Below are 449,159 nucleotides of genomic sequence, written 5' to 3' on the forward strand. Positions count from 1 at the left end.
GGGATTCGTTAGAAGCGCGAAATCTTAGCCAGGCATCCAAATGGCCAGATGTGCGGAGATGACTGCGTGGTTTATTGCGGCGTGTCACCCGTCCAATGCTCACTCTCAGTCAGAAGCGACTGAATCTGTGCGTCAAGGATAGGCAGGTCACGCAACACGACATTCCAGACGACGAGCAAGTCTACTGCCCACCATGTGTCACACGATTCCGCATCGCATAGAGTGCCAACCAGGGAATTTCAGCATGCTGCGCAACGAAGATCGGCGCATGGATGGCAATATTCCGCGAGGCTTCGCCGATGATCTCGATATTCCGCACGACTGCATCCTGGAGTTGCTCGTCTGCAAGGAATGCTTCCGCGATCTGCCGCACGTATAGCGTTGAATCCGGTCAATCGCCGCCAGAATATGTGACAGATAATCCGGTAGGCGCATCGCCTTTTGATTCATATCGCGCGGGCCTCATGGAGAACCTGCTCACGAAATCGATCAGGCAAGGCACGCGGGGTCAGCACATCGACGCGAACACCCAAGTGATATTCCAATTCCACCTGGAGACGGGCGATATCGAGTAGAGAGGCTCTGCCGCTGGTTCGACGAGCAGATCCAGAATCGCTTTCATTGGTATCCAGGCCAATGCAGAACAGAGCCAAAGACACGCGGATGACTCGCCCGATGCGCATGAACGATCCGGCGGATGGTTTCGCGGTGAGCGTCGAGCGCGAACGAAGGCTTCATGCGTTCATATTCCTGAATAGGGGCGGCATGGTGGCCGCTAAATGCTTGTCTCTCGTGGTCGCGCGAAACAGTTGGCTGGCCTCATCAAGCGCGGCGTTCATGACATCACCTTGCCGCCTCTGACCGCATCGAAGACCGGTGAGGTTTGCCAGTTCCGGCGGCGCTCGAACTCATTGATGGGATAGATGAGCAGATCGACGCCCGTCCCGACAGACCCGATCGCCCCACGCAAACGGTCATATTCTTCCGCCATGTTCGGCACTTCGTCCTCAACGACGAAGCAGATCGAGGTCCGAGGTTTCTCGGCGTCACCCCTGGCATAAGAGCCAAATAAGATGACCTTGACAGGCGAGTGCGCCACGCCGATGAGACGGTTCACGGCGGTTTGAATGATTTCAGAACTTAACACGTGAGAAATTTCTCAAAAAGAAACGACATATTGTATTGACAGATCGATCATGGCTGTCTGTCTTGGAAGTACGCAAAATTCGTCATGCAGCGAAATAATCGTTGATATTACAGTCATCGCTGCTTGTCATCAGTCCGGTCGCTTGAATAGGAAAAATGGCTCCCTCTCATTTATGCCATATTTCATGGCGTCGTATCCTGGAAGCAGGTCGTCATGTGTGCCAACACAAGATTCAAAACCCACAGCAGTGAATCGCTCGAAAATATCCCGGCCATAGAGACGAACATGATCCTCCTGCCCGTAGGCTTTCAAGGCGCGCTTCGTCGCTGTCGATGCCAGCGTCTTCCCATGTGTTGTCTAGCCTGGCGCTGAATGGAGTTTGCAGGATTGCGAAGCCGCCCGGCTTCAGCACGCGGTGAATCTCACGCAGTGCCTGGGCATCGTCTGACACAATCTCCATGACGTGGTTGGCGATCAGGAGAGTGAAGCTCGCTTCATCAAAGGGGATGTTCAACATGTCGACCTTCAATAACGTCTACGGCTTGAGGGTCGATGTCGCATTGAATATAAATATCCGGCGATGCAGCGAGGATTTTTCCGGTCAGGCGTTTCTCCGGCGCGAAATGCAGGACTCTCTTGCCAGAAAGGTCCGGCAGAAATCCCGCCAGTCATGTACATGAACACATGGCGCTCCCTGTCGTGACAGCCGCACCAAGGACATTCGAATGCCTTGAGATTACTGCCGACACCTACGAGAACCTCCACCAGCCTTGGCATGTCAGTCCGCGAGTAGGGTAGGAAGGCGCTTGGGTGTCGCCCGCAGATAACGCAAGATACGCGCTCGGCGTAGCGAAATGCGGTAGAACAGAGCCTGCGCCAGGCGCAATGAGGCGGCGGAGATTCATCGCGGTACAGCACCTATCATCGTGTTGCCGGTCAGTCGACGGCAGAGTATGGAAATCGTCCTCTGTCGTCGCGGTTCGCAGAATGGACCAGCATGCCTGGGCGATCAGTCGTGCTCTGCCAGCGGGCGCCTGATCAAGGATGCGGGGCCACCATATCTTGAGCAGATGCATGGATCGAATCCTGACGGAACGAAAAAAGATCGAGCGCATGAACTCGGCCATCCCTTTGCTCAAGTCTTCGGGGCGCACGAGTGGGGGCGGGATATCACACAGTGCGATCCAGTAAAATAATCTCACTTTATCATTTTGATGAACCACCATCGATCCACTCGAATTGATACGATATCCTACAAAAGGAGCGTTCAAATATCCGATGTTCCCAAAGCGCGACAAATAAAGATGAATCCGATAGTCGATGAAGTCCGGCGTCCATGACAAAAGCTCACCCCGATAGCAGGCTCGATACAACATCGAACTATGGTTCAGAAAATTGCCACGTTTGAGCAGTCCCATTAAATCGAATCGATCTGGCTGGAGATTATTGAACAGCCCCAACAGACAGCCTTCGTCGTTAATGCATAGCGCGTTGGAATAAATCGCGGGGCAGTCCGGTTCGTCGTCTAAGCGTTTGGATTGTGCTTTTAACTTTCCAGGCAACCAGTAATCATCGCCATCCAGATGAGCGATATATTCGCCTTTTGACCTCTCGATGAGAAATTGATAATTCCCTGCTGGCCCCAAGCGAATTTCATGCCGATAATATCGAATAGTATCGGGAAATCGTAATGCAAGATCGCCTACGATCAGGCTGGTATTGTCATCGGAGACGTCGTCACCACCAGAATTTCAAGCGAGACATCCCGTGTCTGCGCCAGCACACTCATGATGCAGTCATGGATATAACGCTCGTGGTTATAAGTCACGATGCAAACACTGATACGCGGGTTTGTCATCCAGCCCTCCTTGCAAACCATTGCCATACATACCTGCGGGAGCGATTCCCGAGAACGACGCCTAAGCTGGTCGCAATCACGATTGAAACACCGATCCAGATCAAAGCCCAGAACACGGGCGCTGTTTCGGGCAGGATTTGCGCTGCAAAGGCAAGCCAACTCAGCATTCCCATACCAATCGGAACGATGTCCAGAAAGGACCAGAGCCAAGCCCCACAGGGAAGAAAGCGGTGATGCACAAGTGGAATCCAAAACAGAAAGAATAAAAAGTTCGTGATGAAAAAGACCTGCCCGGCACCGACTGCACCCCAGCGAGTCGCGGCAAAGACGAGCGCGGGCACGAGCGTGACCAGCAGAATCAGGTTGCCGATGACATGCAGGCGCAATCGACCCTTCGCGAACTGCAACATGAACGGTGGCGTAAGGATGCCGACCACGGCATTCGCTAGCCCGTACCAGAAGAGAATCGGCGCGGCGGTTTCGGCGATTCTGGCGCTCCCGCTCCAGATTCGCAGTAGTGGTTCGGCAAAGAATGCAAGCCCGCCGCCAACACCGACGAACATCACGGCGCTTAATTGGCTGGTCAGACGATACAACTCGACAAAACGCACTTGCTCAATCTGCTCCGCGAGGATCGTCATTCGTGGTTGCATCACTTGATTGAGTGGCGGAGCCAGTACCAAAACCCCGTTTGCCGCCATGACGGCAAGCATGAAGTAGCCATACTCATCCAATGGCAAAATGGAAGACAATATCAGCTTGTCGATCTGGGTTAGCACGATCCACATGGCAGAAAGAAACGCCATGCTGCCCGCCATCGGTAGCATGGCGCCTAGCGTTCGGAAATCAGGCCGCCAAGATACATGGATAGGTGACAAAACCCAGTGAACGATGGTGGCGAACGTTAGTAGTTCGATCACGCCGACCGTGGTCTGAAAGGTAAAAAAGTCCTCCGGTTTGGTACTGAAAAAGATCAGGAGTGGAACCACTCCGGCAAAACGCAGGGTCGTAAACCCGGCTGCCAGTCCGTTCACCCAGCCCTGCCGCTCCAGTCCGACCAGTGAGGCTCTGTAAATCCCGCTCAGCCAGCGCAAGGCGACTGCGCACCCGATCAGTGTGATGCTTTGAGCCACAACGGAGTGGTCCAGCGCGACGGCGGAAAGCCAATGTTGACCGATCCAGTTACTCGACACCCACATCAAGATTGTCGCGAGGCAGGCCATACACCCTAGAGTCCATTCCAGGGTGCGCAACCTCGACCCAGCTTCGCGGGCGGTAAGTGTCCCCGCCCGCAAACGGGACATGTCGCGCGAGAGTGCCGGAGTGAGCCCCATATCCAGTACCTGCATCCACGCCTGAAGCATGACGTAGAAACCGACAAGCCCAAAGGCTTCGTCGCCGAGGTAACGTAAGTAGACCGGCATCAGAATAATGCCGAATAGGGCGACATAGGCTTGGGTTAAATAAGTCCATAATAGAACCAACTTCAAGCGATCTTTCCTTTAGAGTCCATAACAGAAGCCAAAAACTCACTTTCTAAACGTAAAATATCTTTTTTTCTCTCTGAGATTCGCTTTGCCGGAGATCCGAAATAAACCCCAAATTCTTTACATCGCCCTTTAATCAAACTCAAAGCTCCGACCGCAACACCTTCTTCGAGAGACGAACCCGGTAATATGATTGAGCCTGCTCCTACAATGACGTGCTTTCCAATTGTTACTGGCGCATGTTTTACGCCGGTAAAATTCATCTGGAACCGTAGGGTTGGTCATCCATGTTCCAGAATAATCATCGCTGCTTGAGTAAACAGAAACCCTGCTCGACAAGCCAGAGAAATCCATCATTTCAACTCGCTCATTGCCTACGATCAATGAATAAGCGGCGATGTGGACAAATGAGCCAATACGAAATTCCCTATTGCTAGCGGAAATAATGCAATAATCATCTATTCTTACATTGCTTCCAATCGATATTCGATCAGGGCCATATATTGAAGCTTTACTGGATATTTTTACATTCTTTCCAATGGATAAAAATCCAATTTCATCTATTGCACTCTGCGACAAGTAGCTCATTTCAGAACCTGATAATATCAATGACTTTGAGCCGAATTTCGTCAGTCATTCCGGGAAAAATCGGCAAACAGATGACCTCGCGCGCCGTATCTATCGCGATTGGCAATCCTGCCGGTCGAGCACTCGGCATACCCCGATACATCGGAAACTCGCTAATCAACGGATAAAAATATCGTCGAGCATAGATGCCATTTTCTCTGAGCTTCAGATAAAGCTCATCGCGAGACAATGGATACTCCGGCTCGACCAGAATGACGAAATAGGCATGATTGTGCCGGCGTGATGGCGGTGGCGAAAGACAGCGAATGCCCGGTATGTCGGCGAGCATCTCGCGATATCGCCGGTCGATTGCGGCACGTTCGGCGAGTGCCTGGTCGATATGCCGAAGCTGCGCCAGCCCAACCGCCGCCTGAAACTCATTCATTTTGCCATTGATACCGGGCGCGACGACGGTGACTTCGTCGGCAAAGCCGAAATTTTTCAGGTAATCGATACGTTTCTTGGTTTTGGCGTCCGGGCTGACGATGGCGCCACCCTCGAAGGTGGTGAAGACCTTGGTGGCATGGAAGCTCAAAATAGACAGGTCGCCGTGCCGCAGGATGCTGCCACCTTCGTCCTCCACGGCAAAGGCATGCGCGGCGTCGTAAATCACCTTGAGTCCATAGGTGTCAGCGATGGCCTGAATCCTGTCGGTGTCGCAGGGGCGGCCGTAGACATGGACGGGGAGGATGGCGGTGGTTTGCGGGGTGATGGCGGCCTCGATTTTGTCCGGATCGAGATTGAGCGTGTCGGGGTGGATGTCCACGAATACCGGCTTGATACCGTTCCATAGCAAGGCATGGGCGGTGGCGACAAAGCTGTAGGGAGTCGTGATGACTTCGCCCGTGATGCGCAACGCCTGGAGCGCGGTGATCAGCGCCAGGGTGCCGTTGGCAAACAGGGAGATGTGCTCAACGCCCAGATAGTCGCAGAGCGCCTGCTCGAACTGGACGTGAAATGGACCGCCGTTGGTCAGTTGACGATTCGACCAGATTTGTTCGAGGTACGGCAACAACTCCGCCAATGGCGGCAGAAAGGGGCGCGTGACATAAATCGCGGCGTTTATTTCGTCAGAATGTTGATTGGTAGTGTCCATAAAGTGGCACCTGTTCGCAGCTCGGTCTACCGATCGGGTCTGTGTTGCTGACGTTTTTTTGTGGTCGCTGCAGAGCGAAGCAAAGCCTCTAGATGTTGGCAGTGCGGTGTCGTTTTCCGTGTAATTATATTCCTCAATGAAGCTCTCCGCTGTTTTTGGAGTTTGTGAGGAATTACGCAGTTTAAGTTAAGTATTTAGTGGTTACGCAATTGAAATCTAAAGTGTTGATATTGTGCAATGCACAAAATGACCTCATTAAAATCATACACTTAACAATCCAACTGAGTAACTCCTAAGAAACCCGTGCGCGATTGTTTGAAAAGCGCAGGCACTCGCGTTTTTTCCAGTTTTTTCGGGCGCATCAAGCGATGCACGAAAAATCGGTACGCGACTCGCTGACGGATCGTTTGTCATCCATGACTCACTCCGAAAAATCCGCGTGAATTGACTGACCACTGACAACTTAATCACCGCCGCATCCCCGCCCGCACACATTGCAGCAACCCGTAACTGTAACGTCCTTCAAATAAATCAAACACTTGCTTTGATCCCGCCAGCGCATCGTCCGGCAATTGCGCAAACGCGGATTCAATGCGCTGCCGCGTTTCTGCATCCACTGTGACCACTGCCTCCAGCGCCAGCTTTCCCGCTTCAATACACCGCGCCAAATGACCGTAAATCGTTGAATGTACGAAATTGCGTTTTTCAGCAATTTGCTCCGGCGTCAGCCCTTGCCGAAACAACACCAGCGTCGTTTGCTCCGTCTCGCTCAATTCACCCCGCGCCCGTGCAATTCGCGGCGCAGTGGAACGCGGCGGCGGCAATGGCAGCGTCACTGACGGACGTCCGTGTTGTGCTTCATGCGCTGCGAGCACTTCCAGAAATTCTGCGCCAAATCGCGCCAGCTTCATTTGCCCGACACCACTGATGCGCCCGAATTCCTCAGCATCACGCGGACGATAAATCACCATATCAAACAGCGTGGTATCGGGAAAAATCACATACGCCGCGACGTTTTGCGCCTGCGCCAGTTGCAGTCGCCGCGCCCGCAATGCTGCCAATAATGCCGCTGCTTCGGGATCATTCGGTGCGGCGTTTTTTGCCGCAGCAGCGCGAGTCGCTCGGGTGGTTTTGCGTTCAGGATCGCGGCGCAACCGAATCGGCTGCTCGCCGCGCAACAGCGGACGACTCTGCTCGGTCAGTCGCAACGCGCCATGTCCTTCTAAATCCACGGCAATCCAGCCCGCTGTGACCAGTTGCCGGTAAATCGACCGCCACTGCCCGACCGTCATCGGTTGCCCATCGACCATTTTGCCGATGCCGAAAGTGCTCACGCGGTCGTGACCAAATTGGCGAATGCGCTCGGAATCACTGCCGAGCAGCACGTCCGCGAGATAGCCAGCGCCAAATCGCTGCCCGGTGCGATAAATACACGACAGCGCCATTTGTGCTGCTTTCGTGCCGTCCCAAGTGGCGACTGGCTCCAAACAGGTGTCGCAATTGCCGCACGGCGTCGGCAGCGTTTCGCCAAAATAATTGAGCAGCACTTGGCGACGACATTCGCTGGTTTCACAAAAACCCAGCATTCCGTCGAGTTTGCGCAGTTCTAACCGCTTGAACTGTTCATCTGCATCTGAGCTTTCGATCATCCGCCGCAGCATCACGACATCGCCGAGACCGTAAGCCAGCCACGCATTCGCAGGTTGTCCGTCACGTCCGGCGCGACCGGTTTCCTGATAATAGGCTTCGAGACTTTTCGGCAAATCAAGATGGGCGACAAAACGCACGTCGGGTTTATCAATGCCCATGCCAAACGCGATGGTGGCGACCATGATGACGCCGTCTTCGCGCAGAAACCGCAGTTGGTGACGGCGGCGCGTGTCGGCATCCAAACCGGCGTGATACGGCAGCGCGATCACGCCTTTTTGGGTGAGAAACTGCGCGGTTTCCTCCACCCGTCGCCGCGATAAACAGTAAACAATTCCGGCGTCTTCGTGATGCTCGCGGCGCAAAAAACTCAGCAGTTGCTGGCGCGAATTGGCTTTTTCGACCACGCGATAACGATGTTCGGGCGATCAAAACTGGAGACGAAATGCTGCGCCTGTTCGAGTTGGAGGCGAGCGATGATTTCGTTGCGGGTCGGCGTGTCGGCAGTGGCGGTGAGCGCGAGACGCGGCACTGCGGCCAGCGGGTGTGCAGCAAATCAAGTTGGATATATTCGGGGCGAAAATCGTGTCCCCATTTCGAGACGCAGTGCGCTTCATCAATGGCAAACAGCGCCAGCGGAATGCGCTCCAGCAACGCCTGAAACCGCTCAGTGAGCAATCGTTCTGGGGCGATATACAGCAAATCCAATGATCCAGCGATGAGCTGGCGCTCCACTTGTCGCGCCTGCTCCAAACTGAGTGACGAATTCAGAAATGCTGCCCGCACCCCAAATTGTTGCAGCGCGTCCACCTGATCCTGCATCAGCGCAATCAGCGGCGAAATCACGATCGCCGTGCCCGGACGCAGCAGCGCCGGGATTTGATAACACAGCGATTTGCCGCCACCCGTCGGCATCAACACCAGCGCATCGCCGCCGCTGATGACCAGATCAATAATTTCCGCCTGTGCGCCGCGAAACCGCTCGAAACCAAATACCCGATTCAGGACGCGCAGCGGAGAGTCGTGCATTGCCACGCCGTCCAGTTACTGCGCCAGCGCTGCCTGAACGCTGGCAATAATCCCGTCGCGGTTGAGGCCGACGCTGGCGAGCTGGGCGGCATGTTCGGCGTGTTCGATGTAAAAATCCGGTAAACCCAGATGAATACAGCGCACCAGCACCCCGTTCGCGGCGAGCAGTTCGGCAACGCCGCTGCCTGCGCCGCCGGCAATCGCGTTTTCTCCAGTGTCACCAGCAACTCGTGCCGCGCTGCAAGTCCAAAATCAGTTCTTTATCAAGCGGTTTCACAAAGCGCATGTTGGCAACGGTGGCATCCAGCGTTTCGCTGCTGCCAGCGCCGCTGGAACCAAACTGCCAAACGCCAGCAGCGCGACGCGCTGCCCGTCGCGGATGATCTCGCCGCGCCCAATCGGTAACGCTGGCGCGTGAGGATCAATGTCTATGCCCGGTCCGCCGCCACGCGGATAACGCACCATCGCGGGACCTTCGTATTCAAACGCGGTTTTCAGCATTTGCCGACATTCGTTTTCGTCGGCTGGCGCGAGAATGATGAGATTGGGAATCGGGCGACTGAAACTGAGATCAAAGCTGCCGGCGTGAGTCGCGCCGTCAGGGCCGACCAAACCGCCGCGATCGACGGCAAAAGTCACGTCCAGATTTTGCAGGCAGACATCGTGAATCAGTTGGTCGTAAGCGCGTTGCAGAAAGCTCGAATAAATCGCCACCACCGGCTTCAAACCTTCACACGCCATGCCGCGGCGAGCGTCACCGCGTGTTGTTCGGCAATGCCAACATCGAAAAACCGGCTCGGAAACCGTTTGGCAAATAACGTCAATCCAGAGCCTTCGCACATCGCCGGAGTAATCGCCATCAAACGCGGATCGCGGGCGCAGCGTCGCACAGCCAACTGCCGAAAATTTGGGTGTAACTCGGTCCGCTGCTGCTGCCTTTGCGCAGTTCGCCGGTGTCGCGGTTAAAGGGTGTGACGCCGTGATAAATGGTCGGTTGACCTTCGGCGAATTTATAGCCGCGTCCTTTTTGGGTGACGACATGCAGCAGCCGTTGTCCGGTCATGCCTTTGAGATTACGCAGCGTGGCGACCACCGAATCAAGATCGTGACCGTCAATCGGCCGATGTAGTTGAAACCCAGCTCTTCAAACAGGTGCTGGGCATCAGCATCCCTTTCATGTGCTCTTCCCAGCGCCCGACCAGATGCCGCAACTGCGGTAAACCGGCCAACGCGGTTTTACTGCCCTCGCGCACGGTGTTGTAGAGCTTGCCCGACAGCAGCGCGCCAAATGGTCGCTGATTGCGCCGACCGGTGGCGAAATCGACATTTCGTTGTCGTTGAGAATGACAATCAAATCAACGTCCATCGAACCCGCGTGGTTGAGCGCCTCAAACGCCATGCCGCGCCGAGTGCGCCGTCGCCAATCACGGCAATCACAGTGCGCCGTTCGCCGCGCTGCTTGGCCGCCAGCGCCATGCCGAGTGCCGCGCCGATGGACGTGCTGGAATGACCCACGCCAAAACAGTCATATTCACTTTCGCTGCGTTTCGGAAAACCCGACGGCCCCTTGCTGCGCAGTTGCAGCATCTGCTCGCGGCGACCAGTCAGGATTTTGTGCGGATAGGCCTGATGACCGACATCCCACACCAGCCGGTCGTGCGGCGTGTCGAAGACGTAATGCAAACCAATTGTCAGCTCCACCACGCCTAATCCTGCTGCGAGATGGCCGCCAGTTTGCGACACGCATTCGATGAGGAAACTGCGCAGTTCATGGGCAATGTCAGACAGTTGACTCTGCGGCAGCGCCGCAAATCAGCGGGTGAGTCGATGGAGTCGAGAAGGGAACGGCGGCGCAAGGCGACACCAGAATCGCTGAGGGTACGGTGTGGCATGATTGAAAATGTCTATTTTTTGACAGGTTCGGTAGTTTAGACGAATCGTTACTTGGTTGTTGTTGAGAAAAAGCAATCAATTAAATCAAGCATTTGCACTATTAAGCGGCGAAAAAGCGCCGCTGTTTGGCGATCGAGGTTGGGGCAGTGGCTTCGCCTATAGTTAATGCACTTCTTATCAACTTCCACCTTGGATTTTATGATGCTGCGACGTTTTTTGTTTGTGCCGTTATTGTTGCCGCTGATCGCACTTGCTGCGCCAGCGCCCGTAGTTGAACGAACGTTAGATAATGGCTTGAAAATTTTGGTGAAACCCGATCACCGAGCACCAATTTTAACCTCGCAAATCTGGTATCGCATCGGCGCCAGTTATGAACACAGCGGCATCACCGGCATTTCTCACCTGCTGGAACACATGATGTTTCAAGGTACTGAACGGTTCGCGCCCAACGAATTCTCGCGCATCGTGGCGGAAAACGGCGGTTCAGAAAATGCGTTCACTGGCGACGATTACACCGCTTATTTTGAGAATCTCGCCAGCGACCGACTAGCCATTGCCTTTGAATTAGAAGCAGATCGAATGCGGCATCTCAGGCTCGGTCAAACCGAATTCGCCAAAGAATTGGAAGTCGTCAAAGAAGAGCGGCGAATGCGCACCGAAGACGATCCGCAAGCCCTGACCTCCGAGCGGTTTGGCGCAATCGCTTATGACGTGTCGCCTTATCGCAATCCGGTGATTGGTTGGCCCGGCGATTTGGAGCAGTTGCAGGCCGCTGATCTGCGCGAGTGGTATCGGCTGTGGTATGCGCCCAACAACGCGACATTGGTAGTTGTGGGTGATGTCGATCCAGAACAGGTGTTTGCGCTGGCAACGCAGTATTTTGGCCCGCTCCAAGCCGAAACCATCACGCCTCCGAAATTGCCGATTGAACCGGAGCAACGCGGCGAAAAACGCTTGATTGTCAAAGCGCCAGCGAAAGAACCTTATGTGTTAATGGGTTATAAAACGCCGGTGGTCGCCGATGCAGCGGAAGCGTGGGAACCCTACGCACTGGAAATGCTGGCGTCGATTCTCGACGGTGGCAACAGCGCCCGGTTTGCGCGGGAATTGGTGCGCGGCAGTCAAGTCGCTGCTTCCGCCAGCGCCAGCTACAGCGCCTTTCAACGGCTCGCCGGACTGTTTTTATTTGATGCAGTGCCCAGCAAAAACCACAGCATCGCCGAGGTGGAGCAAGCAATTCGCGCCCAAATTGCTCGCGTCCAAACCGAGCTGGTGAGCACCGAGGAGCTGGCACGAGTGCGTACGCAAGTCATCGCCGCCAAAGTGTTCCAACAGGACATGCTGTTTTATCAAGCGATGGAGCTGGGAATGCTGGCGACCATCGGTCTCGATTGGCGACTGGCCGACAGTTATGTGGACAATTTGGCTGCCGTCACGTCCGCGCAGGTGCAAGCAGTGGCGCAGAAATATCTCATCGCAGACCATCTCACCGTTGCCGTGCTTGATCCGCAACCGCTGGCTGCCGATCAACCCGCGCCCGCTGCGCCAGAACTCGGAGACCTCTCTCATGCGCGTTAATCGCTTCTTTTCTTTACCGTTAATGGGTTTATTGGCGCTGCTCGCCAGCGTGTCAACTGCCCACGCCATGCCCAATATCCAAACATGGCAAACGCCCAACGGGGCGCGAGTGCTGTTCGTCGCTGCGCCGGAAATTCCGATGCTGGATGTCAAAGTGGTGTTTGACGCTGGCAGCGCCCGCGATGGCAAATTATCGGGCTTGGCGTCGATGACTGCCGCGCTGCTGGCGCAAGGTGCGGGCGAATGGAATGCCGACGCGCTGGCCGAGCGGTTGGAGCAGATTGGCGCGTCGCTCAGTTCCAGCACTGACCAAGACACGACTGAATGGTCATTGCGGACGTTGACCCAGCAGCCAGCGATGGATACGGCACTGGAAACGCTGACGACCGTGTTAACCGCGCCGACTTTTCCGTCCGCAGATTTGGAGCGCGTCCGCCAAAATCGTCTGATTGCGCTGCGTCAAGCCGAAGAATCGCCGGAACAAGTCGCAGCATTGGCGTTGTCGCCCGCGATCTTCGGCGATCATCCGTATGCCACTGATCCACAAGGCACTGCGGTAACGGTCACGGCGTTGACCCGCGAGGAGTTGCAGGCATTTCATGCCCATTTTTATCAGGCGAAAAACGCGCTGATTGCGATTGTGGGTGCAGTAGATCGCGCGGGCGCAGAAGCAATTGCCACGCGCATCACGGCCGGATTGCCCACTGGTGAACGTGCGCCCGCGCTGCCGCCAGTCGCCGAGTTGACCGCGAGCAGTGTCAAGGCGATTCCGTTCACCGCAACCCAAACGACGGTGCTGGTCGGTCAACCCGGAATGCGGCGCGGCGATCCCGATTATTTTCCGCTGTATGTCGGCAATCACATTCTCGGCGGCAGCGGGCTGGTGTCGATTTTGATGGACGAGATTCGTGAAAAACGCGGGATGTCGTATAGCGTGTCGAGTGCATTTGTGCCGCTGGCGCAGCTCGGCGGTTTTACGCTGGGCTTGCAAACGAAAAATTCCCAAGCCAATCAAGCGCAAACAGTGTTGCTGGACACGTTGCGGCGGTTTATCGAAACCGGTCCGACCGAAGCGCAATTAACGGCAGCGAAGAAAAATATCACCGGCGGTTTTCCGCTCAAAATTGCCAGCAACAGCAGCATTGTCAATTATTTAGCGATGATCGGTTTTTACGGATTGCCGCTCGATCATTTGGAACGGTTCACAGCGCGGGTGGAAGCCGTGACGGTCGAACAAATCCGCGATGCGTTTGCGCGGCGCATTCATCCCGACCGGCTGGCGATTGTCACCGTTGGCGGCAGCTAAATCGCGTCAGAAGCAGCGACACACGCGGCAAATAATCAATTGCGGATTATCGGCGGCCAATTTCGCGGTCGCCGATTGCCGTTTGTCGAGCAGCCGGGCTGCGTCCGACGCCGGATCGGGTGCGCGAAACGCTGTTTAACTGGCTGGCGCCGATCATCGTTGGGCGCGATGTTTAGATGCGTTTGCCGGCAGCGGGGCGCTGGATTTGAGGCGCGGTCACGCGGCAGCGGTGAAGTGGTGTTGCTGGAACGCGCCGCACCAGCAGCGCAGTTGTTGGCGAATGCGCAGACGCTGGGAATTTCAAACGAAATGAACATTGTGCAAACCGACGCGTTGCAGTGGCTGGCTGGCGCGGGGCGACCGTTTGATGTGGTGTTTCTTGATCCGCCGTATTCCGCCGAGTTTACTTGCGCCAGCAATTGAAAAACTGGCAAATAACGGTTGGTTGGCAGCGGGAGCGCGGGTGTATTTAGAAACCGCCAGTTCGAGTGATTTCCCAACGTTGCCAACGGGTTGGGAGTTGATCCGCGATAAAACCGCTGGGCAAGTGCGTTATGGATTGGTGGTCGTGGAAATTGAGCGCAAGATCAATGCGCATTCGCCGTGATCAGCAGTAAACAGAATGCTCACTGACCACTAAAAACTGACAACTGAAAATTTCCAAATGACTGATTTACAACGACTGTGGATATTATTTCGCCCGTATCAGTGGTGGATGCTGCTCGGCACGGTGCTGGCGATCATCACGCTGCTGGCCAACGTCATGTTGATGACTGCATCGGGTTGGTTTCTCAGCGCAATGGCCACTGCTGGCGTCACCGGCATCGCCATGAATTATTTTGCACCGGCAGCTTTAGTACGCGGCAGCGCGATGGTGCGCACCGCTGGGCGCTACGGCGAGCGCGTCATCAATCACGAAGCAACCTTTCGCTTGATCGCCAGTTTAAGAGTTTGGTTTTACAGCCATTTAGAACCACTCGCGCCAGCCCGACTGCAGTTTTATCACAGCGGCGACTTGCTCACGCGCATTCGCGCCGACATTGACGCACTCGATAATTTATACGTCCGCGTACTCGTGCCGGCCATCGTCGCTGCCGTCAGCATCCTGTTGTTTACTTTATTTTTATTCATCTTTTCACCAGTGCTGGCACTGAGCGGATTGAGCTTTTTACTGCTCGCAGGCGTCGCGTTGCCCATTTGGTCGCAAGCGCGAGGACAAGCGCCCGGTCAACGCATTACTGCCGATGAAAGTGCGCTGCGCACTGCGGTCATCGACGGCGTGCAGGGCATGGCGGAATTGACCGTTTATGGGATGACCGAACAGCAAGCGCAACGTATCGACGGTTTAAGTCGGCGCTTGATTGCCGATCAAGCGCAGTTGAGCAGCGATCACGGGTTGACGCTGGCGGCAGTCGGCGTGTGCGCTGGCTTGAGTCTGTGGTGTTTATTGCTGCTGGCGATTCCGCTGGTGCGCAGTGGCGAATTAGCGCCGCCGCAATTGGCAATGCTGGCGCTGTTTACGCTGGCGAGTTTTGAAGCAGTCGCGCCGTTACCGCAAGCCTTTCAATTACTTGGGCGCAGTCTCGCGGCAGCGCGTCGGCTGTTTGAAATCGTTGACACTGCGCCAGCCGTCACCGAACCAACGGCGCATCGCCGCAGCCGCACCAGTTTGATCTCAGTTGTGAACAGGTCACATTTAGTTATCCCAACGCAGCGCGACCGGCGTTGATCGACATCAATTTGCACATTCCGGCGGGCACTCGCGCTGCGGTGATTGGTGCGACTGGCTCGGGCAAAAGTACGTTGTTTAATTTGCTGCTGCGCTTTTGGACGCCGGGCGCGGGGACGCTGCGTCTCGGTGGTCACGATCTCGCCGAATTTCATGGCGATGATTTGCGCCGTCATATCGCCGTCGTCAGCCAGCACACGCATTTATTTGACGCGACCATCCGCGAAAATCTGCTGCTGGCGAATCCAGACGCCTCACAAACGGCGCTCGAAAATGCCTGCCGCGTGGCGCAGATTCATGATTTTATTGCTGAACTTCCCGAAGGTTATGACACTTGGGTCGGAGAAACGGGCGTGAGATTGTCGGGTGGTCAGGGGCGACGCATCGCAGTTGCTCGCGCTTTGTTGAAAGACGCACCGATTTTGCTGTTGGATGAGCCGACTGAAGGGCTGGATGCAGCGACCGAGCGCGATCTGATGGAGGCGCTGAATCGGCTGATGCGCGGACGCACTGTGTTGTTAATCACCCATCGCCCAGTGGGTTTGGATTGGGTCGATCAGGTGCTGGTGCTCGATCAAGGGCGGACGCTGGCGCTGGGTGATGTGTCCGTTGTGGCGCAAGCGACGCAGGCAGAATTGCTGCGTTGTTCAGCCGCCAGCGAGTAACACGCGAAACTGGGCGGGCGGCGGCAGTTCTGGATAACAAAATTCAGCACTGCTTGACCGCCACCGACTGCCGAATTGCCCCGATTGACCACTGCCCACTGACCATTGCGCACTTCCCAGCGCCAGCACCTGCGCATCAAAGGTCGCCAGATCACAACCTTCTTGCAGTCCCATTAACGCCACTGCTTCGGCTCGCGTAAACCAATCTTCGGCGCTACAAAAACAATCAAAACAGTCGATTGCCGAATCAAGCTGGCTGGCAATGGTCAGCGGAAAATAGCGCCCGACGCGATCCACGCTCGGCATCAACACGCCCGCCCACGCCAATTGCCCGACAACGCCCGGCGTCAAGACAAAACGCCACAGCGGACTGACGAGATAAACATCCAACCACTGCTCGCCGAGCTGCGCCCGACTGCTGGCCAGCGATTCGCGCAACCACTGATCCCACGGTTGAATAAACGTAGACGGCAAGCGGCGTTGCACAAAATCGCCGAGTTCCGGCAACTTGCCGTAAAACCCGGGCTGGCAAATCCCCCCTGCCCCCTTTTCCAAAGGGGGGAGAAGAGGAAAAGCCCCCCTTTGTAAAAGGGGGGTTGGGGGGATTTCTTCCGCCAAACATCACAGCCGCTCCGGGCAGCGAAATGCCCGTATTTCCTGCAAATTAAATGGGTTGCGCACACTCACCGCCCGCAATTCAAACCGCGCTGATAATCCGCCCAGCGCAAATGTCACCTGAAATTTCTCTGGCTGCGCCGTCGGTTTCAGCGCCGACCGATCCAGCAGCCGAAACCATGCCCATGCGCCTTCTTCCGTTGCACTCGGCCCGTTGCCCGTGAGATCGGTAAACATCAGCCGCACCCGTCCCGCACCTTCTGGCATCGGCCACTGCAACCGTTGGCTGCGCGGCGGACCTTGCCGGTAATCGACCATTTGTCCATCTAAATCAAGCATAAATTGAATGACTTGCGCATCCATCCGCAGCGGTTTTAATTCAAATTCCACCGCTGGCGTTTTCGCTGCGCCGGTGAAAAACGCCTCGCGGATCACGGCAGCGCGTTGAAATTGCGCCAGCACGTCCGCCGGAATTCCGATCCGCGCATCTGCCCATTGCCATTTAGCACGACTGGTATTGACCAACGGCGCGAGCTGTTGCTTAAAAAAAGTGTCAATCATTCCGCCGGGACCGAGCAGTTTTCCGAAATCAAACAACGTGGTTTCTCGCGCACTGTCTTTGACAAACGGATAACGGTCGTTAATCGCTTCACGACAAAACGGCAAAATGTCGGTTGTCCATAACGTATTGAGTTGAGAACGCATTCCGCCAGCTTCCAGCGTTGCGCTGTCCTGCGCCAGCGTTGCGATTAAACCGCGCACTGGTGCGGGCAATTTGTCCGCCAGCGCCTTGGTCTCGGCAATTTCGGTGGTTTCACTGGCGACCAACAACGTGCGCCCGGACATCATCGCCGCAGCGACTGCCGTCAAATGCAGTTCCAATTTGCTCAACGTGGTTTGCAGTTGATCGAGCTGCGTTTGCCCGCTGGCGTTGGCGCGGACGAGATCATGCAGCCACGCAAACCGCCGCGTCACATACAGCTCCGGCGCTTCACCAGTCGCTACTGCTTCCGGCGCGGCAGCTGGTTGATCGCCACCAAAATAACGCGCCACCCGTTGCCCAAAATCCGCTGATGCGGGTGCTGGCGCAGGAGTTGCCGCTGCATCCGCTGCCGGTTGCTGATCCAATTGAGTCTGCGCGGCAGCCGCCACCAGTAACAAGCGCAGTGGCGATTTTGCGGGATCAGCGAGCAGATTGAGCACCTGCGCCGCGTGGGGCAAATCGCGCACCGGAATCAGCGCGATGTCGTCTAATAACGTTTTCCATTCAGTCACATAGTCTTGAAAATAACGGTCGCGCACTGCGGCGAACAATTGCGCAGCGGCTGGCGAATCGGGCTGCAACTGCGCGGCATCGCCCAGCACCCAACTTTCTGCGGCGACGGTTTGAATCAGGCGATTGGTCGTTTTCGCAAAACCTTGGTGATAACCGTCGAAGGTGTACAGCGCCGGAATGCCTTGCGTTAGCGGTCGTCCGCTGCGCCGCACCAGCAGCACGTTGGCATAGTCACCAGCGTTGGCGCTGATGCTGAAATCAGGAATTGCTGCGCCCACGCCGTCGCGCTTGAGTTGTTCATAAACCCGTTCGGTCAGCGGTGCGCGATTCAAAATACTGCGAGCAGAATCAATCACTTCTTGATTAAGCGCCGGTGGCAAAGTGGCTGAACGGGATTCCAATAACGCGGCGAGATGACCGCGCAGCGCCGCTTGTTGCGCGGCAGTCGTGGTCGTGGGCAACGACTGCTGCCAATCCTGTTCAATCCACAGTTTGATTGCGGCGAGATCATCTGCTCGGGTGTGAACGTCGGCTTGACCGAGCAGCAGATACACCCGCAGCGCGTCATAAAGATGCGCGGGATCGGCGCTGGCTTGACGGATTTGTCCTTCCAACCGCCGCAAAATGCGCGGCAATAACACGCGGTTGAGAATGTGCAGATAAGCGCGTTGTGCCTGCGAACCGAGTTTGTCGCCTTGATACAGCCCCAAACCTTCGGTCATTTCGACCGGATCAACGCGGTGCGCAAACCCACGCGGCAGCTCACGCGCTGCATCGAGCAGCGGTAAAATCCCAAGTAAATCATTGGCATCAGTGGGCAGCGTTCCCAGTTGGTTTTCGATGTTGACGACCTGCTGCGCAGTCTCGGCAATCAGCGAACGATTGCGGACATAACTGGTTGTCCACGCCGTCGCCGCCACCAGAAACACCAGCGCCGCGCCAGCGTAGGCACTGCGCCGCAACCATTGCTGCCGCCGTTCCAATTGCGGATCAAGTCCCGCCAGCCCTGATTCCTGAAACACGACATCGCGCAGCAGCCGCGTGAGGAAATAGCTTTTGCTCGTGCCTTTGAACGGCAACACGCCTTGTCGTCCCAGCCCAAAGTTCGCGGCATACGCGCCCAAAATGCGGTCGATTGGCGTTCCAGTTTGCGTACCGCTGCAGAAATAAACTCCGCGCACCAATGGATGAATTTCAAACCGCGACGGCGTAAACACGTCGGTCAAAAACTGCTCCAGCGTTTCGGTCAGCGCCGCAAACTGCGTGGGAAAACTGAACAGCAACGTGCGTTTACTTGGTTCGCGCTCCTGCTCCAAACGGGTGAGCAACTGCGCATCCAAACGCGTGTGCAGCAATTTCAATTCGGCGGAAACGGCGCTGATCGGCGCGGCAGTGTTTTCGCCCAGCGCCAGCGGAAACGTCATTCCCCAGACCTGCTCGCGTCCTTCTTTGCTCAAATCTGCAAAGAATTCATTGAATCCCGCAATCAGATCGGCCTTCATCAGCAGCACATACACCGGCATCGCGGTGTGAAACGTTTGACACAGTTCTTGCACCCGCTGCCGTAGCGCCAGCGCCTGCCGGTCACGGTCAACCTGCGGCTGTTGCAGCAAATCCGCGAGACTCAACGCGACCAAAACGCCGTTGATGGGACGGCGCGGGCGGTGTTTTTTCAGCAGCGCCAAAAAGTTTTGCCACGCGGTTTTATCCACCAGACGGTCGCTGTCTTGCGTGGTGTAGCGCCCAGCGGTGTCAATCAGCACGGCAGAATCGGTAAACCACCAGTCGCAATTGCGCGTACCGCCGAGTCCAGCCACTGCATCCTGACCCAACTGTTCGGCGAGCGGAAAGCGCAGCCCAGCGTTGAGCAATGCCGTCGTTTTGCCGCAGCCCGGCGGGCCGATGATGAGATACCACGGCAGTTGATACACCCAGCGTCCACCGAGTTTGCGTTTACCCGTCGCGCCTTTCAGCGTCGCCAGCGCCTGCGTAAAGCGTTCGCGCAGCACCAGCAATTCTTCATCTGAGGCTTGCTGCGTCGGATCGGGTGCGGTTTCCGCGTCAGTTGCCAATTGGTCAACCAGTTGCTGATTGCGCCGGCGTTCGAGCAACAGCGAAATCAGCGCGATGACTCCCCACACGCTAAACAGCGCGACGATTGCCAGCACCCGATATTCAACCGATGCCAGCGGATCGAAATTGCCGAAGTGCAGAAATGGCCCAGCGAACCAGATCAACAGTCCGGTGGCGCTCATGCCGAGCAGCGTTAAGAAAAATGGCGAAACGAACCAAGCGAGAATGGCCATCACTGCTGCGCTCCCGGCGTTGCAACGGTCGTGTTTGCGGGCGTGATGAGCATCACTTCTACGCGGCGATTGCGAGCATCTTTGGGATTATCGGGCACCAGCGGTTCGCTTTCGGCGCGACCTTCGGCACTGAAACGCGCTGGGCTGCCGGTGATTTCCGCGAGCAAATTGCTGACGCGAGTCGCCCGTTCTTGTGACAAATGCCAGTTCGATGGAAAGCGCAGCGTTTGAATTGGCACGCTGTCGGTGTGACCGGTGACTAAAACTTTGCCCTGCAATTGCGCCAGCGCCTCGGCAATGTGGCGCAACGGCAGCAAATATGGCGGTTTAATCGCCACGCTGCCGGAGGCGAATAAATCGTCACCGCGCAAAATCACGGTTTGTCCCAGCGGACGATCCACCACGGTTAACCGCCCAGCAACGATGTCCTCCGCCAATAAGCGCCGCAACGTCAACGCTGTCGCCGGTTCTGCCGGAATTAACGGCGCTGGCGCGTCACGCTCCGCCAGTGCGGGCAGCCGTTGGTCGAGCGCATTCAACGATAAATACACCGGATCAGAATCGCGGTTGAGCGCAAAGCTAAACACCGTAAATAGTGCCAGCAGCGTCACCGCCGCCAAGGTCGAAAACACCCACAGCGGCAGCGAATGCCGCAGCGGGTCTTGCGGTTTGCCGACGCCTTGCCAATGCGGTGAGAGTTCTGATTCCGGCTCGCCGCGCTGGCTGCGAATGGTTTGAAACAGTTGCTCGCGCATTTGATTGAGTTGATCGCGCCCACCTTCGCGCACCCGATAGCGCCCTTCAAAACCGAGCGCCAAACATAAATACATCAATTCCAATAAGTTAAGATTAGCGCGAGGTTGTGCGAGCAGTCGCTCCAACGCAGTGAAGAACTTTTCGCCGCCCCACGTTTCGTTGTGAAAGCTGATTAACAGCCCGCGATTGCTCCACACACTTTGCGTCCCCCACGGCGTATCCAGCACTGCTTCATCGACCAACGCGCACAGCACATATCGCGCTGGCAACACCACTGCATCTAGCAAACCTTGAACGCGAGCATCGGTTTCAAAAGTGCGCATTTGCTGCACCAATCGCGCAATCCTTCAGGATCGGGATGAGAGGCAGTGCCGCGCACCTGCGCAGCAACAGTCAAAATGCCGTTGGCACACGCGAGCAGCGGATTGGAAGAAATCCCCCCCAGCCCCCCTTTTGCAAAGGGGGGAGTTGAAGAAGTTCCTGTTTCAAAAGGAGAAGAGGAAAGCCCTCCTTGAGAAAAGGGCGCAGAAAGCCCCCCTTTGGAAAAGGGGGGTTGGGGGGATTGATCAATCGGCAGTTGCGGAGATTGCGCAATCCCCGCAGCAGGCGGATTTAAGCGTCCGCCCGGCATCGGACGAATGACCGTCGGTCCGGCATCGTCAGGAACTGCAAAGGGATCGTCATGTGCCATAAATCACTCGCGGATTGCCCAAAGTTCTAACGCCAGCCCGGGAAAATCGCCGCCGATATGCAGACCAAATCCGCCGCCCGTCACCAATTGCGCCCAGAATTCACTGCTGCGATCTAATTCAAAATAATCAAATCCCGCGTGATACGGAATCTCCAGCGGTGCAGTCGGCATCGGGCGCAGCGGAATTCCCGGCAGCGCCAATTTAACCAATTCTTGAATCTTTTCGACTGGGCCAATTTTGGTTTGCGTTGGTAAACGATTGCGCAGCGTTTGTGAATCTAAATTGGCTTGCGCTGCCAATACGAAACGTGAATTGGTTAACAGCATTCGGTCTTCAACTAATGCAATCCGAAAACCGAATTGCCGTTCTTGAATTGGAATAGCAATGGCGCGTTCAACGTATTCACGATTGAGGAATTCGCGCAGCCGTTCCATTAACGGCGTAAAGGTCGCATTCAAATCGTCGTGACGATAGGGCGGGAATTCCGGCGGACGTTTGCTGGTGCTGGCAAAAGTCGCCAATTCTCCAGTAAGACCGAGTAGATAACGAAACAGCGTCTCAGGATGCAGCCCCGCTAATTGGTCAAAATGCACGACGACCGGCTCGGCGCGATTGAGCAGTTGCAGCAGCAGAAAATCGGCCCAATCCGCAACGCCACCGCGTCCCACGCCGCGCACCGTCCGGCGCGTAATTCCGCTTGCCGATGCAGCAACCCGTTCAATTCCTGAATAAAATTGCTCAAACGCGGCGCAATCCGAATGTCAATGCACGGCGGAATGTACGCCGGATCAAGTCGCAGTTGACGATCCGCTCGGCATTCGAGAATGCGCCCAACGCCGCAGCAGGCATAACCCGCTCGCGCTTGCTGCTCCAACATCAACCGCAAATCCAAGCGTCCGATGATGAGTGTGGTTTCAGTGTCTGCGCCGAGCGTGTTATCGCGCACCGTCAGTTCGCTGGCGCGATACCGCAATACCGTTCGGTTTCGCTGGCGCTGCCGCTTTCCGCCACTCCGGGCGGCGCAGCGGCAGCGCGAGATACAGCGTTTGTGGTTGAATTCGCTCATCAAATTCTAACGGCAGTGGCAGCGGATCATGCGCTGGCGCGTCAAACGGCGTGCCGTCAGGCAGAATTCCCGCGACTTCAGTCACTGAAAATTTGCCAAACGCCAGCAATTCCTCGTCGATCCGCAACCGCTGCACGCCCCACGCTGCCGGAGTGCCAACGCTGGATTTGGCATCAATGACATGTTCCAAATAACGATCATGCTGTTGAAAATGCTGTGGTTGTAAAAACAGCCCTTCCGACCACAGCACCGATTGTTCCAAGTCACGATGCAGCTCCTTTATTGATTGCGGATTGAGACGGCGCAGCACCAACTTCAATCTCTAAATGATTATCTTGCAATGGATTTAAGCGCATCACATCGCGCCAGCGGCGTGGTCAATATCGCGGAAAGCGGCAATCACGCCGATATACGTTGCATCGGGATTCAGCGGACGTTTAATCGGTAAAAACTGCTCCGGTGCTAACGTCACTTCATCGCGGGCAATTAATCGCCACCGAAGAACGGCGCTTTCGTGGTCATACAAACTAAAAAAATCTGCTTTTGCAAAAACACCGTGACTTTTTAATTCATACACGCGCACCACAATTGCCAGCGGTTTACCATCTGGATCACGATTTGCATCCGCTTTTGCGGCAATGCGCATGTTCAATTGTGGAACAGGTTTTTCAATTGGCAGCGGCGGTAATTCAGGCAATTTTGGTTTGGTTCCGCAGCCAGTTAACCAGACGATCAACATGATGAATAGAATAAAATGGCGTGCTTGCGCACTTGAATGTTCAAAACAAGTTCCTCGCATGACTACAGCTGTAGTAATTATGACCCGCGTGATGTCCGGTGCATTTCAGTCAGTCGGCGAATTTGTTCCTGATAAGCGCGAGCAAATGAAGTATCAAACAGCTGCATGAAATCTTCTGAGGCTTCCGCCGCCATTTGTTCATAGGTTTCGGCGAATAATTCCCAGCACCGCGCTTTCGCGCCATGGGTAAAACGGATTGATTCCTGAATTGCTCAATTGCCGTTCTAATTCGTCGGATCAAACCGCGCAAATAATGCCCGCAATGCCGCTTGCAATCCAGCGGTCATTGCCATTTCATGCGCTTGAATGTCATCAAATCCAGCTTGTGCGGCAATGACCGCTGGCAAAAATCCGGGATTTGATCGCAGTAATTGTTTCAATAAACTATCGCTATCCACTGAAAATTTAAACGGATTGTTTTCCGCAGCGCGAATCGTTGTGACACCAAGTCTTAATTCATTTTTGAATTGCGCCCGCGCCATCAGCGTCATGCTTAAACCAGTGGCGAAGACGCGCAGTAATTCGCCCGCTTGCCGAAATAAAACCTCCGCTTGCGGCGCAGTCGCTGGTGGTTCAATTCCTAAACCAGCAAAAAAGGCATTCATTTCGGCATTCACTGCCGATGGCGGTGATGATGCAGAAGCAGTGGCAATGGTGTCTGGCGATTTGGCTGGCGGTGCGGCATTGCGCCATGCGTCATTGAGTAAATCATAATCATCGGGCATGGCTGCTGGGCGATAACACACATGCTCAACGGGTGTCGGCGGTGGACGCATTTCGCGTGCTGGCGCAGCCGGGGCGAATCCGTCCAGTGTGGAATTGAAGGACGCAGTGGCAGTTGCTGATGCGCCGCGTGCTGCGGGCGGAATGAAATCCGCTGCGGTTTGTCCGCCAATACTGGGATTGAGCAAATCTAAAATGTCGGGTGTGGGCTGGGTGTTCAGTAATCCAGCGGCATCTTGCGGGGAATCCGCAACCTCGACCGCGCTTGAAAGCTGTTGACCGTTAACGGTGATAGTGATGTTAAAGCTACCAATGACGAGCCGATCACCAGCGGAAATAGCGACGGGTTGCTGCGACGGTAATGGATCATTGGCATTGTTAAGGTAAGTGCCATTGCGACTGATGTCGGTAATCCAGAGACCGCCATTTCGCGCTTCAAGGCGGGCATGTTGACCGGAAATCACTCGTTCTGGATCGTCCAGATGCACGTCACTGGAAGGATGACGCCCCAGCGTGATGCCGCGAGCAGTCAGCCGTAATTGAACATCCCAAGCGGGCGTTTGCAGTTGTGTATTAACGATATGAAGGTTGACGTCCATTCAGCCGGCGCTCACAAACAGAAATAACCGATATTCAAACACTGATGATCGCTAGACGCTATCTGCGGTGAACTGGGTTCAGGATTTGCGTTTGCCCAACGGCGTATGACCTGCCGGAATACCGGCGACTCCGCTCGGTTGGCGACGTTTCCCGATGTTTTTGCGATCACGCAGCCGCTCTTTCACTTTGGGCGGAGCGGGTTTATCCGCTGCGGCTCGCGCCTTGCGCACGGCTGGCGACGGTTTGCCTTTTCCTTTCACAACTCCGTTGAATTGTGCTTTTAATCCTTCAATCGCCCGCGTTTCAATGCTCAGGTTGAGATAGCGGACGATGCTTTCCATTCGATTCCATTCGCTTTTATTCACCAATGACAGCGCCACGCCCAATTCACCTGCTCGCCCGGTGCGTCCAGTGCGATGCAGATAATCATCGCCAGAACGCGGTAAATCAAAGTTAATCACCCGCTCAATTCCCGGTACATCCAGCCCGCGTGCTGCCAAATCAGTCGCAATCAAAATGTTCACGCGCCCGCTGTGCAGCAATCCCATCACCCGATTGCGTTCGCGCTGATCCAATTCGCCATGCAGCACCGCCACCCGCTGCTGTGCACCCATCAGAAAATTGCCGAGTTCCACCGTACCTTCGCGGTATTGGTGAACACCAGCGCCTTGGCGAACGTCTCGTGTTGCAACAGCCACAACAGTTGCTGGCGCTTGTGCGCAGTGTTATCGCTCAACAGCAATTGATGTGTAATATCAGGATGTTGCTCGCGCACCGCATTGACGACCACCACTTGCGGATCGCGCAGCACTCGGTCGGTGATGTCACTTAAACCGCGATGATGCAGCGTCGCCGAAAATAGCAGCGACTGCCGACTGGGACGACAGTGCCCAATGATCGCCAGCACATCATCGGCAAATCCCATGTCGAGCATTCGATCTGCCTCGTCGAGCACCAGCACTTCCAAATCACGCAAATCGACCTGCCCGCTTTGCAACAATTCGAGCAAGCGCCCCGGCGTGGCAATCAGGATTTCTGGGTTTTTGCGCAGCGTGGCGATCTGGTGCGCCTTCGCATCGCCGCCAGTAATCACGCCAGCGGTGAGCCGGGTAAAACTCGCCAAGCGCATGAAATGAATATAAATCTGTCGCGCCAGCTCCCTGGTTGGCAATAAAATCAACGCTCGCGTACCGCCTGCATGAGCTGGTTTTGCCAAAAATCGCTGCATCATCGGCAACAAAAACGCAGCGGTTTTGCCCGAACCCGTCGCCGCAGACACCAGCAAATCGCGTCCCTCCAGCGCCAGCGGAATCACCTGCGTTTGCACCGGCGACGGCAGTTCGTAGCCCTCGCTGGCCAAACCGCGCAGCAGTGCATCCGGCAGTGAAAAATCTGAAAATTGAGCGGTCATGGCGCGAACCTGCGGCAAATTGGCGAGAAAAAGATGCGTAAATCGTACCACGAGCGCCGCGGCGCGATGGGCGTGGTAAGGCGATATACTGCGCACCCGCAACAATCCCCTCGAATCGCTGTTGAGTCTGGTCGATATGAGCATTAACCCCGCGATTTTGATTGAAAATGTGAGCTTTTCTTATGGCGAATCACGGGTGCTGGAACAGATCAACCTGCGCATCATCCCGGCGAATTCGTCGGTTTGGTCGGTCCAAATGCTGGCGGTAAAAGTACGCTGTTAAAACTGATTTTGGGTTTGCTGGAACCACAAGCTGGGCGCATCGAAGTGCTCGGACAACCGCCGCATCAGGCTGCCCAGCGCATCGGTTATGTGCCGCAATTCCCGACGTTTGCGCGTGATTTTCCGATTACGGTCGCGCAAGTGGTGGCGATGGGACGCATCGGGATTGGATCGCGCTGGGGCTGGCAACGGGCAGCGGATCGAGAAGCAGCGCGCTGGCGCTCGCCGAAGTGGAGGCGCTTGGATTCGCCGAACGTCATATTGGCAGTTTATCTGGTGGACAATTGCAGCGCGTATTGCTGGCGCGGGCGCTGGTCGGAATGCCAGAAATTTTAATTCTCGACGAACCGACTGCAAACATTGATCAGCGCGTTGAAGGCGATATTTTTCAATTATTAGCAACGCTTAATCAGCGCCTAACGAATTTTATTAGTGTCACATGATATTGCGTTTATTTCGGAATACGTCAGCCGCGTTGCCTGCCTCAATCGCACCCTAATTAATCACGACACTGATGCAGTAGACGATCAAGTTATTTTGCAAATTTACGGCGGCCATATTCGCCGCGTCGCACATCGGCATCAACCATGATTGAATTCATTTCCGCACTACTCGAACACAGCTTTTTACAAACTGCATTGCTGGCTGGGCTATTGGCCAGCATTGGCTGTGGCGTGATTGGAACTTTCGTCGTCGTTAAACGCATTGCATTCATGGCGGGCGGCATTGCGCATTCAGTGCTCGGCGGCATGGGTGCAGCATTGTATTACGGGATTGATCCACTGCTCGGCGCATTGCTGGCAGCCATTATTGCGGCATTATTAATTGGCGCAGTGCGGTTGCAGTGGAAAGCGCAAGAAGACACGTTAATCGGCGCATTGTGGGCGATTGGCATGGCAATTGGCATTTTATTTATCGCAAAAACGCCCGGCTACGCACCGATTTAATGAGCTTTTTATTTGGCAACATTTTATTAGTGCCACCGCATGAACTCTGGTTAATGGCGAGTTTAGATATTGGATTATTGCTGATTGTGGCGCTATATTACCGACAGTTTTTAGCGATTACTTTTGACGAAGAATTCGCACGACTGCGCGGCGTTCCAGTCGCATTTTTCTATTTACTGTTATTGTGTTTAGTCGCCGTGACTGTGGTGTTGTTAATTCAGGTCGTTGGACTGATTTTAGTGATTGCGCTCTTAACGCTGCCTGCCGCAATTGCGGGTCATTATGTGCGCGGATTAGCCAGCATGATGCTGATTGCGACGGTGCTCGGCAGCGTATTCACAACGTTAGGATTAGGATTGTCATATCAGGCGGATTTACCTGCGGGACCAATCATGATTTTATGCGCGGGCTGCGTTTATATTATTTCCGCCATCATGCGCCATTTATTCGTTCGTTATCGCGCTCATCGTTATGCTATAGGAAAATGATTTTCATTTTTCATTCACATTCCCAACTCCGCCGCTGGCAGCGCCGCCTGCTCGGTTGGGGATTGTGGTCGCTGTCCACGTTCGCTGCCGCGCTCAATTTAGAAATCACCGTTGACGGTATTGACGGGCAACCGCTGGCGAACGTGCTGGCGCAGTTGGCGATTTATCAAGAACGCGCCGATCCCGATCTCACGCCAGAACGCTTGGAATATCTGCATCATCTCGCCGCCGAACAAATCCGCTCCGCATTGATTCCATTCGGATTTTATCAAACTGCGATTGACGCGCCAGCGCAACCACAACAAAACGGCGACCGCTGGCAGGTCTATTACCACATCGCGCCCGGCGCTCCGGTGACGGTCGGCACGGTCGATTATCAAATCAGTGGCGAAGGCGCGACCAATCCCGCTTTTCCGGTCACGTTGCCGCTGCGCGTGGGCGACGTGCTCCATCATGCCGATTATGAAGCTCCAAAACGCGACTCCACGATCTTGCAGCCAGCGAAGGCTATGTTGACGCGCACTGGATCGCCCATCAGGTCGTGGTCGATCCGATTGCCAATCGCGCTGCGGTTCATCTGCATCTCGACACTGGTCCGCGTTATCGCCTCGGCTGTCACGTTCAAACAGGAGTTACTCGATCCCGCGCTGCTGCGTCGTTATCTCAACTTCGCGCCGGGCGCAATTTACGACCCCAATCGCCTGCTCAATCTGCAAAGTCGGCTGCTCGGCAGCGAGTATTTCAGCGCCATCGAAATCATCCCGACACGGCGCACACCACGCCAGCACGCTGGGTTCCGCTCACCGTCGTGGCGACGCCCAATCTGCCGAATCAATACCGGCTGGGTTTGGGTTACGCCACTGACGTTGGCCCGCGTTTGCGCATGGACTGGCAGCGCCGTTATGTCAATCGCTGGGGACATCGCCTGCGTTCCACGTTAAGCCTCGCTCCCAGTGAATCGACGCTGGCGCTGGATTACCGCATTCCACTTCACGATCCGACCCGCGACTATCTCAGCATCAAACCGCAACTCCAGGTTGCCGACAACGCCACCGGCAAAGGTTGGTCGCAAACGCTGGCGCTGGCGCACGTCAGCTTGGGCGCAACGGCTGGCTGCGCAGCTTCGGCGTTGATTATGCGTATGAAGATTTAGATGCCGCCAGCGGCAGCTTGGGCGCAACCAACGCACTGGTGCCGACGCTCTCGTGGTCAAAATCAGTGACTGACGATCCAATCCTGACCCAGCACGGCTACCGCATCAAATACAGCCTGCTCGGTGGGCTAGAAGGACTGCTGGCGGAAGCAACCTATCTCAGCGGACAACTGCAATACAAATGGATTCAAGGATTTGCAAAAAGTTATCGCCTCATCGCTCGCACCGATCTCGGCGTCACGCTCACCGAACAGGTCAACGCCCTGCCGCAGAGTCGGCGTTTTTACGCGGGCGGCGATCAATCGCTGCGTGGCTGGGGTTTTAACGCGCTCGGTCCTCGCGCTTCCGGCAGCACTGCCGTTTCCGGCGGACGCTATCTTGCAGTTGGCAGCATCGAATTAGAGCGCCAGCTCGCCGGACGCTGGAGCGCCGCACTGTTCACCGATTTCGGCAATGCCTTTGATCGAATCAACGCGCCAGCGCCAGAATTAAGCGCCGGCGTTGGAGTGCGCTGGGCATCGCCAATTGGACAAATTCGCTTTGATCTCGCCTTTGCGCTGTCAGAAGACGCCCACGCGAACGGCTTGCCACCAGCGCGGCTGCATCTCGTCATTGGCCCAGATTTATGACCACTGCGGAATTGACACCGACTGCCGCGCCAGCACCGGAATCTGTCCCGAAAACTGCGCCCGCGCCACCGGCCCGGCGACTGAAACGCTGGCGCTGGTCAGCACAACTGCTGCTGACTCTGAGCGGACGCCTCACGCTCGCGCTGCTGCTGCTTTTATGTGTCACGCAAACCGGATTGCGGCTGCTGTGCGCGGGTGCGGAGGCGCTGTTGCCGGTGCAATCACTGCTGCCGAAGGGCGTTTTTGGTGATTGGCAACTGCGCGGACTGAGCGTGACATTGCCTGCCGTCACGCTCCGGTTCGGCGCAGTGGCAATGGATTGGTCATTACTAACGCTGGTCAACGGCACACTCACGATCAACCTTGGTGCTGACGAAGTGGAAGTGACGCTGCCACCGAGTGCTGATGATGAATCTCCGTTGCAATTGCCGCAGCTCCGTTTGCCGTTTCGGCTCGCCGTCACGCAAGCCATTGTTAATTTGCAAATTGCCACTGCTGGCGCGACACGCCACCGCTGCGGATCAATCAGCTGCTGCTGGCAGCGACTTGGCACGAGCACCAGCTCGACTCCGCAATCTGACGGCAACTGCCGGAACCGGCGCTCACTGCCAGCATCAGCGGTCAACTCGCGCTCACGGCGGATTATCCGCTGGCGCTGAATGTCGATTGGATGTTCACCACTGCGCCAGCGGTGCAATGGCACGGACACGCGCACGGCAACGGCGATCTGCGCCAGCTCCAACTCACGCTCAACACCAGCGGCGCAGTGACGGCAACTTTTAACGGAGAAGTGCGGGAACTGCTGACTGCGCCGGCGTGGGATGGCGCGTTAACGCTGGCGCAGGTTGACATGGCGAATCTGGTTCCAACGCTGCCGCCGTTGACGGTGCAAGGTCGCCTCGCCACTCGCGGCACAGTGGCGACCGCCTCTCTCAGCGGTGAACTTCAGCTCCAGCAAGCGGAAACCGGCGCAGCAGCAATCGCGCTCGACCTCGGCTGGCAAGACGGCATATTGACGCTGCATCAAGTACAAATCACTGAACAACAAGGCACTTCACCTACTGCGCCAGCGCCGATTGCGCTGCATCTGACGGGTCTGGTGGATGTCAGCGGTGCCGCGCCACAATTGCAATTGCACGGCGACTGGCAAGCGTTGCGCTGGCCGCTGCGCGGATTGTCATCACTGCATTCGCCGCAGGGACAAATCACGGTAAACGGCACTCCAACGGCGCTGGAATATCAATTGACAGCGACCGCAGCGGGCGCTGATTTACCGCCAGCCGCACTGAATCTGCGCGGCGCGTGGCACGATCAACAGCTCACTTTGACGGCGCTGCGCGTTGATGCGCTTGATGGTCATTTTAATGGGCAAGCAACGCTGGCGCTGGAGCCAGCACTGAATTGGACAGCGCAATTGACGTGGACTGACATCAATCCGGGCGTGATCGCCGCAGAATGGCCGGGGCGCATCAGCGGGCGTTTGACCACGCAAGGACAGTTGCCAGCCGCTGCCACGCCGGATTCCGTGCTGGAGATCACGACGGCAATTGCGCAATTGACCGGCACGTTGCGCGGTTATCCGTTGAATGCTGCCGGCGCAGTGAATCTGCACGGCGACAAGGTGCAACTCAATGACGTGACGGCAAAAGTCGGTTCGAGCAGCCTGCGGGTTGACGGCATGATTGCCACGGCAACGACTGCAAGTGATCTAACGCTGGCGCTGAATGCGCCGGATTTGGCGCAGGTGTTGCCCGGCGCGAGCGGACGACTGACATTGAACGGACGGCTGCGCGGACTGCTGACTGCGCCACAATTCAAGTTTGCTGTGAATGCCAGCGCGGTGCGCATTGCGGAACAGCGGCTCGGGCGACTGATCGGCAACGGTGAAGTTGATCTGACTGCGCCCGGACGTTTCGCGCTGCAACTGGACGGAAAGCAGTTGCAATTGGGCGGATTGGCGTGGACAACGCTGGCGCTGCGCGGCGACGGCACGTTGCCCGACCATCGGTTGCAGTTAACGCTGACCGGAAAGCCGCAGACGCTCAAATTAACGGCGAACGGCGCGTTATCGGCGAATAGCAGCGGTTATCGCGGCGCAGTAACGACCGCGAGCTGGCAGATGCCGAAATATGGACAGTGGCAATTGCAGCGCCCGTTGCAGCTTGACTGGGCAGCGCCACAATTGACGCTAACGCCGTTGTGCCTGCAACACAGCGGCGGATCGCGTGGTTGTGTCACCTTCGCGCAGCAGTCGGCACAAAACTGGTCGGCAACGCTCGACGTGCCGCGTGTGGAAACCGAAGTGCTGGCTGGGTTATTGCCGTCAACGCTGCGTTTGAAAGGTGCGCTGCAATTCACCGGACAGGCGCAGGCAGTCAACGGCGCGGTGACGGGAACGCTGGCGGCGCAGTGGCCAACCGGTTTGGTGCACAGCGGACGTGAGGATTTTGAGGTGAGCGGAACGCAGTTGACGGCAGCAATCACGCCCAGCGAATTGAACGCGCAGCTCGTGCTGCCGATCAAAGGGCTTGGCAGCGTCAAAACGGAAATGCACTTGCCCGGCTGGAGGATGGATGCGCCGCTGCGTTCAGAGCAACCGCTGCGCGGGCGAATTCAGGTACAAGTTGCTGAATTGGCGCGGTTGGAGACGCTGCTGCCGGAAATCAATCGGTTGCGCGGCGCGATAACGGGCGATGTCACGATAGCGGGAACGCTGGCGCAGCCGTCAGTGCGCGGAGAAATGCAGGTGCAAAAAGTCGCCTTTGCAGTGACGGCGCTGGCGCTGGATGTGACCGATTTAACGCTGACGGCGACCACGCCCGCACCGAATCGCGTGCAGTTCAACGGACAGGCGCTGCTCGGCGGTGGACAATTGGCGTTGTCGGGTGGAGCACAGTGGAATCAAACCAATTGGCAAGCGACGCTCCATGCCAGCGGTAAACGGCTGCAACTGGCGAATACGAAAGAGTATTTCGCGCTGGTGTCGCCACAGGTGGACGTGGACATTGGCGCAACTGGGGCGACGGTGCGCGGTGAGATTCAAGTTCCAGAAGCACGGATTCGTCCGCGCAAATTGCCAGCGGGCACGGTGTCGGCGTCACCCGACATTGTGTTGAACACTGCGCCGCAGCAGTCGCCGCTGCCGGTGACGTTAGACCTGCGCGTGGTGCTGGGAAAAGAAGTGACGCTTGACGGATTTGGCGTGCGCGGGCGGTTGGAGGGTGATGTGCGGGTGTCGCAATTACCGGGCAAACCGCTGGTTGGCGATGGGCAATTGCAAATTATTGATGGTCAATATCAATTGTCGAGTGCGTTGGGATTAGCATCCGCAGAATGGGGTTCGGCATTAACTATTCGCCAAGGGCGACTGATTTTTGCAAAAAGTCCTGTGGACAATCCGGGATTGTTATTGCAGGCCGAACGTGATGGTGGTGCAGTCAGTGCGGGTGTGCGGGTATTGGGTACGTTGCGCACTCCGAAATTGGCGTTTTTTTCAGATAGCGATCCCAATATGACTCCAGCGCAAATGACCAAGTATTTAATGACGGGAATTGCGCCAGCGGATGGTGATCGTGCACAAAATACAGGATTGGCAATTGGCACTTATTTAGCGCCAAAAATCTATGCGGAATATGAAGCGGGATTCGGTCATGCGCCGGATAAAATGCGCTTACGTTATGACGTGTCGCGGCAAATTGAATTTGAAACTGAAACCGGCGAGCAAGCGGGCGCTGATCTCTATTTTAAATTTGAAAACTAATTCAGCAGACTGCATAACAAGATAAATCCGTTGGCAATATCAATGCTCAACTCTGAGCACGTTTTAAGGAATTAACACCAATGAATCAGGACGCTTTTTTTACTCTGACGGAACGTTTACACAGCGGACTGACCGGCAGTGAAGTGCTGTTTTCTAATCTCAGCGGCGAGGTCTCGGATTTTGTGCGGCTCAATCGCAATCGCATTCGCCAAGCTGGGCATGTGCAAAGTGCCGGGCTGGAGCTGACGTTGATTGATGGAGCGCGGCAGGTGGAAGGGCGCTGCGAACTCAGCGGCGAATTTCGCGCTGATCTCAGTCAGACGCGGCATCTGTTGACGCGCTTGCGCGAACGGTTGGCGGATATGCCCGATGATCCGTATTTGCAGTATTCAACCACGCCAAGTAGCAGCGACCGGCGCGTTGGTGAAGCGTCACCGCCTGCTGCTCAAGTCATGGCGGATTTGATCAGAGCTGCGGACGGGCTGGATTTGGTCGGCATTTGGGCGAGCGGCGATCTCAGCACTGGGCTTGCCAGTTCGCTCGGTCATCGCCACTGGCATCACAGCCAGAGTTTCAATCTCGATTGGAGCTGTTATCTGGAAACGGATAAGGCGGTGAAAGCCAGTCTCGGCGGATTGCATTGGGACGCTGCCGCGCTGCATCACCGCTTGGAAACGCAGCGCCACGGGTTGCGGGTGATGGCGCGACCGGCACGCACGATTGAGCCGGGGCGTTATCGCGCTTATTTGGCGCCGGCAGCCGTCAACGAGTTGATGCACATGTTGAGCTGGGGCGGTTTCGATTTGCGCAATCACCGCACGCATCAAACGCCGCTGTTGCGACTGGTGCGCGGTGAACGTCAATTTTCTCCACAAATCACGCTGCGCGAGGAGCACGAGCGCGGATTGACGGCAGGTTTTACGGCTGAGGGTTTTGTGAAACCGGCAGTAGTGACGCTGATTGACGGCGGCAAGTTTGGTCAATGTTTGGTGGACGCTCGCAGCGGTCAGGAATATGGCGAGGCAGTGAATGCGGCTGGCGATGCGCCGGAGGCGTTGGCGTTGGCAGCAGGTGAGATGCCATTGACGGAGGTGCTGGCGCGACTAGATACCGGGCTGTTTATCGGCAATCTCTGGTATTGCAATTGGTCAGACCCGAATGATTGCCGAGTGACGGGGATGACGCGCTTCGGCACGTATTGGGTGGAACACGGGGAAATTGTGTGTCCAGTCAAGGTGATGCGGTTTGACGATAGCCTCTATCACCTGTTGGGCGATGGTTTGGAGGCACTGACGAGCGAGCGAGAATTGATGTTGTCGGCGGAAACTTACGAAGGGCGGGCGACTGACAGTGCTTTGTTGCCGGGGTTATTGGTGAGTGGGATTACGCTGGCGCTGTAAATTCAATTGAATGTTAATTGAATTGGCTTGAGTATTTGGTAGTTGTCAAGACCCGAGAGATTGTAGACCTGTTTTTTGAAGCGTTCAGGTTCCTTCTGTTGCCAGTTTTTCAACGCTTGCACCGGTGACACATGTCCAAGGGCTTTTTGGGGTATCTGATGGTTATACATCCGCACATAATGGTGCAGCGTTTCCTCTAACTTCTTTCCAGAATCAAAGCGCGTCGTCGCCACTACCTCGGCAATCCGTCCGTTAAATCGCTCGACCATTCCGTTCGTTTGCGGATGCGAGGGCGGAATTAGGCGATGCTCAATCTGGTGTTCTTTACAAACTAAATGTCAGGAACCGTATGATTATATTCCGCAACGCAGCTACCCACTATTTTTAGCACGAGAGGCTTTGCAAGGCGTCATCACGGACATTCACCACCGCGCCCTACATCGCTAATCGGTTGGGCACTCAGAGGAGAATTGATGCTATGAACTTGAATTTACACAAAAATGCCCGCACAACTCCCGCGATCCGGCGTGAACTGCAACATTCCACTAAATCTGAGCGTGAACTCGCCCGCGAATATCATCTGAATCGGGCGACGGTGCGCAAATGGCGTCACCGCGAGACCACTGACGATGCGTCTCATTGTCCGCATTATCTACATACCACTTTGAAACCATTGGAAGAATTGATTGCAGTGGAGTTGCGCACAACGTTGTTGCTACCTATCGATGACTTGCTGGTCGTGCTGCGCACCTGTTTTAACCCTGAGGTGTCGCGCTCAGGGCTACAGCGTTGCTTACGTCGCCACCACGTCTCCAACCTTAAAGAATTGATTCCAAAAGAAGACGGTGCGAAAAAACCGCCTAAAAAGTTCAAAGATTACGCGCCCGGTTTTATCCACATGGATATTAAATACCTCCCTAAGATGCCGGATGAACAAGCCCATCGCTATCTTTTTGTCGCTATTGATCGGGCAACGCGTTGGGTCTATGCCAAGGTTTTTGCTCAGAAAACTGCCGCCAACGCCAGCGCGTTTCTCCAGCAAGTGATCGCTGCTGCCGCGTTTAAGATTGAAAAGGTGTTGACCGACAACGGTAAGGAGTTTACTGATCGTTTCTGCGCTACCGGCGAACGCGAACCGACTGGTCGCCATCGCTTTGATTTAGTTGTCAAGACCCGAGAGATTGTAGACCTGTTTTTTGAAGCGTTCAGGTTCCTTCTGTTGCCAGTTTTTCAACGCTTGCACCGGTGACACATGTCCAAGGGCTTTTTGGGGTATCTGATGGTTATACATCCGCACATAATGGTGCAGCGTTTCCTCTAACTTCTTTCCAGAATCAAAGCGCGTCGTCGCCACTACCTCGGCAATCCGTCCGTTAAATCGCTCGACCATTCCGTTCGTTTGCGGATGCGAGGGCGGAATTAGGCGATGCTCAATCTGGTGTTCTTTACAAACTAAATCAAAGCGATGGCGACCAGTCGGTTCGCGTTCGCCGGTAGCGCAGAAACGATCAGTAAACTCCTTACCGTTGTCGGTCAACACCTTTTCAATCTTAAACGCGGCAGCAGCGATCACTTGCTGGAGAAACGCGCTGGCGTTGGCGGCAGTTTTCTGAGCAAAAACCTTGGCATAGACCCAACGCGTTGCCCGATCAATGGCGACAAAAAGATAGCGATGGGCTTGTTCATCCGGCATCTTAGGGAGGTATTTAATATCCATGTGGATAAAACCGGGCGCGTAATCTTTGAACTTTTTAGGTGGTTTTTTCGCACCGTCTTCTTTTGGAATCAATTCTTTAAGGTTGGAGACATGGTGGCGACGTAAGCAACGCTGTAGCCCTGAGCGCGATACCTCAGGGTTAAAACAGGTGCGCAGCACGACCAGCAAGTCATCGATGGGTAGCAACAACGTCGTGCGCAACTCCACGGCGATCAATTCTTCCAATGGTTTCAAAGTGGTATGTAGATAATGCGGACAATGAGACGCATCGTCAGTGGTCTCGCGGTGACGCCATTTGCGCACCGTCGCCCGATTCAGATGATATTCGCGAGCGAGTTCACGCTCAGATTTAGTGGAATGTTGCAGTTCACGCCGGATCGCGGGAGTTGTGCGGGCATTTTTGTGTAAATTCAAGTTCATAGCATCAATTCTCCTCTGAGTGCCCAACCGATTAGCGATGTAGGGCGCGGTGGTGAATGTCCGTGATGACGCCTTGCAAAGCCTCTCGTGCTAAAAACAGTGGGTAGCTGCGTTGCGGAATATAATCATACGGTTCCTAACAGAAAACATCAATTATTGCTTGATTCAGACGAATAATCGCAATCAATTGTTGGTGGCAGCACTTCATCTATAATTGTTTGTGCTGATCCACGCGCATCATGGTCATGGCGAAACACTAATCCCGATTGACTGGCTTTGGCTTGGTGTTTCATTCCCGCAATCACTCGTCCCAAGGTTTCAACGCAGCGATAATGATCGCCGGGGCGCATTTCAATTAATGCCGCACTGCAACGCATTAACGGCATATCACGTTCATCACCAGCGCGATCACGCGCTCGAATAAACCCCCGCTGCCGATCTTCTGGATCATAAAGGCTTTGCACATCCGCACTAAATTTAGTGAGCAAGCGTTGTATTTGACTCACTACCTGCTCTGTTGCCGCGTTTTCAATTCCTGCAAAAAAGTCATCACCGCCGATATGTCCAATAAACCAAGCACTATTTGCTAATTCTTTTTGCAATAACTCTGCAAACATTAAAATCGCACGGTCGCCGAGACGAAAACCATAATGATCGTTAAAGGCTTTGAAGTGATCAAAATCAAAATATGCGAGATGCCGCATTTGATTCGGTGCTTCAAGAATGCGCGATACATAACTGTGAATTGGGATGTTGCCGGGCAGTTTGGTTAATGGATTTTGATCGCGGGCGACGGCGAGGTTTTTTTGTTCAATCAATTGCAACAGCGCAGTCGCAGAAATAAAACCGAGATAACGCGCATCCTGCGTCACAATCAATCCTGCTGGATTCACATTCGCAGAAAATGCAGCGAGTAATCCTTCAACTGAAACGTGAATATCAATCACGGGACAAGGGCGAGCGAAATCAGGTAATGAACGCGCAAATGCTGGATTAAGAATTAAATCACGCCCATAAATCGAATAGATATGCTCTTTAATATCTGCTTCATGAATCAGCCCCAGCGGACGTTCGGCATTATCGAGCAACGGAATAATGGTGTGTGCTTTATGTTGTCGGAATGCCTCAAACATCGCTTTAATGCCAGCGTTGATTAACAGCGGCGGAATGCGTTCTAATCGCTCTTCAATCAGCACAAAATCGCTATGCACTTCGCGCCGATCACGTTGGTTAATATGACTAATTTGCTCATAATTCTGGCGCAAGGCATCAATGCACAGTTGCGGATAGGAAATTAAATAACCCTGAACTAAATCACAACCTGCTTCTCGACAAGCCAGCAATTCTTTTTCGGTTTCTACTCCTTCGGCAATCACTTGAATTCCCATGACATGCGCTAATTGTACGGTATTGGCAACAAATAACCGTTTGCGATGATCTTTAGCCATGCCGCTGATAAAAAAGCGGTCGATTTTGAGTAATTCCGGCGGATGTTCGTAAAGCAACCGCAATCCCGCGTAACCGCTCCCAAAATCATCAATTGCAAATTGAAACCGAGCATGGCGATAAGCCGTAATTGCTGCCGCGATACCGGAATTGGCAGTGAGATCAGTCCGTTCTGATAATTCAAAACACATGACTTCTGGATTGAGTTGATAGCGTTGTAATAGCGCCAGTGTTTGCTCTGGTCGCTCCATTGCTAATAACTGCGGATCAAGATTAAAAAATAGTCGATAACGTTCGGCATTCGGTAATTGCACAAAATGCACAATGGCTAATTCGCGCAGAAAACTGTCGAGTTCAGCCGCGCAACCCAGCGTCCATGCTTCCGCTAATAGGCCGTGCACATTGGCAAAACCTAACTCGTTAACACCACGCAGCAATGCCTCGTAGCCGTAAACGCCGCCAGTGTGAATGTTGACGACGGGTTGCAGCGCATAAACCAATGCTTCCCGCGCTCGGCTGAGGAAATCAGTTTGCGCCAGTGAGTCTTTGCTGATTTCCGGCATCGTGATTTGCTGGTGACTAAAGGCGCATAAGTGCATGATTTTTCTCTAATGAATCCGAAAATACGCGACCCGTTCGCGCAGCGCGTGAGAAAGGTCATTTAATTGCGCACTCTGACCAAAACCATCTTCAGCGGCGGCGGCGTGTTCCTGCGCCAGCAACGTGATCTGATTGATTGCACGAGCGATTTCTTCAACCATGCGGCTTTCCTCTTCGGCGGCGCTGGCGATCTGGTGCGTTAATTCCATCAACACCTGCACCGATTCAGAAAACGCATCCAGATTTTGCACTGCTTGACCGTAGTGCGCGACGCTCTGCTGGGCGCGATCCCGATTAGCGTGAATCACCGTCACTGCCTCACTCGAACTGCTTTTGAGACAGTGAATCATCGTTTCAATTTCCTGAATGGATTGATGCGTGCGCGTCGCCAATTGCCGCACTTCATCGGCGACCACCGCAAACCCGCGTCCATGTTCGCCAGCGCGAGCGGCTTCAATCGACGCATTCAGCGCCAGCAAATTGGTTTGGCTGGCGATATTGCGAATGACATCCAAAACATTGCCGACCGATTGACTGTGATCGGCAAGCCCAAGCACCACGCCTGCTGCCTGCTCAATTTCGCTGGCGAGCAGTTCGATGATGCCGGTGGTTTCGGTGAGAATTTGGCGACTGCTGGCGATGCGCTGCCGAGCATCTTCAGTCGCAGTGACAGCGCGGCTGGTGTGATTGGTGACTTCCTGCGCAGAGGTTGCCAATTGGTTAATCGCAACATCGACGTGACCGGTTTCAGTTTTCTGGCGATCAAACTGAATCTTGCTGGTCTGCGCCATCCGCGCCATTCCACCAGCGGAATGATGCAAATCGCCGCTGGCGCTGTGTAAATGACTGACGATGCCGTGAATGCGCTCCACCATTGACTGCAACGCCGTCATTAAAAGTCCGACTTCATCATTACGCGTGGTCGCAAATGAAACGTTGAGATTGCCCTCGGCGAGCGCAGAAACCGTCTGCACTGCGTCATTCAGTGGACGTAACGCTCGGCGCATGTACCAAAATAAACCGAAGCTCGCCAAAATCAGCAGCAGCCCAACGCCGCTATAAGCAATCCATTCAAAGCGTTGCTGCGCAATAAATGCCGCAGTTTCATCGCTCAAACTAATCAGATGCACCAACGGCAATCCGTCAACGCCCGGCACAGGCAGAATTGCGGTGGCATAGATCGCAGTATCAGAACTGACTCGCGTGTACACGCGCTCGCCCAGCGGCGGCAGATTAGGGCTGATTTGTTTGAACAATTCAGGGCGCGTTCCGGCGAACAGTTGACCGTCGCCGCTGACCAGATAAATGTCCGCGCCAGAAACCACTTTGAACCGCTCCAGCGCACTGGCGAGCGATTGTTGAAAAACCACCGTGCCAATCGGTTCGTGACGCATTACCAACTGGAACGCCAGCAACGCGACAGGTTCGCCCTGCGCATTGCGCCCAATTCGCCGCAGCGGTTTTTGATCTTCGGACTTAATTTTGAGCAGTGCGGCAACATCCGGCAGTGTGGTGGCGTCGCCACAGCACAGCCGCTGTTGCGCTGCATCAAACAGATAAAGCTGCTCAAAATAACCCTGCTCGCCGATCAAATTGGTGAGCGAAGTAATTTCCGGCTGCAACTGATTGATGTCCCGCGCTTTAACGGCTTGGCGCAGCGGGAAATTATCGGTAAACGACGCGATGCCGTTTTCCATCTGCTCAAACAGACGCTCGGCAACTTGATTCCAAATCAGGGCGCGATCAGTGGTCACGGCGAGCGCCAGCCGTGCTTCGCTGCGGGCATTGCCAGCGCGAGCGACCAAAATCAGCGCCGCAGCGACCAGCAGCGTGACGCAGATTGCGGCGAGGGTGACACTTTTACGGATGGTCATGTGAGTCTCGTGCGCGGATTAACGCAGATGTTTTAAGCAGGATCGGTATTGCGTGATTGACCGATGGCATCAAGCTGCTGCTGGAGTTTGAGACGATCTAGCGATTGCAACGGCAAACTCACGAACAGCGCGATACGGTTTTCAAGGGCGCGAAAAGCGTGACGGAACGCCATCATCTGCTCGACTTCACTGCCTACAATGGCTGCGGGGTCTTCAATTCCCCAGTGTGCTGTCATCGGTTGTCCCGGCCACACCGGGCACATTTCAGCCGCAGCGCGGTCGCACACGGTGAACACAAAATCCATTTTGGGTGCATCTGGAGTGCTGAATTCTGCCCAGTCTTTGCTGCGCAGATTTTCAGTTAAATGATTGTTACGTTTGAGGATTTCTAATGCCAGCGGGTGAATTTCCCCTTTAGGATGGCTGCCAGCACTGAAACCGTGAAAATGCCCAACGCCGAGGCGATTGAGCAAACATTCAGCAATGATGCTGCGGGCGGAATTACCGGTGCATAAAAATAAAACGTTGTAGTGAAAATCGGACATGGCGGGTTTCTCGGAGTTAGGAATATCAGGCACGGATTAACGTCCTGAAATTATTTAGCTCCCAGTAAAACACGGGAAGGTGACAACACGATGAAAGCGTTACTGCGCTGAAATGTTTGAAGTAACACCGAATTTTTAGCGCCAGCGCGTCACCGCATCGTCATTTGCCAGTCATTGCCACGTCACGACCTGATTTTAGACTCGTGCAATTTAGCCGCTGCCCGATGTCATCGAGAACCTCGCCATGAAAGCGACCCTCACTCTGCGCGACCGTATTGACCAAGTTGTGTTTAACGCGATTTATTCCCGCTCACTGGTTTACAACACTTGTTGGGAAGACCCAGCAGTGGATCGTTTGGCACTGGAATTAACACCAAATGATTCATTGCTGGTGATTACCAGTGCCGGTTGCAATGTGTTGGATTACGCGCTCGCCGCACCGCGCCGTATTCATGCAGTAGATGCTAATCCGCGCCAAACGGCGTTATTAGAATTGAAATTGGCGGGCATTAAACAATTAGCGTTTGATGATTTTTTTGCGGTATTCGGACGCGGAGTGCATTCGCAATTCCGCGAGTTGTATTACGACGCACTGCGCGATGAATTATCGCCATTTGCGCAGCAGTTCTGGGATACGCATTTGCACTGGTTTAGTCAGCAGCACGGCGGATTTTATTTTCGGGGTTTATCGGGCGTGGTGGCGCGAGCATTTCATACTTATTTGAAAGTGCGTCCGCGTTTGGCTGCAGGCGTGGGCGAGCTGTTTCAAGCACAAGCACTTGATGAACAACGACATATTTATGACACCCGCGTTCAGCCGCTGATGTGGAGCGCGGGCATGAATTGGACGTTGTCGCGCCAGCTCACGATGAACATGTTGGGCGTTCCCGCTGCGCAACGTCAGCAAGTGCAAGCGCAGCATCAACACGGCGTCGCCGGTTTTATCCGCGAGGCGGTCGAGTACGTATTCCGCGAGCTGCCGGTGTGGACGAACTATTTTTGGACGGTCTACATCAACGGCAGTTACACGCCGACCTGCTGCCCGGAATATCTCAAACGCGATAATTTTCATGCGCTTAAATCCGGTTTAGCCGAGCGCATTGTGCCGCACACCAGCACCGTGACTGCGTTTTTGCAAACCACTGAGGAGCGGATTTCCCGTTTCGTGCTGCTCGATCACATGGACTGGATGAGTTCGTATTATCCCGAAGCACTGGCGGAGGAATGGAACGCCATTCTCGACCGCGCTACTGCCGATGCGCGGGTGCTGTTTCGCAGTGCCCACGCCAACCCGGACTATCTCAATCTGATTGACCTCGGCGCATCGCAAACGCCACTGCGCCAGCGCCTGCATTTTCACGAGCGACTCGCGCAAGATTTGCAGCAGCGAGATCGTGTGCACACTTACGCCGGTTTTCATATCGCTGATTTGGTTGGAGTTTGACGCATGAACGCAGGTGAATTGCAGGTGTTATGGCGGCTGCTGCGCGGACAACCGAAAAGCGGCAGTCTCGCTGAACGGTTGACAGCGTTTTATGCGCCACAGGCAGCACAATACGACGCTTTTCGGGAACGTTTGCTGCACGGACGCGCTGATTTGATGGAGCGATTAGCGCCGCTGCCGGGCGCGAGCGTGCTGGAATTGGGCGCGGGCACCGGGCGGAATGTGGAGTTTTTCGGCGAACGGCTGGCGCAGTTGGGCGCGGTGGAATTGGTGGATTTATGTCCGGCATTGCTGGCGCTGGCGCGACAACGCACCGCCAGTTTGCCGAATGTGCGGGTGATTGAAGCGGACGCGGTGACGTATCAATCCACGCAACTATTTGATGTAATTTATTTTTCGTATGCGCTGACGATGATTCCGAACTGGGAAGGGGCGCTACACAACGCGCTGGCGCTGCTCAAACCGGGCGGAAAATTGGGCGTGGTGGATTTTTATGTCTCAGAAGCGCAACCGGCAGCGGGTTTGGTGCGCCACGCTGCGTTGACGCGCTGGTGGTGGCCGCGCTGGTTTGGTCACGATGGAGTTCATTTGCAGCCTGCGCAATTAAATACATTGCGGCAGTTATTACCCAATCACGAATTGAGTGAACATCGCGCTCCCGTGCCGTATTTGCCGGGAGTGCGCGTGCCGTATTATGTGTTTGTGGGGGAAAAGCCTAATAACAGCGCTATATTTGTTTAATACACGCAACGCTTTAGGATCGACCAATGCAAAATGAGCATCACGTTCGATAAAGCTGTTTGCCGGACAGTCAGCAGTGAGATTCGCAAAACCTACTCCGCTATCATCAGTAACGCTGCAAATCGTCATCTTTATTCTGCACCATCGTCTACCGAATCACTACCAACCGACACCGATGTTAAGGCGGTTTTCAATTCGTCTCCGCTAATTTTGCCACACAAATAATTGTTCACTTTACAAGCGATGTTGTGATTAATTGCTAAACCGTTGAGCATATTGCGTGTTAAGGGTTTAGGAATGACAAACCACGTTGGATAACCACTTGACAGAGGATTGCCACTGTTGCCCCAAAACCAACGAATGCCCAAGCGCGGTCGTCCATCCCAATCCAGTGCCACGATAGCCCAGCGTTGCTCTACATCTTTGTAAACAACCACATAGGGACCACCAACACTATGGCGCGGAGATTGGATTTTAAGAATATCAACGTCTTTTAATGAACAAGCGTTACCATACATGTCTTTATCTCCTATACATTTATCAAGAATTCTTGCCACTCAATTCATTATCAAGCAGCGGGATTCAAATCATCCTCGGGTCACGCTGTGCAGCATAACTTAACCGATGCCACTACATAATGCAACGCTATTAACCAAAAAATAGGCAGCATTCGCAGCGCTACCCTATAAATAGGATCACTACCCATTAAGTTACTTCCGGTTGGTTATAAAACTTTGACCCTAGATTTGAAGTTAAAATTAGTTCTAAAAATTACTTTTTGATGTGTATAGTTTATCATCAGTTGACATATCAAAAAATCCAGTTTTAGATATTCCAATATGTAACTAACAACCAGTTTATATTTTCGTTTTTTGTTTCTGCGTATGCTGCGCGAAATAAATTGCTTCATGCTTTCAATACGACCGCTATTAGCTCTGAGTATTAGCGCGACCAAATTCTAGTCCGTTACACTTGCGAACTGTGAAATTTTCAATGTCTAAAAAATTAAACATGCAATGACAATATGTTGCGTTCAATCGCTTCATTCCAGCCTATATTGAAGTTTTTCATCACTCCCAGACGGTTGTTATACTGAGATATAACTTCATTGCGGACATATCTCATGTACACCACCAATCTGCGCAAAGTCGGCGGTTCCATCATGCTTGCCGTACCGCCGACAATTCTTAATCTTCTGCATTTACAAAGCGGTACAACGGTGAGTCTTGCCATTGATCAAGGTCGGCTCGTGATTGAACCGCTGCGCCCACGTTATTGCTTGGATGATTTACTGGCTCAATGTGATGCCACCGCCGAGATCAGCAACGAGGAACGGACTTGGTTGGAGAACAGCCCCGCCGGTCGTGAGTTGCTGTAATGAAACGCGGCGATATTTATTTGGTCTCGCTTGATCCAACGGCTGGGCATGAGCAACAAGGAATGCGTCTCGTGCTAATCGTTTCAGCGTTCGCTTTCAATCGGCTAACGCGAACGCCGATTGTGCTACCAATCACTCAAGGGGGTGATTTCGCCCGTACTGCTGGCTTTGCCGTGTCATTAATAGGGACTGGCACTCAGACTGCGGGCGTAATTCGCTGCGATCAGCCTCGGGCACTTGATCTCACAGCCCGTCATGCTCGCAAACTCGAGACGGTGTCACCGTCAATCATGGATGAAGTGCTTGCAAAGCTGATAACAATTTTTGAGTGACAGTTAAGCCGCGATCGGCATCGCTATTTTCTTAGAATTTGCCATTGAGGAATTAAAAACTGACCGTGAAATCGTTCTCGATGCTGTTATTCACCAAGATCACGCAGCAAATTTTGAAACGCAGCGCGTAACATGTTTTCATTCTCTGCGCCCGCGATGCGCCGTAATTCATCAAATTCGCACCAATAGTTTTGAATTTCAATCATTAGAAATTGACCTTAAACAGTCGTGTTGATCGCTATTCAGTATTCTACTCGCTTCATTCGTAAATCAAGAAATAAGTAGAAGGCTCATCATCTTTTAAAACCAAATTTGCCATGATCCTATGGTTGACCGTTATACTTTTCATTCCGCTCGCTCACGTTTGTCTCATCATTTGGAGAGTTGCCAATGCGTTACCGTAAACATGCCTTTCATCCGCTGATCATCTGGGCAAGAATCGCTGCCCTGCTCATCAGTGCCACGCTGGCGATGCCCGCCGGAGCTGCGACCTACATCGTGACCAATCTTGACGACAGCGGCTCCGGCTCGCTGCGGCAGGCGGTGTTGGACGCGAATGCGAGTTTTGTGTCCGACACCATCAATTTTGCGTCCAGTCTGAGCGGCGGAACGCTCACGCTTGCCAGTCAAATTGGAATCACAGACAAGCTGACGATTAACGGTTTAGGCAGTGATAAATTAACTATCAGCGGCAATAAAAAGACGCGCATTTTTTTGGTGAATAGTGCCGGAGCAGTTATTCAAGATATGACGCTTCGTGATGGTTTAAATGAATATGGCGGCGCAATTAATAATGCACAACAGTTAACGTTGAATCGGTTGTCTTTAACCGGCAGTAGTGGATATTATTATGGTGGAGCAATTTATAATGCTGGAGTATTAACTGCAAACCAATTGACGCTGTGGGAAAATGGTGATAAAAACCTGCATGGCGGTGCTATTTATAACACAGGCACATTAAACTTGAAAGACAGTAATTTATGGAAAAATTATTCTTCTTTAGGTGGTGCTGGACTCTATAATGACAACGGCAATTTAACTGTATTGAATAGCTTTATTGGGTTTAATTCTGCTGGAGGAAGTGGTGGCGGTATTTGCAGTGTTAAGGGCGCTGTGACGTTGGAAAACAGCACACTATCTGAAAATACAGCCCGCAATTCTGGTGGTGGACTGTATGCAGATTCTGTAAGTCTCGCAATTTTGAATAGCACCATCGCAGGTAATGCGGCAGTAAATGCAGGTGGTGGTATTAATGCCACTAGCTCCACGTCGGGCACAATTGGCAATAGTATTGTTGCTGGAAATTCGGCAGGAAAGGGTAATGTGGAAATTGATGCCACAGGTAAAACGTTTGTTTCAATTGGTGGCAATCTATTTGGTGTTAGTGGTAAAGCTGGCGTTAACAGTGCCTTTATTCCGTTGGATACCGATCAAACGCTTGCTGGTGAATTAAATACGGTGGTGGGCGAAATCGGTGAAAATGAAGAATGGCCTTATGTACGAGTGCTCGTATCAGGTAGCCAAGCAATTGATGGCGGTATTAACGAATTGGTTCCTGCCGAATTAAGGAACCGCTGATCTATTTAATGTTCTCCACGTTGCCTTTTTAAAAGCATATTTTTATAGAGGGGATATTAAATAAATAGTTTTTGCTTTAGTGATTCAAAATAGTCAACCTCTTTATTAGGTAAAATTAAGGTACTCTTATGCTGTGAACTCTATATTAGGCTTTTAACAGCGCCTTTTTTGCTATTAAGAGATTAGCCAGAGCAAACAAAGTTTGTAGTTGCGCAGTGTTTTTCGCAAGCCCTTTATAACGTACCTTACGGTGCATAAATAGATTTTTAATAATGTGAAATGGATGTTCAACACGCGCGCGTATTTGCGCCTTAATTTTTTCAATCTGTTGCGTGAGATTTTTCAACAAACCATCATCCATTTTTTCAACTTTAGAACGTTTTTCAGCGATATTCCAACTGACCACTTTTTCATTAAATTTGTTTTTAACTTTTTCGCGTTTATCTGCACCAGTGTAGCCAGCATCACCAAAAACTTTTTGTTCTTGACCATGTAAAATGTTTTCAACTTGAGTGACATCATGCTCATTTGCCGCCGTGCCAACCACGGTATGAACTAACCTAGAACTAACGTCAACACCAATGTGTGCTTTCATTCCGAAATACCATTGATTTCCCTTGCGAGTAGAATGCATTTCTGGATCGCGTTCTTTTGCTTCGTTTTTTGTTGAAGAAGGGGCATTGATAATGGTCGCATCAACGATTGTCCCTTGATTTAACAACAATCCTTTCTCGCGTAACTGCGCATTGATTGTAGAAAAAATCACTGTAGTCAGTGCATGACGTTCGAGTAAATGGCGAAATTTCAACAGTGTTGTTGCATCTGGTACCGCTTCAACACTCAAATCAATACCTATGAATTGCAGTAATGATTGACTATCGTAAATTGCATCTTCCAGTGCCTCATCAGCAAGGTGATACCATTGCTGTACAAAGTACATCCTTAACATCCGCTCTAATCCTATTGGCGGACGACCACGCTTACCTTGACTATCAGGGTAGTAATAAGGTGTCAATGCTTTAACCAAAGTTGACCATGGAACAATTTTTTCCATATCATTGAGAAAACGTTCACGGCGCGTCGTTTTCTTTTTTGCTAAAAATTCTGATTGTGCAAAAGAACATTGTTTCATGCTGGTATCATATTTACATTACGACTGATGCCTATTTTATCATTTAGATCGCAATGATGCTGGCTATTTAATCAGTGTTTCCTTAAACGCTATTACGCTGTTGGTAAAAAAGAACAAATCATTAAGCAATTTGGTATTTTATACACCATTATAATACGTCGCTTTAGAAATCACTTTAAGCTGCCACCGGCAATGCAACTTCCACTGTTTCCGCTGCAACATCTACCCAACGCACCAATTCCAATTGTCCGTCGTGGTGTTCAACTAACGCAGTGCAGCTCTCCACCCAATCGCCGCAATTGCAATATAACGCCGTGCCAATTTCTCGCATTTCCGCATGATGAATGTGTCCGCAAATCATTCCATTCACCCAATTCGCTGCGCTTCTAATGCCAGCGCCTGTTCAAAATTGCCAATGTATTGCACTGCGTGTTTTACCCGCTGTTTTAGATAACCCGCTAATGACCAATAACGCAGCCCCAAGCGCCGCCGAATTCGATTCAGCAAACCATTGAGCGCCAGCAAATTGTCATACGCACTTGCGCCGACCTGCGCCAGCCAGCGACTTTGCTGCACCACGCCATCAAAACGGTCGCCGTGTAATACCAAAAACCGCTCTCCATTAGCGCATTCGTGAATCACCTCATCGCGGATGGTCACTGCACCGAACTCTGCGCCGAGATGCGCTCGCAGCAGCTCGTCGTGATTACCGGGAATGTAGATCACCTCGGTTCCGCTTCGCGCCTTGTCGAGCACCTCGCGCACCACTGCGTTATGCGCTTCCGGCCAATAAATGCCGTTGCGCATTTCCCACAGATCAACGATGTCGCCGACGAGATACAACTGTTTGCACTGCGTGGCTTGCAAAAAATCCAGCAGATACTTGGCTTGACAACCGCGACTGCCTAGATGCACGTCAGAAATAAACAGGCTGCGATATTTCAATGGATTCATACGCTTGATTACAGACATCGGCGGCACACCTTAGAAAAACAGTGTGCCTATGTTCAATAATCAGCATTGCCAACTGATGCGGAGACGGTGACGGCGCGGTGAATTATTGCGGTCAATTTGGTGACGAGCGGGCGCAGGTTAACGGCGCAGCGCGTCAGCGAAATGCCCTTCCAATACGCCGAGCACCCGTTCCCAGCGAATATCCTCAGCGGTGCGCCGCGCAGCTAATCCCAATTCGCGCAACCGTTGCTGATCACGCGCTGCGGCGACACTTGCGGCGATAAATGCAGCGCGGTCGCCGACTGGTACGGTGACGCCGTTGTGTCCAGAAGTGATGTAGGCATGAGCGGCTGCGTCATCAAACGCGATTACCGGCAGTCCGCTGGCCATTGCTTCGGTGACGACATTGCCGAAAGTCTCGGTCAAGCTGGGAAACAAAAAGAGGTCGCCGCTGGCGTAATGCGCCGCGAGTTCTACGCCGACTTTTGCGCCGACGCAGAGCACTTCAGGAAAGGTGCGCTGCCAGTGCTCGCGCTCTGGACCGTTGCCAACGAGGACAAATCGCGCCGCTGGGTGCTCCAGCAAATGGCGCGAAAAGCGTGATATGCGAGATCAAGATTCTTCTCTGCGGCGATGCGTCCGACGTGAATGACCACCAAACTGTGATCGTCGCAGCCCCACGCTTGCCGCAATTCGGCACTGCGCCGCGCTGGTGAAAACCGTTCAACGTCAACGCCGCGTCCAAACACCCGCACATTATTGAAGCCGCTCGCGGTTAATTCCTTTTGCAATGCGGCAGTTGGCACTAACGTCATGTTGGAACGGTTATGAAAATGGCGCAGCGTTTCGATGATCGGTCGCGTCAAAATTCCCAGCCCGTAATGCTGGCTATAGTGTTGAAATTGCGTGTGAAATCCAGTCACAGTGGGAATTTTCAAGGCGCGTGCTGCGGCCAGCGCAGCGTGTCCGAGCGGGCCTTGGGTGGCGATATAAATCAAATCTGGGCGAGTTCGTGACCAATGCCGCCGCAGTCGCCAATACACCGGCAGTCCAAAGCGCAACCCGCGATAACCCGGCAGCGGCAGCCCCGGCACTAATAACAGCGTATTTGGGTCTGGTTGTGGCTGGTGCGCATCCCACGGCTGGCGCGGGCGAATGAGTTGAAGGTGCTGACCTCGTGCCGCCAATCCGGTGACTAAATGCTGCATCGTGTTGGCAACACCGTTGATTTCCGGCGGATAAGTTTCAGTGACGACTGATAAATCCCAACCGCCTGATTTCAAATCCCCCCGACCCCCCTTTTCCAAAGGGGGGAGGAAGAGGAAGAAAAGCCCCCCTTTGAAAAAGGGGTTGGGGGATTGATCAACAGGCAGTTCGGGCGATTTTCGAGCACCGTCGCCACTGCCAGCCGCGCTCGTTCTGCCAGTGCTCGCCGTTGTTCGCCCTCGACCATTGCCAGCGGTGGCAGAAAATGCAGCCGAGCGATCAAACGCGGATGCCGAATCACGCGCCACAGATTCGCCAGCAGCGTGTCATCGCCGATATACGGAACGCGCAAATCCGGCGCAGGATCGTCGCCGTGATGGTAGCTGATGGCAACGGGTTGAATTTGCACACCGGGCGCTTGCGCAGTCTGAAATAATCGCGCATGAAATCGCGCCACTGTTTGCCCGTCGGTGGTGTGCCTTCCGGGAAAATCATCAAGGTGCGTCCGCCAGCAATCGCATGACCGAGCTGCGCAGCAATGTGAGCAACTTGATGACCGCCGCGTTCGATAAACAAAGTGCCAGCGTGATCCGCCAGCCAGCCAATCAGTGGCCACTCGCGCACATCCGTTTTTGCCAAAAAACCAATCTCGCCCTGCGCACCGATGACCGGAATATCCAGCCACGAGATATGGTTACTGACCAACAGCGCATTGGCGCGATCTGCCCGTTCATGCGCACTTCCACCTCCAGCACCTGACACAAGCGTTCGTGCCACCAGCGGATGAATTGCGCGACCCAAAGTGGACGCCGTCCGCTGCGCTGGTGCACTGCGACCACCACTGCGACAATGCTGCCGTCAGTAAATGCGTCCCGACCCGCAATCCGCGCCATAACGCAGTCATCGCGCCGGCACTCAATGTTGTGCGTCCGCTCAAAAAAGTGGCGAGAAAAGCTGGCGTTAATGTCATCAACGTTCAGCAAAATCAATACATCAGCGACACCAAAATCAGCGTCACGACACGGCTCGCCGCACACTTTCGCGCCAAGTCGCAGATAGGTTCGCAGCAATGGTGGCAGCGGCGCATCTAAATTGTCGTCAGTAAAAGGTGGCGTTTGCAGCGGAATATGCGGTGTTACGCGCAAGGTTTCTGGCGCTAAAGCATGTCGCCGCAACCGATTCATGATTGCGGCAGCTTGTAAATCGTTATCACCGAGTGGAATACTGGCGCAACCGAATAGATAATCAAAGCTATGCAAATGAATAAATGCCGCTAATCCAGACCATAATACGGCAATTGCTGCGCCTTGACGAAAATCCGGTGCAATACAAGTACGCCCAACTTCTAATAAGCGTCCATGCAATTGGCGAATTGCGTTTAATTCAAATTCAGTTTCAGAATAAAATTGTCCTAATCGCGCTGCCTGATGATCGCTTAATAAACGAGTGCAACCGACAATACGCCCAGTATTGGCTTCGCGCACCAGCAAATGTTGGCAATAGGCATCAAACTCATCGACATCATGCCCAAGATTACCGTGAAGATTTGCACCCATTTCTTCGGCAAAAACGCGATAACGTAAGGCTTGGGCATCGCGCACATCTTGTGCGGATGATGCGAGTTCAACAAATAAACGCTCGCCACGCGGCGCTGTGAATGCTAAAGCAGATGCAACCATTACGAACCCTCATCAACGCTTCATTTTAGGTGACGAGAGATATTAGATTGTGATGATTGCGAATGTATGAGCGGATGGTGACAACTTGATGAATCAAAATTAAAAAGTCGTCGTAATCTGCGTCATACCGCAATGCAGCATGACGCAATCACTGTAGAAAATCAGAGCGGTGTTGCCGTGATTTCTAATAACACTTCATCGGGATTCACTGCATCGCCTTTAATGACATAAAGCGCCGTTACCGTGCCACTAATTGGCGCTTGAATTTCGGTTTCCATCTTCATCGCTTCCGTTACCAATAGCGGTTGTCCAGCCGTCACACAATCACCTTCTTTAATTAACACATCAACGATATTGCCCGGCATTGACGTTGCTACATGACCGGGTTGACTCGGTTTCGGACGCTTGCCCGCAATGGCTTTTTTAACTGCGCCCTGAGTACCGCCAGTCAATACCAATTCATCCAGTGTTTCGACGACAACTTCTTCTGGTATATCGTCAATGGTGAAATAAAAATGCCGATCAGCCTGACTTTTATGACCGCTGCCCGTGACTTTAACGTGATACGTTTCTCCGTGTACGGAGATATTAAATTCTGTTGGCGCAGTGCGTATTTCACTTTGAGTTGGTAATGGCTCCAATAATTCTGGTTGCAATGTACCAGCAGCACGTTGTTCCAGAAAAATGCGCCCAATTTCAGGGAACATTGCATAAGTCAGCGTGTCTTCATCAGATTGTGCCAATTCGCCAATATCATGGCGCAAGCGTTCTAATTCCGGTTTTAATAAATCTGCCGGACGACATTCAATCAAATCTTCATTGCCGATCGCCTGTTGTTGCAATGTCGGATTCACTGCTGCTGGCGCACGTCCATAACGTCCTTGCAAATACAGTTTTACTTCGTTCGTAATCGTCTGATAACGCTTATCGGTTAAAACATTTAATACCGCTTGCGTCCCGACAATTTGCGAAGTGGGTGTCACCAGTGGCGGATAACCAAGGTCTTTGCGGACGCGGGGAATTTCTTCCAATACTGCGCTCATCCGCTCCAGCGAATTCTGTTCTTTCAATTGATTGGCGAGATTGGAAATCATGCCGCCGGGAACTTGATTCACTTGTACGCGGGTATCAACGCCAGTGAATTCACTCTCGAATTGATGGTATTTTTTGCGCACTTGATAAAAATACAGCCCAATTTCTTGAACAGCTTCTAAATTCAAACCAGTGTCGTATTCAGTGCCGCGCAACGCAGCAATTAAACTTTCAGTCGGTGGATGTGAAGTACCTCCAGCCATTGAAGAAATCGCAGTATCCAAACCATCACAGCCATTTTCAATGGCTTTCAAATGACACATATCCGCCAAGCCAGAAGTCGCGTGAGAATGCAAATGCAGCGGCAAATCAACGTGATCTTTTAAGGCTTTCACCAATTCAGCGGTCACATACGGCGTTAATAATCCCGCCATATCTTTAACGGCAATTGAATCGCAACCCATCGCTGCTAATTCACGCCCCATTGCCACAAAACCAGCGACATTATGCACCGGACTAACGGTATAACAAATCGTGCCCTGCGCATGTTTTCCTGCCGCTTTGGTGGCTTCAATTGCTGTTTGCAAATTCCGCAAATCATTCAACGCATCAAAGATGCGAAAAACATCCATCCCATTCGCAGCAGCGCGAGCAATAAATGCCCGCACCACGTCATCAGAATAATGGCGATAACCGAGCAAATTTTGCCCGCGCAATAACATTTGCAAGCGCGTATTCGGTAATGCGTCACGCAATTTGCGCAAACGTTCCCACGGGTCTTCTTTTAAGAACCGCACACAGGCATCAAAGGTTGCGCCGCCCCAACATTCTAATGACCAATAACCAATAGCATCGAGTTTGGCGCAAATAGGCAGCATATCTTCGGTGCGCATCCGCGTCGCATGGAGTGATTGATGGGCATCGCGTAAAACGACATCGGTAAGTTTGATTTTCGGCATGATTTAACTTAACTCAGTGTGTTAATTGAATGTGTGATGTAAATTACAAACCAGCATGAGCAGCAATTGCCGCAGCTAATACCGCCGCAACATCTTCACGGCGACGCTTGGTTGAATACTCCAGCAATTCAGGGTGCATTTCTAAAAAACTGGTATTAAAACTGCCAGAGCGAAAGTCAGGATGACGCAGAATTTCCTGATAAAACGGAATAGTTGTTTTCACGCCGTATACGCCAATATCGCGCAAAGCACGATGTCCACGACTGACGACATCATCCCAATTTAATGCCCATACAATCACTTTTGCCAGCATCGAATCATAATGCGGCGGAATAGTATAACCAGTATAAATCGCGCCATCAGTGCGCACACCGGGACCGCCGGGCGCGTAATAACGCGAAATGCGCCCGAAGCTCGGTAAAAAGTTATTTTTTGGGTCTTCGGCATTGATACGGAATTGCATTGCAAAACCGCGTCGTTGAATTTCATGCTGTTTGAATCGCAGTGGGAATCCGGCAGCAATTCGAATTTGTTCTTCGACTAAATCAACGCCGGTAATGGTTTCAGTAATGGTGTGTTCAACCTGAATGCGCGTGTTCATTTCCATGAAATAAAACCGCCCATCAACATCACGCAGGAATTCAATGGTTCCCGCATTGGTATAACCAACCGCCCGCGCTGCTAATACTGCCAGTCCACCAACGTATTGCCGTTCTGCTTCATCAATCTGCGGCGATGGCGCAATTTCAATTAACTTTTGATTGCGGCGTTGAATAGAACAATCGCGTTCGTATAAATGAATGCAATTGCCGTGATGGTCGGCCAAAATTTGCACTTCAATATGCTTCGGATTCACCACGCATTTCTCTAAAAACACCTCGGCACGTCCGAATGCTTTAGTCGCTTCCGAAATGACGCGCTCATAATTGTGGCGCAGTGCTTCGGCATCATCGCAGCGCCGAATGCCGCGCCCACCGCCGCCGGAAGTGGCTTTGAGCATCACTGGATAGCCGATTTCAGCCGCGCAGTGCAGCGCCTCGTCGATATTTTCCAGATTGCCGGGGCTGCCGGGCGTGACCGGAACGCCCGCTTTTTGCATCGCCAAACGCGCCTCGGTTTTATCGCCCATCCGCGCAATCACCTCGGCAGTCGGACCGATAAATGTCAGCCCGCGTCGCACACAAGCCCTTGCCAACTCTGGATTTTCTGACAAAAATCCGTAGCCCGGATGCACGGCATCGCAGCCAGTCGCCAACGCCAAATTGACGATATTGTGAACATTGAGATAACCGGCCAACGGATCGCTGCCGAGGCTATAGGCTTCATCCGCTTTTTTGACATGAAGTGAATGACGATCTGCTTCGGCATAAATTGCCGCCGAACGAATACCCATTTCAGCGCAGGCGCGAATGACGCGCACCGCAATTTCGCCGCGATTGGCGATTAAAATTTTACGCAGCATTGATGTTTAAGCCCTTAAATAACTCAATTAACATGCAGTGAATAGTGAATACGCAGAATATGTTGCTGCGCAACAATATCGCTGATTGAATGATTTCTGTAAAGCAATCGGAATGCTCAGTCACAAAGCGTTGATGGAATTTCATAACAATGCGCCACCCGTCGCCCAATGCCGGTAAATAATTGATACGCAAGCGTTTCGCTGGCAGCAGCAACCGCATTGGCAGCAACCGTTGTGCCCCATAATTCCACTGGAGCGCCGACGTGAGCATCAATAATTTCAGTTAAATCAACGGTAATCATGTCCATTGACACCCGCCCAATCAACCGCGTCATTTGCCCGTTGACCGCCACCGGTGTTCCAGTCGGCGCGTGGCGCGGATAACCATCGGCATAGCCAATCGCCACCACACCCACGCGCATTGGATGCTCGCTCACAAAGCGCCCGCCATAACCCACCGGCTCGCCCGCCGGCAAATTCCGTATTGCAATCAATGCTGATTCGAGTGTCATCGCCGGACACAGCGCCGTCGCCAACGGATGCGCCTCGGCAAATGGCGACGCGCCGTAAAGCATTAAACCGGGGCGCGTCCATTCAACATGCGCATTTGAATACGCGAGAATAGCAGCTGAATTGGCTAAACTGCGCGGAATTGCCAGACCTGATAATGTTTTTTCAAATACCGCAATTTGCTGCGTGGTATACGGTAAATTCGGTTCATCGGCACGCGCAAAATGACTCATTGCAACTAATTCGCCGACATGAGGACATGCGCGTAATTCCGCATAAACTCGATTAAAATCAGATGGTTCAAAACCAACGCGGTGCATTCCAGAATCGATTTTAATCCAACAATTTAGTTTTTGAAGTGGACGCGCAGCTAATAACCACGCCAATTGCTCTTGGCAATGAACGACCACACTTAATTCAGCTCGATCTACGAGCGCCAATTCATTGGCATTAAATACGCCTTCCAGTAAAACAATTGGTTGCGTGATTCCTGCGTCGCGCAATTCCATTGCTTCATCAATACAAGCAACCGCAAAGCCATCCGCAATATCAGCCAATGTCTGCGCCACCATCACTGCGCCATGCCCATAAGCATTGGCTTTAACAACCGCCAATACTTTTGAATACGGCGCTAATTGTTTGGCGTAACGATAATTGTGACGAATAGCATCCAGATGAATGCGAGCGCGAAGTGGACGAGCGGAAGATGTCATGGATAGATTTCGTATTCAAAGTGGTGATTGACGTTCAGGCAATTGCGGTGCTGGCAATACCCGATGAATCAAGATATTTAACATCCGCATTGTCGCTGCAATTGCCGCAAAAACCTGATTTGCATGAACGCCACGAGTGCGCAATTCACCTTGTTCAGTATTCCAGCTAATACTGCATTCAGTTAACGCATCTGTGCGCCCACCTTTTGGAATTCGCACCTCATAATTCATTAATGTCGGCAAAGTTAAACCACGCCGTTTCACCACTTTAGACAACGCATTCACAAACGCATCAAAACCACCATTGCCCGCGCCAACTGCGGTATAAATCTCATCATCAATACGCAAACGAATACTCGCAGTTGATTCCAAATCCAGCGTTGATGCCACTGCGCAAGCCAATAGTTCGGCGTGATTGTGATCTTTGCTTTCCAACACTTCAGCGATAATAAACGGTAAATCTTCTAGCGTGATCGACTTTTTTGAATCACCCAATTCGATAATACGCTTTAAGACTTTACGTTGATTCTCTTCTGATAAATCAATATCAAGCCGCTCTAAATTCTTTGCTAGTGATGCTTTACCCGCCAACTTGCCCAGTGCGTAATTGCGTCGCCGTGCAAAACGTTCTGGCGATAAACGACTATGATAAAGACTGCCTTTTTTATCACCGTCAGCATGAATGCCAGCGGTTTGGGTAAATACATCTGCGCCAACAATAGGTGCATTATCAGCAATGCGTTTACCAGAAAAGTATTCGACTAACTCACTCACCCGCGCCAAGTGTGTTTCATCAATTCCAATTTCAAAACCGAGTTGATCGCGCAAATTAACTGCGACTTCTGCCAATGACGCATTACCAGCACGTTCCCCTAAACAATTCACCGTACAATGCACTGCCGCAGCGCCTGCTTGCGCAGCAGCGAGTACGTTAGCAGTTGCCAATCCGTAATCGTTATGCGGATGAAAATCGAATTGCAATGTGGGAAACCTTGCAACCATATCGGAAACCGCTGCAAATACGCGATCTGGCGTCATTACGCCGAGCGTATCCGGCAACATAAAATGACCAATTCTGCAATCGGTTAATTGCGCTACTAATGAAAAAACATAATGCGGATTATCCCGATAACCATTTGACCAATCTTCTAAATACAGATTAACCGCCAATCCATACTGCTGCGCTAATGCGATATTTTCACGCACATCAGCAATGTGTTGATCAAGCGTTTTACCTAATTGACCGTGACAATGTTTTTCACTGCCTTTTGCCAATAAGTTAATCACTTGTCCACCAGCGTTGCGAATCCACTCCACGCTTAAACCATGATCGACAAATCCTAATACTTCCACACGATTTGCTAATCCGCGTTCACTCGCCCACGCAATGATTCGCGCTACTGCATCTGCTTCTCCAGATGACACTCGCGCCGAAGCAACTTCAATACGATCAACGCGCACTAATTCCAATAATGCTTTGGCAATGTTCACTTTTTCATCTGGTGAAAACGATACGCCTTGCGTTTGTTCGCCGTCGCGCAGCGTTGTATCCATAATGCGCACATAGCGGCTTGTTTCAGTCATTATATTCAGTTCTCTTTTCTTCAATGTCATTCAAAAGTGCAATCAAACTTTTGCCAACTGCCAAAGCAAGATTGATGTTTTGATTGTTGGATTGCACAGCGCAATCCAACAAAATACGATTAACGTGTCGTTGGTGATAACGCCTCTTCTAAATGCGCTTTCACTGCATCAACAGTCGCTGCTAATTCAATGCAGCGGCTTTCTTTTTCCATTAAGCCTTGTAATGATGAAGGTAATGGCGCTTCTCGTCCGATTGCATTCTGTACTGCATCATTAAATTTAGCGGGATGCGCAGTTGCTAAACACACACAATTGGATTGATTTTGTGCTGCATGAACACCAACCGCAGTGTGCGGACAGAGAATATAACCGCTTGCTGCTTCTGTTGCTTGAATTTGCGCTAATGTTTCAACATCACTCGCTGCCTTTGCATCAAAATCAATTCGTACCTGCGCCTGATGTGCGGCGTCAACAGTTAATTGACCAGTCGTTTGCAAATCAGCGAGTAAAGCACGGATTTGTGCGGCGTCACCATCGTATAGAAAATATAAATAACGCTCGAAATTTGATGCAATTTGAATATCCATCGCGGGGCTGAGTGTTTGATAAACCGTATCGCCAACAGCATAAATTCCAGTATTCACAAAGCGCGTTAGAATATCATTGCGATTGGTGGCGATGATTAACCGATCAATAGGTAAACCCATGCGTTTAGCGAGATAACCAGCGAAAACATCACCGAAATTTCCAGTCGGTACGGCAAAACTAATTTGCTGCGTTGAATCGCCGCCAGTCATTCGTCCCCACGCATAAAAATAATACACGGTTTGCGCTAAAATTCGTGCCCAGTTAATCGAATTGACTGCGCCGAGTTGATACGCTGATTTGAATGATAAATCATTAAACAGTGCTTTAACGATGTTTTGTGCATCATCAAAAGTTCCGCGCACAGCAATGTTGTGTACATTTGCATCTAATACGGTAGTCATTTGTCGCTCTTGAATGGGCGAAACACGACCTTTAGGATGCAGAATAAAAATCTGAATACCGGATTTGCCGCGCACTCCATCAATTGCTGCGGAACCAGTATCACCAGATGTTGCACCCACGATATTGAGTTGTCCGCCGTCTCGTGCCAATAAATACTCGAATAGATTGCCGAGGAATTGCAGTGCGACATCTTTGAATGCTGCGGTCGGACCGTGAAATAATTCTAGGATATTGAGATCACCAGCCTTAATTACCGGAGTTATTTCGGGATGTGTAAAACTCGAATAGGCGCTTTCAATAAGTATTTTTAATTCATGGCGCGGGATTTCATTGCCAACAAATGGTGTCATTATTTCCAGTGCCAAATCCTGAAACCGCAGCGCCGACCATGCCCGCAATGTTGGCGGGTCAATCTGTGGAATTTCTGCCGGTACGAGCAATCCGCCGTCGCTGGCGAGTCCCATCATTACTGCGTCGGTAAAACCAATGGGAGCGATGCCGCCCCGTGTGCTTAGATAGTGCATTCTGTTCTCGACTGAATTGAAGATGATTGTGGGTATTTTATACGATGATGAGCAAAAAAGTCGGTTATCTTTTCTGATGCCGTGCTGCTCTAAAACCCAAAACGTCTTGACTTGCTCGCATCAATACTCGCAATCTAAGAGGTAACGCAGATAGTTTAACCTCGATGTTGATGAAATGGTGCACATAATTTTTTGCGTACTTTAAGTAATTTTTAACACCTTGTTCTTTTTGAATCAAGTGGTTTAAATTATAAATGCGGTAACATTGTAAGTATAGGAATATGACATGCCTATTTCGTGGAATGAAATTAAAGATCGGGCGTTGAAATTCTCACAAGAATGGGCAACTGAATGCGCTGAAGATGCGGAAGGTAAATCATTTCTCGATGATTTTTTTCGGATATTTGGTGTGCCGCGTCGTCGCGTTGCCAGTTTTGAACAGCGGGTAAATAAAGCTGATGGGCGCAGCGGTTATATTGATTTAATCTGGAAAGGCGTTTTATTGATTGAACAAAAATCGCGGGGCAAAGATTTGTCTCGTGCCTATGCGCAAGCGATTGATTATTTTTCTGGATTAAAAGATTGTGATTTGCCGCGTTATTTATTGGTTTGTAACTTTTCCCATTTCCGTTTATACGATCTCGAAGCGGCTACTCGGCACGAATTCGCGTTGGCTGAATTACATCAAAACGTGCATCTTTTTGGATTTATTGCCGGTTATAAAACCACTGCGTACCAAGAACAAGACCCAGTCAATATTCGCGCTGCGGAGGCAATGGGTAAACTTCACAATACAATGCAAACCATTGGTTATGCCGGCGCTGAAGTTGAAATCTATTTGATGCGTTTGGTGTTTTGTTTATTCGCTGATGCGACTAGCATTTTTGAGGTGAATCAATTTCGTGATTTAATTGCCAATCGCACTGCGGAAGATGGACATGATCTCGCGCAGTGGTTGGATCATTTGTTTCAGGTGTTGAATACACCAGAAACCCAACGGTTGACAACTTTAGATGAACAACTTGCGGCATTTCCTTATATCAATGGACGATTATTTGAAAAGCGGTTAAATACGGCAGCATTTAATGAGGCAATGCGTGAGCAATTATTAGCTTGTTGTCGGTTGAATTGGCGCGATATTTCACCAGCCATTTTTGGCGCGTTATTTCAATCAGTGAAAAGCAAAGAACAACGCCGCGCTGCTGGTGAGCATTACACCAGCGAGCAGAACATTTTGAAATTGATTCGTCCGTTATTTTTGGATGCGCTGCATACAGAATTAACGCAAATCGGCAAGCAAAAAATTAAACTGTTTGCGTTTCAGCAAAAACTGGCAGCACTCACTTTTCTTGATCCTGCCTGTGGTTGCGGCAATTTTTTAGTGGTCGCTTATCGAGAATTGCGGTTATTGGAATTGGAAGTTTTGAAACGGTTATTTGGTCGAACACATGACCTTGCGATTGGCGTCGGTGAATTCAATGTTTGGTGCAATGTGCAACAGTTTTATGGCATTGAAGTTGAAGAATTTCCGGCACAAATTGCACAAACTGCGCTGTGGTTAACCGATCATCAAATGAATATGGAAGTGTCAAAAGCATTGGGCGTATATTACAAACGCATTCCATTGAAGCAAACGCCAGTTATTCATCATGGGAATGCGTTGCAAGTGGATTGGCGCGAGTTAATTGAACCCAGCAAATTAAACTTTATTTTTGGCAATCCGCCATTTGTGGGTAAAAATTATCAGACAACGCAACAAAAGCAGGATGTAGTGAGCGTTTTTTGCGATGTTAAAAGCGTCGGCAATTTAGATTATGTAACGGCATGGTTTCGCAAAGCCACTGATTACATGGTAGAAAATCGCCAGATTAAAACAGCATTTGTGTCTACCAGTTCGATTACGCAAGGCGAACAAGTCGGTGTTTTGTGGGGTGATTTATTGCGGCGTGGTATTAAAATTCATTTTGCGCATCGTACTTTTCAATGGACAAATGAGGCAACAGGTCTGGCAGCAGTGCATTGTGTTATTGTGGGTTTTGCTTTGCACGATGTAGAAAAAAAGCCGCTGTTTAATGATGACAATGGCAAGGCTAAACTTGTTGCCGAAGTTAGTAATATCAATCCGTATTTAATCGCAGCGCCCGACGTTGTGTTAACGACACGTTCTAAACCGCTGTTTGCTGCACCATCAATTATGTTTGGTTCAATGCCAAATGATGGTGGTTTTTTATTACTTTCAACGCAGGATAAAGAAGAACTTTTACGCCGAGAACCAAGAGCTGAGAACTGGATTAGAAAGTTTTTGGGCAGTGAAGAATTTATTAACAATCAAGAACGTTATTGCTTGTGGTTAGTTGAAATTAGTCCAAGTGAACTACGGACAATGCCTGCGGTTTTAGAGCGTGTTAATAAAGTACGCGCCGTTCGATTATCTAGTAAACGCCCCACAACTCAGGCACTTGCCAAATATCCAACTTTATTCAGCGAAATCCGCCAGCCGCAGCAATCTTATTTATTGATTCCTCGCGTTTCATCGGAAACCCGCAATTATATTCCAATTGGTTATGTAAACAGTAAGGTAATTTGCGGCGATGCAAATTTAATGATTGTTGACGCAACGCTTTATCATTTTGGCGTATTATCTTCGGTAATGCACATGGCATGGACTCGCGCTGTGGCTGGTCGTCTTGAAAGTCGTTATCGCTATTCGGCGGGGATTGTTTACAATAACTTTCCGTGGCCAGCAAACATCGCAGAATCGCAACGCAACGCTATTGAAGCTGCGGCGCAAAAGGTGTTAGATGCACGCGCAAAATTTCCTGATCAATCCTTTGCTGATTTATATGACGCATTAGCAATGCCGCCATTATTAAAGAAAGCGCATCAGGCATTAGATCGCGTTGTAGACGCAGCTTATTCCGCACAAAAACTAAATCATGAGCAAGAGCGCGTGGCGTTATTATTTGGTCTTTATCAACAACTCACGACACCATTGGTCATTGAAACTGCGCCAACAATAAAACGTTCACGCTCGCGTAAAAATTCAACGACAAAATAAATAGGAATTGCGCTCCATGACCACACCGTTAATTACTTGTGATAATTGCACTGCTGCCTGTTGTCGTTTAGAAGTGCTGTGTTTAACTGATACGGGCGTTCCATCGCGTTTTACTATCCGTGATCGCTGGGGCGGAATTGTGATGGAGCGGTTAAATGATGGCTGGTGCGCGGCGCTTGATCGTGACACATTGCGTTGCCGTATTTATGAACAACGCCCGCTGGTGTGTCGTGAATTTGAAATGGGCGGTATAGATTGTTTAATTGAGCGCGGGAATTAACCATTGAATGCTTCTATTTTGATGAATTACGGAGTTTAATATGGCTGCGGTTTCTATTCAGTTACCAGATGAAATTAGCCAGCGTTTGCAACAGTTAGCGGAATTGACTGGGCGCACTCCAACCGATTATATGGTTGAAGCAATCCGCGAGCATCTTGATGATATTGAAGATGTATATGTTGCAGAACAGCGATTGATTGAAAATCATGCTGGGCGCAGTAAGACCTATACACTTGATGAAGTGGAGTGCGATCTTGGTTTGGCGGATTGAATTAGACGATGCTGCAAAGAAAGATTTGGCAAAACTTGATAAACCAATTGCTAAACGTATCACGACATTTTTACGCGAACGTGTTGCAATGTTGGACGATCCACGCAGTATTGGAGCTGCGCTTCACGGTTCAAAATGAGGTGAGTTTTGGAAATATCGTGTCGGAGATTACCGGGTGATTTGTCGCATTGAAAATAATGCAGTGCGGGTTTTTGTTGTAAAAATCGGTAATCGCCGCGAGGTCTATCGATGCTGACTGAGTAAAGTATTTGTTTGTCGTATTTTATATGATCATATTCCGTTAATTTCACCAAGCGAGATCACTCATGGCGCAACAATTAATTAAGGTTCCACCGACTAAAAACACGCTGCTGAAATTAAAAAAGCAGGTTAAATTTCTGGAAGAAGGGCATGATTTATTAGAACGCAAGCGTGAGTTATTAACGCGCTTGGTGTATGAACGCATCGGCGAATATCGGCGGTTGCGGGAAACGGCGCAGCAAGCATTAGCTGAGGCTTATCAATCACTTGCGGTGACGCATCTGCGGCTTGGCGGACGCGGAATGTATCAGGCGACGCTCGGCGCACAACCGGCGCTAACGGTGAATATCCTGCCACGGCGGGCGCTCGGCGTTGAATATCCGGCTGTCACCAGTGAACGTATCGCTTTGAAACCAATCGGTTTATTGGGAACTGGTGTGGGTTTTGATACCACGCGCAACATGCTCGCTGATGCTGCCGTGTTGCTGGCGCGACTTGCCGAGGTGGAAATTGCGCTGCATCGCTTGCTTGACGAACAACGCAAAGCACAAAAGCGCGTCAACGCACTGAAATACAACATTATTCCGCGTTATCGTCGCACCATTCATTTCATTCAATCGTCGCTGGAAGAGGAAGAACGCAACACCTTGTTTCAAGTCAAGTTATTGCGGCAACGCGCCAGCGCCTGATTCAAAAAAAACCCTCTTCACCAGTGGCAAAGAGGGTTCGCATAAAAAGCAAATTTCCTATTTATTCAGAAACATATACTTCAACACGCCGATTTTGACTGCGCCCAGCGGCAGTCGCATTGTCTGCAAGTGGACGCGCCGAACCGATGCCTTCCGCCGTCAGTCGCACTGCATCCACGCCTCGCGCTATTAACGCCTGTTTTACTGCTTCAGCGCGTTGTTGCGACAGCGTTTTATTCAATTCGTCATTGCCGCTGCGATCAGTGTGTCCTTCAACCCGCACCGTCAACGTTGGTTGCTCTTTCAATAATTCCGCAATCCGCGTCACGCTCGGCAATTCACCGCCCAGCAACGTCGCCTGTCCCGGCTGAAACCGCACCTCGTTTTCATTCAAGCGCAGCAACAAGCCGTGTGGCGTGTAAGTCGCGCCCAGTGCCGCAAATCCCTCATATAACGACCGCAACCGATTCAACGCTTGTTCCGTTTCCGCACACGCAACTTGCGTCGTAGTTGCGGCTACGGATTCGGTCGCTGGCGCAGATAAAACTGCCGTTGTTTCAACCGGTTGAGCTGGCACTGCCGCAGTTGGTGCGGTTTGTAATTCATGCTCCACCGTCGCCAACTGCTGTTTGGTCGCTGCCAACGTATCGGTCAACGCTTGCACTGCATCCTGATGTTTTTGCAGCAATTCCTCACGTTCTTGCTGCGCCGCTGCCTGCTGCGTTTTCAACGCAGCAAGCTGTTCACTTTGCGCATCAAAAATGGCCTGTTGGCGCAACCGCTGGCGCTCATTCTCCGCCAGCTCGTCAACGGTGCTTGCAGCCTGCGTTTTCATCTGCGCCAGCGCGACTTGCGCGTCCTCAAATTGCTGCGTCAATTCAGCAAGTTTCTGCGTTGCCGTTTCCGCAGCAACCGCATCTTCTGCTGCCTGCGTCTTCATCTGCGCCAGCGCGATCTGCGCATCATCAAACTGCTGTTTTACCTCAGCAAATTGTTCACGCGCTGTCGTCGTTTCAGTCCGCGCTGCATCCAACTGGGATTGCACTTCTTCCAATCGCAACTGCACTTCCGCCAACTGATCGGTCAATTCCTGATGATCTTCAGCAATCGTTTCGCTCGGCGGCAACACGCCAGCGGCCTGCGCCATTTGCAGCATTTCCGCATCCAACGGCGTGGTTCGCGCCAGCGTCACCCGCTCATTAAGATGATGTTCTAATTCAGTAATTCGCGCTTGATGCTCGGCAGTGACGGCAACAATGGATTCGCGCATCTGATCAAATTTAGATTGCACATCAACGGCTTGCGCCTTTGCTTCTCGGTATAACATTTCAATTTCATTGCGAGCGATGGTTTGACGTTCCAACTCACTGCGGACTTGCACGGTTTTTTCCTGTTCAGCGGCGAGTGCAGCGGCATGAGCGGCAGTTGCGTTTCGAGTTTCTGCGCAGTTTCGGTTTGCGCCGCAGTTGCAGCGGCAAGTCGTTGTGCGAGATCAGCTTTATCCTGTTTATTCCGCGTCTCCAGCGTCAAAATGGCGGACCGAATGGCATCCTGACCATCTTCCGGTTGCAGCGGGCGCGTTTCGCCAGCTTTGATCCAGCTCACGGTTTGCGCGATATAAGTTTCTTTTTGTGACAAGCGCGTTTGCAACGTGCCGTCGTACCAATCGTATAAAACGTACACGCCGATCAATGCGAGTAATAAAAACAGTGCAGTAGACTTCCAAAATGAGGTGTTGGCATCAGACATTGTTTAATTCCTGTGGTGGTGTGAATGGCAATTATCCGGCATTTATCTGATGCGATTTTTGCAAAAAACACTTTCGCGTCACGATGGCACAACGACATCTTCAGGCAGCATTCCGTCCCACTCAATCACGATCTCAGGAAGAATGCCGATGGGCGTGGTGCCAATCAGCTCCTGCACTTCCGGCTTGCCATAAACCCCCTGTTGTAATTGATAAACCATCAACATCCGCGATTCAGGATCAACCAACCAATACTCGCGGACACCCGTCGTTTCATAAATCCGCCGTTTGGCGATGTGGTCACGCGCTGCCGTGCCCGGCGATAACACTTCCACCACCCAATCTGGTGCACCGCGCACTGCCTGCTGCTCAATTTTGTGCGGATCGCACACGATAAACACATCTGGCTGCAAGACAGTAGTGATTTGTTCATTGGTTTCATTGGCTTGCGGAAACAACACATCAACTGGCGCTATAAACCTGACAAGATTTGCTTTTTAACGCTTCCTTGATTTGCGTGGCGATGCCTAATGCCAAACGTTGATGATTGATGCTGGGTGCTGGTGCCATGGCGTAAACCTTTCCCTCAAAAAGTTCGTAACGTGGAAAATCCGGCCAAGTTTGATAGTCAGCGTAAGTCACAAATGAAGATTGCGATTGTGCGTGTGCCATAAAAAAGACCTCATGTTGGAGTGCGATGGTGACGCTGCATCAGGTGCGTTAGCGATTAGTTTAGTAAAAATGCCGTTTCGCATGTCATCGCCTCCGCTGCGCGAATTTTGTGCACCTGCAACATAAACCAATTCCCTCAGCGAGATTTCGGGATATAGTTATCAGGTTTGCGCTGATCCCGCCGGATTGCTATGTGGTGACGGGATCATTCTTTCCATTGATTGCGGAATAAGACCGATGTCGCAGAAAAGTATGGTTACGCTCGACGGTAATGAAGCTACCGCCTACGTTGCGCATTTGACCAGTGAAGTCATTGTTATTTACCCCATTACGCCGTCTTCCAATATGGGCGAATGGTCTGATGAATGGTCAGCTCAAGGCGTGAAAAATCTGTGGGGCACAGTGCCCGATGTCGTTGAAATGCAAAGTGAAGCTGGCGCAGTTGGCGCCCTTCACGGTGCACTGCAAACCGGTTCACTGTCCACCACCTTTACGGCCTCGCAAGGGCTGCTGTTAATGATCCCGAACATGTACAAAATCGCTGGCGAATTGTCGCCGACGGTGTTTCATGTTTCAGCGCGAGCGTTAGCAGCCCAAGGCTTGTCGATTTTCGGCGATCACTCTGACGTGATGGCATGTCGCAGCACCGGTTACGCGATGTTGTGCTCGGCTTCGGTGCAGGAAGCGATGGATTTCGCGTTGATCGCGCAGATCGCCACGCTGGAAAGCCGCATCCCGTTTCTGCATTTCTTCGACGGTTTCCGCACTTCACACGAAGTCGCCAAAGTCGAACGCTGCCGGTGGAAGTGATTCGCACCTTGATCAATGACGATTTGGTCAAAGCCTGCCGTGATCGCGCCCTCAATCCAGATCGCCCAATTCTGCGCGGCACCTCGCAAAATCCCGACGTGTATTTCCAAGGCCGCGAAACCGTTAACAGTTTTTACACTGCGACGCCCGGCATCGTGCAAGGCGCGATGGATCGCTTTGCCGAGCTGACTGGGCGGCAATACGGCTTGTTTGAGTACGAAGGCGCAGCGGATGCCGAGCGCGTCATTCTGCTGATGGGTTCGGGCATCGGCGCAGTACAGGAAACAGTTGAACACCTCATCGCTCGCGGCGAGAAAGTTGGCTTGATTAAAGCGCGATTGTTCCGTCCGTTTGCTCCTGATGCGTTGCTGGCAGCATTGCCCGCTAGCGTGACGCGGCTAGCAGTGTTGGATCGCACCAAGGAACCCGGCGCAGATGGCGAACCGCTTTATAAAGATGTGTTGACTGCGCTGGCGCAGGCACACGCGACCGACCGGCTGGCAACGATGCCCCGCGTGATTGGCGGACGTTACGGCATGGGTTCCAAAGAATTCACGCCCGCAATGGTCAAGGGCGTGTTCGACGAGCTGGCGCTGGCGCAACCGCGCACCCAGTTCACCGTCGGCATCATCGACGACGTGACCCAGCTCAGTTTGTCGTGGGATGCGCATTTCAAGTCGGATGCGACCATCGGCGTCACTGCCTGCGTGTTCTACGGTCTTGGTTCTGACGGCACGGTGTCGGCCAATAAAAACTCAATCAAAATCATCGCTGAAGAAACCGACAACTACGGTCAGGGTTATTTCGAGTACGACTCGAAAAAAGCCGGCGCGATGACCATCAGCCATCTGCGCTTTGGACCGCGTCCGATTCGCAGCACCTATTTGGTCGGCAACGATGAAGCCAGCTTTGTCGCCTGTCACCAGCCGACCTTTATCACGCGCTACGACATGCTGGATAAAGCCAAGGAAGGCGCAGTCTTCCTGCTGAATTCCGCCACGCCAGCCGCGCAGATTTGGGATGAACTGCCGCGCAAGATGCAGCAGACGTGATCGAGAAAGCGATTCAGTTTTACGTCATTGATGCTTACGGCATTGCTGCTGCGACCGGCATGGGACGGCGCATCAATACCATCATGCAGACCTGCTTCTTTGCCATTTCCGGCGTGCTGCCGAAAGACGAAGCGATTGAAAAGATTAAATATGCCGTCAAAAAAACCTACGGCAAAAAAGGTCAGGCGCTGCTGGATCGCAACTATCAAGCGATTGACGCGACGCTCGCCGGACTGCATCAAGTCACCATTCCCGGCACTGTCACCAGCACCTTTGATCGCGGTTTGACCGTGCCAGCGGATGCGCCGGAGTTTGTGCAGAAAGTCACGGCAACGCTGCTGGGCGGATACGGCGACAGTTTGCCAGTCAGTTTGATGCCTGCTGATGGCACTTGGCCGACCGGAACCACCAAGTTTGAGAAGCGCAATTTGGCGCTGGCGCTGCCGCAGTGGGATGAAACGCTGTGTTCCCAGTGCGGCAAATGTCCGATGGTGTGCCCTCACGCAGCGATTCGCGCCAAGGTGTATCCCGCTGCGGCGTTGAAAATGCGCCAGCCGGTTTCCGTCACGCGACGATCAAAGGCAAGGATTTTCCTGAAGGTTATCAAGTCAGTTATCAGATCGCGCCGGACGATTGCACCGGCTGCGGACTGTGCGTGGATGTTGCCCGATTCGTGATCGCGCCGATCCGACGCGCAAGGCATTGAATATGGTCGATGCGCCGCTGATTCACGCTGCCGAGCAAACCAGTTGGGATTTCTTCCTGACGCTGCCGGAATACGACCGCACCAGTTGGATGCCAGCAAAATCAAGCACGCGATGATGATGCAGCCGTTGTTTGAATTTCCGGCGCGTGTGTCGGTTGCGGCGAAACGCCTTACGTCAAATTGGCGACGCAGTTGTTTGGCGACCGATGCTGATTGCCAACGCCACTGGCTGCTCGTCGATTTACGGCGGCAATTTGCCAACCACGCCGTACACCACCAATCCAGAAGGACGCGGGCCAAGCTGGTGTAACTCGTTGTTTGAAGACAATGCCGAGTTCGGGCTGGGAATGCGGCTGGCGTAGACAAGCAAACGCGCAGGCACGGGAATTGGTCGCGGAATTGGCGAGCGATCTCGGCGATACGCTGGTTGATGGTTTGCTCAACGCCGATCAATCCAGCGAAACCGGTATTTATGAGCAGCGCCAGCGCGTTGCAGCGTTGGAAGAAAAGCTGAAAACGCTGACTTCGCCCCGCGCTCGATTGTTAGAAACGCTGTGTAATCAGTTAGTAAAACGCAGCGTGTGGATCATCGGCGGCGACGGCTGGGCGTATGACATCGGCTACGGCGGCGTCGATCACGTTCTCGCCAGCGGGCGCAACGTTAACCTGTTGATTTTGGATACCGAAGTCTATTCCAACACCGGTGGGCAGAACTCGAAATCAACACCGCTGGGCGCAGTAGCGAAATTTGCTGCTGGTGGCAAGGCGACCTTTAAGAAAGATTTGTCCATGATGGCAATGGCTTATGAGCATTGTTATGTGGCGCAGGTGGCTTTTGGTGCGAAGGATATGCAAACCGTGCGTGCCTTCATCGAAGCGGAATCCTACGATGGCCCGTCGGTCATCATCGCGTACTCGCCGTGTATCGCGCATGGCGTTGATCTGTCGAATAATCTGCGCCAGCAAGATATGGCGGTGAACTCTGGACACTGGTCGTTGTTCCGTTACGATCCACGTCGCGCAGCTCGCGGTGAAAATCCGTTAATGATTGATTCTAAAGCGCCGAGTATTCCGTATCGGGATTTCATCGCGTCGGAAACGCGCTTCAGTTTGTTGACGCGCACCCAGCCCGAAATTGCCGAGCGGTATCTGCAATTGGCGCAACAGCACGTCAAAACACGGTTTGATCTGTACGAGCAGTTGGCGCATCTGGCAACCCAGAAGGCTGTTGGTAAAACCGAATAGGAAATCCCCCCAACCCCCCTTTTTCAAAGGGGGCTTTGCTTTTCTTTTCGGTGGATATTCAAACTCACTGTGAATTGACGGAAAACAAGATGAATCTCACAACCAAATATCTCGGACTGACGCTTAAAAATCCGCTGGTGCCTTCTGCGTCGCCGCTGTCAAAAAGTCTCAGCATTGCCCGCGAATTGGAAGACAGTGGCGCAGCCGCACTGATTATGTGGTCGCTGTTTGAGGAAGCAGTCACGGCAGAAACGGAATCGCTGGCGCGGTTTCTCCAGAATCAAGACCCGGGTTTTGCGGAAGCCAGCGGCGGTTTTCTGCCCAGCAGCCGGAATTTGCTGGGGCGCTGGATCAATATCTCGATCACATTCGTAAGCTCAAGGAAACACTGGAAATTCCAGTCATCGCCAGTCTCAATGGCGTGACGCCCAGCGGCTGGGTGCGCCATGCCAGCGCCATTGAACAGGCAGGCGCAGATGCGTTGGAATTGAATGTTTATTATGTTGCGGGTGATATTCGGCAGAGCGGCGTTGAGGTTGAGGAACGTTATCTCAGTCTGCTGTGTGAACTGCGCGGTCAAATTCAGATTCCGATCAATTTGAAACTGTCGCCAGCGTTCAGTTCGCTCGGTCATTTGGTGACGCAGGCTGCTGCGGCTGGCGCAAACGGCGTGGCGCTGTTCAATCGGTTTTATCAGCCCGACATCGACATTCAGGGCTTGCGGCTGCAATCATTTTGCGCCCATCAACTTCGGCAGAAACGCTGCTGGCGATGCGATGGATTGCCATTCTTTACGGACGCATTGAAGGATTGTCGCTGGGTGCGACTGGCGGTGTGCATACTGCCGAAGATGCGATCAAGCTGCTGCTGGCTGGCGCGGATGTGGTGCACTGTGCAGCGTCCTGCTGCAAAACGGACCAACGCAGTTGGCACTGATTCTTGCCGGCATTCAGGAATGGATGAATGAGCAGGGTTTTGAAAGCGTTGAAGATTTTCGTGGGCGCGTCAGTGCGCTGGCAGTGACCAATCCGGCAGATTTTGAACGCGCTAACTATGTCAACATTCTTGACAGTTACAGCTCTGCGCCGGGCGTTAGAATCTAAAGTTTTGTAATACAACGCAATTTAAGTTGCGTTCACCGAGTCGATCGTTTTAATGCGATCATCTACTGCCCCGCCTTTTCCGGCGGGGTTTTTGTAAACGTCGTTTTAGGAGTTTTTTATGCACCAAGATTTGGTTGATGCGGTCAAAGCGCATCCGCGTTATCAAGAATTGATTTGCAGCCGCAAATGCTTTGCGTGGAATTTAACCGTATTGATGTTAACCATGTATTACGGTTTTATTCTAGTGATTGCTTTTGCGCCCAAATTACTTGGTACGCCATTGAGTGAAGGAGCGGTGACTACGGTCGGAATTCCCGTCGGTGTCATCATTATTGTTGCCGCATTTATTTTAACTGGCATTTATGTTTACAAGGCCAACGGCAAATTTGATGCGCTAACTAAAGAAATTCGCGAGGCATTGCAATGAAACGTTATGCAACTTGGGGCGTGTTATTCGCGCTCTTAACGCCGTTCATGCTAGCGGCAGCTCCGGCATTGTCCGGCGCAGTGGAACAGCAGGCGCTGAATCTCACTGCAATTTATATGTTTGTCGCTTTCGTTGCCGGTACGCTCGGCATTACCTATTGGGCAGCGAAACGCACCCGTACTGCGAGCGATTTTTATACTGCTGGCGGTGGCATTACCGGTTTTCAAAACGGACTGGCAATTGCCGGTGATTACATGTCTGCAGCATCATTTCTCGGTATTTCCGGGCTGGTGTTTTCATCCGGTTATGATGGATTGATTTATTCCATCGGCTTTTTGGTCGGCTGGCCGATCATCATGTTTTTAATTGCCGAGCAGATTCGCAATCTCGGCAAATTCACCTTTGCTGATGTCAGTTCTTATCGCTTTGGGCAAACGCAAATTCGCACGATGGCGGCGATTTCTTCATTGGTCGTTGTATCGTTTTATTTGATTGCGCAAATGGTTGGCGCAGGCAAATTGATTCAATTGCTGTTCGGATTGGATTATTGGATTGCAGTAGTTCTTGTCGGCATTTTAATGATGATTTATGTCATCTTCGGCGGCATGACGGCAACGACTTGGGTGCAGATTATTAAGGCAGTGTTATTGCTGTGTGGCGCAACCTTCATGGCAGGCTCTGCATTGTATTACTTCGGTTTTTCGCCAGAAGAAATGTTCCGACAAGCCGTTGAAGCGCATCCTAAAGCTGCCGCCATCATGTCGCCCGGATCATTGGTTAAAGACCCAATCAATGCGATTTCATTAGGATTAGCATTGATGTTTGGCACTGCCGGTTTACCGCATATTTTAATGCGCTTTTTCACCGTGCCAGATGCAAAAGAAGCGCGTAAATCTGTGTTTTATGCCACTGGGTTTATTGGTTATTTCTACATTCTGACTTTCATTATCGGTTTTGCGGCAATTGTATTGCTGGCGCAGCACCCTGAATTCTTTAAGCCAGCGGCATTGGCAGCAGATGGTTCGGTATTGAAAGATCAATTGGTTACGGGAATTAACGGTGGCACCAATATGGTGGCTATTCGTTTGGCTGAAGCAGTCGGCGGCAATCTATTCCTCGGCTTCATTTCTGCGGTTGCATTCGCCACTATTTTGGCGGTGGTTTCCGGTTTGACGTTAGCTGGCGCATCGGCAATTTCGCATGATCTTTATGCCAATGTGATTGCGCGTGGACGCAGTAATGAAACGACAGAAATTCGCGTTTCTAAATACGCCACTTTTGGTTTGGGTTTAGTCGCCATTGGTTTAGGCATTGTGTTTGAAAAGCAGAACGTTGCATTCATGGTTGGTTTGGCGTTTGCGATTGCAGCAAGCGCGAATTTCCCAGTGCTCATTGCGTCGATTTTCTGGAGCAAGATGACGACTCGCGGCGCGTTGATTGGCGGTTTTGCGGGGCTGATTAGTGCCGTCGTACTGACCGTGCTTCTAAAGCGGTGTGGGGCGATGTGTTCGGCAATGTGGGCGCAGATGGCAAACCCGTTGGGCTGATTTTCCTTGACAACCCAGCGATTATTTCGATTCCGGTTTCATTCGTATGTATCTGGTTTTTCTCGCGTTTTGATTATTCTGAACGCGCCAAAATCGACCGTGCAGCGTATGACGCGCAGCGGGTACGTTGTGAGACGGGCATCGGTGCTGAAGGTTCATCTGGCCACTGATCGCGCCTAGCAATTCTCTATTTTTTACAGTGAATTGAGGTGTAAAAATAAAGGGTTAGCTGAAAAGCTAACCCTTTTTATTGTCTGCCTGTTGAATTTTTTTACAGTCTGATGATACAAACATTCAGGCAGTGTGCAGTTAACGTGGATTTTGGACTGGTTATGGTGTTGAAAAATTTTACAGTGAAATATCAACGTCGTCCTATTCAGTGAAATCTGCGGTACGCTGTTTCAAGGTTATCAATGGTTTATGTTAATTGGCATAAGCATTGCTAAATGGAATTAAGGATCGAACAGTTCGATTCCGTTGTGCTCTTAAACCACTTACTCCACACAATAAAGGTGAATCCCATGCGTCAATTCATTTCCCTCATGTTGCTGGCTGTTGTAACTGCTCCTGTGTTTGCTGGCTTGCCGACTGCTAGTGTTCCTGAACCAGAATCACTTGCGTTACTCGCTATTGGTTCGCTGGCATTATTAATTTCACGTCGAGTCAATAAATAACCTATTGCTCGCCTCTCTCCCTGATCCAAGGGAGAGAGGGATTTGAGTGATAGCTACCAATCAAATTAATAAATGTGCGCAAACAAACATGAAATATCGCTTTTCGCACTCAGCACTTTGTTTTATAAAAAACCGAATATAAACTGAAATTTACAGAATAACAGAGGATTAAGTCATTATGAGTACATTTACCATCCGCTTGACCACATCCGCTCTTAATCCTAACAGTCTTACGTTAGGTTACCAGCTAGATGTTGGCGCACCTAGTTTCGTCGATATTATTGTTACAAATAGTTTAGATACGGCAATGGTTCCAAATGGCATCTACGATGGATACTGTCTTAATCCCATATCTATAATTTATCCTTCGCCGACGACCTACGAAGCACAAAGCTACGCGGGTAACGCCGTTGCGTCTTTCCAAGCAGTGGGTCTCAATGCGCTGACGCTGACACAGGTCAATCAACTTAACTGGCTATTAACGCAGAATTTTACCTCTGACCCTAAATACAGCGGTCAATTCAACTATGGTGAAGTTCAGACGGCTATCTGGAAGATAATTGGTTTTACCGACGAGCAGATTGCGAGTGAGCAGATATATCTAACTGATAACAATCGTCAGGTTGTCAGTAAGTCAGATTTTGAATTTCTCATTTCTGCGTCGCAGTCTGCCGTTGCCAATAACGTTCTGCCGTCAGACGCTTTTTTCACAATGGTGATCGATCCAGCTGGCGATGCACAGCCGCTTATCTCTATGGTACGGGCGGCTGAGTTAGGCAATTATGTTTGGTCAGATGCCAATGCAGACGGTATTCAGAACAACGGTGAAGTTGGTTTAAGTGACGTCTCTGTTTATTTATGGCGTGATTTGAATAGTGACGGCAAATTCGATCAAATAACTGAAACGCTAAATCAAACTGTAACCGACAGCAGTGGATATTATAATTTCAAAGGTTTAGCGCCGGGTTTCAATTATCAGGTGTATTTTGCACCTAAAGATGGTTATGTATTCTCTCCTGCGAACATAGGTGATGATGGTGCAGATTCTGATGTAGATAAGGACGGATTAAGCCAAGTCATTACACTCGCTGCTGGCGAATCAAATCAAACGATTGACGCGGGTTTGATTGGAAGATCACAACAGAATTCGACGCCTGCGAGTTTGTCCGGTTTTGTTTATCAAGATGAAGGCAACGATGGCGCATGGGATGGAGTTGCAGCAGGGATTGAAAACGTTGTTGTTACTTTGCTTGATGCTAGCGGCAATCCAGTTCTTGATGCGAGTAACAATCCTATTACTGCAACAACTAATGGCAATGGCTTTTACACGTTTAACGATTTAAAACCCGGCACTTATGGCGTTTCTGAAGCCCAGCCGACTGGTTATTTAGACGGCAAAGATACAGCAGGCGAATTCGGTGGTGGTACGGCAGGCAACGACATCATTACTGGTATCGTTTTAGCGGAAGGTCAAAATTCACTGAATAATAACTTTGGTGAATTAAAACCTGCGAGCGTATCCGGTTTTGTATACATCGATAATAGTGACGATGGCATCAAAGATGGCAATGAATCGAGTATTAGTGGCGTTACTGTTACTTTGACTGGCACTGATGATTTAGGCGTGATCGCTCCGATTAGCGTTCAGACCGATGAAAATGGCAAATACAGCTTTGATGATTTGCGCCCCGGCACTTACACCGTCAAAGAAACTCAGCCGACTGATTATTTAGATGGAAAAGATAAGGCTGGCGCACCGGGTGGCGGTGTTGCAGGAAATGATGTTATCAATACCATCGTGCTCAATTCTAGCGATAGCAGTACCAATAACAATTTCGGTGAATTGCCGCAGCCTGCGCAATTGTCCGGTTTTGTTTACGTTGATGCAGGCGATGACGGCACTAAAGGTGACGATGAAACCGCAATTGGCGGCGTGACCGTGACGCTATTGGATGTAGATGGAAATACCGTTGCAACCGCAACAACCGATGATGTTGGTTATTATGAGTTCACTGGTTTAGCTGCTGGAACCTATACCGTTGTTGAATCGCAACCGGATGATTATTTAGACGGTAAAGACACGGCAAGTAACGGTGCGGTGATTACTCCTGATACCGATAAAATCAGTGTCACGCTGATTGCTGGTGATGACAGTAAAAACAACAATTTCGGTGAATTGCCGCAACCCGCGCAATTATCCGGTTATGTTTATGAAGACGCTCACGATGACGGTGTTAAAGGTGTAGGCGAAACCGCAATTGGCGGCGTGACCGTGACGCTATTGGATGCAGATGGAAATACCGTTGCAACCGCAACAACCGATGATGTTGGTTATTATGAGTTCACTGGTTTAGCTGCTGGAACCTATACCGTTGTTGAATCGCAACCGGATGATTATTTAGACGGTAAAGACACGGCAAGTAACGGTGCGGTGATTACTCCTGATACCGATAAAATCAGTGTCACGCTGATTGCTGGTGATGACAGTAAAAACAACAATTTCGGTGAATTGCCGCAACCCGCGCAATTATCCGGTTATGTTTATGAAGACGCTCACGATGACGGTGTTAAAGGTGTAGGCGAAACCGCAATTGGCGGCGTGACCGTGACGCTATTGGATGCAGATGGAAATACCGTTGCAACCGCAACAACCGATGATGTTGGTTATTATGAGTTCACTGGTTTAGCGCTGGAACCTATACCGTTGTTGAATCGCAACCGGATGATTATTTAGACGGTAAAGACACGGCAAGTAACGGTGCGGTGATTACTCCTGATACCGATAAAATCAGTGTCACGCTGATTGCTGGTGATGACAGTAAAAACAACAATTTCGGTGAATTGCCGCAACCCGCGCAATTATCCGGTTATGTTTATGAAGACGCTCACGATGACGGTGTTAAAGGTGTAGGCGAAACCGCAATTGGCGGCGTGACCGTGACGCTATTGGATGCAGATGGAAATACCGTTGCAACCGCAACAACCGATGATGTTGGTTATTATGAGTTCACTGGTTTAGCTGCTGGAACCTATACCGTTGTTGAATCGCAACCGGATGATTATTTAGACGGTAAAGACACGGCAAGTAACGGTGCGGTGATTACTCCTGATACCGATAAAATCAGTGTCACGCTGATTGCTGGTGATGACAGTAAAAACAACAATTTCGGTGAATTGCCGCAACCCGCGCAATTATCCGGTTATGTTTATGAAGACGCTCACGATGACGGTGTTAAAGGTGTAGGCGAAACCGCAATTGGCGGCGTGACCGTGACGCTATTGGATGCAGATGGAAATACCGTTGCAACCGCAACAACCGATGATGTTGGTTATTATGAGTTCACTTTAGCTGCTGGAACTATACCGTTGTTGAATCGCAACCGGATGATTATTTAGACGGTAAAGACACGGCAAGTAACGGTGCGGTGATTACTCCTGATACCGATAAAATCAGTGTCACGCTGATTGCTGGTGATGACAGTAAAAACAACAATTTCGGTGAATTGCCGCAACCCGCGCAATTATCCGGTTATGTTTATGAAGACGCTCACGATGACGGTGTTAAAGGTGTAGGCGAAACCGCAATTGGCGGCGTGACCGTGACGCTATTGGATGCAGATGGAAATACCGTTGCAACCGCAACAACCGATGATGTTGGTTATTATGAGTTCACTGGTTTAGCTGCTGGAACCTATACCGTTGTTGAATCGCAACCGGATGATTATTTAGACGGTAAAGACACGGCAAGTAACGGTGCGGTGATTACTCCTGATACCGATAAAATCAGTGTCACGCTGATGCTGGTGATGACAGTAAAAATAACAACTTTGGTGAATTGCCGCAACCCGCGCAATTATCCGGTTATGTTTATGAAGACGCTCACGATGACGGTGTTAAAGGTGTAGGCGAAACCGCAATTGGCGGCGTGACCGTGACGCTATTGGATGCAGATGGAAATACCGTTGCAACCGCAACAACCGATGATGTTGGTTATTATGAGTTCACTGGTTTAGCTGCTGGAACCTATACCGTTGTTGAATCGCAACCGGATGATTATTTAGACGGTAAAGACACGGCAAGTAACGGTGCGGTGATTACTCCTGATACCGATAAAATCAGTGTCACGCTGATGCTGGTGATGACAGTAAAAACAATAATTTGGTGAATTGCCGCAACCCGCGCAATTATCCGGTTATGTTATGAAGACGCTCACGATGACGGTGTTAAAGGTGTAGGCGAAACCGCAATTGGCGGCGTGACCGTGACGCTATTGGATGCAGATGGAAATACCGTTGCAACCGCAACAACCGATGATGTTGGTTATTATGAGTTCACTAAATTAGCTGCCGGAACTTATACCGTTGTTGAATCGCAACCGGATGATTATTTAGACGGTAAAGATAGCGTTGGCTCAACCGGCGGTAATAATAGCGTCAACGATACGTTGAGTGGCATCGTGTTGGCTGCTGGTGCTAACAGCCAGAACAATAACTTTGGTGAATTACCACCGCCGCCCGCCAATGTTGGTGTGGACATTGAAAAGTACGTGCGCGGCAGCATGACTGAAACGAATACTTCTGGCAGCGGCAGTGAAGGTTTTTCCCCTGGTTTCTGGAAAACTCATGCTTGCACCAAAGATGTCAGAGATTGGGAAGCAACCGGTTATACGACAGGTGACAGCGTTGAAGCGATTTTCGGAATTGAATTGCGCGGTACTCCAACCCTGCTGAGTGCTTTAGATACTGGCGGTGGCGGTGTAAACGCGTTATTGCGTCAATCGGTTGCGGGTTTATTGAATGCGTCCAATCCGAATGTCGATTACAAATACAGTGCGGCTGAAGTCATTCAGATGACAAAGACTGCGGTAAATAGTGGCAATTACACTGCAACGAAATCATTGCTTGAAACCGAGAATTCAAAAGAAGGCGATCTGTCGAGCAGTGCGCCAGCGGCTGGGACAACGACTATTGAAACAGCGAATGATGATGCAGATAACGCTCCCGGCATTTCGTTGAATATCGGTGACACCGCAATTTATACCTATGAAGTTAAGAATAAGAATACGGGTGATGTCGCATTAGATAACGTCACGGTGACAGATGACAAAATTGCTTCACTCACTTTTGTCAGTGGCGATACGAATAACAATAATCGTTTAGATGTCACCGAGACTTGGGTGTATACAGCGAGCGAAACCGTTACGGCGACCGGCTTGCGCACCAACATTGGAACGGTAGTTGCGAAAGCTGCTGGGAAAACCGTGACGGATTCCGATGCAGCGAACTACACCGCTGCAGCGCCGCCGGTAGTGAACAACGCTAGCCTTGGTGATTACGTTTGGTTGGATAAGGACGGCGATGGAGTGCAAGACACTGGTGAAGTTGGAATCGCCAAAGTCAAGGTGACGCTGACGGGTGGCGGCGCAGATGGTGTGCTCGATACCACAGGCGACAACATTACGAAAACGACCACCACCGATGCCAACGGTAAGTACAGTTTCAGTGATTTGGCAGCAGGTGAATATCAAGTCACCTTTGATGCCAGCACCGCAGGCAGCGGTTATGTTCTGACTGCACAAAATGCTGGCAGCGATGATGCGAAAGATTCTGATGCCAATACCAGCACGGGTAAAAGCGAGATCGTGACGCTGGATGCTGGTGAAGCGGATACTACGATTGACGCTGGTGTGTATCAGAAAGCCAAAGTAGGCGACAAAGTCTGGGATGATCAGAATCACAACTACATTCAAGATAGCGGCGAATTGGGCGTTGGCGGTGTGACTGTCAAACTGTATGGCGTCGGCGCAGACGGCGTGATCAATACTACTGATGACACCTTGGTAGCGACCACCACCACTGGCACAGATAAAACTGCTACTGCTGGTCAATACGAGTTCAGCAATCTCGATCCCGGCACTTACGTCTTAGAGTTCAATAAAGAAAATGTTTCGCACTGGAACTACAACCGTTCGAACAACATGAGCGACTGGAAATGGGCAGTAAAAGATGCCTATAGCAATTCTAAAGACACGCTCGATTCCGATGTCGCTGGCGATGCAAAAGCCACAACGAACATCACTAAAACCGATCCTTTTACTTTGGTATCAGGTCAAAGTGATATGACGAAAGACGCCGGTATCACGCCAATCGTGATCGATCTGACTGGCGACGGCATTCACACCATCGCCCGCGCTGCATCCACTGCGACCTTTGATTTGTTTGGCAACGGTACGCCAATCACTTCCGGCTGGCTGTCGGCTGATGACGGCTTTTTAGCAGTTGATAGCAACCACAACGGCAAAATTGACGGCATTTCCGAATTGTTCGGTGGTCTGAAAAAAGGCGACGGTTTCGCCAAACTCAGCAGCTTTGATAGCACTGGTAACGGCATCGTTGATGCAGCAGATTTGGATTTTTCCAGTTTGAGCATTTGGCGGGACATCAACGGCAATCACGCCACCGATGACGGCGAATTATTCAGTTTGGCAGCGGTTGGCGTGACCAGTTTGAAAACCAGCTTTGATGAAAAGCCATCCATCGACGCCGGCAATTTGCTGTTAGAACGCAGCAGTGCCACGTTTGCTGATGGTCATCTCGTTGAAATGACGGATGTTTATTTCAATGTCTCGGCTGCCGATGCTGCCGCTGCCGGAATTAAATTGACCGGTTTTAGCGATTTAATCGGTGATTCTAGCTGGCTGATCTAGTCTATTATTCATTCCAGACTGCCGCAGTCTGGAATGCCGAAAATCAAGCGCCGTATTTGCGGCGCTTTTTTTATGCGCATCCATCAGACCACGTAATCACGTATTCTGATTAGCTTTTTCTGCATGAGCACCATTGACGCGATGACACATCAACCACGCAAACGTTTTGGGCAAAATTTCCTGCATGATCCCAGCGTAATCGCCCGTATTCACGCTGCCATCGCTGCGCAACCCGGCGAGCGATTGGTCGAAATCGGTCCCGGTCAGGGCGCAATCACCGCAGGTTTATTAACCGCAGCGGGTGCGCTTGATGTCATTGAATTGGATCGGGATTTAATTGAACCGCTGCGCCAGCGGTTTGGCAGCAATACGTTGCGCATTCATAACAGCGATGCGCTCCAATTTGATTTGCGCACGTTAGTCAGCGCCGGTGAACGGCTGCGCGTGATTGGCAATCTGCCTTACAATATTTCAACGCCGCTGATGTTTCACTTTCTGGATCAAGCAGATAGCATCATTGACCTGCATCTGATGCTGCAAAAAGAAGTGGTTGAGCGCATCGTGGCTGCGCCGGGCAACAAGGTTTATGGACGGCTGTCAATCATGGTGCAAAGCCGTTGTCAAGCGAGCTGTTTATTCCGCATTGGTGCTGGCGCGTTTACGCCCACGCCAAAAGTGGAATCCGCCTTTTTACGTTTGCGCCCGCTGCAACCATTGCCGTATCCGATTGATAATCCGGAACTTCATTTTCGTTTGGTTGCTGCTGCATTTGGACAACGGCGCAAAACGCTGCGCAATAGTCTTGCTGAATTCGTCACACCCGCACACTTTGCAGCAACGGAAATTGACCCTAAATTACGCGCTGAAAACCTTGATGTTGAAAGCTATGCGCGGCTGGCAAATGCAGTGAACGCAACGGAATTAGCGATATGAATTGCAAATGTTGTGTATGTCATTAAAGCTAATCAGTGACAGTGCCAGAGCTTTTCATTAGCATCACTTAACCATTTTATAACGCCTGATTAAATCAGGTGGTATTTCCTTTCCGAGAAAAGAAAATATGTTCCAAAAAATCAAACGTTTATTGACTTCGCTATTGCCGTTGATCCCAGCGGCGCGGCAATTGCAATCGTGCGGTGATTGCTGCAAATTGCCGTATCCCTGTCCCTTTTTGCGATTCGATCGATGGTTTGAGCAGTTGCGCGGTTTATCATTTTCGTCCGCCGAGTTGCCGCAAATATCCCGCGTCGCTGCTGAAATTTGACCCCGCACACCTGCGGGTTCTTTTTTATCGCACCGGAGCAAATTGCTCACACTCATTCGCCACCAAGTTTTGAACCGGCGCAGGCGAAAGTCTGGGCAACGGAAGAATCCGCCTAATTGATTGCGCGTTAATGCGCCCCGCGCCAGCCCCGAATTTCGGTGAACTGGCGCGGGGCGCAGTTTTTTCCACTGATTATTCAATCGGATAAGTTTGGCGATGCAGCCGCTCCAATACCGCTAAATCGACAAACATCGCATCGCCAGCGAACCAACCAACGCTCGCGCTGGCTGTTCAGAATCGCCCAATTGATCGACCACCAACGGCACTCCATCAAATTCATGCGTGGCGGTGTAATCGTTGAGCGTGACCACCAGTGCTTTTAAGCCAGCCGCCAATGCTGCACGTGCGCCGTTATCGGAATCTTCAACCACAACGCATTCATCCGCCCGCAAACCCAATTCCGCCAGCGCCAGCGTGAAAATGTCTGGCGCGGGTTTTTTCGCTGGCACGACATCGCCTGCCGCAATCACGTCAAACCAATCGCGCAAACCCGGAACGCCACAGTTATCAAGCAGTTCGGCGACATTTTCCGGCGTGGTCGTGGTCGCAATCGCCAGCCGAATTCCTGCTGCGCGTGCTTCGCGCAAGCCGAACGACGCCAGAACGCAGCGGAATTGCGCCGGTTTGCAGCATTGACGTAATGCCGTGTTTTGGCGCGATGCAGATCGGCGATAAATGCTGCTTCATCTGCACTTCATAAACGAATCGCATCGCTGTCCATAAAATAGCGGATGCGTTCTTTACCACCAGTGACCGTTAATAATTCACCATATCGCGCTACATCCCAATGCCAATCCAATTGCGCTTCAGCAAAAGCGGCATTAAATGCGGGGCGATGACCATCGCGTTCAGTATCGGCAAGTGTGCCATCAACATCAAAAATAATGGCTTTAAATCCAAACATTGCTGGCGCTCCAAATCGTAAATAATGGAATGAACTAGGCAGTTAAACGCCGATATTTTAACCGATGTGGTTGATCGGCATCAGAACCCAAACGGCGATGACGATCCGCTTCATAATCAGCGTAATTGCCTTCAAACCAAGTCACTTGCGAATCGCCTTCAAATGCCAAAATATGCGTGGCGATGCGATCTAAAAACCAGCGATCATGGCTAATCACAACTGCGCAGCCGGGAAAGGTTAATAACGCCTCTTCCAAAGCACGGAGCGTTTCAATATCTAAATCATTGGTTGGCTCGTCAAGCAATAATAAATTGCCGCCACTTTTTAATAACTTGGCGAGATGAACGCGATTGCGCTCGCCACCGATAAATCACCGATGCGCTTTTGTTGATCGCCACCTTTGAAATTGAAACGCCCGCAATACGCCCGTGATGGCATTTCATAGCGTCCAACATGATGGTATCTGAACCATCGGAAATTTCTTCCCAGATGGTTTTATTATCATCTAATGCGTCGCGGCTTTGATCGACATACGCAATCTGCACCGTTTCACCAATCCGCAATTCGCCTGCGCAGGGTTGTTCTTGTCCAGTTAATAAGCGAAAGAGCGTGGTTTTGCCTGCGCCATTCGGACCGATGATGCCGACAATACCGCCCTGCGGTAAATTAAATGACAGATTCTCATATAACAGATTGTCACCGTAGGCTTTTTTGAGATCAATTGCCTCAATCACCAATTCACCCAAACGCGGACCGGGTGGAATATAAATCTCGTTGGTTTCATTCCGGGCTTGGAATTCCTGCGATTGCAATTCATCAAATCGCGCCATTCGTGCCTTGCTCTTAGCGTGACGACCTTTGGGATTGGCGCGTACCCATTCCAATTCGTGCTTCATCGCTTTAATTCGCGCTTGTTCCTGCTTTTGTTCTAATTCCAAACGCTGCTCTTTTTGATCGAGCCAAGAAGAATAATTGCCTTCCCAAGGAATGCCGTAGCCGCGATCCAATTCGAGAATCCAACCCGCGACGTTGTCGAGGAAATAGCGATCATGGGTGACGGCGACCACCGTGCCGGGATATTCGTGGAGAAACCGCTCCAACCACGCGACCGATTCTGCGTCCAAATGATTGGTTGGTTCGTCGAGCAGCAGCATGTCGGGTTTTGACAACAGCAGCCGACACAACGCGACGCGCCGCCGTTCGCCACCAGACAGCCGCGTCACATCGGCATCCCACGCCGGCAGCCGTAACGCCTCGGCTGCGACTTCCAAAGTCCGTTCTAAATTGTGCCCGTCAGTGGCTTCAATCAGGTTTTCGAGATCGGCTTGCTCTTTCGCCAGCGCATCAAAATCAGCATCGGCATCGGCATAAGCGGCATAAACCTCATCGAGTCGTGCCAGCGCTGCCGTGATATGACCGAGCGCTTCTTCGACGTTGCCGCGCACGGTTTTGGCGGGATCAAGCTGCGGTTCCTGCGACAGAAAACCGACTTTAATCCCGGACTGCGGACGCGCTTCGCCTTCGATGTCGGTATCCAAGCCAGCCATGATTTTCAGCAGCGTCGATTTGCCGGAACCATTCAAACCCAGCACGCCGATCTTTGCGCCGGGGTAAAACGATAGCGAGATGTCACGCAGGATGACGCGCTTGGGTGGCACGATTTTGCCGACCCGGTTCATGGTAAAAATGTATTGTGCCATTAGAGTTTACTGTTTGATTGTGAAAGAGAATGATTCAAAAATGCAGCGGAAACGTTCACGAATAAACGGTCCGCACACGCTTTAATTTTACGCATCAGCGCTGCTGGCGCTGGCGTTGTTTGTCGGGATTGCGCAACAGCACATAAACCGCGCCGGTTCCACCATCGCGGCGCGTTGCAGAACAAAACGCCAGCACTTGCTCATATTGCCGCAACCAGTAATTAACGCCCTGTTTAAGTACCGGCTGCTGCTCGGCAGAACGATAACCTTTGCCGTGAATAATGCGGGCGCAGCGAATGCGCCGGCGACCACATTCGGCGAGAAATTCCGCGATCAACTGGCGAGCGTGTTCGGCATAAAGTCCATGTAAATCAACTTCTAGCTCAACTTCAATCGCGCCGCGTTGTAAATCGCCCAAGACGCGCCGTTGTATTCCGGGACGGCAAAACAGCAAGTAATCGTGAGTCTTAATCGTGGATTGAGACGGAATCAGCGGCGCAACTTCATCGGGCGGTGCAATCGGCAGCGGACGCGGAAACGGCGACGGTTTGGGACGTTCAGGCGCAATCGCTGGACAATGCGCCAGCGGCGTTGCGTCCTGCACCTGCTGGCGAAACAGGTCAACATCATCAGCCTGCTGGTTTCCGCCGACGGGATTTTTCATTGAAGTGTTTATTTTTAGAGGATTTATGGAACGATTATCTCAAAATTCAGCAGCGCCAGCCGAGCCACAACGCTGGGTCAACGTATTCTGGCTGATTCTGACCACGCTGGGATTGCTCATTCTCGCAGAAGCATTTCGCGCTGCGCCGTGTTGGATTGCGCCGATGATCGTGGTGCTGCTGGCTTATCCCATTTGGACCGCGCAACGCGAATCATTTTTATTCAAGCGCCGCGTGGCATTGCTGGGCGCAGTCCACGAACACAGCCAAACGCGCCAATTATTGTGGAATGGACACCTCGGCGTGATTTTGCACATTCCGCTGGCGCTGGGTTTTGCTGCGCTACTGCTGGCGCTGAGTGTGAATTTGAGCGCCTTACATTGGCTGGTGCTGTTTACCGATGCAGTCATTTTGGCAGTGGGTTATGGCTATTTGCGCCGGAAAGTGGCAGCGCAAGTGCGCCCAGAAGTGCTCGGCGTGTTCGTGCGCCGCTGGCCACTGTGGTTGGCGAATCTGAGCCTATTAACGCTGGCATTTTTCATTCTGAATTTTTTTGTGATCGGAGCGCCCGATCTGCGCCAAACCAGTTGGCATGTTGTTGCAGAACAAGCATTTGCATCCGGCAGTCAGATAATGAGTTGCAGTTGGAGCGGCTGGCTGGTCGGCAGTTTGAGTGCGTTGGAGCAAGGAAGTTGGGCGCTGGCGCAGCAAATCATTCCCAATCTGCCGGGTTATGAATGGCGATTAGCAGCTTGGCTGTTGTTTTTATTGCAATTGAGTTGCTATCAATCATTTTTACGATTTGCAATTGGGCGTGCTGAGTCTGGTTGAAGCGCGAGCCATTCGCGCCGAATCCGTGCTGGGCGAAAGCACCTTTGCCAAAACGTTCATCGTGACGATTCTCGTGCTGGCGCTGCCGTTTTTATATGCGTCGCTGCGCTTGCGCGATCTTGATCCGCAACAGCTCGCGCCAGCGACGGCTGAAGTGCTGAATTGGGTTGATCCGTGTCAACACCAAACCACGCAAAATGCAGCGGTGCAATCCGAATTGAATGCGGAATTGGTGGCACATCAAAATACCGCAACGCAGGACAGTGAGCGCCGAATTGACCGCGAAGTGGATTTGCTGTTTGCGCCAGTGGAAGCGCAAGTCGATGATTATCTGGATTGGTATTTCACCGTTATCGGCGAATATGAGCGACTCGCGGCGCTGGCAACCGGCAAATTTTGCAGAAATGATGGCGCAGCAACTTGAACAGCATCTCTTTGTATCCACTGGATTTCACACGCAATTGGACAAAGTCGATCAGGCGCTGGTGAGCGATACGCTGACGCAAATGGCGAACTTATCGCAGCGCACCAGAGAACAAATCGACGCGCAGGTCAAAGCGAGTCCGTGTGTGCGCAGCGCCATCAATCCCGAACTGCTCGGCGATTTTGATCGTGATGTCTGGCGAACACTGGCGGCAGGCACAAGTGGCGCTGTCATCGGCGTTGCAACTGTCGTGGTCTCGAAAAAGGTCGTCGCTGCCGTCGTCGCCAAAGTTGGCGCAAAAAAGAGCGTTCAGGTCGCCGCAGCAGTGGCTGCAAAAATGGCAGCAAAAAAAGGCGGGAGCGTATTGGCTGGCGCTGCAACCGGCGCTGCGATCTGCGCACCGTCTGGTCCAGTGGCGATTTGTGCGGAATTGGCGCAGGTGTTGCAACTTGGATTGCGGTTGATAAAGTCGCAATTGAAATTGATGAATCTGTGTCGCGTGAAAAAATGCGGGCTGAAATTTTAGATGCAGTGATTGAAGAAAAACGCAATTTAAAAATCACTTTGCAACAGCGTCATACTTCACTCATTGCAGAATTAACGCAAAATCTTCAAACCACGCTCGACGGTGTATTCATTCCAGCGCGGAATGGGTTATAACAAAATGCTGCTTTTAAGCATATTTCGAGGAATAGAAAAGAATGAAACGTTTTTTGATATTGTCAGGATGGATAATCACTGCTGCATTCACATTTCCAGTGTACGCAGCAGATGATCTTGAAGGGCGCGTAGGACGACTTGAACGTATTTTCGAGAATCAGAGTGGCTCTGATTTATTATTGCAAGTGCAGCGATTGCAAGCTGAAATGCAAGAATTGCGCGGCTTAGTTGAAACACAAAAACTCAATATCGACAAATTGCAGCGCCAGCAACGCGATCAATATCTCGATATTGATGCGCGACTTGGCACAAATCATTCTACTGCGCCGCAAACACCATTGCCGAATAGTGTCGTTGATGCGAGTGGAACCAGCACCGATGAACCTGCGCCAGCACCTGTGGCTGCACCAATTGCGCCACCGTCAACCGGTCCGATTGGAATTCCAGCACTGCCGCAGCCAGAAACGCAAAGCGGCAATGAACGTGATGCGTATGCAACAGCTTTTGCGTTATTAAAAGAGCGCAATTATGACGCAGCAAAAACGGCATTTACTCAATTATTGCAAAGTTATCCGCAAGGCGAATTTACTGACAGTGCGCAGTATTGGCTGGGCGAAACTAATTATGTACAACGCGATTATCCTGCCGCGCTAGAAGCCTTTAATCAGCTCATTCAAAATCATCCGAATAGCCCTAAAATTGCGAATGCGTTACTACGAATTGGTTCTATTCAATACGATCAAAAGGCTTTCGCTCAGGCGAAAATTTCGTTGGAACAGTTAATAAGTCGTTTTCCGAATAGCACCGAAGCGCGGCTGGCGCGTAGTCGTTTAGAACGTATTAACGATAACGCGCCTTAAAAATAAAAGACAAGGTTTACATTCTCTCAAACGAAGCAATGCTAAACCTTGTTGAAATTGGCTACTTCATTTCTGATTTGTTCAAAACAAGGTCTATCCAATGACTCAGTATTATTTGGAATTATCTGAAGAAGAAACCAACGGGATTTCCCATAAATTTTATGCAGTCACCACAGAAGATTGCAGCGTAACCATTCAATATGGTCGAATTGGAACTGATGGCTCCAAAAGCACATCTTCTTATGCTACGCCGCAGGAAGCGGAAAAAATGGCTTTGAAAAAAGTCAATGAGAAAAAAAGAAAAGGTTATACCGAAGCGATTAAAGGTGTGCGCAAAAAACGCACCATCACGCGCCGCGAAATTGTCAGTCAACCGTCAACGATTAAACATACTGTTCCGATAGTGTGGAAATTTAATTCTGGTTCGAGAGCGTTTGGAATCTTTATTGACCAACAAACGTGCTGGGTCGGGAATCAAGCCGGTTTGGTCTACAAGCTCACGCCCGAAGGCGAAATCATCAATCAATATCGTTTTGCAGAAGGAGTGAAATGTATTGTTGGCGATAGCAATTGGATTTATATCGGTTGCGATGATGGGAATGTTTATGATTTATCAGGAAAGATTCCGCGCTTGGCGTATGAAATCAACGAAAATATTGATATTTTTTGGTTAGATATTCGCAATGGACTGTTGGGCGTTTCAGATTCAGGTGGAACCTTAACCACGATTAACTATGAAGATGAATGTCAGTGGTCGGCAAAAAGTGCGGGAATACATGCGTGGATGGTGCGCTGTGATGAAGATGGTCGAATTTTCTATGGTGATTCAGATTGCGTGAGTTGTTTTGACGGTTGGGGCAATGGCACTGCGATTTGGAAAAAAGCGGTTAGTCGCGTATTGTTTGGCTGGTTAGGTCAAGAATACGTTTATGCTGGAACTGGAAATTCTAACGTCACCGTATTGACTCGGCAGGGAGAAGAAAAACAAATTTGTAAAGCCGATAACGCGGTTTTTTCGTGCGCTGTTTCACCAGATGAACAATACATTTTCGCAGGAGATAGTTATTCTTCACTCTATTGTTTTAGACCTACTGGTGAACGCTTGTGGAAATTAGCGACGGGTTGTGGTTCAGCGTATTCAATGCAGTATCTCGATGAAAAGCTCTATATTGTTACAACTGACGGTTCTTTAGCTTGTATTGATGTGAGTGAAGCTGCGATTGAAGCTGTAATGAACGGTCAAACGATGACCGCTCGTAAAATTACAGCACCCACGTCACCAACTCAATTGGTTGCAAGTGATATGCTCGAAGCAGCGCCAGCAAACACCGCTGGAATTGTTTTGCAGTGCATTAAAGAAGGTGCGAAGTTGCGAATTAAAGTGGTTTCGTCTGGCTATCAAGATTGGTATGTGCAATTTCCGCGTAATTTACGACAAGAAGGAAAATTCTATCTCGTGGATGGAATTAAAGAAGCGTCAAAAGGCGGCTTTTATCGCGTAATTGGTAATATCTACGCGCACACTTGAGAAGCACCTTATTTCATTCTGACTTTAATGCGGTGCGCCGTTCGCGCTGGCGCACCAGCCACCACGCTGGCAATACCAATAACACCAATAATCCTGCGCCAATCCATAATGGCCAGCGAATTGGCTGATTCCACACATGACGTAATTGCTGGCGCAGTGTCGGATCAATCCGCCGATATTTCAAGTGTTATTCGCCATTTGATTGGGATGCAGGTTATACATCCATTGATGATGCAAACTGAATGATTTAGGAAAAAAGCCCCACACCCAAGGCGCATCAGCGCGGGCAATTTCAATCAGTCGATCAATAATGACCTGCCGTTCGAGGCTGTCGTCCATGAACTTCATTTCTTCAAATAACCGGTCAAATTCGGAATTGGCGTAATTAGCCGCGTTTTCGCCCTGATGCGCGACTTTGCCATTTGGTCCGTATAGCAGAAATAGGAAATTCTCTGGATCGGGATAATCGGCATTCCAACCCAGCATGAAAATTTGCGCCGCGCCCGTGCGCAATTTGTCCTGAAAACGGTTGTAGTCCGTAGCGCGAACGACTAATTCAATGCCGAGTTTGGCGAATTGTTTGCGCATCCAATTCAATCGCGCTCGATCATCCGGCCCAGTGGCGACTGCTTCGTAATTGATGGTCAACGTGCGCCCAGTCTCGCGGTCAATGCCATTCGGATAACCGGCCTGCGCCATCAATGCCTGCGCCGCCGCCAGCGGACGCCGCACCGCTCGCCCGTCGCGCCAGTCGTAAACCAGCGGATTGATCCCCGCTGCATCCTCGCGGTAGCCGAAAATGCCCGGCGGCAGCGGGCCGTGCGCCACCACGCCGCGCCCGTTGGCGAAAATCGAAATAAACTCTTCGTAATCAACGGCAATTGAAATGGCTTGCCGCAGCAGCCGCGCCCGCTCGCTGTCACCGCCAACCACCGCGTCGAGCATGTTGAATCCCAAATAATAATTCGCCGGTTCTACCGAAGTGAGCAGCCGAATACCTTGGTCGCGCATCGTGTCGGTCAGAATCGGCTGCCCATCAGCGGCGATTTGCACTGCTTGATCGAAGGCGTCGGAGGCAATGCCGGAGCTGTCGTAATAGCCTTGGAGAAACTTGTTCCAACGTGGAATATCTTCTTTTTCAAGGCTATAGATCGCACGATCCAGCAGCGGCAGCGGTTGACCCGCGTCGGCGAGAATGCCGGATTCGGCATCGCCGGGCATTCCATCGCCGGGATAAAACTCCGCGTGGAAATTCGGGTTGCGCGTCAACACCATGCGCAGATTCGGATTGTTTTCGCTCAACCAAAACGCGCCAGTGCCGACCGGATACCAATCCAACGTGATATTGCGCTCCGCCAATCCGGGCTGCGCATAAAACACCTCGGCTTCCCACGGCAGCGGCGCGAAAAACGGCATCGCCAGCCAATACGCAAATTGCGGATATTTGCCATTGAGACTGATGCGGAAACGGTAGCGATCCACCACTGCAACGCCGGCAATGTTGGACTGGCGCAGCGCAGCAACCTGCGCCAACGCCGTGGGCGGCGGAGCGAGCGCCAACTGCTCGGCGAATTCCTGAAAACCGAGAATGTGTTGTCCCATCACGCCAGCAATCGGCGAATGCAGCCACGGCGCAGCCAGCCGTTTGATTTGATACACGAAATCTTCCGCGATCAGCTCGCGGCTGCCGGTTTTCGGGAAATCCGCCAACCGCGTGATGCCGTTCACATCTGCGGCAGTCAGCGCGTGATAACGAAACTGCCCAGCGGCATCCTGCGCCAGCGCCGGATGCGGTTGAAACCGAATGCCCGGCTGAATACGAATGAGGTAATCACTGCGGGCGATGTCGATTGCTGGCGCGTCATTCGGCAACGGCTTCGCCCGCTGCGTTGAAATACTGCGGCGTCGGCACTTCGGCAGCGGACAGCGGAATCAAACGATAAGGGCGCAGTAAAAAATGATATTGCAGCGGCGGTTCGTAAATCTGCGCGAGAAAAGCGTATTCGTTGGCGCTGTAAGAACGCGCAGGATCAAGATGTTTCGGGCGCTCATCGAACGCGCTGTAGACCGTTTTGCTGTCAGCGTCGGCAGCAGGATAGGGATCATTCCAAGGTTCATCGCTGCATCCGGTCAGTACCAGCGCCAGCAGTCCACACATCAAGCGCCACATTGCGTTCATTATTTCGAGTCGCCCTTTGAGATAAGTTTCGATACTGTTAACGCCCGCATTCGGGAGCGTTCCCGATGAATTCTATTCTTAACTGCACGATGGAAATTAAAAACATGGGATTTTTAGACGGCAAAAAGATTTTAGTGACCGGTGTCGCCAGCAATCGCTCGATCGCGTGGGGCTGCGCAGATGCGATGCACCGCGCTGGCGCGGAGATTGCGCTGACTTATCAAAACGACAAACTCAAATCTCGCGTTGAGGATTTAGCGGGGCAATGCGGCTCAAATCTGGTGCTGCCGCTCGATGTCGGCAGCGATGCAGAAATTGAATCGACATTCAAAGCGTTAGCGGAAAAATGGGACGGTCTGGATGCCATCGTGCATTCCATCGCATTTGCGCCCCGCGAGCAGTTGGAAGGCGATTATGTGGATGCAGTGACGCGGGAAGGTTTCGCTGCTGCGCACGACATCAGCGCCTACAGCTTTGCGGCGCTGGCGAAAGCAGGTCGGGCGCTGATGGATGGACGCAACGGCGCGTTGGTCACGATGAGTTATCTGGGCGCAGTGCGTGCCGTGCCGAATTACAACGTGATGGGCGTGGCCAAAGCCAGTTTGGAAGCGAATGTGCGTTATTTGGCTGCATCGCTGGGACCAAAAGGGACTCGCGTGAATGCTGTTTCCGCTGGCCCAATTCGCACATTGGCGGCGGCGGGAATTGCTGATTTCCGCGACATGCTCAAAAAAGTGGAAGAACGAACTCCGCTGCGCCGCAACGTGACGATTCAGGAAGTGGGCAACGCGGCAGCGTTTCTGTGTTCCGATTTGGCATCAGGCATCACTGGTGACGTGCTCTACGTTGATACCGGTTATCACATTCTCGGTCTGGGATAAGTCGAACAGTAGCCCCCCTTTGGAAAAGGGGGTTGGGGGATTTATCAACAAGGCTTTTTATTACAACAGCAGAGTGGCGTTGTTGAGCACTGCAACTGCTTGATTTCATAAATCCCCCAACCCCCCTTTTCCAAAGGGGGCTAAAGGCATCAAGCCGTTGCGGGTTTTTTTGGCAAATCAAAATTGCTTAAAGCTGATCTTCAGGGCGCGGCGCAGTCCGTTCAATCTCAGCGCGGCGCTCCATATCTTTCAGCATTTCTGCGTAGACCTGACGCGCCAGCACCTGCGCCAACATCGCTGCTTCCGGTGCGGTTTTCAGATCGGCATTCGCAGTGATTTCACCATCCTGAACCCGCAACAGCCGCACCACCGCCATATCACCCTGCGCCAGCCGCGCCGTGCCCACACTCACTGCGCCCTCAGTCGGCAACGGCAGCGTAAATGCGGTTTCCAGCACTTCGGCGGGAATTTTGTCCGTTTGTCGCGTCACCAAACCCGGTGTTTCCAATTTGGCATTGCCGAGCACTGCCGTCCAATCCGCGCCTTCGCGTAATTGCTTCGCGGCAGCACTCGCCGCAGCTTCAGTCGCTGCACTGGCGGTTTTAGCTTTGATCGCAGCGATAATCTCATCGCGCACTTCCGCCAACGGTTTAACGTCTGCTGCCCGATGTTCCGCCACGCGCACCACCACAGCTTGCAGCGAATCGCGTTCTGGCTCAATCAATTCGCTGTTGCGCCCTCGGTGAGCACTTCTTCACTGAACGCTGCCGCCAGCACCTTCGGCTGACTGAGAATGCCCGTGCCGCCGGTACGCGCCAGCCAGTCGCTTTTCTGCACCGTCAAACCCAGTGCTTCCGCAGCAGGTTCCAACCGATCCGGCGATTCATACGCTAGATTTGCCAGCCGCTCGCCGAGTTCATAAAACTGCGCATCGCTGCGTTGTTTGCGCAATTCCGCCAGCAATTGCTCGCGCACTTCCTCAAAAGGTTTCGTCACTGGCGGCGTGATTGCGGTGACAACAATCAGGTGATAACCAAATTGGGTACGGACTGGTGCGCTCACTTCGCCAACCGGCAAGGCAAATGCGGCTTGCTCAAATGCCGGAACCATCACACCTTTTTCCACGTCACCGAGTGAACCGCCCTGCGCCGCACTGCCGGCATCGGCGGAGAATTGCTTGGCTAAATCGGCGAAGGCTTCGCCCGCGAGAATGCGTGCCCGAATGTCGTTGAGTTTGGTGAGCACCTCATTTGCGGCTGCATCATCGGCATCGCTAGCAACTTTCAACAGTAAATGACTGATTTGACGGCGTTCGGGTTGAATAAACCGCGCCGGGTTGGCGGTGTAATGCTGGCGCAGTTCGTCATCACTGATGACCGTTTGCGTTGCCAATGCGCTGGCATCAAGCAGGATGTAATCGAGTTTGACTTGCTCTGGCGTTTGAAAACGAGCGGTGTTGGTGTTGTAAAACGCGCCGCTCGCAGCATCATCGGGCGGCGTGGCGGGGGCAAAATCTGCGGTATGAAATTGCGTATAAACCAGTTCGCGCTGTTGCTGGATCAACCGTTGATATTGCGAAAATTCAGCGCGAGTGACGAATTCGCTGCCTGCGACGGCGCGGATCAGTTGTGTACCGGTCATTTGCTGGCGCACCTGCGCTTCAAATTGCACGGGCGTTAATCCCTGAAGTTGCAGCATTCGTTCATAGGTTTCCCGATGAAAGCGCCCATCTTTTTGAAAAGCAGGTTCAGAAAGTATCTGTAATTGAACATCTTGATCAGAAACTCGCAGTCCCAGTTGCTGAGTGACATCGCGCAGCAGCAGTTCTTGAATGAGGTTTTCGAGCACCTCGGTGCGCAGCCGCTGATCCTCAAAGGTAGCGAATTTGTCACTGTTGCCGAGTTGTTCGCGCAATTTGATTCGCGTTTCTTGAACGCGCCGATCCAGATCACGATTGGAAATTTCAATGCCGTTGATTGTGGCGGCAACAGGTTCACTGCCGACATCGAAATAAGACTGAATACCCCAGAGGGCAAAGGGAATGCTGATGAGCGCGACGATGACCCAAGCAACCCAACCTTGAGTGCGTGTGCGGATAGTCTGAAGCATGGCGGCAGGTCGAAATAATTAAGAGATTTAGAAACAAAAACGGGGCACCCAATGGGTGCCCCGTGCTATGTCGTTTGGCGGAGCGGACGGGGCTCGAACCCGCGACCCCCGGCGTGACAGGCCGGTATTCTAACCAACTGAACTACCGCTCCAAACTTTCAGTATTACAACTTGGTGGGTGTTGTAGGGATCGAACCTACGACCCTCGCCTTGTAAGGGCGATGCTCTACCATCTGAGCTAAACACCCTTAGGTAACAACAGGCGACTATTGTATGGCATCTTTGAGTGCTTTACCAGCCTTGAAAGCAGGTGTTTTTGATGCCTTGATTTCAATGCTTGCCCCAGTCTGTGGATTGCGACCCATCCGCGCTGCCCGTTCCTTGACTAAAAAGGTACCGAAACCAATCAATGACACCGTGCCCCCTTCCTTCAGGGTATGAGCAATTTCATCAATCATCATATCTAGGGCACGGGCGGCGGCAGCCTTAGAAATATCCGCAGCATCCGCCATCTTCTCGATGAGTTCCGATTTATTCATGTGTTTTGTTCCTCATTAAACAGCGATGATCGATTCAGATATTCGGAAGGTCAAATCACACGACCATTCTCAAATGATGGCGCATCCTAAGACGGGAATCGTGTTGGAGCAACCAACTTTTCAGTCATTCATGTCGCAGTGTTGGCTTTTAATGACGCAACTGCACTGCCTGATCGTCAACTGCATCGGTCGGCATCTCCGGCGAGTCTACCGCTGCAACCGTGATCGCATCTTCATTCGCACCTGAACCACCCAGCGCCGTTGGATGCTCAACCAGCGCTAGATTCAACACCTCGTCGATCCATCGTACCGGATGGATTTTCAAATGTTGCTTGATATTTTTAGGAATTTCGGTCAAATCCCGCGCATTTTCCAGCGGAATAATCACCGTTTCAATTCCGCCACGATGCGCAGCCAGCAGCTTTTCTTTCAGTCCGCCAATCGGCAACACCTCGCCACGCAGCGTGATCTCGCCAGTCATCGCCACGTTGGAACGTACCGGAATTTTCGTGAGCGCCGACACCAGCGCCGTGCACATCGCCACGCCTGCGCTCGGCCCATCTTTCGGCGTCGCGCCTTCGGGAACGTGAATGTGTATATCGAAATTATTGTGAAAATCGGGTGGCACACCCAGCGCATCCGCTCGCGCCCGCACCACTGTCATCGCTGCCTGAATCGACTCCTGCATCACATCGCCGAGTTGACCCGTATACGTAAATTTGCCCTTGCCAGGCACCAGTGCTGATTCAATCCGCAGCAATTCGCCACCGACTTCCGTCCACGCCAGCCCCGTCACCTGTCCAATTTGATCGTATTCATCGGCACGACCGTAATGAAAACGCTGCACACCGAGGTATTTCTCCAATATCTTGGCATTAACAATCGTAGAAGTATCGCGCTTTTTTAAGAGCACTTCTTTAACAACCTTGCGGCAAATTTTGGAAATCTCACGTTCCAAATTGCGTACACCTGCCTCACGGGTGTAATGGCGAATAATATCGCGCAGCGCACTCTCACGAATCACCAATTCACCATCTTTTAGACCATTATTTTTGGTCTGCTTGGGCACTAAATACCGCTCGGCAATTGCGACTTTTTCATCTTCGGTATAACCAGACAACCGAATCACTTCCATGCGATCTAATAATGCTGGCGGAATGTTGAGCGTATTCGCAGTTGCAACAAACATGACTTCAGAAAGATCGAAATCTACCTCAAGATAATGATCAACAAAAGTATGATTCTGTTCAGGATCAAGCACTTCTAATAGCGCCGACGCTGGATCACCACGAAAATCCATTGCCATTTTGTCGATTTCATCCAGCAAAAAGAACGCATTGCGTGACGCAGCTTTCGATAGATTCTGAATGATTTTGCCGGGCAATGCGCCAATGTAAGTGCGCCGATGACCGCGTATTTCCGCTTCATCGCGCACTCCACCGAGCGACATGCGCACAAATTTGCGATTCGTCGCCCGCGCAATCGATTGACCGAGTGACGTTTTACCGACACCCGGCGGTCCAACCAAACACAAAATTGGTCCTTTCAATTTCCGCACTCGCTGCTGCACTGCGAGATATTCCAGAATACGTTCTTTTACCCGTTCTAATCCATAATGATCTTTATCCAATACCGCCTCAGCGACTTGCAAATCATTATGAATGCGTGTGCGTTTTTTCCATGGAACACCAACCAGCGTGTCAATGTAATTACGCACCACTGTTGCTTCAGCAGACATCGGCGACATTAATTTGAGCTTATTTAATTCTGCCAGCGCCTTGGTTTTGACTTCAGTGGGCATTCCTGCGGCTTGAATACGCCGAGCGAGGTCTTCGATTTCATTGGGCGCATCTTCCAATTCACCGAGTTCTTTCTGAATCGCCTTCATTTGCTCATTCAAATAATACTCGCGCTGATTTTTTTCCATCTGCCGCTTCACCCGTCCACGGATGCGCTTTTCCATTTGGAAAATATCGCTTTCAGACTCCATCAATCCCATCAAATGTTCAAGTCGCGCCTGCACATCAATGATTTCCAACACGCGCTGTTTTTCATCGAGCTTCAGCGACATGTGCGCTGCCATCGTATCGGCTAATCGTCCCGCATCATCAATGTTTGCCAGTGAGGTGAGTACTTCTGGCGGTATTTTTTTATTGAGTTTGACGTATTGATCGAACAGATTCATCGCTGAACGCATCAGCACTTCTTGCTCGCGCTCATCGGCATTAAAGATTTCATCTAATGGCTTAATGATTGCGGAAAAAGAAGTCTCAGTGGTGACAAAGCTTTGAATAACAGCTCGTTGATGACCTTCAACCAATACTTTCACTGTGCCATCCGGCAATTTAAGTAACTGCAAAATATTCGCCAGCGTCCCAATATCGTATAAATCTTTGACACTCGGATCATCTACTTCGGCGCTTTTCTGTGCGACAAGCAAAATTTGCTTATCAGTGGTCATTGCGCCATCAAGTGCATGAATAGATTTGTCGCGTCCAACGAATAGCGGAATCACCATGTGGGGATAAACCACCACGTCCCGCAATGGAAGAACCGGAACTTCTTGAGAAGCGAGTGGTGCAGCAGCGGGATTGTGTAGTGCCATGAAAATCTGCGCTCATTCAAAGGATAATCAATAAAACAGGTGATGTGCGTATTCGGATAAGAATCGCGCATCACTGTCGCAAAAAATCGGAATGGAAGACAACGAGGATCGGAATGGTGGACGGAACATTTCATTCATGCAGCGCCCATGATTGGTGCGCTGCGATAATTGCTGATTGATGCGTTATTCGGCGCCAGCAGCCTGTTTTTCCATGCTGATGCAGTCATAAATGAGGAATGGTTTGTTATCACCAGCAATCACTGACGCATCAATGACGACTTTACTGACGTGATCCATTGATGGCAGATCGTACATCGTATCCAATAACACTTGTTCCATAATGGTACGCAGCCCGCGAGCGCCAGTTTTACGCTCCATTGCTTTACGCGCTATTCCACCGAGGGCATCTTCACGCAATTCCATTTGTACACCTTCCATTTCAAATAGCCGCGCATATTGCTTCACTAGCGCATGTTTTGGCTCGGTCAGAATACGCACCAATGCCGGCTCATCCAATTCTTCTAACGTCGCCAATACCGGCAGCCGTCCGACAAATTCTGGAATTAAACCGTAACGAATTAAATCTTCCGGTTCGACCGTGCTCAGGATTTCGCTGATTTGACGGCTGTCATCTTTGCTGTGCACTTCTGCCGAAAAACCGATACCGGTTTTGCGCGAGCGATTTTGAATCACCTTATCCAGCCCAGCGAACGCACCGCCCACAATAAACAGGATGTTAGACGTATCGACTTGCAGAAATTCCTGCTGCGGATGTTTGCGCCCACCCTGCGGCGGCACCGAGGCAATCGTGCCTTCAATCAGTTTTAACAGCGCCTGCTGCACGCCTTCGCCTGAGACGTCGCGGGTAATCGACGGATTGTCTGATTTACGCGAAATCTTATCAATTTCATCGATGTAGACGATGCCGGTTTGTGCCTTGTCAACGTCGTAATCGCATTTTTGCAGCAGTTTCTGAATGATGTTTTCAACATCTTCGCCGACATAGCCAGCTTCGGTCAGGGTCGTTGCGTCAGCGATGGTAAAGGGCACATTGAGCAGCCGCGCCAGCGTTTCTGCCAGCAGCGTTTTGCCGGAGCCGGTTGGCCCAATCAGCATGATGTTGCTTTTAGCGATCTCAATATCTTCTTTCGCTTCAGCAACTTCTAACCGTTTGTAATGGTTATACACTGCAACCGAGAGGACTTTTTTGGCCTTCTCTTGCCCGATGACAAATTCATCCAAACGCGCCTTAATTTCACGCGGTTTTGGCAGATGACTGGTGTTTTCGCCAACGCTGTCCTGCATCTCCTCGCGGATAATGTCGTTGCAGAGTTCGACGCATTCGTCGCAAATGAATACCGAAGGACCAGCAATGAGTTTGCGCACTTCATGCTGGCTTTTGCCGCAAAACGAACAGTAAAGCAATTTACCTTCGTCGCTTTTGCCGTGATTATTTCCACTCATCGAAGATGGGTCTCCAGTGGTTCGTTTAAGGACGCGATACCAGCAGTCCCGCTCGATGTCGATTGAAGCATGAAAGACATCTGAATTAAGTCTTACCGGGAGCTGGACCGCGTTCGGTGATGACCTTGTCGATCAATCCATAAGCCTGCGCCATTTCACCGTTCATAAACCGATCGCGTTCAGTGTCTTCAGCAATCTTTTCAATCGGTTGTCCAGTGTGTTCAGCGAGAATCCGGTTTAGGGTATCGCGGATCGTGAGGATTTCGCGGGCATGAATATCAATATCGGTCGCTTGCCCTTGAAAACCACCGAGCGGTTGATGAATCATCATCCGCGAATGCGGTAAACAAAAGCGTTTGTCTTTAGCGCCACCGGCAAGTAATAACGCACCCATGCTTGCTGCTTGACCAATACACATGGTGCTGACATCGGGACGAATAAACCGCATGGTGTCATAAATTGCCATTCCTGCCGTTACGGAACCGCCGGGCGAATTGATATACAGATGAATATCCTTGTCAGGATTTTCCGATTCTAAAAACAGCAATTGAGCAACAACTAAATTCGACATGTGATCTTCAACTGGACCAACCAGAAAAATCACTCGCTCTTTTAATAGCCGTGAATAGATATCAAATGAACGTTCACCGCGTGCTGTTTGCTCAATGACAATGGGTACTAGCATTCCTTGTGGCTGCCAGTCAGTACGATGTTGGGAAGTGGCGATCATATTAAGGATTTAACCTGTAACAACTGAACTCTAGTCGCAAAATGTCGTTTGAAAATCACGACATTCTGCGCAATTGAATACTCAAATTGAGCGTTGATGTTATGCGATTTCTGGATTCACCAAGGTTGCAAAATCAAGTGCTTCATCTTCCACCTGAACCTGCTCCATCACCCAATCAACGACGGCATCTTCAAGCAACACTGCTTCAACTGTTTTAATGCGCTCGCGTTTGCTGTAATACTCCAGCACTTCCTGCGGATCATCGTAAGTTGACGCCATCTGTTGAATGCGTGCTTTGATCTGATTCGCTTCAACTTTCAGCCCTTGTTCGGTAATAATTTTGCCGAGAATAAGACCAAGTGCTACTCGTTTTTTTGCTTTGGATTCAAAGAAATCAACTGGAAACAATCCCACTAATCTGGGATCGAATTTTTTGTTCATACTCTCCGTGATATCAGCCACTTCTTCCTTGACCAATGCTGACGGCAAATCAAATGAATTGGCAGCATAAAGCACATCCATGACGCGCTCTTTCAATAGCGTTCTCACGCGATCTTTCAATTCGCGTTCCATATTCCCTTGCACATCAGCACGGAATCGCGCTAAATCACCGTCGTCAATTCCAAATGCTTGAATGAACTCTGCATCAATAATCGGTAGCGTTGGCTCCATCACCGCATTGATCGTCACTGCAAAATGCACTGGCTTTCCAGCGAGATGATCGGCGTGATAATCTTCAGGAAAAGTCAATTCAAGGTCGCGCTGCTCGCCGCTCGTCGCACCGATCAACCCAGCTTCAAAACCTTCAATCATTTCCGCGCTGCCCAACTCCAGCGTGACATTCGAACCCGACCCACCTTCAAATGGTTCGCCCTCGATAGTGCCGTCAAACGTAATCAGTACTTGATCGCCGAGCTGACAAGCGCGTTCAACTGACGTCCAAGTTTTCCGCTGCTCGCGCAGCCGCTCAATGACTCCATCCACATCCGCATCGGTCAATTCGCACACCGGACGCTTCAGCGATTGATCCGCGAGCGATACCAATTCAAATTCAGGCATCACTTCAAACGTTGCAGTGTATGCAAAACGTTGATCTGTAAGATTAATATCGAGTTCAATCTGCGGCATTCCGGCAGGCGTCAGCGATTCCTGTTCCACTGCATCGTTATAACTTGATTGCACCAATTCGCCCATCACGTCTTGTTGCACCCGATCGACAAACCGCTGGCGCACCACCTTCATCGGCGCTCGTCCCGGGCGGAAGCCGGGCAACGCGGCAGTCCGCGCAAGCTGTTGTAAACGCTTGTCAACTTCGACCGTCATCTGCGCAAAAGGCAACTCGATCTTCATCCGTCGCTCTAGCCCTTCGCCCGCTTCCACCGAAACTTGCATTCAATTTTCTCCCGTCGTTGCCGGATCAATTCCGCAGCCGACGTATTGTTGGATTCTGGCGCAAACACCACGTTTGCGCCTTCAAAAGCCGTTCAGTATAGCTTGCGACCTGTCAAGGCTCCACCGTCTAAATGACTTTGGAAAACCCAATTGGACCGGTTTTTGTCGCTAAATACGCATCAAATGCCATACAAATGTTGCGCACCAGCAAACGTCCTCGCGCCAAAATGCGAATCTGCGTGGGTGTAATCTCCACCAATCCGTCATTCGCCATGCCCTGAAGTTTGGTCAACGCATCAGCGAAATAATCCGCAAATTGAATACCCCAAGTTGCTTCGGCAACGCGAATATCCAACTGGAAATGACAAATCAATTTGGTAATCATATCGCGGCGAATGAGATCGTCACGGTTCAATTCAATGCCACGAAAGACTGCCAAATGCCCAGCATCAATGTCAGCGTAATACTCTTCCAATTCGCGGCGATTCTGTCCATAGGTGTTATCGACCTTGCCGATTGATGTCACACCAATGCCAATTAAATCGCAATCCGCATGAGTCGAATAACCTTGGAAATTGCGATACAACGTTCCCGCCTGCTGCGCCAGCGCCAATTCATCGTCAGGACGCGCAAAATGATCCATGCCGATGTAGACATAACCTGCTTCAGTTAAGCGGGAAATGGTCGATTGCAGAATATCCAGTTTCACTTCTGGCGCGGGCAAATCTGCGTCATTGATCCGGCGCTGCGGTTTGAAGCGTTCCGGCAAATGCGCGTAATTGAAAATTGACAGCCGCTGCGGATTCACTGCAATCACGCGTTCCAGCGTGTTGCTGAAACTTGCAACGGTTTGAAATGGCAAGCCGTAGATTAGATCAATGCTGGTTGAGCGAAAACCTTCGGCAATCGCTGCGTCAAGCACCGCCATTGTTTCCGCTTCGGTTTGTACTCGATTCACAGCAGTTTGTACTTTGAGATCAAAGTCTTGTACGCCAAGACTCATGCGATTAAAGCCGATATTGCGCAGCAATTTAACGGTGGACGCATCTGCTTCACGCGGATCAATCTCAATTGAAAATTCGCCTACATCATCGCCAGCTAAATCGAAATGACGGCGCGTGACATCCATCAATTCGCTCATCTGCGCGTGACTGAGAAAAGTCGGTGTGCCGCCACCCCAATGTAATTGTTCAACGCGCCGCGAGCGATCAAATAATGCGGACTGCATCGCCAATTCACGATATACCCGCTCTAAATATGGTGGTGCGAGCGAACGATCTTTGGTCGCAATTTTATTGCAAGCGCAGTAAAAACACACCGTGTCACAAAACGGAATGTGAAAATAAATAGAGAGTGGTCGTCCGCTGTCATTACTACGCGCACAAGCGGCTTTATATGCGGTTTCATCGAAGGCTTCGGAAAACTCAACTGCGGTCGGATATGACGTATAGCGCGGCCCGCTTTGGTCATAACGCCGAATCAATTCAAGATCAAAAGAAACGCTTTGTTCCACGGTGTTTGCTCCTGCCGTTAGATACCGTTTTGGTATTCGCTCGGCATCAATCGTAATGCCTATTTAGGCAGTTTCCCCGCCCACATCTAGCCCGTGCTGATGGGTTTCATTAATTTGTTTAAGCAGGGTATGAAATGGAATCTCGTCTGCGTATTGATGCGCTAGATTAATAAAAGGCAAATCTTCGCGCCCAAAGCTGTAATTCCCAGAGGTCATTGCGGCATACAACGCTTTAATGCCTGCGTCGAGCGGGTCGAGAAATGCGGGAAATGTGGCCAAGTTTTCGGTTTCGTATTCCAAACAATCACGCAGATCATCGACTTCAAACACCGCTTGTTTTACCCATTCGACGTATTCATCGACGCTGCGAGCACGTTGCAGACTCATGCGCGAAGTGCCTCATCAATTTGTGCTTGTGATTCAAGCAATTGAGCGCGGGTCAATAGAAAAACGCCCTCGCCGCCACGTTCAAATTCCAGCCAAGTAAACGGCACTTTGGGCAAACGTGATTCCAGTGTTGGCGCTGAATTGCCCACTTCGACGATCAAAATGCCGCCGTCGTTGAGATAGTCGGCAGCGACGCTGAGAATGTTCATCACGAGATCAAGACCATCTTCGCCGCCAAACAATCCCAGCGCCGGCTCGTTGTGATATTCCGCCGGCAGACTGTCCAATTCGGCGCGAGAAACGTAGGGCGGATTAGAGACAATCACATCGTAATGATGTTCGCTGAGTGCTGTAAAAAGATCGGATTCAAGCACTTGTACCCGGTCGGTGAGATGATGCTGCGCGACATTGTGCTGGGCTATTTCCAGCGCAGCGGGCGAAATGTCCACTAAATCAACGTCTACATCCGGCAAATAAATCGCGGCGGCAATGCCGATGCAGCCGCTGCCGGTGCACAAATCGAGCACACGCGTGATGCGTTCGCTGTCAATCCACGGATCAAAACCCGCTTCCACCAGTTCCGCAATCGGTGAGCGTGGAATCAGAACCTGTTGATTAACTGTAAATTCCAAACCGGCAAACCAAGCGCGACCGGATAAATAAGATGCCGGTAATCGCTCGGCAATGCGGCGCTCAATCAATTCACACACTGCAACGCGCTCCGCCGGCGTTAAACGACATTCGCGCAAACCCGGTGGCAATGCTGGCGCTAGATGCAGCGCACTCAGTACCAGATGCGTTGCCTCGTCGATGGCGTTGTCAGTGCCATGTCCAAAAGATAACTTTGCGGCATTGAAGCGACTCGCGCCCCAGCGTACAAAGTCTTGAATCGTAATTAAACCGTCCGGCTGCTCTGCCATTGGTCAGATGAGTCCTAATCAAAATGAAGAAAACGCGGTGATTGCCGCAAAAAAGAGGCAGACAAGGATACATCGCCCGCGCATCGCTTGTAATGGTTGCGGTAAAAACGACCGATTAGCGTAATGTTTGGTCAACAATCTATTCATCAATTCTGGATCACCGCAGATGCTTTCAACGATGCCTCGTTCCATTCTTATCACCGGCTGCTCCAGCGGGATCGGCTTGCATTGTGCGCGAGGGCTGGCGCAGCGCGGTTGGCAAGTGATCGCTTCGGCGCGGCGAGCAGAGTCAGTCGCGCAACTGCAACGCGAGGGATTTACGGCGATTGCGCTTGATCTTGATGATTCCGCCAGCATTCGCGCTGGTGTTGCCGAAACGCTGGCGCTGACGGGCGGGCGATTGGATGCGTTATTTAATAATGGCGCTTATGGGCAGCCCGGCGCAGTGGAAGACGTGCGCCGCGAAGTACTGCGGGCGCAACTGGAAACCAATCTGCTGGGAACGCACGAATTAACCTGTTTGGTGATTCCGTTCATGCGTCAGCAAGGTTTCGGGCGCATCGTGCACAACAGTTCGGTGCTCGGTTTCATGCCGCTGGCATATCGCGGCGCGTATGTCGCCAGTAAATACGCGCTGGAAGGTTTGACCGACACATTGCGGTTGGAACTGCGCGGCAGCGGAATCAGCGTGTCGCTTATCGAACCGGGTCCGATTCTCAGTCAATTTCGCGCCAATGCGCACCGCGCTTTTCTCGCCAATATCGACCGCGAACACAGTGTTCATCGCGCTGCCTATGAACGCGCCGAAGCGCGATTGACGAAACCGGGTCCAGCGCAGCCGTTCACGCTGCCGCCAGAAGCAGTGTTGCAAAAACTCATTCACGCGCTCGAAAGTCCACATCCGCGTTCGCGCTATGCCGTCACCGTGCCGACGCATTTGTTCGCAGTACTGAAACGGTTATTGCCGACATCCGCTCTGGATTGGGTGGTCACTTGGGTTTCTCGCGGCGGAAAAGGTTGATTTTTCATCAGCCCGCAAACACCAGCAGAAAGCAACTGCCACGCGGCTCATGCGGCGTGTACGTCAAACTAATGCCGTTGGTTTCCGCCAGCTCGCGGGCGATATACAACCCCAATCCCGTGCCATTCGTTTTGGTCGTATAAAACGGATTGAAAATTTCATTGACCACCGCTGGCGCAATGCCTGCGCCGACATCGCACACCGCCAATTGCACTGTTCCCGCAATTCCAGTGCTGCGCAGAATAATCAGTGGCGATTGTCCGCTGCGCTGTCCGTGAATCAGCGCGTTTTCGCACAAATTCGCAATGATTTGATGCAGATGGCGCGGATCAACATTTACCGTCACTGCGGTCGAATGCAGCCGCAATTGCAACGTCGCGGGATCGAGATCGTGACGTTCGCAAAATTCAGCGGCGAATTCTTCCAACCAAGTCGCCAACACCAACTGCGCTGGCTCGCGCTGATGACGCCGCGAGAGCTGCAACACGCTGTGCACCGTGTCTTCAATCCGCGCTCCGTTACGGCGAATGATGTCCAGCAAATGGCGGTCATCGTCGGTAAGCGCCGGATTTTCCGCTAATAACTGACTGGCATGAGTCATCGCACTCAACGGATTGCGAATGTTATGCGCAATGCTGGCAGTTAATGTGCCCAGCGCAGCGAGTTTAATCTGCTGCGCTTCTTTCATAACTTCTTGATTATCACGCAGATAAAGAATGATGCCGTTGGCGCGATCGACGCCGAGCGGTTTCGGAGAAACGCGAATTTCGCGGCGGTTGCAGTGCAGCAGCCAATCGGTTGGCGTGCTGACATTTGAACGCGCCAGCCAGCGATCCAACTCCGGCGATAACGCAGCCAGCGCCACGCCGCGCCGAAACTGTTTCACTTCCAACACGTCAAGCGCCGCTTGATTCAGCAGTCGCAAACGCCGCTCGCCATCGACGACCAAAATGCCGGTGTGAATACTGTGAATAATGAAATCATTGAGTTTGGACAGATCATCAATATCCACCTTGCGCCGCGCCGCAAGTGCCTCTGCCGAACGCACCCGCCGATACAGCACATGCGCCATCACTGCGACGGTAAAAAAGAGCAGCCCCAATAAACCCGCTTGCGTGAACGTGGTTGCCAGCGGTTGATTTTGTAGCACCGAATAACTCTGCTGCGCGATCACTGCCAACGACGCAATCGCAGCAAACAGCAACGACAGCCGTCCTTCCATCATCAGCGCCGCCGCTGCGACTGCGACCGCCAGTAACATCCCCAAACCGCTAGCAATACCGCCTGCCGTGTGCATCAATAGGGTATAAACGACAATATCAATAAAAATAGCAATTTGTACTTGCCGCACTCGCTGTGGTCGTTGTCTGAACAGACTCAAACCACCAAGCAGCATTAACAGTGAATAACACTGTAGAATAAACCAACTAATGCGAACGTTGCCTTTATCAATCACTGGCGCCATAAATGGCGATGAAAATACCCAAATTAAACCAAGTAAAATTAGGCAGCGAAAAACAAAAAGCCAACGTAATGCACCCCAAGTAGGATGTTGGCTAAAAGTGACAGGTGACATCATTATCAAAAGATCAATAAGTTGTGTCTTGCTTCATAATAGCCGATCAATTCGCGCTTGCATTAATCCCAGCATTTGCATTCCCAAATTAAGTGCCTGTTCAGCAAAGGTTTCTAAGTCGCCCCAGCCGTCACCAGTGTCTAATACTTCAGTCATGTTTTCATTCACAACCCGCAACCGATAGGCGCCATCTGCGCGTTCATTCGGTGGCGTATGCTCGGCGCATACGTAAAGCACTGGATCGCGCTGTCCAGTGGGAACCCATGCCAAGATGTAGCGATAAGACTGATGATCACCGCTGTCAATTTCACCCAATAACGCAGCAGTATAGTTGCCAATTTGATAGCGGCGTTTTGGAATTGCAGTTTTAATTAAAGGACGATTTTGCATTTATAAATACTCCGTTTAATCGGTGAAATGTTGGCGCGGTGTCATGATTTTTTTTGCGCTTGTTTAATGCAGTTCAAATAATCAGTTTCGCTGAAAGGTTGTTGATTGCGTTGTAGCGTCCAAATCCCTTCTGCCAAGCAATCCATCATGCGATGTTCTGTTTCATGCGGATTGCGCAAACGGCGTAATAATTTGTGATGCAGCGACCGAATACCGACCGGTTGATCAATACCGATTTGTTCACGAATAGCTAAATGCAAACCCATGTGTAAAAAGGGATTGGTCATGCCCAATTCTGGTGAAAAATCCTGCGCCAGCGCGTCATCATTCATATTCATAAATGATTGATATTCAGGATGTTGGCGCAGAATATCAAAAATCTGCATTTGCAGTGGTTCTAATGGCAATCCGGCTTGGGCGCGTTGCCAAGTGTCAATAAATACTCGTCGTTGACTGCTGCGATCTGATGACAACATGCGTGATTTCCGTAGTGCATTAAACCAGTGATTGCGCCAGCGCGACGGCGGCATTCAGGCTGCCGAGATCGGCGCGATTGGTTCCCGCCAGTTCCAACGCCGTGCCGTGATCGACCGAGGTGCGAATAATCGGCAGCCCCAGCGTCACATTCACTGCGCGTCCAAAACCGAGATGTTTGAGTACCGGCAGCCCTTGATCGTGATACATCGCCAGCACTGCGTCTGCGCCAGCCAAGCGCGTCGGCACAAATACGGTGTCGGCAGGCAGCGGACCGATCAACTGCATTCCTTCTGCCCGCAGCGTTTCCAACACCGGAATGATGATGTCGATTTCCTCGCGCCCCAGATGACCGCCTTCGCCGGCGTGTGGATTGAGGCCGCAGACCACAATGCGCGGCGCGATCACACCAAATCGGTGCACCAAATCGCGGTGCAAAATGCGAATCACAGCGGTGAGATGTGCGGCAGTGATGGCGCGACTGACCTCGACCAGCGGCAAATGTGTCGTCACCAGCGCCACGCGCAATTCCGGCGTCGCCAGCAGCATCACCGGCTGGGCAGCGCAGCGTTCGGCGAAAAATTCGGTGTGACCAGTAAACGGCAGCCCTGCGTCGTTAATCACGCCCTTGTGCACTGGCGCAGTGACCACGCCCGCAAAAGTTCCGTCTAAACAACCGTCACAGGCTCGCGCCAGCGTTTCCAGCACATAATCGGCATTGGCAGAATTGAGCTGACCGGCAATCACCGGCTGGCGCAATTTGACTGGTAAAACATACAGTTGACCGGCAACGCTCGGTTGCGGCGCAGCGGCAGGATCAAACGGCAAAATCTCCAGCGCCAGCCCAAGTCGCTGCGCTCGCGCTGCCAACAAATCGGGATCGGCGACAGCGACGAGTTGAAATCCCCCCCAGCCCCCCTTTTTCAAAGGGGGGAGATTTAGGTCTTCCTTTTTCAAAAGGGCTGGATTTTGCAAAAGAGGGAGGTTTAAGCCCCCCTTTGGAAAAGGGGGGTTGGGGGGATTTGTCAAAACCGGGCAGTTGGGGGGATTTGTCAAAACCGGGCGGTTAGGGAGATTTGCAGCCAGCCGCACCACCAAATCTGGACCGATGCCCGCCGGTTCGCCCGGCGTAATGGCAAGACGTTGAATAAAATCAATCATGTGCAGAATCGAGCCGAATTTCCACATAAGCCTCGTCGCGTAACTGCCGCAACCATTCTTCAGTCGCCTCCTCCGCTTTTCGGCGCTGCAACGCTTCCCGTGCTTTGACCCGCAACAAATCGGCGCTGGTGTCCTGACTCCGCCGCTCCAACACCTGCACCAGATGCCAACCAAACGGCGTTTTGAACGGTTCACTGACTGCGTTAGGCGCGAGCACATTCATGGTGTTTTCAAAATCCGGCACGGTATCGCCGGGATTCACCCAGCCGAGATCACCGCCTTTGAGCGCCGAACCGGTGTCATCGGAATGTGCGCGAGCGAGCGTCGCAAAATCCTCGCCGTTGAGCACCCGCTGGCGCAGTTGTGACAACCGCCGTTTCGCGTCCTCATCCGAAACCAATTCATTGGTGCGGATTAAAATATGTCGTGCTTTGGTTTGATTGACATTTTTCGGTGTTGCGCCCTTGATGTCGCGCAGTTTAATAATGTGAAACCCGCTGGCGTTGCGCAGCGGAGCACTGATTTCACCTTCCGTCATCGTGGTCGCCAAATCGCCCACCAACGCCGGCACTGCGCCCATTTCAAACCAACCGAGATCGCCGCCTTCGAGCGCATTGCGTCCATCAGATTCGCGCACTGCCGCTCACTGAAATCTGCGCCGCGCCGCAATTCAGCCACCAGACGATTGGCTTTTGCTTCGGCAGTGCTGATTTGTTCCGGCGTGGGATTTTCCGGCAGCGCGACCAAAATATGCTGCAACCGCACCTGCTCGCGTTCATTAACTGGCTTGATTCTTTGGCTAAAAGCGATCATTTCTGCTCGGTGACGCGAATTTTGCTGACAACTTCCTGATTTTGCAGACGACTGTTGAGAATCTGCGAGCGCGTATCTTCGCGGAAATCATTAAAACGAATGCCGCCAGCTTCCAACGTTTTTTGCAAATCATCGAGATTAAGATTATTGCGTTTGGCAATGCTGGTAAGCGCCTCGTTGAGCGTCGCATCATTGATTTCAATCCCGACTTCTTTGGCGCGTAATCGCTGCAACCGTTTCAAAATCAGTCGGTCGAGCACCTGTTTTTCCAACTGCGCTCGCGGCGGTTCAGCGGTTCCCTGCTGGCGCAACTGCGGCAGTACCAAATTGATTTCCTTATTCAATTCGCTGCGCACCACCACATCGTCGTTGACCACTGCGATGATCGCATCGAGCGATTCGTTGCCGAGTTGGGCGACGGCGTGCTGGCGCTGAATGTCAGTAAGACCGCGACCATCAGTAGATGCAGTCGATTAGTTGGTTTGATAACCATAAATGCCTCGTTCGAGCAGTTGATCAATGCGGTTTCCAAAAGAACCCAGCCCCGCTAATTCCAGTTGCAGCATCACGCTGGTGCTGCCGGGTTGATCGGCGCTGCGTTTGAGATGTTGTCCCAGCAGCCGCAAGCGCCAGCAACAGCGCCCAATCTCCACGCCAGCGAACGCTTCCACTGTTTCATCGTTGAGCAGCGAATACAGCCAGCGCCCCACCAATTTCACCGCGAACCCAGCGGAATTTGAAACGCCAAATCCGTATCTTCGTAGCGTTCAGCGGTTTGCGTGCCGAGGTTGTAACGATACGCCAGATTGAGCAAATGATTGGAATCAGGGGCATAACGCAGTTGTAAAACCTGTTTTTCCCATTTTGAATTAGCGCGTTGTGGATTCCATTGCGCATTGAGTACTGCGCTCCAATTCGGCGTGAGCAGCGCCGATAATTCACCCGCCAGCGCCGATTGCGTATCGCTGTCCACAGCATCGCCGTCCAATTGCACCCGCCGATCTGCAAAATAAAATACCTGACCCAAGCTGGCGCGAAACAATTCGGTGCCGCGTTGACTGGCAATCGTGCGCGAGGTGAGACCGAGCGTGAGCCGATGTTCGTCGCTGATGCGGTCGTAACCGGTGAAACGGCTGGCGCGAAACAGGCTGGCAAAACTGAAATCCAACGCAGTGGTATCAAAACGCGGATTTTCTGATTGGTCGGCATAAGCGGTGCGCACGTAATACAGACGCGGTTCCAGTGTTTGCAACATGCGTTCGTTAAACCAGCGATGTTCGCGCTCAAAATCAATTTGCCGTCAAGGTCAAAACTGGGAATTAAATACGTTGGTTCCGTTGCCCAGCCAGCGGTTTGATCGACTAAATCGTATTCGGTGTAAAACAGCCGAGTGCGCGGAATCAAATAACCAAAGCTCTGGCGCAGCGGCAGACGCAGGCTGGGGACGGCGACGAAACGACTGCCGTGCACGGCTGCGTTGTGATCAAAATAGTCGTATTGCGTGTTGATGCTGTATTCCAACCAATCGTGCCAGCGATTGGATCGACCGTAAATGCGAGGTGCGGCAACTGTCCGTAAGGACGATCTGCTGGCGCGATACCGGTGTCAACTGTTTGAAATTCCTGCATTCGTGTCAGCAGATTCCAGCCGTCGCCGGTGTAAGTCAAATCTGCGCGGCGCGTGAGATTGCGCAGACTGGTGATGTCCAGTCGATTGCCAAATTCCTGCAAATACTGGTCATCGGACACTGCCGAATAATCCACCACTGACGACCACCGCGCCCCAAATTGACCGTGCTGTTCGATCCGCAGCGCATCGCGTAAACCTTGCTCGGGCGCTCGGCGATCATGCGGTAACACTTCCGCATTCACTTCCAACTCCTGCATCGCGCTGAGATAACGCACCTGTGCGCCCAGCATCAGTCCGCGAGTGCTCATGTAACGCGGTGTCAACGTCGCATCCAAATTGGGCGCGATGTTCCAGTAATACGGCAGCGTGATGTCGGTTCCAGTTTCGTCGGACGAGCCAAAGCTGGGCGTTAACAATCCGCTGCGCCGTCGCCCATCAATCGGGAAACGCAGATAAGGCGTGTAGAAAATCGGAATATCCGCAATGCGCAGCCGCGCATGATGCGCCGTGCCCATGCCGCTCACTTGATCCAGCTCCAGCGTGCTGGCTTTCAACGACCAATCGGAACGTCCCGGCGGGCAGGTGGTGTACAGAATGTTTTGATAGCGACTGACTTGCTCCGGCAATAACCACGCATGTTCAGCCTCGCCGCGCAGATTGGCATTGCCCGATAACCGATAACGGGCGTGGTCGATGCTGCCCTGTTGGTGGTCAGGTTGTATTCCGCTGCGTCACCCGTCAGGCGCAATTGCGGCGTTTCCAAATACAGCGCACCGCAGCGTTGATCTGTCCGCTGCGGCGGTCATAACGCGACCAGTCGGCTTCCACCCGCTGATTCTGCTGGCACAGCGCAATATCACCTTGTAATTCAATGATGTTGGTGCGTTGATTGCCGTCGATGCGATTGGCAACGATGTCAATGGGTTGCTGTTTCGTCTCTGTGAATTGCACTCGCGGATTGATCGCGCCAGCGCCAGGAATCGGGCCGCACACTTCCCACTGCAAACCTTGATGCAGCCGCTGCTCCTGCTGCGCGGCATCGGCAATCGGCAACTGCGGCGTGTCACCGCGCAACATCGGCAGTGCTTCGGCAGCCGCTGCGCCAGCCGGAGGATTGACCGGTAACGTCGGCAGCAGTGCGGGCAAAAGTGGCGAATTCGCAGGCAACGACGGCAACTTGGCGCGAGTGGTGTCAATCGGCGCTGGCGCGAGTCGGGGCGGATTGATTGGAATCTCGGCATTTTCAACTGGCGGTGTGGCAGTGATCGCGGGAACTGGCGGCGGTTCAGAACTGCGCTGGGGCGCGTCGGCAGCGGTTGCCGGAGTGACAACAGTCACGAAAAGCATCGCCCACGCACTGCGTTTGAAATCAACCAAAATCGACATTGCAATGAACAAGCTCGTGGCTGGTGGTGGACGCATGGATGTGATGCTGCAAACATGGCACAGACCAATCCGGTCGGCAATCCTGATGCAGATGGTCGATCATCGAATTTTACGGCGAATGGAGCAATTAAGTGATTGATAATCATGCACGAACTGCGGCATTACGCGAGTGGCTGACCGCGCAACTGCGCACTGACAATTGGACACTCGCGCCCGCTTCAGCGGATGCCAGTTTTCGCCGCTATTGGCGCGTCACCCAGCCGGAGCGCACCTTAATTGTGATGGACGCGCCGCCGCCAGAACATTGCGGACGCTTTGCCGAGTTAGCGCGGGACTGGCGCGGCATCGGTCTCAACACGCCGGAAATTTATGCCGCAGATCAAACGCAAGGTTTTTTACTGCTCACCGATTTTGGCAACCAGACTTATCTCGACGTGCTCACCGCCGCCACTGCCGACCGGCTGTATGGCGACGCGCTCGGCGCACTGGCGATCATTCAAGCCTGCGGCGCGACTGCCGACTTGCCCGTTTACGATGCGGCATTTTTACAACGCGAGCTGGCGCTGTTTGATGAATGGTTTATTGAAAAATTGCTCGGTTTAGAGCTGACTGCTGCCGAGCAAACGCTGCTGGCGCAGGTCAATAACCTGTTGATTGCCAACGCGCTTGAACAACCGCAGGTCTGCGTTCACCGCGATTTTCACTCGCGCAACCTGATGTTCACCAAGCGCGGCAATCCCGGCGTGTTGGATTTTCAAGACGCTGTGCTGGGGCCGGTGACTTACGATTTGGTATCGCTGTTGCGCGATTGCTACATCGCGTGGCCAGAGCAGCGAGTGACGGAATGGGCGCTCGGTTATCACCAGCTCGCTCGGCAAACGGGGATTTTGCGGACGGAGCAGCCGGAGCAATTTCTGCGGTGGTTTGATCGGATGGGAATGCAGCGGCATCTCAAAGTGTGCGGCATCTTTGCGCGGCTGCATTTGCGCGACGGCAAATCGCAATATCTCGCTGATGTGCCGCGCATTTTGAATTATCTCGTGGCGGTCGCGGGGCGCGATCCTGAATTGACGGCGTTGCAGCAGTTTTTAATCGAGCGGGTGCTGCCGTTTTATTGATAAAAAAAGCCGGGGATTCCGGCTTTTTTCTCTGATACCTTGCTACCAAGGTATATCGTCATCGTCAACTTCTATATCTGTGAGTGGTTTTCCATGTTGTATTTGTCCAAACCACTCGAATTGACTAATTGTTTCCAATGCAATTTCAAGAATATCATCTGCGATATAGCCGAATTGTTCAACTTCATTGGCAAATTCAAAGTTACAACAACAAGAATTGCTGTCGTAGAAAAGAGAGTAAACATACGATGCTAAAGATTGCTGATATGCGGATTCAGAAAAATTGATCATTTCAGTGATTTCCCTTTCGCTGTCATGTCTGCTCACAATTGTGATTCCGTTTATCTTTTGACCATTGATCCGTGCTATTTGACTGCTAAGTGGTTGATATTGTTCATCGCGCCACTCGTGTTCAGGTTTGCATAAGTTTGCAATAGATTGGATTGCATTTTCTAATTCGATACGAAAAAACTCACGATCCGCTCTGTGGCGGTAGACAGAGAGGTTTTGATGAATTTGGGTTTCGAGTCTTTTTGCATTTTCAGCGAGACAGTAGTATTCAAGTTTGAAAGGCTCTGGAACACCAGTGGTAAAAAGTTCATCGACTCGCTCTGTCGGAACTTTTACGGAATAGCCGATTTTTAATAAACCGGGCATTGCCATATTGCGACAAATGTAAATAAACCCTTTTGCCATTTAACTGTTTCCTCGCGTGGTTCGGTGGACTGAATTGGGTTTAGTGCCATGATCAACAGGATTTCGTGGCTTTTATTCTTTGCTTTGCAAAGAGATTAGGTTTTTGTCCTATTAACTATGGCACTACCAAACTTGGAACATCTACAGAGGAAACTCATGCTAAAACCAAAAAATGTGGCAGGTTAGTTAAGCAAAATCCCTCCAATTGAAACCGCACATTTAATCCAGCGTAGCGCGTAACAATTCCGGTGCCACCTCACCCGTGACAACTGCCGTGCCCAATTGCTGCAATAACACCAGCCGCAATTGCCCGTTGAGCACTTTTTTATCCACCGCCATCAATTCCAAAAACCGCTCGGCAGATAAATCGCTCGGCGGCGCAACTGGCAAACCCGCAGCAGCAATCACCCGCCGCACTCGCGCCAGCGCCTCCGCCGTCAACCAGCCCAGCCGCGCCGATAACTCAGCCGCCAACACCATCCCCGCGCCGACCGCCTCGCCGTGCAGCCAGTTGCCGTAACCGGTGCCGGTTTCAATCGCATGACCGAAGGTGTGACCGAAATTGAGCAGCGCCCGCTGCCCAGATTCGTGCTCATCGGCGGCGACGATCTCCGCCTTCACCTCGCACGAGCGCCGGATCGCGTGCGCCAGCGCCGCCGGTTCTCGCGCCAGCAACGCCGGCAATTGCGCCTCCAGCCAGTCTAAAAACGCAGCATCGCGGATAAAACCGTATTTCAGCACCTCCGCCAATCCCGCCGACAACTCGCGCTGCGGCAGCGTGGCGAGCGTCGCCGTGTCGGCAATCACGGCGCGAGGCTGATAAAACGCGCCGATCATATTTTTGCCCAGCGGATGATTGACGCCGGTTTTGCCGCCGACCGACGAATCGACCTGCGCCAGCAGCGTGGTTGGCACCTGAATGAACGCGACGCCGCGCTGATAACAAGCTGCCGCAAAGCCCGCCATATCGCCGATCACGCCACCGCCGAGCGCAATCACCGTGCAATCGCGGCTCATCCGCGCCGTCAGCAGCGCGTCAAAAATCTGGTTCCACACCTCCAGCGTTTTGTACTGCTCGCCGTCGGGCAGAATCACCTCGCGCACCGTGACGCCGGTCAACGCCGAGCGCAGCGTCGCCAAATACAGCGGCGCGACCGTCTCATTGGTGACAATCAACACTTGAGCGCCAGCCAGATGCGGGCGATACAGCGCCGCCTCTGCCAGCAGCCCGCTGCCGATGTGGATGGGATAACTGCGCGATCCCAGATCAACTTTGAGCGTGTGCATGATCGACAACCTCCGCGCTCAAGCGTCTTCAGAAGTCAGACGGCGCATGATTTCTTTAATCACCGCACTGGTGCCGCGCTTCTCCGTTGACACCACCATATCAGCGACTTGGCGATACAGCGGCTCGCGTTCTTCCATGACCTGCCGCAGTTTTTCTAGTGGGTCTTCGGTCTCCAATAGCGGGCGATTGCGGTCGCGGGAAGTGCGCGAAAACTGCTGTTCTGGGCTGCAATGGAGATAAATCACCACGCCGCGAGCGGAGAGATTTTGGCGATTTTCCGGGCTGAGAACCGCGCCGCCGCCGGTCGCCAGCACGATGCGTTCTTCATTCACCAGCTCTTCAATGATTTGACGTTCGCGGTGGCGAAACCCAGATTCGCCTTCAAATTCAAAGATGGTTGGAATATCGACACCGGTACGCCGCTGGATTTCTTGATCGCTGTCCTTGAACGTATAAGACAGGACTTCTGCCAGTTGCCGACCAACCGTACTTTTGCCGGCACCCATTGGGCCGACGATAAAAATGTTCTGTGCACGCATCATAAGCAAACGATATGCCAGATTTCAGCGCGTGGGCGGAGTTACAAAACCCGTGCCGGTGCGCATTGGATGAAGGGGAGACAGGCGTTTGTGCTGCCTGTCGTGCGCCAAGTGGATCAAAAGCAGTCGAAACAGCGACGAGTGGCTGATCGCTGTGAACATTCTAGCGACATTAACCACTGATGCGACCTTGCACGGGCGAAAAAAATCCCTGTCAAGTGGTCGCACCGGCAGCCGGAGTTGTTGCGTGGTGGCGAGTGATGAAAAAAAACAACACGCCAAAACTCATAATGATGCAGCCAATAAAGAGCGGACCAGAAAGCGTACTAATGGTAATGGCAGCGGCAAACGCTAATGGACCGAGCATTTCACCAAGATTACCCAATAAATCATAATAACTAATGGCTTGATCTTCACCTGCTTCAAGCGCGACTTTGGATTGTAGAAAAACATCGTTTTGTGCTGGAACACTAAATCCTTCGGCAATCCCCATCGTGATAATTGCCAGCACTGCCCAAGGTAAATCACCTAATAACCCAAATAAAATTAAACCGCCACCGCAAAAGATGGTACCAATGAACATCCCACGATGTGAGCCAACGGAACGCCCGATATAATTGGTGAGCACTGGACCGAGATAAATCACGCAGAGCGAACCAAAAATAATAAATAATCCAATCGTTCCCGTGCTTAATCCTTGGCTTTCCGCAAATAATGGAAAATAGTAAAAAGTAAACGCTGCTGCAATATAAGCAGGAAATACAATTAGCAAAAAGAGTGCTAGGTTGTGTGGATCGGTGATCAATAAGCGCAATGCTTGCCCCATTCCAAGTCGCGGTGCAAGATGCAATGCAGTATTCGATTTGGCGATAGATGGTTGTTTTAAGAAGATTAATTGGAAAACCACGACAATAACCACAAATAACGCTGAAACCAGAAATACTGGTGAATAGCCAATGCGTTCCGCCAGCGCACCACCAAACACTGCGCCAACGGCTGTACCTGCCGTCATTCCAGAATAAAAATGGCTAAATCCTTGATTGCGAATAATGATGTCATGTTCTGAATTAACTAATGAACGCAGGGCAAAAAAGACCAAACCACTGCCTATTCCGGTTAACAATCTGGCGATACCGAGAAGCTGCATTGAATCTGCGCCACCCGAAAGTAATAATCCGGTCACTGCGAGATCAGCACCAACATAAAACACCATTTTCCAACCAAAACGAGCGACTAAAATACTGCCTAAAATGCTTGCCATGCCAAGACCAAAAAGTTCCAGTGATAGCGGAAGAGCTAATACCATTTCCATAGATAACCGGGTACGGGTTGATAAAGGCGTTTCATCATCAACGGAATAAATGATACAGAAACTGCCACGCTGCTAAAAAACAAAAAACTCAATGGACGAACTAATAGAACATCAGAAATAATGCTGCTCTTTCGATGGCGCATTGCACGTTGTTTAAGCACATCGACCATGTATGCAACTTCAACTAAAACTAGAATTAATACAATTAACATGGTGGTCAGATTAACGACCATTTCACGAATCAATTCCTCGTTTTCTAATTGAAAAATATAGAGATCAGTTCCCGATTCAATCAGCGCTACAACATTGCCATCTTTATCTTTAATTGGACCAACGCCATAAATCCATGATCCGGTAACATCTGTTACTGCTTCGGCGGCAACTTTACCTGCAAGTGCTTGATCATAAACGCTGCCAGTGTCGAGCCAATCGAAAGGATGAAACATTCCGATTTGCGCATTCATATACATAAAACCGTAAAGACGTTCATTGCTAACGCGATACAGTGCGAAATAATAACCTTCGCTCCAATTCGCATCGTTGTTGACAAACATTGCGGTTAACGTATTGCGCAGCGCCATGTAATCGCTATTGCCAAAATCGCTGAGATTATTAATGTTGCTGAAATGCTCGGTATCGAGGGCGTCTGGTGCTAACGTGATGATCTCTTTAATTTTTTCGATGACTAAATGGCGATCAGTCACGACATTGAGCACAAACAGGCGTCCGGCTTCATCGACAGCCAGATCTTGGCATAGAAAAAGCGCCCCGGCTCCCGGCTGCCACCGTCAATACGATATTGGAATTGCCCGTGCGTGATCGGTTTTGAGAATACGGCGCTGCGCAGTGTCGGTGAGGTAAACCGCGCTATTGCCATCGCGCACAGCAAACGTCGGATAACTGAACGTGATGTCAGTTCGCCAGCGGTGAATGAAACGCGCCAAACGGCAAACCTTTGAGATAAAGCACGGCGGCACATACGGAAAGCGCAAAGCCGATGCGCTTGAGAACCCGCGATGATCGGCGCTGATCAATACCGAGTTCCCAAGGCACAATTCGCGGCTGACCGTCTGGCGTCGCGTCGTGCGTGGCAAATAACAGTGCGGTTTGTCCGGTGCGTTCCAGCCGCACCACCTGCCCCTGCTTGTCGGAATAAATCACAGCATCTGCGCCAGCTTGGACAATGTCGCCAATTCTGAAATTGGCATGAGGCAGTGGATATTGATTTCCGCGCTGGGTCTCACCGGTCGCAATGACATGGTGCTGCGCAGTGATTTCAGTCGCGGTCACTTGAAACCACGACAACACGCCAGCGGTGATGTTTAATCCGACCACTTCGCCGCGCAGTCCCAGCTCCGGTTTTTTTTCTTCTGGACGAAACAGGCGCTGATACACCATGCCGTCATAATGTGACCATCGGGGGTAAACCGCAGAATTTCTTCTCGATCCACATAAAAACCCCGGCGATCAGTCACGACATTGAGCACAAACAGCCGCCCAGCTTCATCCACCGCAAGATCGTTGGCATAGAAAAAGCGCCCCTGCTCCCGGCTGCCACCGTCAATACGATATTGGAATTGTCCGTCGTGATTGGTTTTGAGAATACGGCGCTGCGCAGTGTCGGTGAGGTAAACCGCGCTATTGCCATCGCGCACAGCAAACGTGGGATAACTCAACGTGATGTCGTCGCCAGCGGTGAATGAAACGCGCCAAACGGCAAACCTTTGAGATAAAGCACGGCGGCACATACGGAAAGCGCAAAGCCGATGCGCTTGAGAACCCGCGATGATCGGCGCTGACCCAGCAGCAGCACGATGATTCCGAGCACTAAGCCAACCGCACGCCGCCAAGAAACAGTTGCATTTGCACATCTTGAATGCACTTGGCGCAGTTGGCAGCGCAGCAGCTGCCTCTGGCGCAGGAGAGTAACGCCAAACCAACCAAGCGCCAGCACGCCCGCAACTGATTGTTAAAACTATTTTTTTCATACGAAATAAGCGTCCACAATATCTTCCAGACTCTGCCGGACAATGAGCAAAGAAGTCAGTGCTGGGTGTAAGCAGTCAAAACGCACTTCAGGATGCGGCGGTGGTGCGCTCATCACTTTAGAATCAATCGGATGACCAAGGCGCACGATGGCAATGCCGTTAGAAATGCGCATCATCGGTGCGCCCGCAAATAAACCCGTTCCCCGATAGTCACCGCGCCACTCGCCAAGTTTGCCGCCGAAATGACCCAGCCACGTTTCGACATCCAGCACCTCGTAAACCTGTTGTTTGATTTTCGCCTTGAGACGAATGCCATATCTTGGCTCAAAAATGCGCGGCGGCGGCGATCAATCATCGCTGCGTCGTCATGTTGGAAATCTAAATAGGCTTCTAAACGTGCTCGCTGGCGCGTGGCGTCAGTCGCTTGCGTTAAATCTTGCGGTTGATAAACGACGTTACCGGCTTCAATGGCGGTGATGGTGTCCACCAGCGTGGTAACGCCTAGCTGCGTTAATGCTCGAAACACTTGCGGCGGCGTCATGCAGTTGGTGAGTGGCAATTCGGGCGTGATTGCCACAATCGCACCTCATCAAATTTTTCTGTGACGAGATGCACCGTGCCGTGAGTGGACGCTCGTCCTTCTAAAATGGCAAAAGTATCTGGTTCCATTCCTTTCAATGCTGGCAACGGTCCGGGATGAAAATTGAGAAACCACGTGTTGGCAATTCAAACAGCACTGGCGGCAGCCAGTCACCGTAAAAACAGATGCCGAGATCGGGCTCACGCTGGCGCAGCAGTTTCAGCCAAGCGGAAAACCGCATTTGAAATGCTGGATCGCTCAGTGCTGCCTGTATCTTCCGCCGTGATTGGTTTAATTCTGGCAGCAACAACTGCACTGGAATCTGCTGCTGCTCTGCTACTGCGGCGAGCGGATCGCCAGCGGCGACGATTAACGTTACAAGCTGATGCGATGAACCCAGCAGATGCAGCAGTTGTTTTCGGTAATCAATCCGCCACTCTGGGCAGCATGAGCCAGTCAACAATAATAATTTCATGGAGTTACTGCTGTGGGTAGGCGGTCGCGGTTCCACAGTCCAACCAGTGTTGAGAGCAGCAAAATTAACGACAACACCGCAAGTCCCACTGTTACCAATAGCGCCAAATTACGCGACTGTTCGAGGCTCTCAAAATCGGCACGTAATTGTAGCGAGCTAATATCCACGCCTAACACGCCAATAGAATGACCATCATTACCTCGGATTGGCGCGTAACCAGACAACGCAATTCCCCATTGATCCAGATTTTCAGTTGTTTTATCTGCCGTTGGTTTTTGAAAACCCAGCAACATCGCCGGATAAGGCGTGGCATCAAAAGGATCGCCTGGCATTGATGGTGCTTCATCGGTATCAACGAGACCGTTTTGATTCAAATCTAATTCGGCATCGGATAAAAAACTGGCATTGGTGACAACAAATTCTAATTGGGGATCGTTGCGGCGCGGCTGGCGCAGAATGTAGAGAAAACGCACTCCAGTCGTGGAGTGGCAAATTGTGTTCAATTGGGCAGCAAGTTGCCGAGCGCGGACGTGATTGCGTGATCCTGAATCAATTGCGGTTTCAACCAGCGTAGGATCAATCATCATGGTGGAAAGCGTGGCAATGTCGATGACTTTACGACGAATTTCACCCATTAAGGCATTTTCTGCGGTGGTCGTGAGCAGCGACACTGCCGCATATAATCCCGTCATCATTAACAGAATCAATGCCAGCCCCACTGCGAGTGCTTCTTTACGCGCCTTCATCGCTCGCCCAGCAGCTTCCCACAGATGATAACGGCGAGCAGTGACGGGCAATCCACCGAGTGAACGTCGCAAATCCTCCGCCATTTCAGCGGCAGTGGCATAGCGTTGTGCTGGGTCTTTAAGCAACGCTTTGAAGCAGATGGCTTCTAAATCCGGGGAGATGTTGATTCCCAGCGTTGACGGTCGCGGGGGCGTTTGATGAATGACTGCGCCGATCACATCCTCGGTTGTTTTCCCGTTGACGGGAGCGCGACCAGTCAAGCCGTAATACAGAGTGGCGCCGAGTGAATAAATATCCGAGCGCGTATCGGGAAGCTGGCTGCCGTTTAACGCTTGTTCCGGTGACATAAAAAACGGACTGCCGATAATGCGTTCATCGCCGACATGATGACGATACTGTTCGCCAGCTTGACGGCGCACTGCCAGCCCAAAATCGCTGACTTTCGGTTGTCCGGCGCGACTCAGCAGAATGTTGGCGGGTTTGAGATCACGGTGAATCACGCCGCGAGCGTGGGCGTAGGCAATGCCATCGCAGATTTCAGCCATCAAACTGGTGAGATGCAGCGGCGTGAGCCAGCCTTCGCCGAGCATTTCGGTCAATGTGCGTCCCGGCACATATTCCATCACGATCACCGGCGTTGCGCCGACGGTGAGAATTTCAAACACTTGCACCAAATTCGGATGTTGTAGCCCCGCTGCAACTCGGGCTTCGAGGCGCAGCCGCGACACCCAATCGGCATCGCAAACCAATTCCGGCAAAATGGTTTTGATGGCAACGCGCCGTTCTAAATCCGTATCCGTCGCCAAAAAGACCTGTCCCATGCCGCCTGCGCCAAGTTCGCGCTCCAGCCGATAACGCGGCTGCAAACCAAGACGCAAACTTTCCAGACTCATCGGTTCGACCATCACCGGCTGAACGATGGTTGAATCAAAATCCATGGCAAAAAACCTTGAACATTAAGGTGCTGCGGAAGTTATCAGTTTTCAGTCACTGGCGTATTTACTGCGCCAACTGCCAACTTCCGTCAAATATGGATTTGCGGTTGTCTGTTTGCAACAACGCCGCATGACGCGGCGTTAATTGTCAATAAAATCAAACAGCAACATAAGGCAGATATTCGGGAATAAACATTCGCGCTCGAATAAACGCCTCTAAATCCGCTGGGCGTTCAATTCCGGCTAAACCTTCCGCAAACGCCAATTCACATACTGCAACGGCAATCTGTACGGAAATCTCGCGGATCAGCGTGAGATCGGGATACAGCCGTCCAACCGCCAAACTGTCCTCGCCAACCAGTCCGGCGAGAGTGCGAGCAGCAACATAAAACATCGCATCCGTCACTTTGCTGGCTTGGCAACTGACCACGCCCTGACCCACGCCGGGGAAGATGTACATGTTGTTGCATTGTCCTGGCACGAGCAGATGTCCGCCGCGAGTGACTGGCGGAAACGGACTGCCGCTGGCAAATAACGCTGCGCCATTCGTCCATTCATACGCTTGCTCCGCCGTGCATTCCGCTTTGCTGGTCGGATTTGACAGCGGAAATAAAATCGGGCGTTCGCAATAACTGTGCATCGCCCGCACCACCGCTTCGCTGAAACTGCCCGCTTGCCCGCTGACACCAATCAAAATCGTGGGGCGCACTGCGTGTATCACCGCCAATAAATCCGGCAACGGCGCAGAATCCTGCGCGAAGGGGCGCTTGTGTTCCGACAGGCTATCAAGCCGATCCAGCGTCACCAAACCTTGCGAATCCAGCGTCCAAATCTGCCGCCGCGCTGCATCCAGCGTCATGCCTGATTCCGCCATCATCCCCGCGACGAAGGTATCCGCGATGCCCCGCGCTGCCGCGCCAGCACCCAAAAACACAATCCGCTGCTCGCTCAACGTCTGTTTGGTAATCCGCAGCGCACTGAGAATGCCCGCCAGCGTGACTGCGCCAGTGCCTTGAATATCATCGTTAAAACACAGCACTTGGCGGCGATACCGCTCCAGCAATTGAAACGCTTGATCGTTAGAAAAATCTTCAAACTGAATCAGCGCATGTGGCCAACGAGCGTGAACGGCGCGAATAAATGCCTCTACCACCGTTTCATACGCCGGACCGGTCAAACGCGGCAGGCGGCGTCCGAGATACAGCGGATCGTCGCGCAGCGCCTGATTATTGGTGCCCATATCCAACAAAATCGGCAATGTCCGGCGCGGTTCCAATCCTGCGCCGACCACATACAGCGACAGCTTGCCGATGGGAATGCCCATCCCGTTCGCGCCCAGATCGCCTAAACCGAGAATCCGGCTGCCGTCGGACACCACGATGATTTCGACCTCATCTTCCGGCCAGTTTTGCGCCATTTCCGCAAAGTGCGCGACATCATCGGCGCTGAAATACATGCCGCGACTGCGTTGATAAATATGAGAAAACTGGCTGCACGCCAGCCCAACAACCGGCGTGTAAATGATCGGCGTCATCTCGTTGAGATGCGACAACAGCACGCGGTAATAAAGCGTTTCGTTGCGGTCGTGGAGCGTTTCCAGATAAGTGTAGCGATCCAGATCATCGTGCTGGCGCTGGAAATTTTGCAAAATGCGCCGCTCTTGATCTTCAATATCAACCACTTGCGGCGGCACCAGCCCGCGCAAGCCCAAGGTGGCACGTTCATTGACTGTAAAACCGGTGCCCTTGTTGAGCAGCGGATCGCGGACAAGATCAAGACCGCGTTTATAAACCGGCAACGGAGCGCCAGCGGCAAGTGGACTGGTAGAATCGGTCATCAGGTCAAACTCCCAGCGGGTTACGGTTGCGTTGGCGCAAAGGCGCGACCAACGCGGAATTCAAAGGCGCATTCTAGCGCGTCGGGCGTCATTCCCAATCGACGGCGGGATGTCAATTGACCGGCAATGAGGCGACGACTAGCATCCTGTCTGGTTTTACATCCCGCAATGTCGCTTTCATTGTTGAATTGCGGTTATCACGAATTACCGCGCCACTATCGGCGCAATACTTTTAACTGAGGGTGATGTCATGGGTTTTGCTGGATTAAGTATTGGGCACATTTTGGTGGTTTTAGTGGTGGTGATTTTGGTATTCGGCACCAAAAAACTGGGCAATATCGGCAGCGATTTAGGCGCAGCGATTAAAGGTTTTCGTAAAGCAATGGCTGATTCTAGCGATCCAGCAGACGACGCTGCATCTCATGCCGCGCCAGCAACACCACGCGCAGAATCCAATTCTGCAACGCCGAAATAAGCGGCAGGTCAAGCCATGAATTTATCCTCTCCTGCGTTAGCGCCTCGCGCCCGCTTGGGCGTGTTGTCAATGGCGGCTTTGGGCATTGTTTATGGCGACATCGGCACCAGTCCGCTGTACGCCATCAAAACCGTGTTTGCCAATGATCGTCATCCAGTGCCGGTCGATGCTGAAAACATCCTCGGCGTGTTGTCGCTGGTGTTTTGGTCATTGCTGATTGTGGTCACGCTGAAATACGTCGTTCTCATTCTGCGAGCGGACAATCGTGGCGAGGGTGGAATCATGGCGCTGATTGCGCTGGTGCAACGGCGCATCGCCAATCAACCCATCGGGCAACGTTTGATTTTGCTGGGATTATTTGGCGCGGCGCTGTTTTACGGCGACGGCATTATCACGCCAGCAATCTCGGTGCTCTCCGCTGTGGAGGGCTTGAAAATGGTCACGCCCGACTTGGAAGAGTGGATTCTTCCGATAACGCTGGCGATTTTGTGCGGGCTATTTGCCGTACAACGCCACGGCACAGCACAGGTCGGCAACTGGTTTGGGCCGATCATGGCAATCTGGTTTCTGACGCTCGCGGTGTTGGGAATCGACGGCATCATTGCGGAACCGGCAGTGCTCGCAGCGTTGTCGCCAATTTACGCGCTGAATTTTTTCGTGGCACATCCGGCATTGGCATTTTTTTCATTGGGATCAATCGTGCTGGCAGTGACGGGAACCGAGGCGCTGTATGCCGACATGGGACATTTTGGGCGCGGACCGGTGCAATTGGCGTGGGGCGCTCTGGTGTTGCCCGCATTGACGTTGAACTATTTTGGGCAGGGCGCACTGCTACTGGCGCAGCCGCAAACCGTCACCGATCCGTTTTTTCATCTCGCGCCAGCATGGGCGTTACTGCCTTTGGTGCTGCTGGCGACGGTCGCCACCGTGATTGCGTCACAAGCCGTGATTTCGGGAGCATTTTCGATGACGCGGCAGGCGATTCAACTCGGCTATTTGCCACGCATGGTGGTGCAACACACTTCTAGCGCCGAACGTGGGCAGATTTATGTGCCAGCGATCAATTGGTTGCTCTTCATCGCGGTCATCGCGCTGGTGTTGAGCTTCGGTAGTTCCGACAAATTGGCTGCCGCTTACGGCGTAGCAGTGACCGGAACCATGAGCATCACCACCGTGCTGGTGTTTGTTGTGGCGCGTCGCCGCTGGCGCTGGGGCAGCGTGCGGACATTCACGGTGCTCGGTCTATTTTTAGCGATTGATCTGGCGTTTTTCGCAGCTAATCTCCCCAAATTGAGCGAAGGCGGATGGTTTCCGCTGGTGTTTGCGGCGCTGGTCTTTGTGCTGATGAGCACTTGGAAACGCGGACGGGCGCTGATTCTGGAACGGTTGACCCACAATAGTTTGCCGCTGGCGGAATTCATGGCGCAGATCGAAGCTGCCAACATTCCAACGGTCTCAGGAACAGCGGTGTATCTCTCGGCGCGTTCTCGTCAGGTGCCACACGCGCTGCTGCACAGTCTCAAACATTTCAAATGCTTGCATGAGCGCGTGGTGATTTTGCATCTCGCAGTGTTGAGCAAGCCCTACATCGCTGCGGACAAACGGATGCGCATTGACTCCATCAGCCCGCGCTTTTATCAGGCGCACATGGAGTTCGGCTTCATGGACACGCTGAACGTCGCCGAAGCAACTCATCTGTGTCAGAACCAAGATGTCAACTGCGATCCCGCCAACACGACGTTTTTCCTCGGCCGCGAAACGCTGGTGCCGACACAAGGCGCAGCAATGGCGATTTGGCGACAAAAATTGTTTATCGCGTTATTCCGCAATGCCAGCAGTCCGACTGCGTATTTCGGTTTGCCACCCAATCGCGTGGTGGAGCTTGGTGCGCAGGTGCAACTTTGATGCGCTGCACAATAAACTGACTTGCATGTCTGCGCAGGTCAGGAGTATAGTATTTTTGTGCGGTGCACCATTCATAATAACCACTGATTTTGTTGGAAAATTACTAATCATGAGGTCATCCGCCATGCCGTTAAATGCACCCGTACCGGAACACCCAATTGACCCTTTTTCTGCCGATCTTGTTGAAGGTGTGGCGCGAGTGGTCGCAGTGAAAGGCGACCGCGTGTGGCTGGAGCCAGAACTCACCAGTTCCTGCGGTGGCTGCGCTGCATCTGGGTTGTGTGGCGCAAAAGGGATCGGTACGGCGGCGAATCGGCTCGAAATACGGCGGTTTGAGTTGGTCAACGCAGCACAGTTGGTCGTCGGCGAGCGGGTCATCATTGGTGTGGACGGGCGGGCGCTGCTCAAAGCATCGGTTACAGCCTATGCGCTGCCGTTGGTCATCATGTTGAGTGCTGGCGCGGTGGCACAAAATATCGCCCAGAGCGATGGCGTGACCATGATTGCGATGGCAAGCGGGTTGGCATTTGGTTTGCTTTTAGCACGCTGGATTGCACGGTGGCTCAGTACGCGTGGTCAACTTGCCCCACGTTTTCTGCGCCGTGCTGATGCAGAAGAAGCCTGTAAAATCAGTTCATTAGAGAGTTAAAACGATGCAAGAATACATCCTGTTAATGGTCGGAGCGGCGCTGGTCAACAATGTGATTTTGGCGCGGTTTCTCGGGCTGTGTTCGTTCATGGGCGTTACCACGCGCATCGACACCGCTATCGGCATGGGGCTGGCGACGACGTTCGTGATTACCGTGTCGTCAATGGGCAACTGGGGCGTTGAGCAATATCTGCTGGAACCCTATCACCTCGGTTATCTGCGCACCGTGACCTTTATTTTAATCATCGCTGGCGCAGTGCAATTTACTGAAATGACCGTGCGGAAAGTGTCGCCACCGCTGTTTCAAATGCTGGGCATTTATCTGCCGCTGATTACCACCAATTGTGCGGTATTGGGCGTGGCACTGATTTTGGTTGAAGGAAAGATGACATTTATCGCTGCGACATTGTTCGCTTTTGCCTCTTCGCTCGGCTACAGCTTGGTCATGGTGATTTTCGCCGGACTGCGTGAGCGGCTGGCGCTGGCGGAAGTGCCGCGTTTATTTGCTGGACCGCCGATTGGTTTCATCGTCGCCAGCCTGCTGGCATTGGCATTTTTAGGTTTTTCGGGCATTAGCACGACGTAAATCATCAACGGGGGGCTGAAACAATGTTTACCGCAGTAGGAAGTTTGACCGTCATGGGCGTGGCACTCGGTGGCCTGTTAGGGGTTGCAGCACGGTTACTCGCCGTTGATGAAGACCCGTTGGAACAGGAGTTGCAGGCGATGTTGCCCGGTTCGCAATGCGGACAATGCGGGTTTGTCGGCTGCGCTCAGGCAGCAGTGGCACTTGCGAAAGGTGAAGCGCCAGTCACGCTGTGTCCGCCCGGTGGCAAGGCAGTCGCAGAACAGCTCGCCAAACGGCTGGGCGTGAGCGTCGATCTCAGTCATCAGGAAGCGCGAGTGCCGGTGTATGCACTGATTGACGAGACGTTGTGCATTGGTTGCACCCGCTGCGTTAAAGAATGTTCGGTAGACGGCATCATCGGCGCGAGCAAATTGATGCACACCGTCGTTGCTGAGGTTTGTCACGGTTGCGGCAAATGTGCCGAAGCCTGTCCGACTGACGCAATTACGATGGTCGAGATTCCGCGCACCTTGGCGACTTGGCATTGGCCAAAACCGGCTGCCAATAAATTGCATTGAGATTTACTTTCCGCCGCCGCTCGTTGCAAAAATAGAGCGGTCGGTGGTTCCTGTTTTGGAGTCGCTAAACCATGAAACTCTTTCCCATCCGGGGCGGTATTCACCCCGACTATCACAAGGAACTCAGCGGCGAGCAGGCGATAGAACCGATGCCGCTGCCTGCGCGTCTCTACATTCCGGTGCAACAGCACATCGGCGCACCAGCGGAAATTTTGGTTGCGGCAGGCGATGCCGTGAAAAAAGGTCAATTGATCGCTCGCCGTCAAGGTCAAGTCTCCGCGCAGCACACGCGCCGACCTCCGGCGTGATCGCCGCAGTGACTGAAGTGCCAGCGCCGCATCCGTCTGGGTTGCCGCAATCAACCATCGTCATTGAACCCGATGGTCAAGAAGAATGGGCTGCATTGCCCGATCCAATTGCTGATCCGTTTGCCGTTGCGCCCGCAGTCATCGCCGACCGCGTGGCGGAATCCGGCATTGTCGGCATGGGCGGCGCGACCTTTCCGTCGGCAGTCAAACTCAATCTCGGCATTCGTTACAAAATTGAAACGCTGTTGATTAACGGCGCGGAATGCGAGCCGTATCTCACCTGCGACGACCGCCTGATGCGCGAACACGCAGTCGAGATCATCGATGGCGCTCGCATCATGGCGTATGCGCTGGGCGCACCGCGCATCGTGGTGGCGATTGAGGAAAACAAACCTCATGCGATTGCCGCAATGACAGTTGCTGCCGAATCCTTTTCGCAGATTGAAATTGCCGTGCTGCCGGTGAAATATCCGATGGGTTCTGAGCGTCATCTGACGCTGGCGATCACCGGACAGGAAACGCCAGCACGGAAATTGACCGCAGATTTGGGCGTGGTCGTGCATAACGTCGCTACTGCTCGCGCTGTGCATGAAGCCGTGCGCTTCGGTCGTCCGCTGCTGCGGCGCGTGGTCACGGTGAGCGGCGAAGCGATTCGCACTCCGAAAAATGTTGAAGTCGCACTGGGAACGCCAGTAACAGAACTGATTGATTTCTGTGGCAGTTTTGCGCAGCGCCCAGAGCGGATTATTCAAGGTGGACCGATGATGGGCACGCCGCTGCCGAATTTGGATGTGCCGGTTGTCAAAGGCATGTCTGGCATTTTGGCGCTGACTGCGACCGAAATTAACGACCGTCCCGCTGATCCCTGCATCCGCTGCGGCGCTTGCGTCAACATCTGCGCGTGCGGTCTGACACCAGTCGAATTGGCAGCAAATATTCGCCACGACAATTTGGAAGGCGCAGTCAAACTGGGTTTACTCGATTGCGTGTCCTGCGGCAGTTGTTCATGGGTTTGTCCGTCGCATATTCCGCTGGTGCACTATTTCAATTACGCCAAGGGCGCGTTGAATGCGCAGGATCGGGAGCAGCGCAAAACCGAGCGCACCAAGCAATTGGTGGAAGCCAACGCAGCGCGTCAAGCCCGAATCGCGGCGCAACGTGCAGCGAACCGTAAACCCAAACCTGCGACTGGTGAGGTACAGCCATGAGCGATGTGGCGAGCATTTTGCAAAGTGGTCCGTTTGCGCACAGCACCAACACCGTGCAGCGCACCATGTTTCTGGTGGTGCTGGCGCTGACTCCAGCCACGCTATTTAATCTCTATCTCTTTGGTTGGCCGTCAATTTTTCTATTTGCCGTGACCATCGGCTCCTGCGTCGCGCTGGAAGGCATTGCGCTGTTGCTGGCTGGACGCCCACTGCTGCGTACCCTGACCGACGGCTCGGCGATTCTCACTGGCTGGCTGCTGGCGATGACGCTGCCGCCGTGGGCGCCGTGGTGGATCGGGCTGCTCGGCGCAGTGTTTGCAATTCTGTTGGCAAAACAAGCCTTTGGCGGACTGGGACAGAATTTATTTAATCCAGCGATGGTGGCCCGCGTCGCGCTGCTGGTGTCATTTCCGGTCGTGATGACCGCATGGATTGCACCACATCCGCTGTTTAGCGCTGGCTCACCAGACATCACGCAATCGGTCGCCATTACTTTTGGCGGTGAAATGCCCGATGGCGTGACCGCAGCGACGGCGCTCGGTTACGTCAAAACTGAATTGTCACGCGGCATTCCGGTCTCGCAATCGCTCGTTGAATACGGACGCGGCAGTAATCTCACCTACACCCCCGATTTAATGGATTTAGCGACTGGCTATAAACCCGGCAGTTTGGGTGAAACTTCAGCCATTCTCATTCTGCTGGGCGGACTGTATTTAATTCGGCGACGAATTATCACTTGGCACATTCCGGCGATGGTGCTGGGAACGCTATTTATCATGGGAACGGTATTTAATCTGCTCGACGCAAGTCGATTTGCTCCCGGTTTGTTCCATGTCTTTTCTGGTGCGACTTTTCTCGGCGCTTTTTTCATCGCCACCGATTACGTCACTTCACCCGTCTCAATACGCGGACAAATCATTTTCGGAATTGGCATTGGGCTATTAACTTGGGTGATTCGTACCTTTGCTGGTTATCCCGAAGGGATGGCATTTGCAGTGCTATTGATGAATTCACTCACGCCCATTATTGACCAATACACTCGTCCACGTTTGTTTGGGCGTACCAGTAAAGGCGAGCCATTGCCGATTAAGGTGCAAGCATGACGTTTCATTTCAATAGAGAAAACACCACAACACACGCGATTATTCTCGGCATTTTTTGCTTAGGTTTTGGCATTTTTCTCGCACTCACTGAATGGGTGACACGCGATTCAATTGCAACTCGGGCAATGGAAGATCGCCAGAATTCATTAGGTCAAGTGATGCCAGCCGAAATTCACGATAACAATCCAGTGCTGGATACTCTGATGATGCAGGATGACGAAGGACATGACATCACGGTCTATCGCGCTCGTAAAGCCGGTTTAGTGACTGGTGTCGCGTATGAAACTTTTGGTTCCGGTTATGCCGGACAAATGAAGTTTATGATCGGTGTTGATGCGGAAGGACGCCTTCTCGGTGTGCGCGTATTAAGCCATAAAGAAACACCTGGATTAGGCGACAAAATCGAAACTAAAAAGGGTGATTGGATTCTTCAATTCACTGGATTGTCATTGGGCAATCCACCGGTCGAAAAGTGGAAAGTGAAAAAAGATGGCGGTCAATTTGACCAATTCACTGGCGCAACCATTACGCCACGCGGCACGGTTAAAGCGATTCGTCGCGGATTGGAATTCTTCGATGCGCATCGAGCGCAATTGCTGGAGATCAATTGATGGCAACTGCAAATTACGGTCGGATCATCCGCGATGGTCTATGGGATAACAACGGCGTATTAGTGATGCTGCTCGGCATGTGCCCCACAATGGCAATGACCACCAGCGCCACCAATGGATTAGGCATGGGATTAGCGACTGCGGTCGTGATGGCTGCATCTAACTTAATGGTTGCCGCGTTCCGCAATTATATTACGCAAGAAGTCCGTATTCCCGTTTACATCTTGATCGTTGCTGCAAACGTTACCTTTGTTGATTTAACAATGAATGCGTGGATGCACGAGTTGTATAAAGTGCTGGGGCTGTTTATTCCATTGATCGTATCAAACTGTTTACCATTGGCGCGTCTGGAATCATTCGCTTCTAAAGAACCGGTCATGCCAGCGTTAATGGATGGTATTTTCATGGGATTGGGATTCACGCTGGCATTGACGTTAATTGGCGCAGTCCGCGAAATTACTGGCTCTGGAACACTGTTTGCAGATGCGTCATTGTTATTAGGGCCAGCGTTTACTTTTATGGAATTGCGCATCATGCCCGCTGATATGGGCGTATTGATGATGGTGCTGCCACCGGGCGGATTTCTCGTGACTGGATTGGTGGTCGTCGGCAAGCGCCTGCTTGACCTCCGCGCCGGTAAGAGTATTCAAATGGCTGGTGCGCATAGCGTCTGAGGACATTTTAATGAATATCAACATTATTTATGCGCTGGCAAAACGCCAGCTCTGGCTCACAGTAGATGTGCCAGAAGGTTCCACCATTCAGGATGCAATTGATCGTTCTGGTATTCTTACGCAATGCCCAGACATTGATCTTGAGCAGCAAAAAGTTGGCGTGTTTGGCAAAGTTTCCGCATTGAATACTGTCCTTGCAGATGGTGATCGTGTTGAAATTTATCGTCCGTTAATTGCTGATCCTAAAGCGATGAAAGGACGCGCTAAAACAGAAACCGTAGCAACTACAACGCAGTCTTAATTTCTGTTTTATCAATGGATAAAAAACCGCTTTCAGAATGTCTGAGGCGGTTTTTTTATGTCTTGTGTTTTGATGATTAAACTCTCACTTTCAATCGACAACCTTCAACGATGAGAAACAAACCATGACTATTCACGTTCATAGCTACGCCACGCATTCCGCAACCAGTGAGTTAGTTCCTTTCGTATTTGAACGGCGCGATCCTCGTCCCAGCGATGTTGCAATTGATATTCTATATTGCGGCATTTGCCATTCCGATATTCATTCGGCACGCAATGAATGGGGCTGGACGCAATATCCATTTGTGCCCGGACATGAGATCATCGGGCGCGTGTGCGCAGTCGGCAATGAAGTTAATCAATATAAAGTTGGAGATTTAGTTGGAGTTGGTTGTTTAGTCGATAGCTGCGGACATTGCGATTCATGCAATGATGGATTGGAGCAGTATTGCAATAACGGATTTACCGGCACTTATGGTGGTGAAGATAAAATCGGCGGCACTCCGCATAGGCTGACTTTTGGCGGTTATTCAGAAAAAATTACCGTGGATGAACACTTTGTATTGCGCATTCCAGATAATCTTGATCCAGCGGCGGCAGCGCCATTACTCTGTGCTGGTATTACGACTTATTCACCGCTGAAGCATTGGAAAGTTGGCGCTGGGCAAAAGGTCGGTATTATTGGATTGGGCGGTCTTGGGCACATGGGCGTTAAATTTGCCCACGCGATGGGCGCTTACGTCGTGATGATTACTACTTCACCGGAAAAAGGCGCGGACGCGCAGAAGCTGGGTGCGAATGAAGTCTTATTATCAAAAGATGCGCAAATGATGGCAGCCGCGCACAATAGCTTTGATTTTTTACTTAATACCATCCCGGTTGGTCACGATGTTGATCCGTATATGGCGCTATTAAAACGTGATGGCACAATGGTTATTGTTGGCGCAGTTGAATCATTAACTCAAGTCAGCGGTATTCCATTGATTTTTCGGCGGCGTTCGCTGGCTGGCTCATTGATTGGTGGTTTGCCAGAAACGCAAGAAATGCTTGATTTTTGCGGCCAACACAACATCACTTGTGACATCGAAATGATTGCGATGAAAGACGTTAACCACGCTTATGATCGCACAGTTAAAAGCGATGTGAAATACCGCTTTGTCATTGATATGGCATCGCTGAAATCTTGATCGAAAAAACTGACATCGGTATTGCTTCAAATGCCGATGCCAGTTTTTGTAATAGTGATTTAATTCCGATAACAGCAATTAAAAAGCGCAGGTTTATTCAACGCGATTAACGCCCACCAATTCCACGCATTCGCGCAAAATCAAGCATCCGTTGAATAGGAATCACTGCGCGTTCTCGAATTGCTGCGTCAATCACAATTTCTTGATCGCCATTGCGCAATACCTGCGCCAAATTATGCAACGCATTCATGCCCATCCACGGGCAATGAGCGCAACTTTCGCAGGTCGCACCTTCGCCCGCAGTCGGCGCAGGAATCAGCGTTTTGTGCGGCGCGAGCTGGCGCATTTTCCAGAAAATTCCGGCATCGGTCGCAACGATAAACGTTTGATTTGGCAACGTAACACTGCGTTAATCAGCTGCGTCGTCGAGCCAATCACATTGGCTTGATCGACAATGTCATCCGGCGCTTCTGGGTGCACGAGCACCGCCGCATCGGGATGAAGTTTGCGCACTCGCGCCAGCGCCACTGCCTTAAATTCCTCATGCACGACACAGGAGCCATTCCACAGCAGCATCTCTGCGCCAGTCACGCGCTCAATGTAATGACCGAGATGTTTATCCGGTGCCCACAGAATTTTCTGATGCTGCGCTTTCAAATGTTCGACGATCGGCAGCGCGATGCTGGAAGTCACCACCCAATCTGCTCGCGCCTTTACTCGGCGCTGGTGTTCATACACGACCACCGTGTGATCAGGATGCGCATCGCAAAAAGCACTGAACGTTTCCGCTGGCAACCTTCATCCAACGAGCATGTCGCCCGCAAATCCGGCATCAACACCCGTTTTTCGGGATTGAGAATCTTCGCGGTCTCGCCCATAAAGCGCACACCGCACACGACCAGCGTCGCAGCATCGGTCGCAGCGCCAAACCGCGCCATTTCCAATGAATCGGCAACGCAGCCGCCGCTGGTTTCAGCAAGTTCCTGTAAATCATCATCGGTGTAGTAATGCGCCACCAGCACAGCATTGTTGGCTCGCAGTAGCGCGAGAATTTCCGCTTTCAGATCAGCCTTCTCGTCGGCAGTCAAACTCGGCCACTGCGGATGTGGCGGCACGGTGATCGGTAGTGATGGCGGAAGCGGCTGGCGCATGATTCAACTCCCCATTCCAAATTTGAAAAACTGGCGCGGCGCAGTAGCCACCGGCTCGCGGACACCTCGCGGATTGGTAAAACGTTCATTAAGCGTTTGAATATAACTTTCACAACCTTGCAGCACTTCATCCACTTCAGCGCGGATTGGCGATTCCAACCAATTGGACGCCCTAATAAAATCGTGCGCCAAAACCGTGAATTGCGATGAAAAGTTGCTAATACATTGCCCGGCGGATGACGTTGTTCAATCTGCTGGCGCAACCACGGCAGCACACTCATTACCGCCAGTTTACGCATTCCAAAATGCCCGCCAATCAATGCGAGTATTAATAGCGTCTCAAACCACGCCACGCCACCTTCAATTGAATTGAGCACATCCAACCATTGCGCTTGATAATTCAAACCGTGCCAATGCCCAGCATTCACACTCCAACTCATAAAACTCACAATAAGTACAATCATCATCACGGCATCAGCAAGTAATGTACGATTACGCCAGCGCTGCAATGCTGTGGTTAATAGCGGCATCGCATTTTGTTCTAAATCAGCGGCACTTTTGCGCAGCGCAGCGACGATACGATAAGCGCGTTCAATTTCCACCCGCTCCATGCGCTGATAAATTTCACCGAGGTCTTCATCGCGCTTTTTTTCAAAACGCTGGCGGCGATGTTCATCGGGAATTTGCGTGTGGTGAATCGGGACTGTAAATCGTATAAAAGCGCCCCGCAGTTAATCCAGCTTCACCCATTGCCCGCAGCCATGCTGCTACTACATCTTCAGGATTATCTTCATTGCAGCGGAATCTAATTGATTGAGAATATACAGAAACTTTCCAGAATCTGGGCGGTTAATCGTTTCTTTCACTAAATGCTTTAGCGTGTCGCGCATTGCGCCCGGTTCAGGATGCCGCGCATCAAATAGCACCAGCACTAAATCCGATAAATCAATCATGTGGTTACTAATGCGCAATACGGCGTGCGCTGGGCATCAGCATCAAAGCCGGGAGAATCAATTAAAATTTGCCGCGCAATCGTTCACTGCAACAGGTTTTCAATTGCAAATAAGCGTCGATGCGATTGCCTTCACCATTCGCTGCGGCGTTAATGTCCTGCGACATGCGATAAAACGGAAAACGCGGATCAGAATCAGTGAGACACCGGGCAATGAATGACTCACGGGTTCGGGCTATACACGATCACCGTAAAACGATCATCCACTGCTTGATTGCCGGTGCGCTGGAGTTTTTGCCCCAGATAATTATTCACAAAAGTTGATTTGCCAGCAGAAAAAGTGCCGAGAATTGAAATTAACGGCCACCATGGAATTTGGTTTGCAAAAGACTGATTCGTTTCTAAAAGCCCCACGCGATAAGCAATTTGATCGAGTGCGCGAAAACTTTGCACGGCATTGAGTAATACCGGATTTTCTTGCCCTAAATGCAATTCCAATTCGTGTAAGCGTTGCGCAATGGCATCGGATGATGAAGTCATGGCTTTGGTTCTCAAAAGTGCGTTTTTCATTCTAAAAAGGCGTCAGGATGTTACACCGAGCGCGATAAGTATTGCGATGGCAATGAAATAATGCTGAACATTGATTCCCAGTGTCGTGCGGTTGACTGGTCGCTGCTGCACAGTGGCGCAGGTACGGCAGCGTGGCGGACTTTTGTAGTTTGTCATGTTACGCTTTCAAAAATCGCGCAACGATAATAGGCAAGCGGTCAACACAGAAAATGTTGCTGTTTGACGCATTTAAAAACATTGATCGTGATTAAGATCGACTTCGCTTTAGAAATGCCGCCCGCCTGCTCAACATCCGTCCGCGATGTGCACCGGCGGGCATTTGGACTCAAAAACAGCGTTTGGTGTGCAATCCGATGGGAATACAGAGAAAAATCGCTTCTGCCGCGTGTCTGCTAACCCTCTCCGTCTCCACTCTTTTAGTTTGGCTGATCCGCAGCGCGTCAGGCGTTTGGCGACTCGGTCGTCGTGCAACAAGCACAAGGTGCGCCAACGGTGTCACTTGGCGGCACGGTGGTTGCGTACAAGAAGTCACGCTGGCGGCGCAATTGCCGGGGCGCGTGACCTTTATTGCTGGGCGCGAGGTGATTCTTTGAAAACAGCGCCTTGCTGGTTGCCATTGGCGATGAAGAATTGCTGGCGAATCGGCGAGCATTGTTAGCGCAAATGGCCACTGCGGATGCGCAGTTGCGCAACGCTGGTGTGCAATACGGGCGAGAAATTGAGTCTCCACAGTCCGCACTGCGCCCGGTGGCATGGGTTTGCCCAATCTTTTCGATCAGATGTTCACCCGCCCGCGAGAGCTTCATGGGTGATCGGGATCGCTCGACGGAACGTTCTGCGGATTTGTTTGCTTCTGGCATTCAGATTCAGGAAGCGCGGAATGCGATGGCGCAGCTACAAGCGGAATTGCAGGCACTGGATTCTAAAATCCGCGATGCCCGCAGCATTGCGCCGTTTACTGGCGTGATCGTGAAAAAGTTTGTGGAAGTTGGCGACACAGTGCAGCCCGGAACGCCGCTGCTGAATTTTGCCGACGTGGAGTATTTGCAGGTGGAAGTTGAAATTCCGGCTCGGCTCCGCTCCGCGCTGAAAGAGGGGCAAATGGTGGAAGCCGAACTTGATCCCACCAATCGCCGCGTGCCGGTGCGCGTGGCGCACATTTTCCCAATGGCCGATCCGCAACGGCACACGGTGAAAATTAAGTTTGATCTGCCGCAAGGCGTATCTGAACCGGGCATGTATGCACGGGTTTTGGTGCCGGATACCACCGTGACTGCTGCTGCGAATCCGATCATTCCGAGCACGGCAGTGCGCTACAACGGCAGCTTGCCGGGGGTTTATGTCATTTCAGACAACGGCGAACCAACGCTGCGGCTGATTCGTGTCGGTGAAGAACTCGGCGATGGTTTGGTGACAGTACTCAGCGGTTTAAAAGTCGGTGAGCGCGTGTTGGTTAATCCCGGTCCGAATATCAGCGCTGGCTGGGCAAAAGATGGCGCGAGCCACTAAAACGCTATTTTGACTGCTGATGCTGCCGCGTTGTGGCAACTGCCCGAATAATCAGGATTTTTCATGAACGACAAAGTGATTCCGCAAGTGCAACCCGACAGCCAGCCGCCACAATCGGCATTTAGAACCGATGACGAATATCTGGGGTTGGCCGGACGTGCGGCGAAATTTTTCATTCGGTCGCCGCTGTCGCCGTTGTTTTATGTCGCCATGCTGATGATGGGGCTGCTGGGGCTGCTGATGACGCCGCGCCAAGAAGACCCGCAAATCTCAGTGCCGATGATCGACATCATGATTGATTATCCGGGCGCATCAGCGCAGCAGGTCGCCAATTTAGCGACCCAACCGCTCGAACGGATTATGAGCGAAATTCCCGGTATCAAACACGTCTACTCCGCGTCGCAGCGCGGGCAAGGCATTGTTACGATTGAATATGAAGTTGGTCAAAAGATGGGGCCGTCGCTGGTCAAGGTGAATGACAAACTCGCCTCGAACATGGACAAAATTCCGCCGGGCATGTCGCCGCCGCTGGTGAAAAGCAAAGGCATTGACGATGTGCCGGTGGTGACATTGACGCTGTGGTCAAAGGATTTGGATAAAGACGGCGTGCCCGATGTCGATGATGGGCAATTGCGGTTGCTGGCGCAGGACACGTTGCAGGCGATTAAACAAGTCAAAAACACCGGCAATGCCTTTATCGTCGGCGGTCGCCACGAGCAGGTCACGATTAACGTTTCGCCGGAAAAATTAGCCGGTTATCAAATCAGTCTCGATCAGGTCGCGCAGACGCTGAAAAGTGCCAATGCTGAGGCGACGGCTGGCGGCGTGGAAGCCAGCGGTTCACATTTCAGTGTGACCACTGGCGCATTTTTGACCAGTGCTGAAGACATCAAGCGGCTGGTGGTGGGCACGTTCAATGACATGCCGGTGTACATGCGCGATGTTGCTGATGTCGCACTGGGATCGGAAGATGCCAAACAACTGGTGGCGTATTACACCGGTCCGGCAGACGACACGAAAACCCGCGCTGATGGGCAACCCGCAGTCACGATTGCCGTTGCAAAGAAAGAATTGACCAACGGTGTCACAGTGGCGCAGGCAATTTTAGATCGCGTTGAGGAACTGAAAGGCTCGCGAATTCCTGACAATGTTGAAATCAGCGTCACGCGCAATTACGGGCAAACTGCCGATCAAAAAGTTTCCGAACTGATTTTCAAACTCATCAAAGCCACGTCATTCGTCGTGGTGTTGGTATTGCTGGCATTTCGTGCGCTGCGCCCAGCAATTGTGGTCATGCTGGTGATTCCGGTCGTGCTGTTTATGACCGTGTTCACCGCGTGGGTCAGTAATTTCACGATTGACCGCGTGAGTTTATTCGCGCTGATTTTCTCCATCGGCATTCTGGTCGATGACGCGATTGTCGTAATTGAAAACATCTACCGGCGCTGGCTAGAAGCTGGGCGCACCGATGAAGACACCGCCGTCGATGCAGTGCGCGAAGTCGGCAATCCAACCATTTTGGCGACCTTCACGGTGATTGCGGCACTGCTGCCGATGGGTTTTGTCAGCGGCATGATGGGTCCGTACATGGCACCGATTCCGGTGCTCGGCTCGGTCGCAATGTTCATTTCACTGTTCGCTGCGTTTGCGTTTACGCCTTATCTCGCTATTTCCAGTTGGCTGCGTCCATCAATGCGCTATCTCGAAGCCGCTGAAGTCCGCGAGCACAAGGGCGCAGAACGGATGGAGCGTTTTTTCCGGCGCATTCTCACGCCGTTGATCGAGGATCGCAGCAAGCGCCGGACTTTCCGCATGGTGCTGTGGGGAAGTTTTCTGCTGGCGTGTTCGTTTTTCTATTTTCATCTGGTCGCAGTCAAAATGATGCCGCTGGATAACAAGCCGGAATTCTCGGTGGTTATCGACATGCCCGAAGGCACGGCGCTGCCGGTCACGGCGAATCTGGCGCAGCGCATGGCGGAACAGTTGCGCACTTTGCCGGAAGTGATCGCCATTCAGCTTTACGCCGGCACGGCGCGTCCGTTCGATTTCAACGGTATGGTGCGTCATTACTACCTGCGTCAAGACCCGTGGAATGGCGAATTGCAGGTGCAACTGACTGATAAACATGATCGCCAGCGCACCAGTCACCAAATTGCGACGCAAGCGCGGGAATTGCTCGCCCAGTTAGCGCGGGACGCTGGCGCTAAAATTGCCGTCGTGGAAATGCCGCCCGGACCGCCGGTGTTGCAGTCGGTCGTCGCCGAAATTCACGGTCCATCTCCAGAATTGCGCCGCGAGTTTGCCCGCGATGTCACCAGCTTTTTTGAGCAAGCCGAAAGTACGCGAGATGTCGATAACTATCTCCGCGCTCCCTACGATTATTGGCGCTTCGATGTCGATACCGAGAAGGCGGTGCGGCGCGGAATTTCGGTCGATACGATCAACCGCAATTTGGCGATGGCGCTCGGCGGCGCACCAATGGGTGACATCAAGCAGCAAGCGGGTCGCCAAAGTGGTCACGAGCCGATTCAGATTGTGTTGCAGGTGCCGCTGGCGGAACGGTCGCAGATTCAGCGCCTCGGCGATCTGCCGATTCGGTCGAATCAGCAGCAAACCGTGCCGTTGAGCGAGCTGGGACAATTCCAGCGTATGGCAGAAGAAGACATCATTTATCACAAGGACTTGCGTCCAGTGGAATATGTCGTTGCCGATGTAGGCGGACGGCTCGCTGCGCCGGTGTACGCGATGTTCCAGATTCAGGATTTGATGGCGGCGCAGAATTACACGGCGCCTGATGGCAGCCAACCGGCGCTTGGTGGCAGCTTTGATGATGGTTTTTACTGGCTCGGTCCACCGCCAGAGAGCAATCAGATGTCGTGGGAATGGGCGGGCGAGTGGACGGTCACTTACGAAACCTTCCGTGATATGGGCGCAGCGTTCGTCGTCGCGTTGGTGCTGATTTACATTTTGGTCGTGTGGGAATTCGGCAATTTCCGCATTCCGCTGGTCATCATGGCGCCGATTCCATTGACCTTGCTGGGCATTATTCCCGCGCACTCATTGATGTTTGCACTCGGCATGGGCGGTGAATTTACTGCGACCTCAATGATCGGCTGGATCGCGCTGGCGGGAATTATCGTGCGCAATTCGATTCTGCTGGTCGATTTTGCGATTCACGAAATTCACACCGGCGTTCCAGTCGATGAAGCGATGATTCGCGCCTGCAAAATCCGCACCCGCCCGATTTTGATTACCGCGCTGGCGCTGGTCGCAGGTTCGAGCGTCATCATCACCGATCCGATTTTCCAAGGCATGGCGATCTCACTGCTATCCGGCGTGTTGGTGTCAACGGTGCTGACGTTAATCGTCATTCCGCTGGGTTGCGTCGCTGCCAGCAAAGACATGTGCGAAATCGCGGGAGCGAGCGCACCGCCCGGCGTTTCGCTGCCCTGTCGGTTGATGAATAAGAAGGGCAAAACGGGACGCGGACTGTTTGGCTGGATCGCCGAAATTATGACGCTGGCGTTTTATTTGCTGCGCGGGATTGGGCTGTTGCTGTGGGAAGCGTTCAAAGGGCTGCTGCCGCAAAAATCGAAGAAGCCAGCGATAACGCCAAAATCATCGCCGCCACCTGTCGTGACGCCAGTGCCGGAAGAAGAAGTGCCGATGTCTGAAGTCGAAGTGCCAGCAACGGAATCTCCAACAAAACCAAGTCGTTCTGTCACGAAAAAAACGGTTGCGCCTGCCGAAGCGCCAGCGCCTAAACCTGCTGCTGCACCGCAAAAGAAGCCATCTCGTCGTGGGATTCGGTTAAAAACTGATGATGAGAGTGATCAGGATAAATCCTAAATTTCGTGCGCCACTATCGCGCATGGCTGGCAGTGGTGGGATTGGTAGTGTTTGGCGCTGCGGCTGAGGAAAATCCCCCCAACCCCCCTTTTTCAAAGGGGGGCTTTCCTTTTCCTTCCTTGCATACTGAAGAACAGAGGGAATTTTCAACCGAGCCGGTGTATCGGTTTCGCGGTGATCCGCCTCCCGGTCAACACGATCAACGCTTTCCTGATGACACGGGCAATTACCATTTCAGACCGCTTTCAGAACGCGAAAAAGCGCAGCGACAGTCACCATCTGGGTGGCGTCCGCTGGATCGCTAATCCGCCATTGACGATTCAACGAGGAGAATAAAACGTGAAAATTCAAAGAACAATGCAGATTTTAATCCTCGCGGGCGCAGCGTTAACGCTCACTGCGCAGGCAGCGGACACCGTGCAATTTTCGGCAGACATCACCACGAGCGGACCGGATGTGCCAGCGGCAACCGGCAAGATGTTCATCGGTGATGGTCGGGTGCGGATCGAGATGAAGCAGGATGGGCGTGAAGTGGTACGGATTCACGATCAGCAGCGGCGCGTGGAATGGATTCTGTTTCCGGCGGATAAACGCTATTTAGAAAATGCTGCACCTGCGGGTGAAAACACTGCGCCACCGCCCCCACCTTCAGCAGAAGATAATCCATGCGCGGGACTGCAAGACGTGACCTGTCAGCGCATCGGTGCGGAACAGGTAGGCGGACGCGATGCGATCAAGTGGGAAATGACCGTGACGCGAGACGGCAAAACCTTGACCGGAGCGCAGTGGCTCGATGTGCAACGCGGATTGCCGGTGAAATATGTCATGCCCAACGGTCAAACGATGGAATTAACGATGCTCGGCACGGAAACGCTCAACGGGCGTGATGTGGAGAAATGGGAAATGGTGGTCACGGTTCCTGAGCAAGCGCCGCTGCGGACGCTGCAATGGTATGACCCGCAGCTCAAACTGGCAGTGCGCGAGCAGTTCCCCGGCGATAACGTGCAGGCGTTGGAACATATCCAACTTGGCGCACAACCTGATGATTTATTTCGTGTTCCAGCAGAATATACCCGCATGGAACCCACACCGCCCACTGCGAAGTAAGGCGTTTACTCTCCATGATTACGATTGTCGGCAGTCTCAAAGGCGGTTCGGGTAAAAGCACTCTGACCTTTAATCTCGCAGTGTGGCTGGCGCTCGCCGAGGTCAACGTGATGTTGGTCGATGTTGATCCGCAGGCTACGCTTTCCGATGTGATTGAAGTGCGCAATGAAGAGCGGTTCACGCCAGCACTCACCACGCAAGGAAAAAACGTGTTAACTGCCAAGCACTTGCAGACGGCTGCGGAAACCCTGATCGACGTGGGCACTTCAGACATGGAAAGTATGCGGCTGGCACTGACGCTCTGTGATCGCGTGGTCGTGCCGGTTCCGCCATCGCAAGCTGATTTATGGTCAACGCAGCGTTATTTGCAATTGATCACATCAATTGAACGAAAAAAACCGCTCGACATCATTGGTTTTATCAATCGCGGCGATACGCATCATGGCGTCCATGAAACCAATGAAACTGCTGCTGCATTAATGGCTTTACCGGGTATTCGTTTTATAAAACCACGCCTTTCTCAGCGCACCGTTTTTCGGCGCTCATTCAGCGAAGGATTAGCGGTTTTTGAACTCGAATCACGCGGCAAAGCTGCCCGCGAGTTTATGGGATTAGCAGCAGCACTTTATCCGCATCTCGTCAGTTAGGTTAATTCATTATGACGACTGAAACGTTAACGAATGACGCACGAAAAGAATCCGCTGATTTGGATGCAATTAACACTGCTGCAACTGATTCACAACTCAATGCGTTTGCCATTGATCGACTGTCACAAGCCTTTGAAACCAGCGCAAAACGCTGGGAGTTAATTGTTTATCCGACGCTATTCGCCTTTATTATTTTGGCGGCTTATGGTTTCTATCTCATCTTTAGTTTAGCCAAGGATATGCACTATCTCACCGTGAGCGTTGATACCAACATGACGCACATGTCAAATAATATGCAAGCAATGTCAGAAAACGTGACGTTAATGAGCCGTCATGTGCAAGTCATGTCGGTGAGTGTCGATTCAATGTCACGGAATGTGAATACCTTGGAGCCGATGTTAATTAGCATTCAGAATATGGATCGTTCGATGCAAAGCATGACGTTAGCCACGACATCAATGCGTAATGATCTCGCAATTATGAATCAAAACATCAGTCGCCCCATGAATTTTGTGAATAAAGTGATGCCTTGGTAATTGATCCGCTATTTTTTTGGAATGAAAAAAGATGACTTCCGTAATCACTGACATTGCCATTTACATGACCGATTTGGGGCAACGTGCGCGTATTGCATCGCGGGTATTAGCGCGAGCAACTACGGGTCAAAAAAATGCGGCGCTGGCAGCAATTGCTGACGCATTGAATCAAGAGCGTGATGCCATTACGCAAGCGAATCAACGTGATTTGCAAGCAGGCGCAGCAAAAGGTTTAGATGCAGCATTATTAGATCGATTAGAACTCACACCAGCGCGAATTGACGCATGATTGCGGAGTGCGCGAAATCATCGCTTTGCCCGATCCGATTGGCGCAATTACTGATCTCAATGCGCGGCCATCAGGAATTCAAGTGGGACGAATGCGCGTGCCATTAGGCGTCATTGGATCATTTATGAATCGCGCCCAAATGTGACGGTAGACGCAGCGGCGTTGTGCTTAAAAGCTGGCAATGCAACGGTATTGCGCGGTGGATCAGAAGCGTTTGAATCAAATCAAGTGCTGGCGCGTTGCATTCAATTAGGTTTAGCGCAGACGGGGTTGCCGGTGACGGTGTGCAAGTGGTCGCAACAACTGATCGCGCAGCAGTTGGCGCAATGGTGACGATGCCAGAAGCCATTGATGTGATTATTCCGCGTGGTGGAAAAAGTTTAATTGAACGTATTAGTCGTGAAGCGCGTGTGCCGGTGATTAAACATTTAGACGGTATTTGTCACGTTTATATTGATCACTCTGCCGATTTGGATAAAGCATTTAATATCGCAATGAATGCAAAAACCCAGCGTTATGGCACTTGCAACACGATGGAAACGCTATTAGTTGATGCAGCAATTGCTGCAGATATTTTGCCGCGTTTAGCCGCAGCGTATCGAGAAAAAGGCGTGGAATTGCGCGGCTGTTCAACCACTTGCGCAATTACCGATGCAGTGGCTGCGACCGAAGCCGATTGGGATACTGAATATCTCGCGCCAATTTTGTCAATTCGAGTGGTGGATGGTATTGACGCTGCAATTGCGCATATTGCGCAACATAGCTCGGCGCATACTGATGCAATTGTGACCGAGAATTACAGCCGAGCGCAGCGGTTTTTGCGCGAAGTTGATTCCAGTTCGTCATGGTGAATGCTTCAACGCGATTTGCCGATGGTTTTGAATACGGGCTGGGTGCGGAAATCGGTATTAGTACGGATAAATTCCATGCGCGAGGTCCAGTGGGATTAGAAGGGCTGACCTCAGTGAAATTCATCGTGCTGGGTGACGGTCAGGTGCGCAGTTAAGCCGATAGTTTGAATGCCGAAACAATAGCTCGCATATTTTAGAATATAAGCATTCTTTTCTAGTTCTCGACAAGATTGACGCATCTTGATAAGAATAGCGCCGACAGTTTGATTGCTGCTGTTTTGGCGATGATTGCGGTGAATCCGCCAATGTTTTCATGCACTCGGAGTTTTCTCTTATGGCACGTATCGTCATTCTTGGAGCAGGTATTTCTGGGCACACCGCCGCCAGATACCTCGGCAAATGGCTCGGTAAAAAGCATCAGGTGATTGTGGTATCGCCCAATGCCAAATGGAATTGGATTCCCTCGAATATCTGGGTGGGCGTGGGTGAAATGACCGAGCGCCAAGTGACATTTGAATTGGCACCGATCTATAAAAAAATCCATGTCGATTTTCATCAAGCCAAGGCGCTGTCTATTCATCCTGAAGGCAATACGGAACGGGCAAATCCATTCGTTACCATTGAATACACTGAGATGGCACGGGCTGGTCAAACCGAGATGATTGAATACGATTATCTCATCAATGCAACTGGACCAAAATTAAACTTTGGTGCAACGCCGGGATTGGGACCAGATAACGGTTATACCGTATCCGTTTGCACACCCGGTCATGCACTGGAAGCCAATTCGCAATTGCAAAAACAAATTGAAGCCATGAAGAATGGCGCCGAGCGCACTTTCGTTGTGGGCACTGGTCATGGAATGTGCACCTGTCAAGGCGCAGCATTTGAATACATTTATAACGTCGATCATGCGTTGCGTGAAGCTGGAGTGCGTGAACGTGGGCGTTTGGTGTGGATTAGTAACGAATACGAATTAGGTGATTTCGGAATGGGTGGTGTGCACATCACTCGCGGTGGTTATGTAACGAATGGCAAGATTTTTGCGGAATCGTTAATGGTTGAACGCGATATGGAGTGGATTACTCGCGCCCATGTCAGCAAGATTGAACCCGGCAAAATTCACTATGAATTGCTCGATGGCAGCCAGCATGAAATCAATTTTGATTTCTCGATGTTAATTCCACCATTTGCTGGTGTAGGACTAAAGGCTTTTGATTCATCGAATAACGACATCACTGATCAGTTATTTGCGCCCAATGGTTTTATGAAGGTCGATGCAGATTATAATCCCAAGCCGTTTGAAGATTGGAGTAAAGCCGATTGGCCGCGCACCTATCAAACGCCGCAGTATCAGAATATCTTTGCCATTGGTATTGCATTTGCACCACCACATCCGATTAGTAAGGTAATGAAAAGCCCGAGCGGTATTCAAATTAGTCCGACGCCACCGCGTACTGGAATGCCCTCAGCAACGATTGGAAAAGCTGTGGCTGAAAGTATCCGCGATATGGTATTAAAAGGTGCGCCAGAACCAACGCATACTGCGTCAATGGGTGAAATGGGTGCAGCCTGTGTTGCTCAACCGGTTCCGATATTTTTAAGGGCACAGCTGCAACGATGACCGTATTCCCAGTGGTGCCTGATTACGATACCTACCCTGAATACGGACGCGATATGAATTTGACTTTTGGGGAGATTGGATTGGCAGGTCATTGGATGAAATACATTCTACATCATGTCTTTATCTATCAAGCCAAACTGCGGTTTGGTTGGTCAATTCTTCCCGATTGATACCATCGCCATTCATCTTCAATCAGAGACAATTCTATGGCTGCTAAGAATAAAGAACCCTATCAACAAGCCTATTATCCGCCGGTTCCAACACGCGGAGTGCGTTATATGCGCACGTCATTCACTTGGCAGTTTTATCGCTTTTGGGTGATCAATTTGAAAATCCTCAAGCTATTATTGAAATCGCACAATTGATGGTGCGTATTCCATAATGATTGGCATTCTCGGTGGCACTTTTGATCCAATTCATTTTGGGCATTTGCGCCCAGCATTGGATTGTTTACAAGGATTGTCATTCAATGAAATACGGATGATGCCGCTCAAGGTAGCCGTGCATCGTCCGCAACCGCAAGCCAGTACCGCGCAGCGAGTGCAAATGCTAAAAGCGGCATTGGTCGATCAAACTGATTTAACGTTAGATACCCGTGAGTTGGAGCGTTCCGGCAGCTCCTTTTCTTATGACACCTTAATGGCGTTACGCGCTGAATTGGGCGGCGATATTCCGTTATGTTTGCTGCTCGGTGCTGATGCGTTTGCCAATTTTTTGACATGGCATCGTCCGCATGACATTCTCAAATTGGCGCATTTAGTGGTAATGGCGCGACCGGGCGATGCTCCGATTGATGATGCGCTGGCGACATTATTGCAAATGCACGGTTGTGCAGAACAAGCTGCGTTGACTGCAGCGCCAGCAGGACGGATTTTGTGGTATTCGCAGGCGACACAATTGGCGATTTCATCAACGCAGATTCGCCAATTGATTGCGCAGGGTTTTAGTCCTCGTTATTTACTGCCTGATGCAGTGCTGGCATTGATTGAACGTGAGCAGTTGTATCGTTAAAACAGCTCATTTTTCTATTCTTCGCTCGATCAAATTTTTACGCAAAATTGAGACAATTTAATAATGGAAGTTGAACAACTCCGCCAGCTCGTGATTGAAACGCTAGACGATATGAAAGCGCGTGATGTGAATGTATTGGATGTGCGCGGCAAAACGGCAATCACCGATTATATGGTGGTGGCGTCCGGCACTTCAGATCGGCATGTCAAAGCCATTGCGGAAACCGTTGCGTTTCGGTCAAAAGAAGCTGGCGAAACGCCGCTAGGCACGAAGGATTAACCAGTGGCGAATGGGCGCTGGTTGATCTCAACGGTGTGGTGGTGCACGTGATGCTGCAAAAAGTGCGTGATTTTTACCACTTGAGCGGCTGTGGTCAGCGCCGAGTGCCGAAGAATTGACGGCAACTGCCGCGGTCTGAATGAACGCGCTGCGTTTGGTGATCGTCGCTGCGGTGGCAGATAACGGCGTCATTGGACGCGATAACGCGCTGCCGTGGCGGTTGCCAGCGGATTTGGCGCATTTCAAACAGTTAACGTTGGATAAAACCATTTTGATGGGACGGCGGACGTGGGAATCGCTGCCCGGGCTGTTACCACGACGGCGGCATCTGGTGTTATCGCGTGATCCGCACTTTCGCGCAGCTGGCGCATCGTGGTCAATTCGCTCGCAGCGGCGCTGGCGGCAACGGCTGGCGAAGCGGAATTGATGATCGTTGGCGGCGCGGCGTTGTATGCGAAACGCTGCCGCTGGCGATTGCCTCCAACTCACGCAGGTTCACGTCGAGATCGACGGCGATGTGTATTTTCCCGCATGGAATCGCGGAATGGCAGGAAGTGAGTCGCGTTGCGCACTCCGCCGATGCGCAGAATGCGTTAGCGATGACCTTTGTTGAATGGCGACGCCGCACGTGACCGCAGTCAATCTTGACCGGGCGTGAGATAACCGTTGCATTTCAAATGGATCGGCGTCAGCGGCAGCGGTTCCACGCGCAGCGCAGTCAGTGTTCCGCCCCACAAACAGCCGCTATCAATCGCCCACACGTTATCGCCCGCGTAATACCCCAGCGTTGACCAATGCCCAAAAATGATGCGGTCGTGGCGAGTGCGACGATTTGCCACTTGAAACCAAGGAATCAGCCCCGGCGTTTGGCTACCGATTTCACCCTTTTCTTTCAGCGCCAGCCGTCCGTCTGGTGTGCAAAACCGCAATCTTGTTAAACAGTTGGTGATAAAGCGCAGGCGGTCAATGCCGGTTAAATTGGGCGACCACTGCGCTGGCTGATTGCCGTAAACCGCCAGCAAAAACGTCTGATAATCGTCACTGCGCAACACGTTTTCCAATTCGGAGGCAGCAGCCCGCGCATCGGCAAGTGTCCATTGCGGCGGCAGTCCAGCATGAATCAGCGTTAATTCGCGTGCGGCATCGTGATGCAACAGTGGGCGCTGGCGCAGCCAATGCAGCAATTCATCTCGATCCGGCGCCTGTAATACGGCATCCAAATTGCTTTTATTTGCATGTTTAAGATTACCGGCTGCCAGCGCCAGCAGATGTAAATCGTGATTGCCGAGTACAACAACCGCAGCATCGCCGAGGGTGCGAATAAAGCGCAAAACAGCGAGTGAATCAGGACCGCGATTCACCAGATCACCCACCAACCAGAGACGATCCTGTTGCGGATTGAACTGGAGTTGATGGAGCAGGATTTGCAGCTCGGTTAAACAACCTTGAATGTCGCCAATGGCATAAATGGGCATGATGTATTTGATCGAAATTTTCAGACGGGCATCACAAAAGCGCAGCAGTTTTTTGCAGATTTCAGCAATAATACAAGTTGCGATTTCACTTTCACATGAGACGCAGCGTAAACCTGAGCATTTAGGTGGTCGCCTTTCTAATGACTTGATTACGTTGTATCATCTTTCTAAAAGTTTACTCCAAGTGATTGCCACAATGCTGATTCCTTCTAAACCTTACCGCCGAAAGCCCGACCCGTTTTTAATCCTCTTACTGTTTGTCTCCATCGGAATGTGTGTGACGCTGACGTATCAGGTCATCCTCTACTCTGGAGCAAACGATAACCCCATTGCGACCACCCAAACGCCACCTACGGCGGGTGTTGGTGGTTGAGCGTTTGAGTCATGCCAACATGTTAGAACCCACAGATTCATCTAAACGTCTGCGCGTCGGCGTGGTTGGCGTGGGTTATCTGGGGCGTTTTCATGCGCTGATTTACTCGCGCATGACCGCAGTCGAACTGGTTGGCGTGGTGGACAGCAATCCCGAACGCGCACAGACCATCGCAGCCGAAGCAGGCTGCGCTTTCTTTGCTCAACCAGCGGATTTAATTGGAAAAGTTGATGCAGTGAGCGTTGTTGTGCCCACAACTGCACACTTGGAAGTTGCTGCACCATTGTTGATGCACGGCATTCCGGTATTACTCGAAAAGCCGATTGCACCCACGTTTGCTGAGGGCGCAGAGATTGTCCGGCTGGCGCAGGAACACGGAGCACTGCTGCAAATTGGTCATGTCGAACGCTTTAATGCGGGCGTGATGGCGCTGGCGCAACGCATTGATTCTCCGCTATATCTCGAAGCGCAGCGCATGGGAAGTTTCGTTGAACGGGCGACGGATGTCGATGTGGTTTCTGATCTGATGATCCACGACATCGACATCATCCTCTCGTTAGTTGATGCGGAAATCAGCGCCATTTCGGCAGTGGGCGCATCAATACTCACACCGCATGTGGACATTGCCAACGCCCGTTTGGAATTTGCCAACGGCACGGTGGCGAATGTGGTTGCCAGCCGCGTTTCCGATAAAACCACGCGGCGCATTCGGGTGTTTCAACCACGCCGCTATTTGTCACTGGATTTTGTGACACAAACGATTGATGTCGCTGAAACTTGCACGGTTTCTGGAACGACTCGCCCAGAGATTATGCGTGAGCAGATCGTGATCGAACCGATTAAACCGTTGGATTTAGAACTTGCGGAATTCGTGCGCTGTGTGCGGACACAACAACCGCCACTGGTGGATGGCAACACCGGATTGAGGGCATTGAAAGTGGCGCTTGACGTGCGTGCTCGCATCACCGCCGTTTAACGTGCTCTGCGCCAAACCACCAACATTTACCACGGCGGGGTGTCGTCAATTTCATCTTCATCGCCAAATTTAATCCCGATCAAATAATGCCCTTCAGTGCTATCGGGACTCACCCACATCACCACCCCCACCCGCGTGGTCACACTTGACCATTCAGCTTGCGCATTGTTTTCAAACGACACCAGCAGTCGAGTAGTGATCGAATAAAGTTGATCGGTCCAGATGCGCATTCCACCATCACTAATATCGCGTGACAGACTGCCATAGCTGCATGGAGCCATATTGTTGAGCGACCCATCGATTGGTTTAAGCTGAACCTCACAACCTTCCAGTCGTTTGCGAGGATATTGGCGGCGATTATCAAATTCGCTTGGTTTCATGGGGCATACCGCTTGTTGGTTTCAATAAGAAAAAGTGAATAAACAACACGTTATTTTCTCAATCTCTGATCGATAACCTGATATGAATAGCGTTGCTTTTAGGTCTCTTTTTGACCGCAACGGCAGCGTGATCATTCTGCGTGTTATGATAACGTTATTATCTAGTAATGGTCTTCAGTTTACGGGCATTGCACCAAATTTTGATGAGTGCTGATTGCAATAATCTCTTCATTCAATTCCCACTGCTGTTGATACTGATCTTCCACGCTTCATTCATATTGACCCACTATGTCCGTGTACCACACTCCCTACACCACCCTTGCTGGACGCCGTTATCCGCTTGGAGCCACTGTTGAAGACAACGGTGTTAACTTCTCAATTTTCAGTCGCCATGCCTGCGGCGCCGAACTGCTGCTCTACACTGATGCCAGCAGCGCTGCGCCGTTTCAAATCATCCGACTTGATCCACAAATCAACCACACCTTTTTTTCGTGGCATGTTCTCGTTGTCGATTTGCCGCCCGGTACGCATTACACCTGGCGCATGGAAGGTCCCAATCAACCGCAAGCGCATGGCTGGCGTTTTGATGCCAGCGTGGAATTGGTTGATCCTTGGGCGCGAGCAGTCAATGTCTGCGATTGGCAACGGTTTCGGCGTGTACACGATGGCGTGTTACCGCACGATTCGCCACGCGGTTTGGTGATTGCCGAAGAATACGACTGGGAAGGCGACATTCCACTGCGCCTGCCATCCGAGCAGGCAGTGATTTACGAACTGCACGTCAGCGGTTTTACCCGTCATCCCAGTTCTGGCGTCACGCATCCCGGCACTTTTCTGGGCTTGATTGAGAAAATTCCCTATTTGCAACAACTGGGCATTACCCACGTCGAACTGATGCCGATCATGGCGTTTGACGAGCAGGATGTGCCCGAAGCAGTGTGGGACGCGGGACTGAAAAATTATTGGGGCTACAGCAGCTTCGGCTTCTTTTCGCCGCATCCGGGCTACTGCGTCACGCCAGAACTGGGCACACATCTGAGCGAATTCCGCGAGATGGTCAAGGCGCTGCATCGCGCAAAAATTGGCGTCATTCTTGATGTGGTTTTCAACCACACCAGCGAAGGTGGCGTGGATGGACCGACGTTGAGTTTCAAAGGCATTGGCAACGAAACCTTTTATTGTCTTGACGCGCTCGACAAATCCAAATATCTGGATTTCACCGGCTGCGGGAACACCGTCAACGCCAATCATCCCATCGTCGCCCATTTCATCGTGGATGCACTCGAATACTGGGTGCGCGAAATGCACGTTGACGGCTTCCGTTTTGATCTCGCCAGCGCGATGGCGCGAGATTCCGACGGTCATCCGCTGGCAAATCCGCCGGTGCTGTGGGAAATCGAATTGTCCGACACGCTGGCAGCGACCAAAATTATCGCTGAAGCATGGGATGCTGCTGGGTTGTATCAAGTGGGCAGTTTTCCCGGCTATCGGTGGATGGAATGGAACGGACGTTACCGCGACACCATTCGCCGTTTCGTGCGCGGCGATGTGGGATTGATTGCTGAAGTCGCCACCCGCTTGTCCGGCAGCAGCGATCTGTATCAAGCGAACCTGCGCCAGCCTACGAATTCGATCAACTTTGTCACCTGTCACGATGGCTTCACGTTATGGGATTTAGTCAGTTATAACCGCAAGAACAACCTTGCCAATTGTGAAAAAACCGCGATGGCAGCAACGACAATCTCAGTTGGAACTGCGGCATTGAAGGCGACACCAACGATCTGCAAGTACTGGCGCTGCGCCAGCGGCAAGCCAAAAATCTGCTGACGTTACTGTTTCTCAGCCAAGGTATTCCGATGTTGCTCGCTGGTGATGAAGTGTTGCGCACTCAACACGGCAATAACAACACTTGGTGTCAAGATAATGCACTGGGTTGGTTTGATTGGACGCTGCTCGAACGCAATACCGAGATGTTGCGCTTTGTCCGTGAACTGATTGCGCTGCGCAAACGTCATCCGAGTTTACGGCGGCGACATTTTCTGTCGGGGCAGCCGCAAGCAGGATCAGAATTACCGGATGTAGTCTGGCATGGCACCACGCTCAATGCGCCAGCATGGAATGATCCGCTGGCAGCGACGCTGGCGCTAACCTTGGCTCCCGCGCATCAAAGTGAAGCGCCGCTGCACATCATGCTCAACATGGGCGACGCTGCCTGCCACTTTGAACTGCCACGGCTACCGGAACTGCGTTGGCGGTTGGATCGCTGGCAATTGGCGCTGGATACCAGTCGGGCGTCGCCGTTGGATGTCAGCGCCCCGGGCGATCAGATCACAGTGGATTTTGCACCGCTGCTGGTACGCGCCCGCAGCGTCGTGGTGTTGGAAGGACGCAGCGCCTAGCGCAATCATTGCTGGACGCCAGACGATAAAACTGTAATTAGATCAATCGCTTTAATCACGATGACAGGTAGAAAGACGATGTTGAACCGCTTACCGATGGTGCGCAAATTGCTGTTTACCCTTGTGCCGCTGACGGTGGTCATGCTGCTGGGCACTGCGCTGCTGGCGCGGGTGTTGGTGCAGGAAACTGCGACTGCGAACGCTTTGGAATCGACGCGCCAGCTTGCGCGCATCGAAGGTGAACGCATGGTCAGCCATCTCACTGAAGATTTAGCGAGCATCAAAGCACTGGTTAGCGTGGTAGAAACCCGAGCACAAATTCCTGAAAGCAATCGTCGTGATTATTTCAACCAAATTCTGGAGCGTTATCTCGCCGATCATCCGCAACTGCTGGCAGCATGGACGGGCTGGGAACCGAATGCGTTTGATGGGCGCGACGCACAATTTGTGGGCACGGCGGGGCACGATGCGAGCGGGCGTTATGTGCCGTATTGGTATCGCAACGGCAGCAAAATTGCGTTGGAACCGCTGGTGGATTACGACACGCCGGGTGCGGGCGATTATTACCTGCTGGCGAAACAAACCCGCAAGCCAGTGATTTTGGAGCCGTATCTGTATCCGGTGGGCGGCGTCACCAAACTAATTACCTCAATTGTGGCGCCAGTCATTGAAAACGGACGTTTTATCGGCGTGGTAGGCGTTGATTTATTGATTGCCAGCCTTCAGGAAGAAGCCAAGCAAATTAAAATTTTGAATGGCACTTTTGCGTTTTTTAGTCATGGCGGCACCGTAATTGCGCATCCCGATTCAACGCGCTTGGGGCGCAACATGCGCGAGACGGAAAGCGATGTGTTGGGCGAGGATTTGCCGCGTTTCATCGCGGCGGTCGCTAACGCGCAACCCTTTATGACGCAACGCGAAAGCAGTCTATATCCGAGTAAAACGCTGATTATTAGCGAACCAATTGCGCTTGGCGATACCGGCAAATCTTGGTCAATTGCAATGGCATTGCCAATGAATGAAGTATTGAAAGTGCTGACAACTTTGATGCAGCAAATGTTATTCATCAGCATCGCCGGATTGGTGTTAATGATCGCGTTGATTTGGCTATTGAGCCGCAGCATCGCGCATCCGCTGCGTGAGGTGGTCGCCGTATTGGAAGACATCGCCAGCGGTGAGGGCGATTTGACGCGCCAATTGCCGGTACAAGGCAATGATGAAATTACTCACCTTGCCAGTGCATTTAATCGCTTTGTTGATAAAATTCATACGCTTGTGCGCCAAACCACTGACGCCGTGACCCAGCTCACGACGGCAGCCGCGCATCTGTCGGACGGCAGCGAAGAGGCCAAGGCGCAGGTGGAGCGTCAGCGCACGGAAACTGAGCAGGTGGCGACTGCGATGCACGAAATGACGGCGACGGTGCAGGAAGTGTCGCGGAATGCCAACAGTGCCGCTCATGCTGCCCGCGATGCCAATCAGGAAGCGGGTAAAGGTGAGCGGATCGTGCAAAACACGGTCGCAGCGATTGAGGCGCTCGCCCGTGACATCGACGCAGCGGCGGAGGTGATTCGCCGGTTGGAAACCGATTCCGACACCATCGGCAAGGTGCTGGATGTGATTCGTAGCATCGCCGAGCAGACCAATTTGCTGGCGCTCAACGCGGCAATTGAAGCTGCCCGCGCTGGTGAGCAGGGACGCGGGTTTGCGGTGGTCGCCGACGAAGTGCGGACGTTGGCGAGTCGCACCCAAGAATCCACCAAAGAAATTCAAACGATGATTGAACGGCTGCAAGCTGGCGCAGAAAGTGCGGTGACGGCGATGCAGCAAAGTCGTTCCCGTTCCGTTGAAACGGTGGCGCAAGCCGGACAAGCTGGCGCGGCGTTGAATTCAATTGCGACGGCAATTGTGCGGATTGATGATATGAATACGCAAATTGCCAGCGCGGCGGAAGAACAAAGCGCAGTCGCAGAAGAAATTAATCGCAATGTGAATAACATCACGCAATCGGTAGAAATGACTGCGCAAGGCTCGCGGACAATTGCCAATTCGAGTGAACAATTGGCGCAATTGGCGAATGGATTGCAAGCGCGGCTGCGTCAATTCCGTATTTAATTGATCACACCTTTTCACCATTCAATGCCGCGCCAAAAATGTATCAGCAGATGCGATCCCGTGTTTATCACAATTGGCACCTCGCTTTATTCTTGAGCGTGATTCATTTGGCGGCACTGACGCATTCCGCGCCAGCCGCCGCCAATTCAATACCCGCGCCATTTCTTCAAACTCTCCCCATTCCCGCGTGGATTCCGCCGCAATTGCAACCTTGGCTCCCGTGGGTGCTCGCTGCCGACGGTCAAGATCGCCGTCATTGTCCGCTTGATCTGCGCAGTGGCGAACGGCGCTGCGCGTGGGCGGGGCGTTTAGAACTCGATCTCGACAGCAACGGCGGGCATTTTGCGCAAACGTGGACGGTATTGGCGACCACTTGGATCGCGCTGCCGGGCGATGCCGCGCTCTGGCCGCAAACCGTCCGCGACGGCGACCAGCCGCTGCCGGTGCTGCCACATGCCGGACATCCGGCAGTGCGGCTTGATGCCGGTGAACATCGTTTAACTGGGCAATTTCAGTGGGCGACGGCGACGCTGCCGGATGCGTTGCCGGTGCCAGCCGCGACCGGCTTATTCACGCTGCGCCGCAACGGGCAACTGCAACCGCAGCCGCGTTTGGAGCCGGATGGACGGCTGTGGCTGCGCGATCCGACCGCCGCGCCAGCCGATGCAGCGGGCGATTGGCTGCGCGTGACGGTGCTGCGGCGGATTGAGGACGAGCTGCCGCTGCAAATGCGGACGCGGTTGGAACTCACCGTTGGCGGACGGGCGCGAGAAATCCAACTCGGCCCGGTGCCGATTGGCGACGGCGTGCCGTTTGATCTGAACAGTCCGCTGCCAGCACGCTTGGAGCCAGACGGCATGTTGCGGGTGCAGGTGCGTCCGGGGCAGTGGACGCTGGAGGTTGCCACCGCGCATCCCGATCTCAACGTCCCACTGACTTTGACGCCGCGCCCCGCGCCTTGGCCGGCGGTGGAGATTTGGGCATTCGCGGCGCGACCAGATTTGCGGCAGGTCACGGTCAGCGGAGCGCCAGCACTTGATCCGCAGCAAACCCAACTCCCGGCGGAGTGGTCAGCGTTGCCGGTGTATCGCCTCGCTGCTGGTGACACGCTGCGGCTGGATGAGCAACGGCGCGGCGATCCAACGCCCGATCCCGACCGGCTGCAACTCAACCGCGAGCTGTGGCTGGATTTCACCGGCAGCGGCTACAGCGTGCAGGATCGGATCAGCGGGCAATTGACGCGCACTTGGCGGCTGGAAGCGGATGCGCGATTGCAGCTCGGTCAGGTGCAAATCGCCGGGCAAGCAGTGCCGATTAACCAGCTCGGCGACGGCGCAGCCGCTGGCGTGGAGGTGCGACGCGGGCAGGTGAACGTCAGCGCCGACGGGCGTTTAGAGCTGCCAATTAATCAGTTACCGGCATCGGGCTGGGCGCTGCGGTTTGATTCTGCCCAGACCACGCTGCATCTGCCGCCGGGCTGGGACGTGTTGGCGATTTCTGGCGTCGATAACGTGCCGAATACGTGGCTGACGCGCTGGACGTTGCTGGATTTGTTTTTATTGCTGATCGTCGTCATCGGCGCAGCACGACTGTGGGGCGCGAGCTGGGGCGCAGTTGCTTTGCTCGCGCTGGTGTTGACGTGGCAAGCGCCGGACGCGCCGCAGCAAGTCTGGCTGCATCTGCTCGCTGCGACTGCGTTGCGCCGGGCGGTGCTGACCGCAGCATTCGGCGGGCGCTGGGTGCAGCAAGTAGTGACGGGCTATTGGCGCGGGAGCGTGCTGGCGCTGCTGTTGATTGGCTTGTCATTTGTCATCACGCAGGTGCGCACCGGCATTTATCCGCAACTCGCGCACCCCGCGGCGTTGGCGCGAGCCGGTGACGGTTTTGGCAACGCCGAAGTGCAGTTCGCGCCGCAGGTTTCCGGTTTGACTGAGGACGCAGTGGACGCGCTCCCCGCAGCGCCAATCGCCCGCGAGATGCTGTCATCGGCAGCGCGGCGCAAGAGCGCCAGCCCAGCTTCAGCGCCGCCGCAACCGTTGGAAGTGATTGATCCGCAAGCGCAAATCCAAACTGGCGTCGGCGTTCCGACTTGGCACTGGCAGCAGGTGACGCTGGCATGGAGCGGGCCGGTCGGCGCGACGGAAGCGGCGCAACTCTGGCTGCTGACGCCGCCGCTGCAATTGGGAGTGGCGCTGCTCGGCAGTCTGTTGATGGGGCTACTCGGCTGGCGCTTGAGCGGTTGGCAACTGCCGCAGCCGACGGTAGCGGGAATGAAAACGGCGCTGGTGTTGGTGGCGGCGCTGACCGGCGGGCTGCATTCCGAGCCGACGCTGGCGGAGGAATTGCCGTCACCAAAGCTGTTGCAAGAATTGCGCGAGCGGCTCCTCGCGCCGCCGGATTGTGTGCCGCACTGCGTCGAATTGGCGCGGCTGGCGGTGCGAGCGGATGCGACTGTTTTAACGCTGGAATTGACGCTGGACGCAGCAACCGCAGTCGCTGCGCCAGTGCCGGGCGGCAGTGGCGCGTGGTCGCCGCAGCAGATTGAAGTGGATGGCGCGACGCTGGAGCTGATGCAGCGCGACGCGGCGGGGCAATTGGTTGTGCCGCTCGCTGCCGGTCAGCATCAAGTGATTTTGCGCGGCGCAATTCCGGCGGCAGCGCAGCTTGATGTGCCGCTGCCGTTAGCGCCGCATCTGGTGACAGTGGACGTTGACGGCTGGCGCGTCGCCGGTTTGGAGGCGGAAACGACGGTGACGCAGTTGCAATTCATTCGATTGGCGACGGCAGATGCTGCGCCGGTGGCGACGCTGACGCAGGAGGCATTGCCGCCGTTGCTGCGCGTCGAACGGCGGTTGCGATTCGGCGTGGAATGGCAGGTGGAAACGCGAGTGCTGCGCTTGTCAGCGCCAGAATTTGCGGTGCTGCTGCCGATCACGCTGCTGCCCGTGAAGCGGTGCAAACGGCGGGAGTGGCGGTGGTTGACGGGCAAGTGCTCGCGGCGCTGCCGCCGGGCGTGACCGAATTGACGTGGACGGCGCGGCTTGATCCGGTCAGTGAATTGACGTTGACGGCGAGCGCCGATCCGCGAGTGAGCGAGCTGTGGACGCTTGATCTGAGCACGTTGTGGCATTTGACTTGGCATGGACTCGCGCCGGTGTATCAACGCGAGCCGCTGGCGCAGTGGCTGCCGCAGTGGCGACCCCGCGCTGGTGAGCAGTTGACGCTGGAGTTGACGCGCCCGTTGGGAGTGCCCGGCGCAACGCTGACATTTGATCGCGTCGCGGCGCAGATCGCGCCGGGGCAGCGCGGGAGCACGGTGACGCTGACGTTGGCGCTGCGCAGCAGTCGCGGTGGAAATCATCTGCTGCCGTTGCCAGCGGGCGTTGAGCCGCTGCGAATTGCGCTTGATGGACGGGCGCTGCCGGTGCCAATTGCGGCAGCGGATGGGACGATTGCAGTTGAATTACCGCTGGTGCCCGGCAGCCAGCAGGTGACGCTGACGTGGCGCGATCCGCAGCCGCTGGGCGTTCATTTCACGCCGAGGCTGCCGGATGTGGGACAGCCAGCGGTGAATCTCAATGTGCGGGTGCAGATGCCGACTGATCGCTGGATTTTATTGACGACTGGCCCGCTGCTGGGGCCGGCAGTGTTGGTGTGGGGCGTATTGCTGGTGGTGACAGGATTGGCGCTGGCGCTGGGTCGCAGCCGCTTGACGCCGTTACGCACCCGCGATTGGCTGCTGCTCGGCGTGGGGCTGAGTGTGGCGCAAGTGTGGGCGAACCTGTTGATTGTTGGCTGGTTATTTGCTCTCGGCGCACATCAGCGGCAGCGGCAATTGCACACCGCACCGACCGGCTGGCGTTTGTGGCTGCTGCACACGGGATTGGCGGGATTGACGCTGGCGGCGTTAATTGCGTTGTTAATTGCAATTCAACAGGGTTTATTGGGTTATCCCGATATGCACATTGCAGGTAATGATTCGACTGCGCATGTATTGAATTGGTATCAAGATCGCACAGATAACGCCTTGCCGAAAGTGGAGATTTATTCGCTGCCATTATGGGTATATCGCGCATTGATGCTGGCGTGGGCATTATGGCTGGCAGTGCGCCTATTGAATTGGTTGCGCTGGGGGTGGAATGCCATTGCAGCGCCGATAAAGCATGAGCAACGGAATGATGCGTCGGTGGTTTGAATACGATTATTGCATGAGTTTGATGCTGGCGCTATTCACCATGACAGCGCCAGCATTTGCTTTAGAAGAGATTCCGAATGCAGCAGACATGCCCGGATTGCTGCGTGTCGCAGATTCTGTATTGATTGGCTATCGGCAACGCGCCGCAGTGCGCAGTGAAATTCCGACTGGACCATGGAAAAAAAACGGTTGGACAACATCAATCCAAGCAGAAGGCCAATGCTCCCAATGGTTATATCTTGCGCCGCCGCAAATAGACTCACTGGAAGTAATCCGTCATTATCAGGAAGCGTTGGTTGAGTTGGGTTATCAATCTATTTTTCAGTGTATTGATTTTAAGAAATGCGGAAAAGAAGTAGCAGCATTTTATTATGATGCAGCGCAGGGGAAACAATTTACTGAAAGTTATCTATTAAAATCAGTTTATTCTGAAGGCTCAGTGAAAGAGCCGCGCATTCAAGTCGTGCAACGGCGCAATACTGAAGGTGAATCCTATATTTTCATTTTCGCTGCGTATCAAGATAATTATGCTGATTCACAGGCTGGCGAACGCGTCGCAGTGTTTATTGAAGAACTGCGCGTATCAACGAATCAAACCCAATCCAAACCTGAAGAAAAACCGCAATTCACAGAATCTGTTGCCGAGAATACTGCGCTATTTCCAGTATTGAGCGCAGCAGAATTATTGCGCGATCTCACGGCGAACGGACACGCAGTAATTTATGGCATTCAATTTACCGATGATCAAGCAACCATTCGCCCGGAAGCTGCGGCGCAATTGGAACAGATTGCACGTTTATTCAATGAACAGCCAAAGTTATCAGTGTATCTGGTTGGTCACACCGATAATCAGGGTAATTTCAATAAGAATTTAACGCTTTCCACGCAACGTGCCGAAGCGGTGATGCAATTATTAATTCGTCAATACAGAATTAATAGCACACGATTATCCGCAATGGGTGTGGGCGGACTCGCGCCGTTAACCACGAATGCCAACGACGACGGACGAGCACGAAATCGCCGATTAGAAATCGTCGCCAGATAGTTTTCAGCAGCGCGGAATGCTATTCCGTCTGTTATATTTTTATCCTTTAACCAGTGAGTAGTTCATGCAGAGTATTTATATCGCCGGAGCGGGTTCCGGCAGTGGCAAATCGGTTGTCGTTTTGGGCATGATGGAAATGTTATCGGCAGTGAATCGACGAGTAGGTTTTTTTCGTCCATTCGCACCAAAAGCCGATGAACCAGACAATCTCACTGCGTTAATCCAGAGTCGTTATGAATTGCCATTTCCAGCGGAAATGTTTTACGGCTGTACAGTGGAAACAGCGCGGCAATTAATTGGCAGTGGTCATTACGATGAATTGATTAAACTGGTGATGAATAAGTTTAAGGCGTTAGAAGAACGCTGTGATTTAGTCGTATGCGCTGGCACCGATTACAACGGTTTAATTCCGTCATTGGAATTCGATTTCAATGCGGATTTGGCGATCAATTTCGGTTGCAGTTTGATTGTGGTGGTCAAGGGTTTTGGGCGCAATCCGCAGGAGGCGGTGGACGCGCTGCACATCGCACACGAGCTGATGCGCGAGCGCGGCGGCGATTTTCTCGCCAGCGTGGTCAATGGCGTGGCTGCCGAGCACGTTGACGCAGTGAAAAATCTCGCCCGCGATCTGTTGACGGCGACGGAAACGGTTTATGTGTTGCCGCATCAAGCGGCGCTGGCGCGACCGACCATCAGCGAAATTCAGCGTTCACTCAATACGGAAACGCTGTATGGCGAAGATGACGCGCTGCATCAGGTCGTGACCTGCTACAAAATTGCGGCGATGGAGATTCCAGATTTTCTGCGCTACATCGAAGACGGTTGCTTGATTATCACGCCCGGCGACCGCTCGGACATTATTTTGGCCAGCCTCGCCGCCGATGTGTCCTCATCATTTCCGCGAGTTGCCGGATTGCTGTTGACTGGTGGCTTGCGCCCAGCCGAAACGGTGCGTCGTTTAATTGAAGGATTGCGCCGTACCAAGGTCGCTATTTTGCAAGTCCCGACCGACACCTTTACGACGGTGATGAATTTGCACCGCGTGGAAGCGACTATTTTGCCGACCGATGTCCGCAAAATCGCAGCGGCGCTGGGATTATTTGAAAATCACATTGAAGTAGAAGAATTGCGGCGGCGTATTGCCGTGCGTCATTCCGACCGAATTACGCCATTGATGTTTGAATACGAATTAATTCGTCGCGCCAAATCACGCCAGCAGCGCATCGTATTACCCGAAGGCAGCGATGAGCGCATTTTGCGGGCAGCAGAAATCCTCACGCTGCGCGGTGTCGCCGAGCTGACGCTGCTCGGCAATTCAGATCGAATTCGCCGGCGAATTGGCGAACTGGGTTTGAAACTCGACAACATTCGCATTCTCGATCCGGTCACTTCACCAGAGCGCGAGCGTTATGCGCGAACCTATTTTGAATTGCGCCAGCATAAGGGTATTTCACTGCAAATGGCCTGCGATGCGCTGGAAGATGTCAGTTATTTCGGCACGTTAATGGTGTATTGCGGCGATGCTGATGGCATGGTTTCCGGCGCAATGCACACGACCCAGCACACTATTCGTCCGGCATTTGAAACGGTGAGAACCAAACCAGAGGTTAAACTGGTTTCCAGCGTGTTTTTCATGTGTTTACCGGATCGCGTATTGGTTTACGGTGATTGCGCAGTCAATCCGAATCCCAACGCGGATGAATTAGCCGACATTGCAATTAGTTCTGCCGCAACTGCAATTGCATTTGGAATTGAGCCACGCATTGCGATGTTGTCGTATTCCAGCGGCGATTCCGGTAAAGGCGAAGATGTCGAAAAGGTGCGTGAAGCAGTGCGTATTGCCCGCGAGCGCCGTCCCGATCTTAAAATCGAAGGGCCGATTCAATATGACGCAGCAGTTGATATTGAAATTGGGCATTCAAAAATGCCGGATAGTGAAGTCGCTGGTCATGCAACAGTATTGATTTTCCCCGATCTCAATACCGGCAATAACACTTATAAAGCGGTGCAACGCAGCGCCAATGCAGTCGCTATTGGTCCGGTGTTGCAGGGATTGAATAAACCCGTCAATGATTTAAGTCGTGGCTGCACTGTCACCGATATTGTGAATACGGTCGCGATTACCGCAATTCAGGCGCAGGACGCAGCGCAAGAAGTGATCAATGGTCAATTAGCCATTGGCAATGAGGAAAGTCTGGAGGCAGCGCAATGAAAGTTTTGGTGCTGAATGCCGGCAGTTCTTCAATTAAATATCAATTGTTTGATAGCGCGGAATGGCGAGTGCTGGCGCATGGTTTAATTGCGCGGATTGGCGAGGAAGCTGGCGAACTCAAGTTGAATTGGTACGATGCAGCGGGCGCGGCGCAATCGCGGCAGGAAACGCGGCCAATTCCGACGCATCAAGCGGGGCTTGATCTATTAATTGCTGATTTGCGCGAGCGCGGATTGCTGGCGGATGTCACGGAATTGGCGGCAATTGGGCATCGCGTCGTGCACGGCGGTCCGAATTTCAATCATCCGATGATTGTTGATGACGCAGTCGTCGCGGAGATTGAGAGCGTGATTCCGCTTGCGCCGCTGCACAATCCGGGGCATTTGGCGGGAATCGCAGTGGCACGACAGTTGTTTCCGAGTGTGCCGTCGGTGGCCGTTTTTGATACTGCGTTTCATCAAACCATGCCGCCGACCGCGTACCGCTACGCCATTCCTGAATTTCTCTACACCGAGCACCGAATTCGCCGTTACGGTTTTCACGGCACTTCGCATCATTACGTTGCCAAACGCGCCGCTGCGCTGCTCGGCAAACCGTTGGCAAAGTGCAATTTGATCACGCTGCATCTCGGCAACGGTGCCAGCGCCAGCGCCATTCGCAACGGTCAGTGCGTCGATACGTCGATGGGATTAACGCCGTTGGAAGGGCTGGTGATGGGCACGCGCTGCGGCGACATTGATCCGGCAGTGGCGATTTATGCGTTGAAAAATCTAGGTTTAGACGCAGACGGCGTGGATCAATTGCTCAATCGTCAAAGCGGTTTGCTCGGCATTTGCGGCGTGAATGACATGCGCGAAATTGATCTCCGCGCTGCGGCTGGCGATGCAGCGGCGGAGCTGGCAATTGGTATCACGGCGCATCGGTTAAAAAAGTACATCGGCGCATATTCTGCCGAACTCGGCGCAGTGGATGCGATTGTTTTCACTGGAGGAATTGGCGAAAACGCGGCGGGAATTCGCCAACGCGCCTGTGCCGATTTGGAGCGGCTGGGCATCGTGCTGGATGACACGTTAAACGCAGCGCGAAAACCGAGCGGCGAGCGACGAATCAGTACGCCAGCCAGCGCCGTGCAAGTGCTGGTCATTCCGACCAATGAAGAGTTAGAAATTGCACAGCAGGCGTTGGCGGCAGTGTCTCCAATTGAATAACTGCCAATTTTTCAAGAGGTTCTGTCATGTGTCTAGCCATTCCTGCACAAATCACGCAGATCGAAACCGGCAGCGACCAAGCGATTGTGACCGTCGGCGGCGTGAGCAAAACGATTTCGCTGGCGCTGATTGACGATGCAGCCGTCGGCGATTACGTGCTGATTCACGTCGGTTATGCGCTGAATAAACTCAGCGTCGAAGATGCGGAATACACGCTGCGCCTGATTGAAGAAATGGGCTTGTTTTGAAAATCCCCCCCAGCCCCCCTTTTTCAAAGGGGGGAGAAAGAGAAAAAGCCCCTGTGAAAAATGAGCACAAAAAGCCCCCTTTGGAAAAGGGGGGTTGGGGGGATTTATCCAACAGGCAATTAGCGATTTCCAGACAGCCCGCAACCGCACTGTTAAAATCCGCAGTTCCCAATTCATTCAACCGATTTCATGCCCATGACTGTTCGCACCCGTTTCGCTCCATCTCCAACCGGCTATCTACACGTTGGCGGCGCTCGCACTGCGCTATTTTGCTATCTCTACGCCCGCAAACACGGCGGTCAATTCGTATTGCGCATTGAAGACACCGATTTAGAGCGTTCAACTGCCGAATCAGTGAATGCAATTTTAGAAGGAATGACGTGGCTGGGATTGGATTATGACGAAGGCCCGTTTTATCAAACTCAGCGTTTTGATCGCTACAACGCAGTCATTGATGATTTATTAGCGCGGGGATTAGCGTATCGCTGCGATTGTTCTAAAGAGCGATTAGAAAAGCTGCGCGTTGATCAAATGGCGCATAAACAAAAACCGCGTTATGACGGGCATTGTTGCCAGCGCACCATTGATCCCGACGCGCCGCATGTCATTCGCTTCAAAAATCCACCTGATGGCGTGGTCATCGTCGATGATCTTATTCGTGGACGGGTTCCATTTGCCAATGCTGAATTAGATGATCTCATTATTCGCCGCAGCGATGGCGCACCAACGTATAATTTAAGCGTCGTCGTCGATGATGCCGATATGCGCATTACGCACGTCATTCGTGGTGACGATCATCTCAATAATACACCGCGCCAAATTAACATTTTGCGGGCAATGGGACATGAACCGCCACGTTATGCGCATGTGCCAATGATCTTGGGTGATGACGGCGCTCGCCTTTCTAAACGGCATGGCGCAGTGAGTGTGATTGCGTACCGCGATCAAGGCTATTTACCCGAAGCCTTATTGAATTATTTAGTGCGGCTGGGTTGGTCACACGGCGATCAAGAAGTGTTCTCGATTGAACAAATGATTGAATTATTCGATATTGGCGACGTGAATAAAGCTGCGTCTGCATTTAATACCGATAAACTCGATTGGCTCAATCAACAGTATTTGCAACATGCCGATCCGCAGCGAATTGATCGTCTGCTGCGTCCGCATTTAGGTCATCTTGGTATTGACCCTTCCACCGGCCCAGCATTAACTGCGGTGATTAAAGCCCAAGCTGCTCGCGCTAAAACATTGACTGAATTGGCAGAAATCAGCGCGTTTTGTTACCGTGATTTCGATGAATTCGATGAAGCGTCAGCGAAAAAGCATTTGCGTTTAGTTGCCCGCGAGCCATTAGAACAAATCCGCGCTGCCTTTGAATTGCTGGCGAATGACGATTGGACGGCGGAAACGTTAAAACACACGGTGGAGCGCGTGGCAGAAACGTTGCAAGTGAATATGGGAAAAGTTGCCCAGCCATTGCGGGTGGCAGTTGTTGGTCGTGCTGCGTCGCCGGGAATTGATGAAACGCTATTATTGGTTGGTAAAGAGGCGACACTGCGCCGAATTGATAAGGCACTGGCATATATTGCAGCACGGGGCGCAGAAGCGTAATGGATGTTGATACCACTGCTGCGCCAGCAGCAAAGCCCCCCTTTAGCAAAGGGGGGTTGGGGGATTGATCAAAATTCGCGGACTCACATTTCGGCGCGGTGAACGGGTGATTTTTGATCAGCTTGATCTCGATATTCAGCGCGGTTCTGTTACCGGCATTATGGGGCCAAGCGGCAGCGGTAAAACGACGCTGCTCAAATTGATGACCGGGCAATTGCAGCCAAATGCCGGGTTAATTGAAGTGGATGGCGAAAATATCCAGCATTTGAAAAAGAAAGATTTATTTCAATTGCGGCAGCGCATGGGAATGCTCTTTCAAAGCGGCGCGTTATTAACCGATTTAACCGTATTTGAAAACGTCGCTTATCCATTGCGCGAGCATGTCAAGTTATCACCGTCGCTATTGCGTAAATTGGTGTTGCTGAAATTAGAAGCAGTCGGATTGCGCGGCGCACGAGATTTAATGCCGCATGAATTATCTGGTGGAATGGCGCGACGAGTGGCGCTGGCTCGCGCCATTGCGCTTGATCCAATGATGTTGCTATACGACGAACCTTTTACCGGGCAAGACCCAATTTCAATGGGCGTATTGGTGACGCTCATTCGTCAATTGAATGATGATGCCGGATTGACCAGCATTTTGGTTTCGCACGATGTCCGCGAAACGGCGAGCATCGCTGATGCGCTTTATCTCATTTATGGCGGGAAGGTGATCGCGCACGGAACGCCAGCGGAAATTGCGGCGGATCAATCGGCGCAGGTGCGGCAATTTATGGACGGACGACCTGACGGTCCGCTGCATTTTCATTATCCCGCGCCAGCGTTGGCTGATGATCTACGCGCTGGAGGATCATCCTAATGATATTCAATAGCTTGGCGCAAATTGGGCGCAGCACCATCACCACGCTGCAACGCATTGGACGAGCGCATTTGCTGCTGCTCAATTGCATTCTCGGCGTTGGCGAAATTCTGTGGCGTCCTCGCTTATTCACTGCACAACTGTTTAATATCGGCGTGTTATCGCTGCTGATCGTCGGAATTTCCGGGCTATTTGTCGGCATGGTGCTGGGATTGCAGGGTTATTACGTGCTGGCGCAGTTCGGCGCGGCGCAAAGTTTAGGCGTGATGGTGGCGACGTCGCTGGTGCGCGAACTTGGTCCAGTGGTGACGGCACTGCTGGTGGCCGGACGCGCTGGTTCGGCGCTCACCGCAGAAATTGGGCTGATGAAAGCGACCGAACAATTGGCGGGTTTAGAAATGATGGCAGTTGATCCAGTGCGCCGGATTTTGACGCCGCGTTTATTCGGCGGCATCTTGGCGATGCCCTTGCTGGCGGGATTGTTCAGCGCAGTCGGCGTCATCGGTGGTTATTTCGTGGGCGTCGGACTGCTCGGCGTTGATGACGGCGCATTTTGGAGCCAGATGCAGGCGAAGGTTGATTTTCAAGAAGATGTCGTCAACGGTGTCATCAAAAGTCTGGTGTTTGGCGTGGTCGTGACGTGGATCGCGCTGTTTCAGGGTTATGAAAGCGTGCCGACCGCAGAAGGCGTCAGTCGTGCCACCACCCGCTCAGTGGTTCATGCCGCACTGGTGGTGCTCGGCGTCGATTTCGTATTGACTGCATTGATGTTTGGAACCGAATAATGCGCTTCGATGAAATGCGTAGGATTTACTCAGTTGAAAAAAGTTGTCAGTAATCACTGACAATTCAATCAAGCGTTTATGCTGTATCAGCAAGTCGAGGAGCTTGAATTGGACGCTGTACTGCGCTAATCAAGTGCGGATCAAACCACTTAATCAATGTTGATTAGTTTTTTTTAGAACAGGAATAAGCTCATGCGCATCATTCTGTTAGGCGGTCCCGGTGCTGGCAAAGGCACTCAAGCCAATTTCATCAAAACTCATTTTCACATTCCGCAGATTTCGACTGGCGACATGCTCCGCGCTCACGTCAAAGCGGGCAGCGAATTGGGCATTGCGGCAAAGAAAATCATGGATGAAGGCGGACTGGTTTCCGATGACATCATCATGGGCATGGTTAAACAACGCATTACTGATGCCGACTGCGCCAGCGGTTATTTATTTGACGGTTTTCCGCGCACCTTGCCGCAGGCTGATGCGTTGAAAGCCGCTGGTGTCAGTATCGACGCAGTGGTGGAAATCGACGTTCCCGATGAAGAAATCATTCGCCGCATGTCTGGGCGGCGCGTGCATTTGGCATCTGGGCGCACCTATCACGTTGTTTTTAATCCGCCGCGTCAAGAAGGAATTGATAACGAAACCGGCGAGCATTGATTCAACGCGATGATGACCGTGAAGACACGGTAAAAGCGCGATTGAATGTGTATCACGAGCAAACCGAGCCGCTGATTCACTATTACAGCAGTTGGTCAATAGAAGGCGCTGCTGGCGCTCCGGCTTATATTAAAGTGGCAGGAATTGGCAGCGTTGACGACATTCGTGACCGCATCATTAGCCAACTTGCTGCGCTATAAAACGCCACTTTTTGCAATAACTGATTGTTTAACGCTTTAGGTGTGATGCGGTTGAAAAAAGCTGTCAATCGCAAATACTACGGTCACTGAAAAATGAAAACTTTTTTCAACCGCATCACGCTTATTATGATAACCATTTAAGCAAGAGGATTTACGCATGGCTGTTATTGAACTCACGACCGCAACTTTTGAAGCAACAGTGCAGAAGCATGATTTTGTGATGGTTGATTTTTGGGCGCCATGGTGCGGTCCCTGTCGTTCATTTGCGCCGGTGTATGAAAAAGTCTCCGCAGATTTTGATGACATCGTATTCGCTAAAGTGAATACGGAAGAGCATCAAGATATTGCTGCGCATTTCCAGATTCGTTCGATTCCCACGCTGATGATTTTCCGCGACCAGATCATCATCTTTTCCCAAGCTGGCGCATTGCCGGAAGGTGGTTTGCGCGAATTACTCACCAAAGCCAAAGAATTGGATATGGATGAAGTAAAAAAGAGCATTGCGCAACAATCTGCGTAATGAGTGCTTTGCGCATTTGCGGGTGAAATGAGTTTTCAATTCATCCGCTCCATCGCTCCAACGTTTTGCCGCCAATTCCCGCTCGGTTTAATTCACAATGAAACCATTACCCATGCTTAACGTTGCCGCAGTGCGGGCGCAATTCCCGATTTTTGAGACCACTGCGCACGGTTTGCCATTGATTTATTTAGACAGTGCTGCCAGCACTCAGCAACCGACAGCGGTGATTGCGGCAGTGAATGATTATCACCGCCAATCACACGCCAACATTCATCGTGGCGTGTATCAACTTTCGCAAACAGCAACTCGGCTTTACGAAGAAGCGCGGCTGACCGTGGCGCGTTTTCTCAATGCCGCTGATCCGGCGGAATGCGTGTTTACTCGCGGCGCGACTGAGTCGATCAATTTAGTTGCTGCTTGCTGGGGTGCGGCAAATCTTCAGCCCGGCGACGAGATTATTTTGTCCACGCTTGAACACCATTCCAACATCGTGCCGTGGCAGCTCGTCGCCGAGAAAACCGGCGCACAAATTCGCGTGATTCCGATCAACGATGCTGGCGAAATTCAGCTTGATGCGTATCGGCAACTGCTGTCTCCGCGCACCCGTTTAGTTGCGGTAAATCAAGTGTCTAACGCGCTCGGCACGATCAATCCGGTGCGGGAAATCATCGCTGCCGCTCACGCTGCGGGCGCACTGGTGTTGATTGATGGAGCGCAGTGGATCGCTCACGGTGACCGATGTGCAGGAATTAGATGCTGATTTTTATGTGTTTTCTGGTCATAAATTGTACGGCCCGACGGGAATTGGCGTGCTGTACGGCAAACGCCATCTGCTCGACGCGATGCCGCCATATCAAGGCGGTGGCGACATGATCGAACAGGTCACGTTTGCGCAGACGACTTACGCGCCGCTGCCCAGCAAATATGAAGCGGGAACGCCGAACATTTCTGGCGCAATTGGGTTGGCAGCAGCCATTGATTGGATTCAAGCAATTGGGCTGGCGCAGATCAGCGCCCACGAGCAGCGTTTACTGCAACATGCCACTGCGCGGTTGAGTGCCATTTCTGGTTTAGAAATCAAGGGCACAGCGCAGCACAAAAGCGGCGTGGTGTCGTGGATTGTGGTCGATCCGCCGCTGGCAACGCTCGATATTGGAACGCAGCTTGATCTGCGCGGGATTTGCATTCGCACCGGGCATCACTGCTGCCAGCCGCTGATGGATCGGTTCGGCATTGCGGCGACTGCTCGCGCTTCCTTCGGCGTTTACAACAACTTAGACGACATCGACCGCTTGGCAGAAGCATTAACCGACATCATCGCAGCCGCCCGCGCTAAACAAAGCCCCCCTTCAGCAAAGTCATCGCAAAGCCCCCCTTTGCAAAAGGGGGGTTGGGGGGATTTCAAATTAACCGCTGCTGCCTCACCGACCGCAGCAGCGAATGACATTGCTGAAGTGTTTGAATTTTTGCCAGATTGGCCGATGCGTCATCAACATGTGATTGATTTAGGTGACAAATTGCCACCGATGCCCGAGGAACTGAAAACCGCAGCAACGGCAGTGCACGGTTGTCAAAGCACGGTGCACATCGCAGCGCGGATTGCGCCGGGCACCACCGACATCATTGAATTTATTGCGGATAGCGACGCCAATCTGGTGCGCGGGTTAATTGCGCTGTTGCAGCAGATTTATTCGGGGCAACCGGCTGCCGCAATTTTGGCATTTGATGCCGAAGCGTTTTTTGCACGAATTGGTCTGGATCAACATTTGAGCATGTCGCGGCGCAACGGTTTGGCAGCGATGGTGCAGCGGGTGCGGGCGCTGGCGCAGCAAGTGGTTGGTGAATAATTGAATGCTGAATGAAAATGTTGATTTGATCGTGGCAGTTAAATCGAAAAACGCCGCATTCAACTGATCGAACTGCTGCCACAAATCGCACGGTATTAAATTCGTCAATTTCAAACAAACGCCATTCAGTGCGTATGTCATTCCTGCATAATTGACGCTCTTTTTTTCACTCGAAAATGACACACAAATGATTCCTTCCTGTCCCCGCTGTACTTTAGAAAATACCTATCCTGATGGCGATCATTACGTTTGTGCTGATTGCGGGCATGAATGGTTAATGACTGCAACGACCGAAATGGATGACAGCGCCGGGCGTATCGTCAAAGATGCCAATGGTTCGGTGTTGAGCGATGGCGATACGGTCGTATTGATTAAAGATTTGAAAGTGAAAGGCTCATCAATCACTTTGAAAGTCGGCAGCAAAGCGAAAAACATTCGCTTGGGCGACGGCGATCACGAAGTTGATTGCAAATTGGATGTGGGCAACTTCATGTTGAAAGCCTGCTATTTGAAAAAAGTTTGATCGCCACAGTGTGGCGTTTATCGTCACACTTTTTCCCACGAGCCAGTCAGGCCATCAAACATGTCTGCCATCTTGGAATTTTTCAGCAGCTCTGGCGCTTTGAACGGCGATAACGCTGCGTTTATTGAAGACCTTTACGAACGCTATCTTGCTGATCCTGAAAGTATTGATTTGGCATGGCGGGTGCGTTTTGAACAGTTGGCAGCAAACGCTACGCCGTCCACGACACCAGACATTCCGCATCGCCCGATTCGGGACAATTTCCTGCGGCTGGCGCAGGAAAGCCGTTCCCTCGCCAGCGCCAGCACTGTCGAACATCTCGCGCCCGGCGCAGCGGAAAAACAGTCCGCAGTGCTGGCGCTGATTACGGGCTACCGTTATCGCGGGCATCAGGTCGCCAATCTCGATCCCATCAAACTGCGCGACACGCCGCACATCGTCGATCTCGATCCGGCGTATCACAATTTAGAACACCATGATTTTGATTTGGTTTTTCACACCGGATCGCTTTACGCACCAGACCGGATGACGCTGCGCGAGATCATCGCCATCGTGGAGCAAACCTATTGCGGCAGCGTCGGCTCGGAATATCTGCACATCACCAACACGCAGGAACGGCGCTGGATTCAAAAGCGGCTGGAAGGTTATCGCGCCACGCCGGAGCTGGAGACTGCGGATCGGCACTGGCTGCTGAAACTGCTGACGGCTGCCGAGGGCTTTGAAACCTATCTGCATCAGCGGTTTGTTGGACAAAAACGGTTTTCGTTGGAAGGCGGCGAGGCGCTGATTCCGCTGCTCGACGAGCTGATTCAACGCGCTGGGCGCAAAGGTCAGCAGGAAATCGTCATTGGTATGGCGCATCGCGGACGGCTTAACGTGCTAACCAACATTTTCGGCAAACCGCCAACCGACATTTTTGACGAATTTGAGGGACGTGTGGAGGTTCGCGCCGAATGTCGGCAACTGGCTGGCGATGTCAAATATCACATGGGTTTTGCCACTGACATCGACACGCCCGGCGGTTCGGTGCATTTGGTGCTCGGCTTCAATCCTTCGCATTTGGAAATCATCAATCCAGTAATTGAAGGCTCGGTGCGGGCGCGACAACGGCGGCGTTTGGATCGCACTGGCGATCAGGTGCTGCCAGTGTTGATTCACGGCGATGCTGCGTTTGCGGGACAGGGCGTGGTGATGGAAACGCTGCAACTGTCGCAAACCCGCAGTTACAACACTGGCGGCACCGTGCACATCGTCATCAACAATCAAATCGGCTTCACCACCAGCCACCCGCTCGATGCGCGTTCCAGTGCTTATTGCACCGATGTTGGCAAACTGGTCGCTGCGCCGGTGTTTCACGTCAACGGCGATGATCCCGAAGCGGTGATTTTCGTGACGCGGATGGCGTTGGATTTTCGCAACCAATTTCATAAAGATGTGATCATTGATCTGGTGTGTTATCGCCGCCTCGGCCACAACGAAGCCGATGAACCCGCCGTGACCCAGCCGATGATGTATCAAAAAATCCGCAACCATCCGACGCCGCGCACCGTGTACGCCGAGCGTCTGATTGCTGCCGGACTGATTGACCGCAGCGCTGCCGACGTGCTGCTCACCAATTACCGCGACGCCATTGCGCAGGGCGTGGTGATTGCGCGTCCGGTGCTGCACGGTTTGAAGAATCAACCGCCGCGTGTCGATTGGAGCTTTTGCCGAGGAATGCCGTGGAATCAAGAGATTGATACTGGCGTTGCCCGCGAGCAACTGCGGGCATTGACTGAAATGATGCTGCGTTTGCCGGAAGGTTTCGCGCTGCATCCTCGGGTTGAAAAGTTGTGGGAAGAACGGCGACGCATGGGACAAGGCGATCAACTGCTGAATTGGGGCATGGCAGAAAATCTCGCTTATGCCAGCCTGCTCGATAGCGGAATTGCGGTGCGACTGTCGGGGCAAGATGTGGGGCGCGGCACTTTTGTGCATCGCCACGCTAAAATTCACGATCAAAACAACGGTGTTTCTTATACGCCACTGCAACATTTACACGACCAGCAAGGCGCGTTTATCGCCATCGATTCGATTTTGTCGGAAGAGGCCGTGCTCGGTTATGAATACGGTTTTGCGACGGCCGAACCGGATGCGCTCACGCTGTGGGAAGCGCAATTTGGCGATTTTGCCAACGGTGCGCAGGTGGTAATCGACCAGTTCATCACCTCCGGCGGCAGCAAATGGGGCTTGGATTGTGGGCTGGTGATGCTGTTGCCGCACGGGTTGGAAGGGCAGGGCGCGGAACATTCTTCAGCGCGGTTGGAGCGGTTTTTACAACTGTGTGCCGATCACAACATTCAGGTGTGCGTACCGACCACGCCGGCGCAAATGTTTCATCTGCTGCGCCGCCAAATGTTGCGCCATTACCGCAAGCCGTTGATTGTCATGACACCCAAAAGTCTGCTGCGCCATCGTATTGCGGTGTCGGCGTTGGATGAGTTGGTCAGTGGTCAATTTCAAACGGTGATTCAAGAGGTTGACGCGCTTGATCCCGCCGGAATTGAACGGCTGATTTTCTGTTGCGGCAAGGTGTATTTCGATTTATTGGAAGCGCGGCGGGCGCGAGGTTTGACCAATGTCGCCATTGTGCGGATTGAGCAACTGTATCCGTTCCCAAAAGAGGCGTTTGCGGCAGTGATTGCGCAGTATCCGACCACCGAACAAATCATCTGGTGTCAAGAAGAAGCGCAAAATCAAGGCGCTTGGGATCAGATCAAACATCGTTTTCATCATTTGATGCAAGCGGGTAAACGTCCGTATTACGTCGGTCGTCCGGCATCTGCTGCGCCAGCAGTGGGACATCGCGCCGTGCATCTCGAACAGCATGAGCGGCTGCTGGATGAAGCCCTGACCGGTCACTTTAATCTCAATATGAATCAAAGGATTCCACCACAATGAGCCATGATGTTCGCGTTCCCATCCTTCCCGAATCGGTCGCTGATGCCACCGTCGCCGCATGGCACAAACAGCCCGGCGAGGCAGTGTGCGAGGGGGATAATCTCGTTGATTTAGAAACAGATAAAGTCGTGCTTGAGGTTCCTGCGCCAGCGTCGGGCATTCTCGGTGCGCATCAGGTCAAGGTTGGCGATGTCGTGCGGGCGGAAGAGCTGCTGGCGCAGATTGCGGCGAGTGGAGAAATCCCGAAATCCCCCCCTGCCCCCCTTTTACAAAGGGGGGAGGAAGAGAAGCCCCCCTTTAATAAATCCCCCCAGCCCCCTTTGCTAAAGGGGGAGCAAAAGCCCCCCTTTGAAAAAGGGGGGGTGGGGGGATTTGAAGCCCCGCTCGCCCCTGCCGCTCGCCGACTCATCAAGGAAATGAACCTTGATCCACAACAGATTTCTGGCAGCGGTAAAGATGGACGGATTCATAAAGCCGATGTTGTTGCTTGGCTCGATCAACGCGAACGGGCTGCGCCAGAACATGACCCAGACGCGCTGACCTTGACTGCGGAAACGCCCGCTGCCGCGCCGAGTCTCAGCGGTGACGCCAGTCGTCCCGAGCAGCGCGTGCCGATGACACGGCTCCGCGCCCGCATTGCCGAGCGGTTGGTGCAGGCGCAACACAACGCAGCGTTATTAACCACGTTTAATGAAATCAATTTGCGAGCAGTGCTGGCGCTGCGCGATCAATACAAAACGCTATTTGAAACGCGGCATGGAGTGCGTTTAGGTTTCATGTCATTTTTCGTGCAGGCAGTGGTCGAAGCATTGCAGCGTTTTCCGGTATTAAATGCGACGCTTGACGGCGATGATATTGTCTATCACGGCTATTTCGATATTGGGATTGCCGTGAGTTCACCGCGTGGTTTAGTCGTGCCAATTCTGCGCAATTGCGATCAATTGAGCATGGCAGATATTGAGCGCGGTATTGCGCAATTTGGACAAAAAGCCAAAGACGGCAGCCTGAGTTTTGAAGAATTGAATGGCGGTACTTTTTCCATTACCAACGGCGGCGTATTCGGTTCGCTGTTATCCACGCCAATTCTGAATCCGCCGCAAAGCGCCATTCTCGGAATGCACAAAATCCAAGAACGCCCCATTGCCGAAAACGGGCAAATCGTGATTGCGCCAATGATGTATCTCGCCTTGACTTACGATCATCGTATTATTGATGGGCGCGATGCAGTGCAATTCTTGGTCGCCATTAAAGAGACGTTGGAAGACCCAGCAAGATTGTTATTGCGGGTGTAATTGATTAACCACGCTTCAACCATGAATAATGCTCAAATGCGCTATTCATCACATCATTTACGCCGCGCAGTGCTGGCGCTCCGACACGGCGGCGTCGTGGCGTATCCAACCGAAGCGGTTTATGGCCTCGGCTGCGATCCGTGGAATCCGCTGGCAGTCGCCCGCGTGTTGGCGATGAAGCAACGCGAGCCTGCGAAGGGTTTGATTGTGATTGCCGCTGATATTATTCAGTTATTGCCGTTTATCGGATCGCTGCCGACTGAGCGCCAAGCGGAAATTGTGGCGAGTTGGCCAGGCCCAAATACGTGGTTAGTGCCGGTGTTGCCCACGACACCGCGCTGGTTGACGGGACAATTTGCCACGCTGGCGGTGCGCGTCACAGCGCATCCATTGGCTGCGGCGCTGTGTCGCAGTTATGGCGGGGCGATTGTCTCCACCAGCGCGAATCGGGCAGCGCGTCGCCCAGCGCGAACGGCATTGCAACTGCGCCGCGCTTTGACGACGCAGCCCGATGTTTGCTTGGTTGGAGCTTGCGGCGAGCAGCGCACCTCGTTGATTCGTGACGCACAAACTGGGCGCATGGTGCGGCTGGCTGAATTAGAGTGGGGCGAGCGGCTGGCGCTACGGGCTATACTGTGCCACCCAATAAAGACAGACGTGCTTTCAAAAAACACGAGGACATCATGCACAACGGTACAAGCATTACGCAGTTCATTATTGAAGAACAACGCCACATGACCGGCGCGACTGGCGATTTCACTTCATTGCTCAATGACGTGGTCACGGCCTGTAAGGTCATCAGCAATCTGGTTAATCACGGCGCATTGATCGGCGTACTCGGCAGCGCAGGCAGTGAGAATGTGCAGGGCGAAACGCAGAAAAAGATGGATATTCTGTCGAATGATGTGTTTCTGAAATCGAATGAATGGGCTGGGCATTTGGCCGCAATGGCATCTGAGGAAATGGATGAGATTTATCCGATTCCAGCGAAATATCCGCGTGGCAAATATCTATTAACCTTCGATCCACTCGACGGCTCCTCGAACATGGATGTCAATGTTTCGGTGGGAACCATTTTCTCCATTCTGCGCTGCCCGGGCGGTGGCGCAGCAGCAACTGAGCGCGATTTCCTGCAAGCCGGAACTCAGCAAGTTGCTGCCGGTTATGCGCTTTACGGCCCGTCAACCATGATGGTGTTGACCACCGGCAATGGCGTTAATGGCTTCACGCTGGATCAAAACATCGGTGAGTTCATTTTGACGCATCCGAATATGACGATTCCGGCCGATACCCGCGAATTTGCCATCAATGCGTCAAATATGCGGTTTTGGGAGCCGCCGATTCAGCGTTATGTGCAGGAATGTTTGGACGGCACAGAGGGCCCGCGTGAAAGTGATTTCAACATGCGCTGGATCGCGTCGATGGTTGCCGAAGTGCATCGCATCTCACTCGCGGCGGCATCTTCATGTATCCCGTTGATGCAAAAATGAAAGAGAAAGGACTGGAAGGCAAATTGCGGTTGCTTTACGAAGCGAATCCAATGTCATTCATCGTCGAGCAGGCTGGCGGCAGTTCAATTACCGGCACTGAACGGATTTTGGAGCTGCAACCGGAATCGCTGCATCAGCGCGTGCCGGTGATTTTGGGTTCAAGAAATGAAGTTGAGCGCGTTCTCAGCTATCACCAGCAGAGCTGATTAAACGCACGCGAGCGTTGATTTCTTTCCTGCCAGCGAGAAAGAGATCAACGCCTGAGATGTCAATTCACATGAGCAAACAAAAGCAATTTACGATCGCGCTTGCGGCTTTCCTGAAAACGAAGAAAAGAGTTTGATTCGCGCTTTTCAGTTATCCGCAGTCAGACCGCAGCATTACTTCTCTGGTCACAAACGCAAACCTCCTGATATTTGCATCATCAACGATGACCTTCCGCTCGGTCTCCAATGTTGGCGCGAGCTGCGCCGAGTTTTTTCGGCTAATTTCCCAGTGGTGCGTGTTGGCAGCACCGATGCACCAGCCGCATTTGCCAGCGACGTGGTAGCATCTTTTTCAAACGCCCGACGCTCGCCAGCCGCATTTTGAAAACCCTCGATGAACTGGTTTCGGACGTGTATCACTTCGCCCCGGAGCTGGCGATCCGCGATGACCCTTCAGCGCAGGCAATGGCGGATTACAACAAAACGCAGTCTGCGCCCGTGACCGCTCCTTCGCTAAACGCATTTTGGTGGTAGACGACAGCGAATCAGTGCGCACCATGATGGAAGTGCGGCTGCTGAAAGCCGGTCATTCGTTGATTTTGCAATCACCGGCGAAGAGGCACTGACGCGAGTGCAAGAGCGGGTTATCAGTTAATTTTTCTGGATGTCATGTTGCCGGGCATCAACGGTTACGAAGTCTGCCGGATTCTCAAACGCAAATTGCGGATTGCAGCGCCAGTGGTGCTGTTGACGGGTAAAACCTCACGCTTCGACAAACTGCGCGGCACCTTTGCTTCTGCGGATGTTTATCTCACTAAACCGCTCTCAATTGAGCACCTGAACACAACCTTGAAACGTTATCTGAGTTAAGTTGCGTGTGACGCTATCAATAACCATAACATTTTCAATGTGTCACGCGAAAAACTGAGAGGATCAACATGGCAAAATTACTGGTAGTCGATGATTCTGCAACCGAGCGCAATCATCTGCGCGAGGTCTTAATCCGCGCCGGTCACAGTGTGGCAACGGCAATTTCTGGGCGCGAAGTAGTGGCGCGAGCGCAAACCGAGCGACCGATTTGATTTTTATGGACATCGTGATGGAGGACATCGACGGTTTTCATGCGACGCGGGCGCTGCGTGAAGACCCCAGCACCGAGCACATTCCGGTCGTCGTGGTCAGCAGTAAAAATCAGAAAGCCGACAAAATGTGGGCGCAGTTGCAGGGCGCAAAAGGTTATGTCGTTAAACCCTACGCCGATGCCGATATTTTGAAATATATCAAGCAATTGGTTGACGGTGAGGCAGTGTAATGAACGACGTTGCAGCGCCAGCGGAAGAAGCGCCAGCCGGTGAATTTCGTCATGCGTTGCGGATTGGGCAACGCTGGTTTTTGCTGCCAGAAGGAATGCCCGCCGAAGTGTATCCGCCACTGCCTTGCACTCGCTTGCCATTTACGCAGCACTGGTGTTTGGGACTTGCCAGTTTTCGCGGTGATCTCGCCGCAGTTTATGATTTAGCCGCAGTGCTGAATCCGCAGTCGGCAACCACGCACCGTTATTTGCTGGCGCTGGGTCGCCGCGAGAGCAGCGTCGCATTGGGCATTGACGAAATCACTGGAATTACCGTGCCGCCAGACACGCCAACTGAGCCGCTCCCGCCGTTGCCCGGACTGTTATCAACCTTGATTTGTGCTGGGCTGACGGTTGACGGAATCGAATACATTGCGCTGGATTTTGGCGAATTGCTCAGGCTGCTGGCAGCAGAAGCGAGTTTGATTAAAAACGATTTTTTGGCAGCGGGAGATGTTTGATGACGCTCAACGACATTTCGATTTCAGCAAAATTAACCATTGTCACCACTGCCTTGGTGTTATTGGTCTTTTTTCTCGTTTCTGGCGCAGTGCTATTAAGTATCAATGGGTTATATGAAGAACGCGCCGATTTATGGCAACAACTCAATCCAGCTCAAAATCAGGAGCTTGCGGCGCTGCTGGCGCAAACTTCGCCCGAAAAAACCACCGATTATTTGAATCAGCGTGTTGACGCAGTCGTTGCTGCGAATGCGCATCAGCGCCAAGTGGCGATGGCGCTGCTCGTCGGCGTGTTGTTATTGAGCGCGTTACTGACGGGTTTGGTGTTTTACATTTCCATCGTGCGGCTGGCGAAACGCTTCATTTTGCATCCTGCCGAGCGCATTCGAGACGGTCTCAAACGCATTCGTGGAGCACTCGCCGGCATGGAATCGCGCCGCGATTTTTCCGAACGGCTGGAGCCGGGCGCAGAAGATGAATTGGGCAACACCGTCATTGCGTTTAATCGCGGTTTGGATTTTCTGGAACGCCAAAACGATCAGCTCAACGATTCGATTATCGCCATGCTGGAAATCAGCAGCAAAATCAGTCAAGCGCGTGATTTAACGCTAAAACTGCCGGTAAAAGAGGACATCACCGGACCGTTGAGCGATGCGCTCAATCGCATCACTTCCGAAAGTGCGCGGGTGCTGGTGCAGGTGCGCGAGATTGCCGAGCGTGTCGGTCAAGCCTCGCTGCAAGTGCAGGAACAAGGGCGACAAGTGGTCGCCGTGGCGGATGCCGAACGGGTGGAAATTGAACGCGCTGCCAATGACTTGGCGCAAACGGTCGAAGCCATTGATGGAATTGCCGAGCTGGCGCAGTTTTGCAGCAGTGCCGCCAATAAAGCGATTGCGTCCAATGATGAAGCGTTGACTTCGGTCAAAGGCGCAGTGCAGGGCATGGACAGCATTCGCTCGTCGATTCAAGAAACGGGCAAGCGCATCAAGCGGTTAGGTGAACGTTCGCAGGAAATCAGCGGCATTGTGGACATCATCAACAGCTTTTCTGAGCGCACCCACATTTTGGCGATCAATGCGTCAATGCAGGCAGCAACTGCGGGCGAAGCGGGACGCGGTTTCGCAGTCGTCGCGCAGGAAGTGCAGCGTTTGGCGGACAGTTCCCGCAATGCCACCAGTCAAATCGCCACGCTGATTCGCAATATCCAAGTCGAAACGCAAGACACCATTCAAACGGTGAATCAAGCAACTGAAGCCGTCGGTCACGAATCGCGGGCGATTGAGGGCGCTGGTGAGCGAATGCTGGCGACGCAGCAGACGACGGCGAATTTGGTCGATGCAGTGCACCAAATTGATGAACGGGCACAAACGCAGGTTGCTGCGAATCGCTCGCTGATGACGCGAGTCGATGCGATGCGTGCCAGCACGGTAGAAACGACCGAGCAAATCAGTCAGCAGGCGCAGGAAACCAATAGTTTGGTCGGTTATTCCAAGCAACTGCTCGATTCCATTGGGCTATTTCGTTTGCCTGCGCCCGGTCAGCGATGAACGCAACTGCTTTTGCTGAGGTTTTTTATCCCGCAATTCCCGATTTGCGTGAAGCAGTGGTGCTGGCGGGCGATGTCGCAGCAACGCAGGAAGCGCGATTGACTGCGGCAAATGCGTTCGCTGAATTGTTGGGCGAACTTTGGTCAGCGGCGGAAGAAGCTGGCGCACACATCACCGAATTGCTGGCGCTGATTGACGGTTTTGTCAGCGGTTTGCCGCACTGCGACGCAGATCAGAATGACGGAATAATGATTGCGTTGCAGGTGATTGCGTTGCTCGACGCGCATCTTGCCGCACCAAATGAACCGGAGATGATCGCGGCGCTGCTTGAAGCGGCGAGCGCCGAAGTGTTTGATCCGCCGTTGAGTGAAGCGACGCTGGCGTTGTGGCGCGGAGAGGAAAGTTGTCAGTTGGCAGTTGGCAGTTTTCAAAACCAGCCGCCGCTTTTTTCCGATGATGACCAACCAATTGATGAATGCGCACTGACAACTGATAACCGCCAACTCTCCGCCGATGCGCTTGAATTACTAGCGATTTTGTCCGCTGCCGCTGATGACAGTTGCCAAGATTTTCTGCACCACCTGTCCAAAATCGCTCAAGCGCAGCAAGTCAGCGCCCGCACCGCAGCCATCGCTGCTTGCCAAGATATTTTAAGCCGCTTCACTGAAGCCTCTGCCGATGCCGGATTTGCGGCATTTGCTGCGTTATGCGCCGGATTAGGTCAACAACTCAGCATCCAGTCGCCGCTGGCTGCGTGGCCAGAATTACTGCTCGAAAATCTCACCCATTTGCCGCAACGGATGCAGGACTATCTCGCTGATCCATTAGCGGAATCTCCGCGCCGGGCGCTCGTTGCCACGTTGACCTGCGCACATTGGACGCAGCCGCTGGTGGCAGAGTGCGCTGCGGAACTCGCCGAGGCGCTGTATCAAGACCCGCTGGCGCTAGAAAGTGAAATCGTGCCGCTGCGAGCAACGCAGGTTGCAGATGCCGATTTAGCGTTGACGCCAGCGGAAGATATTGAAGCCAGCGTTTTTGCGGGATTTTGCCGCGAAGGTGTTGATTTAACACAACGTTTAGCCAGCGTGATACAAGTCATTCTCGGCGGCGGCATCATCGACGACGCGCTGCAACAGGCGCAGCGTTACGCCCACACGCTCAAAGGTTCCGCCAATGTGTGCGGCGTTCGCGCCGTCGCCGTGCTCGGTCATTATTTAGAGGATGTGCTGGAGTTTTTAGCCGATAACGCGCTGGCTCCGAATCCGGCATTGGGCGAAACGTTGGTTGCTGCCGCCGATGGTTTAGCAGCGATGTTCGATGTTATTAACGGCATTGAATATCACGATGCAGCAACATTTCGCCCGTTAATGCAGCAAGTATTGGATTGGGTGTGCCGCATTGAACAGGATGGAGCAATGGCGCTTGAATACGCTGCGCCGCCATCTTTTCAACACGACATTTCCTTATTTCCACCCGCAAGTAATGCCGAACCCGTCACTTTATCGGATGCAGTCGAAACGCCGCAGCAAACAACGATTGCCCATGATGTCGATGAAACTTATTTGCAAATTCCCGCTCGCGCGATTGATGACCTATTGCGCTTGATGGGCGAGCTGGCGCTGGCGCTGGCACAATCGGAAGAACAATTAAAACAAATTCAACGCACCCAAACCGAAGTAGATGACGTTGAATTGCACAATTTGCGGCAAGTCAATGAATTGGAAAAACTGGTTGATTTACGCGGTCTCGGTAGCGAAACCATTGGCGCTGAATTGGCATTTGATCCATTAGAATTAGAACATTATGACGAAATGTCTATTACGACACGGCGACTTAATGAAGGCGTCAATGATGCCCGACAGCTCGCCCGCACAGTCGCCAATCACGTCAGCAGCTTGGAAGAATTAAGCCAGCAGCAATTCAAACTAAGTCAAGAAATTAGACAATTAACGATGGATACGCGCCGCGTACCGGTGCACACCATTATTGGACGATTACAGCGCACTGTGCGCCAAACCTGTCGCGCTACCAATAAAGAAGCGACGCTTGAAATACGCGGTGACACCGTGCGCATTGATGGCGAAGTATTAAATCGCCTCATTCCGGCGTTAATGCACATTCTGCGCAATGCCATTGATCATGGTATTGAATCGCCAGCGCAGCGCCAAGTAATCGGTAAACCGCAGCAAGGCCAATTAGTTATTTCATTTCAACAGCTCGGCGATCAAATTGAAGTGACATTTAGTGATGACGGCGCAGGCTTAGATATTGAACGCATTCAAGCCAAAGCCATTGCTTCCGGGCTGATTACTGCAAATACTGAATTGACACCAAATGAATTGATATTATTCACGCTGCGACCGGGGTTTTCTACTCGTGAACAGGTCACACAGATTTCGGGGCGCGGCGTCGGTATGGACGTGGTTGCCAATACAATTCATGCACTCAATGGCATATTAACCATTACATCAGAATGCGGTCATGGTTATCAACTTTGTGCTCGCTTACCATCATCATTATTAACTATCCGCTGTCTACTAATTGACTGCAACGATGCACCGCTGGCATTGCCAATTAATGACGTGCGCTTCGCCGTGCTCGCCGCTGAAGGTGAAATAACTGTGCACGGTAATGATTGGCAGTTTCATTACCATGACGCAGTTTATCCGCTACTACATCTCAATACATTGATGGGGTTGCCAGCACCACTTGAGATGACAAAGGGCGTCGTGCTGGTCATGCAAGCGGATCATGGCGATCACGCAGTATTGGTTGATGTACTCATTGATAGCCGTGAATTGGTGGTGAAATCACTGGGCGAGTTGGTGCCATTTATTCCGGGCGTAATAAATGCGTCAATTCTTGGTGATGGACGTGTCGTGCCCATTGTTGAATTACGCGCTTTATTACGACTAACAACGCGTACTGATTGCATCGTTAATTCTCTGGAAACGGCAACTGCGCAAATTAAATTACCAACAATTTTAATTGTTGATGATTCGCTATCCATGCGACAGTTATTGGCGCAATTAGTTACGGATAGTGGTTATCGCGCACTGACTGCGCGTGATGGCATGGATGCGCTTAATACCTTACGCAAAGAAACGATTGACGTGCTATTAGTTGACATGGAAATGCCGCAAATGAACGGCTTAGAATTGACAACACATTTACGCGCTCGCCCTGAAATGCGCAATTTACCGATTGCGATGATTACATCGCGCTCCACTGAACGACATCGCCGTGAAGCATTACAGGCTGGCGTTAACCATTATTTTGTCAAGCCTTATCACGATGAATCGGTTTTAGATTTTATTCAACATGCGTTGAATAACGTGCAAATAACAACAACACACCACATTGATTTTTGACTCATGGCGGACTGATTAAATGACCACGTTATTTAACTTAACCTACTTTTCATTTCTGGTTTGTGGCATCGCTGGTTTGGGCGCAGTGCTATACTTTTTTACGCAAATTCCACAATTAACTGGTCAGTTAAAATTACTCGCATTTCTTAACGTTGGCATTTGCGCAGTATCCAGTATTCTGCATTTTTACTTTTTCTCGCAATTGCAATCATTTGCTGCTGGTGCAACCGGTGTTGCAGAAATGACTGCGGCAATCAGTTCGTTACCGCTCGCATTGCGTTACGCTTATTGGTTAATTACCACAATGGTGTTAATTAGCATGTTTCCATTGCTCATGGGTTTAGAGCGGGTTGGAATGCAATTTTTGCGTGTTTTATTATTAACCGACGCTGGCATGATTCTCACTGGTTATTTGGGTGAAAATTCCACACTTGCTCATGTTGGAGAAGGATTGCCGTTCCTCGGATTATTTTGGTTTACAATTAGCGGATTGCTATTTTCTTATCTGACATTTTCAATTTTCAAAGTGTTGCGTCAATTATCAGTTAACGACATGGGGACGACCCAACGCGATGCGCTGGCTTATATGTTTTTCTTCTTTTTAATTGGATGGATGATTTTTCCAGCGGGATTTTTTTATGCGATTGTATTTGATCCCGATGTTGGCGTGGTATTGCGGGAACTTACGGTAAATATCGGCGACATCGTCAATAAAGTGATTTGGGGAATGTTGGTGGTCTATACCGCAGTAGAAATTCAAAACCATCAGGAAACTTGAAATCCACGTGCGGATTTTTTATTTCGGTGGTGATTCTGTCAGTAGGGCGAGATTTATTAATCCTTTGTAAATAAAGGATAAAATTCTTTACAGCCCTATTGATGAGGCGACTACCATACTATGTGCCAACCACCGACCTGAAGAAACGGGGTCTTGCGGCGCAACTTGATAACATGACACCTGAATCCCGCGCAGCACTGCGCACTTTATGATTAAATCTCGCGCCTATGTTTCATCCCATCCCCCTGTTTATCGGTCTGCGCTACACCCGCGCCAAACGCCGTAACCATTTCATCTCCTTTATTTCCGGCACTTCGATGGTCGGCATCACGCTCGGCATCGTCGCGCTGATTGTCGTGCTTTCTGTAATGAACGGCTTTCACAAGGAAATTCAGCAACGCATTCTCAGCATGGCGTCACACGCTACCTTGACCGATCCCTACACCGGAATGGCGAACTGGCATCAAGTGCTGGCGCAGGTGCGAGCGCATCCCGATGTGGTCGGCGCTGCGCCGTTTGTCGAAGTGCAGGAATGCTGATCAACGGCGCAGCAGTGAGCGGCGCACTGATTCGCGGCATCGTTCCAACGGAAGAAGATCAGGTTGCCGATCTGCGCCGCCAAATGCTTGATAACGCTTCAGTCGATGATCTGGTTGCTGGTGAATTTCACATCATTCTGGGGCGCGATCTCGCTGAATATCTCGGCGTTGCAGTCGGCGACAAGGTGACGGTGGTGTCGCCACAAGTTAGTTCCACGCCGGTCGGCATCATGCCGCGCCTCAAACGGTTCACCGTGAGCGGCATCTTCGCGTCGGCATGGCTGATTACGACCGCAACGCCGCATTCATCGACATGACCGACGGCGCTAAGTTATTGAATCTCGGTGAATCAGTGTCCGGGGTGCGGCTCAAATTGACCGACATGTGGGAAGCGCCTCGGCTGGCGCGAGAAATTGCCTACGATCTTGGCGGCAGCTATCGGTTACTGGACTGGACGCAGGTACACAGCAACTTTTTCAGTGCCTTAGCGATGGAGAAACGCATGATGAGCATCATTCTATTTCTCATCGTCGCCGTGGCTGCGTTCAACATCGTCTCGACGCTGGTGATGGTCGTGACGGACAAACAATCTGACATCGCCGTGTTGCGGACGCTGGGTTTATCGCCAGCGCGAGTGATGGCGTGTTCGTGGTGCAGGGCACGGCATCGGTTTAATTGGCACGTTGCTGGGCATGATCATCGGCGTCGTGCTGGCGCTGAATGTGGAGGTGGTGGTCGGCGCAATTGAGCAGCTGTTCGGCGTTCATTTCCTTGATCCAACGATTTATTACATCAGCGAATTGCCCTCTGATGTGCACCTCGCCGACGTGCTCACCATCAGCGGCGGTGCTTTTGTCATGTCAGTGCTGGCAACGCTGTATCCGGCATGGCGAGCCGCCCAAACCCAGCCAGCGGAGGCACTGCGTTATGAATGAACGCATTCCAGTTTTAGACGTGCACGGACTGGTGAAAACCTTTCAGCAAGGCCCGCAGGATGTCGCCGTGTTGCGCGGCGTGACCTTCAGCGTGGGGCGCGGCGAGCGCATCGCCATCATCGGCGCGTCCGGCTCCGGCAAAAGTACGTTGCTGCATTGCGTGGGCGGTTTAGATCGTCCCACCGCTGGCAACATCCAGTGGCTCGGCGCGGACATCAGAACTGTCGGAAAAACAGCGCGGCTTGCGGCGCAATCAGCATCTGGGTTTTGTCTATCAATTCCACCACTTGCTGCCGGAATTCACCGCGATTGAAAACGTCGCGCTGCCGTTGTTAATCGGCGGAGCGCAGCCGGCAAAAGCGCGAGCAATGGCGGAAGAATTGCTGGAGCGCGTCGGTTTAAGTCATCGCGGAACGCACAAACCCGGCGAATTGTCCGGTGGTGAGCGTCAACGCGCTGCCGTGGCGCGGGCGTTGGTGACGCATCCGCGTGTTTGCTGGCGGATGAGCCGACGGGCAATCTCGATCGCGTGACTGCCGGCGGCGTGTACGAGTGATGTTGGAATTGAACCGCGACATCGGCACCAGTTTGGTCATCGTGACTCACGACCCAGAGCTGGCGGCGCGAATGGATCAGATTTGGCGATTGGATGACGGCGTGTTGACGCGAGATGCAGCGGAAACCTGAAAGCGTTGTTTTCGTTTATAAATCCGATGCAGCAGCATCCACCGCCAAATTCCATGCACGGCAAAATAACCCAGCGCACCACAGACTGCGCCGCAAATCAGGCTACCGAGCAGCAGCGGTTCAATCACGCCGATCCAATTGTGCCAATCCAGCCAGAAGTGCACGTTAAAGCCCTCGGCGTGCATTCCTAAAATCCAGCAGCCGATGACGTAGGCGACATAAAACATCGGCGGACTGGTGACAGGATTCGTCACCCACACCATCGCCACCGAAATCGGCAGATTCACGCGAAACAAAATGGCTAATCCCGCTGCGATGATTGACTGCATCGGGATCGTCAAAACATGGCGAACAAACCACGCCATTGCGCCAGCGACCGAACGCCGGTTGAGATGCCACAGATTTGGATCATGTAACAATTTGCCGAAGATGTCGGTCAAACGAGCGTTTTCCCGAATCATTTTCGGAGTAGGAATCACCTGCTGTAACCATTTTTTCACGTTGAAATTGCGCTCGTTTTTGCGGTTTTCTGATGGTTGCCAGTATAAAACAGACATCTGTCATTTCGTGAATTCCGATCGCTAAACAGCGCATTACCTGTGCTCATCAGCCCACTCCATCCCCGACCACCATTCAGTTTTATTCCTGCTGGATTGGCATTTGCGAGCGGTGTCATTGCCTTTTATCAACTGCCAGCTCTGCCGTCAGGTGTCGATTCGGAAACCACGCTCGCCGCAGCGTTGATTACGCTGGTGCTGCTGCTGGTGCTCATAAATCCCCCCCAACCCCCCTTTTTCCAAGGGGGGAGGAAGAAAAACCCTTTCCCAAAGAGTATGAAAAGCCCCATTTTCGCAAAGGGCACGAAAAGCCCCCCTTTGAAAAAGGGGGGTTGGGGGGATTTAATCAAACCAAGCAGTTGGGAAAATTTCTCAAATATCCTGCGTTTACCACTGCTGGCGCTGCTCGGCATGACGTGGGCAGCGATTCACGCCTGCGCCCTGTTGTGTCATCCATTTCCCGATGCACTGGCGCGAGAACCGCTGATCGTCGAAGGGCGCATTGCCGCCATTCCGGCAGTCACGACCCAGAGCACCCGCTTTTTATTTCAGGTCGAAACCGCCACGCACCGCGAGCAACCCATTGAATTCACTGGACTGGTGCGGCTGGCGTGGTATCAACCCGCGCCAGCACTGAACGCTGGTGAACGCTGGCGACTGGCAGTGCGCTTAAAACCGCGTCACAGCAGCGCCAATCCCAGCGGCATTGACGGTGAACGGGTGCTGTTTGCGCAGGGCATCAAAGCGACCGGCACGGTGCGCCAAGCGACCGTCCGAAATGCCGTGGTGAATGAACGTTTAGATGCGAGTGCTGGCAATTACTGGCTGGCGCAGTGGCGGCAGCACATCGCCGCACATTTGACGCAGGTCGCCGGCGCGATTGACCAACGCGGACTGTTGCAGGCGCTCACGATTGGCGAAACCAGCAGGCTGCAAGTCGCCGATTGGGACACGCTCACGCGCACCGGAACCAGTCATTTGATTGCGATTTCTGGCTGGAACGTGGCGATGATCGCCGGCGTGTTTATCGGCTTCACGCGCTGGCTGTGGTCACGCAGTGCGCGTTTGACGCAACTGCTGGCGACGCCACGCGCCGGCGCAGTGGTCGGAATGATCGCGGCGCTGGGTTATGCCGGGTTAGCCGGATTTGCGATCTCAACGCAGCGGGCGCTCATTATGCTGTTGATTTTATTGGGCGCACTGTTTTGGCAACGCACGTTGCGCCCTTATCACGCCCTCACGCTGGCACTGGTCGGCGTGTTGCTGGTTGATCCCAGCACGGTGCTGGCTTACGGCTTTTGGCTGTCCTTTGGCGCAGTTGCCGTGCTGCTGTTTTATCTCGGACAACGCCTGCCGCGCCGCGATCTGTGGACGCAATGGGGACGGGCGCAGTGGGCAGTGACGCTGGGATTATTACCGCTGCTCACGGTGTTATTCGGACAGGTGTCGGTCATTGCGCCAGCGGTCAATCTGCTGGCAGTGCCACTGTTTTCGGTGCTGCTGCCGCTGGTATTGAGCGTCAGTTTATTCAGCCTGATTCCGGGATTGACCGCGCCGTTACTGTGGACTGCGCAACTGCTCAATCTCTGCATGGACGGTTTGGCGTGGATTGCAACGCTGCCGAACATTGCGCCCACGCTGCCAACACCGCCGCTGTGGACGTGGCCAGTGGCGGGCATTGGCGCAGCGTTATTGCTCGCACCGCGAGGATTGCCGGGGCGCTGGCTGGGCGTGGTGCTGCTGTTGCCATTGGTGACGACGCAACCACTGCGTCCGGCAGTTGGCGAATTGTGGTTGACCCTGCTCGACGTGGGACAAGGACTTGCCGCAGTGGTGCAAACCGCTGAAGGAACGTTGGTTTTTGATACCGGCCCCGGTTCGCCCAACGGTTTTAACAGCGGCAGCGCGGTCATCGCTCCGTTTTTGCTGGCGCAGGACATTACGCGAGTGGAGCGCGTCGTGGTCAGTCACGCCGATCAAGATCACGCGGGCGGTTTGGCGGGATTGGCAAAACGGGTGACGCTGGCGCAGGTGCAAAGTGGCGAGCCAATCCGTTTGGCCTTTGCTGGCGCGACGCGCTGTCTGGCGGGCGAGCAGTGGAATTGGGCTGGTGTGCGGTTTCAATTTTTGCATCCAGAACAAGCCTTTGAATTGGGCAATCATTCGTCGTGTGTATTGCGGATTGACACTGCCGGACGATCTATTTTGCTCACCGGCGATGCCGATCAAAAAGTTGAGCGCGAATTGGTAGCGCGATACGGCGCGGCACTGGAAAGCACGGTATTGGTTGCCGGTCATCACGGCAGCAACACCTCCAGCGGCGCGGCGTTTCTTAACGCAGTCAAACCGGAATGGGTTTTCTTTTCAGCGGGATATGCCAATCAATTCCGGTTTCCGACCAAAGCCGTGCAAAAACGCATCGCAGCGCGGCACATTAAAACACTCAATACGGCGATGGCGGGCGCAATTCAATTACGGATTAGCGCAGACGGCGCTTTTAATACGCCAACGGAATGGCGGAAACAGGCGTTGCATTTATGGACGCATCGTATTGAAGAGTGAATTGTTCAAATAAGTTTTCAGTGGTCAGTAACACCGCTTTTTTACTGACAACTGAAAACCGATAACTAAAACTCATGTCGCAAAATGAAACATCGCCATTTCACCGTTAAATGCTTCGACCAAGGTCATCAACCGCGTGCAAGCCTGAATAGTTTCTTCAACGCCGCCAGTGGTTTGATCGACCGACAATTTGATGGTGCTTGTGCTGTGATCAATTTCATTGGAAACGTGACCCTGCTGTTCTGCTGCCGTCGCAATTTGAATTGTTAAATCGCTAATCGTCGTCACCGCCGAACCGATTTCTTTCAACGCCCGATCCACTTTATCCGTTTGCTCAATGGTCAAGACTGCCTGCTCGCGCCCCTGCCGCATCGCGCCAGCGACATCGCGGGAACCGCGTTGAATCTGCTCGATCATGTCTTGAATTTCTTTGTGGAAAGTTGAGTGCGACTGGCAAGCGCCCGCACTTCGGCGGCGACTGCAAATCCGCGTCCCTGCTCACCAGCGCGGGCGGCTTCAATCGCTGCGTTGAGCGCCAGCAAATTGGTCTGCTCGGCAATGCCGCGAATGACATCCAACACTGAACCGATGCGTTCGCTGTCGCTTTCCAACGGGTCATTGCTCAGCACCGCGAATGACTTCACCAGTCAAGCCATTGATTGAATTGACTGCGGTACGCACCACGCCTTGACTGAGTACGACATCGCGTTTGGCATCAGATGCTGCGTCGGAAACGACGGCGCTGTTGCGGGCAATTTCGCGCGACCGTCGCTGCCATTTCGTTAATCGCAGTCGCAACTTGCGTGACTTCCAGTTGTTCACGATTGGCGTTGCTTAACGTCGCAGCGGCAATGCTTTGGAGCTGGCGCGTAACCTCATGCACCTGTTTGATATTGCTCGCAATCCGCTGAAAAGAGTTGGTTAAACTGGTTTGTAAATGCTGGAACGCTACACTCAGCGCAGCGATTTCAGTATTGCCATGAACGACAACTGCTGCGCCGCGAAAATCGTTGTCAGCCATGCGCATTGATAACTGCTGCAACGCCACCAGCGGCTTGAGCTGACGCGCCAGCGCCCATAACGCACCGAGCAAACCGGCAATTAGCACCAGCGTTGCGATCAAACTGGCAGAAGTGCCCAGCGTCAAATTAAAATTAAGTTGCTGTTGTGCAGTACTTTTTTCCGTTTGAATGCGCGTGATCAGCGTTTCCAGCTTTTCGCCCATCATTTCTGCCGCAGCGTCAAAGGTGCTCATAAACGCATTGCCACCTTCTGGACCTTGCGCAACATAAAGCTGCGCCATCTGCTGCCCTTTGTTGTAATACTCAGTCAATGCTTGGGTGAGCGCGGCAGCAGACACGGTGCTGTCGAGTGCTGCCAGCGCGGTGATATTGGCGCGAGCTGCCTCAAAATACTGCTGGGCTTGCGTGAAGCCGTCATCCAAACCATCGCGTCCCCGCGTGGCGCTAATATCAGTGAACCATTGTTGAATTTGGATCACATTGATTTTGAATTCTGATGCAAGTTCTTGCAGTTGATCCTGATGCGTGATCATTTCCTCTACCGAGGTGCGAATGTGTTGGGCGACATACATGCCACCGCCACCCATTGCAATCACCAAAATACCTAAAATGGCAAATAAAATCCGCGCTCTTGCCACAATACCGAACTGACTCATCAACATATCTCCTGAATAGAAAATGCAGCAGGTTTAAGCACCTAACAATAACACGCAGATCAGCAATAAACGCCATACTCACTGATAACGATCAATCTGTTTAAATCCTAATTAAGCCATTGCCGAGATTGAATTGATGCGTCCCACTGGTTTTACCCTCGTTGAATTGCTGGTTGTGTTAGCAATTGCGGCACTGCTGATGACCGCAGTGCCGGCGCTGTTTTCTGCCGCTTTTCCGGGATTGGAATTGAAATCGGCGGCGCGGCGCACTGCGGCAACGCTGCGTTTAGCACGGGAATCTGCAATTCGGCAAGGCACAGAAACTGAATTGCAAGTGGATGTCGAAGCACGACAGCTTGCACTTCAGGGTTATCGTAACCTCAATTTGCCGTCGGGTTTGACGATGCAATTAGAAACTGCCGCCCGCGATCTGCACGACACGCAGCGCGGGGTGATTCGTTTTTTTCCTGATGGCAGTTCTACCGGCGGGCGGATCATCTTGGCATATCACGATCACGGTTATCAGGTTGGCATCACTTGGTTGACTGGACGAATCACCGTTGCGCCTTGGGCTGCGCCATGACGCGCACTCGGCAGCGCGGCTTTTCGCTGCTCGAAGTGCTAGTCGCCTTTGCGATTCTCGCCATCACGCTCGGCGTGTTAATGAACATCTTTGCCCGCGCCAGCCGCACCGCCATTTTATCCAGTCAATACAGCCAAGCCGCCGCGCTCGCCGAATCCAAACTCAACGCGCTCGGCGTGGAATTCCCGTTGGAAGAAGGCACGATCACCGGCGAACCGGAAAACGGTTTTGCATGGGAAATCACCGTGATTCCCGTTGAATTGCAATCCCCCCAACCCCCCTTTGTTAAAGGGGGGCTTCCATCATCTCCCCCCTTGGAAAAAGGGGGGCGGGGGGATTGATGAAACAGGCGGCGCGGGGGATTTAACGCCTTATCGCCTCACGGCAACCGTGCTATGGCAAGACGGCGCACAAGCGCGGCGCGTCACCTTTTCAACGCTGCGCCTCGCTGCGGCAGTGGATGCAGCGCAATTGGAATCCACGCCGCAATGACGCCCAATTTCATGCTTCATCGCGGATTTACGCTGGTGGAATTGCTGATTGCACTGGCGCTGATTAGCTTGATCACGCTGCTACTGTTTTCCGGTTTACGGCTCGGCACTCGCGCTTGGGAAGCGGTGGATGCAGCAGCGGAACACACCGGCGAATTGCGGCTGGCACAGGGTTTTTTAATGCGCGTGCTCAGTCAAACCGAGTTCACAACTATCACTGCGGCGGAAAATTCCGTCGTGCTGTTTCGCGGTGACAGTACACATCTCGAATGTGCCGCGCCGTTGTCAGAACACGTTGGCATTGCTGGGCGTTACGCGCTGCGTTTAAGCGTTGAGCAACAAGGAAAAACGCAGGCGTTAATCCTGACCCGCTGGCTGTTGCATCCAGAAATTCTCAACGGCGGCAACGGGGTTCCGACATGGACACCGCTGGACAAGGATGCAACCGCGTCGCTTGCGCAACTGCCGATGGAAATGGACGCAGCCGCTGGCGCGTTTGGGCGCACCTCGCTCCTCGATCAAGTGGACACTTTTGCGCTGGCTTATTACGGCAAAACCGAAGACGAAAGCGAACCCAGTTGGCATGAAGACTGGTTTGACCAACCGCATTTACCGCTGCTGCTGCGCATTCGATTAACCACGCCTTTTCAGGCGTGGCCTGATCTCGTGATCGCATTGCCGCGCCAGCTCAATTAAATGAACACGCCTATTTCTCCACCGCAGCGGCAACGCGGCATCGCCTTGATGCTGGTGTTGTGGGTATTAACGTTGCTCACGGTGATGGCGGTCAGCATGACTGCCACCCAGCGCACCGAATTGGCATTGACCGATCATCAACTGGCGGAAACCCGCTGGCGTTTGGCGAGCGACGCAGCGCTGGCGTACACCGCATGGCAATTGAGCCAGCCACTGCCGATAGTGGAAATGGCGGAGGCAACAGGCGTTGGCGCAGATGACGCTGATGCGCTGCTCACAACGGAATGGTTGCCCGATGGTGCGGCGCATGAATGGACGTTTGCTGACAGCAGCATGACGATTGCCGTGTTCAATGAACTGTCGCGCATCAATCTGAATCAAGCAGATTCTGCCCAGCTCAAGGCACTATTAGTCGCGCTCGCCGTGCCTGAAGATGACGCGGCAACGCTTGCGGATCGCATCGTCGATTGGCGCGATCCAGACCATTTGGCACAGCTCAACGGCGCAGAAGATGATGATTATCAAGCTGCTGGCGCAGTGTTCGGCGCGAAAGATGAGCCGTTTATTGCCATTGATGAATTGCGCCAAGTGCTCGGCATAACCGCAACGCTGTATCAACAGCTCGCGCCGGAATTGACGCTGGCAGGCGAGGGCAAAAATGTTGAGATGGAATTTGCCTCGGCGACGGTGCTCGCCGCCACGCAGGGAATTTCATTGGAAGACGCGCAGTTGCAGCAACTTGAGCAGCAAACACCGCGTCATCAAAATCGTGGCGGTCCGCTGTATCGCGTGGTCATCACTGCGTCAGCCGCTCTGACTCCCGCACCGTCATCAACGCAGCGGATGGAAGCCGTGCTCGAACTCACGCCCAATCAAGAGCTGCCGTATGTGGTGCACTGGCGGCGTTTTGGTGGGCGCGACGCTGCGTCCGAATCCACTTTGCACGATGAATCACGATGATGAATTCCGCCAGTTTCAGCTTATTTTCTAAAACGTTATCGCGGATTAACGCTGCGCAATTTGCTGCGTGTTTACCAGCAACCATGCAGCGGGCGCTGGCGCAGCGCCAACGCACCTTATTGATCACGGTGACAGACGCAACCACCGCGCAATTGACGTTGCTCGCCGGTGAGAACAGCGAAGCAGTCGGCGAGATTGATCTGGAACGCAGCGCCCCATTGCCGGAAGTGGTTCTGAGTCAGTGCCGCAAATTGTCGCACTGCATCAATCTGCGCATTCCCGCCGAAGCAGTGTTAACGCGACGGGTGTCGTTGCCAGCGCAGGTGCAGAGCAATTTGCCGCAGGTCATGCGCCACGAACTGGATCGGTTATCGCCGTTTCAAGCCGAGGATGTCGTGTTTGATTACGCGCTGCTGCCGTCTTCTGCACCGCAGCCGACGCGCATCACCTTGGAGCTGGCGCTGTGTCGCCGCGATCGCGTCACCGACTGGCTGACCTATTTAAACCGCGCCGGTGCGCCGATTGAACGGATTGATTGGGCGGGTGCGTGGGCGGGCGCAAATCTATTGCCGCCGGAACAACGCCCACGGCGACGCAGTCACCAATTTGGTTTGACGCATGGCTTGTTTATTGCCGCGATGGTGCTGATGGTGGCGACGCTGATCACCCCGATTTGGCAAAAAACCCGTCACGCCGAGGCATTGGATGCCGAATTGCGACGCGTGCGGGCGCAAGCGATTGCGGTGGATGAAGTGCGGCAAGCATTGACGCAGGCGCGTGAAAGCGGAACTGCGGTGCTGCGTCAACAGCAGGAGCAAACGTCGTTGCTGGCGCTATTATTAGAATTGACTGAACGCCTGCCGGATGACACTTGGATTCAAACGCTTGAATATAATCAGGGCTGGTGGATGTGCGTGGTGAATCGGCACAAGCCACCGCATTAATTGCACTTTTAGAACAAGCACCGAGCATTGAAGGAGTGGCATTTAAATCACCAGTAACGCAAATTGCACGCACCGGCAAAGAGCGATTTAATTTGTCATTTCGCGTCGTTAATAAAAAGACTGAATGACGCAGTTGAAGCAACAACTAACAGGATAACAATCAAGTGCATCAGCTTATGATACAACTGTCGCCACCTAAAAAGATATTATTTATTTAATCATATCTTTTTTATTGATTGCGCTGCCAGATTTAGCAGTGAGTGCCGCACCTCAACTTGATCCTGTAACGTTACAACTTAAATGGAAGCATCAATTTCAATTTGCTGGTTATTATGCCGCGCAAGAAAAGGGCTTTTATCGGGAAGCGGGGCTGGATGTCACCATTATTGAAGCTGCGCCCGGAGTCGATTCAACGCAAGAAGTAGTTGCAGGTCGCGCCCAATTTGGTATTGGCACCAGCGAATTGATTTTGAATCGCTATCGCGGCGATCCAGTCATTGTATTAGGGGTTATTTTTCAACATTCACCACTTAGCTTGGTGACATTAAGCGATTCGGGAATAAATCACATTCATAAACTGGTTGGTCATCACGTTATGATAGAACCGAGTTCGGCAGAATTGCTGGCTTATTTATATCAAGAAGGTTTTACACAGAAAGCATTTGTGATGCAGCATCATAGTTTTGACTTAAACGATTTGCTCAATGGCAAAACCGATGCAATGTCGATTTATTCCACAGATGAACTCTATCAACTTCAGCAATTGGAACATGCTTATAATCTATTTAGCCCGCGCATGAGCGGTATTGATTTTTATGGCGATAATTTTTTCACCACTGAAAACGAATTAGAACTGCATCCGCAGCGCGTCAAGGCTTTTCGAGAAGCAACACTGCATGGATGGCGTTATGCCATGCAAAATTCAGACGAAATTGTTCAATTGATTTATCAAAAATACACTCAGCGTCATACGATTGCGCATTTGCAATTTGAAGCACAGGCAATGCACGATTTAATGCAACCAGAGTTAATTGATCCCGGTTACATGAATGTTGGGCGTTGGCAGCACATTGCACAAACCTATCATTATTTAGGGATGTTGCCCGAGCATTTCGATGTCACAAAATTGCTTTATCTTTCTAATCCAGACTTAGACCTAAAACAATTAAAGATTAAATTTTATTACACTGCGGCAATTTTGTTGGTATTTCACTGATTATTTTAGTGCTATTTTATTTTTATCGCAAAGCAAAAATTAGCGAAGCAAGATTAAATACGATGTTCAATCATGCGCCATTAGTGTTAATTATATTGAATGATAAAAACCACATCCTAAAATGGAATTTTGAAGCTGAAAAAACTTTTTTATGGAAAGCAAACGAAGTGCTTGGCAAAAATGTATTACTGGTTGTTCCAATTGGCGAACAGGATGCAGTACAAAAAGTTTTTGCTGCGGTGCATAGGGAACAGCAAGTGGTTTACCATGAAAACTTGAATTTGAAGAAAGATGGACAGAAAATTCTGTGCGAATGGATTAACGCACCATTCAAAAGTCAGAGTGAAGAATCCAACTTTATCATTTGTATGGCGCGTGATATTACGGAAAAAAAGGCGTTAGAAAAGAAATTGGAACAAGCTGCGCTGTACGATAATTTAACTGCTTTGCCTAATCGGGCTTTGATCTTGGAGAAACTGAAAAAAGCATTGGCGTTGGCAGCACGAAATCAAGCTAAATTAGCACTGCTGTTTTGCGATTTAGATGGATTTAAAGAAGTGAATGACAGTTTAGGACACAAAGCCGGAGATGTATTGCTACAAATCGTTGCTAAACGATTACTGCAAACAATTCGAGAGATGGATGATGTAGGTCGATTGGGCGGCGATGAGTTTTTAATCATTTTGCAGGATGTTGGCTCTTTAGAAAATGCTCAAAAAATAGTTGATAAGTTGTGTGAGGCTGTCGCGCAACCCTGTCAACTAAATTCTGAAGAATTGATTACAATTCATGCAAGCATTGGAGTTAGCATTTATCCTGATGACGCGATAGATTTCGATGCTTTAATTCACCAGTCTGACAAAAAGATGTATCAAACAAAACTCAAAAATAAAGCCATCAAAAATGCTTATGTGTAATGCTTAATCTGCCGCCGGATATTGCGCTGAATAATAACGCCCAGCACCGCCCACTTCACACCCGTCAGCGCAATTTCAGGATAGAGCGGATTGAGCGCAATTAACCGCTCATTGCCGTTTTCATCTTTGCTGTATTGGCGAAACCAGCGCACATTCTCCACTTCAGCAAACACATAATCTTGATGTTTGCACACATCCGTCGGGCGAATAATCACAATGCACTGATCGGGAAATTCTGGCTCCATCTCATTGCCCAACACCTGCAACGCATAAGGTTCATGCAAACTGCAATCCGCAAAATCTGAATTCTGGTCGGTCATTATTTAACCCAATTGAATTGTAATCTGATATTCGCCGCCACTCGCCGGCAATTGTACTCGCGCCACTCCATCATTCACCGCAATCAAGCCCCCCTTTGGAAAAGGGGGGTTGGGGGGATTTAACCACGCGCCAATCACGCGCCCCGCGCCAGCTCCATTCTTGATTTCAATCACGCAGGTCGTCACATCATCCGGCAGCCGATAGATAACGCGATAACCCGACCATTCGCTCGGAATACAGGGCGCAATCACCAACGTCCGCCCATTTTCAATCGTGATTCCCAGCACCGCCTCCAGCGCCACTCGCGCCCACCACCCCGCCGAGCCGGTGTACCAACTCCAGCCCCGCGCCCGATGTGCGGCTCTGCGCCGTACACATCCGCCGCCAGCGCATACGGTTCGAGCCGATACCGCGCCACCGCTGCCGGCGTCGCGGTGTGACTGACCGGACTGAGCATTGCCAACAATCGCGCTGCCCGCTCGCGCCGACCCAATTTTGCCAGCGCCAGCACCGCCCAACATGCGGCATGAGTGTATTGCCCACCGTTTTCGCGCACGCCAGCGACATAACCTTTGATGTAGCCGGGGTCTTGCGGCGTGTCGATAAACGGCGGCGTGAGCAAACGAATCAAGCCATTGTCCTCATCAACCAACTGCGTCTCCAGCGCGTCCATCGCTTGCGCAGCGCGATCCGCCGGAACTGCGCCCGAAATCACCGCCCAAGATTGCGCCAACGCATCAATCCGACATTCGGCATTGTGCGCCGAACCCAGCGCCAGCCCGTCATCGTCATAAGCGCGGCGATACCAAGCGCCATCCCAGCCGCTGGTTGCGAGAGCGGCGGCCAGCGCAGTTTGATGCGCGGAATAACGCGCCACTGCTGCGTCATCGCCTCGCGCTGCGCACAACGGCATGAAATCGCCGAGGATGCGATACAGAAAAAAGCCCATCCACACGCTTTCGCCGCGTCCCTCGCGCCCGATCCGGTTCATCCCGTCATTCCAATCGCCGGTGCCCATCAACGGCAAACCGTGTGCGCCGACTGCCAGCGACCGCTCCAACGTCCGGCAGCAATGCTCATATAAATCAGCGACTTCACCGCTCGGCTGCGGCTGCAAATAGGCTTCATCTTCGCCGGGCGCGAGCAGCGGCGCAGTCAGAAATGGGATCATTTCGTCGAGAATCGCGGCATCGCCAGTGACGCGGACGTAGTGCGCAGTGACGAACGGCAGCCACAGCAGATCATCCGCAAACCGCGTGCGCAGCCCGCGTCCAATCGGTGCGGGATGCCACCAATGCAGCACGTCGCCTTCGACGAATTGCTGCGCGGCGTGCAGCAAAATCTGCTGGCGCGTCAACTCCGGACGCATGACGACCAGCGCGGCTGCATCCTGCAATTGATCCCGATAACCGAATGCACCGCCGGACTGATACAGCGCCGACCGCGCCCAAATCCGGCAGCCGAGATTTTGATAAGTGATCCAGCCGTTGAGCATCAAATCAATGGCTGGCTCCGGCGTCTGCACCTGAATCCGCGTCACCACATCGCGCCAAAACTCCTGCGCCGAAGCGAGCGCAGCCGCAATCGCTGGCGCGTCTAGACACTGCGCCAGCAGCGCCGTCAACTCCGCCTCACTCATCACCTCGCCGAATAACCAGACCACCGTCGCCGTCTGCGCGGGCGCGAGGGTGAAACTGAGCTGCTGCGCCAAACACGGATCAAGCCCGCTGCCGGTGCGATTATCGAGCTGCGCGTTCGGCTCCAGCGCGGCTGGCGCAGTCAAATCGCGGTGACGCCCGATAAAACTGAGCCGGTCGCCGCTGTGCGCTCGCGCCTCAATTTCCGCACCAAACAGCCGCGCTGCCGCAAACACAATTCCGCCGCAAAATCGCCCGCCTGCGGATTGACGGCAGTCAGAACGTCGCGCTCGGCGTCGTGCGCAGTGACGATGGCGCTGTCGGTTTGCGGCTGATTGCCCATGACCAGCCGCTGATAACTGAACGCCGAGAGCTGGCGCGGCACGTCGCCGGTGTTGGTGAGCTGGAGTCGGAGCACGCGCAGCGGCGCGTCGCGGTGACAAAAACGGTCGCTCCTGCGCCAGCTCGTTGAAATCACAGTGAAAAGTGGAATAACCGAAAGCCGTGCCGAGTTTGATAATTCACCGGCGCTGGGCACGGTGCAGGCAACGGCGACCACGCTGCGCCGCTCACCGCATCGCGCAAATAAAACGCCTCGCCGGGCGGATCGCTGACCGGATCATTCGACCACGGCGTGAGGCGATTGGCTTGGCTATTGCGCGACCAGGTATAGCCAGCGCCGGTTTCACTAATCAATAGCCCAAACTGCGGATTTGCAATCACGTTAATCCACGGCAACGGCGGGCGCTGTAATTCGCTGCCATTCCAATGTAATTCAATGTGTATTCGCGTCCTTTAAATCCCCCAACCCCCTTTTTCAAAGGGGGGCTTTTCTTCTTCCCCCCCTTTAGCAAAGGCTGGGGGATTTATCAAAGGAGGGCTTATTAGATAAATCCACAACCCCCCTTTGCTAAAGGGGGGCTTTCTGATTCTCAGAAAAAGGAATTTGTGCCAGCGCAGTGTCGCGTTCCATTGCTGCGCCAGTGATAAAAGTTAATTCAACCGTTGCGCCCGCCGCCAATTCAACCACCGTGCGCAGTGCCAAGATCGGATCAAGTACATTGCCCAGCGTTCCTGTTAATGGCGCAGCGTCAGTTAATGCGAATGGATTGGCAACCGTGCGCCCGCGTCCAATAAATGCCATGCGGTCGGTTTCCCATTCGCTCGCCACCGCACCAACTAATCCATGCACCAACCACGGCCATTGCTCATGCGCAGCGCGAGGTCGCCGCCGCGCTAATAATGCTCCCGTCATGGGATCGCGCTCAGTTTGAATAAATAGTTTCGCAAATGCCGGATGCGCCGCATCGCCATCAGGATGAAATAACACCACTTCTAAATAACTGGTTAATTCAATTCGACGCGGCTGCGCAGACTGATTGGTGAGTGTGATGTGGCGCAATTCTCGATCTGCTGCTGGGTCAACCGTCAGCAGCATTTGCGCAGCGATCTCGTTATGTTCATGTTCTAAAACAAATTGCTCGGCGTTGCCGACGGCGTGATAACGGGTGGACGCGCTGCGCGTCGGCTGATGACCCAGCGACCAGAAATCGCCGGTATCGAGATCACGCAGATAAATGATGCTGCCGAGATCATCTTGAATGGGATCATTGCGCCAGCGCGTGAGCGCGATCCAATCGAGTGCAGAATAGCCCGCGCCGCTGGCGGTAATGGTCACGCGATAGTGACCGTTGCTGAGAATGTGCGGAGTAGTGGCGTCATCAGTCATGAGCAGCAACCAATCATTAAATGGGTGTGAAGCGCAGTTTGTCTGTCGATAATGATGAAGCAATCCACATGACAAGGCGAACTTTTGCGCTGCATCAGGACATTCATCATGCCGTCAATCAGTCTCAATACCGCCACTGCGCTTACTGGTTTGAGCAAGCGCACGCTGTGGCGTCATATCCATCGCGGCAGCCTCGCCGTCATCAGCGAGCAAGGCGAGGAAACCCAAGTCAGTTTGACGGATGTGTTGCCGCTGGCTTGTGTACCGTTAACGGCTGCCGAGCACGCGCTGGTGCTGGCAGCAGATGGTGGCGATCCGTTGGCGCAAACCGATTTGGCATTGCTGTTTTTCGATGCCGAGCGCCCAACGGAAGCAGTCTCTTGGCTGATTCGCGCCGCAAATCAACGTTATCCCGATGCAATGTGCTATCTCGGACGTTGTTATTTGTCTGGGTGCGGCATCGCACGAGATAACGACAACGGTGCACTGTGGTTGAGTCATGCCGCAATTAAAGGACATCCGCTCGCGCAAGCATTGACGCAATGGCTGCAAACTCAGGATGCGCTGGCAGATGAATATGCTGTTCGAGCAGCATTTGATCGCATTGAAAGTGCCGTGTTGTTACAGGCACTGTATGACACTGCAACGACCTAACCTATACGGATTGCCGTCGCTAGGCTAGATTCTGAAATCGACTTAATTCCAACCATGATTTAGGTGCTGAATGGAAGTGAACTTGAACTTTCTCGATTTTGAACAACCCATCGCCGAGCTTGAAGCCAAAATTGAAGAGCTGCGTTTAATGGGCTTCGATAATGAAATCAATATCCAAGATGAAATTGAACGATTGCGCACCAAATGCGTTGCCATGACCGAAACGATTTTTTCGGGATTAACACCGTGGCAGATTTCACAGTTATCGCGGCATCCGCAGCGCCCGTATTTATTGGATTATACCCGGCGCATATTCGATGACTTTTATGAATTGCACGGTGATCGTGCATTCGCCGATGATCGCGCAATTATTGGCGGACTGGCGCGTCTTGATGGGCGTCCAGTCATGGTCATTGGTCATCAAAAAGGACGCGATACCAAAGAAAAAATCGCCCGCAATTTCGGAATGCCGCGCCCAGAAGGTTATCGCAAAGCACTGCGTTTAATGGAAATGGCCGAGCGTTTTCATTTGCCGATTTTGACGTTTATTGATACGCCCGGCGCATATCCCGGAATTGGCGCAGAAGAACGCGGTCAGAGTGAAGCCATTGCCCGCAATTTGCGTGAAATGTCGCAATTGCGCACACCAATTCTATGCACAGTGGTTGGAGAAGGCGGTTCTGGTGGCGCATTAGCCATTGGTGTCGGTGATTGGCTGGGCATGTTGCAATTCAGCACCTATTCCGTCATTTCACCCGAAGGCTGCGCCTCTATTCTGTGGAAAAGCGCAGATAAAGCGCAATTGGCGGCGGAAGCGATGGCGATTACTTCGGATAAACTAATGGAGCAGGGTTTGGTCGATCACATTATTAAAGAACCGCTTGGCGGTGCGCATCGTGACCCAGATGCAGTCGCCAAATCGCTTAAAGCGGTGTTAATTGAACGGTTGGATACCCTCGCAGCAGTTCCGCTAGATACGCTCATTGCTGCTCGGTACAAACGTTTAATGGGTTATGGGCGCTTTAAAAGTAGCTAACTGCTAATTTTATGTTGTCTTTTGTGTTACGCCGCGTCGCGGTGTAACATAAATTATCCAATTCACTTGCAGGGATTTAATGAATAGACTATTAGCAATTAACCGGAAGCAGCAAGATGTATTGTGGAGCAAAAATAGATGATCTGGTCTTCTGCTTCATCGACTGACAACAAACCAACTCGCCACCTGTTTTTACCACTACCTTTGCTGATACAAATGGGGCTAGCGGTTGGATTATTCCTACTGGTCATGCTATTGCCAGTATTTGTTATTGAAGACCTCCACAGTTATTTGCCGTTACATAATTTACTGGAGGCGCTATCTATTGCCGCAGCACTGATGATTTTTACGGTTGGTTGGTTTTCATTTGGGCATATTCGCAGCGCCCATTTACAACTCCTCGCCTGTGCTTTTTTCGCTGCCGCTACTCTCGACTTTGCACAAACGCTCTCTTATCCCGGAATGCCAGATGTCATTGCTACCAACGACTTAATGCAAGCGATGAGTTTCTGGCTCCCAGCCCGTTTTATTACCGCATTGGCACTCTTAACTGCAGCGGAATTGCCTGCACAAATTATATTAACGCATCGTCAACGCGCATCGTTACTTATTATCACGATGCTATCCATTAGTATATTACTATTGATGGGATTTTATTTCCAGAAACTGCGCCACAAAGTTTTACGGTAAATACATTAAATGTTCCCGAAATCACAGCATTTAAGCTCGGTGCTGAAATTTTAGTGATGTTATTTCAGGGCGGCATTGGTGCTGCTCACTAGAAACTGGCAGCGTAAACGCGATGTTTTTCATGCTTTATTGGCAAGCGGATTGTTGATTTTGCTGCTAGGTGAATTCAGTTTAGTACAACATTTTATCTTTGCTGATTTGAATAATTTACTCGGTCATATTTATAAAGCATGGGGCGTAAGTTTGGTGTTTTGGGCGGTATATGCCGAAGCAATGACAGAACCTTATAAGCGGCTGCGTCAATCCGAGCAACAATTGACCGCCAGCGAAGCGCAGACCAAAACACTGCTACAAGAAAATCGGATATTACTGGATAACGCTTTTGTGGGCATCTTTTTTGTAAAAGATCGCCGCTTTATTCGCGTTAATCGTGGTGCTGAACTGTTATTTGGTTACGCGCCGGTGAAATGAATGATGTTTCGACTGAGATTATTTATCCGAATTATGCCGAGTTTTTAGCATTGGGTCAGCGGGCATATTCAACGATTAATCGCGGTGAACTTTTTAATGGCGAAGTAGAACTGAAACGCAAGGATGGCACTTGTTTTTGGGGTTTGATGCGTGCTCAGGCACTCACATCTAATCAAATAGGAAGGCTCATTTGGATCATGAAGATGCCACTGAGCGCCGCGCAACGCGCCAAGCATTAGAAGATGCTGCTGGACTGTATCGCGCAATTTTTGAGAGTCGGCATTTAATCAAAATTTTAATTGATCCCAATAGCGGACGCATTCTCGACGCGAATCAAGCTGCCGCTGAGTTTTATGGTCAATCTCGCGCCATGTTGCGACAACAATATGCTTGGGATTTTAGCGTTACTCCGCGTGACGTATTGCAGAAATTATTTGCCACGATTAGTACCGAACCAACGGCACTCATCACCACTAAAACTGCGTGGCATCGCCGCGCTAATGGCGAATTGTGTGAAGTAGAAATTCATATTGACCAACTGATTCGCACTCATCAGCATTTGTTATTAGCCACCGTCCTTGATTTGACCGACCGCAAAGCCGCTGAAACGGCGCTGCGCGATAGTGAAGAACGTCACCGTTCTGCATTAGCAGCATTAGCAGAAGGGGTAGCAGTTTATAATTGCGAAGGCACTCTCATTACAAGCAATCCGGCGGCTGCTCGTATTCTGGGTTTATTCCCAACGGAATATCAGGAACGCGCTATTGATGATGGGCAATGGCGAATTATTCGGGCGGATGGTAGCGCCTTTCGCAGCACGGAATGGCCCTCAGTGGTGACGCTGCGAACTGGTATTGTGCAGCGCGATATAGAAATGGGCATTGTAAAACCAGATCACAGCATTACTTGGTTATTGGTGAACAGCGAACCCATTCGTAATATGGAAAGTGGAGCAGTGCAAGCCGTCGCGGTTTCTTTTGCGGATATTACTGAACGCAAACGCAATGAAGCGGCACTTGCGCACAGTGAAGCGCGGTTTCGTATTCTCTTTACCAAGTCAAAAGTGATTAAGCTGTTGATTGATCCTCTTAGCGGAGAAATCGTCGATGCCAATAACGCTGCCAGCGATTATTACGGCTATTCAATTGCGCAACTGCATCGCATGAAAATTTATGACATCAATATACTTTCTCCAGAGCAACTTGCGCGAGAAATGCTGTTAGCACAACAGGAACAGCGGTCAGTGTTTCATTTTCAACATCGCCTCGCTAATGGCGAAGTGCGTGAAGTAGAAGTGCATTCCAGCCCATTACATTTGGAAGATCGTTTATTGCTCCATTCTGTCATTCACGATATTACTGACCGGCGACGGGCGGAAGCAGCATTGCAGTTAAGTTTAGAAGAAATTCAACGCCATGATGCGCAAATGATGGCGCTGAATCGCTTAAATGAATGGCTGATGTCATGCGAGAAACGCAGTGAGGCGTATGCAGTCGTTGAACGCAGCGCTCGCCAACTGTTTGCGGGTTATAACGGCGGATTAGCAATCCGCGATGATCATCAACCCACGCAATTAAATTGTGTCGCTACTTGGGGTGAAAATCATGGATTGCCATCCCAATTTTTATTTGACGATTGTTGGGCAGTGCGGCGCGGTGAATGCCACGCAGTCATTGATGATTCTTCTGTTACGCAGTGTCATCATTTTACGCATTCGCCACCGCGCAGTTATTTTTGTGCATCGCTTAGTGTACGCGGTGAAACGCTCGGTTTATTACATCTCAATACGATGGAAACGCTCACAACCGCGCAGTGTCGTGAATTACAAACTTTATTGATGACGGTGAGTGAAGCAATTAAATTGTCGCTGGCAAATATCCAATTACAGGAACGGCTGCGCGAGCAGGCGATGCGCGACCGCTTGACGGGATTATTTAATCGCCGTTATTTAGATGAAACCTTGCCGCGTGAACTCAATCGCTGCCAGCGACGCGGTGAATCGTTGGCGGTGGCAATGTTGGATGTCGATCATTTCAAACGTTTTAATGATAGTTATGGTCACGATGCGGGAGATGCAGTATTGCAAGCCATCGGTCAATTATTGCGGGATACGGTGCGAGCGAGTGATCTGGCGTGTCGCTATGGCGGCGAAGAATTGACGTTGGTATTGCCGAATACTGATCTTAAAAATGCGCAGAAATGTTTAGAAAAACTGCGCAGTGCGATTATGCAGTTGCGGGTATTGCATCAAGGCGGCGAATTACCGGCGATTACCGTTTCTATTGGTGTCGCTGTGACCAATGAACTGGGCGTTAGCGCAACTGCGTTATTAAAACAAGCGGACGCAGCGTTGTATCGTGCAAAAGAAGGAGGGCGAAATCGGGTGGTGGCTGCGGGATAGCATTAGATTGTATTGCAACTATTTGTCGATGTGTATTGAATAACGGCAATTGTTATTTTTAACTTTGTAGAGCGCATGAAACCATGACTGATTATTTTATAAATCCCGCGCTGCCCGATTTGAATCAATGCGAAGCGGAGCCAATTCAAATCCCCGGTTCTATTCAACCACACGGCGTTTTATTGGCGTTATATGGCGCAACGCTGCGCATTACGCAGGTGTCGGATAATTGCCAAACATGGCTGGGTTTCGCGCCGAGTGCATTATTGGAACAGGAATTGGCGACGGTATTGGGTGAAGCGTTGGCAAATGCGGTGCATTTCGCATTGGTGCGGGATCACGAACAACCCGCTGCGCCAGCAGCATTTCATTGGCAAGCGCCGTCTGGAATACAACTTTTTAATGGACATATTCATCACGCGGATGCGTTGACCATTTTGGAATTAGAACCGGTATTGGCGGATGCGCCGCACCTGCGCGACATTTTGATTCAGGCGGTGCGCGGATTTGAGGCGCTGCAACGACAAGCGGAGTTGCCCGTTCGTCTCCAAACCGCTGCCGCGCTGTTTCGCCAACTCACCGGCTATGACCGCGTGATGATTTATCGCCTCGACGCCGACGATTGGCACGGCGAGGTGCTGGCGGAAGCGCGACGCGCCGATCTTGAGCCGTATCTGGGTTTGCATTTTCCCGCTTCCGACATTCCGGCGCAGGCGCGAGAACTGTATTTGCGCAGCCCCACGCGGGTGATTGTGGATATTGATTACATGGCTTCGCCGCTGGTGCCGGTGTTGAATCCCATCACGGCGCAGCCGCTGGATTTGTCGCTGAGTCAGTTGCGCAGCGTGTCGCCAGTGCATTTGGAATATCTGCGCAATATGGGCGTGCGGGCCACGTTGACGGCATCGCTGTTAAACGACGGGCAACTTTGGGGGTTGATTGCCTGTCATCACACGATGCCGCGCCAGATTTCTGGCGAGTTGCGCGAGATTGTGGCGTGGATGGCGCGAGATTTATCGCATCAAATCATGCTGTTGGAAGAGCGCCAGCGCCAGCGTAAAACGGCACAACTCAAGCACTGCCGCAAGCTGGTGATTGCCGCGATGCGCAACGGGCGACGGTTGACGGAATTGCTGCACGAGCCGGAATTAACCGCGCTGCTGGGCGCAGTTGAAGCGGACGGCGTGGCGGTGATTCAAGACGGTCACGTCAGCACCGGCGGCGTGACGCCAGCGCCCGCACAGATTCTTGAGCTGGTTGCGCGTTTGAGCGCCGAGCCCGGCATCGCGGCAGATCAATTATTTGCCACCGATTGCCTGAGCGCCCATCTGGAAGATGCCAACAATCTGGTTGGTAGCGCCGCTGGCGTGGTGTTGTTGCCATTAGAAGCAACCTTGCCGCTCAAGCTGATGTGGTTTCGTGATGAGCAATTGCGCCATATCACTTGGGGCGGCAATCCAGACAAGGCGATGAATATCGAATCCGATGGGCGCATCAGTCCGCGCCAATCCTTCGCTGCATGGCAGCAGACCGTTGCCCATCACAGTCGGCACTGGAGCGCGGAAGAATTGGAATCCGCCCATAAACTCAGCGCGTTGCTTGATATTGAATCGCGGCGCGTAGCCGAAGATGCGCGGCGGGCGCAGGAAATTCTGCTGAAAGACGTGTTGGATTCGTTGACGGCACAAATTGCTGTGCTTGACCAGCGTGGCGTGATTATTTTGGTCAACGCCAATTGGCAGCGGTTTGCGGATGAAAATGGCGGCGATGTGAACTGCCAGCCCGGTGTCAATTATTTAACGGTCTGCAATCGCGTGATGTCTGGTCAAGACGGCGTGGACGCGCAGGCTGCGTTGCAGGGCATTCAACAGGTGCTGGCGCGGACGCGGGATACTTTCAATTTGATTTATTCCTGTGATTCGCCCACCGAGCAACGCTGGTTTGAAATGCGGGTGCTGCCGCTAAGTGGGGCGCAATTGGGCGCGGTGATTGCGCATGAAGACATCACGACGCAGATGCTGGCGCAACGGGCGTTGCAGGCGAGTGAACAACGCTTGCAGCGCGTGTTGGATGGTGCCAACGATGGATTTTGGGATTGGAATGTCGCTACCGGCGAGCAGCAGATGAATCGGCGCTGGGCGGAAATGCTGGGCTATACGCTGGACGAAATTGCGCCGTCGGTGAAAAGCTGGGAACAGCGCGTGCATCCTGATGATTTGCCAGCCTGTTTGGCGGCAGTGCAGGCGCATTTTTCTGGTGCAACGCCTTATTACCAAAGTGAACATCGCTTGCGCACCAAGGACGGCGGCTGGTGCTGGATTCTGGCGCGGGGACGGGTGACGGCGCGGGATGCCGCTGGACAACCGACATGGATGGCGGGTACGCACACCGACATCTCAGAACGGCGCGTGATAGAAGCACAATTGTGCGTCAGTCTCGCCGTGCTGAAACGTCACGACGCGCAGATGAGCGCCCTCAATCACATGAACGATTTGCTGCTGTCGTGCCTGACTCGTGAAGAGGCATATCCGATTATCGCGCAGGGCGCAGCGGCACTCTTTGCCGACATGTTCGGAACGCTGGCGGTGAGCGGGGAAAGCAACGGGACTGAAGAGGACTTGCGCTGCGTTGCCGTGTGGGGCGATGCCGCAGACTGGTTGCCATCAACTTTTTCGCCGCACGAATGCTGGGCGCTGCGGCGCGGCAAATTGCACGAAGTCTCCGCCGACGGCGATGCGCTGGCCTGTCAGCATTTCCTCGATCAAACGCCGCCAACGTTTTTCTGTGTGCCGCTGACCGTGCGCGGCACGACGCTGGGTTTGCTGCATATCGGCAGTCACACGGCGCTGGATGCCAACCGGTTTCGAGAATTGCGCACCCTCGCCATTGCCGTCAGTGAATCAATCAAGCTGGCGCTGTCCAATTTGCAATTTCAAGAAACGCTGCGCGATTTGCCAAAAGCGCAGAATTAATGCGCCAAAATCGAAAATGAAAACGTTTCATCCAATAGCATTAACCACATTTTTTGCGCCATTCAAAAAAACATCACGCTGTTGGATTGCCTTTAGTGGTGGCTTGGATTCAACCGTATTATTAAATGCTGCCGCAGCAGTGCGCGAACACTTGCCGGGCGCATTACATGCCATTCATCTCGATCACGGATTACATCCCGATTCCGCACAATGGGCAGCGCATTGTCAAACCCATTGCGCAGCGTTATCTATTCCGCTCGTCATTCGTCGTTTGCATTTGCAACCGCGTATTGGTGAAAGTATTGAAGCGGTTGCGCGAGAAGCGCGTTATCGCGCCTTTATCGACGTATTAAATGCCAACGAATGTTTACTGACCGCACATCATCAAGACGATCAAGCAGAAACGCTATTGCTGGCATTATTACGCGGCAGCGGCATAGCGGGTTTAGCCGCAATGCCAGTAGTCACAACATTAGGCGCTGGACAATTGGTGCGACCATTACTGTCAACGCCGCAAGCGCAATTAATTGAATATGCTAAATTGCAGCGATTAACATGGATTGAAGATTCCAGCAATCAATGCACTGCCTTTGATCGCAACTATTTACGGCATCACATTATTCCGCAATTGCTGCAACGTTGGCCAGCCGCAAACACCACGTTATCACGCAGTGCGCATCATTGCGGAGAAGCAGCACAATTGGTTGAACAACTGGCAGCGCAAACTTTGATTCAGCTTGGCGGAAGTCGGCGCGGAACATTGAATATCGCGCAATTGCTGCAATTAGAATTGACGCTGCAACATGCGGTATTGCGATTATGGTTAAAACGCGGCGGTTTTATTGCGCCACAGACACGTTATTTGCAGCGGATTCAGAATGAAGTTTTGACTGCTCGCGCTGATGCGAATCCATTGGTGAAATGGTCTGGCTGCATCGTTCGCCGCTATCGTAATGATTTATTTGCATTGTCGCCATTGCCACCACCGCCAGCGCCGAATGCTGCGCCGATAGCATGGTCAATTGGCGCAGTCCGTTCGACTTTAGAATTGCCGCATGGATTGGGTGAATTAGAATGGCTGCCAGCCGAGCGCATCGAATCGCAAATAGTGCAAATACGCTTTGGCGTAACGGGAATACGTTGTCAGCGCGGCAGCGGACAAACAGGTGAATTAAAACGCTTGTATCAGGCGCAGGGAATTCCAATTTGGTGGCGACCTTATGTGCCGTTGGTATTTAATGGCGAACGCTTAATTGCGCTGGCAGGAATTTGCCAATGCCACGCGCCAGAAATGCGCGGCGGGAAATTCTATTGGAGTTATTACGCGCAGTTGATGCAATAAAAAATGTCCGTATTTCATTCTATTCAGCGAGATTTATTCATGTTTAATAAAGCAATTTACATACTGCCGATTATTGTGGCGTTTACGCATTCCGTGAGTGCGCAATCGGCAAATGAATCGACCACGGGAATGGTGCTGTCGGCAGAAGTCGTGTTGTCGGTGGATACGCCATTGCCGGGTGGAATAATTTTGCCAGCGGGAACGCTTTTGCCTGCGGGAACCGTGTTGCCAGCGGGAACGATTTTGCCGTTATCCACGCCGATTTCCGATGAAGCGCCAGCCGATGAAGATGTTGCTGCCGAGGTTGCTGCCGAAGTGAATGACGCGCCCGAAGCAGCCGCAATTCCGCCGGAATTCAAACCTGCGCCCGTGTCGGAACCAACGTTATCTACCACGCCACAGCGCCCGATGGTGCTGCCCAAAGTGGAGCTGAAATCACACGCCGTGCCTGCGTTAACCGTACCGACTGAATCGGCAGAACTGGAACCCGCAGCTGCGCCTGCGGACGAGCAACCCAGCGCCAGCGATGATGCCGTCGATGCGGTGGGCGATGATGCTGACGCAGCCAAAGGTGTGCCTTATCTCAGTGGCGGAATTGGTACTTCGGAGCGCGAGGAAATGTTGCAGATGAAAGCCAATTACAACCTGCATCTGCTGTTTGCCGAGCAGGGTTCAGGCGCTTATTTGGCGGATATTCGCGTGCGGATTGCCGACATGACGGGGACAACGTTGCTGACGGCGGTGTCCAAAGGACCGTGGTTTTACGCCAAGCTCGTGCCCGGTCAATACCGTTTATCCGTTGATAAAGCGGGTCGGACACAAAGCCGTGATGTTCGTCTTCCGGCGAACGCGGCGCTGCAAGTAGCGTTTTACTGGTCGCTGCCGCTCTCGGATTAAAACTTGGTTTTCAGCCCGCGCACCTTGGCGCGAAAATCCTCGGTCACTGCATCAATGTCTTGATCGGTTGACATCACTTTGGGCGTGAGCACAACCACCAATTCGGTGCGATTCGCGCCCTTGGAACGCTCGCCAAACAACGCGCCAATCACTGGCAGTTGATACAACCCCGGAATTCCCTGCTTGCCGTCGCTCTGCTGATCCTGAATTAAGCCGCCGAGCACCACCGCCTGATTCGACCGCACTGCAACGACGCTGGTGATATTGCGGGTTTGAAAGGTCGGCGAATCCAACGAAGAGCTGTCGGTTTTGGCGACCGTGCTGACTTCCTGCTCAATCTCCATTTGCACCAAACCGCCCGGCGTGACGCGAGGTTTAACCTTGAGCATCACGCCAGTCTTTTTATATTCGATGCTGTTAATCAAGCGCGTGGTGTCGGTTGTTGTGCCCTGCTGCTGCGTCGTCGCCACTGGCACTTCCTGCCCAACTTGAATCGTAGCGGTTTGATTATCCATCACCATGATCGACGGCGATGACAGCACGTTCACCAGATTTTCCCCGGCTAATGCGCTCAATGTCGCTTTGATCGCCGTCGGACTGGATAACACCGTCCAGTTGAAGCCCGGAAACGACATATTGATGCCCTGCTTTTCGCCGTCGAGCAGATTGCCATCCAGCGAAATGTTGCTCTGACCTTTCGCCGCAGTGCCGAACAATTCCCACTGCACACCGTATTGCAGATTGCCCGCCAGCGTGATTTCCACAATCGTCGCTTCCACCAACACTTGCAGCGGCACGATGTCGAGCTGTTTCAGTGCATCCAGAATCTTTTTGAAATCACGCGGATTGGAGCGCACCAGCAGCGAATTATTCACCTCATCGGCGACGATGCTCACGCTGGACGACATCTCAATTTCCCGCGATGAAGCAGCGGCTGGGCGCTCGGCAGAAGAGCTTTTGCTCTCGGTCTCCGCCGTGCTGCCGTCGGTTTTCTTTTTGGAACTGATGCTGGAACGCTGCAAGTTGGGCGCAACGCTGCCAGCGGTTTTATTTTGTTCACGATCATCAGCGTTGCCGAACAATTCTGACAAAATTCCCGCCAACGCCTCAGCGTCGCCGTGTTTCACGCGATACACAAACAGCCGTTCTGACGCATCGCCGCTGGCTTCCGCCAAATCCAGACGTTCAATCCAATTTTTCATTTGTTCGATGTAACGCTCCTGCGGCGAGACCACGAGCAGCGCGTTGGCACTTTCCACCGGCACAAAACGAAATAATCCTTTCAGCGGACTGGTTCCGCCTTCATCGGTTAACAGCGCCTGCAACTGCGTCACCACATCATTGGCTTTCGCAAACTCCAGCACGAAAAAGCCGACCGACAGCCCGGACATCCAATCGACATCGAACACGCGAATCGTCTCCAGCACATTGCCCATTTCCGGGCTGGTGCCAGCGATTACCAGCAAATTGCGCAGCGGATCAACACGAATCATGCTGCCTTCCGGCGCGAGCGGCTGCAAAATGCTGCTCATTTCCTCCGCGCCGATGTAGCGCAACGGCACGATTTGAATGCTGTAACCCGACGGCAGCGAGCGCGAGGAATCGCCGAGTTGCGAGACGACCTTCCCTTGCAGCGCGTTGGTCACGGGAACCACGTCATAGCTGTCACCAGATTGGGCAATCAACGCCGCGTTATTCATGCGCAGCAGCGTTTCCAACGTCGATAACAGATGCTCACGGCGCAGCGGACGACCGGTTTGCAATGACACCGTGCCCTGCACGCCCGGATGCAGCGTGTAATTCACTTTGAGCAAATCGCCGAGCACGACCTTGACCACTTCCCGAATATCCGTCCCATCAAAATTCAGTGTCACATCGCCCGGCGTGGTATCGACTCGCGGCGGCGTGACTTTGCGCAAAAAAGTGCCGCTGCCTTTTTGGAGCGTTGCCGTGGTTTTCGCTGCATCGTCGCGCCCCAGCGCAATGGTTTCGGCACCCAGTCCGCCGCGATCTTTGAACGCATCACGTTTTTGATCCTGCGCCGCACCGATTAAATGCCCTTGCGGACCTTTGCCCGTCACACGCACGGTTGGGTCCCACAATCCGCGTTCACAGCCCGTCAGCGCCAGCAACACGCTTAACAGCATCAGCATTTTCAGGTGGCGACAATTCGCGCCAGCACGAGCAACCATCATCAGTGACATCACGCAGCACAATCCTATTTTCAATAATTTAGCGACCCGGCGCTGGAGGTGGCGACGGCGGACGCGGCAATTGACGCCGCGTCGGAACAGAAGAAGGAGCTGGCGGTCGATGTGCCGTTTTCGGCGGTGCGGGCGCAGCAGGTGGCGGTGGTGATTGACTGTAATCGCGCAGCGTCAGCGAATGTTCCTCGTCGGCGCGTACCAGAATCACTTGATCTTCCGAAATTTTCTGCACCGTCCAGCCGTGCACTTCATCGCCCAGCCGCAACCGCCGCAACGTTGGCTGTGCCGGATCGCGCACCCACGCGGAAATCAGGCTGGGCGTCAGCATCACCGCCGTCAAATCTAACGTATTCAAATCAGCATTCATTTCTGGCGCTGCCGAAGGTTCGGCTGGCGCATCAGGCGGTGGTTCAGGTTTACGGTCGGGACGAAACAGTGGGCGCTCCAGCAACTCAGCATACTGTTCGTGATCTGGCTGCGGTGACATCTGCAACGGCAGCGGTTCATTTGGCACAGGCAGATTCACTTCTGCGCCAGTTGCAACATTGGGCGTGATCAGCGGCGGTGGCCAAGATTGCCATTGCCAGCCCAGCATTGCCGTAAAACCCGCAATCACCAGCGCCAGCGTCCCGCGCATCACGACCGTTTACCCGCCAGCACAAAACCCAAAATATCCAACTGCAACGTCAACTCTCCTGCCGGATTGGTCGGCGGCATCATGCCCTGACGCGGTGCGCGACCAACTGGCCGCACTGGTTCTGCTCGCGCACTGGAACGCACTGAAAGCTGTTCCACAAATAACAGCGGCTGCGCCTGCGCCAGCCGCTCCAACACTTCGCGCAACGTGTTCATTGTGCCCTGAATTTGGGTACGCACCCGCACTTGCGGCGGCGTTTGGTTCTTATCTTCCGGCAACAATTGCGTACTGATTAAACGCCCCTCCGCCGCCGCAACGATTTCCTGCACCTGCGTCTGCAACTGCGCCCCGATCAGCGCCGCAGTCGGTGCTTTGAAATAAAACGCCTCAACGGCCTCGTGATTTTGCGCCTGCGCCAATTCCGCCTTGATCGCCGGCAGCGTCTGCACCAAACGCTGATAACGCATCAATTGCTCGCTGCTAGTCGCAATGCGTTGATCCAACTCAGCAATTTGCGTTATCCACGGCAACACCAGACCTGCGCCCAGCGCCAACACAAGCAGCAGCACCAGCGTCCAGATCGCCGCGCACCGATACCGAATAGACATCTGCATTTTGCGCATCAATTAACCTGTTTTAATATGTATGCGCTGACGCGCCAAATCTTAATTCAACACAATTCAATGGTTCGCCCCACGCCACCCTCAATAAATCCTGCGCCGTATGCCGCACGAAACGCAATACGCGCTGCATCGCCAGTGCAATGCGTCGCTGCGACTTCTGATACACCCAGCGCCTGTAATTGCGCAATTGCGGCAGTAATTTCTGCGTCATGAGAATACATTAAATGAAACCCGCCAATAGCCCAGCGCACTGGCTTATTCACAAAGGCTTGACTCTGTTCCACTAATTGCGCAATGCCCGGATGCGAACAGCCACCGATAATTGCCAGCGATGCGCCAATCTCTAAGATCAACGCTTGTTCTGGCGGATCAGCAGCGAGAATTCCCGTGGAATAAATGCCGTGTGCCAACTCATAAGGTTCATTACCAACGATAATTAAAGTATGGCACAGCCCACGCAAATCGTTAATCAAATGTTTAGAAAAACCCTCGTGAAGCACCAGCGTCACATTGGAATTAAGTTCTAAAATCGAATCCACACCGCCGATGTGATCCCAATGGTTGTGCGATAAAAATATCGTATCTATTTCAATTGGCTCAATGCCCAGCGCCTGCATATTTTTTAATAACACGCGCCCATTGCTGCCGGTATCAAACAAAATTGTGTTCACCGGAGTACGAATCAGCGCCGCGAATCCCCACAACGTTTGCAGTTCGGGCAATCCCGCGTAATTATCAAACAAAATCGTTAGCGTTGCAGTGTCCATAAGAGCGACTCTTTTAATCAAAAAGAAACCGCAAAATTAAATCATTTTGCGGTTAATGGTGTGCGCTGAATATCAATCTTTATTCGCACAACTTAATGGTGCGTGATGTCCTTATCAGTAAATAAATAATCTTTGAGTTCTTTGTTAAAACGCGGATCATTGCGCCGAATCCACTCCAGCAGCATTGCCGCATGTTCTTTTTCTTCATCGCGGTTGTGCGCGAGAATGGCTTTCAATTCCTCGTCTTGGCACGCATCCACGCGCTGATTATACCAATCCACCGCTTCCAATTCTTCCATCAATGAAACGATGGCGCGGTGCATATCGCGGGTAGCAGTAGATAATTCTTCAATCGGTTCGTGATAACCTTCGTTTGCCATTTTGCGTTCTCCAATAATGCGTGTTTCAAAAAACCAGCGTTGTTCATTCAAATAGCTAAACAGGCTTGCGCCATCGTCATTAAATCCACTCGCGCCCGCAGCCGCCGCGATAACATCGCCGAACCCATAAATTTGCGATGTAAAAACATCGTTTCCGCAGCAGGAACGCTGGTGAATACGCCTGAATGTAATAACTCGCGTCCGCGTAAAAAAACCCGTTCAAATAAATCAGATGCACCGAAATCATAATGACCGGGCTGGCGCAATGGTTCTGCCGATAAACACAGCATATCAATCATTGCTTCTACATGTTCATGTGGATCATGTGCGCCCATATAACCAAGCGCCACTGCTGCCGAGCGCATTCCGGCGCGATCATCTTGAATTGATGCACGAAATAAATGCCGATATTGCGCCACTAAATGCGGTTCGACGCGCTGCGTTGCGCCAAAATCCAATAACACAATGCGCCCATTCGCTGCGTCATATAAATAATTGCTGAAATTGGGATCAGTTTGCACCAAAGCAAATTCAAACAATTCGCGCAATGTTAAGCGCATTAACAAGGTTGCAGCGCGATCACGTTCAGCGCGGCGATAATTCGGATTTGCCAGCCGATCTACCGGCACACCTTCAGCAAAATCCATTGCCAAAATGCTCGGTGTCGATAAATCGCGGTGAATAGCGGGAATGAAAAAATCAGGATCATTACCGACTTGTGCCCGATACGCATCCATTGCATCAGCCTCGGCAGCGTAATCGGCTTCGCGGTGCAATTGTCGCCGCGCTTCATCCATATAAGGCGTAATGTCGATGCCCTGCGGCGTCATGCCCAATGTTTTCCCAAAAAACATGAGGTTATCAATGTCGCTGTCAATACTTTCGCGCACGCCGGGAAACTGAATTTTCAATGCCAAATGACGACCGTCGCGGGTTTCGGCGCGATGCACCTGACCAATCGACGCAGCAGCAATTGGTGTAAAATCAAAGCGTTTGAAGCGTTTATTCCAATCCGCGCCGTATTCGCGCTCCAACACTTTGGACAGTTGGCTCAACGGCATCGGCTCGGCGCGATCGCGCAGCGCACTGAGAATTTCGGCCGCTTCCGGCGTCAACATGTCAGTTCCATCCATCGACATCAGTTGTCCCATTTTCATCGCCGCGCCGCGCATCCGCGCCAGCCGATCAGTGAACCGGCGCGTGTGTTCTGGCGAAATCTGTACCCGCGCAGGCTGCGCACTGCCGCGACTGCGGGCGATTTCCAGCAACCCTTTTACGCCGATTCCCGCTGCAAGATCGCCGGTTGCCCGCCCGAGATGCCACAGTCGGCTGAGGCGTTTGCTCGGCACAGCGGAACCACGGTGATTTGAAAAATGAGACATTACGTTGATTTTCCTAGATAAAGTGACAATTATTTCCGCTGGCGCTAACGCAACGGCATAGATCAATACATCACTTTAGTGTGGCATTTGATGAAAAAGTTTCATGGTGCAATTCATCTGTTGCCAATAGCGTTAATCCATTTGCAGGAAATCATCCATTTCATTTTGTTCAATTTTGAATAATTCCGGTTTTAATGTCGTATTGCGCTGCGCCTGACTAAAATTCAAGCGCGTTTCCTGACCAAAGCTGTCTTGCATAATTAAACTATCCAGCGTGTCTTGACCAAATCCCAATTGAATTTTGACGACATCGGTATCCTGATCTTTTGGTGTCAATTCCACCCAATCCCGTCCATCAGTACTTGCAATGGTGTTAATCGTAAAATGCGTGGCAATGGGTTCTCGATTTGCCAATAACAATGCTGGAGTGCCGCGCAGCGCCTCATCTTGGTTTTGATGTGAAACCTGCTGCAAATCAATGTCATGTAAATAAACACGCTTGCCATCTGCAACGATTACCTGTTGTGTTGGGCTATCATATTCCCAGCGGAAACGCCCCGGACGTTGCAAATATAACGTGCCATGCGCTTCTAACATTTGCGTGTGATCGGCATTAAACGTGTATTGTTCAAATTCCGCCGTTAAGGTATTCAAATTTGCCAGATACGCATCAACACGATTGGTATCGGCGGCATTGGCAATTGACATTCCGCCCAGCAGTATTCCGCAATACGCCACGCGCTGAATCAAGGATAAAAACGATAAATACTGCAAGCTCATGGATGATCCTGAATAGATGAAGGCGTTAATACGCGATGGCGAGCATTATTGTCTGCTGGACCAATAATTCCGCGTTGTTCCATTGTGGAAATTATGCGTATTGCCCGCTGATAACTGATTTTGAATTGCCGTTGCAAACTCGGCTGCGAAGCGCGTCCCGCAGTGCGTACATACACCACGGCATCGTCAAACAGCGGATCAAGCTCATCCTCACGTTTTTCCGCTGCCGCTCGCAGCAATGACAATGCGAGCGGTTCTTGATCTTGCCAACTGCCGAGCTGTTGTTGCAGAAAATCCACCACGCGGATGACTTCGTCCTCAGTCACCAGCGCACCGTGCACCCGTTGCGGCACATTGCTGGTCTGCGGGAGATACAGCATATCGCCCAATCCGAGCAGATGTTCTGCGCCGCCCTGTTCGATGATGAGCCGTGAATCGGTGCGCGACGCCAACTGTAACGCGATGCGCGTCGGCAAATTCGCTTTTAATTCATCGGTTAACGCAGTGCTGGCGGGTTGTGCCGTTGCCAAAATGAAATGAATTCCGGCGGCACGTGCTTTTTGCGCGAGATGCGCCAGCACTGCGGCGGTTTGCGCAGTTGCTTCTATTAAATCAACGACTTCCGCAATCACCACGACGATGTACGGCAGCCGCTGCAACGGTGGCGCATCGCTGCTCGGCACAGTGGGATCAAGAATCATCGCGCCAGCCGCTCGCGCTTCTGCAAGGTGCTGGTTATAACCGCTGATATTGCGCACACCCAATTTAATCATCAGCCGATACCGCCGCTCCATTTCATCGACGCACCAGCGCAATGCTCGCGCTGCCTGCTGCGGATCGGTAATCACCGGCGCGAGCAGATGTGGCAATTCGGCATACGCGGCAAAATGCGGCAACCCGTCATCCAGCAACAGCAGCGCACACTTTTCGGACTGGATTTAAATAACAGACTTAACATCATGGCGTTAAGCGCAACGGACTTGCCAGCGCCGATCATGCCCACCAGCAAAATGTTCGGCAGTCGCGCCAAATCAACGACGACCGGCAGTCCAGAGATATTGCTGCCGAGCGCGATGGTCAGCGGTGCGGTCGCTTTTTGATATTCCTGCGTGTCGAGCAGCTCGCGCAAATGAATGTGCTGGCGCTGCTGATTCGGAATTTCAATGCCAATCAGTGCGTTATTAGGTGTCATGTCCACCAGTCGCACGTTGGCAATGGCCAGTGCCTGCACCAAATCTGGTAATAAACGATTGAGTTTATTGGCTCTTACGCTCGGCGGCAGTTGCAGCTCAAATAGCGTGACGACCGGTCCCGGATACACCGCTACCACCCGCACCACCAGACCGAGCGCTGCTAAATGCGTTTCCACTGCGCAGGATAATTCCTCAATTTCCTCCGCCGAATGCTCCACGTTGACCAGAGTCGGGGCAGTTAATAGCTCCAGCGACGGGCGGGCCGAGCGTGGCGCCACAGGGAGCGATTCGACCTCCGGCGCAGCAGATGAAGACGCAGCAGTGGTTGGGGTTTTTTTTTGCGCGGTGTCCGCTGCGGCAGATGGAGTTGGCGCATTGGCTGGTGCGGAAACCGGACAAGGTTTGCCAGCGTCATCAAATGCCGGTTCGGACGGATTGAGCAGTTTCAAAGTTTGCGGCAATCCTGCGGCAATCGGCACTTCAACCACTGGTTGACCGGCGCAGATGCTGGCGCTGCGGTTGGTGGAGCTGGCGCAGCGGAGTCGGGAGCTGCGGCTGGCGCAGCAGCGGCTGGTTGGCGCTTACCGCTGAATATGGATAACGCTGAATTCACCCAGCGCAACACCAAATCACCAAATTTATCGAGCAGATGCAGCAGCGAAATTCCTGAAAAAACAATGATGCTCACCGCCAACGCTCCGGTGAGTAACACATCTGTTCCCGGCGCATTGAATGACGCGAGCATTCGCGTACTCACCAGCATTCCCAAGCCGCCGCCTGCGCCATTGGGCAAGCGCAAGCCGAAAGTGCTGACATGTAGTGATAAATAACCGCAGCCTGCCGCTAAAATCACGACAAAACCGATCCAACGCAGCACCATTAACCACACCCGCAATGCTGGTTCTTCGCCGTGTCCACGAAAGACCGTCCACGCGCTCCACGCCAGCATGAATGGCAATAAATAAGCAAAGAATCCCAGTAGATAAAACGCGACATCGGCAAACCATGCGCCAGCCGGGCCGCCTGCATTGGTGACAAATTGCGTCTCGCCCACATGAGACCAACATGGATCATCAGCGGAATAACTCATCAGTGATAACGCCAAATACACCGCCACACACAAACATGCCCACAGCGCCCCTTCGCGCAGTGCCTGTTCCACATGATCGCTAAATGTCATTTGTCCGTAGCGGGTCGCTTGTGCCATCGAAATCAAGTCCTCGAAAAATGCTGCATCATTCTAATCAGATCGGTATTTTCTCGTGCATTTCGCCGACAACGGTTTCTTGCTGCCACCTGAAAACTGACAACTGAAAACTTTGTTTCAACCGCGTCACTCCTATTCAGGTAATTTTTATGCGCCTCGAAAAAATCCGCTTAGTCGGCTTCAAATCGTTCGTCGATCCGACCACCGTCCACTTTCCCAGCAATCTCTGCGGCGTGGTCGGTCCGAACGGCTGCGGCAAATCCAATTTGATCGACGCAGTGCGCTGGGTGATGGGCGAAAGTTCCGCCCGAATGCTGCGCGGCGACGCGATGAGTGATGTCATTTTCAACGGCAGCAGCACCCGCAAACCGCTGGCGAGCGCCAGCGTCGAATTAGTATTTGATAACAGTGACGGGCGTGCTGGCGGAGCCTATGCCACGATTACGCAGATCGCCGTGAAACGCGAAGTAGCGCGAGATGGACAGGCGGGTTATTTCCTCAACGGGGTGCGGTGTCGGCGGCGCGATATTCAGGATTTATTCCTCGGCACGGGCTTGGGGCCGCGTTCTTACGCGATCATCGAGCAGGGCATGATTGCTCGCATCATCGAAGCGCGACCGGAGGAATTGCGGCTGTTTGTGGAAGAAGCAGCGGGAATTTCTAAATTCAAAGAGCGGCGGCGCGAAACGGAACAGCATCTCAGTCACACCCGCGATAATTTGGCGCGACTCGACGATGTGCGCGATGAAGTGAGCAAGCAATTACAACATCTTGAACGCCAAGCCAGTCACGCCGAGAAATATACCCAATTGCGTCAAGATGAAACGCGGCTGGAATTGGAATTAACTGCGCTGCGCTGGCGCGTCATTGATGAGGATATTCAGCAGCACGAGCGCCAGCTTGTCGCCGCGCACACCGTTGCGGACATCGCGCTTGCCGATCAGCAACGGCTGGAAACTGATCTCATCGCCCAGCGCGAGGCGCAGCAGCTCGCCATTGTCGCTGCCAATGCGGTGCACACGCAGGTTCACGCCCGTAACGCCGAGATCGCGCAGCTTGAACAGGCCATCGCTTTTGCTGGCGACCTGCGCCAGCGGCAGGAAAAAGAATTTATCCAGCTTCAACAAACGCTTGACGACACTGCGGCGCATTTGCACCACGAGGAAACCCGTGCGACTGAACTCGCCGCCGCGCTGGTGAAAGATGAAGCAGCGTGGCAACACGCCGAGCAGCAGGTGCAGGAAGCAGTCGCTGTTGTCACCAGCGCCGAGGTGCAACTCCGCGCTTGGGATAACGATTGGGAAACCTTTGATCGCCGTGCCGCGCAGCCCGCTGCGCAAGCGCAATCCGAACGGACTCAACTGACTGCGTTGGAACAACGGCTGGTGCGCGATCAAGAGCGTTTACAACGACTTGCCACTGAACGAACCCGCCTGCAAGCCGAAGATATCAGTGCGCAACTGGCAGAATTGCGCACCGAAACGGCCGATGAAGACGCCCAGCGGGATGCGCTAGAACTGGCGTATCAACGGCATTGCGATGATTTGGCGCAGCACGACGCCGCGTTGCAGCAACAACTGCAATCCCTTGACCATTTACGCAGCGGATTACAGGAATCGAAAGGGCGCTTGGCCGCACTCACGGCGTTACAGGATGCAGCGCTGGCGGCACAAGACCGTGAACGCAACGATTGGCTGGCGCTGCATGGACTGACAAAAGCACCGCTGTTAATTCATCACTTGCAGGTGAATGAAAATTGGGCGCTGGCAGCGGAAACGGCGCTCGGCGAGGCGCTGCGGGCGGTCGCCGTCACCGATTTGGCGCGATACGGCAAGTTGAATGCGGACTTGCCGCCGGGTCTGGTGCTGATTGACACCAGCGCCAGCGAGGTTGCATCTGCACCTGTTGCTGATGCCTTGATTGCACAGATGCAGAGCAATTGGCCGCTGGAGCAATTGTTGGGAGCGGTGCGCGTTGCGAACAATCTGACCGAGGCACTGCAACGCCGCTCGCAATTGGCAGACGGGGAACGCTTCATCACCCGTGATGGAGTGCAAGTAGGACGCAATTGGTTGGCGACACCCGTCGCTGCGATTGGGCGCGGCGCGTTGGAGCGGGTGGAAGCCATTGAAACGCTGCGGCAAATGATCGCCGACGGCATGAAATGGGAAACCGCGTTAAATACCGAAATCGCTGAATTGCGGCGGGGTCGCGCTGCGGCAGATCAAGCGCGAGTGGCGATGGAACAACAGCGCATCGTACTGGCGCAGGAGCTGGCGCAGCGGCGGGCGCAACTGAGCAGTTTGTCAATTCGGTACACGCATCAGCAGGAACGGTTGCAAGTGCTGGCGACTGACTGGGCAGAACTGGAGCAGCAAATCGCGGAGGTTCGCGCTGAAATAGAGGAGAGCCGCGAGCAGTTGTATGACCTATTGGATGTGGTAGACACGCTCGCCGAGCGCCGCGCTGCCTTGCTGGCGGAGCGCGATCAACGGCGCGAGGAGCTGGCTCAGGCGCGGGCGCATGAGCAGCAATGCCGCGAGCACAGTCAAACGTTGCGGGTGCAAATTGAAGCCAATCGCGCTGCGCAGCTCGCCACAATGCTCAGTGTGCGTCGCGCCGAGGAACAGCAGGCGCAACATCGTGAACGCTGCGCTGCGTTGGAATTGGCGCTGGCACATGATCTGGAGCCGCTCGCCGCGCAGCGCGAATTGCTGGAACAGCAGCGGCAATCACAGGTGACATTGGCGCAATCGCTGGCTGCGGCTTGTCAACACCGCGATGAATTGGATGCCGCAGTGCGGGCGTTGGAGCAAGAACGGCAGCGGCTGGCGCAGGCAGTGGTGTTGAATCAGCAGCAGTTGGAAACCTTGCGGCTGGCGCAGCAGGAACGATTGGTGCGAGCGCAAACGCTGGAGGAACAACTGACCGCATTGGGCGCAACGGCTGTCGCAGTGTTGGCGGCATTGGATCCAACGACCGTTGATAGTGCGGATGCTGAGGCAGATGACGAAACGCGCTGGCGCGAGGCGTTGGCGCGAGTGCGGGCGCGAATGCAGCGGCTGGGCGCGATCAATCTCGCGGCAATTGATGAATTCAAAGAACTTGCCACGCGCAAAGCGTATTTAGACGCGCAACATGCTGATATTACTGGCGCATTGGAGGCGTTGGAGCAAGCGATCCGCAAAATTGATCGAGAAACACGCAGCCGTTTCAAAGAGACCTTTGAGCGGGTCAATCAGGAATTTCAACAGCTTTTCCCTAAATTGTTCGGTGGCGGTTTGGCGTATTTGGAACTGACTGAATCAGATGTGCTGGAGGCTGGAGTGCGGGTGATGGCGCGACCACCGGGCAAACGCAATGCGACGATTCATCTGCTGTCGGGAGGCGAAAAGCGTTGACTGCGGTGGCGCTGGTGTTTGCGATTTTCCAGTTGAATCCCGCGCCGTTTTGTCTGCTCGATGAAGTGGACGCGCCGTTAGATGATGCCAACGTGGTGCGTTTTTGTGAGTTGATACAATCGCTTGCACATCAGGTGCAGTTTATTTTTATCAGTCACAACAAGGTCACGATGGAAAGCGCCGACCATCTGCTCGGTGTCACCATGCACGAGCCGGGCGTGTCGCGGCTGGTCGCAGTGGACGTGGCAGCGGCGGTGGCGCTGTGCGATTAAACGCGGCGACTGCGGCATTTTGTTGGAAAACGCACAAGCTCCGCTGCAATTTTTCCTAAGTAAAACAACACTCAAAATTCGGCATGAAATCTGCTTTATCAATCGCAATGCTGTTTAACGCGATTTAAGAGTTTTTCGATGAAGCAGAAAGACATCGCCGCGCTGCTCGACGAACCAGCCTGCGCCCACAATCAAAAAGCCAAATCCGGCTGCGCTAAATCCAAACCCGGCGCGACCGCTGGCGGTTGCACTTTTGACGGCGCTCAAATCGCCATGCTGCCGATTGGCGATGTCGCCACATCGTGCACGGCTCCATCGCCTGCGCGGGCAATTCGTGGGACAACCGAGGCACACGCTCCACTGGTTCGACGCTCTATAAAATCGGCATGACCACCGATTTAACTGAGCAAGACATCATTATGGGACGCAGTGAAAAGCGGCTCTTTCATTCGATTAAACAGGCAATTGATAGTTATCAACCTGCTGCTGTATTTGTGTATAACACCTGCGTTCCGGCATTAACTGGCGATGATCTTGAAGCAGTCTGTAAAGATGCACAAATGCGCTGGGGAACTCCGGTTGTTCCAATAGATGCTGCCGGATTTTATGGCGCAAAAAATCTCGGCAGTCGCATTGCTGGTGAAGCAATGGTGAAATACGTCTGCGGCACACGAGAACCGGATGAATTGCCAGCCGGAATTGAACGCGATGATTTCAAAATTCACGATATTTGTTTAATTGGTGAATACAACATTGCCGGTGAATTGTGGCGCGTGTTGCCGCTATTCGATGAACTCGGATTGCGCGTATTGTGCACATTATCCGGCGACGGTCGTTTCCGTGAGGTGCAAACCATGCACCGCTCGGAAGTCAATATGATGGTGTGCTCCAGAGCACTGGTAAACGTCGCTCGCAAATTGGAAGATGCCTATGGAACTCCTTGGTTTGAAGGCAGTTTTTATGGTGTTCGTGACGTGTCGCAGGCGCTGCGCGATTTCGCTCGTATCATCGCTGATCCTGATTTAACTGCTCGCGTCGAAGCAGTGATTGCCCGTGAAGAAGCGTGTGCTAATGCGGCGCTGGCTCCGTGGCGGCAGCGATTACAGGGGCGAAAAGTATTGTTGTATACCGGCGGTGTCAAATCGTGGTCAGTCATTTCAGCATTGCAAGATTTAGGAATGACTGTGGTCGCAACGGGCACACGCAAATCAACTGAAGACGATAAAGCGCGTATTCGTGAATTGATGGGCGAAGACGCGGTCATGCTCGATGAAGGCAATCCACGCAATTTAATTGATATGGTGAATGCGCAGGGCGTTGATGTTTAATTGCTGGCGGGCGCAATTTATACACCGCATTAAAAGCGCGGATTCCGTTTTTGGACATCAATCAAGAACGCGAATTCGCTTATGCCGGTTATGCCGGAATGGAAGAGCTGGCAAAACAACTGTGTGTGACCATTGAAAGCCCGATTTGGAGCGCAGTGAAATCCCCCTAGCCCCCTTTTGCAAAGGGGTGAATTGACCGTATTCCCTGAAATCCTAAACGAAAAAAAGCCTTATCCGTCAGTCCATTAAAAGCCAGTTCGAGCGTTGGCGCGGCGCTGGCGTTTCTCGGTTTTAATCGCGCCATTCCGATGTTGCACGGCGCACAAGGCTGTAGTGCCTTCGGTAAGATATTGTTTGTGCGGCATTTCCGCGAACCGATCCCGCTGCAAACGACGGCGGTCGATCAAATCAGCGCGGTCATGGGCAGTGAAGCGCAGGTTGTTGAAGGACTGAAAACCCTGTCTGAAAAGCACCATCCGGCGCTGATTGGCGTACCAACGACCGGTTTAGTGGAAGCGCAGGGCGCAGATATTCACATGGCGGTGCGCGTATTTCGTCAAACATATCCGCAATTTAGCGCGATTCCGGTCGTGCCAGTGGTCGCACCAGATTTCACCGGTTCGCTGGAAACCGGCTTTGCCAAGGCGGTGAGCGCCATTATTGAAACGTTGGTGCCAACAGCAGCAGAAGCAGGAACGCGCCCGGTCGTCGTCGCCGTCAAATCAATGTGTTAGCGGGATCGTTCCTCACACCCGGCGATCTTGAACATCTTAAAGATTTAATTGAATTATTCGGCTTGCGTCCGGTTGTTTTACCCGATTTATCCGATTCACTTGATGGTCATTTGCCCGAAGCTGATTACAGTCCGCTATCTATTGGCGGCGCATTGGTGGATGAATTGGCAACGCTCGGTGATGCACTGGCAACTATTGTGATTGGCAATTCAATGAACATCGCCGCTGATCTATTACATGAGCGCACTGGTGTTCCCGATTATCGTTTTGCGCATTTAATGGGTTTAGCCGCAGTTGATGCGCTGGTTTTAACCTTAACTGAATTGGCTGCCGTACCCGTGCCAGCGAAAATTGAACGCCAACGCGCTCAACTTCAGGATGCCATGTTGGATTCACATTTCATGCTGGGCATGACGCGCTTTGCAATTGCGGCTGATCCCGATTTATTAATTGGTTTAACGCAAATGCTGGCTGGCGTTGGTGCGGAAACGGTGGCAGCAGTGAGTCCAATCAATTCACCTGCATTGAACACTGCTGCTTGCAAACAGATACAAATTGGTGATTTGGAAGATTTGGAATTATCCGCTCGCGCCCATCATGCTGAAGTATTAATTACCAATTCACATGGCGTTCATACTGGAAAACGGCTGGGTATTCCGCTATTGCGTGCAGGATTTCCGCAATACGATTTAGTCGGCGGTTTTCAACGCACTTGGATCGGTTATTCCGGCACTCGCGCAACCTTATTCGATTTAGCCAATATCGTATTGACGTTAGAAAAAGGTGAAATTCATCCGTATCGTTCGCGGCTAAAACAAGGGTCTGTTGCTGAAAGTGAGGCGGCAATTCCACACGCTGCGTAATTCATTCGGAGCGAAAAAATGACCGTAGCACGACGACTCAAGTTTGTGAATTGTGATCGTAATGAGAAAACACGCATGACCACCATGATTAAAGTTGCATTTGCAACAACGGATCGCAAACATATTGATCAGCATTTTGGGACTGCTGAATGCTTGGCAATTTATCAAATTGATGCCGAGCAATTCAATTTGCTTGAAGTAGTGCAATTCGGGCAACTGGATCAAGATGGGAATGAAAATAAATTAGCGGTCAAGATTGAGGCACTAACCGGTTGTGTTGCAGTGTATTGTCAAGCAATTGGCGCCTCCGCAGTGAATCAATTACGCCCCAAAGGAATTCAACCCATTAAAGTTCCTGCGGGAACATCGTTGCAGCAAACAATTCGTGCTTTACAACTCGAATTGCGTGATGGGCTAAGTGCTTGGCTGGCTCGCGCCATTGAACACCAACAGCAACCAGATCGTGATAAACGATTTGATGCGATGGAAGAAGAAGGCTGGTGTGAATAAACAACGCTTGAATGACTGATAACTTTTTAATCACCAAGGTATTCAACGATGAGTGATGCGCAAACTGTAGACACTGATGGACTTTTGAATTCTCAATTCGTAGTTGAAATGGTGCGCCAAATGCGTGCGATTGATTCTTACGGCAGTTATGACAAGCTCTCTACAGTGGAAATTTTAGAGCCGTTCATTCTGACTCCGGAGAAGAAACGGGACATTCCAATTATTGGCGATCCCGATGAATTGGTCATGGCGCGTATTCGCGTTTTTTATAATGCACTATCGGCAATGATTGAAGCAGAATGTGGTTTAACTGCCGTGCCATTGGTTAATCTTACGCATGAAGGTTTTGGTCGGGTATTGATTACGGTTGGGAAATTAGTGGTGATGGATCGCACTTTGCGCGACGTGCATCGCTTTGGTTTTCCTAGCATTTCTAAGATGAAAGACGAGGGCGATAAAATTTTATCGGTCGCATTGGAATTGATTGGCAACTATTCCAAGGTTGCTGGACTTTAAATGAGACGCAGCGCAGATGACTCCAGAAGAACGCCAAGCACTTGAAAAAGCAGTGAGTAAAGCGAAACGAATCGCCAACGAACGCGCCAGCGCGTTGCATGATTTGGTGGAGGAGCGTCTGCCGGCGGCTTATGAGGAAATCCCCGTCATTGCGCAGGCGACTTATGATGCCTGTCGCGCTTGGGCGGAGGTCAGCGCCAAACTCAAGGCTGCTGAAATAGACAATTAAATCATGCTATTAAACGTTGGAGATCAGGCATGTCGATAGTTACAGGTGTCACGCGAGGCGGAAAAGAATGGACGCCTGCATTTGTTACAAAAATCAATCAAAACAACTGCATCGGCTGTGGGCGTTGCTACAAAGTGTGTCCGCGTGATGTGTTCGAGCTGATCGACCGCGATGATCTCGATCTTGATGACATCGAAGATGACGATGATTTCGATGATGAAGCGCCGGGTATGGTGATGAATTTGAAGGATTTATTAGATTGTATTGGCTGTCAGGCGTGCTCGCGGGTGTGTCCGAAAAACTGCTTGTCGCACCAACCACAACCTGCTTAAAATTTCCCGAGTCCCCTTTTTTAAAGGGGACTCGTAACAGTTAGTCATAATCAGTAGGATAGAGTTGTAAACTTTACTTATTTGGCAGTGGTCTCATCAATAGGGCGAAATTTCTTAATCATTTTAAAGGATAAAAATCTGTACAACCCTATTAATGAAACCACTGCCTTTAATTTTGTTCTATTGATCGTGGCACTACCGCTGGAACAAAGTAAAAAGTTTGCAGCACATCCTAACTCACTCCTTTTGGCAAAGGCAAAAGGACGGCAGAAGTTGATGAAAAATTATGAAGTACTCCGATATTTTTTATTGAGCATACTGAGTAATATTCAAGAAAAAAGTATCAACTATTCATACCTGTAAACAAACAAGACTGATTGGAAGTGAATGTGAATAAAACAGATACAGTTGGACAACCAATTCACAGCGATCTAGCACCGCAAGCCATTGGCATCTATTCGCAAGCAATTCAGGCTGGCACAACGGTTTATCTCTCTGGGCAGATTCCGCTCGCGCCGACCACGATGGAATTGATTGACGGTGATATGACGGCGCAGATTCGGCAGGTGTTTGAGAATCTGCAAGCAGTCGCTCATGCCGCTGGCGGTTCGCTGGCTGATGTAGTGAAACTCAATGTTTTTCTAACGGATTTGAGTCACTTTCCGCTGGTTAATCAGGAGATGCTCAACTACTTCACCGCACCTTATCCAGCACGAGCGGTGATTGGCGTAGCGGCACTTCCTCGCGGCGCGGCAGTGGAAATGGATGCAGTGCTGGTGCTGGGCTCGTAACTGTTGACGGTAGTAGGCTAGTGGTTCTATTAATAGGGCTGTATAGATTTTTATCCTTGAGTTAAAAGGAACTAATATTTCGCCCTATTGATGAAACCACTACCCGAGAATGAAATTCATAGAGATGTTTTACGCCCTAGGCAGTCCCGCCACTGTCGTTTCAATCCATTCTTCAACTTCAGCGTTTAATTCCGCAGCTTTACGTCCTTTGCTATCAACCAATTGACCAATGACTAAATCAATTGTCCCCGGTCGTTTAATAAAGCTGCGGCGACCCCAAAAATAACCTGCATTGTGTGCCATTGGCAGCACTGGATAACCGCTGCGTTCTGCTAATAATGCGCCGCCAATCGCGTAAGGACGCCGCGTATTCGGTGCAACTCGTGTTCCTTCTGGAAATACAATGACCCAGCGCCCAGCGTCTAAACGTTGTTGTCCATCGTGAATAACTTGCATGACTGCTCGTCGTCCGGCGCGGCGATCAATCGCAATTGGTTGTAGTTGGCGCATTGCCCATCCAAAAAATGGCACTCCCATCAATTCTTGTTTGAGCACCCAACTTTGTTCTGACGGCAATAATGCGCGTATTGCCACTGTTTCCCAAGTGGATTGGTGTTTTGCCAATACAATTACATTGGTTTTTGGTAAGTTTTCCAATCCTTGAATGCGATAGTCAAGCTGGCAAATGATGCGCAGCGCCCGCAGATTAAAGCGCCCCCACGTATTCGCTAACCGCGATGCAGCAGGTGATTTCCGATTTGTACCTGCTGCGATCACAATCGCGCAGGAAAATAGGAAGGTTGAACTCAGAAAAACGATTTGATAAAGCAATGAACGCAATAAAAGCATGGCTTAATTTTCTCGGTTTAATAATACACTGACTGCCGCACACAAATCACTACAGACTAAAAGATCATCAAAGATTTCATCCTGTGCGCGAAGCTGCGCTAAGGTACGTTTTCCTTTGCCGGTCATTACCAGCCAAGGCGTTGCGCCAACACGACGCGCCGCAATGATGTCACTGACTGAATCGCCAATCAACGGAACACCGACAAGGCTGATATTCATGCGATTAGCGATTTCTTTTAATAAGCCAGTATTCGGTTTACGGCAATCACAATGCTCGTTTGGTGTGTGCGGACAAAACGCAATCATTTCAATTCGACCGCCCTGCGCAACCACTAATTCTCGCAACAATTGGTGCATGGCATTTAATTCACCTAATGGAAATAAATTGCGCCCAATTCCCGATTGATTACTCGCAATAGCGATGCGATAACCTGCGTGAGATAACCTCACAATGGCATCAATACTGCGCGGCAGCGGTTTCCATTCCGCTAGTGATTTGATGTAGTCATCGGAATCTTCATTGATGACTCCATCACGATCCAAAATAATAACCCGTTCAGAACGCAGTGACATCGTTATTGCAACCGCGATAAATCAGCCACTTGTGAACACAATTCAGCCAATGAATGCAATAAGCGCAGCCGATTGGCGCGAATTGCCGCATCTTCAGCCATCACCATCACTTCCGTGAAAAACGCATCACTTCGGGGCGCAATCTGCCACCGCCGTCAATACGCCGAGATAATCGCGCTGCGCCGCCAGCGGTTGAATTGCCGCATTCAATTCGGCAACCGCGCCGCCAGCCGCATTTCCGCCGGATCGGTGAGCAACGCCGGATCGACTGGCTGCGCATCTATCGCGTTGGTTTTACTCAAGATATTGCGGATGCGTTTATTCGCTGCCGCAACGCTTCCGCCGCTGGCAACGCTCGAAATGCCGTCACCGCTGCGATGCGCCGATCCAAATCGCACGGATTGGTCACGCCGCAACTGAGCACCGCCGCCACCGTGTCATTCGCAACCCCGCGCTCGCTGTAATAGCCATCAAGCCGCTCCAACACATACGCCAGCACCGTTCCACCGTGTCGGCAGCGAGAACGCCTGCGTCAAAACCAGCGCAGCCGTGCGCAACACCTCGCGCAGATCAAGATCAATTCCGTTTTCAATCAATAACCTGAGTACGGCAATCGACGCCGGCGCAGCGCATACGGATCGCGGGTGCCGGTCGGACGTTGCCCGATCCCGAAAATGCCGACAGCGTGTCAATCCGCTCGGCGAGCGCCAGCACCTTGCCGCAATTGCTCGCCGGCAGCGCATCGCCGCAAATTTCGGTTGATACTGCTCCGCCAGCGCCGCGCACACCTCCGGCGCTTCACCGGAACGCTCGGCGTAATAACGCCCCATAACGCCTTGTAAACTTGGGAATTCGTACACCATCGCCGTGACCAAATCGCATTTGCTCAACTGCGCAGCGCGGGCAATCAACGCCGGTCAAGTGCGAAATGCAGCGCCAGTGTTTGCCCCAACTGCGCCACGCGGCGACTTTTGGCGGCAATCGTGCCGAGTTTGTCTTGAAAAACGACGGTTTCTAACCGCTCGGCAAACGCGCTCAACGGCTGCGTTAAATCCTTCGTCCAGAAAAATTCAGCATCCGCAAAACGCGGCCGAATCACCCGCTCGTTGCCCGCTTGAATCTGCGCCGGATCGCGGCTGACCAAATTGGTGACGGCGACAAAACTGGCTTGCAACTGCCCAGCAGCGTCATCCAGCGGGAAGTATTTCTGATTGCGCTGCATCGTCTCAATCAGCACTTCCGGCGGAATCTCCAAATAACTGGCATCGAAACGACACAGCAACGCCTGCGGCCATTCCACCAGCGCCGTCACTTCCTCCAATAATTCGGCATCAATCCGCGCCTGCAAGCCAGCCGCCGCTGCAACTTCTGTCACCTGCTCCCGAATCAGCTCGCGGCGACGATCAAATGACGGTTCCACAAAACCGCCGTCGCGCAGCGCCTCGGCGTAATCGGCGGCAGTTGTGAGCGGAATCGGTTCGGGATGATGAAAGCGATGACCGCGAGTGCTCGCGCCAGCGGCGATGCCCAACACCGTGCCCGCAATTGGTGCGTCGCCGAGCAGCAGGCAAATCCACTGCACCGGGCGCACAAATTCCGCTTCACCTGCGCCCCAGCGCATCCGTTTGGGAATCGGCAAACCGGCGAGCGCCGCCTCGGTCATCGCCGGCACGAGCTGCGCCGTCGCCAAGCCGGGGCGCTGGCTGCAAAAGCTCAACCACGCGCCTTTCTCCGTTTCCTCGCGCTGCAAGTCGGCGAATTCCACCCCACACGACCGCGCAAAGCCGAGCGCGGCTGGCGTCGGTTGTCCGTCGGCAGTGAACGCAGCGGCAACTGCTGGGCCGCGTCGGGTGGTGATTTGCTCCGGCTGGTGCGTGGCGACGGCGCGAATCAACAGCGCCAATCGGCGTGGCGCAGCAAATTGTTCTAAATCGCCGTGCGCGATGCCGTGCGTTTTCAATTGCTGGCGCAGCCCGTCGGCAAATGCCTGTGACAACGTCGGCAGCGCCAGCGGTGGCAATTCTTCGGTGCCGATTTCAATCAGCAGATCAGCCAAGGTATTCAAGCAGTTATCTCCTGCGCTGCCGCCAGTAGCGGAAAACCAAGTGCCTCGCGGCGGGCGAAATAGGATTGCGCAACGGCGCGGGATAAGGTGCGCACGCGCAAAATGAAGCGCTGGCGCTCGGTGACGGAAATCGCGCCGCGAGCGTCCAATAAATTGAAGGTATGCGATGCCCGCAGCACTTGTTCATACGCCGGCAGCGGCAGATTGCGCTCCACCAATGCGGTGCTCAGGCGCTCGCAGGTGTCAAACCAACTCAGCAGCGCGGCGGTGTCGGCGTATTCAAAGTTGTAGGTGGATTGCTCGACTTCATTTTGATGGAACACGTCGCCGTAAGTGACGATGCCAGCGGGTGAGCGGCTCCACACCAAATCATAAACGCTTTCAACCGCTTGCAAATACATGGCGATGCGTTCGAGGCCGTAGGTGATTTCGCCGGTGACGGGGCGACAATCCAGCCCGCCGACTTGTTGGAAATAGGTGAACTGCGTCACTTCCATGCCGTTGAGCCAGACTTCCCAGCCCAAGCCCCACGCGCCGAGCGTCGGCGATTCCCAGTTGTCTTCGACAAAGCGGATGTCATGCACCAGCGGATCAAGCCCGAGCTGGCGCAGCGAGTTGAGATAGAGTTCTTGAATATCGGGCGGCGAGGGTTTGAGCATCACTTGGAATTGGTAGTAATGCTGGAGCCGATTGGGATTGTCGCCGTAGCGCCCGTCGGTCGGTCGCCGTGAGGGTTGGACGTAGGCGCTGCGCCAAGGTTCGGGGCCAATGGCGCGGAGAAAGGTGGCGGGATGAAAAGTGCCCGCGCCGACTTCCATGTCATACGGTTGCACGACGACGCAGCCCAGCTCCGCCCAATAGCGTTGCAGAGCAAAGATAAGACCTTGAAAGGTCGAGAGGTCTTCGGTGGCGAGACTCAAAAGCAGTTCCTCAAAACACGGCGGAAGGTTGTGAGTGAGTATATCGGTTGGGCGGATTCGTTAAAACGACAACGCGCTGCGCAGTTTTGGGGCGCAGTGCTGGCGCGGCGCACGATTTGAGCGCGATGGAGCTGGCGCTGCGACCGGCGCGGTCTAAGCAGAATCATCTGGCAATCTTTGGCGCTATGATTGCTAATGTTGCCAGTCGAGCAATTTCGTTGGGCGTCGCCGCGCTTGCGACGCTTTTTTTAGCCACAAGCGGAGAAACTGAATGACCGATGTGATGCAGATGATTAAAGACAACGAAGTCAAATTCGTTGACCTGCGTTTTACCGACACTCGCGGCAAGGAACAGCATGTGTCCATGCCTGCCAGCGTCGTCGATGCGGAGATGTTCCGCGACGGCAAGATGTTTGACGGTTCGTCAATCGCCGGCTGGAAGGGCATTGAAGCCTCCGACATGGTGTTGATGCCAGAAGCTGACACGGCGGTGATGGACCCGTTCACCGATGAAAATACGCTGATTATTCGCTGCGACATTTTGGAGCCGGAGACGATGACCGGTTACGAGCGCGATCCGCGTTCGGTCGCCAAACGCGCTGAGGCGTATTTGAAATCGACCGGCATCGCCGACACCGCGTTTTTTGGCCCGAGCCAGAATTCTTTGTGTTTGATGACGTGCGTTGGGGCGCGGATATGAGCGGCTGCTTCTGCAAGCTCGATTCGCAGGAAGCCGGTTGGAATTCCGAGCGCGTGTTCCCCGATGGCAACATGGGACATCGTCCGGGCGTGAAGGGCGGTTATTTCCCCGTGCCGCCAGTCGATTCGCTCAACGATCTCCGCGCTGCGATGTGTTTGACGCTGGAAGAAATGGGCGTTCCGGTCGAGGTGCATCATCACGAAGTCGCCACCGCTGGGCAGTGCGAAATCGGCACGCGCTTTGACACGTGGTGCGTCGCGCTGACAAGAATCAGATCACCAAATATGTGATTCAAACGTCGCTCACGCTTACGGCAAAACTGCGACTTCATGCCCAAGCCAATCGTGGGACAACGGCACAGGAATGCACGTTCATCAATCGTTGAGCAAAGACGGGAATAACTTATTTGCTGGCGATAAATACGGCGGTTTATCCGATACCGCGCTGTATTACATTGGCGGCATTATTAAACATGCTCGCGCTTTGAATGCGCTGACGAATGCGTCCACCAATTCGTATAAGCGTTAGTGCCCGGCTTTGAAGCCCGGTGATGATGCTGGCGTATTCTGCTCGCAATCGCTCGCATCTATTCGCATTCCATTCAGCGCCAGCCCGAAAGGTCGCCGCATTGAAGTGCGTTTCCCTGATTCAACCGGCAATCCATATCTCGCATTTTCGGCAATGATGTTGGCGGGTTTGGATGGGATTCAAAACCGCATTCATCCCGGCGATGCGATGGATAAGGATTTATACGATCTGCCACCCGAAGAGGCAAAAGCCATTCCAACCGTCTGTCATTCGTTGGATATGGCATTGGAAGCTCTGGATAAAGATCGGGATTTCCTCACCGTCGGCGGCGTTTCACTGATGATCTGATTGACAGTTACATCGCGCTGAAGATGACTGAAGTCACGCCTGCGCATGACCACGCATCCGGTTGAATTCGATATGTATTACAGCTTGTAATTCGCACGGAATTGATTGCTGGCGCAGGGATGCGCCAATTCTGCACTCACTTTATTTCAACATTTGATCCCGCTGTTATCCAATGAAAACCTACACGGCAATTATTGAACGCTGTCCAGATACTGGGCTGTACGTTGGTTTTGTGCCCGGCTTTCGCGGGCGCATTCGCAAGCAGAAACACTGGATGAACTCAATCACAATCTTCAAGAAGTCATTGCCATGTTGCTTGAAGATGGTGAACCAACATTAGAAGCCGAATTTATCGGCACTCAGAATATCGTCATTGCTTAAAATGGGACATCTGCCCATTCTTAAACCCCGTGAAGTGATTGCGCTGCTTGAAATACTGGGATTTAAAGAAACGCGACAACGCGGTTCTCATAAACAATTCCGGCATCAAGATGGTAGATGTACAACCGTATCATTTCATGCTGGGCGCGATGTTTCGCCAGTGATGCTTCGACAAATCGCTAAAGATATTGGTTTAACAGTAGATGAACTGTTTAATGCCAACAATTGAAAAATCATTCAGATGACAACCCAGCCCGCTGCCACTCTCGAACGGATGATCCTCGATCATCTCAATACAGCGGTGATGCTCTTTGACCAGACGCTGCGCCTGACTTATCTCAACCCCGCCGCTGAAATGTTGTTTGAAATCAGCGCCCGTCATCTCATCGGTCAACCGGCTGCCGCGCTGCTGCCGTGCCCGATACCAATGTCGAACAACGCTTGATCGCCGCGCTCGCTGCTCGCCATCCGTTCACCGAGCGCGAGGTCAATATCTGCGTCGCCGACGGGCGCACCAAAACCGTGAATTGCACCGTGTTGCCGCTCGCGCCGAGCGATGACGGCGGGGCGCTGTTGGTCGAACTCAATCAGGTGGATCGGCAGTTGCGGATCACCCGCGAGGAACATTTGCTCTCGCAACATCAGGCGACGCAAACGCTGCTGCGCGGGTGGCGCACGAAATTAAAAATCCGCTCGGTGGGCTGCGCGGTGCGGCGCAATTGCTGGAGCAAGAATTGCCGGACGCGAGTTTGCGCGAATACACCCGCATCATCATTGATGAAGCCGACCGCTTGCAGGCGCTGATGAATCGAATGCTCGGCCCGAATCGGCTGCCCAGTTGCCGCGCCGTCAACATTCACGACGTGCTCGAACATGTGCGCAGCCTGATGTTGGCGGAATCGCCCGCTGGCCCCGCGATTGTGCGCAATTATGATCCGAGTATTCCCGACTGCCGCGCCGATCCCGACCGTTTAATTCAAGCCTTTCTTAATTTGGTGCGCAATGCCGCTGCCGCTGCCGGAATACAGGGGCAAATTGAATTAAAAACCCGCGTATTGCGCCAATTCACACTCGGCAATCAACGGCATCGTTTGGTATTACAAGCGCAGGTACACGACAATGGCGCGGGTATTCCCGCCGACATCCGCGATCAGATTTTTTTCCCGATGGTGTCCGGGCGCGTGGGTGGCAGTGGATTGGGGCTGCCAATTGCGCAGGAATTGATTAGTCAACACGGCGGTTTAATTGAATGCGACAGTTGCCCCGGCGATACCACGTTTACTGTTTATTTGCCACTGGAGTCGGCGCATGGCGCAAGAACCGAAAGTTTGGGTCATCGACGATGACCGTTCAATTCGCTGGGTATTAGATCGTGCGCTGCGCAAAGCGGCAATGCACGTCACCTGTTTTTCTAATGGCGTTGGTATTTTAGAAGCACTGCAACATGAACAGCCTGATGTCATTCTCAGCGACATCCGAATGCCCGGTATTGATGGGCTTGATTTATTAAAACAACTCTCAGCCCGCTATCCGCAATTGCCGGTTATTATAATGACTGCGCATTCCGATTTGGATAGCGCCGTCTCCGCTTTTAATAGCGGCGCATTTGAATATCTGCCCAAACCTTTTGATTTAGATGATGCCGTTGCGCAGGTGACGCGAGCCTGTCGGCGTGGGCGCGAGGAGCGCACCGAGACGGTTGCCGCCGTGAAAACGCCCGACATCATTGGCGAAGCGCCCGCGATGCAGGAGGTGTTTCGAGCGATTGGGCGGCTGGCGCGTTCGCACATCACCGTCTTGATTAACGGCGAATCGGGCACTGGCAAAGAGCTGGTTGCGCACGCGCTGCATCGCCACAGCCCGCGCAGCGAACGACCGTTTATTGCGTTGAATATGGCGGCAATTCCGCGTGATTTGCTCGAATCTGAGCTATTTGGGCACGAGCGCGGCGCGTTCACTGGCGCACAGGCGCGGCGGGAAGGGCGGTTTGAGCAAGCCGACGGCGGGACGCTATTTTTGGATGAAATCGGCGATATGCCGGCGGAAATGCAGACGCGGCTGCTGCGCGTGCTCGCCGATGGCGCGTTTTATCGGGTGGGCGGCGTCGCGCCGCTGCGGGTGGATGTGCGGATCATCGCCGCGACGCATCAACATTTAGAAACGCTGGTGCAGCAAGGGCGATTCCGCGAAGATTTATTTCATCGCCTCAATGTCATTCGTATTCACCTGCCGGCGCTGCGCGACCGCCGCGAAGATATTCCATTATTGATGCGGCATTTTCTCGCGCAAGCCGCAATTGAATTAAGCTGTGAACCGAAAGTATTACAACCGACTGCGATTGAACAATTACAACGTTTGGATTGGCCCGGCAATGTGCGGCAATTAGAAAACACGGCGCGGTGGTTGACGGTCATGGCAGCGGGTAAACAAATTCATGCCGAAGATTTGCCGCCAGAATTGAATCCGCTATTGGCAGAAACAACGGATGATGAGGCTTGGGAACCGGCGCTGCGGCGGTGGGCGCGGCAACGACTGACGCAACAGCAGGAAGCATTATTAGATACGGCATTGCCAACCTTTGAACGGATTTTAATTCAAGTGGCATTAGAACATACGGCGGGACGGCGACAAGAAGCGGCGCGACGTTTAGGCTGGGGACGCAATACCTTGACCAGAAAAATTAAAGAATTGCGCCTTGAAAACGAAGCGGAACCCGAATCAACAACGCATAAGGAATAATTGTGGACAGTTTTAGTTTAACGCTAACCAATTGTGAATTTTCAGCAATTGAATTGGAGCATGGTTATTTACGGCTGCGCATTGCTCGCGCTGATTTAATTAAAACGCTAACCGGTTCCGCCGAGCGGACGCGCTGGTGGCAAGCGGGAGAATTGGTATTAGAGGAAGCGGTATTAGAATCGCAATTGCCGGAAGGTGCAGTGCGGTGTTTAGGTGGTGATCTTGATGACAACATTTATACTTACCGCGATATGGTGCCAATTCCATTAGTCAGTCGCGGGCATATTCGCTGTCAATTGCAATTTGAAGGAATTGCTGCGCCGTTTGTTGCCAGTGGTTCTGCGGTGCAATTAACGCTGCATGGCAGCCCAAAATATATTGAACATTTGCGTTGACTGGGTATGAAAAAGCAGTAAACAGACACCAAACGGAGAGATCGTAATGATCGAACAAATTTCCTTCAGCACTACTGAATTTGCCGACAACCCTGAACCACGTTGCCCTTGCTTATTGCTTCTGGATGTATCTGGCTCGATGCGGGGGAAACCGCTTGTTGAATTGAATGCTGGTTTGACCACTTTTAAGGACGAATTAGCAGCAGATGCCTTGGCGATGAAACGGGTGGAAATCGGTATTGTGACCTTTGGACCGGTGCAAATTGCTTTACCATTTCAAGGCGCAGCGATGTTCCATCCTCCGACCTTGACTGCCCAAGGTGATACGCCCATGGGGTCAGCAATCAAGCAAGGTTTAGATATGGTGCGCCAACGTAAAGAGGAATACCGAGTGAATGGGATTTCCTACTATCGCCCGTGGGTGTTTTTGATTACCGATGGTGGTCCGACGGATGAATGGCAATCTGCGGCTTTGGCAGTTCGAGAAGGTGAAGTGTCTAAATCTTTTGCCTTCTTCGCTATTGGGGTAGAAGGGGCAAATATGAGCATTTTGAAACAAATCAGTGCTCGGGAACCGCTGCGTTTAGATGGATTGCGATTTCGTGATCTGTTTAGTTGGTTGTCAAGTTCCCTGCGCTCGGTATCCCAGTCCACGCCGGGCATGGAAGTGCCGTTGCAGTCGCCGCAAGGTTGGGCTTCTGTATGACGTGGCGAGTCGTTGCCGCCTCTGCTGTTGGAACATCCCACGCAATTGCTGGAACAGACTGCCAAGATAGTTGTCTCGCGCAAATTAAAACCGATCCGTCCAAGCCACCTCTTCTGACAATTTTTGTGGCGGACGGTGCTGGAAGTGCTACTTATGGTGGGATTGGCGCGAAATTGGCTGTTAAAACTGCCACGGCATTTGTTTGTCGAAACTATGCCCTGACAGAGTTTGTTTTTAATGACCAATGGGCGGTGGAGTGCATTAACGCAGTGCGGGAGAAAATTTATGCGGCGGCGGATCAGCAAGGCGCAAAAGCTCGTGACTATGCCTGTACGTTCTTAGGCGTGGTCGCATCTCCCTCTGCAACCTTGTTAATGCAAATCGGCGATGGTGGAATCGTGGTTGATGTGGGTAATGGGCTGGAAGTGCCTATCACACCAATGACTGGTGAGTATGCCAACATGACCAACTTTGTAACTGACCAAAACGCGATTGGTGTGCTCGCCGTGTCCGTCCTACCTAGCCGCGCCGATAAAATCGCGGTTTTCTCTGATGGCATCCAACGGTTGGCTTTGAATATGGCAACCAATACCGCCTATGAACCGTTCTTTATTCCGTTCTTTACGATTTTGGCAACGGCTAGGAAAAGGCAAGAACGCTACCTCAAAATTGCATTGGAGCAGTTTTTGAACAGTTCAGCCGTAAACGAACGAACCGACGATGATAAGACCTTAGTGCTGGCGCACTGGGTCGGTTAGGTGCTCCATGACGCAAACATTTGTCACGGGTGCGGGCGCGACAATTGAGATCGGGCGGGAATTTGGCAAGGGTGGTGAGGGAAGTGTTTATGAGATACAAAAGCACCATCATTTAGTTGCTAAGTTATACAACGCGCATCACACACCGGATACCCGCAAGCAAGCCAAACTGCGCTTTATGGTGACGACGGCAGATAAAGAACTGCTCAGTTATGCAGCTTGGCCTCAAGAAACGTTGCACAAAATCCACAATGGACCGGTCGTTGGGTTTCTGATGCCGAAAGTGAGTGGGTGGGTGCCGATTCATATGCTGTATAGCCCCGCCCACCGTCGCCAAGAACATCCTCACGCGGCTTGGGATTTCCTGCTTTTTACTGCTCGCAACATGGCGGCAGCATTTGCTGCCATTCACCACCACGGGCATGTGCTGGGTGATGTGAACCAAGGTAATGTGCTGGTTAGCACTGACAGTAAAGTAGTGCTGATTGACACTGATTCGTTCCAGATTAACGCTAACGGCACAGTACACCTGTGCAAAGTCGGTGTTGCCCATTTCACACCTCCTGAACTCCAAGGCGTGGCGTCGTTTGATCGGATACCCCGCAGTAGCAATCACGATAATTTCGGTTTGGCGTTGTTGATTTTTCACTTACTTTTTGGAGGTCGGCATCCCTACTCCGGTGTGCCGCTTCGCGCCGATGCGGGCGAGGCTTTGGAAAAAGATATTCAAGCCTTCCGCTACGCCTATGCGCGAGATGGGCAGCAACGCGGATTTAAACCACCGCCGAAATCTATCCCGATCACCATTGTGCCGGATGCCATACAGTCGATGTTTATGGCGGCATTTACTGAAATCGGGGCTAAGGGCGAGCGTCCTAACGCCAAGCAATGGGTAACTGCCTTAGACTGGTTAAGGAAGCAATTGAAGTGCTGTGCCGCTACTCCAATGCATGTCTATCCTAATCATTCAGGTCAATGTCCGTGGTGTACGTTGGAAAACCAAGGTGTTGTCTATTTTCTAAATGTGCGTGTTATTCCCACAGGAACAACCGGGTTTGTTTTAGCGCAAGTCTGGGCTGCAATTGAAGCGGTTCCTGCACCTTCAGCCATCAGTATCCCGAATGTGGCTGCAATTGCAGTTACTCCAATTCGCTTACCACCGATAGGCATAAAGATAACCTTCATTCGGTTCGTCCTGTGGATCACCATTGCAGGGATTACGCTCTGGCTCTTGACTGTCGCTGTCGCAGCATGGTTTCTGATTCTAGGCGGAGCTTGGTGGGGGTGGGTATCTGTCGGGCATATTGGCGGAACTGAACGAAAAACCGAACAAGTGAAACGAAAAGCTGCTCGGGATGTTGCGCAGCAAGCTTATGATCAGATCGTCGCACGAGTGCAGCACGAAATCAGTCCTGAAATGTTTAATAAAAAGAAACAGGAACTTGCCCGTTTGCGAGATGAGTATCAACAATTGCCAGAACGGGAAAAAACTGAAATTACTCACCTAAATACCACGGCGGAAGCACGACAAAAGCACCAATTTTTAGAACGCCACTTCATTGATGCTGCAACCATTTCCAAGGTTGGTCTAGCCAAAAAAGCCGCCTTGCGGTCATTTGGGATTGAGACGGCAGCAGATGTAACGTGGGACAAGGTTTTTGCGGTAAAAGGTTTCGGCGAAGTCTTAACGCGAGCCGTAGTGGACTGGCAAAAAGCTTGTGAACGCCGTTTTGTCTTCAATCCGCATCTTGCAGTAACCGAAGCTGATAAAAATGCTGTGCGGGTAAAGATTGCAACCCGTAAGCGCACTCTTGAAATTGCCCTCAATGCTGGCGCGGCTGAACTTCAACGCTTACGCCAAGACATGATCAATAAAACAAGTGCATTAACTCCCTTGTTACAAGCGACCGCAAAAACGTTAGCTCAAACACAAGCTGATCTTAATGTCGTTTGATTTTTCAATTGCGTAACAAACTTTAAAGGACGCAACGCAAGTAGTGCAATTAACGCTGCATGGCAGCCCAAAATATAGTTGATCTAAAGTAGATTTACCGCATTTAGTCTTTGTAAAACAAAGCGTTATACTGATTTTGCGTATCATTTTACGCTGGATCGACTATATATTGAACATTTGCGGTAATCCAAATTCGCGGCATAAAAAAACCCGCGTTATGACGCGGGTTTTTTATCAAAACAAAAATCAGTCAGTTAACGCACTGAACCGACGATCTCGTGGGCGATATCCACCACGCGATTGGCCATGTCGATGTATTCCTGACGATAATTCGCCAGCAATCCTTCGGTCGATGCCCAATAATCCTTGCCGGTGATGCCGTGCTCGTGTTCGTAGGCGATGAACTGCTGCTGCATTTCCAGCATCTTGTCAATCAGCGTTTGCTTTTCGATTTTCAGGGCGGCGATGTCGCTCATGTGATGATGTCCTCATTCAATTGTGACGTGAATTTTAATCGCATTGCTAATATACCATGCGTTGATAAACAGAGAACAACCCGCCTATTTTCCGTTGATTTTTCAGAATCCACAATCTAATCAGATGTTTAATCTCATTCTCTACGAACCAGAAATTCCACCCAATACTGGAAATGCAATGCGTTTAAGCGTCAATGTCGGAGCACGACTGCATCTGATTGAACCGCTTGGGTTTACGCTGGATGATCGGCTGTTGCGGCGAGCGGGTTTGGATTACCGCGAATGGGCGGATGTGCAGGTGCATCAATCGCTTGACTGCTGCCTCGCGCAATTGGCGGGAGCGCGGCTGTTTGCCGTCAGTACCAAAAGCGAAACCGCGTACACCGTCCCGCGTTATCAACCCAATGATGCACTGTTGTTCGGTCCGGAAACTCGCGGATTGCCAGCGGCGGTGCTGGCTGCTGTGCCAGCGGAACAACGCATTTATCTGCCGATGATGCCCGACAACCGCAGTTTGAATTTGTCCAACGCCATTGCAATTGTGGCATTTGAAGCGTGGCGGCAACTGGGATTTGCGGGCGCGGCGCGTTGATCGTGGCGACAACTTTTTTACACATTCATTTTGAATAAAATCATTTCGCCTAACGTAGAGCTAAATAGCGTGGTTTTGAACCGTTCGGTTGAGCATTTCTGACTCTTCAGTGAATAAACTAAATTGCTTTGATGTTGTAAATTTAATATGGGTATCTTTCACTTCAATTTTTGCTTCAATACTATTGAACAATGCAATTAAACTTCTTCCTATTGCGAGAGCTAAATTTACAGGAACAGCGTTGCCAATTTGTTTGTATTGACTTGAGATGGAGCCAGAAAAAACCCAATCGTCGGGAAATGTTTGAATACGCGCATATTCTCTCACCGAAAGCGGTCTATCTTCTTCTGGATGACACCGTTCTGTTTGTTTTTGTGCTGGGCTGCAAGTCAAAGTTAAACTTGGTGCATCCCACGCAAGTCGTCTCGCCATTCCTGTTTTTCCACCGCCAAGCAAATAACTTCCTTGCATGTATTCTCGCTGTAAATGATCTGGCAAATCACGCCAATAACCTCCCGGCGGAACCAGTTTGAGTATTTCTTCTTTTCGTTGGGGATATTTTTGACCAAGCGATTCAGAAACGTCATTTTGGTATAACTCCCCAGCTTTAAGCGCATCTCTCAAAACCATTATTTTTTTATAGGGAGCTGGCCATTGAAAACTTGCATACTTTACCAAATCGTTGCGTATTCCAACCAACATTAAACGCTCACGTTTTTGTGGTACTTTGTAAAAAATTGCTTTCAATACTTTAGGTTCAATTAACGTATAACCAAGGGCTGCGATAACGTTTTTGATTGTTGCAATCGTTCTACCGTCGTCATGTTGAAGCAACCCTTTAACGTTTTCTCCCAGAAAAACTTTAGGTTGTGTTTCTTTCACTACACGAGCAAATTCAAAAAACAACGTCCCTCTTATATCCTCAAATCCAAGCTGTTTTCCTGCATAAGAAAATGCTTGGCAAGGAAAGCCTCCCGCAACAAAATCAATGCCCTTGAATGGTTTAAAATCAGTAGTTCTAATATTACTTTCAATGACATTCCAATTCACTCGATTCGTTCGGAGTGTATTACAGGCGTTTGCGTCAAACTCATTGAGCGCAATTGCTTCAAATCCTGCCATTTCGAGACCGATAGCCAATCCACCAGCACCTGCAAATAGCTCAATAGATGAATAATTTCTAACTGGTCTAATTTTTTCTTCAACATCCCAAGAACTTTCTAGCATTGCCCGAATTTCGGGAAATTCATTTAGTTCGTTTAGGTTATACTTTTTTTTACCATTCACAGAAAGCAGTGGCTTTATTTTGCCGCTTTTTTCCCATTTTAATAGCGTTGCTTTTGACACGGAAACAATGTCAGCCAATAAATCCGCATTGATTAAGTTTTCATCAGATGCTGAAGTCACAAAAACCTTGCTTTTTACGGATTCCATTCCAGTTTGAAACGGCGTTTTATGAATTGTAAAAGTCTTAACCCAATTCCGGTTTTGGCTCCCGTTCCAATAACGCCGCCGTTGCCTGTTCCGGTGAAACCTGTTCATAAAGAACGCGATACACCTGCTCGCTGATCGGCATTTCGATGCCGAGCGATGCTGCCAGCGTGTGCACCGATAACGCTGTCACCACGCCTTCAACTTCTTGACCGATTTCTGCCAGCGCCGCTGTCACGTTCATTCCCCGCGCCAGCGCCAGCCCCATTCGCCGATTGCGGGATTGATTATCGGTGCAAGTCAGCACCAAATCGCCCATTCCCGCCAAACCCATGAAGGTTTCTGCTCGTCCGCCCAGCGCCGTGCCAATGCGAATTAGCTCTGCTAAACCGCGAGTAATCAGCGCCGCTCGCGTGTTCGCACCAAAACCCAGACCGTCAGCGATGCCGGTCGCAATCGCCAGCACGTTTTTTGCTGCGCCGCACACTTCAACGCCGATGATGTCGCTGCTGGTGTAGGCGCGAAAACGTTCGCTGTGCAACAGATGAGCGATGCGGTCAGCAAATGCGGTTTGATTCGCAGCGACCGTGATTGCGGTCGGCAAACCCCGTGCGACTTCCAGCGCAAAACTCGGTCCCGAAACCACCGCCAGCGGACGATTCACGCCCAGCACGTCATGCGCGACCCGATGCAGCAATTGTCCGGTTTTTGGTTCTAAACCTTTGGTTGCCCACGCAATTCCGCTGTCGTTTGGCAAACGTTCTGGCAACAGCGTTAACACTTGCCGAAACGCATGACTAGGCACGACCAGTAAACAATCGGTCGCGCCAGCCAGTGCTGCATCGAGCGAAGTCGTCGGCGTTAATGCTGGCGGCAGCGGAAATCCGGGCAGGAATTGCCGGTTTTCACCATCGCGTTGCAGCGCGTCGATCTGTGCTGCATCGTGGCTCCACAGCCGCACTTGATGACCATTGCGGCATAACAATAAACTCAGCGCCGTGCCCCATGACCCAGCGCCGAGCACCGCAACCGTGGCGCTGGCGGAAATGCTGCTCAATGTTTCACACCGTCGGCGGCTGCCTGTTCCATCGCAGCCTGCTGCTGATGCTGGGCAAATAGCGCATCAAAGTTGACGTGTTGGAGCACGAGCTGCGGAAAACTGCCTTTGACCACGAGATCAGAAACCACTTCTCGCGCATACGGAAACAGCAACGCTGGGCAATATGCGCCGAGCATCGGTGCGAGTTCGCTCTCAGCAAATCCGCTCAAACTGAAAATACCAGCCTGCTGCACTTCGACGATAAACGCGACTTTATCCTCACCAGTTTTCGCAGTGACCGTGACGGCCAGCGCGACTTCATACAACGCGGCATCAAGCTGCGTCACTTTGGTATTGATATTGAGATCGTGTTTCGGCTTCCATTCGCCACGAAACACTTCGGGCGCGTTGGGCGATTCAAACGACACATCTTTGGTATAGACGCGCTGCACGGAAAACTGCCGTTCTGGAGTTTGCTGTTCTTGCTCTGACATGCGTTAAGTCTCTGATAAAATTGTAGAGTTAATGTTTTTGGGTTTTGCGGGTGAGCGGCTGACCGGCGGATTCCCACGCCATGATGCCGCCTGAAGATTGTAAACCGTTTCAAAACCGGCTTTGCGCAACTGCCCACACGCCATTGATGACGACGCACCGGAGCGGCAGTTGATGATGATCGGTTTGCCGCGATATTTATTCAGCGTCGCCAATTGATTGCCAAAACCATTTATGGGCAGATTGATCGCGCCGAGAATGTGCCCTTTGGCGTAATCCGCTGCCGGTCGCACATCAATCACCACTGCATCCTGATGATTCATCATTTCCGTCGCTTCCAGCGGACCGACGCTGCCTTGATTGCCGACAATAAGATTGTGAATCAACAGCGCGACAATGACCGCCAGCGCCACGAATAAAAACCAGTGATTACCTAAAAATTCAATGAGTTGAGAAAATAACGACATTGATCTGCTCTTTGGTCTACATGAAAGTGCGCAATGAACGCAGCAAACGCAGTGAGTAACATTTGCGCTATCACCGAACGTGATGACAAAACACTTCGCGCATCATACCGATTAACCGCAACGTGCGATTATCGCTGACACGGTAGAACACCCGATTGGCATCTTTACGCGCTGCGAGAATGCCCTTATCGCGGAGAATCGCTAGATGTTGCGAGATATTGCTTTGTGACGTGCCCACTTGATCCACGATGTCTTGCACACTGATTTCACGTTCGCCCAGAGTGCAGAGAATTTTCAGCGCAGCGGGTGTGACATGGCTTTCAACGACCGCGAAGCGCGATCAATATCGTGATCATCGGCGAGGAGGTCGCTATCTGCGCGATCATAATCTGCTCGATTCAAAATCAACGGCGAAGGGGAAGTAATGGGCGAATGGCTGGTCATCAAAATTACTCTGATTGAGACTCCGTTCAGGTTGGTTAACTGTATCTATTGCGATTTATCATCTGACCTTGATAATGGTAAACGCTTTCTAACCGACTGCGAAACCATCTAACGCTTGGTCGGCGGCATTTAGGTTTTGAATCATCTGGTTGTTATCGATGCCACGTTCCCAGTTCCGTCGATTGGTTTCTACATTCCGTCACCGCATCCACCTCTTCATCATTAACACTTCGCATCTGCGCATGATCTGTTGGTTCATTTGGCTGGGCGGCTGCGGGCTGACCGCAATCAGTCACGCGAAAGATGAACTTGATCCCTCTATTAGTACGCATAATCAAGAACTTAGTGACATCGAAAAACAAGCGGAAACCATCAGCACTGAGTTGATCGGGCGGGAAGCCGAGCGCGTGGCGCTGATTGCCGACCTTCAGGCGCGGGAAAAAGCCGTTGCAGAATTGAGTCTGAGCACCCGCGATCTTGAACGTGACATCAAAGAAAAAACTCGCGCTGCCAATGAATTAAAAGCCCGACAAGCCGAAGAACAGCAGCATTGGAAAAAGAACAGGAAATGCTCACTGAACTGCTGCGCACCGCTTATGTCATGGGACGAGCGGATCGTTTACGGCTGTTGCTCAATCAGGAAGACCCGGCACAAGCCAGCCGAATGCTCTCTTATTTCGCCTATTTCAATCGGGAGCGCGTGCGCCGCATTTTGTCGGTCAAACAACACGCCGAGCACATTGCGGATTTAGTCCGCGAAACCGAGCAGAAGTGGCGCGGTTGGCGGAATTGATGCAGAGCAAAGAAGCGATGCGCCAGCAATTGGAAGTTGCGAAAGAAGAACGGGCGCAAATTCTTAAACAGCTCGAAACGAGCATTGCCAGCCGTGCTGAAAATTTGCAAATGCTGCGCCGAGATGCCAATTCACTGCGGCGACTGGTCGAGCATCTGCGCCAGCGGGCGGAGATTCGAGCAGAATTGGACATCCAACGTCCGCCGTTTCGAGAGCGTCAAGGTAAACTGTCTTGGCCGTTGTTGGAGGGGCGCGTGCTGGTGAACTTTGGTGCACCCAAGGAAAACAATTCCGAACTGCGCTGGGATGGCGTGTTGCTGACAGCGCAAGAAGGTGAAGTGGTGCGGGCAGTGAACGACGGGCGCGTGGTTTATGCCAATTGGCTGCGCGGTTTCGGGTTGCTGCTGATTCTCGATCACGGCGACGGTTTATGACGCTTTACGGTCAAAATCAGGCGCTGCTGCGCGAACTCGGCGAATGGGTTGCCACGGGTGAAGACATCGCGCTCGCTGGCAACAGCGGCGGACGCGACAAAGTAATGCTGTATTTTGCGATTCGTCATCACGGTCAACCGGTTGATCCCAGCGTCTGGTGTCGCAGCGCCAGCAAAGCCGAACATGCCGCGCTGCATCTCGACTTAAATCAAACCGACAATTCTCATTTAATCCACTGAAAAACTTCGAGTAAATACCATGATCTCTCGTTCGTTGCGGTCTCTCTTTCGCGTTGGATTTCTCATCAGCTTGGCGACTTTGCCGAATGCTGGCGCAGTGGCGGATGAAAACGCCCGTCACTCCGCCAACATCCACCTTGCCGCTAGACGAACTGCGCACCTTTGCCGACGTATTCGGGCGCATCAAAGATGATTACGTTGAAGAAGCGCAGGATCAATCGCTGATTGAGAACGCGATTCGCGGAATGCTCGGTGGTCTTGATCCACATTCGGCTTATCTCAACGCCGAGGAATACCGCGATCTGCAAATGGGCACGAGCGGCGAGTTTGGCGGACTGGGCATTGAAGTTGGTTTAGATGATGGTTTAGTCAAAGTCATCGCGCCGATCGACGACACGCCAGCCCAACGCGCTGGCATTCAGTCTGGCGATTTGATCGTGCGCATCGACGATAAAGCGGTCAAAGGCTTGAGTTTGAACGAGGCAGTCAAACTGATGCGCGGCGAGCCGGGCACCAAAATTCGCCTCACGCTGATGCGCGGCGACAATCAACCGCCGTTTGAATTGACGTTAGAACGGGCAGTGATTCAGGTGCAAAGCGTGAAAAGCCGGACGTTGGAACCCGGTTTCGGCTACATCCGCCTCGCCAATTTCCAAGCGCCGACCACTGACGACATGCTCAAAGCGATTGAGGCATTGAAAAGCGACAACGGCGGAACGCTGCGCGGTTTAGTGTTGGATTTGCGCAACAATCCCGGTGGCGTGTTGAACGGCGCAGTTGGTGTCAGTGATGCGTTTTTAACTGACGGGCTGATTGTGTACACCCAAGGGCGCAGCGCCGAAAGTCGCATTGAATTCAAAGCCGAACCGGATGATGTGCTCGCTGGTGCGCCGATCATCGTGCTGGTGAATGGCGGCAGTGCCTCGGCATCTGAGATCGTCGCGGGCGCGTTGCAGGATCACAAACGGGCGCTGATTATGGGCACGCAAACGTTCGGCAAAGGTTCGGTGCAAACGATCATGCCGCTCAGTGCCACGACCGGACTCAAATTAACGACTGCGCGTTATTACACCCCGTCGGGGCGGTCGATTCAGGCGCAGGGCATTACGCCGGACATTCGCCTTGAACATGGCGAATTCAAACCGCTCACGCAGCAGGATTTGGGTACGGTGAAGGAAGCAGATTTGGCGCGTCATCTTGAACAAACGACCCGCGCAGAAACGCCCGCAGCCGATAACGCCAAAACGCGAAAAAACTGCCGAAAATTGTTGATTGCAGAAGATTTTCAGCTTTCCGAAGCTCTGACGGTGCTCAAAGGGTTGACGATTCTCAACCGCGCCAGCAAACCCTAACGCCGTTTCAACTGGAGATGATTCACCCATGCCAACTGCATTGATTCCGCTCGCTGCGGGCTGCGAAGAATTGGAAGCCGTCACGCTGATTGACCTACTGCGCCGCGCTGACATCACCGTCACCACCGCCAGCCTGCAACCCGGACCCGTCACCGCCAGCCGAGGCGTGGTGCTCCTCGCCGATACCACGCTGGATGCCGTGCTTGACCAAACGTTTGATTTGATTGTGTTACCGGGCGGATTGCCCGGCGCAACCCATTTACAACAGGATGCGCGAGTGATTGCGCTGCTTCAGCGCCAGCACGCTGCTGGGCGTTATGCCGCTGCGATTTGCGCCGCGCCAGCGGTGTTGGCTCATGCCGGAGTGCTCGACGGCAAAACGGCGACCAGTTATCCCGGTTGCGTCGCAGCAGCGGATTATCCGCAGGTGACGTTTAATAACGCTGCGCCGGTCGTGGTTGACGGGCATGTCATCACCAGTCGCGGGCCGGGCACGGCAATGGATTTTGCGTTGCAATTGATTGAGTTATTACAAGATCGCGCCTGCAGGGATGAAGTGGAACGCGGTTTGGTGCGCCAGCTCGCATGAGCTTGACGCTGGCGCTGCTTCCACTCACGGCGCTGCTGCTCAGTGCGGCAACCACGCGCTGGCTGATTCTTCGCGCAGCGGCTGGCTGGGGAATCTTCGATCAACCGAATGCGCGGTCACTGCACAGCAGTCCGATTCCGCGCACTGGCGGAGTGGCGGTGTTATGCGGTGGAAGTGTGCCGCTGCTTGCAGCACTGCTGCTCGGTGTTGACATGATGACGCCTGAATTGCTGGGGATCGGCGCGGCGCTGGTGCTGGTGGCGAGCATTTCGCTGCTGGATGATGTGCGGCAAGTGTCGCCAGTGGTGCGACTGCTGGCGCACGGCAGCGCAGCGGGGCTGTTGATTTTCAACGGATTAAATTGGTCAACGCTGGAATTGCCGGGCTTGACGCTGGCGCTGCCGTCGCTGCTGGCGAGCGGTTTAACCCTGCTTTATGTGATGTGGATGATTAACCTGTACAACTTCATGGACGGCTTGGACGGTTTCGCTGGCGGAATGGCGGTGAGCGGATTTACGGCGCTGGCGCTGCTCGGCGGAATTAGCGGCGATCTGGTGTTTACGCTGATCGCAGGCAGCATCGCCGCTGCCGCGTTGGGATTTTTAACCGGCAATTTCCCGCCAGCGCGGATTTTTCTCGGTGATATTGGCGCGGCGAGTTTGGGTTTGCTCGCCGCGGTTTATCGCTGTGGGGCAAGCAACGCGGTTTATTTCCACTGTGGGCAGCGTGGCTGGCATTTTCGCCGTTCATCGTTGATGCAACTTGGACGTTATTGCACCGACTGCGGCGCGGCGAACGGCTCTGGGAAGCGCACCGTTCGCATCATTATCAGCGGCTGGTGCTCGCTGGCTGGAGTCGCCGCGCCACACTGCTGCGCAGTTACGCGCTGATGACAACGGCGGCAGGGTGCGCAGTTGCCGCACCGCAATTGCCCCCAGCGGAACAATGGTTGCTGCTCACTGCGTGGGCAGTCATTTATGTGCTGATTCACTGGCGCGTCATGCTGGTCGAACGCAGCGCCATTTCATCATCGCTGCCAGTTGTCGCACACTGCTCCACTGACAACTGAATACTGATAACTGACAACTTCCCCGCCATGAACCCACTGATTGACCGGTTGCGCACTCGTACTGCCGCTTTCATCCACGATGTGCTGACGATTCCAGCGAGCTGGCTGCTGGCTTACTGGCTGCGGTTCAATCTCGATCAAATTCCACCGGAATTTATGAGCGGGCGCTTACTTCGCTGCCGTGGGTGATATTGATTCAAGGCACGATTTACTGGCTGTTTGGACTCTATCGCGGCGTCTGGCGCTTTGCGTCGCTGCCGGATTTAGAACGGATTACCAAAGCGGCACTGGCGGGAACTGCTTTGATTTTATTCGTACTGTTCATTGTAAATCGCTCGGCGCTGGTGCCGCGTTCGATTCCCGTGCTGTATTTCGGACTGCAACTGCTGCTGCTCGCCAGCCCGCGCTTGATTTACCGCTGGCTGAAAGATCATCGCCTCACGCTATCTGCTGGGCAGCGGGTGCTGATTATTGGCGCAGGACGGGCGGGCGAAATGCTGGTGCGAGATTTGTTGCGCGATCCGCAGCAAGCCTATATCCCGCTCGGTTTTGTGGATGACAAGCTGCATCGTCAGGGTTCGGAAGTGCGCGGAATTCCCATTGTGGGCGCAACAGCCGAGATTCCCGCCATCGTGACGCGACTGGGCATTGATCTGTTGATGCTGGCGATTCCCAGCGCCACTGCCCGCGAGATGCGTCGTTTGGTCGAAATCTGCGAACACACTGGGCTACCGTTTCGCACCGTGCCGGAATTGCACGGCGTGATGCGCGGGCAAGTTCATCTCAGCCAACTGCGCCCAGTGTCGATTGAAGACCTGCTGGGACGCGAGCAAATCACGTTGGATTGGACGGCGTTGCAGCAGGGTTTGGCGGGGCGCGATATTTTGATTACCGGCGCGGGCGGTTCGATTGGTTCTGAGCTGGTGCGCCAGCTCGCCGTCAGTGGTGCGGCGCGGCTGATTTTGGTGGACAACGGCGAGTTCAATCTGTATCGCATCGCGCTCGAACTGACGGAAACCCATCCCGAAATGCGGTTTGCGCGGCATCTGCTCGACATCACCGACGCGCCAGCAGTCACTGCGCTATTTCATGACGAACGCCCGGCGCTGGTGTTTCACGCCGCAGCTTATAAACACGTCCCGCTGCTGCAAGATCAAGTCCGAGCTGCGGTGCGCAACAACGTCACTGGAACACGCATCGTCGCGGAAGCAGCAGTCGCCAGCGGTTGTGAACACTTCGTGTTGATTTCCACTGACAAAGCTGTCAATCCGACGAATGTGATGGGCGCAACCAAGCGTGTCGCCGAGGCGATTTGCCAACTGTACGACGGGCAGCGCGGCTGTCGATTTATTACCGTGCGTTTCGGCAATGTGCTGGGTTCCGCAGGCAGCGTCGTGCCGCGTTTTCAGCGCCAAATCGAACAGGGCGGACCGGTGACGGTGACGCATCCTGAAATCGAACGCTTTTTTATGACCATTCCCGAAGCCTGTCAGCTCATCATGCAGGCAGCAGCGATTGGTGAAGGTGGCGAGATTTTCGTTCTGGATATGGGTGAACCAATCAAGATTCGTTATCTTGCAGAGCAGATGATTCGCTTGTCTGGACACGAGCCGGAGCGCGATATTGCCATTATTTACACTGGCTTACGTCCCGGCGAAAAGTTGTATGAAGAACTGTTTTATGCAACTGAGGAATTGGTGGCGACGCGCCATCCAAAAATCCGCGTGGCTCGCCGGGGTATCGGATTGACTGATGACGCCATCGCGCTGGGATTAGATGCGTTACAAGCGGCTGCGGTGGCTGCCGATGCCGTTGCCATGCTCGCTGCCTTTGATTTGCTTGAGATTCATGTGCCAAACCGCGCACCAGTGCTATCTTCCTGAGCAGAATTGAAATAGGAACACCAACGATGTCGCGCCGCTACTTTGTTGTTATGACTGGGTTAATGCTCTTTATCAGCGTGACTGCGCAGGCACAACGTTTGCCAGATGCCGGAACGTTGCTGCGGGAAATTGAACGCACTACCGGCAAAACGCAGAATGCGCCAGCACCACTGTTGCCGGTGAAACCCGATGCCGAGGACGTGCCGCTGCCGGAAAAAGCGGGTGAAACGGTGTTAGTAAATAGTTTCCGCATTGATGCCGGTCGCTTTCCAGACGCTGAACTTCAGGCGCTGCTTAAAGAATATGTCGGACATCCGGTGACGCTGGCGCAACTTCAGGTTGGCACTCGCAAAATCAGCGATTACTACCGCCAGCACGATTATCTCGCTTACGCCTATTTGCCGCCGCAAACGGTGCATGACGGCATCATCAATATCAAAGTTGTTGAAGCAAAACTCGGTCAAGTCAAACTTGATGCTGCCGCGCCAACACGGTTGAACACTTCAGTATTGCGTGGCGTGGTGACGCAGCGTGCCGTGCCCAGTCAAGCGTTGCGCCCAGAACAACTCTCCGCAGCAGTGGCGATTCTCAACGAATTACCCGGCGTGGCGCAGGCGCAAAGTTTGCTCGAACCGGGAACGAATCTCGGTGAAAGCGATGCGGTGATTCGCGTTGAAGAAGCGCCGCTGGCGCAGGCCGATGTGTCATTAAATAACACCGGTTCCAAAGCCACCGACATGTGGCAAACCTTCGTCGCAGGTTCGATTGACAGCCCGTTGGGACGTGGCGATCAATTGCGCTTTAATCTGTTGAAATCACAGGGAGATCGGTATTTGTGGTTGGGCGCATCCACGCCGCTGGGATCATCTGGGCGACGGATTGAAATCAACGCTTCGGCGCTGGAATACGCGATCCAACCGTCAATCAGTCCGCTTGATCTCAAAGGCAGATCAACCACGGCTGGCGTGGTGCTCACGCAACCGTTGCGCCGCAGCAGTCGGTTTTCGCTCACGGCAACCGCCGGATTGGAAACTAAACGCATGGTTGATCGCATGGATGAAATCACGCTCGGCGACAAGCAAATTCGCGTCGCTTATCTCGGTTTAACGTCGATGCTGCGTGATCACTGGCTGGGTGGCGGGATTAACAATTTTGATCTCACGCTCAACATCGGTGATCTCGATTTGACGCGCCGTCCAGAGCAATTCACGGGCGATCAACTCACGGCGCAAACGCACGGCAGTTATCAAAAGCTCCATCTGGCGCTGTCGCGTGAACAACCGCTCAGTCAACGGGTGACGTTGTTAACCACTCTGCTGGCGCAGTGGACGCCGACCAATCTTGATAGTTCTGAAAAATTCACACTGGGCGGTTATTACGGCGTTCGCGCTTATCCAACCAGCGAGGCGAGCGGCGATAACGGCGGGCTGCTCAGTCTCGAAATGCGCTGGCAACTGCGCGACAGTTGGCGATTAAGCGGTTTTTATGACGTGGGTTGGATTCAGCAACACGCCCAGCCGTGGGAAAATTGGCAGACGGTCGCCAATCAACCGAATACTTATCAATTACAAGGCGTTGGCTTGAGTTTGCGCTGGGCACCTTCGCCGCTGTTTCAAACGCAAGCGACGATTGCTTCAGCGATTGGTGACAATCCGGGACTGGATGCGGCAGGTCATAACAGCGACGGCAATGACGATAAATATCATGCTTGGGTGCAGATGACAGTGCATTTTTAAGTGCGGCGTCATTACCTAAAACCCTGATTTGTATTAACTTTGATTCAGTGCATCGACGAGCTGCGCTGGCTCAATATCGTCGAGATGCGCGAACAGTTGCGCCGTGCGGTGCTGTAAATCTTTGACATCTGCGCCCAAAATGATTTCTTTCACATCTAACAATGCGCCCGGCTGCATACTGAATTCTCGCAAACCCAGCCCCAGCAACAAGCGCGTAAAACGCGGATTTCCCGCCATTTCTCCGCACATGCTGACGGGAATATCCAGCGAACGTCCGGCGTCAATCACCATGCGCACCAGCCGTAAAATTGCTGGATGCAGCGGATCAAACAGATAATTCACGGCATCATCTAACCGATCAATCGCCAGCGTGTATTGAATTAAATCGTTGGTTCCAATCGATAAAAAATCTATTCGCTGCGCCATTGCACGAGCGCACAACGCCGCTGCCGGCACCTCAATCATTGCGCCAATCGGCATCGCAGCGTCATAACGCAAGCCTTCACGATCAAGCTGCGAACGCAGTTGTGCCAGCAGAACCAACACCGTGTCCAATTCGTGGACATTCGTCACTAATGGCAACATCAAACGCACTGGACCGAGCGCCGACGCTCGCAAAATGGCACGCAGTTGCGGGCGAAATAGCTCCGGCTCTTTCAAACACAGCCGAATGGCGCGTAGTCCAAGCGCAGGATTGCAAGTATTAGTGCTGGCGGTACTGAATGCTGCGCAATGCTTATCGACGCCCAGATCAAGAGTGCGAATGGTGATCGGAATGCCTTCAAGTCCCGCCATCATCGCCGTGTAGGTCGCAAAATGTTCCTCTTCATCGGCATATCGCGGCGATTCATATACAGAAATTCGGTGCGATACAGTCCCACTCCAACTGCGCCATTGGCTTTGGCAACGCGCACATCTTCTGGCAATTCCAAATTCGCCAGCAAACTGATCGCCACGCCGTCACGAGTGCGGCTGGGGCGCGTGACCAGTTCGCGCAACCGCCGCTGGCGCGTTTTAATCGTTTTTAAGCAACCACGAAAATAATGCAGCGTCCGCGCATCATTATTTGCCAGCACCGTGCCAGTCGCGCCGTCAACGACCAGAAATTCCTGTGGATGCAGATAACGGGTGATGTCGTGAATGCCCATCACTGCCGGAACGCCGAGACTGCGAGCTAAAATTGCGGTGTGTGACATCGGTCCGCCGGATTCAGTGACGAATGCCACTGCGCCACGCTGTCGCAGCACAATGGTGTCCGCTGGCGTGAGATCGTGCGCGACCACGATGCAGCCGTTGAGGTCGGCAAGTTTTGCTTCAGGCAGTGCGGCATCACCGCGCAAAAACGCCTGAATCTGATTCACGACGTGTTCAATGTCATCGCGGCGAGTGCGCAGATAAGGATCGTCCATCGCATCAAACACGCGGATCAACGTATCGCGCTGGAGCTGTAACGCCCACTCTGCATTACAGTTTTGCTCCATCACGATGCGCCGCACTTCGCCAATCAACGCTGCGTCTTCCAGCATCAGCAAATGCGCGTCGATGAACTCGGCAATTTTGATCGACGTGTGCTGCGGAATTTGGTCGCGCACTACGTTGAGTGCCTCGCGGGCAGCGGCGACGGCAATATCTAAACGCCTTAATTCGCTTTCGACCTGTTCAGCGAGAATGGCGAGAGGTGCAACGACGGTTCGCCCGCGCACATCAATAAATGCAGGTCCCAGCGCAATGGCGCATGAAGACGCGATACCAATCCCCTGAAATGCCGTGGTCATTGCCCCTCTCCAAAACGGTCGCGGATCAATTGCTCCAGTGCGTCCACTGCTTCTGCTTCATCATCGCCAACCGCCTCAATCGTGATCCATGTGCCCTGACTGGCGGCCAACATCATCACGCCCATGATGCTTTTGCCATTCACGCGCAGCTCATTGCGTTCGACTTCGATGTGACTTTGGAAACGTCCTGCGCACTGCACCAGCTTGGCAGAAGCACGACCATGTAACCCCAACTTATTCACGATTTGGCAGGTTTTACGCATCATGGCAGCGAGACTCCAACTGTTGTTGTGGTCTGGCATTGATCGCCGGACGTTGCACACAAACGCACACCCTCGCGTCCACCAGCGCAGGCTTTTTCGCTGACTGCATCCAAAGTGAGATGCGCGTAATTGAGCGCCCGCAGCAGCATCGGTAAATTGATGCCGGTCAATACCCGCACTTGCTCGCGCTGTGCCAATAATCGCAACGCAACATTTGCTGGAGTTGCGCCAAATAAGTCGGTCAAAATTAATACGCCAGCGCCTTGATCGACTTCCGCGATACAACGCAGCCCTTCTGTAATCAGGGTTTCGCATGGCGTGTCGTTAATCACTTCGAGCGTTTCTACATTGCTGGGATAGGTTCCAAGCACGTCAGCGGCAACGCGAAGCAAACCGCCAGCCAGCGGACAGTGGGTGATCAGCACAATTCCCACCGTCATGGCAATTCTCGATGCCGCACGATCACCTGATGACCGGCCTGTTCAAAATCCCGACGCAGCGTTTCGACCATGTACACCGAGCGGTGTTGACCGCCGGTGCAACCGATGGCGATGGTCAAATAACTGCGTCCGTCGGTTTCAAATGCGGGAATCCACGCCTGAAGAAAACGTTGAATGTCATCGCGCATCCGCAACACGTCGGGATGCGCTTCTAAAAAATCTACCACCAGAGGATCGCGTCCGGTCAGTGGTTTCAGTTGCGGTTGCCAATGCGGATTGGGTAAACAGCGCACATCAAACACAAAATCAACGTCTTGCGGAACGCCGTGTTTGAAACCGAATGATTGCAGCAGCATTGACACTTTCGGTGAGGCGCTGCCGACCAGCCAGCCACGCACCCGATCACGCAGTTCGTGCACATTGGTTTGCGTGGTGTCGATGCACATTGCGGCGCAGTGGCGAATCGGTTCCAGCAGTTCGCGCTCCAGCGCAATCGCCTCGCTGAGTGAACGGTCGCCGCGTGTTAACGGATGTTTGCGGCGAGTTTCGCTAAACCGGCGGATCAACGTTTCGGTCTGCGTATCAAGGAATAACAATTGACAATCAATGCCTTTTGTTTGCGCAGTGGCGATTAATTCCGGCAGCAAGCGCAGTTCATCTGGATTGGTGCGAGCGTCTACGCCAACGGCGACGTGCGTGAATTTGGCATCCAATGTGGCTTGCCCTAATCCCAGCACCAAATCTTTCAGTAAAAAGAGCGGTAGATTGTCGATGCAGTAATAGCTCAGGTCTTCAAGTGTATGTAATGCAACACTTTTTCCTGAGCCAGAAAGTCCACTGAGAATAACCAGTTTCATAGATGTGGCTTCACATCAGGCTTAAAACGAAGAGCGCAGCGTGATCGAACAAATCAGCGCAGCGCCATAGGTGGATCGGATTGGTCAACGTCAATCGCTCGCGCTTGGCGATTGGTGAAATCCTCGCTCGCATCGTAGCCGCGAATGCGCAGAATCTGATGGCGCACTGCGGCTTCAACCAAAATGGCGAGATTGCGTCCGGGCGCGACCGGCATCAACACTTTCGGAACCGTGACTTCGAGGATGTTGGCGATGGTGAGGCTGCCAGTGAGTCGATCAATACAGGCGAGCTGCTGTTGATCAAGTGGCTGTAAGTCGATAATAAGATTGAGTGTTTTGCTGCGTAACACTGCACCTTCACCGAACATGGCGCGAATGTTGAGAATGCCCAACCCGCGCACTTCCAGAAAATCCCGCAGCAATTCTGGGCAAGTGCCCTCGAGTACATCTGGCGCAATGCGGGCGAAACGCGGCGCGTCGTCGGCGATCAGACGATGACCGCGAGTAATCAGCTCCAGCGCCAGCTCACTTTTTCCCACTGCCGGATTGCCGATCAACAGCACGCCCATTCCCAGCACTTCGATAAATACGCCGTGGAGCGTTTTGCGTTCGGCGAGCGCGTGAGTCAGAAAATAGCGCAGATGGTTAATCAAATCTTGGTCGATGAGCGTGGAGGCGAGCAGCGGCGTTTGGGTGCGCTCGGCGGCTGCGAGCAGTGCGGCATCGGGCATGACACCATCGGTAAAAATCACTGCGGCGGGATGATCGGAAAATAGTTTTTCCACCGTGTCGGCAAACGCATTTGTACCCAGCGCACTTAAATACGTTTGTTCCTGCTGACCGATGATTTGTAACCGATTGGGATGAATACAGTTGAGCGAGCCAATTAAAGATTGGCGCGTTTGCTCCGGCCCAATCCCCCGCAATGAACGCGGCATATCCGGTTCTGCCGTCACCCAATGGAGTTTGAGCTGGGTTCCAGTTTGCGCGATGAGAGCTTGCAGGCTATCAATCATCACGAGTCAGAAATGTTGAGTGCTTGCAACAGCCCCGACGGGGAATCGGCTTGCCGCAAGCGTTCACGAATACTGGGATCGCTGAAGCGACCAGCCAGTTGTGCAAGCAGGCGCAGATGCTCATCATTTGCTGCTTCCGGCGCAAGCAGAGCAAACGCCAAATCCACCGGTTCATCACTATCAGCGCCGTCATAATCAATGCCGCGTTGCAACTGCACCAGTGCGCCAATGACTTCGGTGACATCTTTGGTGCGGGCATGAGGCAAAGCAATGCCATGACCTAAAGCTGTGCTGCCTAGCCGTTCGCGCTCTAACAGGCGTTCAAACACCACTTCAGCATCTAGGCGCGGATGGGCGCTGGCTAAAAGCTGCGCGAGAATTTCGAGCAACCGTTTTTTGCTGGTAATTTCAAGACCACAAATCACGCGGGTCTCGTTAATCAAATCTGTGCTTAACATGACGCCAAGTCCGAGTATTTGTGAACGCAGCCGAGGCGAGTTCAACTCGCCGAGTGACTGCCGCTGCTGGCGCTCATCGATCCGAAATCCTGATAAAAAACACCTCGAATGGCGCATCACACTGCCGCTCGAGGTGTCGAGTATTTGCGTTGTCAAGCATTCTGTATTCAGAACATCAACGCAACCGAGACTATTCCTCTGTCTCGATCATCTTCGCAGCATTGCCACGGTGATTGCCCTTCTTCTCTTTATAGCGCAGCACCTGACGATCTAACTTGTCGATCAGGGCATCAATCGCCGCATACATGTCTTCATGGGTCGCATCAGCAAAGATGGTGCCGCCGTTGATATGCAGCGTCGCTTCAACCTTCTGTTCGAGTTTTTCCACGGTGAGAACCACGTGGGCGTTGATGACGTGGTCGAAATGGCGCGACAGGCGCTCGAGTTTGTTCTCGACATAACTTTTGAGGGCGTCAGTGATGTCGATGTGATGACCCGTCAAATTAATCTGCATTTTCTCGCTCCTTAAAATTCAAACAGCCTGCTAATTCAGACGTTTGCGCTCATTCGAGGGTGGGATGCCCATAGCCTCGCGGTATTTGGCGACGGTTCGGCGCGCAACCTTGATCCCCTGATCAGCCAAATCCTTGGCAATTTTATCGTCACTCAAGGGCTTTCTGGTGGACTCTAATGCAATCAGTTTGCGAATCAGGGCACGGATCGCGGTAGACGAACATTCGCCGCCAGAGGCGGTGTTGACATGCGAAGAGAAAAAGTATTTGAACTCAAAGGTTCCGCGTGGTGTGTGCATATATTTCTGCGTCGTCACCCGCGACACGGTGGATTCATGTAGCTCTAACGCCTCAGCAATGTCACGTAAAATCATCGGGCGCATTCCTTCATCGCCCTGTTCAAAAAAATCCTGTTGCATTTCAACGATTTTTGCGCCGACGCGCAGCACCGTTTCATTGCGACTGACCAAACTTTTAATAAACCACCGCGCTTCCTGCAAGTGACTTTTCAAAATGCTGCCGTCAGCACTTTGATCGCTGCGGCGAATCAAATTGAGATATTCAGCGTTAACGCGCAGTTTGGGCGTTGCCTCGGCGTTGAGTTCGACATACCAACGCCCTTCTGCTTTGCGCACAAATACGTCGGGGACAATGTATTCCGCTGGCGCAGTTTCGATCACCGAACCTGGACGCGGTTGCAGCGACCGAATTAGCGCCAGCGCCTCAGTCACTTCATTTTCAGTTGCTTCGCACAGCCGCATTAGCGCATTCACATCTTTGCGCGGCAACGCCTCAAAACCATTGTGGCAAATCTGAATTGCCAATTGGCGTGATGGCATTTCTATTGGCAACTGCCGCAATTGAATCAATAAACATTCCTGTAAATCCCGCGCTCCCACGCCGGAGGGATCAAGTGATTGCACACGATAAATCAGCGTTTGCACGTCTTCCGCTGCAACACTCGGATCATCAATTGTCAGAAATAAATCAGGAACATCGCTGCGCAGATAACCATCCGCATCAATTGCGTCAATAATGGTTTGCGCAATCATAAAATCGCGTTCATTCAAGCGACTGAGATTGAGCTGCCACGCCAGATGATCGTGCAAAGACAGCGGACGACTTTGCTGGGTAAGCGGATCAAAATCGGCATCGGTATCGCTGCCTTGCCCAGTCGTTGGCAAATAGCTGTCGTAAACATCATCCCATTGAATATCCACCGGTAATTCATCCGGCATATCGTTTGACGCTGCCGAAACCTCTTGATCGACCCGCGCTTCTTCGCGGTACTCCGGCTCGCTGTCAGTGGTCGGTGCCAGCCGCATATCGCTCATTTCATTGGCAATAAACCGCTCGGTCTCGTCGCCTTCTTCCAACATCAAATTGGAATCAAGGACTTCCTGAATCTCTTTCTGGAGTTCGAGCGCAGACAATTGCAACAGTTTGATCGCCTGCTGCAATTGCGGCGTCATCGTGAGATGTTGACCAAGACGAAGCTGAATCGTTTGCTTCATTGGAGCGTGGATGCGTCTGAAAAATCTCGTGGAGAGGTAGCGATCATTCGGTTGGTGGTACAGGCAATTGGCGTTTCATATTTAGCAAATTCTAACATGGAACATCCTGTTCAGTCGGTTGTTGACAACGATTATCACTGCGTATCGCGCCAGCGCAAACCGCTCGATTTACATTGAAAAATCAGCGCCGAGATACACGTCGCGGACGTGCTGATCGGCTAACAATTCGCTCGGCACACCTGCGGCAATCATTGTGCCGTTGTTGATGATGTAGCCCCGGTCGCAAATATCGAGCGTTTCGCGGACGTTATGATCGGTGATGAGTACACCAATGTTGCGGTCGCGTAAATGCGACACAATCGCTTTGATGTCGCCCACCGCAATTGGATCGACGCCCGCAAAGGGCTCATCCAGCAACATCACGCTCGGATCAACTGCCAGCGCCCGCGCAATTTCCAACCGTCGCCGTTCCCGCCAGACAAACTCAGCGCCAGCGAGCTGCGACATGCGCAATGCCCAGTTCTTCCAGCAGTTCATCGCAGCGCAATTCACGTTGCTGGCGCGTCAAATCGCGGCGCAATTCCAGAATGGCGAGGATGTTGGCGCGAGCAGTGAGTTTGCGAAACACCGACGGTTCCTGCGCCAAATAGCTCAACCCAGCGCGAGCGCGGCGGTGCATCGGCTGATGCGTCACGTCCTGCCCATTGAGCAAAATGCGCCCTTGATCGACTGCGATTAACCCGACGATGAGATAAAAACAGGTGGTTTTGCCTGCGCCGTTTGGACCGAGTAAACCCACCACTTCGCCGGGATTCACGCCGACACTGACGCCGCGCAGCACTTCACGACCGCGATAACCCTTGTGTAATGTTCAGCGCACAGCACGGTCATTCTTCAGCATTTCAGTGGGTTTCGTCGGTGGTTGATCGGGCGTGATCGTGATTTTGACGCGCCCGCTGCCGCCAGCGCGGAATTGTGCATGAGCGCGGTCGTAAATAATGCGCTCGCTGGTCAAACGATCTTCGCCCTGAATCAACAATCCATCGCCGATTAAAATCAATTCGTCTTTCATCGCGTCGTATTCCATCCGCTTGGCAAACGCCTGAACTTCTCCTTGTTGATCATCAAGTTGCTGGCGATATTTCACCGGCGCACCCAGCGCGATGATAAAGCGCGGTTGACGATCTTCCTGATGATAAACCGTCACATGCTCGGCATTGAGCCGCAAACTGCCCTGCGTGACCTGCACATGTCCGACATAAACGCTGGTGCCATCGGCTTCACGCACTTCCACATCATCGGCTTCAATCAACAGCGGCTGCTGCGCATCGGTTTTGAGCGCCCACGCTGGCGCAAGCCAACTCAGCGCCAGCAGTCCAATAACGATGAACAGAGTTTGACGCGCTCGACTCATGGTGCATGTCATCCCAGGCTCAACATGATTTTTCGACGGTGCAAACTGAATGCGCGTATTGCCTTGAAACACGGTGCGACTCGGCTCGCCGTACCACAGTTGCATTCCGTTCGCCGTCAACGTATCGCCTTCGCTTTCAATGCGTACCGGCACGGTTGACACTGCCAGCGACTGTTCGCGCCACACGTCAAGCTGTGTCGTAGTCAACTGCGCCGACCGCACCTGCGCCGTTCCCTGTCGTTCCACGCGCACCTCACCCAGCAATCTGATTTGCTTGCCATCAGCAAACACGATGCCGCTCGCCGAGTGCGCCGTCCACGTCACGCCGTTCGGCTGCAACAATTCCACACGCGGTTGATCGAGTTCTGACAGATTTTCCGCAGCAAAATGACGCAGTTCCGCCGCCGCAAACCGCCGATTAAGTTGACCGTTGGTGTCAGTTTCCACGCCGCTAAACTGGGTCACGACATGATCAGGCAGCCGAGCGCGAATCACGGGCAGCAATTCCGGTGGATGCGTGTGCAATTGCCACCATGCCAGCACACCGAAAGCAAATCCCGCCATCAACAGCAATTGTCGCTGTGACCAAAGTCGTCGCCGTTCAGTGCGCAGTGCCGCAAACATCATCATGCGCAGTCAATTCACGCGAACTGCGCCAGCACGCGATCCAAATTGCCCTGCGCAGAAAGAATAAATTCGCACACTTCCCGCGCTGCGCCGCGACCGCCCGGCGATCGAGTGCGCCAATGCGCCAGCTCCAGCACATTTGGATGCGCATCGTGACCGCAATCGCCAGCCCCACGCGGCGCATGATCGGCAAATCCACAAGGTCATCGCCAACATAAGCAATTTCTGCATCACTGAGCGCCAGCCGTTGTTTCAGTTCTGCATACGCGGGCAATTTGTCTTGATAGCCCTGATAAATCTCTGAAATGCCAAGGCTTTCCATGCGCATTTTCACCACTTGCGAACTGCGTCCGGTGATCACTGCCAGCCGCACTCCAGTACTTTGCAGCAGCGTCATACCAGACCGTCGCGGGAATAAAACGCCTTGTATTCCTGACCGTCATCGCCGAGATACAGGCTGCCGTCGGTGAGTACGCCATCGACATCGAAAATGACCAAGCGAATGTGGAAGCGCGGTGGTGTAAATTGTGCATGTTCCGATAACCCCTTGACGGTAAAAAACAATTAACCTGCCAATTCTAAACTACGCCAGCCCGCAGCAGATCGTGCATATTCAACGCGCCAATCACGCGCTGCGCGGCATCAATCACCAGTAAGCTATTGATTGCTTTCGCTTCCATGCAGTGCAGCGCCTCGGCAGCCAGCGCCTCAGCCGTGATCGTTGTGCACTGGCGCGTCATCACCGTTTCAATCTGCGTCTGATGCACATTCACGCCGCGATCCAACGCTCGCCGCAAATCGCCGTCGGTGAAAATGCCGATCAATAAACCGTCAGCATCGACGACTGCGCTCATGCCCAAGCCGGTGCGCGACATTTCCTCCAGCGTCGCCAATAACGAGGTGCCCAGTGTCACGCTCGGCACATGCTCGCCGCAGTGCATCACGTCGCCAACATGCAGCAATAAACGCCGTCCGAGACTGCCAGCCGGATGCGACCGCGCGAAATCTTCAGCGGTAAAGCCGCGCCGTTCCAACAGCGCAATCGCCAACGCATCGCCCATCGCCAAGGTCGCAGTGGTGCTCGCCGTTGGTGCGAGTCCGAGCGGGCAGGCTTCACTGGTCACACTCACGTCAAGATGTGCGGTGGCTTCTCGCGCCAGCGTTGATTCCGGGCGTCCGGTCAACGCAATCAGTGGTACGCCGAGGCGTTTAAGTAACGGTAAAATCGTCAAATTTCCGCAGTTTCGCCAGAATTAGAAATCGCCAGCACGACATCGCTAGGCGTAATCATGCCGAGATCGCCGTGACTGGCTTCGCCGGGGTGAACGAAAAATGCCGGACTGCCGGTACTCGCCAAGGTTGCCGCGAGTTTGCTGCCGATGTGACCGGATTTGCCCATGCCGAGCACGACAATGCGCCCGGTGCAAGCGAGCATGTACGCGCACGCAGTCACAAATGCTGCATCAATCGTCGCGCAGCGCAGCAACGGCGGCAGCTTCGGTATCAATCACTGCTCGCGCCAGCGTCTGAAGCTGGGCGGCTTCGGCAGCAGTGAGCGCCAGCGGACGAGTGCCGAGCTGTCGGTGTGCAGTCATTACAAATCCTGTGATTATTGAAGGAATTAACGCGCTATTTGCCGTTTGGTGCGGCGCGAGCAGATGCGCAAAAATACACCAATCACGGTGGCACTGTCGTTAATGCGGCAGTGCTGGTATTTCATCCGGCACGGTCAGTTCTAAATGCGCCAGCAATAATTCGTTACCACTGATAAGACGGGTGTGTGTGCTGGCGCAAATGCTGCAAAACAGCCGGTTCGGAGTGGCGACGGTTTCTGCGCCGCAGTCTTGACAAGCGACGCGAATCGCGGCGGATTCAATCACCAATTCGGCGTGTTCGGCGCAAGTCCCGACGGCAACGAGCGGATAAGCATGTTGCAGCAACACTGCTTCCACTCCCGACAACGGACCGATTTTCAGCACGATGCGCGTCACGCTGGTTGCGCCATGTTCAGCAGCAATTTGTGTGACCTGATCGAGTAATGCCTGACACAGTGAAAGCTCGTGCATCAATTTGGTATCCGTTGGACTGAGAATTTCACCGCCATCGTTCCGCGCTGCAATGCGCTGTGAGCGATGATTATCCTATCAATTACAACTATAACTTTACGGAGGATGCGAGATCAGCTTCATGGTGCGCTGCGTTACGCTCTAAGCAGATGATTTCTCGCGCAACACAGATGATCAATGACCAATTATCGCGTTACAGCCGCCAAATTCTGCTGCCGAATTTCGGGATCACGGGACAAGAGCGGCTACAGGCAGCGCGGGTGCTGATTGTGGGGCTGGGCGGATTAGGTTCGCCAGTGGCGCTGTATTTGGCAGCAGCGGGCGTTGGGCGATTACTGCTGGCGGATGGTGACACCGTGGAGCTGTCAAATCTGCATCGGCAAATTGTGCACACCACCTCGCGCATCGGAATGCTGAAAGCGCAGTCCGCGCAGCTGGCGCTGGCAGAACAAAATCCTGAAGTAGAGCTGGTGACGATTGAGCACCGGTTAACGGCAGACAATTTGCCGCCGCTGCTGGCGGAAGTCGATGTCGTCGTGGATTGCTGCGACAACTTCGCCACCGTTTTGCGCTCAATGCAGCCTGTGTAGCGGCGCGCGCCCGTTGGTTTCTGGCGCAGTGCTGCGGCTGGAAGGACAAGTCACCGTCTTTTCTGGTCAGCCCGGCGATCCCTGTTATCGCTGCCTGTATCCTGATTCTGAGGATTTCAACGACGACACCTGCGCCACCAACGGCATTCTCGCGCCCATCGCCGGCATTATCGGCAGCACCCAAGCGGCTGAAACGCTGAAATTTTAACCGGCATCGGTACGCCGCTCATTGGGCAACTGCTGGTGCTGGATGGCTTGACGATGCGCTGGCGCAGTCTGCGTTTACGCGCTGATCCAGCGTGTCCAGTGTGCACTCAACCGCGATGATCGCTAATGAAACTCAGTCGCCTTTCCCTGTTATTTTCCGCAATCTTGCTGTTGACGCTGGCCGTCAATGGCGCATTTACGCTGTTTGTTGGAATGCGCACATCAATCTCAGCGCCGCACAAGAGCATCGGCAACGGGCGCTGATATTGGTGCAAAACCTGCGGCGGGAATCAGAACTGCTGGCGCGATTGGTCGGGCTATATGCCAATTCCGGCGAGATGCGTTTTTTGCTGGCTTATTACGACATTCTCGCTATTCGTGAAGGTGAAAAACCTGAGCCTTCTTGTGGCGATGCCATCATTTATTGGGAACAGGTGATTGCCGAAGAGGAAACGCATCATTTGTCCTTGACCGGAATACAAAAATCCTTGCGCCAGCGCATGTTCTCACTCGGTTTTCAGGCGCAGGAGCTGGCAGCACTGGATGCAGTGTTTGTGGCAACCGAAGCATTGAAAGAAGTTGAACAAATTGCGTTTGCGGCCACGCAAGGACTGTACGATCAGAAAACACAAACCTTTGTTTCTGATGGACAACCAGATCGAGAATTTGCCCGTCAATTGATTTCAAGCCGTGACTACAACCAGCGGCGGCTGCGTTTATCAGAAAGCATCGACTTTCTGCTGAAGCGCGTCGATGAACGTACCAATGCCGAATTGCAACAGGTACGCGCTCGTTTACAAGATTGGATTTTAGCGTCGATTTTGGGCTTGATCGTGATGACCGTGGTGATTTTGATCGAAATTCATGTGTTATCGCGTCATGTATTGTGGCCGGTGCGCAAATTGCGGTTGATTGCTGGACGGCTCGCGGAAGGGCAATACAACGCTCGCGTCGGGTCGCTGCGCGGCGTGGAGGAATTGACCATGCTGGGCACGATTCTGGATGACATGGCGCGAGCGATTGCCAGCGATATTAGTCGTCACGAAGCAGTGCAGCAGGAACTCGAAACCGCCCGGCAACGCGCTGAATTGGCAACCCAAGCGAAAAGTCGGTTTCTCGCCAATATGAGCCACGAAATCCGCACCCCGATGAACGCCATCATCGGCATGTTGTATTTGGCACTCGGCACTGCGTTGACGCAGCAACAACGCGACTATCTCAGCAAGGCGCAATCTGCCGCCAAATCACTGCTCGGCATCCTGAACGACATTCTCGATTTTTCCAAAGTGGAAGCTGGGCGATTGGAGCTTGATCCTGCACCATTTCAACTGGAACAGATCATCAGCGAGGCGCTGCTGCTCGTGCAGCAACACGCGCAGGAAAAACAGATCGAATTGCTGTTTGATGCGCGGGGACTGTGGGCAATTCGTCAACACGGCGATCTGTTTGGCGATGCACTGCGGCTGCGGCAGGTGTTAACCAATTTGCTCTCGAACGCGGTGAAGTTCACGAGCGCCGGACATGTGCAGTTGATTTTGGAACCGATTTGCGAATCCAGCTCAGAAGTGACCTTGCATTTCGCAGTCGAAGATACCGGCATCGGCATCAACGCCGAGCAGCTTTCACGGCTGTTTGCTGAGTTCAGCCAAGCAGACAGTTCCACCACCCGCAAATATGGCGGCACCGGTTTAGGTTTGGTGATTGCCAAACGATTGGTGGAAATGATGGGCGGAGAGCTGGCAGTGAAGAGCCAGCCCGGAAAAGGTTCCACTTTTTATTTCACGATTCGCCTGCCGCGCACGCCGAAACCGCTGGTCAGTGACGTGAACAAAACACAATTGGCACAATTGCGAGTGTTGGTCGTAGACGATTACAGCGAGGCACGAATGGCGTTAGTCGGGTTGTTGCGGCATTTGGGTATCATGCGTTTGGATGACTGCGCCAGCGGAATGCAGGCAGTGGAGCGATTAGAAATGGCGGGGCTGGCGCATGATCCTTATGACATTTTGATTCTCGATTGGATGATGCCGGGCATGGACGGATTGGGCGTATTGCGTCAACTGCGCACCCGTCAGATGGTCATTCCGCACATCTTAATTGCGTCGGCCTGTGATCCCAGCGAAATTCGTGAACAAGCGCAACCATTTAATGTGTTTGATTTTATAACTAAACCGGTGTTGCCGCAGACGTTGCGCGAATGGCTACACCGTCAGATTCACGCGCCGCAACTGCCAGTAACGGGAACGCAGCCGCAACCAGCCGCTTTGACCGGATTTCGTGTGCTGCTGGTGGAAGATAACTTGTTAAATCAACAAATTGCCTTGGAGCTCATGCAGGCGCAAGGCGTACTGGTGGATGTTGCCAATCATGGCGGTGAGGCGCTGGCACTTTTAGCGGCGCAGCCAGCGGATTATTACGCGCTGGTGTTAATGGATTTGCAGATGCCGGTGCTTGACGGCTACCAAACCACCGAGCAACTCCGCGCTGATTCTCGTTATTCCGCGTTGCCGATTGTCGCCATGACTGCACATGCACTGATTGAAGAGCGCCAGCGCGGAATGGCGCTGGGAATGCAGGCTTATTTATCAAAACCCTTTGATCCGGCTGAATTATTCGCCATTTTAGAACGCTATTGCGCTGCGCCGAAATCTAAATCCCCCCCGGCCCCCCTTTTGCAAAGGGGGGAGAACACAAGTCCTTCTTTGCAACAGGAATTGTCACCAAGCCCCTCTGTGCCAAAGTCACCAGAAAGCCCCCCTTTGGAAAAGGGGGGTTGGGGGGATTTATCAAAAGAAGACAATTGGGGAGATTTAAAAATCCCCGGACTGAATGCCGAGCAGGGTATGGCGCGTACTGGTGGTAATCTATTGTTTTATCGCGGTTTACTCGTCGGTTTTTACAACCAATTCCATGCTGCGCCAACCACGTTACGCACCTTGTTAGAACAAAAAGACTGGGAAACCGCGCATCGGTTAACGCACACCTTAAAAGGTTTGGCTGGCTCGCTGGGAATGCCGATGGTGCAGCAGGCAGCGGCAGTGTTGGAGAAAAGCATTCGAACGCATGACTTGCCAGCGGCAATGACCAACCTTGATGCACTAAATACGCAATTAATTCCATTACTTGAGCCACTTTCCGCCGTAGCAGAAATGAACGCCGCAGATGAAATGTCCACTGCGGCGACTGCCGTTACGCCTGTGGAAATGGATGAGATTAAGATGCAGCGCGAACGATTACTGAAATTGCTGGCTGAAGGTGATGCCGAAGCAATTGAATTATGGCGACAACAGTCTGCTGGGTTTGCCAGCTTCTTGCCGGTCGCCATCTTTCGCCAAGTAAAACAGGCAATTGAGCGTTTTGATTTTGATTTAGCACTGACTTTGCTTGATAACCAAAACGACGGCGAGCACTGACATGCACTTTTTCTTTCGCGTAATTCATTTGCTATTGACGCTGGCGCTTCTCGCTACATCCGCTCATGCCCAGATGCAACTGTCTGGATTTGGCACTTTTGGCGCAGCAATTTCCGATCAAAATTTTGTTTATCAACGTTTTATTGACAATGGCGGAACACTGGAGCGCGATTCATTACTCGGCATTCAATTGGATGCGTGTTTAACGCCAGCTTGGGGATTAACGCTGCAAACCAAATTAGCGCCAGCGAATGACAACGATAACAACTGGGAACCAACGCTAAGTTGGGCGTTTCTTTCATGGCGACCGAATAATGACCTATTAATTCGCGCTGGGCGCTTGCGCTTACCGTTAATGCTGCATTCCGCAAATAGCGATGTCGGAACCACGTTTACTTTTGCGCGTTTACCAATTGAAATGTATTCGCTATTACCGACCACTGATGTTAATGGCTTGTCATTCACCAAAACTTGGTTTGATGGTGCGCGTGAATGGACATTAGAAAGTTACGCTGGCACAACGCACACTGCATGGCGCTATTACTTGCGCGATGAAATGCCCCCGCTTTTTTCATCTGGTTCAATGTTTCTTGGCTATGACTTTGCAATGCTCGGTTCAGTATTGTCATTACGAGAACGGAATAATCTGTGGTCAATTGGTCTACATCGCACCAAAGCATTTTGGGATGTAGGAAATTCACCCACACAGCTTCCTTTCGTGCAACTCATTCCAAATACCGATATTGGCTATTACAAAATCGTTGATGCCATGCCCGGCCCGCCAATTCATTACGACGATTATTACGATCTTTATGTATTAAAGCTGGGGGCAAAAATTGCGCTGCCGGGCAAAATAGATTTCATTGGCGAATATGCGCGGCGAAGATTTTCTAATGCAGTCGTTGGTGCAGATACACACGCCGCTTATTTAGCATTATCAAAGCGCATTAAACACTGGACACCATACGTCTATTGGTCAGGGATTCGTTCAAGCCAACAGGCATTAGATTTAATGCTGCGCATGAATAAAAATCGTATTCCCGCCGAATTAGTTGATGCACAACAAGCCGCAGTTCTTAATGCGACACAACGCGCTGGTGCTGATTTACTCGCACCCTTTGATCAGTATTCGTTAGGAATAGGAACCGCTTATCATTTATCACCAAAAACCGTGATTAAAGCGGAATGGCTTTACACCCGCACTGGTGTGTTATCGAGCTTTGTTAACGCACCCACCGGTGAAGAAAGTGGCGGGCGCGAAATCAATGTTTTTTCGCTGTCTTACAGCCTCACTTTTTGAGGAAAAAGATGCAAATTCCGCTATTTTTGTTATTACTATTTGTGATTTTTGTTACAGGCGCTGATCCCGTCATCATCGGTCATGTTGACACACCATCCCTCGATCAAATCACCCTCCAACGGATTTATACTGGTAAAACAGTTACGATCAATGGCATTCGTGTAACACCAGTCAATCTTTCTCCCGGTAATGAATTGCGCATTGGCTTTCTGCGCAATTATTTGCAAGAGGATGAAGCGGAATATATTGGCTATTGGACGGTGCGTCGTTACATTGGCAAGGGCGCACCACCGCAAGAACTAAAAAGTTCTGATGATGTATTACAGTTCGTGATTCAAAACCTTGGTGCAATTGGTTATGTTGATGAAATGGAATTGACACCAGAAGTTAAAGTGTTGCTAAAAAAATGATGAAAATATCGCTAAAACAAACGCAAATACTGTGCGCCAGCGCGTTATCAGTATTGATGTCTGCTACAGCGGCTGCCGAAACGCAGCTTTCCGGTTTTGCAACTCTCAGCGCAGCAATTTCCGATCAAGATTTTAATTATCAACGTTATCTAAATGATGGCGGTACGTTCAATCGGGATTCGTTGCTGGGCTTGCAATTGGAAACTTCCATCTTCAACAATTGGAATCTGACACTACAAGCTAAAGGTGCGCCTTCAACGCATGATGATAATGCTTGGGAACCAACGCTAAGTTGGGCATTTATTTCGTGGCGACCAACCGATGATTGGCTATTGCGGGTGGGTAAATTGCGATTGCCATTGCTGCTGTATTCTGCGAATAGTGATGTCAGTGTTACCTTTGATTTTGCGCATTTACCACCCGAAATGTATTCGCTGTTGCCAAGCACAGATGTCAAAGGATTTGCGTTTACAAAGACTTGGTTGAATGATAACCATGAATGGACATTAGAAGGTTATCTTGGTACTGCGCATAGCGATTGGCGCTACTTTTTACGTGAGAGCGTTCCGCCAGATTTCACTGCTGGGGCGCTGTATATCGGCGTGGATATGAATATGATTGGATTAACAGCGACATTACACACTGATAAACATACTTGGCGTATCGGTGTGCATCGTGCCGAGCTAGTTTCTGATTATGGACCATTGCCAAGTGATGCGCCTTTTGTATTCATTGCGCCAAACATTGGTTATTTCAAAATCTTTGAGGAAATGCCCGGTCCGGCAGTTCCAACTGTAGATCAACTGATTATTGATGTCTTGACTTTCGGCGCAGAAATTACCTTGCCGAATGATTTCCGTTTAATTGGTGAATATGGTCGCCGCCGAATTAACAACGCCATTATGGGACCGGATACCAGCGCGGGTTATATTGCCGTATTGAAACAGATAGGACGCTGGACACCTTATGTGTATTGGGCAGGAATTCGCACTGCACCGCAGGCGCTGGGATTTTATACCGCAGTCAATCAAAATCGTGTTCCTGATTTCATTCCCGGCGCTGCGCTGATCAATGCCAGCCAGCGTACAGAGGCGGATTTGCAAGGTGCTTTTGATCAGTATTCAGTTGCACTTGGCATATCTTACCAATTGTCACCAACCAGCAAAATTAAGGCAGAATGGCAACACACCCGCACAGGCAGCGCTGCGAGCTTTATTGATCCGCCATTCACCGAAGACGGCAGTGAACGCCAAGTTAATGTATTTTCATTATCTTATAGCGTTGCATTTTAATTGATTATCCACCCAGCGCATAATCAAATACCAGTCCCAGAAATACTGTCATTCCCAAATAATTGTTATTCAAAAAGGCTTGAAAACAGGCGTTGGGTTCGCGGTGATGAATTAACCATTGTTGATAAACCGCAAATCCCAACGCCAGCACCAATCCACCAATAAACCATGCGCCGCGTCCAGCACTCAAGCCAATTCCCAGCAGCAGACTTAAAAACAGTAGTTGCAGTAAGGCAATCACCACGCGATCCCATTGTCCAAATAGAATGGCAGTTGATTTAATTCCGACTTGCACATCGTCTTCACGATCCACCATTGCGTATTGAGTGTCATAAATAAGCGCCCAGATTAACGTTGCTATGAATAGCAGCCACGCCAAATTAGGAATGCTTTCATTCACCGCCATAAATGCCATGGGAATTGCCCAGCCAAATGCTGCGCCGAGAAACAATTGCGGCACATGCGTAAAGCGTTTCATAAATGGATAAATAAAAGTTAATAATAAGGCAACGACTGATAGTGCCACTGTTTGCCAATTCAATTGCAATACCAGTACAAATGCGGTCAAACTCAGCGCAAGAAAAATAATCACTGCTTCTTGTGGCGTTACCGTGCCTTTTGCCAGCGGACGTTCTTTAGTGCGAGTGACATGAGCATCGACTTTGCGATCGGCGAAATCATTAATAGCACAGCCTGCCGAACGCATGAGCACCACGCCAATTACAAAAATCATCACGATTTGCCACGGCGGATGCCCATTGCCTGCCAGCCACAATGCCCATAACGCCGGCCACATCAATAAAAAAATACCAATTGGGCGATTAAGACGCACCAGCATTAAATAGGCAGATAGTCGTTCGCGCCATGTTGGTGGGCGGGGTTGACCGATTTTGATTTCAGGAAAAGTCATGGTGTTTGTCTTTTTAAAAATAATTGATAGTCAATGCTTAAAGCATCAAAACACGCGGACTAATTGTGAAAAAGGTCAGCGTGGGTTCCGGTGCGCTCGAAACGGACGGAATCACCATCGAGGTAATAAATCAGTATCCAATCGGCTTCAAGATGAAGATCGCGGCTCGGTTGCCAGCCACCCTTGAGCGGGTGATCGCCTAACTCACGCGGGAGTGGCTGGTCAGTCAAAAGCAGATTAATAACTTCGCGCAGTTTGCGCAGTTCTTTACCGCGTTTCTCAATGCGTTTGACATCGCGCTTAAACTGGCTGGTGTAACTTGCGGTGCGCATTAAATGCCTAATTGTTCAAATAAATCAGATGCGCTGGACGCCTGAAACACCTCATCACCCCGCCGCGCTTTTAAAATGGTCTCGGCAGTGAGCGCATTAGGTGTTTCGCTGTCAGCAATGTACAGGCGCATCAATTCGCAGATGATTTGAGCAGGAGGACGTTGGTGATTTGCCGCTACCGCCATGAATTGATCGCGTAACGCCACCTCCATTTTGATCGACATCTGAACTTCTTTTGTCATTAGAATTCCTCCGTAGTTAGATTGATTTTTTATTGTCAATCAACATTGTTCCAGTGTATTCACACCTGCCCATAACCTTCGTGCTGTCCCAGCCAGCGGGCTAATAATGGCGCAGCGTATTCAGGATGACGCATTAAAATCAGGTCGGCAGCTTGCTGCGCTGGTGCAACAAATTGTTGATCGCGCAGCGGATCGGCAAGGCGAAATTGAATTGCGCCAGCTTGCCGCGTTCCCAATACTTCACCCGCGCCGCGCAGTGCCAAATCGCGTTCGGCAATTTCAAAGCCATCGGTGGTGGCGCGAATAATACTCAAGCGTTCATACGTCAATGCCGACAGCGGCGCGTGATACAGCAACACGCAATGACTCACGACTGCGCCGCGCCCGACGCGCCCGCGTAATTGATGCAATTGCGACAAACCCAATCTTTCGGGATTTTCGATAATCATCAGGCTGGCGTTGGGCACATCGACGCCGACTTCAATCACCGTCGTTGCGACCAGCAAACTCACTGCGCCGCTGGTGAATTCCGCCATTACCGTGTCACGTTCGCTGCCTTTCATGCGCCCGTGCACCAAACCGACCGTCACTTCTGGCAACGCAGCCCGCAATTGCTGCGCAGTTTCTTCAGCAGCCTGACATTCCAGCACCTCGGATTCGTCAATCAATGTGCACACCCAATAGGCTTGTCGCCCTTGCTGGCAAGCATGACGCACCCGTTCAATCACTTCATCGCGCCGTTCATCCGACACTGCGACGGTGACAATCGGCGTCCGTCCCGGCGGCAGCGCGTCGATCACCGATAGATCGAGATCGGCATACATCGTCATCGCCAGCGAGCGCGGAATCGGTGTTGCCGTCATCATCAACTGGTGTGGCGCACCACCTGCGCTGCCGCCTTTACTGCGCAATTTCAACCGCTGCGCCACGCCAAACCGATGTTGTTCGTCGATGATAACCAACCCCAGGCGATGAAAAATCACCGCGTCCTGAAATAGCGCGTGAGTGCCGACGATCAACTGCGCTGCGCCCGACGCGATGGCTTCCAACAACTGCGCCCGTTCCTTGCCTTTATGTCGTCCGGCTAACCACAGCGGCGCGATGCCTTGCGGCGTTAACCACGCGCCGAGACTGCGATGATGCTGTTCTGATAGCAATTCGGTTGGAGCCATCAGCGCGACCTGATACCCGGCTTCAATCGCTTGCGCGGCAGCGAGCGCGGCAACCACGGTTTTTCCTGCGCCAACGTCGCCTTGCAACAACCGCTGCATCGGACGTTCCTGTTGTAAATCGGCGCTGATTTCCGTCAACACGCGCTCTTGTGCGGCAGTCAATTGGAACGGCAGCGCGGCGCGTAATGGTTGGCACAAACTGCCGTCGCCGCGCAATGGCGGTGCGAGCTGCGCCCGCTGCGTCAGCCGCAATTGCCGCAAACTGACTTGATGTGCCGTCAATTCTTCAAATGCCAGCCGCAAAAACACCGGATGACGGCGTTCGGTCAAATCGCTCAACGACGTTCCCAGAGGCGGACGATGCAGATAATGCAGCGCCTCAACCAAACTCGGCAGCGCCAGCGGTGTGAGAATTTCTGCGGGCAGATATTCCGCTGGCGGCAGCCGCGCCAGCCACGCCAACGCTTGATCCATGAGGCTGTGCCACGTCGGTTGTTGCAGTCCTTCGGTCGAGGGATAAATCGGAATCAATTGCGGTGCATGATCGGTCGCAGTCGGCAACGCGCTGTGTTGCAAATGATATTCGGGGTGAATCATCTCCAACGTGTGATAACCCTGCCGGACTTCGCCATAACAGCGCACCCGCACGCCCGTTCTGAACATGGCGACCTGTTGCGATGAAAAATGAAAAAAGCGCAGCAGCAGGTTGTGGCGCGTTCCGTCACTGAGCGCGACTTTCAAGGTGCGGCGCTGATCGCCAGTCACTTTGGTTTCCACGACAACGCCTTCGGTCAGTGCCTCCATGCCCGCTTCCAGCAATACAAATGGCAACAGGCGACTGCGATCCTGATAACGCAGCGGCAGATGAAACAGCAAATCCTGCACCGTGTGAATGTCCAGCCGTGCCAGTAGCACTGCAAGACGCGGTCCGACGCCCTTGAGTTGGGTCACGGGCAACGCGGCGAGTGAATCGGCAACAACCGTGCGTGTGCTCATTGGAAAATCGCAGACCGATACAAACGCATCACCGCCGAGCACGAATGGCTTGCGCCAATTGATGAATGGTCATGGCGTAATAGACGCTGTGGTTATAGCGACTGATAACGTAGAAATTGGTCAAACCTAGCCAGTATTCGTAACCGCCTTTCGCATCCAATTCCAGCAAGCTGACTTGCGTGACGCCGCCGAGCGATTGCGCGGGCGTGATGCCGTATTTGGCGAGTTCACTCAGGCGATAACGGGTATCAAAACCGGTTTTCAAACTGCCGGCACGAAACTCCGGCGCGACGTTGGCGCGGACTGCAACCGGTTCTCCAGCCCGCCAGCCGTTACCTTTGAAATAGTTGGCAACACCGCCAATGGCGTCGCTGGGATTCCACAAATCACGATGCCCATCGCCAGTGAAATCAACCGCGTAGCGGTGAAAACTGGACGGCATAAATTGCCCGAGTCCCATCGCGCCGGCAAAAGAACCTCGCGGCTGCGTCGGATCAAGGCGTTCGTTGCGGGTCATCACGAGAAAATCTGCAAGTTCGTCATTGAAATAAGCGGCGCGGCGTGGATACGCGAACGCCAGCGTCGTGAGCGCGTCGAGAATTCGGGTTTTGCCGACGAAACCGCCGAAATGGGTTTCGACGCCGATGATGGCGACCACGTATTCCGCTGGCACACGGTAACGCGATTCAGCACGAGAGAGCGCAGCAGCGTTGCGTTGCCAAAATGCCGCGCCTTTGTTGATGGTGTCATCGGTAAGAAATTTGGCGCGGTAGCGTGTCCAAGCCCCGTTCGGACCCGTGCTTTTTTTCGGCGCCTGATGATTCATCAGATTGATGATTGATTGCTGGCGCTTGGCGCGAGAGAGAATGGCAGCAGTTTCGGCTGGGCGAAAACCGTGCTGTTGACGCATTCGTTGGATGAATTGATCAACGCCAGCGGTATTGGCAAAGTCGCCGCTGACCGTCACATCGGACGGCAGCGGCTCCTCTTTTAATGGTCGTGAGCTACAGCCCGCGATGAAAAGGACACACAGCGTGGCAGCGAAAAAGAGCGGTTGGCGCATGATTAAACATTCAATGCAGCGAATCAATTTGCACGATATTACCTTGATTGCCGGAAAACCTCACCATTCGAGGCGAAACTAGATCGGCGAGTTGTTGTGAATTACTTTTCAGTAAAACGACTGGATGCAATGTAGACCTGTGCTTCACTTGAACTTGGATTGTGCTCATAGTCTTTACTTAATCGACGTGATCGTCCAAGCCAAGCAAATTTTCTTTCAACAACCCAACGGTGAGGTAACACATGGAAACCTTTAACCCATTTTTTCTTATTAACAATTTCAAGCGTACAGTTAAATTTAAACGAAACCCAGTTAAACAACTCATCAACTGCGTATTATAATCGTTCAGCAATTTTTTGTAGTGGCGTTCCAGCATAAACGGTATAAGCAGCTAATTCTCCGCGTACAATAGAACCTGCACCAATCACACAACCGCGCCTTAAAAACGCGCCATCAAGTAACACACAATTTGCACCAATCCAAACATCATCTTCAATTAAAATTCCGCCTTTACTGGGTAAAAATCCTTGTTCACGAATGAGCTGTTGGCGATTGGAGTATGCGTGATTTACTGGGGCAAAAGTACAGTTAGCGGCTATTGCAACATGATTGCCAATTTGAATGCCGTTACCTACATAAAAAACACATCCTGAATTGATAAAAACATATTCTCCTACAATGAGATTGCCACTGCCTCCTGCGGGTTTAATTTTAACAAAACTATCAATATTACTATAAGCACCAATAATAATTTTGCTGCCGCGTACTGAATCTTCAATATCGCTAAGTGGCGAAATACGAGCAGTAGGATCAATGTCAATCATGCTATTGTTCCAAACATTGCGCCAGTGACAATTGCCAGTCCGGTATCATTAAACCAAAAGTTTCTTGAAACTTCCTGTTATCCAATACCGAATAACGCGGACGTTGGGCAGGTGTTGGGTAATCACTTGACGGAATGGCAATTAAGTTTGTTTCCAATCCACTCATCTCTAAAATAGCACGAGCGAATCCATACCAACTGACTTCCCCTGCTCCACTAAGATGATAAATTCCGCCAATTTGTTCTAAATTCAATTCACCACGCAATACCCGATACAACACTAATGCCGTTATTTCCGCCAACATTCGGCTCCATGTTGGCGCACCGATTTGATCGTTCACCACTCGCAATTCATCGCGTTCTCGAAATAATCGCAACATTGTCAATAGAAAATTTGCGCCATAACGTCCATAAACCCAACTGGTACGAAAAATTAAAGCGTTAGCACCAGAATTGAGCAGCGCCAATTCGCCGTTCAATTTGGTTGCGCCATAAACATTAAGCGGATTTGGTGCATCGTTTTCAGTATAGGGTCGATTAATGTTGCCAGAAAAAACAAAATCAGTTGAATAGTGAATAATTGGCGTATTACGCTCCGCCAGTAATTTTCCCAATTCGCCCACTGCATCTGCATTGATTCGCTGTGCGGTATTGCGATCATTTTCTGCTTTATCCACAGCCGTATAAGCAGCAGCATTGACTACCGCATCTGGTTGGGTTTCATTTATCAATTGCGCTAGTGCTTGAGTGTCCATTAAATCAATTCGCGAACCGTGTTTACCTTCTAATGAAGAGGCAATCACAATTCCCAATCCTGCGAGCGTTCGGCGCAGTTCCCAGCCGACTTGACCGCTGGAGCCAATGAGTAAAATACGCGGCTGATCAGTCATTGATATTTCCAATAGCTAGTTGAATTGATTTTACTCTTCTAAAAGAATACTGTTGAGCAAATTAAGTTCATTCGATGCTGCAATATAACGATCATCAAAAATTTGTTCAAAGCGAGCAGGGTCTTGTATTCCAGCAACAGCCGCGTAAGGAATTCCCGCATAGCGCGGAATCACCGGCATCACTTCGCGCTGCACCGATAAACAACGTCCCAACGCATCGCGCCACAGTGATTCGTCACCTAATGCGGGAATTTGACCATTAGATGGCTGAAAAAAACGTGGATAATCAACTGGAACTGCCAGCCAAGTTGCATCGGATGACAATGTTTTAACAGTAGAAAATTCGCAACCAACGTCACCCTGTTCCTGTTTCAGAATACGATGCAGCTCCTCTGCTGCCGTCCGCAAATTGCGCGGCAATTTTTGATCTTTATGAATTCGCCATAATTGGTTTAATAAAGTTTCTATTTGTTCGCTGACTGCTGTTATCCACATTTCAAAACTAAAACGTTCAGTTTTATCAACTTCTTTCCATTGTTCAAGCCAAAATGGTCCAACGCAATACTGATTTTCGTGTAACACACAAGCGGGCGAATCAGTAGGATTTAATAGCAGTGGTGCATGATCGGCACTGGCGCTAATTGAAAACTGTTCTAAATCACTAGGTCGCACAACACTACGTAATTCCTGTTTACGACCAGTCGCTTCTAGTGAAAAATTACTGAAGAGATTTGTTACGGCAAGTTGTGCTGCTTTAATCAAACTTTTCTGATCAACATGAGCATGTTTATCGCTCATCAATACCGCACTTTCACTCAAAAAAATGCGCACCTGTGTACTCATTAATGTCAGCATATCTTCGCTACCAACATTCCCCACTGGCACAACTGCCAGTCGTTGTTTATCTAATCCAGCATCGCCAGTAATACGGGTATGAATGGTGGCACGTAATAGCACAATAAATGTCAGTAAGTCGCTAATTTGACGTAACCATTGGCGCAGTTCTGGCTTCGTTTCCTGTGGCAAAAAATCCTGCAACAGCAAAACTAAATGCCGATTTTTAGTATCGCCATCGATCGCTTCTTGTCCATCATCAGCGGTGTAATTCTGACCGCGCCCGCGATAAATCAGTTGCGCCACTTCCATTAACGCTGATTCAATACCAAAGCGCGGCATCAGCGCAATAATCCAATCGGTTTTAGGAAATGAAATTCCACGGGCACCACTGGAAGTCATTAAAAAAACTTTAATTTTATCGCGCTGTGGTTTCTCAATTAACGCTTTGCGTTTGGCTGCGGAAACACTGGAATCAATAATAGCAATTTGATTTTTTTGTAATGCCGCAGCACCAGTGATTAACATATCTTCTACAAGCCGTAAGAATGCTTTATCTTGAGCAAAAAAGATAATCTGATTTGCATTTGCCGCCAGCGCTGCTTCAATTTCATGTAATATATTATCAATTAATACTTTATTTTGTTGTTCTGAAATAGCGTGGCGAATACCTTTTTGTTGCGCTTCAAAAGGAATCACATCAAGTCGCACCCGATAATCAATCGTTAATTGAGTCGCTGGATAGCTATTCGTCATCACATGTAGCACTGATCGTGCTGCACCCGCAAATCGGGTTTTTTCAGTGACTGTTAACCGAAACGGACGTTTTTGACCGCTCTGCGTCACTAGAATTTTACTAGGAGCACGCTCGCTGCTACTAAGATAGCGATCTAAAACAATTTCATTACCCAATGACGCATCCGACACAATTAGTGCCACCCGAAAATACGGGGCATCTTTAAATGGTCGAATAAACTGTTCATTTAACCATCGTGCCAACGCATCAATAACCAGAACACCTGCTGGATCGCCAGTTAATTCATCGACCATAACAACGATAATTGGGATACGCGCCGCAAATTCGCGCCGTTCTCGCAAACCGGGGCGCGTATTTACCTGATGTTGAAATAGGTTAGTCAGTCCATCTACTGTGCTTTTACTTTCTCCCAATTCTCGATAGCTTTGAATTGCCGCAGTCAATACAAGTTGCGTTACAGTTGGATTCTCTTCAAGTAATGCGCGACTGGTTTTTGCCAGCACTTTTAATACGCCTGGTAAAGGATGATCAGTTATTCGTGCTTGCTGCTTTGTTTCCTGATTTCTATTGGTACGCGAACCAGTTTGTGTGCGCTCAACTTCTTCTTTTAATTCAGGAGTTAAAATTAAAATACTGCTGTCAGGATGTTGCAAATCTACGATGCCATCAGCAACCACTGCCCCATCAATTCTGCACGCTAATTTCAATCCGGCGTTGACTTGTGCGTCATGCCAAGGTTGCGCCGAGCTAATGAGTTTAGAATTGGTGGTAACAGTCAGAATGCCTGTGAGTGTGTTATTTTTCCGAGCTAATCCAGAGGTAACATCATCGTTAATAATGACACGGGGACTAACATATAAAAACAAAAAACCGTCCGTTAATTTGCGCAAATAACGCGTAACGGCAGTAGTTTTACCAATACCCGGATTGCCTTCCAAACCCAACACAGTCAACTTGCCTAATTCGGCGGCATTTAAGCCAGCGATCACTGCTGAAGCGTGAAGATCACGCAATGGAATCGGCTCGCCAATAACAAGATTTTCTGGTAATGCTGCGGCAAGCGCAGTTCTAGCATCCTGTTTAAAAAACGCAGTAAGAGCATCGTTAGAATCAATTAAATTTTGTGTATCATCCCAATTCAACGCAGTCATTGGATGACAAAAATCACTGAGCATTTCAGTAAATGACAATGCAACAGATTCATTCGGTAATGGCAAATCTTCTAATTGACGCAATTGCTCGCGCATGTTTTTAGGGAGTGCTTTACGAATGTGTTTAAACACGCCAGCGATATAGTCTTCCGTCACTTCAGCAACATCAGAACGTTTTTCCATCTTTCGATATGCTTCACCTAAGGTTGCCATCAAGGCACAACGCGGATCAGGTATATCATTTCTAAAGAACTGCGCCGATAAACTTTCAAATCCATTTTGTGTAATTGCAAATGCCCGCGCATTACAGGGTTGTTTAATCAATTCGTGTCGATCAAGTAATTTCAGTGTTTTATCAATATAAGATGCTGCTTGGCAAAGTTTAAACAACGGTTTATCACGCGCAGTAAAAGCGTGCAGATGTTCTTTAAGTTGCGGTGAAAAAGCAAACCCTTCTCCGTCTACCTCAGCACAAATTTGTGAAAACACACTGCGCGAATCAATGAAACGAGCATAACGTCTTAATTCGGCAAGATGTGGTGTCGGTTGGCTGTAATCGGCACTGTCGCGGAAAGCATTTAATGAAAATTCTAAACACAATAATTCATGTGGACAATTATTATCATCTGGTATTAACCAAAGCAGAAAGTCTGCTCGCGCAGAATAACCTTTTCCAAGAAATGATCGGTCAGGTGTGCCAGTTATTCCAAAAGTAGCCCAGAATTCAGTAATTGATTCTGCACCTTCGCGTTCATAGTGGCTTTGATCTCGCGGCAATTGCAATGGACACCACAGCGCCTGAATACGGTAATTAGCAAGATCATGTCCTTTGCTATTCCGTTCGAGATTACGTAGATATTCACGCATTGCGGTTTGCCCTAATCCCAAGCCAATTTGGAATAGGTGGCGAGCGGTGGTTTTGGTATATGCTTTAAGGTTAGGATCAACTTCTTTTAATTCTTGTGCTAACGCTGCATAAACATCGCCAGTATCGAACTTTTTCCATTCTTCCAATCCCTGCATTTCAGTCCACTGCAATCGACTATCCAGCAGTGACACCAATACCCCGCGCTTAACAGCGATCTCAAAAACTTGACCCCATAACGAAAAGTACTGAGATGGTTGTAACATGATTAGCTATTCCGATGTAGTACATCGCTGACCCTAGTTAATACCGCCGGCAGTGACAATTCAATTCCACCGGTGTTTTTTGTTTTAGGTATCACTTGAATCTCACCTGCACCACCAATGTTCGCTGGTTGAACCCAACTAAAGGGATCGAGTACAGGCTTATTTTGATTGTTTTCCGGTTTTTTTTCAGTCTCCAAAAAATGCAATCCACGCAACACTGCAAGCAATGATTCACGGACACCGCCTGAATCAGTTAATAAATTAGCACGAGCACGTTCACGCCATTCGATGTTATTACCAGTTTGTTCTGTGTCAAAAAAATAAGTACAAAATCCTGATTGTGGGCGTTCAGTGTTGTCACCAACAATTGTTAACGTAGCGAAAGTCAATACTGGAATCAACTGTTTAACCAATTCTCCGGGCAAAATAGCGGCATGGTGATGATCGGACAAATGCGTGGTATGAAATGCAGATTCATTGTTATGACGCGAGCGCAAACGGATTGCAGTAAATACATCACGGCGCAGCATATAAAGATTTACTGTTGAGAAATGTGTTGCAATTTCATCAACAAAGCGCGTTTGCGTATGCGGTGAGTGACGCGGCGAAGAACGATTAATGCGACGGTTGCTGTAGTGATTAGAAATTAAAATAATGTGTTCATAACCCAAACGATGTAACCGCGCTACTTCTTCAAAAATCAATTGCGGATTTTCAAACGCATCTTGATCGGGTACAACCTGTGATTGCATTTTTTCAAAGCGCAACCGATAACCAGTTAGCGGCGCAGTGACCGCATCAGCAAGATAAGTTTTTGCGCGAAATATAAATCCATCAGCATCTGGTATTTTTAAATTGACATCGCAAGGTCGAGTGGCATAAATCACCACAGCAATTTTGGGAATCGTTGGTGTCGCACTAAATAACAATGGGAATGCAGCAGAAAGAGCAAAGGCAGTACCTAGTTTTTGATAACTACTTGAGTTAGTTGTCACCATGCCTTGCATTCGCACTGGCAAATCTTGCATTAACGCCGCTTCAATTGCTTGCGCCGCAGCATAAATTAAATGATCACCTGCTGTTTTGTGAGCATTTTCACCCTGTATTTGAAACCGTAACATCAATGCTGGCAGTGGTTGTTCACGTCCTATAGTGAATCGTTTAGCGACCACTTGCAAAGCTGTATAAACTAATACTGTCAATGCGCTAATTGCAGCAGCGCGGTATTGACAGCGATCTTCATCTGAATAATTGGGATGATTTTTTTGGTTAAAAAACGCTGAATCATATAAAATTTTTACTCCCGCACCCATTAACCATGTTGAATCAATTTCAACGCCAGACGGTTGCCAAATAATGTTCAGTAATTGATCAGGAACTTCGCGCTGAGTTTGTAAAGTAGTTACAGCATCATTTTGGCTCATCAGCGTTCGTTCGTGCAGTGTGGTATGTACTCGTATCGAAAACAACGAATCAAGCACTTCGCTGGGATTTTTGGCAATCTGAACATGCTTAAGCCATTCAGTTATTTCGTGCTGATCACCATTCACTTTGACTAAAGGATCAAGCACCTTGCCGCGCCAGCGTTCTAGTGCTGCCCAATTAATAATGCTTTGCTGTACCACCAAATGGAGATCACTCACATCATTTTGACTATCGGCAATCACATTGGGAGAGCTTTTTGCTAATGTTCCCAGTGCCTGACTTAACTTTTTGACATTGTTACTCCAGCCTTTCAATTGTTCAATTAATTGCAGCACACCAGTACGACCATTATCTTTAAGGTATATGGCTAGTTTTTCTGCTTCCGTCTGCAATTGCTCTGGCGTTGGTTTTTGTGGAATTTTTGGATTAAGTACTAACCACAGAAATGCGACCTGCGTGATTTTGCGTACTGGCGATTGCGCGTAATCGGTTCGTTCCAATGTTTCGCGTAATCGGTTTAATCGACTTTCAAATGCGGGTTGCAACCCATCTTGTGGATTCTTACCATTCACACGAAAGCGATAACTGACTTCGCGTACAGTCGCTGCTGGATCGGTTTTGCGCGATTCAAAAATTTGCGCTTTCCATTCCGCCCACACTGGCAAACAATCATAAAATCCTTTTTTTACTAATTCATCAAACGCAGAAAAATCTGCCGCTTCACCATAATCATGTGACAAATTAAAACGCCATACCTGTTCGGTTTCAGGTTTACCGTAAAGCCGAAATAGGGTAATGATCCGATGCACATAATCTACAAATGCCTTGCTATTATCATCATTCAGTTTTCTAGCACGTCTAGCAAGATTGCGCATAATGGCAAAACTAACACTTAACCGTACTCGTGATTGCGCATGATCTTCTAAAAAATTCAGAAAGCGCGTGACTTGGCTATCTATTTGATTCGCTTCTTGCTCTAAGCCAGCTATTAGTTTTTCTCGCTGCCGTTCATCAAATTCATCGTCGCGTTGTTCTAACGCATCAGCAATTGTTTTTGCTAACTGCTTCGATAAATTTTCAGTCTGTATTTCTTCAGTTGCCGAAAACACTCGCGCCAGACAATTCGGGTTTCCAGTGTGCCCAGCTTTAGCGAAAGTAATCGGCACTAATTTTGCCGATAGCGGGCGATAGAAATCTTTTAAATCTACTGCTTTTCCTAACGCGGCAAGCGCTGCTTTTGGATTGCTGACCAATAATTGATCTGCATTTAAATTAAATCGATCGAGTTGATCGTCAATGCGATTTTTCAGTTGCTGAATTGCCCGCGCCAATCCACCAAAATCATCTTGAAAAATCTTCCCACCCATTTTTGCATTGGAATTTCTGCCAGGCTTTATCAGATCGCGTAGAAAACCACTGTTATCTGTTTGACGAAAAGCATCGCGCAAATGTTTATCTGCCATTAAGCGCCGCATCACTCCACAGACATTGATATTCAATCGATTGTTTTCAGGTACAAAAGATAATACTGGCAATGAAGCATCTTGATGATTGTGCTCAGTTTGTTCGGGAAATGCAGCAGCGAGGAGAGAAACGAGCTTAACGAGATCAACAGAAGGAATTTGAGCGTTGGCAATGATTGATGCCCCGCTTTGTTGTGTCAATGCTGACATAAAACATGACCTTTTTATAGATTGGTAAATAAGACCATTCAATCTGGCAAACGCGCCAAATGAATCTCTTTTAAGTACGCAGCGTCTCGATCTTTTGCTGATAGTTCCGGGGTTCCATGCAACGGCCAATCAATTCCAATTTCTGGATCATCCCAGCGAATACTCAATTCGTATTCTGGGCTATAATAGGTGGTGTTTTTATACGTGAATAGTGCATGATCACCCGTGACTAAAAACCCATGCGCAAAGCCCGCTGGAATCCAAAATTGACGTTTATTTTCACCGGATAAGGTGACGCCAACCCAATGACCAAAGGTTGCTGAACTGCGACGAATATCCACCGCAACATCAAAAACTTCTCCGGCAAGCACCTGAATCAATTTGCCCTGAGCATTCGGATGTTGCACATGCAGCCCACGCAAAACACCTTTGCATGAAAACGATTGATTGTCTTGCACAAATGTCGCGGGAATCCCTAGTTCAGTGTAACGATTAACGCGATAAGTTTCTAAAAAATAACCACGCTCATCGCCCCAAACTTTTGGTTCAATAATCAGTACACCTGAAATTGCAGTTTCAATAACGTTCATTACCATTCCCGTTGCAACAAGCTCAGTAGATATTCACCATAACCGCTCTTTTTTAATTCTTCGCCGAGAGCTGTTAGTTGGGCATCATCAATCCAGCCGTTAAAATAGGCAATCTCTTCGGGGCAGCAGATTTTTAAGCCTTGCCGCGTTTCAATCATTTCAATAAACTGCCCTGCTTGCATTAACGATTGATGCGTACCGGTATCTAACCATGCCGTGCCACGTCCAATACGTATTAGTGATAATTCACCAGCACGCAAATAACAGTTATTTAAATCGGTGATTTCTAATTCTCCACGCGCTGAAGGTTTAAGTGTTGCTGCTAATTCACAAACCTGTTCGTCATAAAAATACAAGCCAGTGACCGCCCAATTCGATTTTGGCGCAGTGGGTTTTTCTTCCAAACTAAGTACCCGCCCATCTGCTGTAAATTCAGCGACGCCATAGCGTTCAGGATCGGCGACGTGATAACCAAATACCGTTGCTCCCTGTAGCTGTACATTCGCGGTTTTTAGTTGCCTCACTAAACCATGACCATAAAATATGTTGTCGCCAAGAATTAAACAAGAAGGTGCACCATCAATAAATTCTCGCCCAATTAAAAAGGCTTGCGCTAATCCATTTGGATGTGGCTGTTCGGCGTATTCAAGCGTTAATCCCCATTGTGATCCGTCGCCAAGCAAAGAGTAAAACATCGGCAAATCTTGTGGTGTGGAGATAATTAAAATCTCGCGTATTCCTGCCAGCATCAACGTTGCTAGAGGGTAATAAATCATTGGCTTATCGTAGATTGGTAATAATTGTTTGCTAATGGTACGAGTTAATGGATATAACCGAGTTCCCGATCCACCAGCTAAAATAATGCCTTTGCGTTGCATGTTAGTTCTCCATACCTAAACGTTCACCGCGATAACTGCCATCCATAACCCGCGCACACCAATCAGGATGCTCTAAATACCAAATCACTGTGCGCCGCATTCCCGATTCAAAGGTTTCTATTGGTTGCCAACCTAATTCTCTTTTAAGTTTACTAGCGTCAATTGCGTAACGACGGTCGTGACCAGGGCGGTCAATAACAAACTTTTTAAGTTGCACATGCGGACGACGTGGTGAATTAGGCAATAATTCATCGAGCAATGCGCACAAAGTATCAACTACTTCTAAATTAGTGCGTTCGCTATTGCCGCCGACATTGTATACCTCGCCGGGAACACCTGCTTCCAATACCCGCCAAATTGCTCGGCAATGGTCGAGCACAAATAACCAATCGCGGACGTTACCGCCATCACCATAAATTGGCAGTGGTTCGCCGCGCTGCGCTTTTAAAATCATTAACGGAATGAGTTTTTCAGGGAATTGATAAGGGCCATAATTATTTGAGCAATTGGTAGTTAATACCGGCAAGCCATAAGTATGAAACCATGCTCGAACCAAATGATCAGAAGCAGCCTTACTAGCGGAATATGGTGAATTTGGCGCATAAGGCGTTAATTCAGTAAATAACCCAGTTGCGCCAAGCGAGCCGTAAACTTCATCAGTGGAAATGTGTAAAAAACGAAATTTTTTCTGGTTCGCAGAATTGAGTTTTATCCAATATGCACGAGCGCAGTCAAGCAAATTAAAAGTGCCCAACATGTTAGTATTAACAAATGCTGCTGGACCATCAATTGAACGATCCACATGACTTTCGGCAGCAAAATTAACGATGGCGTCAACGGCGTACTCAGTTAATAATTCCTTTACCAATACTGCATTATTGATGTCACCACGAATAAAGAGATGACGCGGATTGCCGTTTAGTGCAGCAAGCGTATCCAAGTTTCCGGCGTAGGTCAGTACATCAAGATTGATCACACGGACATCTGGTTGTTCCAACACGAAATGTGTAAAATTTCCACCGATAAAACCTGCGCCGCCAGTAATAAGAATGGTGTGCATGATATGCCTCGCCGGTTGATTTAGGGGTTGTTAATAGTGCCATAATTGCGCTAGGATTGTAAAATCTATCTATTTTCTGAGTCGATAGTGATGCTTCACAGTCGAAAGATCGGTACAGTTGAAAAAATTGTTACTCGGAATTAGTATGATTGCTGCATACTGAATTTAAATTATTCGAATGTTTAAATGATATTTCAGTTTGATGTCACCGATTATATGTGATGACATTGTCATAATAAAATGGTATATGATTCGCTGTTACTGACTGGCAACAGGAGTGATTTTCTAGCAATTGTGTAATTCATAATTTTTAAGCCGGTATTGAAATTGATGCGCAGTGCCACAAAATCTGCAGTGCTTTACACGTTTCAGCGTTACCTTTAAAGTTAAGAGGAACTAAAAATAGTTCCTTAGTCATTAAATAACTTGCGTTATCCTTGCATTTATACGCATGTGTGCGCAAATTTTTAGGAGCAAAATGTATGGCGATTAGTTTACAGAAAGGTGGTAACGTCAGTTTAACCAAAACTGACCCGGGTTTAATCAATGCACTCATCGGTTTAGGTTGGGATGCGCGTTCCACTGACGGCGCAGCATTTGACCTTGATGCTAGTGTGTTTCTTGTCGGCGATAGTGGCAAGGTGCTGTCAGATGCGCATTTTGTATTTTACAACCAGAAAACTTCACCTGATAGCGCAGTAATTCATTCCGGTGATAACCTCACTGGTGAGGGCGGTGGTGATGATGAAACCGTGTCAATTAATTTGCCGGGTGTAGAAGCAGCTATTCAGCGTGTGGTGTTTGCTGTCACCATTCACGATGCAGAAACCCGTAATCAGAATTTCGGTATGGTACGCAATGCATTCATGCGGGTATTGAATAAAGACAGCAATACCGAATTGGCGCGATTCGATTTATCAGAAGACTATTCTACTGAAACCGCGATGATTTTCGGTGAAGTTTATCGTAATGGTGCTGAATGGAAGTTCAAGGCAGTTGGTCAGGGGTTTGCCGGTGGTTTGAATGCACTGGCGAAGGATCACGGCGTTAATCTCGGCTAATACGGAGCCAGTGCATCATGCCCATCTTCACTGTCACTGGCGAAATCGATCCTTTTTTACATGTTCATCTGCGCAAAAATGAGCGGATTTTCTGCGAATCAGGCGCGATGGTGATGATGGAGATGGGTTTACATGTTAAAGGGAAGATGCGCGGTGGTTTAGGTCGTGCGTTGTTACGGCGTATGGCGAATGAAGAATCTTTTTTTCAACAAGAAATTGAAGCAGTCAATAGTGATGGCGATTGTTTATTATCGCCAGCATTGCCTGGCTCCATTCAAATACTTGACGTTGATTCAAACTGTGCTTATACGCTTTCAGATGGTAGTTTTGTTGCTGCAGAATCGACCGTTGAATTGCATTCTCGTTTAAATTCACTAGGCGGGAGTTTATTCGGCGGCACTGGCGGTTTTATCATTATGGAAGCTCGCGGACGCGGCAAATTAGCGGTTTCTGGTTTTGGCTCACTTTTTGTGCTTGATGTTACACCAGGGCAGGATGTTGTTATTGATAATAATCACGCCGTTGCATGGTCATCCAATTTGCACTACGAAATTGGAATGCCGCAAAGTGGCGGCGGGTTTTTAAGTGGCTTAGTTAATTCCGTCACCTCCGGTGAAGGTTTAGTCATCCGCTTCAGCGGGCAGGGCAAAGTAGTTATTTGCTCGCGCAATCGCGCTCTATTTCAAACGCAAACTGCATCAAGCAGTTCCAGTTAATTCACACCACACAGAGGCATTTTAATCATGGCGATTAGTCTTCAGAAAGGTCAGAAAATTTCGCTAGAGAAAGAAGCTGGCGCAGGTTTAACCAGAATTATTATGGGTTTAGGCTGGGATGCCGCCAAAGGCAAAAGTGGCGTTCTTGGCAAGTTATTCGGTGGCGGCGGTGATGACAGTATTGATTTAGATGCGTCCTGCTTGTTATTCGATAATGGTGGTAATCTGATTGATGTTGTCTGGTTCCGGCAATTGCGCAGTCAAGATGGAAGTATTCAGCATTCCGGCGACAATCGTACTGGTGATGGCGATGGTGACGATGAACAGATTCAGGTTAATCTTGCTGCAATACCCGCGACTGTAAAAAACCTTGTATTCACTGTGAATAACTTTACTGGTCAGGATTTCTCTAAAGTTGAGAATGCGTATTGTCGCATTATCAATGGCGCAAATAATAGCGAAATTGCCCGTTATGATTTGAGCTGTCAAGGTGGTCACACGGCAATGGTTATGGCGAAAGTTTATCGGCATAACAATGAGTGGAAAATGCACGCTATTGGCGATATTGGTCATGGGCGTACCGCTGGCGATTTATTGCCACAAATTACGCCACTGCTGTAATTGTATATCAATAATCCCGCCTTAACCGGCGGGTATTGTTGTGATGTATTTGGAATCTAATCGTTAATTAACTTGCAGCTTTTAGCTATGTCTGAGATAGCAAAAACCACTCAATGTTCTATCAACGCAGTGTCACAAAAACTAAAACAAGGATTGGATAAAAAATTGCAAAGTGGCGGGCAACAAGACGCAATTAAATTATTAGAAGAAGCCTATCAGTGTGCACGACCACCATCTCAACTCCCACCACCTTGGCCACAAATTACAGCGTACCGACTTGCACATTTACTCATGCGTTCTGGTTGCAAAACAGATTGGCATAAAATTGATTGCTTATTAGAAGAAGCGAGCAGTGGCAACAGTATTTTAGGCGCGATGCCTTTAATTTATCGTTTGGTGTCATTGCAGAAATGTCATGCGCCACCCGAAAAATTAGAGGATGTTTATGAATCCGCAGTGAAAAAACTAAATCAGCAGTTACCTGTATTGGATAAGCCGAAACGCGATGAAGGGCATCTTATCCAATTGAATGCCGTGAATCTGTTGGAAATGGCAGCGTATTTCATTGGGTTAAAATACAAAACACTGGAAGGACAAATTGAGTTAGGAAACGACTTTTTTGCAAATTTAGGCGTGGGGAAATCGGCTTGGTTTGTGCTGGATAGTCAACAAGAAGGATCATCAATTGCCTATCCTGAATCTATGGCTCGCCAAATTTTTACGGAGCAGCGAGGAACTGGTAATTGTTTAGCAATTGAATACAACGGTGATGCTTATTTACCAGATCGTTATATTAAAAACGCATTTACAGAGCAACAGATATGTGATTGGTATTTGCGCTTGAAGAATGTTTCACTACAATCAAGACGCGATAAAAACAAGAGGTGTATTGTTGATCCAGAACGTACTGAAGAGGCGGAGCGCATGAGCAAAAAACGCTTTCGAGATTGTCTTATTAAAAAACTTGGTTTAGCTGTAGATCAAGTAAACTTTGATGCTTGGTGGAAAAATGACGGTTCCAGTAATACTGTAAAATCACCAATTGATAAGCCAGTTATCATGCTCATTAATCCAATGGTTTTTAAAAAATCTCCTTTGTCGCCGATTGAGTAAGCGATTTACATTGCCTGTTACGGTAATGTCACGCTGGCGTCGTTAGTCTATCTCTCGGTTTCAACCACAACACCGAGAGGAACACATGGCAACTTTCACTGCTTATTTATTAGTCGGTCACGGTCATCCCAATGATGACGGCATCATCCCAATTGCGGAGCTTGCATTGTCGGAAAACAGCCGACCCGCTTGGACGCTGCGCCCCCGCCACGAAGCATTCCAACAACCCAATTCGCCTATTCCAAAGCAGCGTATTTGGATTCCCAGTCATGCAGAACACATTCTCGAAGACGGTTTGTTAATGCTGGCGTTGTATGTTTGGCGCGATAATAAATTGCGTCATTTAGCGCGTGAACTGTTTGATCTCCAAGAACATCATCTCAATTTGAGCGCACTTGATGCCAAGCGTATTGCCGACCTGCGTCAATTGGCTCGCGCTGAAGAATTGCCGGGCAAATTGGCATTATTCGTATTACGTGATTCTTCTCTGCTCAATCAATTGGAAAAGTTGGAGGCGTGGTCAATTCAAGCGGAAGTTTGCACTCCTCGCTGGTGGCGCATCCAAAATCAATGGGATGCAACACCGCGTATTGGCGGCAATCTCGCAGTCAATCACAATGAATGTTAATGGAGATGATGAAATGACGACAGACACGCTTTATTTTGCTTACGGCTCCAATTTGAACAGCAACGATTGGCAATCGTTTTGTCAAAATTACGGTTTTCCAACTGATGTGTTGGAGCCTGTTTCACCCGCTTGGTTGCCAGATTACCGCCCGATTTATCACTATTATTCAGGCACTCGCCAAGGCGGTGCACTCGATGTGATTCATTCATTAGGGCAGATCACGCCGGGCATGTTATTTCGAGTTCATGGAGATGCTTGGGCGGCACTTGATGCTAAAGAAGGTGCGCCAAATTATTACGAGCAGCGCGATGTCACTGTATTGAATATCGCTGGCGAAACAATTCCCGCAGTCACCTATTGCGTCGTTCCTGAAAAACGCCAGAATGAATTCGTGCAACCTACTGATGATTATATGCAAATTGTGAATACTGGTTTGCTGGCGTGGAATTTGCCGACAACTGTGCATACGCAGGCAGCACATGATGAATCGCTGACTTTTTCTGTGCAGCACGTATTCGCTTATGGCTTATTGCAAGCTGAATATGATTTAGGTCAATCATTGACTGGTATTGCGCAGCGCCAGCCGGCTCGTATTCATGGACAGATTTTTGATTTAGGCAGTTATCCGGGCTGGCAACCCAGCACTGGAATCAATGATTGGGTGCATGGTGAATTGTTAACGCTGCATCAACCAAATGCGAGTTTGCAACGTATTGATCAAATTGAAGGTTGCAGCGATTATTCTGAAGATGCGTTATATCATCGCGTATTGGTCACTGCGACCACTGATAGCGGTGAAAAAGTGTTAGCGTGGTGTTATCGTTACGCTCACGCGATTGAAGGTCAACCGATTGAAGAAGGGTGCTGGCGCGTTTCATAAAGCCTCATTGCCAGCAACCTGAAGTTATCGGTTGCTGGCGCTTTTCTTCAGCAGCAAATTGGGCTATCTACATTCAATAAAGGAGTCACTATTGAAATGCCGTTGTTTCTATTGTTATTGATCGGATTGCCATTGCTTGAATTATATTTGTTAATCCGTGCCAGCGCTGTTATCGGGGTATTTTCAACGATTGGTTTAGCGATTGTTACTGCACTGCTTGGCACGGTGTTAATGCGTCATCAAGGATTGAGTGTGCTGCGACGAGTGCAAATGGCATTAAATCGTGGTGAATTGCCAGCGCAAGAATTGCTGGATGGAGCATTGCTATTGATTGCGGGATGTTTTTTATTACTGCCGGGCTTTATCACCGATGGCGTAGGATTGTTGCTGTTAACTCCGCCGTTGCGCTACTGGTTTATCAAGCGTATGGGTTCTAAATTGTCGATGATGCGCCAGCCGAACGCGCCACAAAAACCGTCTGCACAGATCATCGAAGGTGAATGGCGACGCGATGAATAGGTTGGTCTAATCCGTTATGATTTAACTTTCTCGTGTGAGACCCACGACCTTGAAACGCCAGCCCCGATTTACAGTACCCATTCTTTTTCGCCTTCCCATAAGCCGCATATATCGTGCTGGGCTATGGTTTGGACTGTTGGCGCTATTGAGCGGTTGCGGCAGTATGCCATCACCGTCTGTAGCAACTCGTGACGGTTTTATCCAGCAACCACCGCCACGCAGTGTACAAATGTTGAGCGACAGCGGCGGGTATAATGTTGGTAGCGGATCGCGTCTTTACAGCCAAGAACCCTTGCAACTGCGTAAAGAGGTCGGCGATGCTTGTGCCCACACTCAGAGCACCAAAAACCCGCATTTTTTGCGCAACTTAGTTGCAGATTTGTATTTTTCTGGAGTTGATCCCGCAGCTGGAACCGAGGCGCTTTTACTCGCTAATTGCGGCGCGTTAGCGGACATTCTTAACGAAATGGTGGCGCGAGGCGGCGAAACCAGCGTAATACCCATTGTTGACCGCGCTCAAGCAATTCACGGTCCCGGAGCGATTCGTGTCATCAACGCTGCGGCGCAGGCAGGATTGGCACACGTTGCCGGAATGCAAGCCGATGACAGCACCGTCGCCGCAACCAAGCTGCCTGCCTATGGCATGGTGTATTTTCCATCAGCGGGCGAATTCTCTAAAGTTGATACCGCCATCGCGCTTAACCGTCTGTATGAAGACGCAATTCCCGGTTACGGCCTCTATACTTTCGTCGTTTTTGGGCGCGGAATGAGCGATGGCGCATCCAATGCCCGTTCACGAGAACTGCTGCGAGTGATTGAAACCTATGTCACCGTCGATAAGAGTCATGCTGACCCGCATCCAGAAACACCAGCATTTTTAATTCCAATTCATCCAGAAAATGTTGGCAAGCCATTGATTAACCAAGTTGCATTTGATCTTTCTGAATACATGCGCCAGTATCTTGGCGCATCGCTGCGGCGCAGCGGTCAAACGCGATTAGCGAGCAGTTTGGAACAAAATGCGGGACCTTTTTTAGTCTCATCGCTGGAACCACGTATTGCATCTGATGATCCTAATGCGCCCCGTTTAATTACAGATTTATCGCGCATTGGCGTTGAATATCTTTATGGCGTGATTGATGCCTATGACCGCCCAATCCCGCTTAATCCCAGCGATCAGCAGCAGAGTTTAATTGCTATTCGTGACCGTTTACAGGCACTGCCGATTAAACCACTTTTTAATACAGAATTGACCCGCAAAACCAAAAGTGCTTGGGTGTATTTGCTCGGGCAATTAGCGCGAGCGGTCGATTCCGAAACACATCAGCGCGTATTTAATCTGACGCCATCAGATATCGCTCTTGATCCGCAACAGGAGGCCATCAGCGCCATATGAATATCATTCCCGACAGCTTGAGCAGTTTTATTCGGTTTTTAATTGGTATCCTATTATTGCAGGGCGTTACCGTATTACTGGTGTATACCGCGCTGCAAACCGATTGGCATGTCACTTGGCTGCTATTCACGCTGCTCGGTATAGCAATTGGAGTGTTGGTGGCGCTATGGTTTAACACCATTATTTATGCACATCGCAGCCGCGCTGTATCCAAATTGAGTGAACGGTTTTCAAAAGAACGTGAAAAAATCCGTGTTAAAGCCGAGCAGCAGCGGGCAAAAGATGGTCGTGACAATGAACGGCTTGCGGCGAAAGCGCGTTCATCCAGCGGGATTAGTTTAAAAACTGGCGTAATGGTTGGCGGCACAATTGGATTAGGAATTACCATGATGGTGGCGCAATTCATGACGCTGGGTTTGATTACTTTGACCGCCGCAGGTGGCGCAGCGCTGGGTTATAGCGTGCGGGTGCGCCAAGAAAAGATGATACAAAATAAACGTTTGGCAACAGAATCGCGTGATTTTCAAGCAATTGAAGTTGATTCGGCAACGCAGTTATTGCCGCGTCGCGCCAGTAAAGACCGCAATCCCAGTTAGTACTTGTGTTTAATCGACTCATATATCGATGCCCTATTCTCAAGGAATAACGCACATGGCTAAATCTTGGTTTCTTAAAGGTGCACCGGTCGATGGCAATACTGTATTGATTCCGATGCACAGTTTTCCCGCGACAGTCGGGCGCAGCACCCAATGCGCTGTGACCATTGATTCGAATGGTGTTTCACGATTTCATGCTCAATTTGATATGAGTGCGCAGGGTGAATTACTGCTCACTGATTTGGGCAGCACGAATGGAACTTATCGCAATCGTGAGCGCATCACTGCACCGACATCAATTATTGAAGGTGACATTCTGCATTTCGGTTCTGCTGAGTTTCGAGTGAATCAAACTGAAATTGGCAATTCGCAATTTCAGAGTAAAGCGTGCAGTGAGCAAACCTGCTTTTTTGATATTGCCCAACACAGCCTGCCGGAAAACTTTCTATTACAAGAAAGCGATTTTATTGAAATGCTGAGTAGTGGATTACTCAAAGTTGCATGGCAGCCAATTGTTGATTTTCACACGCTCGATGTTTTGGCTTATGAAGTGCTCGGACGCGGTGCTCATCTCGCGTTGCCGCAATCGCCAATGCAATTATTTCAATTGGCGGAAAAAATCAATAAAGAAGTGGCGCTGTCGCAAGCCTTCCGCGTGTGCGGCGCGAAAGCTGCGGCGCGGCGTGGTGAACCGGTGCGACTGTTTATGAACAGTCATCCGCAAGAAATGTTTTTAGAATCTTTTTTTACTTCGGTAGAACAAATTTGCCTGCTCGCGCCGCAGATGGAGCTGGTGATGGAAATTCACGAAACGGCAGTTGTGGAAGGCAACCGTTTGAAAATAGTGGTCGATCGGCTGCGTTCTAACGGCGTGTTAATGGCGTATGACGACTTTGGCGCGGGGCAAGCGCGGTTGCAGGAAATTGCCGAAATTCCCGCTGACATCGTGAAATTTGACATGGCGCTGATTCGTGACATTCATCGCGCCCCGCCGAAAAAACAACAGATGATCGAACAATTGGTCAAGATCGTGACCGATCTCGGTTCGCAAACGCTGGCTGAAGGCGTTGAAACTGAAGAAGAAGCAGTCGTTTGTCGGCAAATGGGCTTTCAACTCTGTCAAGGTTATCTCACTGGCAAACCCGAACTCGTTTAACCAACGATGGTGGTCGCAACTGCGCGGCCATCGCCTCCATGCAGCCCATTGATTCCTCAGCGTTAACCGGATTTTCACCATGATTTTCAAACTCCCATTGCGCCTCCGCCATTTGTGCGGATTGAGCATCTTATTGACCTTCGTCATCGCTGCGCCCAGCGCCGCGCAAAACGAATTTTTACCGCCCGATCAAGCCTTTCAGCTTTCCGCGCAGGCGATTAGTGCCGAGCAGGTGCAAGTCAATTGGCGCATTGCTGATGGCTATTATCTCTATCGAGACAAATTTCAATTTCAATCGCCACTGCCCAGCGCCAGCATTGGTGCGCCAGCATTTCCGCCAGCAGAAATCAAACAAGATCAATCGTTTGGAGAAATGGCGGTTTATCACCACGACGGCTCGCTGCAATTGCCAATCGCTTACGCCACTGCTGCGCCCGAAGCGTTGACTCTGGAAGTGACCACGCAAGGCTGCGCCGATGCAGGGTTTTGTTATCCACCGCAACATCACACGTTGCGGGTGCAATTGCCGCCATCTTCTGCATCTCACGCCGACAGTGACCATGCCCGCACTTTGCCGCAATCGCTCAATTTCGGCGTTGATGACGAACTGTTGCCGGTTACTGAGGCCTTTCGCCTATTTGCGGAAGTGATTGCGCCGGATCGCGTGTTATTGCGCTGGGACATCGCGCCCAACACCTTTTTGTATCGGCAAACGCTTGATCTTAAATTGGAAAACAGCGGCGAGACGGCTTTGGGTCGCGTGGAGCGTCCAGCGGGAACGATGAAAGCTGACGCAGAATTGCCGGACGGCACGATTGGCGAAACCGAGGTTTATCACGACCGACTGGAATTCAGCGTTCCGCTGCTGCGCGGATCGACCGCCGCAACCACTGCAACGCTGGTGGTTCGTTATCAAGGCTGCGCCGAAATCGGCGTTTGTTATCCGCCGCAAACCCAACGTGTGACGTTAGAGCTGCCTGCCGCTGCCGTACTCGCGCCAGCGCCAATCACCACGACTCCGCAAGAAGATCAGGATCACATCGCGGCCGTTCTCGCCGAAGGCAGTTTGTGGGCAATCGTGGCGATCTTTTTTGGTTTTGGGTTGCTACTGGCATTCACGCCCTGCGTCTTTCCAATGATTCCGATTTTGTCCGGCATCATCGTCGGTCAAGGCGCGGCGCTCACCACGCGCAAAGCATTTTTGCTCTCGCTGGTGTATGTGCTGACGATGGCGCTGACCTACACGCTGGTCGGTATTCTCGCCGGTTTGTTCGGCGCAAATTTGCAGGCAACCTTTCAAAATCCTTGGATTCTCAGCATCTTTGCCTTGATTTTCGTGCTGCTGGCGCTGTCGATGTTTGGCTTTTACGACCTGCAACTGCCGTCGCGCCTTCAATCCAAACTGGCGACCATCAGCAACCACCAGCAAAGCGGAACGCTGCTCGGCGTGGCGATCATGGGACTGTTATCGGCGTTGATCGTCGGGCCGTGCATTGCGCCGCCGCTGTTTGGCGCGTTGATTTACATCAGTCAAACCGGCGATGCCGTGCTGGGCGGGTTGGCATTATTGGCGCTGAGTTTGGGCATGGGTGCGCCATTGCTCGTGATCGGCACTTCAGCGGGACGACTGCTGCCTCGCGCTGGCGCATGGATGGAAGCGATTAAAGCAGTGTTTGGCGTGGCGCTGCTCGGCGTCGCCATTACCTTGCTAGAGCGGATTGTGCCGGTGACGCTGGCGCTGGTGCTGTGGGGAATGTTGTTGATTTGCACCGCAATTTATCTCGGCGCATTGGCGCAGCCGCCTGCCGGAGCGAGTGGCTGGCGCACGCTGTGGAAAGGCGTCGGCATCGTGTTGTTGATTTACGGCGCATTGATGTTGATCGGTGCAGCGGCGGGTGGCACGAATACGTTGCAACCGTTGCGCGGATTATTTGCGCACACGGGCAACGCCGATGCGCCAGCCTTGTCTTTTCAGCGGGTTAAAACGAGCGCCGATCTGGAACGGGCGCTGGCGGCAGCGAAGGCAGCGGGCAAGCCGGTGATGCTGGATTTTTATGCGGATTGGTGCGTGTCGTGCAAAGAATTGGAACGCGATACTTTTAGTGACCCAGCGGTGATTGCGGCGTTACGCGATGTTGTGCGCTTGCAGGCCGATGTCACGGCAAACGACGCAGCGGATCAGGCGCTGATGCAGGATCAATTCGGTATTTTCGGGCCGCCCGCGCTTTTTTTCTTTGATGCGACGGGCAAAGAATTGGCGGAAATGCGCGTGATTGGATTTATTCCCGCCACAGAATTATTAGTGAATCTGCGACGGCTGGCGCATTGAATTTTTTTCATCAATTGCCAGCCATGCTGCCGCAGTTATAACGCCGCAATCTTTTCCCGCTGCGCCAGCAAATTCGCAATCGCTGCCGCATTCTCCGCTAACCGTTCGCGTTCTTTTGCGACCACCGCTGCGGGCGCTTTATCCACAAAACTGGCATTCGCCAATTTCTGCTCAATCCGCGCATTATCATCCGTCAAACGCGCCAGTTCTTTATCCAGCCGTTTTAATTCCGCGTCCTTATCAATTAAACCCGCCATTGGAATCAACAATTTCATCGCGCCCACCAGCGCCATTGCTGCTTCTGGCGCGTCTACTTCATCCGCCAAGACGGTGATTGATTCAGTGCGAGCGAGAAAATCTAAATACGGACGCGCTGTTTTTAACCACAGTTGATCCTGTTCTGACGCATTCGCAACCAATAGCGGCAGCGGTTTACCGGGCGGAATATTCATTTCGCCTTTAATGCGGCGAATACCCAAAATGCACTGTTTTACCCAGTCGATTTCGCGCACTGCTGGTAAATCGTCCGCGCCAGCATCAGCGAGCGGAAATGGCGCAAGCATAATTGTGTCGCCGTCCACACCCGCCAGCGGTTTGACTTTCTGCCAAATCTCTTCGGTGATAAACGGCATGATCGGATGCGCCAGCCGCAGCAATGTTTCCAGCGTCGTGATCAGCGTGTGGCGCGTTCCGCGTTTGGCAGCGGCGCTGGCGTGATCGCCAGTTAAAACCGGTTTGGATAATTCCAAATACCAATCGCAGAAATCATTCCAAGTAAATTCATAAATCGCTTGCGCAGCTAAATCAAACCGATACACATCAATTGCGCTGGTGACAGCGATAACGGTCGCATTTAATCGGGCGCGAATCCAACGGTCAGCAGCAGATAATTCGAGCAATTCACTTCCCAATCCACAATCCTGCTCTTCGGTGTTCATTAAGACATAGCGCGAAGCATTCCATAATTTATTGCAGAAATTGCGATAACCTTCGGTACGCGCTAAATCAAATTTAATATCACGTCCGGTTGTCGCCAGCGCCGCAAAAGTAAACCGCAGCGCGTCAGTGCCAAATGCGGGAATGCCAGCAGGAAAATCTTGGCGCGTCGCTTTGGCAATCTTGGCGGCAAGATGCGGCTGCATCATTCCTTTCGTGCGCTTTTCTACCAGCGCCTCTAAATCAATCCCGTCAATCAAATCAATTGGATCAAGTACATTGCCTTTTGATTTCGACATTTTATCGCCATGTGCATCGCGGACGAGACCGTGAATGTAAATCTCGCGGAACGGCACTGCGTCCATAAATTTCAAGCCCATCATCAACATCCGCGCTACCCAAAAAAAGATGATGTCAAAACCCGTCACCAGCACCGAAGTTGGATAAAACATTGCCAGCCGCTCGGTCGATTCCGGCCAGCCCAGCGTGCTAAATGGCCACAGCGCCGAGCTAAACCAGGTATCCAGCACATCTTCATCCTGCGCCAGCGCGATCTCCGCGCCCAAACCGTGTTGATCGCGCACTTCCTGCTCCGAGCGCCCGACGTAAACATTGCCCTCCGCGTCGTACCACGCCGGAATCCGATGTCCCCACCAGATTTGCCGACTGATGCACCAATCTTGAATGTTGCGCATCCACTCAAAATAGGTGTTTTTCCAGTTATCGGGCACAAAACGCACATCGCCATTTTCGACCGCTTTGATCGCTGGCGCGGCAAGCGGAGCCACGCGCACATACCATTGATCGGTGAGATACGGCTCAATCACGCGCCCGAACGGTCGCCGCGTGGCTGTTGCAAGCGATGGTCTTTGACGCTGCCAGCAATCCCGCCGCGTCCAAATCGGCAACGATCCGCTTCCGCGCTTCATACCGATCCAAACCGAGATACGCAGCGGGCAGCAATTGCCCTTCGTCCGGTTCATTGGCGCGAATGCTGGCGCTGGGCGTGAAAATGTTGATCAAGCCGCCGTGCGGTTGGTCAGCAATCGCAGTCTCGTCGCGGTGGCGCAGCCAGACTGATGGTCATTGAAATCGTGCGCGGGCGTGATCTTGACGCAGCCGGTGCCGAAGGTCGGATCAGCGTGTTCATCGGCGATGATCGGAATGCGTCGCCCGGTCAGCGGCAGATGGACGAATTCGCCGATCAAATGGCGATACCGCTCATCTTCAGGATTGACCGCGACGGCGCAGTCACCGAGCAGCGTTTCCGGGCGCGTGGTCGAAACGACGAGATCGCCGGTGCCGTTGGTCAGCGGATAGCGCATTTCCCACAGATGCCCGCTTTCTTCTCCGATAACACTTCGAGATCGGAAACGCGGTGTGCAGCACCGGGTCCCAATTGACCAACCGCTTGCCGCGATAAATCAAGCCTTCTTCAAACAGCCGCACGAACACCTCGCGCACGCGGCCGACAGCCCGTCATCCATCGTGAAGCGTTCATGTTCCCAATCAAGCGACGCGCCCATCCGCCGGAGCTGGCGCGTGATCGTGCCGCCGGATTCGGCTTTCCACTCCCACACGCGCTTGATGAACTGCTCGCGCCCGAAATCGTGACGGGTTTGACCTCGGCGTTAATCAGGCGCTCAACCACCATCTGCGTGGCAATTCCGCGTGATCGGTGCCGGCTTGCCACAGCGTCGGCTCGCCACGCATCCGGTGATAACGAATCAGCGCGTCCATGATCGTGTCTTGAAAGGCATGACCCATGTGCAGGCTGCCGGTCACATTCGGCGGCGGAATCATCACGCAATAAGGCGCAGCTCGGTTGACGCGGACGGCGGCGCAAATCGCCCCGCGCTTCCCAGAATTGATACCAGCGGTTTCGATGGCTTGCGGGTTGTACTGTTTCTCTAACATGGAATTTTTGGCTCGTGATCGCGTGGGGCGAAAAACGGCAAAGTATAACGGCAACATTCCCGCGCACCTTGCCGCAACACCCTTTGCCTCTTATGCGCCTTTGCGTTCAAATGGCGTTTTCACCATTGCAGGACACTCCGCACCATGTCGCTCGTGAACCAGACCCCTCAATGGCTGGCGCTCCAACGCCATTGGGACGAATTGCGCACCGCCCGCATCACCGATTTATTCGCTGCCGATTCCAAACGCGCCAGCGCCATGCGCCTCACGGTGGCGGGGCTTTATCTTGATTATTCTAAAAATCTCGTCACACCAGAGACGTTGAAACTGCTGCTCGCGCTGGCGGAAGCCGTTGATTTGCGCGGGTGGACGCAGCGCATGTTTGACGGCGAACCATCAACAACACCGAACATCGCGCCGTGTTGCATATCGCGCTGCGCAATCGCAGCAATCGCCCGATTTTGGTCAACGGCACGGATGTGATGCCGCTGATTAACGCCGTGCTGGCGCGAATGGAGCAGTTTGTGGATCGGGTGCGCACCGGCGATTGGCGCGGACACACTGGGCGGCGCATCACCGACATCGTCAACATCGGCATCGGCGGCTAATCTCGGCCCCAAAATGGTCTGCGCGGCGCTGGCGCCTTATCAACGCGATGATTTACGGTGCATTTCGTTCCAACGTCGACGGAACGCATTTGGTCGAAACGCTGGCGCGGCTCAATCCTGAAACCACGCTGTTTATCGTCGCCTCCAAAACCTTCACCACGCAGGAAACGATGACCAACGCCACCAGCGCCCGCACTTGGTTGCTGGCGGCGCTGGCGAGCAAACGGCAGTGGCGCGACATTTTGTTGCCGTATCCACCAATGCCGAGCGGGTGACGGCGTTCGGATTGACACCGCCAACATGTTTGGATTCTGGGATTGGGTCGGCGGGCGCTATTCGCTGTGGTCAGCAATTGGGCTGCCAATTGCGTTAGCCATTGGTTTTGATCGATTTGTGGAGCTGCTCGAAGGCGCTCACGCGATGGATGAGCATTTCCGCACTGCGCTCGCAGAAAATATGCCCGCACTGCTGGGTTTGATTGGTGTGGTACGTCAATTTTGCCGAAGCGCAACACGCAGTGCTGCCGTATGACCAATCGCTGCGTTATCTCGCCGCTTATTTGCAGCAGGGCGATATGGAGAGTAACGGCAAGCGCGTGACGCGTGACGGCGTCGCGGTCGAATACAGCACTGGTCCGGTGGTGTGGGGCGAGCCGGGCACGGATGGACAACATGCGTTTTATCAGTTAATTCATCAGGGTACGCAACTGATTCCGGCGGATTTCATCGGCGCGGTACACAGCCACAACGAACTCGGCGACCATCATTCAAAATTCATGGCCAACTTTTTCGCGCAAACTGAGGCGCTGATGCGCGGGCGCACTGAAGCCGAGGCGCTGGCGGAATTGCGAGCGAGTGGAATGCCGGAAGAAGAGGCGCTGGCGCTCGCACCACATCGCACTTTTCCGGGCAATCGTCCAACCAATTCCATTCTGATGGAGCGCTTGACGCCGCGCACGCTCGGCGCATTGATTGCGTTATACGAGCATCGCATTTTTACGCAGGGCATCATTTGGGGTGTTAATTCATTTGATCAGTGGGGCGTGGAATTGGGTAAGCAATTAGCCAGCGTGATTTTGGATGAAATTCAATCTGGGAAAATCACTGCAAATCACGACCAGTCAACGCGCACCTTATTGGATTATTTCATTCAAGGGCGCAAACGGAGTAAATAGCACCGATGCACGTCATCAGTCGCAGTTTATTCATTGCGCTAGTGCTGGCGCTGGTATTGCCTGTCGAGACCTGGGCGCGGTCAAAAAGCGGTGGTTATTCGCGCCCTTCATCGGGTAGGAGCCATTCGGTTTCCGCGCCGCGCACTCCGTCCACCAGCAGCGGTGGTTACAGCCGACCAGCAGCGTCCTCAGCATTTGGGTTCGGAAGTCGCACCGCGCCAGCCAGCAGTACGGATCGAACGTTAACGCGCCAAACGGCGAAGGAGGCACTGACTGCATTTCGCGCCAGCAGTGCGGCTGCGGCTGCGGCTGCCGTGACCGCTGCAGCGTCATCTCGTCCGTCAACTGCCGCGCCGACGTCGATCAATTTTCCTCGGCGACCATCTACTGCGGATTATGGGCGCGGGCATCAACGCGGATTTTTCGACCGCATTGATCTCGATTTGGGTGACGTGGTTCAAGCGGTCGTGCCGCTGCTTGCCAATCGCCAATCGCCCACTGTTGTGGTTGTGAATACGCCAGCCGTCGCGCCAATTCCTGCGCCAGCGCCGCCACTCGCAACGCCATCGCCGACAGTTTCTGCACCAATTGCCGCACTTCCGTCAACAAAAACCGCTGTTGCAGCAACGGGTTGGAGTGCAGTGGGCTGGACATTGCTGGCGCTGGTGGTGATTGGCGGCGTGACCTTTTTCATCTGGCGACATTCACGACACCGCGCCAGCAACAATGCGCATCAGGAGAATTCCAGCATGTTTGGTTTATCGTCCCGTCAACCTTATCGCCCCAAATGGTTTCGTGTCGGCATGACGCTGCCGGTTGATCCGTCGCTGTTCATTCTCGCCGCGCCCTATTCGGCGATCACCGCGCCGGAAGCCGCAACTGCCAGCGGTTTGTTGTCGGTGGAGCAGATTGGCACGGTAGAAAGCACCGGATTGCGGTGGTATCGGCTGTATGTCGCTGGCGGACGCGGCTTTTTTCAACTGCATCTGGACGCTGCTGGGCAGCCGGATGAATGCCGTTATTTCTCGCTGCTCGATGAGGTCGCGCCAGCGGATGGCGAAGAATGGGCGCTGTGGCTCGATGACCACGAAGGCATGATCGGTTGGCCGACCTTTGCCACCAAAGAAGGTCAACATTATCAACGGCATTGGTCGGCGGGAACGACACGCCTCTCCCCGCGCCAACTCACGGAAACACTGGAAACCGCTGGCGCTCCGATCGCGCCGCGTCACGAGCACGCGATGCTGTATGCCCGTCCAACCGGAGCGGTTGCGCCCGCACCTGTCACTGAATATCTATTGGTTAGTGCAGTGGAGCAGGATGCAGCAGCGTGGATTGCGCTGTGGATTGGAATTGATATTCCAATTGCGGCGCTGCAACTGAGTTGATGAACACAATTTGTTGGAGTGATTGAAAATGAATGAGATGTTTCAAGCGATATGGCAAACGCTTAATAGCGGTTTACCGATTTTGTTGCAGCAGTTTTTAACCACTGTTGCGCTGCTGATTTTAGGTGTCGGTTGCTACATTTTAATCACGCCATTTCGAGAGCGCGAATTGATTGCGAAGGGTAATCAAGCAGCAGGATTGGTATTAACGGGCGCACTGATTTCAATTGCGATTCCGCTGGCTGTGACGCTCGCTACTAGCAGTATTTGGTTGGACATCGTGCTCTGGGGCAGCGTGGCGGTAATCATTCAATTAGCCACTTTTTTAGTGTTTATTCTGCTATTTCGCAGTTTTCGCGCTGCCATTGAAGCGGATAATATCGCCGCTGCGCTGGTATTGGTTGGAGTGCAATTAGCGATTGCGTTGCTCAATGCTGGCGCAATGGCGGGTTAAACCTCGGCAGCAGGCGCTGGCGCTCCCTGTTGCCAACTGCGAATTTGATACCACACCCGCCCCAAATGCTCGTGGATCGCGTAATAACTCAGCTGAAACGCCCGTGCCGAAGGTAGCCAGTTGCGATAAGTCAGTTCCTGCTGCCAGCCCGGATGGTGCACAAAACCAGTGGGCGCGGGCGTCACCGTCAACCCCGTGTTCGCAAATGCTTCGACCGCTCGCGGCAGATGCCACGCATCACTCACCAGTAAAATATGCGTAATTCCTGCCGGTTTCAGCAGTTGCGCGGTGTATTCAGCATTTTCCCACGTTGTTTGACTGTTCGATTCCATTCCCGCCACGGTAATTCCGTAATCGGTACGCAGCACTTCAGCAATCAGCTCCGCAAGCGGTTGCGCTTCAGTCGGCAGTTTTCCACCCGAAACGTAGAGCGGCAGCCCTGTTTGGCGCTGCAACAACGCGCCATAACGCACCCGCCGCAGACTGAGATCATCCAACGTATCGCCGCCATATTCGGGCGCATTGGTAATACGCCCCGAACTCAAAATCACAATTGCTTGCGCAGCGGATGGAATTGGCATGGCAATACCGAGCGCCGGATATAGCTCCAACGGTTCCATTAATAAAGTGGCGACTGGTGATAAGGTCATTAGTGTAAAAATGGACAGCGCAGCGAATAGCACCAAACGTCCTAATACACCGCGCACCAATAGAAATGCGGTAATGAACAATAGAATTAAAATGCCGGGCGGCAAGAGCAAACTTTTAATCACGCTGTAACTCAGCATGATGCCAGCACATCAATTGCTTGCTGATCAGCGTGATATGAAGAACGCACCATTGGCGCACTGGCAACGTGTGCAAATCCCATGGCTTCACCCAATTCGCGCAAATGATCAAATTCGGCGGGCGTCCAATAGCGACTCACTGCGAGATGATCGCGGCTCGGTTGCAGATATTGCCCGATTGTCAACATGTTGCAGTCGTGTTCGCGTAAATCGCGCATGACCGCAACAATTTCCTCCAGTGTTTCGCCCAAACCGAGCATTAAACCGGATTTTGTTGTGATTTCAGGATGTTGCGCCTTGAATGTCCGCAACAGTTGCAGCGAACCGGCATAATTCGCACCGGGGCGAGTTTGCGGATACAAACGCGGCACAGTTTCTAAATTGTGATTAAACACATCAGGTTGTGCATCGCCAACAAATTGCGCCAACGCCACTGCTTCGCGCCCCCGAAAATCGGGCACCAGAATTTCTAGCCGCGTGAGTGGATTTTCAGCACGAATTGCCCGCAAACAGTCTGCAAAATGCCCAGCGCCGCCGTCGCGCAGATCGTCTCGATCAACCGAGGTAATGACCACGTAACGCAAACCCATCGCCGCAACCGATTGCGCCAATTGCGCTGGCTCATCGGCATCGACGGGCTTGGGGCGACCGTGCGCCACATCGCAAAACGGGCAGCGCCGCGTACAAATATCACCGAGAATCAAGAAGGTAGCAGTGCCGTGCTGAAAGCATTCGCCCAAATTCGGGCACATGGCTTCTTCACACACGGTCGCCAATTTGCCGCGCCGCAACAGTGCTTTGATCCGCGCTACTTCGCTGCCGATTGGCGCTTTTGCTCGAATCCACGCCGGTTTACGCAGCGTCTCGCCAGCATTCACAACTTTTATCGGAATACTGCTGAGTTTGTCTTGACCGCGTTGATGCGTTTCTGGCGTGGTACGCGATGGCGCGTTGAATGAATCCGTATTATTCAAAACGCTGGCTCCAACTGATGTTCAGTCATTACTTTATCAATCAGCAAATGAAACCAAGGTGTGAACCAGTGCGGATACAATTGTAATGCGCGTTGAATAGCCGACAATTTCATCCAACGCCAAGCACCAATTTCAGATGGATCAGGCTGGGGATCGTCAGTATAAACACCATAAAAGATATGCAGATATTCGTGTTCAATTAAACCGGAATTAATATCTTCAGCGCGATAAACCAATTGAGCACGTTCGGTGAGTGGTGTGGCAATTCCAAATTCTTCTTTTAACCGTCGCTGCGCGGCCATTGATGTTAATTCTTGTGGGCGCGGATGACCGCAACAGGTATTCGACCAATGTTGTGCAAAATGATATTTGCCATTCGCCCGGCGCTGGAGTAGTAATTCGCCATGCGTATTAAAGATGAGAATAGAAAATGCACGATGCAGTAAACCATCACGATGCGCATCTAATTTACCCGCAACACCTGAAATTTGATCGTTGTTATCGACCAAAATAACTTGTTCAATCGCATCACGCTGCCACGCACGTTCCCATTCAATTGCCGCAAGTGGTGGGACAATTCGAGCACTCACGAATGATCTCCATTTACTGGCGCAGCATTACCAAAGAATTCAATTGCAGCATTTAATTCGACGTGTTGTGCAGCGTATTCTGATAAGGGCACATCCGCAACAATAGCGTCCCATGCTTGACGAATACTTGCCGCACCAGCGCGTGGTCCCATCGGATGACCAAATACTCCACGACCGGGCACAAATCCGAAATCAACCGTACCGACTTTTTCATAAATCGTATGCAACGTTCCTGCCCAATCACTGCCACCGGGAACAGGTAAACTATTTTTTATTCCACCCATTGGTGCAAGACAGGCTTCAACATTGGCGCACACTTCTACATCTGTAGTGTGCATTCGAGCGCCAAATCCTGGCATAATAATGGCGTCAAATCCAGCAATACGCTGAAGTTTAGTGAATACCTGCGTATGTATACCGAAATGAGCTAATCGACTAAATGGCGCAATCGTTGGAAAGTGCGCAATGAGTGGAACCGTTGCATGTTTTCTAAGCATTCGCACGGCACTTAAACCGACAGGAATGGCATTAATTAATAGCGCATTGGCTCCATTTGCCACTGCTATATCATGCAATTCAATTAAACGATCTACTTCATCGGTGATATTGGCGAGATAAATCTTACGCTGTCCCGTTTCTTGTTCGGCTTGAATTCGTGCCGCACCGAGTAATGCCGAGCGTTGATTGAGCGGACACCACGGCGTATCTGCCAGCATTTCATCATCTTTCGCAATATCAAGCCCACCTAGCCAGCTCTCATAACCCAAATGGCTAAATGCTTCGGGTGGTAATCCGATGTTTGGTTTAATCACCCCAAAGAAAATAGGGCGGTTGTACACTTGAAGCAAATCTCTTAGCCCATCAATACCAAATTGCGGCCCTTCAAATGCTTTTAGATAAGCATCAGGAAATCGAATATCTAATAACTTAACAATTGGGATATTTGGCGCAAAAAAAGTGCCTTCACCGCAGACGGCACTTAATAAATTGGGAATGCGGGAACCAAAATTACCATGAGGATGAGCAATTGTAACGTGACAGGCACTAACACCAGCGTTATTTGGGTTAAGACCATAACTAAACGCAGCTAATTCTGTATTCAGTATGGTTAAATCAATCACTTTTGCAGCAAAACGTTCTCTTAAATCTTCTGAAAAACCAACGCGTTTCCATTGTGCTGTTGATTGTTCTGCACAAAAATGTGCAGCGGCAACTCGTGGATCGCCAAGACATTCTAGGTAATAATCAAGGTGAATATAAGCATCTCGATCTAAAGTATTTGCATCAGCAAAAAAGCCTGCACAATCAGAATCTAACATATTCCTCAACGTTCTCCAATAATCTGAATGCGCAGTGTACGTTCTTCGCGGGGACCATCTAATTCGATGAAAAAAATCGACTGCCAGCGCCCTAATAGCAATTCACCATCGGCAATAGGAATAGTCTCTGAAGCATTCATAAAGAGACCCAATAGATGCGAATGTGCATTAAGACGCCCATCAATAGGCTGACGATTGTGCTTAAAATCTTGATGTTGCGGAACGAGTTGCGTTAAAAACGTAACCATATCTTGTTGCAGCATCGATTCACATTCATTGATTGCGACAAATGCAGTGCTATGAGCGGAGTAAATTGTTATCTGCCCATTCTGAACGCGGTTCTGATGAAAAATATCTTTGATGTGCATCGTCACATCAATGATTTCAATCGGTGCGGTAGTGTGTAGCGGGATGGCGGTGCAGAATAAGAACATGGGAATTTTCAGGTGCTACGACAACGGACAGGGTATAGATGACAGCCGTCCCTGCCCGCCGACGCGCCTGCCCACTCTGTTAAAGAAGTTTTGGCAAAGGAGTCATCTGTGCCGCTGCTGCGGGTAAGGTATGTGAACCTTGAAGCCAATTAAATTGTGGACTGGCGAACAATACGATGTGAATGAAAAAAGCTAGCGCGAATAGCGACCCAACAGTCCCCATAATAACGAGGCGCAGGTCACCGAATTGCTTCCAAATTTGCCACATGTTGTTCTGCATTGCTGAAATCTCCTAAAACAGGTTTTTCCCTGTTGGTCACAATTCAAGCGTTTAATGGGACTAAATGAATCAAGGGGCACAAATGTGCCCCAAGATGCTATTCCCAGCGGATTCAGCGATTAACCGCTAATCCAATTAAAGGCTGGGCTGCTGAGTAAAATGAAGTGAATCAGCAGTGCCAGTACAAACAGAAAACCAAACAATGCAACAAGGGTTCTGCGTGGATCAAAGATTTGCCAAACTTTATGCATGTGTATTCTCCAGTCTTTTATGGATGGGCGCTGTGGAAACCAACAACCGCCCGGTCGGTCACGAACACTAATAAACCCTTAGCAATCAAAGCCAAGGACGCCACAACCACACGAGAACGTGTGCAAAAACCACGATCCCAGTAAACGCAACGAAACTAGACACAAAGACACCGTGGAATTCCCTTGCCTCATCTTCCGTTAGTCCAGATATCGAGCGGCTTTCGCTAACCATTATAATGGTTCCTCACTACTTTTCGGTACGGTTTCGGAGATTAAAAATATCTCCTCTACCATTTGCGGACACTATCTAAAGAAGACCGCTACCGCGATTCTTATGTCGTTTCATACGCGCCGGATGATGTAAATGAACATCCGGCGTGTAAATTGCGTCCTTGCTAACGCCATAGATTCAGACTACAGATTCTGCGCAGTCGGAACCATTGGTTCAACTGGTGCAGCTGGTACTTCTGGCTCAACTGCAGCAGGAGTTTCCACCTTTGCTGGAGCAATTAGTGCCGGATAATCCTTCAACATCTGTGCAGCATAAAGCGGCTTGTACGCGCCTTGATGGCAAGTCATACAACTGATTTTGAAGGGGTCGCCATAAGGACCTTTACGCGAAGCAGGAAGTACTTCATTCAGCGGCCAGATATAGTTCTGGTTAAGGTCGCGTACATGACGAATTGCATACCAAGCTGTCGTCCGTTTCGGTGTGCTCTGTTTCCAATCAAAGAAAGATCGAGTGTTATGGCAGAAGGTGCAGTTGACGCCCATTGCATCAGAAATCTGCATCATCAACGCATAAGTCCATTCTGCTTGCTTGATGGATGTCTTGTTGCCACTTGGTAGTGCTGTCGTTCCAATAACCCGAATGTTATTTGCTTGGTCAAGGAATGGCGTATACGGATCATAAGGCAGCGAAGAATAGGCTGCAGTTGAGGCAACGACATTTTGTCCTGTTGGCTTAACACCAGAAGGATGATTTGGACCTGGATCTGTCACCCAAACGTATTTCGGTACTGGATTTCCACGATGACAGGTGTAACAAGTAATGCCCGTATTTGCTACATGGGTCTTCCAATTTGCATTGGTTTGCCGAACCATTTCAAACATTCGCCGTGAAACGACTTTTGTATAAATGTCATCAGAAGCGAAATTACCCGGAACGTGGCAATAATTACAACCTTCTTTCGGTGAAACCCATAATGTTGCCGCCACCATGATGCGAGTGAAATCGGCAACACTCAAATCACTTAACACTTGCACGTTTTTATAAACAGCAGTGACTTTGGGACCACCAACTGCTGCAGGCGCAAGTGCCTCCGGCGGAATGTTTGCTTTAATACTTTCTTCAAGCAAACGCGGATTATAGTTTTGCTCCATTGCCAACCCACGATATCCACCTTGAACCACTTCTGGTGGTGGACGTTCGCAACCCAGCAAGAGTACGGAAGCAACGACCGCAACTAAGGGAACGGATGCGTGTTTTCCAATATTCATTGCGCGACCCCCTGCTGAATCATGTACGCATCCTGCGGCATCATATACGGGTCTTGAACGATCGCACCAATTGGATATTGTGGTGCAACACCGTGTTTCACCGCCCAGAGATACCAGTTATCTACTACCGTTCCAGTCAATAGAATACCAATTCCAGCAGTGATCACAGTCAACACTGCAAACCACCAACTCCAACGATGAATGGATTCCATTGACGCATTGAAGCCCATCGTCCAGCGCCAGAATAATGCCGCACGCTCTGCCGCTGTTCCACGATCAAGAATCTGATCGATTTCACGATCACCACCAAACCGACTGACCGCCAAAATGGTTGCGCCGTGCATTGCAAACAGCAGTGCGGAACCGTATAGGAAGGCAATAGATAACATGTGGAATGGGTTGTAATACAGGTTCCCGTAACGAATTGAAAACGCTGCAGTCCAATCGAGATGCGGGAAAATACCAAAGGGTACTGCTTCAGCCCAACTTCCCATCATTACCGGGCGAATGAAGCCCAAGCTCAGATAGAAAAAGATTGCTGCGGCAAATGCCCAAGACAAATGTTGACTCATCCCTAATGCTGCGGCGCGTTTATAAGTACGAACCCACCATAAGATAATGGAAGCAGTCAAAAAGACTCCCGCCATAATCCACCAACCGCCTTCAGAAAGCGGTGGAATACTTAAACCGTAAGACGGTGCTGGCGGTTCAAGCGCGAGCCAGAACAAGTTCTTTACAAATGCAATTGGACTCCAATCGACCGAAGCCAACATGTTAAGACCAATGATCTCCATTGCGATAAAGCCAAAGATCAATGAAAGCGTACCAGTGAAACCGAGATAAAGCGGTCCAATCTGTGCGTCGCCGATCTTACCAGCCCAGTAGGAGAAAAGAGGCTTGCCGAGGCGTGGCAAACTGCCTTTAGGCAGTGGTACGCCGGGATAAGCCGGTGAACGTACCTGCACACTGTTAAAAATATTCTGATATTCAGGCATTGTTATCTCCTAGTTCCTACCAGAGCGGAAGCTCAAGCCACCAGTTCCACCATTCCGGCCAACCACGGGTCCAGAAAGGTCCACTGATAACGATACAGACCGCGCTCCAGAACACGGCACTGAGAGCTAGGAATAATCCCAAGCGATGAATGGCAAGCGCACCAATTGAATAGCCCACGATGTCGCGGAAAAAGGTGTTTTCATGCTCGCTGGTTTTGGTTGGCTCGCCTTCTTGTGGATTGGTGACTGACAAAATCAGTGAACCGTGCATTGACAGTGCCAACGCATTAGTAAAGAAGAAGGTAATCGCCAACATATGCGCTGGGTTGTAATGGAAATGCAGGAATTGATAACCAACGTTGGAAACCCAATCGAGGTGACTCAAAATTCCGTAAGGAAAACCATGACCCCAAGCACCCAGCAATAATGGACGCACAACCACAAGAACGAGGTAGGCACCAATTGCGAAGGAAAAGGCGAAAGGAATATGAAAGCCAATTCCGAGCTTGCGGCAGATTTCAACTTCTCGCAACGCCCAAGAAACGAAAGCACCAATTGCGCAAATCGTGATGATTTGCCACAAACCACCTTCAGCCATTGGCGCCATACCTAAACCGTAACTCAGGTCTGGCGGAGCAATACTAATTTGCCAAAGATTGAAAGTTTGCAGTTCTGCATTCGGGCCGAGGGTGGCACCCCAAGCCATCAGAAGCGTTCCTAATAATGCAAAGAAAAACCCTGACACTCCGAAGAAGCCGACATAAAACGGCCCCACCCAGAAGTCGAATAGGTCTCCCCCTATCAACGTCCCGCCACGGACGCGGTATTTTTTCTCAAAACTGAGCATGGCCATTATAAAACCCTCTGCTGGGGAGACAGCCTGGCCGGATGTCCCCTCTTAGCGCTGTCGGTAACAAACGAGGCTTGCCATGAAACGTTGCCTCGTTTGCTACCCCCGTCAAGGACATGATTAGCGTTGCGGCACAACTGGTGTCGCGTGCTGAACCGCGGCAGCAGGAACACCATCTTCGAGCCAATTAAAATCGGTGGTGCTCAACAGAATCATGTGGATAGCAAGTGCTAATACCACTAAGAAAACAAACAGCGCGATCAGGGCGCGACGCGGATCAATCAGCAGCCAAATTTTCCATGTATCAGATGACATCATTTAAATTCTCCACAACAACAAGTCAGAAATTTTTAGGTCGGTTTAAGTGGCGCAAGTTTTTACAACGCAAGCGCCTGACTTAACAACGATTACAGCCAAGGACGCCACATCCAAGCCAGAATATGTGCAAAAACAACGATCCCAAAAAATGCCGACATGCTTTGCGTGAAGAAGCCATGGAATTCTTGAGCTTCTTGTTCGGTCAGTCCAGTTAAGCTGTTGTTAGCCATTGAAAATCCTCCGAATCTTTAAAAGAAAGTAACAGACGTTGTGTCGCACTCAGCTCGTGCGGCGGGAGCACCGTAAATGTGTTTGCTACGGCAAAGAACCCACCCGAATAATCTCGTCAAGAGCCTAAAATGAAAGCTATAAAACTGCTGGGACACTTTTTCTAGCCTAATGTGTATGTCAACACGAAGTGCGACAAACGCGGGGCTAACTGCTTGACGGGATCGTTGGATTCAAGTGTCAGTCTAGCTTGACTGACACAGATGTCAATCTACATTTACACCATAATTTTAGCGTTGCGCTTCGATAACCCGTTCCGCTGTCACGCGATCCTCTCCGGCATTGCGGGCAGCACGTTCTGCTGCATCGCGCAGCCGTTTGGCCGCAGAAATGCGCACCAATACCGGCTGGCTTTCGACAATTTGATCGAACGCAGCTCGCGCTTCTTCATTCCACGGCAGTTCGCGGTGCATTCGCGCTGGTGTCGGATCAACTTTATCCAAATCAGTGCCGAGCGGAATAATGTGAAACAGTGCATCAAACAAGGCGTTACAGATTTCTGCACCAAATAAGTCGCGCCGGAATAGCCCATAAACGGCGTTCCGGTATGGCGGCGAATCACCGTGCCGGGGAACGATGCTGGAATATAAGTGGCGCGAGCGCCGATCTCCGCTAAATACATTCGTTCATTAAAACTGCCGAACACGATCAACGGCGGTTTGTCGTGAATGGTTTGGCGAATCAAATCATTATCCGGCTTGACGCCAGCTTTGCGGGTAAACGCAAAATGACACGGCAGTCCCAGCTCATCTTCCAGAAAATGCCGCAGTCCTCGGCTGTACGTTTCAGTCGCCACCACGCCAAAGCTCGCCGTTCCGAAGAAATCCTGCGTCACCGATCGCCACAAATCCCAAATTGGTTTAATCGTCGTGTGCTTTTCGCGCTCGATAAACGGCTCAGGATCAAGCCCCAGCAACTCGCCGAGCGTGCGCAAAAACTTGGTTGTGCTGTGTAAACCAATCGGTGCTTGTAAAAATGGACGCTCCAACGCCTCGCACAACGTGCGCCCAAATTCGCGGTACAGGCAGACATTCACCTCGGCATCCGCCAATTTCGCCACTTCATTCAAATGGCTGCCGAGCGGAAAGGTCAGATTCACTTCTGCGCCGATTCCCTCGACCAACCGTCGAATTTCTGCGACATCCGACGGCGAATTAAATACGCCATACATCGGACCGATGAGATTGACGCGAGGACGCGCTCCCGGCTGGCGCGGTTTTGCTTTGACTGCTGCAGCGCCCTTTTTAGGTCCAAATTGCGTCCACAACCAATAGATAGCGCGATTGGCGCTCTGCCATTGATCTTCGTCGATGGTGCGCGGCAGAAACCGCAAAATGTTCGTGCCCTCCGGCGTGACCCGCCGCCAATCATCTCGGCAATTGAACCGTCACCACCACCGCTGGACGCGTCGGATCAAGCGTTTGATACGCTCGCGCATCGACTGCTCAGTTCCCCGCTGACCGAGTTCTTCTTCGCCCAGCCCCGTCACGACGACCGGCAGCTCATGCGGCGGCAGTCCATCGGTGTAATGCAGCACCGCAGTCACCGGCAAATTTTCGCAGCCCACCGGTCCATCAATAATGACTTGCAGCCCCTTGATCGCAGCAAAGGCATAAACGGAACCCCAGTAACCGCCTGCACGGTCAAGGTCATTGATTAACATCTAAAATATCCTCTCAGTTAACGTGAGCTTCAGCAGCATTTTCGCTGTATTGCATTGATCAATCCGCGTGAAAAATGTGATACACAATCACCCTTTTCACTACAACCAATTCTTAAACATCATGCGTCTTTCCATTCGGCATTCATTCCGCCACATCGCCAGCATCACGCTGGTATTGCTCCTCACCGGCTGCGGACGACCCGATCCGATGCTCGATATTGCCGGTCCCACGATGGGCACTTATTACGCCGTCAAGTTGCGCGTCCGCCGCAGGGTATGACCAAACAAACGCTGACTGCTGGTGTGGAAACCGTACTGGCGCGAGTCATCAGCGAGATTTCAACTTACGATCACAACTCCGAATTGTCGCAGCTCAATCAAAATCCGAGCACCGAGTGGATTCGCGTTTCCGCCATCTGTACCAAGTCATCGCCGAAGGACAACGCATCGCCGAGCTGACTGAGGGCACGTTTGACATCACCATTGGTCCGCTCGTCAACCTGTGGGGATTTGGTCCAGAACGTCGCCGCGATACGCCACCAAGTGCCGCAGAAATTCAAGCTGCACAAGCGCGAGTCGGCTGGCGCAAATTGGAATTACAGGCGCAACCTGCCGCTGTGCGCAAGGCGCAGCCCGATCTTTATATCGACCTATCCGCGCTCGGCGAAGGTTACGGCGTCGATCAATTGACGGCGTGGCTCGATGCGCAGGGTGTCAACGATTACATGGTTGCAGTGGCTGGCGCGATTCGCACCAAAGGCAGCAACGCCAAACAACGCCCGTGGGCCATTGCGATTGAAGAGCCGGTAACGGAACATCGCTCCGTGAATCGCATCGTTTCATTAACCAATCGCGCCGTTTCAACTTCCGGCGACTATCGCAACTTTTTCGAGCGTGACGGCAAGCGTTATTCCCATGAAATCAACCCAGTGACTGGCGCACCAGTCGAACGCAATCTCGGTTCAGTCACTGTTATTGGCGATGTAGGAATGGTGGTTGATGGCTGGGCAACGGCGTTAATGGTGCTCGGTGAAGAGCGCGGTCCAGCACTCGCCGAAGCGCAGGGATTAGCTGCCTATTTCATCGTCCGCGATGGGGAAACCTTGCGCACTATTGCGACACCCGCATTTCAAAAAATGTTAGATGTAGAGAATTAAATAATCCGCAACGACAACGCATTTCCCATTTATGGAGAACGTTGATGTTTGAAGCAACAAAGGTTGGCCGCTCAGTCAGTAAAGACGATTATCAGGATCAACAGGAGACACTGCGCACACAACTATTAGCAGCGCAGCGCGATTTGAAAACTGCCAATGTCCCATTAATTGTGCTGATTTCTGGCGTAGAAGCAGCGGGCAAAGGCGAAGTTGTTAACCGCCTTAATGAATGGCTGGATGCTCGCGGTGTTCAAACATTCGCCTTTTGGAATGAATCCGATGAAGAACGCGAGCGCCCGCGTTATTGGCGCTTTTGGCGTTCATTGCCCGCTCGCGGCGATATTTCAATTCTATTCGGCGGCTGGTATCAAACGCCAATTGAATACCGCTTCAAAGGTTATTGCACCGATGCAGAACTGGATGGCGAATTAAATCGCATTGTTGATTTTGAACGGATGCTCATTCAAGATGGAGCATTGGTGCTCAAATTTTGGTTTCATTTATCTGAACCAGATCAAAAATTACGACTAAAAGAACTCTCCCGCGACGACAAAAGCCGTTGGAAAATGTTGCCGGATAAAAGCAAATTTTCTGAACATTACGCCGCATTTGAACAGGTCGCCGAGCGGGTCATTTTACACACCGATCGCGGCAATTCACCGTGGTATCTTATTGAAGCAGCAAACAGTCGTTACCGTGATCTCACCGTTGGCAAAACACTGCTGCACGCCATTCACTCGCGGCTGGCTGAATCAGTCAATACCGAAGAACCAACATCGCCATTGGTGAGCCCAGAATTGCCGAGCAGTGCCAGCGCCCAAATTACGCTGCTCGATCAATTAGATTTATCGCTCTCCGTTTCGCGTAACGATTACAAACATGAATTAAAAAAACTGCAAAACGAAATCAATGAACTGGCGTGGTTAGCGCATAATCAAAAGCGTTCCACCGTATTGATGTTTGAAGGCGTTGATGCTGGCGGCAAGGGTGGCGCAATTCGGCGCATTACCAATAGTGTTGATGCGCGGTTATATCGCGCTATTCCAGTTGCAGCGCCGACGGATGAAGAAAAAGCACATCATTATTTATGGCGCTTTTGGCGGCATATTCCTCGTGCGGGATTCATTACACTTTACGACCGTTCTTGGTATGGGCGCGTTTTGGTTGAACGGGTGGAAGGGTTTGCCAGCGATGCAGAATGGCGACGTGCTTACGCGGAGATCAATCAATTCGAGGAACAATTGGTCGATCGCGGCGTCATCCTGTTGAAATTCTGGTTGCATATCAGTCAGGACGAACAGCTTAAACGCTTTAAAGACCGCGAAGATGTGCCGTATAAACGCTATAAAATTACTGCGGATGATTGGCGCAACCGTGAAAAATGGCCGCAATATAAAGAAGCTGTGAATGAAATGGTTGCTCGCACCAGCACCAAACATGCGGCATGGACACTCGTTGAAGGCAACGATAAGCCCTATGCGCGAATCAAAGTGCTGCGCACCATTTGCGATGCGCTAATACGGGAATTAAAAACTGAGGGCGCATCTACTTCTCGTTATATGCCTTGTGGTGAAAAGCGCATCGACGGATAGCAATCATTAACCGTTCATTAAAATAGGTTGCTGCGCCGTGATATGGAAACTATTGCTCATGCTGGCGGTGTTATTCACCGCTTATCAAATGGTGCGGCGATATTGGCGCAATGCGGTTGGAATTGAAATGCCACTTGCTACTGCACCGCCGGAAATGCGCCGTTTGGCAGCGGCGGTGCTGATTGTGATGGGATTGGGAACGGCAGTGCAGTTCATACTGAGTTGGCAACATCGCCACGAGGTCATTCAGGTGCAGGTGGTTAATGCGAATACTGGTCAATTGACGCTGTATCAAGTGCAGCGCGGAAGTATTGATGGACGATATTTTCGCACAATTGACGGGCGCGAGATGCGCATGGCAGATGTAGAACGGATGATTATTTTGCCGGCAGAAACGAATGATTAACTGCTAAAAATGAATACCAATTCCACCGCCAATACGTCCACCGCCGCCACTAATACCAATGCTAATAAACGGCCAAATGAAAACTGGATAACCCATATCGGCAACGGGCGGCGGTTCTGGCCACAGCCGCACGGCTGCTTCATCAAGCAACGGCGTTTGTCCATATTCGCGCACTTCGCGCAAGCGCCCAGTGGCAGTGAGCTGGCGTCCAGTCGGAATATCCATCGACGTAAAATGTTGATGACGAACGCGAAAACGTCCCAGCGGTTGATCGTCAAGATTGGGCTGCCCGCAAGCATCAAGCGGATAAGCCAGCACTTCTAATTCGGTGGCGTCATTCGGCAGCTGAGTCACGACGCCACCCCAACTGACCACTTCATCTTCACCATATCCACTCGCCGCCACGATGGACGGCGTTAATTTGAGATCGCCAACTGGTTTGAAGCAGACACGATGCGTCGCGCAACCGCTCGCAACACTGCCCGCGAGAAGCAGCGGAAGTAAACGCGAAACGGGTGCGAAATCCACGATTAACGTGCTTGACGATAGGTGTCCATTTCTTCCAATGACAAATGCCGCGCCTCATCTTCTAACATGACCGGAATATCATCACGAATCGGATACGCCAATTGCGCGGAGAGCGAAATCAATTCGCCGCGAGCGGAATCAAAAATCAATGCGCCTTTAGTGACCGGGCACACGAGAATGTCGAGCAGTTTTTTATCGAACATGGTTATTCCTGTGTATTGAAAATAAGTTGGCAGTTTTCAGTCATTAGCGTGTTCGGGCGGACTAAACCAATTGAGTTTATCGCGCAGACTGACTACTTCGCCCACAATGAGCAACGTCGGTGGCTGCGGTGGATCAGCCATGACCAATTCCAGAATAGTCGCCAGCGTTCCAGTATAAACCCGCTGCTGATGCGTGGTTCCCTGTTGAATGAGCGCAATTGGCATAGTGGATACGATGCCGTGCGCAACCAATTGTTCAACAATGATCGGCAGCCCAATCAAACCCATATAAAACACGACGGTTTGATTGGGTTGCGCCAGCGCCGGCCAATTGATGTTAATCGTACCGTCTTTTAAATGACCGGTGACGAAAGTGACTGATTGCGCATAATCGCGGTGCGTCAGCGGAATTCCGGCGTAAGCGGCACAACCAGAGGCAGCAGTAATGCCGGGAATCACTTGAAACGGCACACCTTCTTCCGCCAGCGTGTCGATCTCCTCGCCACCGCGCCCAAAAATAAACGGATCACCGCCTTTGAGCCGCAACACTCGATGTCCCTCTTTGGCGAGATCAGCGAGCAGCCGGTTGATTTCTTCCTGCCGCATCGCGTGATGATTGCGCTCTTTGCCGACGTAAATTCGGCGAGCGTCGCGGCGTGTCATCTGCAAAATCGGTTCAGCGACCAGCCGGTCATAAACCACAATATCCGCTTGCTGCATCAGCCGCAGCGCCCGAAACGTCAATAAATCTGGATCGCCCGGACCCGCACCGACCAGATAAACCTCGCCCATCTCAGCATCCAACGCATCGGGCGCCAGCTCGCGTTCAATCACTGCCTCAGCTTCGACAAATTGCCCAGCGAAAATGCGCTCGGCGACTGCGCCCTGCAACACGCGATCCCAAAACCGTCGCCGGTCGCGCTGTTCGGTAAACCGTGCTTTGACGCGCTCCCGATAACGCCCCGCCAATGCTGCCAGCCGCCCGTAACCGGCAGGAATCAACGACTCCAACCGCGTCCGCAGCATTCGCGCCAGCACTGGCGAGGCACGACCACTGGAAACGGCAATCGTCACTGGCGAACGGTCGATAATCGACGGCAGTAAAAAGGTGCAGGCATCAGGATCATCGACCACATTCACCGGAATCTCCGCAGCTCCGGCGAGCGCCGCGATTTGGCGATTGATGGTCGCATCATCGGTCGCCGCGATAATCAGCCGATTGCCAGCAATATCACTCGGCAGGAAATGACGCGGGTAATGATGCAAGGTTCCGGCAGCCACCTGCGCTGCCAGCGCCTCGCCCAGCACCGGTGCAACCAAGGTAATCGCCGCGCCGCTCCGTAACAGGCTACTGGCTTTCCGCGCTGCCGTTGCGCCGCCGCCAACAATCAAACACGGCTTATCCTGAAGATCGAGAAAGATGGGGAGAAATTCCATGTGTATGTCCGCTGCGAGAGGCTTGCAAGAGCGTTGAGTTGCTTCACTAATGCTTTTAATATACTCAATTATCTAGTGTTTTGGTAGGACAACCACGTGCTTAACGAGATCGATTCCGAGTCATTACAACAGCGACTTACAGCGGGCGAGTCACTGCTTTTGGTGGATATTCGCAGCCCCGGCGAACGGTTGCAGGGCACGATTCCCGACGCGCTGCCGATGCCGATGCACACCATTCCACTGCGACTCAGCGAATTGCCCAAAACTCAGGATGTGGTGCTGTATTGCCACAGCGGAGCGCGGTCTTATCACGCTGGCACTTATCTGCTGCAACAGGGTTATGACCGCGTATTTAACCTGCGCGGTGGCATCATCGCGTGGGCGCGGCACGGCTTTCCGATTGAACATCCCAGCGCGTAATTGCCCGCATTTCCTCCGCTAATTTCAGCGCCGCCCCACAATCGTTGGGGCATTTTTCACCATCCAGAGTATTTGCCGATGTTGGTTCTTCATGGCGCACCCGCCCTCTCTGAATTTCGTCTCCGCAAACTTGCCGACCGCCTGAGCGCAAACACGCAAACGCCGCTGCAAATCAGCGCGGTTTATGTGCATTTTGTCGAATTAAAAGAATCACTCAGCGCCAGCGAGCAGGAGATTTTGACGCGGCTGGTGCTGGATAACGTGCCGCTGCCTGCGACCACTGCGCCAGCAACCGTGATTTTGACCGTGCCGCGCCCGGGCACCATTTCGCCGTGGTCATCCAAAGCCACTGACATCGCGCACAACTGCGGCTTGAACAAAATCAAACGCTTAGAGCGCGGCATCGCTTATGACATCACCGGCGCGACCGCTGCCCAGCTCCACGCCATCGCGCCGCTGCTGCACGACCGCATGACCGAAATCGCGCTGTTTGATCTGGAATCCGCCCACCAGTTATTTGCAGAAACGCCGCCGCGTCCGCTGCAACACATTGATTTTTTACGCAGTGGTCGCGCTGCGCTGCTCGCTGCCAATGTCGAATTGGGGCTGGCGCTGGCAGATGACGAGATTGATTACCTTGCAGCCAGCTTCACTGCGTTGCAGCGCGATCCGACCGATGTCGAGCTGATGATGTTTGCGCAGGCGAATTCGGAACACTGCCGCCACAAGATTTTTAACGCCGACTGGATCATCGACGGCGAGCGCCAGCCGCAGTCGCTGTTTCAAATGATTCGCCACACCACCGCGCAAGCGCCGACTGGCGTGTTGTCTGCGTACAGCGATAACGCAGCGGTGATTGCGGGCGCAGTTGGGCAGCGGTTTTGGCCTGATCCTGCGACCGGCATTTACGGCGAACATGCGGAATTGATTCACATTTTGATGAAAGTCGAAACCCACAATCATCCGACCGCGATTGCGCCGCATCCCGGCGCTGCGACTGGCTCCGGCGGTGAAATCCGCGACGAGGGCGCAACTGGGCGCGGTGCGAAACCAAAAGCGGGGCTGTGTGGATTTTCGGTCTCCAATTTGCGGATTCCTGAGTTTGAACAGCCGTGGGAGCAGGATTACGGCAAGCCGGAACGCATCGTTTCTGCGTTGGAAATCATGCTCGACGGGCCGCTGGGCGCGGCTGCGTTCAATAACGAATTTGGGCGCCCGAATCTCGCGGGCTATTTCCGCACTTATGAGCAACGCGTGCTTAACGCAGCCGGAGTGTCGGAAGTGCGCGGTTATCACAAGCCGATCATGCTGGCGGGCGGTTTGGGCAACATTCGCGCTGAACACGTTGTAAAACAACCATTTCCGCCTGGAACGCCGCTGATTGTGCTCGGCGGCCCGGCGCTGTTAATCGGACTCGGTGGCGGCGCTGCGTCCAGCATGGCAGCGGGCAGTTCGGCGGAAGATTTGGATTTTGCCTCGGTGCAACGCGCTAATCCCGAAATGGAACGGCGCTGTCAGGAAGTGATTGATCGCTGCTGGGCGCTGGGCGAGGCGACGCCGATTCTGTTTATTCACGATGTTGGCGCAGGTGGTTTATCCAACGCGCTGCCGGAATTGGTGCACGACGGCGGGCGCGGTGGGCAGTTTGAACTGCGCGAGGTGCCGAATGACGATCTGGGCATGTCGCCGCTGGAGATTTGGAGCAACGAGGCGCAGGAGCGTTATGTGCTGGCGATTGCTGCCGAGCGGCTGGCGCAGTTCACTGCGATTTGTGAGCGCGAACGCTGCCCGTTTGCAGTGGTTGGCACGGCGACTGCTGCCGCGCAGTTGCAATTGAATGATCGCCAATTTGACGAGCGTCCGATTGATATGCCGCTGGCGCTGCTGTTTGGCAAACCACCCAAAATGCTGCGCGAAGTGAAATCTTCTCAACTGCCGATTGATCAATCCCCCAACCCCCCTTTTCCAAAGGGGGGCTTTCTTCTCCCCCCTTAGAAAAAGGGGGGCTGGGGGGGATTTCGGAAGCAATTCACCGCGTCCTGCGGCTGCCGACAGTCGCCGATAAAACCTTCCTCATCACCATCGGCGACCGCAGCATCACCGGCTTGGTGGCGCGAGAGCAAATGGTCGGCCCGTGGCAAATTCCGGTGGCTGATTGCGCCGTGACGCTGGCGGATTATCGCGGCTACAGCGGCGAGGCGATGGCGTTGGGTGAACGCGCTCCGCTGGCGCTGCTGAATGCGCCAGCCGCCGGACGGATGGCAGTTGGCGAAGCAGTCACCAACTTGGCAGCAACGCGTATCAACCAGCTCGGCGACATCAAACTCTCGGCCAATTGGATGGCGGCAGCCGGTCATCCCGGCGAAGACGCTCGCTTGTTTGAAACGGTTCGCGCCGTCGGGCTGGAACTGTGTCCGGCGCTGGGCATGGCGATTCCGGTCGGCAAGGATTCGATGAGCATGAAAACGGTCTGGCAAGACGCCAACGGCGAGCGCCGCGCCGTGACTGCGCCGTTGTCGCTGATCGTGTCGGCATTTATGCCGGTCGCTGATGTGCGCCAAACCTTGACGCCGCAATTGCGCACCGATGCTGGCGCGACTGCGTTGATTTTGATCGATTTAGGACGCGGGCAAAATCGGCTCGGTGGCTCGGCGCTGGCGCAGGTTTACGCGCAACTCGGCGACACTGCGCCCGATCTCGATGATCCTGATTTACTGAAACATTTCGTCGCCGCGCTGCGCGAATTGCACGACGCAGCGCAGTTGTTGGCGTATCACGACCGTTCGGATGGCGGCTTGATCGTGACGCTGTTGGAAATGGCATTTGCTGGACGCTGCGGCATTGACCTTGATGGCGCAGTGCTCGGCGACGATTTGTTAGCGGCGTTATTTAGCGAGGAATTGGGCGCAGTGATTCAGGTGCGCGGCACTGATGTCGCTGCCGTATTACAAACGCTGCACAATCAACAGCTTGGCGAATGTTGCCGCGTGATCGGCAGCGTGAATGACTGCGATCACATTCGGCTGATAAATCCCGCCCAACTGCCTGTTGATCAATCCCCCCAACCCCCCTTTGCTAAAGGGGGGCTTGAAACTCCCCCCTTTGAACAAGGCACACGTTCATCTCCCCCCTTTGAAAAAGGGGGGCTGGGGGGATTTTCAGTCGCGCCGCTCTGCAACAAACGTGGTCAGAAACCAGTTATCGGTTGCAGGCGCTGCGCGATCATCCCGACTGCGCCGCCGAAGCCTTTGCGCGGATTGCCGCCGCTGATCCGGGTTTGAACGCGCAATTGACGTTTGATCCGAATGACGACATCGCAGCGCCATTCATCGCTCGCGGAGCGCGACCACCGCTGGCGATTTTGCGCGAGCAGGGCGTCAACGGTCAGATCGAAATGGCGGCAGCATTTCACGCAGCGGGTTTTGAATGCGTCGATGTGCATTTATCGGACGTGATTGCCGGGCGAATTGCGCTGGCGCAGTTTCGTGGATTGGTTGCCTGTGGCGGATTTTCTTACGGCGACGTGCTGGGTGCAGGCGCGGGTTGGGCAAAAACAATTCTGTTCAACAGTCGCGCCCGCGATGAATTTCAAGCGTTTTTTGAGCGCACGGACACCTTCACGCTCGGCGTGTGCAACGGCTGTCAAATGTTGTCGCAGCTGCGCGATTTAATTCCGGGCGCAGCGCAGTGGCCGCAATTTCTGCGCAATCGCTCGGAACAATTCGAGGCACGAACGCTCATGCTCGAAATTGCCGAATCGCCGTCGCTGCTGTTGGCAGGAATGGCGGGATCGCGTTTACCGATTGCAGTTGCGCACGGCGAAGGTCGCGCCAGCTTCCGCGATGCGACGCATTTGGCTGCCGCGCAGCCGCAGATTGCGCTGCGTTATATCGAAAATGACGGGCAAATTGCCGAGCGTTATCCGGCGAATCCGAATGGCTCGCCGGACGGAATTGCGGGGCTGACCAGCGTTGATGGGCGCGTCACCATTTTGATGCCGCATCCAGAGCGCGTATTCCGTGCGGTGCAGCAATCGTGGTGTCCGCCGGAATGGAGCCAAGATGGCGGTTGGATGCGGTTATTTCGCAATGCGCGGGCGTGGGTTTCCTGATATACAACAATCAAAATCGCGATACGCAAATTTGAGGTTGCATAATGAAATATCTATCACGAATGCTCTACGTTAGCCGCAGCAGCATTGGTTTAGATGATGATGCGGAATTACAGAAGATTTTGGAGGTCTCGCGGCGCAAAAACCCTGATTTAGAAATCACCGGAATTCTGTGTGCTGGCGGTGGTCATTTCACTCAGATTCTGGAAGGACCACAGGAAAATCTAATCGGTTATACGGGATTATTTTAGCTGACCCGCGCCATTATGATTCGGTACTCATTGGAATTGCGCCGATTAAAAAGCGTATTTTTCACAATTGGTCAATGGGCTATCTAATGAATTCGCCAGATGTCATGGAAGCCCATCGAAAACAATTGCTGGAGATTTGGATAGGGCGCACTGAAGCGCGGGAACTGGTGACAATGATGAAACAGTTTTTGGAACAGCTTGATCGCTAATTTGCAACACAAAAACCCGCCAAATGGCGGGTTTTTTAATTAAATTTGAATGAAATGCACATTAAGTCGGCGGCATTCCCGCGCCAGCCAAAACCAAATACACCGCAACTGCTGCGCCTATTCCAAGCAATGTCGCCATTACAAATAAGCCATATAACAATCCATTCCCGCTTGGCGCTATTGGTTGTTCTAATGTTGAATGGTTTGTTGAAGCGTGGCAACCGCAGCATCAACCGTCTCTTTGGCATCACGATGCGCTTTCAATAAGAGCGCATTTTCATCAATCGGCGCTGCCGTACTGGGCGCAGCGGGCGCTGGTTGGTGATCGCGTAAACGCTGTTCCACTGAGACCAAAATCTGCGTCCGTTCATTATCAAGGCTGCGTTTGAGTAAATCTGGCAGCGTTTCCGTCGATAAGCGCGTTGATAAGGCTTGTAAATCTGCAAATGTCGGCGCTGGCGTAGTAGGCGGTGACACAACTGGCGCTGGCGTTGCTGCCGCTGCTGCGAGTTGCGCGTCGTCGATCATGCGCCGCACTTCACGCAACAATTCGCCCGATAATTCACGCCGTAAATCATCAAGTAACGGCATCACCAATGCAGCAAGATGTTCGTCAATCAGCGCCAAAACTGCGTTTTCGGAAAGCTGAGGCGTGGCGGCTGGCGCAATTGGCGTCGGCGCAGTCATTGGCGGTGCAATTGGCATCATTACTGGCGGTTCAATCGTCGGCGCTGCGGGAATTTCTGCGGTCGCCAATTGAGCGCGGAGACGCTCAAGAATATCGCCCAATAGATCAGCCGCTGCGGATTTGGGCAGAATTCCGAATACGCCTTTTTTATTTGCAGTTGCCACGAAATCTGCGTCTTCGTGCGAAGTACACATCACAATTGGGATTTGCGCAGTGCGTGGGTCTTCGCGGATCACCTCCAACGCTTCAAAGCCATTTAAACCCGGCATCATGTGATCCATTAAAATGGCGTCGGGCAATTGCGTTTTTAGAAATTCAAATGCCGATTCCGCACAATCGGCTGTTTCGACCTCAATCCCGTGCCGTTGCAGTTGAAGCCGCAGGGCGTAACGGGCGGATTTTGAATCATCAACTAAAAGTATCTTCATTGGAAATAAGACCATGATTGCTATGAATGGCGTTTGAAGATGCGGCATAACCGATCACTGAATGCGTTGCAGTGTAGCGGTGCGTCATCATTAGCCGCAAGTGATTATGCCTGTGGATGCTGGCTCCATTACAATGGATCGTGTCAGCAATTCAACTTTTAATTGCGTTGCAATTTGTTGTGCATTAACTGCCGTATTCCACGGCACAACACCCAAACAGGGCGCAGCAATTAACTCGTTCAATGTGGCTAAATTGGCATTTAGCGCCTGCATTTTTGGATCAATTTGATTGCAAATCCAACCGATTAAATGTGCACCGCTAGCGCGAATACTCTCCGCAGTTAATAGCGCGTGATTGAGGCAACCCAATTTAAAACCAACCACCAAAATCACTGGGATTTCCAGCGCCAGTGCGAGATCGCTCACGCATTGATTCGGCATCAGCGGCACGCGCCAGCCGCCAACACCTTCCACGATCACGACCTCCGCAGTTGCTGCCAGCGTTTGATAAGCCTTGATAATGTTCACAAAATCAATGGTGACGCCTGCCTGAATCGCAGCCAAATGCGGCGCAATCGGCGGCGCAAACGCATAAGGATTGACGAGCGCGTAAGCATTGCGATGGCTGCTCTGCGCCAGCAATTGCCGCGCATCGGCATTGCGTAAACCCGCCGGCGTCATCGCGCAGCCCGACGCGACCGGTTTCATGCCGTTCACCCGCAAACCCCGCTGCTGCATCGCTGCCATTAGTCCGAGGCTGATGGTCGTTTTGCCGCAATCGGTATCGGTTCCGGTGATGAAAATGCCGCTCATGGCGCTGGTTTGACCGAGTGCTCGCGCCCGCCGATGGCGCTGATTGGAATGGTGACGCTGCGACCGGACGCAGATATTTCCGCTGCCCAAGCGTGACCGTAAACCACTTCGTAACTGGCGGGTAAACGTCCAGCGCCGCGATGAATTTCATACGCTTGCTCCAGCGCCAGCAATCGCGCCCGTCCAGTCAAACCACGCGGTCGCGCCAGCGTCGCGTTGTGTGCGCCCAGCGTTTTGAGGTCAACCATCAATTCGCGTACCGTCGCGTAAGTCAGGGTCAGTCGCTCCACATCAATCACTGGATCGGCAAACCGCGTCCGCACTAGCGCATCGCCAATGTCGTGCAAATCCAGAAACGGACTGACGTGCGCATCGTCATCGACCGCGCTCCACGCTTGGCGCAATTCGATCAGCGTATCGCGCCCGAAGGTGGTGAACATCAGCAATCCGCCCGGACGTAACACGCGCCGACATTCCGCCAGCGCCAGCGGCAAATCGCACCATTGCAGCGTCGCATTAGACACAATCAAATCAACAGAATCATCGACCAGCGGTAACGCTTCAGCATCCGCGCACACGCACTGCGGACGTCGCCACCATCCGCCACGTCGCCGCGCTTGCCGCAGCATTCCGTGGGCAAAATCAACGGCGATGACCTGCGCTTTGCGATAACGACGCTGCAACCCGCCAATTGCGTGACCGGTTCCCGTGCCCAAATCCAGCACCCGCTGCGGTTCCAGTCGCACATAATCCAGCCGCTCCAGCAGCCGATCGGCGATTTCGCGTTGCAGCACCGCCACTGCATCGTAGCCGCCAGCGGCGCGTTCAAAACTGCGCCGTACTCGCGCTTTATCAATCGGCAACGTGGTCATGCCAACGGCTCGCGCACTTCCGCCAGCATTGACCGCACTGCTTGCGCAAATTCGGCCGGATGCGACAAATGCGGCGCGTGTGCAGCGCCAGCGATGATTTGCGTTTGTGCACCCGGCATCAGCATTTCAATCCGCTCGGCAACGGCAGCGGGCACGAGTGCGTCATGGCTGCCGAATAACCACAACGCAGGGCAGCGAATATCCGGCAATTGCCCGCGCAAATCCTCCTCGCGCAGTAAATCCAAACCCAGCGCCAGCGCGTCAGCATTCGGCGGCGGACGACTCGCCAATTCCTCGCGCAATTGCTGCAGCGTCTCGCGGGCGGAATCGCTGCCGCGCACTTGCAGCGCCAGAAATCGCGCCAGCGTTGCCGCAGGATCGGCGAGCAGTTCGGTGTGAAATTGGTCGAGCGTCGTTTCTGGCATCGCCGGTCGCCAATCTGCTGCCTGCACAAAACGCGGCGTCGCGGTCAGTAAAATCAGCCCAGCGACGCGCTTCGGAGCGCGTAACGCCGCAGCGAGTGCGACCAATCCGCCGAGCGACCAACCCAGCCAGACTGCTCGTGCTGGCGCTGCGTCTAAACAGGCATCCGCCCAGCGCCATAAATTATTGAGCGTGGGCGGAAATGGGCTGGTTCCGTGACCGGGCAGTTCAATGCGGTGCTGGCACAATTCCGGCCAGTCCGCTTGCCAGTCGCCATCCCAGACTGCGGCATTCATGCCCCAGCCGTGCAACATGACCAGTTCCTCTTCAAAGTGCGTAGACATCGGTAAATGCTCAGGTTTTGGGTTGACGGCGCTCATGCACCAGTCAACCGTCGATACAAATCGAGATACTGCTTGATGATGACGTCGCGGCTGAAATCGCGGGCGACGCGCTCGCGCCCGGCGGTGGCAAGGTCACGCAGCAGCAGCGGATCAGTCAGCAGCGTTTGAATCCCCGCGCCAGCGCAGTCGCATCGGCGCACGGCACACACCACGCATCTTCACCGTGACGGGCGACTTCCCGCGCTCCGCGAAATTGGGTGGTCAACAGCGGTTTGCCCCACGTCCACGCATCCAGCATCACGTTCCCAAACGGCTCGTCATCCAGTGATGGAAACACCACTAAATCAGCCAGTTGCAAATAGGGCGCGGGATCGGCTTGCCAGCCCGCCCAGATGATGCGCTGGTTTTGGTTGCTATCAACGGCTTGCTGGCGCAATGCCGAGGCCAGCGGCCCGTCGCCGAGCATGATGAACCGCAGTGGGCGTCCGGCGATGGTGGGCGGCAATTGCGCCAGCGCCGCGAGCAGATGCGTGTGTCCTTTGAACGTCACAAACCGCCCCAGCGTCACCATCACCCACGCATCCGCCGGAATCTCGTGACGAATCCGCAGCGCAGCAATGTGCTCCGGCGCGACCGGACGCGGCGCATCGGCGAAGTTGTAAATGTGGTGCACCCGCTGGGCGGGCAAGCCGTTGGCAATCATCCAATCGCACAGCGCCCGCGTGTTGCCGATCCAGCCGTGCGCGTGACGATAGGGCGCGAGCTGGTAATAACCGCCGAGCCGAGCGAGATGAATCGTCTTGCTGGCGCGGGGCACCTGCGTCAACCGCGTCGCCCGTCCCATGTAGGTTTGCACGATGTCCGGTCGGGTGGCGGCGAGCAGCGCCGTCACCGCATGGCGTGAAAACGGGTCCCAAGTGGTGCGAAATGGCAATTGATGCAGCGGCAGCGTTCCAAAATCCAGTTGATTTAAACCACTATTAGCGCGAATAGCGACGCTGGTCGGTGCGCCGTGCGCAGTCAGCGCCAGACTGAAACGATGAAACCAGTATTCCGCGCCACCGAGGGCTTTGCTGGCGATAATTTGCAATGAAGTTGGGTCTGGCATTTTATTATCTTTTACGATTATCCATGCTGGCGCAGTGCGCAATTATTCGTCATCTTCCTGAATAAGATAACGCCCAGTTCCATAATCCGGCGTCGTCGTTCCCGGAATAGCCTCGTAAATTTTACCATCGCGGATAATCATTCGCTCTTTAGCGCCATAATCCGGCGTCGAAGTGCCTTTGATCATTGGATAAATCACGCCATCGCGTTCCACAAGAGGCGAGCGATTTGGATCGAAAGAATGCCAATTGTTTTCTCTCGAATCATCCGTTTGACGCTCGGCAATCACCGCACTACTGAAGAGTACAACACCACTCAAACAAACGTTACGCAGAATGCGCATGGACATGATCTTTATTCCGCATTGAATACGCTTGAATCAAGCAACTAACTGAAATGTACCTTTGCTTCTAAATTGGGGGCAGAATCGGCATTTGCCAACGCTTCTTCTAAAGAAATCAAGCCATCGCGGTACAGTAACAGCAGCGCATCATCAAAGGTTTGAATACCTTCGTGACCACTTTGCTGCATCGCTTCAATCACTGCATCAACGCGCCCTTCTCGAATTAAATCGGAAATGTGCGGCGTATTCACCAAGGCTTCAATTGCGGCGCAACGCGAGCCGGTTTTTGTTTTCACCAAACGCTGCGAGAGAATGGCTTGCAAATAAATCGACAAATCCATAAACAGCGTATTGTGCATTTCCGACGGAAACATGTTAATGACCCGTTTTAATGCCTGATGTGCATTATTGGCGTGCAGCGTTGAAACCGCTAAATGACCCGTGCCGGCTAATTCAATCGCTGCTTCCATCGTTTCGCGGGTGCGAATTTCACCAATTAAAATCACATCTGGCGCTTCGCGCAATACACTTTTTAATGCTTTGGCATAGCTTTTGGTATCCACACCAATTTCGCGCTGGCTAATAATGCACTGTTTATGCGGATGCACAAATTCAATCGGGTCTTCAATCGTGATAATATGCCCAGAAGCAGTACTATTCCGATAATCGAGCATTGCTGCCAGCGTGGTTGATTTACCTGATCCTGTCGCTCCAACCATTAAAATAATGCCGCGTTTACGCATAATGATTTGCGATAACAATGGCGGCAAATTCAATTCTTCCAGCGTGGGGATATTTGCCCGAATATAGCGCAACACCATTGACGTATTGCCGCGTTGATAATAGGCATTAACACGAAAACGAGCGCGATCTTCTAACGCAATGGCAAAATCAAGTTCACGCTCTTGCTCGAATTCCTGCGCTTGCTGGCTATCCATAATTGATGCCAGCGCACTCTGACACAATTCTGGGGTTAAAATTGATTCTCCAATTGGGCGAATAATGCCCTCAATTTTAATCTTAACTGGTGCACCAGGATTAAAAAAAAGATCAGATGCTTTATAACGCACCATCATTTCAAGATACGGGTTAACGTCCATCATTTAACTCCTCATCTGTTGTTAGCGTCCGACCTTTAATTCTGCTGGATTGATCAAATCTGCTGGCGATTCTTCAATACGAGAAATTGGCAGTCCATCGCCAAACAATGTTGAATCAAAAGCCGCTTCTTCATCATCTCCAGCGAGACTGAGTACATCAGCTTTATTTTCTTTTCCTCTATTGTGCGCTTCATGTCCTTCCAATTTAATTGCCAAACGCAGCCCATTCATTGAATCGGCATTGCGCAGCGCATCGTCATAACTGATTTTGCCTGCTTCATAAAGATCAAACAGCGCCATATCAAAGGTTTGCATTCCCAACTCACGGGAACGTTTCATCACGCTTTTAATACCGCCAACATCACCCTTGAAAATTAAATCTTGAATCAGCGGTGAGTTAATCATCACTTCAACCGCAGCAATGCGTCCACCAGTTTTAGAAGGTAATAATCGTTGTGAAATGATGGCGTTGAGATTCAGTGACAAGTCCATCAATAATTGACTGCGACGTTCTTCTGAAAACAGGTTAATAATTCGATCCAGTGCCTGATTTGCATTGTTGGCGTGCAATGTTGATAGGCACAGATGACCCGTTTCTGAGAAGTTAATCGCGTGTTCCATCGTTTCACGGGTGCGAATTTCACCGATTAAAATCACGTCGGGTGCTTGGCGCAATGTGTTGATAAGCGCAGCATCCCAGCTTTCGGTATCAACGCCAACTTCACGCTGGGTAATTAAGCAATTGCGATGCGGATGGACGTATTCAACTGGGTCTTCAATGGTGATGATATGACCGTAGCTGTTTTCGTTGCGATAGCCAAGCATTGCGGCTAGCGAAGTCGATTTACCTGAGCCAGTGCCACCAACCATTAATACGAGACCGCGCTTTTTCATTACGATTTCTTTTAACGCAGGCGGTAGATTGAGTTCGTCAAGTGTGGGAATTGCTGCGTTAATAGTACGCAAAACTGCGCCGCATAAACCCTGTTGCACAAAAGCATTCACGCGAAAACGTCCAATTTCGGCAGGGCTAATCGCAAAATTGCATTCTTTATGCGCATCAAAATCGCGCACTTGGCGATCATTCATAATGGAACGCACGAGGATGTTGGTTTGTTCGCCATTCAAAATTTGGCTGCTCATTGGCGTCATGCGCCCATCAATTTTACAGGCAGGAGGAAATCCCGCTGAAATAAATAAGTCGGAACCACGTTTAGCGATCATTTTGCGTAGACATTCGAGCATGAAATGAGCGGCTTGTTGACGATCCATAATTGATTCCAATGGTTTCAGAACAATAAAGTGAGATGGCCGTTGTACGACATGCGCGGTCACGCAAGGTCAATGCAATCTGCAATTGATGCAGGTCGCATGTTATCGGTCAGATCAGATGAATAAAACAGGCGGGGAGACGAAGTAGCGAGCGTCACCCGAACGGATGACGCATTTTAGCGGAATGATCGATCAGAATTTCAGACCAAAACTGAGTTCCAGTTCCATTTGATCCATGGCGATGTTGATTGATTCAGGGCCGCCAGAAAAGGGCAGTTCACAACCACAATCGAGGTCTTTCTTGGTGCATACATCGCGGAGATGTTGATTTCACTGTTTTTGTTGATGGCTTTGGTGAGGCCGAGCGTGAAGTGATGTTCAATCAACGCTGGCGCGAGGACATTGAATAAAACGCCATCGCGGGGAACGGGTTGTTTGCCGTAGCTGTATCCGGCACGTAGCGTCAAATCAGGCTGCATCGCCCATTGTGCGCCGAATTTGTACACGGTCATGTCGCGCCAGCCAAACCCAACGCCATGACGACCACCCAAACAATGATCGGTTTGACCGCCATGCACAGTTTGAGGTTGCCGGTCATATCGTTGCTGAGAGCGTCGATGTCGCTGTACCAAATCTGCTGTACATCGAAGGCGAAAGTAAGCGTGGAGGTCGCTTTAAATGCCAGTCCAATGTTGACGAATGCTGGCGCGTTCAAATCGCCATTTTGCGCGAATAGGTCGGAATAGCTCTTAAATCGTTCAAAATCGACTTGGCTTTGATACGCCACGCCAAGCGAGAGTTGCTCGTTCATTTGCCAGAGTGCGCCGAGTTGTACACCCCAGCCGGGAACGCCGTCACGACCTTGATTTGACAAGTTATCGGGATTGCCGTCTGCCGCCATTGCACCAAAAGGTGACAGTCCTTCAGCGCGAAACATTTGATACGCCAGAATCATTCCTGCGCCGACCGAAAAGTTATCAGTCAATTTGCGTGAGTAATTCAAATTGAGCGCCAGCTGCATCAGATCAACGCCGGTGGTGGCATCTGAAGGTGTGGCACGAGCACCACCGTAACTCCCTAATTGATAAGCAGTATCATGATAATCATAACTGGTGTTCATGCCGCCGTTGCCGTAAAGCGCCACTCCGACAGAGCTGACTTCATCGAGCGGTTGGCTATAAGCGAAATGCGGAATAAAAAAGAGATCATTTTCGCTTTCAACCGTGCCCGTGAAATCGGGATTGCTGCCGAACGGAATTGCGGGACCGGTGTAATCAATGTTATGGCTGGCGGTCTGGGTGTATTCACGATTTGGCTGAAACAGCGAAAACCCAATGTCCATGCGTTGCCCGACCCAGACACCGCCCGCGACATTAGCGGTAACGATCATGGCGTCTTGCGGCAGCGCCGAGCCAGCGCCAGCCATGCCTTTACTTTTAGTGCCGTAGCCGTGAGACAGGTAGCCGTTGGTGGCGTATACGCTGGTCGATAAAGATAATGCACAGATGATGGCGCTGGTCAGCGCGGATCGTTTGAAGTGCATGACGCTCCTCCTTTTGATTTATATGTGATTTTTTGTTGATGCGCACCGATTAACGGGAGGTAAATCGGCGCGGCAAATCTATCACAAGGATTTAGAAAGGAGCGATGTTTGATTGACAAATCTCAATTTTCCACAGCACGGCGAGATGCCAAATTATTGACTTCTCGCGTGTTTAACAACTGATTTATCAATCGGGTAAGCGTGGAATGCGCCCAATTGAAATATAGGTAAGACCTGCGGCAGCGGCGAGATGACCATCCAAAATGTTGCGTCCATCAAACAACACTGGCGCTTTGAGCGCGTTTTTGATGGCTGCAAAATTGGGACTGCGAAATTGCGACCACTCGGTCACGATCACCAGCGCATCTGCGTCATTGAGCGCAGACATTGCATCGTCAACGAGCTGGAGATCGGGACGGTCGCCGTAAATCCGCTGCGTTTCGTCCATCGCCACTGGATCAAACACTTGCACTTTCGCACCTGCTGCCCACAGCAATTCCATCAGCACTCGGCTGGAGGCTTCGCGCATGTCGTCGGTGTTGGGTTTGAATGCCAAGCCCCAGATGGCAATGACACGCCCGCTCAGTTCGCCGTTGAAATAGTTGCTGATCTTATTAAACAGCAGCGCTTTTTGGCGGAAATTGACGGCTTCAACGGCGTGAAGCAGCTGCGGCTCGTAACCGAGTCCGCGAGCGGTTTGTTCTAAAGCGCGAACGTCTTTCGGGAAGCAGGAACCGCCATAACCACAGCCGGGATAAATGAATTGATAGCCAATGCGCGGATCGGAACCGATGCCAATGCGTACTCGCTCAATGTCAGCGCCGACTGCCTCAGCAATGTTCGAGAGTTCATTCATGAAGCTGATTTTGGTCGCCAACATCGCGTTGGCAGCGTATTTGGTGAACTCTGCCGAGCGCACGTCCATCGTCATCAACCGGTCGCGGTTGCGATTAAACGGCGCGTACAGTGCGCGTAATAATTCCGCAGTGCGCGGGTTGTCCGTGCCAACAATGATGCGATCTGGGCGCATGAAATCATCAATCGCTGCGCCTTCTTTGAGAAATTCTGGATTAGATACCACGTCAAATTCCACGGAGACACCGCGAGCAGCTTGGGTCTCGCGCACGGCAGCAGCGACTTTGTCCGCAGTTCCAACAGGAACTGTCGATTTATCAACCAAAATTCGATAGGAATCCATGTGTTGCCCGATGGTGCGAGCGACCGCAAGGACGTATTGAAGATCGGCAGAACCATCTTCATCGGGCGGTGTGCCAACGGCAATAAATTGAAAGAGACCGTGTTTGACGCCAGCTCTGCGTCAGTGGAAAAGTGCATTCGTCCGGCTTCGCGGTTGCTTTTAATCAGTTCTTCCAAACCGGGTTCGTGAATTGGAACGCCGCCGCTGTTGAGCAAATCAATTTTTTTCGGATCAATGTCGATGCAGAGAACATTGTTGCCGACCTCGGCAAGACAAACTCCAGTGACGAGACCAACGTAACCGCTACCAAAAACCGTGACATCCATCGTATTTCCTCTCCAAAAGCTGATAACTTTTAATGATAAACAAGGTGTTGAAATAGTATCAGCTTGGTTGATGAGCGTTACGGTTTAACGATCTATTGGCGTCGTGTCTTGGCGAGCAACCGAAAATTTAATTGTTTCGTATGGTTGACGAATCGTTAATTGTGTCTTTAAATACGCCGCTCATTTGGAGGGGTTCCCGAGCGGTCAAAGGGATCAGACTGTAAATCTGCCGGCTCAGCCTTCGGAGGTTCGAATCCTCCCCCCTCCACCAGATATAAGCGTTTAGAATGGTTAGAGATTTTGGTTCTTTGTTGATTGCAAGCGGGTGTAGTTCAATGGTAGAACCTCAGCCTTCCAAGCTGATGGTGTGGGTTCGATCCCCATCACCCGCTCCATTCATTCATAGCTAATTATTTCGCTGTTTTGTTTTATTTGAGATCGCCCATGTAGCTCAGTTGGTAGAGCACACCCTTGGTAAGGGTGAGGTCATCGGTTCGACTCCGATCATGGGCTCCAGTTTTGTAAGCCGTTTGCGTGCCTTATGGTGCGTCTTGTCGATTTGAACCATGCGGGGAGTCGTTCATGTCCAAAGAAAAATTCCAACGTAGCAAACCACACGTTAACGTCGGCACCATCGGCCACGTCGATCATGGTAAGACCACGCTGACGGCAGCGATCACTACTCACCAGTCCAAGAAATTTGGTGGTGAGGCGCGGGCATACGATCAAATTGATAATGCTCCTGAAGAACGTGCTCGCGGAATTACGATTGCTACCGCACGTCGAATACGAGAGCAATAAGCGCCACTACGCGCATGTTGACTGCCCCGGTCACGCGGACTATGTCAAGAACATGATCACCGGCGCGGCGCAGATGGATGGCGCAATTCTCGTCGTTTCTGCTGCAGATGGTCCGATGCCGCAGACGCGTGAACACATTCTGCTGTCACGGCAGGTTGGTGTGCCTTACATCGTGGTTTATCTCAATAAGGCTGACATGCTCGACGATCCTGAGCTGCTCGAACTGGTTGAGATGGAAGTGCGCGAACTGCTGTCCAAATATGATTTCCCCGGCGATGACACGCCAATCGTGACTGGCTCGGCCAAGCTCGCGTTGGAAGGTGTGGATTCTGAAATTGGTACGCAGTCGATTGATAAGCTAATGGATGCGCTCGACAGCTACATTCCGCAGCCGGAGCGTGCAGTGGATGGCGCATTCTTAATGCCAATTGAAGACGTGTTCTCGATTTCTGGTCGCGGTACGGTTGTCACCGGACGTATTGAGCGCGGCGTGGTCAAAGTTGGTGAAGAAGTTGAAATTGTTGGAATTAAAAACACCGTCAAGACTACTTGCACTGGCGTTGAAATGTTCCGCAAGTTGCTCGATCAAGGTCAAGCTGGTGATAACGTTGGCGTTTTGTTACGCGGTACCAAACGCGAAGATGTTGAGCGCGGTCAGGTGTTAGCCAAGCCGAAGTCGATCAATCCGCACACCCATTTTGAAGCAGAAGTTTACGTTTTGGCAAGGATGAAGGCGGACGTCACACGCCCTTCTTCAACGGCTACCGTCCGCAGTTCTACTTCCGCACGACGGACGTGACTGGTGCTTGCGAATTACCTGAAGGCGTCGAAATGGTGATGCCCGGTGATAACCTGAAGATGACAATTAAGTTGATTGCACCGATTGCCATGGAAGAAGGATTACGCTTCGCAGTCCGAGAAGGTGGTCGCACCGTTGGTGCTGGTGTTGTTGCGAAGATCATTGCATAACTGAAGTTTTAGGGTACGCAGGCTTATAACGCACTGTGTATCATGCCATTTTTGATTTAGGCCAGTAGCTCAATTGGCAGAGCGGCGGTCTCCAAAACCGCAGGTTGGGGGTTCGATTCCCTCCTGGCCTGCCATATAACCCCATCGCTTCGGCGACAGGCGCTTCCATGAACTTACGCACGGAAAACCTTGGCGTCAGCTTAGATACGATTAAGCTCACCGTCGCTGCATTTTTATTAGTCCTCGGCATCACCGCGTTTTATTACTTTGCGAGCCTATCAACCCTCATTCGGGTGATTGGTTTGCTCATAGTTGTCGGTGCAGCCGTTGCGATTGTCTATCAAACTGAACTGGGGCGGCTGCTTTGGCAGTTTGTCACCGACTCCCGAATGGAAGTCCGCAAAGTCGTTTGGCCCTCACGTCAAGAAACGCTGCAAACAACGTTGGTCGTCATCGCAATGGTGTTGATCGTCGGAATTTTGTTGTGGTTGTTCGACATGATCCTGATGACAATTCTTCGCTTTTTGACCGGTCAGGGAGGCTAAGGGTGTCCAAACGTTGGTACGTCATCCATGCCTATTCTGGTTTTGAAGGACAGGTCAAGCGATCATTGGAATCGAGCATTATTCGCGCTGGATTAGAAGATTTCTTCGGAAAAATTTTGGTTCCAACCGAAGAAGTGGTTGAGATGCGCGGCGGTCAACAACGCAAAAGTGAGCGCAAATTTTTCCCCGGTTATGTATTAGTTAACATGGAGTTAACTGATGAAACTTGGCACTTAGTAAAGGGAGTTCCTAAGGTCATGGGCTTCATCGGTGGCACCGGGGATCGTCCTGCGCCAGTACCCGATGCCCAAGCTGAAATTATTTTGAACCGTCTGCAAACTGATGGTGAAAAGCCGCGTCCGAAGGTGCTGTATGAGCCTGGTGAGGTAGTTCGCGTTACTGATGGGCCCTTTACGGATTTCAATGGCGTGGTTGAATACGTGGACTATGACAAAAGCAGAGTGAAGGTTTCTGTCCTCATTTTCGGTCGGGCAACTCCGGTCGATCTCGAATTTTCTCAGGTCGAAAAAGGTTGATCTCATTTCGCCCTGACAACGATTAATACCAGAATAGAAATACTAGCCAATTCCCGTATCCATTGCCGGATCGGTTTTCGTACTCATTCCCCGTCAGGGGTCACATTTGGGGAGCCAGAACGTCGGTTCTTGGCGTTTGAACCCGTTGGAGAATCAGCATGGCAAAAAAAATTAATGCCTACGTCAAGTTGCAGGTAAAGGCTGGCGAGGCAACACCCAGTCCGCCCGTTGGTCCGGCACTTGGTCAGCACGGCGTGAATATTATGGAATTCTGTAAAGCGTTTAATGCGCGGACGCAGGAAATGGAAAAGGGAATGCCCACGCCTGTGGTCATTACCGTTTATTCAGACCGCAGCTTTACGTTCATTACCAAGACGCCACCAGCTTCTATTCTATTGAAAAAGGCGCTTGGTCTTCCGAAAGGCAGTCCTAATCCGAATACTAATAAAATCGGCACTGTGACCCGCGAGCAATTAGAACAGATCGCCACATTAAAAATGCCTGATCTCACTGCAGCGAGTATGGATGCAGCAGTACGGACAATTGCTGGCAGTGCGCGGGCGATGGGTTTGAATGTGGAAGGAGTGAACTAATGGCTCAGGTATCCAAGCGTGTGCGGGCAATTCAAGAGCGCGTTGAAGGCAATAAACTTTACGCTGCTGAAGAAGCATTTGCGCTATTAAAAGAACTATCCAGCGTCAAGTTTCCTGAAAGCATTGACGTGTCGGTCAATCTCGGCGTTGATCCCCGCAAATCCGATCAGGTCGTGCGCGGTTCAACCGTTCTGCCGCACGGCATTGGTAAAACAGTGCGCGTGGCAGTGTTTGCGCAGGGTGCTGCCGCAACTGCAGCAACCGAAGCTGGCGCAGATCGCGTTGGTTTTGATGACCTTGCAGAAGATATTAAAGCCGGTCAGATGGATTTTGATGTCGTGATTGCCTCACCAGATGCCATGCGTCTTGTGGGTCAACTTGGCAAAATTCTCGGTCCGCGTGGTCTGATGCCTAACCCAAAAGTTGGCACGGTGACGCCGGATGTAGCAGAGGCGGTGCGTAATGCGAAAGCTGGTCAGGTGCGCTATCGCACAGATAAGGCTGGCATTATTCATTGCCCATTGGGACGCATTGGTTTTGAGCCGGTACAACTCAGAGAAAATCTGGAAGCACTACTGGTTAACCTCATGCGTGCCAAGCCCAGCGCCTCGAAAGGCATTTATATGAAAAAAGTCACGGTTTCTAGCACGATGGGACCCGGACTCACGATTGATCATTCTGGATTGATTTAATCGTCCAGCAGAATACGGTCTCGCATTTGTTGGAGACCGTCGAAGATCGCAGGTGTCTCATTACTCATTAGGATGTGGTTAATGAAACTTAATTCATTTTGCCTGCGTAGATGGTGCTCTCGAATGCAGTGATTCGCTGCGGTTAATGATGGCACTTTTCGTTTTTTGATCTATCAGGGATGTGATCAATGAAACTTCATCGTTTCAATCTGAGTCATTCAGAATTGAAAGAAAACCGAAGAATGGAGTGACGACTATGGCGCTAAATCTTGCGCAGAAAGAAAAAATCGTCGCTGAAGTCGCGCAGATCGCACAGAGCGCCTATTCAGCCATTGGCGCTGAATATCGGGGTTTGAGCGTGGAACAATTAACGAAGCTGCGCGTGGAAGCACGTAAAGCTGGTGTTTATATCCGCGTCATCAAAAATACCCTTGCTCGCCGGGCGCTGCAGGATACGGATTTTGCGTGTATGCGGGAAGGACTGACCGGTCCGTTAATCCTTGCATTTTCGCAAGCCGATCCAGGTGCGGCAGCGCGAGTGATGCAGGCGTTTGCGAAGGACCACGAGAAGTTTGGGTTCCAAGTGCGCTTGGTCGCGCTTGGTGGCGAGCTGCTCGAGCCTTCCGCAATCGGCAAACTTGCGACCTTACCGACTTACGATCAGGCCATCAGTCTGTTGATGGCGACGATGAAAGCTCCCGTGCAAAAACTTGCGGCAACGATTTTGGCGATTCAAGTTGCCAAAGAAGCCGCTTAATTCAAGCGCGAGCACTTCGATTCGATTTAACCCTATTTTCTAGGAGAAACACATGGCTGTTTCAAAAGACGAAATTCTTGATGCGATTGGCGCGATGTCTGTGATGGAGGTCGTTGACCTGATCAGCGCGATGGAAGAAAAGTTTGGCGTCACCGCGGCAGTTGCCGCTGCTGCACCTGCCGCTGCTGCTGAGGCAGTAGTCGTTGAAGAACAAACCGAGTTTGATCTCATTCTGACTGGATTCGGCACCAATAAGGTTGCTGTGATTAAGGTCGTGCGTGCACTCACCGGCTTGGGCTTGAAAGAAGCGAAGGATGCAGTTGAAGGCGCACCAACCACGTTGAAAGAAGCAGTGTCTAAGGCAGAAGCTGAAGCTGCTAAAAAGGATTTGGAAGAAGCCGGCGCAACGGCCGAAATCAAGTAATTCGGTATGGGCTGACGTTCATTCGTCAGCGTTTTCCGATGCAGGCTGCAATTTATCATCCAAGATCAATCAGTTGGTGACGAGAAAGCGCAGCTAGGCTGGCGGGCAAACCGTCAGCCTTTTCTTGTTTCCAAGATTATCAACATCATCGAAAAAGCGCGCCCAGCCTAGGTTAGCGGTCAATACCGTCAGCCTTTTTCTCAGCGGGTTGCAACCCACAATCCAAATACAACACGGATTGAAAATGGCCTATTCCTTCACCGAAAAAAAACGCATCCGCAAAGACTTCGGCAAGCGTCCGAATAATTTAGAGGTGCCGTTTCTTCTGGCAACTCAAATTGAATCCTACCGCAAATTCTTACAAGCCAATCTTTCGGCAAAAGAGCGCACCGATGTAGGATTACATGCCGCGTTCAAATCGGTTTTTCCGATTGAAAGCTATTCAGGCTATGCCATTTTAGAGTATGTGAAATACCGTCTCGGCGAACCGGCTTTTGATGAGCGTGAATGTCATCTGCGTGGCGCAACGTTCGCCGCGCCCTTGCGCGTGCTGCTGCGTTTAGTGATTTACGACAAGGAAGCGCCAGCAGGTTCTAAAGTCGTCAAGGACATCCGCGAGCAGGAAGTCTACATGGGCGAACTGCCGCTGATGACCGAAACCGGCACCTTCATCATCAATGGCACTGAGCGCGTCATCGTGTCGCAGCTCCACCGCTCGCCGGGTGTGTTCTTCGATCACGATAAAGGCAAAACCCATTCTTCTGGCAAGTTGCTATTTTCGGCACGGGTGATTCCGTATCGCGGTTCTTGGCTCGATTTTGAATTTGATCCAAAAGACAACGTGTTTGTGCGCATCGACCGCCGCCGCAAATTGCCAGCGACGATTTTGCTGCGGGCGCTCGGCTATGGCGTCGAAGACATTCTCGGTCGCTTTTTTGAAACCGACATGTTCCGCATTCACAGCAGCAGCGTCGGGCGCACCATCACGTTGGATTTGGTTCCAGAACGGCTGCGCGGCGAAACCGTGAGCTTCGATGTGAAAATCGGCGATACCGTGCTGGTGGATGCAGGGCGGCGGGTGACGCAAAAACACATCCGCGAACTCCAAAAATCCAGTGTTGAACGCTTGGAAGTGCCGATTGAGTTCATTTTCGGGCGCATTCTCGCGCACACCCAGCGGGATTCTAAAACCGGTGACGTGCTGGCTGAGGCGAATACTGAAATCACGCCAGAATTGTTGGAAACGCTGTTTCAGCGCGGCATCGAAACGCTCGAAACGCTGTTTGTGAACGATCTCGACCAAGGGCCGTATTTGTCGGAAACGCTGCGCATTGATCCAACCAGCAACGATTTGGAAGCGCAGATTGAAATCTATCGCATGATGCGCCCCGGTGAGCCGCCAACCAAAGAAGCAGCGCAGAATCTCTTTCATAATCTGTTCTTTACGCCTGATCGCTACGATCTCTCCGGCGTGGGACGGATGAAATTTAATCGGCGGATTGGGCGCGACGCAGAAACCGGTCCCGGCGTGATTTATGACGGACGCTATTTTAGCGGACGCTCTGATGAGTTTTCCAAAAAACTGTTTGCCGAACAAGGTAATAGCTCCGATATCATCGACACGCTGAAAATTTTGGTTGAGCTGCGCAATGGGCGCGGCACCGTCGATGACATTGATCATCTCGGCAATCGGCGCATTCGCTGCGTTGGCGAAATGGCGGAAAACCAATTCCGTGTTGGCTTGGTGCGCGTGGAACGTGCGGTCAAAGAGCGGTTATCGCTGGCGGAATCAGAAGGTTTGATGCCGCAGGAATTGATTAACGCCAAACCCGTCTCGGCAGCGATTAAAGAGTTTTTTGGCTCCAGCCAGCTCTCGCAGTTCATGGATCAAAACAATCCACTGTCGGAAGTGACGCACAAGCGTCGCGTTTCGGCACTCGGACCCGGCGGTTTGGCGCGGGAACGCGCAGGTTTTGAAGTGCGCGACGTGCATCCGACGCATTACGGTCGCGTATGTCCGATTGAGACGCCAGAAGGCCCGAATATCGGCTTGATTAACTCGCTGGCGGTGTACGCGCAAACCAACTCTTACGGCTTTTTAGAAACGCCGTATATTCGCGTTGAAAATAGCAAAGTCACCAAAGAAATCAATTATCTGTCCGCGATTGAAGAAGGCAATTTCATCATCGCACAGGCGAATGCGACCCTTGATGACGATGGGCGACTGACTGACGCGCTGGTGTCCTGTCGTCATGCCAATGAATTTGCGATGCGTGCTCCAGAAGAAGTGCAGTACATGGACGTGTCGCCGCGCCAGATCGTCTCGGTTGCTGCTTCGCTGATTCCGTTTTTGGAACACGACGACGCGAACCGGGCGCTGATGGGCTCGAACATGCAGCGGCAGGCAGTGCCCACGCTGCGCGTGGAAAAACCGCTGGTCGGCACGGGCATGGAGCGCGTGGTGGCGCGAGATTCCGGCGTGTGCGTGGTGGCGCGGCGTGGCGGCGTGATCGAATCGGTGGATGCAGCGCGAATTGTGGTGCGCGTCAACGATAATGAAGCAGTCGCTGGTGTGCCGGGCGTCGATATCTACAACCTCACCAAATACACCCGCTCGAACCAAAATACCTGCATCAATCAGCATCCGTTGGTGAAGCCGGGCAATGTCGTGGCGCGGCGTGACGTGCTGGCTGATGGCCCATCAACCGACATGGGCGAGCTGGCGCTGGGACAAAACCTGCGCATCGCGTTTATGCCGTGGAATGGCTACAACTTCGAGGATTCGATTCTCATTTCGGAGCGCGTCGTACAAGAAGACCGCTTCACCAGCATTCACATCGAAGAGCTGTCCTGTCTGGCGCGTGATACCAAATTAGGCCCAGAAGAAATCACCGGCGATATTCCCAATGTCGGCGAGTCGGCGCTGTCCAAATTGGATGAATCCGGCATCGTGTATGTCGGCGCGGAAGTGCGCGACGGTGACATTCTGGTCGGCAAGGTCACACCCAAAGGCGAAACCCAGCTCACGCCGGAAGAAAAACTGCTGCGGGCGATCTTTGGCGAAAAGGCCTCTGATGTGAAAGACACCTCGCTGCGCCTGCCTTCTGGCATGAATGGCACTGTGGTCGATGTGCAGGTGTTTACCCGCGACGGTGTGGAGAAAGACAAACGGGCGCTACAGATCGAAGAGCTGGAACTCGACCGGGTGCGCAAAGATTTTGCTGACCAGCAGCGCATCATGGAAAACGATACGTTTCAACGGATTGAGAAGATGCTCGTCGGTAAGGTTGCCGATGGCGGTCCGGGCAACTGCAAACCCGGCGCGAAAGTGAAAGCGACCTATCTGCAAAGTTTGGTCGATAAAGGCGGACGCGATCAGTGGTTTGAGATTCGGATGCAGGACGAGGACATCGCCACCCAGCTTGAAACGATTGCCACGCAGGTCAGGCAGCAGCGCGAGGAATTCCGCGAGCGTTATGAGGATAAAAAGAAGAAGGTCGCCAGCGGCGATGATCTTCCGCCCGGCGTGCTCAAGATGGTCAAGGTGTATGTCGCGCTGAAGCGGCGGATTCAACCCGGCGACAAAATGGCTGGGCGTCACGGGAACAAGGGCGTTGTTTCTAAAGTCGTTCCAGTGGAAGACATGCCGTTTTCCGCCGATGGCGTTCCGGTAGACATGGTGCTGAATCCGCTCGGCGTACCGTCCCGAATGAATGTCGGGCAGGTGCTCGAAACCCATCTGGGCTGGGCAGCGAACGGGCTGGGCGTCAAGATCGAACGGATGCTGCAAACGCACGTCGCCATTGGCAAATTGCGTGATTTCCTGCACGAAATTTACAACACCAGCGGTCGATCTGAGGATTTGGCGAGCTTCTCCGATGATGAGATTTTGGAGCTGGCGCGGAATCTGACGCGAGGAGTGCCAATGGCGACTCCGGTGTTCGACGGCGCGACCGAGGAAGAAATCAAGGCGATGCTGAAGCTGGCAGACCGCGATAATTCCGCGCAGGGCATTCCCAGTGGTCAAACCATTCTATTTGATGGACGCACTGGCGATCAGTTTGAGCGTCCGGTGACAGTTGGTTATATGTACATGATTAAGCTCAACCATTTGGTTGACGACAAGATGCACGCCCGTTCCACCGGCCCCTACAGTTTGGTCACGCAGCAGCCACTCGGCGGCAAAGCGCAATTTGGCGGGCAGCGGTTCGGCGAGATGGAAGTTTGGGCGCTGGAAGCCTACGGCGCGGCTTACACCTTGCAGGAAATGTTGACGGTGAAATCCGACGATGTGAATGGGCGCACCAAAATGTATAAAAACATCGTCGATGGTGACCATCGCATGGAGGCGGGAATGCCGGAATCCTTCAACGTGCTGGTGAAGGAAATCCGTTCGCTCGCCATCAACATCGAGCTGCAGCAAGACTAAGCACGACGTTGTCACCACATTTCCGTGATTCTTTGTCATCAGAATCACGGAAACCGTCCTGATGCCAGTTATTCCAGGTAGGAGATTAAGGTCTTGAGAGACTTATTAAAAATCATCAAGCAGCAGGGTCAGGCGCTCGAATTCGACGCGATTAAAATCGGATTAGCCTCTCCCGAGATGATCCGTTCCTGGTCTTTCGGTGAAGTAAAAAAGCCCGAAACCATCAACTACCGCACCTTCAAGCCCGAGCGTGACGGTCTGTTTTGCGCCAAGATTTTTGGCCCAATCACCGATTACGAGTGCATCTGCGGCAAATACAAACGCCTCAAGCATCGCGGCGTGGTCTGCGAAAAATGCGGCGTGGAAGTCACGCTGGCGAAGGTGCGCCGCGAGCGCATGGGTCATGTCGATCTCGCCAGCCCAGTAGCGCACATCTGGTTTCTCAAATCGCTGCCGTCACGGATCGGGCTGTTGCTCGATATGACGCTGCGCGACATTGAGCGTGTGCTGTATTTCGAGTCCTTCGTGGTGATTGATCCAGGTTTGGTCGCCGAGTTAGAACGCGGACAATTGCTCAACGATGAGCAATATCTCGACATTTTGGAAGTCAACGGCGACGAGTTTGACGCCAAAATGGGCGCGGAGGCGATTTACGAATTGCTGCGCACCATTGACATGGCTGCCGAAATTCGGCGGATGCGCGAAGAAATTCAGAGCACCAATTCTGAAACAAAAATCAAGAAGTTAGCCAAGCGCCTCAAATTGATGGAGTCGCTGCTGGTATCCGGCAATCGCCCAGAATGGATGATTTTGACGGTCTTGCCGGTGTTGCCGCCGGAATTGCGCCCGTTGGTTCCACTTGACGGCGGACGTTTTGCGACCTCCGATCTCAATGATCTGTATCGGCGCGTGATTAACCGCAACAACCGTTTGAAACGGCTGCTCGATTTGATTGCGCCGGACATCATCGTCCGCAATGAAAAGCGCATGTTGCAGGAATCGGTTGACGCGCTGCTCGACAACGGACGGCGCGGGCGAGCGATTACCGGCACCAATAAACGCCCGCTGAAATCGCTGGCGGACATGATTAAAGGTAAGCAAGGGCGGTTCCGCCAGAATCTGCTCGGCAAGCGCGTCGATTATTCGGGGCGCTCGGTGATCGTGGTCGGACCGACGCTGATGCTGCATCAGTGCGGACTGCCGAAACGAATGGCGCTGGAACTGTTTAAGCCGTTTATTTTCAGCAAGTTGCAATCACGCGGGCTGGCGACGACGATCAAAGCTGCGAAGAAAATGGTGGAACGCGGGACGCCGGAAGTCTGGGACATTTTGGAAGATGTCATCCGCGAACATCCGGTCATGCTCAACCGTGCGCCGACGCTGCATCGGCTTGGAATTCAAGCCTTTGAGCCGGTGTTGATTGAAGGTAAAGCGATTCAATTACATCCGCTGGTGTGTACTGCGTTTAACGCGGATTTCGACGGCGACCAGATGGCGGTGCATGTGCCGTTGTCGCTGGAGGCGCAGTTGGAAGCGCGGGCGCTGATGATGGCGTCCAACAACATTCTGTCGCCAGCCAACGGTGAGCCGATCATCGTGCCGTCGCAGGACGTGGTGTTGGGGCTGTATTACATGACCCGCGAGCGCGTGAATGCTCGCGGCGAAGGCAGCATCTTCACCGACATCAATGAAGCGCGGCGGGCTTACGAGACCGGTCACGCCGAACTCCATGCCCGCTGCAAGGTGCGCATTCGTGAAGTCATCAAGGGTAAAGATGGCGACCGGCGCGAGGTCATCAGCATCAAAGATACGACGGTCGGACGGGCGCTGGTGTTTGCCATCGTGCCGGACGGGCTGCCGTTTGATTTAGTCGATCGCGCACTGGGCAAAAAGCAGATTTCGCTGCTGATTAACATGTGTTATCGCCGCCTCGGACTGAAAGAAACCGTCGTGTTTGCTGACCAGATTATGTATCTCGGTTTCCGCATGGCGACCCGTTCTGGCGTCTCCATCGGCTTGGATGACATGGAAGTGCCGCACGACGAAGTTGATCGCAAAATGGACAAGGGCGCGTTGCTGGCGGCTGCCGAAGCAGAAGTGCAGGAAATTCAACAGCAATACGCATCCGGCTTGGTGACGAACGGCGAGCGTTATAACAAGGTCGTCGATATTTGGTCGCGCACCAACGATCAGGTTGCCAAGGCGATGATGATTAAGCTCGGCAGCGAAACCGCCGAGTCCAATCCCGTGTTTGAAGCGCAGCGTTTGGTCGGTGAATATCGTCAAGGAATTGAAAGTGCCGTCGGACGCTTGCCAGCGCGGGAATTGTTTAACACTTGGCAAACGCGGCTGAATGAGGCTGGAGCGCAGTGGCGTGCTGGAACGCTGACGCTGGCAGCATTTCAAGATCAAGTCGTGGCGCTGCTGGAAGAATATCGTCCGCAGGTTGATGCGATTGCAACCGTCGATCAAATCAAAGGTCATGGGCTGCGCGAGCGCGTGATTGCCGGATTTGGCGACATCAGAAAACGGGTCGCCGAGCGGCGCAAGCAGGATTCGTTCAACTCCATTTATATGATGGCGAACTCCGGCGCTCGCGGTTCGGCGCAGCAGATTCGTCAGCTCGCGGGAATGCGCGGACTGATGGCCAAGCCCGACGGCTCCATCATCGAAACGCCGATTACCGCCAATTTCCGCGAAGGTCTGAACGTGATTCAGTACTTCATTTCCACGCACGGAGCGCGGAAAGGTTTGGCGGATACCGCGCTCAAAACGGCGAACTCCGGTTATCTGACGCGGCGACTGGTAGACGTGGCGCAGGACATGGTGGTGCTCGAAGAAGATTGCGGCACGGACAAAGGCTTGCTGATGACGCCGATTTTAGAAGGCGCAGATGTAGTTGAACCGCTGCGCGATCGGATTCTCGGACGGGTTGCCGCAGTCGATGTGTTTCATCCGCTGACCACCGAACTGGTGTGCAAAGCCGGAACGCTGCTCGATGAAACTTGGGTTGAACATTTCGATGAGATTGGCATTGATCAATTGCGCGTGCGGTCACCGATCAATTGCGAAGCGCGGCAGGGCGTGTGTGCGCAGTGTTACGGGCGCGATTTGGCGCGTGGTCATCGCGTCAACATGGGTGAAGCAGTCGGCGTCATCGCTGCGCAATCCATCGGCGAACCCGGAACCCAGCTCACGATGCGGACATTCCACATCGGCGGCGCGGCATCGCGGGCTGCAGCAGTCAACAGTATCGACATTAAAAACAGTGGCTCGGTACGCCTGCACAACATCAAAACCGTGCAGCATCATTCCGGCAACAATCTGGTCGCAGTATCGCGCTCTGGTGAATTGACCGTCATTGATGATCGCGGCATGGAAAAGGAACGTTACAAAGTTCCTTACGGCGCGACGCTGCGGGTTGCCGATGGCGATCAAGCCAAACCCGGCGACGTGGTAGCGACTTGGGACCCGCACACGCATCCAGTGGTGACTGAGGTTGCGGGCAAGCTGGAGTTTGAGGACTTCTTCGAGGGCGTGACGGTGCAAAGTCAGGTGGATGATGTCACCGGCTTGGCGTCGCTGGCGGTAATTGATCCGAAACAACGTCCAGCTGCCGGTAAGGATTTGCGTCCGACCGTGAAGCTGATGGATGAAAATGGCAATGAATTGAACATTGCGGGCACGGAATTGCCGGCGCGTTATGCGCTGTCGTCTGGCGCCATCGTCAGTGTCGCCAACGGCGCAGAAGTGGGCGTCGGTGACGTGCTGGCGCGGATTCCGCAGGAATCCAGTAAAACCCGTGACATCACCGGCGGTCTGCCGCGAGTAGCCGATCTGTTTGAAGCGCGGAAACCGAAGGAAGCGGCGCTGCTGGCGGAAGCAAGCGGAACCATCGGTTTTGGTAAGGACACCAAAGGCAAACAGCGGTTGATTATCACCAAGGATGACGGCGAAACAGTTGAAGAACTGATTCCAAAATGGCGTCATGTCAACGTATTTGATGGTGAGCGCGTGGAACGTGGTGAAGTGATTGCTGACGGTGAATTGGCGTCACATGACATTTTGCGTTTGAAGGGCGTGACCGCGCTGGCCGAGTATTTAGTCAAGGAAATTCAGGACGTTTATCGGTTGCAGGGCGTGAAGATCAACGATAAACATATCGAAGTGATTGTCCGGCAGATGCTGCGCAAAGTTGAAGTGTCTTCGCCCGGTGATACGCGACTGCTGCGCGGCGAGCAGGTAGAGCATTCGTTATTAATGGACGAAAACGCTCGCGTCATGGCAGAAGGTAAGCAGCCAGCGTTGTATGAGCAATTGCTGCTGGGCATTACCAAGGCGTCATTGGCAACCGATTCGTTTATTTCTGCGGCATCGTTCCAAGAAACGACGCGAGTGCTCACCGAAGCCTCGGTGCGTGGTTCAACCGACCGGCTCGTTGGGCTCAAGGAAAACGTGATTGTTGGGCGTTTGATTCCAGCAGGCACTGGTTTGTCGCATCATTTGGAGCGGCGGCGGCGGCGGCTGCAAGAATGCCAGACGGCGCGTCTTCCCGAAGACCCTGATGTTGCACTGAAAAAAGCGTTCAAAGCCTCGAAAAACGACTAATCGTTTCAGGCGCGAATTGTTCTGACGCAAGTGATCGCGGCGCTGTGTTCAGCGCCGCTTTTTTTTGTTGGTTTGGCTTAACCACGACCAACAGCGTACTGCGCAAGGCTTAAACTCAGTGATAGGATGCTTGCTTTATGACGATCCTGAGAAGTGCGTGATGGCCTACGACAAGATTCAAATTCCCGCCGCTGGCGAGACCATTCAGGTCAATGCTGATTTATCGCTCAACGTCCCGAATCAACCCATTATTCCGTTTATCGAAGGTGACGGCATCGGCATCGACATCACACCGGTGATGCGCGACGTGGTCGATGCAGCGGTTGCCAAAGCCTATGGCGGTTCGCGCCAGATTCAGTGGATGGAAATCTACGCGGGTGAAAAATCCACCCAAATCTACGGCGCGGATGTGTGGCTGCCAGCGGAAACACTCGCGGCAGTGAAGGATTTTGTGGTGTCGATTAAAGGTCCGTTGACCACGCCAGTCGGTGGCGGCATTCGGTCGCTCAACGTCACGCTGCGCCAAGAGCTTGATTTATATGTGTGTCTGCGCCCGATACGCTATTTCACCGGCACACCCAGCCCAGTGAAAGCGCCAGAACACACCGACATGGTGATTTTCCGCGAGAATTCCGAAGACATTTACGCTGGCATTGAATGGGCAGAAGGCACGCCAGCCGCCAAGAAAATCATCGACTTTCTGTGCAATGAAATGGGCGTGACCAAGATTCGTTTCCCGGAAAGTTCGGGCATCGGCATCAAACCTGTCTCGCGTGATGGCACCGAGCGGCTGGTGCGCAAAGCGATTCAGTACGCGATTGATAATGAGCGCCCGTCGGTGACTTTGGTGCACAAGGGCAACATTATGAAATTCACCGAGGGCGCGTTTAAGCAGTGGGGCTACGATTTGGCGAAAGCCGAATTCGGCGCAGTGGAGATTGACGGCGGTCCGTGGTGCAGTTTTAAGAGCCCGAAAACCGGCGCGGAAATTGTCGTGAAAGACGTGATTGCTGATGCGTTTTTGCAACAGATTTTGCTGCGCCCGAAAGATTACTCCGTGATTGCGACGCTCAATCTCAACGGCGATTATATTTCCGATGCGCTGGCCGCGCAGGTTGGCGGCATTGGCATGGCGCCGGGCGCGAATCTGTCCGATTCCATCGCAATGTTTGAGGCGACGCACGGCACTGCGCCCAAATACGCGGGCAAAGATCAAGTCAATCCCAGTTCATTGATTTTGTCGGCAGAAATGATGCTGCGGCATCTCGGCTGGCTTGAAGCAGCAGATTTGATTATCAAGGGAGTTGAAGGCGCAATTGCCGCAAAAACCGTCACTTACGATTTGGAGCGGTTAATGGACGGCGCAACCAAACTGAGCTGTTCCGGCTTTGGCGCGGCAGTCATTGCGCAGATGTAATTCACCGACGGCGGCATTCGTCGCCGTCATGTCATCGATTCATTTGAATGAGCGCATTGTGCGGAAGACGAATGACTCACCATCGACCCAAGGACACGCATCACCCCGAACTGACCGTGCAGGCAGCGCGTCCCAAATTACGGCGACCGCCTTTATTTAAGGTACTGTTGTTAAACGACGATTACACCCCCATGGAATTCGTAGTGCTGGTTTTAGAGCGTTTTTTCGGCATGAACCACGAGAACGCCACGCAAATCATGCTGCATGTTCATCAACGTGGCGTCGGGGTCTGCGGCGTTTTCCCCAAAGACATCGCCGAAACCAAGGTGTCACGGGTCAACGATTACGCCCGCAGTCATCAGCACCCGCTGATGTGCACAATGGAAGAAGCCTAACGACGGGAAAACCGTCGCTGGGCGACCAACTGATTTCCCATTCACCTCGCTTGGAACAGGCCGATGTTGAGCAAAGACCTTGAATTCACGCTAAACCGAGCCTTCAAGGAGGCTCGCGCCAAACACCACGAGTACATGACCGTGGAACACATGTTGCTGTCTTTGCTGGATAATCCAGCGGCAGCGAAGGTGCTCCAAGCCTGCGGGCTGGACGCAGAACGGTTGCGCAAAGACATCACGGCGTTTATTGACGAAACCACGCCGCTGATTCCGTCTAAAGACACCAGCCGCGATACCCAGCCGACGCTCGGTTTTCAGCGGGTGCTCCAACGCGCTGTGTTTCATGTGCAATCAGCGGGTAAAAAAGAAGTCACCGGTGCTAATGTGCTGGTTGCGCTATTTAGCGAACAGGATTCACAAGCAGTTTTCCTGCTGAATCAACAGAATATAACGCGGCTTGATGTCATCAATTACATTTCTCATGGCATTTCCAAAGTGCCCGGCGAAAATCAGGACGATGAAACGCCGCCCGACAGCGACGACGCAGCTCCTGAAGAGAAAGACAATAGTCCCAGTCCGCTTGATCGTTTTGCTTCTAATCTCAATGAGTTAGCGCGACAAGGGCGCATTGATCCGCTGATCGGACGCGCCAGCGAAGTGGAACGCACCATTCAGATTCTGTGTCGGCGGCGCAAAAATAATCCGCTGTACGTCGGCGAGGCTGGCGTCGGTAAAACTGCGATTGCCGAAGGGCTGGCGAAGATGATCGTGGACGAGCAGGTGCCCGAAGTGTTGAGCGATGCGGTGATTTACGCGCTCGATCTCGGCGGCTTGGTCGCTGGCACCAAATATCGCGGCGATTTTGAAAAGCGGCTCAAAATGGTGCTGGCGCAGCTCAAACGCCTGCCCCACGCCATTCTTTTCATTGACGAAATTCACACCGTGATTGGCGCAGGCTCGGCATCTGGTGGCGTGATGGACGCCTCAAATCTAATTAAGCCAGTGCTGGCATCCGGCGATTTGCGCTGCATCGGTTCGACGACTTATCAGGAATATCGCGGCATTTTCGAGAAGGATCGGGCGTTGGCGCGGCGTTTCCAGAAAATTGATGTAGAAGAACCGTCGGTCGAGGAAACGGTGGAAATTCTCAAGGGACTGAAATCACGTTTTGAACAACATCATCAGGTGAGCTACACCCAGCCCGCGCTGCGTGCTGCCGCCGAATTATCCAACCGTTACATCAATGATCGCCATTTGCCGGATAAGGCGATTGATGTGATCGACGAGGCTGGGGCGCATGTGCAATTGAAAAGCCCGTCCAAACGCAAAAAGCGCATCGACGTTGCCGATGTAGAAGCGATTGTGGCGAAGATGGCGCGGATTCCGTCGAAGCGCGTGTCGGTGTCCGATACCGAATCGCTCAAAAATCTGGATCGTGACCTCAAGCTGGTGGTGTACGGACAAGACCCCGCGATTGACGCGCTCACTGCTGCGATTCGCATGAATCGCTCCGGGCTGGGCAACGACGGCAAACCGATTGGCTCGTTCCTGTTTACCGGTCCGACCGGCGTCGGCAAAACCGAAGTCACGCGCCAGCTCGCCCGTATTCTCGGCATGGAATTATTGCGTTTTGACATGTCCGAATACATGGAGCGGCACACCGTGTCGCGGCTGATTGGTGCTCCGCCCGGTTATGTCGGTTTCGATCAAGGCGGATTGCTGACCGAACAAATCAATAAACATCCGCATTCAGTGCTGCTGCTCGACGAAATTGAAAAAGCGCATCCAGACGTATTCAATTTGCTATTGCAAGTCATGGATCACGGAACGCTGACTGACAATAACGGACGCAAAGCAGATTTTCGTAGCGTCGTATTGGTAATGACCACCAATGCTGGCGCAGAAGAAACGGCGCGGCGTTCAATTGGTTTTACCGAACAGGATCATTCAACAGACGGATTGGAAGCACTGAAACGCTATTTCTCACCGGAATTCCGCAATCGCTTGGATACCGTCGTGCAATTCGGATCACTGAATGAAGAAACCATTCGCAGCGTGGTTGATAAGTTTGTATTCGAGTTGGAACAGCAGTTGGAAGAAAAAAAGGTCAGTTTGACGATAGATGTTGATGCGCGACGTTGGATAGCAGTGAAAGGCTACGATCCAAAAATGGGCGCTCGTCCCATGGCGCGAGTGATTCAAAATCACATTAAAAAACCACTGGCGAATGAATTGCTATTTGGTGAATTGGTTGCTGGCGGCATGGTGCACGTTACCGTTGAATCTGACGCGCTGGCATTTATGATTAACGGCGAATCACGCTCGTTGTAATTGCGAATTGTTTTTAGAGATTAATCCATGACTGCACAAATTCTTGATGGCAAAGCCATTGCTGCCGAAATCCGCACCGATATTCGCCATCACGTTGAAACAATTCGCGCTTCTGGTGGGCGAGCACCGGGTTTAGCAGTGATTTTAGTCGGTGATAATTCCGCGTCACAGGTGTATGTGCGCAATAAACGAGCAGCCTGCGCCGAGGTTGGTTTTCATTCCGAATTGTGCGAATTACCCGAAACCGCCAGCCAAACTGAATTGCTTGATTTAATTGATCGACTCAACGCTGATCCACTGATTGATGGGATTTTGGTGCAATTGCCGCTGCCCGCGCAAATGAATGAAGAAGCAGTGATTGAACGCATTTTGCCAACTAAAGATGTTGATGGTTTTCATCCGTATAACGTTGGGCGATTGGTATTGCGAATGCCGCTGCTGCGCCCATGCACACCAAAAGGCGTGATGACCATGCTGGCGCGAACTGGGCGAGAATTGGCGGGATTGGATGCGGTAATCATCGGTCAATCGAACATCGTTGGGCGACCGATGGCGCTGGAACTGCTCGCAGCGCGATGCACTGTTACCATTTGTCACAGTCGCACCAAAGATTTAGCGGAAAAAGTACGGGCAGCAGATGTATTGGTGGCGGCAGTTGGACGGGCGCAATTTGTGCCCGGTGATTGGATAAAAGAAGGCGCAATTGTAATTGATGTCGGTATCAATCGCGGTGCGGATGGCAAATTAGTTGGTGATGTTGATTTTGCGGCTTGCGCGGAACGTGCTGCGTGGATAACGCCAGTGCCCGGTGGTGTTGGCCCAATGACCATTGCTAGCCTATTGGAAAATACGCTACAGGCTGCTGAATTGTTTAAATCTTAAATCTTCAATCATTAAAAAGCCCCGCCATTCGAAGCGGGGCTAAAAACTTATAGTTTATGCGCTTTTTTCGGCAAGTTTACCCATTTATTAAATTTTAAATGCGTCAAATAACTGCAATTTCTTAATGCTTCGCAGTGAGGTATACAGAAAGGAACTCTAAAACTTTTCATGGTGTTGTTGTAGAAATGTGGAATCTTTAATGTTCTGTTAATGTATTTATAATAGTCTATTGCCTCACCTTTTAATGAGTTTTAATTTGTCATTAATAAAATCTACTTTATACTTATCCAAATTAGGATTTTCAATTATCTCCTTATTCCACGCATCATGCGCATTTTAAGATAAAAAAAGGCTTGCATAAAATGCAAGCCTTTTTGTTATGAGTGGCGCTCCCTAGGGGGTTCGAACCCCTGTTGCCGACGTGAGAGGCCAGTGTCCTAACCACTAGACGAAGGGAGCAATAACACAGTGCGGAGTGGCATAATATACACAAGGAATGCCGCTTCACAAGCAGCAACAACGCTTCGAGGTTTGTTTGATAGTACAAATATCGGTCATGCAAGAATCCGACTCCACACTGACAGGCACGACACAACCCGTGATTTTGCCGCGTCCACAACACAACATTTCGCGTACCCACATCAGTGACAACGCGCTGAAGGTGCTCTATCGGCTGCGACAAGAGAATTTTCAGGCGCACCTCGTTGGCGGCGGCGTTCGTGATCTGCTGCTCGGTCACGAACCCAAAGATTTTGATATTGCCACGGATGCCACGCCGGAACAGGTACGGCAGGTTTTTCGCAACTGCCGACTCATTGGGCGACGGTTTCGCCTCGCGCATGTCATTTTGGTCACGACATCATCGAAGTTGCCACTTTTCGCGGGTGCGGTGACGCCACCGATCAACGTAACCGTCAACTCACTAACGGCATGATTGTCCGCGACAATATCTACGGCACAATCGAAGAAGATGCGCTGCGCCGCGATTTCACGATCAACGCGCTTTACTATGATATTAGTGACTTTTCAGTGTTGGATTACGCTGGCGGAATTGCCGATTTGCAACGCGGAGTGCTGCGTCTAATCGGCGATCCTGAGCAACGGTATCGGGAAGACCCCGTGCGAATGCTGCGAGCAGTGCGTTTCGCCTGCAAACTCGGCTTCACTATCGACCCGCCGACGGAACGCCCGTTATTTACTCTCGGTGCGCTACTTGCTGACATTTCGCCAGCACGGTTATTTGACGAGCTGATTAAACTGTTTGAATCTGGCTATGGACTGGAAGTCTTTGAAAAGCTCCGGCATTACCAACTATTCCAGCAACTCTTTCCCGATACTGAAGAATGTCTCGCCCATGAAGAACACGAATTTCCACTGACCTTCGTCAGTCGCGGATTAGCCAGCACTGACCAACGCATTCACGCCAACAAACCAGTCGCCACTGCGTTTTTATTGGCCATTCTGTTATGGGAACCAGTGCGCCAACGCGCCGAGCAATTACAAGCTAATGGACTCGCGCCACTCGATGCGATGTTGTTGGCATCGCACACCGTCTGCCAGCGCCAGCAACATTTAACCGCCATTCCTAAACGCTTTTCCTTGCCGATGCGCGAGATTTGGCTAATGCAATCACGGCTGGAACAACGCGACAGTAAACGTTTATCACGCTTACTCACGCACCCGCGTTTCCGCGCTGCCTATGACTTTCTGCTGTTGCGGGCAGAAGCTGGCGAAGTTGATGCCGAACTCGGTCAATGGTGGACACGCTTTCAAAGCGCCAGCATTCAAGAGCGCGTCAAAATGCTCGACAGCAATGCAAAACGGCGGCGTTCGACGCGGCGGCGCAGTAAATCGCCTGCGCCATTAACCACCGCCCACTGACCACTTTTTTCGGAGCGACTGATGTCTGCCGTGCCGCTGTCTGTCACCACCCTCGCTGCGATGAAAACACGCGGCGAGCGGATTGTTTGCCTCACCTGTTATGACGCCAGCTTTGCGCACCTGCTCGACGCCGCTGGCGTAGACGTGCTGCTCGTCGGCGATTCGCTGGGCATGGTGCTGCAAGGTCATCGCACCACGATTCCGGTCACGATTGAACACATGGTTTATCACACTGCCTGCGTTAACCGAGGTCGATCACAGGCGCTGGTGATTGCGGATTTACCTTTTCTCGCCTGCGCCACGCCAGAACGCGCTGTGGATAACGCAGCGCGACTAATGCAGGAAGGCGGAGCGCAAGTCGTCAAACTGGAAGGTGGCGCAGCATTACTGGACACCGTGCGCCGCTTAACCGAGCAGGGCGTTCCCGTCTGTGCGCATCTAGGATTGCAACCGCAATCGGTGCATCGCCTCGGCGGTTATCGCTTTCAGGGACGCGATCATGCCGCAGCAGAAACGATTCGCCATGACGCGCTGGCGATGCAGGATGCTGGCGCAAGTATGTTGGTGCTCGAATGTGTTCCCGCAGCACTGGCGACTGAAATTAGCCTGACGTTGAGTATTCCCGTGATTGGCATCGGCGCTGGCGCAGGTTGTGACGGTCAAGTATTGGTGCTGCATGATTTACTTGGCTTAAATGCCGGACGTCCGCCGAGTTTCAGCCGCGATTTTCTGCGCGGGCACGATTCCATTGCCGCAGCGATTGCTGCGTATGTCGCTGCGGTACGCGAAGGCAGTTTTCCCGCCGCAAATGAAACGCCGTATTGAATCCACTGCGAGACCCAGCTCATGCGCCATATCACCCAAATTGCTGATTTACGGTCAAAAATCGCCGAATGGCGCAGTGCTGGCGAGCGCATTGCGCTAGTGCCAACGATGGGCAATCTGCATCAAGGGCATTTGGCGCTGGTGCAAGCCGCACAACAACACGCCAATCGCGTGGTCGTCAGCATTTTCGTGAATCCGTTGCAATTCGGCGCGGGCGAAGATTTGGATGCTTATCCGCGCACACTGGAACAGGATCAGCAGCAACTTGCAGCACTTGGCTGCGACGTGCTGTTTGCGCCGCCAGTATCCGAAATGTATCCGCACGGTCAGACTGCGCAAACTCGCGTTGAAGTGCCTGAATTATCGGATATTTTGTGTGGTGCGACTCGCCCTGGACATTTCGTGGGCGTGACGACCGTCGTGTGCAAACTGTTCAACATGGTGCAGCCAGATGTGGCGCTGTTCGGTGAGAAAGATTTTCAGCAACTGCTGATCATTCGGCGCATGGTCGCAGATTTGAATTTACCCATTGATATCATCGGTTTGCCGACAGTGCGCGAAGCCGATGGGCTGGCGCTGAGTTCGCGCAACCGCTATTTGTCAGCAGAAGAACGCCGCCGTGCTCCCGGTCTATATCAAACGCTGTGTTCGGTCAGTCGGGCGCTGCAAACGGGCATGTCAGCAGCGGGATTGGAACAGTTGGCAGTCCCGGCACTTAGTCTGGCTGGTTTGCAACCGGATTATGTTGCAGTACGCGCAGCGGCAACGCTTGCGCCCGCAACGCCCGCCGATGTTGAACTGGTGATTGTGGCAGCGGCATATTTGGGACGCACACGCCTGATTGATAATTTGCGGGTGCGGCGGTGAAAATGACCCGGCTTGACACTACAAAAAAATCACCATTGGAGGTTGCCATGTTGTTCCGTTCATTTCGCCCAGCGTTTTCACTTGCCGCTGTACTCACATTTACCCTTGCTGCGCCAGCCAGTTATGCCTTTGATTTTGGAGACATGATGAATCCAAATCGTTGGATGAATGGCGATAATCGCAACCGGAATGGCGATGCGCCAGCGCCGGTGTATGTGCCACCACCAGCGGGCTACGTTCCGCCAGCACCTCCGCCGTATGTCGCCCCTGCGCCGAATTACTACAATGGCGCACCTGCGGTCGCCCCAACACCAGCAGCAGCGCCATCTTCGGCAGCCGATAAAGCTGAAATTGAGGCGCTGAAACGGCGCATTGAAGAGTTGGAGCGCCAGCAAGCGCAGTCGGTCAAACCTGCCACTCCAGCGCCGGGTGCACCGGCAACTGATTGGTCAACGACTCCGCCCACTTTCCGTCCGCTCGATCAGAAGTAAACACGTTTGAATTTGGGCTGGCATCCGTCAGCCCAATACCAATTAAATACTGGGCTTAATCCGCCTGCGCACGGTTTGATGAAGCGCAATCACTGCGAAATGAACCAATACCAAATAATACGATCCAGCCAATACCCGCGAATAATCCTGCTGTTGAAATTTGCGAAAAAATCGCGCCATTCCCCGATGTTTATGCCATTCACGCGCAATGGACGTTCAGTACTGCAACTGCCTTTATGATGAATAACTGCTGCGTCTGGGATTAAATAAATGCCCCAATTGGCGCGAGCAAAGCGCACACACCAATCCAAATCCTCACAATGTAAAAAGTACCCATCATCAAGTGTTCCAACCTCATTTAATGCAGCGCGGCGCACCAGCATCAATGCTCCAGAAATTGCCGTGACGCGCTGCGGCGCAGTAGGCAATGGCTGCGCAATCAGATTCAGCGTCGCCTGCGGCCACCAGCGTTCCAGCCGTAACACTTTCACGATTCCGATCCACGGATCAGGAATGACGCGACGGCTGGCAACCTGTTCACGTCCATCAGGATCGCGGACGATGCAGCCAATCAAACCAGCATCCGGCGTCGTGTCGAGAAATGTGAGCAGCCGTTCCAATGTGCCGGGCGTCAGCAGACAATCGGGATTGAGAAGCAACAACGCTGGCGCTTTTGCGAACGATAGCAAACGGTTATGCGCAGCAGCGAAGCCAAGATTGCTGCCGTTTTCCCACACGCGCAGCCGCGAATCAATGCCGTGACGGGTGCGAAGTTGGTGGAGACTGTCGTCGTGTGAACCGTTATCGCCGACGAGAATTTCCACCCGCAGCGCAGTGTTGAGCGCCGCCGTGACGCAGTCCGTCAGCAATGTTCCGGCGTTGTAATTGACGATCAAAATGCTGAGTTGCGGAATGAGCAAGATTCATTGGATGCGCACATGAATGAGTTCCTGCAATGCGTGTTGCGCTGCTTCCACGCTAAAGTGTTGTTCCATAACGGTAATTCCGTTAGTTGATAGCCGTTGCCAGCAGGCTTCGTCACGATACAAACGCACAATTGCCGCAGCAAAAGCGATTGCATCATCGGCAATCAGTGCCGATTCGTCGTCAATCAAAAACATGCCTTCCGCAGCGATCTGCGTTGCGACCACCGGCAAACCGTGCGCCAAACTCTGATTGATTTTGCCCTTGACGCCAGCGCCGTAACGCAGCGGCGCAACCGATAAGCGACACTGCGCAAAAAATGGTTGAACATTAGGCACATGTCCGTGAATGCGTACCTGCGCAGAGGCGAGCACCTGAATGTCTGCGGGCGGATTTGCGCCGATCACATGGCAATGCACTTCAGGGATTGCTGCGTGCACCAGCGGCAAAATATCGCGCAGCAGCCAGCGCACGGCATCGGCGTTGGGTAGATGCGAAAAAGCGCCGATAAACAATAGATTGCGTCGTGCTGCAAAGGGCGCAGCACTGCCCGGAATGTGGTGAATATTGGACACGCAGTGCAGTTGCGCTTGCGGACGTTCGGCGCGTAACAGCGCCAGCTCCACCGGACTGACGACCAGCGTCGCGTCGGCTGCATCGACCAGTGCCAGCTCCTGCTGTTTGCGCCATGCGGCGAGCCAACGATTGGCGCGACTGTCGTCAAGGATCGCTTGGCGTTCTTCACGAAGAAAATGCAAGTCCACGGTATCAAAGAGAATTTGTGCGTGTGGACAATGACGGCGCACTTGCGGCATCAACGCCGTTGCGGTATCGGCGCGACTTAAAATCACGAGCGTATAACGATGACCCTGAGCAGCGAGATGTTGCGCCAGCGAGCGGGTCGTGGGGCGCGACAAGCAAATAATGCCATGACGTTGTAATAGCGTGAGACTGGGCGCTGGCGCTTCTAAATTTGCTGCCGCAAAAGTCACTTCAAAATCCAATTTTTGCAGAATTAACAGCAAATGAAATAGCCGTAATGAACCGGAATCTCGATCTGGCGTTGGCATGTAATTATCAACAACGAGTGCGGCAAAATTTCCAGTACTTGCTATTGCAACTGCGGAATGAGCTTGAGAACCTTTTTTGTGTAAAAGTGGAATTTGAACACGCCGCCACAGCTTGCGTATCAATACTGCGCTACCTTCATTTTTGGCGATGCAATACAACCGCAGCAGCACGATAAAAACAGCTAACGCTTGGCGAATAAACCATTTCATAACTGTGCTAACCTAGCGAGTGCTTCTGGATAATCAAAACGTGTAATACAATCAAAAATAATGCTGTAGTCATTACCAAGAATTTTCTGTAATCGTGGTGCTTCGTAGCGCACAAATTCGTTAACTGCCATATCGCCATCACTTAATAATTCGTTAAGATACGCGATAATTTCATTATCATTCTTTACTGCGCTGAGATTAGCGTCGAGGTCTTGCGATGCTGATGTGCTTTCTGGAGATGCTGATATTTCGGTATGAAAAAATGGTTGCGTCATTGCTGGAAATACTGGGGTTTCGCCATAACCAAAACGTGCCGTCATCCAAAAGGTACTACCTTGATTTGGTGCGCTGATTGCGCCAGTATCGCCGCCCATAAGAGATGCTAAATGACGAGTCAATGCAAGTCCTAATCCTGCGCCGCCAAAATGGCGAGTTGTGGAGCTGTCATACTGTTCAAATGGCGTGAATAGTTTGGATAAAAATTTTGGTTCAATACCAATTCCCGTATCTTTGACAGCAAAGCGTATCAATAAGCCGGTTTCGTTTTCTTCCACTACGTTTAAATATAAATGGATACTGCCCTGTGATGTGAATTTAACGGCATTATCTAAATAGTTTAAAAGTGCTTGACGCAATCGTGAAGGATCGCCATAAAGCCAGCACGGAATTTCATCATGTTTAATTTCCAATTGAAGTCCTTTCATGTGCGCTTGATCAGCAATGAGTGCCAGTGCGGATTCAAGCACTTCAAATAAAGCAAAGTTTGTCTTTTTTAACTCTAAATGGCTGCCTTCTGCTTGTGATAAATCCATAATTGATTTTATGATTTTAAGCAATTGATCGGCAGCATTTTTTATCTTTAATAGTCGCTCAAGTTGATGTTCGTTTTTAATTTCGCGTTGCAGCAAATGAATGAGTCCGATAATTGCATTCATTGGCGTGCGAATTTCATGGCTCATATTGGCAAGAAAAGTGGTTTTAGCGCGATTTGCAGTTTCAGCGCGTTCTAATGCGAAAGCGAGTTCCGCAGTGCGCTGCGCTACTAATGTTTCTAAATGCAAACGATGTTGGTCAAGTTCGCGTTGTTGCGCTATGAGCTTGCGCCGCATCATCACTTTATCAATGCCGTTGGTAATAGCGCGTGCTAATGCTTCTGAGGTGATACGGCGCTTTATTAAAAAATCATGGGCACCTAATTTCATGCAGGTGACAGCGAGCGCAGTGTCATTGTGTACGGAAAGAATAATTAAGGCGTAATCTTCAGTGTGTCCATCGCCACGAGTGGCAAAAAAATCTAGTGCATTCATGTCTGGTAAATGATGATCAAGCAATACACAATCGGGTTGAATGTGCGCAGCAAGTGCCAGTCCTGCTTCATTGGATATTACGTCGATAACGATGAATTTACCATTCAAATAACGCTTAAACAACGCGAGGTCTTGCGGATTATTATCAATAATGAGAATGGTTGGAAGCATCAGTTATTCTCTGCATTGCAGGCGGAATCAGCTCTGCGAGGCAGCTGGAAAAATGTTGGCATCATGGAGACATGAAGCTGTCGGTTAAATCCATTCGTGAATGTGCTGCGCATAAATTTTTGAAGTCAATTGGTGTTACGCAGTTGCAGATATAAATCGTTGATTTAGTTATCAGTTGTCAGTGACCACGTTATTTTTACTGATAACTGATAACTTTTTTCAATGGCATCACTGCGTCTTATCATGCGGATAAAAGTGCGTTGCTCGCAAGCTAGCGTGGATCATCGGCAGCGCGTTGTCGTTAACAAACTAGGCGTGACGCAGTTGAAAAAAGTTGGCGGTTGTCAATGAGCAATTAGGAAACACTTCGCGTACTGACAGCTATCAACTGATAAACGCCAACTAAATCAAGATTTTACGCATTTAGCTGCGTCAGTCTCAGAAATAAAATCAACAGGATTTCAAGGCAGTAAATTTCGGTGATAAGATCGAAAGCGCAACCAACCTGTCCGCTGCATCAGGTGTTGGATTGGATCACATTTGTGCCAGCGGAAATTAAACCCGGAGATGTTGAGAATGAAATGTGCAATGTTAATGACGGGCAGCGGCCCGCTCGTGATTTTGACTTCTTATGACTCGCTGGAAAATGCGGATTTGCTGGAGCGTTTAGCGAACAAAGGCATTCCGAAGTTTATGGCGTATGAGATTCCGATGGCGCTGGCAGAAGAGCGTTATGGCGGGCATTTTCGGAAGGTTCTGAATGGCTTCACCGAATCCGACAAGCTGCGGGTGCTTGACCACAATGGGCATCGCGCCTTCAATTTGTTTAAGTTTGAAGAACTTGGCGCACCAACCACGCACGAAGGTTCACCTGAAAATTATCACCATTGAAATGCAGTACAGCACGGGGAGGTGCGGATCAATCCACCAACTCAATGCTTGATGAGGTGTTTTAGAACAGGATGTCAAGTTAAAGTTTTGCGGCGTTTTGGCGACCAATCGGTACGTCTGTTACATATCCTGATGTGACGATAGTCGCCTGATGTGCTCGACTCACACCAATCTAAACCCATGATGGGGGGATATTTATGTCAACAGATGTTGCACTCTGGCTTGCCATTAGTGCTGGCGGACTTGCCGTTTTATATGGTTTAGCCGTTGTCGCGTGGATCACGATGCAGTCCGCTGGTTCAGAACGAATGCAAGAAATCGCGGCAGCGATTCAAGCTGGCGCTCAGGCGTATCTCAATCGTCAATACACCACCATCGCTATTGTCGGTGGCGCACTCTTTCTCATTCTTTGGCCAGCACTTGGTCTTGCAACTGCGGGCGGATTTGCCGTTGGCGCAATTCTCTCCGGTCTCGCTGGCTACATCGGCATGAACGTATCGGTACGTTCCAACGTGCGCACCGCACAAGCAGCCACCATCAGCATTGAGGCAGCGTTAGACGTCGCATTTCGTGGCGGCGCAGTCACCGGCATGTTAGTGGTTGGATTAGGTTTACTCGGTGTGGCTGGCTACTTCGCGTTCCTGCGCAGCACCGGCATTGCTGATGAAACAGCATTACACGCGCTGGTCGGACTGGCGTTCGGCGGTTCACTCATTTCCATTTTCGCTCGGCTCGGCGGTGGCATTTTCACCAAAGGCGCAGACGTGGGCGCGGATTTGGTCGGTAAAGTTGAAGTTGGCATTCCCGAAGATGATCCACGCAACCCAGCGGTCATTGCAGACAACGTGGGCGATAACGTCGGCGACTGCGCGGGCATGGCAGCGGATTTGTTTGAAACCTACGCCGTGACCATCGTCGCCACGATGGTGCTGGGTGGGCTGATGTTCAAAGGCGCAGATGGCGGATTGATTTGAATTACATCCTCTATCCGCTGGTGTTGGGCGCAGTATCCATCGTCGCCTCCATCGTCGGCACTTGGTTCGTCAAGACTTCAGAAGGCGGCAAAATCATGGGCGCGTTGTATCGCGGCATGGCGGTCGCAGGCGGATTGGCGCTGGTCGCGTTTGCCATCGTGAGCGGCATTTTCATGGATCATTTTTTTGCCATGTTTTTCTGCACGGTGGTTGGGCTGGCGCTGACTGCGGCGCTGGTGCTGATTACCGAGTACTACACCGCCACCGAATACGCGCCGGTGCGCTATGTCGCTGAAGCCTCGCAAACGGGACACGCTACCAACGTCATCGCTGGGCTGGCAGTGTCAATGAAATCAACAGCTTTACCGGTGCTTGCGGTGTGTGCCGCAATTTGGGCATCGTATATGGCTGCGGATTTATACGGCATCGCCATTGCTGCAACGGCGATGTTGTCCATGGCGGGAATGATTGTGGCGCTCGACGCTTACGGTCCAATTACCGACAACGCTGGCGGTATTGCGGAAATGTCGGGTTTGCCGAAAGAAGTCCGCCATATCACCGACGCGCTCGATGCAGTCGGCAATACGACGAAAGCTGTCACCAAAGGTTATGCCATTGGTTCGGCAGGACTGGCGGCGCTGGTGCTGTTTGCTGATTACACCCATAACTTGCAGGCAGCGGGCAAATTGGAAGTGTTCAGTTTGTCTGATCCGGCAGTCATCATCGGCCTGTTCATCGGCGGCATGATTCCGTATCTGTTCGGCGCAATGGCAATGGAAGCCGTGGGACGCGCTGCCAGCTCGGTGGTGGTGGAAGTGCGCCGTCAGTTCGCCGAAATTCCCGGCATTATGGAAGGCACAGCGAAACCGGATTATTCACGCGCAGTCGATTTGCTGACGCGTGCAGCAATCAAAGAAATGATCGTGCCCTCGCTGCTGCCGATTCTGGTTCCAGTGGTCGTGGCGTTCGGCATGAACATTTTGATGGGCGACGGCGCGGGCATTCGGGCGCTGGGTGGTTTGCTGATTGGCACGATTGTCACCGGTTTATTCGTGGCGATTTCGATGTGCACCGGCGGCGGCGCGTGGGATAACGCGAAGAAATATGTCGAAGAAGGCAATTACGGCGGCAAGGGTTCGGATGCCCATCACGCCGCAGTCACTGGCGACACCGTCGGCGATCCCTACAAAGACACCGCCGGTCCAGCGATTAACCCGTTGATTAAGATCATCAACATCGTCGCGCTGTTACTGGTTCCGCTGTTGTAGTTCCTGCATGATCTCCGGCGGCTGCATGTGTTGTAACCGCCGGAATTTTCATTGAAAACCTGCTTTCACGCCGACCACAGCGGCCTTCTTCCATCGCCGCAATCTGTTCGCGCAATTGCAAAATGTGGTTTTGCCAAAAGTGCTGGCTGTTAAACCAAGTGAATGCTGCCGGAAATGCTGGGTCTTCCCAGCGGCGAGCGAGCCATGCCGCGTGATGAATGATGCGCAGAGTGCGCAGCGCCTCAATCAGATGCAGCTCCCGCGTGTCAAATTCTTGAAAATCCTCATATCCCGCGAGCACATCCGCCAGTTGACCGCTCATTTCGTGCCGGTCGCCAGACAGCAACATCCATAAATCCTGCACTGCCGGTCCCATCCGCGCATCGTCAAAATCGACGAAATGCGGTCCGGCATCCGTCCACAGCAAATTGCCCAATGACAGTCGCCATGCAGCCGAATCAGTTGCGGCGAGCTGGCGCGGGCATAACAGGCTTGTACGCCGTCCAATGCCTGCGCGATGACGCTGGTATAAGCAGGCAGCAAATCAGCCGGAATCCATTGGTTTTGCAACAGAAAATCCCGCGATTCGTTGCCGAAGCTGGCGCAGTCGAGCGTTGGGCGCTGGGCAAATGGTGCAACCGCACCGATGGCGTGAATGCGCCCGATCAAGCGCCCAATCCATTCGCGCACCTGCGCGTGTTCCAACTCTGGATTGCGTCCGCCACGACGCGGAGTCAGTGAAAAACGATGACCGCCAAACTGGTGCAGCGTGTGACCGGCGAGGCACAACGGCGCAACCGCTGGAATTTCGTGTTCCGCTAAAGTCAAGTGAACGCATGTTCTTCGAGAATCGCCGCGTCGCTCCAGCGTTCTGGGCGATAAAATTTGGCAATGAGCGGCGCAGCATCCTCAATACCGATTTGATAAACGCGGTTTTCATAGCTATTGAGTGCCAATAACCGCCCATCCGTCACCAATCCCAAACTCTCAACTGCATCGAGTACAAGATCGGGAATAAGATTGGCATAAGGTGTTGAATTGATCGTTGGCATTTGGCTGAGTCAAGTTGGTTAAATGTTAATAAAGTTGGTACGGATTACAGCAATTAAACAGGTGATCTGCGTCACAACCGTAAAAATAATAAAAACTAAAAACTAAGCGGTTGCTGGGTGCTCAAATTGATGCGCTACATTGAATACAATTTCGTCCGGCTGCTTTTGCGCGATAAAGTGCTTGATCGGCACGTTTTAATAATTCATCTAACGATTCGTCATCGTCAATTAAACACGCAATGCCAGCACTCACTGTCAATATCACTAAATCATTGGATAACATTAGAGATGAACCTGCTAACGCATAACACAAGCGTTCAATCGCCTCATGCGCTTGCTCTCGAGTTGCTTCAGGCAATAGCACAGCGAATTCATCACCACCAAAACGCGCCCAAACATCAATTTCGCGCAGCGTTTTTTGACCGCATTGCGCTAAAGTAATCAATGCTTGATCTCCTGCTGCATGACCATAGGTGTCATTCACATATTTCAAACGGTCAAGATCAATTGAAACAATTGCAAAAGGACATTTAAACCGCCGTGCACGTTTTAACTCAATTTCAGCTAAAGCCATGAAATGACGACGATTCACCAAACCCGTTAATTCGTCCGTAGTGGCTTGTTTTTGCAGCTCGGCTTCGAGACGAGTGCGCTCAGTAATATCCAAAATGAGAAATAACAGTGAGGTTAACTGCCCGGTTTGATCGTAAATTGCAGAGCCATACCACACACAATCAACGCGATAATCATGCCGATGGAAATGGTGAGTACGGACAATGATGTGCGACAGCTCTCCTTTAATCATATCGCTTAATTGCGTAATAAATGCGATCACATCATCAGGATGATTCCATGCAATCTCACTAGGATGGCGTCCTACAACCTCGTCGGCCGACCAACCAAACAAATGTTCAGCTTCTTTTGACCAACGCATCACCCGCAATTGAGGATCGAATTCAATAACACCCAGCGGCGAGTTATCCATGTGCGCATGAAGTCGTTGCAGCGCATTTGAAAGTGCTAATTCCAATTGCTTGCGTTCGGTAATATCAATGCTATAACCGGCTAGAAAAATTTGATCGCCTTGAACAATTGGAAACTTGACTGTGGTGTAATAACGTCCATTAAATCCTTCTTCCACAATCAACTTTTCACCTTTACTACAGACTTTCCAATCATCAGCAGTGATTTGCGCAGCAAAATCAGGCGGGAATAACTCCTCCATCGTTTTCCCCACCATCTCTTGCGCAGTAATTCCGATCAACTGTTGAAAGTTTTCGCTGGCTTGTAACACGCACTGCTGGTCGGTGTCACTGATTTGATAAAGGTATAAATGGGTGAATAACGAATGAATAGCGAAAGTAATTCTTGATTTTGATACAGTGCCTGTTCCGCTTGTTTTTGTTGCGTGATATCACGAATAATTTTAATTGCGCCAGTAATTCGCCCTTCAGCATCGCGTATAGGCGCTGCTTTAGCAAAAATCCACGCACCCTGATGATTATTAAGTGCGGGACAATGGCTTTCCGCAGTAATCACATCACCAGCGCGATGACAATTTAGATAACGTGCTTCTAACGTAAGATCGTATTGAAAAATCAAATCTGTCAGCAATTGGCATGGTTCGCCATAAAATGGAATGCTATAAATATGATTGCCTTGACCGAGCATTTCAGAGGCTGGAATGCCCGTCATGGTTTCAATCGCTTTATTCCAAATAATGACGCACTTTTCTTGATTGATTGCAAAGGTCGCGTCGGGCAAAAAATCAATCAAAGTGTGCGATTGATACTGACTGATCTGCAACGTTTCTTGTGCTTGTTGTTGCTCAAATATCTCCATTGCGATAGTTTGGTCACACATATTTTCAGCAGTGCCGGTAGGTTTTTTCATCATTATTTACCTTTGCGATTAACGTGAGAGGTTACGCATCTCAAAACATAAGTAGTTAATTTTTTAATCAATTACTTTGCAGAAATTTCCATTTGGAATGGAGGCAGCAGGACATTTGTTCAGGATGGTTGTTATCAACACGAGGCCTGACATGAAAGATAACGATATATCACCGCTTTTTTTTAATCTGAGTAGAGCGTCGCAGTACACGCAAATCAAATTTAGCAAAATCTAATTGGTTGTGTAGGTCACACAAACACAACCAACGCTGAAAAGCGATAACAACTTTTGACAGCGTTGAACACCCTCGTCAGGCATGAAATTTTAGACTTTGGCAAAACAAATAATTCTGACTATTTTACTTGGTGATTGAGTGATATTATTGAACTCATTAAGAGCAGAAAAACAACTACTTTTATGTCATGGAGTTTGAATACTGATGTTGCGAATTCTTGAACAATCATTGCGCATTGGCGTCATTACCGAATCACCACCAAATCACGATGACGCCGAATTGACGCGGCTGGGTATTGAATTGCGGCGTGTTATTGATGTGCGTTTTGGACGCAGTCTTGCTATTCGTCAAGTAGACGCCGGATCATGTAATGGCTGTGAATTAGAAATTCACGCGCTGAATAATTCTTATTATGATGTTGAGCGATTTGGCGTTCATTTTGTTGCCTCGCCGCGTCATGCCGATGCGCTGCTGGTGACTGGACCGGTATCACGCCACATGGAAACTGCATTGCGTCGTACTTGGCGGGCGACACCATCGCCAAAATTCGTGATTGCTGCTGGTGAATGCGCGTGTACTGGCGGTGAATTCGGCGTGTCTTATGCCAGCCGAGGCGCAATAGAAAACGTCATTCCGGTTGATGTGAAAATTCCCGGTTGTCCGCCAGCACCACTTGATTTATTGAGAGGATTGCTCGCAGCATTAACAACGAGAATTGTTGCGCCGTAATTTGGCAACCGTGTTTAATTCAAAACTGCTTTTTGAACAGCAATTTCAATCTGAGATATTTTAATGAGAATCCTGAGTCTTTCTGCTGCCGTCACGATTGCATTGACCAGCCAAAATCCAGCCGTTGCTGATAGCGTGACCACTCGGTTGAACCAATTAGAAACGCAGAACCGTGCACAGGAAGCAACGCTGCAACAGCAGGCAGCGGTGATCGCCGAGCAGCAAAAAACCCACATGGCGGAAAGCGATCACAGCGATTGGTATCGTCATATTGAAGTATTCGGTTTGATTGAAGTTGAAGCCGGTTCGTTTTCGCCGGAAACCGGCAACAGTGAGAGTGACATCTCGCTTGCGACCGTCGAGCTGGGCATCAAATCCAAAGTCAATGCGTGGGTCGAAGCCGGTGCTTCGCTGTTATACGAGCAAGATCAGACCGATCTGGAAGTGGATACAGGCTACATCACTATCGCCAATACCGACGTGACGCCACTGTTTCTAACCGCTGGGCAGCTTTATGTGCCGTTTGGCGTGTTTGAAACTAACATGATTTCCGATCCGCTCACGCTCGAAATCGGCGAAACCCGTGAAACGACGCTGCAAATCGGCGCAACGCAAGGCGATTTTTCCGGCAGCGTTTATCTGTTTAACGGCGATACGACGATTGACGGCGAAAACCAGATTGATAATTGGGGCGCTAATCTCGGTTATGCGCACACCGCAAACGATCAGGCGTGGACGGCGAGCGTTGGTTATCTCAACGATCTTGGCGAAACCGACACCATGCAAGCGTTCGTCGGCGACCGTGCCGAACGCACTGGTGGTTGGACTGCCAGCGCCAGCGCCACTTGGGGACGGTTCAATTTGATTGGCGAATATCTCGCTGCAACAGATGATTTTGCTGCCGAACATCTCAGTTTCAAAGCTCAAGGCGCTTGCCCTACGGCGTGGAATCTCGAAGCCGGTTTCACCTTCGCCATCATGGGTAAAAAATCAATTGCTTCAGTTGGTTATCAGGGAACTAGCGAGGCGCTGGCGCTGGAATTACCAGAACAACGCTGGTTGCTGGGTTTAGCCGTTGAAATTTTTGATAAAACTTCGCTGAAGTTTGAATGGGCACGCAGCACCGATTACGACACCGCTGATGGCGGCAGTGGCGATATTGACAACCGACTGCTCGCGCAGATTGCCGTGGAATTCTAAAGTGCCAAACACCGTCAAGCATTCGGAAGAGTTTCGTCGATTGCGCTGGCAATGTCGGCGCGGAATGCTCGAACTAGATGATTTACTTGAGCAATTTCTTGATCTCGGTTATTCCGAGTTGAATGCGGCGCAGCGTCACACGTTTACAACGCTGCTGGCGGCGCAGGACACACAATTGAGCGATTGGTTAATGGCTCGCGCCACGCCAGACGATCCGCAACTGCGCGATTTGGTGGAACGCATCATCGCGGTCGCTCAAGCGCAGTGGTAAAACAACCACCGCTGTTGATTCATCCGCATTGGTCATGGCAATTGACCTTGTTGATCATTGCAACACACGGGCTGGCGCTCGTGGTCATGTTAATGATTCCATTAGATGTTTATCGCTGGCCGCTGCTGGCGCTGATTGGCGGGAGCGGCGTTCATGCGGTAATGGCGCAGGTATTGCGCCGCACTCCGTCGTCGATTCAATCTGCGCTGTGGCAAACGGATGGAAGCTGGCTATTAACGCTGCGTTCTGGTGCGCAGCTTGTGGCGCAGTTGTCACCAGCAACGTTTTTTAGTTTGCGCTTGATTGTGCTCAATTTTCGGATCGGGCGCTGGCAGCGAGCGGCGTTGCCATTATTTAGCGATGCACTTGATGCAGAGCAGTTGCGGCGCTTGCGGGTGCGCCTGCGCATCAACAGCGCTAATGATAATTTCTAAATAATCAATAGCTTATTACTAAACATGTAGCCATTTTTCCAACGCTTCGGCGAGCGCCAGCGGACGCACCGGTTTCGACACATAATCATTCATTCCCGCCGCTAGACATTCCTCACGGTCGCCCTGCATCGCATTTGCCGTCATCGCAATAATTGGAATTGCGTGATTATTCAATGGACTCGCTGGATTACGAATCAGCCGCGCCGCTTCCAAACCATTCATCACTGGCATTTGTACATCCATCAATACGAGATCGTAAGGCAGCGTCGCCAGCGCATTCAGCACTTCTTCGCCATTGGCGACTGCATCGGCGCGTAATCCAAATTTCTTCAGAATTCCCAGCGCAAGCTGTTGATTCACTGGATTATCTTCAGCCAGCAAAATTCGCGCTTTACTCTGCGCAAACCGTTCCGTAAGCGTTGACGAAGTACTGCGCGATGGTGGTCGTCCCAGCAAGCGCAATGGTGTTTCGGATGTTGATGTTTCGGTAGAAGACAGCAGCGCCAGCAACAGTTCGCACAATTCCTGCTGGCGCACTGGTTTGGGCAAATGCGCAGCAAAGCCGCTGGCAGCGAATTGCTGCAAATTATTTGGTCGCGCCAGCGACGGTAAAATCACCATCTGCAAATCAGCCATCCGCGTATCAGCACGAATGCTGCGCCCCAGCGTTTCGCCATCAACACCCGGCATTTCCAAATCAATCAACGCGATACGAAACGGATCATGGTTCATTTGCTCACGCTCCAAGGTGCGCAGCGCCACCAAACCATCGGCAACAGCCAGTGGACGCATGTCCCACGCCCGCAGCCGTTCACTGAGCAACACTCGACTGGTGGCATTGTCATCAACGATTAACACGCGGATTCCAGCCAATTCAGGCAACGACGGCTCCGGCGGCGCAGCGAGCTGTTTGCCGAGTTGTGCGGTAAACCAAAATTCTGAACCACGTCCCAGCTCGCTGCTCACGCCGACCGTGCCACCCATCAATTCCGACAGTTGCCGCGAAATCGCCAGCCCCAAACCCGTGCCGCCGTAATGCCGCGTAATCGACGCATCTACTTGACTGAACTTGTTGAATAGCAAATTGATTTTATGTTCTGGAATGCCGATGCCGGTATCGCGCACCGCAAAACGCAGTCGTACTGAATCAATGCTGTCTTCTTCCAACGTGACCTGCATCGCCACTTCGCCGCTGGCGGTGAACTTGATCGCGTTGCCAACCAAATTGGTCAAAATTTGCCGCAAACGTCCCGGATCGCCGCGTAACTGTGTCGGCACAGCGGGCGCTGCGGCACACAATAATTCCAAACCTTTTTCATAAGCGCGATGCACAAGGCTGGCAGCGAGATCGTCAAGCAGCGCAGTCAATTCAAAATCGAGGATTTCTAAACTGAGTTTGCCGGCTTCAATTTTAGAGAAATCAAGAATGTCATTAATGAGCGTTAATAACGCTTCACCGCTAGCGCGAATGGTTTCGGCATAACGATGTTGTTCTTCAGTCAATTGAGTATCGAGCAGCAAACCAGTCATGCCAATAACACCATTCATTGGTGTGCGAATTTCATGGCTCATATTGGCGAGAAATTCGCTTTTCGCAGCATTGGCGGCCTGCGCTTGCAGCGCCAGCGCCTGTGCCCGTTCATTCGCTGCTTGCAATTGGCGATTCGATTCTAATAGCGCATCTTTTGCTAAACGGCGCTCGGTAATATCTTGATGCGTGCCGAGCATCCATACTGGTTCGCCATCTGGTGTGCGGTCAATCACGCGCCCGCGATCCAGAATCCATACCCAATGCCCGTCTTTATGGCGCATTCGGGTTTCACATTCATAATCTGCGCATTCGCCCTTAAAATGGCGTTCTAACAATGCTTGACTAATACGCAAATCATCAGGATGAGTAAAACGTGTCCACGTCTCAATCGTGATGGGTTCCAATTCGCTGAGGCTGTAACCGAGAATCTCTGCCCAGCGTGAATTCAAAATGACTTCACCAGTGCGCACATTCCATTCCCAAGTGCCAACGTGAGTGCCGAGCAAAATACCCGCCATACGCTGTTGTTCACGAATTAACGCCTGTTCTGCTGCTTGTTCGTTAGTCAAATCTTTACTCATACCAAATAGACAATTTTCACCGCTCCATTGCCCACGCCATGCTCGACTTTCCACTGCGAGCAATTGCCCATTTTTTGCCACCAGCGGCAATGGGCAGCTTTTGCGCCGACCGCTCAATAGATCAACCAAATTGCGTTTAGCCTCAGCGCGTCGCTCGGCGGGATGTAAATCTAATAGCGAAGTGCCCAGCAATTCTTCAACGCAATAACCCAATTTGCGGGTGACTGAAGCGTTGATATGGCGAATTTCGCCGCTTGGGGTCGCCACAAAAATCAGATCATCCATGCTCTCAAAGAACGCACGAAGATTGGTTTCGCTCTCGCGCAATTGCTCTTCAGCGCGCCAGCGATCGGTGATCTCACGACTGAGACCCAGCACTCCAGCGAGTTTGCCGTTGACATCCCAATACGGTGTTTTCAGAGTGTCAAACAGCGCCTGTCGTCCATTGGGAAAAGTGCACCATTCTTCATTGCGGCGTGGCATCAATGCTTTCAACATTTGTTGATCGTAAGCACGAAATGCTTCCGCCACCGGTTTCTTAAACAGCTCGAAATCGGTTTTGCCCAAAATCTCCTCACGGCTGCGCCCGACGAATTTCGCAAACATCGGATTACAGCCGAGATAAACGCCCTGTAAATCTTTGAAAAATACCAAATCTGGTGTGGCGTCGAGCAGTGTCGCCACCAGTCCACATGGGCGCGGCATATTGTCTTCGGGAATATGCAATTGAATGTCTTCAGGAATATGTAATTGATTGATCAGCCTAGCATCTACATTCGTGTCAGGCGAACGCAGCCACACCAAATCGGGAATGGCGCTGAGTAAAGTGGCAAGCAATTGTTTTTGCTCGTTTTCAAGTATTTCTCGTTCATGCTGATACGCGCTGTGTTCAGGCATGATATTCCTCGTAGCGCATAAAAATTATAAGCAATCGGTTGATTCAAGATTCTAGCGATCCTAACAGAGTCAGACCCTAGTCTTAAATAATGTGCGCTTTAGTTTATTACTTTCCATATAGAAAACACTATCAGCACTGGCAAAGCTGCAAAATTACTCGGCATTTCCGTTAAAACTCTGCAACGCTGGGAACAGGAAGGACGCCTAATACTTATTGCCCGCACGAATGAAAATTGCTGCGTTTATAGGGAATCGCAAATTAAAAAGTGATAAGAAAGCTAAAATTAAACGCATCAGCGAGCAGCAATGCAATTGAGTATAGAACCAGAACAGTTGTCGGATTTAATACGCGCTCAAGAAAAACAGTTTAGTATAGATATGTTAATCACATTGGCAACTCATGCGGGTTGCAGAGTTAGATCTCTTACCCGCTTAATTTAAGTGTATTAAAAACTCACTACTGGAGAATGAGAATGAGAATGTTTGACCGTATTAGATTTTTTCATGTTTTGGCGCGTTGGGCTGGAATTGCTGCCTTGCTCGCTTTGACAATTCCCGCATCCGCTGTCGGTTTGAATGACACCGGAATTACTACCTGCTCAAATGCAACCGAAAACGGTTTGCCGTGTCCGGTCGCCGATTTTCCCGGTCAAGATGCTGAATTCGGCAGCAATAAATTTGATTTCACCAAACTGGATGCAGCGGGAAATGAATTGCCCGCTGATGCCACCGATCACACCTGCGTCCGCGATAATGTCACTCGCTTAATCTGGCAAGTGAAAATCAGTGATTCAACTTTCACCTTCGATCAAACCGCTGGTTATGTCAATAACGTTAATACAACTGGCTTATGCGGTTTCAACGATTGGCGGATGCCAGACCAAAAAGAATTGATGGGAATTGCCGATCACAGCATTGGTTATCCCAGACCAACAATTGATACCAATTATTTCCCAAATACGCCAAATAGTGAATTTTGGTCGGGTTCTCCGGTTGCCGACCTCTCGGGCAGCGCGTGGGTCGTGAGTTTTGGCAATGGCCTCGCCTACTACGACGGTCGGAACAACGACAGCCACGTCCGGCTCGTCCGCGGCGGACAGTCTTTTGATTCTTTTGTTGATAACGCGGATGGCACCGTAACGCAGTCAAATACTGGGCTGATGTGGGCAAAATGCAGCGAGGGTCAAAACGGCACGAATTGCATTGGTGATGCAAAAACGATGAATTGGAGCGCAGCGTTAACAGCCGCGAATAATTCTAATTTGGGCGGTTATGACGATTGGCGGTTGCCCAATATCAAAGAATTACAAGCCTTGGTGGATTACAGCCGTTATGTCACTGCTATTGATACCGACTATTTCCCGAATACACCGAATGGTGATTATTCGTGGTATTGGTCCGGCTCGCCCAACAACGCGGGCAGCGCGTGGTTCGTGCATTTCAGCTATGGCTACGCTAGCTACCTCAATCGGAACGAATACAGCCACGTTCGGCTCATGCGGGGCGGACAATCTATTACTTATTTTTCTTTAACTGTTAAAAAAACTGGTACGGGTAGCGGTTCTATTACCAGTGCCGACAATCAAATCAATTGCGGTACAGCCTGTGCAGCGGATTTTGGAAGTGGCAGCAACGTTATTCTCACTGCTAAACCTGCAAGCGGTTCTGCTTTCAGCGGCTGGAGCGGCGCGTGTTCCAATACAACTGGCACTTGCACCGTCAAAATGTCTGACGCGCAAACCGTCACTGCTAATTTCAATCTATTGCCCAGCTATAAATTATCAATTAGCAAAAGTGGCAATGGCACTATCACCAGTTCACCAGCGGGAATTAGTTGCGGCACGACTTGCAGCAAGCAATTCAGTAGCGGCACAATCATTACATTGACTGCTAAACCGAATACTGGCGCAATGTTTAGTAAATGGACGGGCTGCATTTCGCTTGCCGCCACACCGTTGCAATGCAATATCACGCTAACCAGCAGTAAAACAGTGACAGCAGTCTTTGGAATAGCAGATATAAAAATCACTGCGATCACACTCACGCCTGCATCACCCGTTGCCAACAGCACATTTAGCGCCAAAATCACGGTAAAAAATCAAAGCACCATGCCCGTAAATGGAGGTTATGTAGATGTGTGGACAAATAAACCGACGGTGCAAATCTGCGAAGCGGCTGGTGATAAATGGATTGACGTGGGTTTGTTGGCTGCCGGAGCGACTAAAACTCTGACTGTTAATTTGCCAACCGGGAACGTTGGCGCGAAAACACTCCGCGCTTTTGTTGATAGCTGGTGTCAAATACCGGAGTCGAATGAAGCCAACAATCAACTGACCAAAAACTATACGGTCAAATAACCGCACTGGATGTCGTGCTTATGAAAAAACCGTCACATTTTATGATTAAAGTGCGGCGGTTTTTTATGTGTTCAGAAATAAATTATAAAGCAAGCGGCTGATACCCAGCGTTATTCTGTAGTGGTGCAGCGATTACGCAACTGTTAAATGATGATCTTCATCGTAAAAGTTACGCAGTTGGCAACAACTCGTACAATGGAACTGACAAATAAAGTCTCACGGCATTACGCACGATTCTATTTTTAGCTTCCATGATGCTTATTCCAGTTTGATAGAAGTAGCGTTCTAAATGCACAAAAGCGCAGTGCACAAACCAGTTTCAATAAAAATCAAGCATTTAGAAATCTAACTACGTAACTCCTATTCTATTAAGCTCCAGTCAAAACATTTTGCAGGAAGCAGTGAGGGTTAGCAGTGCTCCACCGACGCCGAGCGAAGGTCAGACTTAACCGCTTAACGCGGTTTAAGCACTTTGCGTTGAAGCGTTTAGATGACTGTAGGATGAAATTCGCAACTCATAGCGCAGACGTTCGCGCCGTCGGACTGTCGCCGTTACTGCAAACACCCTTAATTCTGTTGCATTTTTAATCAAAGCAATGTGGGTTATTCGTGTTTTAGATGGTCATATCAAAAAACAGTAATTTCTAAAATACTGGTTTTGCTGGCGCGGTTTATTTCATTAAAGCAATCAATAACAATGTGTTATATGATTTCAACGGTTTGCTGCTGATAAATTGATATTGTGCGATTTGATTGCGTGAGCGTTCTCTAAATGCTTATACTCAGTACGCCGTTTACCGGCACTGAAAAACCACGGGCTTCACAGTTGTTGAAAAGAAAATTTCTTTTAATCAGCGTGACATATCCACTTACAAAGAGTGCCATAACAATGATGAAAACGATAAAAATCGCGGGTTTTGCTGCGGTCATCGGTCTGAGCTGCACCACCTTCACCGCGAGCGCTTGGTGGAACGGCCCCGGTTACGGTAACAACGGTTACGGCAACAACGGCAGCGGCATGATGGACAACATGGGCGACATGTTTGGCGATGGCACTGGCAACGGTGACTTCAATATGAGCATGGGCGGCAGCGGACGCAGCAGTGGTCGTGGTTACGGTCGCGGTGATGGTCGTGGCTACGGCTATGGTGATGGACGCGGCTACGGCAATGATGGTTATGGTGCACCTTACGGATATGGCGCTCCTTACGGTGGCGGTTACGGTGTACCGGGTTATGGCGCAGCACCCTATGGCGCGATGCCTTACGGCGCACCCTATGGAATGCCTCCGCAAATGCCAGTTCCTGCACAACCGCAAGCAGCACCAGTTCGCTAAAACGCAATAACGACAGCAGGCGCTCCCACTGTGGAGTGCACTGCTTGCACCATCCGCATTTCATCCTGCTTCAAAATTGCCAATTACCATCTTTCTACGCCAGTTGCTGATGCACTCGTAACCAGTTGCGAGAATAATCACGCCGTCCGACACACCGCTCATAAAACACCGTCCGCTTCGTTGGACGGCTTTCAAGTGAAACCACACGAGGTTTTGTGTTATGGCCGACAAGCATCTTTATCTGTCTTTAATTCCGCAGGCACTCATTGCGTCGATGTTGAAACCGGAGGACTTCGGCAGCTATTACGCCATTGGCACCAAGGTTCACGTTCAGGGTGAAGCGATCTTTTTTGAAGTTGATCCCAGCTTCCGCTCGGATGCTTTCCCCTTTCATCTAATCGACGACCGCTGCGTTCCCAAACCGGACGGCTCCCTGAAAAACTCAGTGTATCTGTCGATTTACCGCGTGTTATCGCGGATTCCGGTCTCCGCACTCGGCAACCTATATCTCGTCACCAACGACGGCAAAACGTTGGAATTGCAGCGCAGCGAATATCAGCGCGATCCCAGTCAACTTCTGCATCTTTATCAAGAATTTTGTCCGATCAATCCGATGGTTGCCAGCAGTCTGGAACCACATGAATTTTCGGATTTTATTACCAATCCAGACCATCCAGTTCACGTTCCGCGCTTGGTTTTTTCGCAATTACAGCTGGGCGCGTTAGCCACTGATCCTGAACACGGTTCGGCACAAGATTTGCCTTACAGTAATCTCGAACATCTGCGCGATGTGCTCGCCGAGTTGAAACACAATCAGGGAAAACCCAGCAAACTGGTTCTAAAACAAGTACATGAGGGCGTGATCTATCGGACGATCCAAGGCGGTTTTTATGTCGGCGATGAAACCGATTTTGCGTTTTACCGCTTCCCAGAACGGTCTGCGCTCGAAAACCAATATCGCAGTTGGTGGCGTTCCGCACAGGTCACGGGTTTGGCATGAACCGGCGTTATGCTCAATGTCCCATTTCAATTTCAAATAGGTCGTTAACAGAATGAATCAACTTGTTTTTTGGATTGCACCCATCGCCGCAATTGCGGCGTTGGTCTACGCATGGCGCTTTTATAAAGAAATGCTCCAGCATGATCAGGGCACGGCGTTAATGCAGGAAATTGGCGGTCACGTCAGTCGCGGTGCGATGGCGTATCTCTGGCAACAATACAAAATCATGGCACTGGTGTTCATGGTGCTGGCAGCGATTTTTGCAGTGCTCGCGTATCAATTCCACGTCCAAAGCACTTGGCTACCCGTAACGTTTTTATGCGGCGGCTTTTTCTCGGCGCTGGCGGGCTATTTCGGCATGAAAACCGCCACCCAAGCCTCCACGCGCACAGCATCAGCTGCGCAAACCTCGCTGCCGGATGCACTGCGCATCGCATTTCGCAGCGGCGCAGTCATGGGTTTGGTCGTGGTGGGGCTGGGACTGGGCAACATCGCGTTCTGGTTCATTCTCGCTAACCTGCTGATTCCAGCCGGCGATCTAGGCGAAACGCATCGCATGGTATTGATTACCACCACCATTCTGACCTTCGGTATGGGCGCATCGCTGCAAGCCATGTTTGCGCGGGTTGGCGGCGGCATCTTCACCAAAGCGGCGGATGTTGGCGCGGATTTGGTCGGTAAAGTGGAAAGCGGAATTCCCGAAGATGATCCACGCAATCCAGCGGTAATTGCGGACAACGTCGGCGACAACGTCGGCGATGTGGCCGGAATGGGCGCAGATTTATTCGAGTCCTATGTCGGCTCGATTTTGGCGGCGAGTGCCCTCGGCGCGGCAGCGTATATGATTGATCCGGCGCTACAAATGAAGGCAATCGTTGCCCCAATTGCGATTGCTGGGCTGGGCATTATGCTGTCGATTTGGGGCGTGTATCTGGTCAAAACCGAAGAAGGCGCCAGCCAAAAACAACTGCTGGATGCACTCGGACGCGGCATTAATTCCAGCGCGGCGTTGATTGTGGTTGCCTCGCTGCTGTGTTTATGGCTGCTGGGAATGCCCAACATGTGGGGAATTTGGGGCGCAGTGGTGTCTGGATTAGTCGCGGGCGTCATCATCGGACGCTCGACCGAGTACTACACTTCACCGAGTTATTCACCGACGCGCCAAATCGCCGAACAATCTGAAGGCGGCGCAGCAACCCTCATCATCGCTGGGATCGGCGTTGGCATGTTATCCACCGCAATTCCGGTGCTCACCGTGGGCGTCAGCACGATGCTGGCGTATCTGTTCGCGTCCGGGTTCGATGCCGGGCAGATGAATCAAGGGTTGTACGGCGTGGGCATTGCGGCAGTGGGCATGTTGTCCACTTTGGGCATCACGCTGGCGAGCGATGCTTACGGTCCAATTGCTGACAACGCAGGTGGCAATGCGGAAATGAGTGGTTTGGGACCAGAAGTGCGCGAACGCACTGACGCGCTGGATGCGCTCGGCAACACGACGGCAGCGACTGGCAAGGGTTTTGCGATTGGTTCTGCGGCACTGACTGCGCTGGCGCTGATTGCGTCCTATGTCGAAGTGATTCGGATGGAGCTGATTAAAGTTGGCATCACGACGCTGGAGCTGGGTCACGGCGCAACTATTCCGACCGATACCGCGACCCTCACTGATTTTATGACCTATTACAGCGTCAATCTGCTGAATCCGACGGTGTTGGTGGGCGTGATGATCGGCGCGATGGTGGCGTTTGCATTTAGCGGAATGACGGTGCAAGCGGTCGGACGCGCTGCGCTGCTGATGGTCGAAGAAGTGCGCCGCCAATTCCGCGAAGACCCGGGTATTCTCAAAGGCACGTCGCAGCCAGATTATGAACGCTGCGTAGCAATTTCGACGCTCGGCGCAGCGCGAAATGGTGATTCCGGCGTTGATCGCGGTGATTGCGCCAGTGGTAACTGGATTGGTGCTCGGCGTGGCCGGCGTGATTGGCTTGCTGGTGGGCGGATTATCGAGCGGCTTCGTGCTGGCAGTGTTCTTAGCGAATTCCGGCGGCGCGTGGGACAACGCCAAGAAATACATCGAAGCTGGTAATCACGGCGGCAAAAACTCGCGGGCGCATCGCGCAGCGGTCATTGGCGACACTGTCGGCGATCCGTTCAAAGATACTTCCGGCCCCAGTCTCAACATTCTCATCAAATTGATGAGCATCGTTGCGATCATCATGGCGGGCGTGACGGTGACTTACAGCCTGCTCTAGTCGCAGCTCGTCGCTAATCAAAACCGCACGGGTGCGCTGCATCCGCTGCGGTTTTTTTCAATCTGAGCAATTGGTTATCATGCGCGTCCTGATTGTTGAAGATGATCCTTTGCTCGGCGCTGGTCTGCAAATTGGGCTGGGTCAGGATGGCTACGTCGCCGAATGGTTGCAGAGCGCCGATCCCGCTGAACACGCGCTGCGGGTTGAGCATTTCGATGTCATGGTGCTGGATTTGGGGCTGCCGGGGCGCGATGGTCTCAAATTGCTGCGCGATCTGCGCCAGCAGGGAATTGATCTGCCGGTGCTGATTCTCACCGCCCGCGATGCAATTGCGGACAAGGTTGCGGGGCTGGACGCTGGCGCAGATGATTATCTCGTCAAACCATTTGATTTAGATGAATTAAATGCGCGGATTCGGGCGCTGCTGCGGCGATTTGCAAATCCACCCAACCCCCTTTTGCAAAGGGGGCTTTGGCTCCCCCTTTGACAAAGGGGGCGGGGGGATTTCTCAAAGAGGTGTTTACGCACCGGTCATGCGACGGCGTTATTTCAAGCCGGCGAGCTGGTGGTGGATACGGCGCGGCACACGTGACGCTCGGCGAGCAGCCAGTCAGTCTTTCTCCTAAAGAATACAGCCTGTTAGAGGCGCTGATTGCTCATGCCGATTGCGTCGTTCCGCGCTCGCGTCTTCAGGCGATGACCTACGGCTGGCACGATGACATCGAAAGCAACGCGCTGGAGTGCATATTCACCATTTGCGCCACAAGCTCGGCAAGCAGCGCATTCTCACGGTGCGCGGCGTCGGCTATCAATTGCTCTCGCAGCCAGCGCCATGAATTCCATTCGCTATCGGTTGCTGTTTTCGCTGTTCGTGGTGCAGGCGATTGTGTGGATCGCGGTGGGACTGGTGGCGTTGGATCGCGCCCAGCATGAAGTTGACGAATTGCTGGATGCGCAACTCGCGCAAACTGCACACGTTTTGCACCAGATCACCCAAACCGGTCATTTGCCGGATATTGCGGGTACCCGCAAACGCTGTCGCCCATCGGTCATGCCTACGAATCCAAAATCAGTTTTCAACTGTGGCGCGGCGAGGTGCTGGTCAGCAGCTTTGGCGCAGCGCCAGCCGAACCGCTGGCGCACGGGCTGGGCTTTTCGGATCAACAGCTTGCCGATACCCGCTGGCGCGTGTTTGGTCTGCCGACGGCGCGCTGGCGAAGTGTTGTATGTCGCCAAAATGACAGCATTCGGCAGGAACTGATTGAATATCTTACTTTTCAAGCATTGCAGCCGATTCTGTGGTCGCTGCCGCTGACGGCGCTGCTGATTTGGCTGGCAGTGTCGGATGGACTGCGCCCGCTGATGCGCTTGACCCGCGACATCACCCACCGCTCGGCAGCGCAACTGACGCCAATTGATCTGCGCCGAGCCCCGCTCGAAATCCGTCCGCTGACGACGGCGCTCAACGGGCTGATGGCGCGGCTCGAACAGGCGTTGGCAGCGGAGCGTCATTTTGCTGCCGACGCTTCGCATGAATTGCGCACGCCGTTTGCGATCATTCGCACCTACGCCCAGATCGCCCGGCGCAGCACCGATGCCGATGAACGCAACGATGCACTGGCAAAACTCATTCGCGGCGTGGATCGGGCGACGCATCTCATCGCCCAGTTGTTGATGTTGGCGCGGCTGCAACACCAGACCGGCGCTGCCGCAGCGGGCAGTTGGTCGCTCATCGCCACAGCACGCCAAGTCGTTGCCGATAAACAGGAATATGCCGACAGCAAGGCGATTGCTCTCAGCCTGCATTTCCCAGATGGCGATCCGTGTTGCGTCGGCGTGGCTCCGGCAGCACTGACCGTGTTGCTCGGCAATCTGCTGGATAACGCGCTCAAATTCACGCCCGCAGGTGGACGGTGGCGGTGGCGGTGCAAGCGCGACGCGAGCGGGTGGTGCTGCGAGTTGAGGATTCTGGACGCGGATTGCGCCGGGCGACCAGATGCGCGTGTTTGATCGTTTTTATCGCCCTGCCGGTCAAACTGAAGCTGGCGCGGGGCTGGGTTTGGCAATCGTGCAGCGCATTTGCGAATTGCACGATGCTGAGATTGAACTGCTGGATGCCGAACCCAAACCGGGGTTGCTGGTGAAGTGAACTTTCGCAAAGCGGCGCGAGAGTCTTAAGGATTTCTTAAGGCGGCGCAGCTTAGGGTGATGCAGTGAACACTGCGGTTTATCACCAGCGAGAGGACAACATAATGAGCACATTCAAACCGCGCTGCGCTCCCAGCGCCCCATCATCACAAGATCGCCACCGCACTTGGCGCAGATTGACTTCGATGCTGGCGCTGACGGTCGTTGGCTTGTTCGCCGTCGGCATGGCGCTGGCGGAAGATGATGAACGGGATGATGAAGCTGGCGCATCAACGTTGACCATTGAACGCGCAGCTTGGGACAGTCGGGAGCATCGGTTGCGCGTGTCTGGGCAGGGCACGGCGCGGGCAAAGGTGACGGTGGTCAATGCTTATGCCGTCACGCAGAAACTCGGCACGGACTCCGCCGAACGCAACGGCGCATGGTCAATCAGCAAACAGCTTCCTCGTCCGGTGCCTTGTCGGGTGCGGGCGACTTTGACCGATGGGCAAACCGTTGAACGCGCTGTGGATAAAGCGCCAGCAGATTGCGCTCCCAAAGCGCCGGGCACCGGCACTCCGCCGCCCGTAACCACCAATCAAGCGCCAACTGCCAAAGCAAACGGCCGTACAGCGGCAAACCCAGCGTGGCGGTGCGTTTCAGCAGTGCTGGCTCGCTTGATCCAGACGGCAGCATTGCCGCTTACGCTTGGGCGTTCGGCGATGGCGCGACCAGCAACCAAGCCAATCCCAGTCACACTTATGCAACGGCGAAAACCTATACCGTGACGCTGAAAGTGACGGACAACCTCGGCGCAATCTCGGCACTTGCCAGCACCAGCGCAGTGATCGCTACCACCGCGCTCCCGCCACCAGCATCGCCGACTGCCTGCACCTCGTCGATTCCAGAGCATTGCAATATCACCGCCTACACCGGGCCGGAGGTGTGCGTTGCCTGTCACCAAAATCAGGCGCGAGACATGCACGGCTCGGTGCATTACCAACAGGGCGGCGCATTTCCCAACGTCACCAACATTCCGAGCAATTTCACCGCTGCCGGTGAGCGCCCGGCAAAAGCGGCCGGCGATTTGGTGGCGACTGGCGTGAACACCTATTGCGGAACCCACGAGAATTCGCCGCGCTTCACCTGCGCTGGATGTCATGTTGGCAACGGGCGCTTGCCGATGGCGCAATCGCTGTTTGAACAACTCGCGCCAGCATCCGCTGCCGCGCAAACCCAATTGGCCAATATCGACTGTTTGACCTGTCATCAGGAAGTTTACAAACGCTTCCCAGATTGGACGGCGAGCGGGCTGGGTTTTAGCAATTTCAGTCTGTTGAATCTGGCAGAAAACTCCAGCGGGGCGCTGGTGCGTTCTGATGGCGGCGCAGTGTTGCGCACCGGCTTTCAGGGCATTCCTAACTTGAGTGTGGCGGGTGATTTCCTGTTCAAACCAGCGGGATCGGACACGCTGCCAGCAACGGCTCCGCTCACGCCGATGCCGCTCACCACGCTGGCTGCCGCGCAAAACGTTCACGCCACGACCCGTAAATCCTGCCTCAGTTGTCATGCTGGCGCGGGCGGCGCGGATGGAGCGAAACGCGGTGATTTGTCGCAAGAAGATGTTAATCCCAGCGTGACGCACGATCTGCACATGAGTTCTGCCGGAGCCAATTTGACCTGTGCGGATTGTCACACCACGCCCGGCGTGAATGGCGAAACCCATCGAATGCGCGGACGCGGGCTGGATTTACGGGCGGATGATGTGGCGGAGCGGTTCACTTGCGAAGCTGGCGGCTGTCACAATAATCGCCCGCACGGTGATTTCAGCAACACCCAAGGTGCGAGCAAAGATAAACACGCGATGAAGGTCGCCTGCCAAACCTGTCATATTCCGGCGTATGCCAAGGCAGCGGTCGGGACAGAAATCGCCCGCGATTGGCAAGACCCGCATCCGTCTGATGCGGCTTGCAGCGGGCGCGGTGGCTGGCTCCCGCGTGAAGATAAAGGCGGGCTGGGCAGCGCGGCGCTGATTCCAAGCTACAACTGGTTTGATGGCACTTCCGAGGTCGTTTATCTGGAAGAGTCGCTGGCTGGCGTTCCGACTGTGCCGTTGGATGCGACGATTGCTGCCAAGTTTGTCGGTGATTTCGCCGCAGGCGATCCGGCGTATGTGCTGGGACAGCCGAATGGTGATGTGACCAGCGCGACCGCCAAGCTGTATCCGATGAAGCAGCACTGGGGCAAGCTGGCGCGGAATGATGCCAATAACAGCTTGGTCGGACATTCCACCTTTGAATTTTTCCGCACTGGCAGCTTCTGCCGCGCAGTGGCGCTGGGGCTGGGCGATGATCCCGATGCGACCTGCGTCGGGACGCCCGGCAATCTCGAAATGCCCGTCGGCACAACTGCCGTGCCGGTGTTCACTTACCAAACCATCAATCACGGCGTCGAACCGACGGCCAACGCGCTGGGCGGTGATTCCGCTGGTTGCGGCTCCTGTCATCAAGCGTTGAGCGGCGGCCCGGCACGATTGGACATGACGGCGCTGGGCTATGGTTTGCGGACGCTGCCGAGCGTGGTGGTGGGTTCTCGCGTGACGGCGCTCAATGGCACTCTCAATACCATTTGCACCCAATGCCATGACAATGAATCAGAAGATCGTGATTTCAATTCGGTGCATAGTCGGCATGTGCAAAAAGAAGGCAAAGATTGCGCCGCCTGTCATAACTTTGCGCGACCAGAACGGGGATTAACGCTGAGTCGCGGCGATGATTAAAACGCTTTAACCAAGCAGCAAAATGCCATTAAAAAATCCCCCTTTTTCAAAAGGGGGATTTATTTTTCACTCAAAACATTGAGTTCTGGAGTACGGTCAACGGCGCTGATATAGCCAATGCCGCCGGGCTGGGATTTCACGAATTCAATAATCTCGCGGCTTGTAGAAAATTCTTTCGGTGGTGTTCCTTTACCAATAAAACGGCGCACCACCCAATAAGCCCGATATTGATCTTCGTCCTTGGAAAGAAAGGTCGCCAAAAATTGCTGCCGCGTGAGACTGCCAGATGCTGCATTCACTACGGTTGCTGGTTGCCCATTCACTTCAATAATGCGCCCCGTAAAGAGCTTTTCGACGGTGACGCAATCTAATTTCGGCAAATCTGGATTACCAATAATTAATACATTCTCGGCGCTGGCTTGACTAATCACACACGCGATGAGCAGGAAGGCAAGCGCGATGACTCTATTGTTCATGGCTTGCTCCTCAAAAAACAAAGTTATAAGACAAAGAAAACAGATTGATGTCTTCATTGCTCACATCGCCACCAACGGGCGAATCCACGAAGCTCGACGTCATGCCAACATGCGTTCGCGCCCATTCCAATTTGAGTTTACTGGTCGGCGTAAGCGCGTAAGAAGTACCCAGCGCCCAAGTGTGTTGATCGTAAGCAATAAAAATATCAGCAGTGGTACGTTGTAAAGCGTTAATCAACGGTGCACTGGGAAACCACGCAGGAATAGAAGACTGATTGATCGCCTGATTTAATTCGAGTGCGTTGTCTTCGGAACGTAGCCAAGCGTAATAAAGATAGGACGTCCACTTGCCAATACGCTTGCGCAACGAAGTGTAGCCACCATTGCTATTGATGCCAAATTCTGCGTATTTAACTAGGCGTCTTACATATTCAGTAGCAAACCGAATGTCGTAACCAAGACCAATATCAGCGCCCACCACAACAACTGAGAAATCCTCGCTTTTTCCAGTGGAAAATTCTGTTCCTAATCCTAATTCTGGTTGTAACGCGTAATACTGAATACCGGGAAATGGACTGACCAATGGAATATGATAAATCCATCGTTGTCCATCAAGCAGCTCAATAGATGGTTTATAAAAACTGAAACGAAATAGATTTTCCTGCTCCCGATACGACAATACGATGCCTTTAACTTCGACCTGAATGGGAGTGAAGTATGCGCCGGCATCTAAATATCCCGGAACGGAATCGCGCAGGAAATAGCGCCACACGCTATCGGCGCTGCCCCAAAATAATTCAAGATTCAAATCGCCGCGCACCAATCCCCAAGTTTTGCTAATTGAAATTCCAGTGAAATCGACGGTGGGTGATGTTGCATACACTTCAACCGGCAGGCGGGCGTAATCAAATGTCCAACCAACATCCATGTTTTCCGAGTTGAGATAGCCCGGCAGTCGCAATTTGCCCAGCCGCAGCAGCCAATCGTCATTCGGTCGCCATGACAGAAATGCCCATGACAATTTTGGTATCCAACGGTTGTCATCATCATCGGCGGGCGAGATTTGCGCCTGTACAGTGGCGCTCCAATGCACATTAAATTTAGCGTCCAATTGCACTCCAAACAGGCTGTCACGGGCAAAAGTGCCTCGGTCAGTAATCACACGCTGATACGAATAGGGTTGATCGGAACTGACGTAACCGAGCGTGCCATAGCCTGACCATGAACAATCCAGTGCCTGCGCGGAGTTCAGACTGAAGGCGAGAAACGCTGCCAGCATTAAATTAAAATGATAACGCATAGTTTTCCCAAGACATTTAGAAATTGCGCTGTTGAAAACGCAATTCGCCGATTTGCATAAAAACCTGATTGTGCTGCGTACAGTTTAGTGCTCAATTTCTTTATAGCAGCTTCATTGAATTACATTGCTCTTGGCGCAAATTATTGGGTTGCCAATAGCGGCAACCCAACCTACGGCTTTATTTTTCAATTAACACATTGAGTTCTGGCGTTCGGTCAACGGCGCTGATATAACCAATTCCACCGGGCTGAGATTTCACAAAATCAATAATTTCACGGCTGGTGGCAAATTCTTTTGGTGGTGTTCCTTTACCAATAAAACGGCGCACCACCCAATAAGCCCGATATTGATCTTCATCCTTGGAAAGAAAGGTCGCAAAAAATTGCTGCCGCGTGGGACTGCCAGGCGCTACATTAACCACGATGGCTGGTTGACCATTGATTTCAATAATACGTCCAGTAAAAAGCTTTTCAATGGTGACGCCATCCAATTTGGGTAAATCAGAATGACCAATAATTAAAACTTTATCGGCGGTGGCTTGACTAACGGCACACGCAAGAAAAAGGGCAAATGCGATGAGTTTGTTGTCCATGTCTTCGATCTCCTTAAAAAACGAAGTTGTAGGACAGAGAAAACAGATTGATGTCCTGATTGCTCACGTCACCACCAGCAGGCGAGTCTACGAAGCTAGACGCCATGCCAACATGGGTTCGCGCCCATTCCAATTTGAGTTTGCTGGTCGGAGTAAGTGCATAAGAAGTGCCCAATGCCCAAGTTTGTTGATCGTAGGCAACAAAAACATCAGCAGCGGCACGTTGTGCAGCGTTAATCAATAATGCGTTGGGAAACCACTTGGGCACAGAGGATTGATTGAGTGCCTGATTTAATTCGAGCGCATTATCTTCTGAACGTAGCCAAGCGTAATAAAGATAAGGTGTCCATTTGCCGATGCGCTTGCGTAATGAAGTATAGCCTCCATTGCTATTGAGACCGTTCTCAGCGTATTTAACGAGGCGTCTTACATATTCGCCAGCAAAGCGAATATCGTGACCAAGACCAATATCCATACCGGCAATGACAACCGAAAAATCTTGAGCATGTCCGCTGGGAATTTCTGTTCCCAATCCTATTTCTGGGCGCATTGCGTAATAGCTGATTCCGGGAAATGGACTCACTAAAGGCATGTGATAATTCCATTCTTGCCCTTCAATGCGATGTTCTGTAGATGGCTTGTAAAAGCTGAAACGATAAAGGTCTTCTGCATTCCGCAACGACAGCACCACACCTTTTACTTGAACGCGCATGAGACTGAAATCTGCGCCAGCAGCAAAATATCCCGGAACAGGATCGCGTATAAAAGAGCGCCACGCGCTGTCTGCTTTACCCCAGAACAATTCAAGATTCAAATCGCCTAATCCTAACTCCCAAATTTTACTGATTGACGCACCAGTAAAATCAACTGTGGGCGATGTTGAATACACATCAATTGGTAAACGGGCGTAATCAAATGTCCAACCAACATCCATATTTTCTGAATTGAGATAGCCCGGCACTCGCAATTTGCCGAGCCGCAGCAGCCAATCGTTATTCGGTCGCCATGATAAAAATGCCCACGACAATTTAGGATTCCAAGCGTTGTCGTCATCATCGGCGGGTGAAATTTGCGCCTGCACGGTGGCGCTCCAATGCACATTAAACTTGGCGTCCAATTGCACTCCAAACAGACTATCACGCGCCAAAGTGCCACGATTATTAATAAAACGCTGCGTGTTGTAAGGTTGATCCGAGATGGCGTAACCGAGCGTACCGTAACCCGACCATGAAAAATCCACTGCTCGCGTTGTGCTCTGACCAAATGTGAGAAATGCCACCAGCATTAAATTGAGGGGATAGCGCATAATTTTTCCAAGATAATTTTTGCGTTTCGACGAACAAGTGACGGAAAAGACGATGAATCTCCGTAAAATTTCCGGTTGGTTTTCAATACTCGTGCTGCTGGCGCTGAGTGCCAATGGATTTCTGTTGTTTCTCATGGCGCAGGCACACGACAGTTTGTTGACCACGCAAGCGCATCGTCAACAGGCGCTGACGCTCACGTACGCTTTGCAACAGGAAACCGAGCAACTCGTGCGTTTGGTGCGGGCGTATACCTTCACCGGTGAGCCGCGCTATCTATTTTATTATTACGACATCATTAGTATTCGCGCAGGCGAAAAACCTCCGCCTACTGAGTTTAATCCGACGACTTACTGGGACGAAGTGATTGCCGGACGCCACCAGCATCAATTGCCTGAAACAGGAATTCGCTCCTCGCTTGCTGACCGCATGACCTCACTGAGATTTAGTCAAGACGAATTCACAGCCCTCAATCGTGTTGGCGGCGACCGAGGTAATGAATCAAATCGAACAGATCGCCTTTGCCGCCACGCAGGGACTGTACGACCCAGAAACAGTAGATTTCGTTTCGGATGGCACACCCCGACTGGATTTTGCCAGCAAGCTGGTACACGACGCGAAATACAACGGGCTCAAAGCAGAATTATCGACGGCAGTGCTGGCGCTGATGACATTGACCGACGAACGCACTTACAAGGAAACCAAGGCTGCTACTCAGCGTCAAAGTCAACTCATCATGTTGTCGTTTGTGTTTATGGCGGGAACCATTTTGCTGGTGTTATTGGCATCGGAGATCATTCGACGCCAAGTGCTGCTGCCGATTCATCGCCTCAGTGAAGCCGCTCGCCGGTTAGCGAGTGGTGACTATTCCACTCGCGTGATTACCGCACTTTCCCGCAAATCCGATCACCCGCTCGGCGTCGAAGAGCTGGGCGCACTGGGCGCAACGTTCGACGGCATGGCGCAATCCATTGAACATGAACTGCTGACCCGCGCTGCCGTGCAGCGAGAATTGGAAGCAGCGCGGCAGCAAGCGGAAAACGCCACTCGCGCCAAGTCGATATTCCTCGCCAATATGAGCCACGAAATTCGCACACCGATGAACGCGATCATCGGTATGAGTTATCTGGCGCTGCAAACTGCGCTGACGCCGCGCCAGCAGGATTACATCAGCACCGTGCACACTGCCGCGCATTCGCTGCTGGGAATTATCAACGACATCCTTGATTTTTCTAAAGTTGAAGCAGGCAAACTGGAGTTGGAACAGACAGCGTTTCGGCTGACTGATGTACTCGACAACACGCTGGCATTGTTGCGCCAGCGGGCAAAAGAAAAGGGTATCGCGCTGATTTTAGACATTATTGATCCTGATCTGCGCGGCGTGGCGGGTGTGTTATGCGGCGATGCGCTGCGGCTCGGTCAGGTGCTCAACAATCTGCTGTCCAACGCGGTCAAGTTCACCGAACAGGGCGGCGTCCGTTTGACCGTCACCACTGTGGCGCAATCCGACAGCGGTCGAGAACTGCGTTTCAGTATTCACGATACCGGCATCGGACTGACAACCGCGCAGATCAACGGTTTATTTCAGGAATTCACGCAAGCGGACGGCTCAACCACGCGCCGTTTTGGTGGCACTGGGCTGGGGCTGGCGATTTGTAAACGCTTGATTGCGTTAATGGGCGGCGAAATTCAGGTTGTCAGTGAACCCGACGCTGGTTCCTGTTTCACCTTTACCGCGTATTTTGATGCTGGTGATGTAACCAATTTACGCACCGATGCCGCCACTGCTGACGCGGCGCTGCTCACCGGAATGCGGGTGCTGCTGGTCGAAGATCATCCGATCAATCAGCAATTAGCGATTGAATTACTGCAAAGTCAGGGCGTTGTGGTTGATGTGGCAAATCATGGTCAACAGGCGCTCGACCAGCTTGCAGCGCAATCCGAAACTTATTATCACGCTGTATTGATGGATATTCAGATGCCGGTGATGGACGGTTACGAGGCGACCCAGCGGCTGCGCGACAATCCGCGTTATGCCGCGTTGCCGATCATCGCCATGACCGCTCACGCGCTGGTTGAAGAACGGGAACGGTGTTTGGCGCTCGGCATGACCGAACATCTCAGCAAACCGATTGAACCGGCGGCGTTGTACGCGATGTTGGCGCAGCATTATCAAGCGCCGCTTACCAATCCCGCCCAATCTGCCTTGAAAAAAGCGGGATTTTCTACGTTTCCTGATTTAGCGCAAAACGCTGGAGCATTGCCAGCACCGCTGCTCACCATTGCCGAACTGGATACCGCAAGCGGTCTGCGGCGCGTGGGCGGCAACATTCAGTTGTATGTGCAACTGCTCGCCAATTTTGTAAATGAATTCAGCGATGCGTCAGCAACGGTTGCGGCATTATTCGAGGCAGCAGATTGGGCAACGGTAGAACGCTGGGCGCATACGCTCGCAGGTTTAGCCGGCACCATCGGTGCAGCGCGAGTGCAGGAGTTAGCGCGAACATTGGAAACGGCGTGTCATCATGGCGATGGAAAAGCGGCGCAGATCGCCTTGCCGCTGTTGCTGATGGATTTACAACCGTTGTTGATTGCGCTGCGGACGTATTTGGGCAAGCCGGCTGCAACGGAAACATCGCCACCGAATGCGGACGCTGGTCAATTGCCGGAATGTTTGCCGCAGTTGCGGCAGTTATTGAATAACTGCGACGGCGACGCCATCGCGTTGTGGGAAGCGCATCAACCGGAATTTGCTGGCGTATTGCCGCTGGCGCAGGTTCAAAAAATCACCCAAGCATTGATGAACATTGATTTTGAAATCGCTTTGCAATTGCTGCCCACTGACAAGTCGGAATCTTCAACATGAGTCCATCTGCTATTGAACGTCCCACCATTTTGGTGGTGGACGACACTCCCGCCAATCTCAGCCTACTCAATGCGTTTCTCGGTCGGGACTATCGCATTCTGCTGGCGAACCACGGCGTCAAGGCGCTGCAACTGGCCAGTGAACACCAGCCCGATTTGATTTTGCTGGATATTATGATGCCGGACATGGACGGTTATGAGGTGTGTCGCCGACTGAAAGCAGACGAGGCATTGCGGCGCATTCCGGTGTTGTTTCTCACTGCAAGAACTGAAATTGGCGATGAAGAACAGGGTTTTGCGCTGGGTGCTGTCGATTTTATTCACAAGCCAATCAGTTTGCCCATCGTCGCTGCTCGCGTCCGTTCGCATTTGCAACTCAAGGTTTGGCAGGATTTTCTCCTTGATCAAAATGCGTGGCTGCGGCGCGAAGTCGAAAGGCGTCTATCGGACATTAACCGGTTTCAGGATGCGTCAATTCTGACGATGGTCTCGCTCGCCGAATTCCGCGATGAATGCACTGGCAATCATATTCACCGCACCCAAGAATATGTTCGATTGCTGGCGCAGCAACTCGCTCATCTTCCACGTTATCAACACCAATTAACCCAGAATCATATAGAGCTAATGAGCAAATCAGCGGCGCTACATGACGTGGGCAAAATAGCAATTCCCGATCACATTCTGCTGAAACCCGGCAAATTGACCGAAGAAGAATTCATTATCATGCGCACTCATGCCCAGCGTGGTTATGAAATGTTGGCACGAGCTGGTGAACATCTCGGCGAACATGGCGAATTTCTCAAATTAGCCAAAGATATTGCGCGTTATCACCACGAAAAATGGGATGGTTCCGGTTATCCCAATGGGTTGCAGGGTCACGCAATTCCAATTGCAGCGCGGTTAATGGCAGTAGCGGATGTCTTTGATGCGCTGCTAACACGCCGCCCGTATAAAGAACCTTTTCCCATGAGCGAAGTGGTTACGATTATGAAACAAGGCAGCGGCAATCATTTTGATCCTGAAGTGATCGACGCTTTTTTAGTGATTCTGCCGCAATTGGAAGAAGTGGTGCGGTGTGAAACTGATGCTTAAATGCAGATTTTACGACATCAGATTGAATACCAGCAGCGGCAATTCAAACGCCGCTGCTGTTCTGTGTTGTTATAAAACGTTTCCTGTTCGTAACAACGGCGTAATGACATCAACCGGCAGCGGCTTTGCGAACAAATAACCCTGCGCGACAAAGCAATGATGGTTAATTAAAAAATCACGTTGTTCCTTGGTTTCTACACCCTCAGCGATAATGTGTAACCCAAGATTTGCACCCAAGCCAATAATTGCTTTGACAATCGTTACACTTTGCGTTAGCGCATCTTCAGCACTATTGATTTCGGCAAGAAATGAACGATCAATTTTAAGTGCTTGTACTGGCAAACGATTGAGATAACTTAGTGACGCATAACCAGTCCCAAAATCATCTAATGACAATGAAAAACCCTGTTCGCGCAATGCCGATAAAATCATCACTGCCTTTTCAATTGAGTGCATTGCTGCACTTTCAGTCACTTCAAATTCTAAATCTGCTGGTGTAACGCCAGTATCATGCACGATTGTTTGAATACGCTGCGCTAAATTATCTTGATACAATTCATTCGCTGATAGATTTACTGCCACCGGCACGACTGGCACACCTTCTGCTCGCCACAGTTTAATTTGCTCACATGCTTGGCGGAGCACTAATGGGCCGATTTGTAAAATTAATCCTGTTGCTTCCGCAATTGGAATAAAACGTCCGGGCTGTACCAAACCCCATTCAGGATGATTCCAACGTACCAACGCTTCCAGACTTAAAATAGCACCTGTAGCGATATTCACCCGTGGTTGATAATACAAAACCAATTCTTGACGCTCAATTGCTAACCGCAATGCTTGTTCTACTTGGAATTGCTCTAAAAGCTGTTGATTTAATGTCGCCGTATAAAAACGATAAGTATGACGTCCATCAGCTTTGGCAATATGCAATGCTGTATCGGCATGATTAATTAACATGTCGGTCGTTTCAGCGTCTTCGGGATACAGCGCAATTCCCACGCTGGCAGTAATGTGCATTTGGTTTTCGCCGAGCAGAATTGGCTCATCAAGCGCCGCTTGAATACGCTCTGCCAATCCGGCTGTATCGCGCACTTGACGTACCTGCCCGATTAACAACACAAAATTGTCACCACCGAGTCGCGCCAGCATGTCTTCTTCTCGTAATAACATGCGTAGTCGCTGGGCGACTGCTTGCAATAAACGATCACCAGTTTCGTGACCCAATGAATCATTGATAAATTTCAAATTATCAATGTCAATTGAGAGTAAAGCTAAACGATGGTGTTCCCGCGCTGCGAGAATTAATGCTTGGGTGACACGCTCACGCATGAGCGTTCTATTCGGTAAACCAGTGAGTGGATCGTAATGCGTGATATAGCTCAATTGCGCAGATAACAAGCGTTTTTCACTGACATCTTCGGCGAGTTTTACAAAATGAGAAATCAGATGATCTTCATTGCGCAATGGTGTAATCAGTGCTTGTTCCCAATAAATCTCGCCAGATTTTTTACGGTTTTGAAACTCGCCGCGCCATGATTGACCATTGCGCAATAACTTCCACATTTCTGCTTCCATGACGGCAGGAGTGCTTTCATTACGCAATAAATTAACTGATTTTCCAAATACGTCTTCACGGCTGTAGCCAGTTGTTTCACAAAAACATTGATTAACGTATTCGATATTGCCTTCCAAATCAGTGATTAAGACAATGCTGGGGCTTTGTTCAACCACTAATGCTAAACGTTGAATTTTAGTCGCATGTTGATGTTGTTCAGTGATATTCACTAAACCGCCATACAAACGCCGTGCTGGTGTTTTGCTAAAATCAAATACGCATTCATTAGTGGTTCGTACCCAACGCAGTGAGCCATCCTGATTTCGTAGTCGCAATTCGCAGGTTTTGGTTTCGCCGGGTTTAAGCTGTAATACCTGAACATTAAAAATTTCCATATCTTCTGGAATCACTAAAAAGCTCCAGCAACCATGCGCCAGCACTTCATTTAAACTGTATCCAATTAGCGATTCAACAGAGCCCGTCATCCAATCAATTTTAAATTTACCATCTCCCAATTCAATGCAGGAATACGCAACATCGCTCATAATTGCAGTGAGCTGTTGATAGCGGGCTTCTCGTCCAATACGTTCGGTTTGGTCAACGATGGTACACACGAATTCAGCATCTTCACCAACTGGTCCTGGTAAACGAATGAGCATCAGGTCAGCAATGACAGTGCCATGTTTTGCGCTGTGCAAAGAAATTTCCGTGCATTCAGCTTTGCCTGTGGTGCGTGCTTGTTGAAACGCATTTTCTAAAACCGGAACATGATGCGGATTTGCAAGATGACTAAATAGCTGGCGATTGAGTTTTAATAGCGAGGTTGCTGCTGAGTTGGCTTCTTTAACGCGTCCTTGCCAAGAAACCAATAGCGTTGGCAATGGCAGATTTTCGTACAGTCGAATAAAACGTGCCAAGGAAAGCTCATTGGCTTCCTGACTTTCATGCAGTGCTTCTTGTTGAATTAACAATTCGGCGTGATAAATATGCAATTCTTCTAAAAGCATATCGAGACTGAATTCGCCACGCTTAAATTCAGTTAATGCACTATCAAAAGAATGGTCACGCAAAATACGTCGGGCTTGTTCACGTAGGCGCGTCGATTCAACAAGAGTCTTACTGATCTTCATTTGCAGTTAAATCCAACCTTCAAAACATAAAGAAATAAAAATGAAATGGCCTAAATTACAATGTAATGACGTTGTGTTCTATTCACCTGCGCTGATGACAACGCTTGCCAAAAAATATGTGGTCTTGCGTATTTCAAACCACACAACGTTGGCGGATTGTTTCATAGATTCTGCGATTGTTCGATACACCGTTTGTCGCTGTGCGGGATTTCAAGCAGGCTTTTCGCTGGCGCTTTGGGTAGACTTCACGGGTTTTGAATCAAGCGCCCGACAGAGGTTTCTTCATGCACCGCACCAGCGGCATTTTGCTTCACCCGACTTCACTGCCCAGCCCTTTTGGAATCGGTGATCTCGGCCCTAGCGCCCATCGTTTCGTCGATTTTCTCGCACAAGCGGGGCAGGGACTGTGGCAGATGCTGCCATTGGGACCGACTGGTTATCGGGATTCACCCTATCAATGTACCTCCGCGTTTGCGGGTAATCCGCTGCTGATCAGTCCTGAAGGCTTGATGCAAGCCGGTTGGATTTCTGCTACAGCACTGGATAATCCGCCGGCATTCCCCACGGATCAAGTCGATTTCGACGCAGTTAACGCGTGGAAATATCACCTGTTACAAACGGCGCTGCGTGGTTTTAATGACCACGCCAGCACTGCGGATCGTCAAGCCTTTGACGCTTTTTGTGCCGCCGAACAGGTGTGGTTGGATGATTTTGCGCTTTACTGTGCGTTGAAAATCTATCACGACCGGCTGCCGTGGACGGCGTGGGAAACCGGTTATGCCCAGCGCGATCCTGATGCGCTCATGCAATGGTGCGCCGATCATCCGGCTGCGTTGGAATTACAACGGTTTGCGCAATTTGTCTTTTTTCAACAATGGCAGGCATTGCGCACCCATGCCCACGCGCAGGGCGTCCATCTCATTGGCGACATTCCAATTTTCGTCGCCCACGATTCGAGTGAAGTCTGGACGCATCCCGAATGGTTTGAACTTGACGCCGACGGACATCCCACCGTCATCGCTGGCGTACCACCGGATTATTTCAGCAACACCGGTCAGCGATGGGGCAATCCGCTGTATCGCTGGGAAACACTTGCGGCTGATGGCTACAGTTTTTGGGTAGAACGACTGCGCCGCATGTTGGAACTGGTTGATTTAGTACGCATTGACCACTTTCGCGGGTTCGCTGCCTACTGGGAAATTCCCGCTACCGAAGATACTGCGATGAACGGGCGCTGGGTGCAGGGACCGGGATTGGCGCTATTTCACGCGCTGCAAGCGGCACTCGGTGAAAATCTGCCGTTGATTGCTGAAGATTTGGGCATCATCACGCCCGATGTCGAAGCCCTGCGCGATGAGTTACAACTGCCTGGAATGGCGGTGTTGCAATTCGGTTTTGAGGGCATTGAAGGTGATTTCGGACGCTCTGCATTTTTGCCGCATCATCACCGCACACAACTTGCGGTATACACCGGAACCCATGATAACAACAGCTTATTGGGCTGGTGGGCAGAACGCGATTCCGACACCCAGCGCAAAGTTCGCCATTATCTGAATACCGACGGCGCAGAAATTCACTGGGATTGCATTCGGATTGCGCTGGCATCGGTCGGCGCATTGGCATTATTTCCAATGCAGGATGTGCTGGGATTAGGCGCAGAATCCTGTATGAATCGCCCCGGCACTGCGACCGGCAACTGGATATGGCGTTACCGCGAGGATCAATTGGATGAAGCCGCTGCGGGACGTCTGCGCGAATTAACCCGACTTTACGGACGCTTGCCTTATCCCACCGAATAAATTCCATTCCATTCGCCATGCGCATCACCATTGGCTTTTTCGCTTTTCTATTCCTCTGCTTCATGCTGGCCGCATCAATCGCACCTTCAGTGGTGGCGACAGGCTGGTTTGAGGTAGAGCCGCACCGCGTGATGAGTCGCCTCGCGCAATTCATCATGTTGATGAGTTTATGGCCGCTGTTATCGGCACTTGCGTTAACCAATCGTGACGCGCTGGGTTACGGCATCAGTGCACGGAAATGGTGGCGCAACGTGCTCTGTGGCGAAAGTCTCGGCGTCACCACCTTGTTGGTACTGGTGCTGGCGCTGCTGGTGTTGCAGATTCGCGTCCCCGATGCAGCGGTGCAGTTTTGGTCTGGCATTGTTGGTAAAACCGTACAAGCATTATTTGGCGGATTACTTATTGGTTTAATCGAAGAAACGTTTTTTCGCGGCGCAGTTTACAGCGCGATTCGTCGCCGTGACGGAGTACGCACTGCGGTCATTGGCTCGGCACTGCTGTACGCCGCAGTGCATTTTCTTAAACCCGGCGCATTGCCAGTTGGCATGACCTTTGACAGCACCAGCGCGTGGTTAATGTTCGGACAAACGTTCACCGACGCACTGCGTTGGCAACATCTGGACAGCTTTAGCGCCTTGTTTTGTTGCGGAATTTTGCTGGCGCTGGTGCGCGAACGCAGCGGTCACATCGGCTGGTGCGTCGGCATACACGCTGGCTGGGTATTGGTCATTCAACTCACGCGCTGGCTCACCGACGGCAATTCTGCGACGCCATTTGCCAGTTTCGTTGGCAATTACGATGGCATTATTGGCTGGCTCGCTGCGCTATGGATTGGCGTATTGATTATGGTTTATCGCTGGTTAATGCCGAATTTAATGCGCACTGCAAAATAACCGTCGTTTTTTAATTCACTTTCAATTCAATTTGCGGAATTTTTCAATGCACGACACTTCCATCGTCAAACCTTGGGCGGGGCGTTTTAATGCGCCAACGGATGCCTTTGTTGAAGCCTTCACTGCTTCAGTTGCCTTCGATCAACGTCTTTATCGCTATGATATTCAAGGCTCAATTGCTCATGCAACCATGCTGGCGCAGCAAGGCATTCTGACTGCTGCCGAATGCGACGCGATCATCAGCGGATTAGAAGCGGTGCAATCTGAGATTGAAGCCGGAACTTTTAAGTGGTCAATTGCGCTGGAAGATGTGCACATGAACATCGAAACCGCATTAACCGCAAAGATCGGTGAAGCCGGAAAAAAACTGCATACCGGGCGCTCGCGTAACGATCAAATTGCGACTGATGTGCGGCTGTGGCTGCGCGATGAAATTGATTTAATTCAATTAGAAATAAAGCGATTACAAACTGCTTTACTTGATTTAGCCGAGCGCGAAGCCGATACGATTTTGCCCGGCTTTACGCATTTACAAGTCGCGCAACCAATCACCTTTGGTCATCATTTGCTCGCGTGGTTTGAAATGCTTGAACGCGACCGCGACCGTTTTACAGATTGTCGTCGTCGCTTGAATGTAATGCCGCTGGGCGCAGCAGCATTAGCTGGCACAACTTATCCCATTGATCGCCAATACACCGCGCAATTATTAGGCTTTGATCGCCCCGCCGAAAACTCATTAGATGCAGTCTCCGATCGAGATTTTGCGATTGAATTTACTGCTGCGGCAGCGATTTTAATGATGCACCTGTCGCGCTATTCCGAGGAACTGATTTTATGGTCTTCGGCGCAATTCGGTTTTATTGAATTATCCGACAGCTTTTGCACTGGCTCATCCATTATGCCGCAAAAGAAAAACCCTGATGTTCCAGAATTGGTGCGCGGCAAAAGTGGACGCATCTTTGGGCATTTAATGGGCTTATTGACGTTAATGAAAAGCCAGCCGCTGGCGTATAACAAAGACAACCAAGAAGATAAAGAACCGCTATTTGATACCGTGGATAATCTGAAAGGATCACTGCGCGTTTATGCCGATATGATGGGCAATGTTACCTGTCACCGCGAGCGAATGCGTGTTGCAGCAAAACAGGGTTTTAGCACTGCAACTGATCTTGCAGATTATTTGGTACGGAATGGCATTGCTTTTCGTGATGCGCATGAAATCGTTGGAAAAGCGGTTGCATTTGGTGTGCGTGAAGGACGCGATTTAGCAGAATTAACGCTGGCGGAATTACAGCAATTTTCCGTTTCTATTCAGGCAGATGTTTTTGCGGTATTGACTTTGGAAGGTTCAGTCGCGGCCCGCAATCATCTTGGCGGTACTGCGCCAAATCAGGTGCGATCCGCAATTGTTCGTGCTCGCACCCGATTAAATACTGAAGAACGCAATTAAATTTGCGATTCCAAAAAGCGCCCTTTGAAAAATCCCCCCCGCCCCCCTTTGCTAAAGGGGGGAGAAGAAAACCCCCTTTGCCAAAGGGAGGAAAAACACCCTTTGAAAAAGAGGTAGTAAAAGCCCCCCTTTGAAAAAGGGGGGTTGGGGGGATTTAAACAGCAGCGATTTAAGTCACTACATCCGGTTCACTGCGTCCCGTCCGCGCTTCAATCTGCGCCAGCTCGCGGGCAATTAAAATCAATGGCTGCATTGCTTCCTGCGTTTCGCGCTGATGTTGCGTTGGGTCTGGCTCGAAATACTCTAAATAACCCGCAGCGTTGCGCCTTCTGTTCCCGTTCCTGATAAACGAAAAACAATCCGCGCTCCGCTGGCAAAAACCAATCCGAATTCCTTGTTGTTGCGACACGCTGCCGTCAATTGGATCAGTATAAGAAAAATCATCGGCATAACTAACAACTTCATTGCCTAATTTGCGCTGAGGCAATTCCGTTAAGAGTATTCGCAGGTGATTCATTAAATCTTCTGCGCCAGCTAATTCGACACCTTCATAATCATGGCGCGTGTAATAATTGCGCCCGAATTGTTGCCAATGCGCAGTGACAATTGCTGCGACGGATTGCTGACGCGCTGCCAGCACATTGAGCCAAAACAGCACCGCCCAGAGTCCATCTTTTTCGCGGACGTGATTCGAGCCAGTGCCGAAACTTTCCTCGCCGCACAGCGTGATCCGCCCAGCGTCCAGCAAATTACCGAAGAATTTCCAGCCGGTTGGCGTCTCAAAACACTCGATTCCCAGCGCCGCTGCAACGCGATCTGCTGCCTGACTGGTCGGCATCGACCGCGCAATGCCGCTGATTCCCGCTGTGTAACCGGGCATGAGCTGCGCATTGGCCGCCAGCACCGCCAAACTGTCGCTCGGCGTGACGAAAAAGTTCTTGCCCAAAATCATGTTGCGGTCGCCGTCGCCATCGGAAGCTGCGCCGAAATCAAGACCGTCCGCGCCCGAACACAGCGCCACCAGCGCCTTGGCGTGCGCGAGATTGGGATCGGGATGACCGCCACCAAAATCTTCCAACGGGATTCCATTCATCACTGTGCCGGGCGCAGCGCCGAGCCGATGTTCTAAAATTTCAACGGCATACGGACCAGTCACGGCGTGCATCGCGTCAAAGCGCATCCGAAATTTGCCGCTGCTGAAAAGCTGCCGAATCGCGTTGAAATCAAACAGGGTTTCCATCAATTCAGCGTAATCGCTGACCGAATTCAGCACGGTGACGGTCATCGCACCAAGACTGAATTCTCCTTCTAAATCAAGATTAAGTGCTGGCGTGTCGAGCGTGAGATAACGGTCGATGGTTTGGGTGCGCTCAAAAATGGCGTTGGTGACGGTTTCTGACGCTGGGCCGCCGTTCGCAGCATTGAATTTGATTCCAAAATCTTCATCTGGACCGCCGGGATTATGGCTGGCCGACAGCACAATTCCGCCCTGCGTGTGATATTTGCGAATCACGCAGGAACTGCGGGCGTGGAGAAAATGCCACCGCAGCCGACCAGCGTTTTACTGACACCATTGGCCGCAGCCATGCGCAAAATGGTCTGAATCGCCTCGCGGTTATAAAAACGTCCGTCGCCACCAACGACCAACACGCCGCCGTTGAGTTCGGGCTGGTGTCGAAGATCGCTTGCACGAAATTTTCAAGATAATGCGGCTGTTGGAAAACTTTGACCTTTTTGCGCAGACCGGAAGTGCCGGGGCGTTGTCCGGCGATGGGCGTGGTGGCGATGAGCGTTGGTTGCATGTTCAAACCCTTGAGATATGAGCGAAGTGCCTACACTAGCGAGGCAGTGTTGGCGGCGACCTTGCAGCAAGCGGCTGCAAGTCAGTCATTCTAGCGTCAAGCTCATGCGACAATGACGCGATTCAATTCAATCGAAAACATGAAGGTAGTAAACGAAAATGACTGTTGAAGCGCATAAGGAAACATTGGAATTTAAAGCCGAAGTCAGCCAAGTCTTAGATTTGGTGATTCGGTCGCTGTACTCGAATAAGGAAATCTTTCTGCGCGAGTTGGTCTCGAATGCGTCAGACGCTGCCGAGAAGCTGCGTTTTGAAGCGTTGAGTGACGGCGGATTGTACGAAGGCGATGCCGAGCTGCGCATTCGCGTCGAAGTCGATAAAGACGCCGGAACGTTGACCATTTCCGACAACGGCATCGGGCTAGGTCGGCAGGAAGTGATGGACACCATCGGCAGCATCGCCAGCTCCGGCACGCGGCGTTTTGTGAGGCGCTATCGGGCGAACAGGCGAAAGACAGCACGTTGATCGGACAATTTGGCGTGGGTTTTTATTCCGCCTACATCGTCGCCGACAAAGTGACGCTGATTTCGCGCCGCGCTGGGTTGAGTGCCGAACATGGCGTGTGCTGGGAATCTGACGGGCGCGGCAGCTACACGCTTGAAACCGTTGAGAAAACCACTCGCGGCACGATGTCATTCTGCATCTGAAAGAGACGAGAAGGAATTTCTCGACAACTGGCGGCTGCGTTCGATCATCGGCAAATTTTCCGATCACATCGCGCTGCCGGTGGAGATGCGCAAAGAGTTTTACGGCGAGGAAGCAGAAGCGAAAAAGGATGAACCGCCTGAATATGAACAGGTTAATCGCGGCACTGCACTGTGGATGCGCAATAAAGCGGAATTGACTGAGGCGATTATCACGATTTCTATAAGCACGTTTCGCATGATTTTGAACCGCCGCTGGCGTATGCGCACAATCGCGTTGAAGGCAGCAACGAATACACAACGCTATTGTATGTGCCGAAAAAAGCGCCTTGGGATTTATTCGACCGCGATCAAAAACACGGCGTGAAGCTATACGTTAAGCGCGTATTCATCATGGATGAAGCGGATAAATTAATGCCGCATTACCTGCGCTTTGTAAAAGGTGTCGTTGATTCCGATGATTTACCGCTCAATGTTTCTCGTGAATTGCTGCAACACAATCGCAAGATTGACACCATTCGGCAGGCCAATACCAAGCGCATTTTGAGTGTATTGGAAACGCTGGCGACTGATGACGCTGAGAAATACGGCGCGTTCTGGGATGAATTCGGGCGAGTGGTTAAAGAAGGGCCCGCCGAGGATTTCGCCAATAAAGAACGCCTTGCTGGTTTAATGCGTTTTTCCACCACGCACCGCGATGATAATACCCAGCGCGAATCGCTTGATGCCTATATTGAACGCATGAAAGAAGGTCAGGACAAATTTATTACATCACTGCGGATAGCGCCGCCGCTGCTCGCCACAGTCCGCATTTGGAAGTATTCCGCAAAAAGGGTGTGGAAGTGCTGCTGCTTTCGGATCGCGTTGATGAATGGTTAGTCAGTCATTTGACCGAATACAAAGACAAGCATTTCCAATCGGTCACGAAAGGCGATCTCAATCTCGGCGAGCTGGCAGATAAGGATGAAAAAGAAGCCAAGGAAAAGGCTGCTGCTGAACACGGTTCATTGCTTGAGCGATTGAAAACTGCGCTCGGCGAGCGGGTTGATGCAGTGCGTCCGAGTACCCGCTTGGTTGATTCGCCAGCCTGTTTGGTGGTCGGCGAATACGATATGAGCGCCAATTTAGCGCGTGTATTAAAAGCAGTGGGTCAGAATGCGCCCGATAGCAAACCGACCTTGGAAGTCAATTTCGATCATTTGCTGGTCAAACGATTGGAAGCGGAAACTGATGACACGCGCTTTAATGATTTGGCGCTGATTCTGTTCGATCAAGCGCAATTGGCTGAAGGCGGGCAATTGGATGATCCAGCGGGATTTGTGGGGCGCATCAATCAATTGATGCTGAAAATGATGTTAGCTGACAACTAACAAACGCTGTTTTCTAGTATAAAAAAGCCTCGTCCGTTTAGGCGAGGCTTTTTTATGATTGGGTGTTGCAGTCGATTCTCTAGGGCAATACAACATCTTCATACAAATCTGCCAGCGTAAATTGCAGTTGTAATGGCGGACAATCAAAATGCAATTCGCCAGCGTCTTCATAACAAGAATAAAGCCATTGCCCAACCTCATTGCGCTGATACAGTTCAACCTTCTGCTGGGTTTGATCAACCAATAAATAATAGCGCAATGACGGCAGCATTCGATAATTTGCCAGCTTTTCGCGCCGATCTGTTAATTCTGTCGATGGTGATAACACTTCTGCAATCAAACAAGGTGCGGTTTTATAAAATGGTTTGCGGTCATCAGCGTCACAAGTTAATACTACATCTGGATAATAAAAAATCTCACTTGTAGCAATATGCACCTTCATATCACCCATAAATACGCCGCAGTGTGTGCCGCGAGTTGCTGCCCGCAAATGAAAAAACACATTGCCTGCAATCCGATTGTGCTTTTCACTTACGCCAGCCATTGCAAATACCTGTCCGGCGATATATTCGTGACGAATTGAACTGAGTTGTTCGCCAGTTAAATACTCATCAGCGGTGATAGTTTCTATAGCATTTGGAATTGACATCTTAATGTTCCTCGAAGTAAAAGCCCTCTTTAATTAAAAAGAGGGCTGAATGAAATGACACTTGCAACGGCGATGCGCAACAGTTTGGTTCCCGCGCTCGTGGCTTTTAATGGCACGTTTAGCATTTTCGATTCGCCCGCTGCCAACTGACCGATTTCACCGTAGGCGTCACCGGCGGTGCCGCAATCTTTCTGAGCCGTTGGCTGATCCGCCCACACTTCCAGATAACCCGCATTCATCGTGGTATTTCCCAAATTTTTGACGGTAATTGCGATCTTAGAGGATGTTTAGGAACTAAACTTCTGATTTTAATGTATAAATTTCTTTATAAGAATTGATTTTATTAAAAATGTGCAGTTTCTATTTGGAGATTTTGAAATGATCTCAAACAATAGTCATTCCACTAAACGATATCCAAGTGACCTCTCAGATGAGGAGTGGAAAGTCATCAAGCCCATCTTCGAAGAACTTGATCCTTATACCACTGGACGCCCACGAACCAGCGATCTCCGTGAAATTTTAAACGCGATTTTTTATCTAAATAAAACAGGTTATCCATGGCGTTATTTACCAACAGATTTCCCTTCTTATTCTCTTGTTAATTACTATTACAATAAATGGACTAATAACCGCATACTCGAACAAGTCAATGCAGCACTGCGGAGGCGTTTGCGCGAAAAAAAAGACCGAACACCAGATCCAACGGGGGCGATTATTGATAGCCAAAGTGTCAAAGGTAGTCCGGAATCAGCGATAGATTCAGGGTTTGATGGTGGCAAGTTAGTTAAAGGTCGGAAACGACATATCATTGTGGATACAATGGGTTATCTACTCGTTGTTTGGGTACATGCTGCCAATATCTTCGATGGTAAAGCAGCATATCAGGTGATTAGCAATTTGTTTTTGTTACTCCATACCGTAAAAATTATTTGGGCTGATGGTGCATATTCCGGTGATGAATTATTTAAATGGGTTTTGTCTGAATTTAACTGTACGCTTGAAGTTGTTAATAAGAAAAAAGGGGTTAAAGGTTTCCATGTTTTACCTCACCGCTGGGTGGTCGAAAGAACATTTGCTTGGCTTGGACGATCACGTCGATTGAGTAAAGACTACGAGCGCAATCGAAGTTCAAGTGAAGCGCAGGTTTATGTTGCGTCTAGTCGTTTACTTCTCAGGAATATTTGCAACACTCAGCTGACTTATAAATTAGCCTTGAGCTGATTTTTTGTTAAAAATTGGTTGTTTTTATTTTAGTGGTTGGTTTCTATACATCCTCTTAAAGTTGCCTTTGGCTGCAGGCGTCGCTGGGTTAATGGCAATCGCCATGACCCGCACATCAGCGACGGGCGTGGTGTCCATGCTGAAAGTGGCGGTTACGGATTTGCCGCTGCTCGGTGTGACTCGGCATTGATTGGGATTGGAGATTGCGGCGGTGCAGCCGTTCCAATGGCGAAAGGTTTCGCCGGTGGCGGGCAGTGCGGTGAGCATGACGGCAGTGTCGCTGCTAAAACTGGCCGTACAGTTGGTACCAGTACCGCAACTGATTCCCGCCGGGTTGCTGGTGACGTTGCCATTGCCGACGGTTTTGACCGTGAGATTGCCGCCGGTTGGCGTGGGAATGGTGGCAAAAGTTGCAGTGACGGTTTGCGCTTTGCTCATTTTGAGCGTGCATTGCAGCGGATTTGCTGCAACTGCGCTACAGCCGCTCCAACTGACGAAGGTCGCGCCGGTGTCCGGTTGAGCGATCAACGTGACCGTTTTGCCGCTGGCGAAATTCTCCGTGCAATCACTGCCGCAATTGATGCCGTTCGGATTGCTGCTGATTGTGCCGTTGCCGGTTTTCGTGACGGTAAGGCGGAAGGTGGAAAATAGTGCTGTGAAATTCGCCGTCACGGTTTTAGTCGCAGTGATATTCGTCAATCTGCAACTCGTGCCGCTGCAATCGCCACTAAAACCCGTGAAGTTATAACCAGTTTTTGGCGTTGCCGTGCAATTACTCGAACCACCGTAAGTCACCGGATTAACGCTGCAATTCACGCTGCCGCCGAGTGACGGATTTGCAGTTGCGTTAATTGGATAAGTGATCGCAGTGAAATTCGCCGTCACGGTTTTATTCGCAGTGACATTCGTCAAACTGCAACTCGTGCCGCTGCAATCGCCGCTAAATCCACTGAAGTTATAACCAGTCTTTGATGTCGCAGTGCAATTACTCGAACCGCCATAACTCACTAGATTAACGCTGCAATTCACACTGCCGCCAATTGAAGGATTCACAGTGGCGTTGATCCGTATTATTTAACGCACAAGGCCGTTGCGCTCGATTATCACCCCGAAGTGATTTTAGCGGGGCGGCGGATTAACGATGGCATGGCCGCTTATATTGCCCAGCAAACGGTCAAGTGCATGATTCAACACGGCGACCGCATTAAAGGCGCACAAGTGATCGTATTGGGTTTGACATTCGAAGAGAATTGCCCTGATTTGCGCAATTCCAAAGTCGCCGATTTAATTACCGAATTGCAATCATTTGGCTGCGCAGTGACGGTACATGATCCGCTGGCAGCAGCGGCAGAAGCTGACCACGAATACGGCTTGAAATTGACAACATGGGAGCAATTGCCCAATAAAGCTGCGGCAATTGTTGCTGCCGTATCACACCATGAGTATTTAGAAATGTCGCAGGCATCTCAAACCGGGTGGCGTCTTTATTGATGTGAAGTCGGCGTATGATCCGGCGGCAATTGTTGCGGCTGGTTTTCAGTTGTGGCGGTTATAAAATAAAATCGCGCTCCAAGTCGTCACTTGGGGCGCGGTGGTTGTGAATAGCAATTGAAACCGGAAACACGCAATGAACGAACTCTATTATGGCGATAATCTGGAAGTGTTGCGCAATAACATTGCACAAAACAGCGTTGATTTGTGTTATATCGACCCGCCATTTAATTCCAAACGCAATTATTTCCAGATTTATACCAATATCGGCACAGAAGATCAGGCGCAAGCACAGGCAAGTTTCAATAAAATCATACACTTAGAAGGCTAACTATTTAATAAAAAGCGTCTATACTTAACGCTGCTTGACACAAAATTATAAACAGCATGGCATTTTAACAAGCAAACACCATCCACAAAGTGGCTCACCTTAACAAAACTAGCCGTTAGGACGCAAACTATGGCAACTAAACCATTTACCGCAAACGCGGATCCAAGAGTTGGCACCCCGGGCGCTGACAAGTTTGATGGATTAGGTGGTGATGACACCATTTCTGGAATGAGTGGTAACGACACGCTCATTGGCGGTCTTGGTGATGATTCGCTCAACGGCGGCGTGGATAACGATACCCTTATTGGCGACAAAGGCACAGATATTCTAAACGGCGACAGTGGCAATGATTCGCTCAACGGCGGTGCTGAAAATGACACTTTAGATGGTGGCAATGGGAATGACAGTTTGGATGGTGGCACTGGCGCTGACATGATGACTGGCGGTGATGGTGACGATTTATATTGGGTGGATAACGCTGCTGATAAAATCATTGAGGGCGAGTTAGGCGTCGAAACGGTGATTAGCGCAGTGAGCTTTACACTCGGCGCGAATCTCGAAAATCTTACCCTGCTGAAAACGGGAATGACCGATTTAACGGGAACGGGTAATGAGCTGAATAACATTATCATTGGTAATGCTGGCAATAATTATCTGGATGGTAAGGCAGGTGATGATCAATTGCATGGTGGCCCTGGAACTGCCGACGATACGTTAGACGGTGGCACTGGTAAGGATACGTTGACAGGCGGTGATGGCAATGATACGTATAAAGTGACCAATACGAATGAAGATATCATCATCGAAACAGCTAAAGATGGTGATCAGGATGTGGTGGAAAGCAACGTCACCTATGAGTTGGGCAATTATTTGGAGATGCTGACGCTCACAGGAACTGCCGCTATCAATGGTAAAGGCAATGCAGTTGCGAATGCCATTACCGGTAACGATGCCGCTAATACCCTGAAGGGTTATGAGGGCAACGATACGATTTGCGGGAATGATGGTGATGATAAAATTGATGGCGGTGAGGGTAATGATGAGATCGACGGTGGTGGCGGTTATGACATCGCTTTCTATCAATTGGGTCAAGAAAACTACACGGTTCATAAGGATGATGAAGGAAAGTGGACGGTCGAGTACATCGGTTCTGATAGCAAAAAAGATGAGGGCAAGGATTCAATTATTGGCGTGGAAGCATTCGATTTTGCCGGTGTGAAAATGGAGATTCCCGATCATGGCGGAGAGCTTCTGCCAACGGACACCACGCCGCCAGTATTTGATTCAGCTACCGTCAGCGCCAAAACGCTGGTGCTCACTTATTCCGATGACAACGCGCTCGATGATGTGAATAAACCAGCGACCACTGCGTTCAAAGTGACGGCTGGTGGCGTGGTCAATGCGGTTAAAACGGTGGCTGTGAATGCTGATGCGCACACTGTCACGCTCACGCTGACGAGGGCGGTAACAGCCAGCCAAGCGGTGACAATCACTTACGCCGATCCGACGGGCGGCGATGATGACAACGCGATTCAAGATGTGGCGGGCAATGATGCCGCCAAGCTGGTGTCTAACATCGCACCAGCAAATCAAGCGCCGGTTATCACGCCCAAAACTTATACCGTGTCTTCCGATACGCCAGCGGGTCGAGAAGTGGCGCGGTTAAATACGGTGATCAGTGATGCTGATGGCAAGGTGGTCAAATATGCGATTACCGCCAATAACACTGATCTTGACCGTGACGGCAAAGCTGCATTTTTATTGAATGCCAGTACTGGTGTTTTGACTGTAAATGATGTCAATGATCTGGCTTTATCTACCAGTCCTTTCGCTCTAAAAGTGCAGGCAACTGATGATGACGGCGCAACTGCTTCTGGAACAATTACCGTTAAAGTGACGGCACCAGCAAATCAAGCGCCGGTTATCACGCCCACGACTTATACCGTGTCTTCTGATACGCCAGCGGGTCGAGAAGTGGCGCGGTTAAATACGGTGATCAGTGATGCTGATGGCAAGGTGGTCAAATATGCAATCACCGCCAATAACAATGATTTTGACCATGACGGCAAAGCTGCATTTTTATTGAATGCCCGCACTGGCGTCTTGACCGTAAATGATGTCAATGATCTGGCTTTATCTACCAGTCCTTTCGCTCTAAAAGTGCAAGCAACTGATGATGACGGCGCAACTGCTTCTGGAACAATTACCGTTAAAGTGACGGCACCAGCAAATAAAGCGCCGGTTATCACGCCCACGACTTATACCGTGTCTTCTGATACGCCAGCGGGTCGAGAAGTGGCGCGGTTAAATACGGTGATCAGTGATGCTGATGGCAAGGTAGTTAAATATGCACTCACTGCGAATACCACTGATTTTGATCGCGACGGCAAAGCTGCATTTTTATTGAATGCCAGTACTGGTGTTTTGACTGTAAATGATGTCAATGATCTGGCTTTATCTACCAGTCCTTTCGCTCTAAAAGTGCAGGCAACTGATGATGACGGCGCAACTGCTTCTGGAACAATTACCGTTAAAGTGACGGCACCGGCAAATAAAGCGCCGGTTATCACGCCCACGACTTATACCGTGTCTTCTGATACGCCAGCGGGTCGAGAAGTGGCGCGGTTAAATACGGTGATCAGTGATGCTGATGGCAAGGTGGTCAAATATGCAATCACCGCCAATAACACTGATTTTGACCGCGACGGCAAAGCTGCATTTTTATTGAATGCCAGTACTGGTATTTTGACTGTAAATGATGTCAATGATCTGGCTTTATCTACCAGTCCTTTCGCTCTAAAAGTGCAAGCAACTGATGATGACGGCGCAACTGCTTCTGGAACAATTACTGTCAACGTGACGGCACCAGCGAATAAAGCGCCAAGCGCTGAAAATGATTTTGCTGAAACGAGTGCCAATACCACCGTGCAAATCGCAGTGTTAGCAAATGACAGCGATCCTGATGGTGATTTTCTGACGATAACGAATATCTCCCCGACGGAAAATGGTGAGGTTGAAATTGTCGCTTTTGAGGATGGAAAGCAAGGAATAAGTTATACACCGTGGGGCAGTGGTTTTACTGAAATCATTAGTTACACCATCGAGGACGGTAATGGCGGAACGGCTACAGCGGAGGTGACGATTGAGGTGTTGATACCAACCTATGCTCTTTTTGCCAATACGTATTCGGTTAACGAAGGTGAATGGGCAACTTTCACCGTTAATACAACCAACGTAGCTGATTACACAATGTTGACATACACCCTAAGTGGTGTTGATGCGGCGGACATCGCTGATGAAAATCTGGACGGCGATGATAACGCCCTGACTGGTATGACAACGGTGATTGAAAACATGGCAACGATTGCGGTTATTTTGGCTGCTGATGAATTCACTGATGGCGAAGATGTGCTGACGGTGATGTTGGATAACGGCAGCGCTGCTAATTACATCGTTGTCAATGACACCAGTATTACACCGCCAGCAACCTATGCTCTTTTTGCCAATACGTATTCGGTTAACGAAGGTGAATGGGCAAATTTTACTGTTAATACAACCAACGTAGCTGATTACACAATGTTGACGTACACCCTGAGTGGTGTTGATACGGTGGACATCGTTGATGAAAATCTGGACGGCGATTATAACGCCCTGACTGGTATGACAACGGTGATTGAAAACATGGCAACGATTGCGGTTATTTTGGCTGCTGATGAATTCACTGATGGTGAAGATGTGCTGACGGTGATGTTGGATAACAGCGATGCTGCTAACTACATCGTTGTCAATGACACCAGTACTACACCGCCAGCAACCTATGCTCTTTTTGCCAATACGTATTCGGTTAACGAAGGTGAATGGGCAACTTTCACTGTTAATACAACCAACGTAGCTGATTACACAATGTTGACGTACACCCTGAGTGGTGTTGATACGGTGGACATCGTTGATGAAAATCTGGACGGCGATTATAACGCCCTGACTGGTATGACAACGGTGATTGAAAACATGGCAACGATTACGGTTGCTTTGACCGCTGATGAATTCACTGATGGCGAAGATGTGCTGACGGTGATGTTGGATAACGGCAGCGCTGCTAATTACATCGTTGTCAATGACACCAGTATTACACCGCCAGCTACCTATGCTCTTTTTGCCGACACATATTCAGTTAACGAAGGTGAATGGGCAACTTTCACTGTTAATACAACCAACGTAGCTGATTACACAATGTTGACGTACACCCTGAGTGGTGTTGATACGGTGGACATCGTTGATGAAAATCTGGACGGCGATTATAACGCCCTGACTGGTATGACAACGGTGATTGAAAACATGGCAACGATTGCGGTTGCTCTGGCTGCTGATGAATTCACTGATGGCGAAGATGTGCTGACGGTGATGTTGGATAACGGCAGCGCTGCTAATTACATCGTTGTCAATGACACCAGTATTACACCGCCAGCTACCTATGCTCTTTTTGCCGACACATATTCAGTTAACGAAGGTGAATGGGCAACTTTCACTGTTAATACAACCAACGTAGCTGATTACACAATGTTGACGTACACCCTGAGTGGTGTTGATACGGTGGACATCGTTGATGAAAATCTGGACGGCGATTATAACGCCCTGACTGGTATGACAACGGTGATTGAAAACATGGCAACGATTACGGTTGCTTTGACCGCTGATGAATTCACTGATGGCGAAGATGTGCTGACGGTGATGTTGGATAACGGCAGCGCTGCTAATTACATCGTTGTCAATGACACCAGTATTACACCGCCAGCTACCTATGCTCTTTTTGCCGACACATATTCAGTTAACGAAGGTGAATGGGCAACTTTCACTGTTAATACAACCAACGTAGCTGATTACACAATGTTGACGTACACCCTGAGTGGTGTTGATACGGTGGACATCGTTGATGAAAATCTGGACGGCGATTATAACGCCCTGACTGGTATGACAACGGTGATTGAAAACATGGCAACGATTACGGTTGCTTTGACCGCTGATGAATTCACTGATGGCGAAGATGTGCTGACGGTGATGTTGGATAACGGCAGCGCTGCTAATTACATCGTTGTCAATGACACCAGTATTACACCGCCAGCTACCTATGCTCTTTTTGCCGACACATATTCAGTTAACGAAGGTGAATGGGCAACTTTCACTGTTAATACAACCAACGTTGCTGACGGCACAATGTTGACATACACCCTAAGTGGTTATGGCATTGATGAGACAGATATTGCTTATGGATCGTTGGAAGGCAGCATAATGATTGAGGGTGGCTCTGGTTATATTTCAGTAGAACTGGCAAATGATTTCGTTGATGAAGGAGGAGAGGAAATACTCACGCTCACTGTGCTCGATTATTTAGGCGTATGGCCTTCTGCTAGTGTCACTGTTTACGATAGCTGGTAATCAGTTCTTCTAAAAAAACCCCGCTGTTAATGGCGGGGTTTTAACATCTCGTTTAAGTTGTAAATACTTTTCTCACTATGCAGATTAATAAAGCGACAAATCTGCATTTTTACCAATCTTGACAACGACATATCAAAATAATGCCGGTTGCGCGTTGTCAGTGATCGCCAGCGCCGCTTTTTTGAAATTCAAACCGCCAGCGGCGAGATCAGGATAACGTGGGTATTCGGTTTTCTTTAATAAGCCTTCAATCGTTAGAATTTGCAACCGAGGATAACGCTGTGCGGAAAACATTGGCGCAGCATAAAAACCAATGGCGGTGGCTTCACTCAGCATTGGTTGAGTTGACACAGTCAAGGTCACAAATAAACAATGGATTTGGTTGGCGATCGATACTCGTACACGTGAAATTGTTGGCGCGTACATTGGAGATAAAAGTGAGAAATCTGCACGTGGATTATGGAATTCTTTGCCTCCTGTTTATCGCCAATGCGCAGTAAGTTATACCGATTTTTGGGCAGCTTATGGAATGATATTTCCATTGAAACGCCATCGTGCTGTTGGCAAAGAAAGCGGACGAACAAATCATATTGAGCGATTGAACTGTACGTTTCGGCAACGCATCTCTCGATTAGTGAGAAAAACCTTAGCATTTTCTAAAAAACTTGCTAACCATATCGGAGCAATTTGGTATTTTATACATCATTATAATGCAACGCTATTAACCAGAAAAATAGGCAGAGTTCGCAACTCTACCCTATAGATATGATCACCACACCCTATTTGAATCATTCGATGATTTCAAGTTTGCCTGTCAATCGTTTTTTAGTAACGCAAATCAATACCACGATGAAATACTGTCGTTAATGAGTGATAAGTTCGCTATTATCAGAGATTAAGAACCGAAAATCTGATATAGTCAATCCAGCATAAAACGACATCTAAAACCAGCGTAACACTTTGTTTTGCAGGGATTAAATTCGATAAATCTACTTTAGATCAACTATATTAACTTGGTATATACCGATTTTTGGGCAGCTTATGGAATGATATTTCCATCGAAACGCCATCGTGCTGTTGGCAAAGAAAGCGGACGAACAAATCATATTGAGCGATTGAACTATACGTTTCGGCAGCGCATCTCTCAATTAGTGAGAAAACCCTAGGAGTTAAGCAGTTGAAAACTTAACCTACTAATTTTTGTGAAAACGCAATTATACAGTGCACAAACCAGTTTCAATAAAATCAGGTATTTATAAATCCAACTGCGTAACTCCTAAAACCTTATCATTTTCTAAAAAACTTACTAACCATATCAGAGAAATTTGGTATTTCATATAGTTTGACAGGCAATAAAAAACCCCGCTATAAACGGGGTTTTTATTTCAGGAAGAGCTAAAAACTACTCCAATTGCTTTTCCGTCTTCGGAATGATAAATGCGGAAAAATCAACCCAATTAACATGCCACCAATTAACACGCCAGCACCAATGAGAAACCATCGCTGTTGAATTTGATGCGTGACATCACTGTGTTTTTGGAGCAATTCTTCTCGCTCGCGGGTTAATTCGCTAACTTGAATTCGCAGCCGGTCGCGTTCATTGGTGATTTCCAGCACATTTGAAGAAGCATGGCGAATGGTTGCCAGCTCCTGTTCTAATGCCTGTTTTGCTTCTTTTAATGATTGCGCCGTTTCGGTTAATGAAGCATGTTCTGTTTCCAAAGCCGATAACTTTGCCGACAGTGCTTCTGGTGCTTGCTGCAATTCAGTTAAACGCGCCTGCATTTCCGCCAATTGAGTGCGTGTTGCTGCTTCTTTTTGCAATTGATTTGTCAGCACATAACCCTGAGTGCCATTTTCAATACGCACTCGGGCGTATTCGCTTTCTTTATTGACACTGAGCACTTCTAATGGCGTTCCGCTTTCAAGCATTCGCACAATCTTATAACGTGCACTTTCACCAGCGCGGAGCGGAACCTGAAGTTGATCGGTCACGTATTGGGTTTCAGCCTGCACTATTGCGCCATTCAATGCGCTGCCGAGCATGAGGATGAATAACCACCAAAAGCGTCTTATGCGCTGTTCTCTGAATATCACGATGCGGGTCTCAATAAGAATTCAAGTAATGCTTTCTGCGCGTGCAAGCGATTTTCCGCTTCATCCCACACCACTGATTGCGGGCCGTCAATCACTGATGCAGCTACTTCTTCGCCGCGATGCGCGGGCAAGCAGTGCATAAACAGCGCATCGCCGGCTGCTCGCGCCATCACGTCATCGTTGACTTGATACGGCGCAAATAATGCCTGCCGCTGCGCCTGTTCTTCTTCTTGTCCCATGCTTGCCCAAACATCAGTTGACACCAGATGCGCACCGGCGGCTGCTTCTGCCGGATCGCGGATGATGGTGCAATGATCGGCAGCGGCAGCGAGCAACGCTGCATCCGGTTCAAAACCTTCCGGGCAGGCAATGCGCAGTTCAAAATCAAACAGTTGTGCTGCTTCCATAAAGGAATGACACATGTTGTTGCCGTCGCCGATCCACGCCACGCGCCGCCCGCGAATGTCGCCGCGATGCTCGTGATAGGTCTGCATATCCGCGAGCAATTGGCAGGGATGACAGCGGTCGGTCAAACCGTTAATCACCGGCACACTGGAATAAGCGGCGAAACGCTCCACCGTGTCCTGTTTGAAAGTGCGGATCATCACTGCGTCCACCATCCGCGATAACACGCGGGCGCTGTCTTCAATCGGTTCACCGCGTCCGAGTTGCGTATCACGCGGCGATAAAAACAGCGCATGACCGCCGAGTTGCACCATTCCCGCTTCAAAGGAAACGCGAGTGCGCGTGGAGGATTTCTCGAAAATCATCGCCAAAGTGCGATGGGGAAACGGGCGATAAATCTCGCCGCGTTTTAACTGGCGTTTGAGTTCGCTGGCGCGAGCAATCAGTGTTCGCGCCTCCAGCGGACTCAAGTCAAATAGGGTTAAAAAATGCCGACAAAGCGTTGGCTTGGCGTCCATGAGATCACGTCTCTATTGGTGGAATGATGCGGAAGTGGCGCTGAGAAATTGACCAATCAGATGCGTGAGTTTCTGCACGAGTTGTTCCGCTTCCGGTTGCGCCAAAATCAGCGGCGGTAGCAGCCGAATCACGCGCTCCGCAGTCACATTAATCAACAATCCAGCGTCCAGTGCCGCATTGACCAATTCACCGCAGGGACGATCCAGCTCAATGCCGAGCATCAAACCACGCCCGCGAATTTCGACCACTCCGGGTTGATGTTTCAGCGCAGCGCGAAATGCGGTGAGCAGCGCTGCACCCTGAGACGCTGCGTTGTCAATGAGTTCTTCATTTTCAATGGTTTCGAGCACTGCTCGTCCCACGCGACACGCCAGCGGATTACCGCCAAACGTGGAACCGTGTGCGCCGGGCGTGAACACTTCAGCCGCAGCACCACGAGCGAGACAGGCGCCGATCGGAACGCCATTGCCGAGTGCTTTCGCCAGCGTCATCACGTCCGGCTTGATCCCAGCGTGTTCGTGGGCAAACCAGCGTCCGCTGCGTCCCATACCCGTTTGAATTTCATCGAAAATCAGCAGCCAGCCCTCACGGTCGCACAATGTACGCAAACGCGGCAAATAATCCTCAGCAGGAATCCGAATGCCGCCTTCACCCTGAATCGGCTCCACCATGATCGCCACGATGTTTGAGCGATTAGCAGCAGCAATTTCAATGGCTTCGATGTCATCGTAGGGAACGCGAACAAAACCCTGCACCAGCGGCTCAAACCCGGCTTGTACCTTGCGGTTGCCGGTGGCAGACAGCGTGGCGAGAGTGCGCCCGTGAAAACTGTTTTCCATCACTAAAATGGCTGGATTTTCAACGCCACGCCGATGTGCGTAGAGCCGCGCCAGCTTGATCGCTGCTTCATTCGCTTCTGCGCCGGAGTTGGCAAAAAACACGCGATCCATGCCAGCGCGTTGCGTCAGCAGTGCGCCCAGCCGCTCCTGTTCGGCAATGTGGTACAGATTTGAGGTGTGCAGCAATTGTCCGGCCTGCTCGCAAATCGCCGCAGTCACGGCAGGATGGGCGTGGCCGAGTCCGCACACTGCAATGCCTGAAAGCGCATCCAGATATTGCTTGCCAGCGGTGTCCCACAACCACACGCCATCACCGTGTGCAAAGGTCACTGGCAAACGTTTGTAGGTGGCCATCAAGGATTCGTAACTGTTCATTAAAATCTCTGCTTTTCTAGTAAAGTGTCGAATTTTATAGCAATTTAACGCGGTTTGAACCTTGCGGTCTCTCACGAAGCAGTGCTCTCGCTGACCAACTGATCACTCGATTCGGAAAACAAAAAAGGCGGTTTCTCTGCTTAGGAAACCGCCTTGATCGTAGGGCGGAATATAACGTGAAAACCGCGCTTGGCACAAGAATTTGCCTGCCGTGATTGACCAATGATGTCAACAGATTGCGAGCGCGTTCACAGTTGTTGCCAATACGCAATTTCAGCGCAAAGTGCGTTAATGATAGGCAGCCAGCAGACAGCGCGTTAGCATCAATGATTGATCTCCGTGCCGTAACCTCGAATAAGAGCCTTAAATTGTGAAAATCATCATTTTGGGTGCTGGTCAAGTAGGCAGTTCAGTTGCCGAGAGCTTGGTTTCTGAAGCGAATGAAATCAACGTGATTGACACCGACACCCGTCGCTTGCGGCAATTACAAAATCGACTTGATCTGCGCACCGTCATTGGCAATGCCGCGCTGCCTTCGGTATTGCGACAAGCTGGCGCAGAAGACACCGACTTGTTAATTGCGGTCACACAAAGCGATCAAACCAATCTCTGCGCCTGCCGCACTGCCGACACGCTATTCAAAATTCCCACCAAAATCGCTCGGTTACGTTCAGCAGACTATAGCCGGCATCCCGAATTGCTCGACGCTAAAAACTTTGCGGTAGATTTCAGCATCTGCCCAGAACAGATCGTCACCGATTACTTGCTGAAACTGATCGAATTTCCAGAAGCGTTGCAGGTGCTTGAATTTGCTGATGGCATGGTGAGTTTAGTCGCAGCACGAGCGGTCGAAGGCGGTCCGTTGGTTGGACATCCGGTCAGTGATTTGCGCCGCCACATGCCGGAAATTGACGCTCGTATTGCCGCCATTTATCGCCGCGATCAACCCATCATGCCCGACGGCAACACGCGGATTGAGGCTGGCGACGAGGTGTTTTATCTCGCTGCGACCCGCGACATGCGGCAAGTGATGACCGAATTGCGGCAAAGCGACCAACCCACGCGACGCATTATGATTGCGGGTGGCGGCAACATCGGTTCGCGGCTGGCCGAAGTCGCGCAAGAACGCTATCAAGTTAAAGTGATTGAATCGCAAGAACAACGAGCCCGCGAACTGGGTTCATTATTGGATCGAGCGCTGGTATTGGCAGGCGATGCCACCGATGAGAATTTGTTGATTGCGGAAAACATCGACGATATGGACTTTTTTCTGGCGTTAACCAATGACGATGAAAACAACATCATGGCTGCGCTATTAGCAAAAAATCTCGGTGCGCGGCGTGTATTGGCATTGATTAATCGCCGTGCTTATGCCGATTTATTACAAGCAGATCGGATTGATATTGCGATTTCACCAGCGCAAGTTTCCATTGGTTCATTGCTGGCGCATGTGCGACGTGGCGATGTCGCAGCAGTGCACAGTTTGCGGCGCGGCGCAGCGGAAGCACTGGAGTTTGTCGTACATGGCGATGCGTCTACTTCTCGCGTTATTGGACGACATATCAGTGAGTTAGAGCTGCCAAGAGGCGCGAGTATCGGCGCAATTGTGCGCGGAGTCAGTCAGGATACACCCGGCGCATCACTGCATTTAGGTCAAGTGTTAATCGCACACGGTGACACGTTAATTGAACCGGAAGATCACGTTATTTTATTTTTAGCCAGCAAGAGCTTAGTGCCAAAAGTGGAACGTTATTTTCAAGTCGGACTGGCGTTTTTCTAACATGCGTGCACTTTTATCTGTAATGAACGTACTGGGATACCTGTTAATGGTATCAAGTCTCACCTATCTGCTGCCTATTATATGCGCATTGATTTATCAAGATGGAACACTCTTCACCTTTGTAATTAGTTTAATCGCCTGTCTTGCGGTAGGTAGCGCAATTACTTTAGCAACCCATAAATACCGCACGGAATTAAAAGCACGAGACGGTTTTATTTTAGTCACGCTGTCTTGGGTATTGATTTCAGCGATTGCCACCGTACCGTTGATGCTGCATTCACACATGTCATTCACCGATGCGTTTTTTGAAATGATGTCTGGGCTAACCACCACTGGCGCTACGGTAATGGTCGGATTGGATACGTTAGCTCCTTCAATCAATTTGTGGCGACACGCCATCAGTTGGCTCGGCGGCATGGGTATCATTGTATTAGCGGTCGCAATTTTACCGATGCTCGGCGTAGGTGGAATGCAGTTATTTCGTGCCGAAGTACCGGGACCAATTAAAGACGCCAAACTCACTGCGCGTATTGCTGACACTGCCGCAGTGTTATGGGTGATTTATTTAGTATTAACGCTCGCTTGTATTATAGGACTGTGGTTAGCGGGAATGAGTTGGTTTGATGCGATTTGTCATGCTTTTGTGGCATTAAGTTTAAGCGGCTTTTCCACCCGTGATGCCAGCGTTGGCGCATTTGATTCACCTATTATTGAAGCAGTGTTAATTTTTTTTATGGTGTTAGCTGCGCTCAATTTTGCAACACATTTCACCGTGTGGCGCGACCGCAGTTTGAAAGCCTATTGGCGTGATACAGAAGCACGAGGCGTATTCGCAGTGCTGTTTTTTAGCTGCATCGGCTGCGCTGCTTATCTCTGGTTCAATGATGTCTACGCCAGCTTTTGGACAGCACTGCGTTTCGTCAGTTTTAATTTAGTTTCAATTGCCACTGACTGCGGTTTTGTCAATACTGACTACGCGCTGTGGCCAACATTCGTACCCTTTTGGATGCTCTTTTTATCTTCTATTACCGCCAGCTCTGGTTCTACTGGTGGAGGAATTAAGATGATTCGTACCCTTATTTTAGTGCGCCAAAGTGGACGGGAATTAACTCGGCTATTGCATCCGGCAATGGCAGCGCCAGTTACGGTAGGCGGAATGATCATTCCCAATAGCGTTGTAGTCGCTATTCTCGGCTTCATCTTTTTATATTTTATGAGCATTGTTGCGATGACTTTTTTGCTCATTTTCGGCGGATTAGATTTTATTTCCGCACTCACCGCAGTTATCGCTTGCATCAATAATGCGGGACCTGGTCTAGGCGTGGTTGGTCCGGCAACCAATTACGGCAGCTTGACCGATTTTGAGACTTGGGTTTTGAGCTTCACTATGCTATTGGGACGGCTCGAAGTCTTTTCACTGCTTATTCTATTCACACCGATGTTTTGGCGGAAATAAATCCGCTTCAATCGCAAATTTAAATCATGTCCACGATTCTTTTAATTCGTCTCAGCGCCATCGGCGACATCGTGTTTGCCTCGCCGTTAATTGCCGCATTGCGCCGCGCTTATCCGAATGCACGAATTGTCTGGTTGGTACAAGCGGAATATCGCGCTTTACTCGATCATCATCCCGATTTAGATGATGTTATTGCCTGTCCGCTGCGCCACTGGCGGCAACTGTGGCGCGAGCGGCATTTTGGCGCATTGCTGCGCAGTATTTGGGTGCTGCGAGCGACGTTGCAGAGCTACAACGTTGATTTAGCAATTGATCTTCAGGGTTTACTAAAAAGCGGGCTGCTCACTTGGCTGTCCGCTGCCCGCGAGCGCATCGGGCTCGGATCACGCGAAGGCAGTCAGTGGCTGATGACGCGCACCGTGCCACGCGGCGGCATCGCCCGTCAGATCGGTTCGGAATATCGTTATCTCGCCGAAACGCTGCATTTGCCGACCGACGACTGGGCAATGGCGGTGCATTACAGCGCGACCGAAGCTGCGTTTATCGCCGATATGCTCGTTGAAAAGCGCATCACCCAGAGTTACGCGGTGCTGTGTCCGTTCACCACGCGCCCGCAAAAACATTGGTTTGAAGACCGCTGGCTGGCGCTCGCAGCGCGGTTGCACACGGAATTGGGATTAACGCCGTTGCTGCTCGGTGGTGCGGCAGAACATCTGGCAGCAACGCGGATGACGGCAGCGAGTAGCGGACAACTGGTTAATTTGGTTGGCAAAACCAGCCTCGCCGAAGCCGCAGCGTTGATTGACCAAGCCGCGCTGGTGATCGCGGTAGACACGGGTTTGGGGCATATCGGCATCGCGCTGAATACGCCGAGCCTGTTGCTGTTCGGCTCCACGCGCCCGTATCTCGACACTGGACGCACCAACGCGCAGGTGCTGTATCACGCGCTGCCGTGCTCGCCGTGCAAACGCCATCCGACCTGCGACGGCAAGTTTGACTGTCTGCGTCAGATCAGCGTTGATACCGTGATTAACACCGCTAAATGGTTGATAAAAAATGAAAATCCTTCACGTTGAAGCGGGTCGTCATCTGTACGGCGGCGCGTTGCAGGTGCTGTATTTACTGCGCGGACTCGCTGCTCGCGGTCATCACAATCTGCTGGTGTGTCCACGCGGTAGCGCGTTGGCGGAAGCTGCTGCGCCAGTGGCGGAAGTGCATCCGCTGGCGCTGCACGGTGACGCGGACGTATTGATGATTGGGCGACTGTGGCGGCTGATTCGCGCCACTCAGCCAGAATTGGTGCATCTGCACAGTCGGCGCGGCGCGGACGTATTCGGCGGAGTGGTAGCGCGACTCGCTGGAGTGCCGGTGATTCACACGCGGCGCGTTGATAATCCCGAACCGCGCTGGCGCGTGGCGCTGAAATATCGGCTGCATGATCGCGTGATCGCCATTTCTGAAGGCATTGCTAACGTGCTGATTGCTGAAGGTTTACCGGCGGAAAAACTGCGGATGGTGCGCAGCGCCGTTGATTGGCAACAGGACGCGCCAGCCTGCAACCGCAACGCCATTCGCGCTCAACTCGGTGTGCCGAATGACGCGCTGCTGCTTGGCGTGATTGCGCAATTGATTCCGCGCAAAGGTCATCGGTTTTTGCTCGCTGCGTTGCCGGAACTGCTCGCTGCGCATCCGAATTTGCAAGTGAAATTTTTTGGGCAAGGCGCACTGGCGCAGGAATTACAGCGCCAGATCGACGCTGCCGGATTGCGTGAATGTGTGCAACTTGCAGGCTTTCGTGCTGATTTAGCGGAGATTTTGACGGCGCTCGATGTCGTCGTGCATCCGGCACTGATGGAAGGATTGGGCGTATCGCTGCTGCAAGCTGCCAGTGCCGGAGTGCCGATTATTGCCAGCCGCGTCGGTGGCATTCCAGAAGCAGTGCGCGATGGCGAAAATGGCGTACTCGTTCCGCCCGGCGATGTTGGCGCGTTGCGCGATGCGATTCACGCATTGTTGGCAGATTCCGCCCAGCGCCAGCGATTTGGTGCAAACGGGCAAGCGTTAATGGCACGGGAGTTTTCAATCGACGCAATGGTTGAAGGCAATGTCGCGGTGTATCAGGAATTGACAACGTAATGAAAGACATGCACTCAGATCACGCGCTGATGGCGCGAGCACTGCAATTGGCCGAACGCGGGCGCTACACGACCGATCCGAATCCACGGGTCGGCTGTGTGCTGGCGCATGACGGGCACATCGTCGGCGAAGGTTGGCATCAACGCGCCGGTGAAGCACACGCCGAGCGGCTGGCGCTCGCGCAGGCTGGTGAAACTGCATGTGGCGCAACCGCTTACGTCACGCTGGAGCCCTGTTGTCATCACGGGCGCACTCCGCCGTGCACCGAGGCGCTGATTGCAGCGGGCGTAGCGCGGGTGGTGTGTGCGATGAGCGATCCCAATCCGCTGGTGGCTGGGCAAGGTCTCGCGCAGTTGCGCCAAGCGGGAATTGCGACCGATAGCGGTCTTTTGGAAACCGAAGCGCGGGCATTAAATCCCGGCTTTATCAAACGGATGGAGCAGGGTTTGCCGCGAGTGCGCTGCAAATTGGCGGCGAGTTTGGACGGACGCACGGCGCTGGCGAATGGCGAAAGTCAGTGGATCAGTTCAGAAGCGTCGCGGGGCGATGTGCAGCGATTACGCGCCGAAAGTTCGGCGATTATGACGGGAATCGGCACGATCTTGGCGGACGATCCCAGCTTGAATGTGCGCCTGAGTGCTGCCGAATTGTCGGAAACGGCAACGAATGCGCCGGTGCGCCAGCCGCTGCGCGTGGTGGTTGATAGCCACTGGCGCTTGCCACTCGATGCGCGGCTGTTGCGACTGCCCGGCGAGACGCTGGTGATTGGCGTTGCGGATGCGCCCAAACGGATTGCGGCACTGCAAACGGCTGGGGCGCAGGTTTTTCGATGCGCAGCGCGGAATGGGCGAGTGGATTTGCTGGCGCTATTGCACGAGCTGGCGCAGCGTGAAATCAATGAGGTGTTATTAGAAACCGGCGCAACCTTATCGGGAACGATGCTGGCTGCGGGATTGATTGATGAATTGGTGCTGTATTTAGCGCCGCATGTTATGGGCGATATGGCGCTGGGATTATTTCAATTACAGCAATTGATCGCAATGAAGCAACGCATTAAATTAGTATTTACCGAAGTGCGACATATTGGAACGGATATAAGAATTCGCGCACGTCCGCAAAAATTGTGTTAATCAATCATTGCATGAATTACCGATTCAATTTGAATGATCTACTTCCGCTTTTAAGAAACCCAATTCATACACCAACGGCTGCAACTTTTCACTCAAGGCTTTATACGCCACTTCAAAAGCCGTAAAACTCACCGGCGCGTCATAATCACCGCTATCATTACGCTTTTTCAAAGCGTTGCGAAGTTGATACCAGCCAACATCAGCGCGATTTAATTTTAATTCACGACGCACAGTGTGATTATCAATTTGCGCAAAATATGCTTGCCAGAGTTTTTTGCCTTCTGCGAGCACCGCTGCCGCTTCAATTGATTGCACTTTAGCTTGCAAATAATTCGCCATAAAATTAGATTCAAAACGTTCTGGCGCATTCACTTCTTGTTCCATAAAGGGAATAAAATGATTGACGATTGACCACGTTTTGCCATTCCATTCTAAACCATCAGCACTGGCAGTGAGATTGCTGCCACTAAACAGCATCCAGATTAAACAGTCATTTTTAAATTCATCGGTGAGTTCGGCAGTCGGTTGCAGAAACTGATCGCGGTCATTCAACCACGTCGGTTTAATCAATCGGCGCACTGAAAAGATAATCGCTGCTTGCCAGAGATTATCGGGATTGATATAAAATCCATTACCTCCGCCATAAGGCGATGAAAATAAAACAGTTTGCTGGGTTGCATGTTGTATGTCATTAACTCCGCAATACATATAAGCAATTGCTTTATCTGACCAAGTTGATACTCGTGCATTCCCTATTGTAGCAACAAGTGCATTCTTCAATGGGATAACTTCAACCTTGTTGGCTCTTGGACGTTTTAACCACACATTCAAAAACCGCTCATTCGGCAAATGATAAAATTTCTTTTCACCAATTGGTTGTGTTTTTTTATCAAAAACCTCAACTGAAATCTCAGTAATCGACTTTTTATTTTTGGCAGTTTGATTTGTTTTCCACACTAAAAAGCCAATTGGAAAATTACCTTTCAAGCCATCAAATGCTTTGCTATGCACCACAAAGCCACCCAGATATTCAGCACTCCAAACCTGTCTAAATTTCTCAAAGTTGGGCGCGTTGACGTATTTCAGTTTGCTGAATATCGCTATCGTTGCAGTTGGAATTTCTAGCGCAATTCGTGCTAAACACTGCGTAAATAATTCATTGCTGGCTTTACCGTAATGACTCATTGCTACAGCGGCAAGTTTTGTTTTTGCGACACCTGTTTTATTTTTAGCACCAGCGCCAATTGCCGTATTATCGGTATTTGTTGCTTCTGCATACGGCGGATTAATTAACACCAAAATCTTTTTACCTTCTCGAATGGCATCGCGCAAACTTTGCGGCATTTTATTCGTGAGACCGTAATCAATGTTGCCATCATCTGTGATGTCATCGTTTAAATAATCGTATTGAAAACGCGTTGCTGCAACACAGGTTTTCGTTGCCCGCATCACATCAATATCTGCAACATCCAACGTACTCATAAACAGATTGCGATGATTGGAATGCTTCACTTCCAAATTGCCAACGCCGCAGCACATATCCCAAACCAGATAGTTTTTCTGCCAGTTTTTTCCCAACACCTCGGCGAGTTTATTATAAGCCCGATCCACGACATTGAGCGGCGTGTAATACGCACCCTTAAAGCTGCGTTCATTCAGTGGAATTAAGCTATCGCTGTTTTCTAATAAACAACGCGTCGGCATTTGTGTATTGTAAAAGGCTTTAGAATCAGTCGCTGTTATCATATTTTTCAACGTTTCAAAAAGCCCAATTCATACACCAGCGGCTGCAATTTCTCGGTCAAGGTTTTATATGCCAATTCAAACGCAGCAAAATTGACCAGCACATCATAATCACCGCTATCATTGCGCTTTTTCAAAGCGTTGCGGAGTTGATACCAACCAACATCAGCGCGATTTAATTTTAACTCACGGCGCACGGTATGATTATCCACTTCCGCAAAATAGGCTTGCCAGAGTGTTTTCCCTTCAGCAAGCACCGCTGTTGCTTCCGTTGACTGCACCTTATCTTGTAAATAATTCACCATAAACTCAGATTCAAACTGCATTGGTGCGTTGACCTCGGTTGCCGTGAACGGAATAAAATGATTAACGATTGACCACGTTGCGCCATTCCATTCTAAATCATCGGCGCTGGCAGTGAGATTGCTGCCGTTAAACAACATCCAGATCAAGCAATCGTGTTTGAATTCATCACTGAGTTCACCAGTTGGTTGCAAAAATTGATCGCGGTCATTTAACCAAGTGGGTTTCACTAAACGGCGCACGGCAAAGATGACAGCGGCTTGCCAAAGATTGTCGGGATTAACATAAAAGCCATGCCCGCCACTGTATACAGAAGAAAATAAAACCGTTTGCTGGGTTGCATGTTGTATGTCATTAACGCCGCAGTACATATAAGCAATCGCTTTATCTGACAAAGTAGAAATCCACGCCTTGCCAGTCGTCGGCACGATTGCATTCTTTAATGGGATAACTTCAACCTTGTTGGCTCGCGGACGTTTTAACCACACATTCAAAAACTGTTCATTCGGCAGATGATAAAACTTTTTTTCGCCAATTGGTTGGGTTTTTTTATCAAAAACCTCAACTGAAATTTCGGTAATCAGCTTTTTCTTTTTGGCGGTTTGATTCGTCTTCCACACTAAAAAACCAATCGGAAAATTGCCTTTCAAGCCATCAAATGCTTTGCTATGCACCACAAAGCCACCGAGATATTCAGCGTTCCAAACCTGTCTGAATTTCTCAAAGTTGGGCGCGTTGACATATTTCAGCTTGCTGAATATCGCTATCGTTGCCGTTGGGATTTCTAACGCAATTCTGGCTAAACATTGCGTAAATAATTCGTTGCTGGCTTTACCATAACGACTCATTGCAACGGCAGCAAGTTTAGTTTTTGCCACGCCTGTTTTATTCTTAGCACCTGCGCCGATTGCAGTATTATCAGCGTTGGTTGCTTCTGCATACGGCGGATTGATTAACACCACAATCTTCTTGCCTGCGTGAATTGCATCACGCAACGCTGGCGGCACTTTATTGGTCAAGCTGTAATCAATTTTGCCGTCATCAGTAATATCATCATTCAAATAATCATATTGAAAGCGCGTGGCAGCAACGCAGATTTTCGTTGCCCGCATTACATCAATGTCCGCAACGTCTAACGTGCTCATAAATAAATTGCGGTGATTGGAATGCTTGACTTCTAAATTGCCGACGCCGCAACACATATCCCACACGAGATAATTTTTCTGCCAGTTCTTTCCCAATACCTCAGCAAGTGTGTCATAAGCGCGATCCACGACATTGAGCGGCGTATAATATGCGCCCTTAAAGCTGCGCTCATTCAACGGAATTAAACTATCACGCCGTTCCAGTAAATAGTTACGATGTTCTTCTTGCGGCGGACGGTGATAAATTGCCCAAAACCGGCGATACCCTTCTTTATTGCCTAGTTCACAAACCTTGCCATCCAACATAAATGCTGGTTTATTTTTTACAAAAATTAATTTAGCGGGAATTTCTTGATAAGAAGACACCGTTCCGTCATTCATTATGTCGGCAAAAAATAGCAGCGCATAATCATCGGCGCTGACACCTTCAATCTCAGTGCCAATCATCGTTACCCATTTATCAAATACCTGTTTCAAATTATCCGGCGTGATTTGAATCCGAATAATTTCACCGGTTTGAATCGCTGCCTTAATTGTCGCAATGAATTCATCTTCGTGGGTTGCCAAACGGAATGAAACAAAATAGGTTCCGATATACGCTGAGACTGCCTCCAGTGCTTCTGGCGTATATTTGCTGGCTGATTTACCCCATTTAATCGTCTTCTTAGCTAAAAACGGCAGCACATCTGCGCTTTTCATTACCGCAGCTTTTTCGGTATCAATCACGGCTAAAAACGGCGGAATGCGCTCACCTTTATTCAACGCATCCTGCACATAATGCAGCAACTGCGTAAACATCGCATAACTGGAATGTTTGCCCGTATCTTTCGCTTCAAACCAGATTTCTTTGGTTTGAATATCAATTAAACCCTTGGTATAACTTTTCAAGCCCAAGGCGTTGATATACGCATCTTTAACATCTTCTTCACTGCGCACTTGTTGCAAATCAGCGTATAGCGTCATCAGTAGATTATCCAATTGATCTGATGTATTCAAAAAAAACCCCCTTGATGCAGGGGGCTTTTGATCAACAGGGGGTTAATGCCTCACGCCGGTTCACCCTGTTTAGCGTATTCAATCCGAATAGATTCCATTGCCTGATCAACCTCGCCACGGAACGCTTGAATCTGCTCCAATTGTTCGCTGGAATACATGGATTTAATGCGGCGCATTTTTGCCAGCAAGGGCAGATTCTGTAATTCAGAAATCGGGACGCCAAGTTTAATTAACGCTTCGCCGCGTTTATAAATGGTGATGGCTAAATCCAGTATCGCATATTGTTTTGCAGGTGAACAAAAGGTGTCAATCTCATCGAGGGCGCTTTGTTGCAATACGCCTTCTTTAATTAACGACGCGCCTTCTAATTCCCAACGCTGCGCACTAGAAAGTGCTTCGGGTCCAACCAAATTCACAATGCGCGACAATTCCGCATCTCGTGCCAATAGCGCCAGCGCCGTTGCGCGTCGCTTTTCCCAATCGGGATTTATTTCTTTATGCCACCATTGCGCGGCAGTGTGCACATGACCAGAAAAACTCGTCACCCAATCAATTGATGGATAATGACGTGCATCTGCCAATTCTTTTGATAACGCCCAAAAGGTTTCAATAATATCTTTCGTATGACTGGTGACGGGTTCCGAGAAATCGCCACCGGGCGGCGAAACCGCGCCAATTAACGTGACCGAGCCAATGCCTGCGTCGTAGGTTTCCACCCGCCCAGCGCGTTCATAAATCGCCGCCAGCCGCGAGGCGAGATACGCCGGATAACCTTCTTCCACCGGCATTTGCCCCAACCGCCCAGACACTTCGCGCAGCGCCTCCGCCCAGCGACTGGTCGAATCCGCCAGCATCACCACGTCATAACCCATATCGCGGTAATACTCGGCCATCGTCATGCCGACGTAGACCGACGCTTCTCGCGCCACCACCGGCATGTTGGAGGTATTGGCGACCAGCAACGTGCGCTCCATCAATTTGTGCCCGGAGTAGGGATCGTCGAGCTGCGGGAAAGTTTCGAGCACGTCCACCAGCTCGTTGCCGCGTTCGCCGCAGCCGACATAAATCACGATGTCGGCATTCGACCACCGCGCAATCTGCTGTTGCACCACGGTTTTTCCCGCACCAAACGGACCAGGCACTGCGCCTTTGCCGCCTTTGACTTGCGGGAAAAAGGTATCAATCACGCGCTGCCCAGTAATCAGCGGCGAAATGCCATCGTCGCGGCGCACATAAGGACGTGGTTTCCGCACCGGCCAGCGGTGATACATGTTGAGGGAATGCGTTACGCCTTTGCGATCAAGCACCTGCGCAATTATAGTTTCAATCGTGTAATTGCCCGCTGGCGTGATTTCTGCGAGTTCGCCGCTGATGCCCGGCGGAACCATGATGCGATGCACGACGGTGTGCGTTTCCTGCACCGTGCCCAGCACGCTGCCGGGGTTGAGTTTCGCACCCAGCGCCAGCGTCGGATTCGGTACAAATGCCCATTCTTTTGTGCGATCCAACGCCGGAACGCTGATCCCGCGTCGAATATAATCGCCAGATTCTAAAGCGATTTTTGACAGTGGACGCTGCACTCCGTCGAAAATTCCGCCCATCAATCCGGGACCGAGCTCCACCGACAGCGGCCAGCCCAATCCAACTGCTGGCTCGCCGGGGCGCACACCGTCCGTCGATTCGTAGGTTTGCACCACTGCCTGCTGCCCGCGCAGTGAGATCACCTCGCCGAATAAACCGAGTTCGCCAATTTTGACCTGTTCGCCGCTGCGCACACCGGGCAAATCAATGGTGACAATTGGACCGTTGATGTCGCGGATAACGCCGATTCTCTTGATTTCGCTCATCATTTAATCATCCGGTAAAGAGAGAGCCGGTTTCAAAACCACCCGGCAGCAGGCGCTCCAAAATGGTTTGCTGAATGCGCGGACGCAATCGCGCCAGCCGCCCTTCAAACGTTTGATCAACGCGAATGCGCTCGTCAGCACTGGCAATCAACGCGCCGCCGAGCGTGTCCAGCGCATTTGTAGCGAGCGTCGCAGTTTTGCCTTCCGGCAGCGCCGCCGTCAGTTCTTCCCAACGCTCGGCGAGCTGGCGCTGATCTGCTGCGTTGACCGCAATCGTCAGTTCGGGCGCTTCAATCAGCGCCACTGCTTCCAGCATCAACCGCTCCAGCCATGCCTGATAACTCGGCGCATCACTCATAAAGGTGCGCATTCGCTCGGTCAGCATCTGCTCCACTTCTTGCACCAAATCCCAGCGCACCTGATCCAAATGGGTTTGCAGCTTCAACTCGCTGGCTTGCACCTGCTGGCGAAAACTGCGCTCCGCCAATGCTTTCGCGGTGCTTTCCTCACGGGATTCGCGCAGCCGCAACCGCTCCGCTGCCTCGCGCAAAATGCTGTCACGGCTGCGCCCAGCGCGGTCGCGGAACTCAGTCGCCAATCGTTCGGCGCGAGCCAAAATCGCTCGCTCTAATTCGTCTACCTGATTCCCCATCTCTATCGCTCTCCAGTGGAACTGGCTTGAAGGGTGGCTGCGCCAAACAGTGCCGCGAGACGATTTGCCACCTCGCTGGCTAATTTCGGCGGCGCATTGAGCGCGGGAATGGCGATCACCACGATTCGTCCGCCTTCGCGCAGTACCCGTTGCAACTGTGGAATGTCCTGAGCCATCACCGCATCATCAACCACCAAAACGCCTTGGTCTGACTGCGTTGCAATTCACGCAGCAGTTGATCGACATCGCGGAGTGCGGGATTTGGATAGGTCTCGAAACCGATCAACCGAAAGCCATCGGCGAGGCACTCCTCACCAAGAAACAGCAATCGCGTCGGGTCGCCGAGTGGATGCACGCTGTCCATCGAACGGCGCTCAACCGAGCTTGTTCAGCAGCAAGATACTCATGACCAAGCCATAAATGGCGATACCTTCGGCGAGACCGAGGAAAATCAGCGTCCGTCCGAGGGCTTCTGGGCGCTCCATCACCGCTGCGAGCGACGCCGCGCCGATTGGACCCACTGCGATGCCGGCGCCAATCGTTGATAAACCAGTCGGAATACCGACGCCGAGAATGGCCAAACCCATGCCAATTGACATTTCTGGCGCAGCCGCAACGGTTTCCACCTGCGCCATTGCGTCAGAAATCCCCATGAATAACAAACCGAGTTGCGCACCAACGAAAACCACCAATTGGGTGCTCATTGCTGGGCGATACCAACTGCGAATACGGGTGGCGAATGCGGGGCGGAATTCCAGTGCAATACCGGACAGAATTAAACCAAAAATTGCGACAGACATCAGTGCAACGAGCCAATACATAACATGCTCCAGTTAAGTGTTTAATAGACAGCGAAGTTGTTATTTATAAACAACGAGATTACTCCATTTTTTATGCCACCTGCTGCAAAAAATGCGCAACATCCTTACCCGAAGTGGGTGGTGGAAGAGAACGGTGTTCAGCATGATAAAGCGCGATGATTTCATCAACAATTTGGCAGAGTTCAGCAAAAACCAGTTGCTCATTATCACCGTGACAACCGCCAAACATTAAACCCGGACAACTGCCTACATAGCAGGCATCTTCTACAGACCATTCGACAATTTTGAGATAACGATCGGCATCTTTCATTGCTGTGATTCTTTAATGGCTTTTTGAACCGCTTTGATAAGGTATTGTTGAGCATCATCTCCATATTGTCCCGATACAGTAATTGGTTTAATCATTTTCGGGTGAATATAATTTCGATGACTGCCTTTTCCACCACGATCGCTAAATCCTGCTTTTTCAAGAGCAGCGATCAATTCACGAATTTTTGGCGGCACTGAAATTATCGACTCAATTTACCACTGTTTTCCGCCGCAATTGCAGCGGTGCAAACGCATGACCATCGCCGGAGAAATAGCGCGAAAAACCTTCGTAATACTGTAACCGCATGACTTGAATCATCACGATGCCGCCTTCCAATACCAGAATAAAGATATTGCCGAGAATGAGCGTCACGATATGCCCGAATACGCCCATCATGTCGGCGAGGGTAAAAATTGCCAGTGCCAGCGCGACGTGATTTAAGCTAAACGCGGAAACACGCAGAAAAGACAAGGTGTTAGAGAGATAGACGATGATCGTGTCCAATGTTTCAATCACGACCACTAATATCTTTTCGCCTGTTGGCGCATTAAGGTGATGCCATTGAAAAGCCGCAAGCGCCAGCAGCGTGATAATCGCCAAAATACTGGGCAATGTTCCGAATGAGCCAGCAGTCGCTAATCCATAACCGCCAGTTAAAAAGGCGAGATAGAAGAGTAAATTGATCACGCCATGTCGCTCAAATACTGCGCCAATCACGTCGCCTATTACGAGCCGGTTATAAATGCCGAGTAGACAGGCAACGATAATAAAAATAATGCCCCAACCCAGTGCGACTTCGAGCATTAAAATCGGATCATGCAGCGGTGACATCCACCATGCAGAGATGATGTCTTCATAACCAAATATGCTGCCGAATAGTAATCCAAATAACATGGATGAAATGCCAGCGAATACGCCGAATAGATAAAAATCTGGCAATTTATGCCGCGCCCAATACGCAGCGCCCGCAATGACTGCGCCGTGTCCAAGATCGCCGAACATCATTCCGAACATTAGTAAAAAAGTCGCTGCAAACAATGGCGTGGGATCAATTTCACCATACGCCGGAATTCCATATTGCTTGACCAATAAGGCAAATGGCGCGAGCCAGCGGCTTTTTAGCGGCACGGTGGGAACCAATTTGCGTTCGTCTGGGCGCGGATTACGCCAGCTTAAATCAAAGGGTTGTGTGAGCGATTGGCGCAACTGTCGTTTCAACGACGCTACTGCTCGCGCCGGAACCCAGCCGGCAAGATGCGCCAACTGTCCAGAACTGCGCAGCGCGGAATCCAAAGTCACCAATGGTTCTGCCAGCATCAGTGTGTGTTGCGCTGCCAGCAGTTGTTCACGAAATGGTTCGCCCCACTGTTCGAGGCGCGTGTGTAGCGCCCGCCGTTGTTCAGCAATGGCGAGCCGGTGCGCCGCTAAATCTTCTAGTAATTCAGCAGGTTTGCGATCTAGTTCTGCTGGAATCGGCAGATTTTGAAATCCCGCTGCCGCCAGCAGTGGCGCGAGCGGCGCATCGTGATCGGTCGGTCCGACAATGACGATCTGCGCTTGATCGTCTTGTTGTTTATAAATCAACAGAATGTGTCCGGCGAGCTGAACCGCACCTTCCAATTGGCGGAGATTCTCACGCGGTACCAATCCGACATGAAACGCCAAAAAGCGTGTTTTATTGTGCAGCAGGCTCAAATCAATGTTGAGATGCGCGAAATTTTCCAGTGCGGCCAATTGCTCTTTAATCAGCCGCTCGGCGTCGTCGAGTTGCCGAAATTCTTCCTCATAACGCGAGGCGTCATTCCAGAGCGCCCCGAGCTGGGCGTTGAGTTCGCACAGTTCGGCAAACGTCACGACACGCACTGCGGCGAGTTCTGGCGCAGCGGTCAATGGCAATAAACGGGTGATTTTAGTGAGGCGTGATTGCGCTTGACTGAAGGTGTCGCGGTAAGTGCGCCCGGGCAATTCATCCAACCGCGTCTCGGTCGGTGGGCGCGTGTCTGGGTGAAAACTCAGGGTTTTGGCCAGCGCCAGCGACGCCTGCGGCAAATCCTCAGTCAAGACCAGTAAACGGACGTGTTTCATCAACATGGCAAAATCGCTCGCGTGGTCATGGATAAACGCTATTTGGCATGGCTGCCGTGGTGTTTAAGCGGCGCTGTGTAACTCAACGTGATGGGTTTCGTTCAATTCCAACGCAGCTTTGATGGTCATTTCTGGGAATTGCAGCAATCGCCCTTGCACCACCGTCAACAGGCGCTGCAAATCTGCTTCGCGCAGCATGAGATAAGCCAACGCTCGCGCCAAACCGGATTGACTGCGCACCAAGGTCTCATGCAGATCGCGGTGCGTCGCCTGATTCATCCGCCGCTGCACTTCGCCGAGATCGTGACTGCCAGCCAGCAGCGTGTTGAGCGGTGCGGGAAGTGCTTCCAAAATGCGCTCCAGCGTGTCGAAGTTCGCCAGTCGCAACAGTTGCTCGCGGGTCAATAAGCGCGTGGAAGGCACTAATTGATAATAGGTTTCCGACGACGAAAGCTGATAGGTCAAACGAAACCGCAGCAGCCACAGCAGCGCCACGCGATCCAATTCTGCGCCCAGCAGTCGCCGCAGTGCATTGAGATGATAATGATCTAAACCCATGATTTGCCGCACAATTCTACTGTAATAACGTTGATCAATCGCAGCTTCCAGCGCAAAAGGCTCGCGCTGTTTTTCATACACTTCACGGGCTTGGCGAGCGATTTGATGATATTGACCGGTTTCGAGCTGGCGCAGCAGCTCCAGCACATTCTCAGCGCGGAATAATTCCTGATGCGGCAGGCGCAAGGTCGCTGGCAAATCAAATAGATGGTCACGAATGGCTTTCTGCTCGAGCGCGTATAACTTGCCGCGAATCAAAGTTTTCAGATTAAACAGCGCATATTTCCGCGCCCACGCCAGCAGCACGGCGCGTTCTGCTGCCGGCATCGGTCGCGCCAGCACTTGCAAATCAGCCAATAACACTTGCAACAAACTTTGTTCGATCGCGCGGCGGCGCATCGTTGCAGTCGCCTGCTCATCCAGCAGTGCCGTCAAGCCAAATTGTTCGGCCAATTCAGGAAGCGTTAATCGCGGCAGCCGGTCAATCAATTCCGGCGCAAACAATCGGGTAGACATCACCGAAATTCGGGTATTTAGATAAGCCTGTGCAGCAGCGTTACTCATGCGAGATTGCTCGGTTATCGAGAAAAACGAGTTTCAGTTTGGAAGAACTCGCGCATCAACAGCGCGATTTGGAATGCTGGGCTAACGTTCAGCACTAATCAGCAGTTGAAATGCGGATTCAAGCGCGTCTTCTTTACGTTGTTCGGCTTGACTGCGGAGTTGCTGATGGCGTTCATCGTAGCGCCGCCGCAGCTCGGCGATATTTTGCTCTGCGCGTTCCTCGGCTTTGGTGATAAACGCACGTTGCAGGTCGGGAATGCGCGCAGTGAAACGGTCATTCTCAGCACGGGCATCGTTCATCGCCTGTTGAATGCTACGTTCCTGTTCTTGTTCAGCCTGTTGCGCGAGCCGTTCTGCTCGCATTTCGGCATCAAGCAGTCGTTTGAGGGTTTCGTCCATCGCTACAAGCTCTCAACAATAAAAACCAAGAATAGCCGAACGTCGTCATAAAAAACCGCGTTGGGCAAAAGACACGCCATCACCATCGCCGATGATGACGTGATCCAAAACACGAACATCAATGTATTTCAATAATTTGCACAGCTCTTCGGTAATGTCAAAGTCTGCCTGACTGGGTTCGGTAATGCCAGATGGATGATTGTGCGCGAAAATCACTGCGGCAGCGTTGGTCTCTAACACGCGCCGCAACACCTCACGCGGATGCACACTGGTCGCATCAATCGTTCCGCGAAACAGCTCTTCGTAACAAATGACGCGGTGATGATTGTCGAGAAACAGGCAGGCAAACACTTCGTGCGGCAAGCCATAAAGACGCATTTTGAGATAATCACGGGTTGCTGTTGGCGTACTCATCACGTCCAAGTCTTTGATGCGCGTGAGTAAATAGCGTTGACTGAGTTCCACCGTCGCCTGCAACTGCGCGAACTTCGCTGTGCCCAGTCCTTTTCCCTCACAAAAGCGCCGTTGATCGGCTGCCAGCAAGCCGACAATCCCGTTGAATTCCAATAACAATTCCCGTGCTAAATCGACGGCGCTTTTGCCCGGAATGCCGGTACGCAAAAAGATCGCCAACAATTCGGCATCCGACAACGCACCTGCGCCGCGATCCAACAGCTTTTCGCGTGGGCGCTCATCTGCCGGCCAATCCTTGATTCCCATGGATTCATTCCTTGATTTTCATTGCTTTTTATTAACCCGATAAATTTTCCATGCGAATGCGCACCACTGAACCCAGCACTGAATCCAACGCTTCAATCCGTGCAATCGCTTGATTCATTTGTCCTTCAATGATGCGGTGGGTCAGCATCACCAGCGGCACGTGGGTTTCACCTTCACTTGGTTCCTTCTGTTTAATGGCTTCGATGCTGATGCCTTCCTCACCCAAAATGCTGGCAATTCGCGCCATCACGCCCGGCTGATCCAGTGCCGACAGCCGCAAATAGTACGATGTTTCAATGGCTTCCATTGCCAGCACCGGCGTATTCGTCAGTTCATCCGGCTGAAATGCCAGATGCGGAACCCGATTGCTGGGATCGGTGGTCAGCGTCCGCACGACATCACCAAATCGCAATCCGCCGAGGCAGTCGGCTGGGCACCAGCGCCAGCGCCGTAATACAGCGTTGGCCCGACGGCATCACCTTTGACCAAAACGGCGTTCATCACGCCGTCAACATTGGCAATCAAGCGCCGCTGCGGAATCAAGGTCGGATGCACACGCAGCTCAATTCCATTCGGCGAGCGTCGTGCAATGCCTAAATGTTTGATTCGATAGCCTAATTCAGAAGCGTAACTGACATCGAGCGCCCCAATTTTAGAAATGCCTTCAGTAAAACAGCGGTCAAATTGCAGCGGAATGCCAAATGCCAGCGCACCGAGAATGGTTAATTTATGCGCAGCATCAATGCCTTCGACATCAAACGTTGGATCAGCTTCGGCATAACCGAGTGCCTGCGCTTCGGCCAGCACGTCCGCAAAATCGCGCCCTTTGTCGCGCATTTCGGTCAGGATGAAATTGCCCGTGCCGTTGATGATGCCGGCGATCCATTCGATGTGATTGGCGGCCAGCCCTTCGCGTAACGCCTTGATAATTGGAATGCCACCGGCAACTGCGGCTTCAAAACCGACCATCACGCCTTGTTGCTGCGCTGCGGCAAAAATTTCGTTGCCGTGCCGCGCAATCAACGCCTTGTTCGCAGTAACAACATGTTTGCCGTTGGCGATTGCTTGCAGCACCAGCTCGCGGGCGGGCGAATAACCGCCAATCAATTCAACGACGACCTGCACTTCGGGATCGTTCACTACGGCAAAGGCATCGTCACTGATGCGGGCAATTTGCGCTAATCCAGTGATGCTCGCTGGGTTGTAATCACGAGCGGCTGCGTGAGTAATGACGATGCCGCGTCCAGCGCGGCGAGCGATTTCGCGGGCGTTACGCGTTAATACCGTGACCGTGCCACCGCCGACCGTTCCCAAACCCAATAAGCCAATTTTCACTGGTTCCATGCGTCTTAACCTCAATGCAACATTCGCTTAAAACTCAGCCACCCATCCGCGCATCACGTCGGAACATTTCCTTGATCCCGCGCACGGCTTGGCGAGTGCGATGTTCATTTTCAATCAAGCCGAAGCGGACGTGACTGTCGCCGTATTCGCCAAACCCGATGCCCGGCGAGACGGCAACCTTGGCATCGCGCAGCAGCTTTTTGGAAAACTCCAGCGAACCGATGTCCCGATACGGCTCTGGAATCGGCGCCCACACAAACATCGTGGCTTTCGGCGGATCAACGTCCCAACCCGCTGCATTGAGACCTGAACACAGCACATCGCGGCGACTTTGATACATCGTTGCAATCTCGCGCACACAGTCCTGCGGCCCTTCGAGCGCGGCAATCGCTGCGACTTGAATCGGCGTGAAGGTGCCGTAATCCAAATAAGATTTAATCCGCGCCAGCGCTCCGACCAGCGTCTTGTTGCCGCACATAAAACCCACGCGCCAGCCCGGCATGTTGTAACTCTTTGACATCGAAAAGAATTCAACGGCAATCTCTTTCGCGCCTGGAATCTGCAAAATCGACGGCGCTTTGTAACCATCAAACACGATGTCGGCGTAAGCGATGTCGTGCACCACCCAAATCCCGTGCTCGCGGGCGATGTCCACCACCTTTTGAAAGAACTCCAATTCCACGCACTGCGTCGTTGGATTGCCGGGGAAATTAAGCACCAGCATTTTCGGTTTTGGCCAAGATTCCTGAATGGCTTTTTTTAGTTCCTCAAAGAAATCAACGTCTGGCGTGAGACGCACATGCCGCACATCCGCACCAGCGATAATGAAGCCGTAAGGATGAATTGGATAAGCTGGATTCGGCACCAGCACCGTATCGCCAGCGCCCATCGTCGCCAGCGCCAAATGCGCCAGCCCTTCTTTGGAACCAACAGTCACAATCGCTTCGCTTTCCGGGTCAAGATGCACATCGAAACGGTCCCGATACCAATTGCAGATTGCACGGCGCAAGCGCGGAATCCCGCGAGACATCGAATAACGATGCGTGTCTTTGCGCTGCGCGGTTTCAATGAGTTTATCGACGATATGTGGCGGTGTAGCTTGGTCTGGATTGCCCATTCCAAAGTCGATGATGTCCTCGCCCCGCGCTCGCGCTCCGGCTTTCAATTCGTTAACGATATTGAAAACATAGGGCGGCAACCGCTTGATGCGGTGAAATTCGGATTCGGGGGCGATCACAGATGACCTCTTTAAGATTACGCAGATGTTGATGAGGAAATGAGGCGCAGAGTCTACCGATACACCCGCGAGAATCAAACCACTAGCGAAATCACCTGTGCGGTTCCACTTAATCCGGGTGGACACGGTTGATCGTGATCAGCATGTTTTCCGGTGAACGCTTTTCACACCTTTAATCCCAAAATTCAATAACTTGTTTTTACGCCGTCACATTCAATGAGGAAAGGTTATGCGCTTGTTAGTCGGTGATATTGGTGGAACCAAAACGGCGCTGGGCGTCGCAAAAACTGACGGCGACACGGTGACGCTCACGCAACCGCTGCGTTATCCCAGCACAGCGTTTGATTCGCTTGAAGACATCGTGCAGCGCTATTACGAAGACACGGGCACGAGCTGCCATTTCGCGGCATTTGCAGTGGCGGGTCCCGTGAAAAATCGCTGCTGCGAAACCACCAATCTACCGTGGCTGCTCAATGCCGATGTGTTAGAAGAAAAACTCAGATTATCAGGCGTTTATCTACTTAACGATTTGGAAGCAGTGGCATGGGGCGTGGGCGCACTCTGGCCGCATGATTTAGCCGTGCTGCATTCGGGCGATCCTCATGCTGTGGGCAATGCGTGTGTCGTTGCAGCGGGCACTGGATTGGGACAAGCCGGACTATATTGGGATGGAATCCGTCATCACCCGTTTGCCACCGAAGGCGGTCACGCAGATTTTGCGCCGACGACTGAATTAGAATTTGCGCTGCTGTCGCATCTGCACTCACGTTTCGGACGCGTGAGCTGGGAGCGCGTGGTTTCTGGAATGGGTATTGCTGATCTGTACGAATTCATGCTGGTGCATCAACGCACGACCACGCCACCTTGGTTGCAACTGGCAATTGCGGAAGGTGGCGACACGGCTGCGGCAGTGGCACAAGCTGCGGCGGCAGCGCGATGTCCAGTGTGCGTGGACACGATGCAGTTGTTTTTGCGGTTGTATGGGCGCGAAGTGGGCAATGTGGCACTGAAACAAATGGCGCTGGGCGGCGTTTTTCTCGGCGGCGGCATTGCGTTAAAAAATCTGGAGATGCTGCGTAACGGCGCATTTTTAGAAGGTTTTTTTGATAAAGGGCGCATGACGCCATTGATGCAGCAAATGCCAGTACGGGTTATTTTACAACCGCACACGCCATTGCTAGGCGCAGCCCGATTTGTTGCTGCGCAATAGGCGGAATCCGCCGTTTTATGCGGCAAAAATTAAATTAAAAAAGATGAGGAGATACAATTTAACATGCTGAAAAACTTAAAAATTGGGGCGAGAGTGCTCATTGGCTCAACCCTATTGCTGGTGCTCACCATTGGCATCAATTTGCCGCTCGTGTTATCGCAATTAACCACGCTGACTGACCATGCCGAACGTCGTCATCTTGACGATTTATATTTTTCTCTGAGCAATGCCATCATCGAACAGGGTGAACGCGCTCAAGCATTGAGTGCTGCGGTAGCGCAAATTCCAGAAGTGCAACAAGCCTTTGCAGAAGGCGACCGCGCTCGCCTCGCCGAATTGACCCTGCCGATGTTCAAACACATGCGCGATCAAAATGGGGTGCGGCAATTCCAATTTCTCACTGCGCCAGCAACTTCCTTTTTGCGGGTGCACCTGCCGGAAAAATTTGGTGATGATCTGTCCGCGATTCGCCAAACCATCGTTGAAGCCAATCGCACTCACAAACCGGTGAGCGGTTTAGAAAATGGCGTTGCTGGGCTAGGTGTGCGCGGCGTGGAACCGGTGAATTATCAAGGGCATCCGGTTGGCGTTGTGGAATTTGGCTTGTCGTTCGATCAAACCTTTTTCGAGCGGTTTAAACAGAATTTTAATGCCGATGTAGCACTGCAAGTGATTGATAAAAATGGCTTTAAACCTTTTGCCGGAACGATTGACGGCGGTAGCGCGTTTACTGCGGAACAGTTGCAAAGCGGCATCACCGGCGAAGTGCTGCTGCGCCAGCTTGATTATCAGGGGCATCCGGCAGTGGCTTACGGGCGCGTCATCAATGATTTCTCTGGCAAACCGGTCGGCATTTTGGAACTGCTCATTGATCGCAGTGCGGCAGTAGCAGCGCACCAGCACACGCTGCTGTATATCCTCGGCACGGGCGGGCTGCTGCTGCTGATTGGATTGGCGCTGGCTGGGTTAATTGCTCGCACCATTACTGCGCCGATTCGTCTCACTGTGGCCAATTTGCAAGCGATTGCGCACGGCGATGGCGATTTAACGCGGCGCTTGGATGTTGATGGTCGCAATGAACTGGCTGAATTTGCCCGTGCGTTTAACTTGTTTGTCGACAAAATCCACCAGCTCGTGATTCAAACTGCTGGCGCAGCGGCACAGATGGGCGCAGCAGCAGAAGAACTCGCAGTCAACAGCGCCGAAACTAATCGGCAAATCGTGGCAGAACAATCAGAAACGGATCAGGTTGCGACGGCGATTAATCAAATGACGGCGACGGTTGAAGAAGTAGCGCGTTACACCGCCACTGCCGCGCAAAAAGCCAAACAGACCGCGCAGGCAGCGGAGGCTGGCGATCACATGGCACAGCAAACCATCGTTGCGATTGAAATGCTGGCAGCAGAAATTGCGCAGGCTGGAATCGTCATCGCGCAGTTGTCGGATGACAGCCGCGAAATCGGTGCGGTGTTGGATGTGATTCGCGCCATCGCCGAGCAAACCAATTTGCTGGCGCTCAATGCAGCGATTGAAGCAGCGCGAGCTGGTGAACAGGGACGCGGTTTTGCAGTCGTTGCCGCAGAAGTGCGAATGCTTGCGAGCGCACCCAATCATCCATTGCGGATATTCAAGCCAAAATTGAGCGGGTGCAAAGCGGCGCAGTAGGTGCAGTGGCACCATTGCGCGTAGTCAAATGCAGGTTGGTTGTGGCGTGAATCAAGCGCGTCAAGCGGGAACTTCTTTCAAAACCATTAGCGATTCAATCATTGAAATTAACGACTTAAATACGCAAATTGCCAGTGCCGCTGAAGAACAAACGGCAGTCGCTGAAGAAATCAATCGCAATATCCATGTTATTTCTGGCACGGTCGATCAAACTGCTCACGGCTCAAAGCACATTGCTCAAGCCAGCGATGCGTTGACACGGCTGGCAGTTGAATTGCAAATCAGTATTGGACAATTTCGGATTTAAACGGTCGCTCGCAATTGCGCGTAAATCGCCAGATAACGCTGGGCAGGTCGTCGCCACGATAAATCACTACGCATTCCATTCACGCGCAATTGCCAAAAGTATTCCGGGTAGCCATGCCATAAACCCAGCGCCCGGCGCAGCGCACTTTCTAATCCGGCAGTAGTTAATTCATCAAAGACATAACCATTGCGCAGTTCAAACGGTTGATCCGAATAGTTCGCATCAAATACCGTATCCGCTAATCCACCTGCTCGCCGTACCACTGGAACCACGCCGTATTTCATGGCGATCATTTGGGTTAAACCGCAGGGTTCATAACGGCTGGGAATTAACATTAAATCCGCGCCAGCATAAATAAGATGCGCCAGCGTTTCGTCATAACCCAATTCGAGATGACAGTCGGATTCGCCGCAGTGTCCTGTTTTAATTGTGCAAATGCGCCGCAATTGCCGGATCAAGTGCCGTGCCCAAAAGCACAATTTGACCGCCGTGTGCCAGCGTGTCGTGAATTCCATGTGCAATTAAATCGACACCTTTTTGATAATCCAAACGGGTCACAATGGCCATGATGGGTTTGTCCACTGTTTGCAATCCCAGCCGACTGCGCAGTGCTTGTCGATTGAGTGCCTTGCGCGGCAGCGTTTCCACGCCGAAATTGGTCGGAATGAGCGGATCAAGTTCAGGATTCCAAATCTCTTCATCAATGCCGTTGAGCACGCCGCCGAATTTGTGCGCGTAGGTATTGAGCAATGGCTGCAAACCCATTCCCTGCTCGGTGTGCTGAATTTCCCACGCATAACGCGGCGATACCGTATTCACAAAATTGGAATAGACGATGCCGCCTTGCAGCAGATTTGCCAATCGTCCGTCTTGCGAATCGCGCAGCCGATCTGCGGTCATCACGCGCTGCGGATCAAGTCCGACTTGCCGCAAAATGGTTTCGCTGACGCGCCTTGATAACCGAGATTGTGTAGCGTGTAGCAAACGCGAGTGCGATTCATACCAAGTGCTTGATAAACTTCATATAACAGCACTGGAATCAAGCCGGTTTGCCAGTCGTTGCAGTGCAAAATGTCCGGCTGTCGCCCAGATTGCAGCATGAATTCCAGCACTGCTCGCGCAAAAAAGGCGAACCGCTCGGCGTCATCTTGTTCGCCATAAATGCGGCGGCGCTGAAACAAGCCGTGCACTGATTGCGGGTCAATGAACAGGCAATTCACCTCGGTTAATTTGCCGCCAAACACGCGGCAAGTAATCCATTCGTTGTGAAAAGGTACGCGCAATTGCTCATAAACTACTTGCAAATCAGCAAGCGGCGCTATGTCCAGCACGTCGTAATACGGCAGCACATTTCTACGGTTTCGCCGCAGCGCACCAATTCTCGCGCCAGCCCCAGCACAAAATCGCCGAGGCCGCCAGCTTTGGCGATGGGAGCGCATTCGGCGCTAATCAGGGCGATGTACATGGTGTGAAATCCGCAATATGGCAATGAAAATGCGTGGTTAATCAGGAACGAGCGCAGGTTAATTCTGGTGGTGGATGCTGGCGCAGCATTTCCGCCAGTAATGCTGCGTCATCCACGCGCAGCAGCAGTTGAAAACGTCCGCCGGGTCCGATGCGATACCGCTGCCCGAACAGATCAATATCCGAATTGGGCGCACCCCAGCCGTGAATGCGCAATTCGGCTTCAATCATCACGCCTGCGCTCGGTGACACAGCGCGACCGTAGCGCAATGTCGGAATAAGCGATGGCTGGCGCAGTGCTGGCGCTCGGTTCGATGAATTGCTGGCGCAGTGGATAAATACAGTTGTGAATCAACGGCGCTGCTGCTGTCGTCAGCAACCGCCAGCGGTGCGGCAATGATGGGCAACGGAAACGTTGGCGCGAGTGGCATCTGCGGCGCATCTAAACGCGGATCATTGGGCAGCGCAGTTGCCGTCGCAGTGATGAGACAGGAATGGCTGAAATTGCGGCAGCGGTCGCAGCATTGACCATGGCAACGGCGCACTTGGCGATGCTGCGCTTCCAAATGTGGCAACGGCATTTCCTGCGCGAGCGGTGGCGCAGTGCCCGCGCCGAGCAGTAGCCGATTGGAACGGGCGAGTAACAGCCAGCCACCAGTGGCGTTGGTTAAACCGAGTTCTGCTTCAAACTGCGCGGTTTCGTTTCCCACCACAAAACTGCGATCACCGCTGCCTTGATGACTGGTCAGATGCACTGGCGCTTCGGCGGCAGCATCAGCGCCTCCATCAGCACGAACACGGCGCAGACGTAATACCGCTGCTGGCGCAGGGCTCGTCACCGCAAAGGCTTGACTTAAACCAATATAATCATCTGCTTCCACATGCCAATGCACCAATGCTTCGCCAGACGCGCCAGCTTCCAACACCAGTGCGGTGTCGTGAATCACCAGTGGAAATACGGAAATGAGTGGTTGTGATGGCGGCGCAAGATCGGGCGCAGTCAAGTCAGCGTTGAGCACTGGCAAAGCGAGCGCGTCTGATGACGCAGTAGCAGGACAGTCACACATCAAGACATCGGCGCAGTCTGAAATGCGATCCACTTGGCTGGTGATGGCAAAGTTCCTCGGTAAACAAATGCGGCAGCAGGTCGGTTTTAGTGGGCAGTTTTCAGTTGTCAGTAACAACGCTGTTTTTACCGACAATCGTCAACTGATAACTAATGACTTTTTTCAACTGCCTCGCTCCTCAAAGAATAATTTCTCAGCTTCCCATGAATTCATTTCAAGCAATAGACGTAACTTGAAAGCTGAATAGACTCAATCGCTTCTAGCGCAATACTAGAAGCGATTAAAATCCGTCGTTATAACGTTGGTTTAATTCCGGTGCGCAATTGCTGCGGATCAATTTTACCCGAATAGCGATAAGGCAGAGTGATTAAGCCGTCA

General features: G+C 51.7%; 379 protein-coding genes, 7 tRNA genes and 69 pseudogenes. 236 read left to right on the forward strand and 219 right to left on the reverse strand.

Features of this window, described 5'->3' with window-relative positions; translation table 11 throughout:
* Nucleotides 1–181 precede the first annotated feature (181 nt).
* On the reverse strand, nt 182–301 hold the full coding sequence (locus tag CXB77_RS24520; protein ID WP_431520711.1) for a hypothetical protein: 120 nt from the start codon (nt 299–301) through the stop codon (nt 182–184).
* On the opposite strand from CXB77_RS24520, the gene CXB77_RS22960 reads away from it, so the two are divergent.
* On the forward strand, nt 245–379 hold the full coding sequence (locus CXB77_RS22960) for a hypothetical protein (protein ID WP_277949359.1): 135 nt from the start codon (nt 245–247) through the stop codon (nt 377–379). The two genes, CXB77_RS24520 and CXB77_RS22960, sit on opposite strands and share 57 nt — an antisense overlap.
* Nucleotides 380–835: 456 nt before the next feature.
* Here CXB77_RS22960 and CXB77_RS06100 read toward each other — a convergent pair whose 3' ends face one another.
* From CXB77_RS06100 to CXB77_RS21355, 12 genes and pseudogenes are all read right to left on the reverse strand, one after another.
* Complete coding sequence (locus CXB77_RS06100) at nt 836–1,147, reverse strand: nucleotidyltransferase domain-containing protein (RefSeq protein WP_105073201.1); 312 nt, start codon at nt 1,145–1,147, stop codon at nt 836–838.
* A gap of 232 nt (nt 1,148–1,379) precedes the next feature.
* Nucleotides 1,380–1,676 (reverse strand): class I SAM-dependent methyltransferase, encoded by a 297-nt coding sequence (locus CXB77_RS06105; protein ID WP_105073202.1) that lies wholly within the window; start codon nt 1,674–1,676, stop codon nt 1,380–1,382.
* Between the two features lie 220 nt (nt 1,677–1,896).
* The gene (locus CXB77_RS06110) at nt 1,897–2,859 is read right to left on the reverse strand and encodes a glycosyltransferase (RefSeq protein WP_105073203.1); all 963 of its coding nucleotides are present in this window, start codon (nt 2,857–2,859) and stop codon (nt 1,897–1,899) included.
* The gene (locus CXB77_RS19140) at nt 2,856–3,005 is read right to left on the reverse strand and encodes a glycosyltransferase (protein ID WP_146108738.1); all 150 of its coding nucleotides are present in this window, start codon (nt 3,003–3,005) and stop codon (nt 2,856–2,858) included. Before CXB77_RS19140 ends, CXB77_RS06110 begins: the two co-directional genes overlap by 4 nt.
* On the reverse strand, nt 3,002–4,495 hold the full coding sequence (locus CXB77_RS06115; RefSeq protein ID WP_105073204.1) for a lipopolysaccharide biosynthesis protein: 1,494 nt from the start codon (nt 4,493–4,495) through the stop codon (nt 3,002–3,004). Before CXB77_RS06115 ends, CXB77_RS19140 begins: the two co-directional genes overlap by 4 nt.
* Complete coding sequence (locus tag CXB77_RS21340; protein ID WP_242445489.1) at nt 4,492–4,755, reverse strand: hypothetical protein; 264 nt, start codon at nt 4,753–4,755, stop codon at nt 4,492–4,494. Before CXB77_RS21340 ends, CXB77_RS06115 begins: the two co-directional genes overlap by 4 nt.
* Nucleotides 4,756–5,081: 326 nt before the next feature.
* Entirely contained in the window at nt 5,082–6,215 is a 1,134-nt protein-coding gene (locus CXB77_RS06125; RefSeq protein WP_105073205.1) for a DegT/DnrJ/EryC1/StrS family aminotransferase, read from the reverse strand.
* Nucleotides 6,216–6,682: 467 nt separating this feature from the next.
* Entirely contained in the window at nt 6,683–7,090 is a 408-nt protein-coding gene (locus CXB77_RS23600) for a helix-turn-helix domain-containing protein (RefSeq protein ID WP_347338084.1), read from the reverse strand.
* A pseudogene (gene recQ, locus CXB77_RS06135) lies at nt 7,076–8,891 on the reverse strand (DNA helicase RecQ); the annotation flags it as partial. The pseudogene recQ and the gene CXB77_RS23600, both read right to left, overlap by 15 nt.
* 15 nt (nt 8,892–8,906) lie before the next feature.
* Complete coding sequence (locus CXB77_RS22965) at nt 8,907–9,041, reverse strand: hypothetical protein (protein WP_277949360.1); 135 nt, start codon at nt 9,039–9,041, stop codon at nt 8,907–8,909.
* 123 nt (nt 9,042–9,164) lie between these two features.
* A pseudogene (locus CXB77_RS21345) lies at nt 9,165–9,751 on the reverse strand (hypothetical protein).
* A pseudogene (locus CXB77_RS21355) lies at nt 9,751–10,694 on the reverse strand (1-deoxy-D-xylulose-5-phosphate synthase N-terminal domain-containing protein). The pseudogenes CXB77_RS21345 and CXB77_RS21355 overlap by 1 nt, the downstream one beginning before the upstream one ends.
* Before the next feature lie 291 nt (nt 10,695–10,985).
* Here CXB77_RS21355 and CXB77_RS06145 point away from each other — a divergent pair.
* The 7 genes and pseudogenes from CXB77_RS06145 to CXB77_RS21365 all read left to right on the forward strand — a co-directional run bounded on the left by CXB77_RS06145 (nt 10,986) and on the right by CXB77_RS21365 (nt 16,062).
* Nucleotides 10,986–12,362 carry a M16 family metallopeptidase gene (locus tag CXB77_RS06145; RefSeq protein ID WP_105073480.1) on the forward strand — a complete coding sequence of 459 codons (1,377 nt, stop codon included), beginning with the start codon at nt 10,986–10,988 and terminating at the stop codon, nt 12,360–12,362.
* Nucleotides 12,352–13,668 (forward strand): M16 family metallopeptidase, encoded by a 1,317-nt coding sequence (locus tag CXB77_RS06150; protein WP_105073207.1) that lies wholly within the window; start codon nt 12,352–12,354, stop codon nt 13,666–13,668. The genes CXB77_RS06145 and CXB77_RS06150 overlap by 11 nt, the downstream gene beginning before the upstream one ends.
* 74 nt (nt 13,669–13,742) lie before the next feature.
* Nucleotides 13,743–13,790 (forward strand): annotated as a pseudogene (locus CXB77_RS23605) (hypothetical protein); the annotation flags it as partial.
* Nucleotides 13,768–14,091, forward strand: a pseudogene (locus CXB77_RS23610) (RsmD family RNA methyltransferase); the annotation flags it as partial. The pseudogenes CXB77_RS23605 and CXB77_RS23610, both read left to right, overlap by 23 nt.
* Nucleotides 14,048–14,275 (forward strand): RsmD family RNA methyltransferase, encoded by a 228-nt coding sequence (locus tag CXB77_RS23615; RefSeq protein WP_347338062.1) that lies wholly within the window; start codon nt 14,048–14,050, stop codon nt 14,273–14,275. The pseudogene CXB77_RS23610 and the gene CXB77_RS23615, both read left to right, overlap by 44 nt.
* A 57-nt stretch (nt 14,276–14,332) precedes the next feature.
* Nucleotides 14,333–15,397, forward strand: a complete 1,065-nt coding sequence (locus CXB77_RS21360) for an ABC transporter transmembrane domain-containing protein (RefSeq protein ID WP_242445492.1) — start codon at nt 14,333–14,335, stop codon at nt 15,395–15,397.
* Nucleotides 15,394–16,062 carry an amino acid ABC transporter ATP-binding/permease protein gene (locus CXB77_RS21365; RefSeq protein WP_242445493.1) on the forward strand — a complete coding sequence of 223 codons (669 nt, stop codon included), beginning with the start codon at nt 15,394–15,396 and terminating at the stop codon, nt 16,060–16,062. Before CXB77_RS21360 ends, CXB77_RS21365 begins: the two co-directional genes overlap by 4 nt.
* Here CXB77_RS21365 and tagF read toward each other — a convergent pair.
* From tagF to CXB77_RS21390, 9 genes and pseudogenes are all read right to left on the reverse strand, one after another.
* Nucleotides 16,045–16,680 carry a type VI secretion system-associated protein TagF gene (tagF, locus tag CXB77_RS06165; protein ID WP_242445494.1) on the reverse strand — a complete coding sequence of 212 codons (636 nt, stop codon included), beginning with the start codon at nt 16,678–16,680 and terminating at the stop codon, nt 16,045–16,047. The genes CXB77_RS21365 and tagF overlap by 18 nt on opposite strands.
* A 3-nt stretch (nt 16,681–16,683) precedes the next feature.
* Entirely contained in the window at nt 16,684–20,259 is a 3,576-nt protein-coding gene (gene tssM / locus CXB77_RS06170; protein ID WP_105073208.1) for a type VI secretion system membrane subunit TssM, read from the reverse strand.
* Complete coding sequence (gene icmH / locus CXB77_RS06175; protein ID WP_242445495.1) at nt 20,259–21,338, reverse strand: type IVB secretion system protein IcmH/DotU; 1,080 nt, start codon at nt 21,336–21,338, stop codon at nt 20,259–20,261. The genes tssM and icmH overlap by 1 nt, the downstream gene beginning before the upstream one ends.
* On the reverse strand, nt 21,296–21,706 hold the full coding sequence (locus CXB77_RS21370; RefSeq protein ID WP_242445496.1) for a hypothetical protein: 411 nt from the start codon (nt 21,704–21,706) through the stop codon (nt 21,296–21,298). The genes icmH and CXB77_RS21370 overlap by 43 nt, the downstream gene beginning before the upstream one ends.
* A 3-nt stretch (nt 21,707–21,709) precedes the next feature.
* Nucleotides 21,710–23,083, reverse strand: a pseudogene (tssK, locus tag CXB77_RS24525) (type VI secretion system baseplate subunit TssK).
* A gap of 45 nt (nt 23,084–23,128) precedes the next feature.
* Nucleotides 23,129–23,512, reverse strand: coding sequence for a type VI secretion system lipoprotein TssJ (tssJ, locus tag CXB77_RS06185; RefSeq protein ID WP_242445498.1), 384 nt, complete (start codon nt 23,510–23,512; stop codon nt 23,129–23,131).
* A gap of 77 nt (nt 23,513–23,589) precedes the next feature.
* Nucleotides 23,590–24,894, reverse strand: a pseudogene (gene tagH, locus CXB77_RS06190) (type VI secretion system-associated FHA domain protein TagH).
* A 78-nt stretch (nt 24,895–24,972) separates the two neighbouring features.
* Nucleotides 24,973–25,509 carry a helicase-related protein gene (locus CXB77_RS21385; RefSeq protein WP_242445499.1) on the reverse strand — a complete coding sequence of 179 codons (537 nt, stop codon included), beginning with the start codon at nt 25,507–25,509 and terminating at the stop codon, nt 24,973–24,975.
* A complete protein-coding gene (locus tag CXB77_RS21390) occupies nt 25,509–26,402 on the reverse strand; it encodes a DEAD/DEAH box helicase (RefSeq protein WP_242445500.1) in 894 nt (297 codons plus the stop codon). The genes CXB77_RS21385 and CXB77_RS21390 overlap by 1 nt, the downstream gene beginning before the upstream one ends.
* A 40-nt stretch (nt 26,403–26,442) precedes the next feature.
* On the opposite strand from CXB77_RS21390, the pseudogene CXB77_RS06200 reads away from it, so the two are divergent.
* From CXB77_RS06200 to CXB77_RS06230, 8 genes and pseudogenes are all read left to right on the forward strand, one after another.
* Nucleotides 26,443–27,179, forward strand: a pseudogene (locus CXB77_RS06200) (metal ABC transporter ATP-binding protein).
* Nucleotides 27,176–28,023, forward strand: a pseudogene (locus tag CXB77_RS06205) (metal ABC transporter permease). Before CXB77_RS06200 ends, CXB77_RS06205 begins: the two co-directional pseudogenes overlap by 4 nt.
* Nucleotides 28,020–28,964 (forward strand): POTRA domain-containing protein, encoded by a 945-nt coding sequence (locus tag CXB77_RS06210; protein ID WP_105073210.1) that lies wholly within the window; start codon nt 28,020–28,022, stop codon nt 28,962–28,964. Before CXB77_RS06205 ends, CXB77_RS06210 begins: the two are co-directional and overlap by 4 nt.
* Nucleotides 28,907–29,176: a hypothetical protein gene (locus CXB77_RS19625; RefSeq protein ID WP_172452567.1), complete on the forward strand. Its 270-nt coding sequence runs from the start codon at nt 28,907–28,909 to the stop codon at nt 29,174–29,176. The genes CXB77_RS06210 and CXB77_RS19625 overlap by 58 nt, the downstream gene beginning before the upstream one ends.
* Nucleotides 29,086–29,805, forward strand: a complete 720-nt coding sequence (locus CXB77_RS06215) for an autotransporter assembly complex protein TamA (protein WP_172452568.1) — start codon at nt 29,086–29,088, stop codon at nt 29,803–29,805. Before CXB77_RS19625 ends, CXB77_RS06215 begins: the two co-directional genes overlap by 91 nt.
* Nucleotides 29,802–30,464, forward strand: coding sequence for a hypothetical protein (locus tag CXB77_RS06220; RefSeq protein WP_105073212.1), 663 nt, complete (start codon nt 29,802–29,804; stop codon nt 30,462–30,464). The genes CXB77_RS06215 and CXB77_RS06220 overlap by 4 nt, the downstream gene beginning before the upstream one ends.
* Before the next feature lie 11 nt (nt 30,465–30,475).
* Nucleotides 30,476–33,565: a translocation/assembly module TamB domain-containing protein gene (locus tag CXB77_RS06225; protein WP_105073213.1), complete on the forward strand. Its 3,090-nt coding sequence runs from the start codon at nt 30,476–30,478 to the stop codon at nt 33,563–33,565.
* An 80-nt stretch (nt 33,566–33,645) separates the two neighbouring features.
* Nucleotides 33,646–34,965, forward strand: a complete 1,320-nt coding sequence (locus tag CXB77_RS06230) for a TldD/PmbA family protein (protein WP_105073214.1) — start codon at nt 33,646–33,648, stop codon at nt 34,963–34,965.
* A gap of 2 nt (nt 34,966–34,967) precedes the next feature.
* On the opposite strand, the pseudogene CXB77_RS06235 reads toward CXB77_RS06230, so the two are convergent.
* Nucleotides 34,968–35,294: pseudogene (locus CXB77_RS06235) on the reverse strand (integrase core domain-containing protein); the annotation flags it as partial.
* Between the two features lie 149 nt (nt 35,295–35,443).
* On the opposite strand from CXB77_RS06235, the pseudogene CXB77_RS06240 reads away from it, so the two are divergent.
* Nucleotides 35,444–36,130, forward strand: a pseudogene (locus CXB77_RS06240) (DDE-type integrase/transposase/recombinase); the annotation flags it as partial.
* Here CXB77_RS06240 and CXB77_RS06245 read toward each other — a convergent pair.
* From CXB77_RS06245 to CXB77_RS06260, 4 genes are all read right to left on the reverse strand, one after another.
* Nucleotides 36,125–37,102 (reverse strand): IS481 family transposase, encoded by a 978-nt coding sequence (locus CXB77_RS06245; RefSeq protein WP_105073217.1) that lies wholly within the window; start codon nt 37,100–37,102, stop codon nt 36,125–36,127. The pseudogene CXB77_RS06240 and the gene CXB77_RS06245 sit on opposite strands and share 6 nt — an antisense overlap.
* A gap of 149 nt (nt 37,103–37,251) precedes the next feature.
* Nucleotides 37,252–39,147, reverse strand: coding sequence for an EAL domain-containing protein (locus tag CXB77_RS06250; protein WP_242445501.1), 1,896 nt, complete (start codon nt 39,145–39,147; stop codon nt 37,252–37,254).
* Between the two features lie 9 nt (nt 39,148–39,156).
* The gene (locus CXB77_RS06255) at nt 39,157–41,022 is read right to left on the reverse strand and encodes a methyl-accepting chemotaxis protein (RefSeq protein ID WP_105073218.1); all 1,866 of its coding nucleotides are present in this window, start codon (nt 41,020–41,022) and stop codon (nt 39,157–39,159) included.
* 32 nt (nt 41,023–41,054) lie between these two features.
* Entirely contained in the window at nt 41,055–41,567 is a 513-nt protein-coding gene (locus CXB77_RS06260) for an arsenate reductase ArsC (protein WP_105073219.1), read from the reverse strand.
* Nucleotides 41,568–41,811: 244 nt separating this feature from the next.
* Here CXB77_RS06260 and CXB77_RS06265 point away from each other — a divergent pair, with 244 nt between their 5' ends.
* Together CXB77_RS06265 and CXB77_RS06270 are read left to right on the forward strand one after the other, a co-directional pair.
* Nucleotides 41,812–43,011: a DUF3419 family protein gene (locus CXB77_RS06265; protein WP_105073220.1), complete on the forward strand. Its 1,200-nt coding sequence runs from the start codon at nt 41,812–41,814 to the stop codon at nt 43,009–43,011.
* A gap of 3 nt (nt 43,012–43,014) precedes the next feature.
* On the forward strand, nt 43,015–43,752 hold the full coding sequence (locus CXB77_RS06270) for a class I SAM-dependent methyltransferase (protein ID WP_105073221.1): 738 nt from the start codon (nt 43,015–43,017) through the stop codon (nt 43,750–43,752).
* Nucleotides 43,753–43,883: 131 nt separating this feature from the next.
* On the opposite strand, the gene CXB77_RS06275 is transcribed toward CXB77_RS06270, so the two are convergent.
* The gene (locus CXB77_RS06275; RefSeq protein ID WP_105073222.1) at nt 43,884–44,270 is read right to left on the reverse strand and encodes a hypothetical protein; all 387 of its coding nucleotides are present in this window, start codon (nt 44,268–44,270) and stop codon (nt 43,884–43,886) included.
* 605 nt (nt 44,271–44,875) lie between these two features.
* Here CXB77_RS06275 and CXB77_RS06280 point away from each other — a divergent pair.
* The 3 genes from CXB77_RS06280 to CXB77_RS06290 all read left to right on the forward strand — a co-directional run bounded on the left by CXB77_RS06280 (nt 44,876) and on the right by CXB77_RS06290 (nt 47,040).
* On the forward strand, nt 44,876–45,130 hold the full coding sequence (locus CXB77_RS06280) for an AbrB/MazE/SpoVT family DNA-binding domain-containing protein (protein ID WP_105073223.1): 255 nt from the start codon (nt 44,876–44,878) through the stop codon (nt 45,128–45,130).
* Nucleotides 45,130–45,462 (forward strand): type II toxin-antitoxin system PemK/MazF family toxin, encoded by a 333-nt coding sequence (locus tag CXB77_RS06285; protein ID WP_105073224.1) that lies wholly within the window; start codon nt 45,130–45,132, stop codon nt 45,460–45,462. The genes CXB77_RS06280 and CXB77_RS06285 overlap by 1 nt, the downstream gene beginning before the upstream one ends.
* Nucleotides 45,463–45,852: 390 nt before the next feature.
* On the forward strand, nt 45,853–47,040 hold the full coding sequence (locus CXB77_RS06290) for a hypothetical protein (protein WP_105073225.1): 1,188 nt from the start codon (nt 45,853–45,855) through the stop codon (nt 47,038–47,040).
* A 145-nt stretch (nt 47,041–47,185) separates the two neighbouring features.
* Here the strand turns inward: CXB77_RS06290 and CXB77_RS06295 are convergent, their stop codons facing one another.
* The 11 genes and pseudogenes from CXB77_RS06295 to thrC all read right to left on the reverse strand — a co-directional run bounded on the left by CXB77_RS06295 (nt 47,186) and on the right by thrC (nt 59,785).
* A complete protein-coding gene (locus tag CXB77_RS06295; protein ID WP_105073226.1) occupies nt 47,186–48,172 on the reverse strand; it encodes an IS5 family transposase in 987 nt (328 codons plus the stop codon).
* Between the two features lie 175 nt (nt 48,173–48,347).
* A pseudogene (locus CXB77_RS06300) lies at nt 48,348–49,144 on the reverse strand (UDP-2,3-diacylglucosamine diphosphatase).
* A 120-nt stretch (nt 49,145–49,264) separates the two neighbouring features.
* Nucleotides 49,265–50,433, reverse strand: a pseudogene (locus tag CXB77_RS06305) (glycosyltransferase family 4 protein).
* Nucleotides 50,406–50,684 carry a hypothetical protein gene (locus CXB77_RS19145; protein ID WP_172452569.1) on the reverse strand — a complete coding sequence of 93 codons (279 nt, stop codon included), beginning with the start codon at nt 50,682–50,684 and terminating at the stop codon, nt 50,406–50,408. The pseudogene CXB77_RS06305 and the gene CXB77_RS19145 overlap by 28 nt, the downstream one beginning before the upstream one ends.
* Entirely contained in the window at nt 50,630–51,109 is a 480-nt protein-coding gene (locus CXB77_RS06310) for a lysophospholipid acyltransferase family protein (protein ID WP_347338067.1), read from the reverse strand. The genes CXB77_RS19145 and CXB77_RS06310 overlap by 55 nt, the downstream gene beginning before the upstream one ends.
* 152 nt (nt 51,110–51,261) lie before the next feature.
* Nucleotides 51,262–52,011, reverse strand: a pseudogene (locus CXB77_RS06315) (GNAT family N-acetyltransferase); the annotation flags it as partial.
* 161 nt (nt 52,012–52,172) lie between these two features.
* Nucleotides 52,173–54,002 carry a sodium-extruding oxaloacetate decarboxylase subunit alpha gene (gene oadA, locus CXB77_RS06320; protein ID WP_105073228.1) on the reverse strand — a complete coding sequence of 610 codons (1,830 nt, stop codon included), beginning with the start codon at nt 54,000–54,002 and terminating at the stop codon, nt 52,173–52,175.
* 43 nt (nt 54,003–54,045) lie between these two features.
* A complete protein-coding gene (locus CXB77_RS06325; protein WP_105073229.1) occupies nt 54,046–55,464 on the reverse strand; it encodes an acetyl-CoA carboxylase biotin carboxylase subunit in 1,419 nt (472 codons plus the stop codon).
* 116 nt (nt 55,465–55,580) lie between these two features.
* Nucleotides 55,581–56,687: an alanine racemase gene (alr, locus tag CXB77_RS06330; RefSeq protein ID WP_105073230.1), complete on the reverse strand. Its 1,107-nt coding sequence runs from the start codon at nt 56,685–56,687 to the stop codon at nt 55,581–55,583.
* 15 nt (nt 56,688–56,702) lie between these two features.
* Entirely contained in the window at nt 56,703–58,271 is a 1,569-nt protein-coding gene (locus CXB77_RS06335; protein WP_105073231.1) for an alpha-isopropylmalate synthase regulatory domain-containing protein, read from the reverse strand.
* 119 nt (nt 58,272–58,390) lie between these two features.
* Entirely contained in the window at nt 58,391–59,785 is a 1,395-nt protein-coding gene (gene thrC / locus CXB77_RS06340; protein WP_105073232.1) for a threonine synthase, read from the reverse strand.
* 286 nt (nt 59,786–60,071) lie between these two features.
* On the opposite strand from thrC, the gene CXB77_RS06345 reads away from it, so the two are divergent.
* From CXB77_RS06345 to CXB77_RS06365, 5 genes and pseudogenes are all read left to right on the forward strand, one after another.
* Complete coding sequence (locus CXB77_RS06345) at nt 60,072–62,843, forward strand: DNA methyltransferase (RefSeq protein ID WP_105073233.1); 2,772 nt, start codon at nt 60,072–60,074, stop codon at nt 62,841–62,843.
* Between the two features lie 16 nt (nt 62,844–62,859).
* The gene (locus CXB77_RS06350; protein ID WP_105073234.1) at nt 62,860–63,123 is read left to right on the forward strand and encodes a YkgJ family cysteine cluster protein; all 264 of its coding nucleotides are present in this window, start codon (nt 62,860–62,862) and stop codon (nt 63,121–63,123) included.
* A 40-nt stretch (nt 63,124–63,163) separates the two neighbouring features.
* Nucleotides 63,164–63,394, forward strand: a complete 231-nt coding sequence (gene relB / locus CXB77_RS06355; RefSeq protein WP_105073235.1) for a type II toxin-antitoxin system RelB family antitoxin — start codon at nt 63,164–63,166, stop codon at nt 63,392–63,394.
* Nucleotides 63,378–63,650 (forward strand): annotated as a pseudogene (locus CXB77_RS06360) (type II toxin-antitoxin system RelE family toxin). The gene relB and the pseudogene CXB77_RS06360 overlap by 17 nt, the downstream one beginning before the upstream one ends.
* A gap of 70 nt (nt 63,651–63,720) precedes the next feature.
* A complete protein-coding gene (locus tag CXB77_RS06365; RefSeq protein ID WP_105073236.1) occupies nt 63,721–64,344 on the forward strand; it encodes a V-type ATP synthase subunit D in 624 nt (207 codons plus the stop codon).
* A gap of 61 nt (nt 64,345–64,405) precedes the next feature.
* Here the strand turns inward: CXB77_RS06365 and CXB77_RS06370 are convergent, their stop codons facing one another.
* The 4 genes from CXB77_RS06370 to CXB77_RS22975 all read right to left on the reverse strand — a co-directional run bounded on the left by CXB77_RS06370 (nt 64,406) and on the right by CXB77_RS22975 (nt 66,763).
* A complete protein-coding gene (locus CXB77_RS06370; protein WP_172452571.1) occupies nt 64,406–65,614 on the reverse strand; it encodes an OmpA family protein in 1,209 nt (402 codons plus the stop codon).
* Nucleotides 65,557–66,093 (reverse strand): hypothetical protein, encoded by a 537-nt coding sequence (locus tag CXB77_RS19150; RefSeq protein ID WP_146108741.1) that lies wholly within the window; start codon nt 66,091–66,093, stop codon nt 65,557–65,559. Before CXB77_RS19150 ends, CXB77_RS06370 begins: the two co-directional genes overlap by 58 nt.
* Before the next feature lie 78 nt (nt 66,094–66,171).
* The gene (locus tag CXB77_RS22970; protein ID WP_277949361.1) at nt 66,172–66,552 is read right to left on the reverse strand and encodes a Uma2 family endonuclease; all 381 of its coding nucleotides are present in this window, start codon (nt 66,550–66,552) and stop codon (nt 66,172–66,174) included.
* A gap of 1 nt (nt 66,553) precedes the next feature.
* Complete coding sequence (locus CXB77_RS22975; protein ID WP_277949362.1) at nt 66,554–66,763, reverse strand: Uma2 family endonuclease; 210 nt, start codon at nt 66,761–66,763, stop codon at nt 66,554–66,556.
* A 237-nt stretch (nt 66,764–67,000) separates the two neighbouring features.
* Here CXB77_RS22975 and nifJ point away from each other — a divergent pair.
* From nifJ to rsmA, 11 genes and pseudogenes are all read left to right on the forward strand, one after another.
* A pseudogene (gene nifJ / locus CXB77_RS06380) lies at nt 67,001–70,576 on the forward strand (pyruvate:ferredoxin (flavodoxin) oxidoreductase).
* A gap of 89 nt (nt 70,577–70,665) precedes the next feature.
* Nucleotides 70,666–71,679, forward strand: a pseudogene (locus CXB77_RS06385) (dihydroorotate dehydrogenase-like protein).
* Between the two features lie 118 nt (nt 71,680–71,797).
* Nucleotides 71,798–72,106 carry a DUF485 domain-containing protein gene (locus CXB77_RS06390; RefSeq protein WP_105073238.1) on the forward strand — a complete coding sequence of 103 codons (309 nt, stop codon included), beginning with the start codon at nt 71,798–71,800 and terminating at the stop codon, nt 72,104–72,106.
* Nucleotides 72,103–73,823 (forward strand): annotated as a pseudogene (locus tag CXB77_RS06395) (cation acetate symporter). The gene CXB77_RS06390 and the pseudogene CXB77_RS06395 overlap by 4 nt, the downstream one beginning before the upstream one ends.
* 351 nt (nt 73,824–74,174) lie before the next feature.
* On the forward strand, nt 74,175–74,327 hold the full coding sequence (locus CXB77_RS06405) for a PEP-CTERM sorting domain-containing protein (protein WP_172452572.1): 153 nt from the start codon (nt 74,175–74,177) through the stop codon (nt 74,325–74,327).
* Between the two features lie 178 nt (nt 74,328–74,505).
* Nucleotides 74,506–77,061: an SdrD B-like domain-containing protein gene (locus CXB77_RS06410; RefSeq protein WP_105073242.1), complete on the forward strand. Its 2,556-nt coding sequence runs from the start codon at nt 74,506–74,508 to the stop codon at nt 77,059–77,061.
* Nucleotides 77,062–77,090: 29 nt separating this feature from the next.
* On the forward strand, nt 77,091–77,723 hold the full coding sequence (locus CXB77_RS06415) for an SdrD B-like domain-containing protein (protein WP_105073243.1): 633 nt from the start codon (nt 77,091–77,093) through the stop codon (nt 77,721–77,723).
* A 29-nt stretch (nt 77,724–77,752) separates the two neighbouring features.
* Nucleotides 77,753–78,232 carry an SdrD B-like domain-containing protein gene (locus CXB77_RS06420; protein WP_105073244.1) on the forward strand — a complete coding sequence of 160 codons (480 nt, stop codon included), beginning with the start codon at nt 77,753–77,755 and terminating at the stop codon, nt 78,230–78,232.
* Nucleotides 78,163–78,492, forward strand: a complete 330-nt coding sequence (locus CXB77_RS06425) for an SdrD B-like domain-containing protein (protein WP_105073245.1) — start codon at nt 78,163–78,165, stop codon at nt 78,490–78,492. The genes CXB77_RS06420 and CXB77_RS06425 overlap by 70 nt, the downstream gene beginning before the upstream one ends.
* Nucleotides 78,493–78,513: 21 nt before the next feature.
* Complete coding sequence (locus CXB77_RS06430; RefSeq protein ID WP_277949377.1) at nt 78,514–81,033, forward strand: SdrD B-like domain-containing protein; 2,520 nt, start codon at nt 78,514–78,516, stop codon at nt 81,031–81,033.
* A gap of 141 nt (nt 81,034–81,174) precedes the next feature.
* Nucleotides 81,175–81,966 (forward strand): 16S rRNA (adenine(1518)-N(6)/adenine(1519)-N(6))-dimethyltransferase RsmA, encoded by a 792-nt coding sequence (gene rsmA / locus CXB77_RS06435; RefSeq protein ID WP_105073483.1) that lies wholly within the window; start codon nt 81,175–81,177, stop codon nt 81,964–81,966.
* 523 nt (nt 81,967–82,489) lie between these two features.
* On the opposite strand, the pseudogene CXB77_RS06445 reads toward rsmA, so the two are convergent.
* The 3 genes and pseudogenes from CXB77_RS06445 to CXB77_RS06455 all read right to left on the reverse strand — a co-directional run bounded on the left by CXB77_RS06445 (nt 82,490) and on the right by CXB77_RS06455 (nt 85,625).
* Nucleotides 82,490–83,261: pseudogene (locus tag CXB77_RS06445) on the reverse strand (HAD-IA family hydrolase).
* 34 nt (nt 83,262–83,295) lie between these two features.
* Nucleotides 83,296–84,961: pseudogene (gene ettA, locus CXB77_RS06450) on the reverse strand (energy-dependent translational throttle protein EttA).
* Nucleotides 84,962–85,055: 94 nt separating this feature from the next.
* Nucleotides 85,056–85,625: a Smr/MutS family protein gene (locus CXB77_RS06455; RefSeq protein ID WP_105073247.1), complete on the reverse strand. Its 570-nt coding sequence runs from the start codon at nt 85,623–85,625 to the stop codon at nt 85,056–85,058.
* Between the two features lie 25 nt (nt 85,626–85,650).
* On the opposite strand from CXB77_RS06455, the gene CXB77_RS06460 reads away from it, so the two are divergent.
* The 6 genes from CXB77_RS06460 (at nt 85,651) to CXB77_RS06480 (ending at nt 89,926) form a co-directional block, all read left to right on the forward strand.
* Nucleotides 85,651–86,454, forward strand: a complete 804-nt coding sequence (locus tag CXB77_RS06460; protein ID WP_105073248.1) for a hypothetical protein — start codon at nt 85,651–85,653, stop codon at nt 86,452–86,454.
* Complete coding sequence (locus CXB77_RS06465; RefSeq protein ID WP_146108742.1) at nt 86,438–86,878, forward strand: hypothetical protein; 441 nt, start codon at nt 86,438–86,440, stop codon at nt 86,876–86,878. The genes CXB77_RS06460 and CXB77_RS06465 overlap by 17 nt, the downstream gene beginning before the upstream one ends.
* Nucleotides 86,778–87,404 (forward strand): hypothetical protein, encoded by a 627-nt coding sequence (locus CXB77_RS06470; protein WP_146108743.1) that lies wholly within the window; start codon nt 86,778–86,780, stop codon nt 87,402–87,404. The genes CXB77_RS06465 and CXB77_RS06470 overlap by 101 nt, the downstream gene beginning before the upstream one ends.
* The gene (locus tag CXB77_RS19630; protein ID WP_172452573.1) at nt 87,386–87,538 is read left to right on the forward strand and encodes a hypothetical protein; all 153 of its coding nucleotides are present in this window, start codon (nt 87,386–87,388) and stop codon (nt 87,536–87,538) included. Before CXB77_RS06470 ends, CXB77_RS19630 begins: the two co-directional genes overlap by 19 nt.
* A gap of 41 nt (nt 87,539–87,579) precedes the next feature.
* On the forward strand, nt 87,580–88,398 hold the full coding sequence (gene ybgF / locus CXB77_RS06475; RefSeq protein ID WP_105073251.1) for a tol-pal system protein YbgF: 819 nt from the start codon (nt 87,580–87,582) through the stop codon (nt 88,396–88,398).
* Nucleotides 88,399–88,498: 100 nt separating this feature from the next.
* Entirely contained in the window at nt 88,499–89,926 is a 1,428-nt protein-coding gene (locus CXB77_RS06480; protein WP_105073252.1) for a WGR domain-containing protein, read from the forward strand.
* Nucleotides 89,927–89,939: 13 nt separating this feature from the next.
* Here the strand turns inward: CXB77_RS06480 and CXB77_RS06485 are convergent.
* Nucleotides 89,940–92,105: pseudogene (locus tag CXB77_RS06485) on the reverse strand (ABC transporter substrate-binding protein).
* A 104-nt stretch (nt 92,106–92,209) separates the two neighbouring features.
* On the opposite strand from CXB77_RS06485, the gene CXB77_RS06490 reads away from it, so the two are divergent.
* Nucleotides 92,210–92,986 (forward strand): enoyl-ACP reductase FabI, encoded by a 777-nt coding sequence (locus tag CXB77_RS06490; RefSeq protein WP_105073484.1) that lies wholly within the window; start codon nt 92,210–92,212, stop codon nt 92,984–92,986.
* A 187-nt stretch (nt 92,987–93,173) separates the two neighbouring features.
* On the opposite strand, the gene CXB77_RS21395 is transcribed toward CXB77_RS06490, so the two are convergent.
* The 12 genes from CXB77_RS21395 to prmB form a co-directional block, all read right to left on the reverse strand.
* The gene (locus CXB77_RS21395; protein ID WP_242445503.1) at nt 93,174–93,710 is read right to left on the reverse strand and encodes a hypothetical protein; all 537 of its coding nucleotides are present in this window, start codon (nt 93,708–93,710) and stop codon (nt 93,174–93,176) included.
* The gene (locus CXB77_RS06495) at nt 93,707–95,095 is read right to left on the reverse strand and encodes a SurA N-terminal domain-containing protein (protein WP_242445504.1); all 1,389 of its coding nucleotides are present in this window, start codon (nt 95,093–95,095) and stop codon (nt 93,707–93,709) included. The genes CXB77_RS21395 and CXB77_RS06495 overlap by 4 nt, the downstream gene beginning before the upstream one ends.
* Before the next feature lie 75 nt (nt 95,096–95,170).
* Nucleotides 95,171–95,247, reverse strand: a tRNA-Asp gene (locus CXB77_RS06500).
* A gap of 20 nt (nt 95,248–95,267) precedes the next feature.
* A tRNA-Val gene (locus CXB77_RS06505) sits at nt 95,268–95,343 on the reverse strand.
* Between the two features lie 18 nt (nt 95,344–95,361).
* Nucleotides 95,362–95,634, reverse strand: a complete 273-nt coding sequence (locus CXB77_RS06510) for an HU family DNA-binding protein (RefSeq protein ID WP_105073253.1) — start codon at nt 95,632–95,634, stop codon at nt 95,362–95,364.
* A gap of 148 nt (nt 95,635–95,782) precedes the next feature.
* On the reverse strand, nt 95,783–98,239 hold the full coding sequence (gene lon / locus CXB77_RS06515) for an endopeptidase La (RefSeq protein ID WP_105073254.1): 2,457 nt from the start codon (nt 98,237–98,239) through the stop codon (nt 95,783–95,785).
* A gap of 183 nt (nt 98,240–98,422) precedes the next feature.
* Nucleotides 98,423–99,703 carry an ATP-dependent Clp protease ATP-binding subunit ClpX gene (gene clpX, locus CXB77_RS06520; protein WP_105073255.1) on the reverse strand — a complete coding sequence of 427 codons (1,281 nt, stop codon included), beginning with the start codon at nt 99,701–99,703 and terminating at the stop codon, nt 98,423–98,425.
* Between the two features lie 85 nt (nt 99,704–99,788).
* Nucleotides 99,789–100,388 carry an ATP-dependent Clp endopeptidase proteolytic subunit ClpP gene (gene clpP, locus CXB77_RS06525; protein ID WP_197711021.1) on the reverse strand — a complete coding sequence of 200 codons (600 nt, stop codon included), beginning with the start codon at nt 100,386–100,388 and terminating at the stop codon, nt 99,789–99,791.
* Between the two features lie 144 nt (nt 100,389–100,532).
* A complete protein-coding gene (tig, locus tag CXB77_RS06530; protein WP_105073257.1) occupies nt 100,533–101,825 on the reverse strand; it encodes a trigger factor in 1,293 nt (430 codons plus the stop codon).
* A 127-nt stretch (nt 101,826–101,952) separates the two neighbouring features.
* Nucleotides 101,953–103,338 carry an oxygen-independent coproporphyrinogen III oxidase gene (gene hemN, locus CXB77_RS06535; RefSeq protein ID WP_105073258.1) on the reverse strand — a complete coding sequence of 462 codons (1,386 nt, stop codon included), beginning with the start codon at nt 103,336–103,338 and terminating at the stop codon, nt 101,953–101,955.
* Nucleotides 103,339–103,401: 63 nt separating this feature from the next.
* Nucleotides 103,402–103,725 (reverse strand): general secretion pathway protein GspF, encoded by a 324-nt coding sequence (locus CXB77_RS06540; RefSeq protein WP_105073259.1) that lies wholly within the window; start codon nt 103,723–103,725, stop codon nt 103,402–103,404.
* A complete protein-coding gene (gene prmB, locus CXB77_RS06545; protein WP_105073260.1) occupies nt 103,722–104,645 on the reverse strand; it encodes a 50S ribosomal protein L3 N(5)-glutamine methyltransferase in 924 nt (307 codons plus the stop codon). The genes CXB77_RS06540 and prmB overlap by 4 nt, the downstream gene beginning before the upstream one ends.
* A 178-nt stretch (nt 104,646–104,823) precedes the next feature.
* Here prmB and CXB77_RS06550 point away from each other — a divergent pair, with 178 nt between their 5' ends.
* Entirely contained in the window at nt 104,824–105,666 is an 843-nt protein-coding gene (locus CXB77_RS06550) for an SDR family oxidoreductase (RefSeq protein ID WP_242445505.1), read from the forward strand.
* 7 nt (nt 105,667–105,673) lie between these two features.
* Here CXB77_RS06550 and CXB77_RS06555 read toward each other — a convergent pair whose 3' ends face one another.
* From CXB77_RS06555 to CXB77_RS21430, 11 genes and pseudogenes are all read right to left on the reverse strand, one after another.
* Entirely contained in the window at nt 105,674–107,017 is a 1,344-nt protein-coding gene (locus CXB77_RS06555) for a sensor histidine kinase (protein ID WP_242445506.1), read from the reverse strand.
* A 258-nt stretch (nt 107,018–107,275) separates the two neighbouring features.
* On the reverse strand, nt 107,276–107,632 hold the full coding sequence (locus CXB77_RS06560) for a hypothetical protein (protein WP_105073263.1): 357 nt from the start codon (nt 107,630–107,632) through the stop codon (nt 107,276–107,278).
* A gap of 41 nt (nt 107,633–107,673) precedes the next feature.
* Complete coding sequence (locus tag CXB77_RS06565; RefSeq protein WP_105073264.1) at nt 107,674–108,108, reverse strand: DUF1841 family protein; 435 nt, start codon at nt 108,106–108,108, stop codon at nt 107,674–107,676.
* A gap of 19 nt (nt 108,109–108,127) precedes the next feature.
* The gene (gene pdxA, locus CXB77_RS06570) at nt 108,128–109,267 is read right to left on the reverse strand and encodes a 4-hydroxythreonine-4-phosphate dehydrogenase PdxA (protein ID WP_105073265.1); all 1,140 of its coding nucleotides are present in this window, start codon (nt 109,265–109,267) and stop codon (nt 108,128–108,130) included.
* Nucleotides 109,260–109,904 carry a peptidylprolyl isomerase gene (locus CXB77_RS21400; RefSeq protein ID WP_242445507.1) on the reverse strand — a complete coding sequence of 215 codons (645 nt, stop codon included), beginning with the start codon at nt 109,902–109,904 and terminating at the stop codon, nt 109,260–109,262. The genes pdxA and CXB77_RS21400 overlap by 8 nt, the downstream gene beginning before the upstream one ends.
* Nucleotides 109,802–110,080: a hypothetical protein gene (locus CXB77_RS21405; protein ID WP_242445508.1), complete on the reverse strand. Its 279-nt coding sequence runs from the start codon at nt 110,078–110,080 to the stop codon at nt 109,802–109,804. Before CXB77_RS21405 ends, CXB77_RS21400 begins: the two co-directional genes overlap by 103 nt.
* Nucleotides 110,077–110,457 (reverse strand): SurA N-terminal domain-containing protein, encoded by a 381-nt coding sequence (locus tag CXB77_RS21410; protein WP_242445509.1) that lies wholly within the window; start codon nt 110,455–110,457, stop codon nt 110,077–110,079. Before CXB77_RS21410 ends, CXB77_RS21405 begins: the two co-directional genes overlap by 4 nt.
* 96 nt (nt 110,458–110,553) lie before the next feature.
* Nucleotides 110,554–110,790: a hypothetical protein gene (locus CXB77_RS21415; protein WP_242445510.1), complete on the reverse strand. Its 237-nt coding sequence runs from the start codon at nt 110,788–110,790 to the stop codon at nt 110,554–110,556.
* A 5-nt stretch (nt 110,791–110,795) separates the two neighbouring features.
* Nucleotides 110,796–111,589: pseudogene (locus tag CXB77_RS21420) on the reverse strand (LPS-assembly protein LptD).
* Nucleotides 111,481–112,335: an LPS-assembly protein LptD gene (locus CXB77_RS24530; RefSeq protein WP_431520709.1), complete on the reverse strand. Its 855-nt coding sequence runs from the start codon at nt 112,333–112,335 to the stop codon at nt 111,481–111,483. The pseudogene CXB77_RS21420 and the gene CXB77_RS24530 overlap by 109 nt, the downstream one beginning before the upstream one ends.
* 112 nt (nt 112,336–112,447) lie before the next feature.
* Nucleotides 112,448–113,095, reverse strand: a complete 648-nt coding sequence (locus CXB77_RS21430) for a hypothetical protein (protein ID WP_242445511.1) — start codon at nt 113,093–113,095, stop codon at nt 112,448–112,450.
* Nucleotides 113,096–113,099: 4 nt separating this feature from the next.
* On the opposite strand from CXB77_RS21430, the gene CXB77_RS22985 reads away from it, so the two are divergent.
* Both CXB77_RS22985 and CXB77_RS06585 read left to right on the forward strand, forming a co-directional pair.
* A complete protein-coding gene (locus tag CXB77_RS22985; protein WP_277949363.1) occupies nt 113,100–113,234 on the forward strand; it encodes a hypothetical protein in 135 nt (44 codons plus the stop codon).
* Nucleotides 113,230–114,213, forward strand: a complete 984-nt coding sequence (locus tag CXB77_RS06585) for an aminoglycoside phosphotransferase family protein (protein ID WP_105073485.1) — start codon at nt 113,230–113,232, stop codon at nt 114,211–114,213. The genes CXB77_RS22985 and CXB77_RS06585 overlap by 5 nt, the downstream gene beginning before the upstream one ends.
* Before the next feature lie 42 nt (nt 114,214–114,255).
* On the opposite strand, the gene CXB77_RS06590 is transcribed toward CXB77_RS06585, so the two are convergent.
* The 15 genes from CXB77_RS06590 to CXB77_RS06650 all read right to left on the reverse strand — a co-directional run bounded on the left by CXB77_RS06590 (nt 114,256) and on the right by CXB77_RS06650 (nt 124,610).
* Entirely contained in the window at nt 114,256–114,909 is a 654-nt protein-coding gene (locus CXB77_RS06590; RefSeq protein WP_105073266.1) for a GIY-YIG nuclease family protein, read from the reverse strand.
* 219 nt (nt 114,910–115,128) lie between these two features.
* Nucleotides 115,129–116,196 carry a 3-dehydroquinate synthase gene (gene aroB, locus CXB77_RS06595; RefSeq protein WP_105073267.1) on the reverse strand — a complete coding sequence of 356 codons (1,068 nt, stop codon included), beginning with the start codon at nt 116,194–116,196 and terminating at the stop codon, nt 115,129–115,131.
* Between the two features lie 18 nt (nt 116,197–116,214).
* Entirely contained in the window at nt 116,215–116,739 is a 525-nt protein-coding gene (gene aroK / locus CXB77_RS06600) for a shikimate kinase AroK (protein ID WP_105073268.1), read from the reverse strand.
* A 211-nt stretch (nt 116,740–116,950) separates the two neighbouring features.
* Entirely contained in the window at nt 116,951–118,048 is a 1,098-nt protein-coding gene (locus CXB77_RS06605) for an MFS transporter (RefSeq protein ID WP_105073269.1), read from the reverse strand.
* On the reverse strand, nt 118,033–118,764 hold the full coding sequence (locus CXB77_RS06610) for a hypothetical protein (protein ID WP_146108744.1): 732 nt from the start codon (nt 118,762–118,764) through the stop codon (nt 118,033–118,035). The genes CXB77_RS06605 and CXB77_RS06610 overlap by 16 nt, the downstream gene beginning before the upstream one ends.
* 72 nt (nt 118,765–118,836) lie before the next feature.
* Nucleotides 118,837–118,992, reverse strand: a complete 156-nt coding sequence (locus CXB77_RS19635; RefSeq protein ID WP_172452575.1) for a hypothetical protein — start codon at nt 118,990–118,992, stop codon at nt 118,837–118,839.
* Nucleotides 118,961–119,443 (reverse strand): hypothetical protein, encoded by a 483-nt coding sequence (locus CXB77_RS06615; RefSeq protein ID WP_172452576.1) that lies wholly within the window; start codon nt 119,441–119,443, stop codon nt 118,961–118,963. The genes CXB77_RS19635 and CXB77_RS06615 overlap by 32 nt, the downstream gene beginning before the upstream one ends.
* Nucleotides 119,371–119,724, reverse strand: a complete 354-nt coding sequence (locus CXB77_RS06620) for a hypothetical protein (protein WP_105073272.1) — start codon at nt 119,722–119,724, stop codon at nt 119,371–119,373. Before CXB77_RS06620 ends, CXB77_RS06615 begins: the two co-directional genes overlap by 73 nt.
* A complete protein-coding gene (locus CXB77_RS19640; RefSeq protein WP_172452577.1) occupies nt 119,721–119,876 on the reverse strand; it encodes a hypothetical protein in 156 nt (51 codons plus the stop codon). Before CXB77_RS19640 ends, CXB77_RS06620 begins: the two co-directional genes overlap by 4 nt.
* A gap of 156 nt (nt 119,877–120,032) precedes the next feature.
* Nucleotides 120,033–120,212, reverse strand: a complete 180-nt coding sequence (locus CXB77_RS06630; RefSeq protein ID WP_105073274.1) for a hypothetical protein — start codon at nt 120,210–120,212, stop codon at nt 120,033–120,035.
* On the reverse strand, nt 120,209–120,613 hold the full coding sequence (locus tag CXB77_RS06635) for a hypothetical protein (protein ID WP_146108746.1): 405 nt from the start codon (nt 120,611–120,613) through the stop codon (nt 120,209–120,211). Before CXB77_RS06635 ends, CXB77_RS06630 begins: the two co-directional genes overlap by 4 nt.
* Complete coding sequence (locus CXB77_RS22990) at nt 120,574–120,705, reverse strand: hypothetical protein (RefSeq protein ID WP_277949364.1); 132 nt, start codon at nt 120,703–120,705, stop codon at nt 120,574–120,576. The genes CXB77_RS06635 and CXB77_RS22990 overlap by 40 nt, the downstream gene beginning before the upstream one ends.
* Before the next feature lie 5 nt (nt 120,706–120,710).
* On the reverse strand, nt 120,711–121,091 hold the full coding sequence (locus tag CXB77_RS06640; RefSeq protein WP_105073276.1) for a hypothetical protein: 381 nt from the start codon (nt 121,089–121,091) through the stop codon (nt 120,711–120,713).
* Nucleotides 121,088–122,776, reverse strand: a complete 1,689-nt coding sequence (locus CXB77_RS06645; protein WP_105073277.1) for a serine/threonine-protein kinase — start codon at nt 122,774–122,776, stop codon at nt 121,088–121,090. Before CXB77_RS06645 ends, CXB77_RS06640 begins: the two co-directional genes overlap by 4 nt.
* A 154-nt stretch (nt 122,777–122,930) precedes the next feature.
* A complete protein-coding gene (locus CXB77_RS06650; protein ID WP_105073278.1) occupies nt 122,931–124,610 on the reverse strand; it encodes an NAD-dependent malic enzyme in 1,680 nt (559 codons plus the stop codon).
* A gap of 250 nt (nt 124,611–124,860) precedes the next feature.
* Here CXB77_RS06650 and tatA point away from each other — a divergent pair, with 250 nt between their 5' ends.
* The 12 genes from tatA (at nt 124,861) to CXB77_RS06705 (ending at nt 134,176) form a co-directional block, all read left to right on the forward strand.
* A complete protein-coding gene (gene tatA, locus CXB77_RS23630) occupies nt 124,861–125,085 on the forward strand; it encodes a twin-arginine translocase TatA/TatE family subunit (RefSeq protein ID WP_105073279.1) in 225 nt (74 codons plus the stop codon).
* 15 nt (nt 125,086–125,100) lie between these two features.
* On the forward strand, nt 125,101–126,990 hold the full coding sequence (locus tag CXB77_RS06660; RefSeq protein WP_105073280.1) for a potassium transporter Kup: 1,890 nt from the start codon (nt 125,101–125,103) through the stop codon (nt 126,988–126,990).
* A gap of 124 nt (nt 126,991–127,114) precedes the next feature.
* Complete coding sequence (locus tag CXB77_RS06665) at nt 127,115–127,639, forward strand: SoxR reducing system RseC family protein (RefSeq protein WP_105073281.1); 525 nt, start codon at nt 127,115–127,117, stop codon at nt 127,637–127,639.
* A gap of 4 nt (nt 127,640–127,643) precedes the next feature.
* Entirely contained in the window at nt 127,644–128,225 is a 582-nt protein-coding gene (gene rsxA / locus CXB77_RS06670; protein ID WP_105073282.1) for an electron transport complex subunit RsxA, read from the forward strand.
* Between the two features lie 23 nt (nt 128,226–128,248).
* Nucleotides 128,249–128,785 carry an RnfABCDGE type electron transport complex subunit B gene (locus CXB77_RS06675; protein ID WP_105073283.1) on the forward strand — a complete coding sequence of 179 codons (537 nt, stop codon included), beginning with the start codon at nt 128,249–128,251 and terminating at the stop codon, nt 128,783–128,785.
* A 71-nt stretch (nt 128,786–128,856) separates the two neighbouring features.
* The gene (locus CXB77_RS21440; RefSeq protein ID WP_242445512.1) at nt 128,857–129,093 is read left to right on the forward strand and encodes a hypothetical protein; all 237 of its coding nucleotides are present in this window, start codon (nt 128,857–128,859) and stop codon (nt 129,091–129,093) included.
* Nucleotides 129,090–130,301: an electron transport complex subunit RsxC gene (gene rsxC, locus CXB77_RS06680; RefSeq protein ID WP_242445513.1), complete on the forward strand. Its 1,212-nt coding sequence runs from the start codon at nt 129,090–129,092 to the stop codon at nt 130,299–130,301. Before CXB77_RS21440 ends, rsxC begins: the two co-directional genes overlap by 4 nt.
* Entirely contained in the window at nt 130,298–131,404 is a 1,107-nt protein-coding gene (locus CXB77_RS06685; protein WP_105073284.1) for an RnfABCDGE type electron transport complex subunit D, read from the forward strand. The genes rsxC and CXB77_RS06685 overlap by 4 nt, the downstream gene beginning before the upstream one ends.
* Nucleotides 131,401–132,015 (forward strand): electron transport complex subunit RsxG, encoded by a 615-nt coding sequence (rsxG, locus tag CXB77_RS06690; RefSeq protein WP_105073285.1) that lies wholly within the window; start codon nt 131,401–131,403, stop codon nt 132,013–132,015. Before CXB77_RS06685 ends, rsxG begins: the two co-directional genes overlap by 4 nt.
* Nucleotides 132,015–132,689 carry an electron transport complex subunit E gene (locus CXB77_RS06695; protein ID WP_105073286.1) on the forward strand — a complete coding sequence of 225 codons (675 nt, stop codon included), beginning with the start codon at nt 132,015–132,017 and terminating at the stop codon, nt 132,687–132,689. Before rsxG ends, CXB77_RS06695 begins: the two co-directional genes overlap by 1 nt.
* Nucleotides 132,690–132,699: 10 nt before the next feature.
* Entirely contained in the window at nt 132,700–132,990 is a 291-nt protein-coding gene (locus tag CXB77_RS06700) for an RnfH family protein (RefSeq protein WP_105073287.1), read from the forward strand.
* 124 nt (nt 132,991–133,114) lie between these two features.
* Nucleotides 133,115–134,176 carry an NAD(P)-dependent alcohol dehydrogenase gene (locus tag CXB77_RS06705; RefSeq protein ID WP_105073288.1) on the forward strand — a complete coding sequence of 354 codons (1,062 nt, stop codon included), beginning with the start codon at nt 133,115–133,117 and terminating at the stop codon, nt 134,174–134,176.
* Between the two features lie 106 nt (nt 134,177–134,282).
* Here CXB77_RS06705 and nadA read toward each other — a convergent pair.
* The 5 genes and pseudogenes from nadA to CXB77_RS19645 form a co-directional block, all read right to left on the reverse strand.
* Nucleotides 134,283–135,327 (reverse strand): annotated as a pseudogene (gene nadA, locus CXB77_RS06710) (quinolinate synthase NadA).
* Nucleotides 135,261–135,938 carry a hypothetical protein gene (locus CXB77_RS23635; RefSeq protein ID WP_347338068.1) on the reverse strand — a complete coding sequence of 226 codons (678 nt, stop codon included), beginning with the start codon at nt 135,936–135,938 and terminating at the stop codon, nt 135,261–135,263. Before CXB77_RS23635 ends, nadA begins: the two are co-directional and overlap by 67 nt.
* 159 nt (nt 135,939–136,097) lie before the next feature.
* Nucleotides 136,098–136,298 (reverse strand): hypothetical protein, encoded by a 201-nt coding sequence (locus tag CXB77_RS23640; protein ID WP_347338069.1) that lies wholly within the window; start codon nt 136,296–136,298, stop codon nt 136,098–136,100.
* A gap of 203 nt (nt 136,299–136,501) precedes the next feature.
* Nucleotides 136,502–136,819, reverse strand: coding sequence for a dynamin family protein (locus CXB77_RS23645; RefSeq protein ID WP_347338070.1), 318 nt, complete (start codon nt 136,817–136,819; stop codon nt 136,502–136,504).
* A gap of 42 nt (nt 136,820–136,861) precedes the next feature.
* Nucleotides 136,862–137,005 (reverse strand): hypothetical protein, encoded by a 144-nt coding sequence (locus CXB77_RS19645; RefSeq protein WP_172452579.1) that lies wholly within the window; start codon nt 137,003–137,005, stop codon nt 136,862–136,864.
* Nucleotides 137,006–137,202: 197 nt separating this feature from the next.
* Here CXB77_RS19645 and CXB77_RS06720 point away from each other — a divergent pair.
* The 13 genes and pseudogenes from CXB77_RS06720 (at nt 137,203) to CXB77_RS23655 (ending at nt 149,183) form a co-directional block, all read left to right on the forward strand.
* Nucleotides 137,203–138,358, forward strand: a pseudogene (locus tag CXB77_RS06720) (efflux RND transporter periplasmic adaptor subunit).
* 63 nt (nt 138,359–138,421) lie between these two features.
* Nucleotides 138,422–142,207, forward strand: coding sequence for an efflux RND transporter permease subunit (locus tag CXB77_RS06725; protein ID WP_105073289.1), 3,786 nt, complete (start codon nt 138,422–138,424; stop codon nt 142,205–142,207).
* Nucleotides 142,208–142,212: 5 nt separating this feature from the next.
* Nucleotides 142,213–142,512: a hypothetical protein gene (locus CXB77_RS06730; RefSeq protein WP_105073290.1), complete on the forward strand. Its 300-nt coding sequence runs from the start codon at nt 142,213–142,215 to the stop codon at nt 142,510–142,512.
* 34 nt (nt 142,513–142,546) lie between these two features.
* Nucleotides 142,547–143,314: a hypothetical protein gene (locus CXB77_RS06735; protein WP_105073291.1), complete on the forward strand. Its 768-nt coding sequence runs from the start codon at nt 142,547–142,549 to the stop codon at nt 143,312–143,314.
* A 14-nt stretch (nt 143,315–143,328) separates the two neighbouring features.
* Nucleotides 143,329–143,961 carry an AAA family ATPase gene (locus CXB77_RS06740; protein WP_105073292.1) on the forward strand — a complete coding sequence of 211 codons (633 nt, stop codon included), beginning with the start codon at nt 143,329–143,331 and terminating at the stop codon, nt 143,959–143,961.
* 11 nt (nt 143,962–143,972) lie between these two features.
* Nucleotides 143,973–144,497 carry a hypothetical protein gene (locus CXB77_RS06745; RefSeq protein WP_105073293.1) on the forward strand — a complete coding sequence of 175 codons (525 nt, stop codon included), beginning with the start codon at nt 143,973–143,975 and terminating at the stop codon, nt 144,495–144,497.
* Nucleotides 144,498–144,528: 31 nt separating this feature from the next.
* Nucleotides 144,529–145,792 (forward strand): annotated as a pseudogene (locus tag CXB77_RS06750) (glutamate-5-semialdehyde dehydrogenase).
* Nucleotides 145,793–145,971: 179 nt separating this feature from the next.
* Nucleotides 145,972–147,431 (forward strand): annotated as a pseudogene (locus CXB77_RS06755) (NAD(P)/FAD-dependent oxidoreductase).
* Between the two features lie 36 nt (nt 147,432–147,467).
* Nucleotides 147,468–147,626 (forward strand): hypothetical protein, encoded by a 159-nt coding sequence (locus CXB77_RS19650; protein ID WP_172452580.1) that lies wholly within the window; start codon nt 147,468–147,470, stop codon nt 147,624–147,626.
* A gap of 16 nt (nt 147,627–147,642) precedes the next feature.
* Entirely contained in the window at nt 147,643–148,272 is a 630-nt protein-coding gene (gene nadD, locus CXB77_RS06760) for a nicotinate-nucleotide adenylyltransferase (RefSeq protein WP_105073294.1), read from the forward strand.
* Between the two features lie 111 nt (nt 148,273–148,383).
* A pseudogene (rsfS, locus tag CXB77_RS06765) lies at nt 148,384–148,670 on the forward strand (ribosome silencing factor).
* A gap of 20 nt (nt 148,671–148,690) precedes the next feature.
* The gene (locus CXB77_RS23650) at nt 148,691–148,978 is read left to right on the forward strand and encodes a dihydrofolate reductase (protein ID WP_347338071.1); all 288 of its coding nucleotides are present in this window, start codon (nt 148,691–148,693) and stop codon (nt 148,976–148,978) included.
* A complete protein-coding gene (locus tag CXB77_RS23655) occupies nt 148,893–149,183 on the forward strand; it encodes a hypothetical protein (protein ID WP_347338072.1) in 291 nt (96 codons plus the stop codon). Before CXB77_RS23650 ends, CXB77_RS23655 begins: the two co-directional genes overlap by 86 nt.
* Before the next feature lie 6 nt (nt 149,184–149,189).
* Here CXB77_RS23655 and CXB77_RS06775 read toward each other — a convergent pair whose 3' ends face one another.
* Complete coding sequence (locus tag CXB77_RS06775; protein ID WP_105073295.1) at nt 149,190–150,026, reverse strand: symmetrical bis(5'-nucleosyl)-tetraphosphatase; 837 nt, start codon at nt 150,024–150,026, stop codon at nt 149,190–149,192.
* On the opposite strand from CXB77_RS06775, the gene CXB77_RS21450 reads away from it, so the two are divergent.
* Together CXB77_RS21450 and CXB77_RS06785 are read left to right on the forward strand one after the other, a co-directional pair.
* Nucleotides 150,025–150,399 (forward strand): hypothetical protein, encoded by a 375-nt coding sequence (locus tag CXB77_RS21450; RefSeq protein WP_242445516.1) that lies wholly within the window; start codon nt 150,025–150,027, stop codon nt 150,397–150,399. The genes CXB77_RS06775 and CXB77_RS21450 overlap by 2 nt on opposite strands.
* A gap of 19 nt (nt 150,400–150,418) precedes the next feature.
* A complete protein-coding gene (locus tag CXB77_RS06785) occupies nt 150,419–151,375 on the forward strand; it encodes a Gfo/Idh/MocA family protein (RefSeq protein ID WP_105073487.1) in 957 nt (318 codons plus the stop codon).
* A 26-nt stretch (nt 151,376–151,401) separates the two neighbouring features.
* On the opposite strand, the gene CXB77_RS06790 is transcribed toward CXB77_RS06785, so the two are convergent.
* Nucleotides 151,402–151,755, reverse strand: coding sequence for a PilZ domain-containing protein (locus CXB77_RS06790; RefSeq protein WP_105073296.1), 354 nt, complete (start codon nt 151,753–151,755; stop codon nt 151,402–151,404).
* A gap of 288 nt (nt 151,756–152,043) precedes the next feature.
* Between CXB77_RS06790 and glgX the strand changes: the two are divergent.
* From glgX to CXB77_RS06930, 29 genes and pseudogenes are all read left to right on the forward strand, one after another.
* Nucleotides 152,044–154,154 (forward strand): annotated as a pseudogene (gene glgX / locus CXB77_RS06795) (glycogen debranching protein GlgX).
* Between the two features lie 78 nt (nt 154,155–154,232).
* The gene (locus tag CXB77_RS06800) at nt 154,233–156,269 is read left to right on the forward strand and encodes a methyl-accepting chemotaxis protein (RefSeq protein WP_105073297.1); all 2,037 of its coding nucleotides are present in this window, start codon (nt 154,233–154,235) and stop codon (nt 156,267–156,269) included.
* 92 nt (nt 156,270–156,361) lie between these two features.
* Nucleotides 156,362–159,286 (forward strand): hypothetical protein, encoded by a 2,925-nt coding sequence (locus CXB77_RS06805; RefSeq protein WP_146108747.1) that lies wholly within the window; start codon nt 156,362–156,364, stop codon nt 159,284–159,286.
* A gap of 1,158 nt (nt 159,287–160,444) precedes the next feature.
* Nucleotides 160,445–161,509 (forward strand): OmpA family protein, encoded by a 1,065-nt coding sequence (locus CXB77_RS06815; protein ID WP_172452581.1) that lies wholly within the window; start codon nt 160,445–160,447, stop codon nt 161,507–161,509.
* A gap of 64 nt (nt 161,510–161,573) precedes the next feature.
* Nucleotides 161,574–163,721, forward strand: a complete 2,148-nt coding sequence (pta, locus tag CXB77_RS06820) for a phosphate acetyltransferase (RefSeq protein WP_105073301.1) — start codon at nt 161,574–161,576, stop codon at nt 163,719–163,721.
* Nucleotides 163,718–164,929, forward strand: a complete 1,212-nt coding sequence (locus CXB77_RS06825; protein WP_105073302.1) for an acetate/propionate family kinase — start codon at nt 163,718–163,720, stop codon at nt 164,927–164,929. The genes pta and CXB77_RS06825 overlap by 4 nt, the downstream gene beginning before the upstream one ends.
* Before the next feature lie 26 nt (nt 164,930–164,955).
* Nucleotides 164,956–165,177 (forward strand): HypC/HybG/HupF family hydrogenase formation chaperone, encoded by a 222-nt coding sequence (locus tag CXB77_RS06830; RefSeq protein ID WP_105073303.1) that lies wholly within the window; start codon nt 164,956–164,958, stop codon nt 165,175–165,177.
* 195 nt (nt 165,178–165,372) lie between these two features.
* Nucleotides 165,373–166,788 carry a glutamate--tRNA ligase gene (gene gltX, locus CXB77_RS06835; protein ID WP_105073304.1) on the forward strand — a complete coding sequence of 472 codons (1,416 nt, stop codon included), beginning with the start codon at nt 165,373–165,375 and terminating at the stop codon, nt 166,786–166,788.
* Nucleotides 166,789–166,852: 64 nt separating this feature from the next.
* On the forward strand, nt 166,853–167,647 hold the full coding sequence (locus CXB77_RS06840; protein WP_105073305.1) for an ABC transporter ATP-binding protein: 795 nt from the start codon (nt 166,853–166,855) through the stop codon (nt 167,645–167,647).
* Complete coding sequence (gene mlaE, locus CXB77_RS06845; RefSeq protein ID WP_105073306.1) at nt 167,647–168,432, forward strand: lipid asymmetry maintenance ABC transporter permease subunit MlaE; 786 nt, start codon at nt 167,647–167,649, stop codon at nt 168,430–168,432. Before CXB77_RS06840 ends, mlaE begins: the two co-directional genes overlap by 1 nt.
* A 192-nt stretch (nt 168,433–168,624) precedes the next feature.
* Nucleotides 168,625–169,283 (forward strand): annotated as a pseudogene (gene adk, locus CXB77_RS06850) (adenylate kinase).
* Between the two features lie 157 nt (nt 169,284–169,440).
* Nucleotides 169,441–169,803 (forward strand): thioredoxin, encoded by a 363-nt coding sequence (trxA, locus tag CXB77_RS06855; protein ID WP_105073307.1) that lies wholly within the window; start codon nt 169,441–169,443, stop codon nt 169,801–169,803.
* A 97-nt stretch (nt 169,804–169,900) separates the two neighbouring features.
* Nucleotides 169,901–171,650: pseudogene (locus CXB77_RS06860) on the forward strand (SufS family cysteine desulfurase).
* Nucleotides 171,651–171,837: 187 nt separating this feature from the next.
* Nucleotides 171,838–172,173 (forward strand): zinc ribbon domain-containing protein YjdM, encoded by a 336-nt coding sequence (locus CXB77_RS06865; protein ID WP_105073488.1) that lies wholly within the window; start codon nt 171,838–171,840, stop codon nt 172,171–172,173.
* Between the two features lie 60 nt (nt 172,174–172,233).
* Nucleotides 172,234–175,113, forward strand: coding sequence for a 2-oxoglutarate dehydrogenase E1 component (locus CXB77_RS06870; protein ID WP_105073308.1), 2,880 nt, complete (start codon nt 172,234–172,236; stop codon nt 175,111–175,113).
* On the forward strand, nt 175,110–176,405 hold the full coding sequence (gene odhB / locus CXB77_RS06875; protein WP_105073309.1) for a 2-oxoglutarate dehydrogenase complex dihydrolipoyllysine-residue succinyltransferase: 1,296 nt from the start codon (nt 175,110–175,112) through the stop codon (nt 176,403–176,405). Before CXB77_RS06870 ends, odhB begins: the two co-directional genes overlap by 4 nt.
* Before the next feature lie 36 nt (nt 176,406–176,441).
* Entirely contained in the window at nt 176,442–177,143 is a 702-nt protein-coding gene (locus CXB77_RS06880; protein ID WP_347338075.1) for a Sua5/YciO/YrdC/YwlC family protein, read from the forward strand.
* Nucleotides 177,089–178,101: pseudogene (locus CXB77_RS06885) on the forward strand (class 1 fructose-bisphosphatase). The gene CXB77_RS06880 and the pseudogene CXB77_RS06885 overlap by 55 nt, the downstream one beginning before the upstream one ends.
* A gap of 133 nt (nt 178,102–178,234) precedes the next feature.
* Nucleotides 178,235–178,486, forward strand: a complete 252-nt coding sequence (locus CXB77_RS06890) for a hypothetical protein (protein ID WP_105073311.1) — start codon at nt 178,235–178,237, stop codon at nt 178,484–178,486.
* A gap of 26 nt (nt 178,487–178,512) precedes the next feature.
* The gene (locus tag CXB77_RS22995) at nt 178,513–178,635 is read left to right on the forward strand and encodes a hypothetical protein (RefSeq protein ID WP_277949365.1); all 123 of its coding nucleotides are present in this window, start codon (nt 178,513–178,515) and stop codon (nt 178,633–178,635) included.
* A gap of 114 nt (nt 178,636–178,749) precedes the next feature.
* A pseudogene (locus tag CXB77_RS06895) lies at nt 178,750–178,971 on the forward strand (response regulator); the annotation flags it as partial.
* A gap of 68 nt (nt 178,972–179,039) precedes the next feature.
* Nucleotides 179,040–179,183 carry a hypothetical protein gene (locus CXB77_RS21455; RefSeq protein ID WP_242445517.1) on the forward strand — a complete coding sequence of 48 codons (144 nt, stop codon included), beginning with the start codon at nt 179,040–179,042 and terminating at the stop codon, nt 179,181–179,183.
* A 5-nt stretch (nt 179,184–179,188) separates the two neighbouring features.
* Nucleotides 179,189–179,413, forward strand: a complete 225-nt coding sequence (locus CXB77_RS21460; protein WP_242445518.1) for a response regulator — start codon at nt 179,189–179,191, stop codon at nt 179,411–179,413.
* Nucleotides 179,413–179,913, forward strand: coding sequence for a chemotaxis protein CheW (locus tag CXB77_RS06905; protein ID WP_105073313.1), 501 nt, complete (start codon nt 179,413–179,415; stop codon nt 179,911–179,913). Before CXB77_RS21460 ends, CXB77_RS06905 begins: the two co-directional genes overlap by 1 nt.
* A complete protein-coding gene (locus CXB77_RS06910) occupies nt 179,913–181,460 on the forward strand; it encodes a methyl-accepting chemotaxis protein (protein WP_105073314.1) in 1,548 nt (515 codons plus the stop codon). Before CXB77_RS06905 ends, CXB77_RS06910 begins: the two co-directional genes overlap by 1 nt.
* A complete protein-coding gene (locus CXB77_RS06915) occupies nt 181,457–184,831 on the forward strand; it encodes a hybrid sensor histidine kinase/response regulator (protein ID WP_105073315.1) in 3,375 nt (1,124 codons plus the stop codon). Before CXB77_RS06910 ends, CXB77_RS06915 begins: the two co-directional genes overlap by 4 nt.
* A 19-nt stretch (nt 184,832–184,850) precedes the next feature.
* Nucleotides 184,851–185,609 (forward strand): bacteriorhodopsin, encoded by a 759-nt coding sequence (locus tag CXB77_RS06920; RefSeq protein ID WP_105073316.1) that lies wholly within the window; start codon nt 184,851–184,853, stop codon nt 185,607–185,609.
* 227 nt (nt 185,610–185,836) lie between these two features.
* Nucleotides 185,837–187,083: pseudogene (locus tag CXB77_RS06925) on the forward strand (lipoprotein-releasing ABC transporter permease subunit).
* Nucleotides 187,076–187,770: pseudogene (locus CXB77_RS06930) on the forward strand (ABC transporter ATP-binding protein). Before CXB77_RS06925 ends, CXB77_RS06930 begins: the two co-directional pseudogenes overlap by 8 nt.
* Here CXB77_RS06930 and CXB77_RS06935 read toward each other — a convergent pair.
* Nucleotides 187,716–188,327, reverse strand: coding sequence for a DUF2062 domain-containing protein (locus tag CXB77_RS06935; RefSeq protein ID WP_242445519.1), 612 nt, complete (start codon nt 188,325–188,327; stop codon nt 187,716–187,718). The pseudogene CXB77_RS06930 and the gene CXB77_RS06935 overlap by 55 nt on opposite strands.
* A gap of 42 nt (nt 188,328–188,369) precedes the next feature.
* Here CXB77_RS06935 and CXB77_RS06940 point away from each other — a divergent pair, with 42 nt between their 5' ends.
* Entirely contained in the window at nt 188,370–190,889 is a 2,520-nt protein-coding gene (locus CXB77_RS06940; RefSeq protein WP_242445520.1) for a DNA internalization-related competence protein ComEC/Rec2, read from the forward strand.
* Between the two features lie 72 nt (nt 190,890–190,961).
* On the opposite strand, the pseudogene CXB77_RS24535 reads toward CXB77_RS06940, so the two are convergent.
* Both CXB77_RS24535 and CXB77_RS06955 read right to left on the reverse strand, forming a co-directional pair.
* A pseudogene (locus CXB77_RS24535) lies at nt 190,962–191,533 on the reverse strand (methyl-accepting chemotaxis protein).
* A 71-nt stretch (nt 191,534–191,604) separates the two neighbouring features.
* Nucleotides 191,605–192,567 (reverse strand): HAMP domain-containing protein, encoded by a 963-nt coding sequence (locus tag CXB77_RS06955; protein ID WP_172452582.1) that lies wholly within the window; start codon nt 192,565–192,567, stop codon nt 191,605–191,607.
* Between the two features lie 136 nt (nt 192,568–192,703).
* Here CXB77_RS06955 and CXB77_RS06960 point away from each other — a divergent pair, with 136 nt between their 5' ends.
* The 7 genes from CXB77_RS06960 (at nt 192,704) to CXB77_RS20280 (ending at nt 198,374) form a co-directional block, all read left to right on the forward strand.
* Entirely contained in the window at nt 192,704–193,150 is a 447-nt protein-coding gene (locus CXB77_RS06960) for a GspH/FimT family pseudopilin (RefSeq protein WP_105073319.1), read from the forward strand.
* Nucleotides 193,147–193,491, forward strand: a complete 345-nt coding sequence (locus CXB77_RS06965) for a type IV pilus modification PilV family protein (RefSeq protein ID WP_105073320.1) — start codon at nt 193,147–193,149, stop codon at nt 193,489–193,491. The genes CXB77_RS06960 and CXB77_RS06965 overlap by 4 nt, the downstream gene beginning before the upstream one ends.
* A 147-nt stretch (nt 193,492–193,638) precedes the next feature.
* Entirely contained in the window at nt 193,639–194,337 is a 699-nt protein-coding gene (locus tag CXB77_RS06970; protein ID WP_105073321.1) for a prepilin-type N-terminal cleavage/methylation domain-containing protein, read from the forward strand.
* The gene (locus CXB77_RS06975) at nt 194,338–195,297 is read left to right on the forward strand and encodes a general secretion pathway protein GspK (RefSeq protein WP_105073322.1); all 960 of its coding nucleotides are present in this window, start codon (nt 194,338–194,340) and stop codon (nt 195,295–195,297) included. It begins immediately after the preceding gene.
* Nucleotides 195,294–196,241 carry a pilus assembly protein PilM gene (gene pilM / locus CXB77_RS06980; RefSeq protein WP_105073323.1) on the forward strand — a complete coding sequence of 316 codons (948 nt, stop codon included), beginning with the start codon at nt 195,294–195,296 and terminating at the stop codon, nt 196,239–196,241. Before CXB77_RS06975 ends, pilM begins: the two co-directional genes overlap by 4 nt.
* 256 nt (nt 196,242–196,497) lie before the next feature.
* Nucleotides 196,498–197,457, forward strand: coding sequence for an ABC transporter substrate-binding protein (locus CXB77_RS20275; RefSeq protein WP_197711022.1), 960 nt, complete (start codon nt 196,498–196,500; stop codon nt 197,455–197,457).
* Nucleotides 197,458–197,465: 8 nt separating this feature from the next.
* Nucleotides 197,466–198,374, forward strand: coding sequence for a sensor domain-containing diguanylate cyclase (locus tag CXB77_RS20280; protein WP_197711023.1), 909 nt, complete (start codon nt 197,466–197,468; stop codon nt 198,372–198,374).
* On the opposite strand, the gene CXB77_RS06990 is transcribed toward CXB77_RS20280, so the two are convergent.
* The 6 genes from CXB77_RS06990 to CXB77_RS21480 all read right to left on the reverse strand — a co-directional run bounded on the left by CXB77_RS06990 (nt 198,365) and on the right by CXB77_RS21480 (nt 202,061).
* Entirely contained in the window at nt 198,365–198,694 is a 330-nt protein-coding gene (locus tag CXB77_RS06990) for a S24 family peptidase (protein WP_105073324.1), read from the reverse strand. The two genes, CXB77_RS20280 and CXB77_RS06990, sit on opposite strands and share 10 nt — an antisense overlap.
* Before the next feature lie 3 nt (nt 198,695–198,697).
* Nucleotides 198,698–198,982 carry a hypothetical protein gene (locus tag CXB77_RS21465; RefSeq protein WP_242445521.1) on the reverse strand — a complete coding sequence of 95 codons (285 nt, stop codon included), beginning with the start codon at nt 198,980–198,982 and terminating at the stop codon, nt 198,698–198,700.
* Nucleotides 198,943–200,568 (reverse strand): GH36-type glycosyl hydrolase domain-containing protein, encoded by a 1,626-nt coding sequence (locus CXB77_RS21470; RefSeq protein WP_277949367.1) that lies wholly within the window; start codon nt 200,566–200,568, stop codon nt 198,943–198,945. Before CXB77_RS21470 ends, CXB77_RS21465 begins: the two co-directional genes overlap by 40 nt.
* The gene (locus CXB77_RS23000; RefSeq protein WP_277949368.1) at nt 200,475–200,810 is read right to left on the reverse strand and encodes a hypothetical protein; all 336 of its coding nucleotides are present in this window, start codon (nt 200,808–200,810) and stop codon (nt 200,475–200,477) included. The genes CXB77_RS21470 and CXB77_RS23000 overlap by 94 nt, the downstream gene beginning before the upstream one ends.
* Complete coding sequence (locus CXB77_RS23005; protein WP_277949369.1) at nt 200,807–201,070, reverse strand: hypothetical protein; 264 nt, start codon at nt 201,068–201,070, stop codon at nt 200,807–200,809. Before CXB77_RS23005 ends, CXB77_RS23000 begins: the two co-directional genes overlap by 4 nt.
* 172 nt (nt 201,071–201,242) lie before the next feature.
* Entirely contained in the window at nt 201,243–202,061 is an 819-nt protein-coding gene (locus CXB77_RS21480; protein ID WP_242445522.1) for a hypothetical protein, read from the reverse strand.
* 108 nt (nt 202,062–202,169) lie between these two features.
* Here CXB77_RS21480 and CXB77_RS07000 point away from each other — a divergent pair, with 108 nt between their 5' ends.
* The 7 genes and pseudogenes from CXB77_RS07000 (at nt 202,170) to CXB77_RS07040 (ending at nt 212,524) form a co-directional block, all read left to right on the forward strand.
* Entirely contained in the window at nt 202,170–202,715 is a 546-nt protein-coding gene (locus tag CXB77_RS07000) for a tetratricopeptide repeat protein (RefSeq protein ID WP_105073325.1), read from the forward strand.
* A gap of 76 nt (nt 202,716–202,791) precedes the next feature.
* Nucleotides 202,792–203,751, forward strand: a complete 960-nt coding sequence (accA, locus tag CXB77_RS07005; RefSeq protein ID WP_105073491.1) for an acetyl-CoA carboxylase carboxyl transferase subunit alpha — start codon at nt 202,792–202,794, stop codon at nt 203,749–203,751.
* Between the two features lie 249 nt (nt 203,752–204,000).
* Nucleotides 204,001–204,912 (forward strand): annotated as a pseudogene (locus tag CXB77_RS23665) (MASE3 domain-containing protein).
* 190 nt (nt 204,913–205,102) lie between these two features.
* Nucleotides 205,103–207,313: a diguanylate cyclase gene (locus CXB77_RS07025; RefSeq protein WP_105073329.1), complete on the forward strand. Its 2,211-nt coding sequence runs from the start codon at nt 205,103–205,105 to the stop codon at nt 207,311–207,313.
* Nucleotides 207,314–207,396: 83 nt separating this feature from the next.
* Complete coding sequence (locus CXB77_RS07030; protein WP_105073330.1) at nt 207,397–210,285, forward strand: PAS domain-containing protein; 2,889 nt, start codon at nt 207,397–207,399, stop codon at nt 210,283–210,285.
* 16 nt (nt 210,286–210,301) lie between these two features.
* Nucleotides 210,302–211,627, forward strand: coding sequence for a tRNA lysidine(34) synthetase TilS (gene tilS, locus CXB77_RS07035; RefSeq protein WP_105073331.1), 1,326 nt, complete (start codon nt 210,302–210,304; stop codon nt 211,625–211,627).
* 39 nt (nt 211,628–211,666) lie between these two features.
* Nucleotides 211,667–212,524, forward strand: a complete 858-nt coding sequence (locus CXB77_RS07040) for a hypothetical protein (RefSeq protein WP_105073332.1) — start codon at nt 211,667–211,669, stop codon at nt 212,522–212,524.
* Here the strand turns inward: CXB77_RS07040 and gspD are convergent.
* From gspD to CXB77_RS07090, 10 genes and pseudogenes are all read right to left on the reverse strand, one after another.
* On the reverse strand, nt 212,521–214,728 hold the full coding sequence (gene gspD / locus CXB77_RS07045) for a type II secretion system secretin GspD (protein ID WP_105073333.1): 2,208 nt from the start codon (nt 214,726–214,728) through the stop codon (nt 212,521–212,523). The genes CXB77_RS07040 and gspD overlap by 4 nt on opposite strands.
* 28 nt (nt 214,729–214,756) lie before the next feature.
* Nucleotides 214,757–215,368: a hypothetical protein gene (locus CXB77_RS07050; RefSeq protein WP_105073334.1), complete on the reverse strand. Its 612-nt coding sequence runs from the start codon at nt 215,366–215,368 to the stop codon at nt 214,757–214,759.
* Nucleotides 215,368–215,976, reverse strand: a complete 609-nt coding sequence (gspM, locus tag CXB77_RS07055; RefSeq protein ID WP_242445523.1) for a type II secretion system protein GspM — start codon at nt 215,974–215,976, stop codon at nt 215,368–215,370. The genes CXB77_RS07050 and gspM overlap by 1 nt, the downstream gene beginning before the upstream one ends.
* A 62-nt stretch (nt 215,977–216,038) precedes the next feature.
* A complete protein-coding gene (locus CXB77_RS07060; RefSeq protein ID WP_105073336.1) occupies nt 216,039–216,758 on the reverse strand; it encodes an MBL fold metallo-hydrolase in 720 nt (239 codons plus the stop codon).
* A gap of 92 nt (nt 216,759–216,850) precedes the next feature.
* Complete coding sequence (locus CXB77_RS07065; RefSeq protein ID WP_105073492.1) at nt 216,851–217,138, reverse strand: encapsulin-associated ferritin-like protein; 288 nt, start codon at nt 217,136–217,138, stop codon at nt 216,851–216,853.
* Between the two features lie 47 nt (nt 217,139–217,185).
* Complete coding sequence (locus CXB77_RS07070) at nt 217,186–218,520, reverse strand: ABC1 kinase family protein (protein WP_105073337.1); 1,335 nt, start codon at nt 218,518–218,520, stop codon at nt 217,186–217,188.
* Nucleotides 218,521–218,652: 132 nt separating this feature from the next.
* Complete coding sequence (lolA, locus tag CXB77_RS07075; protein WP_105073338.1) at nt 218,653–219,300, reverse strand: outer membrane lipoprotein chaperone LolA; 648 nt, start codon at nt 219,298–219,300, stop codon at nt 218,653–218,655.
* On the reverse strand, nt 219,297–219,680 hold the full coding sequence (locus CXB77_RS24540; RefSeq protein WP_431520712.1) for a DNA translocase FtsK: 384 nt from the start codon (nt 219,678–219,680) through the stop codon (nt 219,297–219,299). Before CXB77_RS24540 ends, lolA begins: the two co-directional genes overlap by 4 nt.
* A gap of 189 nt (nt 219,681–219,869) precedes the next feature.
* A pseudogene (locus CXB77_RS07085) lies at nt 219,870–220,981 on the reverse strand (DNA translocase FtsK); the annotation flags it as partial.
* Nucleotides 220,939–221,700 (reverse strand): DNA translocase FtsK 4TM domain-containing protein, encoded by a 762-nt coding sequence (locus CXB77_RS07090; protein ID WP_105073341.1) that lies wholly within the window; start codon nt 221,698–221,700, stop codon nt 220,939–220,941. The gene CXB77_RS07090 and the pseudogene CXB77_RS07085, both read right to left, overlap by 43 nt.
* A 149-nt stretch (nt 221,701–221,849) precedes the next feature.
* On the opposite strand from CXB77_RS07090, the pseudogene smc reads away from it, so the two are divergent.
* The 8 genes and pseudogenes from smc (at nt 221,850) to CXB77_RS07135 (ending at nt 230,676) form a co-directional block, all read left to right on the forward strand.
* Nucleotides 221,850–225,373 (forward strand): annotated as a pseudogene (gene smc, locus CXB77_RS07095) (chromosome segregation protein SMC).
* A gap of 138 nt (nt 225,374–225,511) precedes the next feature.
* Nucleotides 225,512–226,871 (forward strand): annotated as a pseudogene (gene nifE, locus CXB77_RS07100) (nitrogenase iron-molybdenum cofactor biosynthesis protein NifE).
* A gap of 45 nt (nt 226,872–226,916) precedes the next feature.
* Nucleotides 226,917–228,298, forward strand: a pseudogene (gene nifN / locus CXB77_RS07105) (nitrogenase iron-molybdenum cofactor biosynthesis protein NifN); the annotation flags it as partial.
* Nucleotides 228,299–228,316: 18 nt separating this feature from the next.
* A complete protein-coding gene (locus CXB77_RS07110; protein WP_105073342.1) occupies nt 228,317–228,808 on the forward strand; it encodes a NifB/NifX family molybdenum-iron cluster-binding protein in 492 nt (163 codons plus the stop codon).
* Between the two features lie 48 nt (nt 228,809–228,856).
* Nucleotides 228,857–229,324 carry a NifX-associated nitrogen fixation protein gene (locus tag CXB77_RS07115; protein WP_105073343.1) on the forward strand — a complete coding sequence of 156 codons (468 nt, stop codon included), beginning with the start codon at nt 228,857–228,859 and terminating at the stop codon, nt 229,322–229,324.
* 16 nt (nt 229,325–229,340) lie between these two features.
* On the forward strand, nt 229,341–229,553 hold the full coding sequence (locus CXB77_RS07120) for a CCE_0567 family metalloprotein (RefSeq protein ID WP_105073344.1): 213 nt from the start codon (nt 229,341–229,343) through the stop codon (nt 229,551–229,553).
* A gap of 29 nt (nt 229,554–229,582) precedes the next feature.
* On the forward strand, nt 229,583–229,885 hold the full coding sequence (gene fdxB, locus CXB77_RS07125; protein WP_105073345.1) for a ferredoxin III, nif-specific: 303 nt from the start codon (nt 229,583–229,585) through the stop codon (nt 229,883–229,885).
* 389 nt (nt 229,886–230,274) lie between these two features.
* The gene (locus CXB77_RS07135) at nt 230,275–230,676 is read left to right on the forward strand and encodes a RidA family protein (RefSeq protein WP_105073493.1); all 402 of its coding nucleotides are present in this window, start codon (nt 230,275–230,277) and stop codon (nt 230,674–230,676) included.
* Between the two features lie 129 nt (nt 230,677–230,805).
* Here the strand turns inward: CXB77_RS07135 and CXB77_RS07140 are convergent, their stop codons facing one another.
* The 6 genes from CXB77_RS07140 to glyQ form a co-directional block, all read right to left on the reverse strand.
* Nucleotides 230,806–231,525, reverse strand: a complete 720-nt coding sequence (locus CXB77_RS07140; protein WP_105073347.1) for a lysophospholipid acyltransferase family protein — start codon at nt 231,523–231,525, stop codon at nt 230,806–230,808.
* Nucleotides 231,526–231,528: 3 nt separating this feature from the next.
* A complete protein-coding gene (gene gmhB, locus CXB77_RS07145) occupies nt 231,529–232,098 on the reverse strand; it encodes a D-glycero-beta-D-manno-heptose 1,7-bisphosphate 7-phosphatase (protein WP_105073348.1) in 570 nt (189 codons plus the stop codon).
* Nucleotides 232,099–232,396: 298 nt separating this feature from the next.
* The gene (locus CXB77_RS21485) at nt 232,397–232,597 is read right to left on the reverse strand and encodes a hypothetical protein (protein ID WP_242445524.1); all 201 of its coding nucleotides are present in this window, start codon (nt 232,595–232,597) and stop codon (nt 232,397–232,399) included.
* Nucleotides 232,569–232,988 carry a glycine--tRNA ligase subunit beta gene (locus CXB77_RS23010; RefSeq protein WP_277949370.1) on the reverse strand — a complete coding sequence of 140 codons (420 nt, stop codon included), beginning with the start codon at nt 232,986–232,988 and terminating at the stop codon, nt 232,569–232,571. The genes CXB77_RS21485 and CXB77_RS23010 overlap by 29 nt, the downstream gene beginning before the upstream one ends.
* Nucleotides 232,989–233,005: 17 nt before the next feature.
* A complete protein-coding gene (gene glyS / locus CXB77_RS07150; protein ID WP_277949371.1) occupies nt 233,006–234,163 on the reverse strand; it encodes a glycine--tRNA ligase subunit beta in 1,158 nt (385 codons plus the stop codon).
* Nucleotides 234,160–235,083, reverse strand: coding sequence for a glycine--tRNA ligase subunit alpha (glyQ, locus tag CXB77_RS07155; RefSeq protein WP_105073349.1), 924 nt, complete (start codon nt 235,081–235,083; stop codon nt 234,160–234,162). Before glyQ ends, glyS begins: the two co-directional genes overlap by 4 nt.
* 271 nt (nt 235,084–235,354) lie before the next feature.
* On the opposite strand from glyQ, the gene CXB77_RS24545 reads away from it, so the two are divergent.
* The 10 genes and pseudogenes from CXB77_RS24545 to CXB77_RS07205 all read left to right on the forward strand — a co-directional run bounded on the left by CXB77_RS24545 (nt 235,355) and on the right by CXB77_RS07205 (nt 243,592).
* Complete coding sequence (locus tag CXB77_RS24545) at nt 235,355–235,783, forward strand: glutamine synthetase beta-grasp domain-containing protein (protein ID WP_242445525.1); 429 nt, start codon at nt 235,355–235,357, stop codon at nt 235,781–235,783.
* Nucleotides 235,750–236,073, forward strand: coding sequence for a hypothetical protein (locus CXB77_RS24550; protein WP_431520710.1), 324 nt, complete (start codon nt 235,750–235,752; stop codon nt 236,071–236,073). Before CXB77_RS24545 ends, CXB77_RS24550 begins: the two co-directional genes overlap by 34 nt.
* A pseudogene (locus tag CXB77_RS24555) lies at nt 236,066–236,659 on the forward strand (hypothetical protein). The gene CXB77_RS24550 and the pseudogene CXB77_RS24555 overlap by 8 nt, the downstream one beginning before the upstream one ends.
* 382 nt (nt 236,660–237,041) lie before the next feature.
* Nucleotides 237,042–237,269 (forward strand): type II toxin-antitoxin system HicA family toxin, encoded by a 228-nt coding sequence (locus CXB77_RS07175; protein WP_105073351.1) that lies wholly within the window; start codon nt 237,042–237,044, stop codon nt 237,267–237,269.
* A 12-nt stretch (nt 237,270–237,281) separates the two neighbouring features.
* Nucleotides 237,282–238,386, forward strand: a pseudogene (glnL, locus tag CXB77_RS07180) (nitrogen regulation protein NR(II)).
* A complete protein-coding gene (gene ntrC / locus CXB77_RS07185; RefSeq protein ID WP_105073352.1) occupies nt 238,349–239,779 on the forward strand; it encodes a nitrogen regulation protein NR(I) in 1,431 nt (476 codons plus the stop codon). Before glnL ends, ntrC begins: the two are co-directional and overlap by 38 nt.
* 2 nt (nt 239,780–239,781) lie before the next feature.
* Nucleotides 239,782–240,174 (forward strand): hypothetical protein, encoded by a 393-nt coding sequence (locus CXB77_RS07190; protein WP_105073353.1) that lies wholly within the window; start codon nt 239,782–239,784, stop codon nt 240,172–240,174.
* 46 nt (nt 240,175–240,220) lie between these two features.
* Nucleotides 240,221–240,880 carry a vWA domain-containing protein gene (locus tag CXB77_RS07195; RefSeq protein WP_105073354.1) on the forward strand — a complete coding sequence of 220 codons (660 nt, stop codon included), beginning with the start codon at nt 240,221–240,223 and terminating at the stop codon, nt 240,878–240,880.
* Entirely contained in the window at nt 240,877–241,638 is a 762-nt protein-coding gene (locus CXB77_RS07200; protein ID WP_105073355.1) for a PP2C family serine/threonine-protein phosphatase, read from the forward strand. The genes CXB77_RS07195 and CXB77_RS07200 overlap by 4 nt, the downstream gene beginning before the upstream one ends.
* A gap of 7 nt (nt 241,639–241,645) precedes the next feature.
* Nucleotides 241,646–243,592 (forward strand): helix-hairpin-helix domain-containing protein, encoded by a 1,947-nt coding sequence (locus CXB77_RS07205; RefSeq protein ID WP_105073356.1) that lies wholly within the window; start codon nt 241,646–241,648, stop codon nt 243,590–243,592.
* 254 nt (nt 243,593–243,846) lie between these two features.
* Here the strand turns inward: CXB77_RS07205 and CXB77_RS07210 are convergent, their stop codons facing one another.
* Complete coding sequence (locus tag CXB77_RS07210; RefSeq protein WP_105073357.1) at nt 243,847–244,068, reverse strand: hypothetical protein; 222 nt, start codon at nt 244,066–244,068, stop codon at nt 243,847–243,849.
* A gap of 124 nt (nt 244,069–244,192) precedes the next feature.
* Between CXB77_RS07210 and CXB77_RS07215 the strand changes: the two genes are divergently transcribed.
* Nucleotides 244,193–244,660, forward strand: coding sequence for a tRNA (cytidine(34)-2'-O)-methyltransferase (locus CXB77_RS07215; protein WP_105073358.1), 468 nt, complete (start codon nt 244,193–244,195; stop codon nt 244,658–244,660).
* Nucleotides 244,661–244,720: 60 nt separating this feature from the next.
* Here the strand turns inward: CXB77_RS07215 and dcm are convergent, their stop codons facing one another.
* The 5 genes and pseudogenes from dcm to CXB77_RS07240 form a co-directional block, all read right to left on the reverse strand.
* Nucleotides 244,721–246,094 (reverse strand): DNA (cytosine-5-)-methyltransferase, encoded by a 1,374-nt coding sequence (gene dcm, locus CXB77_RS07220; protein ID WP_105073359.1) that lies wholly within the window; start codon nt 246,092–246,094, stop codon nt 244,721–244,723.
* A gap of 37 nt (nt 246,095–246,131) precedes the next feature.
* Nucleotides 246,132–247,148 carry an NAD(P)H-dependent glycerol-3-phosphate dehydrogenase gene (locus CXB77_RS07225; RefSeq protein WP_197711024.1) on the reverse strand — a complete coding sequence of 339 codons (1,017 nt, stop codon included), beginning with the start codon at nt 247,146–247,148 and terminating at the stop codon, nt 246,132–246,134.
* Nucleotides 247,145–247,624: a protein-export chaperone SecB gene (gene secB / locus CXB77_RS07230; RefSeq protein ID WP_105073360.1), complete on the reverse strand. Its 480-nt coding sequence runs from the start codon at nt 247,622–247,624 to the stop codon at nt 247,145–247,147. Before secB ends, CXB77_RS07225 begins: the two co-directional genes overlap by 4 nt.
* A gap of 28 nt (nt 247,625–247,652) precedes the next feature.
* Nucleotides 247,653–248,089 (reverse strand): annotated as a pseudogene (locus CXB77_RS07235) (rhodanese-like domain-containing protein).
* Between the two features lie 70 nt (nt 248,090–248,159).
* A pseudogene (locus CXB77_RS07240) lies at nt 248,160–248,404 on the reverse strand (ArsR/SmtB family transcription factor).
* A gap of 679 nt (nt 248,405–249,083) precedes the next feature.
* Between CXB77_RS07240 and CXB77_RS21500 the strand changes: the two are divergent.
* The 9 genes and pseudogenes from CXB77_RS21500 (at nt 249,084) to CXB77_RS07270 (ending at nt 256,628) form a co-directional block, all read left to right on the forward strand.
* On the forward strand, nt 249,084–249,326 hold the full coding sequence (locus CXB77_RS21500) for a hypothetical protein (protein WP_242445526.1): 243 nt from the start codon (nt 249,084–249,086) through the stop codon (nt 249,324–249,326).
* Between the two features lie 110 nt (nt 249,327–249,436).
* Nucleotides 249,437–249,999, forward strand: a pseudogene (locus tag CXB77_RS23670) (murein hydrolase activator EnvC family protein).
* Between the two features lie 86 nt (nt 250,000–250,085).
* Complete coding sequence (locus CXB77_RS07250; protein ID WP_172452583.1) at nt 250,086–251,351, forward strand: S41 family peptidase; 1,266 nt, start codon at nt 250,086–250,088, stop codon at nt 251,349–251,351.
* A 28-nt stretch (nt 251,352–251,379) separates the two neighbouring features.
* A complete protein-coding gene (locus tag CXB77_RS07255) occupies nt 251,380–251,940 on the forward strand; it encodes a DJ-1 family glyoxalase III (RefSeq protein WP_105073361.1) in 561 nt (186 codons plus the stop codon).
* The gene (locus tag CXB77_RS07260) at nt 251,937–252,830 is read left to right on the forward strand and encodes a glycosyltransferase family 4 protein (protein ID WP_242445529.1); all 894 of its coding nucleotides are present in this window, start codon (nt 251,937–251,939) and stop codon (nt 252,828–252,830) included. The genes CXB77_RS07255 and CXB77_RS07260 overlap by 4 nt, the downstream gene beginning before the upstream one ends.
* On the forward strand, nt 252,830–253,009 hold the full coding sequence (locus CXB77_RS21515) for a hypothetical protein (RefSeq protein WP_242445530.1): 180 nt from the start codon (nt 252,830–252,832) through the stop codon (nt 253,007–253,009). Before CXB77_RS07260 ends, CXB77_RS21515 begins: the two co-directional genes overlap by 1 nt.
* Nucleotides 253,010–253,036: 27 nt before the next feature.
* On the forward strand, nt 253,037–253,198 hold the full coding sequence (locus CXB77_RS21520) for a hypothetical protein (RefSeq protein WP_242445531.1): 162 nt from the start codon (nt 253,037–253,039) through the stop codon (nt 253,196–253,198).
* Complete coding sequence (locus CXB77_RS07265; RefSeq protein WP_242445532.1) at nt 253,195–254,892, forward strand: polysaccharide biosynthesis protein; 1,698 nt, start codon at nt 253,195–253,197, stop codon at nt 254,890–254,892. The genes CXB77_RS21520 and CXB77_RS07265 overlap by 4 nt, the downstream gene beginning before the upstream one ends.
* Before the next feature lie 26 nt (nt 254,893–254,918).
* Entirely contained in the window at nt 254,919–256,628 is a 1,710-nt protein-coding gene (locus tag CXB77_RS07270; RefSeq protein WP_105073362.1) for a ShlB/FhaC/HecB family hemolysin secretion/activation protein, read from the forward strand.
* Nucleotides 256,629–256,661: 33 nt separating this feature from the next.
* Here CXB77_RS07270 and ptsP read toward each other — a convergent pair.
* The 8 genes and pseudogenes from ptsP to CXB77_RS07310 all read right to left on the reverse strand — a co-directional run bounded on the left by ptsP (nt 256,662) and on the right by CXB77_RS07310 (nt 263,463).
* Nucleotides 256,662–258,403 (reverse strand): annotated as a pseudogene (ptsP, locus tag CXB77_RS24560) (phosphoenolpyruvate--protein phosphotransferase).
* Nucleotides 258,400–258,669, reverse strand: a complete 270-nt coding sequence (locus CXB77_RS07280) for an HPr family phosphocarrier protein (protein ID WP_105073363.1) — start codon at nt 258,667–258,669, stop codon at nt 258,400–258,402. The pseudogene ptsP and the gene CXB77_RS07280 overlap by 4 nt, the downstream one beginning before the upstream one ends.
* Complete coding sequence (locus CXB77_RS07285) at nt 258,666–259,106, reverse strand: PTS sugar transporter subunit IIA (RefSeq protein ID WP_105073364.1); 441 nt, start codon at nt 259,104–259,106, stop codon at nt 258,666–258,668. The genes CXB77_RS07280 and CXB77_RS07285 overlap by 4 nt, the downstream gene beginning before the upstream one ends.
* Nucleotides 259,103–259,963, reverse strand: coding sequence for an RNase adapter RapZ (gene rapZ / locus CXB77_RS07290; protein WP_105073365.1), 861 nt, complete (start codon nt 259,961–259,963; stop codon nt 259,103–259,105). Before rapZ ends, CXB77_RS07285 begins: the two co-directional genes overlap by 4 nt.
* Before the next feature lie 53 nt (nt 259,964–260,016).
* On the reverse strand, nt 260,017–260,979 hold the full coding sequence (hprK, locus tag CXB77_RS07295; protein WP_105073366.1) for an HPr(Ser) kinase/phosphatase: 963 nt from the start codon (nt 260,977–260,979) through the stop codon (nt 260,017–260,019).
* Nucleotides 260,979–261,593: a PTS sugar transporter subunit IIA gene (locus tag CXB77_RS07300; protein WP_347338078.1), complete on the reverse strand. Its 615-nt coding sequence runs from the start codon at nt 261,591–261,593 to the stop codon at nt 260,979–260,981. Before CXB77_RS07300 ends, hprK begins: the two co-directional genes overlap by 1 nt.
* A gap of 34 nt (nt 261,594–261,627) precedes the next feature.
* A complete protein-coding gene (hpf, locus tag CXB77_RS07305; protein WP_105073368.1) occupies nt 261,628–261,951 on the reverse strand; it encodes a ribosome hibernation-promoting factor, HPF/YfiA family in 324 nt (107 codons plus the stop codon).
* A gap of 30 nt (nt 261,952–261,981) precedes the next feature.
* Entirely contained in the window at nt 261,982–263,463 is a 1,482-nt protein-coding gene (locus CXB77_RS07310) for an RNA polymerase factor sigma-54 (protein WP_105073369.1), read from the reverse strand.
* A gap of 6 nt (nt 263,464–263,469) precedes the next feature.
* Between CXB77_RS07310 and CXB77_RS19655 the strand changes: the two genes are divergently transcribed.
* On the forward strand, nt 263,470–263,640 hold the full coding sequence (locus tag CXB77_RS19655) for a hypothetical protein (RefSeq protein WP_172452584.1): 171 nt from the start codon (nt 263,470–263,472) through the stop codon (nt 263,638–263,640).
* Here CXB77_RS19655 and lptB read toward each other — a convergent pair.
* The 5 genes and pseudogenes from lptB to CXB77_RS07340 form a co-directional block, all read right to left on the reverse strand.
* Nucleotides 263,632–264,304 (reverse strand): annotated as a pseudogene (lptB, locus tag CXB77_RS07315) (LPS export ABC transporter ATP-binding protein). The gene CXB77_RS19655 and the pseudogene lptB overlap by 9 nt on opposite strands.
* 30 nt (nt 264,305–264,334) lie before the next feature.
* Nucleotides 264,335–265,501: a lipopolysaccharide transport periplasmic protein LptA gene (gene lptA / locus CXB77_RS21525; RefSeq protein ID WP_242445533.1), complete on the reverse strand. Its 1,167-nt coding sequence runs from the start codon at nt 265,499–265,501 to the stop codon at nt 264,335–264,337.
* 17 nt (nt 265,502–265,518) lie between these two features.
* Nucleotides 265,519–266,008, reverse strand: a pseudogene (locus CXB77_RS07330) (KdsC family phosphatase).
* Nucleotides 266,009–266,082: 74 nt separating this feature from the next.
* Nucleotides 266,083–267,099: pseudogene (locus tag CXB77_RS07335) on the reverse strand (KpsF/GutQ family sugar-phosphate isomerase).
* A 99-nt stretch (nt 267,100–267,198) separates the two neighbouring features.
* Nucleotides 267,199–267,570 (reverse strand): hydrogenase maturation nickel metallochaperone HypA, encoded by a 372-nt coding sequence (locus CXB77_RS07340; RefSeq protein WP_105073370.1) that lies wholly within the window; start codon nt 267,568–267,570, stop codon nt 267,199–267,201.
* Nucleotides 267,571–267,740: 170 nt separating this feature from the next.
* Between CXB77_RS07340 and CXB77_RS07345 the strand changes: the two are divergent.
* From CXB77_RS07345 to CXB77_RS07365, 5 genes and pseudogenes are all read left to right on the forward strand, one after another.
* Nucleotides 267,741–268,487: pseudogene (locus CXB77_RS07345) on the forward strand (HesA/MoeB/ThiF family protein).
* Nucleotides 268,484–271,780, forward strand: a complete 3,297-nt coding sequence (locus tag CXB77_RS07350; RefSeq protein ID WP_242445534.1) for a hybrid sensor histidine kinase/response regulator — start codon at nt 268,484–268,486, stop codon at nt 271,778–271,780. The pseudogene CXB77_RS07345 and the gene CXB77_RS07350 overlap by 4 nt, the downstream one beginning before the upstream one ends.
* Nucleotide 271,781: 1 nt before the next feature.
* Nucleotides 271,782–273,080 carry a hypothetical protein gene (locus CXB77_RS07355; protein WP_146108753.1) on the forward strand — a complete coding sequence of 433 codons (1,299 nt, stop codon included), beginning with the start codon at nt 271,782–271,784 and terminating at the stop codon, nt 273,078–273,080.
* An 8-nt stretch (nt 273,081–273,088) separates the two neighbouring features.
* Nucleotides 273,089–273,490 (forward strand): hypothetical protein, encoded by a 402-nt coding sequence (locus tag CXB77_RS07360; RefSeq protein ID WP_105073496.1) that lies wholly within the window; start codon nt 273,089–273,091, stop codon nt 273,488–273,490.
* Nucleotides 273,490–274,782, forward strand: a complete 1,293-nt coding sequence (locus CXB77_RS07365) for a hypothetical protein (RefSeq protein WP_197711025.1) — start codon at nt 273,490–273,492, stop codon at nt 274,780–274,782. The genes CXB77_RS07360 and CXB77_RS07365 overlap by 1 nt, the downstream gene beginning before the upstream one ends.
* Before the next feature lie 4 nt (nt 274,783–274,786).
* Here CXB77_RS07365 and ubiA read toward each other — a convergent pair whose 3' ends face one another.
* The 13 genes and pseudogenes from ubiA to rfbB form a co-directional block, all read right to left on the reverse strand.
* Nucleotides 274,787–275,692 (reverse strand): 4-hydroxybenzoate octaprenyltransferase, encoded by a 906-nt coding sequence (gene ubiA, locus CXB77_RS07370; protein ID WP_105073372.1) that lies wholly within the window; start codon nt 275,690–275,692, stop codon nt 274,787–274,789.
* A 59-nt stretch (nt 275,693–275,751) separates the two neighbouring features.
* Nucleotides 275,752–276,024, reverse strand: a complete 273-nt coding sequence (locus tag CXB77_RS07375; RefSeq protein WP_105073373.1) for a type II toxin-antitoxin system RelE/ParE family toxin — start codon at nt 276,022–276,024, stop codon at nt 275,752–275,754.
* Nucleotides 276,024–276,266, reverse strand: a complete 243-nt coding sequence (locus CXB77_RS07380; RefSeq protein ID WP_105073374.1) for an addiction module antitoxin — start codon at nt 276,264–276,266, stop codon at nt 276,024–276,026. The genes CXB77_RS07375 and CXB77_RS07380 overlap by 1 nt, the downstream gene beginning before the upstream one ends.
* A 59-nt stretch (nt 276,267–276,325) precedes the next feature.
* Nucleotides 276,326–278,434, reverse strand: coding sequence for an ATP-dependent DNA helicase RecG (gene recG, locus CXB77_RS07385; RefSeq protein WP_105073497.1), 2,109 nt, complete (start codon nt 278,432–278,434; stop codon nt 276,326–276,328).
* A 28-nt stretch (nt 278,435–278,462) separates the two neighbouring features.
* Nucleotides 278,463–279,497 carry a lytic murein transglycosylase B gene (mltB, locus tag CXB77_RS07390; protein WP_105073498.1) on the reverse strand — a complete coding sequence of 345 codons (1,035 nt, stop codon included), beginning with the start codon at nt 279,495–279,497 and terminating at the stop codon, nt 278,463–278,465.
* A gap of 101 nt (nt 279,498–279,598) precedes the next feature.
* Nucleotides 279,599–279,784 (reverse strand): annotated as a pseudogene (locus tag CXB77_RS07395) (transposase); the annotation flags it as partial.
* A gap of 48 nt (nt 279,785–279,832) precedes the next feature.
* A complete protein-coding gene (locus CXB77_RS07400; protein ID WP_105073376.1) occupies nt 279,833–280,321 on the reverse strand; it encodes an acyltransferase in 489 nt (162 codons plus the stop codon).
* Nucleotide 280,322: 1 nt separating this feature from the next.
* Nucleotides 280,323–281,210 carry a dTDP-4-dehydrorhamnose reductase gene (gene rfbD, locus CXB77_RS07405; protein WP_105073377.1) on the reverse strand — a complete coding sequence of 296 codons (888 nt, stop codon included), beginning with the start codon at nt 281,208–281,210 and terminating at the stop codon, nt 280,323–280,325.
* Nucleotides 281,211–281,240: 30 nt separating this feature from the next.
* Complete coding sequence (locus CXB77_RS07410) at nt 281,241–285,083, reverse strand: helicase-related protein (RefSeq protein WP_105073378.1); 3,843 nt, start codon at nt 285,081–285,083, stop codon at nt 281,241–281,243.
* A 2-nt stretch (nt 285,084–285,085) separates the two neighbouring features.
* Nucleotides 285,086–288,181 (reverse strand): hypothetical protein, encoded by a 3,096-nt coding sequence (locus CXB77_RS07415; protein WP_105073379.1) that lies wholly within the window; start codon nt 288,179–288,181, stop codon nt 285,086–285,088.
* Nucleotides 288,182–288,219: 38 nt separating this feature from the next.
* Nucleotides 288,220–288,771, reverse strand: a complete 552-nt coding sequence (gene rfbC / locus CXB77_RS07420) for a dTDP-4-dehydrorhamnose 3,5-epimerase (protein WP_105073380.1) — start codon at nt 288,769–288,771, stop codon at nt 288,220–288,222.
* Nucleotides 288,771–289,649 carry a glucose-1-phosphate thymidylyltransferase RfbA gene (gene rfbA, locus CXB77_RS07425; RefSeq protein WP_105073381.1) on the reverse strand — a complete coding sequence of 293 codons (879 nt, stop codon included), beginning with the start codon at nt 289,647–289,649 and terminating at the stop codon, nt 288,771–288,773. Before rfbA ends, rfbC begins: the two co-directional genes overlap by 1 nt.
* A gap of 1 nt (nt 289,650) precedes the next feature.
* A complete protein-coding gene (gene rfbB, locus CXB77_RS07430; protein ID WP_105073382.1) occupies nt 289,651–290,709 on the reverse strand; it encodes a dTDP-glucose 4,6-dehydratase in 1,059 nt (352 codons plus the stop codon).
* A 482-nt stretch (nt 290,710–291,191) separates the two neighbouring features.
* On the opposite strand from rfbB, the gene CXB77_RS07435 reads away from it, so the two are divergent.
* From CXB77_RS07435 to dsbD, 11 genes are all read left to right on the forward strand, one after another.
* Complete coding sequence (locus tag CXB77_RS07435; protein WP_105073499.1) at nt 291,192–291,770, forward strand: TerD family protein; 579 nt, start codon at nt 291,192–291,194, stop codon at nt 291,768–291,770.
* Nucleotides 291,771–291,787: 17 nt separating this feature from the next.
* Nucleotides 291,788–292,486, forward strand: coding sequence for a TIGR00266 family protein (locus CXB77_RS07440; RefSeq protein WP_105073383.1), 699 nt, complete (start codon nt 291,788–291,790; stop codon nt 292,484–292,486).
* A 27-nt stretch (nt 292,487–292,513) separates the two neighbouring features.
* A complete protein-coding gene (locus CXB77_RS07445) occupies nt 292,514–293,107 on the forward strand; it encodes a TerD family protein (RefSeq protein WP_105073384.1) in 594 nt (197 codons plus the stop codon).
* A gap of 87 nt (nt 293,108–293,194) precedes the next feature.
* Nucleotides 293,195–294,220, forward strand: a complete 1,026-nt coding sequence (locus tag CXB77_RS07450; protein WP_146108754.1) for a hypothetical protein — start codon at nt 293,195–293,197, stop codon at nt 294,218–294,220.
* Nucleotides 294,221–294,305: 85 nt separating this feature from the next.
* Nucleotides 294,306–294,848 carry a hypothetical protein gene (locus tag CXB77_RS19660; protein ID WP_172452585.1) on the forward strand — a complete coding sequence of 181 codons (543 nt, stop codon included), beginning with the start codon at nt 294,306–294,308 and terminating at the stop codon, nt 294,846–294,848.
* Between the two features lie 13 nt (nt 294,849–294,861).
* A complete protein-coding gene (locus CXB77_RS07455; RefSeq protein WP_172452586.1) occupies nt 294,862–295,728 on the forward strand; it encodes a gamma-glutamylcyclotransferase in 867 nt (288 codons plus the stop codon).
* 96 nt (nt 295,729–295,824) lie between these two features.
* Nucleotides 295,825–296,247: an FxsA family protein gene (locus tag CXB77_RS07460; protein WP_105073387.1), complete on the forward strand. Its 423-nt coding sequence runs from the start codon at nt 295,825–295,827 to the stop codon at nt 296,245–296,247.
* 163 nt (nt 296,248–296,410) lie between these two features.
* Nucleotides 296,411–297,643 carry a hypothetical protein gene (locus CXB77_RS07465; RefSeq protein ID WP_146108755.1) on the forward strand — a complete coding sequence of 411 codons (1,233 nt, stop codon included), beginning with the start codon at nt 296,411–296,413 and terminating at the stop codon, nt 297,641–297,643.
* The gene (locus tag CXB77_RS07470; RefSeq protein ID WP_105073389.1) at nt 297,640–298,239 is read left to right on the forward strand and encodes a hypothetical protein; all 600 of its coding nucleotides are present in this window, start codon (nt 297,640–297,642) and stop codon (nt 298,237–298,239) included. Before CXB77_RS07465 ends, CXB77_RS07470 begins: the two co-directional genes overlap by 4 nt.
* 55 nt (nt 298,240–298,294) lie before the next feature.
* Nucleotides 298,295–299,395, forward strand: coding sequence for an EAL domain-containing protein (locus tag CXB77_RS07475; RefSeq protein ID WP_172452587.1), 1,101 nt, complete (start codon nt 298,295–298,297; stop codon nt 299,393–299,395).
* A 79-nt stretch (nt 299,396–299,474) separates the two neighbouring features.
* Nucleotides 299,475–301,724, forward strand: coding sequence for a protein-disulfide reductase DsbD (gene dsbD / locus CXB77_RS07480; protein WP_105073391.1), 2,250 nt, complete (start codon nt 299,475–299,477; stop codon nt 301,722–301,724).
* Nucleotides 301,725–301,759: 35 nt separating this feature from the next.
* On the opposite strand, the pseudogene CXB77_RS23685 reads toward dsbD, so the two are convergent.
* A pseudogene (locus tag CXB77_RS23685) lies at nt 301,760–304,577 on the reverse strand (valine--tRNA ligase).
* Nucleotides 304,578–304,721: 144 nt separating this feature from the next.
* Between CXB77_RS23685 and pgi the strand changes: the two are divergent.
* From pgi to CXB77_RS07500, 3 genes and pseudogenes are all read left to right on the forward strand, one after another.
* Nucleotides 304,722–306,359: pseudogene (gene pgi / locus CXB77_RS07490) on the forward strand (glucose-6-phosphate isomerase).
* A gap of 5 nt (nt 306,360–306,364) precedes the next feature.
* Nucleotides 306,365–307,747 carry a DUF2491 family protein gene (locus tag CXB77_RS07495; RefSeq protein WP_105073392.1) on the forward strand — a complete coding sequence of 461 codons (1,383 nt, stop codon included), beginning with the start codon at nt 306,365–306,367 and terminating at the stop codon, nt 307,745–307,747.
* Nucleotides 307,748–307,775: 28 nt separating this feature from the next.
* The gene (locus CXB77_RS07500) at nt 307,776–308,201 is read left to right on the forward strand and encodes a DUF350 domain-containing protein (RefSeq protein WP_105073393.1); all 426 of its coding nucleotides are present in this window, start codon (nt 307,776–307,778) and stop codon (nt 308,199–308,201) included.
* Here CXB77_RS07500 and CXB77_RS07505 read toward each other — a convergent pair.
* The 14 genes and pseudogenes from CXB77_RS07505 to bchZ all read right to left on the reverse strand — a co-directional run bounded on the left by CXB77_RS07505 (nt 308,198) and on the right by bchZ (nt 318,451).
* On the reverse strand, nt 308,198–308,989 hold the full coding sequence (locus CXB77_RS07505; RefSeq protein ID WP_172452588.1) for a YdcF family protein: 792 nt from the start codon (nt 308,987–308,989) through the stop codon (nt 308,198–308,200). The two genes, CXB77_RS07500 and CXB77_RS07505, sit on opposite strands and share 4 nt — an antisense overlap.
* The gene (gene lipA, locus CXB77_RS07510; protein WP_105073394.1) at nt 308,983–309,963 is read right to left on the reverse strand and encodes a lipoyl synthase; all 981 of its coding nucleotides are present in this window, start codon (nt 309,961–309,963) and stop codon (nt 308,983–308,985) included. The genes CXB77_RS07505 and lipA overlap by 7 nt, the downstream gene beginning before the upstream one ends.
* Entirely contained in the window at nt 309,960–310,553 is a 594-nt protein-coding gene (gene idi / locus CXB77_RS07515) for an isopentenyl-diphosphate Delta-isomerase (RefSeq protein WP_105073395.1), read from the reverse strand. The genes lipA and idi overlap by 4 nt, the downstream gene beginning before the upstream one ends.
* A complete protein-coding gene (locus CXB77_RS07520) occupies nt 310,550–311,872 on the reverse strand; it encodes a RuBisCO large subunit C-terminal-like domain-containing protein (protein WP_105073396.1) in 1,323 nt (440 codons plus the stop codon). Before CXB77_RS07520 ends, idi begins: the two co-directional genes overlap by 4 nt.
* Nucleotides 311,873–311,877: 5 nt before the next feature.
* Nucleotides 311,878–312,306: a secondary thiamine-phosphate synthase enzyme YjbQ gene (locus tag CXB77_RS07525; protein WP_105073397.1), complete on the reverse strand. Its 429-nt coding sequence runs from the start codon at nt 312,304–312,306 to the stop codon at nt 311,878–311,880.
* 79 nt (nt 312,307–312,385) lie between these two features.
* The gene (locus CXB77_RS07530) at nt 312,386–312,586 is read right to left on the reverse strand and encodes a light-harvesting protein (RefSeq protein WP_105073398.1); all 201 of its coding nucleotides are present in this window, start codon (nt 312,584–312,586) and stop codon (nt 312,386–312,388) included.
* 119 nt (nt 312,587–312,705) lie between these two features.
* Entirely contained in the window at nt 312,706–312,837 is a 132-nt protein-coding gene (pufA, locus tag CXB77_RS07535; protein ID WP_105073399.1) for a light-harvesting antenna LH1, alpha subunit, read from the reverse strand.
* A gap of 85 nt (nt 312,838–312,922) precedes the next feature.
* Nucleotides 312,923–313,069 (reverse strand): light-harvesting antenna LH1, beta subunit, encoded by a 147-nt coding sequence (gene pufB, locus CXB77_RS07540; RefSeq protein ID WP_105073400.1) that lies wholly within the window; start codon nt 313,067–313,069, stop codon nt 312,923–312,925.
* A 182-nt stretch (nt 313,070–313,251) separates the two neighbouring features.
* Nucleotides 313,252–314,337 (reverse strand): photosynthetic reaction center cytochrome PufC, encoded by a 1,086-nt coding sequence (pufC, locus tag CXB77_RS07545; protein ID WP_105073401.1) that lies wholly within the window; start codon nt 314,335–314,337, stop codon nt 313,252–313,254.
* A complete protein-coding gene (gene pufM, locus CXB77_RS07550; RefSeq protein ID WP_105073402.1) occupies nt 314,334–315,332 on the reverse strand; it encodes a photosynthetic reaction center subunit M in 999 nt (332 codons plus the stop codon). The genes pufC and pufM overlap by 4 nt, the downstream gene beginning before the upstream one ends.
* A gap of 16 nt (nt 315,333–315,348) precedes the next feature.
* On the reverse strand, nt 315,349–316,185 hold the full coding sequence (pufL, locus tag CXB77_RS07555) for a photosynthetic reaction center subunit L (protein ID WP_105073403.1): 837 nt from the start codon (nt 316,183–316,185) through the stop codon (nt 315,349–315,351).
* Between the two features lie 117 nt (nt 316,186–316,302).
* Nucleotides 316,303–316,500, reverse strand: coding sequence for a light-harvesting antenna LH1, alpha subunit (gene pufA, locus CXB77_RS07560; RefSeq protein ID WP_105073404.1), 198 nt, complete (start codon nt 316,498–316,500; stop codon nt 316,303–316,305).
* 89 nt (nt 316,501–316,589) lie between these two features.
* A complete protein-coding gene (gene pufB, locus CXB77_RS07565) occupies nt 316,590–316,730 on the reverse strand; it encodes a light-harvesting antenna LH1, beta subunit (protein WP_105073405.1) in 141 nt (46 codons plus the stop codon).
* Nucleotides 316,731–317,018: 288 nt separating this feature from the next.
* A pseudogene (bchZ, locus tag CXB77_RS07570) lies at nt 317,019–318,451 on the reverse strand (chlorophyllide a reductase subunit Z).
* Nucleotides 318,452–318,572: 121 nt separating this feature from the next.
* Between bchZ and CXB77_RS21550 the strand changes: the two are divergent.
* From CXB77_RS21550 to CXB77_RS07585, 5 genes are read left to right on the forward strand one after another with little or no spacing between them, the layout of a single operon-like run.
* Entirely contained in the window at nt 318,573–318,731 is a 159-nt protein-coding gene (locus tag CXB77_RS21550; protein ID WP_242445539.1) for a hypothetical protein, read from the forward strand.
* On the forward strand, nt 318,728–318,910 hold the full coding sequence (locus tag CXB77_RS21555; RefSeq protein ID WP_242445540.1) for an FAD:protein FMN transferase: 183 nt from the start codon (nt 318,728–318,730) through the stop codon (nt 318,908–318,910). Before CXB77_RS21550 ends, CXB77_RS21555 begins: the two co-directional genes overlap by 4 nt.
* Entirely contained in the window at nt 318,847–319,608 is a 762-nt protein-coding gene (locus CXB77_RS07575) for an FAD:protein FMN transferase (protein ID WP_242445541.1), read from the forward strand. Before CXB77_RS21555 ends, CXB77_RS07575 begins: the two co-directional genes overlap by 64 nt.
* Before the next feature lie 44 nt (nt 319,609–319,652).
* The gene (pap, locus tag CXB77_RS07580; RefSeq protein ID WP_105073407.1) at nt 319,653–321,200 is read left to right on the forward strand and encodes a polyphosphate:AMP phosphotransferase; all 1,548 of its coding nucleotides are present in this window, start codon (nt 319,653–319,655) and stop codon (nt 321,198–321,200) included.
* Nucleotides 321,201–321,258: 58 nt separating this feature from the next.
* Nucleotides 321,259–321,606 (forward strand): hypothetical protein, encoded by a 348-nt coding sequence (locus CXB77_RS07585; RefSeq protein ID WP_242445542.1) that lies wholly within the window; start codon nt 321,259–321,261, stop codon nt 321,604–321,606.
* 3 nt (nt 321,607–321,609) lie between these two features.
* On the opposite strand, the gene CXB77_RS07590 is transcribed toward CXB77_RS07585, so the two are convergent.
* From CXB77_RS07590 to cysG, 3 genes are read right to left on the reverse strand one after another with little or no spacing between them, the layout of a single operon-like run.
* Nucleotides 321,610–322,134, reverse strand: a complete 525-nt coding sequence (locus CXB77_RS07590) for a Slp family lipoprotein (RefSeq protein ID WP_172452589.1) — start codon at nt 322,132–322,134, stop codon at nt 321,610–321,612.
* A 2-nt stretch (nt 322,135–322,136) separates the two neighbouring features.
* Nucleotides 322,137–322,337: a Trm112 family protein gene (locus CXB77_RS07595; protein ID WP_105073410.1), complete on the reverse strand. Its 201-nt coding sequence runs from the start codon at nt 322,335–322,337 to the stop codon at nt 322,137–322,139.
* 36 nt (nt 322,338–322,373) lie between these two features.
* Nucleotides 322,374–323,774, reverse strand: coding sequence for a siroheme synthase CysG (cysG, locus tag CXB77_RS07600; protein ID WP_105073411.1), 1,401 nt, complete (start codon nt 323,772–323,774; stop codon nt 322,374–322,376).
* A 96-nt stretch (nt 323,775–323,870) separates the two neighbouring features.
* Between cysG and CXB77_RS07605 the strand changes: the two genes are divergently transcribed.
* The 4 genes and pseudogenes from CXB77_RS07605 to CXB77_RS23025 all read left to right on the forward strand — a co-directional run bounded on the left by CXB77_RS07605 (nt 323,871) and on the right by CXB77_RS23025 (nt 328,765).
* Nucleotides 323,871–324,194 (forward strand): rhodanese-like domain-containing protein, encoded by a 324-nt coding sequence (locus CXB77_RS07605; protein ID WP_105073412.1) that lies wholly within the window; start codon nt 323,871–323,873, stop codon nt 324,192–324,194.
* A gap of 78 nt (nt 324,195–324,272) precedes the next feature.
* Nucleotides 324,273–328,305: pseudogene (gene purL / locus CXB77_RS07610) on the forward strand (phosphoribosylformylglycinamidine synthase).
* A gap of 62 nt (nt 328,306–328,367) precedes the next feature.
* Nucleotides 328,368–328,576, forward strand: a pseudogene (locus CXB77_RS07615) (BLUF domain-containing protein); the annotation flags it as partial.
* A gap of 66 nt (nt 328,577–328,642) precedes the next feature.
* Nucleotides 328,643–328,765, forward strand: coding sequence for a hypothetical protein (locus CXB77_RS23025; protein WP_277949373.1), 123 nt, complete (start codon nt 328,643–328,645; stop codon nt 328,763–328,765).
* Nucleotides 328,766–328,954: 189 nt separating this feature from the next.
* Here CXB77_RS23025 and CXB77_RS07620 read toward each other — a convergent pair whose 3' ends face one another.
* From CXB77_RS07620 to CXB77_RS07665, 12 genes and pseudogenes are all read right to left on the reverse strand, one after another.
* Nucleotides 328,955–329,929, reverse strand: coding sequence for a response regulator (locus tag CXB77_RS07620; RefSeq protein WP_242445543.1), 975 nt, complete (start codon nt 329,927–329,929; stop codon nt 328,955–328,957).
* A 42-nt stretch (nt 329,930–329,971) separates the two neighbouring features.
* Entirely contained in the window at nt 329,972–330,694 is a 723-nt protein-coding gene (bioD, locus tag CXB77_RS07625) for a dethiobiotin synthase (RefSeq protein WP_105073414.1), read from the reverse strand.
* Nucleotides 330,691–331,566, reverse strand: coding sequence for a malonyl-ACP O-methyltransferase BioC (bioC, locus tag CXB77_RS07630; RefSeq protein ID WP_105073415.1), 876 nt, complete (start codon nt 331,564–331,566; stop codon nt 330,691–330,693). The genes bioD and bioC overlap by 4 nt, the downstream gene beginning before the upstream one ends.
* On the reverse strand, nt 331,563–332,333 hold the full coding sequence (gene bioH, locus CXB77_RS07635) for a pimeloyl-ACP methyl ester esterase BioH (RefSeq protein ID WP_105073501.1): 771 nt from the start codon (nt 332,331–332,333) through the stop codon (nt 331,563–331,565). Before bioH ends, bioC begins: the two co-directional genes overlap by 4 nt.
* Before the next feature lie 32 nt (nt 332,334–332,365).
* On the reverse strand, nt 332,366–332,533 hold the full coding sequence (locus CXB77_RS23690) for a glycosyltransferase (protein WP_347338079.1): 168 nt from the start codon (nt 332,531–332,533) through the stop codon (nt 332,366–332,368).
* Nucleotides 332,488–333,441, reverse strand: coding sequence for a glycosyltransferase (locus tag CXB77_RS07640; RefSeq protein ID WP_347338080.1), 954 nt, complete (start codon nt 333,439–333,441; stop codon nt 332,488–332,490). The genes CXB77_RS23690 and CXB77_RS07640 overlap by 46 nt, the downstream gene beginning before the upstream one ends.
* Nucleotides 333,442–333,483: 42 nt before the next feature.
* A complete protein-coding gene (locus CXB77_RS07645) occupies nt 333,484–333,789 on the reverse strand; it encodes a hypothetical protein (RefSeq protein WP_146108756.1) in 306 nt (101 codons plus the stop codon).
* A gap of 38 nt (nt 333,790–333,827) precedes the next feature.
* Nucleotides 333,828–334,883 carry a PilT/PilU family type 4a pilus ATPase gene (locus CXB77_RS07650; protein WP_105073417.1) on the reverse strand — a complete coding sequence of 352 codons (1,056 nt, stop codon included), beginning with the start codon at nt 334,881–334,883 and terminating at the stop codon, nt 333,828–333,830.
* A 21-nt stretch (nt 334,884–334,904) separates the two neighbouring features.
* Complete coding sequence (locus CXB77_RS07655) at nt 334,905–336,155, reverse strand: PilT/PilU family type 4a pilus ATPase (protein WP_105073418.1); 1,251 nt, start codon at nt 336,153–336,155, stop codon at nt 334,905–334,907.
* Between the two features lie 200 nt (nt 336,156–336,355).
* Nucleotides 336,356–336,667: a hypothetical protein gene (locus CXB77_RS23030; protein ID WP_277949374.1), complete on the reverse strand. Its 312-nt coding sequence runs from the start codon at nt 336,665–336,667 to the stop codon at nt 336,356–336,358.
* Complete coding sequence (locus CXB77_RS07660; RefSeq protein ID WP_277949375.1) at nt 336,664–337,698, reverse strand: OmpP1/FadL family transporter; 1,035 nt, start codon at nt 337,696–337,698, stop codon at nt 336,664–336,666. Before CXB77_RS07660 ends, CXB77_RS23030 begins: the two co-directional genes overlap by 4 nt.
* Before the next feature lie 187 nt (nt 337,699–337,885).
* A pseudogene (locus CXB77_RS07665) lies at nt 337,886–339,222 on the reverse strand (UDP-glucose dehydrogenase family protein).
* A 186-nt stretch (nt 339,223–339,408) separates the two neighbouring features.
* On the opposite strand from CXB77_RS07665, the gene CXB77_RS07670 reads away from it, so the two are divergent.
* From CXB77_RS07670 to folD, 17 genes and pseudogenes are all read left to right on the forward strand, one after another.
* Nucleotides 339,409–339,493, forward strand: a tRNA-Tyr gene (locus CXB77_RS07670).
* A gap of 50 nt (nt 339,494–339,543) precedes the next feature.
* Nucleotides 339,544–339,617 (forward strand) — tRNA-Gly (locus tag CXB77_RS07675).
* A 45-nt stretch (nt 339,618–339,662) separates the two neighbouring features.
* Nucleotides 339,663–339,738: transfer RNA gene (locus CXB77_RS07680), tRNA-Thr, on the forward strand.
* A 66-nt stretch (nt 339,739–339,804) separates the two neighbouring features.
* Nucleotides 339,805–340,992 (forward strand): annotated as a pseudogene (gene tuf / locus CXB77_RS07685) (elongation factor Tu).
* Between the two features lie 58 nt (nt 340,993–341,050).
* Nucleotides 341,051–341,126, forward strand: a tRNA-Trp gene (locus CXB77_RS07690).
* Between the two features lie 33 nt (nt 341,127–341,159).
* Nucleotides 341,160–341,537 carry a preprotein translocase subunit SecE gene (gene secE, locus CXB77_RS07695; protein ID WP_105073419.1) on the forward strand — a complete coding sequence of 126 codons (378 nt, stop codon included), beginning with the start codon at nt 341,160–341,162 and terminating at the stop codon, nt 341,535–341,537.
* 2 nt (nt 341,538–341,539) lie between these two features.
* A complete protein-coding gene (nusG, locus tag CXB77_RS07700; protein WP_105073420.1) occupies nt 341,540–342,073 on the forward strand; it encodes a transcription termination/antitermination protein NusG in 534 nt (177 codons plus the stop codon).
* 158 nt (nt 342,074–342,231) lie between these two features.
* The gene (gene rplK / locus CXB77_RS07705; RefSeq protein ID WP_105073421.1) at nt 342,232–342,666 is read left to right on the forward strand and encodes a 50S ribosomal protein L11; all 435 of its coding nucleotides are present in this window, start codon (nt 342,232–342,234) and stop codon (nt 342,664–342,666) included.
* Nucleotides 342,666–343,358: a 50S ribosomal protein L1 gene (gene rplA, locus CXB77_RS07710; protein WP_105073422.1), complete on the forward strand. Its 693-nt coding sequence runs from the start codon at nt 342,666–342,668 to the stop codon at nt 343,356–343,358. Before rplK ends, rplA begins: the two co-directional genes overlap by 1 nt.
* A gap of 256 nt (nt 343,359–343,614) precedes the next feature.
* Nucleotides 343,615–344,115, forward strand: coding sequence for a 50S ribosomal protein L10 (rplJ, locus tag CXB77_RS07715; protein ID WP_105073502.1), 501 nt, complete (start codon nt 343,615–343,617; stop codon nt 344,113–344,115).
* A 52-nt stretch (nt 344,116–344,167) separates the two neighbouring features.
* Nucleotides 344,168–344,539 carry a 50S ribosomal protein L7/L12 gene (rplL, locus tag CXB77_RS07720; protein WP_105073423.1) on the forward strand — a complete coding sequence of 124 codons (372 nt, stop codon included), beginning with the start codon at nt 344,168–344,170 and terminating at the stop codon, nt 344,537–344,539.
* Between the two features lie 244 nt (nt 344,540–344,783).
* Nucleotides 344,784–348,968 (forward strand): DNA-directed RNA polymerase subunit beta, encoded by a 4,185-nt coding sequence (gene rpoB, locus CXB77_RS07725; RefSeq protein WP_105073424.1) that lies wholly within the window; start codon nt 344,784–344,786, stop codon nt 348,966–348,968.
* A 93-nt stretch (nt 348,969–349,061) separates the two neighbouring features.
* Nucleotides 349,062–353,576, forward strand: a complete 4,515-nt coding sequence (gene rpoC, locus CXB77_RS07730; protein ID WP_105073425.1) for a DNA-directed RNA polymerase subunit beta' — start codon at nt 349,062–349,064, stop codon at nt 353,574–353,576.
* A 160-nt stretch (nt 353,577–353,736) separates the two neighbouring features.
* On the forward strand, nt 353,737–354,993 hold the full coding sequence (icd, locus tag CXB77_RS07735; protein ID WP_105073503.1) for an NADP-dependent isocitrate dehydrogenase: 1,257 nt from the start codon (nt 353,737–353,739) through the stop codon (nt 354,991–354,993).
* A 71-nt stretch (nt 354,994–355,064) separates the two neighbouring features.
* Nucleotides 355,065–355,388: an ATP-dependent Clp protease adapter ClpS gene (gene clpS / locus CXB77_RS07740; RefSeq protein WP_105073426.1), complete on the forward strand. Its 324-nt coding sequence runs from the start codon at nt 355,065–355,067 to the stop codon at nt 355,386–355,388.
* A gap of 63 nt (nt 355,389–355,451) precedes the next feature.
* Nucleotides 355,452–357,719 carry an ATP-dependent Clp protease ATP-binding subunit ClpA gene (gene clpA, locus CXB77_RS07745; RefSeq protein ID WP_105073427.1) on the forward strand — a complete coding sequence of 756 codons (2,268 nt, stop codon included), beginning with the start codon at nt 355,452–355,454 and terminating at the stop codon, nt 357,717–357,719.
* 27 nt (nt 357,720–357,746) lie between these two features.
* Nucleotides 357,747–358,601: a bifunctional methylenetetrahydrofolate dehydrogenase/methenyltetrahydrofolate cyclohydrolase FolD gene (folD, locus tag CXB77_RS07750; RefSeq protein ID WP_105073428.1), complete on the forward strand. Its 855-nt coding sequence runs from the start codon at nt 357,747–357,749 to the stop codon at nt 358,599–358,601.
* A 384-nt stretch (nt 358,602–358,985) separates the two neighbouring features.
* On the opposite strand, the gene CXB77_RS07755 is transcribed toward folD, so the two are convergent.
* A tRNA-Glu gene (locus CXB77_RS07755) sits at nt 358,986–359,060 on the reverse strand.
* Between the two features lie 97 nt (nt 359,061–359,157).
* Here CXB77_RS07755 and pcnB point away from each other — a divergent pair.
* The 4 genes and pseudogenes from pcnB (at nt 359,158) to CXB77_RS07775 (ending at nt 362,665) form a co-directional block, all read left to right on the forward strand.
* A pseudogene (gene pcnB / locus CXB77_RS07760) lies at nt 359,158–360,482 on the forward strand (polynucleotide adenylyltransferase PcnB).
* A 21-nt stretch (nt 360,483–360,503) separates the two neighbouring features.
* Nucleotides 360,504–361,307 (forward strand): 3-methyl-2-oxobutanoate hydroxymethyltransferase, encoded by an 804-nt coding sequence (panB, locus tag CXB77_RS07765; RefSeq protein ID WP_105073429.1) that lies wholly within the window; start codon nt 360,504–360,506, stop codon nt 361,305–361,307.
* A gap of 21 nt (nt 361,308–361,328) precedes the next feature.
* Nucleotides 361,329–362,174: a pantoate--beta-alanine ligase gene (panC, locus tag CXB77_RS07770; protein WP_105073430.1), complete on the forward strand. Its 846-nt coding sequence runs from the start codon at nt 361,329–361,331 to the stop codon at nt 362,172–362,174.
* 47 nt (nt 362,175–362,221) lie between these two features.
* Nucleotides 362,222–362,665 (forward strand): hypothetical protein, encoded by a 444-nt coding sequence (locus tag CXB77_RS07775; protein ID WP_105073504.1) that lies wholly within the window; start codon nt 362,222–362,224, stop codon nt 362,663–362,665.
* Between the two features lie 89 nt (nt 362,666–362,754).
* Here CXB77_RS07775 and CXB77_RS07780 read toward each other — a convergent pair whose 3' ends face one another.
* From CXB77_RS07780 to CXB77_RS07790, 3 genes are read right to left on the reverse strand one after another with little or no spacing between them, the layout of a single operon-like run.
* A complete protein-coding gene (locus CXB77_RS07780; RefSeq protein WP_242445544.1) occupies nt 362,755–363,585 on the reverse strand; it encodes a glycosyltransferase in 831 nt (276 codons plus the stop codon).
* A gap of 3 nt (nt 363,586–363,588) precedes the next feature.
* The gene (locus CXB77_RS07785) at nt 363,589–364,869 is read right to left on the reverse strand and encodes a glycosyltransferase (protein WP_105073431.1); all 1,281 of its coding nucleotides are present in this window, start codon (nt 364,867–364,869) and stop codon (nt 363,589–363,591) included.
* Nucleotides 364,866–366,347, reverse strand: coding sequence for a hybrid sensor histidine kinase/response regulator (locus CXB77_RS07790; protein ID WP_105073432.1), 1,482 nt, complete (start codon nt 366,345–366,347; stop codon nt 364,866–364,868). The genes CXB77_RS07785 and CXB77_RS07790 overlap by 4 nt, the downstream gene beginning before the upstream one ends.
* Nucleotides 366,348–366,923: 576 nt before the next feature.
* Here CXB77_RS07790 and CXB77_RS07795 point away from each other — a divergent pair.
* Together CXB77_RS07795 and CXB77_RS07800 are read left to right on the forward strand one after the other, a co-directional pair.
* Nucleotides 366,924–367,238 (forward strand): hypothetical protein, encoded by a 315-nt coding sequence (locus CXB77_RS07795; RefSeq protein WP_105073433.1) that lies wholly within the window; start codon nt 366,924–366,926, stop codon nt 367,236–367,238.
* 197 nt (nt 367,239–367,435) lie between these two features.
* Nucleotides 367,436–369,480: pseudogene (locus CXB77_RS07800) on the forward strand (sodium-translocating pyrophosphatase).
* A gap of 65 nt (nt 369,481–369,545) precedes the next feature.
* Here CXB77_RS07800 and CXB77_RS07805 read toward each other — a convergent pair.
* The 3 genes and pseudogenes from CXB77_RS07805 to CXB77_RS07815 form a co-directional block, all read right to left on the reverse strand.
* Nucleotides 369,546–370,532: pseudogene (locus CXB77_RS07805) on the reverse strand (serine/threonine protein kinase).
* A gap of 121 nt (nt 370,533–370,653) precedes the next feature.
* A complete protein-coding gene (locus tag CXB77_RS07810; protein WP_105073434.1) occupies nt 370,654–371,826 on the reverse strand; it encodes a sensor domain-containing diguanylate cyclase in 1,173 nt (390 codons plus the stop codon).
* Nucleotides 371,793–372,425 (reverse strand): PAS domain-containing protein, encoded by a 633-nt coding sequence (locus tag CXB77_RS07815; RefSeq protein WP_172452590.1) that lies wholly within the window; start codon nt 372,423–372,425, stop codon nt 371,793–371,795. Before CXB77_RS07815 ends, CXB77_RS07810 begins: the two co-directional genes overlap by 34 nt.
* A gap of 439 nt (nt 372,426–372,864) precedes the next feature.
* On the opposite strand from CXB77_RS07815, the gene CXB77_RS07820 reads away from it, so the two are divergent.
* The 4 genes from CXB77_RS07820 to CXB77_RS07835 all read left to right on the forward strand — a co-directional run bounded on the left by CXB77_RS07820 (nt 372,865) and on the right by CXB77_RS07835 (nt 375,294).
* Nucleotides 372,865–373,389 (forward strand): NADH-quinone oxidoreductase subunit B family protein, encoded by a 525-nt coding sequence (locus CXB77_RS07820; protein ID WP_105073436.1) that lies wholly within the window; start codon nt 372,865–372,867, stop codon nt 373,387–373,389.
* A 63-nt stretch (nt 373,390–373,452) separates the two neighbouring features.
* Nucleotides 373,453–374,589 (forward strand): LbtU family siderophore porin, encoded by a 1,137-nt coding sequence (locus CXB77_RS07825; RefSeq protein WP_105073437.1) that lies wholly within the window; start codon nt 373,453–373,455, stop codon nt 374,587–374,589.
* Between the two features lies 1 nt (nt 374,590).
* A complete protein-coding gene (locus CXB77_RS07830) occupies nt 374,591–374,860 on the forward strand; it encodes a succinate dehydrogenase assembly factor 2 (RefSeq protein WP_242445545.1) in 270 nt (89 codons plus the stop codon).
* A complete protein-coding gene (locus tag CXB77_RS07835) occupies nt 374,854–375,294 on the forward strand; it encodes a protein YgfX (protein ID WP_242445546.1) in 441 nt (146 codons plus the stop codon). Before CXB77_RS07830 ends, CXB77_RS07835 begins: the two co-directional genes overlap by 7 nt.
* Before the next feature lie 18 nt (nt 375,295–375,312).
* Here CXB77_RS07835 and CXB77_RS07840 read toward each other — a convergent pair whose 3' ends face one another.
* Entirely contained in the window at nt 375,313–378,303 is a 2,991-nt protein-coding gene (locus CXB77_RS07840; protein ID WP_105073439.1) for a PAS domain S-box protein, read from the reverse strand.
* Nucleotides 378,304–378,432: 129 nt separating this feature from the next.
* Here CXB77_RS07840 and CXB77_RS24565 point away from each other — a divergent pair, with 129 nt between their 5' ends.
* The 12 genes and pseudogenes from CXB77_RS24565 (at nt 378,433) to CXB77_RS07885 (ending at nt 390,151) form a co-directional block, all read left to right on the forward strand.
* A complete protein-coding gene (locus CXB77_RS24565) occupies nt 378,433–378,573 on the forward strand; it encodes a MerR family DNA-binding transcriptional regulator (protein WP_431520713.1) in 141 nt (46 codons plus the stop codon).
* A gap of 33 nt (nt 378,574–378,606) precedes the next feature.
* Nucleotides 378,607–378,744: pseudogene (locus CXB77_RS24570) on the forward strand (hypothetical protein); the annotation flags it as partial.
* 38 nt (nt 378,745–378,782) lie between these two features.
* A complete protein-coding gene (locus CXB77_RS07850; RefSeq protein WP_172452591.1) occupies nt 378,783–380,660 on the forward strand; it encodes a DUF1566 domain-containing protein in 1,878 nt (625 codons plus the stop codon).
* An 889-nt stretch (nt 380,661–381,549) separates the two neighbouring features.
* Nucleotides 381,550–381,996, forward strand: a complete 447-nt coding sequence (locus CXB77_RS07855; protein ID WP_105073506.1) for a sulfur globule family protein — start codon at nt 381,550–381,552, stop codon at nt 381,994–381,996.
* Nucleotides 381,997–382,216: 220 nt separating this feature from the next.
* Nucleotides 382,217–382,996, forward strand: coding sequence for a hypothetical protein (locus CXB77_RS07860; RefSeq protein WP_105073441.1), 780 nt, complete (start codon nt 382,217–382,219; stop codon nt 382,994–382,996).
* A 52-nt stretch (nt 382,997–383,048) separates the two neighbouring features.
* Nucleotides 383,049–385,245 (forward strand): annotated as a pseudogene (locus CXB77_RS07865) (sodium-translocating pyrophosphatase).
* Between the two features lie 79 nt (nt 385,246–385,324).
* Complete coding sequence (locus CXB77_RS07870) at nt 385,325–385,732, forward strand: response regulator (protein WP_277949376.1); 408 nt, start codon at nt 385,325–385,327, stop codon at nt 385,730–385,732.
* A 101-nt stretch (nt 385,733–385,833) separates the two neighbouring features.
* The gene (locus CXB77_RS07875; RefSeq protein ID WP_431520714.1) at nt 385,834–386,178 is read left to right on the forward strand and encodes a helix-turn-helix domain-containing protein; all 345 of its coding nucleotides are present in this window, start codon (nt 385,834–385,836) and stop codon (nt 386,176–386,178) included.
* A 162-nt stretch (nt 386,179–386,340) separates the two neighbouring features.
* Nucleotides 386,341–387,255: a histidine kinase dimerization/phospho-acceptor domain-containing protein gene (locus CXB77_RS07880; RefSeq protein ID WP_242445547.1), complete on the forward strand. Its 915-nt coding sequence runs from the start codon at nt 386,341–386,343 to the stop codon at nt 387,253–387,255.
* Nucleotides 387,242–387,394: an ATP-binding protein gene (locus tag CXB77_RS21560; protein WP_242445548.1), complete on the forward strand. Its 153-nt coding sequence runs from the start codon at nt 387,242–387,244 to the stop codon at nt 387,392–387,394. The genes CXB77_RS07880 and CXB77_RS21560 overlap by 14 nt, the downstream gene beginning before the upstream one ends.
* Before the next feature lie 103 nt (nt 387,395–387,497).
* On the forward strand, nt 387,498–388,160 hold the full coding sequence (locus tag CXB77_RS21565; protein WP_242445549.1) for a hypothetical protein: 663 nt from the start codon (nt 387,498–387,500) through the stop codon (nt 388,158–388,160).
* The gene (locus CXB77_RS07885) at nt 388,067–390,151 is read left to right on the forward strand and encodes a PKD domain-containing protein (RefSeq protein WP_242445562.1); all 2,085 of its coding nucleotides are present in this window, start codon (nt 388,067–388,069) and stop codon (nt 390,149–390,151) included. Before CXB77_RS21565 ends, CXB77_RS07885 begins: the two co-directional genes overlap by 94 nt.
* A 59-nt stretch (nt 390,152–390,210) precedes the next feature.
* Here CXB77_RS07885 and CXB77_RS07890 read toward each other — a convergent pair whose 3' ends face one another.
* The 4 genes from CXB77_RS07890 to CXB77_RS07905 all read right to left on the reverse strand — a co-directional run bounded on the left by CXB77_RS07890 (nt 390,211) and on the right by CXB77_RS07905 (nt 393,825).
* Nucleotides 390,211–390,627, reverse strand: coding sequence for a hypothetical protein (locus CXB77_RS07890; protein ID WP_146108758.1), 417 nt, complete (start codon nt 390,625–390,627; stop codon nt 390,211–390,213).
* Nucleotides 390,628–390,637: 10 nt separating this feature from the next.
* A complete protein-coding gene (locus CXB77_RS07895) occupies nt 390,638–391,927 on the reverse strand; it encodes a hypothetical protein (RefSeq protein WP_105073444.1) in 1,290 nt (429 codons plus the stop codon).
* 178 nt (nt 391,928–392,105) lie between these two features.
* Nucleotides 392,106–392,519 carry a hypothetical protein gene (locus CXB77_RS07900; protein WP_105073445.1) on the reverse strand — a complete coding sequence of 138 codons (414 nt, stop codon included), beginning with the start codon at nt 392,517–392,519 and terminating at the stop codon, nt 392,106–392,108.
* A gap of 13 nt (nt 392,520–392,532) precedes the next feature.
* Complete coding sequence (locus tag CXB77_RS07905) at nt 392,533–393,825, reverse strand: hypothetical protein (RefSeq protein ID WP_146108759.1); 1,293 nt, start codon at nt 393,823–393,825, stop codon at nt 392,533–392,535.
* Nucleotides 393,826–394,319: 494 nt separating this feature from the next.
* On the opposite strand from CXB77_RS07905, the gene CXB77_RS07910 reads away from it, so the two are divergent.
* Both CXB77_RS07910 and CXB77_RS07915 read left to right on the forward strand, forming a co-directional pair.
* Entirely contained in the window at nt 394,320–396,689 is a 2,370-nt protein-coding gene (locus CXB77_RS07910) for an ATP-binding protein (RefSeq protein ID WP_146108760.1), read from the forward strand.
* Nucleotides 396,686–397,780 carry an HD-GYP domain-containing protein gene (locus CXB77_RS07915; RefSeq protein ID WP_105073448.1) on the forward strand — a complete coding sequence of 365 codons (1,095 nt, stop codon included), beginning with the start codon at nt 396,686–396,688 and terminating at the stop codon, nt 397,778–397,780. Before CXB77_RS07910 ends, CXB77_RS07915 begins: the two co-directional genes overlap by 4 nt.
* A 69-nt stretch (nt 397,781–397,849) precedes the next feature.
* Here CXB77_RS07915 and CXB77_RS07920 read toward each other — a convergent pair whose 3' ends face one another.
* Complete coding sequence (locus CXB77_RS07920) at nt 397,850–400,465, reverse strand: EAL domain-containing protein (RefSeq protein ID WP_105073449.1); 2,616 nt, start codon at nt 400,463–400,465, stop codon at nt 397,850–397,852.
* A 284-nt stretch (nt 400,466–400,749) separates the two neighbouring features.
* Here CXB77_RS07920 and malQ point away from each other — a divergent pair, with 284 nt between their 5' ends.
* The 3 genes from malQ to argH are packed head-to-tail and all read left to right on the forward strand — an operon-like array spanning nt 400,750 to nt 404,607.
* Entirely contained in the window at nt 400,750–402,264 is a 1,515-nt protein-coding gene (gene malQ / locus CXB77_RS07925) for a 4-alpha-glucanotransferase (protein WP_105073450.1), read from the forward strand.
* A 17-nt stretch (nt 402,265–402,281) separates the two neighbouring features.
* The gene (locus CXB77_RS07930) at nt 402,282–403,157 is read left to right on the forward strand and encodes a CPBP family intramembrane glutamic endopeptidase (RefSeq protein WP_105073451.1); all 876 of its coding nucleotides are present in this window, start codon (nt 402,282–402,284) and stop codon (nt 403,155–403,157) included.
* Nucleotides 403,158–403,203: 46 nt separating this feature from the next.
* Nucleotides 403,204–404,607 (forward strand): argininosuccinate lyase, encoded by a 1,404-nt coding sequence (gene argH / locus CXB77_RS07935; RefSeq protein WP_105073452.1) that lies wholly within the window; start codon nt 403,204–403,206, stop codon nt 404,605–404,607.
* A 169-nt stretch (nt 404,608–404,776) separates the two neighbouring features.
* Here the strand turns inward: argH and CXB77_RS07940 are convergent.
* Nucleotides 404,777–406,257: pseudogene (locus CXB77_RS07940) on the reverse strand (alpha-D-glucose phosphate-specific phosphoglucomutase).
* A 75-nt stretch (nt 406,258–406,332) separates the two neighbouring features.
* On the opposite strand from CXB77_RS07940, the gene CXB77_RS19665 reads away from it, so the two are divergent.
* Nucleotides 406,333–406,503, forward strand: a complete 171-nt coding sequence (locus CXB77_RS19665; RefSeq protein WP_172452566.1) for a hypothetical protein — start codon at nt 406,333–406,335, stop codon at nt 406,501–406,503.
* Between the two features lie 64 nt (nt 406,504–406,567).
* Nucleotides 406,568–408,482, forward strand: a pseudogene (gene htpG, locus CXB77_RS07945) (molecular chaperone HtpG).
* 79 nt (nt 408,483–408,561) lie between these two features.
* Here the strand turns inward: htpG and CXB77_RS07950 are convergent.
* Nucleotides 408,562–409,131: a Uma2 family endonuclease gene (locus tag CXB77_RS07950; protein ID WP_105073453.1), complete on the reverse strand. Its 570-nt coding sequence runs from the start codon at nt 409,129–409,131 to the stop codon at nt 408,562–408,564.
* 29 nt (nt 409,132–409,160) lie between these two features.
* Nucleotides 409,161–409,370: a hypothetical protein gene (locus CXB77_RS07955; RefSeq protein WP_105073454.1), complete on the reverse strand. Its 210-nt coding sequence runs from the start codon at nt 409,368–409,370 to the stop codon at nt 409,161–409,163.
* A 139-nt stretch (nt 409,371–409,509) separates the two neighbouring features.
* Here CXB77_RS07955 and CXB77_RS07960 point away from each other — a divergent pair, with 139 nt between their 5' ends.
* Nucleotides 409,510–410,352 (forward strand): IS5 family transposase, encoded by an 843-nt coding sequence (locus CXB77_RS07960; RefSeq protein WP_105073507.1) that lies wholly within the window; start codon nt 409,510–409,512, stop codon nt 410,350–410,352.
* 24 nt (nt 410,353–410,376) lie between these two features.
* Here CXB77_RS07960 and CXB77_RS07965 read toward each other — a convergent pair whose 3' ends face one another.
* Nucleotides 410,377–411,405 (reverse strand): InlB B-repeat-containing protein, encoded by a 1,029-nt coding sequence (locus CXB77_RS07965; protein ID WP_105073455.1) that lies wholly within the window; start codon nt 411,403–411,405, stop codon nt 410,377–410,379.
* A gap of 60 nt (nt 411,406–411,465) precedes the next feature.
* Between CXB77_RS07965 and CXB77_RS07970 the strand changes: the two genes are divergently transcribed.
* The 3 genes from CXB77_RS07970 to CXB77_RS07985 all read left to right on the forward strand — a co-directional run bounded on the left by CXB77_RS07970 (nt 411,466) and on the right by CXB77_RS07985 (nt 417,607).
* Complete coding sequence (locus tag CXB77_RS07970; protein WP_242445550.1) at nt 411,466–411,843, forward strand: UDP binding domain-containing protein; 378 nt, start codon at nt 411,466–411,468, stop codon at nt 411,841–411,843.
* Between the two features lie 136 nt (nt 411,844–411,979).
* Nucleotides 411,980–412,174 carry a DNA adenine methylase gene (locus CXB77_RS07975; protein WP_146108761.1) on the forward strand — a complete coding sequence of 65 codons (195 nt, stop codon included), beginning with the start codon at nt 411,980–411,982 and terminating at the stop codon, nt 412,172–412,174.
* A 129-nt stretch (nt 412,175–412,303) separates the two neighbouring features.
* Nucleotides 412,304–417,607: a SwmB domain-containing protein gene (locus CXB77_RS07985; RefSeq protein WP_146108762.1), complete on the forward strand. Its 5,304-nt coding sequence runs from the start codon at nt 412,304–412,306 to the stop codon at nt 417,605–417,607.
* 132 nt (nt 417,608–417,739) lie between these two features.
* On the opposite strand, the gene CXB77_RS07990 is transcribed toward CXB77_RS07985, so the two are convergent.
* Nucleotides 417,740–417,958 (reverse strand): hypothetical protein, encoded by a 219-nt coding sequence (locus tag CXB77_RS07990; protein WP_172452592.1) that lies wholly within the window; start codon nt 417,956–417,958, stop codon nt 417,740–417,742.
* Between the two features lie 13 nt (nt 417,959–417,971).
* Between CXB77_RS07990 and CXB77_RS07995 the strand changes: the two are divergent.
* Nucleotides 417,972–418,370, forward strand: a pseudogene (locus CXB77_RS07995) (IS1 family transposase); the annotation flags it as partial.
* Nucleotides 418,371–418,626: 256 nt separating this feature from the next.
* Nucleotides 418,627–418,767, forward strand: a pseudogene (locus CXB77_RS08000) (IS1 family transposase); the annotation flags it as partial.
* 235 nt (nt 418,768–419,002) lie between these two features.
* Here CXB77_RS08000 and CXB77_RS08005 read toward each other — a convergent pair.
* From CXB77_RS08005 to CXB77_RS08015, 3 genes are read right to left on the reverse strand one after another with little or no spacing between them, the layout of a single operon-like run.
* Complete coding sequence (locus CXB77_RS08005; RefSeq protein WP_242445551.1) at nt 419,003–419,704, reverse strand: TIGR04211 family SH3 domain-containing protein; 702 nt, start codon at nt 419,702–419,704, stop codon at nt 419,003–419,005.
* Nucleotides 419,701–420,627 (reverse strand): ornithine carbamoyltransferase, encoded by a 927-nt coding sequence (gene argF / locus CXB77_RS08010; protein ID WP_105073459.1) that lies wholly within the window; start codon nt 420,625–420,627, stop codon nt 419,701–419,703. The genes CXB77_RS08005 and argF overlap by 4 nt, the downstream gene beginning before the upstream one ends.
* A gap of 12 nt (nt 420,628–420,639) precedes the next feature.
* Nucleotides 420,640–421,842 (reverse strand): aspartate aminotransferase family protein, encoded by a 1,203-nt coding sequence (locus tag CXB77_RS08015; RefSeq protein ID WP_242445552.1) that lies wholly within the window; start codon nt 421,840–421,842, stop codon nt 420,640–420,642.
* A 370-nt stretch (nt 421,843–422,212) separates the two neighbouring features.
* Between CXB77_RS08015 and trkA the strand changes: the two genes are divergently transcribed.
* Genes trkA through ribD form a run of 5 tightly spaced genes read left to right on the forward strand, consistent with a single transcriptional unit; the run spans nt 422,213 to nt 428,344 of the window.
* Nucleotides 422,213–423,622, forward strand: a complete 1,410-nt coding sequence (gene trkA / locus CXB77_RS08020; RefSeq protein ID WP_105073461.1) for a Trk system potassium transporter TrkA — start codon at nt 422,213–422,215, stop codon at nt 423,620–423,622.
* Between the two features lies 1 nt (nt 423,623).
* Complete coding sequence (locus CXB77_RS08025) at nt 423,624–425,078, forward strand: TrkH family potassium uptake protein (protein ID WP_105073462.1); 1,455 nt, start codon at nt 423,624–423,626, stop codon at nt 425,076–425,078.
* A 26-nt stretch (nt 425,079–425,104) separates the two neighbouring features.
* The gene (locus CXB77_RS08030) at nt 425,105–426,154 is read left to right on the forward strand and encodes a glycosyltransferase family 9 protein (protein ID WP_105073463.1); all 1,050 of its coding nucleotides are present in this window, start codon (nt 425,105–425,107) and stop codon (nt 426,152–426,154) included.
* Nucleotides 426,135–427,214 (forward strand): glycosyltransferase, encoded by a 1,080-nt coding sequence (locus CXB77_RS08035; RefSeq protein WP_105073464.1) that lies wholly within the window; start codon nt 426,135–426,137, stop codon nt 427,212–427,214. The genes CXB77_RS08030 and CXB77_RS08035 overlap by 20 nt, the downstream gene beginning before the upstream one ends.
* Nucleotides 427,214–428,344, forward strand: coding sequence for a bifunctional diaminohydroxyphosphoribosylaminopyrimidine deaminase/5-amino-6-(5-phosphoribosylamino)uracil reductase RibD (gene ribD, locus CXB77_RS08040; protein ID WP_105073465.1), 1,131 nt, complete (start codon nt 427,214–427,216; stop codon nt 428,342–428,344). Before CXB77_RS08035 ends, ribD begins: the two co-directional genes overlap by 1 nt.
* A 24-nt stretch (nt 428,345–428,368) precedes the next feature.
* Here ribD and CXB77_RS08045 read toward each other — a convergent pair whose 3' ends face one another.
* The 15 genes and pseudogenes from CXB77_RS08045 to alaC form a co-directional block, all read right to left on the reverse strand.
* Nucleotides 428,369–430,090, reverse strand: coding sequence for a hypothetical protein (locus CXB77_RS08045; protein ID WP_197711026.1), 1,722 nt, complete (start codon nt 430,088–430,090; stop codon nt 428,369–428,371).
* A 5-nt stretch (nt 430,091–430,095) separates the two neighbouring features.
* Entirely contained in the window at nt 430,096–432,531 is a 2,436-nt protein-coding gene (locus tag CXB77_RS08050; protein ID WP_197711027.1) for a hypothetical protein, read from the reverse strand.
* Nucleotides 432,532–432,581: 50 nt separating this feature from the next.
* Nucleotides 432,582–434,378: a V-type ATP synthase subunit A gene (locus tag CXB77_RS08055; RefSeq protein ID WP_105073467.1), complete on the reverse strand. Its 1,797-nt coding sequence runs from the start codon at nt 434,376–434,378 to the stop codon at nt 432,582–432,584.
* A gap of 7 nt (nt 434,379–434,385) precedes the next feature.
* On the reverse strand, nt 434,386–435,030 hold the full coding sequence (locus CXB77_RS08060) for a V-type ATP synthase subunit E (protein ID WP_105073468.1): 645 nt from the start codon (nt 435,028–435,030) through the stop codon (nt 434,386–434,388).
* Between the two features lie 2 nt (nt 435,031–435,032).
* Complete coding sequence (locus tag CXB77_RS23695; protein WP_347338081.1) at nt 435,033–435,206, reverse strand: hypothetical protein; 174 nt, start codon at nt 435,204–435,206, stop codon at nt 435,033–435,035.
* Nucleotides 435,206–435,394, reverse strand: coding sequence for a hypothetical protein (locus CXB77_RS23700; RefSeq protein ID WP_347338082.1), 189 nt, complete (start codon nt 435,392–435,394; stop codon nt 435,206–435,208). Before CXB77_RS23700 ends, CXB77_RS23695 begins: the two co-directional genes overlap by 1 nt.
* 10 nt (nt 435,395–435,404) lie before the next feature.
* The gene (locus tag CXB77_RS08070) at nt 435,405–435,851 is read right to left on the reverse strand and encodes an ATP synthase subunit C (RefSeq protein WP_105073469.1); all 447 of its coding nucleotides are present in this window, start codon (nt 435,849–435,851) and stop codon (nt 435,405–435,407) included.
* A gap of 70 nt (nt 435,852–435,921) precedes the next feature.
* Nucleotides 435,922–436,161, reverse strand: coding sequence for a hypothetical protein (locus CXB77_RS08075; protein ID WP_105073470.1), 240 nt, complete (start codon nt 436,159–436,161; stop codon nt 435,922–435,924).
* On the reverse strand, nt 436,158–436,355 hold the full coding sequence (locus tag CXB77_RS08080; RefSeq protein WP_105073471.1) for a type II toxin-antitoxin system HicA family toxin: 198 nt from the start codon (nt 436,353–436,355) through the stop codon (nt 436,158–436,160). The genes CXB77_RS08075 and CXB77_RS08080 overlap by 4 nt, the downstream gene beginning before the upstream one ends.
* Nucleotides 436,356–436,368: 13 nt before the next feature.
* Nucleotides 436,369–438,246: a V-type ATP synthase subunit I gene (locus CXB77_RS08085; protein ID WP_431520715.1), complete on the reverse strand. Its 1,878-nt coding sequence runs from the start codon at nt 438,244–438,246 to the stop codon at nt 436,369–436,371.
* Nucleotides 438,247–438,309: 63 nt separating this feature from the next.
* Complete coding sequence (locus tag CXB77_RS08090; protein WP_105073473.1) at nt 438,310–439,368, reverse strand: V0D/AC39 family V-type ATPase subunit; 1,059 nt, start codon at nt 439,366–439,368, stop codon at nt 438,310–438,312.
* A gap of 81 nt (nt 439,369–439,449) precedes the next feature.
* Nucleotides 439,450–439,767 (reverse strand): ATPase, encoded by a 318-nt coding sequence (locus tag CXB77_RS08095; protein WP_105073474.1) that lies wholly within the window; start codon nt 439,765–439,767, stop codon nt 439,450–439,452.
* Between the two features lie 45 nt (nt 439,768–439,812).
* Nucleotides 439,813–440,487, reverse strand: coding sequence for a RadC family protein (gene radC, locus CXB77_RS08100; protein WP_105073475.1), 675 nt, complete (start codon nt 440,485–440,487; stop codon nt 439,813–439,815).
* A gap of 31 nt (nt 440,488–440,518) precedes the next feature.
* Nucleotides 440,519–441,831, reverse strand: a pseudogene (locus CXB77_RS08105) (homoserine dehydrogenase).
* Nucleotides 441,832–441,865: 34 nt separating this feature from the next.
* Entirely contained in the window at nt 441,866–443,068 is a 1,203-nt protein-coding gene (gene alaC / locus CXB77_RS08110; RefSeq protein ID WP_105073476.1) for an alanine transaminase, read from the reverse strand.
* A 229-nt stretch (nt 443,069–443,297) separates the two neighbouring features.
* Here alaC and glk point away from each other — a divergent pair, with 229 nt between their 5' ends.
* The 3 genes from glk (at nt 443,298) to CXB77_RS23705 (ending at nt 446,250) form a co-directional block, all read left to right on the forward strand.
* Nucleotides 443,298–444,278, forward strand: a complete 981-nt coding sequence (gene glk, locus CXB77_RS08115; RefSeq protein ID WP_105073477.1) for a glucokinase — start codon at nt 443,298–443,300, stop codon at nt 444,276–444,278.
* Nucleotides 444,279–444,341: 63 nt separating this feature from the next.
* Nucleotides 444,342–445,943 (forward strand): methyl-accepting chemotaxis protein, encoded by a 1,602-nt coding sequence (locus CXB77_RS08120; RefSeq protein WP_347338083.1) that lies wholly within the window; start codon nt 444,342–444,344, stop codon nt 445,941–445,943.
* A gap of 28 nt (nt 445,944–445,971) precedes the next feature.
* Nucleotides 445,972–446,250: a hypothetical protein gene (locus tag CXB77_RS23705; protein ID WP_146108763.1), complete on the forward strand. Its 279-nt coding sequence runs from the start codon at nt 445,972–445,974 to the stop codon at nt 446,248–446,250.
* Here CXB77_RS23705 and CXB77_RS21570 read toward each other — a convergent pair.
* The 4 genes and pseudogenes from CXB77_RS21570 to CXB77_RS08135 all read right to left on the reverse strand — a co-directional run bounded on the left by CXB77_RS21570 (nt 446,247) and on the right by CXB77_RS08135 (nt 448,898).
* A complete protein-coding gene (locus CXB77_RS21570) occupies nt 446,247–446,696 on the reverse strand; it encodes a glycosyltransferase (RefSeq protein WP_242445553.1) in 450 nt (149 codons plus the stop codon). The two genes, CXB77_RS23705 and CXB77_RS21570, sit on opposite strands and share 4 nt — an antisense overlap.
* Nucleotides 446,674–447,715 (reverse strand): annotated as a pseudogene (locus CXB77_RS24575) (glycogen/starch synthase). The gene CXB77_RS21570 and the pseudogene CXB77_RS24575 overlap by 23 nt, the downstream one beginning before the upstream one ends.
* Nucleotides 447,716–447,756: 41 nt before the next feature.
* Complete coding sequence (locus tag CXB77_RS08130; protein ID WP_146108764.1) at nt 447,757–447,966, reverse strand: hypothetical protein; 210 nt, start codon at nt 447,964–447,966, stop codon at nt 447,757–447,759.
* Nucleotides 447,945–448,898 carry a hypothetical protein gene (locus CXB77_RS08135; protein WP_146108765.1) on the reverse strand — a complete coding sequence of 318 codons (954 nt, stop codon included), beginning with the start codon at nt 448,896–448,898 and terminating at the stop codon, nt 447,945–447,947. Before CXB77_RS08135 ends, CXB77_RS08130 begins: the two co-directional genes overlap by 22 nt.
* Between the last annotated feature and the right edge of the window lie 261 nt (nt 448,899–449,159).

The sequence above is a fragment of the Chromatium okenii genome, from assembly GCF_002958735.1.
GTDB classification, from domain to species: domain Bacteria; phylum Pseudomonadota; class Gammaproteobacteria; order Chromatiales; family Chromatiaceae; genus Chromatium; species Chromatium okenii_A.

Coding starts and splice junctions, on each gene's coding strand:
- relB (WP_105073235.1), top strand. CDS start 63,164: ATGGCTGCGGTTTCTATTCAGTTACCAGATGAAATTAGCCAGCGTTTG.
- aroK (WP_105073268.1), bottom strand. CDS start 116,739: ATGATGCGTGCACAGAACATTTTTATCGTCGGCCCAATGGGTGCCGGC.
- CXB77_RS08030 (WP_105073463.1), top strand. CDS start 425,105: ATGTCCACGATTCTTTTAATTCGTCTCAGCGCCATCGGCGACATCGTG.
- CXB77_RS07040 (WP_105073332.1), top strand. CDS start 211,667: ATGTTTAATAAAGCAATTTACATACTGCCGATTATTGTGGCGTTTACG.
- gltX (WP_105073304.1), top strand. CDS start 165,373: ATGACTGTTCGCACCCGTTTCGCTCCATCTCCAACCGGCTATCTACAC.
- CXB77_RS07820 (WP_105073436.1), top strand. CDS start 372,865: ATGTTGCGAATTCTTGAACAATCATTGCGCATTGGCGTCATTACCGAA.
- CXB77_RS07640 (WP_347338080.1), bottom strand. CDS start 333,441: ATGCCAGACCCAACTTCATTGCAAATTATCGCCAGCAAAGCCCTCGGT.
- CXB77_RS06785 (WP_105073487.1), top strand. CDS start 150,419: ATGTTAGAACCCACAGATTCATCTAAACGTCTGCGCGTCGGCGTGGTT.
- CXB77_RS07455 (WP_172452586.1), top strand. CDS start 294,862: ATGACGACAGACACGCTTTATTTTGCTTACGGCTCCAATTTGAACAGC.
- lon (WP_105073254.1), bottom strand. CDS start 98,239: ATGGCACTACACAATCCCGCTGCTGCACCACTCGCTTCTCAAGAAGTT.
- CXB77_RS21385 (WP_242445499.1), bottom strand. CDS start 25,509: ATGGGTGCACAGCAGCGGGTGGCGGTGCTGCATGGCGAATTGGATCAG.
- CXB77_RS07475 (WP_172452587.1), top strand. CDS start 298,295: ATGGCTAAATCTTGGTTTCTTAAAGGTGCACCGGTCGATGGCAATACT.
- CXB77_RS06145 (WP_105073480.1), top strand. CDS start 10,986: ATGCTGCGACGTTTTTTGTTTGTGCCGTTATTGTTGCCGCTGATCGCA.
- CXB77_RS06775 (WP_105073295.1), bottom strand. CDS start 150,026: ATGCCCATTTATGCCATTGGCGACATTCAAGGTTGTTTAACCGAGCTG.
- CXB77_RS06265 (WP_105073220.1), top strand. CDS start 41,812: ATGAAAGCGACCCTCACTCTGCGCGACCGTATTGACCAAGTTGTGTTT.
- prmB (WP_105073260.1), bottom strand. CDS start 104,645: ATGGCAGAGCAGCCGGACGGTTTAATTACGATTCAAGACTTTGTACGC.
- CXB77_RS06825 (WP_105073302.1), top strand. CDS start 163,718: ATGAAAGTTTTGGTGCTGAATGCCGGCAGTTCTTCAATTAAATATCAA.
- CXB77_RS21515 (WP_242445530.1), top strand. CDS start 252,830: ATGACAACGGCGGCAGGGTGCGCAGTTGCCGCACCGCAATTGCCCCCA.
- CXB77_RS06740 (WP_105073292.1), top strand. CDS start 143,329: ATGATTACGATTGTCGGCAGTCTCAAAGGCGGTTCGGGTAAAAGCACT.
- CXB77_RS07890 (WP_146108758.1), bottom strand. CDS start 390,627: ATGAACAATAGAGTCATCGCGCTTGCCTTCCTGCTCATCGCGTGTGTG.
- CXB77_RS06455 (WP_105073247.1), bottom strand. CDS start 85,625: ATGAAAAATCCCGTCGGCGGAAACCAGCAGGCTGATGATGTTGACCTG.
- CXB77_RS08025 (WP_105073462.1), top strand. CDS start 423,624: ATGCGTGCACTTTTATCTGTAATGAACGTACTGGGATACCTGTTAATG.
- CXB77_RS06990 (WP_105073324.1), bottom strand. CDS start 198,694: ATGACCGACCAGAATTCAGATTTTGCGGATTGCAGTTTGCATGAACCT.
- mltB (WP_105073498.1), bottom strand. CDS start 279,497: ATGCGCCAACCGCTCTTTTTCGCTGCCACGCTGTGTGTCCTTTTCATC.
- CXB77_RS21560 (WP_242445548.1), top strand. CDS start 387,242: ATGCGCGTGTTTGATCGTTTTTATCGCCCTGCCGGTCAAACTGAAGCT.
- CXB77_RS06460 (WP_105073248.1), top strand. CDS start 85,651: ATGGAACGATTATCTCAAAATTCAGCAGCGCCAGCCGAGCCACAACGC.
- CXB77_RS06675 (WP_105073283.1), top strand. CDS start 128,249: ATGTTTACCGCAGTAGGAAGTTTGACCGTCATGGGCGTGGCACTCGGT.
- CXB77_RS23030 (WP_277949374.1), bottom strand. CDS start 336,667: ATGACCGTGTACAAATTCGGCGCACAATGGGCGATGCAGCCTGATTTG.
- pdxA (WP_105073265.1), bottom strand. CDS start 109,267: ATGATTGATTTTATTCAACGTCTTGCCATTACGCCGGGCGAACCGGCG.
- bioC (WP_105073415.1), bottom strand. CDS start 331,566: ATGACCACGTTGCCGATTGATAAAGCGCGAGTACGGCGCAGTTTTGAA.
- CXB77_RS07090 (WP_105073341.1), bottom strand. CDS start 221,700: ATGGCACAAGCGACCCGCTACGGACAAATGACATTTAGCGATCATGTG.
- rsmA (WP_105073483.1), top strand. CDS start 81,175: ATGACACATCAACCACGCAAACGTTTTGGGCAAAATTTCCTGCATGAT.
- CXB77_RS06815 (WP_172452581.1), top strand. CDS start 160,445: ATGATGCGTCGGTGGTTTGAATACGATTATTGCATGAGTTTGATGCTG.
- icd (WP_105073503.1), top strand. CDS start 353,737: ATGGCCTACGACAAGATTCAAATTCCCGCCGCTGGCGAGACCATTCAG.
- rsxA (WP_105073282.1), top strand. CDS start 127,644: ATGCAAGAATACATCCTGTTAATGGTCGGAGCGGCGCTGGTCAACAAT.
- tilS (WP_105073331.1), top strand. CDS start 210,302: ATGAAAACGTTTCATCCAATAGCATTAACCACATTTTTTGCGCCATTC.
- CXB77_RS23700 (WP_347338082.1), bottom strand. CDS start 435,394: ATGGACAGCGTGCATCCACTCGGCGACCCGACGCGATTGCTGTTTCTT.
- CXB77_RS22975 (WP_277949362.1), bottom strand. CDS start 66,763: ATGGCACACGCACAATCGCAATCTTCATTTGTGACTTACGCTGACTAT.
- dsbD (WP_105073391.1), top strand. CDS start 299,475: ATGATTTTCAAACTCCCATTGCGCCTCCGCCATTTGTGCGGATTGAGC.
- CXB77_RS07530 (WP_105073398.1), bottom strand. CDS start 312,586: ATGCAGAACAACATGTGGCAAATTTGGAAGCAATTCGGTGACCTGCGC.
- CXB77_RS06370 (WP_172452571.1), bottom strand. CDS start 65,614: ATGCGCGAATCCATTGTTGCCGTCACTGCCGAGCATCAAGCGCGAATT.
- CXB77_RS06245 (WP_105073217.1), bottom strand. CDS start 37,102: ATGAACTTGAATTTACACAAAAATGCCCGCACAACTCCCGCGATCCGG.
- CXB77_RS07440 (WP_105073383.1), top strand. CDS start 291,788: ATGCCCATCTTCACTGTCACTGGCGAAATCGATCCTTTTTTACATGTT.
- bioD (WP_105073414.1), bottom strand. CDS start 330,694: ATGAGCGGCATTTTCATCACCGGAACCGATACCGATTGCGGCAAAACG.
- CXB77_RS07285 (WP_105073364.1), bottom strand. CDS start 259,106: ATGACGGTGGGAATTGTGCTGATCACCCACTGTCCGCTGGCTGGCGGT.
- CXB77_RS21565 (WP_242445549.1), top strand. CDS start 387,498: ATGAGCACATTCAAACCGCGCTGCGCTCCCAGCGCCCCATCATCACAA.
- CXB77_RS06350 (WP_105073234.1), top strand. CDS start 62,860: ATGACCACACCGTTAATTACTTGTGATAATTGCACTGCTGCCTGTTGT.
- CXB77_RS19140 (WP_146108738.1), bottom strand. CDS start 3,005: ATGACAAACCCGCGTATCAGTGTTTGCATCGTGACTTATAACCACGAG.
- CXB77_RS07905 (WP_146108759.1), bottom strand. CDS start 393,825: ATGCGCTATCCCCTCAATTTAATGCTGGTGGCATTTCTCACATTTGGT.
- lolA (WP_105073338.1), bottom strand. CDS start 219,300: ATGAGCTTGCAGTATTTATCGTTTTTATCCTTGATTCAGCGCGTGGCG.
- CXB77_RS06470 (WP_146108743.1), top strand. CDS start 86,778: ATGATTATCTGGATTGGTATTTCACCGTTATCGGCGAATATGAGCGAC.
- CXB77_RS07495 (WP_105073392.1), top strand. CDS start 306,365: ATGCACGTCATCAGTCGCAGTTTATTCATTGCGCTAGTGCTGGCGCTG.
- CXB77_RS06550 (WP_242445505.1), top strand. CDS start 104,824: ATGCCTCGTTCCATTCTTATCACCGGCTGCTCCAGCGGGATCGGCTTG.
- CXB77_RS07840 (WP_105073439.1), bottom strand. CDS start 378,303: ATGCCTGAACACAGCGCGTATCAGCATGAACGAGAAATACTTGAAAAC.
- CXB77_RS06955 (WP_172452582.1), bottom strand. CDS start 192,567: ATGAGTCAGTTCGGTATTGTGGCAAGAGCGCGGATTTTATTTGCCATT.
- oadA (WP_105073228.1), bottom strand. CDS start 54,002: ATGCCGAAAATCAAACTTACCGATGTCGTTTTACGCGATGCCCATCAA.
- CXB77_RS07505 (WP_172452588.1), bottom strand. CDS start 308,989: ATGCTGAGTTACAGCGTGATTAAAAGTTTGCTCTTGCCGCCCGGCATT.
- CXB77_RS07910 (WP_146108760.1), top strand. CDS start 394,320: ATGAATCAAATCGAACAGATCGCCTTTGCCGCCACGCAGGGACTGTAC.
- CXB77_RS07460 (WP_105073387.1), top strand. CDS start 295,825: ATGCCGTTGTTTCTATTGTTATTGATCGGATTGCCATTGCTTGAATTA.
- CXB77_RS07860 (WP_105073441.1), top strand. CDS start 382,217: ATGGCCGACAAGCATCTTTATCTGTCTTTAATTCCGCAGGCACTCATT.
- CXB77_RS06960 (WP_105073319.1), top strand. CDS start 192,704: ATGCGTCCCACTGGTTTTACCCTCGTTGAATTGCTGGTTGTGTTAGCA.
- cysG (WP_105073411.1), bottom strand. CDS start 323,774: ATGGAATTTCTCCCCATCTTTCTCGATCTTCAGGATAAGCCGTGTTTG.
- CXB77_RS07065 (WP_105073492.1), bottom strand. CDS start 217,138: ATGGCAAACGAAGGTTATCACGAACCGATTGAAGAATTATCTACTGCT.
- CXB77_RS08120 (WP_347338083.1), top strand. CDS start 444,342: ATGCTGAAAAACTTAAAAATTGGGGCGAGAGTGCTCATTGGCTCAACC.
- CXB77_RS07465 (WP_146108755.1), top strand. CDS start 296,411: ATGCCATCACCGTCTGTAGCAACTCGTGACGGTTTTATCCAGCAACCA.
- CXB77_RS07785 (WP_105073431.1), bottom strand. CDS start 364,869: ATGAAATGGTTTATTCGCCAAGCGTTAGCTGTTTTTATCGTGCTGCTG.
- CXB77_RS07650 (WP_105073417.1), bottom strand. CDS start 334,883: ATGGACGTTAACCCGTATCTTGAAATGATGGTGCGTTATAAAGCATCT.
- icmH (WP_242445495.1), bottom strand. CDS start 21,338: ATGCGCACTTTTGAAACCGATGCTCGCGTTCAAGGTTTGCTAGATGCA.
- CXB77_RS06695 (WP_105073286.1), top strand. CDS start 132,015: ATGGCAACTGCAAATTACGGTCGGATCATCCGCGATGGTCTATGGGAT.
- pilM (WP_105073323.1), top strand. CDS start 195,294: ATGATGAATTCCGCCAGTTTCAGCTTATTTTCTAAAACGTTATCGCGG.
- CXB77_RS06685 (WP_105073284.1), top strand. CDS start 130,298: ATGAGCGATGTGGCGAGCATTTTGCAAAGTGGTCCGTTTGCGCACAGC.
- CXB77_RS07400 (WP_105073376.1), bottom strand. CDS start 280,321: ATGATTGACATTGATCCTACTGCTCGTATTTCGCCACTTAGCGATATT.
- CXB77_RS21460 (WP_242445518.1), top strand. CDS start 179,189: ATGGACATCGTGATGGAGGACATCGACGGTTTTCATGCGACGCGGGCG.
- CXB77_RS23705 (WP_146108763.1), top strand. CDS start 445,972: ATGCAGGTTGGTTGTGGCGTGAATCAAGCGCGTCAAGCGGGAACTTCT.
- rplA (WP_105073422.1), top strand. CDS start 342,666: ATGGCTCAGGTATCCAAGCGTGTGCGGGCAATTCAAGAGCGCGTTGAA.
- dcm (WP_105073359.1), bottom strand. CDS start 246,094: ATGGAATCCGTAAAAAGCAAGGTTTTTGTGACTTCAGCATCTGATGAA.
- CXB77_RS06210 (WP_105073210.1), top strand. CDS start 28,020: ATGATTTTCATTTTTCATTCACATTCCCAACTCCGCCGCTGGCAGCGC.
- CXB77_RS06405 (WP_172452572.1), top strand. CDS start 74,175: ATGCGTCAATTCATTTCCCTCATGTTGCTGGCTGTTGTAACTGCTCCT.
- CXB77_RS07250 (WP_172452583.1), top strand. CDS start 250,086: ATGCTGGCGCAGTGGCGGATGAAAACGCCCGTCACTCCGCCAACATCC.
- CXB77_RS06275 (WP_105073222.1), bottom strand. CDS start 44,270: ATGTATGGTAACGCTTGTTCATTAAAAGACGTTGATATTCTTAAAATC.
- CXB77_RS06650 (WP_105073278.1), bottom strand. CDS start 124,610: ATGACCGATTCTACCAGTCCACTTGCCGCTGGCGCTCCGTTGCCGGTT.
- CXB77_RS06915 (WP_105073315.1), top strand. CDS start 181,457: ATGAACGCAACTGCTTTTGCTGAGGTTTTTTATCCCGCAATTCCCGAT.
- CXB77_RS06560 (WP_105073263.1), bottom strand. CDS start 107,632: ATGCAAAATCGTCCTTTAATTAAAACTGCAATTCCAAAACGCCGCTAT.
- lptA (WP_242445533.1), bottom strand. CDS start 265,501: ATGTTTGCGGCACTGCGCACTGAACGGCGACGACTTTGGTCACAGCGA.
- CXB77_RS07410 (WP_105073378.1), bottom strand. CDS start 285,083: ATGTTACAACCATCTCAGTACTTTTCGTTATGGGGTCAAGTTTTTGAG.
- CXB77_RS06640 (WP_105073276.1), bottom strand. CDS start 121,091: ATGAAATTATTATTGTTGACTGGCTCATGCTGCCCAGAGTGGCGGATT.
- CXB77_RS21450 (WP_242445516.1), top strand. CDS start 150,025: ATGATGTATTTGATCGAAATTTTCAGACGGGCATCACAAAAGCGCAGC.
- bioH (WP_105073501.1), bottom strand. CDS start 332,333: ATGTCTACGCACTTTGAAGAGGAACTGGTCATGTTGCACGGCTGGGGC.
- CXB77_RS21455 (WP_242445517.1), top strand. CDS start 179,040: ATGGCAAAATTACTGGTAGTCGATGATTCTGCAACCGAGCGCAATCAT.
- CXB77_RS06510 (WP_105073253.1), bottom strand. CDS start 95,634: ATGAATAAATCGGAACTCATCGAGAAGATGGCGGATGCTGCGGATATT.
- rfbD (WP_105073377.1), bottom strand. CDS start 281,210: ATGACTGATCAGCCGCGTATTTTACTCATTGGCTCCAGCGGTCAAGTC.
- CXB77_RS06705 (WP_105073288.1), top strand. CDS start 133,115: ATGACTATTCACGTTCATAGCTACGCCACGCATTCCGCAACCAGTGAG.
- CXB77_RS07355 (WP_146108753.1), top strand. CDS start 271,782: ATGCACTTTTTCTTTCGCGTAATTCATTTGCTATTGACGCTGGCGCTT.
- CXB77_RS07360 (WP_105073496.1), top strand. CDS start 273,089: ATGCAAATTCCGCTATTTTTGTTATTACTATTTGTGATTTTTGTTACA.
- CXB77_RS07060 (WP_105073336.1), bottom strand. CDS start 216,758: ATGGACACTGCAACGCTAACGATTTTGTTTGATAATTACGCGGGATTG.
- CXB77_RS07210 (WP_105073357.1), bottom strand. CDS start 244,068: ATGAGCGACATCGCCGCCCTGAAAATCGAAAAGCAAACGCTGATTGAC.
- CXB77_RS06725 (WP_105073289.1), top strand. CDS start 138,422: ATGAACGACAAAGTGATTCCGCAAGTGCAACCCGACAGCCAGCCGCCA.
- CXB77_RS07620 (WP_242445543.1), bottom strand. CDS start 329,929: ATGCCGCATCTTCAAACGCCATTCATAGCAATCATGGTCTTATTTCCA.
- secE (WP_105073419.1), top strand. CDS start 341,160: ATGAACTTACGCACGGAAAACCTTGGCGTCAGCTTAGATACGATTAAG.
- CXB77_RS06150 (WP_105073207.1), top strand. CDS start 12,352: ATGCGCGTTAATCGCTTCTTTTCTTTACCGTTAATGGGTTTATTGGCG.
- CXB77_RS08085 (WP_431520715.1), bottom strand. CDS start 438,246: ATGAAACACGTCCGTTTACTGGTCTTGACTGAGGATTTGCCGCAGGCG.
- CXB77_RS07120 (WP_105073344.1), top strand. CDS start 229,341: ATGACTCCAGAAGAACGCCAAGCACTTGAAAAAGCAGTGAGTAAAGCG.
- CXB77_RS06660 (WP_105073280.1), top strand. CDS start 125,101: ATGAATTTATCCTCTCCTGCGTTAGCGCCTCGCGCCCGCTTGGGCGTG.
- CXB77_RS07445 (WP_105073384.1), top strand. CDS start 292,514: ATGGCGATTAGTCTTCAGAAAGGTCAGAAAATTTCGCTAGAGAAAGAA.
- CXB77_RS07350 (WP_242445534.1), top strand. CDS start 268,484: ATGATCGCTAATGAAACTCAGTCGCCTTTCCCTGTTATTTTCCGCAAT.
- pufC (WP_105073401.1), bottom strand. CDS start 314,337: ATGAATATTGGAAAACACGCATCCGTTCCCTTAGTTGCGGTCGTTGCT.
- CXB77_RS06700 (WP_105073287.1), top strand. CDS start 132,700: ATGAATATCAACATTATTTATGCGCTGGCAAAACGCCAGCTCTGGCTC.
- recG (WP_105073497.1), bottom strand. CDS start 278,434: ATGAGCACACGCACGGTTGTTGCCGATTCACTCGCCGCGTTGCCCGTG.
- rfbA (WP_105073381.1), bottom strand. CDS start 289,649: ATGCAACGCAAAGGCATTATTTTAGCTGGTGGATCGGGAACTCGGTTA.
- clpX (WP_105073255.1), bottom strand. CDS start 99,703: ATGAGTGGAAATAATCACGGCAAAAGCGACGAAGGTAAATTGCTTTAC.
- CXB77_RS07915 (WP_105073448.1), top strand. CDS start 396,686: ATGAGTCCATCTGCTATTGAACGTCCCACCATTTTGGTGGTGGACGAC.
- rplJ (WP_105073502.1), top strand. CDS start 343,615: ATGGCGCTAAATCTTGCGCAGAAAGAAAAAATCGTCGCTGAAGTCGCG.
- CXB77_RS06865 (WP_105073488.1), top strand. CDS start 171,838: ATGATTCCTTCCTGTCCCCGCTGTACTTTAGAAAATACCTATCCTGAT.
- CXB77_RS06870 (WP_105073308.1), top strand. CDS start 172,234: ATGTCTGCCATCTTGGAATTTTTCAGCAGCTCTGGCGCTTTGAACGGC.
- CXB77_RS06905 (WP_105073313.1), top strand. CDS start 179,413: ATGAACGACGTTGCAGCGCCAGCGGAAGAAGCGCCAGCCGGTGAATTT.
- rfbC (WP_105073380.1), bottom strand. CDS start 288,771: ATGAACGTTATTGAAACTGCAATTTCAGGTGTACTGATTATTGAACCA.
- rapZ (WP_105073365.1), bottom strand. CDS start 259,963: ATGAAACTGGTTATTCTCAGTGGACTTTCTGGCTCAGGAAAAAGTGTT.
- ntrC (WP_105073352.1), top strand. CDS start 238,349: ATGGCGCAAGAACCGAAAGTTTGGGTCATCGACGATGACCGTTCAATT.
- gspM (WP_242445523.1), bottom strand. CDS start 215,976: ATGTCTATTCGGTATCGGTGCGCGGCGATCTGGACGCTGGTGCTGCTG.
- CXB77_RS06630 (WP_105073274.1), bottom strand. CDS start 120,212: ATGATGCGCATTTCTAACGGCATTGCCATCGTGCGCCTTGGTCATCCG.
- CXB77_RS07380 (WP_105073374.1), bottom strand. CDS start 276,266: ATGACAAAAGAAGTTCAGATGTCGATCAAAATGGAGGTGGCGTTACGC.
- CXB77_RS06880 (WP_347338075.1), top strand. CDS start 176,442: ATGCGCTATTCATCACATCATTTACGCCGCGCAGTGCTGGCGCTCCGA.
- CXB77_RS06965 (WP_105073320.1), top strand. CDS start 193,147: ATGACGCGCACTCGGCAGCGCGGCTTTTCGCTGCTCGAAGTGCTAGTC.
- clpP (WP_197711021.1), bottom strand. CDS start 100,388: ATGCTAGTACCCATTGTCATTGAGCAAACAGCACGCGGTGAACGTTCA.
- CXB77_RS22990 (WP_277949364.1), bottom strand. CDS start 120,705: ATGGAACCAGATACTTTTGCCATTTTAGAAGGACGAGCGTCCACTCAC.
- CXB77_RS06565 (WP_105073264.1), bottom strand. CDS start 108,108: ATGTTGTCATCAGATCGCAGCAGTCAACGACGAGTATTTATTGACACT.
- CXB77_RS19150 (WP_146108741.1), bottom strand. CDS start 66,093: ATGTCTGATGCCAACACCTCATTTTGGAAGTCTACTGCACTGTTTTTA.
- CXB77_RS07850 (WP_172452591.1), top strand. CDS start 378,783: ATGTTTGACCGTATTAGATTTTTTCATGTTTTGGCGCGTTGGGCTGGA.
- thrC (WP_105073232.1), bottom strand. CDS start 59,785: ATGCACTATCTAAGCACACGGGGCGGCATCGCTCCCATTGGTTTTACC.
- CXB77_RS07500 (WP_105073393.1), top strand. CDS start 307,776: ATGAATGAGATGTTTCAAGCGATATGGCAAACGCTTAATAGCGGTTTA.
- CXB77_RS19630 (WP_172452573.1), top strand. CDS start 87,386: ATGCGGGCTGAAATTTTAGATGCAGTGATTGAAGAAAAACGCAATTTA.
- CXB77_RS21405 (WP_242445508.1), bottom strand. CDS start 110,080: ATGATCGCTTTTAGCCAAAGAATCAAGCCAGTTAATGAACGCGAGCAG.
- pufL (WP_105073403.1), bottom strand. CDS start 316,185: ATGGCCATGCTCAGTTTTGAGAAAAAATACCGCGTCCGTGGCGGGACG.
- CXB77_RS06255 (WP_105073218.1), bottom strand. CDS start 41,022: ATGACCATCCGTAAAAGTGTCACCCTCGCCGCAATCTGCGTCACGCTG.
- CXB77_RS07215 (WP_105073358.1), top strand. CDS start 244,193: ATGTTTAATCTCATTCTCTACGAACCAGAAATTCCACCCAATACTGGA.
- CXB77_RS06490 (WP_105073484.1), top strand. CDS start 92,210: ATGGGATTTTTAGACGGCAAAAAGATTTTAGTGACCGGTGTCGCCAGC.
- CXB77_RS21430 (WP_242445511.1), bottom strand. CDS start 113,095: ATGTCGATTTTGGTTGATTTCAAACGCAGTGCGTGGGCGATGCTTTTC.
- CXB77_RS06280 (WP_105073223.1), top strand. CDS start 44,876: ATGTACACCACCAATCTGCGCAAAGTCGGCGGTTCCATCATGCTTGCC.
- CXB77_RS21440 (WP_242445512.1), top strand. CDS start 128,857: ATGAAACTCTTTCCCATCCGGGGCGGTATTCACCCCGACTATCACAAG.
- CXB77_RS07920 (WP_105073449.1), bottom strand. CDS start 400,465: ATGAAGATCAGTAAGACTCTTGTTGAATCGACGCGCCTACGTGAACAA.
- CXB77_RS21340 (WP_242445489.1), bottom strand. CDS start 4,755: ATGAATTTTACCGGCGTAAAACATGCGCCAGTAACAATTGGAAAGCAC.
- CXB77_RS22960 (WP_277949359.1), top strand. CDS start 245: ATGCTGCGCAACGAAGATCGGCGCATGGATGGCAATATTCCGCGAGGC.
- CXB77_RS07895 (WP_105073444.1), bottom strand. CDS start 391,927: ATGCGTTATCATTTTAATTTAATGCTGGCAGCGTTTCTCGCCTTCAGT.
- CXB77_RS07930 (WP_105073451.1), top strand. CDS start 402,282: ATGCGCATCACCATTGGCTTTTTCGCTTTTCTATTCCTCTGCTTCATG.
- tig (WP_105073257.1), bottom strand. CDS start 101,825: ATGCAAGTTTCGGTGGAAGCGGGCGAAGGGCTAGAGCGACGGATGAAG.
- gspD (WP_105073333.1), bottom strand. CDS start 214,728: ATGTCACTGATGATGGTTGCTCGTGCTGGCGCGAATTGTCGCCACCTG.
- CXB77_RS08055 (WP_105073467.1), bottom strand. CDS start 434,378: ATGAGCGAAATCAAGAGAATCGGCGTTATCCGCGACATCAACGGTCCA.
- argF (WP_105073459.1), bottom strand. CDS start 420,627: ATGGACGCCAAGCCAACGCTTTGTCGGCATTTTTTAACCCTATTTGAC.
- pufA (WP_105073404.1), bottom strand. CDS start 316,500: ATGATGTCATCTGATACATGGAAAATTTGGCTGCTGATTGATCCGCGT.
- aroB (WP_105073267.1), bottom strand. CDS start 116,196: ATGCACACGCTCAAAGTTGATCTGGGATCGCGCAGTTATCCCATCCAC.
- CXB77_RS06480 (WP_105073252.1), top strand. CDS start 88,499: ATGACTCAGTATTATTTGGAATTATCTGAAGAAGAAACCAACGGGATT.
- CXB77_RS06645 (WP_105073277.1), bottom strand. CDS start 122,776: ATGGATTTTGATTCAACCATCGTTCAGCCGGTGATGGTCGAACCGATG.
- CXB77_RS06250 (WP_242445501.1), bottom strand. CDS start 39,147: ATGCACTTATGCGCCTTTAGTCACCAGCAAATCACGATGCCGGAAATC.
- CXB77_RS06540 (WP_105073259.1), bottom strand. CDS start 103,725: ATGAGTCTGCAACGTGCTCGCAGCGTCGATGAATACGTCGAATGGGTA.
- fdxB (WP_105073345.1), top strand. CDS start 229,583: ATGTCGATAGTTACAGGTGTCACGCGAGGCGGAAAAGAATGGACGCCT.
- CXB77_RS19660 (WP_172452585.1), top strand. CDS start 294,306: ATGGCAACTTTCACTGCTTATTTATTAGTCGGTCACGGTCATCCCAAT.
- CXB77_RS06325 (WP_105073229.1), bottom strand. CDS start 55,464: ATGCTGCGTAAAATTTTAATCGCCAATCGCGGCGAAATTGCGGTGCGC.
- hprK (WP_105073366.1), bottom strand. CDS start 260,979: ATGATTGATAGCCTGCAAGCTCTCATCGCGCAAACTGGAACCCAGCTC.
- ubiA (WP_105073372.1), bottom strand. CDS start 275,692: ATGACTTTTCCTGAAATCAAAATCGGTCAACCCCGCCCACCAACATGG.
- CXB77_RS06290 (WP_105073225.1), top strand. CDS start 45,853: ATGCGTTACCGTAAACATGCCTTTCATCCGCTGATCATCTGGGCAAGA.
- CXB77_RS06975 (WP_105073322.1), top strand. CDS start 194,338: ATGAACACGCCTATTTCTCCACCGCAGCGGCAACGCGGCATCGCCTTG.
- clpS (WP_105073426.1), top strand. CDS start 355,065: ATGACTCACCATCGACCCAAGGACACGCATCACCCCGAACTGACCGTG.
- CXB77_RS06260 (WP_105073219.1), bottom strand. CDS start 41,567: ATGTCCGATTTTCACTACAACGTTTTATTTTTATGCACCGGTAATTCC.
- nadD (WP_105073294.1), top strand. CDS start 147,643: ATGATTGGCATTCTCGGTGGCACTTTTGATCCAATTCATTTTGGGCAT.
- CXB77_RS07340 (WP_105073370.1), bottom strand. CDS start 267,570: ATGCACGAGCTTTCACTGTGTCAGGCATTACTCGATCAGGTCACACAA.
- CXB77_RS07310 (WP_105073369.1), bottom strand. CDS start 263,463: ATGAAGCAAACGATTCAGCTTCGTCTTGGTCAACATCTCACGATGACG.
- CXB77_RS07950 (WP_105073453.1), bottom strand. CDS start 409,131: ATGTCAATTCCAAATGCTATAGAAACTATCACCGCTGATGAGTATTTA.
- CXB77_RS23650 (WP_347338071.1), top strand. CDS start 148,691: ATGAACGCGCTGCGTTTGGTGATCGTCGCTGCGGTGGCAGATAACGGC.
- CXB77_RS07655 (WP_105073418.1), bottom strand. CDS start 336,155: ATGGATCGTCAACAAGCCGCTCATTTCATGCTCGAATGTCTACGCAAA.
- CXB77_RS21480 (WP_242445522.1), bottom strand. CDS start 202,061: ATGACTGATGACGCCACTACTCCGCACATTCTCAGCAACGGTCACTAT.
- rpoB (WP_105073424.1), top strand. CDS start 344,784: ATGGCCTATTCCTTCACCGAAAAAAAACGCATCCGCAAAGACTTCGGC.
- CXB77_RS07855 (WP_105073506.1), top strand. CDS start 381,550: ATGATGAAAACGATAAAAATCGCGGGTTTTGCTGCGGTCATCGGTCTG.
- CXB77_RS19645 (WP_172452579.1), bottom strand. CDS start 137,005: ATGACAAACTACAAAAGTCCGCCACGCTGCCGTACCTGCGCCACTGTG.
- CXB77_RS07000 (WP_105073325.1), top strand. CDS start 202,170: ATGCCGTCAATCAGTCTCAATACCGCCACTGCGCTTACTGGTTTGAGC.
- CXB77_RS07270 (WP_105073362.1), top strand. CDS start 254,919: ATGTCGCGCCGCTACTTTGTTGTTATGACTGGGTTAATGCTCTTTATC.
- CXB77_RS21550 (WP_242445539.1), top strand. CDS start 318,573: ATGCGTCTTTCCATTCGGCATTCATTCCGCCACATCGCCAGCATCACG.
- CXB77_RS06800 (WP_105073297.1), top strand. CDS start 154,233: ATGTTGAACCGCTTACCGATGGTGCGCAAATTGCTGTTTACCCTTGTG.
- CXB77_RS06410 (WP_105073242.1), top strand. CDS start 74,506: ATGAGTACATTTACCATCCGCTTGACCACATCCGCTCTTAATCCTAAC.
- argH (WP_105073452.1), top strand. CDS start 403,204: ATGCACGACACTTCCATCGTCAAACCTTGGGCGGGGCGTTTTAATGCG.
- CXB77_RS06125 (WP_105073205.1), bottom strand. CDS start 6,215: ATGGACACTACCAATCAACATTCTGACGAAATAAACGCCGCGATTTAT.
- CXB77_RS07415 (WP_105073379.1), bottom strand. CDS start 288,181: ATGTCAGCATTGACACAACAAAGCGGGGCATCAATCATTGCCAACGCT.
- ybgF (WP_105073251.1), top strand. CDS start 87,580: ATGAAACGTTTTTTGATATTGTCAGGATGGATAATCACTGCTGCATTC.
- gmhB (WP_105073348.1), bottom strand. CDS start 232,098: ATGTCACTGCGTTCTGAACGGGTTATTATTTTGGATCGTGATGGAGTC.
- panB (WP_105073429.1), top strand. CDS start 360,504: ATGTCTGCCGTGCCGCTGTCTGTCACCACCCTCGCTGCGATGAAAACA.
- CXB77_RS24540 (WP_431520712.1), bottom strand. CDS start 219,680: ATGCTGTATCTCCCGCAGACCAGCAATGTGCCGCAACGGGTGCACGGT.
- rfbB (WP_105073382.1), bottom strand. CDS start 290,709: ATGCACACCATTCTTATTACTGGCGGCGCAGGTTTTATCGGTGGAAAT.
- CXB77_RS08015 (WP_242445552.1), bottom strand. CDS start 421,842: ATGAACAGTTACGAATCCTTGATGGCCACCTACAAACGTTTGCCAGTG.
- CXB77_RS21520 (WP_242445531.1), top strand. CDS start 253,037: ATGAACCCACTGATTGACCGGTTGCGCACTCGTACTGCCGCTTTCATC.
- CXB77_RS07520 (WP_105073396.1), bottom strand. CDS start 311,872: ATGTTAGATTCTGATTGTGCAGGCTTTTTTGCTGATGCAAATACTTTA.
- pufB (WP_105073405.1), bottom strand. CDS start 316,730: ATGGCTAACAACAGCTTAACTGGACTGACCGAACAAGAAGCTCAAGAA.
- ribD (WP_105073465.1), top strand. CDS start 427,214: ATGAAAGACATGCACTCAGATCACGCGCTGATGGCGCGAGCACTGCAA.
- CXB77_RS07955 (WP_105073454.1), bottom strand. CDS start 409,370: ATGAATGCGGGTTATCTGGAAGTGTGGGCGGATCAGCCAACGGCTCAG.
- CXB77_RS08035 (WP_105073464.1), top strand. CDS start 426,135: ATGAAAATCCTTCACGTTGAAGCGGGTCGTCATCTGTACGGCGGCGCG.
- CXB77_RS07450 (WP_146108754.1), top strand. CDS start 293,195: ATGTCTGAGATAGCAAAAACCACTCAATGTTCTATCAACGCAGTGTCA.
- CXB77_RS06220 (WP_105073212.1), top strand. CDS start 29,802: ATGACCACTGCGGAATTGACACCGACTGCCGCGCCAGCACCGGAATCT.
- CXB77_RS07870 (WP_277949376.1), top strand. CDS start 385,325: ATGCGCGTCCTGATTGTTGAAGATGATCCTTTGCTCGGCGCTGGTCTG.
- CXB77_RS08090 (WP_105073473.1), bottom strand. CDS start 439,368: ATGAGTAACGCTGCTGCACAGGCTTATCTAAATACCCGAATTTCGGTG.
- panC (WP_105073430.1), top strand. CDS start 361,329: ATGCGCCATATCACCCAAATTGCTGATTTACGGTCAAAAATCGCCGAA.
- CXB77_RS07175 (WP_105073351.1), top strand. CDS start 237,042: ATGGGACATCTGCCCATTCTTAAACCCCGTGAAGTGATTGCGCTGCTT.
- CXB77_RS07900 (WP_105073445.1), bottom strand. CDS start 392,519: ATGGACAACAAACTCATCGCATTTGCCCTTTTTCTTGCGTGTGCCGTT.
- CXB77_RS07825 (WP_105073437.1), top strand. CDS start 373,453: ATGAGAATCCTGAGTCTTTCTGCTGCCGTCACGATTGCATTGACCAGC.
- CXB77_RS24545 (WP_242445525.1), top strand. CDS start 235,355: ATGACCGATGTGATGCAGATGATTAAAGACAACGAAGTCAAATTCGTT.
- CXB77_RS23635 (WP_347338068.1), bottom strand. CDS start 135,938: ATGGAGCGGGTGGAAATTGAACGCGCTTATCGTATCGTCGCTGCGCTG.
- CXB77_RS06295 (WP_105073226.1), bottom strand. CDS start 48,172: ATGAAACAATGTTCTTTTGCACAATCAGAATTTTTAGCAAAAAAGAAA.
- pufB (WP_105073400.1), bottom strand. CDS start 313,069: ATGGTTAGCGAAAGCCGCTCGATATCTGGACTAACGGAAGATGAGGCA.
- CXB77_RS08045 (WP_197711026.1), bottom strand. CDS start 430,090: ATGATAACAGCGACTGATTCTAAAGCCTTTTACAATACACAAATGCCG.
- CXB77_RS07790 (WP_105073432.1), bottom strand. CDS start 366,347: ATGCTTCCAACCATTCTCATTATTGATAATAATCCGCAAGACCTCGCG.
- malQ (WP_105073450.1), top strand. CDS start 400,750: ATGCACCGCACCAGCGGCATTTTGCTTCACCCGACTTCACTGCCCAGC.
- CXB77_RS06495 (WP_242445504.1), bottom strand. CDS start 95,095: ATGCTTCAGACTATCCGCACACGCACTCAAGGTTGGGTTGCTTGGGTC.
- rplL (WP_105073423.1), top strand. CDS start 344,168: ATGGCTGTTTCAAAAGACGAAATTCTTGATGCGATTGGCGCGATGTCT.
- CXB77_RS07070 (WP_105073337.1), bottom strand. CDS start 218,520: ATGTCTCATTTTTCAAATCACCGTGGTTCCGCTGTGCCGAGCAAACGC.
- CXB77_RS06605 (WP_105073269.1), bottom strand. CDS start 118,048: ATGGAAATGGTATTAGCTCTTCCGCTATCACTGGAACTTTTTGGTCTT.
- CXB77_RS07375 (WP_105073373.1), bottom strand. CDS start 276,024: ATGCGCACCGCAAGTTACACCAGCCAGTTTAAGCGCGATGTCAAACGC.
- rplK (WP_105073421.1), top strand. CDS start 342,232: ATGGCAAAAAAAATTAATGCCTACGTCAAGTTGCAGGTAAAGGCTGGC.
- CXB77_RS07050 (WP_105073334.1), bottom strand. CDS start 215,368: ATGCGCGGGACGCTGGCGCTGGTGATTGCGGGTTTTACGGCAATGCTG.
- CXB77_RS06345 (WP_105073233.1), top strand. CDS start 60,072: ATGCCTATTTCGTGGAATGAAATTAAAGATCGGGCGTTGAAATTCTCA.
- hpf (WP_105073368.1), bottom strand. CDS start 261,951: ATGCAGATTAATTTGACGGGTCATCACATCGACATCACTGACGCCCTC.
- CXB77_RS06830 (WP_105073303.1), top strand. CDS start 164,956: ATGTGTCTAGCCATTCCTGCACAAATCACGCAGATCGAAACCGGCAGC.
- CXB77_RS07195 (WP_105073354.1), top strand. CDS start 240,221: ATGATCGAACAAATTTCCTTCAGCACTACTGAATTTGCCGACAACCCT.
- CXB77_RS06970 (WP_105073321.1), top strand. CDS start 193,639: ATGACGCCCAATTTCATGCTTCATCGCGGATTTACGCTGGTGGAATTG.
- CXB77_RS06285 (WP_105073224.1), top strand. CDS start 45,130: ATGAAACGCGGCGATATTTATTTGGTCTCGCTTGATCCAACGGCTGGG.
- CXB77_RS07365 (WP_197711025.1), top strand. CDS start 273,490: ATGAAAATATCGCTAAAACAAACGCAAATACTGTGCGCCAGCGCGTTA.
- CXB77_RS06935 (WP_242445519.1), bottom strand. CDS start 188,327: ATGTCTGTTTTATACTGGCAACCATCAGAAAACCGCAAAAACGAGCGC.
- CXB77_RS06790 (WP_105073296.1), bottom strand. CDS start 151,755: ATGAAACCAAGCGAATTTGATAATCGCCGCCAATATCCTCGCAAACGA.
- CXB77_RS08075 (WP_105073470.1), bottom strand. CDS start 436,161: ATGAAAGATGCCGATCGTTATCTCAAAATTGTCGAATGGTCTGTAGAA.
- CXB77_RS06910 (WP_105073314.1), top strand. CDS start 179,913: ATGACGCTCAACGACATTTCGATTTCAGCAAAATTAACCATTGTCACC.
- tssM (WP_105073208.1), bottom strand. CDS start 20,259: ATGGCCATTCTCGCTTGGTTCGTTTCGCCATTTTTCTTAACGCTGCTC.
- CXB77_RS06225 (WP_105073213.1), top strand. CDS start 30,476: ATGTTCACCACTGCGCCAGCGGTGCAATGGCACGGACACGCGCACGGC.
- CXB77_RS21370 (WP_242445496.1), bottom strand. CDS start 21,706: ATGGCACATGACGATCCCTTTGCAGTTCCTGACGATGCCGGACCGACG.
- CXB77_RS08060 (WP_105073468.1), bottom strand. CDS start 435,030: ATGGGGAATCAGGTAGACGAATTAGAGCGAGCGATTTTGGCTCGCGCC.
- CXB77_RS07280 (WP_105073363.1), bottom strand. CDS start 258,669: ATGATGCGTAAAACCTGCCAAATCGTGAATAAGTTGGGGTTACATGGT.
- CXB77_RS06920 (WP_105073316.1), top strand. CDS start 184,851: ATGACCACGTTATTTAACTTAACCTACTTTTCATTTCTGGTTTGTGGC.
- CXB77_RS06270 (WP_105073221.1), top strand. CDS start 43,015: ATGAACGCAGGTGAATTGCAGGTGTTATGGCGGCTGCTGCGCGGACAA.
- pufA (WP_105073399.1), bottom strand. CDS start 312,837: ATGCATAAAGTTTGGCAAATCTTTGATCCACGCAGAACCCTTGTTGCA.
- trxA (WP_105073307.1), top strand. CDS start 169,441: ATGGCTGTTATTGAACTCACGACCGCAACTTTTGAAGCAACAGTGCAG.
- CXB77_RS08095 (WP_105073474.1), bottom strand. CDS start 439,767: ATGGACGAAACCCTCAAACGACTGCTTGATGCCGAAATGCGAGCAGAA.
- CXB77_RS19625 (WP_172452567.1), top strand. CDS start 28,907: ATGGACTGGCAGCGCCGTTATGTCAATCGCTGGGGACATCGCCTGCGT.
- CXB77_RS07595 (WP_105073410.1), bottom strand. CDS start 322,337: ATGTTCGATAAAAAACTGCTCGACATTCTCGTGTGCCCGGTCACTAAA.
- CXB77_RS06665 (WP_105073281.1), top strand. CDS start 127,115: ATGCCGTTAAATGCACCCGTACCGGAACACCCAATTGACCCTTTTTCT.
- CXB77_RS06590 (WP_105073266.1), bottom strand. CDS start 114,909: ATGGCAAAAGGGTTTATTTACATTTGTCGCAATATGGCAATGCCCGGT.
- CXB77_RS06390 (WP_105073238.1), top strand. CDS start 71,798: ATGCACCAAGATTTGGTTGATGCGGTCAAAGCGCATCCGCGTTATCAA.
- CXB77_RS07960 (WP_105073507.1), top strand. CDS start 409,510: ATGATCTCAAACAATAGTCATTCCACTAAACGATATCCAAGTGACCTC.
- CXB77_RS07255 (WP_105073361.1), top strand. CDS start 251,380: ATGCCAACTGCATTGATTCCGCTCGCTGCGGGCTGCGAAGAATTGGAA.
- CXB77_RS07260 (WP_242445529.1), top strand. CDS start 251,937: ATGAGCTTGACGCTGGCGCTGCTTCCACTCACGGCGCTGCTGCTCAGT.
- CXB77_RS07115 (WP_105073343.1), top strand. CDS start 228,857: ATGAGTGATGCGCAAACTGTAGACACTGATGGACTTTTGAATTCTCAA.
- CXB77_RS06745 (WP_105073293.1), top strand. CDS start 143,973: ATGACGACTGAAACGTTAACGAATGACGCACGAAAAGAATCCGCTGAT.
- pufM (WP_105073402.1), bottom strand. CDS start 315,332: ATGCCTGAATATCAGAATATTTTTAACAGTGTGCAGGTACGTTCACCG.
- rsxG (WP_105073285.1), top strand. CDS start 131,401: ATGACGTTTCATTTCAATAGAGAAAACACCACAACACACGCGATTATT.
- CXB77_RS06335 (WP_105073231.1), bottom strand. CDS start 58,271: ATGACTGAAACAAGCCGCTATGTGCGCATTATGGATACAACGCTGCGC.
- CXB77_RS07435 (WP_105073499.1), top strand. CDS start 291,192: ATGGCGATTAGTTTACAGAAAGGTGGTAACGTCAGTTTAACCAAAACT.
- CXB77_RS07030 (WP_105073330.1), top strand. CDS start 207,397: ATGACTGATTATTTTATAAATCCCGCGCTGCCCGATTTGAATCAATGC.
- CXB77_RS07815 (WP_172452590.1), bottom strand. CDS start 372,425: ATGAAAAAACCTACCGGCACTGCTGAAAATATGTGTGACCAAACTATC.
- tatA (WP_105073279.1), top strand. CDS start 124,861: ATGGGTTTTGCTGGATTAAGTATTGGGCACATTTTGGTGGTTTTAGTG.
- CXB77_RS19650 (WP_172452580.1), top strand. CDS start 147,468: ATGGCTGCTAAGAATAAAGAACCCTATCAACAAGCCTATTATCCGCCG.
- pta (WP_105073301.1), top strand. CDS start 161,574: ATGCAGAGTATTTATATCGCCGGAGCGGGTTCCGGCAGTGGCAAATCG.
- alr (WP_105073230.1), bottom strand. CDS start 56,687: ATGACATCTTCCGCTCGTCCACTTCGCGCTCGCATTCATCTGGATGCT.
- CXB77_RS07585 (WP_242445542.1), top strand. CDS start 321,259: ATGCTGGCGGTGTTATTCACCGCTTATCAAATGGTGCGGCGATATTGG.
- CXB77_RS23645 (WP_347338070.1), bottom strand. CDS start 136,819: ATGACTTCATCATCCGATGCCATTGCGCAACGCTTACACGAATTGGAA.
- CXB77_RS06230 (WP_105073214.1), top strand. CDS start 33,646: ATGAATCAGGACGCTTTTTTTACTCTGACGGAACGTTTACACAGCGGA.
- CXB77_RS21555 (WP_242445540.1), top strand. CDS start 318,728: ATGACCAAACAAACGCTGACTGCTGGTGTGGAAACCGTACTGGCGCGA.
- CXB77_RS07645 (WP_146108756.1), bottom strand. CDS start 333,789: ATGTCCATGCGCATTCTGCGTAACGTTTGTTTGAGTGGTGTTGTACTC.
- pap (WP_105073407.1), top strand. CDS start 319,653: ATGTTTGAAGCAACAAAGGTTGGCCGCTCAGTCAGTAAAGACGATTAT.
- CXB77_RS23695 (WP_347338081.1), bottom strand. CDS start 435,206: ATGGCTCAGGACATTCCACAGTTGCAACGGGTACTGCGCGAAGGCGGA.
- tssJ (WP_242445498.1), bottom strand. CDS start 23,512: ATGTTGATCGTCTGGTTAACTGGCTGCGGAACCAAACCAAAATTGCCT.
- CXB77_RS22985 (WP_277949363.1), top strand. CDS start 113,100: ATGAACAAGCTCGTGGCTGGTGGTGGACGCATGGATGTGATGCTGCAA.
- radC (WP_105073475.1), bottom strand. CDS start 440,487: ATGGGAATCAAGGATTGGCCGGCAGATGAGCGCCCACGCGAAAAGCTG.
- CXB77_RS08070 (WP_105073469.1), bottom strand. CDS start 435,851: ATGTATTGGCTCGTTGCACTGATGTCTGTCGCAATTTTTGGTTTAATT.
- CXB77_RS23025 (WP_277949373.1), top strand. CDS start 328,643: ATGAATTCGCCAGATGTCATGGAAGCCCATCGAAAACAATTGCTGGAG.
- CXB77_RS07470 (WP_105073389.1), top strand. CDS start 297,640: ATGAATATCATTCCCGACAGCTTGAGCAGTTTTATTCGGTTTTTAATT.
- CXB77_RS07110 (WP_105073342.1), top strand. CDS start 228,317: ATGACCGTAGCACGACGACTCAAGTTTGTGAATTGTGATCGTAATGAG.
- CXB77_RS07205 (WP_105073356.1), top strand. CDS start 241,646: ATGACGCAAACATTTGTCACGGGTGCGGGCGCGACAATTGAGATCGGG.
- mlaE (WP_105073306.1), top strand. CDS start 167,647: ATGATATTCAATAGCTTGGCGCAAATTGGGCGCAGCACCATCACCACG.
- odhB (WP_105073309.1), top strand. CDS start 175,110: ATGAGCCATGATGTTCGCGTTCCCATCCTTCCCGAATCGGTCGCTGAT.
- clpA (WP_105073427.1), top strand. CDS start 355,452: ATGTTGAGCAAAGACCTTGAATTCACGCTAAACCGAGCCTTCAAGGAG.
- CXB77_RS06365 (WP_105073236.1), top strand. CDS start 63,721: ATGGCGCAACAATTAATTAAGGTTCCACCGACTAAAAACACGCTGCTG.
- CXB77_RS07985 (WP_146108762.1), top strand. CDS start 412,304: ATGGCAACTAAACCATTTACCGCAAACGCGGATCCAAGAGTTGGCACC.
- CXB77_RS07525 (WP_105073397.1), bottom strand. CDS start 312,306: ATGTTCTTATTCTGCACCGCCATCCCGCTACACACTACCGCACCGATT.
- CXB77_RS07140 (WP_105073347.1), bottom strand. CDS start 231,525: ATGCTTTTATTGCGTTCATTGCTTTATCAAATCGTTTTTCTGAGTTCA.
- folD (WP_105073428.1), top strand. CDS start 357,747: ATGACTGCACAAATTCTTGATGGCAAAGCCATTGCTGCCGAAATCCGC.
- CXB77_RS21360 (WP_242445492.1), top strand. CDS start 14,333: ATGACTGATTTACAACGACTGTGGATATTATTTCGCCCGTATCAGTGG.
- secB (WP_105073360.1), bottom strand. CDS start 247,624: ATGTCAGAGCAAGAACAGCAAACTCCAGAACGGCAGTTTTCCGTGCAG.
- CXB77_RS07775 (WP_105073504.1), top strand. CDS start 362,222: ATGTTGTTCCGTTCATTTCGCCCAGCGTTTTCACTTGCCGCTGTACTC.
- CXB77_RS07795 (WP_105073433.1), top strand. CDS start 366,924: ATGAAATGTGCAATGTTAATGACGGGCAGCGGCCCGCTCGTGATTTTG.
- CXB77_RS07975 (WP_146108761.1), top strand. CDS start 411,980: ATGAACGAACTCTATTATGGCGATAATCTGGAAGTGTTGCGCAATAAC.
- CXB77_RS07200 (WP_105073355.1), top strand. CDS start 240,877: ATGACGTGGCGAGTCGTTGCCGCCTCTGCTGTTGGAACATCCCACGCA.
- glk (WP_105073477.1), top strand. CDS start 443,298: ATGCGCTTGTTAGTCGGTGATATTGGTGGAACCAAAACGGCGCTGGGC.
- CXB77_RS07660 (WP_277949375.1), bottom strand. CDS start 337,698: ATGCACTTCAAACGATCCGCGCTGACCAGCGCCATCATCTGTGCATTA.